General features: G+C 45.8%; 313 protein-coding genes, 17 tRNA genes, 1 rRNA gene, 8 pseudogenes, 5 riboswitches and 1 other annotated feature (2 of these 345 only partly in view). Of the genes and pseudogenes, 101 read left to right on the forward strand and 238 right to left on the reverse strand.

From position 1 onward, the window contains the following. The 14 genes from hemC to ACUC6J_RS18825 form a co-directional block, all read right to left on the reverse strand. Window positions 1-631 carry the 5' portion of a hydroxymethylbilane synthase gene (gene hemC / locus ACUC6J_RS18760; protein WP_039276194.1) on the reverse strand. 296 nt of this gene lie to the left of the window's left edge, so the window shows 631 of its 927 coding nt (coding positions 1-631); it begins with the start codon at window positions 629-631; the stop codon falls past the left edge of the window. Between the two features lies 1 nt (window position 632). Next, window positions 633-1,280, reverse strand: coding sequence for a precorrin-2 dehydrogenase/sirohydrochlorin ferrochelatase family protein (locus tag ACUC6J_RS18765; RefSeq protein WP_019688417.1), 648 nt, complete (start codon window positions 1,278-1,280; stop codon window positions 633-635). Window positions 1,281-1,288: 8 nt separating this feature from the next. Then, window positions 1,289-2,116, reverse strand: coding sequence for a cytochrome c biogenesis protein CcsA (ccsA, locus tag ACUC6J_RS18770; RefSeq protein WP_039276196.1), 828 nt, complete (start codon window positions 2,114-2,116; stop codon window positions 1,289-1,291). Between the two features lie 16 nt (window positions 2,117-2,132). Continuing rightward, window positions 2,133-3,527 carry a glutamyl-tRNA reductase gene (hemA, locus tag ACUC6J_RS18775; protein ID WP_016818411.1) on the reverse strand — a complete coding sequence of 465 codons (1,395 nt, stop codon included), beginning with the start codon at window positions 3,525-3,527 and terminating at the stop codon, window positions 2,133-2,135. A 246-nt stretch (window positions 3,528-3,773) separates the two neighbouring features. Then, complete coding sequence (gene speD / locus ACUC6J_RS18780) at window positions 3,774-4,172, reverse strand: adenosylmethionine decarboxylase (protein ID WP_025365654.1); 399 nt, start codon at window positions 4,170-4,172, stop codon at window positions 3,774-3,776. Window positions 4,173-4,437: 265 nt separating this feature from the next. After that, on the reverse strand, window positions 4,438-5,025 hold the full coding sequence (locus ACUC6J_RS18785; RefSeq protein WP_016818410.1) for a hypothetical protein: 588 nt from the start codon (window positions 5,023-5,025) through the stop codon (window positions 4,438-4,440). Between the two features lie 287 nt (window positions 5,026-5,312). Next, window positions 5,313-5,924, reverse strand: a complete 612-nt coding sequence (gene yihA, locus ACUC6J_RS18790) for a ribosome biogenesis GTP-binding protein YihA/YsxC (protein WP_013372691.1) — start codon at window positions 5,922-5,924, stop codon at window positions 5,313-5,315. Window positions 5,925-5,942: 18 nt separating this feature from the next. Further along, window positions 5,943-8,279, reverse strand: a complete 2,337-nt coding sequence (gene lon / locus ACUC6J_RS18795; protein ID WP_045244838.1) for an endopeptidase La — start codon at window positions 8,277-8,279, stop codon at window positions 5,943-5,945. A 110-nt stretch (window positions 8,280-8,389) separates the two neighbouring features. Continuing rightward, window positions 8,390-10,117, reverse strand: coding sequence for an ATP-dependent protease LonB (gene lonB / locus ACUC6J_RS18800; protein ID WP_016324658.1), 1,728 nt, complete (start codon window positions 10,115-10,117; stop codon window positions 8,390-8,392). Window positions 10,118-10,334: 217 nt separating this feature from the next. Further along, the gene (gene ispG / locus ACUC6J_RS18805; protein ID WP_017427410.1) at window positions 10,335-11,453 is read right to left on the reverse strand and encodes a flavodoxin-dependent (E)-4-hydroxy-3-methylbut-2-enyl-diphosphate synthase; all 1,119 of its coding nucleotides are present in this window, start codon (window positions 11,451-11,453) and stop codon (window positions 10,335-10,337) included. Between the two features lie 110 nt (window positions 11,454-11,563). Then, window positions 11,564-12,820 carry an ATP-dependent protease ATP-binding subunit ClpX gene (gene clpX, locus ACUC6J_RS18810; RefSeq protein WP_013372695.1) on the reverse strand — a complete coding sequence of 419 codons (1,257 nt, stop codon included), beginning with the start codon at window positions 12,818-12,820 and terminating at the stop codon, window positions 11,564-11,566. Between the two features lie 12 nt (window positions 12,821-12,832). Next, window positions 12,833-13,423, reverse strand: a complete 591-nt coding sequence (gene clpP, locus ACUC6J_RS18815) for an ATP-dependent Clp endopeptidase proteolytic subunit ClpP (protein ID WP_016324659.1) — start codon at window positions 13,421-13,423, stop codon at window positions 12,833-12,835. Between the two features lie 409 nt (window positions 13,424-13,832). Next, entirely contained in the window at window positions 13,833-15,146 is a 1,314-nt protein-coding gene (tig, locus tag ACUC6J_RS18820) for a trigger factor (RefSeq protein ID WP_017427409.1), read from the reverse strand. 143 nt (window positions 15,147-15,289) lie between these two features. Further along, window positions 15,290-16,222 (reverse strand): hypothetical protein, encoded by a 933-nt coding sequence (locus ACUC6J_RS18825; RefSeq protein ID WP_016818406.1) that lies wholly within the window; start codon window positions 16,220-16,222, stop codon window positions 15,290-15,292. A 238-nt stretch (window positions 16,223-16,460) separates the two neighbouring features. Between ACUC6J_RS18825 and ACUC6J_RS18830 the strand changes: the two genes are divergently transcribed. Next, a tRNA-Arg gene (locus tag ACUC6J_RS18830) sits at window positions 16,461-16,534 on the forward strand. Window positions 16,535-16,749: 215 nt separating this feature from the next. Further along, on the forward strand, window positions 16,750-17,514 hold the full coding sequence (locus ACUC6J_RS18835; RefSeq protein WP_016818629.1) for an exodeoxyribonuclease III: 765 nt from the start codon (window positions 16,750-16,752) through the stop codon (window positions 17,512-17,514). Window positions 17,515-17,589: 75 nt separating this feature from the next. On the opposite strand, the gene ACUC6J_RS18840 is transcribed toward ACUC6J_RS18835, so the two are convergent. From ACUC6J_RS18840 to ACUC6J_RS18860, 5 genes are all read right to left on the reverse strand, one after another. After that, on the reverse strand, window positions 17,590-20,829 hold the full coding sequence (locus tag ACUC6J_RS18840) for a cellobiose phosphorylase (RefSeq protein ID WP_447249266.1): 3,240 nt from the start codon (window positions 20,827-20,829) through the stop codon (window positions 17,590-17,592). 18 nt (window positions 20,830-20,847) lie between these two features. Further along, window positions 20,848-22,194: a GH1 family beta-glucosidase gene (locus ACUC6J_RS18845; protein WP_447249267.1), complete on the reverse strand. Its 1,347-nt coding sequence runs from the start codon at window positions 22,192-22,194 to the stop codon at window positions 20,848-20,850. A 23-nt stretch (window positions 22,195-22,217) separates the two neighbouring features. Then, complete coding sequence (locus ACUC6J_RS18850) at window positions 22,218-23,036, reverse strand: carbohydrate ABC transporter permease (protein ID WP_017427404.1); 819 nt, start codon at window positions 23,034-23,036, stop codon at window positions 22,218-22,220. After that, entirely contained in the window at window positions 23,036-23,929 is an 894-nt protein-coding gene (locus ACUC6J_RS18855; protein ID WP_016818625.1) for a carbohydrate ABC transporter permease, read from the reverse strand. The genes ACUC6J_RS18850 and ACUC6J_RS18855 overlap by 1 nt, the downstream gene beginning before the upstream one ends. Before the next feature lie 70 nt (window positions 23,930-23,999). After that, a complete protein-coding gene (locus ACUC6J_RS18860) occupies window positions 24,000-25,328 on the reverse strand; it encodes an ABC transporter substrate-binding protein (RefSeq protein ID WP_019688422.1) in 1,329 nt (442 codons plus the stop codon). A gap of 294 nt (window positions 25,329-25,622) precedes the next feature. Between ACUC6J_RS18860 and ACUC6J_RS18865 the strand changes: the two genes are divergently transcribed. Next, entirely contained in the window at window positions 25,623-26,663 is a 1,041-nt protein-coding gene (locus ACUC6J_RS18865; RefSeq protein WP_019688423.1) for a LacI family DNA-binding transcriptional regulator, read from the forward strand. 84 nt (window positions 26,664-26,747) lie between these two features. Here the strand turns inward: ACUC6J_RS18865 and glpK (ACUC6J_RS18870) are convergent, their stop codons facing one another. Further along, window positions 26,748-28,241, reverse strand: a complete 1,494-nt coding sequence (gene glpK, locus ACUC6J_RS18870) for a glycerol kinase GlpK (RefSeq protein WP_016818622.1) — start codon at window positions 28,239-28,241, stop codon at window positions 26,748-26,750. Window positions 28,242-28,272: 31 nt separating this feature from the next. Next, window positions 28,273-29,097: an MIP/aquaporin family protein gene (locus ACUC6J_RS18875; RefSeq protein WP_019688424.1), complete on the reverse strand. Its 825-nt coding sequence runs from the start codon at window positions 29,095-29,097 to the stop codon at window positions 28,273-28,275. Between the two features lie 318 nt (window positions 29,098-29,415). Here ACUC6J_RS18875 and ACUC6J_RS18880 point away from each other — a divergent pair, with 318 nt between their 5' ends. The 4 genes from ACUC6J_RS18880 to ACUC6J_RS18895 all read left to right on the forward strand — a co-directional run bounded on the left by ACUC6J_RS18880 (window position 29,416) and on the right by ACUC6J_RS18895 (window position 34,141). Beyond that, a complete protein-coding gene (locus tag ACUC6J_RS18880; protein ID WP_447249268.1) occupies window positions 29,416-30,897 on the forward strand; it encodes a PTS transporter subunit EIIC in 1,482 nt (493 codons plus the stop codon). A 196-nt stretch (window positions 30,898-31,093) separates the two neighbouring features. Next, complete coding sequence (locus tag ACUC6J_RS18885; protein WP_240753213.1) at window positions 31,094-32,383, forward strand: ABC transporter substrate-binding protein; 1,290 nt, start codon at window positions 31,094-31,096, stop codon at window positions 32,381-32,383. 33 nt (window positions 32,384-32,416) lie between these two features. After that, window positions 32,417-33,292, forward strand: a complete 876-nt coding sequence (locus ACUC6J_RS18890; RefSeq protein WP_016818618.1) for a carbohydrate ABC transporter permease — start codon at window positions 32,417-32,419, stop codon at window positions 33,290-33,292. 21 nt (window positions 33,293-33,313) lie between these two features. Further along, complete coding sequence (locus ACUC6J_RS18895) at window positions 33,314-34,141, forward strand: carbohydrate ABC transporter permease (protein WP_031462092.1); 828 nt, start codon at window positions 33,314-33,316, stop codon at window positions 34,139-34,141. Window positions 34,142-34,687: 546 nt separating this feature from the next. On the opposite strand, the gene ACUC6J_RS18900 is transcribed toward ACUC6J_RS18895, so the two are convergent. The 4 genes from ACUC6J_RS18900 to ACUC6J_RS18915 all read right to left on the reverse strand — a co-directional run bounded on the left by ACUC6J_RS18900 (window position 34,688) and on the right by ACUC6J_RS18915 (window position 40,075). Further along, complete coding sequence (locus ACUC6J_RS18900) at window positions 34,688-36,220, reverse strand: radical SAM protein (RefSeq protein ID WP_447249269.1); 1,533 nt, start codon at window positions 36,218-36,220, stop codon at window positions 34,688-34,690. Continuing rightward, on the reverse strand, window positions 36,186-37,859 hold the full coding sequence (locus ACUC6J_RS18905) for an ATP-binding cassette domain-containing protein (protein WP_016818615.1): 1,674 nt from the start codon (window positions 37,857-37,859) through the stop codon (window positions 36,186-36,188). The genes ACUC6J_RS18900 and ACUC6J_RS18905 overlap by 35 nt, the downstream gene beginning before the upstream one ends. Before the next feature lie 246 nt (window positions 37,860-38,105). Continuing rightward, window positions 38,106-38,753: a hypothetical protein gene (locus ACUC6J_RS18910; protein WP_017427401.1), complete on the reverse strand. Its 648-nt coding sequence runs from the start codon at window positions 38,751-38,753 to the stop codon at window positions 38,106-38,108. Next, the gene (locus ACUC6J_RS18915; RefSeq protein ID WP_447249270.1) at window positions 38,747-40,075 is read right to left on the reverse strand and encodes a radical SAM protein; all 1,329 of its coding nucleotides are present in this window, start codon (window positions 40,073-40,075) and stop codon (window positions 38,747-38,749) included. The genes ACUC6J_RS18910 and ACUC6J_RS18915 overlap by 7 nt, the downstream gene beginning before the upstream one ends. A gap of 774 nt (window positions 40,076-40,849) precedes the next feature. Here ACUC6J_RS18915 and ACUC6J_RS18920 point away from each other — a divergent pair. Then, a complete protein-coding gene (locus tag ACUC6J_RS18920; RefSeq protein WP_430695095.1) occupies window positions 40,850-41,596 on the forward strand; it encodes a LytR/AlgR family response regulator transcription factor in 747 nt (248 codons plus the stop codon). Window positions 41,597-41,994: 398 nt separating this feature from the next. Beyond that, window positions 41,995-42,615: a sensor histidine kinase gene (locus ACUC6J_RS18925; RefSeq protein ID WP_225164800.1), complete on the forward strand. Its 621-nt coding sequence runs from the start codon at window positions 41,995-41,997 to the stop codon at window positions 42,613-42,615. A 125-nt stretch (window positions 42,616-42,740) separates the two neighbouring features. Here ACUC6J_RS18925 and ACUC6J_RS18930 read toward each other — a convergent pair whose 3' ends face one another. Both ACUC6J_RS18930 and ACUC6J_RS18935 read right to left on the reverse strand, forming a co-directional pair. Further along, window positions 42,741-44,159, reverse strand: a complete 1,419-nt coding sequence (locus tag ACUC6J_RS18930; protein WP_039269192.1) for an alanine/glycine:cation symporter family protein — start codon at window positions 44,157-44,159, stop codon at window positions 42,741-42,743. 158 nt (window positions 44,160-44,317) lie between these two features. After that, a riboswitch (glycine riboswitch) is annotated at window positions 44,318-44,412 on the reverse strand. Window positions 44,413-44,423: 11 nt separating this feature from the next. Then, a riboswitch (glycine riboswitch) is annotated at window positions 44,424-44,508 on the reverse strand. A 168-nt stretch (window positions 44,509-44,676) separates the two neighbouring features. Then, the gene (locus tag ACUC6J_RS18935; protein WP_016818609.1) at window positions 44,677-46,134 is read right to left on the reverse strand and encodes a glycoside hydrolase family 1 protein; all 1,458 of its coding nucleotides are present in this window, start codon (window positions 46,132-46,134) and stop codon (window positions 44,677-44,679) included. A 211-nt stretch (window positions 46,135-46,345) separates the two neighbouring features. Here ACUC6J_RS18935 and ACUC6J_RS18940 point away from each other — a divergent pair, with 211 nt between their 5' ends. The 4 genes from ACUC6J_RS18940 to ACUC6J_RS18955 all read left to right on the forward strand — a co-directional run bounded on the left by ACUC6J_RS18940 (window position 46,346) and on the right by ACUC6J_RS18955 (window position 51,131). Beyond that, the gene (locus ACUC6J_RS18940) at window positions 46,346-47,317 is read left to right on the forward strand and encodes a LacI family DNA-binding transcriptional regulator (RefSeq protein WP_447249271.1); all 972 of its coding nucleotides are present in this window, start codon (window positions 46,346-46,348) and stop codon (window positions 47,315-47,317) included. Window positions 47,318-47,550: 233 nt separating this feature from the next. Continuing rightward, window positions 47,551-48,399: a BglG family transcription antiterminator LicT gene (gene licT / locus ACUC6J_RS18945; RefSeq protein WP_016818607.1), complete on the forward strand. Its 849-nt coding sequence runs from the start codon at window positions 47,551-47,553 to the stop codon at window positions 48,397-48,399. Between the two features lie 225 nt (window positions 48,400-48,624). Then, window positions 48,625-50,481: a beta-glucoside-specific PTS transporter subunit IIABC gene (locus ACUC6J_RS18950; protein WP_017427395.1), complete on the forward strand. Its 1,857-nt coding sequence runs from the start codon at window positions 48,625-48,627 to the stop codon at window positions 50,479-50,481. Between the two features lie 134 nt (window positions 50,482-50,615). Next, window positions 50,616-51,131 carry a thioredoxin family protein gene (locus ACUC6J_RS18955; protein WP_016818604.1) on the forward strand — a complete coding sequence of 172 codons (516 nt, stop codon included), beginning with the start codon at window positions 50,616-50,618 and terminating at the stop codon, window positions 51,129-51,131. 190 nt (window positions 51,132-51,321) lie between these two features. Here the strand turns inward: ACUC6J_RS18955 and ACUC6J_RS18960 are convergent, their stop codons facing one another. Continuing rightward, window positions 51,322-52,677: a sugar phosphate nucleotidyltransferase gene (locus ACUC6J_RS18960; protein ID WP_090890481.1), complete on the reverse strand. Its 1,356-nt coding sequence runs from the start codon at window positions 52,675-52,677 to the stop codon at window positions 51,322-51,324. A 160-nt stretch (window positions 52,678-52,837) separates the two neighbouring features. On the opposite strand from ACUC6J_RS18960, the gene ACUC6J_RS18965 reads away from it, so the two are divergent. Next, a complete protein-coding gene (locus ACUC6J_RS18965; RefSeq protein WP_016818602.1) occupies window positions 52,838-53,533 on the forward strand; it encodes a response regulator transcription factor in 696 nt (231 codons plus the stop codon). A gap of 40 nt (window positions 53,534-53,573) precedes the next feature. Here ACUC6J_RS18965 and ACUC6J_RS18970 read toward each other — a convergent pair whose 3' ends face one another. Genes ACUC6J_RS18970 through ACUC6J_RS18980 form a run of 3 tightly spaced genes read right to left on the reverse strand, consistent with a single transcriptional unit; the run spans window position 53,574 to window position 60,230 of the window. After that, a complete protein-coding gene (locus ACUC6J_RS18970; RefSeq protein ID WP_447249272.1) occupies window positions 53,574-58,001 on the reverse strand; it encodes a hypothetical protein in 4,428 nt (1,475 codons plus the stop codon). A gap of 52 nt (window positions 58,002-58,053) precedes the next feature. After that, complete coding sequence (locus ACUC6J_RS18975; protein WP_250247805.1) at window positions 58,054-59,787, reverse strand: ATP-binding protein; 1,734 nt, start codon at window positions 59,785-59,787, stop codon at window positions 58,054-58,056. Beyond that, window positions 59,784-60,230, reverse strand: a complete 447-nt coding sequence (locus tag ACUC6J_RS18980; RefSeq protein WP_016818599.1) for a hypothetical protein — start codon at window positions 60,228-60,230, stop codon at window positions 59,784-59,786. The genes ACUC6J_RS18975 and ACUC6J_RS18980 overlap by 4 nt, the downstream gene beginning before the upstream one ends. 45 nt (window positions 60,231-60,275) lie before the next feature. Here ACUC6J_RS18980 and ACUC6J_RS18985 point away from each other — a divergent pair, with 45 nt between their 5' ends. Beyond that, complete coding sequence (locus tag ACUC6J_RS18985) at window positions 60,276-60,980, forward strand: response regulator (RefSeq protein WP_016818598.1); 705 nt, start codon at window positions 60,276-60,278, stop codon at window positions 60,978-60,980. Here the strand turns inward: ACUC6J_RS18985 and ACUC6J_RS18990 are convergent. From ACUC6J_RS18990 to ACUC6J_RS19005, 4 genes are read right to left on the reverse strand one after another with little or no spacing between them, the layout of a single operon-like run. Further along, window positions 60,948-61,859: a glycosyltransferase family 2 protein gene (locus ACUC6J_RS18990; RefSeq protein ID WP_025365672.1), complete on the reverse strand. Its 912-nt coding sequence runs from the start codon at window positions 61,857-61,859 to the stop codon at window positions 60,948-60,950. The two genes, ACUC6J_RS18985 and ACUC6J_RS18990, sit on opposite strands and share 33 nt — an antisense overlap. Continuing rightward, complete coding sequence (locus ACUC6J_RS18995; RefSeq protein WP_447249273.1) at window positions 61,819-63,045, reverse strand: glycosyltransferase family 4 protein; 1,227 nt, start codon at window positions 63,043-63,045, stop codon at window positions 61,819-61,821. Before ACUC6J_RS18995 ends, ACUC6J_RS18990 begins: the two co-directional genes overlap by 41 nt. Further along, window positions 63,042-64,295 (reverse strand): transporter, encoded by a 1,254-nt coding sequence (locus tag ACUC6J_RS19000; protein ID WP_143069146.1) that lies wholly within the window; start codon window positions 64,293-64,295, stop codon window positions 63,042-63,044. Before ACUC6J_RS19000 ends, ACUC6J_RS18995 begins: the two co-directional genes overlap by 4 nt. Before the next feature lie 4 nt (window positions 64,296-64,299). Next, window positions 64,300-65,421 carry a glycosyltransferase gene (locus ACUC6J_RS19005; protein WP_016818594.1) on the reverse strand — a complete coding sequence of 374 codons (1,122 nt, stop codon included), beginning with the start codon at window positions 65,419-65,421 and terminating at the stop codon, window positions 64,300-64,302. Window positions 65,422-65,817: 396 nt separating this feature from the next. On the opposite strand from ACUC6J_RS19005, the gene ACUC6J_RS19010 reads away from it, so the two are divergent. The 5 genes from ACUC6J_RS19010 (at window position 65,818) to thiE (ending at window position 70,917) form a co-directional block, all read left to right on the forward strand. After that, window positions 65,818-67,539 (forward strand): NAD-dependent malic enzyme, encoded by a 1,722-nt coding sequence (locus tag ACUC6J_RS19010; RefSeq protein ID WP_447249274.1) that lies wholly within the window; start codon window positions 65,818-65,820, stop codon window positions 67,537-67,539. Window positions 67,540-67,608: 69 nt separating this feature from the next. Continuing rightward, window positions 67,609-67,711, forward strand: a riboswitch (TPP riboswitch). Window positions 67,712-67,843: 132 nt separating this feature from the next. Next, window positions 67,844-68,533, forward strand: coding sequence for a thiaminase II (gene tenA, locus ACUC6J_RS19015; protein ID WP_447249275.1), 690 nt, complete (start codon window positions 67,844-67,846; stop codon window positions 68,531-68,533). Between the two features lie 25 nt (window positions 68,534-68,558). Further along, window positions 68,559-69,404, forward strand: coding sequence for a hydroxyethylthiazole kinase (thiM, locus tag ACUC6J_RS19020; RefSeq protein ID WP_167438371.1), 846 nt, complete (start codon window positions 68,559-68,561; stop codon window positions 69,402-69,404). Next, window positions 69,401-70,231, forward strand: a complete 831-nt coding sequence (gene thiD / locus ACUC6J_RS19025) for a bifunctional hydroxymethylpyrimidine kinase/phosphomethylpyrimidine kinase (RefSeq protein WP_031462102.1) — start codon at window positions 69,401-69,403, stop codon at window positions 70,229-70,231. The genes thiM and thiD overlap by 4 nt, the downstream gene beginning before the upstream one ends. Further along, the gene (thiE, locus tag ACUC6J_RS19030; RefSeq protein WP_167438370.1) at window positions 70,228-70,917 is read left to right on the forward strand and encodes a thiamine phosphate synthase; all 690 of its coding nucleotides are present in this window, start codon (window positions 70,228-70,230) and stop codon (window positions 70,915-70,917) included. Before thiD ends, thiE begins: the two co-directional genes overlap by 4 nt. Before the next feature lie 411 nt (window positions 70,918-71,328). On the opposite strand, the gene ACUC6J_RS19035 is transcribed toward thiE, so the two are convergent. Next, window positions 71,329-71,670 (reverse strand): winged helix-turn-helix transcriptional regulator, encoded by a 342-nt coding sequence (locus ACUC6J_RS19035; protein ID WP_019688443.1) that lies wholly within the window; start codon window positions 71,668-71,670, stop codon window positions 71,329-71,331. Window positions 71,671-71,774: 104 nt separating this feature from the next. Here ACUC6J_RS19035 and ACUC6J_RS19040 point away from each other — a divergent pair, with 104 nt between their 5' ends. Next, complete coding sequence (locus tag ACUC6J_RS19040; RefSeq protein WP_447249276.1) at window positions 71,775-72,686, forward strand: arginase family protein; 912 nt, start codon at window positions 71,775-71,777, stop codon at window positions 72,684-72,686. 136 nt (window positions 72,687-72,822) lie between these two features. On the opposite strand, the gene ACUC6J_RS19045 is transcribed toward ACUC6J_RS19040, so the two are convergent. After that, a complete protein-coding gene (locus tag ACUC6J_RS19045) occupies window positions 72,823-73,077 on the reverse strand; it encodes a hypothetical protein (RefSeq protein ID WP_143069147.1) in 255 nt (84 codons plus the stop codon). Between the two features lie 65 nt (window positions 73,078-73,142). After that, window positions 73,143-74,111: a LacI family DNA-binding transcriptional regulator gene (locus ACUC6J_RS19050; protein WP_167440927.1), complete on the reverse strand. Its 969-nt coding sequence runs from the start codon at window positions 74,109-74,111 to the stop codon at window positions 73,143-73,145. 187 nt (window positions 74,112-74,298) lie between these two features. Between ACUC6J_RS19050 and ACUC6J_RS19055 the strand changes: the two genes are divergently transcribed. Together ACUC6J_RS19055 and ACUC6J_RS19060 are read left to right on the forward strand one after the other, a co-directional pair. Beyond that, a complete protein-coding gene (locus ACUC6J_RS19055) occupies window positions 74,299-75,648 on the forward strand; it encodes a 6-phospho-beta-glucosidase (RefSeq protein WP_447249277.1) in 1,350 nt (449 codons plus the stop codon). A gap of 288 nt (window positions 75,649-75,936) precedes the next feature. Beyond that, window positions 75,937-76,298 (forward strand): annotated as a pseudogene (locus tag ACUC6J_RS19060) (IS30 family transposase); the annotation flags it as partial. 92 nt (window positions 76,299-76,390) lie between these two features. Here the strand turns inward: ACUC6J_RS19060 and ACUC6J_RS19065 are convergent. The 6 genes and pseudogenes from ACUC6J_RS19065 to hsdR all read right to left on the reverse strand — a co-directional run bounded on the left by ACUC6J_RS19065 (window position 76,391) and on the right by hsdR (window position 85,006). Beyond that, window positions 76,391-77,293: a PhzF family isomerase gene (locus tag ACUC6J_RS19065; RefSeq protein WP_447249278.1), complete on the reverse strand. Its 903-nt coding sequence runs from the start codon at window positions 77,291-77,293 to the stop codon at window positions 76,391-76,393. Window positions 77,294-77,497: 204 nt separating this feature from the next. Next, window positions 77,498-77,843: pseudogene (locus ACUC6J_RS19070) on the reverse strand (hypothetical protein); the annotation flags it as partial. Beyond that, window positions 77,844-78,125, reverse strand: coding sequence for a hypothetical protein (locus tag ACUC6J_RS19075; RefSeq protein WP_447249279.1), 282 nt, complete (start codon window positions 78,123-78,125; stop codon window positions 77,844-77,846). Between the two features lie 595 nt (window positions 78,126-78,720). Continuing rightward, entirely contained in the window at window positions 78,721-80,178 is a 1,458-nt protein-coding gene (locus tag ACUC6J_RS19080) for a restriction endonuclease subunit S (protein ID WP_447249280.1), read from the reverse strand. Next, entirely contained in the window at window positions 80,171-81,622 is a 1,452-nt protein-coding gene (locus tag ACUC6J_RS19085) for an N-6 DNA methylase (RefSeq protein WP_447249281.1), read from the reverse strand. The genes ACUC6J_RS19080 and ACUC6J_RS19085 overlap by 8 nt, the downstream gene beginning before the upstream one ends. 162 nt (window positions 81,623-81,784) lie before the next feature. Then, the gene (gene hsdR, locus ACUC6J_RS19090) at window positions 81,785-85,006 is read right to left on the reverse strand and encodes a type I restriction-modification system endonuclease (protein WP_447249282.1); all 3,222 of its coding nucleotides are present in this window, start codon (window positions 85,004-85,006) and stop codon (window positions 81,785-81,787) included. Window positions 85,007-85,271: 265 nt separating this feature from the next. On the opposite strand from hsdR, the pseudogene ACUC6J_RS19095 reads away from it, so the two are divergent. Next, window positions 85,272-86,160 (forward strand): annotated as a pseudogene (locus ACUC6J_RS19095) (IS256 family transposase); the annotation flags it as partial. Window positions 86,161-86,364: 204 nt separating this feature from the next. Here the strand turns inward: ACUC6J_RS19095 and ACUC6J_RS19100 are convergent. After that, a tRNA-Arg gene (locus tag ACUC6J_RS19100) sits at window positions 86,365-86,438 on the reverse strand. A 175-nt stretch (window positions 86,439-86,613) separates the two neighbouring features. On the opposite strand from ACUC6J_RS19100, the gene ACUC6J_RS19105 reads away from it, so the two are divergent. Continuing rightward, complete coding sequence (locus tag ACUC6J_RS19105) at window positions 86,614-86,907, forward strand: DUF4870 domain-containing protein (protein WP_016324668.1); 294 nt, start codon at window positions 86,614-86,616, stop codon at window positions 86,905-86,907. 309 nt (window positions 86,908-87,216) lie between these two features. Here ACUC6J_RS19105 and ACUC6J_RS19110 read toward each other — a convergent pair whose 3' ends face one another. Beyond that, window positions 87,217-87,576, reverse strand: coding sequence for a hypothetical protein (locus tag ACUC6J_RS19110; protein WP_031462108.1), 360 nt, complete (start codon window positions 87,574-87,576; stop codon window positions 87,217-87,219). A gap of 163 nt (window positions 87,577-87,739) precedes the next feature. On the opposite strand from ACUC6J_RS19110, the gene asnB reads away from it, so the two are divergent. Beyond that, window positions 87,740-89,584: an asparagine synthase (glutamine-hydrolyzing) gene (gene asnB / locus ACUC6J_RS19115; RefSeq protein ID WP_153794468.1), complete on the forward strand. Its 1,845-nt coding sequence runs from the start codon at window positions 87,740-87,742 to the stop codon at window positions 89,582-89,584. Window positions 89,585-89,750: 166 nt separating this feature from the next. Here the strand turns inward: asnB and ACUC6J_RS19120 are convergent, their stop codons facing one another. The 3 genes from ACUC6J_RS19120 to ACUC6J_RS19130 form a co-directional block, all read right to left on the reverse strand. After that, complete coding sequence (locus ACUC6J_RS19120; protein ID WP_102998249.1) at window positions 89,751-90,383, reverse strand: XTP/dITP diphosphatase; 633 nt, start codon at window positions 90,381-90,383, stop codon at window positions 89,751-89,753. Then, a complete protein-coding gene (rph, locus tag ACUC6J_RS19125; protein WP_447249283.1) occupies window positions 90,383-91,144 on the reverse strand; it encodes a ribonuclease PH in 762 nt (253 codons plus the stop codon). The genes ACUC6J_RS19120 and rph overlap by 1 nt, the downstream gene beginning before the upstream one ends. Window positions 91,145-91,237: 93 nt before the next feature. Next, a complete protein-coding gene (locus ACUC6J_RS19130) occupies window positions 91,238-92,296 on the reverse strand; it encodes a GerMN domain-containing protein (RefSeq protein ID WP_016818532.1) in 1,059 nt (352 codons plus the stop codon). A gap of 151 nt (window positions 92,297-92,447) precedes the next feature. Here ACUC6J_RS19130 and ACUC6J_RS19135 point away from each other — a divergent pair, with 151 nt between their 5' ends. Together ACUC6J_RS19135 and ACUC6J_RS19140 are read left to right on the forward strand one after the other, a co-directional pair. After that, window positions 92,448-93,005 carry a phosphatidylglycerophosphatase A family protein gene (locus tag ACUC6J_RS19135; RefSeq protein WP_330720879.1) on the forward strand — a complete coding sequence of 186 codons (558 nt, stop codon included), beginning with the start codon at window positions 92,448-92,450 and terminating at the stop codon, window positions 93,003-93,005. A 71-nt stretch (window positions 93,006-93,076) separates the two neighbouring features. After that, window positions 93,077-93,514, forward strand: a complete 438-nt coding sequence (locus ACUC6J_RS19140; protein ID WP_031462109.1) for a GNAT family N-acetyltransferase — start codon at window positions 93,077-93,079, stop codon at window positions 93,512-93,514. Between the two features lie 150 nt (window positions 93,515-93,664). Here the strand turns inward: ACUC6J_RS19140 and ACUC6J_RS19145 are convergent, their stop codons facing one another. The 5 genes from ACUC6J_RS19145 to ACUC6J_RS19165 all read right to left on the reverse strand — a co-directional run bounded on the left by ACUC6J_RS19145 (window position 93,665) and on the right by ACUC6J_RS19165 (window position 97,905). Then, complete coding sequence (locus tag ACUC6J_RS19145; RefSeq protein WP_016818529.1) at window positions 93,665-94,450, reverse strand: SDR family NAD(P)-dependent oxidoreductase; 786 nt, start codon at window positions 94,448-94,450, stop codon at window positions 93,665-93,667. 104 nt (window positions 94,451-94,554) lie between these two features. Continuing rightward, window positions 94,555-95,193 carry a TetR/AcrR family transcriptional regulator gene (locus ACUC6J_RS19150; RefSeq protein WP_016818528.1) on the reverse strand — a complete coding sequence of 213 codons (639 nt, stop codon included), beginning with the start codon at window positions 95,191-95,193 and terminating at the stop codon, window positions 94,555-94,557. Between the two features lie 166 nt (window positions 95,194-95,359). Next, the gene (locus ACUC6J_RS19155) at window positions 95,360-95,995 is read right to left on the reverse strand and encodes an NAD(P)-dependent oxidoreductase (RefSeq protein ID WP_447249284.1); all 636 of its coding nucleotides are present in this window, start codon (window positions 95,993-95,995) and stop codon (window positions 95,360-95,362) included. A gap of 90 nt (window positions 95,996-96,085) precedes the next feature. Continuing rightward, window positions 96,086-97,096 carry an MBL fold metallo-hydrolase gene (locus tag ACUC6J_RS19160; RefSeq protein WP_447249285.1) on the reverse strand — a complete coding sequence of 337 codons (1,011 nt, stop codon included), beginning with the start codon at window positions 97,094-97,096 and terminating at the stop codon, window positions 96,086-96,088. Window positions 97,097-97,119: 23 nt separating this feature from the next. Then, entirely contained in the window at window positions 97,120-97,905 is a 786-nt protein-coding gene (locus tag ACUC6J_RS19165) for a class I SAM-dependent methyltransferase (RefSeq protein ID WP_447249286.1), read from the reverse strand. A gap of 264 nt (window positions 97,906-98,169) precedes the next feature. Here ACUC6J_RS19165 and ACUC6J_RS19170 point away from each other — a divergent pair, with 264 nt between their 5' ends. After that, a complete protein-coding gene (locus ACUC6J_RS19170; protein ID WP_016818524.1) occupies window positions 98,170-99,048 on the forward strand; it encodes a DUF72 domain-containing protein in 879 nt (292 codons plus the stop codon). Here ACUC6J_RS19170 and ACUC6J_RS19175 read toward each other — a convergent pair. From ACUC6J_RS19175 to ACUC6J_RS19195, 5 genes are read right to left on the reverse strand one after another with little or no spacing between them, the layout of a single operon-like run. Beyond that, the gene (locus ACUC6J_RS19175; protein WP_447249287.1) at window positions 99,040-100,155 is read right to left on the reverse strand and encodes a tetratricopeptide repeat-containing glycosyltransferase family 2 protein; all 1,116 of its coding nucleotides are present in this window, start codon (window positions 100,153-100,155) and stop codon (window positions 99,040-99,042) included. The two genes, ACUC6J_RS19170 and ACUC6J_RS19175, sit on opposite strands and share 9 nt — an antisense overlap. Continuing rightward, the gene (locus tag ACUC6J_RS19180) at window positions 100,155-101,027 is read right to left on the reverse strand and encodes a class I SAM-dependent methyltransferase (protein WP_447249288.1); all 873 of its coding nucleotides are present in this window, start codon (window positions 101,025-101,027) and stop codon (window positions 100,155-100,157) included. Before ACUC6J_RS19180 ends, ACUC6J_RS19175 begins: the two co-directional genes overlap by 1 nt. Beyond that, entirely contained in the window at window positions 101,020-102,369 is a 1,350-nt protein-coding gene (locus ACUC6J_RS19185) for a nucleotide sugar dehydrogenase (protein ID WP_447249289.1), read from the reverse strand. The genes ACUC6J_RS19180 and ACUC6J_RS19185 overlap by 8 nt, the downstream gene beginning before the upstream one ends. Before the next feature lie 2 nt (window positions 102,370-102,371). Beyond that, window positions 102,372-103,352 (reverse strand): polysaccharide biosynthesis protein, encoded by a 981-nt coding sequence (locus ACUC6J_RS19190; protein ID WP_447249290.1) that lies wholly within the window; start codon window positions 103,350-103,352, stop codon window positions 102,372-102,374. A gap of 19 nt (window positions 103,353-103,371) precedes the next feature. After that, a complete protein-coding gene (locus ACUC6J_RS19195; protein WP_107734882.1) occupies window positions 103,372-104,079 on the reverse strand; it encodes a glycosyltransferase family A protein in 708 nt (235 codons plus the stop codon). A gap of 214 nt (window positions 104,080-104,293) precedes the next feature. Here ACUC6J_RS19195 and ACUC6J_RS19200 point away from each other — a divergent pair, with 214 nt between their 5' ends. Both ACUC6J_RS19200 and ACUC6J_RS19205 read left to right on the forward strand, forming a co-directional pair. Beyond that, window positions 104,294-105,007, forward strand: coding sequence for a GT-D fold domain-containing glycosyltransferase (locus tag ACUC6J_RS19200; protein ID WP_447249291.1), 714 nt, complete (start codon window positions 104,294-104,296; stop codon window positions 105,005-105,007). 209 nt (window positions 105,008-105,216) lie between these two features. Further along, window positions 105,217-106,344, forward strand: coding sequence for a GDSL-type esterase/lipase family protein (locus ACUC6J_RS19205; RefSeq protein ID WP_447249292.1), 1,128 nt, complete (start codon window positions 105,217-105,219; stop codon window positions 106,342-106,344). Window positions 106,345-106,567: 223 nt separating this feature from the next. Here ACUC6J_RS19205 and ACUC6J_RS19210 read toward each other — a convergent pair whose 3' ends face one another. Further along, entirely contained in the window at window positions 106,568-106,984 is a 417-nt protein-coding gene (locus ACUC6J_RS19210) for a hypothetical protein (RefSeq protein ID WP_447249293.1), read from the reverse strand. A 163-nt stretch (window positions 106,985-107,147) separates the two neighbouring features. Here ACUC6J_RS19210 and ACUC6J_RS19215 point away from each other — a divergent pair, with 163 nt between their 5' ends. The 5 genes and pseudogenes from ACUC6J_RS19215 (at window position 107,148) to ACUC6J_RS19235 (ending at window position 112,012) form a co-directional block, all read left to right on the forward strand. Continuing rightward, window positions 107,148-109,127, forward strand: coding sequence for a methyl-accepting chemotaxis protein (locus tag ACUC6J_RS19215; protein ID WP_447249294.1), 1,980 nt, complete (start codon window positions 107,148-107,150; stop codon window positions 109,125-109,127). A 57-nt stretch (window positions 109,128-109,184) separates the two neighbouring features. Continuing rightward, on the forward strand, window positions 109,185-109,361 hold the full coding sequence (locus ACUC6J_RS19220) for a YjfB family protein (protein WP_016818514.1): 177 nt from the start codon (window positions 109,185-109,187) through the stop codon (window positions 109,359-109,361). Window positions 109,362-109,548: 187 nt separating this feature from the next. After that, window positions 109,549-110,904 carry a dipeptidase gene (locus tag ACUC6J_RS19225; protein WP_017427362.1) on the forward strand — a complete coding sequence of 452 codons (1,356 nt, stop codon included), beginning with the start codon at window positions 109,549-109,551 and terminating at the stop codon, window positions 110,902-110,904. A gap of 244 nt (window positions 110,905-111,148) precedes the next feature. After that, a pseudogene (locus tag ACUC6J_RS19230) lies at window positions 111,149-111,280 on the forward strand (putative RNA methyltransferase); the annotation flags it as partial. A gap of 132 nt (window positions 111,281-111,412) precedes the next feature. Then, window positions 111,413-112,012 (forward strand): methyltransferase domain-containing protein, encoded by a 600-nt coding sequence (locus ACUC6J_RS19235; RefSeq protein WP_447250308.1) that lies wholly within the window; start codon window positions 111,413-111,415, stop codon window positions 112,010-112,012. A gap of 70 nt (window positions 112,013-112,082) precedes the next feature. On the opposite strand, the gene ACUC6J_RS19240 is transcribed toward ACUC6J_RS19235, so the two are convergent. The 4 genes from ACUC6J_RS19240 to ACUC6J_RS19255 all read right to left on the reverse strand — a co-directional run bounded on the left by ACUC6J_RS19240 (window position 112,083) and on the right by ACUC6J_RS19255 (window position 114,365). Beyond that, complete coding sequence (locus tag ACUC6J_RS19240; protein WP_016818511.1) at window positions 112,083-112,517, reverse strand: hypothetical protein; 435 nt, start codon at window positions 112,515-112,517, stop codon at window positions 112,083-112,085. Between the two features lie 108 nt (window positions 112,518-112,625). Further along, a complete protein-coding gene (locus tag ACUC6J_RS19245; protein WP_013372771.1) occupies window positions 112,626-113,117 on the reverse strand; it encodes a hypothetical protein in 492 nt (163 codons plus the stop codon). A gap of 166 nt (window positions 113,118-113,283) precedes the next feature. Beyond that, window positions 113,284-113,766: a hypothetical protein gene (locus ACUC6J_RS19250; protein WP_016818510.1), complete on the reverse strand. Its 483-nt coding sequence runs from the start codon at window positions 113,764-113,766 to the stop codon at window positions 113,284-113,286. 371 nt (window positions 113,767-114,137) lie between these two features. Next, complete coding sequence (locus ACUC6J_RS19255; RefSeq protein ID WP_013372773.1) at window positions 114,138-114,365, reverse strand: helix-turn-helix domain-containing protein; 228 nt, start codon at window positions 114,363-114,365, stop codon at window positions 114,138-114,140. Window positions 114,366-114,671: 306 nt separating this feature from the next. Here ACUC6J_RS19255 and efeO point away from each other — a divergent pair, with 306 nt between their 5' ends. From efeO to ACUC6J_RS19270, 3 genes are read left to right on the forward strand one after another with little or no spacing between them, the layout of a single operon-like run. Continuing rightward, window positions 114,672-115,550, forward strand: coding sequence for an iron uptake system protein EfeO (efeO, locus tag ACUC6J_RS19260; protein WP_016818509.1), 879 nt, complete (start codon window positions 114,672-114,674; stop codon window positions 115,548-115,550). Between the two features lie 4 nt (window positions 115,551-115,554). Continuing rightward, window positions 115,555-116,919 carry an iron uptake transporter deferrochelatase/peroxidase subunit gene (gene efeB / locus ACUC6J_RS19265; RefSeq protein WP_447249295.1) on the forward strand — a complete coding sequence of 455 codons (1,365 nt, stop codon included), beginning with the start codon at window positions 115,555-115,557 and terminating at the stop codon, window positions 116,917-116,919. A 24-nt stretch (window positions 116,920-116,943) separates the two neighbouring features. Next, the gene (locus tag ACUC6J_RS19270) at window positions 116,944-118,773 is read left to right on the forward strand and encodes an FTR1 family iron permease (protein ID WP_447249296.1); all 1,830 of its coding nucleotides are present in this window, start codon (window positions 116,944-116,946) and stop codon (window positions 118,771-118,773) included. A gap of 88 nt (window positions 118,774-118,861) precedes the next feature. Here ACUC6J_RS19270 and ACUC6J_RS19275 read toward each other — a convergent pair whose 3' ends face one another. From ACUC6J_RS19275 to ACUC6J_RS19330, 12 genes are all read right to left on the reverse strand, one after another. Further along, window positions 118,862-120,142, reverse strand: a complete 1,281-nt coding sequence (locus ACUC6J_RS19275; protein WP_447249297.1) for a type III PLP-dependent enzyme — start codon at window positions 120,140-120,142, stop codon at window positions 118,862-118,864. An 82-nt stretch (window positions 120,143-120,224) separates the two neighbouring features. Beyond that, complete coding sequence (locus ACUC6J_RS19280) at window positions 120,225-121,313, reverse strand: Gfo/Idh/MocA family protein (RefSeq protein WP_447249298.1); 1,089 nt, start codon at window positions 121,311-121,313, stop codon at window positions 120,225-120,227. Continuing rightward, window positions 121,310-122,461, reverse strand: coding sequence for a hypothetical protein (locus ACUC6J_RS19285; RefSeq protein WP_017427355.1), 1,152 nt, complete (start codon window positions 122,459-122,461; stop codon window positions 121,310-121,312). Before ACUC6J_RS19285 ends, ACUC6J_RS19280 begins: the two co-directional genes overlap by 4 nt. Before the next feature lie 17 nt (window positions 122,462-122,478). Further along, on the reverse strand, window positions 122,479-124,011 hold the full coding sequence (locus tag ACUC6J_RS19290; RefSeq protein ID WP_447249299.1) for a hypothetical protein: 1,533 nt from the start codon (window positions 124,009-124,011) through the stop codon (window positions 122,479-122,481). A 49-nt stretch (window positions 124,012-124,060) separates the two neighbouring features. After that, window positions 124,061-124,873 carry an ABC transporter permease gene (locus ACUC6J_RS19295; protein WP_017427353.1) on the reverse strand — a complete coding sequence of 271 codons (813 nt, stop codon included), beginning with the start codon at window positions 124,871-124,873 and terminating at the stop codon, window positions 124,061-124,063. Window position 124,874: 1 nt separating this feature from the next. After that, window positions 124,875-125,681 carry an ABC transporter permease gene (locus ACUC6J_RS19300; protein ID WP_016818501.1) on the reverse strand — a complete coding sequence of 269 codons (807 nt, stop codon included), beginning with the start codon at window positions 125,679-125,681 and terminating at the stop codon, window positions 124,875-124,877. Then, window positions 125,671-126,663, reverse strand: coding sequence for an ABC transporter ATP-binding protein (locus tag ACUC6J_RS19305; RefSeq protein ID WP_016818500.1), 993 nt, complete (start codon window positions 126,661-126,663; stop codon window positions 125,671-125,673). Before ACUC6J_RS19305 ends, ACUC6J_RS19300 begins: the two co-directional genes overlap by 11 nt. A gap of 70 nt (window positions 126,664-126,733) precedes the next feature. Further along, window positions 126,734-127,810, reverse strand: coding sequence for a BtrH N-terminal domain-containing protein (locus tag ACUC6J_RS19310; protein WP_167440939.1), 1,077 nt, complete (start codon window positions 127,808-127,810; stop codon window positions 126,734-126,736). Then, a complete protein-coding gene (locus ACUC6J_RS19315) occupies window positions 127,803-128,048 on the reverse strand; it encodes an acyl carrier protein (protein WP_016818498.1) in 246 nt (81 codons plus the stop codon). Before ACUC6J_RS19315 ends, ACUC6J_RS19310 begins: the two co-directional genes overlap by 8 nt. 18 nt (window positions 128,049-128,066) lie before the next feature. Further along, complete coding sequence (locus ACUC6J_RS19320) at window positions 128,067-129,443, reverse strand: peptide ligase PGM1-related protein (protein ID WP_025365705.1); 1,377 nt, start codon at window positions 129,441-129,443, stop codon at window positions 128,067-128,069. Window positions 129,444-129,509: 66 nt separating this feature from the next. Beyond that, window positions 129,510-130,703, reverse strand: a complete 1,194-nt coding sequence (locus ACUC6J_RS19325; protein ID WP_016818496.1) for a radical SAM/SPASM domain-containing protein — start codon at window positions 130,701-130,703, stop codon at window positions 129,510-129,512. A 46-nt stretch (window positions 130,704-130,749) separates the two neighbouring features. Next, window positions 130,750-131,028 carry an acyl carrier protein gene (locus ACUC6J_RS19330; protein ID WP_193191151.1) on the reverse strand — a complete coding sequence of 93 codons (279 nt, stop codon included), beginning with the start codon at window positions 131,026-131,028 and terminating at the stop codon, window positions 130,750-130,752. Between the two features lie 364 nt (window positions 131,029-131,392). Between ACUC6J_RS19330 and ACUC6J_RS19335 the strand changes: the two genes are divergently transcribed. The 3 genes from ACUC6J_RS19335 to nagA are packed head-to-tail and all read left to right on the forward strand — an operon-like array spanning window position 131,393 to window position 134,213. After that, window positions 131,393-132,259 (forward strand): MurR/RpiR family transcriptional regulator, encoded by an 867-nt coding sequence (locus ACUC6J_RS19335; RefSeq protein ID WP_090890348.1) that lies wholly within the window; start codon window positions 131,393-131,395, stop codon window positions 132,257-132,259. Between the two features lie 2 nt (window positions 132,260-132,261). Continuing rightward, window positions 132,262-132,990, forward strand: coding sequence for a glucosamine-6-phosphate deaminase (gene nagB / locus ACUC6J_RS19340; RefSeq protein ID WP_016818493.1), 729 nt, complete (start codon window positions 132,262-132,264; stop codon window positions 132,988-132,990). Then, a complete protein-coding gene (gene nagA, locus ACUC6J_RS19345; protein ID WP_447249300.1) occupies window positions 132,987-134,213 on the forward strand; it encodes an N-acetylglucosamine-6-phosphate deacetylase in 1,227 nt (408 codons plus the stop codon). Before nagB ends, nagA begins: the two co-directional genes overlap by 4 nt. A gap of 94 nt (window positions 134,214-134,307) precedes the next feature. Here the strand turns inward: nagA and ACUC6J_RS19350 are convergent, their stop codons facing one another. After that, complete coding sequence (locus ACUC6J_RS19350; protein ID WP_447249301.1) at window positions 134,308-135,288, reverse strand: YhcN/YlaJ family sporulation lipoprotein; 981 nt, start codon at window positions 135,286-135,288, stop codon at window positions 134,308-134,310. 194 nt (window positions 135,289-135,482) lie between these two features. On the opposite strand from ACUC6J_RS19350, the gene ACUC6J_RS19355 reads away from it, so the two are divergent. After that, window positions 135,483-137,063 carry an esterase/lipase family protein gene (locus ACUC6J_RS19355; RefSeq protein ID WP_447249302.1) on the forward strand — a complete coding sequence of 527 codons (1,581 nt, stop codon included), beginning with the start codon at window positions 135,483-135,485 and terminating at the stop codon, window positions 137,061-137,063. A gap of 122 nt (window positions 137,064-137,185) precedes the next feature. Here ACUC6J_RS19355 and ACUC6J_RS19360 read toward each other — a convergent pair whose 3' ends face one another. Both ACUC6J_RS19360 and ACUC6J_RS19365 read right to left on the reverse strand, forming a co-directional pair. After that, window positions 137,186-137,851: a hypothetical protein gene (locus ACUC6J_RS19360; protein ID WP_016818489.1), complete on the reverse strand. Its 666-nt coding sequence runs from the start codon at window positions 137,849-137,851 to the stop codon at window positions 137,186-137,188. Window positions 137,852-137,921: 70 nt separating this feature from the next. Then, window positions 137,922-138,149, reverse strand: a complete 228-nt coding sequence (locus tag ACUC6J_RS19365; RefSeq protein WP_080561191.1) for a helix-turn-helix domain-containing protein — start codon at window positions 138,147-138,149, stop codon at window positions 137,922-137,924. Window positions 138,150-138,635: 486 nt separating this feature from the next. Between ACUC6J_RS19365 and ACUC6J_RS19370 the strand changes: the two genes are divergently transcribed. Further along, window positions 138,636-138,839, forward strand: coding sequence for a hypothetical protein (locus ACUC6J_RS19370; RefSeq protein WP_016818486.1), 204 nt, complete (start codon window positions 138,636-138,638; stop codon window positions 138,837-138,839). Between the two features lie 74 nt (window positions 138,840-138,913). Here ACUC6J_RS19370 and ACUC6J_RS19375 read toward each other — a convergent pair whose 3' ends face one another. From ACUC6J_RS19375 to ACUC6J_RS19390, 4 genes are read right to left on the reverse strand one after another with little or no spacing between them, the layout of a single operon-like run. Then, the gene (locus tag ACUC6J_RS19375) at window positions 138,914-139,852 is read right to left on the reverse strand and encodes a DUF4340 domain-containing protein (RefSeq protein WP_016818485.1); all 939 of its coding nucleotides are present in this window, start codon (window positions 139,850-139,852) and stop codon (window positions 138,914-138,916) included. Then, window positions 139,849-141,240 carry a GldG family protein gene (locus tag ACUC6J_RS19380; protein WP_447249303.1) on the reverse strand — a complete coding sequence of 464 codons (1,392 nt, stop codon included), beginning with the start codon at window positions 141,238-141,240 and terminating at the stop codon, window positions 139,849-139,851. Before ACUC6J_RS19380 ends, ACUC6J_RS19375 begins: the two co-directional genes overlap by 4 nt. Window positions 141,241-141,245: 5 nt before the next feature. Continuing rightward, complete coding sequence (locus ACUC6J_RS19385; protein WP_016818483.1) at window positions 141,246-141,968, reverse strand: ABC transporter permease; 723 nt, start codon at window positions 141,966-141,968, stop codon at window positions 141,246-141,248. After that, window positions 141,965-143,140, reverse strand: a complete 1,176-nt coding sequence (locus ACUC6J_RS19390) for an ABC transporter ATP-binding protein (protein ID WP_447249304.1) — start codon at window positions 143,138-143,140, stop codon at window positions 141,965-141,967. Before ACUC6J_RS19390 ends, ACUC6J_RS19385 begins: the two co-directional genes overlap by 4 nt. A gap of 344 nt (window positions 143,141-143,484) precedes the next feature. Between ACUC6J_RS19390 and ACUC6J_RS19395 the strand changes: the two genes are divergently transcribed. From ACUC6J_RS19395 to ACUC6J_RS19410, 4 genes are all read left to right on the forward strand, one after another. Continuing rightward, window positions 143,485-145,020, forward strand: coding sequence for an NTTRR-F1 domain (locus ACUC6J_RS19395; RefSeq protein ID WP_447249305.1), 1,536 nt, complete (start codon window positions 143,485-143,487; stop codon window positions 145,018-145,020). Between the two features lie 192 nt (window positions 145,021-145,212). Further along, window positions 145,213-146,304 carry a glycosyltransferase gene (locus ACUC6J_RS19400; RefSeq protein ID WP_447249306.1) on the forward strand — a complete coding sequence of 364 codons (1,092 nt, stop codon included), beginning with the start codon at window positions 145,213-145,215 and terminating at the stop codon, window positions 146,302-146,304. 57 nt (window positions 146,305-146,361) lie between these two features. After that, a complete protein-coding gene (locus tag ACUC6J_RS19405) occupies window positions 146,362-147,456 on the forward strand; it encodes a tetratricopeptide repeat-containing glycosyltransferase (RefSeq protein ID WP_447249307.1) in 1,095 nt (364 codons plus the stop codon). Window positions 147,457-147,507: 51 nt separating this feature from the next. Continuing rightward, on the forward strand, window positions 147,508-148,602 hold the full coding sequence (locus ACUC6J_RS19410; RefSeq protein ID WP_016820099.1) for a glycosyltransferase family 4 protein: 1,095 nt from the start codon (window positions 147,508-147,510) through the stop codon (window positions 148,600-148,602). A 127-nt stretch (window positions 148,603-148,729) separates the two neighbouring features. On the opposite strand, the gene ACUC6J_RS19415 is transcribed toward ACUC6J_RS19410, so the two are convergent. After that, window positions 148,730-150,583, reverse strand: coding sequence for a beta-glucoside-specific PTS transporter subunit IIABC (locus ACUC6J_RS19415; protein WP_045244868.1), 1,854 nt, complete (start codon window positions 150,581-150,583; stop codon window positions 148,730-148,732). A 71-nt stretch (window positions 150,584-150,654) separates the two neighbouring features. Further along, window positions 150,655-151,935 carry an apiosidase-like domain-containing protein gene (locus tag ACUC6J_RS19420; RefSeq protein WP_447249308.1) on the reverse strand — a complete coding sequence of 427 codons (1,281 nt, stop codon included), beginning with the start codon at window positions 151,933-151,935 and terminating at the stop codon, window positions 150,655-150,657. A 215-nt stretch (window positions 151,936-152,150) separates the two neighbouring features. Here ACUC6J_RS19420 and ACUC6J_RS19425 point away from each other — a divergent pair, with 215 nt between their 5' ends. Then, a complete protein-coding gene (locus ACUC6J_RS19425) occupies window positions 152,151-153,182 on the forward strand; it encodes a LacI family DNA-binding transcriptional regulator (protein ID WP_017427337.1) in 1,032 nt (343 codons plus the stop codon). A gap of 156 nt (window positions 153,183-153,338) precedes the next feature. Here ACUC6J_RS19425 and ACUC6J_RS19430 read toward each other — a convergent pair whose 3' ends face one another. Both ACUC6J_RS19430 and ACUC6J_RS19435 read right to left on the reverse strand, forming a co-directional pair. Next, complete coding sequence (locus ACUC6J_RS19430; RefSeq protein WP_019688484.1) at window positions 153,339-154,244, reverse strand: NAD(P)/FAD-dependent oxidoreductase; 906 nt, start codon at window positions 154,242-154,244, stop codon at window positions 153,339-153,341. A gap of 117 nt (window positions 154,245-154,361) precedes the next feature. After that, the gene (locus ACUC6J_RS19435) at window positions 154,362-154,760 is read right to left on the reverse strand and encodes an Rrf2 family transcriptional regulator (protein WP_016820094.1); all 399 of its coding nucleotides are present in this window, start codon (window positions 154,758-154,760) and stop codon (window positions 154,362-154,364) included. Between the two features lie 339 nt (window positions 154,761-155,099). Here ACUC6J_RS19435 and ACUC6J_RS19440 point away from each other — a divergent pair, with 339 nt between their 5' ends. Next, the gene (locus tag ACUC6J_RS19440) at window positions 155,100-155,930 is read left to right on the forward strand and encodes a hypothetical protein (protein WP_025365717.1); all 831 of its coding nucleotides are present in this window, start codon (window positions 155,100-155,102) and stop codon (window positions 155,928-155,930) included. Window positions 155,931-155,974: 44 nt separating this feature from the next. On the opposite strand, the gene ACUC6J_RS19445 is transcribed toward ACUC6J_RS19440, so the two are convergent. Further along, on the reverse strand, window positions 155,975-156,445 hold the full coding sequence (locus ACUC6J_RS19445) for a L,D-transpeptidase (protein ID WP_016820092.1): 471 nt from the start codon (window positions 156,443-156,445) through the stop codon (window positions 155,975-155,977). Window positions 156,446-156,854: 409 nt separating this feature from the next. Here ACUC6J_RS19445 and ACUC6J_RS19450 point away from each other — a divergent pair, with 409 nt between their 5' ends. Next, entirely contained in the window at window positions 156,855-158,291 is a 1,437-nt protein-coding gene (locus ACUC6J_RS19450; RefSeq protein ID WP_447249309.1) for a glycoside hydrolase family 1 protein, read from the forward strand. 103 nt (window positions 158,292-158,394) lie between these two features. Here ACUC6J_RS19450 and ACUC6J_RS19455 read toward each other — a convergent pair whose 3' ends face one another. The 3 genes from ACUC6J_RS19455 to ACUC6J_RS19465 form a co-directional block, all read right to left on the reverse strand. Further along, entirely contained in the window at window positions 158,395-159,324 is a 930-nt protein-coding gene (locus ACUC6J_RS19455) for an NAD-dependent epimerase/dehydratase family protein (RefSeq protein WP_017427333.1), read from the reverse strand. Between the two features lie 130 nt (window positions 159,325-159,454). Beyond that, entirely contained in the window at window positions 159,455-160,081 is a 627-nt protein-coding gene (locus ACUC6J_RS19460) for a DUF1796 family putative cysteine peptidase (RefSeq protein ID WP_045244873.1), read from the reverse strand. Next, window positions 160,074-160,718 (reverse strand): DUF1796 family putative cysteine peptidase, encoded by a 645-nt coding sequence (locus ACUC6J_RS19465; protein ID WP_016820088.1) that lies wholly within the window; start codon window positions 160,716-160,718, stop codon window positions 160,074-160,076. Before ACUC6J_RS19465 ends, ACUC6J_RS19460 begins: the two co-directional genes overlap by 8 nt. Window positions 160,719-160,960: 242 nt before the next feature. On the opposite strand from ACUC6J_RS19465, the gene ACUC6J_RS19470 reads away from it, so the two are divergent. After that, window positions 160,961-161,308, forward strand: a complete 348-nt coding sequence (locus ACUC6J_RS19470) for a hypothetical protein (RefSeq protein WP_025365721.1) — start codon at window positions 160,961-160,963, stop codon at window positions 161,306-161,308. 25 nt (window positions 161,309-161,333) lie between these two features. Continuing rightward, window positions 161,334-161,759, forward strand: a complete 426-nt coding sequence (locus tag ACUC6J_RS19475; protein ID WP_017427329.1) for a hypothetical protein — start codon at window positions 161,334-161,336, stop codon at window positions 161,757-161,759. A gap of 65 nt (window positions 161,760-161,824) precedes the next feature. Here the strand turns inward: ACUC6J_RS19475 and ACUC6J_RS19480 are convergent, their stop codons facing one another. The 4 genes from ACUC6J_RS19480 to ACUC6J_RS19495 are packed head-to-tail and all read right to left on the reverse strand — an operon-like array spanning window position 161,825 to window position 165,829. Beyond that, window positions 161,825-161,998: a hypothetical protein gene (locus ACUC6J_RS19480; protein ID WP_016820085.1), complete on the reverse strand. Its 174-nt coding sequence runs from the start codon at window positions 161,996-161,998 to the stop codon at window positions 161,825-161,827. 22 nt (window positions 161,999-162,020) lie between these two features. After that, window positions 162,021-163,241, reverse strand: a complete 1,221-nt coding sequence (locus tag ACUC6J_RS19485; RefSeq protein WP_017427328.1) for a glycosyltransferase family 4 protein — start codon at window positions 163,239-163,241, stop codon at window positions 162,021-162,023. Between the two features lie 33 nt (window positions 163,242-163,274). Beyond that, window positions 163,275-164,501: a sialidase family protein gene (locus ACUC6J_RS19490; protein ID WP_340865399.1), complete on the reverse strand. Its 1,227-nt coding sequence runs from the start codon at window positions 164,499-164,501 to the stop codon at window positions 163,275-163,277. Continuing rightward, window positions 164,501-165,829, reverse strand: coding sequence for a sialidase family protein (locus ACUC6J_RS19495; RefSeq protein WP_080690749.1), 1,329 nt, complete (start codon window positions 165,827-165,829; stop codon window positions 164,501-164,503). The genes ACUC6J_RS19490 and ACUC6J_RS19495 overlap by 1 nt, the downstream gene beginning before the upstream one ends. A gap of 75 nt (window positions 165,830-165,904) precedes the next feature. On the opposite strand from ACUC6J_RS19495, the gene ACUC6J_RS19500 reads away from it, so the two are divergent. Then, window positions 165,905-166,291: a hypothetical protein gene (locus tag ACUC6J_RS19500; RefSeq protein ID WP_225164804.1), complete on the forward strand. Its 387-nt coding sequence runs from the start codon at window positions 165,905-165,907 to the stop codon at window positions 166,289-166,291. Here ACUC6J_RS19500 and ACUC6J_RS19505 read toward each other — a convergent pair. From ACUC6J_RS19505 to ACUC6J_RS19590, 18 genes are all read right to left on the reverse strand, one after another. After that, the gene (locus ACUC6J_RS19505; RefSeq protein WP_235193588.1) at window positions 166,284-167,519 is read right to left on the reverse strand and encodes a glycosyltransferase family 2 protein; all 1,236 of its coding nucleotides are present in this window, start codon (window positions 167,517-167,519) and stop codon (window positions 166,284-166,286) included. The genes ACUC6J_RS19500 and ACUC6J_RS19505 overlap by 8 nt on opposite strands. Then, a complete protein-coding gene (locus tag ACUC6J_RS19510) occupies window positions 167,516-168,232 on the reverse strand; it encodes a glycosyltransferase (protein WP_025365727.1) in 717 nt (238 codons plus the stop codon). Before ACUC6J_RS19510 ends, ACUC6J_RS19505 begins: the two co-directional genes overlap by 4 nt. Beyond that, the gene (locus ACUC6J_RS19515; protein WP_019688493.1) at window positions 168,229-169,227 is read right to left on the reverse strand and encodes an NAD-dependent epimerase/dehydratase family protein; all 999 of its coding nucleotides are present in this window, start codon (window positions 169,225-169,227) and stop codon (window positions 168,229-168,231) included. The genes ACUC6J_RS19510 and ACUC6J_RS19515 overlap by 4 nt, the downstream gene beginning before the upstream one ends. Next, window positions 169,188-170,042, reverse strand: a complete 855-nt coding sequence (locus ACUC6J_RS19520) for a dTDP-4-dehydrorhamnose reductase family protein (protein ID WP_016820077.1) — start codon at window positions 170,040-170,042, stop codon at window positions 169,188-169,190. Before ACUC6J_RS19520 ends, ACUC6J_RS19515 begins: the two co-directional genes overlap by 40 nt. Further along, entirely contained in the window at window positions 170,039-171,025 is a 987-nt protein-coding gene (locus tag ACUC6J_RS19525) for a polysaccharide biosynthesis protein (RefSeq protein ID WP_016820076.1), read from the reverse strand. Before ACUC6J_RS19525 ends, ACUC6J_RS19520 begins: the two co-directional genes overlap by 4 nt. Continuing rightward, the gene (wecB, locus tag ACUC6J_RS19530; protein WP_016820075.1) at window positions 171,018-172,109 is read right to left on the reverse strand and encodes a non-hydrolyzing UDP-N-acetylglucosamine 2-epimerase; all 1,092 of its coding nucleotides are present in this window, start codon (window positions 172,107-172,109) and stop codon (window positions 171,018-171,020) included. Before wecB ends, ACUC6J_RS19525 begins: the two co-directional genes overlap by 8 nt. 121 nt (window positions 172,110-172,230) lie before the next feature. Beyond that, complete coding sequence (locus ACUC6J_RS19535; protein ID WP_447249310.1) at window positions 172,231-173,880, reverse strand: glycosyltransferase; 1,650 nt, start codon at window positions 173,878-173,880, stop codon at window positions 172,231-172,233. Between the two features lie 63 nt (window positions 173,881-173,943). Continuing rightward, the gene (locus ACUC6J_RS19540; protein ID WP_447249311.1) at window positions 173,944-175,077 is read right to left on the reverse strand and encodes a CgeB family protein; all 1,134 of its coding nucleotides are present in this window, start codon (window positions 175,075-175,077) and stop codon (window positions 173,944-173,946) included. 33 nt (window positions 175,078-175,110) lie between these two features. Continuing rightward, a complete protein-coding gene (locus ACUC6J_RS19545; protein WP_019688496.1) occupies window positions 175,111-176,202 on the reverse strand; it encodes a CgeB family protein in 1,092 nt (363 codons plus the stop codon). A gap of 182 nt (window positions 176,203-176,384) precedes the next feature. Then, window positions 176,385-176,744: a hypothetical protein gene (locus ACUC6J_RS19550; RefSeq protein ID WP_049789276.1), complete on the reverse strand. Its 360-nt coding sequence runs from the start codon at window positions 176,742-176,744 to the stop codon at window positions 176,385-176,387. Continuing rightward, the gene (locus ACUC6J_RS19555; protein ID WP_017427319.1) at window positions 176,692-177,042 is read right to left on the reverse strand and encodes a hypothetical protein; all 351 of its coding nucleotides are present in this window, start codon (window positions 177,040-177,042) and stop codon (window positions 176,692-176,694) included. Before ACUC6J_RS19555 ends, ACUC6J_RS19550 begins: the two co-directional genes overlap by 53 nt. Beyond that, entirely contained in the window at window positions 177,042-177,374 is a 333-nt protein-coding gene (locus ACUC6J_RS19560; protein ID WP_013372833.1) for a hypothetical protein, read from the reverse strand. Before ACUC6J_RS19560 ends, ACUC6J_RS19555 begins: the two co-directional genes overlap by 1 nt. 29 nt (window positions 177,375-177,403) lie before the next feature. Further along, window positions 177,404-177,691: a hypothetical protein gene (locus tag ACUC6J_RS19565; RefSeq protein ID WP_016820069.1), complete on the reverse strand. Its 288-nt coding sequence runs from the start codon at window positions 177,689-177,691 to the stop codon at window positions 177,404-177,406. Between the two features lie 118 nt (window positions 177,692-177,809). Continuing rightward, window positions 177,810-179,273: a glycosyltransferase family 2 protein gene (locus ACUC6J_RS19570; RefSeq protein WP_447249312.1), complete on the reverse strand. Its 1,464-nt coding sequence runs from the start codon at window positions 179,271-179,273 to the stop codon at window positions 177,810-177,812. 72 nt (window positions 179,274-179,345) lie between these two features. Further along, window positions 179,346-180,077 (reverse strand): sugar phosphate nucleotidyltransferase, encoded by a 732-nt coding sequence (locus ACUC6J_RS19575; RefSeq protein ID WP_016820067.1) that lies wholly within the window; start codon window positions 180,075-180,077, stop codon window positions 179,346-179,348. Further along, window positions 180,074-180,865, reverse strand: coding sequence for a glycosyltransferase family 2 protein (locus tag ACUC6J_RS19580; RefSeq protein ID WP_016820066.1), 792 nt, complete (start codon window positions 180,863-180,865; stop codon window positions 180,074-180,076). Before ACUC6J_RS19580 ends, ACUC6J_RS19575 begins: the two co-directional genes overlap by 4 nt. Then, the gene (locus ACUC6J_RS19585) at window positions 180,862-181,797 is read right to left on the reverse strand and encodes a glycosyltransferase family 2 protein (RefSeq protein WP_016820065.1); all 936 of its coding nucleotides are present in this window, start codon (window positions 181,795-181,797) and stop codon (window positions 180,862-180,864) included. Before ACUC6J_RS19585 ends, ACUC6J_RS19580 begins: the two co-directional genes overlap by 4 nt. Then, window positions 181,794-182,732, reverse strand: a complete 939-nt coding sequence (locus tag ACUC6J_RS19590) for a glycosyltransferase family 2 protein (protein ID WP_016820064.1) — start codon at window positions 182,730-182,732, stop codon at window positions 181,794-181,796. The genes ACUC6J_RS19585 and ACUC6J_RS19590 overlap by 4 nt, the downstream gene beginning before the upstream one ends. A 556-nt stretch (window positions 182,733-183,288) precedes the next feature. Between ACUC6J_RS19590 and ACUC6J_RS19595 the strand changes: the two genes are divergently transcribed. After that, window positions 183,289-185,067 carry a M4 family metallopeptidase gene (locus ACUC6J_RS19595; RefSeq protein ID WP_016820063.1) on the forward strand — a complete coding sequence of 593 codons (1,779 nt, stop codon included), beginning with the start codon at window positions 183,289-183,291 and terminating at the stop codon, window positions 185,065-185,067. A 166-nt stretch (window positions 185,068-185,233) separates the two neighbouring features. Here ACUC6J_RS19595 and ACUC6J_RS19600 read toward each other — a convergent pair whose 3' ends face one another. After that, window positions 185,234-186,847, reverse strand: a complete 1,614-nt coding sequence (locus ACUC6J_RS19600; protein ID WP_447250309.1) for a response regulator — start codon at window positions 186,845-186,847, stop codon at window positions 185,234-185,236. Between the two features lie 181 nt (window positions 186,848-187,028). Next, window positions 187,029-187,619, reverse strand: a complete 591-nt coding sequence (locus tag ACUC6J_RS19605) for a sensor domain-containing protein (protein WP_330720913.1) — start codon at window positions 187,617-187,619, stop codon at window positions 187,029-187,031. A gap of 281 nt (window positions 187,620-187,900) precedes the next feature. Here ACUC6J_RS19605 and ACUC6J_RS19610 point away from each other — a divergent pair, with 281 nt between their 5' ends. Next, window positions 187,901-189,910, forward strand: a complete 2,010-nt coding sequence (locus ACUC6J_RS19610; protein WP_447249313.1) for a serine hydrolase — start codon at window positions 187,901-187,903, stop codon at window positions 189,908-189,910. A 141-nt stretch (window positions 189,911-190,051) separates the two neighbouring features. On the opposite strand, the gene ACUC6J_RS19615 is transcribed toward ACUC6J_RS19610, so the two are convergent. Then, window positions 190,052-190,837: a WIAG-tail domain gene (locus ACUC6J_RS19615; RefSeq protein ID WP_447249314.1), complete on the reverse strand. Its 786-nt coding sequence runs from the start codon at window positions 190,835-190,837 to the stop codon at window positions 190,052-190,054. Between the two features lie 114 nt (window positions 190,838-190,951). Then, complete coding sequence (locus tag ACUC6J_RS19620; RefSeq protein ID WP_031462151.1) at window positions 190,952-192,115, reverse strand: glycosyltransferase family 4 protein; 1,164 nt, start codon at window positions 192,113-192,115, stop codon at window positions 190,952-190,954. Window positions 192,116-192,321: 206 nt separating this feature from the next. Between ACUC6J_RS19620 and ACUC6J_RS19625 the strand changes: the two genes are divergently transcribed. Both ACUC6J_RS19625 and asd read left to right on the forward strand, forming a co-directional pair. Beyond that, window positions 192,322-193,449 carry a YheC/YheD family endospore coat-associated protein gene (locus ACUC6J_RS19625; RefSeq protein ID WP_031462152.1) on the forward strand — a complete coding sequence of 376 codons (1,128 nt, stop codon included), beginning with the start codon at window positions 192,322-192,324 and terminating at the stop codon, window positions 193,447-193,449. 88 nt (window positions 193,450-193,537) lie between these two features. Continuing rightward, window positions 193,538-194,335 carry an archaetidylserine decarboxylase gene (gene asd / locus ACUC6J_RS19630; protein WP_016820056.1) on the forward strand — a complete coding sequence of 266 codons (798 nt, stop codon included), beginning with the start codon at window positions 193,538-193,540 and terminating at the stop codon, window positions 194,333-194,335. Between the two features lie 141 nt (window positions 194,336-194,476). Here the strand turns inward: asd and ACUC6J_RS19635 are convergent, their stop codons facing one another. Then, window positions 194,477-195,262, reverse strand: coding sequence for a helix-turn-helix domain-containing protein (locus ACUC6J_RS19635; protein ID WP_045244880.1), 786 nt, complete (start codon window positions 195,260-195,262; stop codon window positions 194,477-194,479). Window positions 195,263-195,442: 180 nt separating this feature from the next. Between ACUC6J_RS19635 and ACUC6J_RS19640 the strand changes: the two genes are divergently transcribed. Then, window positions 195,443-196,741, forward strand: coding sequence for an aminotransferase class I/II-fold pyridoxal phosphate-dependent enzyme (locus tag ACUC6J_RS19640; protein WP_016820054.1), 1,299 nt, complete (start codon window positions 195,443-195,445; stop codon window positions 196,739-196,741). A 107-nt stretch (window positions 196,742-196,848) separates the two neighbouring features. Here the strand turns inward: ACUC6J_RS19640 and ACUC6J_RS19645 are convergent, their stop codons facing one another. Then, the gene (locus ACUC6J_RS19645; RefSeq protein ID WP_447249315.1) at window positions 196,849-198,126 is read right to left on the reverse strand and encodes an ATP-binding protein; all 1,278 of its coding nucleotides are present in this window, start codon (window positions 198,124-198,126) and stop codon (window positions 196,849-196,851) included. A gap of 206 nt (window positions 198,127-198,332) precedes the next feature. Between ACUC6J_RS19645 and ACUC6J_RS19650 the strand changes: the two genes are divergently transcribed. Then, window positions 198,333-198,449 carry a hypothetical protein gene (locus ACUC6J_RS19650; RefSeq protein WP_013372853.1) on the forward strand — a complete coding sequence of 39 codons (117 nt, stop codon included), beginning with the start codon at window positions 198,333-198,335 and terminating at the stop codon, window positions 198,447-198,449. A 122-nt stretch (window positions 198,450-198,571) separates the two neighbouring features. On the opposite strand, the gene ACUC6J_RS19655 is transcribed toward ACUC6J_RS19650, so the two are convergent. The 5 genes from ACUC6J_RS19655 to ACUC6J_RS19675 all read right to left on the reverse strand — a co-directional run bounded on the left by ACUC6J_RS19655 (window position 198,572) and on the right by ACUC6J_RS19675 (window position 203,353). Continuing rightward, complete coding sequence (locus ACUC6J_RS19655; RefSeq protein ID WP_447249316.1) at window positions 198,572-199,795, reverse strand: ABC transporter permease; 1,224 nt, start codon at window positions 199,793-199,795, stop codon at window positions 198,572-198,574. A gap of 2 nt (window positions 199,796-199,797) precedes the next feature. After that, window positions 199,798-200,544: an ABC transporter ATP-binding protein gene (locus tag ACUC6J_RS19660; protein ID WP_016820051.1), complete on the reverse strand. Its 747-nt coding sequence runs from the start codon at window positions 200,542-200,544 to the stop codon at window positions 199,798-199,800. 18 nt (window positions 200,545-200,562) lie between these two features. Next, window positions 200,563-201,954, reverse strand: coding sequence for a DEAD/DEAH box helicase (locus ACUC6J_RS19665; protein WP_016820050.1), 1,392 nt, complete (start codon window positions 201,952-201,954; stop codon window positions 200,563-200,565). A gap of 121 nt (window positions 201,955-202,075) precedes the next feature. Continuing rightward, a complete protein-coding gene (locus tag ACUC6J_RS19670; protein WP_447249317.1) occupies window positions 202,076-202,855 on the reverse strand; it encodes an SDR family NAD(P)-dependent oxidoreductase in 780 nt (259 codons plus the stop codon). Window positions 202,856-202,894: 39 nt separating this feature from the next. Beyond that, a complete protein-coding gene (locus ACUC6J_RS19675; protein ID WP_025365744.1) occupies window positions 202,895-203,353 on the reverse strand; it encodes a chemotaxis protein CheX in 459 nt (152 codons plus the stop codon). Between the two features lie 425 nt (window positions 203,354-203,778). Between ACUC6J_RS19675 and ACUC6J_RS19680 the strand changes: the two genes are divergently transcribed. From ACUC6J_RS19680 to ACUC6J_RS19690, 3 genes are all read left to right on the forward strand, one after another. Then, window positions 203,779-204,681, forward strand: a complete 903-nt coding sequence (locus tag ACUC6J_RS19680) for a LysR family transcriptional regulator (protein ID WP_016820048.1) — start codon at window positions 203,779-203,781, stop codon at window positions 204,679-204,681. A gap of 60 nt (window positions 204,682-204,741) precedes the next feature. Beyond that, entirely contained in the window at window positions 204,742-205,551 is an 810-nt protein-coding gene (locus ACUC6J_RS19685) for a histidinol-phosphatase (RefSeq protein ID WP_017427306.1), read from the forward strand. A gap of 190 nt (window positions 205,552-205,741) precedes the next feature. Then, a complete protein-coding gene (locus ACUC6J_RS19690) occupies window positions 205,742-206,482 on the forward strand; it encodes a GTP pyrophosphokinase (protein WP_016820046.1) in 741 nt (246 codons plus the stop codon). A gap of 6 nt (window positions 206,483-206,488) precedes the next feature. Here ACUC6J_RS19690 and ACUC6J_RS19695 read toward each other — a convergent pair. Beyond that, window positions 206,489-207,097 (reverse strand): annotated as a pseudogene (locus ACUC6J_RS19695) (alpha/beta fold hydrolase); the annotation flags it as partial. Between the two features lie 245 nt (window positions 207,098-207,342). Between ACUC6J_RS19695 and ACUC6J_RS19700 the strand changes: the two are divergent. Then, window positions 207,343-208,230, forward strand: a complete 888-nt coding sequence (locus tag ACUC6J_RS19700; RefSeq protein ID WP_447249318.1) for an NAD-dependent epimerase/dehydratase family protein — start codon at window positions 207,343-207,345, stop codon at window positions 208,228-208,230. A gap of 312 nt (window positions 208,231-208,542) precedes the next feature. On the opposite strand, the gene ACUC6J_RS19705 is transcribed toward ACUC6J_RS19700, so the two are convergent. From ACUC6J_RS19705 to ACUC6J_RS19735, 7 genes are all read right to left on the reverse strand, one after another. Further along, complete coding sequence (locus ACUC6J_RS19705; protein ID WP_404302461.1) at window positions 208,543-209,151, reverse strand: GNAT family N-acetyltransferase; 609 nt, start codon at window positions 209,149-209,151, stop codon at window positions 208,543-208,545. Window positions 209,152-209,203: 52 nt separating this feature from the next. After that, window positions 209,204-209,944: a metallophosphoesterase family protein gene (locus ACUC6J_RS19710; protein WP_447249319.1), complete on the reverse strand. Its 741-nt coding sequence runs from the start codon at window positions 209,942-209,944 to the stop codon at window positions 209,204-209,206. A 106-nt stretch (window positions 209,945-210,050) separates the two neighbouring features. Further along, window positions 210,051-210,995, reverse strand: a complete 945-nt coding sequence (locus tag ACUC6J_RS19715) for a metallophosphoesterase (protein WP_447249320.1) — start codon at window positions 210,993-210,995, stop codon at window positions 210,051-210,053. A 67-nt stretch (window positions 210,996-211,062) separates the two neighbouring features. Continuing rightward, complete coding sequence (locus ACUC6J_RS19720) at window positions 211,063-211,872, reverse strand: aminoglycoside N(3)-acetyltransferase (protein WP_016820040.1); 810 nt, start codon at window positions 211,870-211,872, stop codon at window positions 211,063-211,065. Between the two features lie 169 nt (window positions 211,873-212,041). Beyond that, window positions 212,042-212,809, reverse strand: coding sequence for a succinate dehydrogenase iron-sulfur subunit (sdhB, locus tag ACUC6J_RS19725; protein WP_013372870.1), 768 nt, complete (start codon window positions 212,807-212,809; stop codon window positions 212,042-212,044). A 19-nt stretch (window positions 212,810-212,828) separates the two neighbouring features. After that, window positions 212,829-214,574, reverse strand: coding sequence for a succinate dehydrogenase flavoprotein subunit (gene sdhA / locus ACUC6J_RS19730; protein WP_016820039.1), 1,746 nt, complete (start codon window positions 214,572-214,574; stop codon window positions 212,829-212,831). Window positions 214,575-214,667: 93 nt separating this feature from the next. After that, entirely contained in the window at window positions 214,668-215,342 is a 675-nt protein-coding gene (locus tag ACUC6J_RS19735; RefSeq protein ID WP_016820038.1) for a succinate dehydrogenase cytochrome b558 subunit, read from the reverse strand. 226 nt (window positions 215,343-215,568) lie between these two features. Here ACUC6J_RS19735 and ACUC6J_RS19740 point away from each other — a divergent pair, with 226 nt between their 5' ends. Beyond that, window positions 215,569-216,474 carry a LysR family transcriptional regulator gene (locus ACUC6J_RS19740; RefSeq protein WP_016820037.1) on the forward strand — a complete coding sequence of 302 codons (906 nt, stop codon included), beginning with the start codon at window positions 215,569-215,571 and terminating at the stop codon, window positions 216,472-216,474. A gap of 5 nt (window positions 216,475-216,479) precedes the next feature. On the opposite strand, the gene ACUC6J_RS19745 is transcribed toward ACUC6J_RS19740, so the two are convergent. Both ACUC6J_RS19745 and ACUC6J_RS19750 read right to left on the reverse strand, forming a co-directional pair. Next, on the reverse strand, window positions 216,480-217,157 hold the full coding sequence (locus ACUC6J_RS19745; protein ID WP_013372875.1) for a potassium channel family protein: 678 nt from the start codon (window positions 217,155-217,157) through the stop codon (window positions 216,480-216,482). 18 nt (window positions 217,158-217,175) lie between these two features. Then, window positions 217,176-218,516, reverse strand: coding sequence for a TrkH family potassium uptake protein (locus ACUC6J_RS19750; RefSeq protein ID WP_016820036.1), 1,341 nt, complete (start codon window positions 218,514-218,516; stop codon window positions 217,176-217,178). Between the two features lie 399 nt (window positions 218,517-218,915). After that, window positions 218,916-219,068, reverse strand: a riboswitch (cyclic di-AMP (ydaO/yuaA leader). 260 nt (window positions 219,069-219,328) lie between these two features. On the opposite strand from ACUC6J_RS19750, the gene ACUC6J_RS19755 reads away from it, so the two are divergent. Continuing rightward, on the forward strand, window positions 219,329-221,059 hold the full coding sequence (locus tag ACUC6J_RS19755) for a CPBP family intramembrane glutamic endopeptidase (RefSeq protein ID WP_447249321.1): 1,731 nt from the start codon (window positions 219,329-219,331) through the stop codon (window positions 221,057-221,059). Here the strand turns inward: ACUC6J_RS19755 and uvrC are convergent. From uvrC to ACUC6J_RS19775, 4 genes are all read right to left on the reverse strand, one after another. Beyond that, window positions 221,028-223,130: an excinuclease ABC subunit UvrC gene (gene uvrC, locus ACUC6J_RS19760; protein ID WP_447249322.1), complete on the reverse strand. Its 2,103-nt coding sequence runs from the start codon at window positions 223,128-223,130 to the stop codon at window positions 221,028-221,030. The genes ACUC6J_RS19755 and uvrC overlap by 32 nt on opposite strands. Window positions 223,131-223,289: 159 nt before the next feature. Then, window positions 223,290-223,607, reverse strand: coding sequence for a thioredoxin (gene trxA, locus ACUC6J_RS19765; protein ID WP_010347861.1), 318 nt, complete (start codon window positions 223,605-223,607; stop codon window positions 223,290-223,292). A 125-nt stretch (window positions 223,608-223,732) separates the two neighbouring features. Beyond that, complete coding sequence (gene dnaI / locus ACUC6J_RS19770) at window positions 223,733-224,680, reverse strand: primosomal protein DnaI (RefSeq protein ID WP_016820033.1); 948 nt, start codon at window positions 224,678-224,680, stop codon at window positions 223,733-223,735. 98 nt (window positions 224,681-224,778) lie between these two features. Further along, window positions 224,779-226,296, reverse strand: coding sequence for a DnaD domain protein (locus ACUC6J_RS19775; RefSeq protein ID WP_013372881.1), 1,518 nt, complete (start codon window positions 226,294-226,296; stop codon window positions 224,779-224,781). A 344-nt stretch (window positions 226,297-226,640) separates the two neighbouring features. Between ACUC6J_RS19775 and hemQ the strand changes: the two genes are divergently transcribed. Further along, entirely contained in the window at window positions 226,641-227,420 is a 780-nt protein-coding gene (gene hemQ / locus ACUC6J_RS19780) for a hydrogen peroxide-dependent heme synthase (protein WP_447249323.1), read from the forward strand. A 189-nt stretch (window positions 227,421-227,609) separates the two neighbouring features. On the opposite strand, the gene ACUC6J_RS19785 is transcribed toward hemQ, so the two are convergent. The 4 genes from ACUC6J_RS19785 to ACUC6J_RS19800 form a co-directional block, all read right to left on the reverse strand. Further along, window positions 227,610-228,776: an ABC transporter permease gene (locus ACUC6J_RS19785; RefSeq protein ID WP_031462159.1), complete on the reverse strand. Its 1,167-nt coding sequence runs from the start codon at window positions 228,774-228,776 to the stop codon at window positions 227,610-227,612. Beyond that, window positions 228,773-230,110, reverse strand: coding sequence for an HlyD family secretion protein (locus ACUC6J_RS19790; protein WP_447249324.1), 1,338 nt, complete (start codon window positions 230,108-230,110; stop codon window positions 228,773-228,775). Before ACUC6J_RS19790 ends, ACUC6J_RS19785 begins: the two co-directional genes overlap by 4 nt. A gap of 114 nt (window positions 230,111-230,224) precedes the next feature. Further along, a complete protein-coding gene (locus tag ACUC6J_RS19795; protein WP_016820028.1) occupies window positions 230,225-230,731 on the reverse strand; it encodes a MarR family winged helix-turn-helix transcriptional regulator in 507 nt (168 codons plus the stop codon). A 135-nt stretch (window positions 230,732-230,866) separates the two neighbouring features. Beyond that, on the reverse strand, window positions 230,867-232,057 hold the full coding sequence (locus ACUC6J_RS19800) for an NAD(P)/FAD-dependent oxidoreductase (RefSeq protein ID WP_025365756.1): 1,191 nt from the start codon (window positions 232,055-232,057) through the stop codon (window positions 230,867-230,869). Window positions 232,058-232,293: 236 nt separating this feature from the next. Between ACUC6J_RS19800 and ACUC6J_RS19805 the strand changes: the two genes are divergently transcribed. Next, window positions 232,294-233,298, forward strand: coding sequence for an NAD(P)/FAD-dependent oxidoreductase (locus ACUC6J_RS19805; RefSeq protein ID WP_016820026.1), 1,005 nt, complete (start codon window positions 232,294-232,296; stop codon window positions 233,296-233,298). Window positions 233,299-233,457: 159 nt separating this feature from the next. On the opposite strand, the gene sda is transcribed toward ACUC6J_RS19805, so the two are convergent. Further along, complete coding sequence (gene sda, locus ACUC6J_RS19810; RefSeq protein ID WP_007431918.1) at window positions 233,458-233,601, reverse strand: sporulation histidine kinase inhibitor Sda; 144 nt, start codon at window positions 233,599-233,601, stop codon at window positions 233,458-233,460. A 282-nt stretch (window positions 233,602-233,883) separates the two neighbouring features. Beyond that, on the reverse strand, window positions 233,884-234,540 hold the full coding sequence (locus tag ACUC6J_RS19815) for a YheC/YheD family protein (RefSeq protein ID WP_016820025.1): 657 nt from the start codon (window positions 234,538-234,540) through the stop codon (window positions 233,884-233,886). 219 nt (window positions 234,541-234,759) lie between these two features. Here ACUC6J_RS19815 and ACUC6J_RS19820 point away from each other — a divergent pair, with 219 nt between their 5' ends. Continuing rightward, window positions 234,760-236,295 (forward strand): Ppx/GppA phosphatase family protein, encoded by a 1,536-nt coding sequence (locus tag ACUC6J_RS19820; protein WP_447249325.1) that lies wholly within the window; start codon window positions 234,760-234,762, stop codon window positions 236,293-236,295. Here ACUC6J_RS19820 and ppk1 read toward each other — a convergent pair. Beyond that, window positions 236,255-238,363 carry a polyphosphate kinase 1 gene (ppk1, locus tag ACUC6J_RS19825; protein ID WP_016820023.1) on the reverse strand — a complete coding sequence of 703 codons (2,109 nt, stop codon included), beginning with the start codon at window positions 238,361-238,363 and terminating at the stop codon, window positions 236,255-236,257. The two genes, ACUC6J_RS19820 and ppk1, sit on opposite strands and share 41 nt — an antisense overlap. A 296-nt stretch (window positions 238,364-238,659) precedes the next feature. Here ppk1 and ACUC6J_RS19830 point away from each other — a divergent pair, with 296 nt between their 5' ends. From ACUC6J_RS19830 to ACUC6J_RS19840, 3 genes are all read left to right on the forward strand, one after another. Then, entirely contained in the window at window positions 238,660-238,905 is a 246-nt protein-coding gene (locus ACUC6J_RS19830; RefSeq protein WP_016820022.1) for a hypothetical protein, read from the forward strand. A gap of 201 nt (window positions 238,906-239,106) precedes the next feature. Then, window positions 239,107-239,766: a futalosine hydrolase gene (locus tag ACUC6J_RS19835; RefSeq protein WP_447250310.1), complete on the forward strand. Its 660-nt coding sequence runs from the start codon at window positions 239,107-239,109 to the stop codon at window positions 239,764-239,766. Beyond that, entirely contained in the window at window positions 239,767-240,624 is an 858-nt protein-coding gene (locus ACUC6J_RS19840; RefSeq protein WP_447249326.1) for a 1,4-dihydroxy-6-naphthoate synthase, read from the forward strand. A 149-nt stretch (window positions 240,625-240,773) separates the two neighbouring features. Here the strand turns inward: ACUC6J_RS19840 and ACUC6J_RS19845 are convergent, their stop codons facing one another. The 5 genes from ACUC6J_RS19845 to ACUC6J_RS19865 form a co-directional block, all read right to left on the reverse strand. After that, on the reverse strand, window positions 240,774-241,094 hold the full coding sequence (locus tag ACUC6J_RS19845) for a hypothetical protein (RefSeq protein ID WP_013372898.1): 321 nt from the start codon (window positions 241,092-241,094) through the stop codon (window positions 240,774-240,776). A 313-nt stretch (window positions 241,095-241,407) separates the two neighbouring features. Then, window positions 241,408-241,698, reverse strand: coding sequence for a hypothetical protein (locus tag ACUC6J_RS19850; protein ID WP_019688524.1), 291 nt, complete (start codon window positions 241,696-241,698; stop codon window positions 241,408-241,410). A gap of 18 nt (window positions 241,699-241,716) precedes the next feature. Continuing rightward, on the reverse strand, window positions 241,717-242,043 hold the full coding sequence (locus ACUC6J_RS19855; protein WP_016820018.1) for a hypothetical protein: 327 nt from the start codon (window positions 242,041-242,043) through the stop codon (window positions 241,717-241,719). A gap of 79 nt (window positions 242,044-242,122) precedes the next feature. Continuing rightward, a complete protein-coding gene (locus tag ACUC6J_RS19860) occupies window positions 242,123-242,737 on the reverse strand; it encodes a hypothetical protein (protein ID WP_123797616.1) in 615 nt (204 codons plus the stop codon). An 85-nt stretch (window positions 242,738-242,822) separates the two neighbouring features. Further along, window positions 242,823-243,752, reverse strand: coding sequence for a DMT family transporter (locus ACUC6J_RS19865; protein WP_340865442.1), 930 nt, complete (start codon window positions 243,750-243,752; stop codon window positions 242,823-242,825). A 146-nt stretch (window positions 243,753-243,898) separates the two neighbouring features. Here ACUC6J_RS19865 and ACUC6J_RS19870 point away from each other — a divergent pair, with 146 nt between their 5' ends. After that, the gene (locus tag ACUC6J_RS19870; RefSeq protein ID WP_447249327.1) at window positions 243,899-244,777 is read left to right on the forward strand and encodes a LysR family transcriptional regulator; all 879 of its coding nucleotides are present in this window, start codon (window positions 243,899-243,901) and stop codon (window positions 244,775-244,777) included. 347 nt (window positions 244,778-245,124) lie between these two features. Here ACUC6J_RS19870 and ACUC6J_RS19875 read toward each other — a convergent pair whose 3' ends face one another. Both ACUC6J_RS19875 and ACUC6J_RS19880 read right to left on the reverse strand, forming a co-directional pair. Then, window positions 245,125-245,895 carry an S-layer homology domain-containing protein gene (locus ACUC6J_RS19875; protein ID WP_153794593.1) on the reverse strand — a complete coding sequence of 257 codons (771 nt, stop codon included), beginning with the start codon at window positions 245,893-245,895 and terminating at the stop codon, window positions 245,125-245,127. Between the two features lie 253 nt (window positions 245,896-246,148). Further along, the gene (locus tag ACUC6J_RS19880) at window positions 246,149-246,508 is read right to left on the reverse strand and encodes a HesB/IscA family protein (protein ID WP_016820013.1); all 360 of its coding nucleotides are present in this window, start codon (window positions 246,506-246,508) and stop codon (window positions 246,149-246,151) included. A gap of 372 nt (window positions 246,509-246,880) precedes the next feature. On the opposite strand from ACUC6J_RS19880, the gene mqnE reads away from it, so the two are divergent. Next, the gene (mqnE, locus tag ACUC6J_RS19885) at window positions 246,881-247,987 is read left to right on the forward strand and encodes an aminofutalosine synthase MqnE (protein WP_434659390.1); all 1,107 of its coding nucleotides are present in this window, start codon (window positions 246,881-246,883) and stop codon (window positions 247,985-247,987) included. A gap of 202 nt (window positions 247,988-248,189) precedes the next feature. Further along, the gene (locus tag ACUC6J_RS19890) at window positions 248,190-249,257 is read left to right on the forward strand and encodes an NAD(P)/FAD-dependent oxidoreductase (protein WP_019688528.1); all 1,068 of its coding nucleotides are present in this window, start codon (window positions 248,190-248,192) and stop codon (window positions 249,255-249,257) included. A gap of 117 nt (window positions 249,258-249,374) precedes the next feature. Here the strand turns inward: ACUC6J_RS19890 and ACUC6J_RS19895 are convergent, their stop codons facing one another. Further along, window positions 249,375-249,632 (reverse strand): YuzB family protein, encoded by a 258-nt coding sequence (locus tag ACUC6J_RS19895; RefSeq protein ID WP_016820010.1) that lies wholly within the window; start codon window positions 249,630-249,632, stop codon window positions 249,375-249,377. A gap of 88 nt (window positions 249,633-249,720) precedes the next feature. On the opposite strand from ACUC6J_RS19895, the gene ACUC6J_RS19900 reads away from it, so the two are divergent. Continuing rightward, window positions 249,721-249,966, forward strand: coding sequence for a NifU family protein (locus ACUC6J_RS19900; protein ID WP_013372910.1), 246 nt, complete (start codon window positions 249,721-249,723; stop codon window positions 249,964-249,966). A 91-nt stretch (window positions 249,967-250,057) separates the two neighbouring features. Here ACUC6J_RS19900 and ACUC6J_RS19905 read toward each other — a convergent pair whose 3' ends face one another. The 8 genes from ACUC6J_RS19905 to ACUC6J_RS19940 all read right to left on the reverse strand — a co-directional run bounded on the left by ACUC6J_RS19905 (window position 250,058) and on the right by ACUC6J_RS19940 (window position 258,139). After that, window positions 250,058-250,822, reverse strand: coding sequence for an SDR family oxidoreductase (locus ACUC6J_RS19905; protein ID WP_016820009.1), 765 nt, complete (start codon window positions 250,820-250,822; stop codon window positions 250,058-250,060). Window positions 250,823-250,965: 143 nt separating this feature from the next. Next, window positions 250,966-251,808, reverse strand: coding sequence for a MetQ/NlpA family ABC transporter substrate-binding protein (locus ACUC6J_RS19910; protein ID WP_016820008.1), 843 nt, complete (start codon window positions 251,806-251,808; stop codon window positions 250,966-250,968). Window positions 251,809-251,882: 74 nt separating this feature from the next. Further along, a complete protein-coding gene (locus tag ACUC6J_RS19915) occupies window positions 251,883-252,551 on the reverse strand; it encodes a methionine ABC transporter permease (protein ID WP_016820007.1) in 669 nt (222 codons plus the stop codon). Next, window positions 252,548-253,570, reverse strand: a complete 1,023-nt coding sequence (locus ACUC6J_RS19920; protein WP_016820006.1) for a methionine ABC transporter ATP-binding protein — start codon at window positions 253,568-253,570, stop codon at window positions 252,548-252,550. Before ACUC6J_RS19920 ends, ACUC6J_RS19915 begins: the two co-directional genes overlap by 4 nt. 136 nt (window positions 253,571-253,706) lie before the next feature. Continuing rightward, window positions 253,707-253,845: riboswitch (SAM riboswitch) on the reverse strand. A 130-nt stretch (window positions 253,846-253,975) separates the two neighbouring features. Continuing rightward, the gene (locus ACUC6J_RS19925; protein ID WP_447249328.1) at window positions 253,976-254,695 is read right to left on the reverse strand and encodes a Cthe_2314 family HEPN domain-containing protein; all 720 of its coding nucleotides are present in this window, start codon (window positions 254,693-254,695) and stop codon (window positions 253,976-253,978) included. Between the two features lie 55 nt (window positions 254,696-254,750). After that, the gene (locus tag ACUC6J_RS19930) at window positions 254,751-256,517 is read right to left on the reverse strand and encodes a UbiD family decarboxylase (RefSeq protein WP_031462169.1); all 1,767 of its coding nucleotides are present in this window, start codon (window positions 256,515-256,517) and stop codon (window positions 254,751-254,753) included. A gap of 129 nt (window positions 256,518-256,646) precedes the next feature. Then, window positions 256,647-257,579 carry a COX15/CtaA family protein gene (locus tag ACUC6J_RS19935; protein ID WP_016820002.1) on the reverse strand — a complete coding sequence of 311 codons (933 nt, stop codon included), beginning with the start codon at window positions 257,577-257,579 and terminating at the stop codon, window positions 256,647-256,649. Between the two features lie 215 nt (window positions 257,580-257,794). Continuing rightward, window positions 257,795-258,139 carry a thioredoxin family protein gene (locus ACUC6J_RS19940; RefSeq protein WP_447249329.1) on the reverse strand — a complete coding sequence of 115 codons (345 nt, stop codon included), beginning with the start codon at window positions 258,137-258,139 and terminating at the stop codon, window positions 257,795-257,797. Between the two features lie 235 nt (window positions 258,140-258,374). Between ACUC6J_RS19940 and ACUC6J_RS19945 the strand changes: the two genes are divergently transcribed. Beyond that, complete coding sequence (locus ACUC6J_RS19945; protein WP_447249330.1) at window positions 258,375-259,664, forward strand: DUF2515 family protein; 1,290 nt, start codon at window positions 258,375-258,377, stop codon at window positions 259,662-259,664. A gap of 17 nt (window positions 259,665-259,681) precedes the next feature. On the opposite strand, the gene ACUC6J_RS19950 is transcribed toward ACUC6J_RS19945, so the two are convergent. From ACUC6J_RS19950 to ACUC6J_RS19980, 7 genes are all read right to left on the reverse strand, one after another. After that, window positions 259,682-261,316: a putative polysaccharide biosynthesis protein gene (locus ACUC6J_RS19950; RefSeq protein ID WP_016819999.1), complete on the reverse strand. Its 1,635-nt coding sequence runs from the start codon at window positions 261,314-261,316 to the stop codon at window positions 259,682-259,684. A 133-nt stretch (window positions 261,317-261,449) separates the two neighbouring features. After that, window positions 261,450-261,929, reverse strand: coding sequence for a DUF456 domain-containing protein (locus ACUC6J_RS19955; protein WP_025365771.1), 480 nt, complete (start codon window positions 261,927-261,929; stop codon window positions 261,450-261,452). A gap of 49 nt (window positions 261,930-261,978) precedes the next feature. Then, window positions 261,979-262,728 (reverse strand): Cof-type HAD-IIB family hydrolase, encoded by a 750-nt coding sequence (locus tag ACUC6J_RS19960; RefSeq protein WP_016819997.1) that lies wholly within the window; start codon window positions 262,726-262,728, stop codon window positions 261,979-261,981. A gap of 81 nt (window positions 262,729-262,809) precedes the next feature. Next, the gene (locus ACUC6J_RS19965) at window positions 262,810-264,888 is read right to left on the reverse strand and encodes a peptidoglycan D,D-transpeptidase FtsI family protein (protein WP_447249331.1); all 2,079 of its coding nucleotides are present in this window, start codon (window positions 264,886-264,888) and stop codon (window positions 262,810-262,812) included. Between the two features lie 182 nt (window positions 264,889-265,070). Continuing rightward, complete coding sequence (locus tag ACUC6J_RS19970) at window positions 265,071-267,155, reverse strand: peptidoglycan D,D-transpeptidase FtsI family protein (RefSeq protein ID WP_250251274.1); 2,085 nt, start codon at window positions 267,153-267,155, stop codon at window positions 265,071-265,073. Window positions 267,156-267,175: 20 nt separating this feature from the next. Further along, entirely contained in the window at window positions 267,176-268,327 is a 1,152-nt protein-coding gene (locus ACUC6J_RS19975; protein WP_016819994.1) for a transglutaminase domain-containing protein, read from the reverse strand. Window positions 268,328-268,343: 16 nt separating this feature from the next. Continuing rightward, window positions 268,344-268,826: a hypothetical protein gene (locus ACUC6J_RS19980; RefSeq protein WP_016819993.1), complete on the reverse strand. Its 483-nt coding sequence runs from the start codon at window positions 268,824-268,826 to the stop codon at window positions 268,344-268,346. Window positions 268,827-269,048: 222 nt separating this feature from the next. Between ACUC6J_RS19980 and ACUC6J_RS19985 the strand changes: the two genes are divergently transcribed. From ACUC6J_RS19985 to ACUC6J_RS19995, 3 genes and pseudogenes are all read left to right on the forward strand, one after another. Further along, a complete protein-coding gene (locus tag ACUC6J_RS19985) occupies window positions 269,049-270,218 on the forward strand; it encodes an MFS transporter (RefSeq protein ID WP_447249332.1) in 1,170 nt (389 codons plus the stop codon). A gap of 180 nt (window positions 270,219-270,398) precedes the next feature. Next, window positions 270,399-270,467, forward strand: a pseudogene (locus tag ACUC6J_RS19990) (YjcZ family sporulation protein); the annotation flags it as partial. Between the two features lie 166 nt (window positions 270,468-270,633). Beyond that, window positions 270,634-270,975: a toprim domain-containing protein gene (locus ACUC6J_RS19995; protein ID WP_016819990.1), complete on the forward strand. Its 342-nt coding sequence runs from the start codon at window positions 270,634-270,636 to the stop codon at window positions 270,973-270,975. A gap of 84 nt (window positions 270,976-271,059) precedes the next feature. Here ACUC6J_RS19995 and cyoE read toward each other — a convergent pair whose 3' ends face one another. Then, window positions 271,060-272,004 carry a heme o synthase gene (gene cyoE / locus ACUC6J_RS20000; RefSeq protein WP_016819989.1) on the reverse strand — a complete coding sequence of 315 codons (945 nt, stop codon included), beginning with the start codon at window positions 272,002-272,004 and terminating at the stop codon, window positions 271,060-271,062. Window positions 272,005-272,207: 203 nt separating this feature from the next. Between cyoE and ACUC6J_RS20005 the strand changes: the two genes are divergently transcribed. After that, window positions 272,208-273,191 carry a metal-dependent hydrolase gene (locus ACUC6J_RS20005; protein ID WP_016819988.1) on the forward strand — a complete coding sequence of 328 codons (984 nt, stop codon included), beginning with the start codon at window positions 272,208-272,210 and terminating at the stop codon, window positions 273,189-273,191. Window positions 273,192-273,441: 250 nt separating this feature from the next. On the opposite strand, the gene ACUC6J_RS20010 is transcribed toward ACUC6J_RS20005, so the two are convergent. Continuing rightward, window positions 273,442-273,663, reverse strand: coding sequence for an alpha/beta-type small acid-soluble spore protein (locus ACUC6J_RS20010; RefSeq protein WP_013311857.1), 222 nt, complete (start codon window positions 273,661-273,663; stop codon window positions 273,442-273,444). 120 nt (window positions 273,664-273,783) lie between these two features. On the opposite strand from ACUC6J_RS20010, the gene ACUC6J_RS20015 reads away from it, so the two are divergent. Continuing rightward, the gene (locus ACUC6J_RS20015; protein ID WP_016324694.1) at window positions 273,784-273,951 is read left to right on the forward strand and encodes a hypothetical protein; all 168 of its coding nucleotides are present in this window, start codon (window positions 273,784-273,786) and stop codon (window positions 273,949-273,951) included. A gap of 42 nt (window positions 273,952-273,993) precedes the next feature. Here ACUC6J_RS20015 and trpS read toward each other — a convergent pair whose 3' ends face one another. Continuing rightward, the gene (trpS, locus tag ACUC6J_RS20020) at window positions 273,994-274,983 is read right to left on the reverse strand and encodes a tryptophan--tRNA ligase (protein WP_016819987.1); all 990 of its coding nucleotides are present in this window, start codon (window positions 274,981-274,983) and stop codon (window positions 273,994-273,996) included. Window positions 274,984-275,038: 55 nt separating this feature from the next. Then, window positions 275,039-275,296: a binding site (T-box leader), on the reverse strand. 141 nt (window positions 275,297-275,437) lie between these two features. Between trpS and ACUC6J_RS20025 the strand changes: the two genes are divergently transcribed. Beyond that, window positions 275,438-276,403, forward strand: a complete 966-nt coding sequence (locus ACUC6J_RS20025) for an aldose 1-epimerase (RefSeq protein WP_017427268.1) — start codon at window positions 275,438-275,440, stop codon at window positions 276,401-276,403. Between the two features lie 90 nt (window positions 276,404-276,493). Then, on the forward strand, window positions 276,494-276,730 hold the full coding sequence (locus ACUC6J_RS20030) for an alpha/beta-type small acid-soluble spore protein (RefSeq protein ID WP_013372934.1): 237 nt from the start codon (window positions 276,494-276,496) through the stop codon (window positions 276,728-276,730). 123 nt (window positions 276,731-276,853) lie between these two features. Here ACUC6J_RS20030 and ACUC6J_RS20035 read toward each other — a convergent pair whose 3' ends face one another. Together ACUC6J_RS20035 and ACUC6J_RS20040 are read right to left on the reverse strand one after the other, a co-directional pair. Then, window positions 276,854-277,255, reverse strand: a complete 402-nt coding sequence (locus ACUC6J_RS20035; protein WP_290403301.1) for an O-methyltransferase — start codon at window positions 277,253-277,255, stop codon at window positions 276,854-276,856. A gap of 258 nt (window positions 277,256-277,513) precedes the next feature. Next, the gene (locus tag ACUC6J_RS20040; RefSeq protein WP_025365777.1) at window positions 277,514-279,301 is read right to left on the reverse strand and encodes a M3 family oligoendopeptidase; all 1,788 of its coding nucleotides are present in this window, start codon (window positions 279,299-279,301) and stop codon (window positions 277,514-277,516) included. 98 nt (window positions 279,302-279,399) lie between these two features. Between ACUC6J_RS20040 and ACUC6J_RS20045 the strand changes: the two genes are divergently transcribed. Together ACUC6J_RS20045 and ACUC6J_RS20050 are read left to right on the forward strand one after the other, a co-directional pair. Continuing rightward, entirely contained in the window at window positions 279,400-279,570 is a 171-nt protein-coding gene (locus tag ACUC6J_RS20045) for a YycC family protein (protein WP_016819983.1), read from the forward strand. Next, window positions 279,567-279,803: a hypothetical protein gene (locus tag ACUC6J_RS20050; RefSeq protein ID WP_013372938.1), complete on the forward strand. Its 237-nt coding sequence runs from the start codon at window positions 279,567-279,569 to the stop codon at window positions 279,801-279,803. Before ACUC6J_RS20045 ends, ACUC6J_RS20050 begins: the two co-directional genes overlap by 4 nt. Before the next feature lie 87 nt (window positions 279,804-279,890). On the opposite strand, the gene ACUC6J_RS20055 is transcribed toward ACUC6J_RS20050, so the two are convergent. Both ACUC6J_RS20055 and ACUC6J_RS20060 read right to left on the reverse strand, forming a co-directional pair. Next, window positions 279,891-280,622: a DUF2225 domain-containing protein gene (locus ACUC6J_RS20055; protein WP_013372939.1), complete on the reverse strand. Its 732-nt coding sequence runs from the start codon at window positions 280,620-280,622 to the stop codon at window positions 279,891-279,893. Window positions 280,623-280,643: 21 nt separating this feature from the next. After that, window positions 280,644-281,021: a globin domain-containing protein gene (locus ACUC6J_RS20060; RefSeq protein ID WP_013372940.1), complete on the reverse strand. Its 378-nt coding sequence runs from the start codon at window positions 281,019-281,021 to the stop codon at window positions 280,644-280,646. A 411-nt stretch (window positions 281,022-281,432) separates the two neighbouring features. Here ACUC6J_RS20060 and ylbJ point away from each other — a divergent pair, with 411 nt between their 5' ends. Both ylbJ and ACUC6J_RS20070 read left to right on the forward strand, forming a co-directional pair. Further along, a complete protein-coding gene (ylbJ, locus tag ACUC6J_RS20065) occupies window positions 281,433-282,731 on the forward strand; it encodes a sporulation integral membrane protein YlbJ (RefSeq protein WP_330720936.1) in 1,299 nt (432 codons plus the stop codon). Window positions 282,732-282,797: 66 nt separating this feature from the next. Next, the gene (locus ACUC6J_RS20070) at window positions 282,798-283,601 is read left to right on the forward strand and encodes an NAD kinase (RefSeq protein WP_017427262.1); all 804 of its coding nucleotides are present in this window, start codon (window positions 282,798-282,800) and stop codon (window positions 283,599-283,601) included. 138 nt (window positions 283,602-283,739) lie between these two features. On the opposite strand, the gene ACUC6J_RS20075 is transcribed toward ACUC6J_RS20070, so the two are convergent. Continuing rightward, on the reverse strand, window positions 283,740-284,603 hold the full coding sequence (locus ACUC6J_RS20075; protein WP_017427261.1) for a YutD family protein: 864 nt from the start codon (window positions 284,601-284,603) through the stop codon (window positions 283,740-283,742). Window positions 284,604-284,627: 24 nt separating this feature from the next. Beyond that, window positions 284,628-285,530 (reverse strand): lipoyl synthase, encoded by a 903-nt coding sequence (lipA, locus tag ACUC6J_RS20080; RefSeq protein ID WP_016819978.1) that lies wholly within the window; start codon window positions 285,528-285,530, stop codon window positions 284,628-284,630. A gap of 243 nt (window positions 285,531-285,773) precedes the next feature. Here lipA and ACUC6J_RS20085 point away from each other — a divergent pair, with 243 nt between their 5' ends. Further along, window positions 285,774-286,880, forward strand: a complete 1,107-nt coding sequence (locus ACUC6J_RS20085; RefSeq protein ID WP_277509285.1) for a M23 family metallopeptidase — start codon at window positions 285,774-285,776, stop codon at window positions 286,878-286,880. 44 nt (window positions 286,881-286,924) lie between these two features. Here the strand turns inward: ACUC6J_RS20085 and yunB are convergent, their stop codons facing one another. The 16 genes and pseudogenes from yunB to ACUC6J_RS20165 form a co-directional block, all read right to left on the reverse strand. Then, on the reverse strand, window positions 286,925-287,674 hold the full coding sequence (yunB, locus tag ACUC6J_RS20090; protein ID WP_318301155.1) for a sporulation protein YunB: 750 nt from the start codon (window positions 287,672-287,674) through the stop codon (window positions 286,925-286,927). Window positions 287,675-287,871: 197 nt separating this feature from the next. Continuing rightward, complete coding sequence (locus ACUC6J_RS20095; RefSeq protein WP_016819975.1) at window positions 287,872-288,804, reverse strand: aldo/keto reductase; 933 nt, start codon at window positions 288,802-288,804, stop codon at window positions 287,872-287,874. 83 nt (window positions 288,805-288,887) lie between these two features. Beyond that, the gene (locus tag ACUC6J_RS20100; RefSeq protein ID WP_016819974.1) at window positions 288,888-289,724 is read right to left on the reverse strand and encodes a carbohydrate ABC transporter permease; all 837 of its coding nucleotides are present in this window, start codon (window positions 289,722-289,724) and stop codon (window positions 288,888-288,890) included. Window positions 289,725-289,726: 2 nt separating this feature from the next. Next, window positions 289,727-290,629 carry a carbohydrate ABC transporter permease gene (locus ACUC6J_RS20105; protein ID WP_090890451.1) on the reverse strand — a complete coding sequence of 301 codons (903 nt, stop codon included), beginning with the start codon at window positions 290,627-290,629 and terminating at the stop codon, window positions 289,727-289,729. A gap of 32 nt (window positions 290,630-290,661) precedes the next feature. After that, the gene (locus tag ACUC6J_RS20110; protein ID WP_447249333.1) at window positions 290,662-292,026 is read right to left on the reverse strand and encodes an ABC transporter substrate-binding protein; all 1,365 of its coding nucleotides are present in this window, start codon (window positions 292,024-292,026) and stop codon (window positions 290,662-290,664) included. Between the two features lie 98 nt (window positions 292,027-292,124). After that, window positions 292,125-293,981 carry a sensor histidine kinase gene (locus ACUC6J_RS20115; RefSeq protein ID WP_447249334.1) on the reverse strand — a complete coding sequence of 619 codons (1,857 nt, stop codon included), beginning with the start codon at window positions 293,979-293,981 and terminating at the stop codon, window positions 292,125-292,127. A gap of 23 nt (window positions 293,982-294,004) precedes the next feature. Further along, window positions 294,005-295,600: a response regulator transcription factor gene (locus ACUC6J_RS20120; protein ID WP_447249335.1), complete on the reverse strand. Its 1,596-nt coding sequence runs from the start codon at window positions 295,598-295,600 to the stop codon at window positions 294,005-294,007. A 69-nt stretch (window positions 295,601-295,669) separates the two neighbouring features. Continuing rightward, window positions 295,670-296,359 carry a DNA alkylation repair protein gene (locus ACUC6J_RS20125; protein WP_019688551.1) on the reverse strand — a complete coding sequence of 230 codons (690 nt, stop codon included), beginning with the start codon at window positions 296,357-296,359 and terminating at the stop codon, window positions 295,670-295,672. A gap of 19 nt (window positions 296,360-296,378) precedes the next feature. Further along, window positions 296,379-296,996: pseudogene (locus ACUC6J_RS20130) on the reverse strand (DNA-3-methyladenine glycosylase family protein). A 61-nt stretch (window positions 296,997-297,057) separates the two neighbouring features. After that, on the reverse strand, window positions 297,058-297,873 hold the full coding sequence (locus ACUC6J_RS20135) for an SPL family radical SAM protein (RefSeq protein ID WP_290405083.1): 816 nt from the start codon (window positions 297,871-297,873) through the stop codon (window positions 297,058-297,060). 11 nt (window positions 297,874-297,884) lie between these two features. Continuing rightward, entirely contained in the window at window positions 297,885-298,421 is a 537-nt protein-coding gene (locus ACUC6J_RS20140) for a methylated-DNA--[protein]-cysteine S-methyltransferase (protein ID WP_016819966.1), read from the reverse strand. Beyond that, window positions 298,402-299,007: a bifunctional transcriptional activator/DNA repair enzyme AdaA gene (locus ACUC6J_RS20145; RefSeq protein ID WP_016819965.1), complete on the reverse strand. Its 606-nt coding sequence runs from the start codon at window positions 299,005-299,007 to the stop codon at window positions 298,402-298,404. The genes ACUC6J_RS20140 and ACUC6J_RS20145 overlap by 20 nt, the downstream gene beginning before the upstream one ends. A 152-nt stretch (window positions 299,008-299,159) precedes the next feature. Further along, window positions 299,160-300,650 carry an alanine/glycine:cation symporter family protein gene (locus tag ACUC6J_RS20150; protein ID WP_017427252.1) on the reverse strand — a complete coding sequence of 497 codons (1,491 nt, stop codon included), beginning with the start codon at window positions 300,648-300,650 and terminating at the stop codon, window positions 299,160-299,162. Window positions 300,651-300,870: 220 nt separating this feature from the next. Beyond that, window positions 300,871-302,760, reverse strand: coding sequence for a beta-glucoside-specific PTS transporter subunit IIABC (locus ACUC6J_RS20155; RefSeq protein WP_330720944.1), 1,890 nt, complete (start codon window positions 302,758-302,760; stop codon window positions 300,871-300,873). 251 nt (window positions 302,761-303,011) lie between these two features. Then, a complete protein-coding gene (licT, locus tag ACUC6J_RS20160; protein WP_025365791.1) occupies window positions 303,012-303,842 on the reverse strand; it encodes a BglG family transcription antiterminator LicT in 831 nt (276 codons plus the stop codon). A gap of 274 nt (window positions 303,843-304,116) precedes the next feature. Beyond that, window positions 304,117-305,556, reverse strand: coding sequence for a 6-phospho-beta-glucosidase (locus ACUC6J_RS20165; protein ID WP_447249336.1), 1,440 nt, complete (start codon window positions 305,554-305,556; stop codon window positions 304,117-304,119). A gap of 426 nt (window positions 305,557-305,982) precedes the next feature. Between ACUC6J_RS20165 and ACUC6J_RS20170 the strand changes: the two genes are divergently transcribed. From ACUC6J_RS20170 to ACUC6J_RS20210, 9 genes are all read left to right on the forward strand, one after another. Continuing rightward, a complete protein-coding gene (locus ACUC6J_RS20170; RefSeq protein ID WP_016819960.1) occupies window positions 305,983-307,443 on the forward strand; it encodes an L-fucose/L-arabinose isomerase family protein in 1,461 nt (486 codons plus the stop codon). Between the two features lie 23 nt (window positions 307,444-307,466). Beyond that, entirely contained in the window at window positions 307,467-308,312 is an 846-nt protein-coding gene (locus tag ACUC6J_RS20175) for a transketolase (protein ID WP_019688558.1), read from the forward strand. A 3-nt stretch (window positions 308,313-308,315) separates the two neighbouring features. Further along, a complete protein-coding gene (locus tag ACUC6J_RS20180) occupies window positions 308,316-309,251 on the forward strand; it encodes a transketolase family protein (RefSeq protein WP_031462205.1) in 936 nt (311 codons plus the stop codon). Between the two features lie 15 nt (window positions 309,252-309,266). After that, a complete protein-coding gene (gene glpK, locus ACUC6J_RS20185; protein WP_430211428.1) occupies window positions 309,267-310,808 on the forward strand; it encodes a glycerol kinase GlpK in 1,542 nt (513 codons plus the stop codon). 132 nt (window positions 310,809-310,940) lie between these two features. Beyond that, window positions 310,941-312,887, forward strand: a complete 1,947-nt coding sequence (locus ACUC6J_RS20190) for a BglG family transcription antiterminator (RefSeq protein ID WP_447249337.1) — start codon at window positions 310,941-310,943, stop codon at window positions 312,885-312,887. A gap of 188 nt (window positions 312,888-313,075) precedes the next feature. Next, a complete protein-coding gene (locus ACUC6J_RS20195; protein ID WP_016819955.1) occupies window positions 313,076-313,432 on the forward strand; it encodes a PTS lactose/cellobiose transporter subunit IIA in 357 nt (118 codons plus the stop codon). Further along, complete coding sequence (locus ACUC6J_RS20200; protein WP_019688563.1) at window positions 313,429-313,728, forward strand: PTS sugar transporter subunit IIB; 300 nt, start codon at window positions 313,429-313,431, stop codon at window positions 313,726-313,728. Before ACUC6J_RS20195 ends, ACUC6J_RS20200 begins: the two co-directional genes overlap by 4 nt. A gap of 154 nt (window positions 313,729-313,882) precedes the next feature. Continuing rightward, window positions 313,883-315,184 (forward strand): PTS sugar transporter subunit IIC, encoded by a 1,302-nt coding sequence (locus ACUC6J_RS20205; protein ID WP_016819953.1) that lies wholly within the window; start codon window positions 313,883-313,885, stop codon window positions 315,182-315,184. Between the two features lie 75 nt (window positions 315,185-315,259). Beyond that, a complete protein-coding gene (locus tag ACUC6J_RS20210) occupies window positions 315,260-316,540 on the forward strand; it encodes an apiosidase-like domain-containing protein (protein ID WP_447249338.1) in 1,281 nt (426 codons plus the stop codon). Between the two features lie 130 nt (window positions 316,541-316,670). Here the strand turns inward: ACUC6J_RS20210 and ACUC6J_RS20215 are convergent, their stop codons facing one another. From ACUC6J_RS20215 to ACUC6J_RS20270, 12 genes and pseudogenes are all read right to left on the reverse strand, one after another. Beyond that, entirely contained in the window at window positions 316,671-317,147 is a 477-nt protein-coding gene (locus ACUC6J_RS20215) for an RNA polymerase sigma factor (RefSeq protein ID WP_126666219.1), read from the reverse strand. A gap of 63 nt (window positions 317,148-317,210) precedes the next feature. Then, entirely contained in the window at window positions 317,211-318,152 is a 942-nt protein-coding gene (locus tag ACUC6J_RS20220; RefSeq protein WP_117289243.1) for a polysaccharide deacetylase family protein, read from the reverse strand. 65 nt (window positions 318,153-318,217) lie between these two features. After that, window positions 318,218-319,432, reverse strand: coding sequence for an ABC transporter permease (locus ACUC6J_RS20225; protein ID WP_447249339.1), 1,215 nt, complete (start codon window positions 319,430-319,432; stop codon window positions 318,218-318,220). Next, window positions 319,429-320,166 carry an ABC transporter ATP-binding protein gene (locus tag ACUC6J_RS20230; RefSeq protein ID WP_016819949.1) on the reverse strand — a complete coding sequence of 246 codons (738 nt, stop codon included), beginning with the start codon at window positions 320,164-320,166 and terminating at the stop codon, window positions 319,429-319,431. Before ACUC6J_RS20230 ends, ACUC6J_RS20225 begins: the two co-directional genes overlap by 4 nt. Next, window positions 320,163-321,635 carry an efflux RND transporter periplasmic adaptor subunit gene (locus tag ACUC6J_RS20235; RefSeq protein ID WP_447249340.1) on the reverse strand — a complete coding sequence of 491 codons (1,473 nt, stop codon included), beginning with the start codon at window positions 321,633-321,635 and terminating at the stop codon, window positions 320,163-320,165. Before ACUC6J_RS20235 ends, ACUC6J_RS20230 begins: the two co-directional genes overlap by 4 nt. A gap of 35 nt (window positions 321,636-321,670) precedes the next feature. Continuing rightward, window positions 321,671-322,780, reverse strand: a complete 1,110-nt coding sequence (locus ACUC6J_RS20240; protein ID WP_025365803.1) for a TolC family protein — start codon at window positions 322,778-322,780, stop codon at window positions 321,671-321,673. A 218-nt stretch (window positions 322,781-322,998) separates the two neighbouring features. After that, the gene (locus tag ACUC6J_RS20245; protein WP_447249341.1) at window positions 322,999-325,002 is read right to left on the reverse strand and encodes an ABC transporter permease; all 2,004 of its coding nucleotides are present in this window, start codon (window positions 325,000-325,002) and stop codon (window positions 322,999-323,001) included. Beyond that, window positions 324,968-325,747, reverse strand: coding sequence for an ABC transporter ATP-binding protein (locus ACUC6J_RS20250; RefSeq protein ID WP_025365805.1), 780 nt, complete (start codon window positions 325,745-325,747; stop codon window positions 324,968-324,970). The genes ACUC6J_RS20245 and ACUC6J_RS20250 overlap by 35 nt, the downstream gene beginning before the upstream one ends. 100 nt (window positions 325,748-325,847) lie before the next feature. Beyond that, complete coding sequence (locus ACUC6J_RS20255) at window positions 325,848-326,834, reverse strand: sensor histidine kinase (RefSeq protein ID WP_016819944.1); 987 nt, start codon at window positions 326,832-326,834, stop codon at window positions 325,848-325,850. Continuing rightward, window positions 326,831-327,532, reverse strand: a complete 702-nt coding sequence (locus ACUC6J_RS20260; protein WP_025365807.1) for a response regulator transcription factor — start codon at window positions 327,530-327,532, stop codon at window positions 326,831-326,833. The genes ACUC6J_RS20255 and ACUC6J_RS20260 overlap by 4 nt, the downstream gene beginning before the upstream one ends. A 583-nt stretch (window positions 327,533-328,115) precedes the next feature. After that, entirely contained in the window at window positions 328,116-328,904 is a 789-nt protein-coding gene (locus tag ACUC6J_RS20265) for a TrmH family RNA methyltransferase (RefSeq protein ID WP_117289251.1), read from the reverse strand. 77 nt (window positions 328,905-328,981) lie between these two features. Next, window positions 328,982-329,650 (reverse strand): annotated as a pseudogene (locus ACUC6J_RS20270) (potassium channel family protein); the annotation flags it as partial. A gap of 157 nt (window positions 329,651-329,807) precedes the next feature. On the opposite strand from ACUC6J_RS20270, the gene ACUC6J_RS20275 reads away from it, so the two are divergent. Next, complete coding sequence (locus ACUC6J_RS20275) at window positions 329,808-330,041, forward strand: small acid-soluble spore protein SspI (RefSeq protein ID WP_016819939.1); 234 nt, start codon at window positions 329,808-329,810, stop codon at window positions 330,039-330,041. Between the two features lie 152 nt (window positions 330,042-330,193). Here the strand turns inward: ACUC6J_RS20275 and ACUC6J_RS20280 are convergent, their stop codons facing one another. The 3 genes from ACUC6J_RS20280 to ACUC6J_RS20290 all read right to left on the reverse strand — a co-directional run bounded on the left by ACUC6J_RS20280 (window position 330,194) and on the right by ACUC6J_RS20290 (window position 334,580). After that, the gene (locus ACUC6J_RS20280) at window positions 330,194-331,774 is read right to left on the reverse strand and encodes a peptide chain release factor 3 (RefSeq protein ID WP_447249342.1); all 1,581 of its coding nucleotides are present in this window, start codon (window positions 331,772-331,774) and stop codon (window positions 330,194-330,196) included. 297 nt (window positions 331,775-332,071) lie between these two features. Next, window positions 332,072-333,628, reverse strand: a complete 1,557-nt coding sequence (zwf, locus tag ACUC6J_RS20285) for a glucose-6-phosphate dehydrogenase (RefSeq protein ID WP_016819937.1) — start codon at window positions 333,626-333,628, stop codon at window positions 332,072-332,074. 187 nt (window positions 333,629-333,815) lie between these two features. Then, a complete protein-coding gene (locus ACUC6J_RS20290) occupies window positions 333,816-334,580 on the reverse strand; it encodes a YwmB family TATA-box binding protein (RefSeq protein ID WP_447249343.1) in 765 nt (254 codons plus the stop codon). A 248-nt stretch (window positions 334,581-334,828) separates the two neighbouring features. On the opposite strand from ACUC6J_RS20290, the gene ACUC6J_RS20295 reads away from it, so the two are divergent. Next, a complete protein-coding gene (locus ACUC6J_RS20295) occupies window positions 334,829-335,284 on the forward strand; it encodes a hypothetical protein (protein ID WP_016819935.1) in 456 nt (151 codons plus the stop codon). A gap of 76 nt (window positions 335,285-335,360) precedes the next feature. Here ACUC6J_RS20295 and ACUC6J_RS20300 read toward each other — a convergent pair whose 3' ends face one another. The 14 genes from ACUC6J_RS20300 to ACUC6J_RS20365 form a co-directional block, all read right to left on the reverse strand. Then, window positions 335,361-336,011, reverse strand: coding sequence for a response regulator (locus tag ACUC6J_RS20300; RefSeq protein WP_013372995.1), 651 nt, complete (start codon window positions 336,009-336,011; stop codon window positions 335,361-335,363). Beyond that, window positions 335,989-337,068: a sensor histidine kinase gene (locus tag ACUC6J_RS20305; RefSeq protein ID WP_013372996.1), complete on the reverse strand. Its 1,080-nt coding sequence runs from the start codon at window positions 337,066-337,068 to the stop codon at window positions 335,989-335,991. The genes ACUC6J_RS20300 and ACUC6J_RS20305 overlap by 23 nt, the downstream gene beginning before the upstream one ends. A gap of 16 nt (window positions 337,069-337,084) precedes the next feature. Further along, complete coding sequence (gene liaF / locus ACUC6J_RS20310) at window positions 337,085-337,732, reverse strand: cell wall-active antibiotics response protein LiaF (protein WP_016819934.1); 648 nt, start codon at window positions 337,730-337,732, stop codon at window positions 337,085-337,087. Between the two features lie 148 nt (window positions 337,733-337,880). Then, window positions 337,881-338,585: a PspA/IM30 family protein gene (locus ACUC6J_RS20315; RefSeq protein WP_016819933.1), complete on the reverse strand. Its 705-nt coding sequence runs from the start codon at window positions 338,583-338,585 to the stop codon at window positions 337,881-337,883. After that, a complete protein-coding gene (locus ACUC6J_RS20320; RefSeq protein ID WP_016819932.1) occupies window positions 338,585-339,070 on the reverse strand; it encodes a PspC domain-containing protein in 486 nt (161 codons plus the stop codon). The genes ACUC6J_RS20315 and ACUC6J_RS20320 overlap by 1 nt, the downstream gene beginning before the upstream one ends. A 7-nt stretch (window positions 339,071-339,077) precedes the next feature. Further along, window positions 339,078-339,746 carry a PspA/IM30 family protein gene (locus tag ACUC6J_RS20325; RefSeq protein WP_019688580.1) on the reverse strand — a complete coding sequence of 223 codons (669 nt, stop codon included), beginning with the start codon at window positions 339,744-339,746 and terminating at the stop codon, window positions 339,078-339,080. An 88-nt stretch (window positions 339,747-339,834) separates the two neighbouring features. Beyond that, window positions 339,835-340,146 (reverse strand): LiaF transmembrane domain-containing protein, encoded by a 312-nt coding sequence (locus ACUC6J_RS20330; protein WP_017428655.1) that lies wholly within the window; start codon window positions 340,144-340,146, stop codon window positions 339,835-339,837. A gap of 127 nt (window positions 340,147-340,273) precedes the next feature. Beyond that, window positions 340,274-341,500, reverse strand: a complete 1,227-nt coding sequence (locus ACUC6J_RS20335) for an MFS transporter (protein ID WP_090890474.1) — start codon at window positions 341,498-341,500, stop codon at window positions 340,274-340,276. A 143-nt stretch (window positions 341,501-341,643) separates the two neighbouring features. Continuing rightward, a complete protein-coding gene (locus ACUC6J_RS20340; protein WP_016819928.1) occupies window positions 341,644-342,201 on the reverse strand; it encodes a TetR/AcrR family transcriptional regulator in 558 nt (185 codons plus the stop codon). Between the two features lie 440 nt (window positions 342,202-342,641). Next, window positions 342,642-342,881, reverse strand: a complete 240-nt coding sequence (locus tag ACUC6J_RS20345; RefSeq protein ID WP_013373004.1) for a NifU family protein — start codon at window positions 342,879-342,881, stop codon at window positions 342,642-342,644. A gap of 313 nt (window positions 342,882-343,194) precedes the next feature. After that, window positions 343,195-344,592 (reverse strand): Fe-S cluster assembly protein SufB, encoded by a 1,398-nt coding sequence (gene sufB, locus ACUC6J_RS20350; protein ID WP_019688583.1) that lies wholly within the window; start codon window positions 344,590-344,592, stop codon window positions 343,195-343,197. A 43-nt stretch (window positions 344,593-344,635) separates the two neighbouring features. Next, window positions 344,636-345,943 (reverse strand): Fe-S cluster assembly protein SufD, encoded by a 1,308-nt coding sequence (gene sufD, locus ACUC6J_RS20355; protein ID WP_447249344.1) that lies wholly within the window; start codon window positions 345,941-345,943, stop codon window positions 344,636-344,638. Window positions 345,944-345,966: 23 nt separating this feature from the next. Beyond that, complete coding sequence (gene sufC / locus ACUC6J_RS20360; RefSeq protein ID WP_016819924.1) at window positions 345,967-346,743, reverse strand: Fe-S cluster assembly ATPase SufC; 777 nt, start codon at window positions 346,741-346,743, stop codon at window positions 345,967-345,969. Beyond that, window positions 346,724-347,245 (reverse strand): MarR family transcriptional regulator, encoded by a 522-nt coding sequence (locus ACUC6J_RS20365; RefSeq protein WP_016819923.1) that lies wholly within the window; start codon window positions 347,243-347,245, stop codon window positions 346,724-346,726. The genes sufC and ACUC6J_RS20365 overlap by 20 nt, the downstream gene beginning before the upstream one ends. Before the next feature lie 228 nt (window positions 347,246-347,473). On the opposite strand from ACUC6J_RS20365, the gene ACUC6J_RS20370 reads away from it, so the two are divergent. Then, on the forward strand, window positions 347,474-347,695 hold the full coding sequence (locus ACUC6J_RS20370) for a hypothetical protein (RefSeq protein ID WP_447249345.1): 222 nt from the start codon (window positions 347,474-347,476) through the stop codon (window positions 347,693-347,695). A gap of 623 nt (window positions 347,696-348,318) precedes the next feature. On the opposite strand, the gene ACUC6J_RS20375 is transcribed toward ACUC6J_RS20370, so the two are convergent. From ACUC6J_RS20375 to ACUC6J_RS20450, 16 genes are all read right to left on the reverse strand, one after another. Then, window positions 348,319-348,397 (reverse strand) — tRNA-Leu (locus ACUC6J_RS20375). Window positions 348,398-348,408: 11 nt separating this feature from the next. Beyond that, a tRNA-Cys gene (locus ACUC6J_RS20380) sits at window positions 348,409-348,483 on the reverse strand. Window positions 348,484-348,495: 12 nt separating this feature from the next. After that, window positions 348,496-348,567, reverse strand: a tRNA-Gly gene (locus ACUC6J_RS20385). Between the two features lie 6 nt (window positions 348,568-348,573). Further along, a tRNA-Gln gene (locus ACUC6J_RS20390) sits at window positions 348,574-348,648 on the reverse strand. Between the two features lie 9 nt (window positions 348,649-348,657). Continuing rightward, a tRNA-His gene (locus tag ACUC6J_RS20395) sits at window positions 348,658-348,730 on the reverse strand. 18 nt (window positions 348,731-348,748) lie between these two features. Then, window positions 348,749-348,822: transfer RNA gene (locus ACUC6J_RS20400), tRNA-Trp, on the reverse strand. Window positions 348,823-348,829: 7 nt separating this feature from the next. Beyond that, window positions 348,830-348,915: transfer RNA gene (locus tag ACUC6J_RS20405), tRNA-Tyr, on the reverse strand. A 4-nt stretch (window positions 348,916-348,919) separates the two neighbouring features. After that, window positions 348,920-348,995 (reverse strand) — tRNA-Thr (locus tag ACUC6J_RS20410). Window positions 348,996-349,017: 22 nt separating this feature from the next. After that, window positions 349,018-349,090: transfer RNA gene (locus tag ACUC6J_RS20415), tRNA-Phe, on the reverse strand. Window positions 349,091-349,127: 37 nt separating this feature from the next. Next, window positions 349,128-349,204, reverse strand: a tRNA-Asp gene (locus ACUC6J_RS20420). 15 nt (window positions 349,205-349,219) lie between these two features. Continuing rightward, window positions 349,220-349,296: transfer RNA gene (locus ACUC6J_RS20425), tRNA-Met, on the reverse strand. Between the two features lie 26 nt (window positions 349,297-349,322). Next, window positions 349,323-349,398, reverse strand: a tRNA-Val gene (locus ACUC6J_RS20430). Window positions 349,399-349,466: 68 nt separating this feature from the next. Further along, window positions 349,467-349,538, reverse strand: a tRNA-Glu gene (locus ACUC6J_RS20435). A 17-nt stretch (window positions 349,539-349,555) separates the two neighbouring features. Then, window positions 349,556-349,647, reverse strand: a tRNA-Ser gene (locus ACUC6J_RS20440). Window positions 349,648-349,650: 3 nt separating this feature from the next. Further along, a tRNA-Asn gene (locus ACUC6J_RS20445) sits at window positions 349,651-349,726 on the reverse strand. 65 nt (window positions 349,727-349,791) lie between these two features. After that, window positions 349,792-352,533 (reverse strand): 23S ribosomal RNA (locus ACUC6J_RS20450) (it continues 183 nt past the right edge of the window).

Here is a 352,533-nt window from a genome sequence, read left to right on the forward strand (position 1 = left end):
CGCTCGCACGGCATTCAATACCGAGCGCTCCCTGTCCTACTGCCGGTAAGCATGCCTCCTCTGGTATATAGGACGTAATGCGGTCTTTCCAGCCCATCCGGTGCAAACCTGCTGCTGCCAAAATGATGGCGTCAAAACCTTCCGTCTCCAGCTTTTTCAGACGGGAATCAATATTGCCACGTACTGGCTCTAATTGTAGATCAGGTCGCATGGACTTGATTTGACTGGCTCTGCGCAAGCTGCTTGTGCCCACCTTGGCTCCTAAAGGCAAATCCTCCAGACTCTTGGCGCCCAATGTAATTAGGCAATCGCGTGGGTCCTCACGGCGCGGTACAGCGCCATTGACAAGACCTTCCGGCAATTCGGACGGCATATCCTTCATACTATGTACTGCCATATCAATCTCACCAGCCAGCATGGCCTGTTCAATCTCTTTGACAAAAAGTCCTTTGCCACCCACTTTGGACAAGGTTACATCCAATATTCGATCACCCTTGGTCAGGATTTTCTTCACGACAAATTGTAAATCCAATCCATGCTCCGCGCACAGTGCATTCAAATCCTCAATGACATGCCCGGTCTGAGTTAACGCAAGAGCGCTCTGTCTGCTGCCTACCACAATTGTTCGCATGTTATTCCTCCTGATTTTGCGCAATCCATAGATCTATTTCTTTTTCGGTCCAAGCCATAAATTCATGACGTCGTATCTGTTCCAAAATTCCGCTACTCGCCAAGCGTCTTAATAGTTTGGTCCTTTGCTGTGGGGAACTTATCTTGCGTTTGATGACCTGTCGCATATCGTGCATGAAATCCAGATAAGGCTCGTATTCGCTACCGAACAACGTATCCAAGGCTGATGTAATATCAGCAGTCACAGCGGGGCCTGCCCCTTCGGTGGAAATACTAATCGTCAGTCTCCCTCGTCGGATGATGCCCGGCGTTATAAAATCTCCCTCTTCCGAGCGATCCGCCACATTTACCAGTATACCCCTTTGTCTGGCCTCATGCGCAACCTTATTATTCACTTCTCTCTGGTTCGTAGCAGCATATACAAGAAAGGCTCCCTGGAGGTCACCCTCGCGATATACGCGATTTACCCAGTGGAGCTGCTTGTGATCGGCCAGGATCTGCAAATCCGGCGTTATATTCGGGCTAATGACGGTAATGGATGCCCCACTTTCCATCACCCCCTTAACCTTTCGTTCCGCAATCCTGCCGCCGCCTACAACACAACAGAGCTTATTGTTACAATTCAACGAAATCGGGACAAAATGCTGCAAATGGCTTTTCACTCCCCCGTCCACTGATGAAATACAGACCAGGAATTCAGCAAAAAATTAAGAACTAGCAGCGTGTAGCCAACCAAAGACCACTTTGCCATGACCAGGCCAGAACGCTGGTTCAATCTTTTGCTCACTAAAAATACAATATACACGCATAAGGCAATCGCTGTCATCAGCACTTTGGTATCTAGCAAAAGACGCCAGCGTTCCTCGGCAATAATAGAAATAACAGCAACAACAATAGAAACTCCCAGCAAAGGAGTACCAATTAAAAGCGCCATATGTGTATACCGATCCATCATTTCCAGACTCGGCAGGCGCTTGATCGTGTCATTCCATTTCTTGACTTTCAATTTACGATGCAAAAACAGATACAACCCCGAAAATACAGCCGCTACCGTCATCGCGACAAAGCCAAGATTAGCCAGCGCAATATGAATCAGAAGCAGCCCATGTACGGTATGCCAATTTCCAAGCGGGTTGTCGATCGGCTCCATCCATATATTGTTGAGCACAAGAACAGCAAAACTAATGATATTAAGCAGCAACACCGCAAATTCCGATCGCTGATAACGTGACAGAATCAAAGAAATCAGTACCAGGATAAATGAGAACAGAAACAGAAAGTCGTAGGTCACAAAAATAGGAAGATGCCCTTCATTCCAGGTTCGCATTCCCATAAAAACAAGCTGGAGCATTACAACGACAATAAGAAGCCCTGTACCTGTCCGTTTAGCATTCGCATTGCGACGAATTCCATCCGAAAATACAAACAGAAGGCTCAGGGCAAAAACATAAATCATTGAATCATATATAAGCATGCCTGAGGCCACGTCTGTTCACCCACCTTTACAGGCTGGCCGGCGCAAACGACGCTGGCAAAGCCTGAGCCTGACCGGTTTTTCCATGAACACCAGCCTCCGGTTTTATTAACGCAGATGCATCGCTTTTATCTACTTTCTGAGCGGCGTCCTCCAAACGATCCTCCAGAGCAAAAATGTGGCTAAACATGTCTAGCGCCTCATTTCCCTGCTTTTGGACAGCCAGTTCCTTAACCCGATTGATCGGATCATGCATCATCTGATTCAGCATACTCTTCGTCAAACGGCTTATCACTTTACGCTGCCGTTCATCCAGCTCGGGAAGCTTGTTATACAAGCTTTCCAGCGTATCCTGATGTATAGACTCCGATTTTTCCTGTAATGCACGAATCACCGGACGCACTCCCATCGTTTTCAACCATTGATAAAACTCGCTAAGCTCATCTTCAATCATATGCTCGATTTTTGCAGCTTCAGTACGACGCATTTCCAGATTGCTCTCCACGATCCCTTCCAGATCATCAATGTCATATAGGAAAACATTCTGCAATTCGCCAATAGCCGGGTCCAAATCGCGTGGAACCGCGATATCAATCATAAACAAAGGACGAGACTGACGACGTTTCATACTGGCTTCGACACGATTGCGATCCAGAATATACCCCTGAGCACCAGTCGAGCTAATCACAATATCCACATCCGCCAACCGATTCATGCCTTCCTCCATCGTAACTGGCGTTCCGTTAAACTTGGAGGCCAGATCCTCGGCGCGGGACAAAGTTCGATTTGCTACAATAACCTCGGCAGCTCCGCCGCTGTACAAATGCTTAACGGTAAGCTCGCTCATTTTACCGGCACCGAGAATCAGTACCTTTTTATCCGTAAACATCCCGAAAATCCGTTTGCCCAACTCAACTGCTGCATAGCTAACAGATACGGCGCTTTCTCCAATAGACGTCTCCGAATGGGCACGCTTGCCCAATGTGACGGCCTGCTTAAACAACATATTAAACCACGTTGCTGTAATTTTTTGAGATTGAGCCTGAAGAAAAGCATTCTTTACCTGTCCCAAAATTTGTGTTTCTCCGATGACCATAGAATCCAGACCACAAGTCACACGGAACAAATGCCGAATTGCCTGCTCGTCCTCATATATATATAAATGTTGTGTAAACTGATCACGAGGAATACCAAACCATTGTTCCATAAAACTGCGTATAAAATAACCGCACATGTGAAGGCGGTCAACCACAACATATATTTCAGTCCGATTGCAGGTTGCGACAACTACGCCCTCCAACACACTTTTGGTAAGTTTGAGTTGTTCCAGCGCTTTTGGCAAATCCTGTTCTGCAAATGTAAACCGTTCTCTGACTTCCACAGGCGCCGTACGATAATTCAACCCAACAACGACGATGTGCATTGTAAAATTCACCTGCCTAAACTGTAATAAGAATACTCACTGTTATCATAAACTATGTTAATTATATCACAGAAGTCCGAATCCCCTTCGGCTGTTTTATGAATTGTTTATGAAAATTGGATGGCTTTCATAAACATCCAGCACGTTCTGTATGATTTAGTTTAGTGTAAACCACTTTTAAAACAAATAACCATGGAAATGTTCCATGGTTATGATATAGGACGCACACGGCTCCATAAAGGAGATTTACACCAACTCAGCCAGCTTGCACTCCGGGGATTCCACCTGAAGTTCTCCCAAGCCGCGAATCAGCTTCTTCGCATATGTTTTTTTCGGTTTTAGAACGGATACCAGGTAATCAATAGCTAACTGCGGATCAACAGTCTCACCGCAAGTATAACAATCAATAGCGGCAAACCCTCTCTCAGGATACGTATGAATAGAGAGATGACTCTCCGACAACAGTACAAGCACGGTAGCTCCCTGTGGTTCGAATTGCTTGGATTGAACGGACATCACCGTTGCTCCGCAAGCTTCAGCAGCTTCAACTAATTGAGCCTCCAGAAACTGCGCATCATTCAGTAATTCAAACTCAACACCCCAAGTATCTACGGCAACGTGTCTTCCGAAAGTTGAGTATTCCAATTCCATCTTTCGGTTCCCCCTTCCTAGGAATAAAATGTTCGAAAAAAATTTCATCCGCTAGGACCTACGTCATTCACTTCCCGAGGGATAACCTCTCGCAACATTCAATGTCCTGAGTGAATCCTGGTTCCTATATTCATTTTCAACGAGATTAAAAATAACATCTATGTGCAGCAAATGCAATCATTTTTTTGGAATAAAAAAGCCCCTTTCGGTAAAGAAAGGGACTACACTGTATAACAATTCATTCCATATATTCAGCCTTCTAAGCTTCCAGGGCAAATAATTTGGAGCAACTCATCCGAAGCTTGTGGTCAATCAGTTCCAGCTCAGAGAAAGTACGCGCCAGATTCCGCTCATCAAGTAACGAATTAATGAGATTGTATACATCTGCTATTTCCTTTTCGACGTTCTGATGTTGAAAAAGCTGTTGCAGCTCTTGCGCTGTATTTCTATATTCAAACACCAGCCTGGAGCCTTCTGCATTCTTTTCCATAATTTTGCGAACCGCACCTTCATTATAAAAATACACCATAGTGAATCCTTGATACATGCGGTAAACAATACCTTCACCCTTAAAACGAACAAATAGTTGGCGTATAAACAGGGTTAGCTGTGGATGAACTAAGCGGCAAGTTAATTCACAGACAAACGCTCCCTCTTTGGCTTCAAAAAATAAATGAACTTCCTCACCCGCAATATGCTCCAGAACGATTTCCTGTCTTCCGTTATCCAGAACTTTAATGCGGTAATGCACCTGAGGATCATTCACTGCCTGTAAAAATTCGTCCATTTGGGTTTCTGACAAGGTCAAAGTGGTTTTTACATACTCTGTGGCTAACCGCTGTGCCATACCAATCTCCTCAATTCTTTCCTCAAACCTGTAGTGTAAGCTTTATGCTTTATTATACATCAGACCCGCAGCGCTTTCTTGCGCATCAAATCATAAATATCCGGCATTCATCGGAAATAAACGGAAAATAACGGAGTCGCAGCTGCATTATCCACCATATGCTCACTTTTATGCTTAAATCCCACGATTTACTTTGTTTATTATATATTATTCCTACCCATTTAATAAGTTTAATGTTTTTAATCCAACATCACGAAAAAAAGGCGTCCTTCAGGACGCCCCTAACCTTACAATTCCGTCTGCTCTTCGTCGTCATTCTCGATATAGCTGGAGATGACCGACCACAGCTCTTCCTTGCCCATGCCTTCTTCAGATGAAAAGGGGATAAACAAACCCCCGGGAAGTATTCCGAGTTCCTGCTTGATTACCTTATAGTGCTTTTCTCGCCGTGTTTTAGGGATTTTATCTGCTTTTGTGCCTACAACACAGACCGGAAGCCCATTATGACGCAGCCAGTCGTACATCATGATATCATCCTTGGACGGTGGGTGGCGCAAATCTACCATTTGAAGCACCAGTTTAAGCGGCTCACGTTCCAGCAAATAAGACTCAATCATCTGCCCCCAAGCCTTGCGAGACGTTTTGGATACCTTAGCATAACCGTAACCGGGAAAATCCACAAAATAGAGCTCATCATTGATCCGGTAATAATTGAGTTGCTGGGTTTTACCTGGCGTAGAACTGGTACGGGCCAAATTTTTACGGTTAATCATCCGATTAATCAGTGATGATTTTCCAACATTGGAGCGCCCCGCCAGAGCAATCTCTGGCAAAGCGTCCACAGGAAACTGATCCGGGCCAACCGCACTAATTATAAATTCTGCTTTTGTTACTTTCATTGTGTCTTTAATTCCTCTCTAATGTACCCTTGCCTGCTCAACCAAAGCATGCTTTAACACCTGATCCATATGGGCAACGGGGACAAATTCAACATCCTGCCGGATACTGTCGGGAATATCCTTCAAATCCCGTTCATTATCTTTGGGAAGCAGAATTTTTTTGTAGCCTGCCCGATGGGCAGCCAGCGACTTTTCTTTCAAACCGCCAATCGGCAATACACGACCGCGCAAGGTAATTTCGCCCGTCATCGCTACATCCTTGGATACATGACGATTGGTTAAAGCCGAAATCAATGCGGTAGCAATCGTAATTCCGGCAGATGGGCCATCCTTTGGTATCGCTCCCTCAGGAATATGAATGTGGATATCATTTTTCTCATAGAAGTCCAGTTCAATGCCCAGATCGACTGCCTTGGAACGAGTGTAGCTGAATGCCGCCTGCGCGGATTCTTTCATAACGTCTCCCAGTTTACCCGTAAGAATCAGTTTTCCGCTACCAGGCACAACCGTCACTTCAATCATCAGTGTTTCACCACCGACCTCGGTCCATGCCAAGCCTGTAACCGTACCGATCTGATCCTCCAGTTCTGCTACACCGTAACGGAATTTGGCGATACCCAAATAATCTTTCAAATTATCCGGTGTGATTTGAATCGGTCCTTCACCACCGGAAACAACTGACTTCGCCGCCTTGCGACACAGAGAAGCCATTTGCTGTTCAAGATTCCGCACACCGGATTCACGGGTATATTCGCGAATGACACGCAGCAGCGTATCCTCCCCAATAACCAATTGTTCCTCTCCCAAGCCATGCTCTCTCTTCTGCTTAGGCAATAGATATCGATTGGCGATTTCCAGCTTCTCCAGTTCGGTGTAGCCGGGAATATAGAGCGTCTCCATACGATCCATCAGCGGACGTGGGATATTATGTGCAGCATTGGCTGTCGTAACAAACATCACGTTGGACAGATCAAACGGCAACTCAACAAAATGGTCACTGAACGTGTTGTTTTGCTCAGGATCAAGCACTTCGAGCAACGCCGCCGATGGATCGCCCCGGAAATCGGAGGCCATTTTATCAATCTCATCCAGCAAAAAGACTGGATTAGATGTTCCTGCGGTCTTCATTCCCTGAATAATCCGCCCCGGCATCGCGCCAACATAGGTCCGGCGGTGACCACGGATTTCTGCTTCATCGCGCACACCTCCGAGAGAGATGCGGACAAATTCCCGGCCCATGGATTTGGCAATCGAGCGAGCCAGCGAGGTCTTGCCGACCCCTGGCGGACCTACGAGACACAGAATGGGCCCCTTAATGGTTTTCACCAGTTTGCGTACGGCCAAATACTCCAACACCCGCTCCTTGGGCTTATCCAGCCCATAGTGGTCGTTATCGAGTATTTCTTCTGCTTTGACGATATCAAGATCATCATCGGTGAACTTGTTCCACGGCAAGCTTAACAGCCAATCGACGTAATTGCGGATGACACCACCCTCGGCAGAGCTTGCTGGCATTTTTTCCAGACGGTCAATTTCCTTTTCGACCTTCTCTTTCACCGGAACAGGCAACTCTCGTTCACTTAGCTGGTTGCGTAGTTCTTCAACTTCTCCTGCGCGACCTTCCTTCTCACCAAGTTCCTTCTGAATCGCCTTCATTTGTTCACGCAGATAATACTCCTTCTGCGTCTTTTCCATCTGCTTTTTCACACGCTGGTTGATTTTACGTTCCAGCTCCAGCACTTCACGTTCATTGTTCAAAATATCTAGGAGCTTCTCCAGACGCTGAGTTACGTCGATCGTCTCCAATATATCCTGCTTTTCCTTAATTTTGAGCGTCAAATGGCTTGTGATTACATCAGCCAGTCGCCCTGGCTCCTCAATATCAGATACCGCAGCGAGAGTCTCCGGTGTTACCTTTTTGGACAAATTGATATAATGCTCGAACTGAGTTAATACAGTGCGCATAAGCGCATCCGTTTCAGGCTGTACGTTTTCTGCCTCGTGCAGTTCCTTCGCCATTACCTCATAATATTCTTCATTGTCCATATATTGAATAATCTCAGCGCGTTCCAGCCCTTCCACCAATACTCGAATGGTTCCGTTGGGAAGCTTGAGCATTTGGCGTACTTTGGCTACCGTGCCGACTCGAAAAATATCCTCTTGTGTGGGTTCTTCAATATTAACTTCTGATTGAGAACACAGGAGAATCAAATTGTCTTCAACCATCGCTTTTTCCAAAGCCTTGACCGATTTTTCCCGGCCCACATCGAGATGCAGAACCATGCTCGGGTAAACCAGAAGTCCTCTTAAAGGCAGCAAAGGAAAACGACGACCTTTTGTCTTGGTGGGTCCCATCGCTTTCGCACCTCCAGTGATTCTCAGGTTCCGGATTTTACAATCCTCACGTTGCTATCTTTCATATTTTATCAAATGTTTTATAAAAAAACCAATGAAAGACTAGTTCATTAGCAAGATCCCGTATCTGAAATCGTCCCATTATGTGTTCCATCCGCCTGTAACAAGGAGGATTGAGATGGGCGAAAAGTCTCAATTGGCGCATGTACAGGCGCATCCGTGGTCATCTCTTCTCCAAACACATGACGAAACACTTCGGTAACCGACTGTACAGGGATGACTTTTAGTCCCTCAATGCTGTCAAATAGAGCTTGCCAGTTATCCTGCGGAATGATCACTTTTTTGGCACCAGCCTGAAAAGCAGCTTCGACCTTGGCTAATACGCCGCCAATCGGCTTGACTCGACCATGGATGCTAATCTCGCCAGTCATGGCAATCTCATGATCCACCGGAATTCCCCGCATCGCGGAGGCAATAGCTGTTGCCATCGCAATCCCTGCCGACGGACCATCTACTGGCGTCCCCCCTGGAAAATTGATATGCAGATCGTAATTGGACGGAGACAAACCGAGCGTACGCAAAACAGTCAGAACATTTTCCACAGAGCCTTTAGCCATGCTCTTACGACGCAGTGTACGGGAGTTACCTCCGATCTCTTCTTCATCCACAACACCCGTAATATTATAGCTTCCCTTTCCTTCAGGTACCGGAACCGCAGTAACCTCAATTTCTAGCAGCATGCCCATATTCGGACCGTATACAGCTAATCCGTTAACGAATCCAATTTGTGGCAAGCCCGGTATTTTTCGATCAGGACGAGGTTGAATTTGGCTGCTACCCGCTACCCATTCTACATCCGAAGCATCGAGTCGTTCCCTTTTCTCGGTAAGCGCCAAACCAGCAGCAAGCTGGATCATATTGACTGCCTCCCGGCCGTTGGTCGCGTAACGCTGTACAACCTCGACTGCCTCTGGACAAGGACCAAAGCCCAACTTGTGTACAGCATCTTCAGCAATACGAGCAATCTCCTGAGGTTGCAGGGCACGGAAATAAATTTCCATACACCGGGATCGAATAGCAGGTGGCAGCTCATGCGGCGAACGGGTCGTCGCACCTACCAAACGGAAATCCGCAGGCAAACCATTTTGGAAAATATCGTGAATGTAAGCAGGCGTATGCGAGTCTTCTGAATTGTAATATGCACTTTCCAAAAATACCTTTCGATCCTCCAGCACTTTCAACAGCTTATTCATCTGCGTTGGATGCAGCTCGCCAATCTCATCAATGAACAGCATCCCTCCATGAGCCTTCGTTACAGCTCCGGGTTTAGGTTGAGGGATACCCGCTACACCCATCGCTCCTGCCCCTTGATAGATTGGATCATGTACTGAACCAATTAACGGGTCCGCAATACCACGTTCGTCAAAACGGGCCGTTGTGGCATCAATCTCCGTGAATTTAGCATCCCCCTTGAACGGGGAAGACTGATTTTTCTTAGCTTCTTCCAGCACCACGCGCGCCGCAGCCGTTTTCCCTACACCGGGAGGGCCATAAATAATGACATGTTGTGGATTCGCACTGCATAACGCCGCTTTGAGCGCACGCAGCCCGTCCTTCTGACCGACGATATCCTGTAACGTGGCAGGCCGTGTGCGTTCAGCCAGCGGCTTAGTAAGTGAAATAGAGCGCAATTTGCGCAACTTATCCAATTCCTTCCGAGATTCCCGATCCACCGCACTACGGTTCGTTTTCTGGCTCCGCAGAAGATTCCAGAAATACAGACCAATGACAATCCCGAAAAACATTTGCACCAATAACAATATCATAGTCAAGTCCATCGTATTTCCTCCGTTTCTCATCTCAGCAATTTGAAAATGCTGTTCTATGAAAGACAGTATTTCCTTTTCCACGAGAGCTAAACGGCTGTCTTTCAAAAGATCAGAGAGAAATACAAAAACGCCGCGAAAAACAGTTCTGTAGCAGAGCTGCTCTCCACGGCGCTTATACAATGACCATAGTTTATGATTATACCTGTTTTAAAATAACCGCTTTTGCCTACACCTTCTCGGCAGTGTGACGCTCTTCACGTCCCGGTATTTTACCTGTTTCCTCATAAGCCTTGACGATGATATCAATTTCTTTTTTCAATTCGTCAACCATTTCAGCCTCAGGGACTTTGCGAATCATCTTTCCATAACGGAACAATAGACCTTCTCCACGTGCTCCGGCAATTCCGATATCAGCTTCCTTCGCTTCACCCGGACCGTTAACTGCACACCCCAGTACGGATACTTTAATCGGCACCTTGAGTTTTGCAATGTAATCCTCTACTTCGTTCGCAATAGAGAACAGATCAATATCCAGACGCCCGCAAGTCGGACAAGAAATCAATGTAGCTGCATTCGTGATCAACCCAAACGTTTTGAGCAACTCCCGTGCTACCTTCACTTCTTCGACCGGATCGGCACTTAGCGAGATACGCATGGTGGACCCGATACCAGCTGCCAACAGTGCTCCCATACCCGCTGCGCTTTTAACCGTTCCAGTAAAGAGTGTGCCGGCTTCGGTGATGCCCAAATGGAGGGGATACTTAATAATTTCAGCTGCCTTCGTGTAAGCCGCAATCGCCATTGGAACGTCAGAAGCCTTCAGTGATACGATAATATCATGGAAATCAAGTTCTTCGAGTATCCCGATATGGTACAGTGCACTTTCTACCATCGCTTCTGGCGTAGGGTAGCCATACTTATCCAGTAAATGCTGTTCCAATGATCCAGCGTTCACACCAATCCGAATCGGAATCCCTTTTTCTTTACACGCCTTAACGACTGCTTCCACTTTTTCACGTCGTCCAATGTTGCCTGGGTTAATACGAACCTTGTCAATCCCATTTTCAATCGCCAGTAGAGCCAGCTTGTGATTAAAGTGAATATCTGCAACCAGCGGAATATGAATCCGCTTCTTAATTTCCTTAATAGCTGCGGCAGCTTCCTCATTGTTGACGGTAACCCGCACTATCTGACATCCGGCTTCTTCCAAGCGAAGAATCTCAGCTACTGTAGCTTCCACATCTGCCGTTTTGGTTGTGCACATGCTTTGGATGATAACTTCATTGCTGCCGCCAATCGTCAGATTCCCGACTTTAACGGGACGTGTGTCTTGTCTTAAGAACATGTACTTTTCTCTCCCATTAACGCCAAACCTCCACCCCATAAAACCTCATACAGGTTTAGTGAAGTGGAGATCTGGCTTCTCATGTTGTAGAGATCGCGAAGTATCAATCCTTAGGCGCTCTCTTCTTGTTTTTTATCCTTATCTGTACCACCGAGTTCCGGTGCGATTTTGTCTTTTACTACCTGCTCGTTGATGACGCAAGTCGTCACATCATCACGGGAAGGAACTTCGTACATAACGTCGAGCATAATACCTTCGATGATTGCACGAAGGCCACGGGCACCCGTGTTACGCTTGATCGCCTCACGAGCAATGGCTTCCAGAGCATCTTGCTTAAACTCCAGCTGCACATTGTCCAGTTCCAGCATCTTCTGATATTGCTTGGTCAAGGCATTTTTTGGTTCAGACAAAATACGAACCAATGTCTTCTCATCAAGCGGCTCCAGCGTAGAAATAACTGGCAAACGTCCTACGAATTCCGGAATCAGACCGAATTTCAGCAGATCCTCTGGCAATACCATGGAGGTATATTCGCCTGGTTTCAGATCTTTTTGTTCACTAGTCGCGTTAAAGCCGATGACCTTCTTACCGATACGACGTTTGATCATTTGCTCCAGACCATCAAAGGCACCACCGCAAATGAACAGGATATTCGTGGTATCAATTTGAATGAATTCTTGATGTGGATGCTTGCGACCACCTTGCGGAGGTACAGAAGCAACTGTGCCTTCCAAAATTTTAAGCAACGCTTGCTGTACACCTTCACCCGATACGTCACGCGTAATGGACGGGTTTTCGGATTTGCGGGCTACTTTATCAATTTCGTCAATGTAGATAATGCCGCGCTCGGCTTTTTCTACATCATAATCGGCAGCTTGAATCAGTTTCAGCAAAATGTTTTCAACGTCTTCACCCACATAACCCGCTTCCGTAAGGGAAGTGGCATCTGCGATAGCAAATGGGACGTTCAAAATTTTAGCCATGGTTTGCGCAAGTAACGTTTTACCCGAACCTGTAGGTCCAAGCATCAGAATGTTACTTTTTTGCAATTCCACATCATCAATTTTGTTTTGTGTATTAATACGTTTGTAGTGATTATATACCGCAACTGACAATGATTTTTTCGCTTGATCCTGACCAATAACATATTGGTCCAGAATTTCACGGATTTGCATTGGTTTTGGAATGTCTTTCAGATCTACTTCTTCTTCATGACCCAATTCTTCCTCCACAATTTCCGTGCACAACTCGATGCATTCGTCACATATATATACGCCCGGTCCGGCAACAAGCTTGCGAACCTGATCCTGAGATTTACCGCAGAAAGAACATTTTAATTGTCCTTTTTCATCATTAAATTTAAACATAGAGCCACCCCTTTACAGATTAATCGGTTTAGACAGCACCTGGTCAATGATACCGTATGCTTTCGCCTCTTCCGCTTCCATGAAGAAATCCCGGTCAGTATCACGTTCGATTTTTTCGAGGGGCTGACCTGTACGCTCCACATAGATTTGATTCAGCTTGGCACGTGTTTTGATAATCCAGTCCGCATGAATCAGCATGTCGGAGGCTTGCCCCTGAATGCCGCCGAGCGGCTGGTGAATCATAACTTCACTATTGGTAAGTGCATATCTCTTGCCTGGTGCACCGGCTGTGAGCAATAAAGAGCCCATACTAGCAGCCATACCTACACAAATCGTCGATACATCCGGCTTAATGAATTGCATTGTATCATATATACCCATGCCTGCAGTAACAGAACCGCCTGGCGAGTTAATGTACAAATTAATGTCCTTCTCCGGGTCTTCCGCAGAAAGGAACAATAGCTGTGCAATGACGAGATTGGCGACATCGTCATCAATCGGGCCACTTAGGAAAATGATGCGATCCTTAAGCAACCGCGAGTAAATATCGTAAGATCGTTCTCCTCGATTCGTTTGTTCCACAACCATAGGGACGAGACTCATCACGACCAACCTCTTTTCTTTATTAAAATGAACACCTGTATTCATCCGCTTCCTTAAGTCCCATTAAAACGGAAGCGGCAATCATGAAACGTGAACACCTTACAAAATATTTTAACATGTTCAGAGTCTCGTGTCATATTTGCCTGTGCTCATATATAAAATGCAGGCTATTTACAGACGTCCTGCCGAGACCTTCTCATATTTAACCATGTTTCGTATGTATGTGCAAATGTACGGTAGTGACTTATGTAAAACAGAAAACACCATTCACAGCGCTTTCCATAAACGACTAAAATTTGGATTGTCTAAGGTAAAAATAAGGCACGTAACTTTCACTACGTGCCTTATCCTTATCTAATTACTACGTTGCAGCCTGTTACAACATACACCGTATATTTGATCGTTTAAATTATTCAGCAGCTGCAGCTGGCGCTTCAACTTCTTTGCTGTTTTCAACCAGCAAAGCGATTGTTTTGCGCAGTGAGATCTCTTCTTTCAAGTTAGCGAACGAGCCGTTACTTTCCAGAATGCTGCGGATCTCTTCTACAGAACGTTTGTAAGCATCAGCCATGTTTTGCAGCTCTTCATTAATTTCCGCTTCGGAAACTTCGATGTTTTCTGCTTTAGCCACTTGCTCCAGCACGAGGTTGTTGCGTACGCGCTTCTCAGCATCAGCTTTCATTTGCTCTTCCAGGTCTTCTTTGCTTTGACCGGAGAAGCCGAGGAACATTTCAAGATTCATGCCTTGGCTGCGCAGACGGTTGTCGAAATCGCGAACCATGTTTTGCACTTCACTCTTAACCATTGCCTCAGGAATGTCGATTGTTGCATTTTCAGCAACTTTCTCCACTACAGCGCCCTCACGAGCTGCTTTAGCTTCGTTTTCTTTGCGTTCCAGCAATTGCTTTTTCAAGTCTTCCTTGAATTCAGCAAGTGTGTCAAATTCACTTACATCTTTAGCAAATTCATCGTCCAATTCAGGAAGAACTTTGCGTTTCAGTTCATGAACTTTCACTTTAAATACAGCTTGTTTACCAGCGAGGTCAGCAGAATGGTAGTTCTCAGGGAACGTTACTTCAACGTCCTTGGAATCACCAGTGTGCAAACCAATCACTTGATCTTCAAAGCCAGGGATGAAGGTATTGGAACCCAGTTCCAGAGAATACTTCTCAGCTTGTCCACCTTCGAACTGTACACCGTCTACGGAACCGTCGAAGTCAATGATAGCTGTATCGCCGGATTGAGCAGCATCTTCATCAACGACAACCAATTCAGCATGACGTTGTTGCAGGCGCTCCAGCTCTTGAGCCAATTCTTCGTCGCTTACTTCGATTTTGCTTACAGGCACTTCTACGCCTTTGTAATCGCCCAAAGTTACTTCAGGTTTAACCGTAACTTTTGCTTTGAATTTGAAAGTTTCGCCTTTAGCAAATTGATCAATTTCAACATCTGGGCTATCTACTGGGAAGATGTCTGTTTGCTCTACAGCTTGGCTGTATGCTTCTGGCAACAGGAAGTCAATTGCATCCTGGTACAGACTTTCAATACCATAACGTTTTTCAAAGATAGGACGTGGCACTTTACCTTTACGGAATCCTGGTACGCTTACTTGTTTAACCACTTTATTAAAAGCTTTGTCGAGTGCAGCGGCTACACGATCCGCGTCTACCTCAACTTCAAGAACCCCAAGGTTCTTCTCTATTTTCTCCCAAGTTGCTTTCATTTTATGCTTTCCCCTCCAACAAAATCTTCACTTAGTTTTCATTACAATCAACGCACACAAAATAACCACTATAGTATATCTAACATTACTGTCTTTTTCAAGAGCAGCCCTTGAATGCTTTAACAGGTAAACGTTTCCGGTCATTAAGGAGTGTTCATTCCCGCCGCTACGAATAATCGCATCGACCGATATGCTTGCTCAAAACGGAAGCGCAGTGCATCTGTAATGCCATATATAGCGCGGGTTTCTTCTTCATTATTGTTCCCGTTCAAACTTTCCGAAACGGTCTGATGGAGTGCTGCTGCCCAAATATCCGGCATTCCGTCCTCTTCTACCAACATTGATCTATAATCTTTCGTACCGTACACGGCCATCACAAACTGTGACCACAGCTCCTGTGCAAAATAGAATAGTGTGGGCTCATGCACTTCAGTCTGGTCAGCTACCCGTTCCAAAATACGCATAATCGCCTCTGGAAACTCATCAGGCTGTAACGGAACCGTTTCAATATCGATTTCTGTCTTTTCATCCCCTCGTCTGATTTCTATCGTCCCTTCCATTCCGCGGCGTCTCAATGTCTGTAGAACACGGAATTGGAGAAGAGGATGGATTTCCCGTTCAGTAATCCAGCGAAGCAAAGCATCGTCGATCTCCGGCAGTTCCAAGTAGGATAACTGTTCCAAAGCTAGAATCGTCTGTTCGGATAACGGTTGATCCATAGCCATCTGCAAAAGCTTGTTACCGTAGCCTGCATCCTGTTCCTGCTTAAAACGTGCATGACGGCGAGCCAACTCAACTTCACTGACTTCGTCTTCTTCCACATTGTCCGTTACCGCTCCGCTGTCAGCATACTGTGGAAATGCAGCTTCCAACCATTGTGATAGAGCGTTCCATTCATCGTATTGTTTCTGCTCCTGTCCCTGACACTGCATCAAAAAGCGCAGCATCGCCATCGCCTCTCCGTAACGTTCGTTTTCAAGCATCACCGTAAGTTGAATTTGATAGTAGTCCAGTGTCTTCGGAAACAATACGATATTATTTTCTTTTGTCGTCACCTTGGAGTCCTTTATTTTCAAGGCACCCCCTCTCCTCCGCAAGCTAAAGTATTCGTAGATTATATGAGAAACAACAGCCGTAGTTCAACTACTCGTCTTCAACATATTCACCTGTATTCTAACATACCCTTTTATAAGGCAAAAAAAACGATGTGTAGTCTGAATTTATGTGGTGTAGAGCCCGAATAAGCGATATATGTAAAATAAGACTTGAATCTTTTTCATCCATATGATATATTAATATTCGCTTGAATTTTATGTCCCAGTAGCTCAGCTGGATAGAGCAACGGCCTTCTAAGCCGTCGGTCGGGGGTTCGAATCCCTCCTGGGACGTATAGCCGAAGCTTCCTATTTAGGAAGCTTTTTTTATTTTCCACCCACGTAAGATCTACCATGGACGTTGGAGCCAGCATCGTATTACAACCTATTTTAATGTAGAAAAGGCTGTTTCCGTAGCGCTATTCGAGCGCTTGTCTGGGACAGCCTTTTAATCGAGGATATACCCATTACACCGCTTGACTGCGTGGAGTAGTAAGGAGTTTAATCAAATGAAATTAATATCTTGGAATGTAAATGGCTTAAGAGCCTGTGTAACCAAAGGATTCTATACTTATCTAAAAGAAACGAATGCCGATATTTTTTGCGTACAGGAAACGAAGCTTCAAGAAGGACAAATCCTCATGGAGAACATGGAGGAATACATGCAATACTGGAATTATGCTGAGAAAAAAGGGTATTCTGGCACAGCTATTTTCACCAAAATCAAGCCGCTCTCTGTGCATTATGGACTCGAAGAAAATGAAGAACCGGAGGGTCGAACCCTTACGCTGGAATTTGAAAAATTTTATCTTGTCAATGTGTACACACCGAATACCAAACGGGATTTATCCCGATTGCCATACAGGCTCGAATGGGAAGACCGTTTTCGCAACTATCTGCAACAACTAGACACTCTGAAGCCTGTCATCATTTGCGGAGACTTGAACGTGGCTCATCAGGAGATCGATCTCAAAAATGCCAAAGCCAACTACGGAAATGCTGGCTTCACGCCCGAGGAACGAGACCGCATGTCACAGCTGCTCAACGCTGGATTTATAGACACCTTCAGATATTTTTATCCTGATCGAACGGATGTTTATTCCTGGTGGTCCTATATGCCAAAGGTGAGAGAACGGAATATCGGCTGGCGTATTGATTACTTCCTCGTCTCGGAGCGGCTTCGTCCACTATTAATAGATGCGAGTATTGATTGCCATATTACAGGCAGTGACCACTGTCCTGTTATATTAGATTTGCAAGATATTTCCGCGTAATTCCGCACTAATACAAGAAATTAGGGTCTTAAAAAGCCGTCATGCTCTATTTTGCAGCATGACGGCTTAAATGAATTAAAGCGATCTCTCCAGATGCACCTCGATACGAGAAACCAGCCGGTCTCTCACATCCTGAGCCTCTTTTGGGTCTAAAACAGCCTGGTTTATTGTCTTCTGTTCATCATTGCTGTAATGCAGTATATACTGTTTCACTATGCAGTCCGGCGCATAAGTATCCATACGACTTGTATTATAATACGTCACTTGGCAGCTTCCGAGAAAGCAGAAGGATAACTCACCTGTAGCTGTGAACAGCCAGCCTGGCAACTTGGGCTCCAGCTTCAGGGTAAGCCCCCTAGAATCATAGCCAAATGGCTGCCCGCCTGTCATCATCCATAGCCACATATGAATAAATTCTGCTGTAGATCCACTCAGCCTCGCAATATATCCCGTTCCATGCAAACTTGCATCAGGATTAGCACTGCTAGCAATAAAGGAACTGTTTTCCAGCGTACTTCTTCCATAGATCGTAGCATCCATAAAAGGAGGTAGCGCTTTTTGGATGTCTGCAAAAAATTCAGTGTATAGACCCACCTTTAAACACTCAAGTAAATATTTATATTCCATATGCATAAATATCGATTCATTTTCCAGCCACCCTGGCGTGAAAGCTCTGGAACGGCCCAGTTCAAACGGCTGTCCCGCCAGACTCTCATTCACCTTATACATACCCAGCTTTTTGTCGTAAAGCTCGCTCTGTCTGATAAGTCGATACAGCTTCCTCCCATTTACAATGTCGCCAGTTACTTTCATAGCCCGGGTTGGTCCTTCCAGGAAGAACGGTATATCCTTGCGTTTAAAGGAATGTATATTTACAAACACCCCCCCGTTCTCATCCTGCTGTACCTCGAATTCTTTGGCTTCATAATAAAAGAAGGTTGGGTATATCCCCTTTCCTATACGCAGAGCCTTATCCATTCCCTCTTGAATCTTACGTTCAGCCCGCTGCAAAAACACCCGCACATCATCAAAGGATAATGCTGCTTCGGTCCCTTCAAATCCAAAACGAACCGTTTCGCGATATGCTTCTCTAGCATCCGAAATCCGTGACCAGAAGCCATGATCGGCACTACCATTCCCAGGCTCCGCATCATTAAAATCGTGGTAGTACTCTTCAACTGCGAGCCCTAATTCTTGGATCAACCTGGCTACCTCTAGCGGTAGCCTCAGCACAAAGTCTGCCGAAAGCTTCATCTGTACATGTATTAAAAATCTTACGAGTCGCTGTAACTCGCATAGCTCACTAAAGCCCGAAGCAAACAGTCCCGGAAGTCCGTTCATGGAATCATTCCATCCTGGTTTCCCCGCCTCCATCTCAATTCCCAAGCCTTCTGGATCTAATGTAGACAGCTTGATGGCAGCCAAGGATAGCAGCTTCTCGTATAAATTGGACTTGTAAATCTCTCCGTTGCCTCGTCCGGTTCGAACCCAGTGAACATCGCGGGTCCGCATGTGAAGTTGAGCTTTCTTCTCCTTGCTTTCTACAACCGCTCCGTACTGACGAATACGTCCGTCCTTCATCTGCACGTATTTGTTTCGGCGCGGCTGTACCCATGCGGGACTGTCGTAATACATGTACTCCCTGGTCGAGAGCAGGAGTTCTTCTTGTTTGTCTGGAAAGATACTTAAATAGCTTTCGATTAGATCCATATTATAAGTCCAATGGTCGATCCAGAAGCCTTCACCAAAATCAGCCTCATAGCATTGCTCGGAATGCTTGAGGGCTTCGGTCACAAATGTCTCTACCGTTTGCTTTAATCCAATATTGTCATGAATGATGTGCTGAATCAGCTCGCCCGGGGTAAATGATGATTGAAAAAAAGTACACAAAGACGAATGGGCCGCCACTTCCACCTGTTCCAGCAACGGTTTGAGCTCTCGTATTTGAAAGCTACACCCTTTTACAACAAGCGGATTATAGCCATCCGGCTGAATCAGGCTCATAAACAAACGAATATTAAAATCTCCGACGTCCGGGTTAAACCACACATCATTTCTCCGATTCTGGTTCGCATCGCGGAAATTACCATTTCCTTGAGAATAATACCCCGCCTGGAGTTTGAAAAAATTATAGTCTCGTTCCAGATCTCCATGCTTGCGCGAAAATACATGATACACAAAGGGTTGCTCCGTGCCGTTGTCCAGCAATAATGGATAACCCCCACGTAGCAGATTATCCAGATAGCTCTGACGACAGTATTCGTCAAACAACGGAATGGATGTCTGCGTGGCCATTCCATCTGTCAACTCTTCAACTAACGTTCTAGCTTCCTTCGCCTTTTGATCGATATAAGACATCGTTGCAATTTCTGTAATCCGTTTATTGATCAATTGAATATCATTCACATGCCCGATGACCGAACAGTGATTTACAGCTGCACCTGCCGCCAATCGTGCCGTATAACCGCTAAACCCACAAGGCACTTTATTCGTCGTCACTGGCTGCTGTGATATCAGGTCTTCGACACGTGTATGGATAAAGCAGTCAGGGAAGGTCAGGGACGTATTTTCACCAAATATAATGGACGGATCGACAATGGGACGTACTAGTCTGGCCTTGCCATCCTGCTCCACAAAGCTATACATAAAATGTCCCGCCTCAATCTGATGGACCTCACTTGTATCCGCTGTACTTCCACGTACCTTATAGTAAGGTATGCCGTTATTGAGGTTATACACATCCATCCAGCTTTTCAGTGTATATCCAAGCTCCTTGTAAGCCGTATTGTCAATACCGAAGGGCAGCACAGCCGGCATGCCATCCAGCACCTCCAGCTCAAGTTCTTGATCGGAATGATTGACAATCTCAACCTTGCGCACCAAAGCAGCGTAACTTTCATGAGGAAGCGTAAAATATTGCACACGCACCTCCAGCCCTATATCTGAATGAAAGCTATTAATTTCCAGCATATGGCGGGATATTATCATTTTTTGTTGCTCATGCTCCAAAGGACGCACAACCGAAAACGGCTCCATATAGCTCCACTCATCCTGCCTTTTTACCTTTAAAAAGGTACGGAAGCCATGGATCGGTACGAGACTATAGCTGCGGTTAGCCGGAAAAAATTCCATGATCGCTCCATTTTTATCCTCCACACCAAAGCTCGCAATTCCTTGTCCACGATTAACATAATACGCCCACAGGGGAATTCCCTGAACACCAGCAATGCCGGGCAAGAAACTGGAAAAGGGCTTGGCATGCGCAAAATTTTCAATCACAAAACGTCCTTGATTGTCAAAATAATACGGCTGCATCGTATCCCCCTTTTCTGTTTAAAACCCGTTCTTTGCCATCATTTGCTTGAACCATAGCGCACTTTGTTTGGGAGTCCGTTCCTGCGTCTCGTAATTGATATGCACAATGCCAAAACGCTTGCTGTAGCCCCAGGCCCATTCAAAGTTATCAAGGAAAGACCAGACAAAATACCCCTTGAGCTGACCTCCCTCTTCAATGAAGCGATGACAGGCCTTTAAATGCTCTTCAATATAGCGCTGACGCCCGGTATCCTCAATCTGTCCATTTACCACTTCATCCCTCATCGCTGCTCCATTTTCCGTAATCAGAATGGGCAAGCCCTTGCTAAAATCCTTCTCAATCCGTGTCAGCAGCTTATAAAAAGATTCAGGGTGAATCTCCCATCCCATGTCCGTTACTGGCTCCTCCATGTGAACCTGCTCTACTTGCAGCAACGAAGCGTCGTTCGTTGATCGAATGATGCTACGGGTATAATAGTTAATGCCCAAAAAATCCCCCGGTTGCTGAATCAGCTCCATATCACCAGGCTGTACAAAATCCAATCCATTCAGATACGTTCCGTACCATTCCACCATATCTTCAGGGTACTTTCCGTTAAACAATGGCTCCGCAAACCAACGATTAATAAAGCCATCTCTTCTGATGGCAGCGGCCACGTCCTCGGGTCGCTCGGAAGCCGCATCCACATGTTCCATGTTCAACGTAATGCCAATCTTACCCGTTAACCCTTTCTCCTTATGCAAATTGCTGGCAATCCCATGACACATTAGAATATGATGGGCGGCAGTAAAGGCTTCCCTCCAGTTCTCATGACCAGGGGCATGCTCTCCCGTACCATACCCTAAAATAGAGGCGCAATAAGGCTCATTGATCGTATTCCACCAGTTTATCCGCTCGCCGAATCGATCCATGATTACAGAGGCATACGTTTTAAAATGTTGGATAGTCTCTCGCTGTGTCCATCCACCCTCGTCCTCAATCCACTGTGGTAGATCCCAATGATACAACGTCAGCATCGGAATCAGCCCCGCCGACTCTATTTCATCTAGAAGATGCTCATAGAACAGTAGCCCCTGTTCGTTAACCACACCAGGCGCGGGCATAATGCGCGGCCAAGCCACAGAAAAACGATAATGTAAAAAACCAAGCTGTTTCATTAATTGCACGTCTTCTCTAAAGTGGTGAAAATGATCACATGCTACATCTCCACAGTCCCCTCCGATTACCTTCCCGGGGATTTGACAAAAAGTATCCCAAATGGAGGGCGTTCTGCCGCCCTCATCTGTACCCCCTTCAATTTGATAAGAAGAGGTTGAAGTTCCCCACATAAACGTGGCAGGAAATATAAAGGTATTCTCGCTCATACTCGATACCGTCCTTTCAGGAATCAAGACTTCACAGCTCCAGCCATTGCACCGCCGACAATAAAGCGCTGGAGGAAAATATACAAAATAACCAGCGGTAGTGTAACAATCAAGATACCGCAAGCAAGCAGCGGCCAGTTGTTCATGTATTGTCCATAGAAAGAGAACAGTCCCTTGGTCACTGGCTGATAGGCGGGATCAGACAAATAAATGGTAGGACCTATAATGTCGTTCCATGCACCAATGGCTGTCAAAATGATGCCTGTCGCCAACACGGGCTTCATCAGTGGTACAAGAATCGTGAACAAATAACGTGAATAACCGCATCCGTCCATTGCAGCCGCTTCATCCAGCTCTCGGGAGACAGACTTGATATACCCCACAAACATCAGGAAAGCGATGCCGGTACCTGTCGTTTTCAGCAAAATAAAACCAAGCTGTGTATTGTACAGTCCCAGACTATTAATAAGGGCAAATTGCGGAATTAGCGGATTGGGGAGATACATGGAAATCAGGAAAAACACATAAAAGAAGGTGCTGAACTTAACATATCCCCGTGCTAGCGGAAAGGCGGCAAACACGGATATAATCAGGGTTAATAACGTAGAAACTCCTGTATACAAAATACTGTTCCACATATATTGAGAGAAATTCCCTTTATCCCAAGCATCCATGAAATTCTCCAAACGCAGACCCTTGGCTAACGCTACAGGATCCATCAAATACTCGCTTTGCGTCTTCATCGATACATTAAAAAGGTAGAAAAGCGGGAGTACATATAACGAAAGCATGAGCAGTACGATGGTGTAGCTCACTATTTTGGTTCCTTTGCTACTGCTCATTACATTTCCACCTCTCTTCTGCGCAAGTAATAAAGTGCAATCATCGATACCGTAAACACGAATACAAACTGGATCATCGCAACTGCGGAAGCAAGACCATAATCTGATGTCCCGGAGCCAAAGGCTGTGGCATATACATCAAATGCAAGTGTCGTCGTGTTGAATTTACCCCCTGTCAGCACATAAATAATGTCAAAGGTTTGCAAGGCGCCGATAATGGACAGCAGCATATTGACGGTAAAGGACGGTGCAATCATTGGAAAGGTAATATTTTTGAACGCTTTCCATCCAGAAGCGCCGTCCATATATCCCGCTTCATATAAGTCACTAGGAATGGATTGGAGTCCAGCTAAGAAAATAGTCATCGAGTAACCCATGTACATCCAAATTTGCACAAAAATGACCAATTCAAATGCAATATCATAATCCCCAAAGAAGTTGGAGCTGGTTCCAAAAAAGTTCAGCAATGCTTGCGCAGGACCGCCAAGCGGATTGGCAAGCAACTGCCAGATCAGACCGGATACCGTTACCCCGAGCACAACGGGCAGAAAAAATACAGAACGATATAACACATCACCTTTGAGCTTTTTATTAATAAGGATAGCCATGAATAGCCCAACTGCGTTTTGGATCACAACCACCGCTACGGCAAAATATAAGGAACGGCCAATGGAAGCAATGCGATCTCCAGAATCGGAGGAGGTAAAAAAGGTCGTGTAATTCTCGAATCCGATAAAATTCCACGTCTGTCCCGGAACCCCGGTAGCATCTGTAAAGGAAAAAAGCACGGTTACCATAGAGGGTCCAAAACCAAGAAGCAAATAGAGCAGCACCGGAATACTCAGCAGAAGATAGGGCATTATCCGGGCAGCACCCTTTCCAAAGGGATACATGGGTCTCACACCTTTTCACATTATTATGGGAGCTTTGCAGTTACCATTGTGTTCATGTAAAATCTATGGATTATTTAGGAGCTGCCGCATCCCAGTCTGCTTGAGATTTCTGCGCAAGCTCCAAAGGCGTTTTTAACGGACCGGCAGGCGCCAAAAATTCCGCATGTACACTGGCTTCCTTAATGTACTGTCCAACATTCTTACGATTGATAAACAGCTGATCCCAAGAGAGTTTGAAGTTTTCCAATGAAGGCTGGATTTCATTAACGAAATCGCTGCTTATCTTCACATCAGACTGTGTTGGCAAAAATCCAGCAGCGTTCACAAAATCCGTGTAGTTCTGTTTCTCAGAGAGCATTTCAAGCCATTTGATCGCATACTCCTTGTTTGGTGACTTTTCTAGTACCATCCAGGTCATATCATACTTGCCTGCCAGGTTTTTATTTTTGGCGGGGTCGTTACTGCCCGGAATCGGGAAATAACCAAATTTCAGCTCTGGATTGGCTGTCTGAATCGTAGTTGCATCCCACGTACCATCCGCAATCATCGCTACACGCCCGGAAGCAAATAAGCTTGGCAAGGTTCCATAGTCAATTCCCATAAATCCACCAATGGCGTTGTTCATCAAAATTTGTGTTTTTTCCAGCACCTCAAGCTGGACAGGATCAGTCAGTTTGGTCTTGCCTGTCCACAGCCCTTTGATATATTCCAGCTGATCATCATGGATAGAGGCTTGAAGTCCTTGGACTGCAAGATTAATAGGCCATACATCCTTACCGCCGAAACCAATCGGTTCTACACCGTTATCCTTGAGCACCTTCATAACATTCACCAGTTCGTCCCATGTCGTGGGCACAGCAAGATTATATTTTTCAAAAATCTCTTTGTTGTAAAACAGACCTGTCAGTGCTACCTTACCCATGTTTACACCGTATACCTTGTCGTTATAGGTCATGGCATTTTTGACATCTGTAGGATTATAGTTTTTGATAAAAGCTTGATCTGACAGATCTGCAATGAGTCCTCCCTCGATCCACTGCTTCCACATCGGATCAGCAGCTCCCTTAGACCATTCCTGTGGTGCGCCTACGAAGCTGAATTTCAGAGGAATAATGTCTGCATCACCGGTTGAACCCGCATTCATACGCGTTTGCATCAGTTGATCATAAGTGGAATCAGCAGGAACCGTCGTATACTCCACCTGAACATCAGGATACTTCTCTTCAAACTTTTTATTAAATCCCTTTATATAGTTATTAATATTCTCCTGCTGCCAATGAATAATTTTTAACGTGACCTTTTTATTCCCGTTCTGCCCAGCTTCGTTACCTTTACCGCAAGCGGCTAATACCACGATTAAAGCGGTTACAACAAGTAAAGAAAAACACTTTTTCAGCATTGCAAAATTCCCCCTGTAATCTTAGAATAAATGCACTCACTCTTACGAAAGCGGTTTAGTTAATTACAGCTACTATTATGTATCGAATAGCCTGTATTTGTAAATAGCAATTTGTAAATTATCAAAAAATCATTAACTATCGTTAAATCGAACTTCATTATCCATAATATATTAGGATTTATCCTATAATAGCACGGTTGACTCTCTTCTATGAGGTAGCATAGAATACGAGTAATCATTAATTTTAGAATGCAAGGTCAAATGAACTAAATCAGTTTAGTTACGGAGGATTCCATGAATATAAAAACAATAGCTAGCATGGCAGGCGTTTCAGTAGCAACGGTTTCGAAGATCATAAACAATTACACAGATATCAGTGAGGAAACCCGGCAGCGAGTACTCAAAATTATGGAGGAAACAGGCTATAGACCTTCCTCCTCGGCTAAAACGCTTGCTACCAAAAAATCTAATCTGGTAGGCGTTATATTCGCTGGCAAGCTGAATGTCGATTTTAGTCATCCTTTTTTTGTAGACATCATTAATGTTTTCAAAAAGCAGATTGGCTTGCTCGGTTACGACCTGCTGTTTTTTTCAAATGAGAAATTTCTGGATAATGGAGAGGACTATTTGGCTCGCTCAAAATATTTCTCAGTGGACGGGTGCATTATTATTGCCGGAGACGAAGTGGAGAAGAGTGTTTTTGATCTCGATGCCAGCCCTATCCCCTGCATCGGTGTTGATATCGAATTAACCGGAGCCAGTTCCTGCTACATCATGTCCGACAATCAGAAGATTTCAATGAAAGTTGTTGAGCACTTTTACATGAATGGATACCGCGAAATGGGTTTTATAGGCATAGAACGCCCCTCCTTGGTTATTAAAGAGAGAGAAGAAGCTTTTATCTCATCACTAAAGCGGTTTAGCCTTGATGTCAGACCGGAATGGATCGTGTATGGCAAGGACTATGCAGCAGAGGATGGATACCAGATCGCAAAGGCGTGGATAGAGCAAGAAAATTTACCAAGAGCTATTTTTGCGGCTACCGACCTGCTTGCCTTTGGTGCCATTCGTGCTTTCAAGGAGAGCGGCTTGAAGGTACCCGAGGATATTGCCGTAGTAGGATGTGATGATATTGAAGCCTGTCGTTATACCGATCCTCCACTGACGACTGTAAAACAAGACAAGCAAAAAATAGGTCGTCTGGCTGCTATGGTGCTGTTTGACCTGATGAATAAACAAATGGATACGAAATGTATTAAAGTGGAGCCCGAACTCGTCATTCGCACCTCCTGCGGAGCCCGGCAACATTGGAACCCTACAAGGGTTGAGGGATAGCACATACCTAAAAAAGGTGACTCCTGTCGAATTCAGAAGTCACCTTTTTGCAGTTATATAACAAGAGCCCTTTCGTTTAAGCCATTATTTGTAGGCCATCGTCGCATTCACAGCCTTTTTCCAGCCTTCATACAGGCTGTCACGTGTTGCTTCATCCATCGTAGGGGTAAAAGAAGTTTCCACTCTCACTCGCTTACGAAGTTCATCTGTACTCTTCCAGTATCCTATCGCCAACCCTGCCAGACATGCGGCACCCAGCGCCGTTGTCTCATGGATAACTGGCCGTTCCACCGTCGCATCCAGAATATCGCTCTGGAATTGCATCAGGAAATTGTTCAACACGGCTCCTCCATCCACTCGCAGCATCTTCACCGTAATACCTGAATCAATCTCCATGGCTGTAAGCACATCCTTGGTCTGATAAGCGAGCGACTCCAGGGTGGCACGGATAAAATGCTCCTTCGTGGTCCCACGTGTCAGACCAAACATCGCTCCACGTACCTCGCTATCCCAGTAGGGGCTGCCCAGCCCGACAAAAGCGGGTACAAGATATACTCCTTCTGTGGAGGAAACACGGGCCGCGTAAGGCTCACTGTCCTTTGCTTCACGGAACATGCGCAGCCCATCTCGCAGCCACTGGATCGCAGAGCCCGCAACAAACACACTCCCTTCAAGTGCGTATTGCACTTTGCCTTCCTCCAGCCCCCAAGCGATGGTCGTGATCAGACCGTGCTTGGATTCAACCGGCTGATCTCCCGTATTCATCAACATGAAGCAACCTGTACCGTAAGTGTTTTTGATCATTCCTTTTTCGTAACAAGCCTGACCGAACAAGGCTGCCTGCTGGTCACCCGCTGCACCGGCGATCGGTACATTCTGACCAAAAAAATGATAATCCACGGTGTGCGCATATACCTCGGAAGAAGGCCTTACCTCAGGCAACATGATTTTCGGAACTCCCAGAATATCCAGTAGCTCTTCATCCCACTTTAGCTCATAAATATTGTACATCAGCGTTCTGGCCGCATTGGAGTAGTCTGTTACATGGGCCTTTCCGCCGGATAGTTTCCAGATTAGCCACGAGTCAATCGTACCAAATAATAAGTCACCTCGTTCCGCTCTTTCCCGCGCTCCTTCTACATGGTCCAGTATCCACTTTACTTTAGTGCCTGAAAAATACGGATCGATTAATAGCCCTGTTTTGCTGTGAAACAACTCCTCATGCCCTTGCCGCTTCAGTTCTTCGCAAATATCCGAGGTTTGGCGTGATTGCCATACGAGTACGTTATACACGGGTAATCCGGTATTTTTGTCCCACACGGCCACCGATTCTCGCTGATTGGTAATGCCGATGGCAGCAATTTGTTTTGCTTTTACACCGGATTCGGAAAGACAGGAGGCAATAACGCCCAGAATAGAACTCCAGATTTCATTCGCATTCTGCTCTACCCAGCCGGGGTGAGGAAAATATTGCGGAAATTCCCGCTGGGCCGAGTACACCACATCTCCTTCGCTATTGAACAAAATCGCTCTTGAACTTGTCGTTCCCTGGTCTAGTGACAAAATATATTTTCCCATGTTCATCTCTCCCTGTGTAAATCCATCGTTTTTACGCTGTAAGCTTGTGATCCATTTTATGATTTTTATAAATACGACTAATACGGAAGGTAATCAAGAGTACAACCACGATAACCCCTAATAAAATCCAGAACGCCGGAGTCATACTCCCCTTAAAAACGGCCTGATAAAACGGCCCTGCGAAAGATCCCCCCAATAGCGGTCCTACAATGGGCACCCATGCATATTTCCAGTTGGATGCTCCCTTACCGGGTATCGGTAGTAAATAATGCATCAGACGCGGCCCAAAATCCCTCGCTGGATTAATGGCATAGCCCGTTGTGCCTCCAAGGGATAAACCGATACTGACAACCAAAAAACCAACAATTAGCGGTTTAAGGCCGTCTGTAAACGAATTGGCACCAAACGACAGTAAAGCAAGAACAAAGATAAAAGTACCTATCATTTCACTAAGCACGTTACCAAACGGATGATCAATAGCTGGTCCTGTCGCAAATACACTGAGTTTGGCTGCTGTGTCCTCCGTCTCTTTCCAGTGGGGCCAATAATGCAAAATGACGATCACTGCACCCGCCATGGCTCCAAGAACCTGAGCCACAATATAACCGGGAACATCCTGCCATGGAAAACTACCCTGAAATGCCAACGCGAGTGTAACTGCGGGATTCAAATGCGCTCCGCTGATTTGGCCCACCGCATACACCCCAATAGCTACCGCGAGCCCCCACCCCAATCCGACCACAATCCAGCCGGAAGCGTGGGCAAAAGACTTTTTCAGGGACACCCCTGCGCACACTCCGCCACCTAGGGCAATAAGAATCATTGTCCCTATGAATTCGGCTGCGTATGGCGACATACAACCAACCTCCTCAATAGATCATCCGATTTTGATCGTTTTCATCGCGCAAAAAAAAGAAAAGCCATCACAAACCAACCCTGTGCTGTAACATGGGATGTCTGCGTGGCTCTCTTGTCTCCGTCACGATTATTAACTTAAATTTGATATTATATAAGCATGTAAGCGATGTCAACTGCGGATTTACGTCTTCTGATATCCTAAAATAATCGTTGACCATGTTAGATTGCCCGATTTATGATGTAAAAAAATGGCTGAATGTAAGGATTTCAGGATGAATACAGCACTCCCAAACTTGATGATGAAGGGAAGAATGTTATGCTGAAATTTCTGCAAAAAATCGGCAAGTCATTAATGCTTCCAGTAGCTACATTACCCGCCGCAGGGATTTTGCAAGGGCTGGCTCTCATTAATTATGAAACGGATATTCCGCTTGGCCCTGGAGTTGGTGGATTTCTGAATCATTATGTCACTCCTTTTCTGAATGAAGGGGCGGGTGCTATCTTTGGCAATCTGGCGCTTATTTTCTCCATCGGTGTTGCTATTGGTCTGGCAGGCGACGCGGTAGCCGCACTTTCGGCAGTCATTGCCTATTTGGTGCTGACCCGTATTTTGGCGGCCGTACCGGGTATATTTGCGTATATTCCAGACGACGTCAAGCTGGACATGGGCGTATTGGGCGGTATTTTTATCGGCGGATGGTCTGCTTATCTGTTTAAAAAATATCATAATATTCAACTTCCAGATTGGCTCGGCTTTTTTTCGGGCAAACGTTTTGTCCCCATGATTACAGCCTTCACGACCATGATTTTAGCCATTCTGCTCGGCATGATCTGGAGTCCGATACAAGATGGCATTGCAGCCTTCGGCAACTGGATTGTTGGCTTTGGTGGAATCGGGTCAATGGTGTTCATGATTGCCAATCGACTGCTGATCCCGCTCGGTTTGCATCATGTGCTGAACTCGATCGCATGGTTTCAAATTGGGGACTATACCAACGCTGCAGGTGAAGTTGTTCATGGTGACCTGACACGTTTTTTCGCAGGCGATACATCGGCGGGTATGTTCATGTCCGGCTTCTTCCCCATTATGATGTTCGCTCTGCCAGCGGCGGCTCTTGCATTCATCCATACGGCCAAGCCGGAAAAACGTAAAGCTGTCGCTTCCATCTTTATCGGTTCTGCGCTGGCGTCGTTCCTGACCGGTATTACTGAGCCCCTCGAATTTTCTTTTATGTTCATTGCACCTCTGCTTTACGGCATTCATGCTCTGCTAACAGGTCTGAGCGGCCTAGTCGTATACCTACTGGATGTCAAACTCGGCTTTTCCTTTTCAGCAGGACTCATTGACTATCTGGTCAATATGAAGCTCTCCACCCATCCATTGCGAATGATCCCGATTGGGCTTGTCTTCGCCCTCATCTATTATTTTCTGTTCCGCTTCATCATCCTCAAATTCAACCTAAAGACTCCCGGGCGCGAAGACGATGTAGATGACACCCTTCTATTTGAGGCTAACAAATCCATACCCGTTGGAAAAGCAAGCGCCTCATCCGGCACCCAGTCCAGTCAGGCAGGCCAGGTCCTAACCTATCTCGGCGGTTCAGACAATATCCAAAGCATTGATGCCTGCATCACGCGGCTGCGTCTTGTCGTCAAGGACGACAAAGCGGTTAACGATCAAGCTCTTAAGCAGCTCGGAGCGTCAGGAATTATCAGGCTTGGGAACGGTACCCTACAGGTTATTTTCGGTACTCGATCTGAAGCTCTGAAAGATGAGATACAACGATTGATGTCATGAAGCTAATCCCCTGCCTTAAGCACGTGCGATCTTCCTATAACAGACGCACGTGCTTTTTTTATGGATAAACGTTTCAAATTTTTTGTTTTTGGTTAAGGCAATGCACATAAATGGGTAACATCTTCATATGATGGAGCTAAACCATTTACAACTTGTTCAGCAGGCAGATTATTCAGACAGCAAGGAGGGAAATGATGTGAAGACAGTACAATGGCAATGGCTGGTATTATGTCTTGCTTTTCTCACTATGATTAGTGGTTGTAGTGGGTCCCTATCCTCTAAAGGTCAATCATCTGAAGCTAATTTGTCAAACAGCAAAAAGATAACGCTTACATTGTGGTACTGGAACCGTTCTATTGACGATGAATTGCTCGTCCAAGCCGAAAAACAGTTTCCCAACATTGAATTAAAAACTCAAAAAATAGGCGGTGACTTTAAAGCCAAGCTGAAGACAACGCTCGCAGCTCGTTCCGGTGAACCGGACATCGTAGCTCTGAACGACTGGATGGTGGAGCTATTCCCGAGTGCGGATCGTTTTTATGATCTAAAGGAACTCGGAGCAGACCGACTGAAGGATCAATATTTGGAATGGAAATGGAATCAGGGCATCACTCCTGATGGTAAAATGATTGCATTTCCCATGGATACTGGGCCTACCGCCCTCTTCTATCGAAGCGACCTGTTTGAACAGGCAGGCTTGCCAAGTGATCCTGAACAGGTCAGTGCCTCGATTCGCACATGGGATGATTATATGGCAGCCGGAGAACAACTTCGGCAGAAATTCGGAAGCCATTCATTTTTGGCCGATAATATTGTAAACGTTTACAATCAGGTGCTCGCTCAACATACGAACCTGTACTTCAAGCCGGACGGAAGTTATATCGGCAATCAATCTCCTGATATCCGCCTCGGCTGGAAAACCGCTGTGGATTTCCACAGGAAGCATCTGCTCGCCAATGCAGATGGCTGGACTCCTGAATGGAATGCTTCGGTCAATAACGGCAAAATCGCCTCGTTCGTAGGGGCAATCTGGATGAAGCAAGTTCTCACAGAAGCCGCACCGGATACAGCGGGCAAATGGAGAGTCGCCCGTGCTCCTGGAGGAGACGGCAATCTGGGAGGGTCTTTCATCTCTATCCTCAAATCTAGCCAACACCCCAAAGAAGCCTTTGAAGTTCTGACCTGGCTGCAAAGCCCGGAACACCAACTGGAAGCCTACCATAAAATCGGCCTGTTCCCATCCACTCCCGGCGTCTATGACGATCCAGTCATGGAGACACCCGAGCCTTTCTTTGGTGGTCAGGCCACTGGCCTCATTTTTGCCGCCTCCGCACGTCAGGTGAAAAATAGCTATTTCGGCGAGCGCTATCCTGTCATCCACGGCATTGTGACCCGTCGTCTTGCCAATGTGGCCAAACAAAATGCCGATCCCGACTCATTATGGACGGAAACAATGCAACGAATTGAACGGGAATTACAGCGTTAAAAAACAAAACTTCAAAAAAGGCGTGTGGACAATATGCTGAGAGAAATCTGGAAGCACCGGGCCGTTTATGCTGCGATCTCGCCATTTTATTTGCTGTTTGGCATCTTTGGCTTGTTTCCGATTGGCTTTTCATTGTACCTGGCGTTTCACAAATGGGACGGGATCGGAGACATGACCTACAACGGCTGGGGCAACTTTCGTTACCTTGTGACAGACAACGAATTTTGGCAGGCTGTAGGTAATACGTTTGTGATCTGGGTGTACGCCACGATTCCAATGCTATTTCTAGCACTCATTGTTGCCTTTCTGCTTTATGCCCCTTTTGTGAAAATGCGCACCTTATGGCGAGTTGGATTCTTCCTGCCCAATGTGACATCTATTGTTGCTGTTGCCATCATCTTTGGCGCCTTATTTGCCAACAATTTTGGATTTCTCAACTACCTTTTGCAGCTCTTGGGGCTACCTATGATCCAATGGCTGAATGTGCCATGGGGTATCCAAATCGCCATTTCTTCCATGGTCGTCTGGAGATGGATGGGTTACAACGCCATTATCTATCTGGCTGGGCTCCAGAGTATCCCACATGTGCTGTATGAGGCCGCCAAAATAGACGGGGCAACCGGAGCGCAAGCTTTTTTCCGCATCACCATTCCGATGCTGCGCCCAGTCATTTTGTTTACGGTCATTACGTCCACCATCGGTGGCATGCAGCTGTTCACCGAGCCACAGGTCCTGGTCGGTAATGACGGCGGTGCCGGGGCAAGTGGCATGACCATCGTTTTATACCTGTACCGCGAGTCGTTCATTAACAACTATTTTGGATATGGCGCTGCTGTCGGATGGGGCATGTTTCTCATCATTGCTCTATTCTCCATCATCAATTGGAAACTCGTTCAAGGTAAAAAATAACGATGGAAGGAGCTTTACCACATGATGCAGACACGTGCAAAATCCATTGTTTTATATGCCGGGCTGTTGGTAGGTATCATCCTGTCGATGTTTCCATTTTACTGGCTAATCGTCATGGCAACCCGTACAACCTCAGACATCTATCGTTTTCCGCCACAATTGTGGTTCGGCAGCCACTTCCTGGATAACATCACGAGAGTATTGCAGCAGATTGATTTTGCCGGCGCCTTTTTGAATACGCTTTTTGTAGCCAGTTCGATTACCCTATTGGTGCTGTTTTTTGATTCACTGGCCGGTTTTGCATTCGCAAAGTTTGATTTTCCGGGCAAAAAGGTGTTATTCGTCATTCTGCTAGCTACAATGATGGTCCCTTCACAACTTTCGCTCGTTCCCTCCTTTGTCATGATGGCTTCCTTTGGATGGGTAGGTACGTTCAAAGCGCTCATCATCCCGGGTATGGTAAATGCCTTCGGGATTTTCTGGATTCGTCAGTATGCAGAAGAATCTATTCCCAAGGAGCTCCTGGATGCGGGGCGTATGGACGGGTGCAGCTTTTTTCGACTGTACTGGAATGTAGCACTGCCGATTTTACGCCCTGCGTTCGCTTTTCTCGGCGCATTTACCTTTATAGGAGCTTGGAATGATTACTTATGGCCATTAATCGTTTTAACGGATGAGCGCAAATTCACCCTCCAGATTGCATTGTCGCAGTTGAACGGGATTTACAATACGGATTATGCGATGGTCATTGCTGGCACCCTGCTGGCTGTACTTCCTCTTATTATTTTGTTTCTTTTCATCAGCCGCCAATTTATTTCCGATCTTGCCGCTGGAGCGATCAAAGATTAGCCTTCACTTGATTCCCCTTTTACTTGCTCTAAAGCGTCATCGAAACTGGACTTAAGCTCTGGAGAGGAATTGCACAACTATGAGCTCCGTGCGATTTTATTAATTGGAACGATTGCTCTAAACGGAACACAAAATAGGCTACTTCCGAGGCTGAGTTTACACACGATTGAACATGTACTGTCTACCTGTTATCCATATTTCCTTGTAAATTAGCCTTCATAGTTATCTAACGATTAATAAAAATCGCTTCCACTCATTTAACAGAGTAGAAGCGATTTTTCAAAAATTATATAAGCGTTTCTCTAATAGGTCAACTTAAAGCCATATCATAGTTTGCACTACTATTCATTTGCCTATCAGAGCGACATTTACATGCGCAATTCGAGCCATGTCCGAAGTCATGAAGTATATTATTAGCACCGGAAGAACAAATACAAGATAAAGGAACAATTCCAAGGGTATTTGCCATTAAAGGCTTCCTTCCAAATGGATTTACAATTCTCAATTTATAATCCTCCTTCGACTCATTTTGATTATAGGTTGGAATTACACCAATGTAATATGGTTTAATTCCTCTAATAAATGTGGTTTGTGTTCCAAGATAGTATGATAGCTTATCAATGCATGTTCCAGCATATCTAAAGAACGCCTACAAGCTATTCTCTTTTTTTCGATATTAAACTTATCACTATCGTAACATTCGACGTAACAAACCGAACAAAGGCGTATAGCCCAACATTTGGAACACTGGGACAAACTCTCCTTACCATAGTCGTCTATATAACGATCGATTAATACAGATTCGTCTATACCACTATAAACGTTTCCAACTGAAGGTGATTTTCCAATGCGCTCGCATAAATGAAAGTCTCCATTTACCGTTACATAAATTCTTCTTGAGGCAGGTGAACAGCAGCCGTTTAAGCAATAATCCGGGTAAGGAGTTTCAGTTAAAATCCTATCATGTATTATTGAGAATTGTTTGTGTAAAAAATCGATTGTAAAGGGAGTATTTTTTGATATAGAAGTATTATTTAACATTAGATCAATTGTCCAGTTCCCTACAGGGTTATCATAACAATGCATAGAGCTTTTTTCAGTAATCGTTTTTTCTATGTCAGACGAGTGTCTCACATAAGAAATATTTTTAGTAATATCCTTAGGTACCCACGAAAGAGAATTGAAGAAATTTTGAATTTTTTTCATAACTACACCATTAGCTGGTCTAGGTGTTACCATGCTTAGCGATATAAGAGAATTACTCTTTTCTCCATAAGCATTAATTAGATGTTTAAGACCATTAATTGCCTTGTCATACGTGCCCTCACCATTTTTAAATACCCTCCTACAATCATGTATTTCCTTTGGACCGTCAATACTACAAACTACTCCAAAGTTAGGAACTGTAGATAGATATTCTGCGATTTCAGCAGTCATTAAGGTTAAGTTTGTTGTCATTGAAAATGTTAAATCTTTATCAGCACCATTTTTTAAAGTATAGTCTACACAATGCTTTAATAATTTAAATTCTATTAATGGCTCCCCGCCATAAAAAGTTACCGCTACTTTTTTACCTGAGTTTTTCAGAGTATAATCGATTGCTAACTCTGCTACTTGCCAGGACATGTGCCTGCGTCCAAATTCCCTGAAGTCTATGTTCCCTGAATGATATATACAATAGTGGCATGCCATATTACATTGTTCGGTCAACTCCAGAGTAACCTGTTCTAGATGACTTCTTGCATTTTCTAAAACCTCATCTTTTGATAGTGCAAAGGATAAAAGAGGAGGTGCTTGGAATAAATGCTGTTCCTGCGCAACATGTATTAAGTCAATTAGAATAGTCAATGTATCATCATTAACTTTGGTAGGTTTTATTACCTCTTCGATATCTCCGTACACTTGTAAGTTATTTAGAAATACATACTCTATTTCAGTGCATTCCATAACTTTGCCTGTGCCCACATCATACAAATAGGATTTATTCTTTGTCTGAAACAACTTAAACAATCGTGAGTAATTCCCATACTGTTTTTTGATGTTTCTAAAGAACTCCATAACTGTGGAATCCAATATCATCACGTTCCTCTTGGGTTTCAATATTCAAAATATGGTCACATGCTGCTAATAGTCTCTGGTCATGTGATACTACAATTGTTATCCTTCTTGACTTTTGCTTGGTCAATATTTCTATAAGTCCACTTACACTCTTTGAATCTAAGGCTGATGTGGGCTCATCAAGAATCGTTAAGAAAGAATCTTTACTTAATGCACGAATCAAAGCTAATTTTTGCTTTTCACCACCAGAAAAGTTGCTTCCATTTTCGTTTATTAGTATATTTTCAAGGTTAGCTTTTGTTATTATCTCTTCAAGCCCAAAAGCTGTTATAAGCTCATCTTGATTACTGGCAATCTCTTTTGAAAAAGTAATTCCAAATTTCAAATATTCCTTTATTGGTAGATTTAAAAACTCCGGATTCTGTTCTACATAAGAAATTCTATAACGTCTCATATCAAGCATATCTATATCTTTGATGGAGCAATTATTAAAAGCTATTTCTCCTGTGTAAAGATCACTATAAAGACCTATCAGAGTATTAAGTAATGTTGTTTTGCCTGAACCATTGTGACCACAAATCCCGTAAATTCCCCCCTTAAAAAAATCATAAGAAAAGTCTCTAAATACGCTTTCCTCGGAATATTTAACACCTAATTGTTTAATACTTATTTTCTCTAAATCTTCAAGTGTTGTACTACCATAAATATCATTTTCAGAGTTCATAACGTCATTTAACCGTTCTATCGATACTTTCGTCTCTTGGTATGAACTTGCTAAGCTTAATAAATATGAAGTTGACGAGATGATCATTGAAAGGTACGTGTTAATTATGGTGAACTGCCCTATACTCATTTGGCCAATTACAACTTTATGACCTCCAATTCCGATTACAAATATATAGCAGATGATCAATATAAATTGATTTAGATTGGAGAAAATATAATTAGTTTTTACTTGTGAAGTCGCAACTCTAAATAATGAATTAAATGCTTTATTTAGCCGCTCATTCATTTCATTAAAGAGTACATTCTTCTTTATAAAAACCAATTTGTTAATTTGTTCGACTTTTTTAGAGTAGTATTCATTTGCTTCTTTTTTGTATTTCAGATTTGCTTTATACAATTTTTTTCTAAAAACCACATATGTAAATATATAAAAAGGAATAAGCGAGAAAATTATAACGCATAGTAGTACATCAGCTTTTAAAACAATAATACCACTGATAATTATTGTGATTACTTGCAATACTAAGTTGGAAATATTATTTGAAAAAAAGTCAACTACTGTGGATGAATCATTATTAATTTGGTCAACTAAGTATGCATTATCCTTATCTTTGAAGACCGACAGTTTAGTTTTGAATATCTTTTGATAGATATCATTGCAGATTTCGTATAATAATAAATTATTCAATTTCGTAGAGAAAAGGGCAGTTAAATATTGTATGAGAATGTTTACTATATTTATAATCCCCAGTAACAGTACAAAATATAAAATGATACTTATATTACTTTTTGATACTAAATAATCAATATATATGCCTGTGATGTAAGGAACAATAATTCCTATAATCCACAATACTGAAGTAACAACAATGTAAAAAAATACATACTTGCGCGTTTTTGAAAGGTATTTTTTCAAGTATTCTAGGACTATCATATTCATCACCTATGTTTCATATTAGGTAAATCTTAGCGAGATGCTAAAAACAGCATCTCGCTAAGTAATGTTACTTCTCTTAAGCTACATCTTGTAGGAACAAGAAAGAGTGCAGCCACTTGAACCGTGGAAAGGACAATGTGCACTTACTTGTACAGCACTTTTTACCAATACGTCCATAGTTTTTCCCTCCTTAAAATTTAATTTATATAAATAACATACAGTTTAAAAACTATATGCTACTTATCACTTTTGAGCTGCAATAGAAAATGCACTGTTTTCAAGCGTGATATTTATCTTTGCTTTACCTGCACCATTTATATAGTTATATGTTAAGTTTGGTCTAAACAATGGCCATCCCGCAGGAACACTTAATGCACTTGCAGTCGTCTTAACTGTAACTGTGTAATCCGAAGCTCCTTTACTAAAAGTTAAGGAACCTGAACCTTTTGTATTGTCATAACTAATGGCTTTTGAGTATCCTACAGGCACCCGAACTGACATTGAGGAACCATCTACACCTGTGATATCAAGATTAGTATTTAGCTCTGGAAGTGAAACTCCAGACTTTGTACTTTCTACCGTTATTTTTTCATAACTTTTATCAGGAATTAAAATATTAACTCTGTCGGAAATGCCGTTAGCTGAGCCTTTCCCCTTTACTGTGATGTAAATTGTAGATCCACTTAATGTAGAAGTGACAGTATACAAGGATTTGTTATACTCATAACTAAAATCACTTGCTGAAGTTTTTGTAACGGTGACATTACAATTTATAGCCGTTAGATTGATATTCTTAACATCATTTGAAGCTGCATTACTTGAAGCACCTAATGGCATCCCCATAAGTAAGAAACCACATAAAACAATACACATTTTTTTTAGCATTAACATGATTCAGAAACCTCCTTCTTATTTCCCGTTAATTGTCCAGCCAGTAATACTTTCGTGCACTCGGTAATATACTCCTGCAAATTATAACGATATTGCTCACATATGTTAAAGTCTGCCATTCTATTGTGAGGACATCCTCCTAAACACACAGGTAAGTACTTACAGTCTGAACATTTTTCATCTTCAGTAGGATCATATAATAAATAACAACCAAGAAGCTCAGTATTCCATTTCACTGATGTATCTTCATTTATATTTCCAACACACTGCTCAATAATTCCAATATCGCTCCAACATTTATATAAATGACCAAGAGGATCAATAACGAAACTATTATATTTGTCCGCAGAACAATAATTACCTTTAGGTGCAGGATAAATATAACTAATTGGGATATCATTTTCCGACATAAATTTTAAATTAAATTTTGAATACATCTCGTCTGTCAAGCACTTAGTTCCCTCATACTTTCCATTCGTCGGCGTAACTAATCCTAGATAAGGTATTACATTTTCCAATAAAGAATTTTCCTTTAAGAATCCTACGATTTCATGTAAATTCAACCAGTTGTCTTGGTCAGTATTTATTCTCATAAATATCTTAATCATCCCTTTAATTTGCTTGAGGTTATTCATTATGACATCAAATGTCCCTCTTCCACTTACTAAAGGGCGTCTAAGATCATGTACTTCTTTAGGACCGTCAACAGTGACTTGAATATCATTTACTCCACATGATATTAACGTTTGAACTTTTTCTTTATTTAAAAGATAGCCGTTTGTAATGACACTGGCCGTATATTGTATATTGTTTTCTTTACATATTTCCAAAAAATCTTCCGATATCCTAACTATCTGCTTCATTGCAATCAAGGGTTCACCGCCATACCATGTAACATTAAGAGTGTCAAGTTTACTAGCATTTGTTTTAACAAAATTGACTATACTTTGAGCTGTTTCTTGACTCATAGTTTTGTTATGATATTGGTCTTTCTCAAAACAGTATACACATCTAAAATTGCAGGCCATTGTAGGGGCAATTGTTAGCATTAAATTAGAAGATTCAAACCGATTTTTTAAGAGGTTTACCTTTACATATGCTTTTTCATTCATATTATCTTCTACGATATAGCCACATTCGATAAGATTTTCAAGATAAGTATCATTATTTATTGCCAATCCATTGTTTGTAAGTTCACAAAACTGTTTATAGTACTCCGGTTCAAGAACTGCCAATGCACCTGTTCGAGAATTATAAAGTACCGTTTTATCGGTATTTTCAATAATGTCATTAAAAATAAAGTTATATTGCGAAGCTTTCATTTTAGCCCTCCTTAGAATGGATGCGGTCCCTATGTAATTATGAATCGATTAACTAGTGACAAAATTCACATAAGTTTTAAAAATAAAATGTACGCTCATTCTGAGTTGTAATTGCATTCTCGCAGTGCACACTAGCCACCAAGAATAGATGTCCATCATCCGAAACCGGACTGAATTTAAAAGCCATCCTACACCTTCATAGTTTATTCATATACTTTATTCTCTCTGGACAATATCTATACTAGATAGCTTTTCCTTCTCGGCTTTTAATGTAGCATAAAGCAAAAAGAAAAAATAAGCTTGTATCCTGAAATGCAAAAAAGTCCATCTCAACAACCAAATATGTCAGCTTCATGTGAGATTAATATTTTTGTTACCTATATTTCTTTAATGGCAAAGTACGTTACTTGTTAATTCTTTGTTTATATGTCCAAAGAAAGTAAAGGATTAGACTGCTTGAGACAGCAACAAAGATTAAAAGTACTAGGAGCGTGCAACCGCTTGTTCCTGCCGTTATCGTGACGCGAACTGAACCAGTAGAGCCTTAACTGAATACTTTTATAAAGGCTGAAAATAAGGTTTCTAAGCAATAAAGAAGAACGTATCCATTCCTCGCCTGGGCTACGTCCTCTCCACAGTATAAGTATGCATTTGAACTTTTACTAACAAAAATTCCATAACCTGATGGTAATTTTTTTCATATGTAAAACATCACTTCGAATAGACTTTTTTTACAATATACTGGATTTATATAACATATTTGAGGTGGTCTATTTGTTTCAAGTTGCTGTTTGTGACGATGATCCCGCAATGCATAAAATTTTACAACACTTTTTCATGTGTATGTCAGTAAGTGAATCCTTAGATTTTAATCTACAATTCTTTTTATCTGGGGAAGATCTAATCAAATCTTACAGTTCACAAGAGCGATACCCCTTTCATATTATCTTGTTAGATATTGAAATGAGGGAATTATCGGGAATTGAAACTGCAAAACTTATTCGCCTTTTTCCTGACCGAGAAGTTCAAATCATATTTCTAACTAACTATCCAGAATACATGCTAGAAAGTTTTGAAGTACAAGCATTTCAATATTTACTTAAACCCCTTACTTATAAACTCTTTGTAGAAAAAATAAATAAACTATGTCATTATATGCGTTCTTCAGTATCCCACTTTCTGTCTGTGAAAAATAAAACTGAGCATCTTGTATTGAGACACTCTGAGATCATAGTCATCTCAAAAGGTGAAAACAATTACATCCATAATGAACTTTGTATTGCAACGGATTCACACAACTATTTTATTTCCGGAACGTTGAAAGCGGTTTATGAACAATTAAAATATCCGTTTGTGTTTATACATAGGTCAATAATTGTGAATTTAGTTCATATACGTAAGTTTTCAGCTACTTCTGTTATTATGTCAAACGAACAAGAATTCCCTGTAGGTCGTTCTCACGCTAAATCACTTCGTGAGGCGTATGCTCGTTTTATAATTTCTCGTTTTCAGGAAGGGTGAGTTTTTTGAATCATTGCGTTTACATTAATGTCACCTCGTTTTCTAATTACTCTTTATTTTTATTTAGCACAACAAAGCAAAGTCATTTTTCCAATCCAATAGTTAACCTTTTTTTACTTTTCGCCTCTTTACACTTCATACTTATTACAGTACTAGTAGTTCATTATTTTAAAAAAGGAAGGAAATACAAGATAGGGATTGTGTATTATTTTGTAATATTAATAGGAACATCGTTTAACTTGCTCATACATTACGGTTTATTTTCTTTTATGAAACATAATTTATTCTTTATAATGTCAATCATCAGTATTCTTGGAATGAACGTGATTATTGTCTTTCTAACGGACAAGTTGATAGAAAAGTCAAACCTCTCATGCTTTTTTCAAAAGCAAATGCTGATGCAAGAAAAACGTTATAAAGAAACAACTCGATCTCTTAGTGATATCAAACGAAGTATTCATGATTTCAAAAAACAGTTAATTTTTGTCCGTGCTTGTTTACAAGAACAGAGGACGGAAGAGGGTGTTAATCACATCAACCAAACTCTAAAAAATATAGACTCACCAAAACTTCATATAACAACAGGACATCTCGTTATTGATGCTTTAGTAAATCATACTTTCAGCATCGCTAATAAAAGTGGGATAGCTTTCTTCCATCAAATCCATATTAACCCGGCAAATATTAGTATTGGAAGTCATGATCTATGTATTGTCTTAGGTAATGTTTTCGATAATGCTATTGAAGCTGTAATGCAGCTTCCTAGAAAGAAAGAGCATTCAATTCATTTGGAAATTTTCACCGATAATATTGCCCTATGGATTTATGTTCGCAATTCAAAAAGTAATTATCTCAATACAGCATTCTCAACCAAAACATACAATCCCCCTTTAAAAAAACATGGGTATGGATTACTTAACATCCAGCAAGTGATAAAGAAATATGGTGGTTATTTAAATACAACTATTACGGATTCGCATTTTCAAATTACGATTATGCTCCCATGTAATAACTCTTAGGTTCGTAAACGTTATGGATTAAGAGATATTCAGAATAAATAAAATGTCGGTAATCACCAGTCTTATAACCTAAAAAAAGGAGTACCCTCAAGCCTGTGATGGCTGAGAATACTCCCTTTTAGTATTTATGAATTTACCGTTTGTCCCTTTTCTTCTACTTGGATAGCCGCCCCTACATTGGCACCAGCAAGAATACCCTTGTTCTTATTAGGATACAAAGAATTCATATAAGTCCGGGTTTCTGCAACAACAATTCCCGACAAGCCGAGCAGTGCAATCAGGTTCGGAAAAGCCATCATGGCGTTAAAAATATCTGCCAGCAGCCAAATCGCATCCAGTTTAATGAACGCGCCCCCGCCAACCAGTACAATGAACAAATAACGATAAGGCTTGATCCACTTAACCCCAAGCAAGTATTCAACACAGCGTTCCCCGTAATAGTTCCAGCCGAGCATGGTGGTGAATGCGAACATAATCAGGATGATGGTGAGCAGCTCTGCTCCCAGCGGAAATGCACTGGAAAAGGCTTGCTGAGTCATCAAGCCTGCATCGGTAGGCCCGCTCCACACCCCGCTAACCAGTAACGTCAACCCGGTCATCACACAAATAACCATCGTATCAATAAACACACCCGTCATGGAAATCAGCCCTTGTTCCGCAGGCCATTTGGTTTTGGCAGCTGCGGCTGCAATCGGTGCGCTCCCCAATCCAGCTTCGTTGGCAAAAATACCTCTGGCTACCCCACTGCGCATGGCCAGCATAATCGTAGCTCCTGCAAATCCGCCGGTTGCCGATGTAGTTGAAAATGCCGAATGAAGCACAAGCGCAATTGCGGCAGGAAGTTGGTCAGCAAATCGAATCAGTACAATGATACAAATTAATACATACAGGCCTGTTTTAAAAGGAACGACCTTCGTCGATACCTTGGCAATGCTTTTGAGTCCACCAATGGTCACAAGACCTGTAAGGACAGCAATTGTCAGCGCCGTTACAATCGGCGGAACGCCAAAACTGTTTTCAGTCGAAGATACAATCGCCTTGACCTGAGGGAATGTTCCAATTCCGAACAACGCTACCAGCATCCCTGAAAAAGCAAACAGCATCGCCAACGGTTTAAAACGGCGTCCCAGGCCTTTTTCAATATAATACATCGGGCCGCCGGAAAATTGTCCATTCCGATCCTTCACCCGGTATTTTACCGCAAGTACACCTTCCGCATATTTCGTCGCCATCCCAAAGAAGGCTGCAACGACCATCCAGAACAAGGCACCCGGCCCGCCCAGCTTAATGGCTGTTGCTACACCGACAATACTTCCTGTACCGACGGTAGCCGCCAATGCCGTACTCAAAGCCGCAAAACTACTCACATCCCCGCTACCTTCATTCGGGGCCTTACCGATGAGCTTGATCGCCAGGGGCAGGCGGAATACCTGCAACATTTTTAGACGTATGGTCAGCCATAACCCCGTTCCCATAACAAGGATGATGAGAGGCGCCCCCCATATCCAACTGCTAATCGTTTCTAACACATGTACCAAATTCATTTCAACCCGCTCCTCCAGCATAGTAGAAAACAAAAAAGAGTCAAATCTGTTGATTCGACTCCTGGAGAGGTTAAAGGCACGAAAAAATACAACCATCTTGTGCAGGATTTCACCTCTAAAAGCTTATAAAAAGCCTAGGGCTATCCCTGTCACAGGTTATTCGCGTCTCTGTCCTTTTGCCTGAGAGTTTAAGCAGATGTGATCTGCGGTGCACCTTCGGCGCCCAATTAAGGGTCTCTCCAGAGTTCTGTCCGTTTACGGTCCCTGCTCGTTGCTGTAAATCAGCCTAAGCACCTGAGAGTTTTGCCCCTTCGGTTGGAACTTTCATTCCATCTCCCGCAAACATCAACCAGACATATGAAATTTTTATTCATTATACAGAAAAATTTCAGCTTATTACAAGTGAAAAATTTGTGAAGCCCTCTGAAAGAATCAATAGAGTGTCTATACAAAAAGCGGGTACAGCAGATTGCATCCTGAGGATTTTCTCTGCTGTACCCGCCAAAACGATATGGAATTACAGTTCTTCACCGTTGGTTGCTATCACATTTTTATACCAGTTAAATGAGTCCTTTTTGGAGCGTTGAAGCGTTCCGTTACCGTCATCATCCAGATCAACGTAAATAAATCCGTAGCGCTTGGACATTTCGGACGTAGACATGCTCACAAGGTCGATAGGTCCCCAACTGGTGTAACCAATCAGATCAACACCGTCAGCAATCGCTTCCTTCATTTGGGCAATATGCTGACGCAAGTAATCAATGCGATACGTGTCATGCACAGAGCCGTCTTCTTCTACCTTATCATACGCACCCAAGCCATTTTCCACGATGAACAGTGGCTTTTGATAGCGATCATAAAACGTATTCAGTGTAACACGCAGGCCGATCGGATCGATCTGCCATCCCCAGTCGGAAGACTGCAGATACGGATTTTTCACACCGCCTATCAGGTTCCCTGCTGCCTTTTCGCCTTCTGGCCCTGCCGATACGGTCAAGGTCATATAGTAACTAAATGAGATAAAATCGACCGTGTTATTTTTCAAAATTTCGGCATCGCCGGGTTCTGTCTGGATCACAATATTATTTTCTTCAAAATAGCGGTTCATATAGTTGGGATATTCCCCACGAGCATGCACATCCGTAAAGAACAGGTTCATTTGATTTTCATGCTGTGCTTTCAGGATATCTTCTGGGTTACACGTATGTGGGTAGCTTTCAATGCGGGCCAGCATACAGCCGATCTGAGCGCCCGGAATGATCTCATGTCCCCGTTTGGTCGCCAATGCACTTGCTACAAATTGATGGTGCAATGCTTGATATATCGCTTGTTGCTTGTTTTCTACACGGTCAATAACCACACCGCCGCCTGTAAACGGGCTCATAGTCATGACATTAATTTCGTTAAAGGTCAGCCAGTATTTTACTTTATCCTTATAGCGTGTAAATACCGTTTCGGCATATTTTACGTAATGATCCACGACTTCGCGTCCCAACCAGCCATTATACTTCTGTGTCAGACCTAGCGGTGTTTCATAATGCGACAGTGTTACCAAAGGCTCAATACCATACTTGCGCAGCTCATCGAATACATTGTCGTAGAATTGCAATCCTGCTTCATTCGGCTCGGCATCATATCCATTCGGGAAAATCCGCGACCAGTGGATGGACATCCGAAATACTTTAAAGCCCATTTCTGCAAACAAGGCAATATCTTCTTTGTAGTGGTGGTAAAAGTCCACACCTTCACGCTTTGGAAAACGGGCGTTTACCTTCCCTGCCAAGATGTCCTCCAGTCGTTCGGACGAAATTTCTATAGCATGATCGTTCTTACGTTCTGATTTAGGTACATAGGCTATCATGTCTGCGCTGGACAGACCTTTTCCATCTACGTCAAAAGCACCTTCCAATTGGTTGGCTGCAGTTGCCCCGCCCCAGAGGAAGTTTTTCGGAAATCCTTTTAGCGTCTTCGTCATGGTATGAAAACCTCTTTCCTTAATTTAATGTTTTCACTTTAGTCAATAACCCGTCAGGTGCTGCAATACGAATCCATAACTAACGGTAACCGTTCTTCTTTGAAATGCATCGACAGATGCTTTAAAATAGACGTAATGCCCTCATAAAGCATCCTAATTGTTGTAACGCGTTTCATGTCAAGTATTTTTTTCTCAGGTGAGGAGAAGCATCATGTCGAATCTTGATCAAATTGCAAAACTGGCGGGCTTTTCCAAAGCTACGGTATCCAGAGTGTTAAATCAGTCCCCCCATGTAAGCCAAGAAACCAGAGCTAAAATTTTAAAAATAATGCAGGAATTGGATTATGTTCCTAATCGGAATGCGATCTCTCTATCCAAGGGTCAGACGCTTCAGATTGGTATCATCACTTCAACTATCAATGAAATTGTGCTGGCATTTCTGGACAGCTTTGTGGAAATCGCAGGCCAATATGAATTCCAAACCATTATTTATACTTCGGGAGAAGACAAAAAGAAAGAGCTTCAAGCTTTCGAGGATTTAAAAAGAAAAAGAGTTGATGCGCTGGTCATCATTTCCTGCGTGAATGACACTGATTTTTTGAGTACCTATTGTAAATATGGACCGATCGTGGCATGGCAACGTATGGAGCATACCGATATTCGCTCCGTCGCTATGGATCAATATGAAGGATACATGTTAGCATTAAAACATTTGATACAAAAAGGCTATACACGTATAGCCAATGCTTTTGGTCGTCCGAGTAGCATCAATACTCACAGCAGACAACAAGCCTATGAGCAGATCATGAGTGAACACAATCTGCCGATGCTGCCACACTGGAACTATTCTTCTATTTATAACATTCGTGATGGCGAACAGGTCGTGCGCAATTTGTTACAGCATCGGGAGGAATTTCCGGAGGCTATCTTGTGTGCTAACGATTATGTAGCAGTGGGCATTCTCTGCGAAGCGCGCAGACAATTGCTGAGGGTACCGGAAGACTTGGCGATTGTTGGGTTTGATAACACGGAGCTGGCGCACACCATGGGCATTACAACGGTTCAAAATCCTATTATGGCTCAGGCGGAAAATGCTTTTTTCATGCTTTCCCCTCAGCTGATTGGACGCCAAATGGAGCTTCATTCGCTAGAATACAGTCTCATTGAGCGTACGACCACTTAAGGGCACAATTGACTTGCAAATTAGGCAAATGGGCCTTGATATGAAATATTTTTTGTCGAAAGAGAATAAAATATGTTGAAATCGCTTTTTTTTGTGCTACAATAGCACTATATCGAAGGATTGTGACCGGTGATGCGGGCAATGCCTGAGTTCAATTGAGTGCTATTGCTAACAATAGTGTTGAATTGTGCTTGGGCATTTTTTATTGGTAAAGGATGGGAGGGGGAACTTCAATGATTATTGAGAAGGTGCTCAATAACAACGTCCTGTTGACTAAAAACGATAAAGGCAAAGAGGTCATCGTCATGGGAAGAGGTATTTCCTTCAAAAAGGTGGCTGGCGACCAAGTCGATGATCATAAAATAGATAAGATTTTCATGTTAAATGAAAACGAGTTCACGGCCAGACTAACTGAGCTGCTAAACGATATTCCTGTGTCTCATCTGGAGGTCGTGAATGAAATCGTGACCCATGCAGCCGAAGTGCTGGATACGGAGTTAAGTGATAACATTTATTTAACATTGACCGACCATATTCATTTTGCCATACAGCGGGAAGAAAAAGGATTGGCACTCAAAAACGCGATGCTGTATGAAATTAAACGCTTTTACAAAAAAGAATTTGCAGTTGGGCTGGATGCTCTACAAAAAATTGAAAATACGCTCGGTGTAAAATTGGGCGAAGACGAAGCGGGATTTATTGCACTGCATATGGTGAATGCACGGATTGATGGTAACGAGATGAAGGCTACACTGAAAATGACCGAGATTGTCCAACACATATTGAATATTATTACGTATCATTACGGGATTGTGCTGGATGAGTCTTCTTTTAGCTATTCGAGATTTTTGACCCATTTGCAATATTTTGCAATGCGAGTGATTCGCAAAGAGGTTATTCACAGTGGTGAAGAATTTTTGTACAACCAGGTAAAGCAAACATATACCGAGGCTTTTGCTTGTGCCCAAAAAATTAATGAGTATCTGGAAAAAACATATGATCAATATTTAAGCAAAGATGAGTATGTATATCTAACGATTCACATTCATCGGGTAACTGAGCGTAATAACATATCAGGCTAAAAACTTTATATCCTCATCGTTCATGGATTGTGACTGGTAAGGCAGGCAAAACCTAAACTGATGGTGAAATCGACGTTCCCTTATAGGAGGAGTGCGCAGTTTTCACCACGAGTTTAGGTTTTTCTTGTTTACAAGTTTAAAAAGATGCACGCCGGCGCATCTCAGCAACAAATGTAAACGGTAAATCCTATCAGTAGCAAGAATAACACTTAAGGAGTTCTGAACATGAGTGATAAAGAGCTATCCAAAAAAATAGTGACTCTCGTTGGCGGCGAAGAGAATGTCAATTCGGTATTCCATTGCGCTACACGCTTGAGATTTAAATTAAAAGATCGCACAAAAGCAGACAAAGCTGCACTGGAAGCAACACCTGGTGTCATTACAGTGGTGGAAAGCAGTGGCCAGTTCCAAGTGGTCATTGGTAACAATGTAGGTCAGGTCTTTGAGCATATGATGGCAGAAACAAATCTGCAGGATGCAGATAATCCAAATGCGAAAAAAGAAGAATCTTCCGAAAAAACGAATTTTCTTGGCAAAGCGGTCGATATCATTTCCAGCATTTTCTCACCTCTCTTGGGTGCTCTTGCCGGAGCTGGTTTGCTCAAAGGGATTATGGCCTTAATTGCGTCGCTCCATTGGATTGATACTGCAAGCGGTACGTATCTCATTCTGAACGCCGCTTCGGACAGCGTGTTTTATTTCTTGCCTATATTCCTAGCTATTACATCGTCCCGTAAATTTAAGACGAATGCTTTTGTATCGGTCGCAGTTGCTGGAGCCCTCGTCTACCCGGATGTTATTGCAGCGGTGGACCATCCGGCAAAACTGGCTTTTCTCGGGATTCCAATCATTCTGATAAAATATAGTTCCAGCGTAATCCCGATTATTCTCGCGGTATGGGTACAGTCCTATGTGGAACGTTGGTTTAATTCCTTTGTTCATCAATCGGTTAAAAACATTATCGTCCCTATGCTATCACTGCTAGTTGTTGTTCCGTTGACGTTTTTGGCCTTTGGTCCAGTCGGTAACCTGATCAGCCAAGGCTTGGCGAACGGTTTTACATGGGTGTACAATTTAAGCCCATTGATTGCCGGAGCTGTTGCTGGGGCATTCTGGCAAGTCTTTGTTATTTTCGGCGTACACTGGGGCTTCGTTCCTATTATGCTGTCCAATATTCAAACATTGGGTTATGACACGATGCTTCCAATGCTTACAGCAGCCGTACTTTCTCAAGCGGGTGCAACACTGGGGGTATTCCTGAAATCACGAAATACTCAAATGAAAGCTTTGGCTGGTTCTTCTACACTGGCAGCTGTATTCGGGATTACTGAACCTACGATTTATGGTGTAACTTTGAAATTGAAAAAGCCTTTCATTTACGCTTGTATTTCTGGTGGTATCGGTGGCGCTATTATCGCTTCCGGCGGAGCAACTGCAAAATCCTTCTCCCTGCCTAGTTTACTGGCGTTGCCAACTTATTTTGGAGCTGGGTTCTTGTGGGTTGTTATCGGCTTACTCGTTGCCTTTGTACTTGCAGTTGTATTGGTTATGATTTTGGGCTTTGATGATCCAAAAGAAGAAGCTGCAAAAACAGAAACAGCACCCGTAAAAAAAGAAGTAGCCATCGAAAAAGAAATCCTCGTAAGTCCGCTGCAAGGTAAAGTGCTGCCATTGGAACAATCTTCTGATGTTGCTTTTGCTTCAGGCGCTATGGGGAAAGGAATCTTGATCGATCCTACAGAGGGTGTGCTGACATCTCCGGTTAACGGAACGATTACGACAGTATTCCCGACCGGACATGCCATCGGTATTACTTCCAATGACGGAGCGGAAATTTTGATTCACGTTGGTGTTAATACAGTGAAGCTGAAAGGACAATTCTTTGACAAACGCGTCAAAGAGGGTGATGTGGTGAAGCAAGGACAGTTGTTGCTTGAATTTGATATCGAACAAATTAAAGCGGCAGGCTATACAACGACTACGCCGATCATCGTAACCAATTCCGCTCAATACCTGGATGTACTGAACACTATGGAAACGGAAGTGAAACGTGAGGATTACTTGTTGACCGTTGTAGTCTAACGTTTAACTTTCAGACTAAAAGAAGCTTTCCTAATGGAAAGCTTCTTTTTTATACATCATGAGACAAGTGTTACAGCGAAAAATGGAAATATCATATATTGTAAGTTTGAGATTGTAAAAAAAGGAGGATTTCTGTGAAAAAAGGATATATCGCCGGGTTAAGTGTCATTGTGTTGCTTATCATTGGTATCGCTATTTCAGCTGTAGTTAAATTTCAAGACCTGGAGCAGGTAGTTCAACAGAAAGATAAAGAGATCCAAGCGAGCAAAAGCAATTACCCCGAAATATATGACCACTTGAATGCGGTTACAATGGATGGTTTTAAACAATTGATTCAGCAGGATCAAAGTGTATTTGTCTATGTTGGCAGACCCAGTTGTGGCGACTGCAATCGGTTTGAGCCTAACTTTAACAAGATGATTGAACAGTATAATCTGGGCTCCAAAATTACTTTTTTAAACGTTCACAAAATTCACAAGGACAAATCCCAATGGAATAAGTTCAAAGCAGATTACAACGTAAAATACACCCCCACGATTGCAGAATTCAGGAACGGCAAGCTGGTGGATAAAATAGAATGGACGCCAAAAAGAGATCTCAGTACAGATGCCGTAAAAGAATGGCTAACCTCCAAAAAACTCATTTTATAAGCCTCTTTTTTATCCATTTCATTGAGAATAATAGAGTTGTTCATGCAAAAAAGGTATTCAAGCGAACAACGCATGAATACCTTTTATTAAGAATGTCCAAATCATCAAGCTGATTAAAAATAGTTCCTAGCGCTCTTCACTCGCTTCGGAAAGCCTTGTTTACACCCATCCGTTCCTATATTGCAGGCGATTATACAGTACGAGCATCAATCGAATCGGGAAATTCATATCGAATAATATCCGTTTCGGATACGATATGTCCGATTTGTGACTCAATGAATTCCAAATCTCCCTCTACTGCACCTATAAAATGCTTGGTACCAGGTTCTACAACGATGACCATACCAGGGCTGACTGTCTGTGTCATCCCATTGATACAGACACTTCCGGTTCCTGAAACAATGGTCCAAACCTCTTTTCGGAACTGATGCTCATGATAGCTGATAAATCTCCCGTTCGAAATGACAACACGTTTGGTGACCGTTTGTAACCCGCTTGCCGCTTGTTGATGGGACAAGACCGTTTGCTTACCCCAGAATCGCTCCTCAAAACGCGGTCCAATTTCAATTTCTGCCACCATATCCTTAATTCCTGTTGATGATTGTCGATCCGTAACCAGCACACCATCCGGCCCAGCAACAACAATAATGTTTGGGACATTCCAGATGCTAACCGGAATTTCCAGTTCATTGATGATATGCGAGTCATGTGATGCTTCCGAAATATATCCGGGACCGCTTAGCTTTGAACTTACTTCCCGCACCAACGAATCCCACGTTCCCAAGTCCCTCCACTCTCCATGATATGGGAGCACGGAGAGCTTACGAGTGTGCTCTACTACCGCAATATCAAAGCTGGTTTTAGGCAAGTCTGCGTAATTTGTCGAAAGTGTTTTATAATCGGCTGGTAAACTCATTTGCGCCAGCACATCCAATAAAAAGCCGAGTCTAAAAGCAAACACTCCGCAGTTCCATAAGGCTCCTTCACGGATCAAGGCTTCAGATCGAATCAGATCGGGCTTTTCTACAAATGAACTCACCCTATAATATTCCTGGTCAAGTAAAGGAGCTGAAGGCACAATATATCCATATTTATCTGAGGGCTCCGTTGGAACAGCCCCCATCAATGCGATATGGCTTCCTGATTGCTCTAATATGGAAGGAAGCCTGCGCAGATGCTCGAAAAATTCATCCCCCGCATAGCCATCCACCGGCATGACCCCCACGATCTCGTCACGTGATGCACCTGCAATGTCATGCAAGTAAGCGGTAGCCAAGGAAATGGCCGGGAAGGTATCCCGCTGAGTCGGCTCCTCAATCACTACAGCGTCTCCACCAATTTGTCCCTGAATCAGTTCGACCTGAGTTCCACTCGTAGAAAAATAGGCTTGATCTGCCAAATTCGCCTCATCCAACTGCCTCCATATCCGTTGCAGCATGCTTTCCGGCCGCTCGTCATGACGTAGGATGGAAAGAAACTGCTTCGGACGGTTCACATTGGATAAGGGCCATAGACGTTTACCCGAGCCTCCGGATAATAAAATCATTCGCAAAGATGCAACCTTCTTCCTCTAAATTCATATTTTCTTACATTATTGGACTGTTTGCTTTTCGTGCTTTTGCCGAATACATAAGTATGTATCATCGTAGAACATACATAGTTATGCCATGTTAATGGTATCTTTGTCCGTACAGGAGATGTCAGTCATGCCTATAAAAATACTCATCCTTGAAGATCAAAAAAGTTTGGCTGATATGATTGCTCTTCATCTTCAGGAGGAAGGCTATCATACCGAACTAATCTATGATTGTAAACTCGCAATTCCTACATTAATGCACTTTAAGCCGGACATTATTGTGACCGCTCTAATGTTTTCCGGTAAAGTCGAATCTGAGCTGATCAGTCACATCCGTCAATTCACCACGGTTCCTATGCTCGTCATCTCTAATAACACCCTGCTGAATATAAGAATAAAGGCTCTGGATGACGGAGCGGATGACTTTTTATGCAAACCTTTCAGTCTGAGGGAGCTAAATGCCCGCATCAAAGCCTTGCTGCGCCGCAGTGGTAGCAACATGCTCACTGAATCACGAACGATAACCCAAAAGCTTAAAAAGGTAAGAGTTTGGGTGAATGATTACCGTCATAGCCTGTTGGTCGATGACCAGGAAATCGAAGTTACTCACATCGAATTTTCTATTATAAAAGAGATGTCCAGCAATCCAGGGAAAGTCTTTACCCGTAGCGAGCTGATGGATCGGGTCAAAGGCGGAGATGGCGCTTATCTGGACCGTACCATCGACGTACATATCTCCAGCCTCCGCAAAAAAATTGAACGTGATCCTAAAAACCCTCAGCATATCCGTACCGTTTGGGGCAGAGGCTACAAATACGAGATGTAGCCATATTGTGGCGCCTGTTTCCCTCCGGGCAGCTTGCTTCTTATGGAATTTTCCGCTTATTCCATCGCCGATATGGAAGAAAACAAGCTGCTCCGCCCAGGATCCCTATGACAAACAATACCCAGCCAAAACGGTAGGCTGAAGCCAGAATAACGACAACCTTACCGTTTCCGCTGCCATTCGTTATGAATCCGGTAGTTACTCCATTCACAGACAGACGCGCTCGCTGATTTTCGTTACCCAGCCTGAACTCCCATAGTGGATTGGGTGATTCCGTCTCCCGGATCAGCACCTGCTGATGCATTGGATTATATAGCGTAAAACTACGTTCCATGGAATTTTCACGAGTAGCCTGAATGCTTTCCGCAGCGTGTGGTGCCATAAAAAAGGTATCCATATCCGTTCCCTCAAACAGCGTAAATTGATCCACTGTAATCATCGCTTGATAAGGGATGATGGAATATTGCTTCATTTGAAATAAGCCCGTCTGCTTCTTGTGCGCATGCGCTAAAATCTGAAACTGCATCATGGTGGTTCCTGCCGGAGCCTTTACAATCTGGTCATAATGATTCCATTGCTCCTTATCTCTCTCCTCCACCTCATCAATATAGGAGGTTTGAAGAACCTGGGACGCTTTATTTAAGAAAATGACCTTCATGTGCCGACTTCCAATTTGTTCTGACCGTGCATCCAACTGCACGGCATACTCTTGCAACGGTTCCGCCTTCATTTTTTTGGACGCATAAATATTCCAATCACAGGAATAGCTAGGTGCGTAACGGATGGACAGTTCTGTGTCCTTGATGGATAGATCCGTCTGGCCAGGTCGAATATCTGCTACACAACCAACATCCGTGCTCAATGATTCCTTCGTGTCCTGCCCAGGCATCACGATCACTTCCTGCCCGCCCATTCGATGAATATCTGTAAAATGGCTCAATGACGGCACCTGACTGTCCAGTACAAGGGTTAAGCGATATTTTCCCTTGGTTAAGAACAGATTTTTAAATTCGACTCGGCCATAGTCGTTCAGCAGACCGGGAATTTGTATGCTTTTCTTGGCAAAACCATCCTGATTGGGCACCGTTTCAATAACCTTCTTTTCGGATAAAGAGGTAGCGGGTAATCGCTTATAAGAGTCCTCCGTACGAATCGTTCTGGTCAGTACCTCTCCAGTCTCTTCATCCTTCCATTTCATGGTTAACGATCCTTCATATCCGGCAGGTAAATTAGCCAAAATAGCTGTGGCATAGGTTCCCGTTTTGGCGACTTCCACTTCTCTGCTTAACGTCCCTTTTTGGTAACTGATTCCCCGACCCATACTAAGTCTAGGTAAAGCACGTTCCGTCTGCACATTCCCTTGAGCATTAAAATCGTTCTCTGCCTCCAAGGTGAAAAAGAGCTTGCCCCGCTTCAATGCCTGCTCCACCGGAAAAGATAACCGATCCAGTTGATCCACAGGAACAATCGCAAATTGATTGACCGCATTAAAGCCTTGCAGGTTATTAACCGTGATTGGGTTATCTCCCTTTGGAAAAACATGTTCTCCCAAATCAACCCATTGAAATTGGTTTAATCCCTCATCACGGGTCTTGATGTTAGCCACTCCATCGGGCAGTGTGACTTGTATTTTCCCGCCTGCCTTATTCATGAACACTCTTGCATATACATGCGAGGTTTGAGGCTGGTCCATCTTTTTATGCATCGTAAACGTGTTGGGCTTGCTGTATTTCCCCAAATCACGCAGCTGAATATCGTGAATCCACCAGTAATTTTTTTGCTGCGGACGCTGGAGGGTTAACAAATCCATTCGCATCCAATAGCTGCCAGGCGGCGAGACGTATTCCCCGTAAAATTTTACACTGTCAAAATTATATCCCTCTGAAGGCGCCACAACATAGCTAACCCCCAGCTCACGCATTTGCTTATCATAAAACCTCATTTTTACATGCATTTTGTTCGTCCCACGACCAGAAACGGTGATGTGGAACTGATATGGGTTATTTTCCTTGGCTTCTAGCAATCCCGATCTAGCAACCTGCCATATATTACTCGGATCTCCCTTCATAATCTCACCATGCAGAGTCGGCACGTCGTTCGATTCCTCTCGGGGGTTAGCCTGCACACTGAACAACTGTGGATTATCAGGCTTGAAAAAGGTTTCCGTTCTCAGCATAGAGTCAAAATCAAGCACCGTTTTGCCTTCAATACTACTCATCTGATAGGGTGCCACATCCAGCTTCTTACTGGCGAAGGTGACCGCAATCCCTGCATCCATCTCCATATCAAACGGGAAGTTCCGTATATTTTGGGAGGATAAATACCACAACCAATCGTTGGTTGATGCAAAAGTTTTTGACCATTTCAAAAATGCATTACCATCCTCAATGGCATCAAAAGGCCGCAAGTAATCCTCTGCCGGGAGCTGGGACAACAGCAAGTCATTAAAGGAGGCTGCCTCCACATAATCCCCCTTGTTGACCGTCTGAATGGTGTTTAACTCAGGCTTCAACGCGCTGAACAGCACGCCAAAACGGCTGAAATCAAAACCAGGCAGATGACTGTAGCTCTCCAGTCGGCTAAATCCGTAAGGTGTCACAATTTTACTTGCAAGAATATTCATATAGGGCGGTGTCTGATCAAGATTGAATATGGAAAATAAATCGTTCTTATACGTACGTTTCAACCCGATCTGACCTTCCAGCTGAGACAGGTGGAAATCCTGCCGTTTCTCCTGTCCCTCATATTCGTCATGGTAAACCAACTGGTTGACCCCAAAAGTAGAGAACAACCAGCCTAATCGCGAGCTTAATCCGTTGTCCATAACATACTGCAGAAAATTCATATAGTATGTGATACCGGGATCATTGCCTTCATGATGAAAGATCGTATTTTTAGGAGAAGAGTATACTTGAAAATCCCCGGTTGCCTTCTCGGTGGCCGTCTTGCCTTTATTCCATTTGGGCGTCGCTACTCCGTTATAGCTTTGAATCATATTATCAGCAATCGGAAAATACAGTGCCTTGCTGTCAAAACGATCTGGGTCAGTCAGCTTTTCAGCCATTTGGCTATAAGCCTTCGGCACTTGTACCGGCTTGTAGTACCCCTCAATGAACTGGGTACGCAAGGGAGCAAAATATACACCCAGACACAAAACGACGATAACAACCGCCAGCTTTTTATACACACGCTGTAGCGGCGATGATCCAAACCATTCCATACATTGAATGACGCCAAAGGTCAGCAACACACCAAAATTAAGGGAAAGCAGTCCAATAAATTTGTTAGGATCACGGAAAACCGAACCAATCACAGGGGTTTTCGTAACCAAAATAACAAACCACTTGGCAATGGACGGAAATGTCGTTCCAGTCGCTGCAACCATAAATAACAGCGTAAGGAGCGAGAAGATCAGAATGATCGGATTTTTATGTGAACGTGTCACCATCGCGTATCCGATCAATAGCAATAAGAATCCCCCACCTATATAAAACATCGCAGGCAGTGAGGAAAAGGAAAACATTGGCCACCAATAGCTCAGTAAATAACCCACATTATATAAACTGCTATTACGGCTGAACAGAGACAACGTATCCACGACGTTGATATTATGCTGAGACGCTTGAGCGTCCATCAACATGCTACCTACATACAGGGACAACCAGTAAAAACTAAGCAGTCCGAAAAACACACCAAAAATCATGCCTTTACGCAAAAAATTACTGTATAAGGGCTGTAAATAGGCGCGCCCGGCTTTACGATGAGTCCAGGTCAGTTTGAGCAGGAGCAACATGGTGAACAATCCCAAATAAATCATCCCGAAGAAAAAATAATGAATGGCCGCAGCACTAACAGTGAATACTGCAGCCAGCAGGAACAGGTCAATCCAGTTCCGCTGATACAACTTATGGGGATGATAGTTTTTAATTTGTTGAATTTGAAACTTGGGGTCCACCGCACTGAAAAAGAATCGCAGCATTAACGGAAACAAACTATACCCACAGAGCAAATAAATATGCTGGATGCGAAAAATAACCCACGGATTCAGTGCGTAAAACAACGAACCAACCATGATGGCAAAAATACGGGTTTTCGTAAAACTTGGTGAATAATACACGCTGACCAGTCGCTTGGCAAAGGCATACATCGAAAATGCCGAGACAAATAACAAGCCTGTGATAAACGACTTGAGCAAGACCGGGCCGCTTTCGTCAAATAATAGTGAAAGTCCATAGAAGGGCAAGATGTACAGGATACGTGGAGCATTGAACAAGGTCGAGGTAGACCATCGTTCGTTCCATACTCCGGTTATTTCCTCCAGATACCGATGAGAGGTGGCTCCAAAGGCAATGTCACTGAATACGATTTGTCCTAATCCATAGATGGGGGCAAGATATGCGACAATCGCAGCCAGCATCAATAGGATTGCCGCCATATCGTAGCGGTAGCGAAATATCCACTTTTTCATGCTTGTCCCCCTCTCTTGAACCTCTTGTATCTGTTGGTTATCTTGGGCCTATCTATCTTCTCAAATGAACGATGGCCTGCAATCCCTGATCGGTGTTACGCAGCTTTAAGCGACCACCTATAGTCTTCAGATATGCATCCATGTGATACAGGCTGAACGTATGCTCCTGTGCGTTTTGGGAATAGTCCGGCTGGAAATAGCTCCAACGCATCTTGTCATCAATCCCGCCGCCTGTGTCTTCAATGATAATCATAATTTCAGCTTCTTCCAGCCGTGAGCTAACCTTAAGCATATGAGATTGCCGCTTGGACCGCAGACCCGTTCGGCCCCGTTCCTGATCCTCCAGCTGCTCTCCATCTTGGTTCATGGCCTGCACTGCATTTTCCAGCAGCCCCTGTATCGTTTTGTACAGCATGGGTGCTTGTGCTGCAATGGATGGAACTGGCTCTTGCCGCAAGATCACTTGAATGTGCTTCATATTCAGCGAACGGTTCGCCCATTTCAGCGATTCGGACAATACCTCATTCATATCGGTGAAGCTAATTCCGCTATTATCATGCATTTTCTCTTCCAGCTCATCACGCAAACTACGGACGCCTGTCAGTAATTCTCCTAGTGAGGATTCCTGTCTGAGACGACCCTGAATGAAATTTTCATTCAGCTCGCGGAAATACTCCAGTTCCTCATGAGATGCTCCTTTTCCCTGACTGGAAGACACTTCAAAGCGGTTGGCTAGATCTTGATAAAATCCCAACAGCTTTAAATCATCGCCGCCTGTGAGACGGCTAGTCTGTTCTTGTAGCTCTTGCAGCTGTTGCTCAATCGTCTGCATTAACGGCAAATAATACGTGTCCTGCTGCTGTCGCATATCTTCATCCCGCCGCTGGTCACGCACTTGATTGTTCACGATGGCATCTTTCACAATCCGTTTGCGGAACTGTATGAGCATGGCCCACAAAATAATGAGTATTAGAGCCATCACCATCCACAACTGTTTGCGAAAGGAGCTAATTCGCTGGGCAGTATCCTGACTGATATCCTTAACCGATATGTAAAGGGCCTCTTCCCCAATGCGGCTGAATCCTATTCCGTATTTCTCTCCACGATCTTCAACGATACCCGTATTGCCCTCCAGCAGCCTACGGGTTACACTCGTGATGTCCGTCCGGTTGATATCCGAAGTACTTCGGGAAGCTACGATCTTGAATTGACCGTTATAAAATAAAGTCTCATGCTGATTCACCGGCTTACTTTTAACAATTCCACTAAGCATTTCAGCGTCAACTGTACGCACCATAAAACCGCCCGTCTGCGCCCCTTGAATCCTGCACGCTATGTACTGGGCAGGCTGATGATCCTCAGTCACAAAAGAGCTGACCGCACAACCATTTTGCAGCCATTTAATCTGCTGGACCGCATTCCTCATATCACGATTGTCACGTCCGACCATCACATGATACTGTTCATCCAGCACATAAAAAGACCCGCTCTCACGCTTAAACCCCTCAGCATATTGACGTGTTCCCTGATTCAGCATCTCTCTGCCCAGACTGGACGACAGCTCTTTTAGCTCATCTTGCCATGCGGCATAATGCTCCGTTATGCTGCCAGACAGTTCCTGTACCTCATCCTGGAGCTGCTCGTTCTGAATTTCCGCCAAGTGACCGCTGAATTGCCGCATGACGAACCATTGTAGCACAGCGGCCAAGAACAGTGTCACACACAAAACCATCAGGTACAGGATCAGCTTTTGCCAACTTGGTTTCAACAAAGCCCATTGCTTCATGACCTGGCCCCTCCATTTTGTTCAAGACGGCTCAAAATCGCTTGCATCAGGCATTCCAGCTCGTAGCTGACCAGCGGTAGCCGTGCGCACAGCAACCGGGGAGTGCGGCGCTGGAGTGCGGCAAACCTCGCAGCGGTTTCCGTTGCCCCGTCTGTCAGCAGGATCAACTCGCATGTTTTGGCTATATATAGACGATCCAAATCTTCCTCGCTGTATGCTCGCAGATCAACAACGTAAATATCATGACGATCGTCCATATGCTGAAGTGCACTGGAGACGGCCAGAGTCACCCCTGTATGTCGCGCAGCATGATACTGGTGAAGAAGACGCATTCCTTTTTCCCAGAGCGCGTGTTCAACCGAATCAAATCGTTCACAAAAAAGACGCAACGCCCGTTCTGTACTGACATCTTTTAAAAATGCCAAAACGCTGATATTATACATGTAGTTCCTCATTTCTTACTTCCTGATTGGAGTTGCGCAGTTCTTATGACACCCCAAAACATTCTATTTGTTGACGACAGTCCTATGGTGCTGTCCCTGCTTGAACGGACATTGATGCAAGAAACATTCACCTTACATACCGCTCACACGCCTAAAGAAGCTCTGCAAGTGCTGGAAAAGTACCCGATTGATGTTGTCGTCTCCGATCTGCTTATGCCTGGTTTGGACGGAATTACGTTCCTTCGTATGATTAAGAAAGATTATCCACATATCGTACGCATCATTTTGTCTGGTCACCTGCATACGCAGTCCATTTTATCGGCCATTAATCAAGTCGGCGTGTTCCGTTTTTTGACGAAACCGCTGGAGCTGGATGATGATACGCTTAAAAAGATACTGTATGAGGCGCTTGATCAGGCTAGGCTCAATCGAAACAGCCTGTATGCAGACCAGAACGTGGCAACTGACTTGTCGATATTTATAAACAGCATTTTGAATGCTCCGTACCGACCGTATGTCCTGCTGAATGAACAAGATATCGTAACCGCCGTACATATTGCACTTGCTGAGCTGTATCCTGTCGGCTGCTCACTGCGTCATCCTGCTGGCGAAGGTATTCAGTTAACTCCGCATTCATTATATATACCGTATGAGGAGCCGGAATCTTCCGATCCCGACCTGTACTCGCTGGATACGCTGACCCTCGGTCATTCATCGTTACGCCTTATCCGCCTTAGCGAGATCGCCTGAGTGACGGGTGCCGCCCTTTAACACGGCGGCTACCCCAATCACAGTCAGGCAGGTGTACATCCACAACATCCCCCCCGTTAGCAGCGGATGGCGGATGTAGTTTTTCACATTCCCCCATGTATACAACACCGGACGGAAGAAGTACCAACGTTCCAGTGCCTTTCGCAATCCGCCCTCCTCAGATGACATCGTACGATCCATCACCGAGAAGTAGTAGGCTTTTTTACGTAATACATCCTGCAAATATACCTGTTTTTCATCATGATATACCCGTGTAAAAACCGCCCGGCGAATGACTCCGCCAGACTCTATATAGCGTAAGGTTGGCTGTATTTCTTCAAAAGCAATTTGCTCCGCATTAAATCCGCCTGTTGATTCGTAAGCGCTCGTTCGCCAGAAGCGTGCAGCTTCAATGGAGCGTTTTCCCAAGGTCTCTCCTGCGTTGTTAATTACATTCCGCTCGAAAACCTTTACTTTGGAGAAAAAATTATTTGCTTCCGAATATGCCTCCTCTGGAATAACCAAGGCGCCAATATCTTGATGATCGTCAAAAAAGTCGATGCTTTGCTGAATTAGATGTTCGGCTAAAATCATATCGGAATCCAATACAAATATGTATTCGGCACCCAAGCGCTTCGCTTCCTCAACCGCTTTGACTCTAGCAACTCCCCGCTCTCCATGAGGAAGCTCCAATACGGTAACGGGTACTGAGCTCCCTGCGGACAGCATACGAATCGTCTCAACCGTCCGATCACTGGAGCCATCATCGGCAATTACAATATGCAGATCCCTGTAATTTTGCCCCATACAGCTTCGCAAACAAGGCTCTATTGTACGTTCATTGTTGTACGTGGAGAAGAGAATGACCACTTTGTCCACTCTGTTCCGCCTCCTCTGTCCAATTCTCCATCAACTGCTCAAATGCGGCAGCTGTATGATCAAAATGAAATCTTAGCGCATATTGGTACGCTCGCTCACGGATGGCCATGTAATCTTCGCCACCCTCTGCCGCTCTTTCCATTTGTTCAGACAATCCTCGAATATCGCCGTGAAAGCATAAATATCCGCTTTTTCCGAAATCCGTCGCATCCACCAGACCGGGAGAATTGCTCACAATGCTGGGAGTTCCAACCGCTGCCGCTTCGGTAATCGTCAATCCCCAGCCTTCACGCAGGGAAGGGAATACGAGCGCATGGGCACGGCTCATCAGCTCCAGCTTATACTCTGCTGAAACAAATCCATAAAAGGTAATATCGGCTTGTGATTGTCCCTGTTCATCCGGTTCTCCGTATGTCAATCCATACCGTTCTATAATCGGCAATAATTGTTCTGTCACATAGGTTTTATCGGTTTTTCCGGCAATCCATAACATAGCCTGGGGGAACTTTTCCTTGAGCCGCCCAAAGGCTTCAACGACCAAATCAATGCCCTTATATTTAACAAAGCGTCCGGCATACATGAAGGTTGGGTTAGACTCCTTCGTCAAAAATTGTTCACGCGGCCAATGATCAAACTCAATGCCTTCCGGTAAAAGATGAACGCGATCTGGATGAAAGCCCAGCTTAAGCAGATCATACCGGGTAGACGGGGATACGGTGAGCGTCCGATCCTTCCGTGCCAGCTTAAGCATGAGGGGCTCCATATGAAATCCAATCATATTTAGCGGGAACCTGGCATTTTCATACCATATTTCCCTTGTTAGCTGATGTATGAAAAAAATTCGCTTGGATGCCTCCACCCAAAATCGGGTAAAGAACTGATGCGTATTCGCTTGATTAATTACATAGTCAATCTGCTGCCGATGACGACGGTAATAGCGCATCGCATAATAAATAACACTGTATATGTTTCCTTTTCGAATATACGTAACACCGTCAATGACTTCATGCTCAGGCGTCCCCTCAAATTGAGGTGAGAAATGAATGAACTGAAACCGACCTTGCTGTGAGCGTTTCAGCATTTCATGGGTGAAAATTTCTGCTCCCCCGCTTTTCGGAGAACGAATGTCACGCCAGGAAAGCAATAGAACTACGGTCTTATCGTCCTGCTCTAGTATGGTATTCATGGGGTGATTCCTCCCCTTATCTTTATTTTGAACAAATACATATAGGCATCTATCACAAAGTAGAGAGACATAGCTCCGTACACAATGAACTCTGACAACAAAAAATCGATCGGGTCTGTGTGAGCCATATGAAAGGCTACTAATAAAGCTGCGGCTCCCGCCATCAGGCTGAACATAAAGGTGCGTCTGCCCACTAATACGTGCACATGCACAAAAAATAGCACGATGGAAAAAAGCCAATACACCCAGCCTCCCCATGGAATATAGGCCTCAGCCGCCTGGTAAGAGGCTCCAAATAATATGGGAATAGAGGGTGGGAATATATAAGTTGTGCCCACATATACACACAGCGCGGCTACAGCCATTAATCCAGCATAGATTACAATTAACTTGCCCAAAGCCTGGCGGTCATGCCCCTGCGCACCGATCTTTGGAATAAAGGCAGCAATCAAGCTGTACGAAACGTAATAGACCAACTGGCTGTACTTCAGCGCAATGGCATAGCTGCTGGCCTGCTCAGGAAAATAATGCTGTACATACAACATGTCGATGGATATACAAAACAGAATGAATAAATTCGTCATAAGGCTGTCGGTGAAATCCTGACCTAGTGACTTCCATAACCCAGCAGGGATATGTTCTCCTCTATATGTCAATAGGGACAAGCCTCGGGCCGAAACGATCCAGCCGTGAAGCAACGACAGCAGCATTCCCCCACAGCTCGCTAATAGTAAGGCTTCCAGCCTTAACCCCAGGGCAGCCAGGACAAAAAACAGGCATAGCTTCCCTAATACCTCAATGTAATAGTTCACATTGAGCGCCAGCATGCGTTCCCTCCCCTGTAAATCTCCACGGCACGAACTCACCAGAATATGCAATCCGATCAAGGCATACAGCATGAACAGCGGGCCGGACTCAACGCCCAATAGCGAACGCAGCCACGGATGAAAGGAAAGTAAAATGATCATGGCAAGCAAAGTTAGCACTAGAGGTGCTTTTAGTAATAGAGAACCGAGCGGTAAACTGCGTAGCGGAAGCTTCTGGTCAGCCTTGGACACCAGCTTGGCAGTTAACAGCTGGATGGATAAGCCCAATACGGACAACAGTGCAAAAAGGGCCAACAGCGCGTTCGCCTGACCATAGGCTTGTCCGGTAAGATACCAGCTCGCTGCAATGTGGAAGAAAAAATTGAATCCGTTAAGCAGCACATTAAAGAGGGGGAACATCAACGAACGCAATCGGTTGTTCACGTGGTTATCTCACCCGCCGATCCAGTCGCCAAATCTCAATGATAGAGCGCAAAAAACGAATGGAATCCTTCCAGACATGAATGTGCGAGCCATCTCGGTCAATACATTTGACGGGTAGTTGCAGCACACGGAGCTGAAGTCGCTTGGCAATGAACATCATCTCCAGATCCAGCGCTAGTCCGAGTTGTTCCTTCAAATGTGGAAACATCCGCTTCACGGCAACCGAGCTCATCACTTTAAGACCCGTCTGGGAATCTACTACACCGGTTGGTAAAAAGGGGCGAGAGACGACCCGTTTGCCAAAGCTGACGATAGATCGCAATAGAGAACGATTCTCGGCGGTCATATCTTTGGTTCCAATCACAACATCATAGTAGCCCTGTTGAACAACATTGATCATTCTGGCAATATCCTCAATAAAAAAAGAATCGTCCGCGTCCACAAATACGTAGTAATCCGCACCGATGGTCCGCATTCCTTCCAGATACGTCCCTGCCTTGCGCGTATTGCGTCCCAATTCCCTTGTTTGAAGCAGTGGACTCAAGTTCTGGTTAATCCGGTTTACGGACAAGTCCGTTGCTGCCTCCAGCGCTTTAATCAAGGCATTCGTGCCATCGTGGCTACCATCATCAATGAGATAAATCGAACCCTCTATAATATGGCTGCGGATAAAGGCTTGCAGTCGCTCAGCAAAGGTTTTGACATGAACAAAACGTTTCTCTTCGTTATACACAGACAAGATGAATGCAACATGTTGGCTTTTAGTCGAATACTCGGGATAGAGCAAGCTTTGTATTTCAGAAAGTATTTCTTCGGTATCATTGGCTTGCCAAAATAGCAGACGCAATCGGCCTACTCCGATAATCTGCACCATATGCTGATCACTGAACGGAAAGGTTACATCCGTCACCAATAGCAATGGCATTTGCGGAAATTGGCTACGGATCTGATTAGCTTTCCGCACGGCTTGCCCCGGCTCCCTATAATCTATCAGGCAGCAACTTGCGCCCTCGTAGACTGAAGCTTCCTCCGTGTCCTCGCACTGTATATATTGGTAAAAACAAATCACATTGGGATAATCAATAGCCCTGTTGTTATCGCTAAAAATGGCTATAGGTCCCTGCACACAAACCTCTCCTTTTCCTCCGAATAATTCTATTTTGTTGAAAAAGAATTAAAAATGTTTGCTTAGTAAGATTAAATTAATGTCCAAATACTTCATATTTTCTTAACATAATAGCTCACATCCCTTGATATATAAGCATTCAAGAGAAGAAAAACTAATTTTCATATTTGATAAAAACAGAGCATTTAGACCCGATTCATTAGGACTATTACTATACGAATTACAAGTTGAATCCGAAAACAAAATTAGTTCTATAGGATTAATAAAAAGATACACATATGGTCATTTTGTCATAGATTGATAGGCGAATAAAACCAATTTGTACGTCCATACTATGGACAACATGTCATTTTCATCATGAATAATTATCAAAATATAGGGAAAGAAGGTATTTTTATGGAAGCATTTCATGTCAATCGTGATGGGTCATTATCTACTCCCTTACGAGGAAAGGACGTCCTAGCAAACCCTCTTTTGAACAAAGGGGTGGCATTTACAGAAGAAGAACGCAAAGAACTGGGCTTGGAAGGAATTCTTCCTCCCACTGTCCTTTCATTGGAAAAACAGAGCGTTCGGGCATATCAGCAATTCCTGGCACAACCCACCATGCTGCGTAAAAATGCTTCACTTAACGACCTTCATAACCGGAATGTCGTGCTTTACTATCGGCTGCTAACCGACCATTTGAGTGAAATGCTGCCCGTAGTCTACACACCGACTGTAGGAACCGCCATTCAAGAATACAGCCATGAGTACAACCGTCCCGGGGGCGTATATTTATCGATAGATAATCCGAACGGTATCGGACAGGCGTTCTATAATTCCGGCTTACGTAGTGAGGATGTTGACCTGATCGTGGTCACGGATTCAGAAAGTATTTTGGGAATTGGTGACTGGGGTGTCGGGGGAATTAACATTGCTATTGGCAAACTTGCTGTATATACAGCTGCGGCAGGTATTCATCCCGGGCGGGTGCTGCCCATTGTACTGGATGTCGGCACGAATAACGAGAAGCTGCTGAATGATCCGCTATACATCGGAAACCGCCATAAACGAGTTCGCGGAGAAGCCTATCATCAATTTATTGATACCTTTATTAGTAAAACGTTAACACAATTCCCGAAGGCGCTTTTGCATTGGGAGGATGTGGGCAGCGTGAACGCACGCCACATAATAGGGAAGTACGGTCAAAACATTCTCACCTTCAATGATGACATCCAAGGCACAGGAGCAGTCACATTAGCTGCGATTGTTTCGGCGGTAGGTGTCACCAAAACTCCGCTACGTGAACAAAAAATACTTGTCTTTGGTCCGGGGGCAGCAGGAATCGGCAACGCCGACCAAATACGAGGAGCTATGATCGAGGACGGGCTTCCTGAAGAAGATTCATTCAGGTCGTTTTGGGCCTTTGATTATCGCGGATTATTAACGGACGATATGGAAGATGTACTCGATTATCAGAAACCATATGTGCGTAAAAAGGAAGAAATCAGCTCATGGGCCCGATCGGAAGACGGCAAAATACCGTTGCTGGAGGTCATCCGTCAGGTAAAACCTACAATCTTAATTGGGACTTCCGGTGTAGCGGGTGCCTTTTCTGAAGAGATTATCAAGGAAATGGCAAAGCATGTGGAACGCCCGATCATTATGCCCATGTCCAATCCTACCAATCTGGCTGAAGCGGTACCCGAGGATTTGATACGATGGACTGATGGCAAAGCATTGATTGCTACGGGAAGTCCCTTTGAGCCCGTCAGCTATAACGGTACGAAATTTGAAATTGGACAGGCGAACAATGCCTTTGTTTTCCCGGGACTGGGTCTAGGCGCAATTGTGGTCATGGCCAAACGAATCACCCCTTCCATGTTTACCGCAGCAGCTGATGCCGTTGCCAACGCCGTAGATTCGAATGAACTTGGCGGCGCACTGCTGCCCCATATTCGAAAATTACGTGATGTTTCGTTTGCGGTTGCGGTTGCGGTAGCAAAGGCCGCAATTCAGGATCAGGTAGCTCAGGCACACCTTCCAAATATTGAGCAAGCCATTCGGGATGCAATGTGGAAACCGGAATATGTGAGGGTCAAAGCCGTGGAAAGTGTAATCCAACACCCTCACTAATCCTTCACTAGGCATAAGCAATTTGACATAACATAGGAACGAATGTACAGTATTAGTCAAAAGAATAGGAAAGTCCACTAGGGGAGCCATTATGGCTGAGACAAGAATGAATCTTGGACCCTTTGAACCTGATCTAGTTCGTACTAGCGTAGGAAAGTGGAGCCTTCTATATAGGGTTTCAGGCGTTTTTGCGCATTGAACCTATGTTGAAGCCGCTCCAGTTTTCGGGGCGGCTTTTTGGCATTGTTCCGAGAATTGTATCTTACGGGACTTCTTGTTCTCCATTTTTGTTGGAGGTGGGGAAATGAGTTTTTCGCAAGAGCTCCGTCAGCAGGCGGATGGCATTTTTCAAGCCATTTATGAGCATCCCTTTGTGAGAGGTATTGCTGAAGGAAATTTAACAAGGGAACAGCTGATTCACTATGTAAAACAAGACTTTGAATATTTGAACGCCTACATGCGGATTTACGGCATCGCGATCTCCAAAAGCACGAGCCGGGAGGATATGGCTGTATTTAACGAACAGATCTCTTTTATTCTCAACAGCGAGGTTCATCCGCATCAAAATTTTTGTGCTATCGCAGGTGTCACCTATGAAGAGATGCAGGGATATCCACTCGCTCCGTCCGCTCATCATTATATCCGCCATATGCTGACCGTCGCACATGAGGGTACTCTTGGGGAAATCATGGCCGTGCTGCTACCATGTCCGTGGACATATCTTGAAATTGGACGCAGGCTAATGGACGAGGTAAGACCGGACGAGTCTCATCCGTTCTATGAGTGGATTTGCTTCTATGGCAACCAGATTGAAGATGTAACCTTCAAATATCGAGAGCGTGTGGATGCTTGGGCGAAAGTCGCCACGGCTGCCGAGCGAGGGCGGATGATTGAGCATTTTATGCTAAGCTGCCAGCTGGAATATATGTTCTGGGATATGGCTTATAAGCAGGAGCAATGGCCCGTCCAAATGCACGCTACGGTCTTGGAATAATCAGTATAGATGAGAGAGGATAAACATGATGAATATATGGGAACAAAGTTATTCGGCGCTCCTGACAAAGGTACAAAACAGCAACCCCCTCGTTCATAATATAACCAATGTGGTGGTCACCAACTTTACAGCCAACGGCCTATATGCACTAGGGGCTTCCCCGGTGATGGCTTATGCACCGGAGGAAGTAGCAGATATGGCCAAAATAGCGGGCGCCGTCGTGTTAAATATCGGTACGCTAAACCGTGAGCTGGTGGATGCCATGATCCTTGCTGGACAATCGGCGAATGCTCACGGTATTCCAGTTCTGTTAGATCCAGTCGGTGCGGGAGCAACTAGTTTTAGAACCGAGTCAGCACTGCGAATCCTAAACGAGGTTAACATCTCACTAGTACGAGGCAATGCAGCCGAAGTCGCTCATCTGATCGGAGAAGCCCGAGAAATTAAAGGGGTAGATGCAGGCGACAGCGCTGACAGCAGTAATGTCGATCTGGCAGTTCGGGCTGCGCAAACGCTCCATACCATGGTTGTCATCACTGGAAAAGAGGACGTCATCACCGATGGGGTTGAAGTACGATTGATTAGTGGCGGAGACGCGCTGCTTACGAAGGTAACCGGAACAGGCTGCCTGCTGACCTCTGTGTTGGGTGCCTTTGCAGCAGTTGAACCCAACCTGCTGCTCGCAGGCACAGCAGGTTTGGCATTTTACAGTGCAGCAGCTTCTCGAGCCGCAGCGCATACCGCAAAGCTGGGGCCGGGCAGCTTCCAGATTGCCTTTCTCGACGAGCTTGCCAAACTACATACTGGTTCGCTAGAGGGGCATGTCACGATCCGTGAAGCTGGAACAACTACAACAGGTGGTGCGCGATGAGAGACGTGCATGTACCGAGAGCGCTGACGATTGCCGGTTCAGACAGTGGCGGCGGGGCTGGAATTCAAGCCGATCTCAAAACCTTTCAGGAGCTTGGCGTATACGGCATGTCAGCTATTACGGCTATAACGGTACAAAATACTTTGGGAGTTCACGGTGTATATCCGCTGCCACAGGAAGCAACAGCGCAACAGATCGAAGCTGTAGGATCAGATCTTGGAGTCGACGCCCTAAAGACTGGCATGCTATTTGATGCAGGCATCATCCGCCTAGTAGCCGAGCAGATCCGAAAGTTCGGCTGGGAAAAGGTTGTCGTCGATCCTGTAATGATTGCCAAAGGGGGCGCAAAGCTGCTGCAACCAGAAGCGGTGCAGGCATTGAACGACGACCTGCTCCCCTTGGCCCTGGTCGTCACACCAAATATCCCGGAAGCGGAGGCCTTAACCGGGATAAGCATTCGTACGATGGAAGGGCGCCGTGAAGCTGCGAGACATATTAGCAGCCGGGGTCCCAAATTCGTTGTGATCAAGGGCGGCCACGATGAGGAGAGCGAAAACAGCGGTCAGGTCATTGACCTGCTCTTTGACGGAACAGCCTTCACAGAGCTGGGCGGCAAGCGGGTGCGAACTGTCCACACACACGGAACAGGATGTACGTTCTCAGCAGCGATTACCGCTGAATTAGGGAAAGGCGTGTCTGTACCGGAAGCTATTTTGAATGGAAGAGCCTTCATTCAGGCGGCGATTGAGGATACATTGTATTTGGGCCAGGGACACGGTCCAACCAATCATTGGGCCTATCGCCGTCGTCAGGAGATACTCCAATGAGCGGTCGAATATTACCTGAGATCATGCGGCGGCATTTACAGATGTATCTGGTTGTTGGAAGCGTGAACTGCCTCGCGGAACCAAATCGGGTCGTGCAGGAGGCTCTTGCTGGCGGCACAACCATGATCCAGTTCCGGGAAAAGGGCCGTAGCGCGTTAACAGGGGTTCCTATGTTTGAACTTGCGCGTCAGCTACAAGATCTGTGCCACCACGCTGGTATCCCCTTTATCGTCAATGACGATGTGGAGCTGGCTCTTGAGCTCAACGCCGACGGTGTTCACATCGGTCAGGACGATGAATCGGCTGATTCTGTGCGTACGCGGATCGGAAACCGAATCCTTGGCGTCTCCGCCCATACGATTGAGGAAGCTCGTCGAGCCATTCTGCAAGGTGCGGACTACCTCGGCGTCGGCCCCATCTATCCCACCATCTCAAAGGATGATGCTCATGCGGTGCAGGGTCCAGCCATTTTGCATGAGATGCGCAAAGCGGGAATTGATCTGCCCATCGTCGGGATCGGTGGCATTACGATAGACCGTGTGGAGGAAGTGGTAAGTGCGGGTGCCGATGGTGTAGCGGTGATTTCGGCTGTGACGCAGGCAAAACAGATTCGAGCTGCTGCAGAGGAACTAAAGAAAAAGGTAGTGCTAAGCATCAAACATCCGGGGATGTCCCAAAAGCTATAAAATGCTATGTCCCTTCCTTCACCCCATTATGTCACTTTTATTGTTTACGCAAGAGCCTCATTTCCACTAATAAAGTAGAAATGAGGCTCTGTGTTGTCATAAAATTAATCTTTTACAGCTTGATTTCTTGTGTTCTTTTTCTCAGCAATAAGTAATCCTAGCAAAATGTACCCCCTGTACAATATCCCCATGAACAGAACAATACCAACGATTGAAACAAGAATAAGTAGAATATTCGCTACAAATAAAATAATTGCCATAGTCAAAAATATCCCCCCCAAAAGATACTGATTTTTAAGCTTCCTATCCCCAGTACACTTGAGCTTGTAGAATACCTGATTAACTATAAATATATGTCAATCGTCTTTTCTAATATTCGTATAGCATTCGAAAGCAATTAAAAAACGAAACTTAATTATATTGATTTTTGGTTCCCCATTCACATAACCCTTCCAAAACAGGCAATAGTGTTTCCGCTTTTTCTGTAAGACTGTACTCAACTTTAGGTGGAACTTGGGGGTACTCTTTCCGATTCACCAGACCATCCGCTTCCAATTCTTTTAGCTGTGAACTCAATGTTTTATAAGTAATAGCTCCGATTTGTCTTTTCAGATCATTAAAGCGAACCACTTGGTTTTCGGCCAGAAGGTAAATAATAACCATTTTCCATTTACCACCAATAACTGACACTGTATAACCAAAAGGTGTATCTTGAATGTTTTTAACTTTACCTTTAAATTCAGCCATACTCATATTCACACTATCCTTTCGGGTAGTACCTATCAAATTAGTGCGTACTACGTTTTTATTTGCGTTCAGTTTATACTAACCGTAATTTGAAGTAAAGGAGAGAAAATATGACTAAAACAATACGCCTGTTAATGCCGCAATGGCAAGGAGGAAACAATCCTAACTACTCTTTTGGAGCTGAACTGCTGGCTTGGCTAGCCCCAGACAATGATCAACCCCTTATTCATGTTCCAGTTCAAGCTTATGATGGAACTCCGCTTGCCAACGAGAACGGTATGTATGGGAGAAAACAGCTACTTGAACAATTAGAGGCTGCTCAACATATCATTGACGCTCATAAGCCAGATCGCATTGTAATGTTTGGTGGTGACTGCTTAGTCGAACAAGCCCCGTTTGCCTATTTGAACGAACGATACGGTGGAGAATTAGGGTTAATTTGGATCGATGCCCACAGTGATTTAGTTAGATATGTAGGCTATGATAACGGACATACATTACCGCTTGGAAATCTATTGGGAGAAGGAGATGAGGAGTTCGCAAAATATGTGAAATTACCTCTTAAACCTGAAAAAGTCTTTATCGCTGGTTTAGCAACTCCTACAGAAGAAGAAACAAAAGCATTTTCAGAAACATTTCAAAAACTAGGTGTTACTACTATAGAAACAGATGCTGAAGTAATTCAAAGATTAGGGATTCGAACTGCTGGGACCCAAGAGTTAACGATCAGTACCGAATCAATAAAAGAGTGGATTAAAGAAAGCGGCATCAAGCACCTGGCGATTCACCTTGATTTAGATGTACTTGATCCAAAAGCATTTCGTTCTTTATTATTCGCCAACCCTGAAGCTCCCTATAATCTTTCTCCTGCGGGAACAATGCAAATACCTCAACTACTTCATCTGATTAAAGAACTATCTGAAGAAACCGATGTAGTTGGGTTAGGTATAACCGAACATATGCCGTGGGATTCCATTAACTTGAAGAATCTGCTTGGGGAAATACCTATTTTGAATCATTAATTCTACTTACGATCTATACATGTTTTTTTTGACTTAATTTTCGAAATGGAATTATTAGAAATTCGTTTGAATTAGAGTATTGTGTAAAGAAAGGACTCCTGGGGATTTATGCTGTTATGGAGTCCTTTTTTATTTTTTACTTTTTATTTTCATTTATTAATTTTAGTACTGGATTAAGGAACTCTTCAAAAAAGAAGTCGCCTCCCTCACCCGGAGTTAGTGCTTTATTATGATCAAAAGATTCGAAATCTTCTGGTACCGAAATATGATAGAGCGTGCCATTTTCCATTAATTCTCCTAAATCCTTATAAGCATTTGTTGGACGTGCAAAGCAGAGAACCCTAGAATTCTCAAGTATATATAAGTGAGTATCAGTTAACCTATATTGCATAAAATAACACCTCAATTATGTGACTTGAATAGCTCAGCACCGGATAAAAAGGAATACTCAGGAGATCAAGTAGTCGCTCGCTCTACTAATTTGAATTCCAAGGGATGTAATTCTTCCTGAAGCCCCTCTAGGGCATTTCGAATCATAATGAATGCATTTTCCGCTTGCTTGTCAATCGGGTAATGAATGGTGGTTAAATCAAGCAAATGCGAAATTTCGGTGTTATCAAAGCCCACCACTGCAACATCACTCGGGACAGAAACACCGAGCCTACGTGCTTCGGTCAAAAATCCTGCAGCCAAATAATCGGTAGAACAAGCGAAGGCATCAGGCTTGTTGGATTGTTCGCCCCACCAGTGAGCAATTTGTTCACCCGCTTCTATTGAATTTAAGCCATAAAAATGCGGGAAAGCATCTGCGTTCAAATCATATTTTTTGCAAAAATCATGATAAGCCCGTATGCGCTCCTTCGTATTCAATCCCCTCATATTCCCATATACATTCACAATGCTGCGATAGCCTCTGGCATACAGATGCTCCAGCGCAAGCATGTACCCCTGATACTGGTCCATAAATACAGACGGGATTGCCTCAATGTTTACACGCTGCCATGTCACAATTGGACCATATTTGGTGTAGTGCTCAATCACACTCCACTCATTGACGCGAATCATACAGACCAAGGCGTCCAGTTGCTTTCTCCGCAACATTTCCAGTGCTTCAAGCTCCCGCTCCTTCTCTCCATTCGTAATAAATAGTGCCATATTAAAACCATGCTCCTGGGCATAGGTTGTAAATCCACGCACAAATGAACCCAATGAATCATTAAAAGAAATTGAAATAATTCCTATGAGCTTGGTCATGCCCTTTTTTAATGAAACCGCATTCAAATTAGGTACATAATCCAGTCGGTCTATGACCTCCTGTACACGCTGCCTTGTCGGTTCACTTACGTACGGATGGTTATTAATGACACGAGACACCGTTGCCGAGGATACACCCGCCAGCTTTGCAATTTCATGAATATTTGCCACATTTCTCACCTCGTTCTTTCTATTTTAGCATGTTCGTGTTTAGCATGTTTCGTGGCCCCGCCCTATAATTGTCACCTTCCCCAAATAAGTTTTCTAAAAGCGCTTGACCTGTAATGCATTACAGGGATTACAGTGAATTTGAGCTTAAGAAAGCGGTTTTAAAAAACATACTCAGGAGGCACTAACCATGAAAAAAGGCATAAAAATCGCAACTATTGGCGGAGGCTCCAGCTATACACCAGAATTAGTAGAAGGTTTTATCAAACGTTATGCAGAGCTTCCCATTCGGGAATTATGGCTGGTAGATATTGAAGCAGGACGCGAGAAACTGGAGATCGTAGGGGCCATGGCCCAACGGATGGTGAAAGCCGCCGGCATTGATTGTGAAGTACATTTGACACTGGATCGTCGGGAAGCCTTGAAGGATGCCGATTTTGTAACGACCCAATTTCGGGTAGGCTTATTGGAAGCCCGGATTAAAGATGAAAGTATTCCTTTGAAACACGGTATGATCGGTCAGGAAACCAATGGGGCTGGTGGGATGTTCAAAGCTTTTCGTACCATACCCGTTATCCTCAGTATCGTAGAAGATATGAAAGAACTGTGTCCGAATGCATGGTTGATTAACTTCACCAACCCTGCGGGCATGGTCACCGAAGCAGTGCTTCGTTATGGTCAGTGGGATAAAGTCATCGGATTATGTAATGTTCCAATCGGCGCGATCAAGAGTGCATCGGCTGTGCTGGACAAACCGGAAGAAGAGCTGTTCTTTAAATTTGCAGGAATTAACCACCTTCATTGGCACAAAGTTTATGATAAAACTGGAGAAGAATTAACAGAACAAGTTATCGAAGGACTGTATGCTCCTGGCGCAAAACCGGAGAAGGTCGTTGAAAATATTAAGAACATGCGCTTCCTGTATGATCAGGTTCGTCAATTGAAAATGCTACCTTGTCCTTACCATCGGTATTACTATATGACCGATAACATGCTCAAGGAAGAATTAGAGGAGGCCAAAAACGAAGGAACTCGGGGCCAAGTCGTCAAACGTCTGGAAGAAAGTCTGTTTGAATTGTACAAAGATCCGAATCTGGATTACAAACCAGAGGAATTATCCAAACGCGGCGGTGCGCATTACAGCGATGCTGCCTGTGAAATCATCAACTCTATTTATAACAACAAAGGCACATTGATGGTAGTTAGTACGCGTAACAACGGTGCGATTGATGATGTCCCTTATGATAGCGCCATCGAAGTAACTAGTGTCATTCGCGCGCATGGTGCGGAGCCTGTCAACTTTGGTAAATTCCCTCCAGCACAACGGGGACTGCTGCAAGTCATGAAGGCGATGGAAGAGCTGACCATTGAAGCGGCGGTCACTGGTGACTATGCGACAGCACTGCAAGCCTTCACCTTGAATCCGCTCGTTCCAAGCGGCGATATCGCCCAAACTGTGCTGGATGAATTGCTGGAAGCACACAAAGAGCATCTGCCGCAATTTTTTGCTCATAAAGAGAAGGCGACGGCGACGGTATAAAGCTAGCAGCAATCATCCTGCTGGAACACAAAAAAGCTTCCTACATGCATGTAGGAAGCTTTTTGCTATACGTCCCAGGAGTACTTGCTAGGACGTTGGTGTTATTGGGTTTGTCAAATTTATATGTAGAGGATGTGTAGATTACCTTAATTTTATAATTCCACATTTAAAGCCACCTAGTGTTACTAATATCATAAAACCTTATTATTTCAACATTAATAGGCTTTTTGACTGTTAAAGATGCTCTTATAAATAAAGGTTCAATCTTTATTGGGAACAGTAGCTTCAAACCCTGCTACGATTTGCCAAGAGCTCCGCCGGAATAATGGGTCAGGGGGGTCTTACCGTGCTGAGACATCTCAGAAGAGTTATGTCCAGTGACGTCGGGCTTCAATTCCTGTAGGCAAATGGACGCCAGAGCTTGCTGGCATCATCGAAGACAAGCTTCAAGCGACCTGGTCTCCTGAGCAAATCACAGAACGACACCGTCAAGAAGGACAGGAGTTCGTGTGCTTTAAAACGATCTATCACTGGCTGTTCTCAGGCACAAAGGCAAGCGTCAGAAGCCCTCTGAGACACGGGGGAAGTATGGTGTGGGCAAGTCGATTTTCCAGCATCCGAAAGAAGTACGTTCACGTAAGTGTCTGGGCTGGAGAACCGCTCACGAATCCTTTTCAGAGGAACTGTCGCACTTGGCTTGACAATCCGTCATTAAGCTTATTGATAAATTTGTTAGACTTTTTTAAAGTATGATCTCCGTTGAAAAAGCAATAACCGCTTTCCCCGTAATTTGAACTAATACGGGTTTTCCCTGTTCCTTTTTCACATGAACATGCATTGTTCCCTCTCTTTTGATTGCCTCACCTTGTAAAATATCAAAATCAAAAGACTGCTCATTCTCATTTTGCAAAATGTTATAGTGTACCAAATAGGCTCCAAGCGGTCCATTTGCATTTCCTGTCACCGGGTCTTCAGCTACTCCAATTGCAGGAGCAAACATTCTTCCGTGAACCAATATATCCTCTTGTGGATTTAATGTAAAAACATAATATCCATTACATCCAATATGCTTGCTGATTTCTGTAAGCTTCTGCAAATCAGGTTTTAAACTATGTAGTATTTCATTGGAGTAAATCGGAACCATTACCTTAGAATGACCTGTTGAAGATATCGCAACTGGATATTCCATGCAAATATCTTTACAAGAAATACCTAACGCATTTGCAATCTGACTTCTTATTTCATCATTTAAAGGCTCTGATACAGAAGGTTCTCCCTGTGTCATTACAATAGAATAGTCATCTTCATGCATTATAACATCAACAGGCAATATACCTGCTTTTGTTTTCTGAATAATTCTTCCAGTTTCAGCTTTTCTCTCAATTGCATAAATGTAATGTGCTGCTACTGTTGCATGACCACAAATTGGAACCTCTGTTGTTGGAGTAAAAAATCTTACTTCAACATTATAATTTGAAGAATCTGTTTTAAAAATAAATGCAGTTTCCGAATTATTTAATTCTCTTGCAATTCTCTGCATCTGATCATCTGTAAGTCCATTTGCATTTGGAACAACCCCAGCAGGGTTACCATGAAATCTACTTTTTGTAAATGAGTCTACTTGATATATTCTATATTTTTTCATAATTTCGCCTCTATAAATACTAGTTTGTCTGTCTATTAAATCTGATATTAACATACTTTTTAGGCAGTTTCACTTAAATTAAAAGATGTAATATGGCCCTTTAATGAAAACGAACTGATCCTTATTATAGAATCGCACTCTTTTATGGAAGATTGTTATTAAACTAAAGCCGCAGTTAGCTGAAATGGTCTTCTCAATCCTTATCTAAAAATGGAAAAAATCTTTTATGATTATAGGTACTTTTAGATTCTGCCACGCCTGTTGAGTAACTCGATTCATAAAACAAGAGGTGCACTGAAGAAGAACGTGCTGAATCTGAATCAGCCATTCAACAGGTAAGTTTGAAGAAGAAATAGACGAGAAAATCGCGCAAAGGAAAGAACGGCATGTTGGGGCCATGAGGCCTGAGCAGCACAAACAGCCAATTGAGCAGGACATAGACGATTAGAGCACAGAATAATTGCCCATAGACCGCATTTTCAGTCATGCCCAACAGCGTTGGAATATTCAAATGTTGCTTGATCCAACGAAAGAAGACTTCAATCTGCCATCAAGCCTTATTGATCTGTTTCGACCCCCGGAAGGGGTTGCCCATTTTCTGCTCGTAAAGCGACATGAAGTTTAATAGCTGCACGCTCTCCGTGATAAGGAGCCCAATGGATCGATAGCTACCCCATTGTTCGAACGCAGCCATGCACCAGTATTGGAGTAAATGGTACACCGTAAACTTGCGGGCTTTGTCTTCATAACCTATTAACTTCACAACCCTTTGAACTTCTTCAGGAGTCAGCATGGATTGAAGGATAGATGTAATCGTGATAGAATTTCTCATAAGTTCGTCTTCTTTCGGATTCGTTTGGATGGTACCAACGATTCTACAGAAAAGACAATCCTTTTTCTACCATTTTGTGGTTATTCAACAGGCGTGCTACAATATAGGGGTATTAGTTTATATAGCGTGTAAAAATCGTGTGTATAATTTGTGTAAAGAGGTGTATTAATCACACCTTTTTCTAACGTTTTTTATCGTAACCCCAATAAAAGAAAAAACGCCTCAAACCCTTATATATCAAGGATTTGAAGCAATTTTAATTTCGTTCAAACTTTACATATCTGAACTCTTCGACGTCCCAGGAGGGATTCGGACCCCCGACCGACGGCTTAGCTTACCACTATAGTTATCACTACTTATACTAGGCATATCAAGCGTTTGAGACGTATTTAATTCGTACTAGGGATTCGGTCAAATTACGTTCTAAGACCGAAAGTATCTTTAATGAATACAATAACCCCATTTAATACTTTAATCAAGAAGAATCGTTTCGTTTTCAAAGCCCATTATTCATGTGTGTAGGGAACTATGATCCTTAATATAGGCATCACTAATATCTCTGAAAATACCGTCTATGCATCTATTCTCTAAAAAATTATAACTTTTCTTGAAGAATTGATTTTAACAATTCTATTGCTGGCTCATCTGCTGCATCGTTTGTGCCTAATTCACCTTTGAAGGCTTTTGAGAGAACAGCAGACTTGATTTCATCGACATTTATATTCAATAATTCTTTAACTTGAAGTTCCTTATTAAAGAATTCATCTAATAATTCTACAATTTTCAATTGTTCTTTTAAAGGAGGTAACGGTAATAGAAATTCACTAATCATAGTAGCACTTAAATTCTCTTGATTTCCACCCTTAGCAATACTCCTAAATCTATTATACCCCTCCATAAAATAGTAATATAAATATTCAGGTGTTATATAAGGAGAAGGTAATAATGCACAAACAGCTTGATTACATGTTGCTTCAATATCTAAAATAGCTGCTCGACCTCTGGTTAAACCTTGTCCATACATCGCCACTAATACCGATTTTTTGGGCAACCATTTAGCTGAACTTTTTTCTACACCTAATTGAGTGATATGTTCTTCTGCTTCTGGAATTCTATTCCATTTAATTTCACCTGTTTTTATCCATGGTACTTTACCATCTACATAATATTCTTTAAATGCCTTTTTTGGTGTACCACCAGAAGTTATTTTTAAAACATCACCTAACTTAACCCATTTCCATGTAGAAGGTATAGAATGTCTAATATCAGACTCAAGAATGTCAGGATTAATTTTCGCTTTAAAAGTAGCTTCTGATTTCAATTTTTTATATAGAATATGTGCATCTTCTACAACTTCATTTTTTCTAAATGAAGTTGTCAATTCACCTTTTAATGCTGCTTCTAAAACCCCTGCACGTCTAAGTCCAAAAGTTTCTTTCGCTTCATCAATCAGTTGATTAGCTTCATCAATTTTATCAAATAAAATTTGAATTTTATTTGCAATTCTCTGTTGTTCATTTATTGGGGGTAAAGGAAAAGTATACTTTTTAACATTATTCGCTGATAAATTTGGTTGTGCAGAACCATTATTATGAACGTTAATCATAGAAGTTCCAAGTGGGCTTATTAAATACCAAAACAGATAATTATTATTAATATGAGGTCTCAATATAACTAACGAAGAAGCAATTGCCCCTTTTTCAATTTCCCTTACTATAGCAGTTTTTCCCAAAGTTCCTCGTAAGCAATATAAAACATCATTTTTTACGATTTTTCCACTTGACAATAAATCATACTTTTCATCAGAAATATAGTTCATTTTAGATATATCTATGTTACCATTTTGTATATTCCCCGCATTTATAAAGGGAATTCCATTCTCTAAAAAGTCCTTCTGTGAAGGATAATTTTTACCTCTATCACCATTAATAAAGTTTGTAACTGCCTCTAACTTCACCCATAACCAATTATTAGGTATTTTATAAGGCTGTTCTTCTTCTTGCACTAATGCTTCTCCCAATAAATCATCCAATGTTCTTTTCTTCTTACTCACGATCTTTCACCTCTATCGCTTTCAGTTCTGCTACAACCTCGCCTAACAAATCCATTGCTTGTTGTAATTTGTCAATTGCTTCTTCCGCTGATTCAATTGGGTCTGGTAAATTAGCAAAAGCTGATAATGATTCATCTGCAATTAACCCAATGTCTAAGTTATCTCCTTTAGCCGCAATCACTTCACGTGTAAATACATTCCATCGCTCATCATGTATCTCTGCACGTTTTTCTGATTTGTAAGCTTCAATAAACCCATCAAAATGCTTTTCTGTTAATGGTGTTCGTTTACCAAACGATGGCATATTTGTACGTAAATCATATACCCATACTTCTTTTGTATTACCTTCATCTTTTGTTCCACGTTCAATAAATAGGACATTCGTTTTTACACCTTGCGCATAAAAAATCCCTGTTGGTAATCGAAGAATTGTGTGAAGATTACACTTATTCATTAAGTCTTGACGAATTTTAGCACCTACACCATCTTCAAATAATACGTTATCAGGTAATACAACAGCCGCACGTCCTGTACCATCTGTTACAAGCGAATTATAAATAAGCTGTAAGAAGTTTAACTGCTTATTCGATGTTTCAAATGTTAAATCATCACGTGTTGCACGTTCTCCACCTTTTTTTGTACCGAATGGTGGGTTTGTTAATACAACATTGAAGTTCTTCATCCATTTACCATTTGCTGATAGTGTATCACCTTGCTCTAAACGACCTTCCATATCATGCAGTAATGCGTTCATTAAGGCTAAACGGTGCGTATCTTTTACAAGTTCCATACCTGTGAAAGCTTCTTTCTTTTGAAACTCCGCTTCTTCTGGTGAAATATCAAAATAATCATCCGTTTGCTCTTTTAAGTAGCGGTCTGCTGCAATCATGAAGCCAAATGTACCTGCTGCTGGGTCATTGCATCGTTCTCCGACCTTTGGATCAATAAGCTTAACCATTACATCAATTAATACACGTGGTGTAAAGTATTGTCCTGCACCTGATTTTTTCTCACTCGCATTTTTCTCAAGTAAACCCTCGTATAGATCACCTAGACCTTCTTCCTTTGCGTTATACCAATCTAATTCATCAATTGATTTCAATAACTTTTCAAGATTTTTCGGTTCATCAATACTTGTTGACGCACCATTATAAATTTGGCGTAAGCGTTCATTATTAACTTCTGATGATCCTAATTTTAATAATAATTCTTGATAAAATTCTTTTAGTTGAATTCCTTCTTTATTTAATAAGTTATCCCAACGATAACCTTCTGGAATAACTGATTCACCTTTTCGTTCTCCACCATTATCATCTTGCTCTTTCATCATTTTTAAAAATAGAATATATGTTAATTCGGTTACATATTGCTGGTATGTAATCCCATCATCACGTAATACGTTTGCTAAGCCCCAAAGTTTTGAGACGATTTCTGTGTTATTCATGTTCTTCCTCCATGTTTCCTTTAATCTTTGTACATTATAACCTTTTTAGGTTAATCGCTCTATTAGAACTATCAAAAAAGGAGTTCCAATATAAGAACTCCTTTACACATCATTCAATATTAGGCTCTTCTGTAAGAATAATCCATAAATTACCACGGCTTTTTAACTAGCATATAAACTCTCATTAATTAACTTCACAATTTGATCGACTTCTTCACCTAGTTCTTTCTTCAAACGATTATATCCTCCTCGACTTTTAAACGGCTCTTCTGAAAAAGCATCTTGTGGATTAGGTGAAAGAACAGGCATTTCAATGAGTTGCTTCTCAATACGCTCTAACCATTTACGCTGTCTCGGTGTCCAATCATGCATAGAATACACTTTTTTCATTGCATTTTTCACACGTGATTCAGTCGATACTAATGCCTCTCCCAATGCTGCTTGACGAATAAAGCTAATAATATCAGCCGCAATCTCTTCATTCTTCGCTTGTTTCCATGCTGTTTGTAAATGATCTTGCTTAAAGTGCTTTGTTGCTAAAATAACTTCAATTTCACGTAAGTCTTTACGAGTTAAGTCTTTCGGTCGTGTACACACAATTTGAAGTGCAGGGATTTCATTCATATTTTCTCGAATGAACTGTACAAAACCATCTAAATAATCGGTTGGTCGCTCGTTACCTTCCCCGTACCCACGTTTTACATCCGTCACTTCATCTTCATGATTTGCAATGACTTGTAGCTCTTTCTTCGTTTTATATGTCGCTACATAATCAAACAATACGCTATGATTCTGTGCTTGCTCAGGTGTGTAGGTTTGTAATTCTTTCGCCCATTCATCTACTGTTACACCTTTTGAAAGCTGCTCAAATTGTCGTTTTGCCTCATCATTGAATGTTTGTTTCTTACGTTGCACCTTTGCCACTAATTGATCTAAAAAGTGCTGTGCCTCATCTTGCGTCTCTGCTTGTATAAAGGATTCATGCAGCTCTGCTATTGTTACCTTTTGCTGCCTCACAACAGGTTTCATATCTGTATATTGCTGTAACTGATTATAGATTCCCACCGCATCAAAAATACGGAAATGAGATTTTTCAATCTCTGGACATAAACGAGTAGCACGCCCTAACATTTGATCGTATAGAATACGTGACTTTATACGGCGTAAGAAAACAATGTTTGTAATCTTCGGTACATCAATACCTGTCGTTAGTAAATCGACTGTTACGACAATATTTGGTAAGCGTTCATTTTTGAAACGTTTAATCATTTCATTCGGTTGATAAATCGAACCTGTGATTTTCACAATCGCATCATCTGATACATCATCACCGTTTTCTGCAAATGCTTCCTTTAGTAAACGAACGATTAAATCAGCGTGTTGATCTGTTGCCGCAAAAATCAATGTTTTTTCATCGCTTTCTGGATCAATATAATCAATTAATTTCGTTAAAACTGCTCGGTTAAAGCCTTCTGTAATCACTCGTTTATTAAAATGCTCGACTTCGAATTTCAGTTCATCTTCTAGCCGCTCTAAAATGATTTCGCCTTCTTCTGGATCATAAACCTCTACTTCTTCGCCTTTTTCAAACGAAATACCATGCTGTTGCAATTCCGTTTCAAATAAATAAGGTGGCTCATGGTCGACTAAATAGCCATCTAAAACCGCTTCTGTATAAGAATATTTATAAATCGGTGAACCAAAAATTTCTGTCGTATGAAGTGCTGGTGTAGCTGTCAGACCAAGCACTGCCGCATCGAAATAATCAATAACTCTACGGTATTGGCTTACATAATCACTTTGATCTCGGAATAGTAGCTCATCATCTGTCATTTCTCGGTCACTTGTATAACCTCGGTGTGCTTCATCGACAATAATAAAATCATATTGTCCAACAGAAGGTAGTTGCTCTTGATCGTTATAAAACAAGCGTCTTACCATACCTTGAACTGTTGCAATTTGCACCTTTGTTTCCACATCTGGTGTCATATCTTCAAGTGATTTCACATCATAAATCGATGAAAACGGTAAACCATTTTCCATCTTAGAATCTTTTAAAGCATCTGCCGTTTGTTGACCTAGTGAATTACGATCGACTAAAAATAATATTCGACGACATTTCTTCGCTTTAATTAAACGATACATAAGAGCGATTGCTGTACGGGTTTTCCCTGTACCTGTTGCCATTGCAACAAGCATTTTTCTAGCTCCTTGCATTAATGCTTCTTCTGCTGCTAATACCGCTTTTTGTTGGTAGTCACGTAAACCAAACTTCGTAATATCCTCGTTTTTTAAGCTTTCATTTGCTTGTCTATCATCCACGTCTAATAGCATCTTTAAATCTGATGGTGAGTGCCAACCTTCTAAAGCATGAGATCGCTTCGTTTGATTACGTGCATCCCAAAACCAAATACCCGATTGATCTTCAAGCTGTCTTAAATACGGTCTACCATTAGAAGCAAAAATAAACGGCACTTTATATTCTCCATTTGGTGGCAATAATTCAATACCTTCTATTGCTTGTACTTCACGTGCATATACTTTTGCTTGGCTTTCAAGTGCCGATGGAATATCACGATGCTTTGCTTTTGCTTCGACAATACCGACCAGTTGCAGCCCAATGAATAAAGCATAATCCGCATATTTCGAACCAACTTTCCATTCTGCTATCGCCATATTTTTATTTTTTTCGGGCATCGTTTTATGTTTCTTTTGATTATATTTTTCTGTATCAACAAGCCAGCCAGCTGCACGTAATTTATCATCAATTAAAATACGTGTTTGAGCTTCTGATAAACGATGCTTTTGAATATGTAGCTTTGATTTTTCTTTACGTCTTACACGTACATCTTTTGTAATTTCATCCTTTGTAATTGTATCAAGTTGCGTTAGAAGTTCTTTTTCCTTTTTAGCAATTTCTTCTTCTAAAGCTTGCACCTTCAATTGAAGCTCCTTAGAACTCTCTTCTCTCTCTGGCTCTCTATATGTAGGTGCGACAAATTCCCAATCAATATATACTTCCATAAACCAAATCGAGATTTGATACGCTAATGCTAGTAACTGTTTTGCTTCTTCTGTCGTACCATAGGATGCTTCATGAGAAGCGGTATTCCCTTTTCTGCGTAACGTGTGGAATATATCTAACATTTCTGGCTCTGCTAATCCTTCTTTTTTTATTGTATTTAAACGGTCTACTTGCCTTGTATCATACGCTTCACGAATGTTATCAGATGCTAAAACAGCTTTTGCAATTGATTCACCTAATAAACGTAATTTCATAATGGAAGTATGCGGATCATTATATAAATTATGCTCGGCACTTTCTCCAAGCTTCGCTAATACTTCCCATTCTCCTTTAAAAAAAGAAAAGTTACTCATTATCATCACCCACCACTTTTCTAAGTATTTGATCTAATTGTACTATAATAGGAATTATTGGACTAGGAGAACAAACATTTCAATAAAGCTTATCGTTTCGAAGTTTTAGTCGTGGTATGTGTTCAGAGCGAGTCTGTAAAATATATTGTGTAAACTCTCAAACCCATTAAAATGGAAGTAAGGGAAGGTTAGAGAAACACATAGGACTTTGGTCAAAGGAGCAACTTCGGAAATTTGGTTAAGGTGAACAACTTAATCACTACACAAGATATCGAACGCAACTGGCATCGAAGAGCAAATCATTGCTCTGTATGCCAAAGGCATCAGTACCAGAGAAATTCAGAATCATTTAGGACAGATGTATGGTATTGAAGTGTCTCCTACGCTTATTTCCAATGTTACAAATAAGATTGTCCCTCTCATTAAAGAATGGCAGAATCGGCCTCTTCAAGGTCAAACAAGACGGGGCCATGATCAACAAGGCCGCCTACATGGTCATTGGCATCGATTTGGACGGAAACAAGGATGTGCTAGGCATGTGGATTGGTGAAAATGAGTCCTCAATTCTGGCTGAGTGTGCTGAATGAACTCAAGAATCGTGGAGTCCAAGACATTCTCATTATCTGCGTGGATAACTTGTTCGGGTTCTCTCAGGCAATTGCAGTCTGCTATCCCAAACTGAAATCCAAAAGTGTGTCATTCGCCAAATCCGTAGCTCCACTCGGTAGTTTCGTACAAGGATATTAAGAAAGTAACTGCTGACTTAAAGCCCCGACTTAAAGCCCATTTACAAAGCAACTACCGAAGAAGGCGCCTTACTTAAACTCGACCGTTTTGAGCAGGTCTGTGGAGCCAAATATCCCCTTATTATCCGTTCTTGGCGAACCCATTGGGATGAGCTTGCTACCTTTTTTAAATACCCGCTAGAGATTCGCAGACTCATCTACACCACCAATAGGATTGAGAGTTACCATCGCCAACTTCTTAAGGTGACGAAAGGAAGATGCATCCTTCCTACCGATGAAGCCTTACTTAAGATGCTCTATCTGGCTACCATCGACGTCACTCGAAAATGGACAGGTCGTGTCCAAAACTGAGGCCAAATGTTGCTCCAGATGTCGGTCTTTTTCCCCGATCGGGTCGGTCAACACTTGCGATAAATCGCTACTTCCCCCTCGGGGGAATCTGTGCCTAAAAGAGTTTTCACAAAATTTTTGACAGACCCTCCTTTTCAGAGGAACTGTCCCACTTAGCTTGACAATCCGTAATATAAAAAAGGGATTCTGCATCAGTGACCGAAGCCCTGACCGAAGCCCTAATTTCTCACAAATCCATTTATCAACGGTTTGTGACTGATTTAATTACGTCCCAGGAGGGATTCGAACCCCCGACCGACGGCTTAGAAGGCCGTTGCTCTATCCAGCTGAGCTACTGGGACAAAATGATAATCCATAAAACCTTATGTATTCAGTGCATTAATGATTATATCACATTTTGGGCAACTGTCAAAAGCATTTTTTCATTATACAGGAAAGCAGGCTGCAAAAGGAATCATTTGGACGTTAACAGGGTATTATGTACAAAGAACGATGCCAAAAAGGAGGGGTTAATCCGTGAGAGGCCTTTTGTCTTCACTTTGTTATTTTAGCATTTTTTTCGCACCTTTTCTGGTGCCGGTCATTGTGTGGATTGCAGTCCGGGACGAATATGTTCAGGGACACGCGAAAAAAGCCATTTTATCGCACATTTTCCCCATTATTGCGGCGATTCCGCTAGTTTATTTTATTATCACTGCCAATCATGCAGGTTCGGTTATCGGGTTTGTACTGCTATTCGTAGTGGTCTATCTCGGCGTTTTTGTCTATAACATCTACAAAGGGATCATGACGCTGCGTGAAGCGGCCTAATTCAAAAGAAGCCTCTCGCATTCGCAATTTTGACGAATACAGAGGCTTCTTCAGGGTCATTTATAAATGAGCGTTTCTCAGTTTATGACTGTTTATTTATTACCGAAGCGTCTAGGACTTCTTCGCACCTCATGTCTTACATTTTTCTCCATCACTTCTTCCGCGAACTCATTGTTATGAATATAACTGCTGCCTTTGTTTTTCTTATACTTCGCTTTGCCGTCTATGATTTCCCCCTCCTTTCACGCTGATCTGGCGATGGCGCCGGTGTCCAAATTAACAAAAGCCGAGGTAGTGCACACCATATCCTCATGCCCCGAACTCCTTGGCAAACTCTGTACTAAGCTGCCCATAGGAGAGCAATTCCCTTTTGAACTTTTCCCGTTCCTCACCAGCGGTAATGTGCGTAGAGTCCGTAAAAGCCTTGTCGGTCACTTCTTCAAATGCCGAATGCAGATTATTGTCATACCAATCCAGCTCCAGATCGGCATCATTGCGGATGATCCGTACCATGTCATAATCAGGCTGACCATCCTTCTGATTCGTAGCTGTGATATAAACCAGCAGCTCCGGGTCATCTGCGGCACCGGGACGCACTTCTACCTCGGCACAGCGCACTCCGTCAAGTTCAGTGAAGCGGCGTATTTTGGCATCCTTGATGTAGTACATTGTCTCCCTCCTTCCTTACGTGTAGGCGGGTTGCCCCATCTGTAGTTTTCGGAACGGACAGACATTTTATGCTTCTTTTCGGCATATATACTGATGAACTGGGGATTTAGTTTTTGATTCATTCCAACACTGGATGAACACGACAAAGAGAGGATGAATAGACATGTGCGGAATTACAGGTTTCATACAGTGGAACGGAGATTTAATGCATCAATCTGAGCTGCTGCTGAATATGACGCAAACGCTCTCCGATCGCGGACCGGATGCTGCGGGTACCTGGATATCCAATCCGTGTGCCTTCGGACACCGAAGACTAAGCGTAATGGACCCGGAAAACGGCGCTCAGCCCATGATCCGGCAGCTTGAGGATATCACTTATACGATTGTATATAACGGGGAAATATATAACGCGCCTGAGCTGAAAAAAGAGCTGCAACAACGTGGGCATTTTTTCCGTACACAATGCGACACAGAGGTACTGCTCGAATCTTATATCGAATGGGGCCCGGATTGTGTAGATCGGTTGAACGGCATTTTTGCGTTTGCGGTCTGGGATAGTGAGCGGGAGCAGGTATTTCTGGCACGAGATCGACTGGGAGTGAAGCCGCTATTTTATAGCCAAACTGAAGATGTATTTGTATTTGGCTCCGAACCCAAAGCCCTACTCCAGCATCCAGCGGTAGAGGCAGCAGTAGACGCCGAGGGATTGGCAGAAATTTTTATCATTGGGCCTGCACGCACCCCCGGACACGGCGTCTATTCGTCGATGAAGGAGCTCCGTCCCGGGCATACCCTCACCTACAGCCGCGACGGCGTACGCATTCAAGCCTATTGGAAACTGGAAAGCATTGCGCATGAGGATAACACCGAAGAAACGGCACTCAAGGTACGAGAGCTGTTAATGGATACCGTGGAACGGCAGCTTATTTCGGATGTACCGGTATGTACCTTATTGTCTGGCGGGCTGGATTCAAGTGCTCTGTCCGCATTAGCAGTTGATTATTACAAACGTACCGGGCAGGGACAAGTTCATACGTATTCAGTCGATTATGTGGACAACGACAAGCATTTTAAAGCCCATGCGTTCCAGCCCGGAGCCGATGCTCCCTGGATACAGCGGATGGTCGATGAATTAGGGACAAATCATCACTGGATTGAATTCGATACACCTGAAGTTGTAGCCGCTCTGAACAACTCCACGCTAACGCGGGATTTACCCGGCATGGCGGACGTGGATTCGTCACTGTATCTCTTTTGCCGGGAGATTAAAAAGGGCGCTACCGTTGCCATTTCTGGTGAAGCAGCGGATGAAGTGTTTGGCGGATATCCGTGGTTCCATCGGGAGGATATGCTGAACTCAGGCACATTCCCGTGGGCGGTTGCTCCCGATATGAGAGCGAGTCTGCTATCCCCTGAAGTGCGGGACTGGATCAAGCCGCTGGAGTATTTGAACGACCGTTACTCAGAAGCAGTCGGAGAAGTACCAAAGCTACCGGGGGAAACAGGAAAAGCTGCGCAAATGCGCGTCATGTCCTATTTGAACATCACCCGCTTTATGCCTACCCTGCTGGATCGCAAGGATCGGATGAGTATGGGGGTCGGACTCGAAGTACGGGTGCCGTATTGCGATCATCGGTTGGTGCAATATGTATGGAACATTCCGTGGAGCATTAAGATGACAGGCGGACGTGAAAAAGGTATTTTGCGCAAAGCGCTGGAGGGCGTATTGCCGGATGATGTGCTATATCGCAAAAAAAGCCCATATCCCAAAACGCATAATCCCTCCTATCTTGCCGCTGTGAAAAAGCAGGCGCTGCAACTGCTGGATGATTCCTCTTCCCCACTGCTCAAGCTGATCGATACGAAAAAGATACGGGATATTGCCAGCTCACCGGAGGCATCCACCAATCTGCCTTGGTTTGGCCAGCTAATGTCGGGTCCTCAGTTGTTTGCTTACTTGACGCAAGTGGATAACTGGCTGCGCACTTACAAGGTGGCTATTCGATAAAATGTGCTAACTGCTTAAGCCGTAAACTACGAGGTGGTAACCGCCTGTTTTTCTCGATGCATGCTATACGTGGAACAGAAAGTACCAAAAAGGCTATCCGCGCCTATGACTGACGGATAGCCTTTTTTTCGTATATGACAGGTATATTATTCACCCTGCTGCCAAACTATTCCTGCGGATTCCCCAGCTTTGTTGCCAAATTACGCAGGGCTATGCCTCGATGACTGATAGCCTGCTTTTGTTCCAACGTCAGCTCCGCCATTGTCTTTTCAAACTCTGGCAAATAGAACAGCGGATCATACCCAAACCCACCGCTGCCCGCGGTTTCAGTCGTAATCCAGCCTTCCACGGAGCCCGTCGATTCCAACGTCTCCCCAGTCTGTGGGTTATACAGAATCAAGGTACAGACGAATTGAGCCGGGCTTAGCAAAGGCTGTCCGGTATCATCACCAAGCTGCTTTGATTCCAAAACATCAAGCAGCTTGATATTGTTTTCGTGATCGCTGGCGCCTTCTCCCGCATAACGGGCCGAATATACGCCTGGCGCACCGTCCAGCAAGTCCACGCACAGGCCGGAATCATCGGCTAGCACAGGCAATCCGAGCACATCTCCCACCGCTTTGGCTTTTTTCAGCGCATTTTCGGCAAAGGTTGTGCCATCCTCAACGACATCAGGAATGTCTGGATAATCGTACATACTTCTGACTTCCTTGCCAAACGGCGCAAAAGCATGTGCAAATTCCCGCACTTTCCCTTTATTCTTCGTAGCGACAATGACAACCGGACCATCCAGTCGCATTAGGCCCCAGCTCCTGTACGTCCAGCACCGATCTTATCGGCAATCGGTCCGAGTACTTCTTTTTGGCGCTCGATCATTTGCAAAATCCCTTGTTCACCCAAGCTAAGCAGCTGATCCAATTCCTGACGGTCGAATGGGCTTTCTTCCCCCGTACCTTGCAGCTCGACGTATTTCCCACTGCCAGTCATGACGAGATTCATGTCCACCTTAGCCTTGGAATCCTCTTCATAATTCAGATCCAGCAGCGCCTTGTCACCAACAACCCCTACGCTGACGGAAGCCAGAAAATCCGTAATAGGGAAAACAGGCAACTTGTGCTGGATCGCAATTTTATTTACTGCAATCGCCAACGCTACGAAAGAACCGGTAATGGAGGTTGTACGTGTCCCACCGTCCGCCTGAATGACGTCACAGTCCAACGTAATCGTCCGTTCACCAAGCGCCTGCAAATTGACAACCGAACGCATCGCTCTTCCGATCAGACGCTGAATTTCCATAGTACGGCCTGTCAGCTTGCCGCGCGCCGCTTCACGCTGATTGCGGCTATGTGTCGCCCGCGGAAGCATGGAATATTCGGCGGTCACCCAGCCTTTTCCTTGGCCCTTCATAAAGGGAGGAACGCGCTCTTCCACTGTAGCCGTACAGATGACTTTCGTCTCGCCAACCTCTATAAAAACAGAGCCCTCCGCGTATTTATTTACTCCTGCTGTCAATTTCATCGGGCGCAGCTCATCACCGTTTCGTCCGTTAGATCTACTCATGCTTTTTCCTCCTACGTCGTATGCAACCTGTTCTTATATGTTTATTTTACCAAAGTGTGCAGGCAAAAGCACCCCAATGACGATTCCCTGTCCTTAAAGAGGAATTTCGTTAATGTGCTGCGGCTTGGCTACAGGCTCTCCATAATTTTGATTATTTTGTCCAATCACGCTTTTCTCACCATTCAGTTCAATGCGAATCTTCGTTTTGACCGCATCATCCGAATTGTCCGCTGCTGTCAGTACGACCGATTCCAAAAATTCAGCAGGTACGGCCTCCCCTTTGGCAAACATATCATCCGAGAGTGATACCGTAATGACGTTATCTTTAGAGCGTTCTACCGATTTCAGCGCCGTCTCCCCTGTCATCACTTCCTGCAATCCATCCTTGGTCTGTGGCCCTTGAATTAATTGATGTAGAGCGGACTGGACACGATCTTTTTCCGGACTGACCAGTCGTGTTACAGGTACATAATATTGTACTCCAGCAGGCGAAGATGAAGAGAAATATACGGTGACTGGACTGGAATCCAGAGGGGTCACACCATGACCGACCTCCAAATTAATCCCTACTGCGCGCGTGAGCGGATGGTCCAGTGGTGTGCCGCCAACAGGCATTTCGTTCAGCTTTTTACCATCCACCCAAATCTGCACGCTTTTAATATCGGGACGGTCGGTCAAGGTCCAAGTCAAGCTTTCCATTAATTTGCGTTCTTCCTGTGGCTTATAGTTGGCGAAAGATTTGTTAAATTCGACAACAGCCAGCTTGTTATCCTTGTCCACTGTCACACTTTTCACTTCTGTACCCTGAGGCAGTACACCTTTAAATCCTTCTGGTAATAAGCCGGCATAAGGCCCGCCCTCAACCAGTGTTTCCAGCGCCGACTTGGCATCTGCCTGTACATCGCCTGAAGCAATCGGTAAAGATACAGGGGCCAGCAAGCCGTTATGATCTTGCAAAAAAACAGCCCTCAACTGCCCGGTAGTGGCAGGTGCTTTTCCGGTTACAGCCTTAATCATGGACTGCTCTGTCGTGGACGGCGGAGGGTCAATGGACGCGGCTTCGTTGCCGAAAAGGCTGCATCCGGACAACAACAGGGGCAGGGATAGCAGCCCGGCTACAGAGGTCATACGCCATGGGTGTTTTATGTTCATAAATGAAGTTCCTCCCTAACAATTTTGTACAGATTGTACTAATATGTATACGAGCCCCGCGTAAAAAATAACTACTTTTTTAGCAGACTGGACACACTGGTCATAATTGCAGTAGAAAATTAGTCTACACGAGGAGGGTAACTTCAACTTTATGGACAAGAAAAAAGCACCTTACAGCCTGAATAGTAAAAAGGTAGCCGATGCCACCCGTGAGTGGCTGCACAAGCGTGGTGTAAGTATGACTGAAATCGCAGAACTGGTTATGCTTCTACAGAAAAAATATTACCCGAACCTAACGATGGAAGAATGTATGGACAATGTGGACAAGGTGTTAATGAAGCGCGAGGTTCAAAATGCCGTGCTTACGGGCATCCAGCTAGATATTCTCGCGGAACAGGGGGCTCTTCTTCCCCCATTGCAGGATATGATTGAGAATGATGAGGGATTATACGGAGTGGATGAAATTCTAGCCTTTTCCATCGTCAATGTGTACGGCAGTATTGGATTTACCAATTACGGTTATGTCGATAAGCTCAAACCGGGTGTGCTGGAACGCCTGAACGATAAAAGCCTTGGGCCGATTCATACGTTTCTGGATGACATTGTGGGTGCGATTGCAGCCTCGGCCAGCAGTCGTATCGCCCATCGCAAGCAGGCAGAGCGCGAGCAGGAGCTTGGAGAAGAAAGTGCACCGAATACAACACGGTAACAATGACATGCCAGTTGCAAACAATGCGTTGGATTACAATAGATATATACAGGGTAAGAGGAGAACTAGACATGGCAGACGTAATTGCAGGATATACATTCCGTACGATGCAGGCTGATGATTACGATCAGGCCATTGAGCTGTGGAATGGCTTAGACGGATTGGGATTAAGTGAGGCCGATTCACCGGAGCGGATTGCACGATTTTTGCAGCGGAATGAAGGACTTAGCTTTGTCTGTGAGTACGCTGGAAACATCATAGGCACGATTTTAGCAGGCCATGATAGTCGCAGAGGGTTTCTGTATCATCTGGGTGTAGCCACAGAACATCGTGGTCATGGGATTGCGCCCAGACTGGTGGATAAAGCGTTATCTGCTTTGCTTAAAGAAGGTATTGATAAATGCCATCTGTTTGTGATGGAGCATAACATAGGAGGTCAACGCTTCTGGTCAGCTAACGGCTGGGAGAAGCGAGATGGGATTTTATTATATTCGCGAGATCTGGGATAGCATCTGAACGCCTGATCTATGTAAATTAGGAACGCCGGGGCTGCTGATTCTATTGAACTAGAAGCAATCAGACCCGGCATATAAGAAATCTCAGCTTATTGAGCGGTAATCCTGATTAAAGTATAGGCTATCTTGATTCTTAAATTGCAATCAATTTTGAGGTCGTAGTGTACGTTCCACAATGTTAAGTGTGGATTGACGAGAGAAAAATCGGGATACTTGGGCTACCCAATAGTTTTGTCGACCCGATATCATATGACTGCGCCCTTTTTCAAATGCTCTCAAGGCATTATTGACGACAGTCTGGGGTGTTTCTCTGGAACCTACAGAGGCTTCACTGGAGCCTACCACATCAAAAAATGAGGTTTCGGTTGCACCTGGACAGAGGGCGAGCACTTTGAGTCCCCGTTTTCGATTTTCGGCCCACAGCGCCTCGCTAAACGAAAGTACGAATGCTTTGGTTGCTCCATATACGGCCATATAGGGATCAGGCTGAAATGCAGCGGTGGATGAAACATTGATGAGTCCCCCATCCCGGTTACGCAACAAATCAGGCATAAATGCATGTGTGATATCGACTAAAGCAGCCACATTGAGCATCACTTCCTCATGCTGTCTTTCTCCTGAAACCTGCTCAAAGTACCCGTAGGTGGCAAAACCGGCGTTGTTAATCAGAAGATCTACCTTGAGTTGTTGATTTTGAACCTCCTGATGCAATGTTTGGGGAGCTCCCGATGAGGATAGATCGAGCGCAATCACCGTAGCTTTTACGTTATATTTAGCGGAGAGTTCTTTCGCCAGTGCTTTTAGCTTTTTTTCATTGCGCGCTACCAAAATGAGATTACATTGCTTAGCCGCGAGCGAATAGGCAAATGCCTCACCAATCCCGGATGAAGCCCCTGTGATGAGTGCTGTTTTGTTTGCATACCTAAACATGATGATGACCTCCATAGTATCGTCGTTTTATTTAAGAAACACTGTTACCACTACTCTATAATGAACTGAAGCCATCACGATGACGACCTCAGTACACTTCATATTTACGCTGGAGATGAAGAGGGTTTACATACATCGAGCGTATTCTTCAGTGTAAATGCATACACCTCTTGGGCCATGTCCACAGTCAAAAAATGACCTGCAAATTGTAGATGTATCACCCCGTGTAAAGCTGACCACAGCATTCGGACAACCAGCAGTGGGTCCTGTTCTTTCAGTGCTCCCTGCTCCATAGCATGTATGACGGTTTGTAAGATTCGCGATAATGCCGTTGTGGTACCCTCCAAGCTCTGTTCATCCGGCTTAAAATCAGATAATGCCCCGCCAAACATCATTTTGTAATAGGCTGAATGAAGCCGCGCAAATTTCCAATATGCCCAGCATAAAGCTTCCAGATCAGCGAGTACGTTTTTCGTAACAGGTACTTGTTCAAAGGTTTCAGCCAATAGCCGGCATCCATCCAGATACATTTCATTGGCAAGACCGTCCTTACTGCCAAAAATACTGTAAATGATCTTGGTGGAACAGCTTAATTTCTGTGCAACTCGCCGTACAGTCACTGCCTCAGGCCCTTCTTCTGCAAGAAGGATGCATGCCGCATCAATCACATTTTTACGGAGCAATTGCTGCTGCTGTAGCTTCACCTCAGAATAGGTTTTATAAGGTTGCGATGGCTCAGACATCGTTCAATGCACTTCCTTTGTTCATCTCAGAAACACTGTTTCCTTATAGAATCATAGTATTCCATCCCTAAATGTTTGTCAAATAAAAAAGAGCGCAACATAAGTAGATACACTTACTGCGCTCTGGTTGGATGTTAAAAATGAAGCTATGTTTTGCGTTCCACGATCAATAGGCAATGCCCACCCTTGTGCGGATAAAATCGCAACTTGTCCATTGACGATAGGTAAAATCAGCTGTATCCGCAGTGGAAATTTGTGAGCCGTCTTCAGGCAGAAAATCTTTTTCCACGCGATATACACCTGTACGTCCGCCATCTGGCAAATAGGTTGGACATATGACTGTCCAATCTAGTGCCGATTCACGCAGCAATTCGTACACTCGCCGATGCTCCTCGGCCGCGCGGGTGCTGCGTCGCCGGGTATCGGAGGACTCGTACCGATACAGGCTCGGTTCGGTCCGGCTTTGCAAAATCCCTGCCGTTCCTACTGTTATGAGCCGGTGAATGGACTGCTCCTGCATCAGCCGGATCAGCAGACCTGCACTAACGGATAAGGTGGTGGTTCCATCTGTATTCAGCGCACTGATCACAACTGTTGGCCCGCCTTTCAGCGCTTGTGCTACGTCCTCCGCGTTGGTGGCATTACCTTGTACAATTTGCAGCTGTGTCCCGTATTGGGATGCGAAATCCTCCAACTTGTCCGGTGAACGAACTAGGACGGTTACGGTATGACCATCCGCTAACGCATATTCTAATATAAAACGGCCCACACGTCCGGTAGCTCCCAGCAGCAGCAAATTCATAAAAGCCTCTTCCCCGGCATGCATGCCGTTCATGTTGTTCTGTCATGTTGCATTGTCATATCACTATACTCGCTCGTTAACTCCACGCCATTATTGATAGCAAAGAGGATAAAAGCGCGTGATGGGACTCGTCTCGCTCATAGAGGCTCGTTCACGGCGCACCAGCTCCACCAGGTGGGCCAGTGTCTCGGACATGGCAAACCTTAACTGGTGAATCCCCAGCTTGTCGCCGAACACGGCAATGCACAGCTCATAAGCTGTGCTGCCTTCTGGTGGAATCAGCTGCCAGAATTTCTCCAGCCGTTCTTCATGATGCGCCAGCAATGCTTGCGTCCGTTCGCGAAAATACCCAAACGGATTGCGGTGTCCGGGATATGCCCATGCGACCTCTAGCTCAGCTAGGCGCTGCAAGCCGTCTATATAAGACTTCAGCGGCTGGGCATCACTACCGGGCAGCAGACTGATATTAGGGGAAATCTGCGGCAACACTGCGTCACCGCACAGAATAACTTCGCTATTCGGCTCATATAAGGACACGTGTCCAGGCGCATGCCCTCCAGTCTCTACGGGCATCCAGCTGCGTCCGCCTAATTCCAGACGAGCGTCTATTCCGGTAGGAATGAAGGTAATCTCAGGCTGCGGATTCACTTGCAAATAAGCCTGCTGCATATGTAATTCCAAGGCTGATACCTGTTCCAAAGGAAAGCCATGCTGGACAAAAAAGCTGGGCAGCCTCTTCTCCATAGCAGTCGTCAATTCTGGAGCGTCCCACATCATCATCGCTTCCTGATGGCTGCGAGCTGACATATGTACGCGAGCCTGACCTTGCTGCTGCATCCACCCCGCCAGTCCATAATGATCGGGGTGATGATGAGTCACCACAATGTCTGAAATATCCTCAAAGGACATTCCCAGCTGTTGGAACACATATGCCCATTCCGCCTCTGTATCCAGATTGCGCGGACCTGGGTCTACAATTGTAAAACCGTGCTGTCCCTTGAGCACATAGCTATTCACCCAGCGCAGCGGAAAGGACATGGATATTTTGACCTGAAAGCCTCCGTCTATTCGCTCACACGGCGTAAGCTCTGGCAATTTCATGGCTTCCCCTCCGGCCTTCTGTTTCAAGCCCGCACACCGACAAAAATCATTCGGGGCGAAGCGTCTTCTATATATTGATCTTCATCATAACTTCCGTGCACCTGCTCTACGGATAGCCCGGCTTGTTCTAGCAATCCACGGAACTTTTCATACGGATATAGCTTTACTCGCTCATAGTACACACGCGCAGGTTGTGCGTCAGCACGAGTGGCATCCAGCTCAGAGGCTGCTTCTGTGGTCGTCACAGATGCGGCTGACCGGATGGCAATTTGCTTTTTCACAAATCCATCTTCAATGACCCGATGCTCCTCAATCCAATTTCCCTCATCCTCCCGGGACGAATGCGGTACCAAATGTGCAGCTACGTAGGAAGGGTTCAAATAATCTATAATAAAACGACCTCCCGGTTTCAACAGCCGATAAATTTCCTTTAATACCTTAAGCTGCTCCTCATCCTTCTCAAAATAACCAAAGGAGGTAAACAAATTGACCACCGCATCAAAGCTTTCATCCAGCGGCACCGCTCTCATATCCCCTTGATGCCAGCTTACCCGCCCTTCGGAATCCGCCACATACGCCTCTCTCAGCAGTACATTGGACAGGTCCACACCCGTCACCTTATACCCTGCATCGGCGAGCGCAAGCGAATGACGTCCCATCCCGCAGCATAAATCCAATACGCTGGAACCTTGCGGTAATTTGAGCCAGGAGATCATTTTTTGCACTTCCTGATAGGCTCCCTGAAAGTCGCGATGCTTGTATACCAATAAATAATCTTCCCCAAAGCTTTGCTCGTACCATTCTGCCATATCGTTTCTCCTCCATGAACTCATTTCGCTCTATTACATACTATATTAGCTTTTTTAAACTGGAAACTCAAAAACATTACGAATAAGCATTTTGCAAAAGCACCAAGCTTCCTGACATGAGAGCATGTTACAATAACCGTATTTGAGCTTAAATAATCATAGGAACTTCATACCCACTTCATGTGATTTATCCCATTTTATCATTAAAATGAATCATGGGAATGCCTTTAGAGAGGTTTCATGCAGGAAAGGAGCGGCAAAGTTATGATTCAAATTGGACTGACGGGTTGGGGCGATCACGATGACTTGTATCCAACGGGCACTAAAGCTAACCAAAAACTAAGTGTCTATGGAAGCCATTTTCCCGTAGTAGAGATGGATAGTTCTTTTTATGCGGTACAGCCTACGGATCGTATGGCACGCTGGGCGACGGAAACTCCAGACTCCTTTTCATTTCTCGTCAAGGCCTATCAAGGCATGACCGGCCATACCCGCGGCAAACAGCCTTACTTCAAAACCATTGATGCGATGTATGAAGCGTTGCATGCATCCATACTGCCTCTTCGCGAAGCGGGCAAGCTTAAAGCCGTGCTGTTTCAATACCCGCCCTGGTTCGACTGTACACGTGAGAATGTCGCCATATTGCGAGACACGAAAAATAGGATGGGAGAGGTCCCATCCGTACTTGAATTCAGACATCAAAGCTGGTTCACACCAGAATTTCGGAAGCAAACGCTGGCATTTATGCGTGAAGAAGGCTGGATACATAGCGTATGCGACGAGCCGCAGGCAGGCCCCGGGTCAGTTCCCATTGTACCGCTGGCTACAGACAGCAACCTGACCATCGTACGTCTCCACGGACGGAACATATCAGGCTGGAATCAAAGCTCGGCACCTAATTGGCGGGAGGTTCGTTATCTGTATCGGTACAATGAACAAGAATTGACCGAATGGAAAGACAGATTGCTGGAACTGGAGCAGCAAAGCCGTGAGGTATGCGTTATATTCAACAACAACTCAGGTGGAGACGCCGCTGCCAACGCCAAGCAACTCATGACCATGCTGGGCATGGAGCCTAGACCTTTTCCACCTCGCAAGCCACCTGAAGCGGATCAAGGGCCGGAACAGCTTGAGCTATTTTGACGGCCGGGCTGTGGGTGAAAGTTTGGGCATAGCCTCTCTGAGCTTGCGTTCGTTATCCAGCAAATGCGGGTCATCTGGCAAATAACGTAAAGCGACTTGGTTGTGCTCATATGAAGCTTCCAGCTTACCTACATGGGCGTAGCAATGACTGAGTCGTACATGAGGTAACCAAGAGTAGCATGGCAGTGGGACAGGTCTCATACCAGGAAGGTGATGCTGTTGCTCCAATGCTCTTTCATACCAGTATGCGGCAGTACTCCATTGATTCCTTGTGAAAAACCAGTCCCCGATCATGCAGCACAGGTCTGCTTGCGGTACCCCGTATCGAAAAGAGCGTAACAAACGATCCAGCTGTTGTTCGGGCTTCCCGAGATGGAGATAGCATTCAGCCGCTCGCGCACAAGCAGTAATGCGATCCTCCTGGTAGCCGCTCGGCTCCTCCAGCAGATGGTCGAAGCCCTCTGCAGCCTCGGCATATTCCTTACGGTCAAAGCATTCATTGGCGTGAAAATACAGCAGACGCCCTTCCAGCTTGCCGCTTTCGCTGATCCACCGGGCGAGAATACGCTGGTTACGGAGCGTATGGTCTTGCATTCGGCGATGTGTCACTGCCACATCCGCATGCACGATTTGCCCCTGAGGTATCACCAGATCCTCATGCAGACGCCCTTCCCAGCGGTATTGTCGCTCCCGCTTCACAAGGCGAATACGGCGTGAGCTGAACAACGGTTCCCCCCGCTCACCCTCTGCCAAGTGAAGTGGCATCACCACCGCGTCGATATTTTCGGACAAACGCTGTTTTAAGGAACGAAGACGTTCACGATCGGGTTCCAGCAGCACATCATCCGCATCCAGCCACATGATATAGGAACACGTTGCCTTGTCAAACGATTCATTACGAGCGGCGGCAAAATCGTCCTTCCATTCAAACGTATATATCCGATCCGTATAGCGGGCTGCTATCGTCTTCGTCTCATCCGTTGATCCTGTGTCCACAATGATGATTTCATTCATCAGGTCTGCGACCGAATCCAGACACCGGGACAGTGTTAACGCCTCATTTTTTACGATCATGCACAAGCTGAGGGTCATTGGATGCTCAGTCATCACTTCACGTCATCCCCTTTACCGTTGGCTGATTCTTCCGTTGTTTTTCCGGTAGACTTGCCATCAGTATATGCACCTCTCCTCTCAGCCTGCGTCTTGTCTATCTGTTCGACATGCGTAACCCTTTCCAACGGCAAAAGTTGTTCCTCCATATGCCGGATTCGCTGTACCGCCTTGTCGAGTGCGGCCTTTCGCTGATTCATTTTGCGAACATGCTGCTGCTCTACCCGTTGAAACTGCTCCTCATCCAGCTTCATCCATTCATTCAGTTGCTCTGTCCCTGGCTTGGCCTCACGCAGCTCTTTCGGCTTCTTGCGACCTGCAAAGCATAAATATTTATGGTGTACCTCCAGCGCTTGTTCTGTAAAGTAAGGGTACAGCACACGGGAGAGACTTCCGGCATAGTAAGTCCGTTTGTGATCGTGAAACGGATGATATCCATAAGGTACAGACAGGACGAGCGTCCCCTTTTTATTCAACAGGCGGTAAGCATGAGCCAGCAGAGTGTCGGGATGCGCAAAATGTTCCAAAATCTCTCCTAAAATAATAGTGTCAAATCCGCCGGGAGGACGTTCAAATTGTGAAATGTCCTTTAACTGAAAGTGGACTCGTCCCCTGACGGGTGCAGATTCCTGTCGAAGCTCTTTTTTTGCATACGAAATGCTGCCCTCTTCCAAATCAATAGCCGTTACCTCAAAGCCTTCCCGCGCGAGCAAAATGGACGTTATCCCCTGACTGCATCCAACATCCAGCACGGTACGTCCCTGTACATGGCGGCAAATCCAATGAATTCGATTGCGGGTGGCTTCATGGGATTCCTCTGAATTGATCTGCCCGTAATAACGTTCGTTTACCTGATCACGGTTAGCCAATAGAGGCGCCCCCTCCGTCACCAGGTTGCCCCAAGATCACGACATGTCCACCTGTGCAGTGTGCAGTCGCATTACGTGTGTCGAAGACCAGCGGAGCATGGTCAACCAACTGTTGATAGTTCACCACAGAATGGTCTGTCGTGATGACTACGATATCTGCACTTTCCCACAGCTGGGCATTTGCCGTCCGAGATGGAATTTCTTCACCGTTCAGCTTAAAACTCGATACATACGGGTCGGTGAAGCTAACCGAAGCGCCCATTTTAGTTAGATGCTCGAACAAGACAAGCGCTGGGGATTCGCGAACATCATCAATGTCCTTTTTGTAGGCCACACCTGCCAGAATAATATTGGCCTTGTTTATGGCTTTCCCTTCCTGAGCGAGCATGGATTCGATTCGCTCCGCGATATACAGCGGCATACGCCGATTCATGCGGTCTGCCAGATCTACGAATTCCAGCGGAAAACCGTGCTGTTCCGATTTCCACGACAGATATAGCGGATCAACCGGGATACAGTGTCCCCCAATGCCTGGTCCTGGATAGAAAGGCATGTAGCCGAACGGCTTGGTTGCCGCTGCATCCAGTACCTCCCATATATTGATGCCAATTTTCTCACACGCCGCTGTCAGCTCATTGACCATTCCAATGTTGACACTGCGAAACGTATTCTCAAACAGCTTGGCGGCTTCAGCCACAGTTGTCGAGCTAACCGGAACAATCTGATCCAAAAAGGATCCGTAAAAACCTGCTCCTGCTGCCAGACAATCCGGTGTGCAACCGCCGATCACCTTAGGGGTGTTGCGAATGTTAAAATGGACGCTGCCCGGATCGACACGTTCCGGTGAAAAGCACACATAAAAATCCTGACCCACTGTCCATCCCCTGCGCTGCTCTATCACTGGCCGAATCAGTTCTTCGGTCGTTCCCGGATAGGTGGTACTTTCCAGAATCAACAGCGTTTGTCTACGCAAATGAGGTATGGCCTGATCAATGGCTGTCTCAATATAGGACGTATCTGGTTGATGTCCGTCCGTCAGCGGTGTAGGCACACAAATCACGACGATATCCGCATGCTCCAGCACCTTGATATCCGTAACTGGATGCAATTGCTGCCCGATCAGACCTTCCAATGCATCATCGCCAATGTCTATGATGTACGACTTTCCTTGAAGTAGCTTGGCTACTTTGACGGGATCGGAATCCACGCCATATACATCATAACCGGCCTTTGCCATTTCCACTGCCATGGGCAGCCCTACATAACCGAGGCCGATCACTGCCACCTTTACCGTTCCTTTTGTGATTCTTTCCATAAGCTGCAAAATACCCACCTCTTTCATCGTTACTCCATACCTTGCAGTAACTCAGCAATTCCAGCGCGATCCATTAACTCATCGTCCGAGCGATATTGTTCGAAGTTCACCCGCTCCAATCCACCATATTGACTCAACAAACGCTTGTCTGCTTGCTGGGGAAGAATAACAAAATAACGATCATCATAGCGATACGTGTGCGGCACCTCATAGGGCGAAATCAGCACCTCATGTAGCTTTTCCCCACCACGTATACCAATTTCCTTCACTTTTAACTTAGGCTGCCCCGCCTGTTCTTTCATCACTTCTGCCAAATCCGCAATATTGCAACCCTTCATTTTCATGACTAGTATCTCTCCACCAATCGCCGTAACAGAAGCCTTCAGCAGTAAGCCAATCGCCTCTCCGAGCGTGAGGAAGAAACGTGTCATATCTGGGCTCGTCAGCGTTAAATCCTGTCCTTCCGCGATCTGGCGCTTGAACAGAGGCACGACACTTCCACTCGTTCCGAGCACGTTGCCGCCGCGAATACACACAAAGCGAGTACGTTCACTTAAGGCGTTGGCGCGGATCATCAATCTTTCGCCAATCGCCTTCGTCATGCCATATACATTCACCGGGTCTACAGCCTTGTCTGTAGAGACATCAATGACTTTGGCGACTCCCTGCTCTATGCTGGCCCGAATCACATTTTCCGTACCATGTACGTTCGTCTTGAAAGCCTCTTCCGGCTGCTTCTCACACACAGGAACATGCTTTAATGCCGCCAAATGGAACACATAATCTATCCCGCGACAAGCCTCCTGCAATGCCTGAAGGTCCCGAATATCTCCAATCATGAAATTCAGCCGGGGATCAGACTGGAATTGCCGCTGCATGGCAATCTGTGCAAATTCACCGCGTGAAAAAATACGAATTTCCGCTGGTCCCTCCTTCAGCAATTCAGCCGTCAGGCGTTGCCCCCAAGATCCCGTTCCTCCGGTCACCAGCAGTTTTTTTCCTTTGAACAATATAATCTCCTCCTGACCGTTACGAATTGGCAATGCCTGTGCCCAAAAATTCAGCCAGCACCGCGTTCATTTCATTTTCTGAGAGTCGATCCTTTGCCGGCACCTTTTTCACCGATGTATTGGCGGCATGAATGACATTCACATAGTTGCGAAGCGGAATCACCTCATGCGGCAGCTCCGTTACATATCCGTGTGTGCCTTTCCCAGGAATAACGACACGGTAATCATTCAGAAATTCCTCTACTTGATAGCGGAACACATAAAAGGAAGGCGAGTGGTGAAACACAGGTGCCATCTGCCCCTCAACCGCATCCCACAAGTAACCCATTTGATTTACCAGCGCAACCGTATCCGGTTGAAACTTGTAATCATGTAATTGCTGTACAAAGGATTGGTGATACAAATCGTCGGAATCTATTCGAGCAATAAGCAGTTCGTCCGCTCCTTCGATGTACGCATTGATACGACGTTTACTTTCAATGCTCGTACCAAAACGGATGTGCTCAGGAATGGGCTCCCGTTGGGCCAGTTCCTCTTCCACAATGTCGCTGCATCCACCCGCCAGCTTGACGACAGATAAAAAATCCGTATTTGTCTGATTGAGCAGACTACGCAGCGTAAAGGTTCTGAATATATCCAGTCGCTCGCTGATCCACTCACGTGTCAGGCGGTTGGGATTCATCCCATAGTTATTAAAATTAATTTCAATCACAATCTTGCGATTCATTGATCTTCCTCCCTTTCATCCGTCTTCTCTCAAGTTATGAAGACGCTTCTGAAACGGCACGTACAGATGCAACAACTCTCGCAAAAATAGGTAGAATCGAAAAAGAATAGCCGTTCATACAAAAACCTTTTAACTTTCGACATATGATAGAATACGAAGTTTTTTGCTCTATTTGAAAAGTTGAACAAGCAGGACTGACAGGAGGAAACAAGATATGACGGATTCAAAGTATCTGGAGATTGACGAGGTATTGAAACGTTTGAAGCTGGCACTCGATCAGCACCAGCCCTTCTCGCTCATACGTATTGGAGATGGCGAAAATTTGGTATTGGCTCAAGACACCGTCTGGCCGATGGAAAAGGTGTTACAGGAACGCTGGGCGGTCAAAGCCAATCTCGGCCAAAAGGGACTATTTCTGCCCAATACGGAACTACGAGACGCAGTGGCAGAGGCAGTGAACAAAGCCAGCATCGCAGGCATTTTGCCATATGATGACGAGTCTATTAAGGCACCATCCTATATGAAGCGGGAGTTGACCGATCAGGTCTTTGCTCACTACGCTCTTTCCCCTGCGCTGACTTGCCATGCCTGCCTGAATCGATATTTAGCGGAGACACCCGCATTCTGGGACATCTTGAAAAATCGACGCATTCTGCTGGTGACCCGAACGGCCGCTGAAGTAAAGCCTGTTCTTGAAGCCAAGCCGTACGGGCTGCATATCGCGCACACGCTCGCATTTCATCAATATGAACAGATGCCGGAAACACTCGAATGGATCGCAGCACATAAAGATGACTTTGATATTGCGCTGTTCTCTTGTGGTGTCAATGCAGTGGTATTGGCGCAAAAAACAGCAGAATTAACTGGCAAAGTAGGTATAGACTTCGGCAAGGCGATTAATATCGTCATGTTCGGCAAAGCGAATTAAAGAATAATAGTAATGTCTTAAAAAAATTAGCTTCCTTATCTGTGCTCCTCATATCAAAAAAAGCATCAGCAAAATGAAATCTGCTGGTGCTTTTTACTATCCATTGCTGTTCTAAACTTACTTAAAAATAGAATTGAGATTCCCTGTCACTTCTTTTACAATATTACAGAAACTAGCATTCATTCGAGATCATGAGGAGGATGTTGAATATGTCACATAACAAGAGATTGAAGACATATCCAATTGCAAAAACAAAGCATGTAAAGGTTCATGGTCGAACTACGCCAACTCTCACCCCTCTCACTCTATTTTGGACAGGCAGCGGCATTGAATTGAATATGACAGGCTCAGAGCTATGGATTGAAATAGAAGCCGATTATCAGGTGTATGAGCCCTGGATCAGTATTGTCATCAATGGTGTCCCGATGAGTCGTCTGATGGTGACCGCTGGTCGGCATTGGATCTGTCTTTTGAGAGGATTGAACTCTGACACGGTCAAAAATGTCCGTCTCGTCAAGGATGCCCAGCCTATGAGCTCGGACCCGCGCTGCTTGTTGCAAATTCATGCCCTAAAGGTTGACGGAGAATTGCTGCCGGTCCCTGATAAGCCCCTCAAAGTAGAGTTTGTCGGGGACAGCATTACTTCGGGAGAAGGAACGATTGGAGCGAAGGAGGAGACCGACTGGGTTCCTATGCTGTTCACGGCCCTACGCAATTATACAGCCATAACAGCCGAGGCACTGAATGCGGATTACCGAGTATTCTCACAAAGCGGATGGGGTGTGCTAACAAGCTGGGATAACAATCCACATGGGAACATACCGGCATATTATGAGCAAATATGCGGTGTGCTCATCGGAGAGAGAAATGAAGCATTAGGAGCATTTGCCGATCATGATTTTACCTCTTGGCAACCGGACGTGGTCGTAGTGAACTTAGGGACTAATGACGGTGGAGCCTTTTATTCTCCAGCATGGACAGACCCAATAAGTGGGAAAGTGTATAAGCAACGTTTGAATGAGGATGGCACATTTAATGAAGAAGACGTACAAGCTTTTGAAAACGCTACCGAACGCTTTCTTGTCAAGCTTCGGAATTGCAATCCTACTGCCCATATTGTATGGGCCTATGGGATGCTTGGTACTCCGATGATGTCAGCGATCTATCGGGCGGTCGATGCGTACAAGAAAAAAACGAGGGATCGCAGTGTGTCCGTATTCCAACTGCCCAACACGACAGAAGAAACGATAGGATCTCGCAGCCATCCCGGACTCCTCGCCCATACCAAAGCGGCAGACGAGTTGACTCAGTATTTGCGAGAAATTTTAAAGAATTAGCAGCCCGTAAAAGCAAATCAACTCTGTTGTACACACCATGAAGTAATCACAACAACCATATCATTTATGTTCTCGGTGTTGTAAGGAGTACAGACAGCCACAAGCCTGCGGCAAATGTCTACCCCAGGCTGTGGCTGCTAGGCTTAAAGCGCAGCTGCCTAATCATAGGAAAACCATGAACAGGCAGCGAGCTCTGAACCGGAGAATACTTGTATGATATATTTTACAAAAACGGAGTTGAAGCGATGCCCGTGAATACCTCAGGACCATTGCGAACAGTGGTCGATACACCCGAAATATAAGAAGAATATACCGTTTGTATGGCCCAGGGAGCGGACAGATCCTGTGCATTAAAAGCTTGCGTTTCATTAGATCCTGTCACGCCTAATACCCCCTCGGCGCGGTAGACTACCTCGTTCGGATCATAGTCGGCTCCACGTACGATTTCCACCGTATACGTATCACCAAGCTCACCGATCAGGCCAATCGAACCACTAAAAGTCACAATCGGACTCGGCGCAAGAAAGGTTCGCAGCGTAATCATACCGAATCGCTCTGGTACTGGACCCAATTGAATATCGGGACCCTCCCCTGTTTTTGATGAACTGGTGGAGCTTCTCATATCCAGAAAAAAACCCATACCTTATCCCTCCAAGTTGCATGATACTCCATGCTATGCAAGCAATTCTTTGGCGTATTGGACAAATTAGTAATAAATCTATCAATTCAGCTCGAAAAAACCGATAGTAAATACATATGGTATAAGCTTTAGAATGAATATATAGATAGAAAGCAGGGGTTTGATGAAACAACTGAAACGACTGAAAACATTAACACTACGCAAGAAATTGACAGCGGCATTCCTGCTGGTCATGCTTGTTCCTAGTATTATTGTGGGCTCTTTCTCATATCAGGCAGCGTATAACCAGACAGATCGCCAATTACTGGACAGTGCAACATCTAGCGTGACTGCAGCTGATCGCGCAGTTACTCAAACGATTCAAGCCAAACTAGCTGATCTTGAATATTACTCCACAACGTTGACGGCTAGTGATAACAGCGCTGAAGCAGATGATGCCATTCTAAAAAGATTACAAGTGTATTTGAAAATGCATGCGGAAGTTGTTGATATGTTTGTAGGAACTCCCGAAGGTAAACTTATTATTGGCAAAGCCGTAGGCTCCACAAACGATCCTCGGGAACGTCCGTGGTATAAGCAGGCCATGGAGAAACCCGGTCAAACCGTAATCAGCCCTGTCGGGCTCAATACGGCCAAGGTCCCCGTTGTGTATATTTCACGTACACTTCCCGACAACAGCGGTGTTCTCGGTCTTTCTCTGAATTTGAATAATTTAAAAGAAATCACAAAGCTAAGAATCGGACAAAATGGCTATATTGTGATATTTGATAGTACCAAACGTATCGTTACTCACCCGACAGAAGTCAGCGGGAGTACCGAAATGGGAGAAAAAACGCCTGAATTGTTTGACTCCAAGGAGGGTAGCTTTGATTACAATGCTGCTGGTGTAGCTAAACATCTGATTTTCAAAACCAATGAGTTGACAGGCTGGAAAATTGCCGGAACGATGGACAAATCAGAAACCCGTGCCTCCGCCCAACCTATTCTTCTCACGACAATCGTAGTGTTGGTTATTGCAGCCATCATCATTGGTGTGCTCGCAATGTGGCTAATCAACAGTATCCTTAAACCCATCCATAGATTGCGTAATTCTATGGATGCTATCAGCCAAGGTAATCTATCGATTAACGTGGCTACGAACAGCACAGATGAAATTGGCGAGTTATCAAGATATTTCCAACAAATGGTGGATAACCTACGTAACATGATTAGAGAAATTCAAGCAATGACAGGTAATTTGTCAGCATCTTCGCAAGAGCTTGCCGCAGGTGCAGAACAAACGACCCGTGCCATCGAGCATGTGACCATAGCCATTCAAGATGTGGCTGCCGGCAGCGAACGTCAGGTAGACAGTGCTAAAGATAATCAGAAACGAGTTAGCGGCATGTCTGCTGACATTACAGCTATGACCGACACCATGGCAGAAATGACCACTTATTCCGCACAAGCTATTCAGGCGTCGGATGCAGGCAGTGAGCATATCGGCAATAGTGTCATCTCCATCGATGGAATTCGCACTACCGTGGAAGAGCTCGATACGATTGTCAGCGCTTTGAGTGACCGTTCCGGACGAATCGGGACGATTGTCACCGTCATTACGGAAATTGCTAGCCAGACTAATCTGCTTGCACTGAACGCTTCTATTGAAGCAGCACGAGCTGGGGAGCATGGCAAAGGTTTTGCTGTCGTAGCAACAGAGGTCCGCAAGCTGGCTGAAAACTCAGCTTATTCCGCACAGCAAATTCGTGAACAGATTCAAGGGATACAGAGCGGTGTATCTGAAGCCCTGGTCGCTATGGAATCTGCCAAGGAACGCGTAACGGAAGGCATCAATTCCATTGATCTATCCGGTCGCTCCTTCTCACGCATCCGTAGAGCAGTAGTCAAATCAGCGAAGCAACTCGATAACGTGGCCGCTTCTACCGCAGGAGTAGCCAATGGAACGAATGAAGTCGTTAGCAGCATGGAGGAAATTACACGTATTGCTGAAGAAGCAGCATCTCATACAGAGACCGTGTCCGCAGCCGCAGAGGAACAGCTCGCCTCCATGGAAGAGATCGGTTCGTCTGCCGCAGATTTGACCCGTCTGGCAGAGCAGCTTCAAGATTTACTGACACAATTCCAATTGGATGAAACAAAATAACCATTCCTACCGATAAATACAGAGAAAGCGAATTTTCAAAATGAAGGAGGATGGAACATGGATATCGCAGCATTATCCACAGGTATGAGTCAGGCCAGCTTGGCTCAAGCCGTAAGTGTGAAGGTATTGGGTATGGCTAAGGATCAGGCCAGTGAACAAGGACAGGCTTTGGTACAGATGATGGAAAAAAGCGTACAACCGCATCTTGGGGGTCATCTGGACATCCGGGCATAAGTACATCCTATTCATGATGAAAGGCGATTCTACTCAGGTCTGTACAGACCCGGGCAGAATCGTTTTTTTTCTCCCTATTTTTCGTTCAGCATAAAACGTAGTAAACTAGACATATCGTCCACAACCTCGGTTCGGAGGATAGCGCAATATAAACATGATTTACATTTAAAAGGAGGATACATAGTTTATGAGTTATACTGAATATTTTGAAAAAGCCAGAGAACAACAACTGGGCGAACTACAGGAATGGCTGTCCATTCCGAGTATCTCCGCATTATCGGAGCACAAAAAAGACATTAACCAAGCAGCCGAATGGCTGGCGGCCAAACTGACTGCTGCAGGCTTGGAAAACGTTGAAATTATTCCAACCAAAGGCCATCCGTTAGTGTACGCAGACCATTTGCATGCACCTGGCAAACCAACCATCCTTGTGTATGGACACTATGATGTGCAACCTGTGGACCCGCTTCACCTGTGGGAAACGCCACCGTTTGAGCCATCCATTCGCGATGGAAAATTGTATGCGCGCGGAGCGACCGACGATAAGGGGCAAGTTTTCTTGCACATTAAGGCGGTTGAGGCCATTTTGAAGCAGGAAGGCAAATTGCCGCTGAACATCAAGTTTTGCATTGAAGGCGAGGAAGAAGTGTCCAGTCCGAACCTGCTTGAGTTTTTGCACACCGGCGCTGAACGCCTAGCAGCTGATGCTGTACTGGTGTCTGACACCTCTCTGATCGAAAAAGGGAAGCCTGCGATTTGCACAGGTTTGCGCGGACTGTGCTCACTGGAAGTCGCCATTCACACGGCGAACACAGATCTTCATTCCGGTTCCTTCGGTGGCGGTGTGCCGAATGCCCTGCATGCTTTGGTGTCCCTGTTGGCAACCCTGCATGATGACAAAGGCCGCGTTAGCGTCGAAGGATTTTACAACGATGTTGCTCCATTATCGGCAGAGATGAGAGAAGAATTTGCGAAGCAAGGCTTCAATGAGAGCAAGCTGCAACAAGATCTTGCACTTGATTCGCTCTATGGCGAAGAAGGGTTTAGCTTCGTCGAGCGTGTTGGGGCTCGTCCTACACTGGAACTGAACGGCGTATATGGCGGCTTCCAGGGTGAAGGTACGAAAACGGTCATTCCGAAGGAAGCTCACGCTAAAATCACATGCCGCTTGGTAGCTAATCAGAATCCGCAAGATATTCTGGACAAAATCGAGCGCCATTTACGCGCACACGTTCAAGCAGGAGCTACCCTGGATATTCAACAAGGTGAGAAGGCGAACGCCTTTAACATCGACCCGTCACATGCGTTTTTACAAGCAGCAGCGGATGCCTTTGAGAAAGTATACGGTGTACGTGCCCTATTTACCAAGGATGGAGGCTCCATTCCGATCGTGGAAACCTTCTCCCGTGTGCTGAGTGCTCCAGTTGTATTGATGGGCTTCGGCTTGCCAGATGAAAACCTGCATGCACCAAACGAGCATTTTAATTTGGAGAATTTCGACAAGGGTCTGCTGACGATTGTGGAGTTTTTGAAATCTGTGTAAGCATATGACAACTTCTAATGGCTAAGTTACAATAGAGAGGGCGAAAGCCCTTTCTATTTTTTTAGAGGAGCGCTGCACAATATGATTATTCAGTTCATTCGTTTACGGTAATGTGAGGTACAGTTCATGAAAACTCAATCATTTTTTCGAAAAATGGGTTGGGTTTATTTGGCTGTGCCTTTTTTCATTCACCCAATACGAATGAACGAGGTGCTTTTCTATGTCCAAATGGAATAAACACGAGATGAAGGCTAGCCTGATCAGGAAGCATCAACATCTTTTTAGTTGTCCTGTATGTTCTCAACCCATGCGTATGGTGGAAGGTAAAAGCCTCCTATGTATGAATCAGCATTGCTATGATCTTTCAAAACACGGGTATTTACATTTATCCGCCCGATCCCATAAAACCAAATATGATAAACAACTATTTAACTCCAGAAGAATGATGTGCAATAGCGGATTTTTTGATCCTTTAAATGAAGCCATAAGCTGCACGATGATGAAGTTTATGAAACCCCTGTACGATCAAAAATCACATCTGTACTTGCTGGATGCAGGTTGCGGGGAAGGTTCCCCTTCGAGCCACATTCAGGATAAGCTTACCTGGAAGGGAATCACCGAGCTTACAAGCGTAGGTATGGACCTGTCTAAAGAAGGTATTGTGGCCGCAGCCAAAGCATATCCTCATGCCCTCTGGTGTGTTGCCGATTTGGCTCATTGCCCATTTGCAAATGAACAATTTGACGGTGTACTCAATATTTTATCCCCTTCCAATTATGCTGAATTTAAAAGGATTCTTTCGGAGGATGGCTGCATTCTAAAGGTCATTCCCGAACCATATTATCTTCAGGAATTGAGATGCTTGTATGAACAGAAAAAGCCAACTTATTCAAATGACAATATATTAAGCCGGTTTAAAGATAGCTTTAATCTTCTATCCGCCGAACGAGTAACCTATCGCTTTATGCTAAATGCCGACCTTGTGGAGCCTTTGCTCCATATGACTCCCTTATCGTGGGGAGCTACGGAAGCAGACTGGCAGCGAATGCAGGAAATAGATTTACCGTATGTCACCGTAGATTTACTCATCTTATGCGGTAAAAAATAACATACCAAAAAGCATTCACAGCATGTGATTACGCATGCTCGTGAATGCTTTTTTTCGTTAATGCCGTCGCTTAAGGAAAACGAGTGTAGCGCAACAGGTGAACCAGCCGATTCAGCCGTTCTATCTCCCGATCCAGCTCATGCAGTGGCTGCCCCGCCAAAGCAGCGTTCGCTCTCCGATCACGTAGCGGATTTATTTTCCGGCCAATGAGTTTCAGCACGGTGGCCTTCCCCATGTTATTCACCACCACATATTGCGTTAGCGGATCAAGCTCAATCCACAATACATGGTGCTGTTGAAAAAACAACAGTAATTGCTTTTTTAACTCATCCAGCTCATAAGGCTCACCTGCAATTTGCGGCTGATGATGAAAGGCAACATAGCCCATCACACGCAGGTCACTTATGATTTGTTCCAAATGAAGCGTTTCGTTTATGTACACATTGTTCGTGCTGATGCGGTTTCTTGCACCATTCGTACGATTTTCCCGGATGACGTTCACCACCTGACTATCGTTTATTTTAAGGTTTATCTTTCCCCTTTTTCACTGTAGCGCAATCGGTTTTAAAAAATCAGAACGTATACAAACCTTATGAACAAAAAAACAACCGGCTTATACGCCAGTTGTTTCCCGTTCCACAAAATACTTATTGGTCATATAATGAGCCTTGCCTCTAGAAGTATCAACCATTCCCTTTTTGTTGTCGAGAAAAACAATCTCCCGGCATTTGGTGCAGTACCACTTGGTCCGCTTGAAGGGGGATTCTGTTACATACGATGTACCACATTTGCAATCTACTTTAATTAAGGTTTCTGTTGATTTGTAAGCTTGAGACAGCTCTCTTAAGCCAGTATCCGGCTGTTGAATCGGGATAATGACCTCCTGATAGCTTGAATACTGATTGTGCACTTTAAAGTCAGCCACCAGTTCCGCATGCAGTCCAAAGTACTCTTTGCCAATCTCGGTTACAAATTTCTTGCCGATTCTGTAACACTCAAGCCATTCCTGTATCTGTTGATTAGACAAAGGCACCGTGCCCTTGATACCACTATTTAATGTGTAAGTCATGATGTATAAAGTATCATCTTGTCTATGTCCGTACATGAGAAGCCTCCTTATAATACACTTGATAATGTACTACAAAGCGTACAAAACATCAATTTTATTATTTGGCAAAAGATATAGTAGCATTTCCAAGTATGGATTTAATATATGGTGAAAAGCATATAAAGACGCGTGCGAGTCTGTTAGAAAAGCAACTGACAATCTGTCAGTTGCTTTGTCTTTCTACATAGTATTTGTTGGTCATGTACCAGGCCTTGCCTGTATTCGTATCCACCATGCCCTTTTTACGATCCAGGAACACAATATTGTTGCATTCCTTGCATGACCACTTGGTTCTCTTATGAGGTGATTCTTCTATGTAGGAAGCACCACATTTACATTCTACCTGAATTAATGTTTTATACTGACTATACGCTTCTACCAGTGGGTCCAGATCTACAGCTTTACGTTCCATTACAGGCTGTATCATGGATATGTGTTCTCTCTGCTCCGAGTATTCATTATGTACCTTGAAATCTGCTACCAACTCAGGGTTTAAACCAAAATATTGTTTGCCCACAACTGTTACAAATTTGCTGCCGATTCGATATGCTTTAATCCATTCCTGCACCTGTTTACTGGATAGGTCGACTGTTCCCTTTATACCGCTGTTCAGCGTGTAAGTCATTGAGTGTTGGTTGGGTGTCATATGTCTTATCGTTCACCTCCGATCAAGAATATACCACAGGTAGTCCTAAGCAAAAACCCGATTCAACTTCCATCCTGTCGTCATGCTAATTTGTATTTCATTCTTAGACTATCACCAGATGCATTTCTATCTAAATACAACTTTGTGGTACAGCTTCCACCTCAATTATTCATATAACTTATTGGAAAACGCATGGTATTTTCTTCCTTATCTATATAGTACACCACTTATACACAAATTCCCACATATTTCAGCGGTTTAATCGTTTTTTTCGTCATATCCTCAGCATGATCAAAACAAAAGCCTTCCCGACCACCCTTCATTGTTGAAGGATCATCGAGAAGACTTTGTACCCCGCAAGGAACGAGAGGTCAGATTTTTAATTCGCCAAGCCTGATTAATTCTACGACCGCCTGTGAACGACCTTTTACGTTCAGTTTCTGCATTACGTTGGAAATATGGTTACGCACCGTCTTCTCACTAATAAATAGTTGTCCGGCGATGTCACGCGTTGTTTTGTCCTGCACGAGCAGTTCAAATACTTCACGTTCACGGTGAGTTAACAAAAACTTGTTTTTCTGGTCGTTACCCTTCGTCAATTTCACCCCTCCTTGCTCGGGTTTTGTGTGGTGTAACAAGGTTAAGGGATACAGTCAACACATTTTATGTCATGTGCTCAGGTATGGTTCAATGTGCGGATAAAAATGGGCATAGGCACCTTACTTGTAGCTTTAATGACGAGTTGAACTTTGTGTCTAAAATATGTATTGACAGGCATATAGGCCAGCCTTATGATAAGAAAAAATGCGACTGATAATCATTATCAAAAATGATAATTCGTTATAGAGATCGCGCTACAGACTATGGTTCAGGGCCAGTTTGGCCAGAAAGGGTGTTCATTGATTATGAAACTACGTTATGCCGTACCGGCCGGAGTGCTGGTCTCTTCTATTCTGTTTGCAGGTTGCGGACAAGCCGGAACTGCGGATCAGCAGCCTGCTGCAACATCCAAAGATACAGGAGCAACAACACAGACCACGACTCCTGCGGCGACTGCTCCCAATTTTGATCAAGCGGTTGCGGCTTACCGTACCTATGCAACCGAGCAATGCGATACGTTTGTAAAAAAGACGGAAGAATTCACGAACGCAGTCAAAGCTGGCGAGCTGGATAAAGCCAAGGCTTTGTATGCTCCAGCACGTATGTACTATGAACGGATTGAACCGATTGCGGAAGCACTGGGCGATCTGGACCCGAATATTGACGCTCGTGACGGTGATGTGGATGCAGCAGATTGGCGCGGATTTCACCGTATTGAGAAAACATTATGGGAAGAGAACACCACCAAAGGATTGGATGAGTTTTCCGACCGCCTGCTGAGTGATGCCAAGCTGCTGCGTGCCAAAGTAGAAACAGTTAACATTGATGCCAGCTTGATGGTAACAGGTGCAGTCGAGTTGCTGAACGAAGTATCTACCTCGAAGGTAACGGGTGAAGAGGAGCGTTATTCTCATACGGACTTGTACGACTTTGCGGCCAATGTAGAAGGTGCTCAAAAGATTTATGACATTTTGAAAACAGATCTGAACCAAAAAGACGCGGCGTTGGAAAAACAAATTGGTGAGCGCTTTACAGCCTTACAGCAGGAGCTGGCTCCTTTCAAAGACGGCGAAGGCTATGTATCGTATACCAAACTGAAACCGGAAGAAATTAAAAAGCTAAGCCAGAACCTTGATGCTTTGGCAGAACCGTTGTCCCAAATGGGGAAATTGTTAGGAGTGTAATGATATGAAAGGCTTTAAGCGGCAAAAAGGACAAGAAAAGTCGCAGTATGCGGAATCCCGTAATGAACAGTCTGATCTGACAGAAAAGGATGCTCAGCCAGCGGATGATGAGCGATCAGGAAAAGGTAAATCCGTATCACGCCGTGATCTATTGAAGCTGGCCGGGGTAGGCGGATTAGGTCTGCTGCTTGGCGGCGGTGGCGTGGGCGCTGTGCTGTCAGCCAGTCAACGCCTCGAAAGCATGATGACGGAGGCAGATACCAAAGATGTAGTTCCTTTTTACGGCAAACATCAGGCGGGGATTGTAACTCCGGCACAAGATTTTATCTGTTTCGCCGCTTTCGATCTAACGACCCGCGACAAGGAACAGGTGCGGAATCTCTTCAAGGCCTGGACGGAAGCAAGTGCTACAATGACTTCTGGTGTGCTGCTTGGCACCGATAATGAAAATATCAACCTCCCTCCTTCCGATACGGGCGAGGCAGCGGGATTATCTCCGTCCCGGACGACGATCACTTTTGGGGTGGGCCCCTCCTTTTTTGATGGACGGTATGGCCTGGCAGGGCTCAAGCCTGCCGGGTTCCGTGAGTTGCCTCGTTTTCAGGGAGACGCCCTGGATGAGCAATGGTGCGGCGGTGATATCGGAGTGCAGGTATGTGCCAATGACTTGCAGGTAGCTTTCCATGCCCTGCGTAATTTGGCGCGTATCGCCAGAGGAACGGCGGTACTCCGTTGGACGCAGGAAGGTTTCCAGCGGACGGCACAAGCTGATCCTGCGGGCAGCACACCGCGCAATTTGCTCGGCTTCAAAGATGGCACGGGAAACCCGGACACGTCCAAGGCAGACGAGATGAATCGGCTGGTGTGGACACAGACCAATGACGGACCAGCATGGATGGGCGACGGCAGCTATATGGCTGTACGCCGTATTCGTATGCGAGTAGAGGTGTGGGATCGTTCAACATTAGGTGACCAGGAGGATACCTTTGGACGCCATCGCAGCAGCGGTGCCCCACTGGGCAAAAGCAAAGAGTTTGACAAGCTGGATCTGGCGGCTACAAGCCCTGAAGGCAAGCCGCTTACGCCCCCTACCTCTCATGTGGCATTGGCTCATGGGAACGGGAGCATTAATATTTTGCGGAGATCTTATTCCTATTCAAGCGGATTAGACAAACAAACAGGACAGCTCGATGCCGGACTGCTATTCATCAGCTACCAGCGTGATCTGTTCAAGCAGTTCGTTCACATTCAGGAGAAGCTTGCACGCAATGACAAGCTGAACGAATACATTGTACACAAAGGCAGCGCGGTGTTCGCCTGCTTCCCAGGTGTGTCGCAAGGCGGCTACATCGGGGATACGTTATTTTAGCAGCAGGCAAGGAAGGGGATTTATATGAATCGGCGCTATAAAAGCTTGGGGTGGGTGTTTGTGCTGGTGGCGGCTCTGCTGCTGACAGTAACTCCCTTCATATCCGGCTATGGGTCGGCCGTTTTCGCACAATCAAATGCTAAAGCTGTCTCTAATGATCAGCTGATGCCTGTGGTCGGCGGAGCACTGGTGGAGGCGGGACAAGACCAATGGACGGAAGCCTCCAAGGACCTAAAGGAATTCCGTGGTTTATGGGAAGCCGCCAAAGCAAATGGCGGGGATTCAGCCCATATCGCGGCCGTAGATCAAGCTCTGACCGATGCAGAAGAGGCGCTTGCCCATGGCGGCGGGGATTCAGCGAAAGCTGCGTTATCCGTGCTGGCGCGCTCGGTCAATGAGTTCGTGACTGCTGCCGAAGGAGATCAACCGGCTCCCGCCGGAGCTAAAGCAGCGGAAAAACTGCTTCCTATGGCGAAGGGCAGTCTGGCTGCCATGCAAAAAGGCGATTGGGCTGCTGCGCGGGTGGATTACGACCGAATCGTTAAAGCCTGGTATCAGGTGGAGACCCCGATTCGTCTGGACCATTTTTCGGTATACAGTTCGCTTGAAACAAAAATCAGCCTCATTCGCATCTCTATGCAAGCAGAGCCCATACGTCAAGCACAGGCTCTCAAGGAAATGCAGGAGTTAACGACGCTGCTGTCTGATTATAGTCAGGGCAAACTTGTGAACACAGATCAAGGGGCAGATGCAGGCAATGCCGCTGCCGGAGCAGCGAATGGTTCAACAGCTTCCCTCGGCGATGCAGTCACCCTGCTCGAATCCGCACGCCAAGATGTTGTAGCTAATCAGCCAGAGCAGGCCGCAGACAAGGTAGGTCAGTTTATCGCTATATGGCCTTCTGTCGAAGGACATGTACAAATTTCCGATCCGGCGTCTTACACTGCGATTGAAAATCAAATGACCGAGACTTCTGGATATCTTCTGTCTTCCCCACCGAATACGGATAAAGCCTTGCAGACTCTTGATCAGATGCTGGACAGGCTCCGTCCGTTGACCGAGGAACGTTCTTATACTGCATGGGACGCCGCACTGATTTTGCTGCGCGAGGGTCTGGAGGCCATTCTCGTGCTCGCAGCTCTGCTCGCGTATGTCAAGAAAAGCGGCGAAGCCGTGGCTGGACGATGGATATGGGCAGGAGCTGGTACAGGACTGGTGCTAAGCGGAATACTGGCGGTGCTGTTCACCTCGCTGGTGGCAGCTGCTGCATCGGGCAGCATGCGTGAGCTGTTGGAAGGTGTCACCGGGCTGGTAGCTGTTGTGCTGATGCTAACGGTCGGTAACTGGCTGCATAGCAAATCCAATGCTGCTGCGTGGAACCGCTTTGTGGAAAACAGCGTGGGCAATGCGCTAGCACGTGGCAGCCTATGGTCGCTCTTTGCGGTTTCTGCGCTCGCGATTCTACGTGAAGGGGCCGAGACAGCTATTTTTTATATCGGTATGGCTCCGGCCATTGAAACCTCGCAATTGCTGATCGGTATTGGCTCGGCAACGGTTATACTGGTCGTCCTTGCTTTAGCGATCATCAAGTTCAGTGTAAGGTTGCCAATTCGCGCCTTTTTCCTGACCGCCACTATACTGATCTACTATCTCGTATTCCGATTTCTGGGCGAAAGTATTCATTCCCTTCAGGTGGCAGGCAAGCTGCCGGGACACACTGCGTCCTCGCTTCCTTCTATTAGCTGGTTGGGAATGTATCCAACTTGGGAAACGTTTGTCCCACAAGCCCTTGTGCTGATCTTTATGGTATGGCAGCTTGTCCGTCAGGAAATACGCAGCTCCCAATCACGTTAAGTCAATACTACAATGCTGAAAATGTAAAAAACGCCAAATCACAGGTCCGATGGATATCGGCTCCTATGATTTTGGCGTTTTTACATACTTACATCACATCCTCAGGCAACGCAATCATACGCTGATGGTGCAGCAGGTCCGTGCGATCACCGTGTTCACGAATGACATGCACTTCTCCGCGATAATCGAGCAGTTCCGCCGGAGTAGCATGTCCCAAAAAATATAATGGGCTGTAGCTCAATCCATAGGCTCCTGCGTTCGGAAAAGCAATATAATCGCCTTCGCGAATCGGGGGCAGCTCTGCTTTTTTCACAATACAATCCTCGGGTGTACAAAGCGGACCGACAATGCTTACCGTCTCCAGCGCCGTGGAAACCTCTTCTCCCACTTGTCTGCGCATAATTCGCACCGGGTAATTGTCCCTTAAGCGGCGTCCCCGAAAGGTAGCTGAGACGTAGTGATTCATGCCGCCATCAGCCACGACAAACTTCTCTCCCTTGGATTCCTTGGTATACAACGCCCGGCAGACATACATACCTGATTGAGCGACCAAATACCTGCCGCTTTCAATGATCAGCCTAACCCCTGGCATACTGGATCGAGTCTGTTCCGCGAGTGCATTGAGTCCGTCAATGACATGATCCATATCGAGCGGCTGTTCATGAGCAAAATAAGGTACACCAAACCCGCCGCCCAAATTGACCGTATGCATCCCCACACCATACTGATTCTGCACCCGTTCTGCCAACTGCAAGGTATTTGCAAATGATGCTAAAATCTGATCCGCTTTCAGCATTTGCGTACCTGTATATACTTGAATGCCTTGAAAATATACGTGCGGGCAATCTTCCAGCACCTTAAAAAAGTGATCCAGCTGCCCTTCATCAACTCCAAAAGGGCGCGGAACACCGCCCATTTTAATCGTTGCTCCCGACAGGTCATTATCGGGATTGATTCGAACCGCAGCTCTGACAAACACGCCTGTTTGGGCAGCAATGTCCTCCAGTAGACGTAGCTCTCTCACCGATTCAACATGGATGCAGCCGATCCCACAGGCTATCGCCTCGCGCAGCTCGGCTACCGTTTTCCCCGGCCCAGCGTACAGCACATCCTCCGCAGCATACCCGGCCTCCATGGCGACGAACATTTCTCCAGCCGAGGCAATCTCCACACCGCAACCTAACGAGCGCAGCAACCCAGCCAAGGCTACGTTACCATTAGCCTTGAGCGCGTAATGTACACGCACGGCCGGATGTAACCGAGCCAGCAACGAGCTGACGTGAGCATGCAGCGCGTCCCCATCATAATAATAAAAGGGTGTCGGATGCTCGCCGAATCGCTCCAGTAAGACTTGATCCTTTTGATCCATCTGCCGAATCCCTCCTTTCTTTGCTTGGATACTCTGTATTTGGTATTACTCGAATTTCACCGATTGAAAACCACAATCATACTCATATGGCATAGATCGCCTCGCCTGAGCGTGCTGCTTGATGAATAGCTGCCAGCAGTCTGACGCGTTCAGCAGCCTCATGAAATGGAATGGGCTCCGTTTCACCCCGGATGATGCTGCAGAAGGCATCCAACTGATTGACATAATAGTTCATGGGCTCAAAAACCGTTTTGCTATGCGAGGATGTCTGTGATAACAAGGACTGTGCTGCCGTATCTGTTATATTCACCGCGATATCCTTCTTTATTTCCGTCTTGAGTGTCATTTTATAAAAGCCTAAATTCGCCCGAAAGCAATCCTTTAAGGTGACTACTGCCGAATCAAAGGTCAGTACATGAGCACAGCGATAAGGTCGCTCAAATGAGAAGAGGGCAGATGCCTCTAGTCCGCTTGGGTAACGGGCTTGTGCACGAAATGTCCAGTCACAGCCATGAGGGCCATCGAAATCCGATTGACTGTGGAATTCCGCCTGCTCCAATCCAACGGTGGCCTGAAGCAATTGGAGCCAGTACACACCCAGATCCCAAAAGCAGCCCCCGCCCTGCTCCGGTCGGGATCGGTAATTGTCCGCATGCCCTTCTTTTGCTGGAATGCACAGACTCGTCTCTATGGAGCATAAGCGACCATAACGACCCGATTCTACAATTCTGCGCAGCTCACGCTGCCAAGGATGATGCTGTACCATGACTCCCTCCAGCAGGTAAGCGTTGCTCTGTTCGACGATAGCTGCCAAAGGAGCCAGATCAGCCGTCTGCAGGCATAACGGTTTTTCCACCAGCACGTGCTTATGAGCTTGTAAGGCTCTGCCAATCCACTCAGCATGTAAATCGTTGCTGAGCGCAATATATACAGCGTCGATGTCTGGGTCTTTTAACATATCCTCAGCATGTTGATAAACGACATTGACTCCATAACGCTCTGCCATTTCTTCCGCCTTGGCAACCGTACGGTTCGCAAGCGCGGTCACGCGTGCTCCTGCAACATGTCGGATCGGTTCCAGCAACGCACGAGGGGCAATGGCAGAACAGCCAATGATCCCAAAACGAATATCTGGCATCGCAGGTTCTTGCGCAGCCGCGGCCGCGTTCATGATCCCTGCTCCATTCCTGATGGCACTTGAATGCTCTTCACATAGGACTCTATATAACGCGGCGTCCGACTGCGCAGCTCAACGATCCTCCGATGCATTTCCTCCAGAATCTGAGCACTGGCGCCATAGGTTCCAATCCACGTCTCGTAGCGCATGCCTAACCCCAGACGTTCCCATAGATCCGCATTATGCTTCTCATGCACACCAAACGGCTCCAGCATAATCAGCGGAGTAGCTGTAGCGAACGAATCGGTCAGGCTACCGCCACCGGGCTTGCTGACAATGGCCTGGGCGTGACATGCTCGGTCCAGCATGCAATGGTAATCCGGTCCGACCTGATACACCGTTTCCTCACCCATTTTCACCTCTCCGAAAGGTGGAAATGTATGCTCCCCGGCTTCATTTCGTTGCCATGTTCTCCACTGCGGGTCCATCCGAAAATAGCGTATACTGTCCCGCTGTTCATCTGGCTGATCCTGATCATACAGCAGCAGATCCAGTTCCCAGCCCGCTTCTTCCAACCGTCCAACCTTCTCACGGTAGGTGCCCATCCCCCAACCGCCGCCATGTACGAATAAGCGGGATTGCCGTGCTTCAAAAGGGATATGCTCCACTGCCGGGATGTCAATATAGTGGCTGACTCTATTTTTATCGTTTTCAAACAGGGTCGTTTCTCCACAGCCATCAGCAAAATGCGGATGATGCTTGGCTAGATTTTTCCAAGAAGGAGAAGGTGTCGAATCCATATACACGATGTCCACATGTACCGACTCCGGCTCTCTGCGCTTGCGATACTCCTCCAGTACATACATCCAATGACCGGATAAGCATATAAAATACCGCCGATCCTCTTCTATCCATTGGTTCAGCAGTACTTCCATTGCTGCGGGGTCCAGTGAATGACGCATATCCTGCGGAACCTTTTGCGACATTAAGGCCACTGCAAAATTGTCATGGTAAGCTTTCCGACTTTTGTCGACCTTGAGACGGGCCGATTCTGGCAGTACATTTTCAAATACATGGATCGCCGTATCCATGCCCAGCCTGCGAAGACCTGCTTGCAGCAGCAAGCCAGGGGTATAAAAGCCCAATCCGAAACCGGAACACAAAATCGTTACCTTCATAAGCTTCTCCGTACTCTTACGCATGCTTATACGCCTCCCGTTTAATTCAGCACTGTAAAATGTCGCTCTGCCAAAAAACGCTCCAGCTTGGTAGTCAATCGCATTTTTTCCTCATCGCTCGCAGCAACCAGTTCCAAATAAAGCCGGCCTTTGCCTCGTGCCCGTTCATTTCCGTCAGCTTCTTGTTTACCATTCAAATCAGGCTGACTCATGCCGTTCCCTTCTGGTCCGCCATCGCTGGCTCCAATTCCACTTACGCGAACCTGCTTGGCAGATGATCTGCCTCCGCGCCCGGTTGTGTTTCTGCTTGGCGTGGTTGTATGACCTGCAGTCTTGTTCTCACCGTCTCGTCCACCTGTGTTTACATATAACGTATTGGCTCCCAGAGGCATGACACCTTCCTCACGCTCACCTGTGAATAGCAATCCCTCGCCTTTCAGCCCTTCCAGCAGTTCTTCATAGGATAGACTCCCATCATGGGACAGCGAATAATTCGTCAACGTGCCATGCATATTTTTCCCGGCCAGATAGGTATCGAGCTGATGCTTGATCAAACTCATCGACTTTCTGGCATTAATTTCGATAATGGGCTCCAGCTTCCCGCCGCGAAGTGTCATGGAGTCAATACAAACATCGCCATAATATCCATCCTGGTACAATTTCTGTCCCACATCCTGCATCAAGCTAAAATAGCCGTCGCGCTCCAAACGTTCCATAAAAGCCTTGTCTGGCGATAGGGATTCCCGATAGGCGAATTGAGTATTAGCCAGCCATTGCACAGATATAATGTCGACACGTCCATCATCGCTAATCGTGAATTGGCATGAAAAATCCTGCTCTTTCTCCAGAAAAGGCTCCAGCAGGAACAGTACCCGTTTGCCTTTACGCTCCTGTCCACGCAAATACGATACGACCCGGTCCAGCATTTGTGTCGAGGTAATGTGTAGATTGCCTTTGCCCGATACGCCAAAATCATCCTTGATTAAAAAGCTTCCATCCCGCAGCAGTTTACGTCCTGCTTCAGCGACATCCGCAAACGAAGTCACAATATGGCCTGGATTGCGCAGACCTAGATTGCGTTTTAGCTCAGAGGAATAGGTTTTGGCATTTACCTTGCGAATGGTTTCCAGCGGTGGCTGATGCAATGTAATTCCCCAAGCACGTGCGGCCTCCTCCACATGCGGCAACCCCGCAAATGGACTAAGCACACAGCCCTCCAGCTGAGGAAAACCTTCATCGGCATCCGTCTTGCGACTGCTCAGCAGCTCAAAAACGGATGCGGCCGACACATTGCCCGCCTGTTCCATTCCGTCGGTCAAATCCCGTTCATTTACAGCCGGATGAAAGCCCAACTGCGCAATATACTGACGATGTACAGGTGAAATGGCATACCGTGTCAACAAGGCGTCTCCCGGCTGGCAAAAGCTAAATAGCAATTCATCCATAGCCGCTACAATGGCCGAAGAAGACCGGTCAGGCAGGGCGGGCAGGGAAGCTAGCTCGGTATCTCGCCAGTAAGCCTCCGCTTCGAACGTGCCCATATATAAATGACGCTGGTTCGGTATCGCATTCATATGATTCGCTTCCTTTCCTGCTTCATTATGAACCTACTACACGGTAGCCCTACTGGCTCGCGCTCGTATAATCACGTAGAGCAAACTGCCATATCAAGCGGATAATCGCCAGCAGCCAGAGAGGTGCGAGAAATGCCCATAGCATCAAACCGGGTTCCATTTTGCCGAGAATGAACATGGGCGGAAAATTACAGATGACAAACACCGGAAGCACAAACAAGCCAATACGCTGAATCAGGTTACTGTATACGGCCATTGGCACATAGTTTGTCTCGAAAATGCTGTTGGACAGCTCTGTAACCCCATTCGTGCGGATAATCCAGAAGGCCAGCAATTGGGGCAGCAAAAACACGGAGTATGCCGTAAGCACTCCGCATCCGAGCAGCACAGCGAATCCTCCCACGGTTTCCACATCAAATGGCAACCCCAGATGATACCAGCCAATGCCTGTCATGATTCCACCGCCCACGACATTCGGCACAGTATAGCCCAGTTCAAATTGACGCAGTGTCACCATAAATTGCAGCGATACAGGTTTGGTCATGAGCACGTCCAGTGAGCCAGTGCGAATTTTGTCAGGCAGGCTTGTAAAATTACTGTAAAATAATCCACTATAAAATCCGCTCATCATCGTAAACACGCCGATATATAAGAGCATGGCATCGGGAGACCAGCCGTTAATGTCCGTCCCAGCGCGATATGGAAGCGATGCGTATAGCAGCTTGATAAACAAATAAGCGGTTTCAACCAAGCATGCACTTATAAAATTAGTGCGGTATTCCATTTGCGACATGACGGAAAACTGGACAAATTTCCAGTACAGTCTGAGGTAACGTCCAACGTTTCGAAAAACATTTTTCATGTTAACCTCCCACCGAGACAAAGCGTTTGACTCCGGCTTGCCACACCCAGCGCGATACGGCCGCCAGCACTGCAATCCAGATCCATTGCACGCCAATGCCTTCAGCGGCTTCCAGCACAGTCAGCTTGCCCGTCAACGCATTCACCGGAAAAAATACGGTATAGCTGAACGGCAGCAGACTGAACAAACGGGCCAACGCATCTCCAAAAATCGTCAGCGGAAACACAGTACCGCTAGCTACATAAATGACAAGCGACACCGTATAAAAAAGTCCCGCCGATTCTGTCATCCAAAAAGCTATGCCACTCAGCGCATAATAGACCACAAAATTAAGCACAAGTGCTCCCGGCAACGCCAATATGTAAAGCAGGATGTACGATAGCTCGAAGCTAATTTGTCCTTCCAGGCTAAGGCATAACAGCAAAATAGCAGCCGCCAGCAGCACAACTGCGGACTGTATGACTTTGCCTCCAATAAACCGGCAAAAACGGTAGGCAAAATAATGTACAGGCTGTACCATGAATTTTGCCAGTCCACCTTCCTTGATATCTGTAGCAATTTCGTATTCAAAGCCTGTAGCAATCAGTTTTCCAGTTACTCCCGCCATAACCACATACACCAGCATTTCCGGCAGAGAATAGTCCACCACTCTTGCTTGTCCTGAAGAACCAAATACCGCAAGCCAGAGAAAAATTTGTGTCATGATCGGTAGCATAAATCCCGCCATTTGTAGCCAATAATTGGCTCGATACTCCATTTCGTTTTGCATACCAAGCTGGAGCACCTTCACATATTTGTTATTTCGCATCGGCCAGCCTGCCCCCATCATACAAATTGGCTATCCCCTCTTCCAGCGGGACGTCCTCAATCGTAAAATCAACGACAGGCAGTGCATCCAAAATCTTTTTGGACCAAGTCAACGTATCTTCTGCGTCCAGCTCAAATACCGCCTCCAGCTCCGAGTTGGAGCGAAGCTTGCCGAGCCCCGCCAACGTCAGGTTGGATACAGGAGTCTCCAGTCGAACCTTGAGCAGTTTACGAGCACCCATGACCTCATTCACCTTGTGCAAGTCTCCGTCATACACCAATCTGCCCCCACTGATAATGATGGACCTAGTGCATAAATCCTCAATGTCCTTCATGTAGTGGCTTGTCAGCAAAATGGTCGTCCGGTGTGTACGATTATAAGCTTTGAAAAACTCCCGAATCCGCCGCTGAGAAACAAGGTCCAATCCGATGGTCGGCTCATCCAGTAAAATGACTCGTGGGCGATGCAGCAGCGCGGCGATTAGTTCCATTTTCATACGCTCGCCGAGCGATAGTCGCCGCACCTGCACATGAAGCTGCTCCTCCACCCCAAGCAGAGTGACCAGCTCATCCAGCGCCTCTTTATAACGGTTATCATCGATTTCGTAGATAAGCTTGTTCAGCTCGAACGACTCGCTTGCAGGCAAATCCCACCAGAGCTGGTTTTTCTGTCCCATTACGATGGAAAACTGACGTTTAAACTCCTTTTGGCGCTTCCACGGGGTAAAGCCGAGTACCGATGCCTCCCCGTCTGTGGGATGGAGAATGCCGGACAGCATTTTGAGCGTCGTTGTTTTGCCCGCCCCGTTTGGGCCAAGAAATCCGACAATCTCACCTTCCTCAATGCTAAAGCTAACATCCTGCACAGCCTTTTTGGTCAACTGTTCACGCTTAAACAAATTTTGTAACGATTTGCGCACGCCCGGCTCCTTTTTGTAGTACGTAAACGTTTTCGACAATTGGTTTAATGTAATGGACGGCAATGAATTCCCCTCCTCTTTCCTCTGTGCGTGATACCTGGATGAACATGCCTGATATAGCCGAATGCTTAGACTACTCGGCTGCTTGCTCAGCTAAAATCATCAATTCCTCCAGCATATGGCGCTGTCTTTCAATCAATTGCAGAGCCCGCTCTGTAATCTCAGGCATCCGATGCTTGCGCAGTTGGAGTCCTGTTTTGTAAATATGCAGATTAAGCTTGTGCCAATCCCTGTGAAGTGCCTGCGCCAATTCAATGACATGCTGGGTTTGCGGCCCAAGCGTATCTTGATGCAGCCGGCAATAATCAGCTGTATAATCTGTCAAATGAAGAGCGCTGCCTAATCGCAGATTGTAATAGATTTCATGACAGTACGTCCGAAACTCCTGATCCTCCATGTCTTCTAACAGATGGAAGTCATCGACAAATGACCGGTAACCTGCATCTCCCCGCTTGACCTGCTGATCTGTTGCAACTTTCTCACCCGTCACATACTGACGAATATGGTAAGCACACGCAGCATGCAGCTCCCTTGGCGAAAGCGGGACAGGCTGCTCCACTAGCCATGCATACTCAATAATGCCCTGCATGAGGTCGTCGAGCCGGGCTGAGCCCACATAAGTCATCGCATGTCCCGAGGAATCGAGCAGGAAGCTATCATTCACCTGTGCCGTCCGTTCTTGCAAGTCCAATCCGCACAACTCAATCACATGGCCCCTTGGGTAATTTTTCACATATACGTCGTGATAGGTTAAAGCGGTGCTGGACGTATGCAGCATCGTACCATAGCCGGATGTGAGCACCTGCAACAGGTCGGTTTCATTGCTGACTCCTTCGATCCACGGTTCTACCCGAATAACCGGTCCGCCACTGGCGGCCATTTCTTGAAGCTGCTCCGGATATTTCTCCGGTCCGAAGCGCTTCAAATCTCCACCATACTCTGCGCACATACTCCCACACAGCATGAACAGCTCAGCTTCCGCCATGTTCACCCCATACCTCCGCAATGAAGTACGCAGGGAAGAATATACACAATGTTTCCCTGGGAGAGCGTTTGCGATTTCTTCTGCACTATGGTCAACTATGGAATCATGACGAGTTCCCATATCGGATTGCAGCCTAGGTCTTGTCTGTTCAGCGCCCTTATGCATATTTGCCCAGCAGACGCTCAATGCCTTGCAATGTAGACAGATGCTCCAGCACCAAATCGTCGTCCTCCATCGTAATATCAAGCTCATTTTCTAATTCAACAATTAATTCAACAGCAGATAAGGAATTCAGCCCCAAGGTTCGCAGATCCTGATCCGGAGTGAGCTGTTCCAGCTCGCCGGGAGCCAGCTTCAAAACCTTTTCCAGTAAAGGTACTACATGGTATACGTCTGTTTTCATTCTCGATTCCCTCCTAATTTATGAGCATCCTAATCCAGCAATGATACCTTCCAATTTGTGCGCATAAGCATCAGCTTCCTGCCAGCTGTCTGCCAAAATAAGTGTAAAAATCCGGTTCACATAGCCCCGCTTCACAGGAATACCAGACAAAGTGCCCGCCGTATAAACAAACACCCCTTCAGGTCGCTCGGGTGTATATAGCAGGCCTTCCTCCGCCAGCAACCCGCACAAACGGCTGTAGGTGAGAGGTGTAGTGGTCACGTTGCGATAATAACGGGACAAGGTCTTATGCTGTTCTCCCAAGACAGAGGACAGGAACGAGATGTAAGTAGACAGGGTAAATCTGCCGTTAATCTCGATCACTGGAACCAGCAAACCATCTTCGTCAACAAAACCGTCAATGGAGGCCATTCCCGTATACCCGATGGAATAGAGATACGTTCCCAACTGATAAGCGCATCGTCTCACTTCTTCCTCCAGCGTTTCGCCAATATCAGCGGGAACCTGGGACCCGATATAGACTGTGCCGTCTACGTTTTGCCTTTTTAGTGAAAACATCGTCACCCCACCGCCCTCGTCAATGCAGAGCTGGTAGTTCAGATCCATTTGCTTATTGTGCCAGCGCTCCACCAGCCAGCCGCCAGAAGACGATGACGAGCCGCCGAAGCGTCTCATCACACTCAGCAGTGTATCCAGCTTGGACAGCTCGTCCAGCATATACATGCCTTGTCCCGAGGCACCGTGCGGCTGCTTAATAATCAGCTTCACGGGCTCGTCCGATAAGCCAGCCAATCTCTCACATTCTCTGCGAATTGCCGCTTCATCTGCACACACAGCGCCTTCGCTGACAGCAAAACCAAGCTTTTGTGCGGTCAGACGGCTAAATATTTTATCATTCACCTGGGCGCACACCGCAGATGGAGCGCCGATCAGCTCCAGCCCGCAACGCTCCGCAATCGCTTCCTCCTGCGGTGTGACCGCATAGGGTACGAGCCATGCTTTGGTACCACCGCTGCTATGGCCTGCATCCGCAACCGCGCGTAATCGTGCCAAAAGCGCGTCATCCGCCAGTACCAGCTCTGAAATCGGCGTTAGCGGATCAGAGGGCTCTGGTACCTCAATACGCGGCAGGGTGAAGCCTAACCGCTGAAGCATGTCCAGAAATGCCTCATCCGGCTGTTCACGGAGTACAATGACATCCTGACTTCGGCATAGCAGGAGATTCATTTCCTCCATCCGGTTTACAACCTGCTGTTCATCCCGGTCTACCATGCCCCCCTTCCGGGGGGATGGATGCCACACTTGCTCTGCGCCGATATTAAACAGCCAAATCAGGACCCCATGATCCCGTTCATGAGCAAGTGCTTCCACAAGGTTAATCGTTTTAGTCGTCACGTCTTGTCATCATCCCTCTCTCTTCCATCTAGTAGCAAACAATATCCATAGGAGATCCATAGGAAACTAAATGTATTTCAGAGAGCCTGCCCCGTGCAGATACAATACACTGCATTTGGAGCACACCGGCGTCAATCCTTCATGGTTAATCTTTTGACGGGTTTTTTCATACGCATCCGAGTTCCATATTTCCTTCAGACTGTGCTCACGCAAACTTCCAATTGTGAACTCACTGAAAAATTTGCAAGGCATAACCTTTCCGTCTGGTAAAATATCTGTTCTGGAGGTGAGCGCCAAGCAATGATTGGAACAACGGCTGACCATTTCCTCGCCATGTATAAATTTATCAATTTCCTCATAATCCAAGCCGGGCTGATAGCGCACGCGAATGTTCCATACCCGCTCATTGATCCGCTGTAATTCCTGCATCAGAGGGTCAATGTTAGCCGGGTTGATTTTATATTTGAAAGCATGCCAGCTACTAATATTTTTTTCTTCAAGTTGTCGGAGCCAGGAGAAATTACGTGTAAAATATTCATCCATTTTAAAGGAGGTTTCTTTGGAAATGTACCAGGGGAACGTCAGCAGCACCAGATCCAGCCTCTTGTCCTCCAACATTTGCAGAAATTCGTACATCCGTCCGATCATGTTATCGTTAATGACCGCATGGACAGTTACCCGTCCCTTGTACAATCCCTGATCGCGAAGTTCAATCAGCTTATCCATCTGCCGCATTGTTTTTTGAAAGGTGCCTTTACCGCGTATTAAATCGTGTTCTCTTTCAAAACCTTCAATCGCTATTAACAATTCCAGATTTTCAGACAAGTCCAAAATCCGGTCCAAATATTTATCAATGAGTAGTCCATTTGTACAAAAGGTCATTTCACGCCGATCTTCCGCCAGCACGTCCAAAATTTCATCAAAGCGCCGGTGAAACATCGGTTCACCACCCCACATGTACAGTCGGGACTTAACTTCCTTCGTTTCGCTCAAAATCTGCCGGAGCATGTCCGGGGCAAGATCCATATTCTGTTCTTCTTTATCCATCTGGTGATGATAGCCTTCCTCGTTCCATTCAAAGCAGTGCGTGCATCTTAAGTTGCAACGGTTGGTCAGCTTAATACCGATCGTCTGGGGCATGTCCGTTTTGAAAGCAGGGTCCTGTGTTGCGTTACGATAAGACACGGAAGCGTTTTTCAGGTTACGCTTGATGAGCTTGAAAGCCTTCTCATCAATCAGCACATTGCTTTTGGGCTGCATGCTAACACCTCGTTTAATGGATTTTCAGGCAAAGTCTACTCTACGTTCAGACTGTCTCCATACCTTCCGGGTGCGGCACTTGCTCCGCATCGCTCATTTCTTGAATGTAACTGCAAAACGCATCTACTGAACGGAGATGTTCCAACTCAAAGGAATCAAAATCAATCTCCACATCAAATGCATCCTCCACTTGCAGCATGAAATGAACCAATTGCAACGAATCTAGTCCTGCATCATGAATAATGTCCGAATGTCCATCCAGCTTAGCGACCAATTCAGGATCTTCCTTGACCGCGCTGATCATTTCAATCACTCGGCTTTGCATAGCAAACTCCTCCTTGTGAATGAGATACTACTCTTCCGTCCAACGATGCCGTCTAAAAAGCTCCTAGAAAATTTCCTTGCTTGGAACTATATTCAATTATACTCCTCCATTGAAGAGACAAGTCAATAGGTTGTTTTGTAAGTAAAAGTCGCAAGATGTAAATTAATGTATGATTACTTCTACAAATTTTTCTGCATTCATTATTCATTTTATAGAAGCTACACTTGAAAGCGATCAGCCTCTCTCCTCTTGTATGAAAAGCGTAATTATTTTACAATATACACGAAAATATTTTTCTTTATTTTATCGAATTAAACGATACTTTTTTTCATAAAAGCATTATATAGCTAAAGGAGCACAGCCCATGTCCCCCATTCTTCATACATTATCCCATCGACTGGAGCAGTTGCCCGTACAAGAGCGTAAGCTGGCGGAATCTATCCTGCAAGCCCCGGAAAATGTGCTGCACCTGGGTATTCGGGAACTGTCAAAGCGTTGTGGTGTGAGTGCCGCAACCGTTACACGGTTTTGTAAATCACTCCATTTTAAAGGGTATCCCGATTTCAAAATGAAGCTGGCCGCTGAGTTGTCCCATTCGAACCTTACAGGTGAAGAATCCTATCAGGACATTGTGGCTGGAAATTCACTTTCACGCATCGTGCAAGCTATTCAGGCAAACCATACGGCCTCCATCGCGGACACGACCCGGCTGCTAGATTTCGACAAGCTGGAGCAGGCCATTGCATGGCTGTCAGCCACAAGCCGTATTGATCTCTACGGGATGGCGACATCCTCGATTGTGGCGCAGGATTTTTACCAGAAGCTGATCCGTATTGGCAAGAATAGCACTGCCTTCGCGGATTCTCACATGCAGATCACCTCTGCCTCCTCGCTCGGAGCGGAGGATGTAGCCTTTGCCGTCTCTTATTCAGGAGAAACCCAAGAGACGATTGCGGCTCTCCGCTGTGCAAAGGAACAAGGTGCCAAAACATTATCCCTGACCTCCTTCGGAAATAATACGCTGGCAAGCCTTGCGGATATTGCGCTATTTTCCTCTTCATTGGAGGAAGGAATGCGACGTGGAGACATGGCCTCCCGCATCGCCCAGCTTCATATTATAGATATCCTGTTTACAGGTATGGTGAGCGCTAATTTTGACAAATATATTCCGAGATTGGAAGGTTCATATCAACAAGTGAGTAAGCTCAAAAAACAACCAGGGGGTCACTAAAGATGAACATTCGCATTTTGAACAGCCGTGAAGACCTGAACGCTACTGCTGCCACTGTGATCGCCAGCTTGCTGCTGTCCAAACCACAAGCTATGCTGGGCTTGGCCACCGGTAGTACGCCGATAGGCATTTACCGACATCTTGCAGATATGTACCGCAAGGGACAGGTGAGCTTTGCACACGCCTATTCCGTCAATCTTGATGAATACGTTGGCCTTGCCCCAGAACATCCGCAGAGCTATCGCAGCTTTATGAATGAGCACTTGTTTCAGCATATCGACATTCCCATATCTCATACACGCGTCCCTAACGGGGATGCACTAGATCTCACAGCAGAATGTGCAGCACACGAGCAGGCCATTCTGGATCATGGACCTGTGGATCTCCAATTGCTTGGCATTGGTCATAACGGTCATATCGGCTTTAACGAACCCGGTCACAGCTTGACCGGAGCCACCCATGTTGTAGATTTGAAAGAAAGAACGCGCTCAGCGAACGCCCGATTTTTTGGTGATATAGATGCAGTCCCCAGACAAGCAGTGACGATGGGAGTTGGCACCATTCTGAAGGCGAAGCAAATTATGCTGGTGGCCTTTGGCGCAGAGAAGGCCGACATTATAAGGCAGGCTTTAACTGGCCCCGTCACAACGGAGTGTCCGGCTTCCCTGCTGCAATGTCACCCCGATGTGCTTATTTTATTGGATCAGGAAGCAGGAGGATGGTTCAAATGAAGTCAGATGAAATAAACGGTAACATACCGCAGCTATTGTATGGTCAAGTCGTCGTTGGGAATGACATCATCGACAACGGAGTTGTCATCATTGAGGGGCAATCCATCGTATACGTTGGATCTGAGGAGGATTTGCCCGTGGATTGGACCTCAGTGGTCTTGGGCAATCCAGAAGAAGGTGCCACAAAAGCGGTGAATATTGTTTGTCTGGAAGGGGGTTACCTGCTACCAGGCTTTATCGATATTCATGTTCACGGCGGCAACGGTGAGGACTTTATGGACTCAGATTCGAGGGTGCTGGATGCCATCACCTCCTTTCATAGTTCACAAGGAACGACGGCTATGCTGGCTACCACGATGACCGCGCCCAAGGAACGAATTGACCGGGTATTAAAAGAAGTTCACACATACATGGCACTTCCCATGCCCCATGCTCAGTTGGAGGGGGTGCATCTGGAAGGACCGTTCATTAGTCCGAACTGGGCTGGAGCACAAAACCCGGAACATATCGTGCCTCCGAACCTCGCTTGGGTGGCAGAATGGGAGCAGTGCTATCCGGGCCTTGTTCGCCAGGTCACACTTGCGCCTGAACGAAAAGGCGCCCTTGAGCTCATCGCATGGCTGCGTAGCCACAGCATTACCGCGGCACTCGGTCATACAGATGCTACGTATGAAGAGGTTGAACAGGCAGCATCGGCGGGCCTGAACCATGCAGTCCACACCTTTAATGCCATGACTCCGCTGCATCACCGCAAGCCGGGAGCTGCGGGAGCTGTACTCGCTGATCCGCGCATTGAAGCAGAGATCATCGCAGATGGCATTCATGTGCATCCTGCCGCCATTTCCCTGCTTGCCAAATTAAAGCAGGACCATAATCTCATCCTCATCACCGATGCCATGTCTGCTACTGGACTGGAAGACGGTCATTATACACTCGGCGATTTGCCAGTGATTGTACAGGACGGTGTCGCACGATTGGAGGATGGCGTCACTTTGGCAGGAAGCACCCTGACGATGATTGAGGGCTTCCGCTATCTCGTTCAACATGTAGGCTTGAGTATTCCCGAGGCATCACAAATGGCCAGCCTGAATCCAGCTCGATCCCTGAACATAGCTGATCGGACAGGTTCACTTGAAGCAGGTAAACAAGCAGACGTCTTGTTGCTGGATGCTGACTTAATTCTGCAAGGGATATGGATTAAAGGAGTTCGCAAATCGTTATAGTTATATAATCCCCGCAAAAGAAAGAGCTATTCCATCAGCGTAATTGCCGAGATGGGATAGCTCTTTTTTGGATATTCACATTTAAGGGTTTGAATTAGCGATGATTCATTGGTACGGGCGTATTATTTTGTGGACGTGTTGGTGTATTTTGCATTGGACGGTTTGTATCTGCCGCTGAAGTCGGGAATACACGTTCAATCACATCCACCATTTCATTGCTCAAACCTCTGATCGGATGACCATTTTGTACACTGCGTGTAAAGTCAGAGGTTTGTTTAACAAAGTCCGGGTTAGCCGATACATGCACCTGTTCAATGGAAGGAGCAAATTGCTTAATCTTGTTAGCAATACGACTCTTGACTGCATCACTTGGTTCATATGCAGTTCTTGCTCCCTCGATGGTGTTGTTGCCGTTATCTGTGCGATTGTTGTTGTTCGTCAAGCCACGCAACATACCATACGAGCCTGTACCCATTGTTCCGTACAAACCGTCGTCACGACGTGCAGGTGTTCCAATCCCGGTAACTCCATTATCTGTCATTCCAGGCGTTGTAGTACCTGTAGTACGGTTCCCTCTAGTGCCATTCACGCCATTCACACTCGGTACATTTCCGTTACCCCCAATACTATTAGCACTTGGAGTACCGTCAATGCTTGGAGCATTGACACCCGTTCCGTTGGCTTGGTCTTTCAAGGAAACGGCTACATAGGCATGTCGTTCACCGACCAGCACTGTCGCAGACTTTACATCCGGCATCTCGGATATACGTTTGGACAAATTGCGATCGACTTGCAGATTACGGATTGGGTGTCCGGTTCTGTTGCCATTTTCATTCAGTGACATTCCGTCCATACCATTGGATTTTACCCCATAACGATTTACACCGTCCATACGGTTTACACCGTCTAAACCATAACGATTCACACCATCCATATTAGGCGTGCTTTGCGCATTATAGCGGGTAGCGTTCGTACGGACGTTATGATTTGCAGTCCCACATCCTGTCAAAGCAGCCATGCTGGCAAGTAAAGCAGCAGAAATCGTCAAACTGATGACCTTCTTAGTTCCTGGCATGAACTCATCCTCCATACATATAAAATGTGTGACGAGATTAGCATGCGCCATCAATCTTAGGGATATCCTGACTAAAAAATGACTAAAAAAATAAAATTTTAATGTAAATATGAAATACAATTGATGATTTACCACAAGATGGCATGTATAATAAGTTTGAAATACTTAATTTTACAAAAAGGAGGATTTACAGTTTGAAGAAGCTCACCGTTTTGATGCTCATTTTTTTGTTATCCGTCACTCTTATCCCCGCCGGTGCTTTTGCAGGCTCCACCACACCTGAAGCACCGAAAGCTCCCGCCGGAAGCTGGACAGAAGGCCCAGCACCTAATCGCGTTGATCCTGCCAAGCCTGCATTATTGTTTGTACATGGTTTGAACAGTAGCGCCGAAGTGTGGACCAAGAATAATAACGATATGCTTCAGAAAGCCCGTGACGCTGGATACCAGACGGCCAGCATTAATCTGTACGATGCGAATGGCACATCCCAGGATATGTGGGACAATGGCAAGCTTCTAGCCGACAAAATCAAAGTCATTAGTAATCATTTTGGAAAAAAACTCATCATCATCGCCCACAGCAAAGGTGGAGTGGATACTCAAACCGCTCTCGTGTATAACGGAGCAGCTCCTTATGTACAACGTGTCATCACCCTCAGCAGTCCCCATCATGGCTCACAACTTGCAGATCTCGCCTACAGCAGCTGGGCCGGATGGCTGGCAGATATCGTCGGCTCACAAAATCCCGGCACCTCTACTTTACAAACATCTTATATGAAGTATTTCCGAACTAAAACCGATGCACTCAGCAACGCGACGACAATTCCGTTCTTCACGTTTGCTGGTGATAACTGGTCTGGTGGCACTGCTTCCTACATACTGGGTGGACTTTATCTCTCATCCTTCGGCAAAAATGATGGAGTGGTCACAGTCGACAATGCTAAAATTCCCGGCGGACGTGTAGTTAAAGTCGGTTCCTGGGATCATGCCAAGGTTCGTACCGGTTCTTACGTCTTCTCCCTGATCCTACCTTACCTCCAAGCGAACACTCCAGCATTGAATCAGGAAACTGAGGCATTTTCAGCAGCATCTTCCCTGACCGCTTCTGCTGTACAATCCACCTATAACGAGATCGATAATTCATATTTTATTCGAGGCGGCGATTATAATGGAAAAGCCTCCGAAACCCTTACGGTTGAAAATGGTGTCCAATCCATTGATCTGGACTGGATCAGTGATAAACGTGTAAGCCAGCTTGAGCTGACCAAACCTGACGGTACTAGCGAATTGCTTCAAGTGAAAGCAGGTCGTGATGAAGAAATCTTTGCTGGTGCCTGGCATCATAGTGCAGTAGTTACCAATCCCCAACCAGGCATCTATAAGTTGAACGCCGTTATTCCTGATCATGGTGCGTATCTCCTGATTGCACGCTATCATGCCGTTCAAGTCCCTGAGCTTAAATACAATCTAAATGCAGTGGGTCCAAGGCTAAACCTGAAGTCCCAGGATTCCCCGGCCAGCGTCACACAAGTCACTTACCAAGTTCAATACTATGGTGATCCGCAACAAGGAATCACTACAGCGTCCAAAGGTCTGACGTTGCAGCAAAAAACCGTTAACCCTACTGGGCAAATTGAGCTTTCTAAAGCGGACAAGCCGGGCATCTATTCCGTAACGTATGAAATTAACGGTACCACAGCAGCAGGATATCCTTACCGCCGCACAGCAGTTCAATCCATCTATATTGATGCTGACGGTAACAAGTATGTTGACTAAATAAAACTACAATTTAATAAGCCTGCAAACACCTATGATAGTATGGGCGTTCGCAGGCTTATTTATCATTCCAAACATCTTTAATAGAGATAATACGATGTAATCTATGCATTGTGTTCTGTTCAATCCGTTGTCTGATTCTTCAGTTTATTTAGCCAATAGTAGCGATGTAGCTCCATAATAAAATGAAAAAGAACAAATGCAAGCATGGAATAAACACACATCAATACTGTAGCAACGAATTGTTGTGTAGCAAAACCAAGGGAAAGATTGGCTATCAAATAACCAGCCCCGGTAAATGTGATCATTGTTACTACAGCTTCTCGCTTGTGTTTTTTCTTCACTTTGGGTTCTTTCTTATAAGTTGAAGGATCTTTGAATTTCGTCAGATGATATTTTATATAGCAGTATAAAGCGATTCCATAAGCGGCAAAAGAACTTATAAAATACCATGGGGTATCCAGACCCAACATACCATAAGCAAACTTTTGTGTCATGATCATGAAGCCAATAGAGCATACCAAACCAAATACACCACGGAATAAAACATAATTTAATTGCAATTTGCTTGGCATGATGACCAGTACAAGAGCCCAAATATTAATCACAACAATCGGTGGCATCAGCACATAAACATAGACTGCAATGTAGGGGTTTCCCATTAAGGGAATAGTTAAAAACAGATCTAACAGCAATAAAACAAGAATGATAACATTGGAACGAATACGGTTAACTGGATACAACTTCATATTTTTTTCAAATAAAGCCCTGCTATCACTCATAAACATACAAGCCCTCCGTCACATAAGTTAAACCTACCGATAAGGATAGACAAGACTATATCCAATGTCCACTTTTCTAGATCTCTGTCTTCAGCTCTTGCCGCAATTCTTCAATAAAATCAACCATGATACTTTGAACAGCATCTTCACGGGACATACGTATATATCGACTCGTCCTCTGAATGTCTTCCTCGAACAAATAAAGTATCCTGCTCATGGCCTCCTGATCCCCACGTTGTGCTAATTTGAGCCATTGGACGAACTCAGCATCCGAAATAACTCTTTGAGCATTTTCTTTTTCCATTTATTCACCGCCTGTTGGGATAGCTTTAACTCTTTTGCAATCTGCGCTTCGGTTTTATCTAGTATGTAAAGGTCAAAGATGATCATTTTTCCGATCTCAGAAGATAGAGAGTTGATAAGCTGTAGTGTGTACATATTAGAGTTTACAGATTCTGCAAAAGATGGGGCGCTGACAGTTTCGTTCTTTTCCATTACAAATTCATGATTGGTTTGTACCCGAGCACGATACTGGATTCTCCAAGCAATGCGGTACAACTTCTTACGGTATTGTTCGACCAATGTTAGCTGAGATTTATCCAATATAAATCACCCTTTCTCTTTGGATTTGACTTTTTCTAAATCCTCATATTATAGGGTAATTTGCAATCCTGTTTTACAACCAAAACAGAACATTTGTTCTTATTTATTATACTATTTTTACAATCAGTTGTATATGGTTCTTTTAATTTACCTTCCTTTATATATGGCTAAAAAGGAGGGAAATACATTGCAGATGGATGATGCTCTTTCTCTGGTTACCAACGTAGGCTTTCCGGCTGGGCTTTGTTTTATTTTATTGCGGCACATCCTGCACACGATGGAAGAAAAGTTGGATAAGCTGGATCTCTCACTTCATGAGCTGATTCAGGTCATCCAAGATTTAAATGTCAATAACAGCCCTTCTTCCAAAAGCAGCAAGCCTGATGAATAACGCACACAAAAAAGCTCCACGCGGCGATTATTCGCCGTTGGAGCCTCTTTGTTCAGCTATTATAAATGTAATGATTATTGGCTAGCCTTAGCCTGGTCATGACCATTCTGTTCAGCATGGTTCACGCCAGATGCTGACAGGCCATAAGCCCAGTTGCTTTGTGGCGGTACAACCCACACGGTATCTGGATCATCTTTAAGTGTCCAGCCCTGATAAACCAGCTCGGGATCATCCTTTCCCAACGATATGCTCAGCGTAAAGCGGTGAACAGGCTTGTTCAGCTCGGAGGCTTTGCGCAAAGCCTGATTGCTGGCCAGGTTTTTGATTTGCTGTGAGAGGGAAGTCGCCGTGTCACCCGCTACCGACTTTCCGTTTAGCGTCCAAGATGCGGAAGCACTATCTCCAGTTCCACTGTTACCGGAGGATCGGAGCATCCATGAGGCATTCTGGCCTTCCCACTCTATCCCGCTCAGCTTGGTATCATCCCAATCAAACGGCGTTGTGTCTGTAAAATCATCAGCATCCAGCAGCAAACCCGAAAGTGTATCTATAGGTACGGAAGCTATCTCTTTTTGGTCTGATAGTACATAAACAGCGTCTCCAGAAGGCAGCGTATCACCGAAGGCAAAGGTGCGAACGTCACCATTCTTGGTCTTAATCTCAATCTGGTCATGGGTAGCGCTGATTCCATATTTGGCTACGTCTTTGGGAGATGATTCCACGACATCACCCAACTTTACATTTTGAATCGCGGCTAGCCAATTGTCTAATGTATATTGATTTAACGGGTAAGATCGCGGCTTACTCATGCTCCATTTGCCATCATGTTGATCAAGTTCCACCGACTTGCCGTCCTTTCCGGTGATCGCAAAAGACGTAATATCTCCTTGCGTAAGCTGAACGAGCTGGCGAGCGGCCGGAGCTTGTTCACGAAAGAAGTTTTGGCTCTTGGCATAGATTATACCCGCTCCCAATACGACTAACAGCAGCACTGTGGGTATCCATTTTCTCATGCACTTCTTCGCCTCCACCATAATAAGATTCCGACAACCGCAAACAGCAGCGGCAATCCGACGACAGATATGGCTAATACCGTTTTCGCTTGTGCAGCAGTCAAATAAGCTACCTTAAAATCCTGCTCCTGACGAGGACGAATAGTAAGTCCATCAGAGTGTTCCTGTACATAATTCAGACTATTCAGCACAAAGTCTCGATTCCCTCCTGTGCTAATCTCCGTGTCGCTTAGGAGGGCTGACGTTCCGAGAATAACCGCTTTGGGCTTGCCGTCTTTTCCTTCTACCGCGTAACCGAGATCAAGCGGCCCCTGTGGGTCCTTGTCATCCTTCTGCGTTTCGTTGTTCAACAGTCCCTGAATATTCGTTTCACCATAGCTAGCTGCAGAAGATTTTAGCAATAGCGTCGTCTTCCAATCCTTCTGTTCTCCTGCCTGCAAAGCAATAGATAGTGAAAGAACAGGATACAGATTAGAGGCCGCCAATTTATCGGTGATCGCATGACTGCCAAAGGTGGGAACCGTCCACAGAGGACCAAGCGTATTCGTCTGTTCCTGATCCACCACGATAGCATGAGTATCTTTCACACCATAATCAGCCGCTAATGCGTCAAGGTTTTTCCAGCTAGACCCCATGTTCGGGTTAAATCCTAACGCCATAAAAAGCTTTCCACCGTCATTCAGATACGTACGAATACTCTTCAGTTCCGTCACGCTAATATCCCGTTCGGGTCCGACAATAGCCAATACAGACGCATCTTTGGGCACACTACCCGCTTGATTGAGCTGAACTTCCTCTGCTTTCACATTATCTTGCGCCAGCGAGCTGCTTAATTCGGTCATTTGGGACAAAGGAATTTCCTCATGCCCTGTCAGAAAAACCACTTTCCCTTGGCGGGTAGACGATAATGCCAGCAGTCCACTGGTCAGCTTTTCCTCCCCTGTAAATTGGTATGCTCCTTCACTACTCCCCTGAGCCTGCGTAAATAGACTCCCAATATCTATAACCCGCTTCTTCTCTCCTTGCACCAACACGATGGATGCTGCTGTAATCCCATATTGCTTGGCCAGTATCGGTTCCTGATTCAAATCATATTGCTCGACCTTGAGCTTGTTGTTACGCTTGGCATACTCATTCAGCATATCCGTAACATCCCGGTTCAGCTTCTGATTCTGCGAAGTGGAGACAGTAAAGGCAATCAATCGTACGTTTTCCTTCACACCCTGAATGGTCGTTAACGTCTGATCAGACAGCGTATACTGCTTGCCTGCCGTCAGATCCAGTTGAAAGCCTCCCAGCGAACGCAGAAATAGCGTCAATAAAATAAAAATCCCTACAGCAGCAATCGATAGTACCATACTATTGGTATGACCCAGCCATTTTTTCATATTCATTACCTCCACCGTTTCCGTTCAACCACTTGGATACTAAATAGCAAAAAGAGCGCCGCCACCGTCACGTAGTACATCACATCGGCTCCATTCAGCAATCCTTTGGTGAAACTGTCAAACCGTGCGGTTAGTGAAAAAGGTTCCAGCCACTGCTGCAGCGCCGCAGATGCGCCCGTTTGTCCACCAAACGAATCCAGCATCCAGAACACGAGCAAGAGAATAAAACTGACGACCGCGGACATCATCTGATGCTGTGAAAGCGTCGATGCGAATAAGCCGATCGCCATCATGGCTGCGCCAAGCATAAACAGGCCGATCACGGATGTAAATACGAGCGTCCAATCCAGCGACCCATAAAAGGACATCACGACCGGATACGCCAGACTGCACAGCACCAGTATGAGCAACATGCCTAGCGATGCCAAAAATTTACCTATCATGATTTCCGTTACACTTACAGGTGAGGTAAGCAGGAGCTCATCTGTACCCTGCCTGAATTCCTCTGCAACCAGCCGCATCGTAAGTAGTGGCACAACAAACACCAGCATGGACAATGTGTCACCGAGTACCAGCCGATAGTCCAAAATACTAGGCTGATACATCACAAAGTTCGTGTAAAATAGTAACCCCGTCAGCAACATGTACACCGCAAGCGCAAAATACGTCGTTGGGGTCCATAGATAGGCTTGCAGCTCCTTTTGACAAACTGCGAACAAACGCCTCATGACTGTTTACCTCCTGTATCCTTGTCTTCATCGACCTTGTTATCGCTGGCCAAGGCTTCTCCATGATCCACCGTGTTGACCGTTGCTTCATTCTTAGAGGTATGTAGAACATGAACCGCTGGATCGCTGCCCCCACCTTCTTCCGTCTCGCGGGTCGTTAACTGCTGGAAGATGTTTTCCAAGCTTATGTTTTCTTTTTTCATTTCCAAAATCGGAAGCTTCGCATCCGACAGCACAAAAAACAGTTCTTCGCGAAAATCCTCATCAGAAGCTCCTGTAAGCAACAATCCAGTCAAATCCTGCTCTGTGACAGTCAGCTTCGTATTCGCTGAAGGCAGAGTAGGCGCCAAAGATTCAACTTGTACTTTTCCCCAAGCTCGTAGGACATCCATTACCTGCTCACGCTTGCCTTTGACCTCCACCTTCACCTTGAATCCGTCTTCCATCGAACCGCCGAGCGCGTCAGGACGCCCGTCCATGACCAGTTTGCCTTCGTGGATGATCAGAACCCGATTGCACAAAGCATCCACCTCAGGCAAAATATGCGTGCTGAGCAATACCGTATGATTTTCACCAATCTCCTGAATGAGCTGACGAATCTCCAAAATCTGATTGGGGTCCAAACCCGAGGTCGGTTCATCCAGCACCAGTAAATCCGGGTTATGAATAATCGCACCTGCCAGTCCTAAGCGCTGTTTGTACCCTTTGGACAAGCTGCGGACCAATTGTTTTTCACGTCCATTCAGTCCCAGTCGGGAAATCATCTCCGAAATACGCAGCTTCTGCTCTCTCGCAGGCACGTCCCGAATACTAGCTACAAACTTTAAGTAGGATCTTACAGACATATCCCCATACAAAGGAGGCGTCTCCGGCAGATAACCAATTTTGGAACGAGCCTGTCTGCCTTTATCCTGAATCGGGATACCGTCGATCGTAATTACTCCCTCGTTTGGCTGAAGATACCCTGTAATCATACGCATTGTCGTCGTTTTACCCGCACCATTTGGCCCCAGGAAACCAACAATTTCACCGCGCTGCATTTCAAAATCCAATTTATGTACGCCCCGGTTGCCCTCATACCACTTGCTCACCTGTTGTACTTTGAGCACATGTTTCACCCTTTCATTGTTCGTGATCTTCCCTATGCTGCTCTCCCACCTAAAATGTTGCATGAGTAGCGGAGCGGTCTCCTCCCTGCTGCTCCCCTCCCCCAAATGTTGCATGGGAGTTGGGTAGCAGCGAAGCGGAGGGTTTGAAGCTGGAGAAGCGCCAGCGATCGGAAGCTCAAAGCCTTCGCGAAGCGGTCTCCTCGCACTTCATGCTACACTTTTAAATTCTAATGATAATCCCCCACATATAGCTTCAGCTTAACGTCACTTAAATAGAAGCTTAAAATAATGTGTCTAAAATGTGAACATGGAAATACACACCTGCCCTCGTCAACTTGTACGGTTCGCCACGGCGTGGATTCGCATCTACTATCATTACAACGTGTGAAGGGAGTGTATAAAAAGCGATGACCGTATTATTTACCAATCTTGTTAATAACGGCGACTTCGAGACCGGATCTACCCTTTTTTGGAACGCCGCAAATGTAACCGTCACTAACTTATCCGTAAAAAAGACAAACTTTTATAGTGCGATCCTAGCAGGAGGCGCGGTAGATGCATCTCTTTCCCAGGTCGTTTTTGCCACACCAGGCGAAAGTTATACGTTGAGCCTGTCAGCTGCAAAAATAGGAAACTTGATTAATCCTCAAATCAACATTTTTCTGTACTACTATGACGCAACCTTTAGTTTCCTCGGTACTGGGCTAACTACCTATCTGAGCGCAGGCACATTACCTGATGCTGTTAATGGGACATGGCAAACCCTGTATGAAGTAACAGCTCCTGTTCCAGCTAACGCAGCCTTTGCCTTTTTGGTTATTAGCAAAAATGCCTTAGCTAACACCGCTAATGTAGCCATTGATTCCGTTGCCCTTGTTAAAGCAAGTGCAACTGGAGCTGTGGGACCAACCGGACCTGCGGGGCCGACTGGTGCTACAGGCGCTAGTGGCGATACAGGTGCTACGGGGCCTGCGGGTGCTACAGGCGCCACGGGCGCTACTGGACCTGCTGGACCTACGGGTGCCACGGGTGACATTGGCGCTACTGGACCTGCCGGACCTACAGGTGCCACGGGTGACATTGGCGCTACTGGACCTGCCGGACCTACAGGTGCTACGGGTAACATTGGCGCTACCGGACCTGCCGGACTTACGGGTGCCACGGGTGACACGGGTGACACGGGCGCTACGGGGCCTGCCGGACCTACGGGTGCTACGGGCGACGTTGGCGCTACCGGACCTGCCGGACCTACGGGTGCTACGGGCGACGTTGGCGCTACGGGGCCTGCCGGACCTACAGGTGCTACGGGCGACGTTGGCGCTACCGGACCTGCTGGACCTACGGGTGCCACAGGCGACGTTGGTGCTACGGGACCTGCCGGACCTACGGGTGCTACGGGCGACGTTGGCGCTACCGGACCTGCTGGACCTACGGGTGCCACAGGCGACGTTGGCGCTACGGGACCTGCCGGACCTACAGGTGCTACGGGCGACGTTGGCGCTACCGGACCTGCTGGACCTACGGGTGCCACAGGCGACATTGGCGCTACCGGACCTGCTGGACCTACAGGTGCCACAGGCGACGTTGGTGCTACGGGGCCTGCTGGACCTACAGGTGCTACGGGCGACGTTGGCGCTACCGGACCTGCTGGACCTACGGGTGCCACAGGCGACGTTGGCGCTACGGGGCCTGCCGGACCTACGGGTGCCACAGGCGACGTTGGCGCTACCGGACCTGCTGGACCTATCGGACCTATCGGGCCTATTGGCGACACTGGACCTGTCGGACCTACGGGCGACACGGGACCGATTGGACCAACTGGACCGACCGGGCCATTTGGTCTTGGCTTTACCGGTCCAATTGGACCGACTGGACCTACAGGACCTATCGGACCTACGGGGCCAACTGGTCCTACTGGACCCACTGGGCCGACCGGACTCTAATCTTCTATTATTACCACATCATGGACTTAAACGACGTATCATATCCTACCGCCAAAGCCTCTTAGCAAGTTATGGCTTTGCCATCCTTGCCCTGCCGCAATTGCGGCAGGGCTTCTATAATCAGGTCTCTTTTAATTCCAATTTTAGGTTTGACCTCAATCCTTAAATGGTTCCCAAAGGAGTGATACTCAATTGATCAGTATCAGCCTGTGCATGATCGTCAAAAATGACCAACATACCATCGGCCCTTGCCTTGAATCGGTCCATCATATTGTAGATGAAATCAACATCGTGGACACAGGTTCACAAGATCGGACCATTGACATATGTCGCAGCTTTACAGATCGGATTTTTCCGTTTGAATGGGTAGATCATTTTGCCCTTGCACGTAACTATTCATTTGAGCAAGCTACGCAGGAGTACATTCTCTGGCTGGATGCCGATGACATTTTGAAGGAGCAGGATGCTATCAAGCTGCTTGAGCTAAAGCATACTCTTGATTCCTCAGCTATATCAACCGTGGATGCAGTGTCCATGAAGTATCATTATGCCTTCGATGATCATGGCAATGTCACCCTGCATTTTCGTCGGAATCGCTTGGTCAGACGGTCGGCCGGGTTCCGTTGGCATGGAGCCGTGCATGAGTATCTCGCCGTATACGGAAATATTCTACATGCGGATATTGCCATAACTCACACCAGAACACATACCCATTCCCCGGGCCGAAATCTGCGAATTTATGAGAAGCAGCTCGCCCAAGGCCATGACTTCTCTCCCCGCGACCGCTACTATTACGCTAACGAGCTTAGAGACAATGGAAGATATGAGCAGGCCGTGCAGGCTTACCGAGACTTTCTAAACACCGAACAAGGCTGGGTAGAGGACGCAATTAGTGCATGTGGCAAAATGGCTGACTGTCTGCAACAACTCGGCAAGCTGGAGGAAAGTATTACCGCGGCTCTACGTAGCCTGACCTTCGATACGCCTAGAGCGGAGCTTTGTTGTCGGATGGGTCATTATTTTTTGCATAAAAATGAGATTCCCAAAGCCGTTTACTGGTACGACATGGCTACCACTCTGAATCCTCCTAACACGCTGGGCCCGGTACAAGACGCATACCAAACATGGTTTCCTCATATCCAGCTGTGCATTTGCCATTTTCGGCTAAAAGACTATACACGTGCGAACTGGCACAATGAGCAAGCAGCCACGTACGTTCCCAATGACCCGCATGTCCAGCATAATCGACAATATTTCAGCTCAATCCTGAACCCTTCCCAATAGAGATGCCTCCCATAGCCAGCCATCATTCTTTAAGTCAATCAAAGGAGGAGCAAACCAATGCAACCACAGAAACGGTACAAGATAGCGGTCTATGCCATCAGCAAAAATGAAGCCCGATTCGCCAAGCGCTGGATGAACTCCATGCGGGAAGCTGATGCTGTCATTGTAGCCGACACCGGTTCTACAGACGACACCGTTGCTCTACTGCGCGAGGCGGGTGCAGAGGTACATCCTATTCAGGTAGTCCCTTGGCGTTTTGACAAGGCTCGCAATGAGTCCCTGCGGCTGGTCTCTGATGATGTAGATATTTGTGTCTGTACAGATCTGGATGAAGTCTGGGAGGAGGGATGGCGGTCGCGCCTGGAAAGCAACTGGAAGGATGGAACGACTCGAATGCTGTATGCCTTTACACATGGACAGCCTGGAAGGGATACCGCTCATACATGGTTCTGGAAAGAAAAAATACACACTCGTCATGGCTACCACTGGGTACGCCCGGTTCATGAAGTGCTTGAATATATCGGGGAAGGCGAAGAACACAGCATCCGATCGGGCCAGCTCCGCTTGTATCATGATCCCGATCCGCACAAGTCACGCAGTCAATACCTTCCACTGCTAGAGCAGTCTGTACGTGAATTTCCCGAGGATGATCGCAATATGCATTACTTGGGGCGAGAATATATGTATCATGCCCGTTGGGACGAATGCATCACTACGCTGCAACAACATCTTGCCATGCCACAGGCGCGCTGGGCCGATGAACGCAGCGCTTCGATGCGTTTTATCGCTAGAGCGTATAAGGCAACTGAACAATGGCATGAGGCTGCACGTTGGTTATACCGTGCTATTGCGGAAGCGCCCTATTTACGTGAACCTTACACGGAAATGGCTCAGCTTGCCTATCATATACGGAACTGGCCCGCCGTCTATCATATGGTCGAAGAAGCGCTGCGCATTTCGACACGACCAGATACGTATATGCAAGAGAATTTTTGCTGGGATGCTACTTTGTATGATCTTGGAGCCCTCGCTTGCTATGAGTTGGGCCTAATACACAAAGCCTGTGAATTTGCGAAAGAAGCAACAGAACGCTCCCCGGAAGATTCTCGCCTTCGCCATAATTATGCGCTAATTCAATCCAGGCTTCCATAGAAACCCACACCCCGTCCTGTAGGTTGAATAACTTGGTATAAGAACTTGTGGTTGGCAAAGGAGGTTATTGAGATCAAAGTTCTATTTACTTTTTATATACCCAGCGGTGGCGTGGAAACCTTGAACCGCCAACGCTGTAAAGCGCTCATTCAGGACGGGATTGAATGTCATCTTCTCTATTATCAGCAGGGTACAGGGATGCAAAACCTGCAAGGCGATATTCCGGTGTTCATGACTTCCTCTGAAGAAGAAATTCGAAAACTGGTGGAGACTCATCGCTACGATGCAATTATCGTCTCTTCGGACTATCCTATGCTCCCTAGACTGCGAATGTTGGGCTATCAAGGGATATTAATCTATGAATCACAAGGCTTTGGCACTCACGAAGAAGCTGCTTGGGTTGTTGCAGATGCATCTCCGTATCTTCAAAATTATGCTGACGCGGTGCTTCTACCCGATACAACTCACCTCGTGCAGCTATTTTCCAGCATGTGTCCATGGCTTGATCGTTATGTATTTCCAAACGTATTGGATACTAGCGTATTTAATTATGTACCTAACACTCCCCCGGTTAATCCGGTCATTGCATGGGTTGGGCGGCTTGAGCCCAATAAGAATTGGCGGCATTTTATAGACATATCTTACTGGATGCTGCAAAATCGTGCCGATCTTCGGATTTGGATGTTCTATGATGACACCTTGTCGCAGACGGAGGATAAAATACAATTCGAGAACATGCTTGCTCAGCTTGGCATGTCCACGATCATTGAGCGTTTTAAAAGCGTGCCTCATGCGAAAATGCCTTTGTATTATTCCATGATTGGCGACTCGGGTGGGTATCTGCTCTCGACTTCACTGGTGGAGGGATTCGGTTACGCGGTAGCTGAGGCCATGGCCTGTCGTTGCCCGGTCTTAAGCTCTGATTCAGACGGAGTACGAGCATTCATTGACCATAACGAAACCGGCAAGTTTTATCAGCAGGGAGACATTTTACAGGCGGTACTGCAAGGACTAGACCTTATGAACAACGTCCCTCATCGCGAATCTATCCGCCAGAAGGGGCGTACACGGATCGTTAACCTGTTGGCGCCAGATAAATATGTGCGCTCCTTCCGGCAGATGATGAGCTCGTTGGGTGTACGGTAACCTGCTATTGTAGTACATGCCGCAAAAGTCTGTTTCATGATCCAAAAAAGCTGACGACAACCCTATTTTTACACACGGGCCATCGTCAGCTTGATGCGTTTGCTGTGCATTACTGAATATTAGGGAACTATCTGATCTTCAATAAGCGTTCTCCTGTATGAATATCCTTCGAGTTTTCAGCTAAGATATCTGTGTACACCGCAGTATTGGTTACTATAACAGAGGTGGTGAGATCATATCCTTCATCCACTATAGCTTTTGGATCAAATTCAACCAGCTTGTCCCCTTTTTGAATCGTATCTCCTTCAGACACAAAAGAAGTGAAATGTTTTCCTTTCAAGCTGACCGTATTAATTCCAATGTGAATGAGCAGTTCAACTCCATCCTCAGAGATCAGTCCAATCGCATGTTTTGTTTTGAAAACGGTAACAACAGTTCCGTTAAACGGTGCGTAAGCTACCCCTTCTTGGGGGATAATCGCGGCTCCCTGACCCATCGCACCACTGGAGAAAGCCTCATCTTTCACTGCGGCCAAACGAATCAATTCACCGTTTAAAGGACTAAATACCGTTTTTTCTTCCGCTTTGTTTTCAACTGCAACCTTAATTTCAGGTGCGGGTTTAGCATTCTTATAGCCGAAAAGATAGGTCAGAATAAATCCGACTACAAAAGCGACAACCAAAGAGATAATAAAGCCAATGAAGCCTGCATCTATCCCCTTTGGATTAATGAATAAAGGGATACCAAAAATCCCGCCTGAGGCAAATCCATATGCTGTTGAGCCGAGTAAGCCCGCTGCAGCTCCTCCTACACCCCCAGCGATCGAGGCTAAAATAAACGGTTTTTTGGTGGGTAGCGTAACCCCGTAAATAGCTGGTTCAGTAACCCCCATCAAACCCGCGATGGTAGCAGAAGTCGCAATAGGTTTTAATTTAGGATCGCGTGATTTCAAAGCAATGGCAAAAGCCGCACCTGTTTGCGCAAACGTAGTACAGAACAGCATACCGTTAATCGGATCAAACCCGTTCGTAACTACATTATTCAGGAGAATCGGAATGAACGCCCAATGCAAGCCAAAGATAATAATCCCTTGCCAGAACCCAGCCAGAACGAGACCAGCTATAGCCGGACTTAACTGGTAAATCCACATGGAGCCTTTGGCTAATCCATCACTGATTATAGTTGCTATCGGCCCGACAACCAGAAAAACAATCGGTGATATAATGACCAAGGTCAGAAAAGGCACAATGAACATTTTAATGGATGCAGGTGCATACTTACTAATAAATTTTTCAACCTTAGCTGCCAAGAACGCCCCAATAATGATGGGTATAACAGAAGAAGTATAATTAATCAGAACGACAGGTATGGTCAAAAAGGACAGCGCCGTTTTATCCGTAAAAGCCGAAGTAATGGTCGGATACACCAAGGCGGCCCCCAAAACAGCAGATAGATACGGGTTTCCTCCGAATTTTTTACCTGCTGAAAACCCTAGAATAACCGGAAAGAAATAAAACATAGCGTCTGCTGTTGCATATAAAATTTTGTATGTGCCCATCTGATCAGTCATCCAGCCCAGAGATGTGCATAAGGCCAGCAGTCCTTTTAGAATCCCCACAGCAGCGAGCACACCCACAACGGGCATGAACACGCCTGAGATCACATCGACAAATCGGCTGAACAGGCTCGCTTTTTCATTCTTTTGATCGTCTTCAACTGTCTGGTCTCCGTGCTTTACTCCCATCGTATCCAAAAGAGCCTCGTATACTTTGGGAACCTCATTCCCGATGACCACCTGGAATTGGCCGCCACTTTCCACGACGGTAATGACACCGTCAATCTGTTTAATTTTTTCTTTATCTGGCAATTGGTTATCCTTCAATTTGAATCTCAAACGAGTAACACAGTGAATGACACTGTTCACATTTTCGTTTCCCCCCACCGATCTAAGCACTTCTCTAGCTGTCTTTTGGTAATCCATCATGATCACTCCTGGATGCGTTTTCTATTTCTCCACTCCACCTGCTAGCTTACTCCTGTTTTTCTCTGGTTTTATTTCGTTCCGATGATCACAACATCGCTTTCAAAACCATGCATACCAATGACGGATTGATCAGCCTGGACATCCACCTCCGTTTGGGCAAATCGTCTCTCCGCTAAATCAATGGTTGTAAACTTGTAGTCCTGCACGTTGATATTTAGCCGCACTTTCGTGTTAACCGGGATATACAAGACGAGGGTATTCTCGTTCCCCGCACCTCTGATCTCCTCTGTCTTGTTTAAAACAATATCCAACGGCTTTATGCCAATCAGGTTGTACATTTCAAACAAATATTTGATAAAGGAATAATCCCATGCGCCCTCAAAACGCAGTGCTGTTCTCCAATCATAGGGACTATCAAAGCCCTCTCCTTCTACAATTCCGAACTTCTTGCCTTTTTTATGCCAACTCCAAATGCCATGCGCTCCATAGGTAATTCCCGCTCCCCCGCCTGCCAGAAGACTGTGCCATGCTGCTTTTCTGGCATCTAGTGCAGTGTATCTTCCATACACATTGCGGCTGTAACTGATCTGTTCATAGCAAGGTTCTCCATTGATGACGGGACGTATCTCCGGCTTGTGATAAAAATGCTGGGCAATCTCATGGGCGACATGCTGAAACTCCGAATTATGTCCTGATTGATACATATAAAATCCAAGACCCTTGTGTTGCTCAAAAGCTTCAGGAATTTCCCTCAATCTCCCTTGGATATGCAGCGTAGTCAAGCTTGCCGTGCTTAATTGTTGTACCGTTTCCAGCGCCTTCAAATAGTACGCATTAGCACGTTCTGTAGGAAAATCAGTGTCCCCGCTGATCAAATAAACAGGCTCGAATCGGGAATAGCGGTTTACAACATAAGTTACATAGCTTTCAACGCAATCCAGCGGCATTTTATTGCCCTTCTGGAACATTTCAGCCCATGTATCCGGTACATAGTTACACCACAACAGAACCAGTGCTGGAATAAAGCCGCGCTCGACAGCCATCTGGATCATGACTTCCGCCCGCTCAAAATAAGCTTCGTTTAAGGTATGGTAGTCAAAATCTCTATTTTCCAGTAATGCAAACGGCTGTAGATTCAGGTCTGATTCGCTGGCATCCCATTGTCGGAGCATATTAATCTGTAAAACGTTGAAACCCTGCATTTTTCGATAGTCCAGGTAATCGCTCCACTCTTCAATAGTGGCGTTGGTAAATACGCTCCAGACGGTATCTGCCAAGTAAAAGAAAGGCTTGCCCTTTTCCACAAAACTTCTTTGATTTTCAGCCATGCTTAAGCTCAAACAAATCACCCTTTCACTCATAAACAAAACTAAACTAATGTATAATTTTATACGATATCGAATAAAATAAGCTAAATAAAGCGTTCACAATTGAATATTAACACTATGTATCCGAAAAGGTCAACTCATTTCATCTGTTGTTTGTTTAGTTTAATTTATAAACTAAACTTTATTATATAATCATGATATAATTTATATAGTTTAGTCCAATGGGAGGTTCCACGTTGAAAATAGATGATATTGCGAAGCTTGCCGGTGTTTCAAAATCAGCCGTCTCTTTAGCATTTAATAACAAACCCGGTGTTAGCGAAGAAACCAAAGAGCATATATTAAGAATTGCCCACGAGCATGGATATAGACCACGTACCATGAAGTCAAATAAGGAATTTACGAAGAATCACCATGTCATTCGTTTTGTTGCATGCAAAAATACAGGCATCGTGACCGAGCAATATGAATCACTTCCATTTTTCAATGAATTGATCCATCATATTACCCATCAGGTGAGAGAACATGGTAATACTTTGATTTTCTCGTCATTTGATAGCCATAGCCTTGAAGAAGAATTGTCTGCTCTGGAGAAGGACCAGCCTTCTTCAGGTATACTTCTGCTGGGCACCAATTTAACATCCGAGACTATTCATTCCTTACAATCCATTCATTCCAATATCGTTATTTTGGATACCTGCTTTGAACACGTTGATGCCAGTTTTGTATCGATTAATAACTATCTTGGGGGGTACCAGGCAGGCCAATATTTAATCCAGTCCGGACACAGAAATATAGGATACGTACAATCCAGTACCAGAATTCTTAACTTTACAAAACGAAAAGAGGGGTTCATGGCTGCTTTAGAGGAGCACAATCTTGCCATAGGTCATGGGCTTACATTTGATATGCACCCGATGCTTGTCATGTCACAGGACGCATTTAAAACAGCTATTCATAAACTGAATGAGCTGCCTTCGGCCCTATTTTGTGAGAATGATTATATGGCGATCAGTGCTATTAAAACGTTTCAGGAAATGAACATTCGAGTGCCTGAACAAATTTCCGTCATGGGGTTTGATAATATTCATGAAGCTAAGGTCATTAGCCCGGAACTCACAACCATTCATGTGAAAAAGGATATTTTGGCCCGAACGGCTGTAAACTTGCTGATGGAAAGGCTTAATCACAATCAGGAGCACCATACTCAGGTTCTTGTGAATACAGAGGTTATTGAAAGAAGGTCTTGTATAGACGCAGAATTATAATCAAGTGAATAGAAAAAGGCCGCCATATAGGCGGCCTTTCAGCTTTTATACTTCTGAATTGTGATTTTATAGTGAATGAATCTAAGCGTTACCGGAAACGATAAATTCTCACTTCTCCTCATTATCTTTAACTATCATGAGAGCTTCAATTTCTCGTCATTCGTTAAAGTCTTCCTCTGTCAAATCCAGGTTTACACTCGCAGCGGTTCGGCTACCGTCGGCCGCAGCAAAAATCAACTGAGAAGGCATGAAGTATGAAGAATCCCCCGCAGCATATACACCAGGAATGGAGGTTCTCCCCGCTCCATCCGTTTGGATCCCGCCCGACTCTGTCCTTTCACAGCCCAAACGTTCTCCAAACGGTGCACTTTGCACAAATTGGGGGGTCACAAAGCCGCCGGCCCTTGGGACTTGAGTACCGTCCGTAAAGGACACATACTCCAGCTGTCCATGGTGACCGATGAACGCTGCAACAGGCTGCTCCATTACCGCGACTCCTTTAGATTGAAGTCGTTCTTTTTGCTCGTCCGACAAGAATGCCTGACCGTTCGTGCAGACAAGCAAATCCTTACTCCAGTTCAGGAGCAGTTTGGCTGTGTGATATATAGCTGGCGACTCAGAGACGAGGACAAGCGGTTGATCCCGTAACTCCCAGCCATCGCAATAAGGGCAATTAAACAAACTTCTTCCGTAGAACGTGTAAAAACCTTCGATCTCAGGGAATATCTCCTTTACACCCATCGCCAGTATCAATTTTCGCGCTTGAACACGAAGGCCTGAAGAATCAAATACCTCGAATCCGGATTCATTTTTCGTAACTGAAATAACCTCGGTTTGCAGATGATGTACAGATGGATACCGCAGTACTTCCTCATAAGCTACGCGGCGGAACTCGGCCGGCGTTACGCCATCTCTCGTAATGAAACCGTGCGACGCATGCGTAACCGCATTTCTGGGCCGGTTATTATCGATCAAAGCCACACTTCTTCTTGCCCTGCCCAGTACAAGGGCTGCATTCAATCCAGCAGGTCCTCCCCCAATAATAGCGCAATCGTACAGCATAACATCCAGCTCCTTTTACAAAGATATTAAAGACTCTTTATATCTATAATTAAAACAAAAAAAAAAACACTTCACATAACTGGCGATCACCTTCTCTCTATTTATAGCCGCTCCCCTTTATACTTGCGCTTGCTTTTGGGCTAAATCGACCAATTTCGTATTTTTAAGATGGCCCTCCATTTTTTCCTCCGCTTCCCTCATTACAGCTTGAATCAGACATTCTGATCCATGGACAAAATCACATTCAAACAAAGAATTCGTCCCTTCAATCGCATGGATAATATCCAAAAAGGTAATATCGTCTTTATTGCGGGATAAGCGATAGCCCCCATTGGCTCCAGAGACCGATTCGATCATCCCCGCCTTCACAAGCCTCGTCAAAATTTTTGAAAGATACGTGGGTGAGACATTTTGGGATTCGGCCAATTGCTGGACACCTACGGGCTTCACCGACGAATCCTCAACGAGCATGAGCATGGTGTGCAGTGCATAATTGGTTGCTTTGGTAAATTTCATAACTACACCTCATTCACAGACTTATTGTATCTATAATATCTCTGAATCTGCAGGAATGTCAAGATTATAGGTTAAGTATAGAAAATCGAAGGGAAAAATTGCATTTTGCCTTCACCTCAATAACATCCGACCTTATAACAGAATGTTTGACTTGGGCTGGCCTGCTAGAGCGGGCGAAAGTATCACTCGCTCCTTCATGTTTTCCAATTGTTATGTAATTTTTTTCAATAAACAAGAAACAAATTCACGATTTCCACGTCTATGTATATAGATTTAATTTTAGGAAAACCTTGGATCAAGTCCTGAAGCCCAATATTTTTTTACAAAGGAGCAATTAAAATGAAAAATCCAAGACTAAAATACGCTACTGCTTTCCTGTCTAGTATAGTGCTTGTGGGAAGTGTAAGTGGCTTTTCTATTGCCAATGCTAATAGCACTTTACGCCCTAATACGCATGTTCAAAGTTCAGTTAATACTATAAACCCATCTGTTTACCAGTCTGTAACCAAATTTAAAAAGAGCGAGACCCCAAATCAGGTGATTTGGAAGGAGAAAAACGTTTCGTTAGTGGCCAAAAAAATGGAGCTAGAAAATGCACCAAGCTCTGAGAAGAGTGTTATTACATCTATAACGATCAAAACAGGAGAACAGAATTACACCATTAAAACAGATGGATATAATGATAAACTGCGTAATATATCGAGCGCAGTATTATCTCCTTCTAATACATGGTTGGCTATCCAGGCACGGCGCAGTGCAGGAGATACGTTATTACTGATCAATCTTAAAACCGGAAAATCTACCATTGTAAATGATCTTTTAAAAGCTAAAGGCAAAAAAAATGTAGAATCCATTGCTGCTTATAACTGGTCACCTAAAGAAGATCAAATTGCCTTTTCGTACGGTGATACATCAAGCAGCTCCATAGCCATTTATAACACCAAGAAGGATGCCTTTATATATCTTCCTAGGGAAACGGATTACATTAGCACAAGTCTGATTTTATGGCATAAAAATGGAAAAAGTTTAGACTATATAAGTGAGTATCCATCTGACCAAAAGAAGTTGTACAGATACTCAATGGACAGCAAAAAGGTGAAACCTGTTAAAAAAATTAGCCAGAACGAATTTCAAAAATGGTTCAAACTTGATAAATACAGTACAAATTAATACCAAATAGGGCGGAGTAAATCCCGCCCTTTGATTTTTTTGTTCTAGTTTATTGTGATTTTGCCGGAACTTCCGTTTTGCTCAAGCACTTGAATTAGTGCTCTTTGGTCACTGTTAGAAAGTCGGATGCAACCGTATGTTGGACGCAGAGGATACCAAGTCAGAGATGTGCTTGTAGCAGGGTCTCCGCCATGAATCATAATTTCGTCGCGGCCATTATTTGTAGCAGTCAGGAAGTTCCCACTTACTGCTTGATTCAGCCACACACGCTTATAAGGACCATAAGAATAGTCGGAGTCACCTTTCGCATAAACAATTGTTTTCGCAACCCCCGTAGGAATGTCTGCATATTTAAGTCTCCAGTTCGTATGGTCGTTACCATTCTTCGGATCATTTGATCCACGGCCTAAAGCTTCTACAGGTCCAAATACCAAACTACCACTATCGTTATAAACTTTCAGTGTTCCTTTGTAATCTCGATTAGATGGAAAATTAGCAATAATGTGATAACCCATTGTTAAACGCCTCCATTTAGTTTAGTTGAGAGTAGATTTGATAGAGTCGCTAACATCTAAATGGCTCCACATTCTTTAATGTTAGTCTTCAATTCCCTCTCACTTATGTAGGTGATTTAAGGCTGCGAGTTACAACCAAATCGTGGCGTCACCAGAAGCAGCTTATCGTCAAGGGCTCTTTATTTTTTGTATGATGAGCTCTGGATCGAAATATTGAAAAATTGCGTTCATAGCCTCTACGTTGGATTTGTTTGAGCAAGCTCTACTAATTTCATAAACTCATCATCTCATCTATTTTTCGTTCCTCGAAATTGCCAACAAGCGAACGACTGAATAATGCGCTAATGTAGAGATACCCCCGCAGAGGATCGCTATGGGAAATCTATAGAATGAAAAGGAGAAACATATCATGGCTAAACACACAATACAAATTCCACCGAATTTCATGATGGGGGCAGCGGCTTCCGCCTGGCAGACAGAGGGCTGGAGCGGTAAACAGGAAGGTCAGGACTCGTATCTGGACGTATGGTACAAAAATGACCGCTATGTCTGGCACAATGGATATGGACCCGCGGGTGCAACCGATTTTTATAATCGTTATACCGAGGATATTGCGCTGATGAAGCAGATTGGACTGACTCATTATCGCACCTCTATTAATTGGGCCCGCTTCTTAACGGATTATGAGCATGTGGTGGTGGATGAAACCTATGCGGATTATATGGGCAAAGTCATTGACGAATTAATTGCAAGCGGAGTCGAGCCGATGATTTGTCTGGAACACTATGAATTACCTGCTTATTTGCTCGACAAATATGAGGGCTGGTCTTCCAAGCATGTGGTAGAGTTGTTTGTGAAATATGCAGAAAAGGTGTTCGAACGGTACGGGGATCGGGTCAAGCACTGGTTTACGTTTAATGAGCCCATTGTTGTACAGACTCGCGTCTATCTGGATGCCCTTCGCTATCCCTATGAACAAAACACACGGAAGTGGATGCAATGGAACTACAACAAAACGCTGGCTACCGCAAAGTGCGTACAGCTTTTCAAAGCCAAAAATTATAGTCAGAACGGGGCTAAAATAGGTGCTATTTTGAATCCCGAAGTGACTTATGCCCGATCCAGCGCCCCTCATGACCAGTACGCAGCACATGTGTATGATTTATTTTACAATCGGATATTTCTGGACCCGCTTATAAAAGGCGAATACCCGCAAGAATTGTTCGAGCTCATGAGCAAGCATGATATTGCATTTGAGGCTACAACGGAAGAGCTGGCCTTGATTAAAGAAAATACCGTGGACTACGTTGGGATCAATCTCTATTATCCCCACCGGGTCAAAGCGCAGAGTAAAGCGTGGAACGAAAACAATCCTTTTCACCCCTCTTACTACTATGAGCATTTCGATCTTCCGGGTAAAAGAATGAACAAGTCACGAGGCTGGGAAATTTATCCTAAGATCATTTACGATATGGGCATGCGTATCAAGAACGAATATAACAATATCGAGTGGTTTGTCGCGGAAAATGGCATGGGCATTGAGAATGAAGCTGCTTTCAAAAATGAGGAACACATCATTCAGGACGACTATCGGATTGACTTTATAACTGAGCATTTATACTACACGTTACAAGCTGTAGACGCAGGCTCCAACTGTACAGGTTATATGCTGTGGGCCTTCACAGACAACGTTTCTCCTATGAATGCTTTTAAAAATCGTTATGGACTGGTGGAAATTAATCTGGAAAATGATCGAAGTCGGCATTTGAAGAAATCTGGCTACTGGTATCAATCTATTATCAAGGAGCGCTCATTTGTTGCTGATCTGGATGAAGAGTATAAGTAGTTAAATGGACAAGCTGGCTGGCGAAAACATATAAATTCGTCCAAACCAAAAAGAGGCTGAGAGGTTTTCTCAGTCTCTTGGTTGATTCGCGCGCTCGTTAGCCCTATACGCCTTCTTTGCCTGTGCCCATACTGCTCACGTACGTTTCCTTTAGACCGGCAGAGATACCGTATAGCGGTTCCCAACGAAGCCAATGTCTGGCGACTGCGTTACTCAGACAGCTGTGGTGAATATCTCCCGCCCGCGCTGGAGAATATACAGGGCGCACAGACGAACCGTGCAGCTTTAGTAAATCATAGGCCAGCCGATTGATGGACGTCGTTCGTCCCGTACTTACATGCACCGTGCGTTGGTCCGCTGCATGCATAGCCGCCATATTGGCTCGAACTATATCCTTGACGTACACAAAGTCACGGGTTTGCGTTCCGTCGCCGTGAATGAGCAAGGGGCTTCCTTTTTTCAGCCGCTCTATAAAAATAGCGACGACACCGCCCTCTCCCTTCGCTGCCTGACCGGGACCATACACATTTCCGTAACGCAAAATCGTGTAGTTCAAACCGTACAACCGATAAAAAAGCCGAATATACGATTCTGCGGTCAGCTTGGACAGTCCGTAGCCTGAAATAGGCTCCACGGGATCGTCTTCCTGAATACATTGCTTTTGCAGCTCTCCATATACGCCGGATGTGGAGGCAAATATGATTTTCGACACACCCGCATCACGACAGGCCTGCAACAAATGAATCGTCCCCAGCACATTCACATCCGCATCCTCATCGGGGTGATGGATGGATTGCTGCACATCAGCCTGTGCAGCCAAGTGAAACACAATATCCGGGCTTTCCCGAATCAGCAGCGTCCTGGCTTCAGGGCTGCGAATATCTGCAATATGCATGACCGCGCGCGGGTCTACATTTGCAGCATTCCCGGTCGTCAGATTATCCAGCACAAGCACTCTGACGCCCGAGTCAGCAAGCGCACGTACCAGCTGGGAACCAATAAATCCGGCTCCTCCGGTGACCAAAGCCTTCACTAGCGCACCCTCCTTTTAAACCGAAGCATCTATCTTCCCTTCGCATCATGTTATGCGATGCTCTACAGCTTGGCGCAGGCGCAAGCACAGGTGGAAGACAATCTATACGTGTTCCTATAGTCTCCGCACCTCAGACATGAAGTCTGACGTTGTCCAGCATATAACGCCACATTTCATCCTGACCGTTCCATATATCCTCGGGTGGCAGCGCTACTGAAACCAATCGTTCCAGTCCCCAATTCAGCTCCGTCACACCTTCAGTCCCTGTATAATCCACGTATAACAAGCGAAAATCATGGGTAATTCTCTGTGACAACACATCATGCAGTTCTACCGCCTGCTCCCGGCTGCCACCGACACGAACCAGCAGCAGACGGGAAGCCAATGCGAATTTCTCCAGTAAACGTGCGATGCGGCGATCAAGTGTCGTTTTGAATGTAGGATAAGACGCCAGCTGCTCTGATGTATTCTGGCTAACCGGAAAATGGTGTGCTGCTGTAACCTCATAGGACGCATCCTCAACCAGGAAGTTATGACCTCCGTAATCATGCCCTGTGACACGTAGGCTTTCAACATCCATAAAACGGGCAAATCGCTCATTCAGTAAACGACTGATCTGTGACAAATTGCCAGAAATCATCCAATCCAGCGGACCTGCATACGGACGCAGTCCGTTTTTATCCAGCTGAATCGAAGGTAAGCAATGCCCTCCCAGGCTAAACACTGCGTCATATTCCCCTTGCAACCGTTCAAGCACGACGACCTCCCCTTTTCGACAAGGACATTCCCTCAAAAAGGGTGCGCCAGTGTGGATCACTCTTGTAATTCCATACATCGGCAAAAGGCATTTCCACTGCGCATACATGAGGAAGCTGCCAATCCACCTCCGTCAACTCCGTTACACCGGAACAATTCACCACTAACAACCGAAATTCATTCGCTACGATCCCCGACAAGATCCGCTCCAGTTCCTCTACTTCTTCATAGGTGCCCAGCATACGGACGAACAAGTTGCGCTTGGCCATCTGTGTTTTTGCAAAAAAACGTTCGATACGACGGTCTATCTTTTCCCTGAACTCGGGATAGGTCACCAGATCTGCGGACGTGTTGCGTTCCTGCGGAAAATCGTGTACCGAGATCACATTATAAGCAATATCTCTGACCATATAATTCAGTTGGCTCGTACCAACGACACTTAAATTAGGCAAATCCATAAAACCTGCAAACCGATTCTCAAGCAAGCGGTTCACATCAGAGAGCGTGTCAGACATCATCCAGTCCAGCACCCCGGCAAACGGCCGCAAACGGTTCTTTTCCAATTGAATGGCAGGTGTACAGTTTTGCCCCAGACTGAAGACCGCGTCATACTCCCCTGCCAGCTGTGCGAGTCTCATAGCCGTGCCTCCTTTGTTAAAGCGACCCTTCCCCCCGATCTACTCTTTGCTTTTTCTGTAGTCGAAAAGGGGCTTCAGGCCGCAGATTGTTCCACTCTACATTACATGCACAGCATGGCAAAAAGGGTTGGACACTGGCGCGCTTTTTGTCAAAGAGGCGTACAACTATCCAGTCCACTCGCGGTTATTTTTCATATCATATAAGGCTGGTAACCTAACGGAATTCAAGGAGGCATCATGATATGTCTGTGTTTCTTTTAACTGTCGATCATCATCTCGCTCACCACAGCGCCCATATACAAAGCTGCCATGTAACCTTTTTCAATCGTGAAAAGAGATCCGTTGATGTGCTGTTGGAAATGGGGAATGACAGTGGTGTTTTTAGGCGGCAACTTCTTCGACTGGGCCCTTCTCCCGAAGCTGGCTCTGTACTGGAAATCAAAGATATGGAGGCAGCCCAAAATCCATTTTATCTGCGGGTGGTCACGAATATTTACAATCCCGAAACGCTGTTTATCCTGGCGGAATTTGTGGAGAACGGGAACGTAGTCGCTAAGCGGACAGCCAGTCATTTTACCGTGACACCTTAATGAACAGGCAGAGGAGGAAAATTGTATGTTGTTGAAATATACAGTTCAAAACAAAGCTGAAGCAGGCACATATGCACTGCCTTTTCAGGTTACCGAACAGGAGATCGTGCTCTCTACATTGATCATTCCTGCAGGTGAAGCTGAGGGCCACATTCTCATCGAAGTCTCTTTGGCATGGGAGAATCCGCTGCTCAACTGGGATATTGGGGAGCTGGATATTCGATTGCGCCGCAACGATGAGCAGGGACCCGTGCTGGATTGGCTGCAGGACTCCTGTTATCAGGAGGGATTTGCCGAGTTAAGCTATGAGGAAACAGCACAACAGGCAGAGACTCATGTATACTGCTTGACTGTACAATCAGCTGACCACCGTGCTGTTGTTACGGGACCACTTATGATGCGAGGCTCGGTTTATGTAGACCAAATGGATGACAACCCGGATGAACAATGAGCTGAAATAAACTAAAGGCAGGTGGGAATGTAAGCCCGACCTGCCTTTTTATATGGTCTGTATGCTCATGGCGCAGATTGTTTCAGCCGTTCCAAAATGTCAGCATCCGGCAGCTTATAATCCTCTGGCAGCGAGGTGTTAATTCGGTTCCAGATTGCATAATCGACCATCTGATCTGGATGTGACTGCTGGATTTCAAAAATACGGTTGTACAAGTCTCCAACGATAGGAAAAGTCATGCTCTCCCTCCTAACTATCGAATCAACGCACTTGATTAAGCGCTTGCCCATAAATATTGACGAGCCGTTCAATCATAACATCCAGCGACCAGTGCGCGGTTCCCCATGCCTTGGCACGATTCCCCATAGCTATCCGTACTTCATCCTGAGCGAGTAAATGCTGCAAATGAGCTGCAAGTGCCTCCACATCGCCAACCGGGGAAACCAGTCCAGTGTGTTCATGCTTCACCATTTCCGGCAGTCCACCCGCATCCGATACCACTGCCGGAAGCCCCATAATCTGTGCCTCCATGACCGAAAACGGCTGATTATCCTGTATGCTCGGATGTACAAAAAGGTCCGCCAGTTGTAAAAGGGCAGGTACATCTTCACGATGTCCGAGAAATACCACGTCTTCTTCCAGCCCCAGCTCCTTCGCCTGTGCCTGAAGCTCTTCCCTCTTATCTCCCTCCCCAACAATCCAGCAAACCCAATCCGTACGGCTTGCTTTCAATAGGCCAAGAGCGCTCATTAAATAATGTAGCCCTTTGATATAGACCAGCCGAGAAGGACAAATGATAACTTTTTTCCCCTCAGGTCGTGTCATGTCTGTTCCCCTGGCATGGACTTCCCAGAAGTGTTCGGTGTCTAAGCCATATTGGAAAGTGGCAATCTGCTGCTCAGGCACTTCGAACTCACGCACAAGCGTCTGCTTCATCCATTCTGTAGACGTAATCGTAATATCAGCGGAAATAGCGCCATAATGCTCCAGCGCCCAATAATATTTCCACATCAACGTCTCGCGGTAACCCTCTTCATGATCCCGCTCCAAAGCCATCATGACTTCACGAGCCAGCGAGCCATGAATATTTGCTACCAACGCACTGTCTTTGCGTTTGACCCGACTTAGAGCACGAGTGGCTATGACATCTTGCGTATGAATCACATCATACTGCTCAACCCCGAAATAGGCTGCCGCCAGTTCCATACAGTATCGATCCTTTTCCACCGTCTGCACCCATGAATCCAAATGTAATACAGGGGCAGCCGATTCATTCAGCTTCGTATGCAGCAAGGGCAGCAATTGATCCTTCAGCAATTCCTTATCTTCATAGACAATATGGTATTTAGGGGTATCCGGTCCGTTCCCCATCAAGTCTACCGTGTGACCCAGTAGCTCAAGTCTTCGTTTAATTTGCAGCATAAAGGGCCACACACCACCCAAATGAGGAATCGGCCAGTACGTAGCCAACAAAATTTTCAAAACAGCCCCACCTCCTCTGTCTCGTACGTTAAGCTACATTCCGTTGCTTCCGTAAATTTGCTGGAAACCCGATAATGCGTCTGTCCAGACCGCAAAAAAACCGTTATTCGGCACGATCGTTACATCAATAAAATTGCCGATCGTGACCACTGGAACAGGACTAATCCCGTTAGGATTAAAGGAACTGTCTGTTATTCTGAGGTTCGTAAATGTATTCCCTCCGTCCGATGATTCTGCAACAAATACATCTAATAAAGAGGCTGTGATTTGATTGGTGTAGTACACAATCTTAATCACACCGGTCACGGGCGAAACATCAATGGCCGGGAAAAAATGCTGTGCTCCTGCACTGGCTCCTGTCACCGATTGCGGCGCAGTCCAGCTTAATCCACCATCCACGGACCGGGCAAGCAGCACATCCGCATACCCTGCCCGATTATCCTGCCAAACCGCATAAAGCGTCCCCTGATTCGGGCTGGTGGAACGATCTATGGCAATGTTGGCCGTCGGCAATACATTAAAGCCAAAACCGACCACAGGCAGCGGACTTGGAACTGGGACGACAGAGGACACTGGCAGCGAGGAACTGAACGAAGTCCCCCCATTGAAGGACACAATGACCTGATATTGGTTAACCGGATTCGTCACAATGTACCCGACATAAATCACCCCTGTAATGCTCACGGTGATTTCTCCGCGCGTGATCTGATTGGAACCAGGAGTGAGCACCACAGGTGTATTCCATGTGATTCCACCATCCTGCGAGCGTTGAAAAAACATGACTGAGTCGCCGAAAAAGTCGGGGTTATACTGATGCGTACAACATAAATAGATGTTACCGGTATAGGAGCTGACCTGTGAAGTATCGAATTTCACGCTGACTTCCACATTATTGACAAACGTCCCATACCCTCGTTGGGCAATCACGGGTGGATCAAATGTATTGCCATTGTCTCTGGACACATAGGTAGCGATGGTACCGCTCAAGCCGTCTGCGGTAAATACGTGACAAGCTATGACGAACAAATTGGGAAAACCGTAGCTGACGCTATGGGATTCCGCCCCTACATAGCCGGCTGGCAGCGGTAGAATTTGCTGTGTGAAGGAGGCACCACCGTTATCTGAACGGTATACTGCTGTCAACGGCGGTCCGGTCGTAAAATCAATGGCAGCAGCCACTATGGTACCGTCGAGCAGATTGAAAGCCACACTCGGCTCCTGTGCCAGCCTTCCGTTAGGTGTAAGCTGTACGTTCGGCATCAGGCTTCACCTCCCGGTACGCCCGCAAAAATCGTTAAACTGCCTGTGCGCGTATCCGTCCAGACGGATATATAGCTGTTCGGTGGTACAATGGCGATATCAATGTAGTCGCCGATCAGTTCTGATTCGCCCCCACCTACATTCGGGTTAAAGGAAGTCGTTGTGAGACGACTGTTCGTAAAGGTATTGCCCCCATCCGATGATTGAGCGGCGAACACATCCAGATTAAAGCCGTCCAGGCGATTCGTATAGTAGACAACAACGACCAGCCCCGTCTTGGGCGACACTGCAATCGCAGGGAAGAAATTTTGAGAACCCGGCGGGCTGTCCGTCACAATGACCGGAGCGCTCCAGGTACCGCCAAAATCGCTGGATTTGGACAACAAAACATTACTGTAGCCCTGACCAAAATCTTGCCACACGGCATATAGCGTATTTGTTGTAGAAGGTACCCCCGAGCAGTCTGCTGCCAAGCAGGGAGAATTCAATACACGAAAATCATATCCAGGAACGGGCAACGGACTAGGTACCAGCGTTATGTTGGACACAAGAATATCCCCGCTAAAAGTGGCCCCTCCATCAAAAGACCGCCGGATAAAGAAAGCCGGGGTTTGCGGCCCCGTACGAATCCAGCTGACATATACACTGCCATATTTGTCGACCGCGGGCTCGGGTCGCTCCGTGGAGGACTGGATATTGGAAAGCAACAACGGTCGATCCCAGGTCAATCCTCCATCCGTAGAACGCTGGTAGAAGGCCGCAGACCGAGCATTAAACTCTACGTTGTATTGGCGGTTATACGTAACGTAGACATGCCCTAGATACGGACTTGCCCCTGCGTTATCTGTCGTAATATTGGTCCAGTCATTATTAATGTAATCTCCATAGCCTGGGTTAATGACCACGGGAGAGCCAAAAGTGGCTCCATCATCCGTAGAACGATAGATCACGACAGCCCCGTTCTCATTTCCCGGAAACACGTGTGCGGATACGATAAAAATATTGGGGAACAGATAGGCCACCATTCCTGCCTCTGCTCCTGTATATCCTGGTGGAAGTGGCAGTAAAGTATCGGTCCAGTTCGCCCCGGCATCCAGTGAGCGATACAGCCCAATTAAAGGGGGCCCGCTGCTAAAGTCAACAGCTACAGCCACAACAATATTCGGATTCAGTAAATTAACAGCAACACTAGGTTCAAATTTGGGCAGGCCGCTGGGTGTCACTTGAAAATTCAAAGGCATCGCGAGCATTCCCTTCATTATATATAGATATGCCTGAAGTGTTTCTATCAAAATGTACTTTTTTCGGTGTAGCCTACAGACAACCATACAAGCTTTCCTCTCCATAGATTCATAGTATAGAAGCATCCCTATTGAGGGATTCCATCATACTGTTTTGAGAGGATGATTCTATTGGCTTTTACAACTGGATATATGACCAACACAAGGGATTTCGGTACTGCCTGCTCCAATGTTGTTGTAAATTTGGTCAATGAGGACACAGTGAACGCGGCAACCGTGACCATCCAAATTTTTTTCTCACTCGTACCGGATACCAAGACACCACTGTACGTGACATCGGTTAATTTGCCTGCAAACTCGATTGCACGCCGGACCTTCTTTATACAAGGGGTTCTTGCCTATGAGGTACAATACAACGTAGTCTCCGTCGCACCAGCCAATGTTGTGCTTTCCAACTTTGGATTGGATCAGTTTGGTAATGTTGTACAGGAGCATCGTGTCCTTCAATCTGAGTTGACCACGATCCCAGCTTTGTCTCCTGTTAGCTAAAAGCACCACCCTGCTCCAGTGTCTGATGCAATCTGTGGGTATAATACACGTAATTCCATTCCGGCGGTACGGACTGAACCCCTCGGCCGCTGCCAATGGTCGAATGGTCATCTGTATAGTAGGAAAAGGCATGTGTATCCTGCAAAGGTCGCAGCAAATCCGTAAGATACAACAAATCCGTCACAGCAATATAAGGTTTGATACCGAAGCATACAACAAAGCGAGTTGTCGTTTCACCAATCGCCTGAACCAATGCCTCCTTAACAGAATAATGCGGTCTCGGCGTTACGATTAGCCGAGGGTCAAGCATCATCGTCAGAAAGGAAGCAGCGCTCTGTTCCGGCGTAAGATCAAGCAACCGCACCACGCAATTACTGTAATGCTGCTCCAGCAGATTATCGAGCAACGGCTCAGCTTGAGCCATATCCGTAATAGGCATTAAAATGGTCATTTCAAGTGGGACTCCCCGGCGGGCCCGAGCCTCATACTTGGCAATTTGAAATGCGTGCCGCCAGCGTCGATGTTCTTTTTGGCTGCGCAAGCTGGCCGATACACTAAAAGCAGAATCCACCCGATAATCCATCAGGATCTCCGGAATGAATTTCATGCTGCATGTCTCGGTCAGCCGCAGCCAGTAATCATAATCCTCTACAGGTTGCAGCCGATAGCCGTCGATCAGACGAGCATATTGGCTTTTGTACATAAATGACACCCCGACAATGCTGGCGTTCAACAATTCATGATGTGGCTGACTTTGGTAGCGAATTAATGCTTGTTGATGCTGCTGGTCGTACAACGAATTACCCGCAGCGTCAATCTGACGGAAGGTGGAGAACACAAGTCCAAGCGAATCGGGTCCCTGCTCTAGCTCGCACCGCAATCGTTCGATAAAGGATGAATGATACACATTGTCACTGGATACCCAGGTCACATACTTAATCGCTGGATCTTTAAACAACTCATCGAATCCCCGGTTAAGGGCATGGGATACTCCTTGGTTCTGAGGGAGTGTAACCAACTGAACACGCGGGTCTCCCATTGCTGCGTGAAGCGCCGGCTCTATCATTTCCGGCGCCCCGTCAATAACAATGATGAAGCGAAATGCCCTGTAACTCTGGGCTAGTACGGATGAGATCGCAGCTTGCAGATAACTGATATCCTGTTTGTACAGCGGCATAACAATCCCCGTATCTACCATATCAATCCCCCCTGACACTTTCAGCTTCATGAGGATAAACCGCTCAACATCTGACTGAAGCGATCTCGATAACGTGCTTGGGTGATGTTGTACTCCTGTTCCACAGCAGGCCAATATTTTTTGGTTCCCATTTCATCATGCCAGCGGTAGTTAACCAAGGACTCGTTCAGAAAAGGAAATGGATATCCTGCCAGCATCACTCGGTACCACATATCCAAATCATGGGTGTACGGCAGCAGTTCATCGAACAAACCGATATGTGCAAACAGCTCCTTTTTGAACATCACCGTACATCCATTGACCGGATTCCCCTGCTGGAAAAAATGGTAAAACTCCGTCTGGGACGGAAATACAGCAGCTGCCTGATAGGCTGTGACTTGGCTGTGTTGATTGATAAAATTGAAATTAGTATGAGAGATGTATGCACCCTGTTCGATCATAAAAGAAACTTGGTTATTAATTTTGTCCCTATGGTAGGTATCGTCGGAGCTGAGCCACGCAATATATTCACCGCTGGCATGCCGGATACCATGATTCAAAGCGCTGGCTGTTCCACCGTTAGATTTGCCCAAATAATGTATATAGGGAAGATAGGGCTGAAGCATATTAACATGTGTGGTGGACCCATCATCGACGACAATAATCTCAAGCGGCCCATAGGTTTGTTCCAATGCGCTTTGCAAAGCCTGATCCACATATGCACAGTTATAAAAGGGAATGACGATCGTTACTTTTGGTCTCATATCGTTCCTTCCTTTCCAGCTCGGCGGTATTGAATCATATCCTCCAGTGATTGCCCCAGCTGTATGGTCGGCTTCCAGCCCATCTCCTCCAGCTCCTGCGCCCGATATGCCTCCGTTGCCGCTGGCTCGGCTATATCTCCCCATTGTATGGGAATAGATATTTTCGCCAGCGCAACCATACGTTCCACGATATCTCCCAGTTCCACAATGCGGCCTGTGCAGACCGAGTAAATTCGGCCTGGCACTCCCTTTTCCAATAGCACGCCATAGGCGCGAACTGCATCACGAACGTCGAGAAAATCACGCTGCGCATGTCGGGAAGACACGCGAAACGGAGCTGCCTCCGTTACGAATTGCTCTTTCATGCGTTCTGTCCGAACGATATACCCCGCGAGTAATGCACAAAAGCCGGTGGATGGACCCGGGCCAATCAGGTTGCAAGGCTCTGCCAACATGACAGATTGCTCGAACAGCGCGCCCCACGAGAGCGCGACTGCCTCTTGAATGCTTTTGCTAAGGCTGTATGGATGCGTTGGATGGTATGGTGCCTGTAAAGCCGTCTTTAGCCGAGAACCCGCAACAACAATTCTGGCTTGGGGGAAAGGTCGCAGTACATCGAGCAGATACAGGGTGGACAGTACATTGGATTCCATATATAGCAATGGACTCTGCCAAGATTCAGGTACGGAATTTTTGCCACCCAGGTGAAGCACATAATCCGGAGCAATGTGTCGAATCACTTCGCCCAGACGTTTCTTGTCGAGCAAGTCGCACACATAAGGTGTAATACAGCCACGTGTGCCCGCTTCCAGGCTGAAATCCCCATCATTTTCAGTCTGTGAGGTCAATTTTGTAGCAGAAGCGGCAGTGCGAGTCAGCGCTGCCACCTCCCAGCCAAGTTTTGCAAAATAGCGGCAGGCATGCATCCCGGTATAGCCCGCCGCTCCGGTAATGGCTATGACTGGCCGACGTTGTTCCGCTGTGCTTCTGTCCATTCCAGCAGCTCCTTCAGCATGATGCTGTAGTGAGGAACATCGTAGAGCAGATCGGCCCGGGTAGAACGAAGCGTCCGGTCCTGCACCGGCTCATCCTTCGGCACGATCCGAATATCCTCTCTCTTCCAGATATCTTTGAACAGAAGCAGCAAATCATGCTTGCTGATCGGTTCAGGGTGAACCAGATGAATGAGTCCGTCCAACGGCTCATTCATCAACACTTGTATCGCTTTTGCTAATTCCAGCGTTGTGACTCCATTCCAAAAGACCCGGCGGTATCCGTCAACGTCTCCGCTCTGTTGCAAGAACCAGTGCAGCAAGCCAATCCCGCCTGACCGAATCTCCGGTCCGATAATAGAGGTACGGATGGTCAGATGCCGCGGTGCCTTTACTTCTCCGAGTATTTTTGTCAAAGCATAGGCACTTGTCCCATCAGGTTGATCTGTCTCCTCATATAAGCCAGGAACCCGCTTTCCTTCGAATACGCAATCCGTGCTGATATGAATCAATCGGGCACCGATACTGTCCGCCGTCTGCCGGAGAAGATGCGGCAGCAATCCATTGATTTGGTATGCCGCAATCTGATCTTTCCCGGCATATTGATTGAGTACGCCAACCGCGTTAATAATTACGTCTGGCTGTACACTCCGTACCAGCTGCTCCACCATAAAGCTGTCCTTTACATCCAGCAGGAGACCGCCTTTATTTGCGGAATCACGGGTGGTGTAGAACACGTTATACCCGCTCTGGTTTTGAAAATACTTAACCAGAACATGGCCTGCCATGCCGTTCCCGCCCAAAATAAGCAGCTTCATTTGATGAACCCCCCGCTTTGGAGAATGCTTCGAATCTCCTCTTTTGACATCAAATTGAATTCCGAACTAAAGCTGCTGAACGATACCGGAGGGCACTGATTATAACGGTCCTTTAATTGAGGAATATTCAGTGTCGGGAGAATGACCAAATATTGCTCGTCATATACTACCGTTGTCAGGCTTTCAAAGTCGCTCATCAAAATCTCGTGTATTTTCTCACCGGGACGGACGCCCTTTTCTATGATTTCTACATTTTCCACGCCTGAATCCTCAATGAGCACCTCAGCCAAATCCACAATACGGCAGGTTGGCATGGTCATGATAAAAATTTCGCCGCCCACGCTTTCTACGGAAGCTTTGAACAGTAGACTGATGGCATCACGCAAGGTCAGGAAGAAGCGGGTCATGTTCATATCTGTGATGAAAACCTTGCCCTTTTGGCGAATCTGGCTTTGGAACAAATGCACCACGCTTCCGTTTGTACCCAAAACATTACCGCCGCGTACCGTCACAAAACGTGTATCACTATTCAGCAAATTGGCGTAAACAATCAGTTTTTCTCCAATCGCCTTCGTCATACCATAAAAATTGGAAGGGTTGGCCGCCTTGTCAGTCGATATATATATGACCTTCTTTACCTGATTGGCGACAGCGGCCTCGATTACATTTTGGGTGCCTACGACATTCGTTTTGAGCGCCTCATAGGGCTGATCCTCACAGACAGGTACGTGCTTGAGAGCCGCCAAGTGGAATACATAGTCTACTCCTTGGCAAGCGGTAGTCAGCGCATCCTTATCCCGAATATCCCCAATACAGAAGCTGAGTCGTTCATCCTCAAACTGCCTGTTCATTGCAACCTGACTCGATTCTCCGCGTGAAAAGATAATGACTTCTTTGGGGTTACGCGGCAATAACTGGGCAACCAGCTCATGCCCCCAGGAGCCGGTACCGCCGGTAACCAAGATACGTTTGTTTTCAAACATGCCGTTTCCCTCCAAGCAGAAATTTTACTACCTTATCCGACACATCTTCCGCCAGATAGCCTGCGGGACATTGCCACTTATGAGCTATCCCGGTCATTAAGGCTACCGCATTTGCTATAACCTCGCCATCAAGACCGGACACGATATTGCTGCCGCAATCTACCGTTTCCGGCCTTTCGGTCGTGCGACGCATCGTGACCGTCGGCACCCCCATGACACAGCATTCTTCCTGTACGGTACCGCTGTCCGTCAAAGCGCAGCGGGCATGTCGCTCCAGCAGAACGAAGTCAAAAAAACCGAACGGCTCGTGGAATTCTACCAGCGGATCAAGCTGGATCGGCGGGTGGCTTGCGATCCGGGCGGCCGTGCGGGGATGAATACTGCAAATGACACGCTGCCCGAACTGCCGGGCTACTCGGTTAAGACCATCCAAAATAGCCAGCAAATGCGGCGGATGGTCGACATTTTCAGCTCTGTGGGCAGTGACCAGGAAATATTCTCCGGGCGACAGTCCTAACTTTTTCAGAATTTCGCTGCCGGATACCTCTTTCTCATAGTGTTGCATTACTTCATAGATCGGATTTCCAGTCAGTATAATTCGTTGGCTTGGAAAGCCTTCGCGTAGTAGATGCTGCTTGCTTTGCTCTGTATAAGGCATATTAATGGTAGAAATCGCATCAATGACGCGCCGATTCTTCTCCTCTGGCACATCCAGATCATAGCAGCGGTTCCCTGCCTCCATATGCACAACGGGGTAACCCATACGTTCCGCAAGCAGGGCACATAAGGCGCTGTTCGTATCACCTAGCAAAAGTACATGATCCGGGCGTTCCTTGTTTAAAATGTCCTCCATCTGCGAGTACATGGCAGACAGTTGTTTGCCCAGCGTTCCCGCTTTCTCCTGAAGCACATAATCCGGGGCGCGCAAACCCAGCTCGCGGAAGAATTGTCCGCTCAGGCTTTCCGTATAATTTTGGCCCGTATGCACAAGCACATGTTCATCTGCATAATGGTCCAGCTTCGGAATAATCAGGCTGAGCCGTATAATCTCCGGTCTTGTGCCGAGCACGGTCAATATTTTCATGGTTTTGGAACCCACCTTTGCTGTCGTTGTTTCATAGAACTGTGGAGTTCAATGAATAATAGCCATCCAGCAGACTGGCTGTGCTCCGGCTAAACGTTCATCTCAACGGTCCGTTGTATGTTCACCCGGACCGTTGTTTGGAATGCTGTCTGGCCTTGAGTATGACTCGCTTCTGCTTGTGCGCTTTGGATCGCCGTGACAGGAGTTTGAGTTTCCGCTTGAGCTTCTGTTTGGACTTGGATCTTCGATATAACGGGGACCCGTGAATTTTCTTGAGACGGCTTCTGCCAGCGCTTTTCTTGTACCTTCGATTCCGCAGTCTGGTATGCTTGCGTCCCTTTGGCCATCTTGCCCGAATACTACGCTTGCGGCGAGGCAACTCAGATGGTGCCTCAGGCAAAGGGGGAGCTGGTTGTGGCAAGCCCTGAATAGCTGCATATTCAATTGGCGGCAGGCCCAGCACCGGCAGTTGATTAACCACCGATTCGGGAAATTCTCGAACAGTGTGGGCATAAGCCTCAGGTATAGCAGTGACCTGACGCAGTCCTTCGCTTTCCCTCGTCCATACCGGTCCACCCGGCTGCTGAATCAATGGGAACCAATGCGGATGATGACATACCCATTGACTGACCATGACATGCAGACTGCTTCGGTAGGAATCGGGTCCGTACACACGCGTAGCCGCACTGTTGTTGCGCACACCAATTCGTTCCATTTCCTCGGGATGATCGAGCAGGTAGCCTACTTTTTGCGCCAGGATGTCGCTGTTTCCCGGCTCTACCAAAAAATCTGTATTTCCAGTCGCCTCCATCAATTCCACAAGCCCGCCCTGAGCAAAGGCTACTACAGGCTTGCCGTAAACCAGACCCTCCAGGGCCGTCATACCAAAGCCTTCCTCCACCATGCTAGGGATCACAACAATATCCATTGCGCTATAGGCTGTTGAGACGGACTCCTCAAATGAACTGAACTGGAAGCGGCGGCTATAACGGGACTGGCGAATCAAAGAGACACATTTTACGTAATACTCGGAGTCCACTGAGCTGCCGATGATCCAGAAACGACACTGCGAATTGGTTTCACACAGCTTTAGAGCCATTTGGACAAAAGGCAACAGCCCTTTGGCTTCGTAGATAAAGGATGAAATATAACCAATGCAGATATGAAAATCCCGCAGTCCCAGCTTTTCACGTTTCCTCTTCCGTTCCAGCACATGCTCTTTGGGAGACGGCATTTCCATATCCCGACATGGAGACAACACCGTATGCTGACGTGTCAATCCCCTGCCATACAAAGGACGCATAACCGCTTGCGAAATGCCGATGACCCATTGGCTATAACGCTCAATAATGGAGACAGAAACTGGCGTATGCGCATTTTGATTAATGACCTCTGTTATTTTCCAGATCACCGGAATATTAAGCTCTTGGGCAGCCATAGCTGGCATGACGTTCACACAGGTATTGACCAGCACCACATCAGGCCGAGCTTGCCCAAGCATCTGGAGCAACGGCGCGTACGCCACATGATTTCGCAAATTCTCCGCATCCTGCGCCAATCCCTCGTACGGAGTATACATGCCATGCAGCATGAATAGATTCTGAATCTGGACAGTGATCCCACGCTTGCGGGCCATTGAGGTTAGCCGTCCTTCACCAGGCGTTACCAGAATGCAATCGAAATACGTACGAACGTCTAGGCAAAATTGCAGCAGCAGCTTTTCCGCCCCTGTAATACTGCGAACGTTGCTGACATGGCTGAATAGCATCATTTTCGGCTTGATCGGAGTTCACCTCCTTTAAAAATAACAACCATCGGACGTGTGTGAATGGCCTTATGGGAATATGACCGATAGCAGTTGGTCAATCCGGTGACCATACGTGTGCTCCCGCAGGGTTCGTTCCAGCGCACGCAGAGCAATCTCACGGCGCTCCTTTTCATGCGTTAAATAAAACTCAACCTTCTCCAGCAGTTCCTGCTGAGAACTGTAAGTTTCAATCTCTTCGCCTGGCTTGTAAAAACGAGCCAGATCGTCTCTTGTATCCGTCAGTTGCAACGTGCCACTGGCGGAAATTTCAAACGTGCGAGGATTTGGCGAAACCCCCGGAATTTTCAGTGAGTTGTTGTTCACTGAATCATCCTGGTGGGAACGATGAAGATTAATTACGATTTTGCTGCCGTTATACGTATCATTTGTCTCAGCCGGAGACATCCAGCGTCCCAGCTCAATTCTGTCACCATACGACTGATAATCCGGGAGACGATCCCACCAGATTCCGTTGATTTTAATGTTACGAGCCATGAGCTGCGGCATAATCGGATTGAAAAAATAGATGCGATTCCAGTAGGCTGAACCTGTAAATCCAATCTCACGCCGGACTGAAGCAGGCGAGCTGAGTGGGAAATAGTGAGTCAAAAATGCTCCAAAGGGCAAATAGTGCACAGACGTGCAACCCAACTGACGATACAGTTCTATACAGTTCATTTCTAAGGTGAACACATAATCATAATTCGTCACAATTTTGGTCGTCGTATCGGTGTAATAGGGATCGTCTGTCAGCCAGATGGCAGTGGGAATGCCCAACTGGCGTACTGCAGCCACCTGTTCTAACGGTAGATCCATCCCATCCAGTGCCAGCATCAGATTCGGACGAAGCTGAGCGGCAATATCTCCTACCGGCTGGCGCGGGTCTGTTACGGTAACCTGAGCCGTCATGCTCTGCAACGTGGTAATGACCGCCTCATCCAGCGGAGAATACGGAAGGCCTTTGCCCGAGACGACATACAGTACATGGATCTGTCGAGAAGGGAACGTTGCTTTGGTTCGCGACATAATCGCGTTAGCACGTCCGCGCAGGTATCCCTCGTCGTATCCGTCATGGATTCCCGCAGCTCTCCCCTTCTCCCAGGAGGCCGCCGCCGTCTGGTAAACAGCTGGGTCATACGGTCCTGTCGTAGATATCGTCATCACTTTCACTCCTCACTGTTTATGGTGTTTACTTTAGGCCATCGCCTTGTCCAGCAATTCTTCCATACGATTCGAGTACCTATGCTTTTGCATGGTTGTGTGCAGTGCGCGCCAGGCTATGCGTTCGCGTTCCCAGTCATGCTTGAGATAGTAGTCCAGCTTCACTTTCAATTCCTCTGCTCCCGAGAAGGTCTCAATGTCATAGCCTGGTTGGTAATAACGGCTCAGATCCTTCCGCACATCCGTCATTTGAAGCGTTCCGCAAGCAGAAATTTCGTATGTCCGAGGATTGATGGACTCCGCTGACAACTGGTGTGTATTCCGATTATCGAGTCCGGGGTCTGTCGGGCGGTGCATATTGATAACAATTTTGGAGCCGTTATAGTATTGAGCGGTCTCTTCCGGTTCCATAAAACCCGGACGGATAAAGCGTTCCAGCACATCCCGCCGGGTTAGCCGATCCCAGTGCCCACCTACGATCAGCACTCTTTTATCCGCCAAGAAGGGAGCAAGGTAGTCAAACAGCTTCACACGGTTCCAGAAGGCATTCCCAATGAAGCAAATATCATGCTGATGCTCACGCTCTACCCGACGTGGATAAAAGATACGGGCTGACACAGCAAGCGGCATATAGTGGACCCTCGTTACTCCTTGATCCCGATAAAACGGCAGACAAGAAATTTCATGCGTAAAAACGACATCGTAGGATTGACAGATCAACGCCGTATCCTCCGTAAAGTAGGGATCATCTACAAACCATATGGCCGTCCGAATGCCCATGGCTCGTATTTGTTGTACCTGCTCCAGATGATCCGCTGGAAAAACATGCAGCCCGTTCATGACCAATAAGAGGTCTGGACGGTGAGCCTCAGCGTCAGCCAGCATCGTGGCAGGAGTACCGATGGCGCACGAGCTGCATATTTGGCTCAATGCTTCTTGCACACCTGTGTCTATAGCTGCGAAACCTTGCGGAATATACAACACTTTCAACTGGCGAACAGCAGGTTGTATTGCCACGACCTGTGACAGAGCAGCCGTGCAACCGCCCATTCTGCGCCCTTCCCGATAGCCGCATCGGTGTGCTTCGCGTTCATTTCCGCTTCGTTGATCATTCACATCCTTCACCCTGTCCTGTTGTAGGATAAACTTCTGTCACTCCTAAACTATATGCACAGGGGTCAAACGCATCATGGACGACTGCCACTGCCCGGACAAAATTGGCGTTTGCCCGTCCAACTACCGAAACGCAAATAACCCCGAAGCTGCTAGGCTTCGGGGGGTTAACCGTAATAGATGATTTTCATAGTTTACTGTGCCTTGTAAGCGACCTGGTGGCCATCTTCATAACCTTTGGCAAAGCCTGAATTGAAACCCTCATTGTAAGCAGCATCATATCCCTGCTGGAATGCCTGCGGGTCATGCTCCAATACAACAGGAGCGGGCTGTGGGTTCTCCGCAGAAGGAGCTGCGGCTGGATTAGCTTGAGGTTTTTTCCGCCGCCGCAGAAGAGAACGTCTTCTACGTACTGAATGAAGCCCCCTTTTACGGCGTCTAAGAGCAAGCAGACGTCTTCTTCTCCGTTTTAATCTGCGAATGCTAGAACGCCGGGCATCTTTACGTCTTTTGCGGGCTTTGTCTCGAGTAGTGCGTTCCCACCTTGTACTCATTTTCATTCCTCCTTTGCTTTCTCGTCTGGGTTTCATTTTTTTGAACAGGCACATGGAGCCACGGCTTCGTCGGTTTCCCATATACCTGTCTTCTTAAAGGAATACCTGCCAACATTTTCGTGATTTCTCCCTGATAGTTGCTGAGTATACGGATGGTCTCTTCCAGACGGGGAGCCGACATATCCGCATGGGGCGTCAAGTCCGCAAGACTGGTCAGCATCCGGGCAACGGCGTGCTGGCTGGCAGCAATAGACTCCATCATATCCAGCTTAATCTCACGTTCACGCCTCATGCTCATTAGTTCATATCCCCCGAGCCCATGCCTCCCATCATCCCTTCCATTCCGCCACCCTGCTGCTCATCCTGGTCCAGCAATGCTTTGAGATTGCTGCATAGTCCAGTCTGAAGCCGGGTTAATCCCTCCAGCATTTCCACCATCTGCTCGTGAATTTCCAAAGGCCGCCCCAGCTGCTCTTCATCGGTGTCAAATGCGTGAGGCGCCAGATGGTTCAGCGTCCAATTACGCATTTTTTCTGCTTCGACCGCCTTGGCCTCCAGGATCATAGACACATTCCGCTGCATCTTGGAGGCTGCGTCCAACATGTGAATCATTGCTTTTTCCCTACTCATGTGTTCACTCCCTACCCTCGATTGTTACACTACTCCTCTTCCGAGTATGCCGTCTCCTTCACGACACGAACGAGCATTTCAGCCATTGCTTCCTGAAGGTCGGCAATACCGTTCAAATAGGCAACAATGCTTTTGTTTACTTGTCCCGAGCTATCAATAATGCCCGGAATTCCATCAAAACGCGGCTCCTCATCCGGCAGTTCATGTATGATCTGTGCCATGCGCACGACCACCTGCCGTTCCGCATCCAACAGCCTAGACATCTGCTGCTGCGAGTGCGAAATATGGATCAGCAAATCATCTAACTCGTTATGCATAAGCCCCTCCTTTATGTGTTCCGCCGTGCGGAACGCACGAAATACCTACGGGCTTTCCGCTACTACAGCGTATGCCGCAGCGAGTAGTCGGTTCCGCCTAAAAAAGCCTATTCGATCATCATAAATGCCCTTGCAACACCGGTGGAGCAATAATAGGCTGCTTCTCCGTCAATGCCGACAATTCTTCGGAGGACAAAAACTGAATTGGATAGTCCTCAGCCCGCCAGCTCATCACAGCGTAGAGGGTAAGGAACGGTCTTTTCCAGCCGTTGCCGATTTGGTACAGTTGCCCACCTTCAGCATACAGTAACTCAATCCATCGTTTGCGTTGAGCCGGGATATGAAGTGTGGGCAACATGGACATGTTCCCCAGCTCAGGAGCCGCCAGCACGGGCAAGGGTTCCTCAGGCGCCACAGCTACAGGGGGGGCGTCAGCGCTGCCGGAGACTGTCGCCTCCGGCTCACCTACCAAGGGAAGCGCCAACAAATCAAGCTGAGACACTCTAACGAGAAGCACATGTTTATCTCCCGCATCACTGGCTCCATGCAGCCGCCGTCTACTTCCCGGCTCTATCCGAAATACTGCACCGGACGGTCCCTGAACAAGCGCTCCGACGGGATAAAAACTTGCTGCTGATAAGTGGGCTTCCTTACTTGATAATCCTTGGCCGTGCGGCTCTGCTGTTCCAAATTCCGGGTCGTGGAACAGCTTATCCGTGTCCCCCCACTTTTGGACAAAAAAGGATCGGTTCCGGCTCCTTTCCTCCGTTGAACCGATGCTTTCGGCCGTTTGAGGAAAACCATAAACCGTATCCCGATCACTTTCTGCAAAATGGATAAACGCATCTCCGGCAATTGCCATACGTATCCCCAACAAGCGTACACGCAGCAGCCAATCTGCATGGGCTTCCTCAATACTGTGGCATCCTTCGTCCCAATATCCCGTCTTTACCAAAGTGTCTCTGCGCAGTAGTAGACAAAATGCGGACAGGCTTTCAGTCTCTCGCCATGCATCCGGGTTGGGAATATTATAGGCCGTGGCAAATGGACGTACTTCATTTTCATTCATATCAGGAACCTCAATCTGCTGTTCTCCGAATGGACCATTCGTTACAGGGCCGACAACTCCCATACGCGAATCGCTGTATAAACAGCCCATCAACCGGTCCAGCCAGCCAGGAGTCACCATCGAGTTTGGGTCCAGTACAACAATAGTTGTACCTTTGGCCATCATCAGTCCCTGATTCAGACTGCCGATCATCTGAACATCCTTTGTTAGCAGCGCATAGCGTACAGCGATGCTTTTACGGAGCAAATAGGTAGGTGTCCCGTCCGTCGAGCCGCAGTCCACTACAATAATTTCGTGAGGATGGCTCGTATTCTCCTCAATATGATGAATGCAAGCACGGAGCTGTTGAAGCTGATTGCAGGACACAATGATAATACTTACGCCTTCAAAAATCTTGCCGAACGAAGCCTGCCCCAACTTCCTGCCTTGCTCCTGGCCCCTGTTATATCCTGACCAATAGCCCTTCTTTCCGAGCCGTTTGCTGTGTTTCCTTTGCGTACTCAGGCGTTTCATGCCGTTCACTCCTCCGGGTGGCATTATGCCTATACTATATGCCTGGCCCGGCTGGATGGTGTTTCATTGAAATCAAGGTAGAAGTCCCTTCATTTTCACTCCAGCTTCCTGAAGGGAATCGAAGGTTCCTGCGTCGCTCCAGTAGCGCCGTAAAATATCATATTCCAGCTTGCCTTCAGCAGCATAACAGTTATTAACATCGGTGATCTCAAGCTCACCACGTGCTGAAGGCGTTATCTCCCGGATCTTATCGAATACGGCAGTATCGTACATATAGATACCCGTAACGCAATATTTGGACTGGGGATGCTGCGGCTTCTCTTCAATCCGCGTAATGCTCTCCGGGCGCTCGGGATCAAACACGGGTACCCCGTAACGACGGGCATCTGCCACCTTTTTCAGCAAGACTCTGGCACTCCCCGGTGGCTGTTGTTTGAAGCGTTCGATGACAGGTCCCAAGTCTTCCTTGAACAAATTATCACCTAATAAAACAGTGAACTTCTCCTCTGACTGCATGTAGCTTCTTGCCAAATCGAGTGCTTCCGCAATGCCGCCCGCTTTTTCTTGAATCCGGTATGTCAATTGGACACCATAATTACTGCCGCTGCCTAAAAAATCAGTGTACAGTCCGGCCGATTGTTTACCAATAATAATGAGCATATCGGTAATCCCCGCTTGTCGCAGCCTTTCAATACCATATACGATCATCGGATACTTGCCGACCGGAAGCAGATGCTTGTTGAGTAATGTAGTCAACGGATGAAGGCGCGACCCGGTTCCTCCTGCGAGAATAACCCCTTTCATATCTTCCTTCCTCCTTCGACAGCATGTTCAGTGCATGGGATTCCCGTTTCGATAAACACTCTGGGATCTACGCTCCATTTTTCTATAAATAATCGATAATTCCGCTCGATCAGCTCTTTGAGCCAGGAAGATTCCGAGCGCGAAAAGCTCGCATTTCCCTGGTGATAGACAAAACAGTCATTGCACATTAGCAGCTTGTAGCCATGCACGCGTGCACGCAGACAATAGTCGTCATCCTCATAATGTCCGGGGCTGAACCGTTCATCCAGCAATCCGATCCGTTCCATCAGCTCACGCCGGAATAACAGGCAAAACCCGACCAACCGCTTGACCTCTTGCCATCTGGAGGGATTACTTGCATTATTCTGCTCCGCATACCTCAGACAGCTGGCCATATCTCCTTCTATTCCGTGAATCTGCTGAATACCGCTGACGTAATTCGTCACCGGTCCCACCAATCCCACTGTGCTTTCACTATGCAAAGCAGCCAACATATTCGATAGCCATCCCCGTGTAACCGTCACATCATTGTTTAAAATGACGAATTGGTCACCCGAAGCCAGACGAATTCCTCTGTTACAAGCTGCCGGAAAGCCCCTGTTTTCAGGAAGACGTATGCTAATTAGCCGCTCAGATGCGCAAAAATCATCCGTCCCGTCATTCGAAGCGTTGTCCACAACAATAATTTCATACGGTGCATCTATGGTATGTGTTCGAATCGCCTCGATACACGGTTTTAATAAATGCAGGCCATTATAAGTCGGAATAATGATGCTCGTCAGACTCATCGTGCATTCCTCCCTTTGGCAACGTCTACCCGTGTTGGAACAGGCCCTAACGGAGAATACCCGGCTACCTGAAACACGGCCGTCAGCGCCTCTGCATGATCGCCGATAATTAATTGCTCCATAGCGTTCCCTTTCCCGACATTGAAGGTCCGCTTGCGGTTTGTTTTAATCACATCGACAGCATGTACGGCTGCCACGATCATGCCATGCAGAATCGCCATCGCATGGGCCTTCGGCGGTACCGCAAGCACGGCTGGCCCAAGTTGATCCAGCACACGCCGAGATAATGCATGCGGTACAGCGGTCAATGAGCTTGCTCCAAGATCCGACCTGCGCAGTACGCGGTTCAGAAACCCTTTGCACCGTGTTACGCTGTCCTGCTGGGTATAAGGCGGCAAATGTCTGCCCAGATCATTAAGCGCCACATCCGTTCCCTGATCCACCGCTTGAAGAAAAGGCAGCAAATCAGACGCTGGGATCGGCAAATCTCCGTCCACGAACAGCACAATATCAGCCTGCGTCAGACGTGCGCCTACCGCACGGCCAACATCATGCCCCAGACGACCCGGTACGTCGACGAGAGTCGCGCCAGGATGACGTTTGGCTACGGCGGAGCGCGTACCATCCGTACAGCCGTTTAATACGACCACGATATCCGCAAGCGGAAGTTTTTCCAGCTCACCCAGTACCCGGTCAATCGTAGTCTCCTCATTACAGACGCTGACCACGGCTGCTGCGGTCCCCTGCAATACAATATCACTGGAGGCTTCACGTTCCTCAGTCAGATGGACTTCGGGCATTTCTTTTGCCCGAGGTGAGAGTTTTCTCACCCTGCGGCTATGCATCGAAGCCGTCGTTTCTCGTTTTCGCTGTATACGTCTTAGCCCCCAGCCCGGGTCTTCACGCTTTCTTCTACGATATACTCTAGTCACGTTTTCACCTCGTCTCTGATCCGTTTGCGCTCCAAATCTGTATATCCCGCACGTGCTCCCAGACGTGATGTAAGCCAGGCAATAGCATCCAGGTGATCCTGGACAATTACATCTGCCAGCGGGTCCTTGCCGTTCTGTTTTTTACGTGTTGCGTTCATTTTACCGACAGCTATTCCATGTACAGTCACCACTCGCAACCCGGAGACGATAGACATCACTTGAAATAGCGGAGGTTTCTCCAAGGACTTTAGACCTATTTCCTTTAAAGCCTTTTGACTTATGGCGTGTGGAATACCAGTCATAGAGGCTCCCCCTAAATCAGCACGATTCGACAAGATATTCAATACATGCTTTGCCTCAACTACAGGATGTATGGGCGTGCGATTCACAGGTCCATGGTAATCATTCAGCACCACATCCGCTCCTGCACTTACGGCCTGTATAAATGGCCGAAGTCTGACGCAGGGAATGACGATATCACCATCCAGAAAAAGCAGGATCTGTCCGGATGCCGCTTCCGCTCCAATACGACGGCCAACATCATGTCCGAGCGGTTCCGGGAAGGAAAGTACACGAGCCCCCGCCGCCGCAGCCACCTTCGCCGTTCTATCGTGTGATCCGTTCTCAACGACGATAACCTCTGTATGTGGATGGACATGGCGCGCTTCGCGAATCACAGCTCCGATTGTTCTTTGCTCATTCATGGCCGGAATAATGACAGATACGATAATCTTTCCCGCTGATGATGGTTCAGATGGCCGCGCTTCGCCGATTTGTGCCCCTCTCTCCGTTTCGAGTACATCGCTCTTGTCAGAGACTATCGGCTTCTTATCCATGTTCGGCATTCGGTACGGCAGCCACATCTTAGAATGATAATAAGCCCTTGAATGCCGCCTCCGATTAATCTTGAATCCAGCTCTTCCACGCTTTTTCATGCTCCCGTCTCACCTCCCTTGCTGCTGTATAGATGAACAGCATGATTAGGACAGTTCAACATAACCTATGCGGTCCAAAAGCCGTGTGTAACGGCAAGCGTGGAGTCTTTTCGACACAGCAATTTTCGACTTTATTTTACAAAACTTATTATTCCTATTAAATAAATGAGTTTTTAGGGTCTAAAGAATCATTTTGGATAAATTTGTTACATAGATCTTCTCGTCCGTCATTCTCTGTGCTAATATCAGAGCCAGATGATGGGAGTTCGAAAAATCAACTTTTGTTTTTTTTGCATAAGGCAACTTTTTTCCATTATCCGCTTTTATTCCACTATCTTTTTATACGACAGGAAGGGAGGAGTTTGTTACCTTTTTAGGCTACTTGCTTCAAATGCAGTACCCTCTTTTCACGCACGCTTCATGAAAAACACTTCGGTATTTCTCTTCATGTTCCATTCTTCTATTCCAGACGACAACACGACCTACATAAATGGCGTAATGCCTTATTCAAAGCAGGATAATTCGTCCTGACATTAATCGAGGAGAGTGAATTTTTATGAAAAAAGTATGGTTTTCGCTTCTTGGAGGAGCTATGTTATTAGGGTCTGTGGCGTCTGGTGCATCTGCGGAGAGTTCCGTTTCGGGACCAGCACAGCTTACACCGACCTTCCACGCCGAGCAATGGAAAGCTCCTTCCTCGGTATCAGGGGACGACATTGTATGGAGCTATTTGAATCGACAAAAGAAATCGTTACTGGGTGTGGATAGCTCCAGTGTACGTGAACAATTCCGAATCGTTGATCGCACAAGCGACAAGTCCGGTGTGAGCCATTATCGACTGAAGCAGTATGTAAACGGGATTCCCGTATATGGAGCTGAGCAAACTATTCATGTGGGCAAATCTGGTGAGGTCACCTCTTACTTAGGAGCGGTGATTAATGAGGATCAGCAGGAAGAAGCTACGCAAGGTACAACTCCAAAAATCAGCGCTTCTGAAGCGGTTTACACCGCATATAAAGAAGCAGCTGCACGTATTGAAGCCCTCCCTACCTCCGACGATACTATTTCTAAAGACGCTGAGGAGCCAAGCAGTGTAAGTAAAGATACTTACGCCGAAGCAGCTAACAACGACAAAACGCTTTCTGTTGATAAGGACGAGCTGAGTCTTGATAAGGCATCTGTCCTGAAAGATAGCAAAATTGAAGCAGTGGAGGCCGAAAAAAGTTCCATTGCCAAAATCGCTAATCTACAGCCTGAAGTAGATCCTAAAGCAGAACTCTACTACTACCCTAAAGGGGATGACCTGCTGCTAGTTTATGTGACAGAAGTTAATGTTTTAGAACCTGCCCCACTGCGTACCCGCTACATTATTGATGCCAATGACGGCAGCATCGTATTCCAGTATGACATCATTAATGAAGCGACAGGCACAGGTAAAGGTGTGCTTGGTGATTCCAAATCGTTCACTACTACCGCTTCCGGCAGTAGCTACCAGTTAAAAGATACCACACGCGGTAACGGTATCGTGACTTACACGGCCTCCAACCGCCAAAGCATCCCAGGCACCCTTTTGACAGATGCTGATAATGTATGGAATGATCCAGCCGGTGTGGATGCCCATGCGTATGCTGCCAAAACCTATGATTACTATAAATCCAAATTTGGACGCAACAGCATTGACGGACGTGGTCTGCAACTCCGTTCGACAGTTCATTACGGCAGCCGCTACAACAACGCTTTCTGGAACGGCTCCCAAATGACTTATGGAGATGGAGACGGTAGCACATTTATCGCCTTCAGCGGGGACCCCGATGTAGTAGGGCATGAACTTACACATGGTGTCACAGAGTATACTTCGAATTTGGAATATTACGGAGAGTCCGGCGCATTGAATGAGGCTTTCTCGGACGTTATCGGTAATGACATTCAACGTAAAAACTGGCTTGTAGGCGATGATATTTATACGCCAAACATTGCAGGCGATGCTCTTCGCTCAATGTCCAATCCTACTCTGTATGATCAACCAGATCACTATTCCAACCTGTATAAAGGCAGCTCCGATAACGGCGGCGTTCATACAAACAGCGGTATTATCAATAAAGCCTACTACTTGTTGGCACAAGGCGGTACTTTCCATGGCGTTACTGTAAATGGAATTGGCCGCGATGCTGCGGTGCAAATTTATTATAGTGCCTTTACGAACTACCTGACTTCTTCTTCCGACTTCTCCAACGCACGTGCTGCTGTGATCCAAGCCGCAAAAGATCTGTACGGGGCGAACTCAGCAGAAGCAACTGCAGCTGCCAAGTCTTTTGACGCTGTAGGCGTAAACTAAATCATATACACGATCCTCCTCATTTTCTCGTCCATAGACCTTTGCCATTGTGCAACTGTCACTTGGCTCTGCCCATACCATGGACGAAAAATAGGGGTGCAGTGTACAAGTCTGCACCCCTTCCCCCCTTATTTATGGCGCCCCCTCAAAGGGGCGTCCTTTTCTCTTATAAAAGTAATCCTGTATCTCTTGCTTTTTGCACAGCTTCTTCTCGATTGTTGACTCCCAGCTTGTCATAGAGAGTGGAGGCGTAATTTCTTACTGTCCCGTTGGATAGGTAAAGTTTCTCAGAAATTGTTTTATAACGGTTTCCTTGAGATAAAAGATTCAAAACCTCTAGTTCACGTTTCGTTAAGCCATACTCTTCTCCATCTGACCTCGGTCCGACTGACTCTTCTTCATCATTTCCGTCCCACATTCTATGGAACAAATCTTGGTTAATTACCGTGCCTCCCCGATAGACGAGGCGAATCGTTTCAGCCAGTTCACGCGATTCTATGGATTTCAGCAAATAGCCGTCAGCGCCGCTTCGCATGATTTCCTTCGCCCTCTCTGTATCCTGAAACGTTGACAGGATGAGGACGCGAATGTCAGGCCATGTCTCCTTGATTATTTGGGTTGCACGAATCCCATCCTGATTGGGCATCTCCAAATCCATTAATATTAAATCCGGATTCAGGCTTCTGCACAATTCCACAGCCTGTTCCCCATCTTCGGCCACCCCCACCACCTCTAGGTCCTCCTGTCTGTCCAAGATGGTATGGAGACTGTCTCGGATAAACGAATGATCATCGACGATACACAAGCGGATTCGTTCATCGGACAATTGTACCAGTCTGGGTAACACGCATGAAATGAACGTCCCTTCGCCTTTTTCGGAGTATACAGTGACTCTTCCTTGTAACTGTGTCGCACGTTCTTTCATTGCAGTTAATCCGAAGCCATCCTTCCACTCCTCCACTCCGCCGCCATTATCCTGCACATCCAATCTCGTCTGTTGCGGTTCAAAATGCAGTGACACAATGATTTCAGTGGATTGTCCATGGCGCACGGCATTAGTCAGCGATTCCTGCAAGCTCCGATAGAACGTCATTTTCGCTTGTTTGGAGACTATGTACTCTTCCCCTATTATTCGAGTGCGTACATTTACTTGTGCATGTTTCTGGAACTCCTCTGCTAATTGTTGCAAAGTAACAGTCAAGGGAAGTGATTCTTGTGGTGAATCTATTTGATGCAAATAGGCTCTCACTTCCTCCATACTGTTACGGGCCAATTGCAATAATGAGTCGATTTTTTGCTCTCCATCTTTTGTCGCTAATTCCGTACGCAATATTTCCAACCCCATAATGATCGAGGTATAGGAATGCCCCATCGTATCATGCAAATCTTTGGAAAGTCTATCGCGCTCCTCCAACAAAGTAATCTGCTCAATCTGAGATAGGTACTGTTCCAGCACAAGCTTCTGATTGCGAATAACTTCATTTTGGCGATAATTAGAAACTAGTAAGTGAAAGGAAAATCCCATCGCAAAAGTCAGACCGATTTGTGGGATAATCGCCCATAGATCTGTTCCTGGGGAAAACATTGCAATGAGCAACGGAAACAAAACAACTGTGATAGAACCCGACCAACGGAATGATTTATGAGCACTATTTGCCGCGATCATGAAAGTTGGCATTAAAAATGCAAGATACGCCCCCGGAAATAATAAGGTTAAGTAGAAGCACACTCCGCCAAACAAAACCATCTCAGTAAGCAGATAGTAGCGATAACTGAACATTAAACAAATCCAAGGTACTGAAAATGAGACAACTTCCCAAAGAATGATGATCCAAAGGGGCACAGTTAAATGGTCTTGGTGTTGGATCGTAGTTATCATCAATGAGAACCAGATGACAAAACGTATACAAAGCAATAACCAGTCATACCAGAGCCATTGTTTCCAAGCTGTAAACAAATTATCACTCCTTAATAGCTTTGAACATAGAGCGCGTGTACATTCCAACGATTTGAACTAGGCTCTTTCCAATGCGGGTATTGATCCAGACGAGAATACACCCAGCGATCATGACACTTATAGCCTTTTCCCATGAATCTACAGCGAATCCCAATAAGTATAGCTCAAGATGTTGAAAAAGTATCGGTGTAACGATAAATACGAGTGGAGCTATGTACAATATAACGGCACATATGAGGCTAATCACCCCAATAAAAAATTTCTGCATAAGCCAAAAAACGGCCCTCCAATTGCTACTACTAAGAATTGCTTCTCTCGCTTTCATCCATTTATCCCTTCCACTGTTTGTCCTTGTCAGGATTGGCTCTATTGATATGTCCGTATAAACCTTCGTCTGAATGCGTTCATATTGGACAAACGTGTGAGTTGTTCGCAACACACGCGCCAACAAGGGAATACCCACGAAGATAACCGTCATCGCTAACGCAAATGTAATGCTGACCAAATAAAAGCAAAAATAAAACAGTCCAGATCCGAAGGTAAACAACAAAAAGTAGAAATCTTGCAACCTTTTTCGAGCTGATTCTTTCGTCATTTGATTCTCTCCTACTCTTTATTTTATTTGCTAATACGTTATGATTGCCCTTCGAATCCTAACTTGTTGTCTGTCACATACGGTAGTGTCAAAGTGTCATGATTTGTAGGTCATGACTATAAAACAAGCCGTACTACGCTCTATTTTTGATGTCATGCATTAGAAGACGAAAGATCACTAGCTACTATGACTTGCCGCTTGCTACACTCGGTTCATACACGGGTGAGTCGACAACTCGGTGTGCTGACAAGAACATTGCAATAAAAAAGGAGAGTTCGAAAATGAAAAAAGCAATAAATAAAGCAAGCCTTGCACTGCTACTCATTTCTACCAGCATGATCTCTGCTTGTTCCCAACAATCATTAGAAGTTGGAGAATTAAAACCATCGACATCTACGGCCAATATTCAAATGACGAAAGCTCCCAATAATGCAAAAGAAGTAGAATCTTTTGCTGATCCGTTATTCGCGAAAAAAATGAAGAAGTACAATGTGAACGGTTCAAGTTTTGTCGTCGTCCATGATGGAAAAGTCGTCGTCAATAAAGGGTACGGTTATGCAGATAAAGAGAAGAAGATTCCAGTCAATAAGGACACGGTCTTCCAAATCGCTTCAGTCTCGAAAACTTTTACCGCCTTGGCCGTGATGCAACAAGTCGATAAAGGAAAGCTTAAACTAGATCAAGATGTACAACGGTATCTCGGTGGATTGAAAATACCCAATAAAACAGGAAAAGCCCTCAACTTGTTTGATATGTTGACCTATACCAGCGGCGTAGATTATCCCGATATCACCACGATAACCGGACCCGAATACGTTAATCGAAATATATCTATGAAGGCGTTTATTCCTAAACATATGCCGACAGTGGTACGATCGCCCGGTGAAGCTTATACGTATGACAACTTCTCATTTTTACTCGCAGGATATGCAGTAGAGAATGTTACGGGCATACCTTTCTCACGATATATGGAAAAGAATATTTTTAAACCCTTAGGCATGAAGTCTACCAGTGTGCGCTTTACGCCTGACCTTCTCAAGAGAATGGCTACACATTACAGTCCCACTGGTGATCCTCATCCAACATATGGGCACGCTCCAACTGATGGACCACAAGGAAGCATTTTGTCTACTGGAGAAGACATGTCAAAGTACATGATTATGCAGCTACAGAATGGAAAGTTTGGAGGTAAACAAATCGTAAGTAAAAAAAGCATAGATATGATGCATGCCTACCAAGTTTTCGCAGATAAGACGATTCCTATTGCGACAGTTGGATTTGAGACATATTTCAACGACTTTGCCAACGGTCAACATGTGGTATTAAAAGGCGGAAACATGCCGGGACATTCTTCATTGATGGTTTTGGTGCCTGAACAAAAAACCGCATTTTTCATGTCCTACAATAATGATTCCATGATGAGTCTAGATGTGTACGATGCGTTCATGGATCATTACTTCCCTCGAGCTATCACTGTGAAGAAACCAACGTACCACCAGTTAGAGGAAAAAGAAGCGCAAAAATACGTGGGTCTGTATCAAAATACACGTGTATTCGCGATTCGTACTCACTTTTCCTATGAGAATGGGGCGTTGGTCATGGAAGATGAAACTGCGGGAAAGCAAGTACTCAAAATGATTCACCCATTGTTGTTTGAAGATGCAGAAGGAAACAAGCTCGCTTTCCAGAAAAACAAAGCTGGAGAAATCGCGTACTTTTATTACACCAGTCCTAAAGGTCTAGGCGTTGTAGCTCAATCTCAGAAAATCAATCTCAAACCGTCTTTTGCAGATGTCCCGCAAAAGAGTAACTATAGAAGCCATATAGACAATCTTCATGCTTTAAACATCATGAATGCTAAAACAGGTAATCTATTTAACCCGAAGGGCACGATGACACAAGGGGAATTTGCTGACGCCTTGTTGCTCGCACATGGAGGTTATATTTTCCCAGACGAAATTGAAAAAATCAAGAAGCAACTCAAAGTAGGCATACCAAAATATGATCGTACGACTCCGATTACCAGACAAGTCGCAGCAACCATGATTCAAAACTTGAAGCAGATTCAACCTGACCAAGCCACTCAGGTGAAATTGCTCGACGCTGCAGATGCCTGGGCGGTCCAGTCCATTCAAGCCCTTGCCTCACAGGGAATCGTAGATCCGGATACCATCATCAATACTGATGGCTCCTTTACCTTCCGTCCAAAGAATTTATTGCTGCGTCAAGAAGCGAGCGCCTTGCTCGATTTGGCTTTTGACTATCATGCTTTGCCTATTAAACAGAAGTAAAAAATGCCTTCACCAATTATCTGACTTCCCTTCTAACTTCTCCACCGCGTTGCCGCCTCCGCCCTTATGTAAAAGGCGTCCCATTATGGGACGCCTTTTTCCATTATGAAGTTGATTTGCAACTTATATTCTGGCCTTTGACTAGTGTCCCATCGCAATCCAATGAACCCATCCCTCACATGTCGAACCCGATTGTCTGCGTTCCACTGTAAGCACTGCCGAATACCTCTGTCGCTGGGTAACAGATACGGTTATTCCTGGTAAGCTCGCATTGGCGGTGATTGCATATTGCGTATCTATAAAAGGCATCTCAAACACAACGTTCACTTTGCTTGTAACTTCTTGTGCAGGAAGATAAAAAGAAGTGCTACCAAATTGAGGTGAAGTCACTTCACTGTCAGTAATCCCGTCATCGGTCACTGAGCCATCATGAATGGCATTCCGACCTAATTCTTTTTCAGTCTGAGAAGCTAGATGGTTTTCTTGCTCTAGCAAGCGCATTCGCTGCTTTGGACGCCGTCTTCCTTCCGCAATGTGAATACTGGTTATGGAACAATCCAATAACGAATCTTGCTCGGTCTGACCTTCCGTCTTCATAGATGCCATGTCGTGTTCCGTTCCGCATTCGGTATCTGAGTCAGGTACAGACAACAGCAGCACAGATGCTCGATTCATCTGCATCGCTTCCTCTAGCGTTTTGGGAAGCTTATGCTTTTTCCATGCCGCTTCCTCTACAGCATGAAGCGAGGTATTCTTCTCTACGGGGACAGGTATACTTGCCGTTCCACGCTGAGTGGGTCTGTGACTGCCAGCGCCAGCAGGCGAAACCGTTTTCTCCTTGTTTACACGGGGAGAGGGGACAGTATTGGAATGGTTACGCCGTGCTATTTTTTTATCCTTAGGGCTATGGTTCGTGCGATGGTTCATGATGACCGCTCCTTTGACACAGGAGTGAAACAGCGGTCGCTCCGCTGCATTCACCCAGGTGGGAATCATGGCCTAATGCCTATGCGATAGCCTATGCACGTAACCACGACCACGTCACTCAATTGCACAGTCTGTTACAATTTGAGCCCAGCGTTCTGCAGAGTGCTGCCATAAAAATTGGCTCCGCACCTCCCCCAGCCCGGCTTCTCCCATCCGTTGCCGTAAGTCAGGCTGCTGGAGCAACCTGATGATGGCGTCGGCCATTTCCTGCTCGCCGTGTGACGGATAAACCAACCAGCCTGTCTTGCCGTGTTGTATAACCTCCGGAATACCACCGATTCGTGAGGCTACCACAGGCACGCCTGCCGCCATGGCTTCCAGATTGACCAGCCCGAAGGCTTCAGCTTCTACTGAAGGAACAACCGCCACATCGGCTAACTGATATAACGAGGCCAATGCCGGATGCGGCACATAACCCAGGAAGTGCACATGCCTCGCCAACCTTAGTTTACGTATCTGCCGATGCAATGCTGCGGTGTATGGCGTGAGGCGGTCGTGACCGTAATAGGCACTCCCTGCTATAAGCAGCAGCACGTCCGGACAGGTATGGACGATACGCCGCAAGGCCTTTAGCAACCGATGAACTCCCTTCCCCGGCACCAGTCTGCCTGCATATAACACGATTCGGCGGCCTGACCAGCCGAAATCTTCCAATCGAGCCGACCTGATCGCTTCTGCTGCAGGAGTCCACCGTGGTAGGAAATCGCCAGGATGAATACCCAGCTTGTTGATGACGATGCGCTCTCTGACCGCATCGGGACTGTCAGAAGCCACAACAGCCCCTAAATACGCACTGTTCACAATAATACGATCCAGCGGCAACAGCAGCCTACCCATGTCCTTCCGTTTGAGGTGAGGCTCCCGGATGAACGTGGTGGAATGCAAAGTCAGCACAATTTTGCTATTGGGCAAAGCCTCGCGAATGGCATAAGCAACTGCGGGGCGGTTGTGTACATCTATAACCGCAGGTAACCATCTTTTCAAATCAACGATTACCTCGGGAATATATCCTGCTCCCCGCGTATAGCGCATACAAGGAATTCCGTCAACATCGCCGTGATCCGGTGTTTCTGCCCCTCTTATGCCATAGATCTGTGCCTGAAGCTTATGGCTAGCCAGTGGTACCATACGAGCAATTACCCTCTCCACTGAACTGCTGCGGGACGAAGGTATAACAAAAGAGCCCGGTGTAATGACTGCTACCTTCAGCCTCTGCATCACCTCACCTACTTTCCTTACCTTATTCCTTCACCCTTCAACACTCATCTTGTATCATATCGTCTCTTGCTCTGAAAGGTGCTTGGCTTATGACTTTGGGCATATCGCAAGGCTAGCGTCCATGCCTGGCCGATCTTTGATACATATGATGGACTAGAATCACAATATGGTCAGTTGGATTGACGATAAGGAGGGCGGACATACTCATGTTGCATGTCGGCGTCATGCTCAACCCGGCAACTTACCGGGGCATTCCCGTCATGAGGACGCGATATGAATCTATCGCCAATTACGAGGAGGCCGGGTTAAGCTACGAGCTAATCCCCTGCTTTCTTCGTCTGGAAGATATTCATATATCGACCGGAACGTGCCGGGCTTTTGTTAAAAACGGCAACGAGTATCGGCAGATGACTCTTCCGTTGCCGCCAGTCATCCACAATCGCACTCTCTATCGGCAAAATGAAAATGCCCGCGATATCAACAGGCTGGTACACAAGGGATTCTATATTTTTAATGAACAAAACCGTTTCGGCAAAGACCATATACATGCAATTCTACAGGAAGACCCTCTGCTACATTCCCACCTGCCCAAAACATTGCAAGGCGATCCTTCTTCCATCCGCACCTTGATGGAGCAAACCGGGGATGTTGTAATTAAGCCCAGTAGCGGCAGCGTGGGTAGAGGAATTATGCGGCTGAGGCATTCCAGCGGAAGCTGGACATTGCAATGTGCTCATCCAACGATACCTGGGCGTTGGTCCACACTACGGTTGAATGTCGGAGAACTCCCTTTATTTCTGCATAAGCGACTGATGCGTGTGCCTCATATCATTCAGGAAACCATTCCGCTTGCTTTATGCGACAATCGTCCATTTGATATCCGTGTGACAGTTCAGCGCGGATATGGCGGAATCTGGGGCGTGACAGGCATGTTTGCCAAAATTGCTCCATCCCACACTTTCGTCTCGAATGTAGCCCAGGGCGGCACGGCCCGTTCCCTACCAGAGGTGTTATCACGAACAGAGACGGTGCAGACCTCAAACATAGCCCGGCTGATGAATGAGCTAGAGAGACTCTCATTGCAAATCGTCCACCGATTGGCACAACACCTACCCCGTCTCGCTGATGTCGGACTGGATCTGGGAATTACCCATGAAGGCAAGATTATTTTTATCGAATGCAACGGTCGTGATCAGCGCTATGGCTTTAGCCAGGCAGGCATGAGTAATGTCTGGAAAGAAACATACGCGCAGCCGATGGCTTACGCTCGTTGGCTTCTCGAACGAATGTCTTCGTCAGGCACCGAACGTTCACCAGGCCGTCCCCTGTATTGATTTACGTCACATTCTGTGTCAATATAGTTCAGAGCGGCCGGACAGGTTCCGGCCAAGACGGCTCGGAAATGAACAAGGGGGATCTGTAATGGCAAAACAGTGGCTGCGGCTTATGACGGAGCTATCATCGCGCAAGTGGGTGTGCCGGATTGTGGGCTCCTTCGCGCAAAGCGGTGCAAGCCGACTTTTTATCCCCACCTTTATACGTACGTACCAGATCCAGACGCATGAGGCGGAACAGGATTGGAAAGAATACCGCTCCCTGAACGCCTATTTTACACGCAAATTAAAAGCGGGCATGCGCCCGATTGATACGAACGCCGAGGTGATGACCAGTCCGGTGGATGCACGGATTACTTTTACCGGCCCAATTACGTCTGGCACTCTTTTGAATGTCAAGGGGCAAGACTATACGCTGGAAGAGCTTCTTAACCGCTCTCCGCGTCTTGAGAAGTACACACACGGCTATGCTTTTGTACTCTATCTCAGCCCGACGGATTATCATCGCATTCATGCACCGGTATCCGGTACACTGGTAGAAAAGGAGCATCTGCGCGGCAAAGTATACCCAGTGAATGACTTCGGCTTGCAGCATATGAGAGGAGTTCTTAGCCGCAATGAACGACAGATTACGTACATGGCCCACGAATACGGTGAGGTGGCGGTCGTCAAGGTTGGCGCAATGAATGTGAGCAGCATCAAATATACGGATGAACAAGCGACTTCCTGGACAAAAGGTGACGATCTCGCCTATTTCGAATTTGGCTCAACCGTCGTTTTGCTGACCGAAAACGGCACATTTGAGCCAGACCCCGCATTGAAGCTGGGGGACGTGGTGAAAATGGGACAACGTCTTGGTAGCTTTCGACACGATCCTAAAGCATAAATAAAGGATTGTAACAAAAAAATAGCTGCACATTTGAGCATGGGGATCGAATGATTCAAATGGCTCATACGAAAAAGGACCCAGCGTAACTGCTTCGGTCCTTTTTGATTTATCCTTTATATTCGTCATGCGTTAATAGCCTTATCGAATCTCAGACGGACTTTTTCCTGTATACTGCTTGAATTGGCGGCTAAAGAAAAAGATGTCGCGGTACCCCAAAGCCTCCGCCACCTCAGTTACATTCATTCCGGCATGCAGCAACAGATGCTGCGCGCGCTCAATCCGCATGCTGATTATATGGGATTGCACGGAAACACCTAGCAGCTCCTTGAATTTTATCGAAAAATAACGCGGTGACAGCCCTGCACGTGCTGCCAAATCCTCGACTCGATGAGGAAGTCCCGGATGCTGGCGCACGTAGTTGGCCGTTTCTCGAATGACCTCGGTGAGCTGGTTACTGGCCTGTTGCTCCTGCGGTTCCTTCCGGTCTGCACGCAGCAGATGAATCATCAGTTGCTTCAGAATCAGCCGGCCCTCCTCATCAGCCCCGTAGGCACGCTCCAGACGCAGACGGACATATCTGGCAAGCATATGCTCCACCTCGAACGTTTCTTCCAGCATGCGGTAGCTGGCTGGAATTTGCTTGGGTTGTTCGGTGAGATCAAAATGAATATAAGTAAGTATGAGCGGCTTTTGCGGATTATGTGTGGCACGGGTATCGTCTCCCGGCTTGAACAAAAAACAACTGCCCTTGCTCACCGGATAGGCTTTCCCATTTAATACAACCGTTCCCTCTCCACTCCATACATAAAATAAATCATAGTTTGGCATCGGCTTCTCGCGTACCTGCCATTTCCAGCCCGGCTCGCACACAATTTTGGCAAAGGCCGGCAGCAGGATAAACGATGACGCAGATGTATCCAGCAAAATCTGTACCTCCTTTGGTTCATCTCTGGTTGTCCTGTTATCCCGTTATTTTATAATATAAGCGCAGCGCCACGATTAAGCAAAAAATACGCTCTTATGGCCCCTAATGCTTGTGCGTGACGCTTACCGTGTGTAATGCTATAATATGTAATCAAAATGACTTGGAAGGATGAAACGGGAATGAATCCACTGGCAGCGCAGTTAAATCAAAACATTCAGACAGGCAACGAGCATGTATATCAAATGCTTTCTCTTTTAGGTAAAGAGATTTATTTTCCAAAAGAAGGGATTTTGAGTCAATCCGCCGAGGCAGGGAAACTTGCCAAAAAGTATAATGCTACGATCGGGATTGCTACTGAAGGCAATGGTCCTATGCATTTGGAGGTTATTCAGGAGAAGCTGTCCGCTTACAGTCCCAAGGATTTGTATCCTTACGCTCCCCCTGCGGGCAAGCCTGAACTTCGCAGCGTATGGCGTGACAAAATGCTGAAAGAAAATCCTTCACTGGCTGGAAAAGGCTACGGCCTTCCTGTAGTTACCAACGCGCTGACCCACGGTTTGAGCATCGTTGCCGACCTGTTTACGGATGAAGGAGATGCTGTCATTTATCCAGATAAAAACTGGGAGAACTATGAACTAACTTTCGGTATTCGCCGTCATGGACGTTTGGTGAATTTCCCGTTGTTCACAGAGGATCACCGTTTTAATAGTGAGGGACTACGCGAGGCGCTACTGGCGCAGAAAGAATACGGCAAAGCGATCGTTGTACTGAACTTCCCGAACAACCCGACAGGCTATACACCGGGCCTTGAAGAAGGTAAAGCAATTGTCGCTGCCATTCAGGAAGCGGCGGAAGCAGGCATCAATGTCGTAGTTGTGACAGATGACGCTTATTTTGGCCTGTTCTTCGAGGACTCTCTGCATGAATCACTATTCGGTCAGCTAGCCGGGCTTCATCCGAGAATTTTACCAGTCAAAATTGACGGAGCTACCAAAGAAGAATTCGTTTGGGGCTTCCGTGTCGGATTTATTACCTTTGCTTCGGAGCATCAGGATGTACTGAGCGCACTGGAACAAAAAACACTAGGGATTATCCGGGCAACGATTTCGAGCGGTCCTCACCCATCTCAAACCTTCGTACTGGATGCTCTCAAATCACCAGAATTTGAACAACAGAAGAATGAAAAGTTCCAAATTATGAAGGGGCGGGCTAATAAAGTCAAAGCGTTGCTCGATAGCGGAAAATACGGGGATGTATGGAGCTACTATCCTTTCAATTCAGGCTATTTTATGTGTCTCAAGCTGAACGGCTTGTCTGCTGAACGACTGCGCACACATTTGCTGGAACAATATGGGGTAGGCACGATTGCACTGGGTGAATACGATCTTCGTATCGCGTTCTCATGTATCGAAGAGGAGTATCTGGAAGACCTATATGACATTGTGTATCGTGGTGCACAAGATTTGTTGAACGCCTAATCTGTCTGTATCAGGTTAGAATATATAATATAACTAGCGGTATGCCAGATATTAGGGCATACCGCTTTTTGGGTCGGCTGACTATTGTCCATCATACGTCCGCACAATTATCCTTCCGCAGCGAGCAGAGATTCCTGTGCCAGTGGCAGCAGGATGACGACCTCCGTTCCCACTCCGGGCTCACTTTCATAGTGTATACTCCCGTTCATGGCTTCAATAATTCGAAAGGAAACGACCGTCCCCAGTCCTGTTCCTACCTCTTTGGTTGAAAAAAACAAAGTACCCACTCGTTCGAGATGCTCCTGGCTCATGCCTTTTCCAGTATCCCTGATACTCAGACATGCCTGCTCTTCCTGTATCGCCAGCTTTATGTATACCCTGCCTCCATCTTCCGCAGCTTCAATCGCATTTTTCGTCACATGTATTAACGCCTGTAGCAGCTGGTTACGATCTGTATGTACATAAATTTCATTCCTTAGCTCTGTATACAGCCTTACGCCTTGCTTGGTCGCCATTGGTTTCAGAAGCAAAACGATCTGTTGAACCATGCCAGACAGATCCATCCGTTCTGTGTTCCCAATCTGCGGCCTGGATAAGTTCAGATAATCGCTAATAATTCTTTCAGCCCGATCCACCTCTGCCAGTGCCAAAGCAACATATCTGCGATTTTTCCCTTCTAATCCTGACTGAACCATTTGCAGGAACCCTTTTACGACGGTTAAAGGATTCCGTACTTCATGAGCCATAGAGGCTGCCAGTTCACCCAACGTATTCAGACGCTCGGCATATTTAATTTTTCTTCTCATTTCTTCCCGCTCCAAACTAAATTCCATCCAGAAAGAAGAGGCTCCAATACTTAGGAATTGAATCACACCGAACCAGAGTATTGAGCGAATCAGCTCAATCTCATCCTCATCCAGTCTGCCATTGATCCAAGAATGTATTAAAAGAAAAATCAGCATAACTCCAGTGATCCATATACTCATTACCATATTCATGCCCACTCGAAGCAACATGCTTTTGAGCTGCATAAATTTTTTTCTTACCAAGAGAGGACCCAAATAACACAACATCATGCTCGGAAGCCCCACCACCATAGACTCGGGGCCTACATACATACGAGCCATTACCATTAGCGTCACATTCATTAGACCTGCCTTGGGACCAAAATATAAAACAGAGAGAATCAAAGGAACATACCGAAGATCCCAATATAATCCGTACCAAATGTACGAAAACATAAGGCAAAGCACCGAAGAAACACCCAGCACCCCTCCCATAAGCAGCGGGGTATGCTTCCTATGCCGATGATCCGACAAAGCGCTATATACGAGTAACGGTACAAACACAAGAAATATGTTCACGAGCAGCTTATCTACCAGCATCTCGTCTTTCCCACTTTCCAAGTGATAATGATTACATACTTCTTCTATTCTCGATAATACGTACCTTTTCCTCTCTCATCTCCTGCATCTGATGAAAAATATAGGGCGATTCGGCAACACACCAGAACATTGGCCCACGCAATCCGGAAACCCACTTCATAAGATACGATGTATCCTTTATCACAATGACCGAGAGGAGAATGAGCATGGGAGCAGAAGAAACAAGAGGCGGTTACGGTGGTTACGGCGCATTCACAAGCACAGGAACAATTTTGGTACTGTTCATTTTGTTAGTTATCATCAGCAAAACGATCTTCGTTTAAGCAGACCGATATCTGCACCCACGACTACCATAAGCAGTGAATGTACAAAAAAGGCTAATCCGCAGGCAGCTCAGCTTTTGCTGCTTGCGAATTAGCCTTTACTTTATTGACACAGATATGGATTACACTTCTTCCTCATCCTGTCCGTCCAAACGCCATTTTTTGGCTTGAGTACCACGGAGCAGGAACACAACAAGGACTCCCCCAACCAGCGTGAGCAATGTAGACAGTAAATCCTGCGTTCCTTTTGCCAGAAAAGGAAGCCACAGCACCACCGCAGCCGGCAACGTCAACCGAACAACAAAGTCAAGAAAAGACGCACGGCGACTATGCGCAGGAATCGGATATAACTGAAGCCACAACGAATCCCTGTGATACTGTCTCAAAGAAGTAATCTGAACACCTATGAGGAATATAAAAAATAAATATACGGCAATACCAATCCAGCTAGCATGGGTGATATATATAATTAACAGACCCAGAATACCTAACCGAATGACAATGCCTGCTGGTTCTGTACGCAAGAACGTCTTAAACAGCAGGTAACGATACGCTCCCTTTCTGTTCCAAGGTATGTTGCCACCCAGCCAGGACAGCCAGCGGCGCGGCGTCACTCTCTGTGTAAGGGCAGGCACATCGACAAACCAGCCCAACGTACGCATCACGCGGGCAGCCTGCATAGCCTCTGTGCGGATCAGTTTTTCCCAAGCCACTAGCAGCTTGACCGGCAAACGCAGAACAAGCACGTACACCACGCCAACCAATACGATAAACGGCAAGCTGTGTAGCGGGGGCTGCCATAGCCATGCGGCTACCATCAGCACAGCCAGCACCCACCGCAGTAGACGATAGCCTATGCTCCCGCCAACCGATACCATACGAAGCTCCTGCCAGCCGCCGTAGCTAAATAGCACCTTCAGTAGCACGAACAGCAGCAGAGTCAGTAGCAGCGACTTAGGTGCAGCATCACTGCGGATATACAACGGCCACAAAATCATGGACAGCAGCAGCAGACCGAATATTTTGTACACCACACCTCGAATCCGGCTGGCCTTAAAATATTGTGGCATCGCGTACTCCTGGGGACGAAGGAAGACTATATCTGCCGCATTCAAATACGTTCGAAAGCTCGCATGCGCAATTGGAATAGCTACAATAAGCATGATCCAGCGGATGGGCAAATCCGGCGGAATATGCATGAGTAGCGACGTGTACCATGCGGCAAAGGCAATCAGCGCAAAGCCGAAGACCACTGCAAGGCCGCTCTGAATGACATAGCCCAGATAAGGCAGCACCTGTCCCCAGAACGCTAGACGTCTTTCTTTATGCAAACGTTGCAAATCCATGCTCATTCCCTGCCCTGTACCAGCTCATAAAATGCATCTTCCAGCGGCATGCCCGGCTTACCCGCCTGTGCTGTCACTTCATCCAGCGTACCCTGAGCAATGATGGCACCCTGATGAAGCACAATGAAACGATCGCAATAATTTTCAATCGTGGACAAAATATGAGAACTGAGCAAAATAGACGAGCCCGATCGCTTCATCTCCAACATAAAGTCAAGCAGAGAACGAATGCCGAGCGGGTCCAAACCCAAAAAAGGCTCATCGATGACATACAACGGCGGCCCCGCTAAAAATGCGCACATAATCATCACTTTTTGGCGCATCCCTTTGGAGAGATGCATCGACATACTTCCGCTTTTATCCCGCATACGAAACAAATCCAGCATTTGATCACTGCGCGTGCGGAAATCTGCTTCGCTGACTCCGTACGCTCTAGCCGTGAACTCCATATGCTCCATCACTGTCATTTCAGGATACAGCTCTGGGGCTTCAGGTACAAAAGCAATAGCTCCCTGATATACCTCGGGATTCTCATCCTGCTTATGCCCCTGTACGCGAATCTCTCCGGCCTGCGGTGTCATCAGGCCCAAAATATGCTTCATGGTCGTACTTTTCCCGGCCCCGTTCAAACCGATCAGCCCCACCATTTCGCCCGGCTTCACATCGAGCGAAATCTGATGCAGCACCGGGCGTTTGGCGCTGTATCCACCAGTCAGTCCGTTAATTTGCAACACAGGCTGTTGTTCCATGGCTCCCCCTCTTCTCCCTTACTCGTTCGGTTTTGATCCTTTTTCCTTCAGCCATCTTGGCGCACCCTTGTTTTTACGATCACGCTCGCGCTGTGCCTTTCCTGCTTTGGATAAGGCTGCTCCTTTGCTCTTGCCTGGAGCTGAACCGTTCACGGAATTCCTGCCTGGACGTCCTGCTTCAGTCCGAACAGGTGTCTTGCGATTTTCCGTCACTGTTCCATTGGAATTAGATCTAGTCTCAGACGGCCTTACAGGGGCACGCTTGGCATCCGCCGGGCGCGGCACCACAACTCGACCTCCGTACAACACACGCTCTGCAATATCGATTCCCAGTTCACGAGAAAACTTACGCATGATGAACGTTTCGCGGTCGGTCACAACCGACACTACTAATCCTTTGCGTCCCATACGTCCTGTCCGCCCTGCGCGGTGAACATAAGCTTGACTATCCGTAGCCGGGTCAAAATGAATGACCATTTCAAGGCCCTCAATATCCAGACCACGGGCTGCTACATCGGAAGCGACCAGCACTTTGAGCTTGTCCTCGCGGAATCGGGCCAACACATTGCTGCGCGTGACTTTATCTGCATCTCCATACAAGGATGCCGTAGTTAGACCCATATGCTTGAGCTTGGCTTCAATTTCCCCAATAGCATTGGTTGTATTCACGAACACCAGCGCTTTTCTCGGATTAAAATGCCGTACCAGACGGCGCAGCATATCCACCTTATCCCGTTCTTCGGATACAAAGTAGTAATGTTCCAGTCCACTGGCCGTCTTCTGGTCAGGATCAATCCCAATTTCTACGTAATCAGGCATCTCCCGTTGTGCCAGCGACTGAATTTCATTATTCAGCGTTGCGGACAGGAATACCAATTGACGGTCGCGTTGGGCAGAGCCCAGTATATTGGTCACATCGCCTGCTCCGCCGAGCTGGAACATCTGATCCACCTCATCGATGACAATAGTTGTAATATTGTGCATCTTCAGCTTTTTTGAAGCGATGAGTTCCCGTACACGGCCTGGTGTGCCTACCACAAGCTGTGGGTGATCCTTTAGCTTTTCGATTTGGCGCTTGATGGCTGCCCCACCAATCAGACCCAGTACACGGATTCCACGATGCTCTCCGTAGCGCTGACCCTCACGTACAATTTGCATGGCCAATTCCTGGCTTGGAGCCAGTATCAGCTTTTGCGTAGCCTTTTTCTGTGGGTCAATCGCTTGTAGCAGCGGTAGCAAATAAGCCAGTGTTTTGCCTGTGCCGGTTTGCGAGCGTGCCAATACATGCTGTCCCTTCATTATTTCCGGTATAGCCTCTGCCTGAACTGGCGAAGGCTGTGTAATTTCATGCTCGGTCAGTTTGTCCAGCAGATCTTGTTCAACGCCGAGCGCTTCAAAATTCAATGTCATGAAAAGGTCCAACCCCTATACGTAAATTCGTTACTCTCCATTATATGCGAAAATAGCCTTGTTACCAAATCACAAAAATAAAAGATGTCCCTCACCACACCTAATGGCTACGGGACATCTATTATTTCTTATTCATCACACCATGCCCCAGCCTGTCGATCAGTCTGGGAGCTAATTGATACAGCTTGAGAAAAGGAGATACCCACTGTGGCAGATTAACCTCCTCCTTACCAAGCTCCATCGCCCTTACGATATGCTGTGCCACCTTATCAGGTTTTAGCATAAACCAGCCAACATTCCGCACATAACCCCCGGAGGGATCTGCCAGCTCAAAAAACGGTGTATCAATCGGCCCGGGGTTAATCGTCGTTACGGTCACTCCACTTCCGCGCAGTTCTTGCCGGAGCGCATTACTGAAACCGAGCAACGCATGCTTCGTGGCCGTATAAGAAGCCGATTTGGCTGTCCCGATTTTCCCAGCCATCGATGCTACATTAACAATCTGCCCACAGTTCCGCTCTGTCATTTGTGGCAGAAATGCCTTGATGCAGCGAACAACCCCTATATAGTTCACGTCCATCATTTGTTCGAACTCTGTCAGGTCGGTCTCATTAAAATACTCAAACTTACCGTACCCCGCATTGTTGAGCAATATATCAACCCGTCCGTATTCTTCCAATACTCGTGCAGCCACAGCCTCTACCTGCTCCTGGCAAGTTACGTCCAGTGGGATCAGCTCGTGCCTGCCGCTGATTCCCGCAGATACTTGCTTCAGTCGTTCCTGCGAGCGCGCTGTTAAAATAGGAATCGCGCCCTTTGCGCTCAACAACTGAGCGCAAAGGGCGCCAATCCCACTGGATGCACCTGTAATCACAATTACCTTATCCTGCAATGTACTCATGGACATCCCTCCACATTAAAGAAACTTACTCCTTTAATATTAAGAGATCATCACCTGAATATCCAGCTCACCGATTCCTTCCACCGAAAGCGGAATACAAAGGGCACGCTGAGGCACAAAAGTGGTTAAGTTTTCTGATTTCATGACCTGCGGAGGGGTGATATCCACGACAATTCCTTGACTGGACAAAATTGTACTGGCATTGCCACTAATCATATTGCCCAATTCCGAAATTGCGCTTTTTCCCATCTCATCAATTTCAGTCAACACAAATCCGCCCATCATCGCCGATACCATACGTAGCGCCACCTGTTCATTCAGGCCGAACACAATATTTCCGCTAAGCTGTCCAGTCATCCCGATCATAATCCAGATATGGTCGTCCACCAGCTCGACATTTTTCACACCGAGATTTCCGGGTAAAGGAGATACTTGGATCAATTGTTCAATGACCCGTCTCGCCGACTCCAAAAAAGGATTTATCACTTCTGCCTTCACGATCATTGCGCCCCTTTACGATGGGCTTTTAGACACACAACAAAAGTCCCATTTTAATTTGAGTTTTTTATTCAAATAATGCTGTATAACGACTCAACCTGCAATAAAATGCTCTCTCTATCACTTATCGACAGCAGTCCGGCAATTTTTTATAGCTAAAGCACAAAAAATGTGAATAATGTCCTATATCTTTACTCCATGCCGAATTTAGACAGGTTAATTTTAAAGTATATCAGGACTTTAGTCTTTATTTCCCAATATACCACACTTTACGATGTACTGCTTCGATTCATTGCCCTTCCTGCTCGAATAACCTATAATCTAATGAAATAAAGCATAACGATGGTTTTACATATAAACAAGTAGATTGGCTAAACTCAGTCTATACAGCTGCGACAAGCTAAAGAAAAGAGAGGAGGAACTTCATGAACATCAGTCAACTTGAAACGCTTATCATGATTTCCAAAACGATGAGCTTCCGTAAAGCCGGAGAACTTCTCAATTTGACGCAGCCGGCAGTGTCCGCCCAAATCAAAAGTCTGGAGGATGAGTTCAAAACCATTCTGATTGACCGCAACCAGCCCGTCACCCTGACCGACCGGGGAGTTGTTTTTTTGGAACACGCCGAGCGCATATTAGAGGTAGTTGAGGAATTAAGACAGAGATTGTACGACTTAAACGAAACACCGCAGGGTCACATTGCACTGGGTACCACAACATCCATCGCCATTCAAATTTTACCGCGTGTGCTCTCCTATTTTCAGGATCAGTTCCCTCTCATCAAAACCTCCATTCAATCGATGGCTTCCTCGATGATCTATCAGCAGGTGGAGAACGGACTTATTGATGTTGGTATCGGTTATCTGATCGAACGTAATCCCAATTTAAGCACTTCAGTTCTGTACTATGATTCCTTTGAACTTGTCGTGTCTCCTACTCATCCGCTGGCCTCGCAACCACATGCTACCATTGAAGCCCTTCGGGAAATTCCGCTCATTCTGCTCTCTCCCGATACGGTGGGACGGAAATTCGTGGACGATGTTTTTAAAAAGCACCAAATCGTGCCCCATGTCGTGATCGAGTTGTCCAGCAGTGAGGAAGTCAAACGGATGGTCGAAATCAATCTCGGGGCTGCCATCATTTCCAGACTGTCAGTCACTTCTGAACTGCGTACAGGCACATTAAAAATGATCCATATTCCCGAGCTGGAAGTTAGTCATCCGGTAGGGGTGATTTATAAATCCGGCCGCTATCTAAACTCAGCAATGCAGCAATTTTTAAGCGATCTGAAGGGGATGCCGGAGACGAATTTCACCAGTTCTGAATAACGTAATTCGCTATGAACAACATACACAATATAAACCTTGGTTACGAAAGGAAGACAGTCCATGAAATTTGATCTGCACACCCATCATTTCCGCTGCGGTCATGCAGACGGCAACATTCGGGATTACATCGAAGCAGGTATTCAATCAGGCTTACAAGCTATTGGTATTTCCGACCATTCCCCCTTCCTATGTAGCGAAAAGGATCAGGCCTTTCCTAAAATTTATATGGCCAAGTCAGAGCTTGCTGAATATGTAAAAGAGGTGCAGGAGCTTAAGAAGGAATACGAGGGCCGCATTGACGTGCTTCTTGGATTGGAAACGGATTATTTCCCTGATTTTGCTGAATTGTATCGTTCTACTTTGGCTCCTTATCCATTTGATTACCTTATCGGGTCGATTCACAATGTTGAAGGGGACAGCATTTTTAACCGCAACCGTTGGAAAAAACTAAGTGACGCTCGTAAAGTCGAGGTCAAACAAGCCTACTATGCGCTCATTCAGCAATCTGCGCGAAGCGGCATGTTTCAGATTTTAGGTCATATTGACGCCATGAAGGGGAATTTCCCTGCCTTTTCAGATATTCCTGCCGATGAAGCCATTGACGAAACCTTGCAAGTGATTGCAGCATCCAATGTGGCGATTGAAATTAACACTTCAGGCAAAACCAAGCTGAGTGGCGGATGGTACCCGTCTGCTTCTATTTTAGAAAGAGCGCACCATTTTGGTGTCGAGGTCACTTTTGGTTCGGATGCCCATAAGCCTTCGCGGGTAGGTGACGATTGGGAAGACGTAAAAGCGATGCTGAAGGATATCGGCTTCCGGGAATGGGTTTACTTTAAAGAAAAACGTAAAATTCCTGTAGCGCTTTAAAAGGCATGAAAGGTGTTAATCGCTGTTTGCAATGGGATGCTTAGGTATTTCTTTATAGAGTAATAATCCCATTGCAAGGGCGAACACTACGCTTCTCCAGATTCAAATCCTCGCTCTGCTACCAATCGCCTTAAACCGTACAGCTCCATTATCTTAAATAAATAACATCTTTGTGTGAGGAGAATTACATATGCAATTGGAAGATCCTATGGACAAGCTCAAAAAGCTAAAGCATGACATCACGCGCTTTATGCTCATCTATAAGTTTGCGCTCGACGAAATGGAAACCAAGATTGAAATATTAAAACAGGAATTTCAAGCGTTGCACGATTACAGCCCTATTGAGCATACCAAATCACGCCTTAAATCTCCTGAGAGCATCATGAACAAAATGCTTCGTAAAAATAGCGAGTTATCGCTGGATGCTATCAAAGATTCTATCAAGGATATCGCGGGCTTGCGTATTACTTGCTCTTTTATTTCTGACATTTATGATGTCAGTAACATGCTTCAGAGACAGAGTGACCTCAAGGTGCTGGAAATCAAGGATTACATCAAGAATCCCAAGCCGAACGGTTATCAAAGTCTGCATTTGCTGATTCAAGTTCCTGTATTCATGTCGGACTGTGAGGAACTAGTCTGCGTAGAGGTGCAGATTCGAACCATTGCGATGGATTTTTGGGCAAGCCTGGAGCATAAGATCTTTTATAAATACAACCAGTCTGTTCCCGAGAGTCTGACACGTGAATTAAAGAACGCAGCGGATTCCGCTAATGCGCTGGATCTGCAAATGGAACGTCTGCATCGTGAAATCAAGGAGATTAAAGATGCCAGAGGTGAAGAAGACTCTATGGAAGAGCTTCGAAAGATTATGATTAATAATCAGCAGATTACGGTGCCAGCCAATTTTTTGAAGCTTCTAGGGGAATAATTTGAATCAACTAATAGCGTGATTATTCAAAAATTGAAGAATAGAATCATTGATTAAGATGGGCTGCTCTCTAAGCATATGCGGTCGATGACTACAACCCAGAGCAACTCGATAACGTGAATCTTGGACGCATGAGCATAATTCCTGAAGCTGCTCTTCTGTGGCAAAGTCGTCATGTTCACCGGCGATAAATAATGCAGGGCACGTAATGCGGCTTAACTCATTACGTGTCAATTGCGGATATTGGCGCCAATCCTGAGCGCTCTGACGCATAAATTCCTGCCAATTACCTTGATGTGCTTCCTCATGGCGTTCCATCATTTGATGGATCATTTCATAGCGTTCGTTCTTAATGAGCCACTCCGGCTCAAACTCATCTGCCCCCTCAGGACATGCGACTCCACTACACCCAATGGTAGTAACGGTTGCGAACATTTGAGGGTGCTTCACCGCACAGTATAAAGCCACATTGCCTCCGCAGCTGTACCCAATAAGATGAGCTTTAGAAATATGTAACGCCTGCATAAAATCAAGCACATCTTCTGCGAGTTGAGGGGTACTCCATTCCAGGCTATCACATTTCGTTCTGCCATGTCCCCGATGGTCTGGAAAATAACATGTATACTTTTGCTAAAAATCAAGTAATTGAGATGAAAAAGCCAGGATTCCCCTTGAATAATGACTGTGCAAAAATATGACGGGGTCTCCTACACCCATTTTTTCGTAATACATTTCTAAATCCCGAGTTTTTACGTATGGCATATGATCCTCCCTTTTTTATTGCGTCCTGTATCTTTTACATTCCTTAGTCCGTCTATCTTAATATAAATGAAAACCATTCCATGAGGAGTGATGTAAGTATGAAAAAGGTACTTGTTTTGGGAGGAACGCGCTTTTTCGGCAAGAGACTGGTGGAACGTCTGCTGGACAGTTCCGAGAACTCCATTACTATTCTCACGCGGGGCCACACAAACGATTCGTTTGGTGACCGCGTTCAACGGATCTGTGCAGACCGTACGGACCCGCAAGCGCTCGCAGAGGCGGTAGGTGAGCAATTGTGGGACGTTGTTTATGATAATATTTGCTATTCCCCAGATGAAGCCAGCGAAGCCTGTCGTATTTTTGATGCTAAAGCCAAAAGGTATATTATGACCTCAAGCCTATCTGTCTATGATCCAAGCCCGAAAGCGGTGACAGAGAATATCTTCGATCCTCAGGCTTATCCAGTTCGCCAGGGCGGAAAGGACGATTTTACATATCAAGAGGCTAAACGGCAGGCTGAAGCAGTTTTTACGCAGCAAGCTACGTTCCCTGTAGTGACTGTTCGTTTTCCGATTGTATTGGGAACAGATGATTATACGAAAAGACTTCATTTTCATATTGAACATGTTCGTGCAGTCCAAGAAATTGGAGTACCTAATCCCGCAGCCCATATCTCATTTATTCGTTCCGATGAAGCTGCAGATTTTCTGCTTTGGCTTGGGTCTGCTCATTTAACAGGCCCTGTAAATGCTTGCTCCGACGGTACAGTAAGGATTGGAGATATCATTTCCATTATCGAGCAGGTCACGGGAAAACAAGCTGTGATCCAAGAAAAAACATCAAACGAGCATATGTCTCCATTCGGTATTACACAGTCGTGGTACATGGATACATCCAATGCCCAGTCAGAGGGATACTCATTCCTCTCCCTAAACGAATGGTTACCAGAGCTGGTAATCAGCCTGAACCGTACCTATGAATCATAAAAAAAGAGGACCCGAAGCTTCGGGTCCCAGCAATATATATGATTCAAAGGGGGTCATGTCTATGTTGTACCCAGTCTATATTAAAGTAGTTTTGCAGTTATATTTCATTTTTGTAACAAAATGAAACATAGACAGGATCTATCCAATCCATATTATCCCGAGTTAAAGAACCAAAAAAAGAGGACCCGAATGATCGGGTCCCAGCAACATATATTATTCAAAAGGGGGTCATGTCTGTATTGTACCCGTCCTGTGTTAGAGTTGCTTTGCAGTTATATTTCATCTTTGTAACAAAATATTCCAATGTCATTTCTAGGCATAATCCCCTTGGGTCATTGAAAATACCAATACACTCGGCACCTCTCCTGAGGGATCATAGGCACCAATGGTGCGCAGCAGGCGCATCTTATTTTTCATAAGCACACGCATAGAAGCCTGGTTATTCTTTTGGCAACGGCTTTCGATCCGCTGGAGCTTCAAAGATTCGAAACCAAATTTCAGCATTTCTCCCACAACTTCTGTAGCCAGTCCCTGTCCCCAAAAAGGCCGATCCAGAATATAGCCCAGTTGTGCCTCGCCCCTTCTTTCATTCCATTGCTGAAAAGAAACGATACCAAGCAACGGTGAGGAGGATCGTTCGTTGAATTCCTCATGCAGATTGCTTTCTCCTGTATTTCTCCGATGCCATTCCACTGCGAAATGCAGGGAATCCAGGGAGTCAGCAGATATTTTAATTTGCGCAACCAGGCGCCTCATTCTTGCATAGACTGGCTTGCGAATTCGATTCACATATTGGATTACCAATGGATCGGATAAGATCCGCTCCAGCGCAGGATAATCCTCCGCTCTGAGCTGGCGCAATCGGACTCGGCGAGTATAAAGCTCCGGCAATCCGAGACGAAGCATTTCTCTGGTCAGCACAATGTTCCCTCCTGCGGATGGATTCTGCTTTTAGCCATGCATATTTCTATACTTAATCCAGGTCCTGAATTCCCCGGTAAATTCCGGTACGCAGCTCTCGAATATAATATGCCAAAGAAGGCACATCTGCCTCCTCTGCTTGTTTTACTGCCAATTCTATATCATAGGGTACACGTACAAACTGAATGGAAAAAGGCGTGAGCTGCTCCTCTCCCCATTGCCCCTCTAAAATGCAGTAGGAAGCCTGGGTGATATCCAACGGATTCCCGACACTCCCAACGTTAAAAAGTGTTTTTCCCTGAAAATGCTGGATAAAAGCATTATGCACATCACCATATCCCACGACCTCTGGAGCAAAAGGTACTTTTCCACTTTCCTCTGCTAGTGGATCAAACATGGCAAGCCTTTTGGTCGGCTCATCCCATGGCTGCACACGGTGATACACGCTTTGCGGCGAGGCATGCACCAAGCGGATACGGCGTCCGCTCATTCTGAAATCATAATGAAACGGTAACTGTGCCAAATACTGTACTCGCTCTGCACCCAAACGTTCGGCTTGCCAGCTAAAATTGAGATCATCCGTTATGCTAACCAACTCATCCCAATTACCTCGAACGACGACTTCACAATGTTGGCGGATAGCATCCAGCACCTCGCACGGGCTAGGCCCTTTGCCGATCAGATCCCCCAAACAAAACACACGGCTAATGCCTCGGGAAGCAATATCCTCCAGCACCGCCTCACAAGCAGGCCAATTGCCATGAATATCTGAAATGACAGCAACACGATCCATCTGAATCTCACTCCTTTGTCCCAAAACGACTACATCTCTACACTACATTCAAGCCAACATTATGTAGTTCCAACATATATGATGAAGATGAAAAAAAGATCATGGCCTATTGGCCAGATTTTAACGTAATGACACTAAGCTCCGGTCTGCACAGCACCCGTATCGGCAAATGTGTCATACCAATGCCACGGCTGACATACAGTGGCATTCTATCCGTTCCCACATGAAACAATCCCTGAATGTACTTGCGTCCACCTGGGGGCGGCATCGGCGCTCCAATGACCGGCAAACGTACCTGTCCCCCATGTGTATGTCCTGACAATTGAAGATCAAAGGACATTTGTGCCGCCACATCTGCATAGTCCGGCTCATGCATCAGCAGCAGCTTGCACATCTCATCAGACAGTCCGTGGATAGCACGCTGCGGATTGGGCTTGCCCATGATGTTATCCTCTAAACCGACAATGGCCACACGTTGTCCCGCGCGCTCTATAACCGCATGCTCGTTTCTCAGCAGCGTAAACCCGGTTTTGGGATATAGCTCCTGAACGCCGGCTGGCAAGCCTCTATAATCATGATTGCCCAGAATAGCAAACTTACCAAGGGTAGCGTGCATGGAAGCCATAACTGGAACAGCAGCCTTCATAGATACGGAATAATCATCTACAATATCTCCTGTAAAACAGAGCAAATCCGGCTCCAGGCCTGCTATCCGGTCCGCAAGCTCGCTCAGATCCTGCTCATCCATGTGAAACCCTAGGTGCACATCACTGAAATGCACCACCCTAATTCCGTCAAATGCAGACGGAAGACGAGGGAGAGACAAGTTGAAGCGTGTAATCTCCAAATGATTAGGCTCCCATAAGGAAGCATATCCTCCAGCCAGAAGTGCAGTTCCTGCAGTGGCCAAAGCCGCTTTCTTCAAAAAACGGCGGCGGGAAGGATTGGCTGGCTCATTTGATAAGGAACGCCGCGAAGAACCGGGAGGGATAGCGGCCTCCTGTTGTAGGCCATCCTGACTCTCGCGGCGGATTTGCGGCGTCTTCTTCATTATGCGTTCCCCCTTGCGTTCTGTCCTTTCTATCTCATTTCTCAGATTTCCCTACTGTCCAGAAGCTCTAGCGATGAGTGGATAACCACTGCTCTGCATAGTCAACCAAATCCCGTTGCCTTGCGAAAAAACATGAAGCCTCTCCAATGTTCACCCGCGTAAAGGATGTGGGACATTCCCGCTCAAAATCAAGTCCCAGCTGCTCAAAATCATCCGAGGTAATATTATAATCCTGAAAAGACACCCACGCTTTGATCCCATCCACCATCATAGGGGCTTGATGCGTGACAACTTCACGTCCATTATAGGCTGTTCGATATTCTGCCAAATGTAAGGAGGTGTTGCTGTCATGTCCGCAGCCCAGCAACAGTACATAGGCATCTGCCTCATACAGCTTTGCCAAGGGCGAATGCTCACCCAGCCCAAAATCAAGCTCATGCGCTTCCAGCAAGCCTAAAGCAGCAGGTCCACGCCCCGCCAGAGAAACGTGCGGATGCCCGCTGCGCACTGTTCCCGGCAGGCCACGGAACGTTTCTACGATGACGCCCATCCCTCCGGTCAGCGTCCAGGCCGGATCATAAGCGGGCATTTCCTCGCGGACCAGTTCCCACCATGACTCATCCAGAGGCGGGTTCATCCAGGTGGACGGATCTGTCAAGTCGTGTGACTGTGTTGGCATCACCAGCGTTCCTTCCCGGCCAATCGCTTCGGTTAATGCGGCAAGAATGGTGGAGGCCCCGCCTGGAACAAAGCGTCCAAAGCTGCGCATCGACGAGTGAACAAGCAATGTCATGCCGCTCCGAACTCCCAGTTCCCTTAATCCTTTCATTACATCCGACCGCGTGACAGGTCGATTCGTTATCGGTTGCACAGTCACCTGTCCAGCCTCCTTTTCTCCAAAACGATACACAATACTCTAATTATACCATAGTGCAGTCCCTCGCTCCTTCCTCCATGTTACCCTCCATCATTCCTGAGCGCAAAAAAACAGGCTTTCTCCGGTTTGGGAAGAAGCCTGTTTGAGTACAACCTATGGGCTGGCTCTGCTACACAGTCAGCCAGCGCTTGAACATATGCTTGGTCGTTTGCTTGTTCATTTCGGCAATGGAAGTTGTCAATGGAATGCCTTTCGGGCAAGAGCGTACACAGTTTTGCGAATTACCACAGCCCTCCAGCCCGTCGTCCGTCATCAATGCATCCAGGCGCTCCTCCTGATTCATTTCCCCTGTCGGATGGCTGTTAAACAGGCGAACCTGAGATATCGCCGCAGGTCCGATGAACGTCGTCTTCTCATTGACGTTCGGGCATGCTTCCAGACAGACACCACAGGTCATGCACTTGGACAGCTCATACGCCCACTGACGCTTTTTCTCTGCCATTCTAGGACCCGGCCCCAGATCGTAGGTACCGTCAATCGGAATCCACGCTTTGACCTTCTTGAGCGCGTTAAACATCCGGCTGCGGTCAATGACCAAATCCCGTACTACCGGGAATGTGCTCATCGGCGCAATCGTAATCGGCTGCTCCAGCTTATCGACAAGCGCCGCACACGCCTGACGCGGTTTGCCGTTAATCACCATGGAGCAAGCTCCACACACTTCCTCCAGGCAGTTCGACTCCCAGCACACCGGAGCCGTCTCTTTACCTTGGCTGTCTACCGGGTTACGCTGAATTTCCATCAGCGCGCTGATCACGTTCATTCCCGGTCTGTAGGCCAATTCGAATTCTTCCGTATAGGAACTAGCATTAGGCTCATCCTGACGAGTAACCACGAACTTCACTGTTTTATTCGACTTCACTGCTTGCTCCGACATCTAAATCCACTCCCTTCTGTTATTTGCTCTTGGAATAATCTCGAACACGCGGCTTGATCAGTGAAACGTCGACCTCTTCATACGAAATTTGTGGTCCTTCCGGTGTCCAATCTGCAATCGTTGTTTTCAGATAATCTTCATCGTTGCGGTCCGGGAAGTCCGGCTTGTAATGGGCGCCGCGGCTTTCGTTGCGCAGCAGCGCCCCTTTGGTCATCGCTTCGGCCAGCTCCATCATGTTCCACAACTGCCGTGTAAACGCAGCACCCGCATTATTCCAGCGCGAAGCGTCATTAATGTTAATGTTTGAGTAACGCTCCTTCAGCTCCTTGATCTTGTGAATCGTAGCTTCCAGCTTGTCATTATAACGAACCACGGTCATATTGTTCGTCATCCACTCACCCAGCTCTTTATGAAGAACATAGGCATTTTCTTTTCCATCCATGTGCAAAATATGCTCGTACTTCTCAGTCTGCTGATGGACTGCCGCATCAAATACCGAAGAAGCTACATCCTGGGCAGACTTTTTCAAGCCCTTGATATATTCCACAGCCTTTGGTCCAGCCACCATTCCACCATAAATGGCCGACAGCAACGAGTTTGCACCCAAGCGGTTCGCTCCGTGATACTGGAATTCACATTCACCAGCTGCGAACAGACCCGGTATATTTGTCATCTGATTATAATCGACCCACATGCCGCCCATTGAATAATGAACAGCCGGGAATATTTTCATTGGGATTTTACGCGGATCGTCGCCGACGAATTTTTCATAAATTTCAATAATGCCGCCCAGCTTTACATCCAGCTCTTTTGGGTCCTTGTGGGACAAATCCAGATAGACCATGTTCTCGCCATTAATACCCAGTCCATCATCAACACATACGCTGAATATTTCACGTGTCGCAATGTCTCGAGGGACCAGATTTCCATAAGCCGGATATTTTTCTTCAAGGAAATACCATGGCTTCCCGTCTTTATACGTCCAAATGCGACCGCCCTCTCCCCGTGCCGACTCGGACATGAGACGCAACTTATCGTCACCGGGTATAGCCGTTGGATGAATCTGTATAAATTCACCGTTCGCGTAGCGAACGCCTTGCTGATACACTGCACCGGCAGCTGTACCGGTATTAATGACGGAATTTGTGGTTTTGCCGAAAATAATTCCGGGACCACCGGATGCCAAAATAACGGCGTCCGCTGCAAAAGTCTTCACTTCCATCGTACGCAAATCCTGCCCGCAAATCCCTCGGCAGATGCCTTCATCATCCAGTACAGCCTGTAAAAACTCCCAGTTCTCGTACTTGGTCACCAAACCAGCAGATTCCCAGCGCCGTACCTGCTCATCGAGAGCATACAGGAGTTGCTGTCCTGTCGTCGCGCCAGCGAAGGCTGTCCGATGATGCTGGGTACCGCCAAAGCGGCGAAAATCTAGCAGTCCTTCTGGTGTCCGATTGAACATAACACCCATGCGGTCCATGAGATGGATAATTCCCGGAGCCGCTTCGCACATCGCTTTTACCGGCGGCTGGTTTGCCAGAAAGTCACCGCCATAGACTGAATCATCAAAATGAATCCAGGGTGAGTCTCCCTCACCTTTGGTATTTACCGCACCGTTGATGCCGCCCTGCGCACAAACAGAGTGGGATCTTTTGACCGGAACCAAAGAAAATAGATGAACGTGGACTCCCGCTTCTGCCGCCTTGATCGTAGCCATTAGACCTGCCAGACCGCCGCCCACAACAATAATGTTGGATGCTGCCATTTCTGCTCACTCCTTCTTTTCAGGATTTGTACTAAATCCCCTTTTACAAATCAGAATAGAATCTCAACACGATGTATCATTTAAATAACTCGTTTACAGTAGCTGTTTAAAGGCGCTGCATTGCACCAAGGCTGTTGCCGTTTCCTGGAATTCCGCGCTGCGAAATGCAAGCAGGGAAGCAACGAAGCCGATCGACACCACCACGAACAGGGTCATACAGATATAGGAAGATACTTTTTGGGCACGTGGTCCCACGGTAATCCCCCAACTGACCATAAATGCCCACAGTCCATTAGCAAAGTGAAATGATGCCGAAACGACACTGATTAAATACAAAATAAAATAGACCGGGTTCGTCACTATACCATGCATTACGCCGCCTAGCTCCTCATGAGTTACATTACCCAGGGCCACCTGAAAGCGTGTGTCGTATACGTGCCAGATAATAAATACAAACGTAATGACGCCGGAAATACGCTGGAACAAAAAGCGCCAGTTACGCGAATAGCCAAACCTTTTGACATTCGGGTCAGCCTGATAAGCGATATACAAGCCATAGATTCCGTGGAACAGTAATGGCAAGTAGATGAATAACGTTTCTAACACAATAACCAGCGGCAAACCATTCAGGAAGGCCACGCTGCGATTAAAACCTTCCTTGCCGCCCTCCACCGCTGTGAAGTTCGTCACCAAATGCTCAACAAAAAATAGAGCCAATGGAATGACGCCAAGAAGCGAATGCAGCTTTCTGGAATAAAATCCTCTCATCTAGGTCATGCTCCCTTCTCCCAATAATAGCGTTTTCAATAGTAATATAACATATAAAATGACAGTTCCCGACAGGGAATGTTCAACAAGGTGTCCCTTATAAGGAAAAACAAAAGTGTGAACATCTTGTGTCGCTTTCATGTTACTCCTTTTCGGCTTATAATGGAATTGCAATATACGTATTAATTATTATGTCTTTTTTGCATATAGAGAGGAAGTGGAAGATTTGTTTGAGGATTTGAACGCTTTTGCCGTCATTGTCGAGCAGTCCAGCCTGAATAAAGCCTCCAAACTGCTGAATTTGTCCCAACCCGCCCTGTCCCGCAAAATTGCCAAGCTGGAGGAAGAGCTGGGTGTCCATCTCTTTGATCGTCGGGGCAAACGGCTCGAAATTACATCGACTGGCCGATTTGTATATACTTTCGCGCTGGAGCAACGGCAACGTCAGCTTCGCTTCTTACAAAAGCTGTCCCAGCACAAAAATGAAGCCCAGAGCATGCTTACACTGGGCGCAAGTCTTACGACACTCCAAACGACGCTGCCTACCCTCGTCGAAGCTTTCATGAGCAAGCATCCTCAGACTGAGCTAAAGCTGCTCACCGGCAAGACGCATGAAATCGTTGCCTTTGTACGCGACAAAAAAGCAGACGCCGGCGTTGTCGGGTCTGCCATTCATGAAGCTGGACTGCGTTGCATTCCGTTATTTGACGATCATTTGGAGCTAGTCGTCCCCATCGGACATGAATTAACTGTCAAGACAGGAACGGCTTCAATGAAGGACTTGCAAGGATTGCCGATGATTATTTTCTCCAAAGGAACCTGGTACCGCAGTCTGACGGATGACTTGTTCCAGCGTAGCGGCATTATGCCGGATATCCGCATGGAAATCGACTCCTTCGAGGCGATTGTACGCCTGCTTCCCACCTGCAAGGCATCCGCTTTGCTGCCCAAATCCTATTTGCGCAGCGAACTGCTGCGAGATAATGGACTTACTGCATTGTACTTGCCTGATTTGAAGGAGACACGCCGAACGACCTCCCTGATCTACTCAGAAACGGCCGATCTCGGCCCAACAGCACGACGCTGGATTAGCGAGACACGCGCATCGTTTGCAGGCTACCGTATGGTATAGAGGATTTAACCCTCTTCATTGACATTAACGACCTCATCCTCAAAGCGGCCGATATTATCATTGGAGCCGATAATGACCATAATATCGTCTGCTTTCAGCCGATCCATAGCTGTCGGTGCGATCAAGATACCATTCGCCGTATGAAGCGCCACGATGCTGCAACCAAAGCGGGTGCGAGCATTTAATTCTGCCAACGTTTTGCCATTCAGACATGCAGGCACATTAAGTTCTACAATGCTGTATTCCTTGGACAGCTCCAAATAATCGAGCAGATTAGGCGTGACCAGCTGATGCGCTACTCGAATACCCATATCCCGTTCCGGATAAATGACTCGGTCCACCCCAAGCTTCTCTAACGCACGCCCATGCAGCACAGATATGGCTTTGGCTACGACTTTTCTCACACCCAGCTCCTTCAGCAAAATGGCGGTCAGGATGCTTACCTGAATATCATCACCAATCGCAACAATGCCGCAATCGAAATTACGTATGCCGAGTGACCGCAACGCATCCTCATCTGTAGCGTCTGCCACGACAGTATGTGTCAGAATCTCACTCATACTGTCCACAACATCCTCATTCCGATCAATGCCCAGCACCTCGCACCCCATATCCACCAATTGCAAAGCCAGGCTTGAGCCAAACCGTCCCAAGCCAATGACTACAAACTGCTGCGTTTTCATATCTACTCGAAAACTCCCTTACCCTATAATTATTTTACCTTCTGGATGACGATACAATTCCTTACCCTTTTTCGGTCCCAGTGCATAAGCTAGCGTGAGTGGACCCAGCCTGCCTGCAAACATCGTCAGAGTAATCACCAGCTTGCCTACAACTGTCAAATCAGGTGTAAGCCCCATGGACAGTCCTACCGTACCAAAGGCAGACACCGTCTCGAACAAGATCATCAGAAAATGATGATCTTCGGTTGCGGACAGAATCATCGTCACCCCAATCACGAACAGCAACCCCAGCAAGGTAATAGTCAAAGCCTTATAAATGCGTGCCTGCGCAAGTCGGTACCGGAACAGCACAATGTCTTCCCGTCCCCGCAGCATCGAAAACACCGCTCCAATGAGCAGAGCAAATGTAGTGGTCTTAATCCCGCCTCCAGTGGAGCCAGGCGAAGCCCCAATAAACATGAGTATGATGATAAAAAACTGCGTAGCCTGCCGCAAGCCTGCAATGTCCAGCGTGTTGGCACCTGCGGTGCGAGGGGTAACGGACTGGAATAAAGAACCCAGCAGTTTACCACCCCAATCAAGCGAGCCAAGCGTCTTCGGATTCGTAAACTCAAATACAAAAATGACAAGCGTCCCGACGACAATCAGAGCAGCTGTCATGCTGAGTACCACCTTGGTATGCAAGGATAGTCTCTTACGCTTGCGATAATCTGCCAGGTCAGACATCACTACAAAACCAATACCACCCGAAATAATGAGAAACATGGCTGTAAAATTAACAATCGGATCATATACATAACCTGTCAGGCTGCGAAATTCACCGAACAAATCAAAACCAGCGTTATTAAACATGGAAATGGCATGCCAGATTCCAAAATAAATCGCCCTGCCGACAGGCATATCAAATGACCAGCGAATCGAAAAAATAGCTGCACATACGCCCTCAATCATCAGCGAGTACCATAGCACCTTGCGGATCAATCCGACAATTCCTTCGACAGAGGTCTGATTCATCGCTTCTTGCAAAATAAGGCGCTCCCGCAAGGAAATCCGACGCTTGAACACCAGCGCGATCAAGGTAGCCATAGTCATAAAGCCAAGTCCGCCAATCTGAATCAGCGCAACGATGACAATTTGACCAAAGGTTGTAAAAAAGAGCCCTGTATCCTTAACGACAAGCCCGGTTACACAGGTCGCGGAAGCGGCAGTAAACAAAGCGTCTATAAACGCAAGTGGTTTTCCTGTTGTATTAGAAATGGGCAGCATTAACAATAAACTACCTATTAGAATGATAATGGCAAAGCCTGCAACGAATATTTGCGGTGGAGAAAGCCGAAGCCAGCTTGCATTGGGATTCATTTATTCATCACTTCTCCTCCTTGGTGAACTATGAGCATGGAGATCGCTCAGCTCATAAAATCACCAATTCTTTTCAGTTTCTTTTATAAATCAGAAAAGTATCCGCAAAGCGGGATACTTTTGCCTTTCAATACTCACTACACTTTATACGTAACTACCTCATGGAACGTTTGATGACTTTAAGGCGGGCAGCAGCGAAGCGGTCCATTTGAATCTGGAGAAGCGATAGCGCTCGCCTTTGACTCTGAATTTTACCCTTATCAAGGTCTAGAAAATCAAAAAAATTCAGTGGCAACAGCGATTGGAAGATCAAATGGAACGCGCAGCGTCCTTAACTCAGCAAACTTTTATTCACACTTATACACACAAAAAAAGACACCGGAAAACCGAGTGCCTGACTTGGTTCCTGCCCACAGCCTACGAGGTTAGCTGACGGATTCGGGCAGTACAGTATGCCCTATTTACACTTCCGATCCATCAGGATCGACTGTAAAATTCACCCCAGTAACATGGTTCCCCCGTTTTCTCACAGAAATTCGGCTTAAATGTTGTCATTACCCATATATTTCATAGGCATTGCCTCAAGATTATAATCCTTCTCTATCCAGATCACAAAACCGATTTCGCCGAAAAAACGTGAAATTGGCTTTAATTTGCGATTGGGCATCGCTTAATCACAGCTTATCTAATTTTATTAAAACTTTAAAGTGCTTTCACTCTGTTTTCATGAATATCGCTGGTCTGTTGGCGGGAACCTGTGCAGTATGATATCTTTAATGGATGTTCTTATTTACAGATTAAGGAGGAAACTCATGAATCCTATCGGGAAACCGGTCGTGCTCACGGCCAACTTCAAAAAATTAGGCTTACTGGGCGGGGTTGGCCTGATTTGCTTTTTTATCTTTCAATTGCTTATTCCCTCGCTTAGCAATCCAAGTCCGGAATCATTGATGAATGCAACGGTCATCAGCAAACAAGAAGCGATCGTACACGCCCTGGACTTTGCCCGTTCCGAGCTGGGTTATACGGAATCACAGCCAGAGAAGCCTGTCGTGACCTATCAGGCTGAAACAGATTTGTACGGTTATTTATCCAGAGAAAAACTGCTTCAAGCGTACGATCGTACATGGAAAAAAAATTATCCTTATGAAACCTTTCGGGTTGATTTGCCTGACTCCTCAGCGAAGGGCAAGCTGCAAATTCATGTGGATTTATCCACTGGGAAGGTCGTTAGCTTTAAGCGGATCACCTCCAGCACCAATTACACACAGGCTGATGTTTCTACAGATGAACAAGCACGAAGCAAGCTTGTACGTATAGCTGAGGGCGACATGACGCTTGAAGCTAAGGAACAGGCTGCAGCAAAATGGATCAAACGCTTTGGCTTTAATCCATCGGAATTGAAGCTTGCGACCACTGAGGGGGAAGGTGGATTAAAATATACCGTGGACGAAAAGAAAATCGGTGCCTCGGTCCTTACGCTGGCTTTTACCTTTGAAGATGGGGATGTTCGCTCATTTACCCAAAGCTTTTCAGCCCCTTCGTCTTATACCGACTATGTTAAAAATCAAACATACTGGGCGAATTGGATGACTTATGCGGGTTATGCCCTATTTAGCTTTGTCCTGGGCGTACTTGCCATTGTGTATGCGTCACTCACCCGACGACATACTTCATTTGTACGCGGTATTGTTCTGTCCATTGTTTATTTTATTGCTAGTATAGCTGGGACCATGAACATGCTGCCTTTATTACAAGCTGAAGCAGGCAGTAAGGGCATGCTTATATTTCTTATGGTATTCCAGGTCGGTGTTACCTTCTTCATGGCTGTAGCCCTCTACTTCTCCTTGGTTGGTGGTGACGGGCTTATGCGTCAGGTTGGACTCAATGCATGGCCACGGGCCAAAGAGCCGGGCTACGGGCTGTATGTGCTTCGCAGTATGTATGTCGGTTACTTGTGGGCCTTCATTTTACTCGGCGTACAATCCATTTTGTTCTTTGTATTGGAGCGTACATTTAATACATTCTCCACTACAGACGCAACGCAATCCCCTTACAATATGGCTTATCCATGGCTACTACCGATTATGGCCTGGATGGCAGGTATTGGAGAAGAGACTGTTTACCGTCTATTTGGTATTCCGATGGTAAAAAAAATAGTCAAAAATACGTTTGTTGCTTGTCTGATCACTACGCTTATTTGGGCACTGGGACATACGCTTTATCCAATCTATCCAGTGATTTCAAGACCTATTGAGCTGACTTTTCTTGGTTTGCTGTTTAGCTTCGTGTTCCTGCGTTACGGCTTTATCGCTGCCATGTTCAGCCACGTTATTTTTGACAGCATATTAATGGGACTTAGTGTGATCAGTTTGGGAGACACCGTGAATGTGAGCGCAGGTCTATTCTGGATCTTACTTCCGGCTATTGTAGGCTACATCATTTACTGGTTTAGTCCTAAAAAACCTAATCGAATCATGTTTGAACCCGTGAAAAAAGAGGAGCCGTATTCTACGACTCCTCCTCCCGAAGGGCAGCTATAATCTGACGAGCAAGTTTATCCCCAATAGAGAGAGGCCGGAAGTCTTCGACGCTGGCCTCTCTTATTTTTTTGAGCGATCCAAAATGCTTGAGCAGCAACTTACGCCGTTTCTCGCCGATGCCTGGAATGGAGTCCAACTGGGAAGTTACCATAGATTTGCCGCGCTGCTCGCGGTGGAACGTAATGGCAAAACGGTGAACCTCATCCTGAATCCGTTGCAGCAGATAAAATTCCTCGCTGTTGCGTGCAAGTGTTACGGCCTCAAATGTATCCCCCATCAGTAATTGGGAAGTTCTGTGTTTGGCATCTTTCACCAAACCACACACAGGAATAAACAAGCCCAACTCATTTTCCAATACATCGGTTGCCGCTTTAATTTGTCCACGCCCGCCATCGACAATGATCAAATCGGGACGCTCTAGATTTTCCTTCAGTACACGTTCATATCGGCGCCGAATAACCTCACGCATCGTTTCATAATCATCTGGTCCCTGCACAGAACGGATCTTGTATTTTCGATACTCTTTTTTGGCAGGCTTACCGTCAATAAAGACGATCATGGCCGACACTGGATCGGAACCCTGAATGTTGGAATTATCGAACGCCTCTACCCGATGCAGACTATCCAGCCCAATGGCACGTCCCAGATTGCTTGCAGCTTTGGAGGTCCGTTCCTCATCCCGCTCGATCAGTTTAAACTTTTCATCCAAAGCAACACGTGCATTTTCCGTCGCCATCCCCGTCATTTGCTTTTTCAGCCCGCGCTGCGGCACAAGTACCTTTACATCCAGCCATTCAGCCAAAGCGAGAGCTGCCGTCGTTGGGTCCTCTAATCCACCGGATAGTTGAGTTTCTGTTTCTGTTTCTGTTTCGGGTTCTTTTTCCCCGGCTGCTTGGTCACCAACTTGGGCTGGATTCGTTCCTTCTGCATAAGCTGCTCGTGCTTCGGCTACCCGCAGTGAGTCAACAGAACGGTCCAACTCCGTTTGTGCTGCTCCCTCATCTGTAATGCTGGCAGTCTCAGCTGTGATCGCACTGTAAAGTTCAGTTTCTGCTGCAATCGGTTGATCGACATCAGTCGATTTTGCTTTCATCAGCTTAGGAGAATCCGGCAACAATATTTCCTGCGGCACTGCCGGATTGTCGCTGTAATATTGCGTCACATAGGACATAAAATCACTGTAAGCTTCACCGTAGAAAGGAAAAGTCGACATATGGCGCTCGATCATTTTACCCTTGCGGACATATAAAATCTGTACACACATCCAGCCCTTATCTACCGAAAAGCCGAATACATCTCGGTCCTTCGCATCAGATGTGGTGATTTTCTGCTTTTCCATCATCGCATCGATGCTTATAATCTGATCGCGCAGCTCCTTGGCACGCTCAAAGTACAATTCCTCTGCGGCCTCCTGCATTTTACGCTGGAGGTCCTTTTTAATTTCCTCATGTCCCCCGCTCAAAAAGGAACCGATCTCCTGACTGATCTGATCATATGTTTCCTTCTCGACCTCTTTTACACAAGGTCCCAAGCATTGATGCATGTGATAATACAGACACACTTCTTTTGGCATCACACCGCACTTGCGTAACGGATACATACGATCCAGCAGCTTTTTCGTCTGATGTGCCGCGTAGGAATTGGGGTACGGTCCAAAATATTTCGCTTTATCTTTCAGAACGCGACGGGTTACCTCCAGCTTGGGGTGTGTCTCGTTCGTAATTTTCAAGTACGGAAAGGTTTTATCATCCTTCAACAGCACGTTATAACGTGGTTGGTGCTTTTTAATAAGGTTGCACTCCAGAATGAGCGCCTCCATATTGCTGCCTGTAACGATATATTCAAAATCACGAATATCAGCAACCAGTCGCTGCGTCTTGCCGTTATGGCTACCTGTAAAATAGGAACGGACCCGGTTTTTCAACACTTTGGCCTTGCCGACATAAATGATGGTGCCTTCGCTGTTCTTCATCAGGTAACATCCTGATGCATCCGGCAACAATGCTAATTTGTGCCGTATGTTCTCCAGCGCCTTCTCCTGGTTCTGCAAGTCCTCCGCATAGGATTTCATTCGCCCGGTTCCTCCTTCCATTCTTAATGACTGCTCAACTTACTACTTATATTATATAGGAATAATGCACAAAAACGCCCCCGGTATATATAACCGGAGGCATTGACTGTTCATGGCGCTCCACCAAGCCCCCGCAGGAGCATGGGTCACATTCCATGATTATTGGTGTTTAGTAAGCATGCTTTTCAATGCTTCTTTGGAGTTCAAACCTACCACTTTATCAACAGGCTGTCCGTCTTTGAAGACGATTAGGGTAGGAATACTCATCACGCCGAAACGAGAAGCAGACTCTGGATTTTCATCCACGTTCACCTTCGCGATTTTGACACTATCGCCAACTTCTGTAGACAGATCCTCCAGAATTGGAGCGATCATTTTGCAAGGACCGCACCATGGCGCCCAAAAATCAACCAAAACGGTTCCTGTGCCTTCGACTTCTGCGTTGAAGGATTGATCGGACACGTTAACAATTGCCATTGTATGTTCCTCCTTTATAGAAAAGTCAAGATTATTATAACCTGTAATGTCTGTTTCGACACCTTTTAATTATATCACAATAGTCTTTTAATTGTAAGATATCAAAAGAGCAGAAGAATGAACGCTTACCCTCGCTGATTTTTCCCCTTGACGGTAATGACATCCACAAAAGGACGAATCCGGTCCATCAAGCGTTGTCCCTTGTACATTTCCTCTCCGTCTTTGCTTGTAAAGCTAAGATGCTTCTCTAGCCCTTGCAGTGAGTAATTAGAAGTATAAAAGGTCGGTTTACGGTTCATTCGGTAATTCAAAATGGAGCCCATTACATGATCCCGTACCCATGGACTCAAATTTTCAGCACCAATATCGTCAAATACGAGCAGATCACAATTTTTAAGCATTTCGGTCGTTTCCTTAAGCTTCTGTCCATCCTGTATCATGGACTTTAAGTCCTCCACAAAATCAGGCATGTAGACAATCACACCGTTGAAACCCGACAGAGCCAACTCGTGCAACAGATAACCCATCAAAAAGGTTTTCCCCGTACCAAACGTACCTTCCAGATAGAGCCCTTTTTTTAATAAACCCTGACTTTTGGTTTCTTCAATATAGCGGAATACCTGATTTACTGCGGGCACGCGTTGCAAATCCTTGCGTGCAATCTCAACGGCATTATATCCTTCCAACAACGCGCGCTCATCCACATAAAAGCTTTTAATTCGTTGACGCACTCGTTGTTCATGCTGGGAGGCAACTAGCTTGGCGCACGGGGTCCGAATGTCCACCATTTCCGCTGTTCCATTGGGATACTCCACGCCCAGCTTGCAAAAGTGACCCTGGAAATCGTTAGGACACTGTTCCAGTCCCGGACAGTTGTCGCAATTTCGGCGATCCCGGGTATACTGAAAGAGCATACTCATATTAAGTCGCAATTGCGTTTCGTCTACATCAGGATGTGCAGCACAAAATTCCTTCACCAGCGGATCATTTAGAACCTGATCGGCTACGCTGCGAGTACGTTGGCGAAACGAAGGGTTCTGCATCTGCTGAAGCAAATCACCGAGTGATTCCAAGAATGCTCCTCCTTTCTAAAATGTGCAGAGTTATGGAGGGCGATTGACGCTTCGCTGCCGACCGCCATAAAGTCGACACATTATTGAATTGGCTTCCATTACACCTTTTTCTGTTTACCGGATTGCAGTCGTTCGGCCAGGCGAAGCAGTTCATCCAATTCCTCCTCGGATACGGATTCCTCGGAAGGCTGATCTTGTACGATCGGAATAGACGGCTTGGCAGGCCCATTGTTTTTGGCATACGTGCGGGATCTGCCCCCGGAGGAAGAAGCAGTAGACTGTTTTCCTTTTACCTTGGCTTGATCCCTTATATATTGAACGGCTTTTTCGTAAGTGTTTACCTGCTTTAGCAGCATGTTGGAGGCAACGGCCTCGACAAAGTTGCGGTTAATCCGCTGATCGCTCCCCGATACGAGCAGTGACATTAAATAATGGATCAGCACATTGATGACTTCTCCAGGCAACTTATAGCTGATATCAATCTTCTCGAATATATCCAGCAGGTTACCGGGAACCGTGCCGGGGAAAAAGGTTTGCAGCAAACGGCGATAAGGCTCGTTGCGCAGCATCATATTATATTGGTGAATGTCACACTTGGCTGTGAATTGTGGGGGAACCTCTACATAAAATTCCATTTCCACAGCCTGCTCTGCAGGCGGCTCTTCAGGTGTGGAAGTTTCCCTCTGGCGCAAGGCAACCACCTTGGCAGCCTGCACCTGCTGTTCCTCCTGACGCTTCCGTTCCTGCCTGGAGTGTTGGCTAGCCCGAAGCTGAAGCTCGTCGAGCAATAAATCGCCTGCTTCGGTAAAAATGCCGTCCTCATCCAGCAAGCGACTGATATCCTGTACAGAGAGATCAAATTTACGGACCACGTAATTGACCATACCCAGTTGCTCGTGTTCAAATCGAAGACGCTCCACGTGCTTGCGATTGGCGGATTCACGCGGAAAACGAAGAATAATATCTGCATAGTTCAATGCTTCCTCCGATTCGGACGCTAATGCTCCAGTCTGGCGGCTCGTGGATACTTCGGATAGCGCCTGTTCCAGTTCATAATCTATAACATGGGTGTTCAGCTCAAACAGCTCATAAAACGGAACCGATATATTCTCTTTATTATGGGAAGATTGCGACCATTCGCTAGATTCCCTGCTCCACAACGATTCTCTCAGAGAAAGCACTGCAAACTTACCGATTTTGTCTCTCAACAAAAGGGTAAGGTGCTGCGTTCTGAAAAATTCAGCAGGTGCGAGCGGTGGTTGCATCTCATATTCATACATATAATCGTCCGTTTCGGGCGCATACAACCTGGACGTCTGCAACAGACCGACAGCCTCCAGCTTGGAGGTCTGTTCAATCAAATACTTGCGTCCCTTCTCACTTGGCTCCAGTCCCAGTGTCAGAAAAAGTCGACGTTGCTGTTCCAACGGCGAATAACCAATCTGTCCGACTGGCACATGCTGGAACAACAGTCGATATAGACTGACCGCAAATGCGCCTACCATCGGCTGATAGACACTTCCCAGCATCAATTCATCCAGTGCGCTCAAGCCAAATTCCCGATAAACGCAGTAGCGGTGGTTCTCAGTATAGTGCAGCAGGTTTTTCATCCGCATTCCGACATTCTTCCTTTCCTGACATAACGTTCTCCAAGATGTTTTTCTATTCTATCATACTTGCCCTCGGGTGGGACCAACAAAATAAGGGCAATTGTCCTCCTTTTTGGCAGCCGTATTCGTCCGAGTTCTTCTTTTTTCGAGAATACTAACTATTTTATGACTTTTGTGACCTGCATCATGGAAAAATAATATTCTTCACACTTCTTTCATTGGTGAAAAGCTCCAAATTGAGCTACAATATAATGGTTAAACATCACGTATTGGATACAGGAACGATATACGGAAGTACACATATTTCGGCTAAGCCGATTACATTTACAGATCGTAAAGGAGTGTAGATCGTGAATCAACATCAACCTCAACAAACCCCAGCAACACCCAACGAAGTAACCTCCACACTGGAAGGCTGGTACGCGCTTCACGATTTCCGGTCCATCAACTGGACGGCATGGAAAACTGCAGACGATGAAGAGCGCGCGGGAGCACTGGACGAGCTTCAAGAGTTTATGAAGGAATGGAGCGTTACCGAGGAAGCAGGTCTGGGCAGCTCAGCTGTCTATACTATAGTCGGACAAAAGGCTGATTTTGTTATGCTGCACCTGCGTGAAACGCTGGAAGACCTCAATAAATTGGAAAATGAATTCAACAAAACAACCTTCGCCAAATATACGACCAAAACATATTCTTATGTAAGTGTGGTCGAACTGAGTAATTATTTGAGCAAGGAAGAAGATCCAATGCAAAATCCACAAATTGTCGCGCGCCTGAAGCCTGTATTAAACAAGGCACGTTATATTTGTTTCTATCCAATGAACAAGAAACGTGATCTGGATGACAACTGGTACATGCTTTCGATGGACGAGCGTCGCACCTTGATGCGCAGCCACGGTTTAATTGGACGCAGCTATGCTGGCAAAGTAAAGCAAATCATTTCAGGCTCCATCGGCTTCGACGATTGGGAGTGGGGCGTGACCCTGTTCTCCGACGACGCACTTCAATTCAAGAAGCTAATTTACGAAATGCGTTTTGATGAAGTGAGTGCCCGATACGGTGAATTCGGTTCCTTCTATATCGGCAGCGTTTTGAATGAAGAAACATTTGAAGACATGCTCAAGCTGTAAGACGCAGACATCAACTCTTTACTGAAAAAAACCGAGGATTTCGTGAACTCCCACTTTCGGGACGACGGAATCCTTTTTTTATAAGATCTAAAACTATAATAGAAGAGAAAAGGCCCCCGCACGGGCGCCTGATACAATGTATTTTTTTTATGATTGCCCAGGTAATAAACCAAGGAATAATAGCTCAGATTATTGCATCACCGGCTCCACCACTACGGATGTATTCTCACTTTTCGCCAGCTTTCTTTTCTCCAGAGCAATCAAAATAAAGATAATAAGCAGCAAACCACTTAGTAAGACCAAAAAGCCTCCCAACTCGGGAATAAAATATTTTAAGCTCCCACCTTTGAAGCCCATACCTCTCAAAAACTTGAAATGCCAGGTCAATGGGAGAATGTTACTTACATATTGCAGCGATGGAGGCAGCATTGCCACGGGCAATTGAGCACCGCTCAGTAAAAACGAAGGCAGTATAATTAGCATGAGGCGTGAGGAAGCTTTTCCAGGATTCGCAGCATTCCACCCTAAAACCATTGCAAACAAACTCAACGTAATCGTGTATAGGAAAAATGGAATACTGAGCTGCCATACATTCGCTTCAAAGCGTAATCCCCCAATTTGCTTAAGTAAACCAATGGACAGGTAAAAGGACACACATCCTACTAACGCATACGGTAACACCCTAAGAATCAAGCTATACGAATGCTGAAGCTCCTCTTTTAATCTTCCTTGCTCCCGCAATCGCGGGACGATTGTCAGTACAGTAGCACCAATCAATGAAATCATGACCGTATTAATGAATCCCATAACCGAGGTCATCAAAGTAGCATTGGTAGGATTATATAACAGGCGCTGCTGAAGCAGCATATTAGAAGTAAGCCCTGTAACCTGGCTGTCACTCATTCCCATGCCCTTTAATCCACCACCAGCCAGCATCGCATTTTCCGTCGCCATAATCTCTGTGACTGCCGAGCGTAGATTTCCAGTAGCCTGACCTACCGTATTATCCACATAAAAACCGATGTTGCTCTGAACTCCTTTGATCCTATTTTCCTCCAACCCAGCTGGGAGGTAAATCACCGCAAAAAACTTTTCATTATATAAGAGTAAATTCGGATCGGCTTCATTCTCTTGCACATGGCGTACATCAATATACTGCGATGCATCTAATTTATTAATAAGCTGTCGGCTATAACTGCTATGATCTAAATCGACTACTGCTATAGAGGCATCGTTAAGCTGATTATTTTTAAAAACAAATCCAAAGGCTAGAGCTACTATGATAGGAACGAGCAGCATAACGAAAACCATCTTACCGCTGATCAACAGCTTCCATTCTTCTATAAACGCCTTCATTTCGTCACAACCTCTACCGTCATTCCAGGTAATAATTCAGATGTGCGCTGAACATCCACCCGTACTTGGAAGGAGCTTATATCCGACAGACCTTTGTCCCGACTCATTCTCATGTTGGTATACTGAGGAGCAGAAGTGATGTACCTCACCTTGCCTTGGACATCTTTATCTAAAGCTACAACGTGCGAAGTCACATTTCCCCCAGCTTTAAACTGTGACATGGAATCCTCACCCACATAAATATCGTAGTATAGCTGACTGGTTTCGATAACGGCGCCCGTTGCCCCCGTAGAAACGATCTCTCCCATTTTAGGTACAATACGCGACACCTTACCATCTGTGGATGCCTTCAGCACCATACGTCCCCGCTGTAATTCCAAAGTTTTGAGTTGAACACTTAATGCCTGCTTTTGTTGAGCCAGAAGATCCACATTGTATTCGCTATTCTTAACATCTTTTCGTGTTTGCGAGGTTTGAGTCAAGGCTTCCTTGGCTTTTTCTGTTTTGATACGAGCCTGCTGGCGTTCCTCAGCCGTTGCGCCAGCCTCCATTTTATCCAAAGTGGTTTGCTGCTGAGCGATCCCATTTCTAGCAATGTCCGATTGTTTGCTAGCCGCTGTAATCTGGTTATTAGAAATTTCAACCTGATCCTTAGCTGTATCCAACAAGATTTGGGCATTATCCAGTTGGTTTTTGGCGTTATCCAGTTCTGCTTTGGTTCCAGCTCCGGCATCATATAACGCTTTGATACGCTTGTAATTCACATTAGCCAAGTCCAGAGCCTGTTGTCTGGATGACACTGTTTTTTGCGCGATTTCCGCATTCCTTTTGGCTGTCTCTACTCCTGTCAAAGCTGCGTCCAACGATTGCTGTGCTGCTTCAATAGCCAGCTTTTGTCTTAGAATATCCTCCGCACGTGTTCCTTGATTTAATAAGGACTCTCCTGCTTGCGCGGCTTGAATGTCCAATTGTCCCTGTTTTTCTGAAGTTGAAATTTTCTCCGACTGATTTTGCAGCCCGTCTTTAGCCTGTTTTATTTTCACATCAACCTGTGCGATATCCGTTTTTAATTTCTCGATTTGCAAATCAAGGTCTACAGGATCAAGAGTCATGATTACATCCCCTTTTTTCACCTGTTGTTCTTCCTTCACCTCAATCGTGTTTACTCTTCCCCCTACACCCTGAAAAGCAACATTCACGGTATCTGCCGTAAGCAGTGTGTTTTTTTGTTGGGCTGCCATACTCACAGCATCCTTGCCGCTCATTGCCATCAGCGTACCTCCAGTACCTAATGCGACAACAAGTAGCACGTACACAATGATCTTTTTATTCATTGCAACAAACTCTCCTTCATGATGATTTAACCAATGGTAGTTAAAAAATAATAGACAAAAAATAAATAAGGGACCTGATAGTACGACGTCTAACTATTTAAGCCAGGAAATTGATTATTCCCGTTTTATCCGCTCAAGTCCTGAGGAAAGCTTATATAATAACGTAGCAAATAGAATATGATCCTCCTGCGTAAATTCATTCATTAACTCCGAAAAAAGCTGGATGAACATCGGAATTTTTTCCGTCATTAACTGTTTTCCTTCGTCAGTCAAGGAGATCGCGGTCATACGTCGATCCGTCAGCGTACTTCTGCGGATGATGCCGTCCCGTTCCAGCTTATCAATTACGCTGGTTACTGTTGAACGAGTAACCCCTGAATATTCAGCCAGCTCTGATGGAGTCAATGCACGTTCATGTAAAAACAATGGCACTAAAATTTTCAGGTTGCCTACAGATAACCCATATTCCGAGAGTCTGGAAGACACTCCATTGTACACTTCATGTGCTGCCTGCACGAAAAGTACGAACGTATTCAACGATTGGGAGTCCACATTTGGAAACTTTTCAGTCAATAAATTTATTCTCTTGGGATCGGCATTGATTTTAAAATCAGAATTCAACGTGAAGCTCCCCCTCTATAATTAGTAACCATACTATACGTCGTCGAATAGTTATGAGTCAATATCTTTTTTTCGTTCACCTAAATAAAAAAGGTCTCCAAGCTCCATTCAAGGAGTCATGGAAACCTTCTGACGTTAGAAAAACCGCCCTTTTTTCAGTACTAGTGGAATGCCGCCAATGATGAACAGATAGCGTAGATCCACAATTTTTTTCAACTGTGCAGCCACCCAGCCTTTGATTTTGCGTTTACCTACTACGGCGACAGCTTCACCTTTTCCAAGAGATGCAACTGTACCCTTGTTGGAGAATACGAACTTGTGCAGCTCCTTTTTGCGGAGCGTAGCGGCCAGATTCTTGGCACAAAGTACTCCTTGCTGCATTGCAATTTGGGCAGTCGGTGGATAAGGGCGGCCTTCCGGATTAAACATCAGGGAACTGTCCCCGATAATGAAAATATCATCATGACCCGGTGCACGCAGAAAATCGTCGATTTTCACCCTTCCACGCATCACTTCGAATCCGGCTTTCTCGATCAATCCGTTTCCACGGATTCCGCCTGTCCAGACGACCGTGCAGGCTTCAATTTTCTCACCCTCACCGACGATTACACCATCCTGCTGGCATTCCTTAATCGGGACTCCAATACGGAAGTTAACCCCTTTACGCTTGAGGACATCCATCGCATATTCCACCAGCTCAGGATCAAACCCTGGTAATGCTGTAGGAGCTGCCTCGACGTTAATGATTTGAATTCGGTTAAAATCGATGTCGTAAGCTTTAGCCAGCTGTGGCAGACGATCTGCCAACTCCGCTACAAACTCAATGCCACTAAAACCAGCGCCCCCTACGACGAAATTTAGGCGCCCTGGCTTACCGTCATTTTTGTACAGGGCGAGCTGGTATTCAATATGCTCTCGAATCAGGCGCACAGAGTTAATACTACGAATCGTCAGTGCGAATTGATCCATCCCTGGAATTCCGAATGTTTCCGGCTCGCCACCTAATCCGATGACCAAATAATCGTAGGATAGCGAGCCATCCTCCAGCACGACTTTTTTCTCATTTGGTATGATTTCCTTCACTGTTCCTTTGACTAAATCCACCTTGAACTCATCGATTAGCTGCGCAATCGGAATCCTCGAATGCTCAATCGTATCCGTGCCTGCCGCAGGCATGTGAAGATGTGTCGTAATATAGTGGTAATCATGACGGTTGATTAGCGTGACAGTTGCCTCATTGTGCTTGAGCTCCTTTTGCAATTGCTGAGCCGTCAATATACCGCCATATCCGGCGCCCACAATGACAATTTTGGGAATACTGCTCATGCTTCTACCCCTTCCGATATACATAATCATTCAATATTCACAGCTTTTCTCTTAACACGGTTAACTTATACTCACCGGAAAGTCTTCATCAAATATTAATCGCTTTAACTTTGCAAGAAGAACCCAGCAGTTTATAATGATAAGCAGTGAATCATACGTTCGGCGGCTATCTGAACCTCTATGCGGCTGATTCAATATCTACAATTCATACTATCCCTTTCGGAGGTGTTTTTAGAGTGACAGCTCAATCCACAGGTGCGGAGATCCGCGATCTGATCATAATTGGAGGCGGTCCAGCCGGTATTTTCGCCGCTTTTTACGGAGGAATGCGTCAGGCATCCGTCACCTTAATTGAAAGTATGCCCCAACTGGGCGGCCAGCTTGCAGCCCTTTATCCTGAAAAATATATTTATGACGTTGCTGGCTTTCCTAAAGTGACTGCACAGGAACTGGTCAACAATTTGGTTCAACAAATGAACCATTTTAATCCAGAGGTGCAGCTAGAAGAGAAAGTCGTATCGTTAGAGAAGAAAGAAGAACGCCACTTCATCGTCAAAACAGACAAAGGTGGCGAGTATCATGGTAAAGCGGTTATCATTACCGCTGGCGTGGGTGCTTTCGAGCCACGCAGACTGGAGCTTCCAGGTGCCGATCGTTTTGAAAAAACGAACCTGCATTACTTTGTCAGCGACCTGAGCAAATTTGCAGGTCGTAAGGTGCTAATCAGTGGCGGCGGTGACTCTGCTGTAGACTGGGCCCTTATGCTGGAACCGATTGCAGAACAGGTTACATTGATTCACCGCCGTGACAAATTCCGCGCGCATGAACACAGTGTCGAGAACCTCCTCGCTTCCAAAGTAAACGTGATTACACCAACGGAAATTGCAGAATTGCATGGGGAAGATACGATTACAAAGGTCACTCTTGCTCATGTAAAAACCAAAGAAACTCAGGAAATCGAAGTGGACGATGTCATCGTTAACTTTGGATTTGTATCCACACTTGGCCCAATTGCTGAATGGGGAATTGAAATCGAAAGTAACTCCATCGTGGTCGATTCTCGTCAGGAGACGAATATTCCTGGCATTTTCGCTGCAGGAGACATCACTACCTATCCAGGCAAGCTCAAGCTGATCGCGGTTGGTTTTGGTGAAGCTCCTACAGCAGTCAACAACGCCAAGGTCTATGTAGATCCAGACGCCAAGTTGTCTCCCGGACACAGCAGTAACATGAAATTGTAGTTAATTTAGACTATGACAAAAAAGGGTATTTTACTCCAGATTTGAACCTTTGGAGTGAAATACCCTTTTTCACGGTGTGCCTATTCGTTGCAGTGATTGTCCGTAAAGTCATCCGAACCCTGAATGACTTTACAGTCGCAGTACGAGAGCTTGTCCGGTCTAATGAAGGACTACGGCTGTATTCATCTCTAGATTTCTTTTGTGAATTTCAGCCAGCAACAGTGCAATGAAGTCACATTCAAGTTTAAGCTCGATTGCCATCTGATAGGAATCCAAAAGCATTTCATCCGTCAGCATAGCCATCCTCGACACAACCTTTCCTTTTATTTCAAAATCTATTCTATCAAAATACCAAAAACGGAACAAGCGTTCTATTATCCACAGTCAATTGTGGAAATCCTGTGTATAAATTGTTGGTAAGTGTCGTTAACCCTTATATGTGACAGGGGATAATGTGGACAATATTTATACACAGAATTTTGGCGATTAAACGCAAAAAAAAATTTTTTTATGTTTATACAAATATATTATATTTAGCATCTTGTTAATAGATTATAATGGAAACTTTTTGAAGAAAACCTGAATTTATTGAGGTCTTGTGTTTACCTCTAAAATCCATACCCGTCCATTCCAATCAAGCCCGTAATCAAATCCCAGTTGTCCGATCCCGGGAAATCTTCTTTCAAGTATAGGAATACAGTGCTGTGTAAGTTCAACGATCTCCCGCCGCTTTCGTCTAGCTAGCCGTCGCGGATATATCATTCGAAGTGCCTCTGTTCCCTTCAGCAAAGTTCCTCCTTTGCACAGATTCGTTATGACCAGTCCGGGACGAGCATGACGCGCCACCACTGCACGAAACTCCCATTTTTCCCCTTCCTTTACGACTTTGACTCGATAGTCAACAGGTCTACCTTGGATACTTGCTAGTTGAATACCTTGCTGAATGAGATACGGACGTTGGATTCGGAGCTTACTGATTCCGGCCACAAGCGCTCTAAAATGGCTGAACCGATATGTTTGTTCCATACGCGTACAGGTGTAGCCGTTCCCCTCCTTTGCCACGCGCATGACTCCGACACCTCCGCCTCCTCTTACGGGTTTTATAAATACAAAAGCATGCCGCCGTAGCATTATGCGCAATTGTTCTTCACTATATAGACAGGTTTCCGGTATATAAACGGCGGTATGTGGATGATGGAGGAGCGCCTTCGTCTTTAGCCATTTGCTTGCAAGTTGTCTCATCTAATTCTCTCCTTTCGCCGTCAGCTATACTTATACATACTCAATAGAGGTGTGCTATTCTTGGGTGATTGTCAGGATCATGTGTCTATTTCGACAAGATCATGACGAACGGTAGCATGCACCGGACAACACTGGTACAATGACAATAATCTGAATACCATTTAGAACGGAGCAGTTAAATTTGCTGCAAATTGTTTCTTTCAACAAGGAGGTCAACTCATGAATAGCAAAATTGGCATCATGGACATTGGCTCAAACTCCATACGTCTCGTGATCTATGAAATGACAGAGACAGGTGCTTATCGAATTGTGCAGGAATGCAAAGAAGCTGCCCGACTGAGCGAAAAGGTTGGGGCCAACGGCCGTATGGAACGAGAAGCAATCCGCAGCATCGCTCCATTGCTACGCCAATTTATGGAAGTTTGCCGTATGCACGGGGTTGTTCGTATGCGTGCAGCAGCAACAGCGGCCATCCGCAATGCGGCCAATTCGGACGAAATTGTTCAATGGATTGCGGAAGAGACAAATTTAACATTGGAAATCCTGAGTGGGGAGCAAGAGGGCTATGCCGGTTTTCTAGGCGTAGTGAATACAATGAATGTGAGTGACGGCATTATTATTGACATCGGGGGCGGCAGTACCGAAATTACGCTGTTCCGGGATCGAACACGGCTGCATACAGTTTCATTTCCCTTTGGCGCAGTCAATATGAATTGGCGCTTTGGACGTGAGGTCAAGAATGGCGAATGGTCTACTGGACAGATTGAAGAAATGGAGAGCTTTGTCCGTTCTTCACTGCAAAACCATGATTGGATCTTCTCCAATCCGGGTCTGCCGTTTATCGGGCTGGGTGGAACCCTCCGTACTTTGGCTAAAATCAATCAGAAACGGCGGGATTACTCGCTTCCTGTGACACACCATTACGAAATGACAATAGAAGATGTCGATTATTTTTATAGCAGTCTGCCTCATCTCCCCTATGAAAAACGCAAAAAAACAGCCGGCCTGTCCAAAGACAGAGCCGACATTATCGTACCGGGTCTCATTATATTGAAAACGATCTTTGAAGCTGCTCAAGGCTCCGCGTATTTGGTCAGTGGAGCGGGTCTGCGAGACGGCCTGTTTCATGAGCTAGTCAACGCTGAACAGCCTGTGGTGGCTAATCCGCTCATCGCGTCCATTCGCAATATTCTGTCGTTTGCTGTCCCGGTTAGCGAAGCGCATGTCAAGCGGGTTAACGAGTACGCCGTCCGACTCTATGACACTTTAGCTGAGGGACCCTCAATCGCTATGGACAAACGCTTGTTACTGACCGCAGCAACTCTTTACAAAACAGGCGCAGCCTTGAATTACTATCACTTCCGCCAGCATTCCGTGTTCTGGATCTTGCACGCAGGCATTGGCGGCTTATCTCACCGGGAAACAGTGCTAGCCGCGCTGATCGCTGATTACCACCCCAAAAACCGGACCCCCCGCTTGCTGCGCACACATGCAGATATTTTGGAGCCTTCCGACGAAGAACGTGTACACCGGCTCGGCTCGCTGCTCCAGCTAGCAATCGGTATGGATCGTAGCGAATCTGGCATCATCTCTGGCATCCATCCCACGACAGGAGACGATGCGCTGCATATTCGCCTGGAAAGCAAGAGTGAACCGATTCTGGAGCAACGGGAGCTGGTGGCTGTCGCAAAAGATTTTCAAAAGGCCTGGAATCTTACGTTGTCGTGGTCCATTCTTCCTTCTTCCAGTTTTTAACCTTCATTGCTTCGAATTGGCTCCTGATGGGAGCCTCTTCGTTGTTTCTGGCTACAAATTGATAGCTGCCATTCGGCAGAAGCTGGCGTGCTTTTACATTATCCTTCAAGGATAAACGTAAAATATCCACTAGCATTTCTTTGATTCGGTCGTCATAAATTGGGCACATCAGCTCAATCCGGCGAGTCAGATTGCGAGTCATCCAATCCGCGCTGGACAAGAATAGCTCCGAATGACCTGCATTTTCAAAGTAAAACAGTCTGGAATGCTCTAGGAAACGGTCGACAATACTGATAACCCGAATGTTCTCGCTAAAGCCCTCCACTCCAGGGCGTAAACAGCAGACCCCTCGAATGATTAAATCAATCTTCACACCTGCTTGAGAAGCCGCATATAGTTCATCAATCATTTCCTGATTGGATAAAGAATTAATTTTAGCAATAATACGGGCTGGCTTGCCTGCAAGTGCTTGCTCCGCTTCCCTGCGGATCAGGTCGAACAGCTTATTTTTCATTCCCGTCGGAGCTACGGTGAAAGCTTGCGGGGTCTTGAGCGCCGAGAAGCCCGTGATTTCATTAAACAGCTCAGAGGCATCCTCACCCAGCACCGGATCCGCTGTGAATAACCCGATATCCGTATATACACGTGCCGTACTTTCATTATAGTTGCCAGTTCCCACATGCACGTACCGTTTGAGCACATTACGTTCATGACGTACTATTAGAATAATTTTGGCGTGTGTTTTCAAGCCGACCAACCCGTATACTACATGACAGCCAGCTTTTTCAAGCGTACGCGCCCAAGCAATATTACGTTCTTCGTCAAAACGCGCCTTCAGTTCGACCACTACGGTCACCTGCTTACCCGATTCGGCTGCACGTGCCAGAGCCGGAATGAGCTTCGATTCTCCATTGACACGGTACAGGGTCATCTTAATGGCCATTACATCCGGGTCCTCTGATGCCTCAATGATAAAATCAGTTACCGCATCGAACGATTCATACGGATGGTACACGAGCACGTCCCGTTTGCGAAGTACGTTAAAGATATCCTCTTGCGGAGGCAGTTCTTCCGGATACAATGGTTTGATTGCCGGAAATTTCAGATGCGAATACCCCTCCAAATGATCGGCAAAAGACGACAAAAACGTCAGATCTAACGGCCCGTCGATCTCAAATACATGATCGAACAGCTTGAATTCGCGTTGAAGTTCCATCAGGGCAAAGGGATTAATCCCTTTTTCCACTTCCAGTCTGACCGGTGCTCCCCGCCGTCTTCGACGCAGTTCTTTTTCAATCTCTTCGAGCAAATCTTCGATCTCTTCTTCATTAATGGACAAATCAGAGTTACGCGTAACCCGAAAGGCATGAACCGCCTCGGGGATATATCCAGAAAACAACGTTTGTATATGATGCTTAATCAGTTCCTCAATTAAAATAAATGATTTCTTCTTGCTATTGGAACGTAACGGCACCGAAACGACACGCGGAATATTGGAAGGCACCTGCACAATGGCAAAAAGCGGCTTATCCTCCTCCGTATCTCCTGGACGTTTCAAGACAACTGCCAAATATACGTATTTATTATGAACCAGTGGAAAAGGACGGCTTTGATCGACCGCCATCGGTGTAAGCACCGGAAATATAATTTCATGAAAATATGCATCCAGCGACTTGCGCTGTGTCGTATTTAAATCATTATATTCAAGCAGCAAAAGACCTTTTTTCGTCAATAGGCGAGAAATATCACGATAGGTCCGGTATTGCTCGGATACCATGGAGACGGTACGCTTGATCAGGCGCTTGTACAAACCGGAAGGGGTATAACCCGTAAAATCCTTTTGCATAAAACCCGCCTTGATCTTCTCGCGCGTCTCTGCAACACGAACAGCCATAAACTCATCCAAATTGCTGGACACAATTGCTAAGAATTTGGCTCTCTCCAGCAACGGTGTATCTGCATCCTGAGCCTCCTGGAGCACACGACGATTAAATTCAATCCAGCTTAAATCTCGGTTAAAGTAACGTTCTGACCCGGCTTTATCCTTCTTCTGACTCTCTATCAACATATGGCCTCCATCAATTTCATGCAGTATAGTTACCCTTTATTGTACTATTAGATGAAACGCACTAGCATCACAGAAGTGTAAACGCAATGTAAAATGTGTGTAAACACACAATGGATGTTGAAAAGGTCAAACGGATGCTTTACAAAAATAGCATTAAGCGGTACAGTGTTTACGTTTGTTTCATAGAGTAGAATGACGAACCGTACCTTTTTCAGTTGATTAAGTTCATTAAGATGTGTAGTAGCCACGTTCAATTGCTGATTTTCAAATGGCATGATATAGGGAGGATTTACATTATGGAACCCAAGAAAACGCCACGCGTACTGCAAAAAAACATCGAATTTTTTACCGCGGCGCTGTCTCAACACCTCGTTTCGGTCTGGCAAGAGGACCCTGCGGGCGTATACTGTGAGATAGGCTGTGGTTATATCGAATTGTTCAGTAGCGAGATGATTCGGGTGCGCAATCAGGATGGGACCCCAAGCCATTATGACCGCAATATCACCATGTTTCAGCTAATCACGAAGGATCAGCCGATATAATTATTATATGCTATGTCTGCGCTGTTCTTCCAGATTAGAATGGTTATATGTTTAATCTACCAATTTTCATATCTGTTGAATCTTGCAGTTTTCTCCGAAAAGCGCCATAGAGCGCTTTTTTTGTCGACTTTTTTTGAACATCGTTTGGAAAAGCAGTATGATAAGAAAGCATATTACCTAAATTTAAAGGGGAATCAACCGATGGAGCATACAACATCAGATGGGCGCATCCTGGTCATGACCGCGGTTGAAGGCGAACGAGAGGCTGTGCTGCGCGGCCTGAAAGGCGACACTCGCTTTGTGGTCGAGCTGGCCGGTGTAGGCGCTCCGTCCGCAGCGGCTTCAACCGCGCTGGCACTGGCCACTGGCGGCTACCGTCTGGTCATTAGCGCTGGAATTGGAGGCGGCTTCGTGAAGGTCGCTGCACTGGAGAGCGTCGTCGTTGCTGACGCGATTATTGCCGCCGACTTAGGGGCAGAGACGGCAGAGGGCTTCAGCAGCGTGGACGAGCTGGGTTTTGGCTCCAGCCGCATTGTCGTGAACGCTGCCACCGCGCAGCGATTCGTTCAGGCGTTGCGTGACGCTGGCCAGACGGCCGTCGCCGGACCGATCCTGACCGTCTCGACGGCCACCGGCACAGCGGCTACAGCGGAACGCCTAGCCAAACGCGTTCCCGGAGCTGCTGCCGAAGCGATGGAGGGTTACGGCGTAGCCGTGGCGGCCAACAGGTTCGAGCTGCCGATGATGGAGATTCGCACGATTTCCAATGCTGTTGGTCCACGTGACCGTGCATCCTGGCGAATCAAAGAGGCTTTGCAAGCGCTGGAAGCCGCATTTTCTACATTAACGGAGGTTATATAGATGCAAATTGCTTTTTCACCTTGTCCTAACGACACTTTTGTCTTCCATGCCTTGGCGCATGGATTGATTCCGGGCGCACCCGCGCTGGACATTACATTCGCCGATATCGACATCACCAACAATCTGGCGATCACACCAGACGGACTTGATATCATGAAAATTTCGTACGCTGCACTTCCTTGGGTGCTGGATGAATACGCCCTGCTGCCTTGTGGTGGTGCACTGGGCCGGGGCTGTGGACCGCTCGTGCTGACTAAGGAAGGTTCCACCGTCGAAGGTCCGGAAGCCCTATCCGGCAAGCGTGTAGCTGTTCCAAGTGAACGTTCCACCGCTTATCTGCTGTTCCGTCTATGGGCGGCCAAGCATGTGCCTGGAGGTGTCGGCGAGATCGTCGTGATGCCGTTCGACCAAATTATGCCTGCTGTCCGTGACGGAGAGATAGATGCAGGATTGGTGATTCATGAAGCACGCTTCACATATCCGTCCTATGGACTTAGCAAGCAAGTTGACCTAGGGAACTGGTGGGAAGAAGATACAGGGCTGCCAATCCCGCTCGGAGCTATTATTGCCCGTCGTACACTGGATCTGGATGCGATCACCAACTGGATACGTGCCTCTGTCGAATATGCTTGGAAACATCCCGAAGCTTCGCGTGAATATGTATTGTCTCATGCGCAAGAGCTATCACCCGATGTCGCCCAATCGCATATCGACCTGTACGTGAACGATTTTACCGCCAATTTGGGCGACAGCGGTTATGCCGCCATTGAAACCTTACTCGGTCGCGCTGCGCAGGAAGGGCTGGTGCCTCCGTTTGATTTAGCCAAACTGCGCCTTACGTCCACAACAACACGCTAAAAGGTGCAGACATGCCATGCATGTTATCTCCTAAATAGAGCAGCTTAAGCATATAAAACCTCCCGAACGAGCACATTGCCTAGCCATGCGCCCCATTCGGGAGGTTTTATGATTTCATAATGCAAATTCTCATTGGGTCTCGCTTATTCTTAGCTCTGTTCTTGCTCCACGACCTCGGTCTTAAACACGTTATCCAGTTTGGTACCCAATCGTTTGACCAGCGGCACCTTGATATCCCGACTCAGCTCTTTGAAAAAAGCGTCCATGTCACAATTAATCTTATCCAGCACGACCTTCACGGTGCCCTCTTCCAAAATCTGCTCGTTCAGATCCTCAGGTACCGTAACCGAGATATCATACTTCTTGCATAACGTTTTAATGTAGCGGCTAAAGATTTCGATAAGCTCCTCATTGTTGAACTTCTCAACTGCAACTTGCCCTTTGTTCGTAAATTTCAAATTCACTCTCACGTTAGCATTTCCCCTTTTCCTTTTGACCATTTATTTTGGATAAACGTTGAACCATTCAGAGGCTCTTCAAAGAAAGGGCCTTACCGGTCGTTTTAGACTCTTGTCCTTTGATATACTAAGTATAACACATTAAGTCCGTTTTCATTTCCCAACTTGTCGTTTTATGATAAAAAATGATACATTTTGCGCATTTTCAGCATAATTTCTTTCTTTTCATGCCAATCATTAGGAATAGTTTATACACAAATACACAAGAAAACGCCTATCTCGCAAAAGAAAGACGTCTCCGTGTAGATGCTTAAGCAGTATGCATTTATAAAGGCTTCGTACATTCCCAACCGTGTGAACGATACTCACGCACAGCATCTCGTATATCCTCAATATCATCTGTATGCAGCAAAATCGCAGGTAGAATTACCCAGTACTCATTCTCCGCTAGATCAATAAATACGTCCTCGACATCATAATATTGCATATCGCCAAATGCCGTATCCCTGATTTTCTGTCCAACCAAAGGTGTAAAAGGGGAATCAAATGTTTTCATCACCTTCGTATATTCCTTCACACCCGTTGCCGAGATTTGCTGTGAAATAATGACACTCAATGGTGTTACCTCCCTGACCTAATAATGCTCATTATAACCTTCTCTCAGACCTTCTACAAAACCATGCGCGAAAAAAATCATAAAAATCAATAGGCCAATGCCAATGGCAACGGAGCTGATGACGATAATCAGGATGCCTTGCGTGTTTCTTTGTTCCATCTTTCTAGTCAAAATTCCGAAAACAAGACCTATAAGTCCAAACAAGCCTCCAATGACAAAAAAACTAAATACGAACCCCAAACCTGAAAAAATCCAACCAAATAGAGCGAGCACCCAGCCCTGCGGCTGCGGCTCACTCTGTTTCATCTGCCAGCGTTCCCTCGCTGTAGGTGTGTACCTGTCCATATCCTAGCTCCCCCGCTCAATTTGTATACTTAAGACAAAAATCTGTAAAGTCCAGCATCGGATTAACGTTAGGTTCCTCCTATTGCTGACCAGTGAGCTTAAAAGTGCCGCCTTCCCGCTTACCAAGCGGATAATTTTGAACCGTCATTTCCACCTTCGTATTCTTATCCCATACCGGAAGCTTGTCAGATGTACTGTACTCCTTCATAGCTATGTCGATGACTTCCTCTGCCTTCTTCGTCAATGCAGCAGAAGACATATTATATTTGCCATAACCTTGATAAGCACCGCCAAAACCGAGATTAGGTTGGTTGTTCACATTCAGTAGCACACCCTTCAACTTGCCATCCTCTGCCACATCAAAAGTCACTTTTTCCAATACAAAATCATCTGTAACGACAGATGTCTGCTCTAACAGATGCGTTATGGATGACAGGTTGGCTGCTAATTTAACTTTTCCAAGTAGGGCCTCTGTATCATTTTGTTGCTTGGTTAAGGCTTGTGTTGTCTGTTTTAGCGATGCATTCGCTATAGTTAAAGAATTGACCTTCGTATTCAGATTATAATTCCATACCGCCAAGGCTATACAGCCTAGTACAGCTACTCCAGAAATGACCGTTGCTACAACTGCCAGCTTACGAATAGGCTGTGGTTGTGGCTCCACAGACTGAGTATGACCGCTTAACTCTCCCATACCAAACTTCCTCTCTATTTATATAGTCATATTTTACTATTCCCCTCTCTGATATTCTAGTATATTTTTCCTAATTCTATATTTTCTAAGCATTTGTACAGGAATTCGTTTCATTAGGCTTCGAGCTTTGGTTCGCTCGCTTTCCGGGAGAAGCTGTATTTACCAAATACACACTACCTGCAATCAGCACCAACCCCACTACAAATGTCAAAGTGAGGGACTCTCTGAGCATGACCATACTAAAGAGTGTGGATAGCACCGGAATCATAAACGTATATGAGCCGACGGTTCCTGCATCCCCATTGTCGATTAGCTTAAAATAAATCATCCAGCCCATCGCAATCACGAATACTGAAATAAACAATAGAATAGCGATAAAGGAGGCTGTCCAGTGGATATCGCTCCATTTCTCGGTCGTAAACCCAATCCCGTTGAGTATGATCCCTCCCAAAATGAGTTGCATCGTCACCGCCCAAATGGAGTCCAGTTGTTTACTTTTTTTCTTCATATAAATCGTTCCGAGCGCCCAGCACAGTCCCGAGGCTAGCCCCAGCACAATGCCCAGCACAGACAAATGACCTGCCATTCCGCCTGAGCTAATCACGATCACTCCACCAAAACCGAGTACCAGTCCAATGACCTTCAGAGGAAACATACGCTCTCCCAACCACAGCCAGGAGAATAATCCCAACAAGATCGGTTGAAGGAATACCAAAGTGGAAAATAATCCTGCAGGCAAATAACGCAGTCCTACCGTCTGCAAGCCATAGTAGCCTGCAATATTAAATATAGCCAGCACAAGATATGTCCACGCATTTTGTCTAAGGCGTAAGGTTTTCCGATTACGCATAGCGAACAACAGCAGAATCACACCACCCAGCAGCGTGCGGATTCCCGAAAAAAATATCGGCGGCGTATCTGGCAAGGCCAGCTTGGTCAACGGCCAGTTGATCCCCCATACCATCACTAATATCAAGACAAGCCACAACGTAGCTTTAGGCGTTAATTTTTTCATAGATGTCTCTCTCCTTAGAATTTCATTGCGCATTGCTTACGACTAAACTCTGAACAGCCGTTTGCAAAGTTTTGCTTTACTAGCTTATACTGTGGTCACTAATAAATAAAATGAATGTTTTCAATAAGGGAGATAACTTTTCACTTATGACTATTACTCAGATTATGATCTTTGTTCGCGTAGCGGAAACACTAAACTTTACCCAAACTGCCCATGAGCTGCATATGACGCAACCTGCGGTCAGCCATGCCATCGCCAGTATCGAGAACGAGCTCGATGTCCAGCTATTGCTGCGCGATCGAAAAAAAGGCGTGCTCCTGACAGATATCGGACACAAGGTGCTGCTGCAATTCCGCATGATGCTGCAAAGCATGGAAAAGGTGCAGCAGCAGGTGGCCGCTGAAAAAGGCTTAGATGTGGGTACGATCACGATTGGTGCCTTTCCTTCTGCCTCGGCCTATTTTCTGCCCCCGATTATTGATCATATTCGTCAGCACTATCCGAACCTTGTTTTCGATTTACACGAAGGTTCCACGAATGAAGTCAAGGAGTGGGTACATACCAGAGAAATTGAAGCGGGAATCATCCTGTTGCCAGACCCTGAGGTAGATGTAATTCCTTTATGTCAGGATGACATGGTTATTCTGCTGCCTGACGGTCACCCTTTTCAATCGCACGACAAAATCGCCATCCGAGACTTGAATCAACAGGAGATGATCTTTTGTAAAGGTGGACATGAGGTCGCCATTATGGAAGGTTTTGAACGCGAGCAGAGTCAGTTGCAGGCACAATTCATTACTCACAATATCAGCACGCTGGTCAGCATGGTCCAACAGGGACTAGGTATGGGCATTGTCTCTTCACTCGCCTTATCCACGTTCCCCCATGATCTGACCGTCAAGGAAACCACGCCTCTAATTACGCGTCAAATCGGTATCGCTATCCCCTCTCTACACAATGCTTCACTTGCTGTACAGTTATTTGTGCGTACTGCGCAGGAGCTGTTTACTGATTTGAAGCAATAGGGCATATGTGCAGAATTATCGAATCATCGAACAAGAGGAAAAGTTGCGTAAAGCAATGTAGCTAGTGATGTGAAGATCTTGGATGAGCTTATTCATGATAAGCTTATATTCGCAAATCACTTTGGACAGGTGTAGAACAATATAGATGGGGCGTTGAATATCATTTCAGGGCATTGTAGCACGGTAAAATTAGATTAATCGCGAATCCGCCATGGATACGAAATCTGACTAAGGCATGTAGACAGCCACGGCAAGAATTTTCGTGATTAAATTAAGTGACACGGCGTAAGTGAAAGAGCGCTAGCCTTTTTAGGGATAGCGCTCTTCCTTTTTACAATCTTGTTAAATCACTTCTTGGTTGTGGCATCGTACAAACGCTGTAAAACAGTAACAGCTTCGGCCCGTGTGACCTGCGTTCTTGGGTGAAGGTATCCATTGTCAGCGGTAAAGACGCCCATCTTGGTAAGGGTGTAGAATGCTTCTGCCTTTTGATCCTGGGAATCTCCATCATAGGAGTACTCTTCTCCCGTTTGGTCGATGTACAGTACCGGATAGTAGGCAGAGAAATTGTCTTTGTAATTTGCCTTACGAACTTTGATATCGTTGTACTGCGCAGCTGAGGAAATGACTTCGGCAATCTCAGGATGAAGAGTCTGATTAGTATAGTCTGTTCGAACTGAAGCAATCATCATCATATCCCACCGGGTCAGCGGTTTGTCGGGCTTGACATAGAATTGATAGTTTGGATAATCGGCCCCTACACTTTCAGCAAACGGCCAAACATAATCTCCATTGAATATGGCTGCAAAATCTTTATTCGCCCAGTGCTTGCGCGCATCCACAAACTCTGAAGATTTACCAGCTGAATAATTGATTTCTGGAAAAAGTTTATGAAACATATGGACAAATTCCGCTTTTGTTATAGTTTTGCCTGGCTTGAAGGTCCCATCCTTATAACCGCTGACAACACCTTTGTCGACCATCGAACGGATGGATTCGGCAGCCCATTCATATTTTGTACCGTCCACATCAGGAAACGTTTTTGCCGCCAATGCGGATTGACTGAAAAACAGGGCCACCACAACTATAGAGGTAATCAGCCATTTCTTTTTCAACATCTTTTTTCCACTTCCTTTAGGTAAATTATTATGTACAAAATAGTTCTTTAGACTTAATGTTATATCGGTATATCCTAAGCAGAAGATGAACATAAACAAAAAAAGCACTGCATAATCAGGTTGTAACGCGCCATATTAGCTTCTGTAAACGACACAAAAACGGCCTTCGCAACGAGTAAAATTCGTCACAAAGGCCGTTATCCGTAACCTAAACGCGTGTCTTTAGAGATAGTTCAGGCCACCACTCGAAAAATTAACAAGGTTCTTCGCTTGGTTTCCCTGCATCTGTAGCTGTACGGAAGCTTGAACCGCAGCCGCATGTAGCTACAGCATTCGGATTATGAATCGTGAAACCGCCAGACATACCAGACTCTTCAAAGTCGATTTCCAGACCGTCCAGATAGCGGATACTATCCTTTTCCACGACTACTTTCATATCCTGTACATTCATATATATATCCTGATCCGTCTCGTTGTCGTCAAAGCCCATGGCGTACGAAAATCCGGTACATCCACCTGGCGTAACACCCAGACGTAAAAACATATTCGGCGTTTCCTGCTGCTCCAGCATTTCTTTCAGGCGTTCAGCAGCGGAATCGGTGATGTTAATCATAGCTCCATCCTCCTCTTTTACTTCATGCTCCCCTTCAGTATACTCTCTTATTTGCAGGTGCTCAAGTCATGGAATGTCCTTCCGTTACAGGCTTAAACACCTCTTTTTCTACTCGTTTGTATTGAACACCAGTGGTGTGAGGTTTATAATAGGTGAAGAGTGTGTTAAAGAAACTGTCGGAAATTTGTCATTTCAAAGGCGAAATTATGAGACATCCATCATTGTAGCCTGGCATTGTAACATTTTTCACATATCGTATATCCGCGCTGCCGGATTCTTGCCGACGGAACGGGACATCCTGTGCGCATCAAGCGCTTATGCCGCTAATTCGGCGGACAGCCTCGCACAGAGCAACTTGAAGGAGGAATAGGCATGTCCACATTAGTTACACCTTATACAGACCGCAGAATGGCGGAAATTGTAGAAAAGGTACAAAACGGGATTCGTTTGAACCTCGAAGATGGTATATATTTGTATGAAACTGACGATATTCTCACACTGGGCCAGTTGGCTAACGAAGCTAATTTACGCAAGAATGGTAAAAAGGTTTATTTTATCGAAAACATGAGCCTGTACTTCACCAATGTATGCGAAGCGCGCTGCGCGTTCTGCAATTTCCGCAAGGATCAGGGGGAGGAAGGCTCTTATACGTTGTCTGGGCAGGAAATGATTGATTATGTAGAGCAACATATCCATCCAGGCGTAAGAGAATTCCATATCGTAGGCGGTCATAATAATCATGTGCCTTTCCAATACTATGTAGATTCATTGAAGGCACTGAATGAAAAGTATCCCAACGTTACACTGAAAGCATACACTGCAGCGGAAATTGACTTTTTCACACGCATAAGCGGCTTGAGTGTTAAAGAAGTTCTTCAAGAGCTGCAAAAGGCAGGACTTCAATCTCTGACTGGTGGTGGCGCGGAAATCTTATCCGATGAATATCGGAAGAAGATGCGTGTTACCAAAGCCAATGTGGACCGCTATCTTGAAGTACATCGTACGGCCCACAATCTCGGTATGAAAACTCATACGACCATGCTGTACGGTTCAGTCGAAACTTATCAGGATCGTATTGAGCACATGCTGCAAATTCGTGAATTGCAGGATGAAACAAATGGATTTATGGTATTTATCCCACTGTCCATGCAGCCGAAAAGCAAAAACGCCAACATCATGCGCCGCAACTCTGCTTACGAGGATCTCAAAACCATTGCGATCAGCCGTTTGATGCTGGACAATATCGACCATGTTAAAGCTTACTTCATTAATATTGGTCCGCAATTGACGCAGGTCGCTCTTACCTTTGGCGCATCTGATGTCCATGGCACGATTGTGCGCGAGCAGATCAGCCATGCCGCAGGTGCGTTGACTCCTGCCGGATTGACCCGCAAAGAGCTAATCTGGCTGGTCAAAGGTGCTGGACGCATACCTGTAGAACGTGACACCTTCTATAACGAAATCGAAGTTTTCGAATAAGTGTAACATCGGATTCAGATTTCCCGCGTGCATTTTATCCCCATTACTCACACCAAGCAGCCTCAAGCTGCCCCGGAACACGTCGGTCTGTCTGCTAAAGGCAGGCCCCTTTCCGGGCTTTACAACAACAAAACTTGTGCTATATCGACAAGACACCAGACCATTTGCCGGGGACACGGTAACGAAAGGACGGCGGATTTTGATGAAAAATTTCGTTATTCTAGGGGGCGGCTATGGCGGCCTTACCATTGCCAAAGAATTGCTGGATAAACACATTCCCGACGATATTCAAGTTATTTTAGTGGATCGGATGCCCTTTCAGGGACTGAAAACAGAATACTATGCCCTTGCGGCAGGTACCGTATCTGATTTTGATTTGCGGGTACATTTTCCGGATGAACAACGCCTTATTCGCAAATACGGAGAAGTCACTTCGATGGATCTTGAGAATAAAATGGTTCATTTTCAAGATGGTGATCCTTTGCCCTATGACCAACTTGTCATCGCGCTAGGTTGTACCGACCGTTTTCATAATACACCGGGAGCTGAAGAATACAGCTGTACGATCCAATCCTTTAATCATACCCGCCAAACGTATCTGCGCTTGAATGAAATCAAGCCTTATGGACATGTCCATATTGTAGGTGGCGGTCTAAGTGGGGTCGAGATTGCTGCGGAGTTACGTGAAAGCCGCGCGGATTTGAATATTACGATTATGGATCGGGGCGAGCGGGTGCTATCAGCATTTCCGCAACGTTTGTCTGCTTATGTACATGCCTGGTTCAAGGAGCATCAAGTGAATGCGCTGAATCACGTTGCGGTTTCCCGTATTGAGCCAGGGGCTATTTACAACCGTGATGAGCCAATTATGACCGATGCGGTAGTATGGACAGCCGGGATTCAGCCCGTTAAAATTGTGCAGGATTTAGCTGTTCCTAAAGACCCTCAGGGTCGCATCGTGCTAAATGAATATTATCAAATACCGGATCATCCTGAAGTGTACGTCGTCGGAGACTGTGCGAGCCTTCCTTACTCTCCAAGCGCTCAGGCGGCAGAGGTGCAAGGTGAGCAGATTGCCCACATTGTACGCGACCTGTGGAAAGGACAAACGCCTCACCCGCATCCTTTAAAGCTACGTGGTACATTAGGTGCACTTGGCAAGAAGGCCGGGTTTGGTTATGGCTTTATGGGCAGTACCTCTTTGCGTGGACGAGTGCCGCGTCTGCTGAAGAGCGGTGTGCTCTGGAAGTCCAAACGCCATTTTGGCTAATTGGATACTCAACAACAAAGAAGACCTGCTTCCAGAGCAGGTCTTCTTTGTTTGTTGCATCTATGAATAATACATATTTCCTACAAGAGGAAGCTGGCTTGCCGATGACTTCTATTTTTAATCCAAATCCAGGTTGTCCCATGCTTCGGCTTCTTTAATTTTGTTTAGAATCACTTCGTACAGAAGCTCTGCTGAATCTGCGGATACAATTTCACCATTAACCATCGCATAAGGCTCAGCGTTACACTGACCGCAATTGCTTAGGCAGCCGTATTCAATCACATCATAATCCGGGTTCTGTTCTAGTTTGGACATAATCTCATCGGTACCAAAATGCATATTACTGGTGCAAAATTCAATAATAGGTCTTAACATTTTTTTCACCTGCTTTGGATGACGGGCATTTTAATTTGGCCCGCTTTGTAATATAATAAATAAGGTATAGGAAAGGAGTTGAATTCTAATGAGCGAAGCACAAAGCGTTCAAATGTATGATGAAGTAGCAGACGTACTGGATAAGCTCCGTCCGTTCCTGCAACGCGATGGCGGTGACGTTGAGCTGGTTGACGTTGAAGATGGTATCGTTAAGCTGAAGCTGGTAGGCGCTTGCGGCAGTTGCCCAAGTTCTACAATTACGCTGAAGGCAGGGATTGAACGCGCTCTTCTCGAAGAAGTCGAAGGCGTCCAAGAAGTGGTACAAGTATTCTAATGCTTGATGCATAATGATCAGAGAGTCTTGACTTCGGTAACGAAGCTCAAGACTCTTTTTTGTGTTACAACGTCTAAAGGATCTCTCGATCTTATATGGTTGGCCGAATGGGGTCCAATCCTCCGGACACATCCATAATATTACCCGTTATAAAATCCGAATGCTCCTCACACAAATAGGCGATCACTCGCGCAATGTCCTCTCCGCTTCCTGGACGCCCACGCGGTGTCTCTGTATCCTGCATGCCGATGACATCGGCAATCGACTTTTCCTTGTTCGCTCCTCGGATATCCCCGGGACAGATCATATTGACCGTGATGCCATGGGGAGCTTCCTCTACAGCCAGTGACTTCGTAAAAGACACCAGCCCCACCTTAGCAGCTGCGTAGACGGCGCGATGCGGCCAAGCCCTTGCTTCTCCAGCATGACCAAAGCCAAAATGAATAATACGTCCCCATTGCTGGCTACGCATGTGCGGCAATACCAAATGATCCAGCAACATGGTACCGACCAGATTCCCCTGTATCATGGCATGAATTTCAGCTACACTATAATCCGCAAACAGACGGCGTTCCCGGATGAACGGTCCAGCATTATTCACCATAATATCGACTCCGCCCAGCCGATCCTGCACTTCACCGATCAGCCTGGTGATATCTTCCTGAACCGAGATATCTGCTTGTAAAGACAGGCAGCGTACTCCCTTTGACTCAATTACCCGCTTAAGCGCTTCGGCTTCAGCCTGGCTATGGACATAATTCAGGGCAATGTCACAACCTTCATCAGCCAGACGCAGAGCGGTCATTTTACCTAAACCTTTGGCACTACCCGTTATGAGTGCGACTTTGTCTCTCAACAGTTTTCCTCCTCTTCACAGAGAACGGTCACCCCCAAGTATAAAATATTTAAGCAATCCCTACAACTCCAACCAAAAAGAAACCCCAGTCCTCTTGTTCAAGAGAAGCTGGGGTTTACGTTCAGCGCATTCTTAGTTTCTGCTTAAAATGCAGGGATAATTGCGCCTTGATATTTGTCTTCAATGAATTTTTTAGTTTCTGGAGATTGCAAAGCTTTAAGCAGTTTTTGGATCGCTTCGGAATCTTTATTATCAGGACGTGCTACCAGCACGTTAGCATATGGTGAATCTTTGTCTTCCAGTGCCAATGCATCCTTGGTCGGATTCAGCTTGGCTTCCAAAGCGTAGTTCGTGTTGATCAACGCAATATCCACTTCAGGCAACTGACGTGGCAGCATAGCTGCTTCCAGCTCCTTGAACTTCAGGTTTTTCTTATTTTCAGTAATATCTTTTACAGTAGCTTCAATGTTGCTAGCATCTTTCAGCTTGATCAGACCTTGTTTCTCCAACAGCAGCAATGCACGACCTCCATTGGTTGCATCGTTCGGAATGGCTACTGTTGCACCATCTGGAAGTTCATCAAGCTTTTTATATTTTTGGGAGTAGATACCGAATGGCTCCAGATGAACCGCGCCAACAGAAACCAGATCCATTTTACGCTCTTTGTTCATCACATTCAGGTAAGGTACATGTTGATAAAAGTTAGCATCCAGTTGCTTGTCAAACAATTGCACGTTCGGCTGTACATAGTCGTTAAACTGAACGACTTGAAGACGAACCCCTTCTTTTTCCAACTGAGGCTTGATTGCTTCCAAAATTTCCGCATGAGGCACAGGAGAAGCTCCAACTTTCAGTTCGACTTCACGGGGTGACCCGCCTGTATTTTCGGCCGCATTGTTTGTATCCGATGTTGTGCTCTTTGTACCGCAAGCAGCCAGTACCGCAATTAATGTCAAGCTCAATACAGCCAATACCCATTTCTTCATGTTGTTACCCCTCCAATAATTTGTAATATTCAGGATCAGACGTCCTGATCAATAAGGATATCTATATGTTTTCCCTATTTTCGAGTATAATGCCGCACGAGACGGTCTCCCGCCATTTGCAGCAATTGAACCAATACGACCATCAGCACGACCGCAACGATCATTACAGCCGTTTCGTAACGATAATAGCCGTAGTTGATAGCCAGTGTACCCAGTCCACCGCCCCCGATCATCCCGGACATTGCCGTGTAGGATACGAGTGTAACGACGGTAATGGTTAATGCGGCGAGCAGGCCCGGCAGTGCCTCACGTAACAGCACACGCCGGATAATTTGTCCTGTCGAAGCCCCCATCGCTTGTGCAGCTTCAATGACACCCTTGTCCACTTCACGTAGTGACGTTTCGACAAGACGTGCGAAGAAAGGAGCAGCCCCGATAACCAATGGCGGAATGGTTCCCAGCACCCCGGTCGAGGTACCTACCAACGATCGTGTAAAAGGAATAAGTGCGACGATCAAGATGATAAATGGTACGGAACGCAAAATGTTAACGACGAAAGATAATACAACGTATATCACCTTCATCAGAGTCAACGAGGAACGGCTTGCCAGAAACAACAATATACCGAGCGGCAAACCAATAACGAGGGTGAACAATGCAGATGCCCCGAGCATCTGAAGGGTTTCCAGAGTAGAATTCCCTAGCTCTTCCCAACTCACTTGCGAAAAATCAAGTTCGCTCATTGTCCGATCACCTCCACATCGAGTCCTTGCCCTGACACTTCGCGCAGCGTATGTTCTATATCTGAATGGTTTCCTTCAAAACGAACGATCAGCTGTCCATATGGTACGTTTTTAATCGTAGAGATGGTGCCCTGTAAGATTGCAAAATCAACACCTGTACTTCGAGCCGTACGCGATAGAATTGCATCATAAGTTTTACTGCCCAAGAAGGAGATACGTACCACCTGTGCCGATTCGCCGCTACCTGCTGCTGCAATCGCTGCTTGTAATTCCTCAGGATGTTCTGCCTCCCGCTGGATAAAATCCTTAGTCACCTGATGCTGTGGCTTCAAAAACACTTCCGCCACCGGACCTTGCTCCACGATATCGCCCTCATGAATGACGCCAACTCGATCACATATACTTTGAATGACATGCATCTCATGAGTAATCAATACGATAGTCAAATTAAAGCGCTGGTTAATATCCAACAGCAATTTCAGGATAGACCCTGTCGTCTGCGGATCAAGCGCAGACGTCGCTTCGTCACACAGCAGCACATGCGGATCACTAGCCAGTGCCCGTGCAATCCCTACCCGCTGCTTCTGTCCACCTGAGAGCTGTGACGGATATTTTCCACTGTGTTCTTTCAGTCCCACCAATTCCAGCAGCTCGCGAACTTTCTTGTCTAGCTCCTGCTTTGGGGTATTTACCAGCCGCAATGGAAATGCAATGTTGTCATACACTGTCGCCGAAGACAACAAATTAAAATGTTGAAAAATCATTCCGATTTTTCGGCGTTGCTTCTGTAACTGGGCTTGACTCACAGTCACAAGGTTAACCCCATCTACCCATACTTCGCCTGAAGTAGGGCGTTCCAATAAATTAATACAGCGGATCAACGTACTTTTGCCCGCCCCGGAATGACCAATCACCCCGAATATTTCTCCACGCTTTATAGAAAGGTTCAACCCGGACAACGCATTAACGCGTCGGTTACCTTTACCATAATGCTTGGTTAATTGCTTAAGCTCTATCAACGTGCTGCGACCTCCTTCACTTCTTTCTTACCCTGTTAACCAGTTGTCATCTCTCGGGATTGTATAAAATCACTATTTATTTATACAAAAAAGAGCCCCTTTCACAGAATGAAAAGGGCCCCACCTTGCGAACCTTTTCTCATCTGCCAAAATCGCTATAACTCTAGCGGTTTTGTAGGAATTAGCACCATATGTTCCCTCCCGGTGCATTACACCGGGAAAGAACGGGTTGCCGGGCTTCATCGGGCCAGTCCCTCCACCTCTCTGGATAAGAAAAATATGTTAAACTCCAGCTTTAGCTGTCCGTTAAGTTTATATAAAAAAAATAATTCAAGCATTTTTCTGAAACTAGGTTTCAGTATAGATAGTTTACATTGCTTTGTCAAAGGATATTTTCTGTCATAATTATGGGCGCACTGCCCGGTTCTCCCATTGTTTCGCAGTATAAGAAAATGCTTTTGATAGCGACTGGCATACCATTTCCAAGCCCTGCTGCAAATCTTCCAGATGGTGATCAAGGTCCTCCAGTTGGATTTTTCCATATAAAGCACGGTGACGTTGCCAGAGATCGTCCTGCATTTCCGTGTTCATATAATGTATTTCCGTATTTCGACGCTTACGCAGGCGATTGATGGCATCGTTGTATGTGTCCTTGATATCATTTAAATTATCAGTCAATACAGGATGCATTTTGAGATACTTGAGCTGTCTCAACACGGTAAAATACGAATAATGCGCCTTATACTGCCCTGTTTTTAAATCATACAAATCATTCATCCAGTTACCAAGCTTATCCAAAATAGAGAATACCCGCACAAACCCATCCTTATAAAAGAAAACATACAAAGCATAATCGGATTTTTCATCCTTGCTCATATCTTCAGCGTATCCGGCTTTCACTCTCATACGGAAAAAGGCGGCAGCATGATGGCTCTGCTCCAGTTCATCCAAAGACGACATCAGACCACGTGTTAAAATATCCGCCTTCCGAAAGTCATGGGTAGGATCACCACTGGCCTGGATTTGCCGTTCCAGCAAATGTAACATGTCTGACATGCTATTCATGGCATCCAGCAGGACGCCATGATTTTCACGTGGGGGCTCGCCCAATAGCTTGCGTATCATGCTTCACGCCTCCTTCATATCTGTAAAATCCGGCTGTTAGATGCTTGAATAGGCGTCAAGCGAAATAACTCGTCCACCGTTGATCTACAAGCTTAACTATATCCTCACGCGGTAGCACCTCATCAGGGTAGCCTGGCTTCATACGTGCATCCACTACAATCGGCAGCTTATAGTTCAGGTGATGCAAACGTACTTCGCTGTCGGCGTACATATCTGTAGCCGGGTTAAAGCGTGTGAATACCGTCCACAGGAACGAGGCTTGGGAGCGAACAACTTCTTTGGCATCGTCCACGATAAAGACAAGCGGCCACTCTTGCTCACCCGCAGCTAATCGCTCCAATACACGCGCAGCGAGTTCAGGCTCCTGCTCAAAGGACGAGCCGGATATAACCAGGCAACCTCCGCAATAGGGTTCGATTTCACGAATTCCCGGCAGATCGCCGCCTTCATAAACGCGAGGCAATTCACGCACAGGCTCGCCTACCCCCATCAGAATCGCCTTGCTGCCGTGATTCAGCTTGCGGCCCGTGTAATCGAGTGTATCGTGAGACGTATGGTTAAAAATAAACAAATCTCTGGCTGGATTAAATCGCTCCAAAATGGTTTCTAGCAACAGGTTAAAGTCGGATAAATCGATCACCCGATCCGTCAGCATCAGGAATTTGGTCAACGACAATTGACCTTGACCCAGAATGGTAAAGCCGGATACCAGCGCTTCACGGGAGTAGCTTTCACGTACGACTGCCGCTGCCAGCGCGTGTACACCTGTTTCTGCATATGCCCATAACGACTTGACGGAAGGCATCACAAGCGGATAGGCGGGCGACAACAGACGTTGCAAAAATTCGCCGAGATAGTAGTCTTCCTGCCGTGGCTTACCTACAATGGTTGCCGGATAAATGGCATCTTTGCGGTGATGCATATGTTTGACATGAAACACAGGGAAATCATGTTGTAATGAGTAATAGCCAAAATGATCGCCAAACGGCCCTTCCGGGCGACGTTCATGAGGCGGCACATAGCCGCTGATCGCAAACTCGGCTTCTGCCGGAATGCGATGGCCTCCAAGCGGGTCTTCTGTCATGGGCAGCTTGCCCCCCATAATCAGAGAAGCCAGCAACAGCTCTGGCAAGTTTTCCGGGGCAGGAGCAATGGCAGACGCAATCAGAGCAGGCGGGCCACCGATGATGATCGTCGTAGGCAACGGCTCATTACGCAGCTCTGCCTCATGATAATGGAAGCCGCCGCCTTTATGGATTTGCCAATGAATCCCTGTCGTCTGATCATCATAAATCTGGATGCGATACATCCCCAAATTATGGTCCTTGGAATGGCCTGGCTTTTCGGTATACACGAGCGGAAGCGTAATGAACGGTCCTCCATCCTCGTGCCAACTGGTTACTCTAGGCAGCGGAGCCAGCGGAGCATCCGTACGGCGAACGCCCAATACAGGAGCTTCGTTATGAGATACTGTTTTTAGTCCTACTTTTAGCATGTCCTTAATCAGGCCACGTTCATTCCACAACGCTTTGGGTGTAGGTGGAAGCAGCGTCTTGGTCGCACCTACAATTGCATCCATCAGTTGCTCTGGACGAGGGCCAAAAGCCATGTCCACACGGCGATTCGTGCCGAACAAATTACTGGCTACAGGAAACGGGGTTCCTTTGACATTGGTAAACAGCAGTGCCGGGCCCTCTTCCTCAATGACTCTTCGGTGGATCTCAGCCAACTCCAAATAAGGATCGACAGGTGCTTCTATAATTTTAAGATCATTTTCTTTTCGCAGCGCTTCAATAAATTGGCGCAAATTCTGGTAGATCAACTGGATGATTCCTCCTAAGCAAATCAAGCCCTCGAGAAACTCGTGGGCCTGGTTTGTTTCTTATGATGTTATTATACGTGTTTCAACGCCTCTTGGGCAAAATACGTTTTATAATGATCTACGAAACGCTTAGGTACGCTGTGCTTGGGTCGGAACAAGCTTGCGGTCCGGTGACAATTGCCATACACGATAGCTCAGATAAGCCAAAACGGAGAACAACGATGCAATCACCAGCATATGTCCCAGCACGATAAACATGTAAATTTCAGGTCTGTTGACGTACAGCAAGATAATGCCAATCACTACTTGAAGAATGATCAATACGACCGATACGACACCTAGGGTACGAATATCCCGGTGATTCGGGTGATAACGGTACGAGTAGTGACCCACAGCCAAAATAATGACGAACAGCAGTCCGGCTGAAATCTGATGAAGCAGCAGTGGAGATATGAAGCCCCCAATATTTACAACCTTCTGGATGACCGAATGACTAAGCAACGCTCCTGAATAAACAGCAATATAGGTATAGATCGTTGATAGCCATATAAAGTTACGATAGCCCCGACTGACACGCCCAGGAATCAGACGTGGAGTGTAGCGTGAATCCGCATGCTCCTGCCAGGCTCCCAGCGTCATCATAGTCGCACTGGCAAAAGCGATAAGCGCAAAGCCAAAATGCAGTCCCATGACTGCAGCCGATTGGGAGAAGATGACAGCCAACGCCCCCATCGCACCTTGTATGATAACAAACAATAACGTGAGCAACGAGAATAGCTGTAAATCCTTCCGATGCTTCATAAACAGCAAAAAGCCGACAAACGAGGCAATAGAAAGAATTCCAGCCATGGCACTGACGGAGCGATGAGAGAACTCAATAAGGGATGCGATGGTATGTGCCGGAACCAGCTTACCATTACAAAGCGGGAATTCTCGTCCACAGCCGAGACCCGAATCCGTTCGCGTCACGACACCTCCACCGAAGGTAGCCAAAAACATGACAATGCATGTTACGAGTGCCAGCCATTTTAGTATTCTGATTTTGTTATTCAATGAATTCACCCGTATCCTTCCAAATATAATATTTATTCACTTTAGATGTTGTGAAATGATCACTTAAAGTAATTATAACTGATATATCGTTCCTTGACATACGAGCTTTGTTGACAAAATGTGAACGTGTCCGTAAGAAAGCCGCCTCCTTCGGAAGGAAGCGGCTTTCTGTATATCGTGATGATTAGGTTTCCCTTCGGAGCCCTCATACATACCTTTATCATTTATTTTGCCAAGTTAGCATGGACTTCTACAGCCCGGTCCAAAAACTGCTCGATTTCCTCGCGGGATTTACGCAGCCTGTTCACCAGACGTACCAGTTCTCGCCCTTCACTGTAAGCGATAAAGCTGGGAATCCCTAGAACATTTTGCTCTTGACTGACACTTTCGGCCTGCTCTACATCAATCTCAATTAATGTAAGCTTGTCTGCATATTGTTGTTCCACATCAGGCATGAACGGACCAATAAAATGACAATCCCCGCACCAGTCCGCCTTAAACACAGCTACCGTTACACCTGAAGTGGATATTGCCTTATTAAAGTCTTCATGAGAGACGATTTTTTGCATACATAATTCCTCCTTGAACTTCTTTTATGCAGGAAATCCTGTAGTTTCTATTGTAACGCCAAGTGAAGCTTTTGCACACACCCCTATTATGCTCACATGCCGATTGGAAGCCCTCTCATTGAGGCATACTAAAGATATACTTAAGAATCCACATAAGCGACGACATTCTAACAGCATACCCAACATACTTAGTGGAATACGGGGATGCCTGCACTTGAAAGGAGGTTATTTAAACATGTCTCTCACCGAATGGCTCCATGTGGCATCTCGACAGCTTCAGGGAGGGCTCAAGCTACTGAGCTCCGTTCCGCGTGTTGCGGAGGAGGCATGGGAGGGCAAACGTGCGGCCTGGACCGAATCCCGTAAATTACGCTATCCCTTACGTGAACTGCCGTGGGATTATCATTCGGCACAAGCCGCCATGAATGAAGCTGAAGCATTAATGCTGGTGAACGGACCCGCTACGCGTCCCTCTTCTCTTAATATGCCCTTATGCGAAACAGACTGTGAGCTGCTGGAGCGGATCAAGAACGATACAGCACAGGAGAATCGCAGCAACATCACGCGCACTGCCGCTTACCTTGAATGCTATCGTGGCTACCCGGAATTACACTGGGCATTACTGGCCCATCTGGTTTCTCGTAATGGCGGCTATAATATGACTGATCTGAAAGGAGAGCTCATTGGCGACCTGTTCGGCGAACAGGAAAAGGAGTGGCTGTATCGACTACTTGAGCGCTGTAACGCTCTTATTTTTCAGGATGCTTATCCACAGTTGCAGCTTTACATGCACAGCCGTCATTTGGGACGAAGTTGCTTCCATTTGTTGCCCTATTTTCACGTTTCGCCATTCATGAAGCCCTTTTGGGAACGTTTCTGGGCTTGGCGGGATAGTTCTCTTTTGACGGTGGCGCTCATTATTAATGAACAAAACTATATTGAAGGACGTGTCGTGAAAGATCCGTATTTTCAAAAATTTGTGACACACAAGCCGGGCTTTTATTTGCATGACTGGCTTCAGCTCAATCAAGTTATATTTCCGCTTGGGCTAAACGGTGGCCTTGCCGGACTTGTCATGGAGCGTTTCGGCCATCTGGACGAGCGGATCGGCTTTGGCAAAAGTCTCTACGCTATGTTATTTGGCCATCAGCAGGTACTGGATCAGGCATCCGCATTTGCTGCCAGCGTGCCGCATACCGGTTCTCGCAGCGACTATTGGCCGGGACTGTTCACTCCGAATGAACAAAAAGCGCTGCGCTCTCCAGAAGAGAGTGCAACGCTTTTAGCACATGAATGGCTCCCGCCAAGTCAACGTCTGTACAGCCCGGAACTGAACGCCGTTTGGTCAGATACAGCCTATGATCCGATTCCCCGTTATGACTGGTTTCAGGACGGTTCTACACTTGGGCATATCAGTGAACCAAGACGGCCTCTGTTATTTGCTATGCGCCATGAGCATCGCCACGGCATACAAAAAACAGCAATGGCCCGTGATGCTCATAACAGCTTTAGGTCCTTTCATTGAACAGAGGAAGGATTCTTTTAGCTTCGTTGTCCAGTGGACTCACGCTGTAGGCGCATTAACGGACGCAATACCTTCTGCAACATACGCGGATAGTTGCCCAGCTCGTCCCTGCGCAATACGCGCAATACAACCAGCAATACCAAGTAGCATACCAGTACAACTGCTCCGGCAATACAGCACGCGATCAAGAAGGCTACACGCGCAGGCATCAGGTGTACCAGCAAAATGCAGGCTTCATTTACTCCGTACCCGATAGCTCCCGAGACTACGACAGCGGTTAGGAAGCCTGCCCAGCGACGGCCCATGATTGAGAAAGTAACAATACCTTTCAGCACACGCAAATTCAGCAAAGTAATGACGAGAAAACATAATCCGGTTGCGGCAATAATTCCGTAAATTCCAAGCCAACCAGCCAGCAGCCAGCTCGCTGCCAACTTCACAACGATACCAACCATCACATTGACCATTGAAATACGCGGCTTGCCCATACCGATCAATATCGAATTAGAAGTCATCATCGTAATCTGGAAGATCGTTCCGAGTGTCAAAACAGCGATAATTCCGCTGCCTCCAAGCGAGCTGAACAACAGACCATTAATAGAATATGCAGTTACACATAAAGCCAACACAATCGGCATTCCGGTCAAAATAGAGATACGCAAGGCAAGCGTCATCTGATTTTGTAAATGCTGTTCATCCTTACGGGCAAAAGCCGCCGAAATGATCGGAATGAGCGATTGACTGAGTGCAATGGCCAAAATTGGAGGAATACCTGCCACACTCTGTGCCCTAGAGCCTAGATAACCCAACTGAGTAGTCGCCTGATCCAATCCCACTTGTCCAGACAGCAGTCTAACTACAATCGACGTATCAATAAAATTAACCGCCGGAACCGTCAGAGACGACAATACGATGGGAATAGAGAGCTTAAAAATATCTTTGTAAATCCGCATCATCGGTAACGCGGAGCTTTCCTCTTGGAATTGCTCTTGACGATCTTGGCGATCCTGACGACGCAGTTTCACCGTGTAATACAACATGACCGCCAGAGCGCCGAGACTTCCCATGACACCCCCAAAGGAGGCACCCGCCGCAACCTCACGATCTCCATAGCCAAGCTTCAAAATAATAAAGGCGAGCAGAATTGCGGTTGCTACCCGTGCGACCTGCTCCACAATTTGTGAAATACCGCCTGCGGTCATATTACCACGTCCTTGGAAGTATCCACGCATCATGGCAATAGCAGGAAACAACAGCAAAGCGGGTGCCAAAGCCTGAATAGCCAAAGCAGACTGCGGAACCCCTGCTACATGCTCGGCAAAATAAGGCGCTCCAAAATACAGCAGCGCCGTAATGATAATACCCGCCACGGCCGCAAATATCAAAGCCGCACGATACACACGTCGCGCTTCCGCAGGGCGATCCAGTGCGTAGCGTTCCGAAACCATTTTACTCAGTGTGCTAGGAATACCGGCCGTAGCGACCGTGAGCAACATCAAATAAGCGTTGTTCGCAATGGTAAACGAGGCGTTCCCGACGGAGCCGAGCAAATGCTCCAATGGAACGCGCTGTACCAGACCAAGCACTCTGGCCACCAAAGCGGCAGCGGCTAAAATAAGCGTACCTTTAAGGAATGTTTCTTTATTGGACAAAATGCGTTCCCTTCTTTCTTGCTGTTCACATGCATGCAAAAGCTCCGCGAAAAACAGTCATGGCCTGAGCCATCACCGGTGCGGAGCCGCATGTCGATTCTGTCTCTGTAAATCATAATAAACGAATCTCAGGTTAAAACACCCAAATTAAGAATACAATAATCATGGCAAGCTGCAAAATTACTTTCATCACGGTGCTAGTAAATAGGCCCAAGACGGAGCCAAAGCCCACTTTTATAGCTCGATCCAGCGGGGCTTTACCAATCAGCTCACCCAGCACAGCACCGATAAATGGTCCCATAATCAAACCGAATGCTGGAATAACAAAGGGGCCAATAATGATTCCCACAGTACTAAGGATCGCTGACAGACGCGAGCCGCCAAATCGCTTCACTCCCCACGCATTCACAGCATAATCCGCAATAAAAAGGGCAACGACGATTAGTGTTTGTATAATCCAAAACAATGCATTGTATGGAGCAAACGAGAAAAACCAGCCGTATACAAAAAATGCAAAATAAATGGCGAGCGCCCCCGGCAATACGGGATACACCGCTCCCGCCATGCCTACAATGAACAGTACAATGACAACAATCCAACCTACAACGTCCATGGGCCTCCTCCTTCTCGTCTATTCATCTTGCTTATGCACCATCATTTTATTACACAAGCACATAATCTCGAATCACTTCTACAATGCCGTCCTCATTATTCGAAGCCACAACCACATTAGCGGCTTCTTTTACCGTATCCTGAGCATTCCCCATCGCTACACCCAGTCCAGCCGCTTGAATCACAGCCAGGTCATTCAAACTATCACCTACGGCAACCACCTGCTCCATGGTAATGCCGAGCAGGTCGCACACTTCAGCGATGCCACTGGCTTTGGATATACCAGCTGGATTAATTTCCAGATTCGTCATCGAAGAATTGGAAATTTCAAGTCCCCCCATATCCTGAAGCTTGAGCAAAATTTGATGGCGAATTTCGTCATTTTCCGTATTATAACCGAATTTGAGCCATTCCTGTGTATCCAATGTGTCCGGCCAACGATCTCTGTTGTATAACTCCTCGGTTGAGTAAGCCCAGAACCAGGAGCCTGTTTCTACGGCAATCTGGTGCATCTTGCGAACAAGCTCCTTATCAAGTAAATAGCGGCGCCACAATTCGTGAGGTGATTTCCATACTTCACTGCCGTTTACAGTTACCATTGGCGTCTCCAGGCCGAGTTGCTGACCGTAAGGTAAAGCATGCATCGCTGCACGTCCAGTAGACAAGCATACATGAATCCCTTCCTGAATCGCCTTATTAATCCAATTAATCGTTTCCAGGCTTATTTCATGATTATCGTTCAGTAAAGTTCCATCCATGTCGAGCGCAAGCAGTTTGTATTTATATTGGTTTTCTCCCATGGTCTCTCTTCCTCCTGTTGTCCCTTATGTCCAACGACATTTTACCATGAAAAAGAGAAGCCCACAAAAGTATTCAAGTCCTTAATTCGCTGCCAGAGGCTTTTTGGGAATACCATCAAGCCCGTATACTTCGTCATACGCATCAAATATTTTACGCGCAATGGGTCCCGCGCTCGTCGCACCAAAGCCCCCCTCCGGGATGATCACGGCTACAGCCAGCTTCGGATTTTGACGCGGAGCAAAAGCGATAAATACCCCATTATCTTTAACCGTACGTCCCACCACCTGCTGAGAAGTCCCCGTTTTGCGGGCATAGTCATAGGGAAATCCGTTAAAGGCTTTAACATCGGTAGCCATACCACGAATCACAGTATTCCAGTACGTATCTGAAAAAGCGACCTCATTCAGCACCTTCGGCTTAAACTCACGTACGAGATTCCCCTGGTCATCCACAATTTTACTGACCAAATGAGGCTGCAGTCGCTTGCCCTTGGTTGCCAGTACAGTCGTATACTGGGCCAGCTGCATCGCTGTATATTTCCCCTGCTGACCAAAGGATGCCTGTACCAAACGTGTCAGTGCACTTTCATGCTTACTGGTGTACTCCAGTCTGCCTGCCCACTCACCGGGCAGATCGACTTCCGTCGGTACACCCAGTCCAAATTGCTTCATATACTTGTCCCATACATCAATTCCCTGATGCATTCCTGCATTACTTCCGTATTTGGCATACAGCGGCTTGCCGATCATATCGACCATGAACGTATTTGACGAGACCTCAATCGCCCTACTAGGTGTTAGTGAACCATACACATGTCCGCCTGAATTACCGACTCGGCTGGATCGATTTTTGCCATAGTACGCACTTCCTGTATCCTGATATGTTTGTCCAGGCGAAAACAGATTTTCCTTCAACCCGATCAGCACAGTCAGCGGCTTAATGGTTGAACCCAGCAGAACCGAGGATTCCGGGTGCGGACCCACTTTTCCACTAGGTACAGATTTAATCGTTCCGTTCCCCATTTTATGCTGAATATCGTCATACACTGAAGGCGACGCACTTCCCGTTTTCCATACATTCGAGTCATAGTCCGGCATGCTGGCCATTGCTACGATATGTCCGGTCTTTACCTCCATCGCTACAGCGAAGCCAGTAGTTGCATCCTGATGAAGTTTCCCCGATACGGCATGGGTACGAAGCCAGCGGAGTTGATCCATAATCACCTGTTCGGTTTTTTGTTGAATTTCCTTGTTGATGGTAGAGTACAGATGATGACCTTTCGCTGGTGGTGTAATGGATCTAATGCCCTCCGGCATGCTTCGAGGGTTAACCTCTACCGTTTTATAGCCATTTTTCCCTCTTAACTCGTCTTGATACTGAAGCTCCAAGCCATCATATCCGACAGTTTCGCTTTCCGAATACACTTGTTCCGGTCTTAGAACCTCCGAATTGGCTTCATACAACTCTTTATATTTGGGTCGGTTCGCCCGAGCTCCTTTGAATTTGTACATATATCCAATCGTTTGCACTGCCACTCGATCCGAGTCATAATGGCGTACACTTTCTTCTATAACCTCTACACCTGGAAACTCTGTTCGATGCTCCAGAAAATAAGCGATTTCCTTCTGACTCAGGTTGGATTTGACCAAACGTGGGGTGAATCCCCTATATTGAATATAATCCGGGTCGAGTCGTTGTATAATTTCCTTTGCATCAAGTCGCTCTCCTTCGCTATGCCCCAACTCGTTTAATTTGCTAGCAAGTTTGCCAGCAAAAGCATTAAGCTCAGGGAGCAGCTTATCCGCCGGCTTGCGGTCTTTCTCCGTACGTTTGCTGTAATCCTTAGGCAAAGTCACATACAGGGATTGCATTGGAGTCGAATATGCCAGTCTAACCTTACCCGTGGAGTCATAAATCGTACCGCGACTCGGGGTTAGCGGAACATTTTTTGTATTTATGGATTGCTGCTGGCCCTTCAGCTCCTCTGATTGTATAAACTGCAATACAGCTAGTCTGGTAATGATCAGGGCAAACAGCACAAAAACACTAAAAAACAGTAGGTTGGTTCGTAAAACCGTCCGCTGTTTTCGCGTTTCTTCGTCCTCTTCACCAATTTTCTTTTTGAATGAAAATTTTTTATCCAAACTTCCTCTGTCCATATTAGCTGATCATTACTCCTTCCAACAGGTCTCATATTCCTGATCCTACCATATTTGAAACAAGAAACAAGGAAATCCAAGATGACAATTTTGTAAGAAAACGTATAAAAAAACACAAAAAAGCTTTCCTCAGCTCAATGGCTAAGGAAAGCTTACCTGAAATAATATCTGTATAAAAATAATTATGGCTGTTTGGCTGTATTAGGATCGGCTGTCGCTGCATCCTTTTTCTTTGGAACACCGTCCAAACCGTACACTTCGTCGTAAGCATCAAAGATTTTACGTGCCACAGGTCCGGCGCTCCAAGCTCCGAAGCCTCCTTCAGGAATGACAACTGCTACTGCAAGTTTAGGATTCTGACGCGGTGCAAAGGCGATAAATACCCCGTTATCTTTCAGTTCCCTGCCTACACTCTGCTGAGATGTCCCCGTTTTGCGAGCAAAGTCATACGGAAAACCTTTAAATGCGCTAACATCTGTCGCCATCCCGCGTATGACTTCATTCCAGTAGGCATCCGGAAATTTCACTTCATTTAGCACCTTCGGTTTAATTGTTTGAACTACATTACCGTTGGTATCTTTAATTTGGCTGACCAAATGGGGCTCCATCCGTTTGCCCTTGGTAGCCAATACTGCTGTATATTGTGCAAGCTGAAGCGTTGTATATTTACCCTGCTGACCAAAAGAAGCATATGCCAGTTTAGATAATGAGGACTCTTTCGAATTATGAGCATACTCTCTGCGACCAGACCATTCACTTGGTAAATCCACACCTGTAGACACACCTAGCCCAAACTCCTTCATATAGCGGTCCCATACATTCACACCCTGATCTTCCTTGGCATTATTAATGTATTTGTTATACAATCTCTTACCTACCATATCGACCATAAATGCATTCGAGGAATGCCGTATGGCAGAAGCCGGGTCCAACCCGCCATACACGTGGCCAGAAGAGTTCCGTACTCGTGAAGAATTGTTACGCCCAAAATAGGCTGCTCCTGTATCCTGGTAGTAAGATGAAGTACTGAATAAACCTTCCTCCAGACCTATTAACACTGAAAGTGGTTTAATGGTGGAACCGAGCAGGACAACTGACTCTGGATGCTGGCCCGGTTGACCTGATCCAAAGGAGCGGATAGTACCATTTAAATATACATTTTGAATTTTTTTATAGTTATCATTGGATATATTTCCAGTTTGCCAATAATTTGCATCGTAATCCGGCATACTAGCCATAGCTACCACATTTCCTGTATCTACTTCCATCGCTACAGCGAAGCCTGTTTTGGCATAAGGATGAGTCTTGCCAGACACAGCGTGTGAATGGAGCCATCTCAATTGATCCGTAATGGCTTCTTCTGTTTTAACCTGAATCTCTTTATTAATCGTGGAATAAATGTTGTTCCCTTTTTGCGGAGGAGTAACAGAATCTACACCCTCCGGCATGTTTCGAGGATCAATCGGAACCGTTTTATAGCCATTTTTCCCTCGTAATTGTTCCTGATATTGATATTCCAGTCCATCAAAGCCAACAGATTCATTATCCATATAAATGAGGCCCGGATCATTTTCAGCTGACATGGATTTTTGAATATTCTTATATTTATCCAACGTTTCACGCGCACTTTTGTAGCTTTTAATATAACCGACCGCTTGAACAGCTACCGTATCAGGATCGTAATGACGTACCGTCTCTTCAACGACATCTACGCCTGGAAACTCACTCTTATGCTGCATAAAATAGGCAACTTCATCTTTATTAAGATTCGTTTTAATCAGACGCGGCGTAAAACCGCTAAATCGTTGATAGTTCCGATCCATAGCGTCCATAATTTGTTCTGCCGTCATTTGCGGCTCATCTTTATCGCCGTATTGAGCAAATCGATTCGCCAGCTTTTGTGTCATATTCTCCAGCTCAGGCAACAGCTTTTTATCAGGATTACGCTTTTCTTCCAAGCTGTCACTATAGTTTTTGGAGAGTGTGATATACAGCGATTGTACAGGTGTCGAATACGCCAGTCTGTTCTGGCCGGTTGAATCATAAATCGTTCCGCGAATCGGCGTAAGTGGTACATTTTTAGTAACATTACTGGCCTCCTGCTGCTTGAGCTGAGGTCCATCTACAAATTGAAGTATCGCCAGTCTTACAATTATGACTGTAAATATAATGAACGAGCTGAAAAAGAACAGATTAATCCGGAAGCTAAATCTTTTTCGGTCGGATGTCTCATTGTCTTTTCCTTGCTCGTTGTCCATCTTTCTCATGTGCCCTTTTCCACTCCTTCTTAAATCACTTTATCCTTGATATGTGTTTGGGCAAAACCGGGCGGGTTAAACCAGTCTCCACTTTGTGCCCAGGTCGGGTCTAGCGGTACCCACTGATGCTGTCCGCTCAAATATACCTCATTCCAGGCATGAGACCCGTATCCTCCCTGTCCGTTGTATCCAAGACCTGTTACGACCTTGACCTGTAGTCCCTGCGAACGAGCCATCATTGAGTACAGGCGGGCATAATCAATGCACACTCCTTTACGTGTATCAAACGTATCTCGGGGAGTCTGTTCATGCCAGTCACCACGTTGCTCATAGGCTTCCACCTTACTGTAATCATAGCTAATGCGGGTGCCTACCCATTCATACAACGCTCTGGCTTTTTGCTCGTCACCGCTAGCCCCTTCTGTAATCTTGGCCGCTGCCTGAACGATATCGCTTGGAATGTCTCGGTCAATTATTTCGTATTTGCGCTGCATGATACCATTCAATTCCTTGGTAACAGCTTGCGTAAATACAGGGAGCTTATCCTTAATCAGAGTCCCGGACAACGGCTCAATGACCGATTGCGCACCTTGCTTATAAATCGGCGAAGCTTGTACGTAGCTGCTAAACCCGCTGTCTGGGTACAGACTTACGCCTATGAACAGCAGGGCTATGATCATCATGGCGCGAGCACCACCAATAAGAGTACCTATTCCGGCCCCTGCCACCCTGCTGAAAAAGCCCGATTTTTGGGGATGCTCATGGAGAGAGGAATCTGATTTGCCACCTACCATCAGCACATAAATGGCACGCAGTATAAACTGGGCGATAGCATAACTGAGCATGAACAATACGGCAAACCGCAGCAGCGGAAAACCCTCTATCCCCGCCACAAGCGTATAATAAAATTGCTCAATCCCACTTAGTTTTCGCTGTGGCAAATGCTCCATGTAAGCTGCCAGCCATTGCTGCACCTTTGGTGAAAGCCACATGGCTAACCCGAGCGAGCACAAAATACCCGCCACAGTGAGTATGCCATCCACAATGAGACTAAACAGCGCACCTACAGATCTGGAGGCTCCTCGCCTCCACCCCTGTATTAACGACAATACTACGATGGCGATCAGAAACACCGTCACGCCATTCCAATGAAGAATAGACTCCAGCCAGGATGGATTCATTGTGTTCCTCCTGTCTTTACGGCGACTGTGGCGGCTGTGCAGCAGCCAAGTCTTTCGCGCTTTCGATATATTTCTTGACTGTGTCACTCATACTCCATTCGCCCAGCGACATTCCCTGAAACCATACCTTGACCTTGTCCCCCTCAAACGGACCTTTTACTTCCAGGTTGGAACTGGTCACTGTAAATGTACCATCTCCGTTGGAGGTGTATTTGGCATTTTGCCCCTCTTTTATCATCATGTTCAAAGCCTCGCTCTGAACCTTGTTAATTGCGTCATCCTTTGCCTGAGTCACGACCTTGCCAACCTGTTCAAAGGAAATACCACTGTAGACTAGCAAGCCTGCAATCACAATAATGACGATCAGCCATTTTACGAGAGTTCTTACAATCTTCAATATGACTAACAATAGGACAAGCCCAATCACTATATACAGCCAGTTATCCTGAACGATCTGCCAATTATGTTCCAAAAACTCTGACCAGACGTTCTTATCCATTCGCTACACTCCCGTTTCCAACTACATGATTCAAATTGCAAAATTGTCTCTGTAATTATACATGATTACGCAATGTCCTGTCAGCTTAGGTCTTATACATACCTTGTCAATCAATTCTTGTCCATACAAAGTGGTCTATGTTCGTCCAATCTAGCGTACAACTTAGGAAGGGCCAATACGAAGTAACATGAAAGTTTACATTTAGGAAAGGGGGTCAATCACATGAAAACAGCCCTCTGGCTGTATCTCTTCTTGTTCATTGCCTTTTTTGATCTGCATGCACAATATCCTATTTTGACACCATTCGCCATCTCTCTGGGGGCAGCTCCTACCTTTATCGGTTGGATGATGGGAATTTACTCTCTGACTCACCTGCCTGGGAATTTGATGGCAGGTCCCAAAGTCGACAAACACGGCAGTCGCCGATATATTATGTTCAGCCTGACAGCTGCAGGCCTGATCCTGATCATTCAATCGTACATCCATACACCATGGGAATTGCTTTTTCTGCGTGCGATTAGTGGTTATGTGTTGGCCTTTTTATCTCCAGCCTGTCTGGCCATGCTGGCGCAACTGTCCGATCATCCGGTTACGCAGGGCAAATATATGTCGGGACATGGTGTTGTCCATACGTTGGCTTCAGTTCTATCTCCGGCTGCGGGCGCATTTATCGTAGCCAGCTTTGGCTTTAGCGAGACATTTAGCTCCCTTGGTATCATTCTCGTAATCACGGGGCTTATGGCTTATTTCACCTTACCCAAAAAAGCACCCGCTCCGCAGGCCCAATTATCTGATGGTCATACGACACCTGCTCCACAGTCGGCAGTACAGACGCGGTTACCCTTCAATTGGCGTTATCTGCTTCTACCTTTTGTTTTGGCGTGCGCACAAGGCATTTTATTTTACGAGATCCCATTACGAAATAACGGTTCTGCGTCCATGATGTCCACCGGATTGCTCTTTTCCATCATCAGTTTGGGAGCACTCTGTACGCTCAGTTTGCTTTTTCTGAACAAATATTCACCGATGGTAAGGTTAATTTGCGGCATTATTCTGATGTCTTTAAGCTTCTACGCACTCGCCACCACGCCTGAAGCGACCATAGGCATCATCCTGTTTATTTTGGGAACAGCCAAAGGCATCATTTTTCCAGCGCTGGCCTCTCTTTTCATACGAATCGGAGGGGCTCGATTGGGCAAAACCTTTGCCCTACAATCCATTGCAACGTCTATCGGCTCCTTTGCCGGGCCTGTACTGGCGGGTCAGCTTCCGGATCACATATCTCCTTTTTTTATCGCATTTCTAATTTTGATGACTGGTCTACTATTCGTTCCTGTTCAGCGATTATCTCCTACACCACCACTGTCTGCCTCGGGTCCTTATCATTCCTAATTATAACTAAGGGGCCATGCTGAAATGCTACCTTTAAAGCCCAAAATACGTTCTAGAGGGCTTACGCACAGTACCTAATACCCTGCTCCTCATAGACTAATTTGACTGAACAATTCAATACAAAGGGAGGTGCAGCCCATGAGCCACTGTCATCCTGTAAGCCCTTGCCCTGTTTTTGGAACTTCAACTGGTACCATTCTTGTTCTTTATATTCTGCTCGTCATCATTCTTCGTACTTGCTGGTTCTAATGTTCTAATTAGCCCTAACATCCGGCTTTGTAACCCATGCCTGCCACTTACGGCAGGCTGTTTTGTTGTTTTTTGCATGAGAACCCCTTTTAGAGCTAAACTATACACATATTCTTTCATTTCCCGGGGAATTTCGAGCACAGGCATCAAGCAAGGGGTGAGCAAAATGGCGATAACCGTGATTGTCGAAGGAAAAAATGACCGCAGTAAACTCCGCCGATTACTCGATCCGGAGGTCAACATTTTATGCACCTTCGGCACACTAAACTCAATAAAATTAGAATCCCTCCGCCAGCGGACCAAGCATGACGAAATATTTTTATTTATGGACAACGACAGCTCAGGGAAAAAAATAAGAGGTGTGCTTGCAGACGCTTTTCCGGATGCCCTTCATATGTATACACGCAAAGGCTATGCAGGCGTAGAAGGTACTCCAGATGAATATGTAATTGCCCAGCTGGAAAAAGCAGGGCTTGAGGAATACATTGTATACCCTCCTTTTCTTTAGTCCTGCAAATAACAAAAAAGCTGTCCTCAGGTCAATTTCATGCCTGTTGGACAGCTCTATATAGTACAGCTTCTAAGATTGGTATTAGAACTTATGAACCGTATCAACGATCATCAGCAAGAAGCTGAGTGTCAAATGGTTAATGGAAAAGAAAAATACTTTTTTTGCCCACGAATCCGTTTCTTCTTTCTTAATCGTAAAGCCTTTAAAGGCATAAAACGCCCAAAGCACGGACAGTAACACGGACACGATCATAAAAATCATACCGGCATATCCATAAGCATACATAAGGATGGGTACCGGGATCAGCAGCACAATATAAGGAATCATCTGAATCTTAGTCCGATGGATGCCTTTCACGACTGGCAGCAATGGAAATCCTGCTGCGCGATATTCCTCAACTCTGCGAATGGCAAGTGCCCAGAAGTGAGGCGGTTGCCATAAGAACAGTAGTGCGAATAAGAGCCAAGCACCCATGTCAATACGGCCCGATGCGGCCACATAACCAATTACCGGAGGCATAGCCCCAGAAATACCGCCAATGGATGTACTCCATGTAGATGAACGTTTCAACCAGAGTGTATAGATGCCAACGTAGACAAACATACCCAATATGCCCAGTAGTCCTGCCTTCACACCAGAGAAGAAGAATAAAACAGCCAATCCGACAATACCCAAAATAATAGCGTATGACAACACCGTTGTAGGGGTCAGACGTCCTGTTGGCAGTGAGCGATTACGTGTGCGCTCCATCTTCAAATCCAACTCACGGTCAAAGTAGTTGTTAAAGACACAAGAAGACGCCATAACCAGCATTGTACCTAAGAGTGTAAGAATTAACTTTATATAGTCAACGTCCCATTGCGATGCCAACCAAAAACCACCGAAGGCTGCAACCAGATTAGTACGAAGGATGCCTGGCTTGGTAACTGTAATAAAATCTTTCCAAGTTCCCGCCTTACCGGGTGGTTTAGATTTTACAGAATAGGTAGCCGCATCCGAAGAAGTCTTATAACTAATATTATCCATTGTGAGTAACTCCCCCTTAGAGATGTATGAATTCGGGAGTAAGTTGAACTCCGATATAAATTTTATCATATACCTACCCCAAAAAGTTTGACAGAAAACGCACAAAACGTTCACAATTCAGATGGCAAATCACCCCTGCTGATCGTTTACAGTAAATTTGGGTAGTAATAAGTACAGGAAACAATACAAAAGGAGCGACAGATATGGATACAGCCACACACTTTGTCATGGGAGTCGGGTTGGCCGGGCTGGCCTATACTGATCCTGTCGTCGCCGGAGATCCCAAGCTAGCAGCGGTCATACTGCTCGCTACAGTCGTAGGGTCACAAGCTCCGGACTTTGACACCTTGCTTCGGTTGAAAAATAATGCAGCGTATATTCGCAATCACCGTGGACTGTCGCATTCTATCCCCTTCTGGTTGATATGGATCTTGTCCATAACGGGACTGATTTGCCTGATCTTCAGGGATGTGCCCCCAGGTCATGTAGCATTATGGGTAACGATTGCCGTCTGCCTGCATGTATTCACAGATTTATTCAATACGTACGGAACCCAGGCATTTCGGCCGTTTACGAATAAGTGGATATCTTGGAATATCATCCATATTTTTGATCCCTTTATTTTCGGCACCCATGTTGCTGCGATCATGCTGTGGATCACCGGATTGGTTCCGCCCGCCCCTTTATTTATTACGCTGTACGTCATTATTGGCCTGTATTACATTTGGCGAACCTGGAGTCATTTTATTACCAGAAAAGCGGTACGTGATATGGACAACAAGCGTCAGGAAGGCGACACCTATTATATCATTCCCACGGTATCATGGAACCGGTGGCATGTGGTAAAAGCTCATCAGAATGGAAGCTATGACATTGGCGGATTAAATGGCAAGCATTTATTTTGGACGAAACACGCAACTCCATCCACACATCCAGCCGTAGAGGCCTCCAAATCCTATCGCGATGTGCAAGCATTTCGCTATTTTTCCTCCTTTGCCGTTGCCGAGGTGGAAGAACTGGAATGGGGCTATATTGTGCGATGGGGAGACGTCAGGTATCGACACCGGAGGCAATATCCATTTGTGGCGGTGGTCGCGATGGATAAGCAATTCGGACTGATCAACAGTTATATTGGATGGCTCAGTGACGAAAAGATGCAAAAACGTCTTTCCTTGCATACGAATTAAAAATATTTCCAAGCTAACAATAGGCCGAGTGTATTACAGACAGCAAGTCTCCCTTAAACGGGGGCTTGCTGTTTTTTTGACTATTCCCGTAAAAAAAGTATTTCATGAAAGCGCCCTCTTGACGAAGCAGACTAACGTGATTCACAATGGTCATAAACATGCGCAAAAAAATCCGGAGCATGTTTGCTCCGGATTTTCTTCATCACAGCTGCTCATAATACAGCTTCCAAGATGGGAGTGTTTATGTGTATTACTGCAAGCGGCTGCTGCCCGACAAGGATTGTTCTGCTTGTTGGACCAGCTTTTTCGTGATGTATCCCCCAAGAGAACCTGTTTCGCGGGAAACGACATTACCGAAGTAACCGTCCTGAGGGATGGTGATGCCAAGTTCTTGAGCTGCCTCATATTTTAATTGTTGTAAAGCGGCGTTGGCCTGCGGTACTTGCAGGTTGTTTGAACGACGTCTGCTCATATTTGAATCTCCTTTCAGTTCTTTGTGAGTGAGGTTCATTGCAAGCTTGCAAGATTATTATGGCTCACTTACATCTACTTATTCCTGAAATTCAACATTCGAAGGCTGGAGGTTTTTACCATGAGCAAAGGTCTATCCCTATGGTTCGCCGTTTCATCCATTGTTCTGCTGACAGCAGCCGCTATATCCATCAGCTATTCTGCATGGCTTGCTATATTACTGGGACTTTTATCTGTCGGTAATATCGGCTGGGGCTTCGTAATCAAGGCCCGACAACGCCGTTCTTAAGTTAATTTGTAGAAGACCCCATCTGTCTGTCTTCAATTGGCTCTAGCGTAGACGTGGCAAAAAGCCCATGCGCTCTTTGACCGCAGACAGCGTGACTTCAGCAGCTTCTTGAGCACGCTCTGCGGATTGGGCCAAAATATGCCCAATTTCACCGGATTCCCGGATATCGCGATAGCGCTGCTGAATCGGTTCAAGCATAGCTACAACCGTCTCTGCCAGTTCTTTTTTAAATGTTCCGTACATTTGACCTTCATAGCGATCCTGCACTTCTTGGAGCGACAAACCGGAACACTGGCTGTAAATGCCCATCAGATTACTAATTTCCGGTTTATTGGCTGGATCATATCTAACCTCACTGCCCGAATCGGTAGTAGCGCGGCTGATTTTTTTGCGTATGACTTTTGGATCGTCCAGCAGTGCAATAAAACTGCCTGCATTCGGATTACTCTTACTCATTTTCTTGGATGCATCATCCAGGGACATAATTCTCGCCCCTACTTCAGGGATATACGGCTCCGGAACAGTAAAATAATCTCCATAACGGTGATTAAAGCGGCCCGCTAAATCACGTGTCAGCTCCAGATGCTGTTTTTGGTCGTCGCCTACTGGGACAAGGTCCGCATTGTAGAGCAAAATGTCAGCTGCCATCAATGACGGATATACGAACAGCCCTGCTCCTACGGAATCCTTGCCAGCGGCTTTGTCCTTAAACTGAGTCATACGCTCCAGCTCGCCCATATTCGTCAGTGTTGTCATCAACCATCCCAGCTCAGCGTGCTGAGGAACATGGGATTGTAAAAAGACATTGGATTTCTCTGGGTTAATACCCGCTGCGATAAATAATGCCGCTACCGCCTCCGACTGCTCACGTAATTGAGCTGGTTCCTGCGGTACAGTAATCGCATGAAGGTCTACGACCATAAAGTAACATTGATGATCCTCTTGCAATTTGACAAAGTTTTTCATTGCGCCGATGTAATTACCCAAAGTAAGTTGTCCACTAGGCTGAATACCTGAAAGTACGGTTTTCATATTCTTTCTCCTCCGATTATTTCAATATTTTAGAACGCAAAAAGGCCCCGCATCCTCAAGGGACGCGAGACCGTGGTACCACCCTTATTCATTGCTGTCAGCCTATGAGTTGTCGGAGCTATCCTCCGTGGCCGCTGCAATCTTGAAGCTCCGTTAACGAGGAGCAATCGGCCGTCATACTGAGGAAAGTAAAATCCTGTTCTGTGCGGCACTCCAAGGTCCATTCAGCAGTGCAGGCTCGCCGATTCTCATCCACCACCGGCTTTCTGAAGAGCTTATGCAAAAGCTTACTTGTCCTCATCATCGTGTTATCCATGTCATTTCTTTCTAAGCTACATTAATGATAATTCCGCTTACTGTTATTGTCAAATGACGATTGTGCCATATGACCAAAAATCTGTTATCATAATGACACGAAGCTTCAACCGATTATAGTGGACAAAGGAGCATGAATATGAAACAAGTGACCAAAGAACACTGGAACGGTTACGACACGTATGTTTTACATAGTGGTGAATTGGAAGTTACAATGATCCCTCGTCTGGGGAATAATATTATCTCCGTGCGTGATCTGAAGCTGAACCGGGATATCGTACGTCGACCTGGCGAGGAAGAATTGGCATTTTATTTACAAAAGCCATATCATTTTGGCTTACCTATTTTGATTCCTCCTGGCCGAATTCGCAAAGGACAATTTGAGTTTGACGGCGTCCCATATCAGTTTGACCGTAATACAGCCAACGACAATCATATACACGGTCTGCACCGTAATCAATCCTGGCGTTGCAGCGATATTGAAGAGGATGAAGAAGGTTGCAGCGTAACAACCGAGTTTCTGACAGAAAGTGATCCGCACTGGATGGAACAATACCCCATTCCTTTGCGGCTGGAAATGACATATCGTTTGCAGGGAACTGTATTAAGCCAAACGCTGCGCGTCACTAATCTAGGTGAAAAAACAGCCCCATTCGGCTTGGGATACCACACTTGGTTTATGGTGGATGGAGAACCTCAGCGCTGGCGCCTGAAGCTGCCGGTGAATGGAGTATATGAACAGGATGCTGAGCAGCTGCCTACAGGTGTCATTACTTCTTTAGATCATTTGGAACAGCTCTCCTCAGGTTTATCTTTGAAAGGAACAAATTTGGATACTGTGCTGCGAGCAGCGGAAGGCCCTGCTGAAGCTGTTTTGACTCGTGATGATGGCTATCAAATCCGCTACACCGCAGATGAGCAATACTTTAAGTATTGGGTACTATATACCAAAGGCGAATGCGATCAGTATCTTTGCATTGAGCCTTATACCTGGCTATCTGATGCTCCCAATTTTCCTGACCCAGTCGGAGATGGTGGGCTGATTCGTCTGGAGCCTCAACAATCCATCGACCTCAAAACTCAGATTCATATCATATATCCTTAATTTCCCTATAGTCGCTTTTCTTCCTTCGGCGCATATTTTCATAACTCTGTCGCATACTAACCTCATCACAGCCGAAGGAGGTGACTACACATGTATGAAGCCAATCAAGGCAGAGGACGTCGTAGCAATACTCTGGTCGTTCCTCAAGCCAACAACGCATTGCAACAATTGAAATATGAAGCTGCGCAAGAACTGGGCATCACCATTCCGGCAGATGGTTACTATGGTGATATGCCGTCCCGTGAAGCTGGGTCTCTGGGAGGCTATATCACTAAACGCTTAGTACAGCTGGCCGAACAGCAATTATCAGGTCGTTCAGGTCAATAAGCGTCATTATTCCACATGAGCATTCCGTTATCGTAATTTACCAAAATGCGTTATAACGGGTATATAACAAAGGCGGTCTTCCTTCGGAAGGCCGCTTTTCTTTGCTCTTTTTAATGTCGATAGTTATTCAGATTTAGCCGCGCGATATGTAGGCTTGTTATAGCGGATCATGAGATTCGCCATGTTGTAGTTAGACTCTAATGTTGCATCTACCAAGATTGTTCCTTGTCTGATGGCAAAATCGAAAGCAATCTCACCATGAGTCCAGCTACGCTTGTGATTTAGCGTTTCCAGGGCCATACGCCGAAAATGGTCCCGATGCTCTACAGATAAGCCTGGTTCTACTGCTGCAAATGTGCCACCTTTGCCTGCAATTGGATTATGCCGAATCCCAAATTTACCAACCACATTGTTCCGTATTTGTACAAATACGATCCCTGACGATAAACCCGCCAATTCATTATCCAATTCTTTAAAAACAATATCCATCTGCCTCACCAACGACAATTGACCTACTTCATCCATCAAAAACCCTCCTATATACCTTATATGAAAATATTTAATAGGTCTTACGGCTCAATTATATGCGAAGGTTTTTAAGCTTACAATCAAATTCAACATAATTGGGTATTTATAACTATTTTCTAAGTATATCCATCATTTTAAATTTCGCTAACAGGTAGCATCAATTGCACTTCGACATTTTGCGACTTTATTCATCATCCTCTGCAAAAATTACAAAAAAGGCCCCCCTTATGGGAGACCTTCTAAAATGTAACTCTGTTATTTTGTCATTTGCAAAAATTGCTCAATATCCTGAACAGTAACTTGTGCGGCGTTACGCCAGAAGTCAGCCTGTGTTAAATCGGTCCCCAAGTGCTTGGAGGCCAGTTCTTCTACTGTCATGCGACCTGTATCACGCAGCAAAGCATCATATTGGTCAGCAAAGCCATCCGGATTTTCCTTCGCAAAAGCGTAAATCCCTGCACTGAACATATACCCGAATGTGTATGGGAAGTTGTAGAAAGGAGTTTCCGTAATATAGAAGTGCAGCTTGGAAGCCCAAAAATGAGGATGAGCCTCATCCAGAACCCCACAAAACGCTTCACGCTGCGCTTCTTCCATCAACTCGCTTAATTGCTGTGCTCCTACAACACCTTTTTTCCGCAGCTCGTAAAAACGGGTTTCAAACAGGAAACGGGCATGAATGTTCATAAAGAAGGCTACACCACGCTGAATTTTATCCTCCAGCAAAGCTACCTTCTCCTGACCCTCAGCAGCTTCCAGCAGAGCATCTGATACAATCAGTTCTGCCAGCGTCGATGCTGTCTCAGCCACGTTCATAGCATAATTTTGATTCAATGGATGCAATTCATTCATCACATGTTGATGATAACCGTGTCCTAGCTCATGGGCCAGTGTCGAAACGTTGGATGGTGATCCGGCATAGGTCATAAAAATACGGGTTTCTTTGCTTAGACGCAGAGATGTACAAAACCCGCCTGGACGTTTGCCTGGACGATCCTCTGCTTCGATCCAGCTTTTCTCAAAAGCCATCTGGGCAAAGTCAGCCATTCTCGAACTAAATTTACCAAATTGCTCAACAATCGTTGCGGCTGCATCGTCGTAAGGGATTTTAGTGGTCGATGTTCCCAGCGGAGCTTCAATGTCATGCCAGGACAGTTTTTCTAAGCCTAGCAGCTTGGCTTTCCGCTCCAGGTATTTGACTACAATAGGCTTTGTTTCATTAATCACCTGCCACATCGTATCCAACGTTTGGGCTGACATACGACTGATTTCCAGCGGTTCCTTAAGCACGTCTGTCCAGCCCCGGTTTTCATATAGCTTGAGGCGGAAGCCTGCCAGATGATTCAGCGTATCGGCGCAATAGTCCTCCACCTGAGTCCATGCCTCTTCCCAACGTGCAAATACGTCTTTACGTACGCCGCGATCTGCTTCATCCAACTTATTAGCTGCCTGACCTACAGACAAGTGTACAATTTCACCATTTTCAGGCACCGGGATCGTCATATTTTTGACAATGGTATCATAAAAGTCACCCCAGCCATGGTAACCATCCACTGCCAAATCCAATGCAAGGCTCTCCAGCTCAGGAGCCATTTTTTCGCGCGCTTCGTTCCGGTATTCAGTTAGGACAAAGGAAATCGGCTTGATCGCTTCGCGCTCCATCCACTTCTGCCAAATGTCTTCACTGGTTTGTGCCAGCAAGTTCTGGAAAGCGACTAAAGCACTTTTTCCTTGGGCATACAACGAATTGACACGCGCCCCCAGTTGAACAGCCAGCTTGTCATGCTGATTTTGAGCAGTTAAACAAGATACAAAAGAACCTGCCTGCGATGCTCCATTAAACAGCTCCTGTATGCTATTCAGAACACTATCCAGACGTTCGGTATCCAACACCGTTTGTGGCACTTTGGCTACTTTAAGCTGGGATTGCAGCTGTTGGACCTTGCTCTCCAGTTCTTCCAAAAATGCATGAAATGAGGCAGAGGAAGAGCCTCCGCTAAAAATAGATTCCAGATCCCATGTTTGCTTTAACGGTGTTTTCATAATAGTTCCACCTTTCTTTTTTGGCGAATTCATGTGGTTTCATATACAATAAAGCTACATCGTGATGGTACAATCACTACAATTAGGAGGAAAACAGGATGAGACCCTTACAAATTTCGCCGGAAACGGCTGTGAAATTATCCGAAAAACTCGGCATTCCGCTGGAACACCTTATGCATACACCCCAGCACATTTTGATGCAAAAACTGGCCGAACTAGCTAAAGAAGAAGCCGCTGGCTCGAACGGCGGAGAATCGGACAAATCATGATTCCTTTTGATAAAACCTGGCCTTATGACATTGTCATGGGAGATGTTTATGTACAGTCTTGTCCGTTTTGCAACCATGATAACGTCTTGCTGCCCCTGAAGCCCAAAGAGCTTAAGCTCATTCATGAAGGCATGAAAAAGCTGCTTGTGTTTCCATGCTGCCATAACAAGGTTACTTTGGTGGATTGTGACGACGATTATTTGCTGTCAGATACCACGTTGCGCCATCATTAATTCATGAGGCAGTTGCAAGATAACTCGTTTTACAAACAAGGTGTGAACCATGAGCCTAAATTGGTCATAGTGCACACCTTTATTTCTTCAAGAGGAGCTTGCGTTCTGCATTTCCTCAGGTAGCTGGAAGTTTTTTGCCAGCATTTGTTCACGCAGGACAGACCACTGTTCACGAGAAGCTCTAATCATCGCTGCATCCATAATTTTCTTATCATTAATGACACGCGAAAACCAGCGCACTGCTTCGTTAAAGTTCCCCGTACGTCGATGCAGTTCACCAATCAGATAAAGCAGTTTGGCATTATTCGCACCAACGCCCTCCAGCTCATAGACTCGAACATAGGAATCCAAACTAAATTTGAGAAAGCGAAGCTCCTGCTCCTCATTCCCCTGGTATCTGTACATCCATGCAATATGCTGCAATAGACTGGCTACTACGCGTTCCTTTTCTCCGATGACCTGTGCACAGAGTAAACCCAACTTGTACGTTTCTAACGCCTCTTCCCAGCTACGATGCCCGCCATATTCGCGAGGCTGCCAGCGATTACCGATTTTATCCTTAAATAGCTTGGTTTGCTGATCGCTTAACTGAACGGTAGAGTGCTCTGTCGAAGTAAATCCACAATGAGGACAGACCCGTACGACATAAAAATCGGGATTTTCGTTCTTATAATAAGCGCAAAAATCTGAATCGGTACGAATAGCCTTCTTTAGGCTTGGTCTGACACGGGATGTCTGAAATTCTTGTTCGCATTGCGGACAGACGATTTTGATCTGATATAACGGTTCAAGTTCCAATGTTTTTACAACCCTCTCCAAAATTCGGCAATCCCCGAAAGCTTACGGGGTATTTACAAAATGATGCGCAGGACCGGACAAACGACTAAGTATGATGGAACGAAGCGGCTCCTCAATTCCCGTATCCGTTAACGCATCTGCCATACAAGACAACCATGCCTCTGCTCGCTCCTCCGTCACGGGGAACTTCATATGTCTGGCACGTAACATCGGATGACCATATGCATCAGAAAAGAGGGACGGCCCTCCAAAAAACTGGCTCAGGAACATAAACTGCTTTTCCTTTACCGGCTCCATGTCTTTAGGAAACAGGGGACTTAACAACGGATCTTTATAAACTCTCGGGTAGAAGGCCTCAATAATAGCACGAATACCTTCCGCACCCCCAAGGTTGTCATAAATGCTCAGGCTAGGATTCACTTTTCCTCCAACTTTCTGTGCTATGGTAATAAATATACACTCGTATTATAACAAAAAACAAAAAATGACGCTAAAAATAAGCGTCATTTTATCAATTTAACATATGAAGAGGTTTGCTTCACTGCACATCGCTTCGTCATTCCATGAATACCACTAATAACTCCGCCAATCCTCTTCACCGGGATGGACGAGAGAGGCACGAATGACATACACAAAAGCACATACAAACAGACCGGCAACGATACTCATCCTGATCACTCCATCCTTAAGGTTATGGAATCGTTGTTTTCTTATTTTAACATACTCTTTACAAAAAAACAGCATTCCATGTAATCGTTTTCTTTACTTTTTTGTACTCTTTGTCCATCCTCGACATAGGTATAATAGTACAACTCCAAAGGAGGGGCCTCTATGTCGCTGTACCGCCGTTTCTCGCTTCCTTTGCTCATCCTTATGCTGTTATTCCTATTCATACTGATGGCCGCGTATCCGCAATCTTCTTTGAATGCCGGGCTTCGCGGTCTTGCCATCTGGTGGGATGTGCTGTTCCCGTCCCTATTCCCATTTTTCGTTATTTCCGAGCTTCTTCTCGGCTTTGGAATTGTCCATTTCATAGGTGCGCTACTGGACCCACTGATGCAGCCTCTATTCCGTGTACCTGGCTGCGGGGGGTTTGTCGCGGCGGTCAGTTGTGCATCCGGCTACCCTATAGGGGCCAAATTAACCGCTAAGCTGTGGGAACAAAAATGGATCACTCGCATTGAAGGTGAACGTTTGGTCGCGTTTACGACTTCCTCTGATCCGATATTTCTGATTGGTGCAGTTTCTGTTGGCTTCTTCCATCAACCCGAAATTGCACTCGTCCTGGGAGCGGCCCATTACGGTGGCGTTCTCATCATCGGACTACTCATGCGCTTCCATGGTTCCCGTTCAGAGAAAAACGATATTCGCAGCGAACGCTCTCAACCTCCTCAAAAAGCCTGGTCGAAGTCTGCTAACACATTAACAACAGGTCGCAATAAACAGCCTGGGCCACTGCGCCAAGCGTTATATGCCATGCATACAGCACGTTTGGAAGATGGCCGTCCATTGGGTGAGTTGCTTCGTCAGGCGATTGCTTCCTCCCTACGCCTTATTATTGTCGTAGGAGGGCTGGTTGTATTCTTCTGCGTCATCTTAGAAGCTTTGACGAACTCCGGCTTAATGAGCGGGCTTCATCTGCTTACGGCTAGCCTATTGTCTGCCTGTGGTCTTCCTCCTACATTAACAGAGTCCATCGTAGGTGGTATTTTTGAAGTCACTTTAGGTGCGCAAGCTGCGGGTGAAGCCGCAGCAGCGGCATTACCGTTCAAGGTAGCCGCAGCAGCTTTTGTTCTCTCCTGGGGCGGGCTATCCGTCCATGCACAGGTTGCAAGTATTTTAAATATGACGAATCTCCGCTATATGCCATTTTTGCTGGCCCGGGCTGCGCACGGGATCATCTCTGCACTGCTAGCTCTCGTATTATGGCGCCCATTAATGGGGCAGGGAAGCTCTCCAGTCTTTTCTCCGGTCCACGATATCGCATGGTCCCCTGGCTTCTCGTCCGCTATGCTGCTGCAAAGTCTGCTGCTGCTTGCCTGCATACTGGCCGGAATGCTTGCTCTCTCCTGGTTAAGCGTGGGTACAAGTCGCTTATTCATACGATTGAAAGGAACACACCGGCAATGAACGATTGTGTTCTTGCTCATAATTGATTATGATCGATATATACCCATGACAAAGGAGCTTTTCATCTTGAGATATTATGTTCTGGATCGCGGGGATCAGCACTCCATGGACTTGAGTCAGCAATTTCACCGTCTTGCCCAAGAAAAGAATTTCAAGCTGGATGCCGAATCGCCGGAAATCGTCGTGTCTATTGGAGGCGATGGTACGATGCTTCATGCGTTTCATACCTTCATTGACCGCATTCCGGATATTGCCTTTGTTGGTGTACATACCGGTCATCTGGGCTTTTACGCGGATTGGCGTGCGGACGAGCTGGAGGAGCTAATCCACCTGATGAGCCAAAGCGGATCTAAGGGACCGCTTAACCCGAGAATCGTTAAGTATCCACTGATTGAGTTGGAAATTCACAAGAAGTCAGGCAATGCTTCTTTTATTGCCTTAAATGAGTTTACATTAAAAGGGGTAGATGGCACGGTCGTTGCCCAAGTAGATATTAACGATATCACCTTTGAGATGTTCCGTGGTGATGGTATATGTGTTTCTACACCTTCAGGAACAACCGCCTATAATAAAGCACTTGGCGGAGCTATGGTTCACCCTACCATTGAAGCATTACAGTTGACTGAGATCGCTTCCATTAATAACCGTGTGTACCGGACATTGGGATCCCCCCTGCTACTGCCAAAACATCATCATTGTGATATTTTTTCACGGAAAGATCAGCGTCTTTTACTGACTGTAGATCACCTGAACTTTCCTGTGGATGACTTGATCTCTGTTCGATGTCAGGTTGCAAGTCAGAAGATCAGCTTCGCTCGTTACCGTCCTTTCCCATTTTGGGATCGGGTACGCAACGCTTTCCTCAATTAGAATCTGTAAAAGAGCCAAATCCTGGCTCTTTTTTTAATTGATCAGAAGGAAGCGTTAGTCCCATTTTAAAATTTGCAAAAAGTTGATCATAACATGGGCAGTTGTGGAGGACTTACAAACAAAACGGCTCCTGAAAATTCAGGAACCGTTTTGTTGTGGAGATGTGAATGTTTTATTTTTTTGACGCTGGCCCTCGGGTTCACGCGAAACACGAACTTGCCGTCCCTCCCGATTTTCCTTTGGCTGGCGATCATAGCGTGGCCCACGCGATTCCTTTTTATCGAAGTTTCCTTGTGGATTGCGCTGCCTACGTGGTTCCCGGGCTTGCTGCCCTTCCCCCGAACTTCGCCCATCCTTTGCTTCACGCGGTTCCCTTGGCTGGCGCGAATCACGTGCTTCACGCTGCCGATTTCCTTCACGTCCTTCTCTGGATGGGCGACTTTCGCGAGCTTCACGCGGCTGTCGTTCACGTACTTCCTGCGCATCCTTCGGTTCCCTACGTTGCAACTCTCGTGGTTGGCGGGCTTCTGAAGGCTGTTCCACTCTCGACTCCTCTGTAGCTGCGGAATCCTGCTGTGGTTGCGGATATTCCGTTTGTCCAGCTGAAGGTTGCGAACTTTCTTGACGCTCTTCAGTTTCTGACATTTCCGCTTGTTCCCTTTGAGCATCTACCAACTGCTGGATGTCGGGAGGAACGAAGTCATCACTGGTACCGTTCTTATTTTCAACTTCACGGCTTTTTTGCAGCACAAAATAGGCACAGCCAAAATTGCAGTATTCATTAATATAATCGTCCAATACCACAATGGATGTATCTTTATTGGCTTTGGGGTGCCCTTCTCGATAAAACCCCTTCAGACGAAGCTGATTGTAACCCCAATCGCCAATAATATAATCATAGCGATCCAACACTTCACTATATCGATCACGAAAGGCTTCGGGATTCCACCCGTTCTTGTGATCCTGCAACACTTCATAGTTTTTACCACCGATTTGAAACAAGCTATTCTGACCGCCTTTCCCGGATCAAACCTGCGAAAGGGCGCTTTCTTCCTTATGCTGAGCGGCCGACTTCACCTGCTCATGCGCTTGGTAGGAGCTGCGGACCATCGGACCGGATTCGACGTGGCTGAATCCTCGCTGTAATCCCTCTTCCTTTAACTTCGCAAAATCTTCCGGTGGATAATATTTTTGCACATATAAATGTTTCTCGGATGGCTGCAAGTATTGACCAATTGTCATAATGTCACAATCGACTTTGCGCAGATCATCCATGGTTTGTAAGATCTCGTCCCACTCTTCTCCGACACCTAACATGATGCTTGATTTCGTTGGGATATCCGGGTTTAATTGTTTTGCACGTTGAAGCAGCTCCAGAGAGCGGTGATATTTCGCTTTAGCCCGAACCTTGTCGGACATACGTTCCACCGTTTCAATATTATGATTCAAAATATCTGGCTTGGCATCCATGACGATTCGCAGCGACTCAATGTCGCCCATAAAGTCGGGAATCAATACTTCTACACTGCAAAAAGGTAATCGGCGGCGAATCGCACGAACCGTTTCTGCAAATATTGTAGCGCCCCCGTCTTTCAAATCATCGCGGGCCACACTGGTTACGACACAGTGTTTTAAATTCATGTTCTCAGCCGCTTCTGCGACGCGTTCAGGCTCCTGCAAGTCCAGTTCCGTAGGCATTCCCGTATTTACTGCGCAAAAACGACACGCACGCGTACAAATATCACCCAAAATCATAAATGTAGCTGTCCTGTTAGCCCAGCATTCATATATATTAGGGCATCGTGCCTCCTCACATACGGTATGTAATGTCTTGGAACGCATCATGCTCTTGATTTCCTGATAGTTATCGCCTGTCGTAAGTTTAATACGAATCCAATCGGGTTTAGCTTCCTTCACTTTTTTAGACAATGGCATAGACCTTCTTTCTGATAAGCTTAAGCTGTCATTGCCATACATTATAGCATGAAAGCCATGGAAAAACCTCCATTCATTGTTCCCTTTTTGATATGACATTGATGCCGGAAAAAGTAAACTCTTGAGATGGATAAAAGCGGCGGATATGGCTCAATCTAATCAAAAGCGCCCTAATTACGCAAATACGGGCCAAGAATTTACCGGGCGCTTAAGCCCTTTTATAGGAGGTCGGTTCACGTGTCTTACCCTATGCGGGCAGTCCGCGCTGTTCGTCTGTTATCGCTGCTGTTGTGCGCTACTACACTGACAACGGCTTGTCCGCTTCCTGCTCACGCCTTTACCGAGGACACAAAGTCCTCGTCAGCCGGAAATAACCTGACAACAAATATGGATGCTTCACATGCTTCGTCTTCATCGTATACGTCCAGACTTGCCTTATATCACTCCATTGAAGCCCTGACAGGAGTCCCTTGGTACAGACTGGCTGCCATCGACCAGTACGAACGCACACTCACGGTGGCCCATCCCAAGGATCGCAAGCATGCGGAACGGATCATAGGTATTTTTGTGACGGGACCGGTATGGTCCGGTCTGTTGAACCCTGATGCCGAGGATCAAAATCCACGTTCCATTGAACTATTTTCCGGGCTGGGACAAGACGGCTCAGGCGATGGAATCGCTGACCGCAATAATGACAAGGATTTGCTGTTCAGCATCGCTTCTTATCTCGGAAAGTATGGAAATAACGAGGATGAATTTGGTATTGCCATGTGGGAATATTACCATAACAGCCGCTCGGTTCAAAGAGTTCAGCAGTTTGCCAAGCTGTATCAGAGGTATGGCAAACTTGATCTGGTCAGTCAAGCTTTTCCGCTGCCTCTAGGCAGCATTTATAGCTACCGCAGCACTTGGGGAAGCCGACGCAGCTGGGGGGGCTACCGTATACACGAGGGGACTGACCTGTTTGCTGGCTACGGAGTTCCGGTTCGCAGCACCTGCTACGGTGTAGTTGAAATGAAGGGCTGGAACCCCTTCGGAGGCTGGCGAATCGGTATTCGTGATCTCAACAACCGCTATCACTACTATGCACACCTTTCCGGCTTTGATAAAACCGTTCATAACGGAGACATCGTCACGCCTGGTCAGACGGTGGGCTGGGTCGGAAGCTCGGGCTATGGGAAACCGGGTACCCAAGGCAAATTCCCACCACATCTACACTATGGTATATACCGGGACAATGGCTGGACAGACTGGTCCTTTGATCCCTATCCGCTATTAAGACAGTGGGAGCAGAGTGAACGTAAAGCGCTCAAATCAGGAAAAACCAAAGGGACTTCCTCATAGGTCCCTTTGGTTTTTTTGAGTAACTCACACTTATCCCCTCTTGTTTATGGCGTTGGGGACTGATTGAGGGAATTGGGGTCTTCCTGTATCTCTGGAACACTTTCTATGCTGGAACCTACAGCGCCGCCACTCTCTATGGAATGGGAAGGCAGTGCCAACTGCGGAGCGGTTGCACCATTTTTGCCGACTGGTTTCCCCTGATTGTCATAGTAGTACATCGGGACGTTGCCCACTACCAGCAAATAAGAAACCGGAATTTCCGTCTCCACAATCTGAGGTTGCATTTCAAATGGTATAACCACAGACACTTCCGTCGTAATTCGAATGTACACTTCCACCAAGATCATGTTTATGCCCGCATCCTGCTGACGTGTATTTAAATCCACCTTGATTGCTCCATGCGGCTCCACTTTTAGGGGAACCTTGGGTCCATAAGCTGCCAGTAGCGGACTCCCCAATGCCTGACCAATCGGAACACTTTCATCAAAATGACTCATACTGTCCATCGTTGCCTTGACTGCTTTGAGCGTGTCTGACGTAATTCTCATATGCTCCGCATAATTTAGAACAAATCCAGAGGTTCTCCCTTGCGTATCCGTTCTCCATTCGATCAAATTATCAGCAGTCTTCCCCTGCTCTACCTGCGCAGTAATTGCTGAATTAATAGCCTCTGTCGCCATTTGTTTGACCCGCACTTTAGCCAGATGCATCATGGGTGGCTTCAAATGCTGTTCCACATAGGCGGCCACCTGTACGATTCCTACCAGCAGCGCCAATGCCACAATGAGCCACATCCTGCGTCTGCCACGTCGCCTTCTGTTCGGTCTGCTGTGCCATTGCGGTTTTCTATTCATTCTGATCCCCCCGCAGCGATGAGCTTACTTTAGAAGGATATGCCGCAAATAAACGAAAAAGAAGCTGCCCGTCCGGCAGCTCCTCCTGGTGGTAAACATATATGATTTCAAATACGATTCAGTCCAAGCTCAACTCATTATTTGAAAATGTGGTCAATCTTTTCGATATCCGCTTGACTCAATTGGACATTCAGCGTTTTCAGATTCGCCAGAACCTGCTCCGGTCCCTTCGCGCCTGGAATGAGGGCATCAATCGAATCACGGGTCAAATACCATGCAAGCACCACATGAGCAACCTCTGCATTCAACGCATTAGCGATCTCGCGTACCTGCTCCACTTTGTCCAAATTACGAGCAAATGCCTCTCCCTGAAACAATGGATCTTTCGCTCTGATGTCCGTGAAAGTCATGTCTTTCGTATACTTACCACCTAGTAGTCCAGAAGCTAGCGGGAAATACGGCACAAACGAAATGCCATTTTCCTTAGTATAAGGCAGCAGATCCTTCTCAGCTTCCCGTTGCAGCAAATTATAATGGGATTGAAGCACATCTACATAGCCGTCACTATTCGCATCCTTAAGTTGTTCAATGGTAAAGTTAGATACACCAATAGCTTTAATTTTGCCTTCGTCCTTAAGCTTCTTCAGTTCTCCGACTGCTTCTGCCTTCGGCGTAGCTTCATCTGGGAAATGGATATAGAACAGATCAATATAATCCGTTTGTAATCTTTTCAGACTGGATTCGACGGATTCACGTAAAAAAGCAGGCGAGTTGTCAAAAACAACCTCTCCGTTTACAAATTTATGTGCTCCCTTGGTCGCTATAACAGCTTCCTCACGTTTGCCGCGCTCTTTAAGTACCTCACCGATCAACCGCTCTGAGTGCTCAGGCCCATAAATAAAAGCTGTATCCAGAAAATTGATGCCGTTATCCAAAGCTGTGCGAACGACTTCTTTGCCCGTTTCATTGTTCAAACCGGAAAAAAGATTATGTCCTCCTACCTTGTTCGCACCCAAACCGATTGGTTTTACATATAAATCTGTTTTGCCAATACGCACTTGCTCTGCCAATTCACGTCATCTCCTTTTCGAAAGTTACTTCCATTTTATTATTACATTCCAAAAAAAGCAAAGTGCGTACCTGGCTGCTGCTCTTATCCCTTGATCCCCGTTAAGGCAATACCTTCCATAAAATACTTCTGTCCTATGGCAAAAAGAATGATAGCTGGCAACACGACAATTAAAGAAGCGGCCATCAGAACACCCCATTGCGCCGAATATATTCCCTGAAACTGCTGTAGCCCAATCGCCAACGTAAATTTGCTTTCATCATTAAGATAAACGAGCGGTCCCATAAAATCATTCCATGTGTTCAAAAATGTAAACAATCCGATGACCAAAATCGCCGACCTCGACAAAGGCAAAATAATACGGGTGAAAATCGTAAAATGATTGCCTCCATCCACAAATACAGCTTCATCCAGTTCTCGCGGAAGAGTCATATAAAATTGTCTGAGCAAAAAGATATTAAAAACGCCTCCACCAAAAAACGAAGGTAATACCAATGGAACATAGGAATTAACCATACCTAATGCCTGCCAACCAATAAAAGACGGAATCAGCGTAACTGCAAACGGCAGCATCATACTGCTTAATAACACAGCAAATACCTTATCTCTTCCTTTCCATCTCATTCGCGCAAAGCTATAGGCAGAAATGGTACTCGACAGGAGTACACCCGCTAAAGTACCTGCAACGACAATAAATGTGTTCACAAAATAGCGACCAAACGATAACTCTTCAAACGGCTGTAAAAAATTCTCAAGTACAAATGGCTCCGGAATCCATTTCGGTGGGATCAGAAAAATTTGACTTAAATCCATCATGGAGCTTCTCACCAGCCAGTAAAAAGGAAACATGCAAAAAAGTGACCCCACAATAAGCACTGTGTAGAGAAAAACCCTACTCCAACGCAAACCACGTTTTTTCATCGTCATGCCCCCCCGCCTTCGTAGTACACCCATTTGCGGGCTGTCTTAAACAGAAAGGCAGTGAATACCAAAACGACAATAAAGAGCACCCAAGCAATCGCACAGGCATAACCCATATTCGAAAAAGTAAATGCCTCGCGGAATAAATAAAATGTATAGAACAAACTGGAGTTGTTGGGTCCACCCTGAGTCATGACGTAAGGCTGGACAAACACCTGAAATCCACCGATGAAGCCCATAATCGTATTAAAAAAAATCGTAGGCGATGTCAATGGAATTGTAATATAAACAAGCTTATGAAGAGCACTCCCGCCATCAATTTCAATGGCTTCATAATAATGCCTAGGTATATCTTGCAAGCCAGCCAGAAAAATAATCATGGTTCCCCCAACGGTCCATAAACTCATTAAAACCAGTGTAGGAACTACCGACCCTTCACTATAAATCCATTGACTTTCCGGCAAATGCAGCGCACGCAGCACCACATTCAGTAAACCAAGATCGGGATCAAACAGCCACATCCAGATCATAGACGATGCTATGAGTGGCACAATCGTAGGCAGATAAAAAACGGTTCTGAAAAAAGCTAAACCCTTTACCTTTTGATTGAGTAATATGGCCAAAAAGAAAGCCACTATAATTTGCAGGGGCACACTCAGAAACACATAATAAAACGTAACCCCAAGGGATTTATAAAAAAATTGGTCCGTACCGTCAAATAAGTGGACGTAATTATCCAGACCAATAAAATGGGCCTGTGAAGCAACCTTATAATCGGTAAGACTGAACCAGAGACTAGCGATCATCGGTCCCAGAACAAAAATGACAAAGCCGAGAATAGCAGGGGCGGCAAAAAGCCACCCCAACCCATTTTCCTTCTCACGAATAGAAGATAATGATTGCATTCTATCCCTCTCTTTCTGTCAAAACCCTCACCTTATTCTTTCGGATATGTCCCCTTAAATTCAGCGTTGGCCTTGGCGGAAACCTCCTTAAATGCTTGCTCCACCGTTTTCTTGCCCAGCCATACCTGATCCAGCGCCGGGTTAATAATTGCATTGATTTTTTCCGAATTCTTCAAATAATAGTCGTAAGAATTGACACCGTTATGCAGCGTTTGGTTCATGACTGCATCACGATATCCATCCGCATGGCCTGGCTTGACATCTGCCCATTTGCTAATCAAGTCTGGTTCGGTGTACCACTTTTTCATGACAGGCATCCACAATCCGCTGGAATGCATGTCAAGCCCGCTTTCAGCATCCAGCAAGAATTTATAAAACATCCATGCTTCTTTCGGATGTTTGGTTTTGGCAGAAATTACTTCCGGTTCGCCAAACAGGATTGTTTTGCTGCTTTTCAGTTTGGGTAACACGCCTACACCAAAATTCACCTTCGATTCTCCGAGATCCAATTGGACCCACTGCCCATCCAGATCCATCGCTACACGTTTGCTTTGCAATGCTACGGCCGGGGAAGGGATATTTTTGGACTGCGTGGGCGACGGTGCCACATGATACTTGTTGATCAGATCCGCCATCTTTTGCACGGCTTCAATCACATCAGGGTTTTCAAGATTAAGCGAGTCCCCTTTGTCTGAAATGACACTTGCGTTGTTGGAAGGTACTAGCAGATGCCACATCCATGTGTCAAACCGAACTCCATACTGTTTGATGTTACTTGCATCGAAATTGGGGCTAAGCGCATTATTTCCCGCTTTATCAATGGTGAGCTTTTGCGCTGTCTCTAAGAACTGTTCCCATGTCCAAGCCTCTTCAGCTTTGATTGGCGGCAAGGCAACACCAGCCTCATCAAACAAATCCTTGTTGTAATAGAGCGCAAAGGCTTCCTCCGTCACCTTGACCCCTGCCACTTTATCCTTATCCCAATAGATGACTGAATTAGGAATGAGACTCTCCTTCGTTAGCTCCTTATCCTCCTTCAAAAATTCATTTAAATTATATAGTTTGCCTTGTTCAGCCCATTGCAGAGCCTGTGCTTTATAAATAGGAAATACATCTGGTGCCTGATTGGCGGCAAACATCGTCGTTAATTTGGTGACGTAATCCCCGGGGATGTGCATATAGTTGATTTTGATCCACGGATATTTGTCTGTGAATTTTTGGGCGATCTCCTGTTGAACCTTCTTCTCATTGGTGCTCCCCCAACTGGCATAGGTCAGTGTCACTTGCTCGTGCCCCTGCAAATCTGCTGGCTTACTGCTGCTCTCATTTGAACTACAGGCTGACATCAGCCCAACGATCAAGCACATGCAGACAATCCATAACTTTCGTTTTAACATGAGTAACGCCCCCAAACCGTTTATTTTTTATCTTTTCGTTTGTTGCTTCGTCACTAAATTTATTCTAGCAAACGCTTACATTTTTGAAAGTCGTACTCTCATTGGATTGGTGTCATTTGATTAGATCTATGTGTTTCTCCGATTCGGATCAGGACAACTGTCCCTTTATCTTCTGGTGAGTGGAGCGCAACCCCATATTCCATCCCATATAACAGCCGTACTCTTCTGTCTACATTTTTAATGCCCGTTGACCGGATTTCTCCAGCTTGAATGCGGCGTATATGATCTTCTTGAATTCCTAATCCATTATCCTCGACTTTAAAACACACCAATTGCTTTTCGACCCAGGCTGTGATCTTAATCCGACCACCTGATTCCATTTCGGCGAAGCCGTGAATAATTGAATTCTCCACAAAAGGCTGCAAGAAGAGTTTGGGAACCTCCATCTGAAGTAAAATGGGATCAATATCATACTCCACTGTGAACTTGTTCTCAAAGCGATTTTGCATAATATAAATGTATTTTTCCAGCCAATTCAGATCGGTTTCCAGGCTCCAGGTCTCGTTTTTGTTTCGAGTCGTAATTTGCAGCATTTCCGCCAGACTAATGATCAATCGGCCCAGTTCCTGTTGTTTATGTTCTAATGCGATCCAATACATTGTCGTTAAGGTGTTATACAAAAAATGGGGATTAAGCTGTAAATTAAGTGCCATTAACTCCGATTCTTTGGCTCGCAGACGTGATTTGTAATTTTCTTCTATCAAATCTTTAATTTTCTCATTCATTTGATTAAATCGGATCACCAGATCCCCCAATTCATCATAGCCGCGTTCAGGAATTTGAATATCAAAATGTCCCTTTTCCATTACCTTCATCGCCTGTTTCATATCCGTGATGGGCTTACTGATGTATACCGACAGCAAATAAGCAAGGATGACAGCAATGAGCATCATAAAGCCTAAAAAGAACAAGGTGTAGGTACGAATCGTTGACAAATGCCCCAGTACATCTTCCATGGGAATGGCTATATATGATACCCAGCCCGTCGTCTTCATCGCTTCGTAAACCAGTAGTATACTTCGACCCTTCACGTTTACCATTTTTGTCCCTTGTTCCGAAGTAATGGCATTCTTCAGCCAATCCGCCACGGGCTCCCCCGCTTGTTGCTGTCGATCTGAGCTCATGACTATCCCGTTGTTATCGTGAATCATACCGTAGGATAGATGTGCAAATCCGCTGCGGGCTGCATAATCTTCAAAACCATCCTTTAACAAATCAGGCCGGAAATTCAATATAAGTATAGGCTTCTCCTTTCCTTCAGGAAGCGTATGAAAGGTTCCAGCATCATCTAATGCAGTCAAATGAAGCTGCTTAACCACAGCAAATAAAGAACTAAAATCATAGGAACCTTGTTTTAAATCCTGCTGATGAAAGGTATCAGCATACGAATAGGCAGGAATCCACCTGGTAGCCCCCTCTGCTTGTACCGCCGTTGTCGCCAAGGGAGAAGAATAGAACGGCAGAACGGGAATATACATCCGCTCTGTACTTCCGTATGCATACTTTTGCGTCATAATCTGAGAAGCGTATACTTCCTCTATATTGCCAAAGTATCTGTACAAAATTTTCGTAATGCTGCGATCAGCTCGTAAAAGCGATGAAGAATCTGTAGTATCCACGTCTGTGATGGTCTGTAAAAGATCATGATCAATTGGAATCATATCCACAGTTTTTTGAATAGCTGTCAGCTTGTTATCCAGCAGCTGGTTATTGCTACGCAATACACTTGTAACGCTATCTGTTACGTTTGCAGTAATATTTCGCGCACTGGTTTCGAAGTAGACAAAGCCCAGGATCAAAACGATAAAACCAGACAACAAAAAATAGGACAGCATCAACTTCGTACGAAAGCTACTGTCCAAAAATTTTTGATACATATATTTGACTTGGCGCATTGTATCTTCCTTTCACCTAACGATTAAATGAATTTCCTACGAAACTCCTCGGGTGTGTGCTTAACGTTTTTTTTGAACACTTTAAAGAAGTACTTGGTATCTTTATAACCAACCTGTCTACTAATTTCTGCGACCTTGGCGTCTGTATGCAGCAGTAAGTGCTGAGCCTTTTGCATTCTGAGCTTCACCATATATTCCGTGAACGAGAGCCCAAAATAGTTTTTGAACAGAATGCTAAAATAGGACGCATTATAGTGAAAGCGCCGGGCCACAATCTCCAGACTTAGGTCTTCATGTAGATGTGTATCCAGAAATTCCTTGCATTTTTTCATGATGGGTTCACCTTTGGAGCTGCCATCAATCTCAAGAATCAGCTCTTTTAACCATGCTGCAATACGATCCTCAAGATTTTGGAGAGATGTGGCCTCTTCGACAGCTCGGTTCAACTGTTCCGAGTAACGTGAGTAGACTTCCTCACTCCACCCTATATTTAACCGTGGTAAACTAACTAGCAGAAGGTGTATTAATTTAGCTTTAAGCGCATCAGGTGGAGGATACCCTTGCGTCATTCGTCCAATGAAATGTTGCACCCGTTCCAATAGCTGATCGGGCTTCCGATTAGAGATAGCGCTTTCAATGGATTTCTGAAAGGCTATCTGTTCATGAGTGCTCATTTCCTGTATCGACTGTTCATCATCTAAAACGACAAGGTTCAAACATCTGGTGTGAGGTGTATAAAATCGCATGGAGATAAGGCGAACAGCCTTTTCGTGAGATTGGCTTATTTGCATTTCATCGAAATCAAAAGGCTGACCCCAAGCAAACCAAATGGAGATAGCTTGCTGCTGCTCCACCTTTTTCAGTCCAGCTTGAAGTGCGCTTTTGGCCTCCTTGCCTTCAGCCCTTTCCCTCCAATTCACTACAACGACCATATGCTCTTTAGGGGTTTCAAGTGGGAACACGACAGAAGATGCCCACGGTCGCAATATTTCAACAACCGCGTTTCGTAGCTTAGAATCCCACGCATATATATCCTCGGGGCGGGATGCAGATGTCCCCAACGCGAGGACTTCTCCTACCCCCTGCCATCCAAAGTGACTCTTTAATAAGCTTTTCTCGTTAGGCTGTAACTTGTCTGTCACGCATCTGCTAAACAAATGCTCCACAAAGGCAGGCATGCTTTGCTCGATCTGAATCAACGCTGTTCGATTTTCACCGAGTGCTCCCTGCTCCTCTACAATGATCTTCTCCATTTGTTGAATCACTTCAATAAGCTGCTGTGATTGCACCGGTTTCACCAAATAATCATTCGCTCCGTACCGTACCGCCTGCTGTGCATAGCTAAATTCCTGATAGACTGTCACTAAAATAACTTTGGTCTCATGCTGGCCCGATGTTCTCAATTGTTGTAGATATTCAATCCCATTCATAATCGGCATTTGAATATCTGTAAAAACGATCTGGATCGGCTGGGATAATGAAATGGTCAAAGCATCTTTCCCATTCTTGGCTTCCCATACCTCGTATTCTGGACGTAAATCCCGGATCATGGCAGCCAACCCACGACGCTGCCTAGTTTCATCATCTACAACAAGCACTCCCAGCGGGATCGAATTCACAGACTCCCCTCCTGTCGGTCTTATACACGTATGTTTTTTCAGTATAACACTTACAGGCGGGGACCCATCCTAATTTCTTTTTCGCTTCATACTACGAATGGTCGTTTTTGTGGCCTGATCCACCCGGTATGATTCTGTGATTTTTTGCAAAGCTTTATTGAAAGTAAAATCATCTAATGTATTATGACTTAAATACGCCGTCGTTACCTCTGGCAGCTTGATATAACAGATAGATATCGCCCATGCTACCGCCATTTGTACATAATAATCTTCCCGATGGGTCTGATCTAGCAAAGTAAGCACCCGGTTAATATACTGTTCCTCAATAAAAAAATTCAGAAGCATAACCACCCCAAACCGAATCTCATATTCTTTCTTAGAAAACAGATAGGGCTGAATAAAATCCCATACTCTTTCTTTATGTTGCTTCGTAATTTTCAATCCGGCACAGAAACTGTCACATACGGACCAATTATCAATTTTAGGAACAAACTTGGCGGTATAACTCAAGACTTCCTCAATATCTGTTTTAACAGAACCAATCACCATACCTTGCAGCATCACTTCTTCAAAGTGTTCACTTTCAGCGGTCTCCAGATAGAGACGCCAATCTCCCTTGGCAATATCTTGAGCCAGCTTACGTAGCACTGGCAGACGCACACCGAGCACATTATTAATCGTCGGAAGCAATGCAGCCGTAAATTTCTGAAAATCTGTATCTACATGTGACAATATCTGTTCTCTGATGGTCTTCTCCATATTTTCCACTCCCTGTTTGTTAACGAAATGAAATGCTCCACAAATAAATGGAGGCCACTGAACCATAAGGCGAATACACTCGGCGATACTCCTCAAATTGCTGCTTGGTCAGTGTATCTAAATGGTACAACTTCATCATTCCCCGCCGAATAGCCATATCGCCCCAACTGACGACGTCTGGACGTTCCATGCAATTAATCAGCATCATTTCAGCCGTCCAAGGGCCTATCCCTTGCAGCGAGGATAATTTCTGGATCACCTGTGTATCGGAAAACTCATACAACTCCTGTAAATCCAACAATCCCTGCTCGATCGTTTGGGCTATATTCAGAATACATGCTGCCTTTTTCATGGTGATGCCACAGTTTTGAATATCCTAAGCTGTCTGAACGGCTATATTTTGTGGAGTGATCGCTCCTAATTTTTCCTGCATCCTTGTCCATATGGTCTGAACCGCCTTGGCGGAAATAAGCTGCCCCACAATCGCATGAACAAGCGCTGCAAACAGGTCGGGAATGATTACGCGTTCTACCTTGCCCATTTGCGTTATAGCTGTACCAAGTACGGTATCTACCGTCTTCAGGTAGTTGATTTCCTTTTCACCATAGTCAAAGTTTTTGGTCATTACCGTTTCCATTGGTTCTCCCGCTCCCCTTGTAAGGTGCACTCTTCATTTAATGACATAGGTTGCTTTCATATCAGGGTTCGAATCCTTCTTTGCTCACATAGAGCTGTTCTTTCGGGAAAACCTGAAGAAAACGCTCATAAACCGCCTTATACGCAGCAGGGTGATACCATTCCTCCAGCCCCAATGACTCGTACAGCGCACCAATGTTCAAGCTACGCGTCCGCCTTCCCCCGCTGCCGTCTCCCATAAAATAATCATCTATACAGACACGGTTGACCAGAGACACGAGCTTGTCTGCAAAATGCTCACTGCTTGGCAGCATCGGAGCAATGGTAGCTTGCGTCGGTACACCTGCCTCTTTTAAAAGTTGCAGTGTTTGGAGACGAGCCTGGATGGGAGGAGCCTCCGGGGTGAAATGTTTGCGTATATCCTCGCGGTCTGTTTCTACCGTGACGCTCACACGTACACGTTCCTTCAATTGGAGCAATAAATCAATATCCCGTCGTACAAGCGGACTACGCGTCTGTACAAAGAGAAAATCCGGTGGATCTTCCACCATCACTTCCAGCAGAGATCGGGTCACCTCTTGTTTGTACTCGGCCGGCTGATAAGGATCTGTGCTTGACGACATAAAAATCGTAACTTTACCTTTGGATTTGGCCCTGCGAAGCTCCTTACGAAGAATATCTGCCGCCTCTTTTTTAATATCAACCCATGTTCCCCAAGCTTCCTTCCGAAACGTAGAGACTGGCAATTGGCGTACATAACAATACGAGCAACCAAAGGTACAGCCGGTATACGGGTTCAACGAGTGTGTATACCCTGACAAGAAGCCAGTCCCTTTATTCAAAAGAGTCTTGGGGGATTTGTAATACTCATTTTTCATACCAGACCTCACTACTGTATTGGTTTGTGTGTGTGATTCTTTTCAAGCTGCAAAAGCTTCACCTTCATGTCCAGCCCCCCACGATATCCGGTCAAAGCTCCATTCTTACCAATGACCCGATGACAAGGGATGGTGACCAAAATCGGATTAGCACCGATAGCGGTACCAACCGCACGAACAGAGTTCGGCTTTTGAATCGCGTTGGCAATGTCTGAATAGGATTGTGTCTCCCCATACGGAATATTACACAGCGCGTTCCACACAGCCATTTGAAATGCAGTTCCATGAAAGTCAAAAGGGAATGTAAAATGTGTACGCTCCCCTTGGAAATATTCAATCAACTCCTTGGCATAGAGCTGTAAAATGGTATCCTCTTCAACTAAAGGACTGCCGGGAAATCGACTTCCTGCCCATGCAATCAATTCCTCAACAGTTTGATTAAGCGAACCAACATAACATAATCCTTCCGATGTAGCTGCAATATATAAATTCCAATCCTCATGCACCAATAATGACCAATAGATCGTTTTATTCATTTGATATACCATGCTGTGTATCTCCTTTTTGAGTTGCTATGGATTCGAGTTGGCGATATTGCAATGGAGTGTAGCCTATATTCTTTTTAAACAACGTAATAAAGTAAGGGGTATTGGACAGACCTACGTTCTCCCCCACTTCCGCAACAGATTGTTGTGAGCAAATAAGCAGCTTCTTCGCTTGTTCCAACCTCGTACGCTGTATATATTCCATCGGAGTTACATGCATGATTCGCTTGAAGGTACGATGTAAATGGTACGGACTTCCATGACTGATCTCTGCCAGGACGTGCAATGTTAAGTCCTTCATATAATTCGAATCTACGTATTCTGTAACTCCTGCGATCCAGTCGTGATCAGGCAATCGTTGTCCTGTCGGTTTACATCTTTTGCATGGACGAAAATGCTCAGCCAAAGCCTGCTCTGCTGATATAAATAAACGGATGTTCTCTCTTTTAGGAGGTCGGGATTTGCAGGAGGGGCGACAAAATATTTTCGTTGTCTTCACAGCATACAAAAATACCCCGTCATAAGACTTGTCATTTTCTATAATAGCTCTCCACTTCTCGTCTGTTATGGATAAATCGGATGTTCTCATTTCAATCCCCCCTCTTGTGCAATGTACCCTGTCTCATATCTAAATTATAAACTAAACAGTGAACGTATGTACCCCTTTTGGAATGTAAAGGCAAGATAATGAAAAAAGATGACCCACAAGGAGCCATCTTTAAATGTAGTAATCTATCTAATTTAGGCTTGAATCTTACCCGGTTCAACCGTGATCGTCAACTCATCTGAAGGAAGCTGATATTCCCGTGACCAATAATCTGCATTTGAAATTCCCGCCTGCTTCGGATCAAATACCGGGTCTAGCCCCTGCCTCCGCTGCTGCTCGTAATCCTTAAGCACGAGAAGCGCAGGCTTGGCCAGGAGAATCATAGCAATCAGATTGACCCAAAGCATAATACCGACGCCCATATCCCCTAGTGTCCACGCCAAGGCCGATTCTTTGACGACCGTTCCATAAAACGTCGAACCCAGAATTACCAACTTTAACAGGAACATAGGCCATTTGGCTTTACGGTCGGCAACCAGGTAAGCCATATTCGTTTCAGCGATGTAATAATACGCAATAATGGTGGTAAATGCAAAAAAGAACAAGGTTATGGACAAGAGACTTGAGCCAAAACCCGGGAATACCGATTCAATAGCAGCCTGTGTATATTGGGTTCCTTCTTCAACACCCGGGAGATGCTGCACAATATACCCCCCACCTGGTCCCTTCACATTGTACATACCTGTAAACAAAACCATGAAAGCCGTAGACGTACAGACTAAAAAAGTATCTACATATACGGAAAAGGCTTGAACCAGCCCCTGTTTTGCCGGATGGGACACTTCTGCTGCGGCTGCCGGATGCGCACCAGAGCCTTGTCCCGCTTCATTAGAATAAATGCCTCGTTTAACACCCCAAGCAATGGCTGTACCTGCTATACCGCCGAACACTGAATCTACACCAAAAGCACTGCGAAAGATCAGGGCAAATACCTCGGGAAGCGCAGTAATGTTCGTCATCATAATGTAGAAAGAGACAAGGATGTAGCCCAGTGCCATAAACGGTATGACAACCTGAGCCACATTGGCAATTCTTTTGACACCGCCAAAAATGATAAGCGCCAGCAACACGACCACTAATATCCCAGAAACCTTCATATCCATACCAAACGAACTATGAAAGGCTACGGCGATGGAGTTCGATTGAGTTCCTGGCATCAACAAACACATAGCGACCAACGCTACTACCGCAAAAATAACGGCAAACCATTTTAAGCCTGTTCCTTTTTCAATATAAAAAGCCGGGCCGCCTCGGTACTGACCATCACGCTTTACCTTATATACCTGAGCCAGTGTAGATTCTACAAACGCAGTAGCCGACCCGATAAAGGCCATGACCCACATCCAAAATATCGCCCCAGGCCCCCCCATACCGACTGCCAATGCAATCCCAGCAATGTTCCCCGTCCCTACACGTCCCGATAGCGCCATCGTAAAGGCTTGAAAAGAAGAAACGCCTGCCTCTGAGCTTTTTCCTTTAAAGACAAGGCGAATCATCTCTTTGAAATGCCTAATTTGTAAAAATCGAGTCATGATTGAAAATAATAGCCCCACGCCCAAACAGACATATACCACAGGATTGCTCCAAATGACACCATTTACTGCCTCTGCCCACTTCTCTAACATTCCTTGCATTTCCCCCTGATCCATCAATTCATCTAGTCTATGTTTTCAGAAAATTTGCATAATTACAAAAAAATTATAGATTAGTTTTTACAACCGTACAAGCTAATTTAATTGACATATTGTCAATTACAAATAGCCTTATTCGGCATAATAGGACGACAAAAAAGCTCTGATGATCCGAGAATGTGGATCATCAGAGCTTGGTCCTTACTTAAGGCAATCAGGCGATGCCTTCTTGCTCATTATGAGCGCTAGAAAGTTTCAATAACGGTGCCTGCTCCGTTACCTGCCCTTGAGGGATGGGGAGGATTTCCGTATATTCAGAAGAATTTGTAATGATAACTGGCGTAATCGTAGGATAACCCTCTGCCTTGATTTGCTCAACATCAAATTCGAGTAGCAAATCTCCTGCTTTTACTTGATCGCCTTCTTTGATATAGGAAGTAAAATGTTTACCATCCAGCTTAACCGTATCTACTCCGACGTGAATTAGAACTTCTGCGCCATGATGCGAAACCACTGCCAACGCATGCTTTTTCTTGAACGCTACAGTAATAGTTCCGTCAAACGGAGCTACGACTCTGCCTGTTGTCGGCTGGATGGCGATACCTTTACCCATAGCTTCCGAAGCAAACGCAGGATCGGGAACCTCCGACAGAGCGACCACCGTTCCTTCAATCGGGCTTAGCACCTCTTCGTTAGAAACGGTAACTGTAGAAGTCGATTCTTTAGCCGAGTTGTCAGCGGTTTCTTCCTCTTCAACTGGATCTTCGAAGCCTAAAATATAAGTCAAGATAGCCGAAACCAAGAATGAAACAGTAATCCCTAGAATCAATCCTGGGAAGCCTTGTCCGCCAGGGCCGTAAAAGATCGGCAAAGTCAGCAACCCAGGTGCGCCGGAGGCAAATGCTTGCGTCCCCGCTTGGCCGATAATGGCACCACCGACAGCACCGCCGATAACACCAGCAATAAACGGGCGCTTCAGTGGCAGCGTAACCCCATAGACCGCTGGCTCTGTAATACCGAACAAAGCGGTAAGTGTAGCAGAACCTGCCAGCGTTTTCAGCTTTTTATTTTTCGTTTTCAGCATGACACCAAACGCTGCACCGGTTTGAGCAAAGATGGAAGCCGAAGCAGCAGGCTTAATACCGTCTCTGCCGTTAACAGCAATGTTATTAATAAATACAGGTACAAGACCCCAGTGAACACCGAAAATAACGAGCAACTGCCAGCAAGCACCAAGAATTGCTCCAGCCAGCAGCGGACTAAAGCTGAACGCAGCAACGAGCGCGGTAGCGATTGCATTGCCCACATACACCCCAACTGGACCAAAAACCATCAGAGTCAGAGGAAGCATAATTACAAGTAGAATCAAAGGTGTAATAAAGTTTTTGACGCTCTCATGGATCAGTCGATTGCACCATTTTTCCAGCTTACTCATGACGATAACGGCTAAAATAATCGGGATAACGGTTGATGAATAGCTCATCATCACAATAGGAATACCGAAAAAGTCTGTTGCTGTACCTTCTGTTTTCAGCGTGACAATCGTCGGGTAAAGCAGCCCTCCGGCAATGGTCAAAGCAACGAAGATATTACCTCCGAATTTCCGTGCCGTTGTAACCGCTAACAAGAGCGGCAGGAAATAAAACAAGCTGTCGGCCGCAGCATACAAAATCATATAAGTAGTGTCTTTCGGAACCAACCAGCCGAGGTTGCTCGCAATCAGCAGCAGACCTTTCAAAATACCGGACCCCGCCATAACTCCAAGCAATGGTGCGAAAATGCTGGAAATTACGTCAATTACAGCGCCAAATCCTTTTTTGCCTTTAGTTGAGTTCTCTTCTTTTCCAGTTTCATTCAAAATGTTGGATACTTGGCCGATGGCATTGTATACTTCTGGTACTTTGTTGCCGACCACAACCTGGAACTGGCCACCGCTCTGCTTGACCGTAATAATTCCATCGGTTTTCTCCAGCTTTGCCTTATCTGCTTTCGCCTCATCTTTTAGCACAAAACGCAGGCGCGTGGCGCAGTGTACGAGCGATACTACATTTTTTTCGCCGCCTACCAGGTGCACAATTTCTTTAGCCAGTTTTTCATAACTCATGATGGACACCTCCATGTTCTAAGGGGCTTTTTACATATTTAGGCACACAAAAAACCTAAGCCTTGAAAAATGGTGGGCACTTGAGTCCCGCGATTTTTCATGACTTAGGTTTTGCCTGCATAACCAGTAACAATCCCAGTTAAAACTTATTAAATTCCTGTTACTCACATAATACATTTAATCTACCATATTTGTCAACAAAACATTTAAACATATACTTTCGATTCTTTTTCGAATAAAAAGTTTAGAGCTTATCTGTTCACCACTCGTTCAATATGCACAGTCAAATACAGCTTTTCTTCGTTCGTTAATTCATGATTGTATTCTTTCTTTACAAAAGTTCCGATTTTCTCCGTACAAGCGGCTGCATCCTTGTGCTTTTCCTTAATCAAGTCATATAAATGATCATAGTTATTTTCATAGTGATTTCCCTTAAATACGCGCTGAGCGAAAAATTTCAGATGCGTAATAAAGCGGAAATAACTTAGAGAATCCTCGTCAAAATCAACCTTAAAGTGGTATTTTGCGATATTGATAATTTGCTGGATAAACTTCGTAATGCTCATGGTCGTAATGACTTCCTCATTCATTTCAGCATTCACAATGTGAAGGGCAATATAAGCCGCTTCATCCACAGGCAGTTCAATACCGAGCTTTTGTTTAATTTGTTCCAGCGTTCTTAGACCAATCGCGAATTCTTCTCTGTACAGCTGCTTGATTTCCCATAATAACGCGTTTTTGATTTCTAGTCCTTCCCGGTACCTTTCAATAGCGAAATTGATATGGTCGGTCAGAGAAACATAAATATTTTCGTTCAGCTTTCTGTTCAGATTATGCTTGGCGTCATTAATGACTTCCTCCACAATCACAATCAAATCCAGCGGTACCTCGCGCAGCAGCATTTTGAAGTTATCGGATGTCTGCTTGTTTTTCAGCGCAAATACCTTCTGAATTCTGGTTTCATCTACTGTGTCTCCAGGCTTTTTCTTGAAAGCAATCCCCCGACCCATTACTACGAGTTCAGTACCGTCTGTCTGGTAAACACTAATTACATTGTTGTTGATGACCTTTGCTATATTCATCTCGATCCCCCGTTCCATATGCCAGCAAGAGCCACTCATGCTCCATCCACTTTATTGCAAACAAAAAAAACCGAAGCACGCCAAATAAACAAGACTGTAAAATCCGCTTATTCGTGGCTTAGGTTTTGCCTGCTCTGCAGTAACAATCCTAAAATGATGGAATTGCGTCAAGTATAGCCCGAAAAGGAACGATTGTCAACGCTTTCAATTGAGAAACGAGGATCGGAAATTCCCGTTGATTCAGGACGTCCGATCCTATTTTCTTGTCGTACGACTATTCGCCGAGATTTTCACCATCGGAATGAATTACGTTTTTATACCAGTCAAAGCTTTTCTTTTTAATACGTTTCAACGTACCGTTGCCTTCATTGTCACGGTCTACATAAATGTAACCATAGCGTTTTTTCATTTCTCCAGAGGATGCGCTGACAATATCAATAGGTCCCCAGCTGGTGTAACCGATAATTTCGACGCCGTCTAGAAGAGCCTCACCCATTTCAGCAATATGTCGCTTGAGATAGTCGATTCGGTAATCGTCATTCACTTCTCCTTCAGGTGAAACCACGTCATTGGCACCAAAGCCATTTTCCACTACGAAAAGAGGCTTTTGGTAACGGTCATGCAATTGGTTGGCTGTAATGCGGAATCCTTTTGGATCGATCGTCCAGCCCCATTCGGATTTGTCCAAATATGGATTAGCCACGGAACCGAATACATTACCACTGGTCATATTTTTGACAACTTCCGGGTCTGTGCTGGTTGTCCGGCTCGAATAATAGCTAAATCCGATGTAGTCGACGGTATGGTCTTTCAAAATGGCTGCGTCGCCGGATTCCATCTCGATGTTTAGTCCATGATCCTTGAAGAAGCGTTTGGCATAACCAGGATATTCGCCGCGTGACTGTACATCAATGAAGAAGTAGGACTCGCGGTCTTTTTCCATCCCCTGATACACATCTTCGGGATTACATGTATACGGATAGAAGCTTCCAGCAGCAAGCATACAGCCAATTTTCGCATCTGGAATGATCTCGTGACATGCTTTTACAGCCAGCGCGCTTGCAACAAGCTGATGATGCGCAGCCTGGTACTGAATTTGTTTAACGTTTTCGCCTTCTTGGAATACAAGCCCGGCACCGAGAAACGGCAAGTGGAGCAGCATGTTGATTTCATTAAACGTCATCCAGTATTTCACTTTATCCTTGTAACGAGTGAATACGGTTTTGGCATAGGTTTCAAACAGACCAACCAGTTTCCGGTTGCGCCAGCTTCCGTATTTCTCGATCAGAGCTACCGGCACGTCAAAATGAGCGAGGGTTACAACCGGCTGAATGCCGTGTTTATGCAACTCGTCGAACAAATCATCGTAAAATTGCAGCCCCGCCTCATTGGGAGTAGCGTCTTCTCCAGTTGGAAAAATACGAGCCCAGGCAATGGAAACACGCAGTGCTTTGAAACCCATTTCCGCAAATAGTGCAATATCCTCGCGATATTGGTGATAGAAGTCAATGGCTTCATGGGAAGGATAAAATTCGCTTTCAAGTGGGGTTAGCGAAGGAACATTCCCTTTCATTATGCTTCTTCTCTTCTCTCCGGTAGGCAGCAGATCCACCAGGCTCAATCCTTTACCGTCTTCCAAATAAGCCCCCTCGGCCTGGTTGGCTGCAAGAGCACCGCCCCATAAAAAGTCTTTAGGAAAAATATAACTGGACATAAACGTTCTCCTTCCAAATGTGTGATAAAAGGGTGTACAGAAAGGGAGATGAATAATAAAAAAACCCAAACCAGCCTGGTTACACTTGCGGTGTAAACAAGCCGATTCAGGTTATGCCCTAACGGTAACATCCCATGAAAAGGTTATTCATATTTGATTGAAACTCTAACAAAGATTTAGGAGCCTGTCAAATTTAATAGATATGATACATACGCTATTCACTCTAAACAAAATACGAATTTTTAGTTTATTTTCGCAAAATAACTAAACTAAACAACTAATTTTTTATAAACAAGCTAATTGACAGCGGTTTACAGAGGTGATACGATGACTTTGAAAATAAAAATTTATATAATTTATCCACTACAATTTAGTTTTGTTTAGTGAAATTTTAATTTGTTACTTCTAGTACAAGGAGAGTTATTCATGAAAAAGCTGAAACTGGGTTATGCGCCTACTCGACGATTCACCTTCAGTGCTGAAGATGCATTCCGCTACAAAGTTGCCATTCGCCAACAAATCGAGAGCTTCGGAATGAACATTGATATCGTGGATTTGGAAGGGCTTAATGAGGAAGGTTTGCTGTATGACGACCATATTAATGCGGACTTGATTATCAAACGTTTCAAGGAAGAGGAAGTGGACGCCGTTTTCTTCCCCCACTGTAATTTTGGTACCGAGGATACGGTTGCCCGTGTGGGCAAGGCACTTGGCAAGCCGGTTCTATTGTGGGGTCCACGTGATGAGGCTCCGTTGGCCGACGGCATGAGATTACGGGACACCCAGTGTGGATTGTTCGCTAGCGGAAAGGTGCTTCGTCGCTTTAATGTCCCTTTTACCTATATCACAAACAGTCGTGTAGCCGATCCGGTATTTGAACGAGGCTTTAACAATTTTATCTCGGCTGCCAATGTAGTACGACAGTTCAAAAGTTTACGAATTCTCCAGATAGGTCCTCGTCCTGCTTCCTTTTGGACTATGATCTGCAATGAAGGGGAGCTGTTGGAGCGATTCGGTATTGAGATTCATCCAATTACGCTAGTAGATATTCAGCTGCGTTCAAAGAAAATTGCAGCCGGGAGCAGTGCTGAACTTTCAGAAGCGATTGATTATATCAAAGAGAAGCTGGACTACAGTGAAGTCACCGAAGAAGATATCAGACGCATTGCTGCACTTAAAGTAGCCATGAAATCCTACGCTATCGAAACGGGAAGTACAGCCATCGCGATCCAATGCTGGTCCTCCCTCCAGGAAGCTATGGGAATTATGCCTTGTCTGGCCAATGCCATTTTGACAGATGAACAAATTCCGGTCACCTGCGAAACCGATATTCACGGAGCAATTACTTCGGTTATGGTACAAGCGGCTGCAATGAACGAACTCCCCACTTTTTTCGCTGATATTACGGTACGTCATCCTGAGAATGACAATGGAGAGCTTCTTTTCCACTGCGGGAACTTTCCAGTATCCATGTCTATTGAGAACAAACCCAAACTACGCAAACACTTCCTGTTCGATGATCACGCACCAGGCACACATGAAGGACAAATCAAAGGCGGCGGCATGACCATCGCCCGTTTTGATGGTGATCATGGAGATTATTCCATTTTCCTCGGCAAAGCTAAAGGAATTGAGGGACCTTATACCCGCGGCTCGTATGTTTGGGTAGAGGTCAACGACTGGCCGTTATGGGAAGAAAAGCTCGTCAAAGGTCCTTACGTCCATCACTCTGTTGGCATTCATGCTAATGTCATCCCGGCTCTGTACGAGGCCTGCAATTACCTTCCAGGTGTCACGGCAGATCCGGTAGATCCTACCGAACAGGAAATTCAACGCTGGTTGCGTGGTTCCGATCTCGCTGTCACCAAGTCGGGTATTCTGGTTTAACTATATTATTTTAGGAGGGCACTATGGAAATCCTAGACTTGAAAATCAAAGCCGCACAAATCCGTAAGGACCTGCTCACCATTATTCATCGTGCCAAAACAGGGCATACAGGAGGCTCGCTGAGCAATACGGATATACTCACCGCCCTATACTACGAAATCATGAATATTGATATCACTAATCCTAAATGGGAGGAACGTGACCGCTTTATTGCCAGCAAGGGACATTCCGTCGAGTCTTTATGGTGTATTCTGGCAGACCTTGGTTTCTTCCCTAAAGAAGAACTGGAAACCTATAGCCAGTTCGGAACCCGTCTGATTGGACATCCGAACAATAAAGTTCCCGGTATTGAAATGAATACAGGCGCATTGGGCCATGGCCTCCCCATCTCAGTCGGTATAGCACTGGCTGCCAAGCGTGACGGGCGATCCTACCGTGTATTCTGTCTCATGGGTGACGGGGAGCAAGCGGAAGGCTCCAATTGGGAAGCTGCTATGGCAGGTGCCCATTACAAACTGGATAATCTTGTCGGTATCATTGACCGCAACGGCCTGCAAATTAGCGGTACAACCGAGGAGGTTATGGGACTTGAACCGCTGGAGGAAAAGTGGGCCGCTTTCGGCTGGAACGTGATCTCCATTGACGGCAACAGCATGGAGGAACTGATCCATACATTCCGCAATGTCCCTGAAATTGAAGGCAAACCAACGTTGGTGCTGGCAAACACGATCAAGGGAAAAGGTGTATCCTTTGCCGAGGGTGTTCCAGGCTGGCATCACCGTATTCCAAGTGATGATGAACTTGAACGCGCACTGGCGGAACTGACACAAGAAATAGACGAATTATCCGGGGAAGGACAGGTGAGATAAACAATGAACAAAATCCCAAATCGTCAGGTCATCTGTGAAACGCTGCTTAGCCTTGCCAAAGAGGATCGGGATATTATGGTGTTGGCTAGTGATTCTCGCGGCTCTGCTGCTATGGCTCCCTTTGCCGATGCCTATCCGGAACAATTTGTGGAGGTAGGCATTGCCGAGCAAAATATCGTCGGTATGTCTGCTGGACTCGCACACAGCGGTAAAAAGCCGTTCGTCACCTCTCCTGCCTGCTTCCTGAGCATGCGTAGTATTGAGCAGATCAAGGTAGATGTAGCCTATTCCGGAACCAATGTAAAGCTGATTGGGATAAGCGGTGGTGTTAGCTACGGTGCACTAGGGATGTCCCATCACTCTGTCCAGGATATTGCTGTGGCGCGAGCGATTCCTGGTTTGATGGTCTTACTCCCTGCCGATCGTCATGAAACCAAGAAAATGACCGAAGCGCTGGTTCAGCATGAAGGAGGCGCATATGTACGGATCGGACGTAATGCTGTTGAGGATGTCTATCCGTCCGATGATTATCCGTTTGAGATTGGGAAAGCTGTTACCCTACAAGAAGGATCAGATATTACCCTAATTGGCGCTGGTGAGACCGTCCGTATCATTCTGGATGCGGCTGAGTTGCTGGGGCAGATGGGTATTAAAGCTCGTGTTCTCAATATGCACACCATCAAGCCACTTGATGAGAAAGCGATCATCGCCGCAGCCCGGGAAACGGGAGGTATTGTCACCGTAGAGGAGCATAGTGTATTCGGAGGCTTGGGTGCCGCTGTAGCAGAAGTGGTGGTTCAACATCAACCGATTCCTATGAAAATGCTGGGCATACCGGATGAGCCGGCGATTGCTGGCAAAACAGCTGAAGTCTTTGAACATTATGGACTTACCTCTGAGAATATCAGCAAGATTGTGCTCGAATTGATGAACAAGTAAGGAGCTGTAGCTGTAATGAATATCGAGACCTATATTCTGGCGATCGATCAAAGCACTTCCGGAACCAAAACACTGCTGGTTAATCAGCAAGGCGAAGTGATTACCCGTTATTCTTTGGAGCACAAACAATATTACCCACAGCCGGGCTGGGTTGAACACGACCCGCTTGAGATATATCATAATGTACTTATTGCTGCGAAAGGCGTACTGGAGAAAGCAGGGCTTTCTCCTTCCTCGCTGGCCGCAGTAACCATTACGAATCAGCGAGAAACGGCTCTGATCTGGGACCGTTCTACTGGCTTGCCTATCTATAATGCCATTGTATGGCAATGCCAGCGAACGGCAGAGGTCTGCACACGGTTGAAGAATACTGGCTATGAAGATATTATACGCTCCAAGACAGGTCTAATGCTCGATCCTTATTTCTCTGCCGCCAAGTTCAATTGGATTTTGGAACATGTACCTCATGCCCCCCAATTGCTTGCTGAAGGTAAACTACTTGCAGGGACTATTGACAGCTGGCTGCTATGGAAGCTTACGGGCGGTCAAATACATGCAACCGATTACAGTAACGCCAGCCGGACTTCCCTTTTTAACATTCATACTCTGGCTTGGGATATGGAGTTGTGCAGTATATTCGGTGTTCCTTCCTCCCTGCTCCCTGAGGTAAAAGCATCCGATGCCTTGTATGGCTATACACAGGAAGTGGAATTATGGGACGAACAAGTAGCGATATCAGGGATAATCGGAGATTCACAGGGTGCACTGTACGGGCATCGTTGCTTCGATACTGGTGATGCCAAAGCGACATATGGGACTGGAACATCTGTACTTATGAATATTGGTTCGCAACCCGTACAGGGCGGTGAAGGCTTGGTTACAACGATTGCCTGGGGGGCTTCAGGAAAGGTATCTTATGCATTGGAAGCTGTTATACGTACGACCGGAGACAGTATAAAATGGACACGGGATAATTTAGGATTATTCTCTTCATTTGAGGAAATGCAATCCATGATCACCGAATTGCAGGACAATGAGGGCGTATATCTGGTCCCTGCTTTTGTCGGTTTAGGTGCTCCCTACTGGAATCCCTCTGCACGTGCTGCAATTGTAGGTATGACCCGTGGAAACGGCAAAGCACATATTGTACGCGCAGCGCTAGAGAGCATCGGGTATCAAGTGAGAGATGCGGTTCAATTTATACGTGAACAATCCGGTGTCCCCCTTACTAGTTTACGTACGGATGGCGGGGGCTCATCTAACAGCTGGCTCATGCAGTTTCAGGCAGATATTCTGGGTAGCCACGTTACCCGCTCTACCTGTGCCGAGCTATCTGCAATGGGTTCTGTGTATCTGGGCGGTCTCGGTGTCGGATACTGGTCAGATCCTAAAGGCATCATCACGGGAAACACCTCTGATCAGAATCTGTATGAGCACTACACTCCTAGTATGGATGAAGTCAGCCGCCAGCGGCTTTATGCAGGTTGGCAGAATGCAGTGCAGATGGTAATACGTTCAGAACAACCGCTTACACCATCTTCTTCCGCTAATTGTTGATGAATCTTCCTCATTTACTTTTGAGCTCTTACTACAAGCTTCCGATTATTTTACAGGTGTTACACTTGGATAATCGGAGGTTTTTTATGTACACTGCATGTATTCCGCTTTACAGAAAGGGGGAAACCTTGAATGAATGCACGCATGGTTTCAATTCTTCAGCACTTGCTGGCTGCCGATGCTCCTGTCAAAAGTGATTATCTCGCCAAATTGATTCAAGTTACTTCACGTACCATTCGCAGCGATATCCGGGAACTAGATGAATTTCTATCCAAGCACGGGGCAGCAATTGAACCTGTTCGTTCAAGGGGATATGAACTAAAAATTACGGATCATCGTAGCTTTCGTGCGCTGCTGCAGCAGCTGTTCCTGTCCGGCGAGCCCGATGATCCAGGTTCTCCCGGCTATCGGCAATTGTATTTAATCAAGCGTCTCCTGCTCGCTGATCATTATGTGAAGCTGGAAGACCTCGCAGATGAGCTATATATAAGCAAGTCTACGGTGCAGAATGATTTCAAAGAGGTTAAACAAACCCTACAAAGCTACGGAATCACCATTGATAAACGGCCAAATTACGGAATCAAACTGAAAGGTGATGAAGTCCAGCTTCGGTTTTGCTTGTCCGAGTTTATTGTGAGCCGTTCCGAAGAACAAGGCGGAACATTTCATGCAGCGCTACGCATCGTCACCCCGCGCGAAATGACGCTGATTTGTGGGATCGTTCTGGAACAGACTCAGAAATATGAAGTAACACTCTCCGATATCGCCTTCAGCAATTTGTCCATTCATATTGCGATCGCCTGCAAGCGCATCCGTGACGGAAACCAGGTAGCTATGCTCTCGACGGAAATAGGAGATCTGCGGGGCACCGATGAATTTCGGGCTGCCGAGCATATTGTCGAGCTGATCGAAAAGGAATTGCAGTTGTCTTTTCCCGAAGATGAAATCGCCTACATTGCCATGCATCTTGCCGGAAACAAGTGGTTTGTCGGAATTGAAGGACACCAAATAGAGGACATGGGACCCGAGAAGCTGCTGGACTGGAACCTCTTTGAACTGGGCAAGGAAATGCTCGCCGAGATCGACAGGGATTTGAATCTGAACATCAGCTGTGATACAGAACTGCTCATAGGCATCTGCCTTCATCTGAAGCCAGCGCTGAACCGGGTAAAGTATGGAATGAACATCCGAAACCCCATGCTGGATCATGTCAAGAGCAACTACCCTCTGGCTTTTCAAGCGGGAGTTATTGGTGCCAAGCTGATCGAGAGCAAGCTGAATATTGCCATCCCGGAAGCAGAGATGGGCTATCTCGCCATTCATATCGGGGCAGCCATCGAACGACAGCGTATGAACACCCGGCCAAAACGCTGTCTGGTCGTCTGCACTTCAGGAGTCGGAAGCGCCCGGCTGCTCAAGTACAAACTGCAAAGCACTTTTGGCAGCTCGCTTGAAGTGGCGGGTACAACGGAATATTACAAGCTTCAGCAGTTTCCCCTCCATGACATTGATTTCGTGGTGAGCACCATTCCCATTCAGCTGCCATTATCGGTTCCAGTCGTGGTCGTGCAGACTCTTCTTGGCGGCAGCGATATGGATAAAATTGAAAGTTTGCTGGCTGGTGAAGCCGAGTTTGATTTTCACTACATCCGGAAGGAACTCGTATTTCTGAGACAAAATTTTACCACCAAGGAAGAGGTCATCTCATTTCTGGGCCAAAAAATATATGCTGAAGGGCTGATCCGCTCTGCCGAAGGTTTTATTGGACTTGTCCTGGAACGAGAACAGGCTGCACCCACGGCTTACGGAAATCTGGTAGCCATTCCTCACCCTATCATTCCGCAAAGCAATCAAACCGTATGGGCGGTCTGCACCCTTCAACAGCCTATCGAATGGGGCGACAAACCGGTGCAGTTCATCTGTCTCCTCAGCATTGAAAGAAACGGTAAAGAGCCACCCGCTAAAATGTATAACCATCTCATGGAACTGGTCGACAATTCGGATATCGTCCAGCAGATGTTAAATTGCGAAACGTACGAGGAATTCTCCAGGATTATTGTTAAATATAAGCTGTATTGAACCAAGCTCCGCAGTGCATCCAGCTGATAGTCACAGAACAGGTGCTGCTTCGGAGCTTTTTAAATTGGAAGAGTAACAGCAATGAATGAATTTCCGCTACTGGCGGAAAAGACTTGGGTTTAGATCTTGGCAGTAAACCTATACACTGAAACTGTAAGTTAAAGAGAAAAAAGCATGAGGTGAACGAGATGGAGGAGTATCAAGAAATCATTATGGGAATTATCACCAACTCAGGTGTTGCCAAGAGTAAAGCGATGGAAGCAATCGCTCTTGCTCAAAAGGGTAACACCCAGTTGGCGGCAGAGCGGCTTGAAGAAAGCAAAGCCGAGTTGGTTAAAGCTCATAAATCACAAACGAGACTGATTCAACAGGAAGCTGGCGGAACCGCCCACGAAGTCACACTGCTTATGGTACATGCTCAAGATCACCTTATGTCAGCCATCACAACTAAAGATCTGGCGGGACATATGATTGAGCTTTACAACAGATTGAATCGCTATGAAGATATCACAAATCACACTTCCAATGGAGGGAACAACGGATGAAACAAATTACACTCGTATGTGCTGCAGGAATGTCTACAAGTATGTTGGTACAGAAAATGCAAAAGGCGGCACAAGCACAAAACCTTGAGGTTGAAATTAGGGCTACTTCCGAAAGTTCATTTAAAGAATATGCTGACAAGACAGATGTACTGCTAATTGGACCACAGGTCGGCTACCTGCAGGATGATTTCAAGGCAAAATATGAACCTAAAGGCATTAAGGTAAGTGTTATCAATATAGTAGACTATGGAATGATGAACGGCGAAAAAGTGCTAGGAGACGCGCTTAAGCTGTAAAGCTCAGAGTCAGATGCTCATCACCAGACCGAACAAGAAGGTTGGTCAAATCGGGCAACGATATATGATGTTCTGCATGGTGTTTCACCAAATGAAAGCGTTCTCTAAGTCATTATATAGGCGGATGAAAGTCTATAGTAGGAGTTGAATAAATATGGCTAACCAACAAAAATTCTCTTATAAGCTTCAAAAAGTAGCGGGTACAATTCAGCAAAACCGTTACATGAGCGCAATTTCCAACGGGCTGATGTCCACCCTTCCTTTTCTGATTATCGGAGCATTTGCAACCCTCTTCTCTGCACTTGCTTGGGAGCCTTACCAGAATCTTATTGCACCCGTAAAGGCTATAATCGGGTTGGCATCGACAATGACCACTGGCATCATTGCACTGTATGCGGTATTTTTTATCGCCTACAGACTGGCGCAAGCTTTTGACAAGGACCCCCTTGTGCCAGCGGCAACCGCTCTTCTCTCTTTTCTTATCGTTACACCGATCCAAACCTTTGATAAAGTTCGTGCCTTGCCACTTCAATGGCTCGGCGCGCAGGGATTGTTCGTTGCCATGATCGTCGGTTTGATTGCTGCACGGTTGTATATTTGGATTGTTGACCGCAATTGGACGATTAAAATGCCTGACGGGGTCCCGCCTACCGTTGTCAAAACCTTCTCAGGCTTGATCCCAGCTGTCTTAGTAGCCCTAGTGTTTGTTATCGTTGCTGGTTTGTTCATGCAGACTCCATTTGGTACAGTTCACGATTTTATCTACACTTATCTCCAAATACCACTGGAAGGGTTGGGCGGATCACTCGGCGCTTTAATTATCGCGCTAATCATTATGCAGGCTTTGTGGATGTTCGGAATTCACGGTGCAATTGTTATACTCGCTATCGTTAAACCCATCTGGATGAGTCTGGATCTAGCCAACCTTGACGCTTTCCAGGCAGGCGCTCCACTTCCGAACACTATCGGTCTGGCCTTCTGGTCCATCTACTGCAACTATGCACCGATGCTTGGATTTGCTCTGCTATTGGTTTTCCTGGCCAAGAGCAAGCAGCTTCGCACGATCGGCAAGCTTGGTCTTCCGGGTACCTTTTTCTCCATTCACGAGCCGCTGATCTTCGGAATTCCAATGGTATTGAACCCGTTGCTAGCCATTCCGTTTATCGTTGCTCCCATCATTTGTGCGGTACTCGGCTATATTGCCACCAACATCGGCTTGTTACCTGCACCCATCGGAATTTACCCGCCTTTCGGCACCCCTATCTTTGCTCTGGGCTTCATTGAGGGCAGTTGGAAACTAGCCGCCGCACAATTGGTACTCATTCCGATCAGTATGCTGATCTACTACCCGTTCTTTAGAGCGCTGGATAAGCAGGCTCTAAAAAAGGAACACGAAGCGCAGGAGCAACTGGACAAGCAAGCAAGTGAAGCTACAGCAAGTCCTGTTATTCTATAATAGAAAAAAAGCAGAAGCGGCGGACGGATACATGGTCGCCGCTTCTGCCATTACAATCGTTAGGAGAGGAAGCTTTTGATTCAACTGAGTATCGCTGAGAACAAACGATATTTCATGAATGAGGGGAACCCCTTTTTTTATTTGGCGGATACGGTTTGGAGCGCATTTACCAACATTACGCTGGAGGAATGGGCCTATTATCTGGATTACCGGAAAAGTCAGGGCTTCAATGTCTTGCAAATCAATTTGCTGCGCCAATGGGATGCAAGTGACAGCGATTTGAAATATGAGCCTTTCGCATATGCCGAGGATGGCAGCTACAATTTCTATATGCCGAACGAAGAATACTTTACCAGAGCCGAGACGATGATCGAAATGGCTGTGAACAGAGGCTTTGTTCCTGCACTGGTTCTACTATGGTGTAATTATATCCCGGATACCTGGGCTGCCAAGCTTCGTGAGGAGAAAAAAATGCCACTTGAGGCAGTGGAACCTTATGTACGTTACATTGCCGATCGGTTCTCCAAATTCTACCCTATTTATATTATAAGTGGTGACACTGATTTCCCTTCCGAGCGTGCCAACCAATATTACCGACTTGCTCTCCATACCATAAAACAGCACAGCCCGCAGTGTCTGACTACCCTGCATATTCAAGGAAGATTAGCGGCACTGCCAGAGGAATTTATTGATGATCCCCATTTAGATTTTTACATGTACCAGTCAGGACATAATTCACAATTTCAACCAACGGCGTATACACTCGCACTGGATTTCTGCAATAAGCCTGTCACCCGACCACTGCTCAACTCGGAGCCCTGTTATGAACAAATGGGCTACAGTCGAAAAGTCTATGGCCGCTTCAGCCGCGCCGATGTTCGTAAGGCAGCCTGGCAAAGTCTTCTATCCGGGGCGTCTGCGGGCATAACCTATGGAGCCCACGGTATTTGGAGCTGGCATCGAAAAGGCAAAAGCTTTGGTGTAACTGGGGAGGGATTCGACAGTCCATATGATTGGCAGTCTGCACTTAAGTTTGAAGGGGCATGGGATTACGGATTGGCCAAATGGCTCTTCGGGATATATGAAATTACAGATATGCAGCCTTGGAACATAGTGCTTAAAAATACGGAAGAAATTCGTGCGGCTGTAAGCACCGATTACACCAAGGTCGCCATCTACGTTCCAATCAATACGGTGCTGAAGCTAAACGTGGATTTGAGTGAATACGACTTCACGGTCATTGACCTGGAGAATCGTCGTTTTGGCACAGTTTCAATCTCTGTGCAAGAGCAAATCACGATCATTGGGATGCATGATTTTGAAGCTGATGTCTTGCTGATTGGCATAAGAAAATAACCGTGATTACTTACCGCCTTTTTCATCATTTCAACTACTATGTACAACGTACAAACAGCCCCGCAATCGAGATTTCTCATCGGGACTGTTTGTCTTACTTCTTGTTATAAAAAGCAAGCACTCATTGTGGTCAGGAAATATATCTCAATTTAATACGTTTGGAAGCTCTGTGAAGCGAAGATTTCACTGAATTTTCACTCTTATTTAAAATTCTAGCCGTTTCTTTTATGGAGTATCCTTGGACTACACGCAATTTAAGTACCGTCCTTTGCTCGGTATTACTTGCCATCAAAAGAATTCGATCGACCTCATCCTGAATTTCAAAATCGGGGGTATCCCAGTGATAGTAGACGTACTCCTTACGCAAGAAATATTCCTCCATCTTTTTTCGCTTTCTTATTATATCTATGGCTAAATTTTTAGCAATTCTCAAAAGATAAAATCGGATACGATCTTCGGGCAAATCAGGGGAAGCTCTTATAAACCGAATAAAGCATTCATGCAACAAATCTTCGGCATCCTGTTTGTTATGCACTATTCTCAAAAGATAGCCAAGGAGTTCTGATTTATGAGATAAATATAGATCTTCCAGATCGTTAATGTCCATATTATTGCTTATCCTTTCTGTTTCGATGGGTTACGGTGTTCCCCTTGACTTAAAATACACTGGCTACTTTATAGTCTTAAATTCATATCCCTGCTTTTTTAAATATGTTATGATTTCAGGCAAGGCTTTAGCTGTTTCTTCCTTCCCGTAAGTGTCATGCATGAGTACCACTGCTTTTTCTCTAGTCCCAATGCTCTTCATAAATTCGTGTATTAATTCCTCGGCATTCTTAGATGTACCTTCCGCATCTTTAGGCAACACATTCCAGTCAATCTGATGATAATCCTTATCATGTAAAAATTTATCTAACTCTTCCATGCCTTTGGGATCCTTTCTCTGCCACGTCACATGGCCACCTGGAAATCGAATCACTCTTGTGGAAAAATCCTGTCCCAAAATTTGCTTTAAAATTTGATTTGTTTTTTCAATATCGCTCATAAAAATGCTCGAATTCACAGTCTGATTAGGATATAAATAACCATAATCATGTGAGTAGGTATGATTTCCGATAGCATGCCCTTCTTTAACTATTCTTTTGGTTAAATGTTTAGTACCTTCATTTTCTTCGACTGCTTTTCCGACCACAAAAAACGTCGCTTTTACATTTTGTTCTTTAAGAACATCTAAAATCTTAGGCGTCACGGTTACTGATGGCCCATCATCAAAAGATAAATAGACAACCTTTTTACCGTCTATCCCATCGGGCTTTTGACCTTGGATTTGCTGATTTAAGTACTTTTCAACAAATGCAGCATCCTCAACACCCGAAACATTTTTTACAGGGAATTCGCTCCCTTTGGATTCGTTATTTAATTTGTCGGTTGATACGGATTCTATTTTTTCTGCAAATTCAATCGTTTTGACTGGTTGTGGTTTACTACTGAAAATGTCAAAGAGTTTTAAAATAATTAGAACAATACAAATGATAATAATAAACAGTAGTCTTCTTCTCTTCCTCTTCATCCGATGAGCTCTGGTTCTATTTTGCACATAGCTTTTTTCCATAGTATATGTTCCTCCAAAATCTAGAAGCAGTTCACGTTTTATGTTGCGACCATGTGCCAATTCAATTATTCGTATCTCAATGCATCTATTGGCCTCAAACTTGCTGCTTTATAAGCCGGATATACTCCGAATAGGATGCCTGTGCCCGCAGAGCTAAGAAACGAGTATAGGATCGGCGAGATTGTAAATTCAATGGTCATGTGTGCCGTAGCTTCGATAATTTTGGAGGCGCTTATGCCTATAATAACCCCGAGCATTCCCCCCAGCAGACCAAAAATGACAGCTTCGGACAGGAATTGAACCATAATATCTTTCGGCTTGGCACCAATGGCTTTCCGAATACCGATTTCTTTCGTGCGCTCTATAACCGATACCATCATAATATTCATAATTCCAATTCCCCCAACCACGAGCGAGATCGCCGCTACACCTCCCAGCAAGCTGGTCATAATATTATCTACACCGGATGCTGCACCTGCTGCCTCTGACAGGCTCATAATTTGAAATTGATCTGGTTCCGAAGGTTTTAGCTGGTGTGTCACACGCAAGCTTTCCAAGATGTCTAAGCGAGCCTGATCCATCAAGGCTGGTGACTTGGCAGACACGTCCAATCCGGTAATATTCTTCTCACCCAGACGGTTCATCATGGTTGTAGCAGGGATGTAAATTTGTTCATTACTACTGTAGCTTAAGTTCGTAACTGGCTGAGTATCCAATACTCCGACTACCTTGAAAGGGATCTGCTTAATTTGAAACGTCCGTCCCAATACATTTTGGCTATCTCCACCAAAAAGACGTTGAACCGCTTGGCTTTCAAGTATGGCGACATTCATGCGTTTGTCCATCTCATCGTTGGTAAATGTTCTACCCTCGGCAAAGGAAAACTTTTTGACCTTATAAAATGAAGCGGATGTTCCTACAATAGTGGCGTTATAGTTATATCGCCCCCACGTAGCTTTTGAATTGCTCGTTATATTCGGCATTAATGCATCTATAGACTTCTTTTGTTCCAACGCCTCGACATCAGCCCAAGTAAATGATGGTGTGTGGTCATAATCTATTTCACCATCGACCATTGTCATAGCCGGCGCAACCATCAATACGTTATTTCCTAATTTATTAATTTCCGCCTTTATGCGGGCTGTAGATCCGTTTCCGATCGCCATAATGGCAATAACTGCTGCCACCCCGATAATAATACCGAGTATCGTTAAAAATGAGCGTAGCTTGTTAGTGATTAAGCTATTCATGGATACACGGATGGTTTCCATTACATTCATAGGCTTACCTTCCTTGATGAAATTCGTCTATTTGCAATAGGCTCATCTCGTTCAATATTACCATCCCGAAAGCTGATCAACCGTTTGGCATATTCAGCAATCTCCAGCTCATGCGTGACCAAGACGATGGTTTTTCCCAGCTCATTCAAGCCTTGAAATAATTCCATAATTTCGATACTCGTCTTCGTATCCAGTGCTCCCGTAGGTTCATCCGCCAGCAGAATAACAGGATTATTCACCAATGCCCGGGCAATGGAGACACGTTGCTGCTGACCACCAGAAAGCTCGTTAGGCTTGTTGTACATCCGTTCTGCAAGGCCAACGCTGCGTAGTGCCTCTACGGCTCTTTCCCGACGCTCCTTGGCAGGTACACCTGCATACATCATAGGCAGCTCTACATTTGCTAATGCTGTAGTTCGGGGAAGTAGATAGAATTTCTGAAATACAAAACCCAGCTTCTGGTTTCTAATCTCCGAAAGCTCGTTCTCTCTAGCATCCAATATGGAGTACTCATCCAGGTAGTACTCTCCGGTATCGGGATGATCCAGGCAGCCAATGACATTCATCATGGTAGACTTGCCCGAACCAGAGGGCCCCATGATAGCAACAAACTCCCCTTCGCTAATAGATAAATTAACACTGCGCAGAGCCTGAATCTTCTGACCGCCTACCTCATACATTTTTTTCAGTTCTTTAATTTCGATTACAGCTTTATGGGATTGAGTTTCACTCATTGTGCCTGCCCCCCATCAGGGCCTTGACCCTCTGGACTGCCATTCGAACCAGCACTACCACCCTGAGGTGGGATCACAATGGTCTCACCGTCCTTGACACCAGACTTGATTTCCGCCTGATCTGCTGTATAGACACCCAGTTTCACTGGTCTAAACTCATAATCCACCGGATTCGCCGCGTTCTTCGCCACATATACTCCATCCACACCGCCTTCAGATCTCAGTGCAAACAGCGGCACAGATAACGCATTTTTGTGTTCAGCTAACAGAAGGGATACATCCATATTCATCCCTGGTTGCAGCCTTATCTTTTGGCTATCCAAAGACAATTCGATTTTGTATGTAGTCACATTGGATTCGGTAACCGGCTCTGGAGAAACAAAGAGGACTTCGCCTTTAAATTGTTTGTCCGGAAATGAATTCGAGTGCATTGTCGCCTGAAGTCCAGTCTTCAATTTAGCAATATCACTTTCATTAACCTTGGCAAGAACCTTCATAGCCCCTGTGTTTGAATTATTCATTACAATAAAAGGTGCAGTAGGACTGGTACCCACATCGCCGTTGACCTTCAAAATGATCCCGTCCCACGGCGCCGTAACCTGTAATTTACTCAGGACACTTTTTTTCTGCTCTAATGCCGTTTCAGCCTGCAATAAAGAAGCCTGTGCGGATTGTATGTTGGAAGCTTCGGGCGGGGACTGTGCAGCCTTTAATTGTATTAAAGCTGTTTTATAGCCCATTTCCGCCTCTTCGATCGCCTCAGTTTGCTTGGTCTGTGCCTTCTTGTACTGCAGCTCCACATTGCTCATATCCAATTTTGCCTTATCCAGATTTTGCTTGGCTGTTGCCAGGTCACTTTCTGCTGCCGCATCATTCTGAACCAGATAAGCCTGGTCATCATAATCCTTCTGAGCCTTATCCAAAGTCACCTTGGCCGACTCCTTTTGAGCAGCGGCTTCCTCTAATTCCATCGTGTTCTTGGCTGTTTTAATCGCCATCTGTGCCTTTAAGACATTAGCTTTCTGCAACTCTATATCATTCGTTTTGGGTCCGCGCTTGGCTTCCTCCAGTTTGGCTCTTGCAATCGCCACATTCGATTCGGCATCCTTAATTTGCAGCCTGGCATCCGAATCATCTAATCGTGCTAGAACCTGACCTGCTTTGACGCTATCTCCTGCTTTGACATTGACAGCGACGAGCTTGGCACCCTCGACATTTGTAAAATTAATGTTTACTTCCTTGGAAGCCTGAACGGTTCCAGTGACTTTAAGCGACTCGGTCATGTTTGTTTTCTGTACCTGTACGATCTGGTTTGCAGGACCCTCCACAGGCTTTTCCTTACTCCTGTTCATATAAACAGTACCGCCAATCCCCGCTATAATGATCAGGACAAAAATGCCTATAATTCTTTTCAGCCTTCTTTTCTTTCTTACTACCTGCAATGCATCTTTCTTTTCTATTTCTGACAATGTTATATCCCCTTCAAAAGTATTTTTTCTAAATCCTATACGCTCCACGGCTTGTTCAAAGCATGTTGCAGCAACGTCATTTGAACAATCAGTTCATCCATATTCCGTTCGATTTGCTTCACTTTTAATTGATTTGTGGCGACTTCCGTACCTGTAGCAAAACCACGTTCCTTTTTTTTACGAGAAATGTCCAATACTTTATTGACGTTCTGTAGATTACTTTGCATTTGCTCGTATTGTTCAACATTTTGCTGTAAGTTAAAGTACATACTCTTCAAGGTTTCTGCCAGTTGATCCTTGGTATTTTCCAGTCCGCCTTCTGCTGAATCTACATCAATCTGCTTAATTTCATAATCATCAGTTCCTGAGTTCCAGGTGTAATATTTAACTTCCATCTTGGCCAGCTTGACAGCTTCCTCCTGTCTCCACACCGAAGGACTCGCCGAGATTGCACGCGTCACCAACGTATCCAAATTCGTGTTGTCTATTTTGGGGTAAACAGGGCGATCAACCAGTTCATATACCGTACCTTGAGGTTGACCCATTTGCGTATTTAATGAATCCATCGCTTTTCGCAATGCAGTCTTTGCAATGTCTACATTCTTTTGTGCTTCTATACGAGTCTGAATAATCGTGCTCTGGTCACCTGGTGAAATTTTTCCACGGTTGGCCTTCGCTTCAGCAGCCTTTTCCTCTAATAACGCGAGCGAAAGTGCATCCTCACTACTCTTCACTTTGTTATCAGCCAAAAGTACATCGTAATAGTTTTTCATTGCAGCGTAGTCTGTCTGATCTTGGGCAAGTTCAATTTGCTTCTTGGATTCCAGATAAGAAACCGTCGATGAAGCATACCCCTTCCAGGCTGAACTACTAGCCGCATCCTCTTCACCGTTGCCTGTACCTGCCGGAATAAAATCCAGATTCTTACCAGCATTTTTCAGGTTAATCCGGTTACGATCTATCGCTTGCTGGGCCTCCTTCAAGCTAAAGCTATTAGACCGCGCCCATTGCTGGGCTTGGCTCAGTGTTAGTTTCACGCTCGCTTTGGTAACCTGCTGCTGCGCCTCCTCTGCTTGAACAAAGGACTCTGATAAAGAACTGGCCGACAAGGCGAGCAGCAATAAAATGAACATATGCTTTTTCATAGATATCCCCACTTTTAAAATATGGTATCGACTTGAATAGAATTCACTAATGTGTTGTTATATGAATTAAATATCTTCTGATGAACAAATTCGCCCTGCACCTACTCGTCAAGGCTCTCAGTCCATTGAGACCTTATTTTGTATTGGATGAAAAATTCCAGAAAGGAGGAGTCTAATCCTACCCTTCTGCAACTTTTTTTCATGTGGCTTATCGCTCTTTACAGCATCTTTAAATCCAATTGACGAAGGTACAGGAAACGTACAATAAGAAAGGAAAAGAATTGAATTACCCAAAAGCAAATCATAATTTGAATAAGCGTAAGATGAAAGGGTACTACAGATGGTTCTGACATAACTAAACAAAGCACTATTCCTATGGATGAAACAACTAATGGCAGAAGAAATAGAAATGCAATTTGTCTGGATGCAGCTCGTCTCATTTCCCTTGAGCTTAATCCAATTTTGGATAAAGCCCGGTATATTTCCTCATCCCGTTTAAGATCTACATACAATCTGAAATAAAGCAGGCTTACTGTGCTTGCCAACATAATGATGGCGATAAATCCGCCAATAAATTTACTAATATTCAGATCCATCTCCGATGTCAGATAATCCACTGCTCTAGAGTTAAGCGATCCTTTATTCACCTTGTTGGCCAGCAGGGAATACAACCACACCTCTTCTTGGGTCTCAGAAGTTTCCAATGATACTTGGCCACTCTTCCATTTAGGCACAAAATAATAAACAGATTTGTATGCCAATGGAACATTGAAATACTGTTGTTTAACTAAATGTTCGTAAGTTTGATCTGAGACAACAAGCAACCTTCCTAGTTCAGAAATGATGTTTCCATCAAACTTTATGCTATGGTCTATCTTCTGAGTATCCACAATCTGGATACCCGTAATTCGGGATTTCCCTTGATTGTAAGTTAGCCTTTTTTCAAAAAAGGTTTTCTGTTCTTCTAATGACATCTCGTTTGAATCAAAAATGAAAAAGCCTTGATCATCTCGAAGCGCAGGTACCTGTATTTGTTTCTTTAATTTAGAAGCAAGAGGCTCATAGTTGGATTGTTTCATCACAGGTGCCAACTGTTCACGAAAGGGAAAGATCAGTACTTCACTTTTCGAATAATCCACCCCAGCCTTATAAAGATTTTGATCAATCTCATCTTCAAGATCTATGGAACTTACAACATCAGAAAAAAATGCAAATGAATAAGACTGCTCCCTAAGAAATCTATTTTGCTGCTGCATGGAGTCAAAAGTTGAAGCTGCTCCTAGAAAGGAAACGATAGAAATTAGGGTAACCAATGTGAACAGCCCGGCATTATTCCTCATTTTGTATGTGATTTCAGATAGCCATAACAAACGAGTTCCACTCCAACACCATTTCCTGTTGGCTCTAAGCAATTGAATGAACAAAACACTTGATTGGGCGTATAGTAAGTAAATTCCAATAAACCCCATTACAATCGTATATTTAAATGTGTCTCCAACTGAATAGTGCAACATATAAAAGGATAGAGTCCCCAAACGATACGGTGCCAGATAAATATATGGTGGAAAATCCAGCTTCATTAAATACACAGCCGCTCCTATTAGCGCTATTGCAAGAAAGGACAGGCTCCATGAAGCTTTGGGCTCTTTTTTGAGCTGAGTAACCTTGCTAAAAAGCTGCTGTAATTTAGATTGGCGTATGAAGAAAACAGATACAAGTGAGATCAAGGTAAACAAAAACATAAAGCCAACTACGGTGAAAGCCAGTGCTTTCCAAGGAAAATAAAATGTTAAATACAGCCCTGTGGCACTGGAGCCCAAAAGTAGAAAGAATTTTGCGGAAACAAATCCTCCCGTAATCCCGGTAATCAAGGATAAAAAGCCTATAATCAGATTCTCATAAGCAACCAAAAAATAAATTTGTCTGCGATGTGTCCCCAAAATGGTCAGTATACCGAATTCTTTTTTACGTGCAGCAATAAAAATATTGTTTGTGTATAATACGAAGAAAAAGGAAAATACAAAAATCAATAGATCAGCAACTTGTAATCCCTTTTTTACATTAAAGGCCATGATTGCATTGGAGACATCCGGGTGAAAAATAAACATCGCATATACGAAAAAAATTGTAATCATCAAGGAGCTGCTTAAATAATAAGGTACATAAGCACGCGCATTATGCTTGAGATTATTCCATGCTAACAGACGAAAGCTCATGTGCATGTCTACTTCCCCCCAGAAAGGAGAGCATATCTATGATTTCCTGAAAAAATAATTGCTGACTGTGACTACGGTGGATTTCATTAAATAACTCGCCATCTTTAATAAAAATTACCCGATCACAATAGCTGGCTTCCAAGGCACCGTGTGTTACCAGCACGATTGTGGAATTGTCTACGCGATGGATGAGTTCTAACATTTCCATCACAACTCGTGAAGATTTGGAATCGAGATTTCCAGTTGGTTCATCTGCCAACAGGAGTGAAGGAGAATGAATAATAGCTCTGGCTATAGCTGCTCTTTGCTTTTGCCCTCCTGACACCTCAAGAGGCCGTTTGTCTAAAATATCTGCAATATCCAGTTTCTTCGCTACCTCTTCCAGTTTGTGTCCCATTTCCTTTAATCCTTTTTTATTCAGCATCAGAGGAAATAGTATGTTCTCTCCCAGACTAAGAGTTTCCAGCAAATTATAGTCTTGAAATACAAGCCCCAATTCTTTGCGACGAAATAAAGCGAGCTTATCCTTCTTGAGCAGATGTGGATTTTCCCCATTAATGCTAACCTCGCCAGAAGTCGGCATATCAATGGAGGAAATCATATTTAGTAATGTTGTCTTCCCACTACCAGACGGACCCATAATGCCTACAAACTCACCTTGTTGAATCGTTAAATGGATATTGTTGAGAGCTCGGTAGGGAACCTTACCATAGTATATTTTGGTGACTTGATCCATTCGTACAATCTCCATCGTTCATTCCTTTCTTTTTCCTATGTCATGATCATAATTCATCCAGAGGGATGAAGCGATCGATTAACATTACAGAAACCTTAAATGTGTTGTAAGGTTCTTATTTGTGAATTGAAAACAAGATCTCAACCGTCGTTCCTTCACCAACCGTCGATTTCAGTTGAATGTCATGACTCAGCCTTTTGCAGATTTCTGACACCATGTACAGGCCCATTCCGGTAGATTCACTATACTTCCGTCCGTTTTCACCTGTGTAATAAGCCTCAAATACCCGTTCAATATCTTTTTTAGGGATACCGATTCCTTCATCCTGTACTTTCAGCACAAACACTTTATCTCTTATCTCAGATATCAACTTCAGACTGTGGGCATGACCTGAAGAGTATTTCACCGCATTGGTCACCAATTGATTAATTATAAATCTTAGCCATTTGGCATCGGTAATCACACTCAACTGCTCGTCCACTTCATTGGAAGGATAAATTTCGTTACGAATCAATAATCTTTTGTTATCATAAATCACTTCACTAACCAGCTTTCGTAATACAACAGGCTCCACATGAAAGTCAGGTTCAAAGGCCTCCAATCGTGACATATATAAGATCATTTCCAGTCCTTTTCCCATTCGATCAATCTCATCATGAATCTGATCCGACTCGGGATCTATTTTTCCTTTGAGAATTAAATGAATAACAGAGAGGGGAGTTTTCATCTGGTGAACCCACTGGTTAATAAAAGTAATGTGATCACGCTGTTGATGCTCTAACTGATGAATTCGAGACTGATACAATCGGTAAAATTGTAAAAGCAAATTCTGTAAAGAAGAGGCAAGAGGATTAAGTACCTTCATCTGAATGAGTTCATCTAGATCTCTAATATTTGCAGTGGAAAGTAATCGATATAAACTAGAATACATGACGTACCGGAACAGTAAATAGATCAGCAATATGGAGGTCCCAAAAAAGACGGAATAAAGAGCAGTAGACAAGTTATGATAACCATCCATCCAATAAATGCTTAACACAAGAAAAAGTTGGACGATATTGAATATGATCATTGAGAAATGATCACGCCAAAAAAGCTTCACTGTTCTTCCTCCTCAGTCAAGTGCAGCCGATATCCAGCTCCTCTAACCGTCTCTATGATATCCTCCAACCCCAACTCGGCCAGCTTTTTACGGACACGAGTAACATAAACATTCAGTGTATTTTCCCCGACATATTGGTAATCATCCCATAAAGCTTCTAAGAGATGAACTCTCCCTACAACCTGCTTAGGATATGTCATCAGTAGCTCCAGTAGCGCAGCTTCTTTATGGCTCATTTCTACCTGCTTGTCATGAAACACAAGCTCCATAATGTCAGGATATAGAATCAAGCCTGACACTGCTATGGAGCGTGATTTTTGGGCAACTGCATATAAACCATAGGCACGTCGCAGATTACTTTCTATTTTGGCTAACAGTACTTCGGGATGAAACGGTTTAGTAATGTAATCATCCGCCCCGTTCTGCAAAGCTATGACCTGATCCATCTTATCATCCCGCGCGGACACAAAAAGGATAGGACAAGTAGATTGGGTGCGAATTTGTCTACACCAATAAAATCCATCAAAACGAGGTAAATTCACATCAAGTATGACCAAATCAGGCTTTACTTCCTGAAAAGTACTCAATACCTGATCAAAATTTGAAACGACAACTCCTTGATAACCATACTTTTCAAGATAGGATTGGAGTAAAGAGCTAATTTGAGGGTCATCCTCTACGATTAATATTTTATGCATTGTGTTTTCTACCTTCTTAGTGCTTGAATTTTTAATAACATGATTTTCTCTATATAATGCCTTGATTTAATCGTCCAAGCAATAACAACAATCCATTTTCTTTAATTGTAATTAGGAAGATTCAATTGTGATATAGATTGAGTCTCGAATAATATGCATTGTGCCAAGCACCAGAGCAGTTAACGTTATAATCATCATAACGATAACCGTTACTGTAATAATGATCCCTTTATATTTTTTTAACGTCTCATCGAAGTCTTTTTTTGATTTGATTACCTTTTTTATTTTGTTCTTTGAATACTTCATATGCTCACATCTTTCCTTGCCTAGCTATTAAACATACTAACTAGCCTATACATCACAAACAACAGTCAAAGCTTACAAAAACCTTACTTTGTTGTAAGGTATATAGAAAACAGCTCAACAGTAATATATGTATTATGTCCAAATGAAGACCTACCCTTAAAAGTGATTAAGATCATGACAGATATAACATTCTCTAAAAAAATGAGTCGGGCTCTATGACCCGACTCATTTTAGTATTAATTGATGTTATAACCCAGACAAATCCGTGTTCATTCTCTTAGCTTCGCTGTCTCATCGCCTCGAATAATAACACCGTAGAGGCCATGGCTGCATTCAGTGACTCTGCTTGTCCCTGCATTGGAATGAATACTGATTCATCCACCATACTAGCGGTAGCAGCAGAAATACCTTGGCCCTCGTTGCCAATCACGAGCCAGGTGGATACACGCAAATCCACGGCATAGCATGACAAGCTTGCATCCAGCGAGGTGCTGAGCAAGCGGGCCCCTTTACTTTTGGCCTGCGGCAAAAGCTCCTCCAGACTGCCTTCGATGACCGGCAGATGAAATAACGATCCCATCGTGGAACGGATCGTTTTGGGGTTGTACAGGTCGGCGCAGCCATGACCCAATATAACGCCTGCGGCTCCAGCAGCGTCCGCGCTGCGGATAATGGTGCCTACATTGCCGGGGTCCTGTACCCCGTCCAACACCATCACCAGCGCATCTGGCTGCTCAAGTAATGCTGCGAATGCGCTCTGCTCCTGCTTACGCACGATAGCAAAGACAGACTGCGGCGTCTTGGTATCGGTGCATTTGGCAATGACCGCCGTCGACACGGGAATCCATTCCACCGGCTGGTCGGCTGAATCCAGACCATTCAGCTCGGCAGGAATCCCCTTGTCCAAATCATAGGCGACGCTTTCTACTGCCGCGTTCGAACGCAACGCTTCCTGCACTAGATGAATACCCTCAACAATATATTTATGCTGCCGTGTACGATGCTTTTTCTCCAGCAATTGCGACCATTCTTTTACACGCGCATTATTCGGTGAAATGATTTCCATTCGTTTAACCTTCCGTTCTATGGTCCGTTTCTTTAAAAATAAATGATGCATCACTTGTACTTGAACATCAAATCTCTCTAAGCTGCAAAAGCCAGCTCCAGCTTGGTTAGATCGTCCTTGTGACCCACAATGACCAGCACATCACCCGCTTCAAGACGATCCTCAGCATAAGGTGAAATGTTCATCTCCTGGTTTCTGCGAATCGCCATTACATTGCAGCCGAAGCGTGCACGTATGTCTAGCTCCTTCAGATTTTTGCCGATCATGGAATCAGCGGCTCGCATCTCCAAAATACTGTAGTCCTTGGACAGCTCGATATAGTCCAGAATATTGGGAGATGTTAGATGATGGGCTACCCGCAGTCCCATATCCCGTTCAGGATAAACCACTTTATCCGCACCTATTTTTTGCAGCACTTTCCCGTGTAGTTCATTTTGTGCTTTGACCACAAGAGCGGGCACACCCATGTCCTTGAGAATCAATGTTGTTAGAATGCTGGCTTGTATATCTTCACCAATTGCGACTACAATTACGTCAAAATTGCGGATACCCAGTGCTCGCAGTGCTTCCTCATCCGTCGAATCGGCAGACACCGCATGCGTCACAATATTCGACATTTCCTGTGTACGCTGCTCGTCCGAGTCGATAGCCAACACATCAAAACCCATCTCACTCAGCGCGCTGGCAACACTGGAGCCAAAGCGCCCCATGCCAATGACCGCATACTGTTTTTTCGCCATTCCTTCTTTACCTCCCGCTCACCATACTGTCCGTCATAGTATAGCATATCATGCTACAAACATAAATTTTGGCATCCTTATTCCAAATGCTTCTCCATGAATACTGGACCACAGCCCAAGCCATAATACATTCGATCACTATTACAACATACGGGAGGTACACATGCCCATTACAATGGATTTACGACAAGCGATTGTTCACAAAGTTCACGGCAAATCAGAGGCTGATCTTACGGATATGATTATTGGGTCAGTGGATGGACCGGAAGCCGCTTTGCCTGGATTGGGTGTCATTCTTGAAATCGCATGGAAGCATATGAGTCCAAACCAGCAGCATGACTTCGTCCATTTGGCACATGAACAAATCGATAAAATCAAACCCGTGCCCTTAACCTAGCTCTAGCTACTCAACTTCCTGTTATGCTTTAATTGTGCTCATTATTTTTACCCGTATTCGAAAATGAGAATAGTCCACTCGCATTCATGTCGAGTGGACTATTCGTGGTATATATCAAATGACTGAGATCAGACTGCTCTGCATATAAAATTTTATGGAGCCATTTCCAAAAACTTAGCGGTCGGATTTTTTTCTATAGCCGTACGCATGGCATACTCATTTTCGAACAAGGCGACATAATTGCCTTTCTTATCTTTCACAAGCGTAGAGTTGATACGGAACTTGCTCGGATCAATCTGCTCATCCACAATCCAGCGAGCAAATTGGAACGGCATACGCTGAAGCTGTACATCTACCCCATATTCACCCTTCATGCGGTATTCAAATACTTCAAATTGCAGTTGGCCGACTACGCCTAGAAGCGTATCATCGAAGCTTACCGTACGGAACACCTGAATCATACCTTCTTCAGTCAACTGGTCGATACCTTTCAGATACTGCTTGTGCTTTAAAGCATTCTTTACAGTAACCTTAGCAAAAATCTCAGGTGAAAAGGTTGGCAGTTCATCAAATACAACCTCGCCACCTTGACTCAGTGAATCGCCAATGCGGAAAATACCTGGGTCAAACAAGCCTATAATATCCCCAGGGAATGCTTCTTCGACAATATCACGGTCCTGTGCCAAGAACTGCTGTGGTTGGGACAGCTTAATCTCCTTACCCATTCGAACATGTTTAACACTCATCCCGCGTTGGAACTTACCAGACACGATACGCAAAAATGCTATACGGTCACGGTGAGCCGGATTCATATTGGCCTGAATTTTAAATACATAGCCAGTAAACTTCTCGTTCGTTGGCTCAATTTCCCCCACTGTACTGTGGCGCGGTTCCGGCTTAGGAGCAAGCTGAAGGAAGTTTTCCAAAAATGTTTGCACACCAAAGTTATTAATCGCACTCCCAAAGAATATAGGCGTTAATTCTCCACGCTGTACTTTTTCCATATCAAAAGGGTCACCTGCGACATCAAGCAACTCTAAATCTTGGCATAATTGATCATGCAAATATTCGCCCGCCATCTCGCGAATAATCGGATCATTGTAACCTTCCACCTTTTGTACTTTGATCGTGGAATGGTCATCTCCCTGAAACAACTCAACCTGATTTTTGACACGGTCATAAACACCGCACAGATCACGTCCTGTACCAATCGGCCAGTTCATAGGCACCGAACGGATACCAAGCACCTGTTCCAGCTCCTCCATCAAATCAAAGGGACTGCGTCCTTCACGGTCCAGCTTATTAATGAAGGTAAAAATCGGTATTCCGCGCTTCGCACAAACCTGAAACAGCTTGATCGTTTGCGCTTCCACACCTTTTGCTACGTCAATCAGCATGACCGCACTATCTGCGGCTGTTAATGTGCGGTACGTATCTTCACTGAAGTCCTGGTGACCCGGGGTATCCAGAATATTAACGCGATGCCCATTATAATCAAATTGCATCACTGAGGATGTTACCGAAATCCCCCGCTGTTTTTCAATCTCCATCCAGTCACTCGTCGCATGCTTGCTGGCTTTACGAGCTTTGACTGTACCTGCAAGACGAATAGCGCCCCCGAACAGCAGCAACTTTTCCGTCAGTGTCGTTTTACCCGCATCCGGGTGAGAAATAATCGCAAACGTACGCCGTTTGTCGACTTCCTGTTGAAGTATATCTGTTGTTTTACTCATTTCACATATCCCTTCATGATCAAATCCATTGCATTTCTGCTCAAGCTATTATAAAAAGGCCATGATGCACGCCTATTTTCATAAGTTCATCGGCTCATTGCCGTTAGCTCCAGTATTCGGCATACTCCGTCACCATATTCATGATAAATACGATCTATTTACATGTTTTAGCCTGCCTTTAACGTATAATCAGTTGCAAACTGAAAACCTGAGACTAAGCTATTATAGCATACTCCGAACGCAAAGCATCCCCTTACATCCTGAACAGGACATAGGGGGATGCTGGACAAATCGGGATTACTGAGTGCCGCCTACTCGCCAGATGACATTATCTTCATCCTGACCGCTAACCGGCCACCACTTGTAGCCATCCTGCTCCAACAGCTTGTGAGCACCATCAGGTCCCCATGAGCCTGCAGCATAGGTTTCCAGTGTATCCGGGGTTTGCTGCCATGCTTTGGCGATTCGATCAACGAATCCCCACGCTGTAGCCACCTCATCCCAGCGCGTGAAGTACGTCGAGTCACCCTCGATCGCATCCATCAGCAACCGTTCATAAGCTTCCGGTGAGTTGATCCCCACCATACAGCTTTGGCAAAAATCCATCGCCAGCGGCTCAATATCTGACTCCGAACCAGGCTTCTTGGCATTGATTTTAATGTAAATGCCCTCCATTGGATTAACCCGAATGACGAGCAAGTTGGGTTCGAGCTTATGCTTTTGACCGAGATATACATTGGTCGGCATGCTCTTAAATTCCACAACGATCTCCGTAGTTTTTACAGGGAGGCGTTTGCCCGTACGAATGTAGAACGGTACGCCAGCCCAACGGAAGTTATCAACAAACACACGTGAAGCAAAATAAGTCTCTGTATTCGATTGTGGATCAACCTTGTCTTCTTGACGATACCCTGGTAACTGCTGACCGCGATAACTGCCCTCAGTATATTGACCACGTACCACGTTGGTCTTCACATCCTCAGATGATCCAAAAGGTCGTAGTGAACGCAGCACTTTTACCTTTTCATCGCGGATATCCTCTGGCAACAAACGACTAGGTGGCTCCATCGCGATCATCGTAAGCATTTGCAGCATATGGTTCTGTCCCATATCACGCAAGGCACCGGAATGATCATAATAACCTCCGCGTTCCTCTACCCCTACCGTTTCACTCAGCGTAATTTGCACATTGGCAATATGCTTGTTATTCCATAGTGGTTCAAAAAAAGCGTTAGCGAAGCGGATCACCTCGATATTTTGTACCATTTCCTTACCAAGATAGTGATCAATCCGATAAATTTCTTCTTCGGCAAATACTTCACGAATTTCAATGTTCAGTTCTTGTGCAGATTCGAGGTTGTAGCCGAAAGGCTTCTCTATAACCAGACGATTCCAGCCCTTGCCTTCCAACATGCCGCCCTCTTTCAAGCTCTTCGACACACTTCCGAATAATTCAGGAGCCAAGGCCAAATAAAACAACCGATTTCCCGGTATGTTAAACTTACCTTCTATAGCCTCCGTCTGCTGTCTCAGCTCATGAAACCCATCGACATTGTTAATATCCAGCGATTTATATTCAAAATGCTCGGCAAATGCCTGCCATTCTTGATCATTTTCTGCTTTATAGCGACTAAACTCCTGTATGGAAGCGTACAGGTCATTACGGAATTCTGCTTCTGTGCGGGGACGTCTTGCTACACCAATAACAGCAAAATCTTCAGCAAGCTTGCCTTCGCGGTACAAGCTGTAAATAGCAGGAAATAACTTGCGGCGAGCCAAATCGCCCGTAGCACCAAAAATAAACAGAACTGCACCTTGTGTCACAAGAGATTCTTTAACAGGTATGTCAGCCATGAAGTACCTCATTCTTCCCATGTCAAGATTCCGCAATCCACAATCCTCGAAATCCGCATGTAGTATTGTGTATATTTATACAAGATCATACTTGATTTTCGAAAAACATGGAACTAAAGATTTGATGACATTTTAACATATTCCACATGGATAAGCTATCCGATGAATCATAAATTTACCTTATAAGTCAGTATTCAATCGTGATAAGCGGAAAACCAAGTGTTATGCGTTTATCCTGCTGCTCCTTATTTTCATGTACAGCCATCTGCATCTGAACTTGATGCTCACCGCTTTGAACCATTAATGGCAGTTCTGGAGCTTCATAAGATACGGCTACTGTGGTTGCATCTGTGTATCTTTCTTTAGCCTGCATGGAGATGGTCCCTGCTAAGCTCGCTTCTGTTTGTTTCATCAGTTGATCCACGCTTTCCTTTGCTTGCAGCGAACGCTGAACGGAGGTGTTCCACTGCGCTTGAACCCCTATAGAATTTAATTGCTCAGCACAAAGCTTATGAAGCTGAATCAATTGCTCACGTCCTGTGTCACTGCTTTCCAGCTGAACGACTACATACCATTGTCCAGTTTGACGTTCCATCACATTTAAACGAATTTCCAAATCCTCACGATCACGAACAGAACGATAAAGTGTATGTCCATTTTCCACGAGTTTACTTGCTGTGGGTATATTCAGTTGATCAGCTATCTGTGCCGCTATATCTGCCGGATCTTCATGATTAGGAATCCAATCGCCTTGCCATTTTACAACAAGCTTATCCAGTGTACCCGGGGTTTGATCCGATAGGAATAACAACGAGCGTAAAGCCGTTTCTGCCTCGCGGGAATCAGTTCCGTTGGTCTGAAGAGTTCCGTAACGCCAGCCAGCCAGTACCAACACCGTTCCTAATACCAAAATCGCAATAACTCCCTTTTTAATCATCTCTACTTTTAACATGGACGTTCCTTCCCCTCCATAACCATACGTTCTCCGCATATCCACGATAGAATGCTTCTTTTTTCGGCTCGATTGAAATCTATGAATCTATCAATAGCATGCCCGTTGCCAGAGGTTTTATACGCAGAGGAAGTCAGCACAACCGTTCAGAAATATTCATTCGCCTACTGGGTGTTCGACCATACACCGTAGGCACTATAAGAATAGACTATAATCACAACGCATCTTACACCAAAAGAGGTGAAATCATGTTTCCCATTTATCCAGTAAATGAAGCCAGTGTGGCACCTCATGGCGGACGGATGGTCTGTGCCGTCATGCGTGATGGTACACGACACATCGGCATCTTAAGCGGGTGTAGCAAAGGCAAGCTGATGTTAAACGGATATCCATCCTCCTTTCCTGGTAGTCTCTATGCCGGAAGCTACAGTAACAAAGGAAAACAAAAAGCTAAAAAAATCTCCTCTAAAAAGAAAAAAAGGAATTCCAAAAACAAAGCTCGCCCTTCTGCCAAGCTAAATGCCTTTAATAGACCGCCCGACGAACTTCTAAATCCATACTTTCCTTATAACGTAGGCGAATTTGGCTCAAACGGAAATGGAAATTATGCAAATGGCAGAGCAGGCTATCGCGGCAGATATGGATACGGGGGAGGGCTTGCACTAGATCTGGCCTTAATCGCCTTTCTATTCCTCCTTATCTAAACGCCGTATTTCAGAACACAAAAAAACCGGAGGACCATTCATCGCCTCCGGTTCTTTGTATTTGTCGTTTTATAATCTACTCTGCTAAGCCGTTCTTATAGGCATAGATTGCCGCCTGTGTGCGGTCCTCCACTCCTAATTTGGCGAGAAGGTTCGTGACATGGAATTTTACCGTCTTAATCCCGATAATCAGTTCATCTGCGATATCCTGGTTAGACTTCCCTTGTGCCAACAAGCGAAGAACCTCCATCTCACGATCTGTTAGCTCTGTATGTGCGGGCGCTTCAGCCTGTGGCTGGCGGAATCGATTCATCATCTTAGAGGCCACCTGTGACTCGAGTACGGACTGTCCGCGTGCAGCTGCACGGATCGCATCCGCAATCTCGGAAGCACGAGACGTTTTGAGCAAATAACTGAATGCACCTGCCTCAATGACCGGGTACATTTTCTCATCATCCAAATAACTCGTCAGTACAATCACCTTTGTCTCTGGAAGCAGGCGTGTCACTTGGCGTGTCGTTTCAATACCATCCATGCCATCCATGACCAAATCCATTAAAATCACATTTGGCTTGTATTCTGATGCTAACCGTATGCCTTCTTCTCCGCTTCCAGCCTCGCCGACCACTTCAATCCCTTCTTCTGTCCCCAGCACTGCCGCAAGCCCGATCCGCACCATTTCATGGTCGTCTACCAGCAGTACGCTAATCGGTAATTCCGTTTCCATGATCATCGTTCCTTCCGCTTTCATCATAAATAACTGGCACAGACACCTCGATGCGTGTCCCTTTTCCCGGAGCCGTTATATACTGAATAGCTCCCCCAATTTCACTGACCCGCTCCTGCATGGTGGATAATCCATATGATGTCTGCTTTTTCTCATCCATTTCAAAACCAATACCATTATCCCGAATCGTCAGCCTAATGGAATCCGGGCGCTGCACGATACGAATTTCCATACGAGTTGCTTTGGCATGGCGCAATGTATTAGACATCGCTTCCTGAACAATGCGAAATAAGTGATTCTCAATGCCTTTAACCAACTGTACTCCGCTTTCCATCTCAAAATCAATCTCCATTGGTACTTTTGCCTGTAATTCCTGTACCAAATCACGCAAACCCTGCTCAAGCCGTTTTCCTTCCAGATAGACAGGCCGTAAATGAAGGAGTAACGCCCGCATTTCGGATTGTGCCACGGAAGACATTTCTTCAATTAATGCAACCTGACGCTGCGCTTTATCAAAATCCTTGTCCAGTGTCCTGCCCACAGCCGTCGCTGTCATTGAAATAGCAAATAATTGCTGCGATACTGCATCATGCAACTCTCTGGCCAGCCGCTGCCGTTCCTCTACGATCGCAGTCATTCGTGCCTGTTCTGCCAGCTGAGCATTATCTGTAGATAAGCGTTGTAAAGACGTAACTTGTTCCTGCCATTTACGCCCGATTCTTTCCAACTGCTCTCCTAGCCTGCCAAGCTCATCATGCCCTAGGGGTGGCAACTCACGTGCAGGGGTGCCCTTTTCCCACATCAGCAATGTCTCTCTTAACATTTCCAGTCTGCTTTTAAAGCGATAACTTTCATAAAATCCGTACATTGCGCCTGTACCAATCAATACCAGTATAACGGCTCCTGCTACTTTCAGTATCATTCCCCAGGTTGGGAACGACTTCACATATCCATATGTATACAGCATATAAAAGACAACTACGCCCACAACAACACACAGGAGGATACCTTCACCCATACTGCGGGTTACCATGTTGGACGTTTTTTTATGATTCATCCCGGTTCCTCCTGATTCAATAAAATCGAATGCGGACATCACCCGCCAAGTACGAAACGACAAACTTCACTTTATATTCACTCTGCTCAAAATGAGGAGACTTCCACACCAGTCGATTGAGCATCCCTGCCTCATGGTCCCGGTCGAACTGAATCTGCCCGAACAATACGAACATCTCTACCTCTACACCGTAATTATCCGGCAGCGTGATGTCAATGTCACCGAAGATCCCCTGTAAAAATATGACGGGCTCACGTTCCTCTGGAAGAGCCAGCGTCAGGTCAGCATCCACATCCCCAACCACATGCCATATGCTTGTGCTGCGCAAGCTCCACGGCACTTCATCCCATTTGTGATTGGAAATGAAATTGTGTTTGAATATGGAGCTTTGACCTTTATGCAGCTTTCTGGAACGTGAATAGAACACAGCCAGCGAAGCCAATGTGATCACCACAAACAAGAACAAATGATCCAGCACCAGCAGACCAGCACCGATGGCAAGCATCGTATAGCCCTTTTTGATTTTAGAATTGCGAATCTTATATATTCCCGCCAACATTAGGATCAGTGCAAACACGGAGAGGAACCCAATCCACTGACCGAATAAAATAATAATCCCGATGCCAATCCCTGCCAGTGCCAAGGCTGATTTTCTTCTCTCCATGCTGCACCCCCTTTTTTGCTTATACAGGAAGGAAAAGCCATAGTGGCGCAATTTATGGCCATATGGCTTCCCGAACCATACAGATTGAGCACTGTTATTGGTCAGTGTCCATCTATACAGCATATCATAATGTTTGGGTTCCGAGTAGTTAGTCCTTCTTCATATCTACAGGTTTAGCACCTGTCTGAATTTTGGACTTCAATTGTTGAAGCTGCTCATCCACTTTAAATTGTTTTTCAGCTTCTGCGGGATTAACATATGCCTCTCCCGGTGCTTGACGATAAGGGGCACGCAGTACGTCAGCTTCCGCCTCCATTTGCATGATTTTTTCCTCCATGCGGTGGAAGCCCAGCGAAGCAGACCCGCTTTCAATCGTGTGCAAGCTATTGATTTGCGACATTTGCTTTTTGGCTTTTGCCATTTGAGCACGGGATACCAGTTCATTACGCTTATTGCGCATTTTGTAGAATTCATCCTTCATTCCATGAAGCTGCTGTACCAGTTCTTTCGCTTGAAGCTCGGCTTGAGTGTGCAAGTCACGGTATTCATCCTGCTTTTGCACAAAATAAATCTTCTCGCCCAGCAGCTTGCGGGCTACTTCTTCCTGACCATTTCGCAATGCAGATTCGGCCTGCTTTTCGCGCTCATTGGATACACGTACAGCCTCCTCCAAGCGCTGTTTCATACGACGCTCATTTGCCATTTGCTTGGCGACTGTTACCTCAGCCTCGTGAATTTCTGCCTCCATATCACGCAAGTACTGATTTAACATGATAATCGGATCTTCAACTTTATCCAACATTTCATTCACCGATGCTCTTGTCATATCCTTCATTCTTTTAAAGATTCCCATTATTTACGTTCTCCCTTCTCGAATTGCTCCACTTTTTTACGTAACTCTTCCAGTTCCTTTTTCATTGCTTTTTTCTCGATATCTTCCATCATGGAATCCAGATCACTGTTGTGTCCTGCATTAAATTTGGATGAATAGCGGGCATCCTGACCAAACGGGTTCGAGTTGCCGTATGCTCCACCTTGATTGTAACCAGTTCCTTGTCCGTACTGTGTTCTAGTATTACTACCGCCATAATAGCGCGGATCTTGCTGGGTATAGGGACCGCTATCTGGACCGAATCCTCCATCGTAAGGAGATCTTGGTTCCTTGGAAATAACCAACGCTGCAATCACATAAATCATAAATGTGGTGCCTGCTGTAATAAAGAAACTGATCACAACCAGAATACGTATCCAAGTTGAGTCCATTCCTGTTGCGTCAGAAAGACCGCCACATACTCCAGTTAATACTCTATCCCGGCTTGATCGGTAAATTCGGGTCATAATTTACTTACTCCTTCCCGCTGTTGTTCAGCTTGCTTTTCAATCTCGCCCACTCTTGTTCGAGCAGCGATCCACCGCTGTGAGCATCCCTTGTATACTCCTCACCCCGACGCAATTCACGCAGACTCATCGTTTCTGCTTCCATATCGGCTACCCGGTCTTCCAAGCGGTTGAACATTCGGGGAACATTTCGTCCACCGTATGTACCTGCCCGTTCGTTCATTTGCTGCTGGAGTCTCAACGTTTGTACACGTGCAGCGTAATACTGACGCTTACTGTGTACCGTTTGGTATTCTGTCTTTAATGTATCCAGCTGTTGCTCCAATTCACGTAATGATTCACGGCTCTGCTCCCACAGTTCTCTATACTGCTCTTCTTTTTCTGCATACAGCATTTTTTCCTGAAGGGCTAGCTTTGCGACGTGTTCTTCATCTGCTTTCAAAGCCAGAAGCGCTTGTTCCTCCCGTTTGGCCTGCATGGACAATGCATGATCCAACTGCTGCTTCATTTGTCTTGTATGCACTGCATACTGCTGATGAAGCTTTTCCGCTTCGGCGATTTCCTGACGGGTATTATATAGAAACTGGTCAATGAGTTGTACCGGATCTTGACTTTGTTCCAAATGCTCATTGAAGGTTGCTACCGTAATATCACGCATTCTTCGAAAAACACTCATTGGCGTCTACTCCTTTCACAAGTTCGTATTTTCATCATTTCTTGCTCTTTGCTTTCGTGCATTTTTCTTCATCCTCAAACTGTCACATTCAGTAGCGTCTTCTACGGTCACTCAGCATGGATACACCAAATATGATTAATCCGATTGCTAACAGTGGTCCAATAAGCCAGGACAGCTTGCCCAGTAAAATCAGTACCCCGAGCACAAGCACGATCCAACCGAAGAGCGCATTTCCTCTTTTCACACCGTAGTACCCCAGCATAATCATCGCTATCGGAATTAAGTAACCAATCAGATGTCCTACAAAGTGACCGAAAAACGGAGTAAACTTACCGAGCAGCATAATCGAACCCAACACGATCAGTACAATGGCTAACCCATTCCCTTTGTTAACTCTCATCATCTCTCACCGCCTTTCACTGTGTCTTGCTTATGTCCTTATTGTACGCTGACCTAACGTTTGACAAAACGGACCCCAGACGGTTTTTGAACCTAGACCTAAGTCGGGGGTGAATATAGACCTGCGGCTAACCACTTCTACGCTGCTCTGCTGCAAGGGTTGTTGAGTGTCGCTTTCCTGCATGCTTAGAGCGTAGTGAAAGGACGAGACAAGCAAATAAGGCTACCGCTGCCACCATATAAGGCAAATTAATATGAACATCAAACAGCAGTCCTGCAACTAACGGTCCAATTACATTCCCCAAGCTCGTATAGGACGAGTTCATACCCGCTACAAACCCTTGCTCATCCCCAGCCTGCCGCGATAGAGAAGTGCTTACTGCTGGGCGAAGGATATCCATAGCCAGAAAAATGATAAAAGTCGTCAGCATAATCATCACGTACTGCTCGGCAAATAAAGTTAGGAAAATAAACAGTCCTCCAATAGCCAAGCAAAGGTGAATTACTTTTTTCTCACCAAAACGGTTAATGATCCAACCAAATATAGTTGCTTGAACAACTGCCCCCAAAATAGATCCTGTCGTTATAATGATGGCAATATCCATCGGTGTAAAACCATATTTATGGTCAACAAACAGTCCAAATACCGTTTCAAAATTCGCCAATCCAAAAGCAACGACAAATACAATGAGCAAGCCCATGAAATACGGAGATTGATAGGACTTGGCAAATTGCTGTAAAAGGTTTTCTTTTTCACGCGGAAGCTCTCTATTGTACTGTTGTTTTTCCTTGCTCAAAGACTCAGGCAGCACGAACAGAGACAAAATAGCCGCTATTCCTGCAGCACCTGCCGCCGCAAAGAAGGGAATACGTATTCCATAGGCTGCAAGCAAACCGCCAATCCCTGGCCCGATTATGAAGCCTGTGTTAATCGCTGCATTAATCATGCCCATACCCTTGCCTCTTTCCTCAAATGAGGTCACATCAGCGACGTAGGCCATTATAGAGGGAGTAAGCAACGCAGCCCCTACCCCGCCCATGATTCGTGCAACAAACAAGGTAGGAACGGAACCCGCCAATCCAAAAACAAGCTCTGACAGCATGAAAATAAACATCCCAGAAACAATCAACTTTTTACGTCCATAACGGTCAGACAACTTTCCTGACATAGGTGATAATAAAAGCTGTGTCAGCGCAAAGGCTGCAACCATTAGTCCCATTGAAGAACCGTTCATCCCTAGCTCACTTATAAATTTAGGTAAAACAGGAACGACTAATCCAATCCCCATGAATGCTAAAAAAATGTTAAGCATCAATAACAGCATTGCTCCCCGATTTCTTGTTAGTATAGACATATTTCCACCCTTCCTTTTCAGAACCCCTTTTATTTATCAGTAGTTAATTTCAGTATCCTAGCTTCAAAAACAAAAAAACTTTAATTGTTTTATTAGTTTCCATATAAAAAAATAGCCTCTTTTAATATACACATATTATTAGGCTATTTTTGTTTTTCGACTAACCCAAATAACAATATATCTACAATGGAATAAGTTGCTTCCTCTACCGTCACACTGTTATCCAGAAAGAAACGCTGATCAAGCGTTAAATTCACTGAATCAATAATTAGCTTCATGATTAGAGCCTCATTTTTATTCACAATAATTCCTTCTCGAATACCTTCCTGAATTAATGTTCTGATCGGAGACCAATCATTTAAATCAGCATGTACTCTTTTCCATTGCTCAGGATAATACTTTTTCATCTGGTCCAAAATTCTTAAATCATAAAACTTATAATACAGCGGCATAACCCTAATCGACTGCTTAATCTTTTCTAACAAAGATAATTCATTGTTTTGGATAATTTGCTCCGTCTTTTGAATCATATCATCATTTGTACGCTCAATAAGTGTCTCTAAAATAAGCGTCTTAGACGAAAAATTTTCATACAACGTACGCTTACTGATGGCAAGTCTTTTCGCAAGATCATCCATAGTAAATTTCAATCCATTCTCATGAACTTCCTCTACAAAAGCTTCCAAAATTCTTTCTTGCATATGCATTCCTCATTTCTTTTACACTTAATAAACTATAAATGTTTTTCTAGTACCACCATCCTACAACAACATCAAAGTCACAGTCAAATATACTATTTAGAAAAGAAACTATGTGAAGTTCTTATCTTCATTCATCTGACACCCGATTAATTATGTAGCCGAAATTGAGAATGCAATTAATAAAAAGGGTGATAAAATGCCTTTAAGCATTTTATCACCCTTTTGTGTATACCGGCGAGAGGACTGAACCTCCACGGTTTCCCACTCGATACCGAATTAAATCTTGATAATACCTTGTTTGACGAAGTAAAAAAAGCGCTGTTCGTCGATTTCTATCCGCAAGGTAATCTGTCGATGTACTTTGGTATTGAGCAGCGGGATCAACTTCCGTAGCTATGGTCTGCGACAGGACTAACTCAGTTGCTCAGTATCGAGGAATTTTAGAACACTTGTACAACTTCTTTAATATCATCAATTTCCTCAAGAATTGCGCGCTCAATAGCAACCTTTAACGTAATCGTAGCACTTGGGCAACCATTGCATGCTCCCAAAAATCTTAATTTTGCTATACCGTTCTCAACTTCGACCAGTTCAGCATCTCCACCGTCACGCAGTAAGAAAGGACGTAGTTTGAGAAGAACTTCCGATACTTCATCGAATAAAACTCCATTTTCATCCATTATGTTAACTCCTCCCATTGTTTTACCAACCGTCATTCAGACCTTTTTTCATCCTAGATCGTCTGAGTGATCCTTTGCTTTTTGCCTAAGAGTAACCTCTTGATCCGAAAGTTCCCTTATAAGCGTATGAATAGAGTCTAAAGGTATCATCACACCACAACTTGCGCTCAATCCTGACAGCATATGGAGGCAGAATTGAAGTTTTCGTATCTCTCGGGTAATTTGAGCTAGTTCTGAATCGTCCGATTTATTTTTCTTCATTACTAGCACCTCTTTAAAGAATGATAAAGGTTTGATCTATTAAATTAATGAATCAACCGATGCTACCTTCCATCTCAAATTGAATCAACCGATTCATTTCAACGGCATATTCCATTGGCAATTCTTTGGTAAACGGTTCAATAAAGCCCATTACAATCATTTGTGTAGCATCTTGTTCTGTAAGCCCGCGGCTCATTAAGTAAAACAATTGTTCCTCAGACACTTTGGATACTGTTGCCTCGTGCTCCAAAGTAATCTGATCGTTTTTAATTTCATTGTATGGAATCGTATCTGATGTTGACATGTTATCCAATATCAACGTATCGCACTTAATATTGGACTTAGACCCTGCGGAATCGCGGCTGAAGCTGGACAACCCTCGGTAGTTTACTTTTCCGCCCTGCTTGCTGATGGATTTGGATATAATCGTAGATGTTGTCTCGGGAGCAAGGTGTATTACCTTCGCGCCAGCATCTTGATGCTGATCTTTACCGGCTACGGCAATAGACAGGATGGACCCCTTGGCTCCCCGTCCTTTCAATAATACTGCCGGATACTTCATTGTTACCTTGGAGCCGATGTTGCCGTCCACCCATTCCATTGTGGCATTTTCTTCTACCACAGCCCTTTGGGTTACCAAGTTGTAGATATTAGGAGCCCAATTCTGAATGGTCGTGTAACGGACACGGGAATCTTTCCGGCAAATAATTTCAATAACTCCACTATGCAAAGAACTGGTACTATAAATAGGTGCTGTACATCCTTCAACATAATGGACAAAGCTGCCCTCTTCGGCAATAATTAATGTCCGCTCGAATTGACCCATATTTTCAGAATTAATACGGAAATAACCTTGTATAGGAACCTCGCAATGAACACCCTTCGGAATGTATACAAAGCTACCGCCTGACCAAACCGCACTATTAAGCGCCGCAAATTTATTGTCTGCGGGAGGGATGATCGTCCCAAAATATTGCTTAAACACTTCGGGGTATTGCTTTAATGCAGTATCCGTATCAAGGAAAATAACGCCCTGATCCTCCAGTTCTTTCCGCATGCTGTGATAAACTACTTCCGACTCATATTGAGCGGATACGCCCGCCAGGAACTTTTGCTCCGCTTCAGGGATTCCCAGCTTGTCAAAGGTTGCTTTGATCTCGGAAGGAACCTCCTCCCAGGTCTTTCCCTGTTTTTCAGAAGGGCGAACGTAATACTGGATGTCATCAAGATTTAGCCCGGTCAAATCCGCTCCCCATTCAGGCATCGGCATTTTGTAGAATTGATTCAAAGCTTTCAACCGAAAATTGAGCATCCACTCCGGCTCTTCCTTGATCCGGGAAATTTCCCGGACAATCTCTTCCGTCAGACCTTTTCCAGATTGAAAAATAGACTGGTGCTTGTCGCGAAACCCATATTTATATTCGCCCATATCTGGTGCTTTTTTAGCCATTAGTATCACTCCTTTTTAACCTTTCAAGAATCATTTTGATTTGCTATGATCTGCCGAGCTTGCTTTCCACTAAATCTTTTAGGCGACTACGAACACCTTCCAGCGGGATCTCCGAAATGACAGGAGCGAGAAATCCGAAAATAACAAGATGTTCGGCTTCACTCCTTGATATCCCGCGCGACATCAGATAATAGATTTGCTCTGCATTTACTTGCCCCACGGATGCAGCATGACCCGCGGTTACATCATCCTCATCTATCAGCAGGATCGGATTGGCATCGCCGCGAGCTTTAGGACTTAGCATAAGCACGCGTTCTGTTTGCTGACCATCACAATGGGTTGCACCTTTTTCAATCTTTGTAATGCCGTTGATAATGGCCGTAGCTTCTTCAAGCATGACTGCACGCGTAATCATCTGGCTTACCGAGCTTCTGCCAAAATGCTGAGCTTGAGTTGTATAGCTCGATTTTTGATTACCCGTGCCAATAGCAATTACCTTATTGTCGGAGACCACCCCGTTGCCTTGTAACAAAGTCTTGGTATCGCTGGCGGTATAACCATTGTTCATCTCACCGATAATCCATTCCACACCCCCATCAGCAAGAACGACCGCCCGTCGCTGGGTGAAATCTGTTGTAGTTGCAGCAAGCTGATGAACCGAAGCTACTTGCACCTTTGAGCCCGCCCCCGCGAAGACCTCCGTCACACCGTTATGCAATACCTTGACATCATCACCACTCGATACACAATTATCCACATAAGTGATCTTGCTGTTGCTCCCTGCCACAATTAAGACGTGAGGAGCAAAACACACACCGCTTGTATCGTTGAGAAAGATCGCTTGAATAGGTGCTTCAACCTCTACATCGTCTGGGACATATAGAAAAACGCCACCACTCCATAAGGCACTGTGTGCAGCAGATAAACGATGTTCTTCTGGCTTTACTGCCTGAAAGAGATAACGTTGAACCAGCTCCTCATGCTCTTTTGCCGCAGTATGCAGATCCGTTAAAATGACTCCCTGGGCGGCTAAGCTCTCGGACAATTTCGTATACACTACATCCGAGTTGAACTGAACGATTAGTCCGCCTTTCACCGGAGAAGTAACCAAACCTCGAACAACCTCCGGCGCTTCCTCCAAACTAGACCACGCATTCTCAGCTTTGTAATCTCCACTTTCGTAGATATCCCATTTTTCAAGATTGATTTTCTCCACTTTAGGCAACTCCAGCGTCCCTGCCAGTTCGAGTGCATGAACGCGGCGTTCAATCAGCCAACGAGGTTCATCCTTAGCACTTGACCATGCGCGTAAATCGTCCACATTCATTGAAACTCTAGCTTGTATATCCACGTGCTGTTCCTCCTCTCCGGCTTTTAAGCTTCCCTTACCGTCTCATCCGTAATCCCAAGTTCCTCCTTCACCCAATCGTACCCTTCAGCCTCCAAACGGTGGGCAAGCTCCGGACCGCCAGATTTAACTATCTGGCCTTGCATCATGACATGCACAAAATCCGGGGTAATATAATTCAACAGTCGTTGATAATGGGTGATGATTAAAAAGCCTCTATCCGGGCTGCGCATCTCATTTACGCCATTGGCCACAATACGCAGTGCATCAATATCAAGCCCTGAGTCCACTTCATCCAGGATCACAAACTTGGGTTCAAGTAGCATCATTTGCAAAATCTCATTCCGCTTTTTTTCACCGCCAGAGAATCCCTCATTCAAATAACGATGCACAAATTCCGGGTTCATCTCCAGCCCCTTCATTTTGCTCTCCATTTCACGGATAAAACGGATTAAGGATATCTCATCGCCTTCTTCACGCCGTGCATTGATGGCACTTCTGAGAAAATCCGAGTTGGTCACGCCAGCAATTTCACTTGGGTATTGCATAGCGAGGAACAAGCCTGCCTGGGCACGCTCATCCACCTCCATCTCCAGAAGGTCTTCATTGTCCAATGTCACCTTACCGCCAGTAACCTCATATTTGGGATGGCCCATTAAAGCTGAAGCCAATGTACTTTTCCCCGTCCCATTAGGCCCCATAATCGCATGAATCTCTCCGCCATGAATCTCCAGTGTGAGCCCTTTTAAAATTTCTTTCCCTTCAATCTTGGATCTTAATTCCTCAATCTTTAATGTCGTCATTTATCATAAACTTCCCTTCGGAGTATTCTTCGGCACGCGCCACCAAATCACTCATAAATTTTCCAATAGTCTGCAGCTCAACCTCTGAATAGGATTCAATGAATTGGTAAAACCTTTCTTCTTTTTCTTTGTGCAGTTCTTTATGCAAATGATAAACGTGTCTTCCCTTATCCGTTAAACTAAAGTAAATCTCCTTACGATTGCTGTTCAGTTGACTTTTCATAATGAAGCCCATTTCCAGCAGCTTTGCACTAATTTTAGTAATACTAGCTTTGGACAACCCCATCTTCTCCACAATCCCGGTATGATTTATCGGTTCATAATCACCAATGCAATCAATAACGTGTACACTAGTAATATTGTTGGAGAGCATGTCAATCTGGTACTTTCTGGCCTGTTGCCGAAACGAGTTAATTTCTTGTTCAGTATACAGCTCATTCAGATGTAGCATTTTAATATATTGCTCGTAAAGATGACCTTTAAAATGATTTTGAAACTCCAATTTCTCAATCTCCCCTCTTTTGTAGTAGTTGCAGACCAAGTTTAGTGTCACCATTAGATTATTTTTGTTCACTAGTAAACAAAGTTATATTAACACAATTGATATTGATTATCAATATCAATTGTGTTAAATGTGATACAATTTTGGAGGCACTTTTCATCATGGGTTTGTTGTCATTGTCATCGGCCTCAGGCTGTGTTTTGACTAGAGCACGTTCTGGAAATGGTTTTGAATACCTCTGATCAATCCTGCTTTGCGGGGGTTGAACAATGGAACCAATTCGGCACCACCCGGATGGATCTGGTAACCGAAGCCAAGTCCAATACCGTTGCCTATGAACGTCATGGTACACCTGCCAAAGACCGGGGTCGCTATCGTAAAAAGGACAAAGGTGGTGCTTGGCCGAGCTGTTTTAAAGCCGTATCGCCGCGTTTGAGTACGCTATCGTGAGCATGTATAGCAATGAATAATCAGTCAGTTACCTGTGTCTGGATATGTTATGAGGCCAAAGAGTATACCAAAAACTGTGGTTTTTGCTGGTGAATCCGAACAGGCGATGCTCCATTCTAGCCAGCACCGATCTGACACTGGAGATGACCTAGATCATCGAACTTTATCCGCCCAGTTCAAAATCAAATGCACCTTCTGGGCGCTAAAGCAATCCATCGGCGGATTAGCTACCACTTTTGTAGCAAATCCATTCCGAAGCTCAACTGGTATTTGAAAAAGGATCGGGTTCACCCTCTGGAGTTGTTGGAAGAGGAGAAAGCGCAACGGGACATCCGCCTAACTGTAAAGATGAGAATGGTAAACGATAACCAAAATGGATCCCTACGGGGCTTAAGATAAAAGGAACCAAGAAAAGAGCCGAAATCTTGCTTCAGGAAGCCAGAAAGAATTATCATATGGAAGGACAAGCACTCGCGGTTGAAAACGAAGATATGCTGCAAGAGTAAAAGCGGCTACTCCATCCGGTAATCAAAGGTGTCTTCAGCTCAAGCAATGAGTGGGGTACTAAAGCTCAAATAAAAAAAGTTCATTAGAGAATGTCTCTAATGAACTTTTTTAGTTAATACCGGCGAGAGGACTCGAACCTCCACGGTTTCCCACTCGATTTTGAGTCGAGCGCGTCTGCCATTCCGCCACGCCGGCATATTTAATTATGGAGGCGCCACCCAGATTTGAACTGGGGAATAAAGCTTTTGCAGAGCTTTGCCTTACCACTTGGCTATGGCGCCAGAATATAACTAAGCGGACGACGGGAATCGAACCCGCGACCCTCGCCTTGGCAAGGCGATGCTCTACCGCTGAGCCACGTCCGCATAAGATGGCTGGGGATATAGGATTTGAACCTATGCATGACGGAGTCAAAGTCCGTTGCCTTACCGCTTGGCTAATCCCCAATAAGAAAGGGCGGCCGATGGGGCTTGAACCCACGAATGCCGGAGTCACAGTCCGGTGCGTTAACCACTTCGCCACGACCGCCACAGGAAAATAAGTAATTGGCAGGGGCAGCAGGAATTGAACCCACACCAACGGTTTTGGAGACCGTTGTTCTACCTTTAAACTATGCCCCTATAAAACTGGTGGAGGATGATGGATTCGAACCACCGAACCCGTAAGGGAGCAGATTTACAGTCTGATGCGTTTGGCCACTTCGCTAATCCTCCAAAATGGTGCCGGCGAGAGGACTTGAACCCCCAACCTACTGATTACAAGTCAGTTGCTCTACCAATTGAGCTACACCGGCACAAAAACTATTCAATTAAAAGTGGCTCGGGACGGAATCGAACCGCCGACACGAGGATTTTCAGTCCTCTGCTCTACCGACTGAGCTACCGAGCCTCACAATAAGACTCTTTACCAAGCAATGTATTACTAATGGCGGAACTGACGGGATTCGAACCCGCGATCTCCTGCGTGACAGGCAGGCATGTTAGGCCTCTACACCACAGTTCCATAATATATTTAAATTGGTTGCGGGGGCAGGATTTGAACCTGCGACCTTCGGGTTATGAGCCCGACGAGCTACCGAACTGCTCCACCCCGCGACAGTAATAAGTATTTACTTTTTAAATGGTGGAGGCTGAGGGGATCGAACCCCCGACCCTCTGCTTGTAAGGCAGATGCTCTCCCAGCTGAGCTAAGCCTCCTCAACGGAACACTTTTCATATTATACCACAACAAACTTTTTATTGCAACTTTTGTGATTATTTTTTTATGACCCGTAGGGGATTCGAACCCCTGTTACCTCCGTGAAAGGGAGGTGTCTTAACCCCTTGACCAACGGGCCATACTATAAAATAATTCTGGCGGAGAGAGAGGGATTCGAACCCTCGAGACGCTTTTGGCGCCTACACGATTTCCAATCGTGCTCCTTCGGCCAACTCGGACACCTCTCCATATGGCTCCCCGAACAGGACTCGAACCTGTGACAACTCGATTAACAGTCGAGTGCTCTACCAACTGAGCTATCAGGGAATATTAACATTTGTTTCAAGGTTACACCCTGAAAACTGGATCCGAAACTCATTGCGTCTTATCTTTAGGATAAGCCCTCGACCGATTAGTATTGGTCAGCTCCATGCATTACTGCACTTCCACCCCCAACCTATCTACCTCGTCGTCTTCAAGGGGTCTTACTAATTGGGAAATCTCATCTTGAGGGGGGCTTCACGCTTAGATGCTTTCAGCGCTTATCCCTTCCGTACATAGCTACCCAGCGGTGCTCCTGGCGGAACAACTGGTACACCAGCGGTACGTCCATCCCGGTCCTCTCGTACTAAGGACAGCTCCTCTCAAATTTCCTACGCCCACGACAGATAGGGACCGAACTGTCTCACGACGTTCTGAACCCAGCTCGCGTACCGCTTTAATGGGCGAACAGCCCAACCCTTGGGACCTACTTCAGCCCCAGGATGCGATGAGCCGACATCGAGGTGCCAAACCTCCCCGTCGATGTGGACTCTTGGGGGAGATAAGCCTGTTATCCCCAGGGTAGCTTTTATCCGTTGAGCGATGGCCCTTCCATGCGGTACCACCGGATCACTAAGCCCGACTTTCGTCCCTGCTCGACTTGTAGGTCTCGCAGTCAAGCTCCCTTCTGCCTTTGCACTCTTCGAATGATTTCCAACCATTCTGAGGGAACCTTGGGGCGCCTCCGTTACTCTTTAGGAGGCGACCGCCCCAGTCAAACTGCCCACCTGACACTGTCCTCGCACCGGATCACGGTACCAAGTTAGAACCTAGATACGATCAGGGTGGTATCCCAAGGATGCCTCCCTTCAAGCTGGCGCTCAAAGTTCTACGGCTCCCACCTATCCTGTACAGATCGTACCCAAATTCAATATCAAGCTGCAGTAAAGCTCCATGGGGTCTTTCCGTCTTGTCGCGGGTAACCTGCATCTTCACAGGTATTAAAATTTCACCGGATCTCTCGTTGAGACAGCGCCCAAGTCGTTACGCCATTCGTGCGGGTCAGAATTTACCTGACAAGGAATTTCGCTACCTTAGGACCGTTATAGTTACGGCCGCCGTTTACTGGGGCTTCGGTTCATAGCTTCGCCCGAAGGCTTACCACTCCCCTTAACCTTCCAGCACCGGGCAGGCGTCAGCCCGTATACTTCGCCTTGCGGCTTCGCACAGACCTGTGTTTTTGCTAAACAGTCGCTTGGGCCTTTTCACTGCGGCCCCCTCGGGCTATTCACCCTACCGAGGCACCCCTTCTCCCGAAGTTACGGGGTCATTTTGCCGAGTTCCTTAACGAGAGTTCTTCCGCGCGCCTTAGAATTCTCTTCTCGCCTACCTGTGTCGGTTTGCGGTACGGGCACCTTCTCCTGGCTAGAGGCTTTTCTTGGCAGTCTGAGATCATGACCTTCGCTACTATAATTTTCGCTCCCCATCACAGCCCAGCCTTACGATGTGCGGATTTGCCTACACATCAGCCTCACTGCTTAGACGGACATCCATCAGTCCGCGTCACTACCCTACTGCGTCACCCCATCGCTCATAACGGATTACGGTGGTACAGGAATTTCCACCTGTTGTCCTTCGACTACGCCTATCGGCCTCGCCTTAGGTCCCGACTTACCCTGAGCGGACGAACCTTCCTCAGGAACCCTTAGGCTTTCGGCGGATCTGATTCTCACAGATCTTTTCGTTACTCATACCGGCATTCTCACTTGAATGCAGTCCAGCGCTCCTTCCGGTACACCTTCAACCCGCATTCAACGCTCCCCTACCCCTGATGCAAGCATCAAGCCATAGCTTCGGTGGTGTGTTTAGCCCCGTTACATTTTCGGCGCAGAGTCACTCGACCAGTGAGCTATTACGCACTCTTTCAATGGTGGCTGCTTCTAAGCCAACATCCTGGTTGTCTGTGCAACTCCACATCCTTTCCCACTTAACACACACTTGGGGACCTTAGCTGATGGTCTGGGCTGTTTCCCTTTCGACAATGGATCTTAGCACTCACTGTCTGACTCCCGGAACTAAATCTATGGCATTCGGAGTTTGACTGAGCTTGGTAACCCTTGCGGGCCCCGCACCCAATCAGTGCTCTACCTCCACGATTCTTCTTTCCGAGGCTAGCCCTAAAGCTATTTCGGGGAGAACCAGCTATCTCCGGGTTCGATTGGAATTTCTCCGCTACCCCCACCTCATCCCCGCATTTTTCAACATGCGTGGGTTCGGGCCTCCAGTGCGTGTTACCGCACCTTCACCCTGGACAGGGGTAGATCACCCGGTTTCGGGTCTACGTCCACGTACTCATTCGCCCTATTCAGACTCGCTTTCGCTGCGGCTTCAGCTCTTCACCTTAACCTTGCACGGGAACGTAACTCGCCGGTTCATTCTACAAAAGGCACGCCATCACCCCTAAATTGGGCTCTGACTTCTTGTAAGCACACGGTTTCAGGATCTATTTCACTCCCCTTCCGGGGTGCTTTTCACCTTTCCCTCACGGTACTGCTTCACTATCGGTCGCCAGGGAGTATTTAGCCTTGGCAGATGGTCCTGCCGGATTCATACGGGGTTTCACGTGCCCCGCACTACTCGGGATCCGTCTCGGAGGGAACGGGTTTTGAACTACAGGGCTTTTACCTTCTCTGGCGGGCCTTTCCAGACCTCTTCATCTAACCGGTTCCTTTGTAACTCCATGTGAGACGTCCCACAACCCCAAGGAGCAAGCTCCTTGGTTTGGGCTAATCCGCGTTCGCTCGCCGCTACTGACGGAATCACTATTGTTTTCTCTTCCTCAGGGTACTTAGATGTTTCAGTTCCCCTGGTCT

The organism is Paenibacillus sp. JJ1683 (assembly GCF_053006485.1).

Coding starts and splice junctions, on each gene's coding strand:
- hemA (WP_016818411.1), bottom strand. CDS start 3,527: ATGCACATCGTCGTTGTTGGGTTGAATTATCGTACGGCGCCTGTGGAA.
- ACUC6J_RS18785 (WP_016818410.1), bottom strand. CDS start 5,025: ATGGCACAGCGGTTAGCCACAGAGTATGTAAAAACCACTTTGACCTTG.
- yihA (WP_013372691.1), bottom strand. CDS start 5,924: ATGAAAGTAACAAAAGCAGAATTTATAATTAGTGCGGTTGGCCCGGAT.
- lon (WP_045244838.1), bottom strand. CDS start 8,279: ATGGGACCCACCAAGACAAAAGGTCGTCGTTTTCCTTTGCTGCCTTTA.
- lonB (WP_016324658.1), bottom strand. CDS start 10,117: ATGGACTTGACTATGATATTGTTATTGGTGCAAATGTTTTTCGGGATT.
- ispG (WP_017427410.1), bottom strand. CDS start 11,453: ATGTTCTTAAGACAAGACACACGTCCCGTTAAAGTCGGGAATCTGACG.
- clpX (WP_013372695.1), bottom strand. CDS start 12,820: ATGTTTAAATTTAATGATGAAAAAGGACAATTAAAATGTTCTTTCTGC.
- clpP (WP_016324659.1), bottom strand. CDS start 13,423: ATGAGTCTCGTCCCTATGGTTGTGGAACAAACGAATCGAGGAGAACGA.
- tig (WP_017427409.1), bottom strand. CDS start 15,146: ATGAAAGCAACTTGGGAGAAAATAGAGAAGAACCTTGGGGTTCTTGAA.
- ACUC6J_RS18835 (WP_016818629.1), top strand. CDS start 16,750: ATGAAATTAATATCTTGGAATGTAAATGGCTTAAGAGCCTGTGTAACC.
- ACUC6J_RS18840 (WP_447249266.1), bottom strand. CDS start 20,829: ATGCAGCCGTATTATTTTGACAATCAAGGACGTTTTGTGATTGAAAAT.
- ACUC6J_RS18845 (WP_447249267.1), bottom strand. CDS start 22,194: ATGAGCGAGAATACCTTTATATTTCCTGCCACGTTTATGTGGGGAACT.
- ACUC6J_RS18850 (WP_017427404.1), bottom strand. CDS start 23,036: ATGAGCAGTAGCAAAGGAACCAAAATAGTGAGCTACACCATCGTACTG.
- ACUC6J_RS18855 (WP_016818625.1), bottom strand. CDS start 23,929: ATGTATCCCTTTGGAAAGGGTGCTGCCCGGATAATGCCCTATCTTCTG.
- ACUC6J_RS18860 (WP_019688422.1), bottom strand. CDS start 25,328: ATGCTGAAAAAGTGTTTTTCTTTACTTGTTGTAACCGCTTTAATCGTG.
- ACUC6J_RS18865 (WP_019688423.1), top strand. CDS start 25,623: ATGAATATAAAAACAATAGCTAGCATGGCAGGCGTTTCAGTAGCAACG.
- glpK (WP_016818622.1), bottom strand. CDS start 28,241: ATGGGAAAATATATTTTGTCACTAGACCAGGGAACGACAAGTTCAAGA.
- ACUC6J_RS18875 (WP_019688424.1), bottom strand. CDS start 29,097: ATGTCGCCATACGCAGCCGAATTCATAGGGACAATGATTCTTATTGCC.
- ACUC6J_RS18880 (WP_447249268.1), top strand. CDS start 29,416: ATGCTGAAATTTCTGCAAAAAATCGGCAAGTCATTAATGCTTCCAGTA.
- ACUC6J_RS18890 (WP_016818618.1), top strand. CDS start 32,417: ATGCTGAGAGAAATCTGGAAGCACCGGGCCGTTTATGCTGCGATCTCG.
- ACUC6J_RS18895 (WP_031462092.1), top strand. CDS start 33,314: ATGATGCAGACACGTGCAAAATCCATTGTTTTATATGCCGGGCTGTTG.
- ACUC6J_RS18900 (WP_447249269.1), bottom strand. CDS start 36,220: ATGATATTGGATTCCACAGTTATGGAGTTCTTTAGAAACATCAAAAAA.
- ACUC6J_RS18905 (WP_016818615.1), bottom strand. CDS start 37,859: ATGATAGTCCTAGAATACTTGAAAAAATACCTTTCAAAAACGCGCAAG.
- ACUC6J_RS18910 (WP_017427401.1), bottom strand. CDS start 38,753: ATGTTAATGCTAAAAAAAATGTGTATTGTTTTATGTGGTTTCTTACTT.
- ACUC6J_RS18915 (WP_447249270.1), bottom strand. CDS start 40,075: ATGAAAGCTTCGCAATATAACTTTATTTTTAATGACATTATTGAAAAT.
- ACUC6J_RS18925 (WP_225164800.1), top strand. CDS start 41,995: ATGCAAGAAAAACGTTATAAAGAAACAACTCGATCTCTTAGTGATATC.
- ACUC6J_RS18930 (WP_039269192.1), bottom strand. CDS start 44,159: ATGAATTTGGTACATGTGTTAGAAACGATTAGCAGTTGGATATGGGGG.
- ACUC6J_RS18935 (WP_016818609.1), bottom strand. CDS start 46,134: ATGACGAAGACGCTAAAAGGATTTCCGAAAAACTTCCTCTGGGGCGGG.
- ACUC6J_RS18940 (WP_447249271.1), top strand. CDS start 46,346: ATGTCGAATCTTGATCAAATTGCAAAACTGGCGGGCTTTTCCAAAGCT.
- licT (WP_016818607.1), top strand. CDS start 47,551: ATGATTATTGAGAAGGTGCTCAATAACAACGTCCTGTTGACTAAAAAC.
- ACUC6J_RS18950 (WP_017427395.1), top strand. CDS start 48,625: ATGAGTGATAAAGAGCTATCCAAAAAAATAGTGACTCTCGTTGGCGGC.
- ACUC6J_RS18960 (WP_090890481.1), bottom strand. CDS start 52,677: ATGATTTTATTATCCGGAGGCTCGGGTAAACGTCTATGGCCCTTATCC.
- ACUC6J_RS18965 (WP_016818602.1), top strand. CDS start 52,838: ATGCCTATAAAAATACTCATCCTTGAAGATCAAAAAAGTTTGGCTGAT.
- ACUC6J_RS18970 (WP_447249272.1), bottom strand. CDS start 58,001: ATGAAAAAGTGGATATTTCGCTACCGCTACGATATGGCGGCAATCCTA.
- ACUC6J_RS18975 (WP_250247805.1), bottom strand. CDS start 59,787: ATGAAGCAATGGGCTTTGTTGAAACCAAGTTGGCAAAAGCTGATCCTG.
- ACUC6J_RS18980 (WP_016818599.1), bottom strand. CDS start 60,230: ATGTATAATATCAGCGTTTTGGCATTTTTAAAAGATGTCAGTACAGAA.
- ACUC6J_RS18985 (WP_016818598.1), top strand. CDS start 60,276: ATGACACCCCAAAACATTCTATTTGTTGACGACAGTCCTATGGTGCTG.
- ACUC6J_RS18995 (WP_447249273.1), bottom strand. CDS start 63,045: ATGAATACCATACTAGAGCAGGACGATAAGACCGTAGTTCTATTGCTT.
- ACUC6J_RS19010 (WP_447249274.1), top strand. CDS start 65,818: ATGGAAGCATTTCATGTCAATCGTGATGGGTCATTATCTACTCCCTTA.
- tenA (WP_447249275.1), top strand. CDS start 67,844: ATGAGTTTTTCGCAAGAGCTCCGTCAGCAGGCGGATGGCATTTTTCAA.
- thiM (WP_167438371.1), top strand. CDS start 68,559: ATGATGAATATATGGGAACAAAGTTATTCGGCGCTCCTGACAAAGGTA.
- thiD (WP_031462102.1), top strand. CDS start 69,401: ATGAGAGACGTGCATGTACCGAGAGCGCTGACGATTGCCGGTTCAGAC.
- thiE (WP_167438370.1), top strand. CDS start 70,228: ATGAGCGGTCGAATATTACCTGAGATCATGCGGCGGCATTTACAGATG.
- ACUC6J_RS19035 (WP_019688443.1), bottom strand. CDS start 71,670: ATGAGTATGGCTGAATTTAAAGGTAAAGTTAAAAACATTCAAGATACA.
- ACUC6J_RS19040 (WP_447249276.1), top strand. CDS start 71,775: ATGACTAAAACAATACGCCTGTTAATGCCGCAATGGCAAGGAGGAAAC.
- ACUC6J_RS19045 (WP_143069147.1), bottom strand. CDS start 73,077: ATGCAATATAGGTTAACTGATACTCACTTATATATACTTGAGAATTCT.
- ACUC6J_RS19055 (WP_447249277.1), top strand. CDS start 74,299: ATGAAAAAAGGCATAAAAATCGCAACTATTGGCGGAGGCTCCAGCTAT.
- ACUC6J_RS19065 (WP_447249278.1), bottom strand. CDS start 77,293: ATGAAAAAATATAGAATATATCAAGTAGACTCATTTACAAAAAGTAGA.
- ACUC6J_RS19075 (WP_447249279.1), bottom strand. CDS start 78,125: ATGAGAAATTCTATCACGATTACATCTATCCTTCAATCCATGCTGACT.
- ACUC6J_RS19085 (WP_447249281.1), bottom strand. CDS start 81,622: ATGAATAACACAGAAATCGTCTCAAAACTTTGGGGCTTAGCAAACGTA.
- hsdR (WP_447249282.1), bottom strand. CDS start 85,006: ATGATAATGAGTAACTTTTCTTTTTTTAAAGGAGAATGGGAAGTATTA.
- ACUC6J_RS19110 (WP_031462108.1), bottom strand. CDS start 87,576: ATGTACTACATCAAGGATGCCAAAATACGCCGCTTCACTGAACTTGAC.
- asnB (WP_153794468.1), top strand. CDS start 87,740: ATGTGCGGAATTACAGGTTTCATACAGTGGAACGGAGATTTAATGCAT.
- ACUC6J_RS19120 (WP_102998249.1), bottom strand. CDS start 90,383: ATGCGACTGGATGGTCCGGTTGTCATTGTCGCTACGAAGAATAAAGGG.
- rph (WP_447249283.1), bottom strand. CDS start 91,144: ATGAGTAGATCTAACGGACGAAACGGTGATGAGCTGCGCCCGATGAAA.
- ACUC6J_RS19130 (WP_016818532.1), bottom strand. CDS start 92,296: ATGAACATAAAACACCCATGGCGTATGACCTCTGTAGCCGGGCTGCTA.
- ACUC6J_RS19135 (WP_330720879.1), top strand. CDS start 92,448: ATGGACAAGAAAAAAGCACCTTACAGCCTGAATAGTAAAAAGGTAGCC.
- ACUC6J_RS19140 (WP_031462109.1), top strand. CDS start 93,077: ATGGCAGACGTAATTGCAGGATATACATTCCGTACGATGCAGGCTGAT.
- ACUC6J_RS19145 (WP_016818529.1), bottom strand. CDS start 94,450: ATGTTTAGGTATGCAAACAAAACAGCACTCATCACAGGGGCTTCATCC.
- ACUC6J_RS19150 (WP_016818528.1), bottom strand. CDS start 95,193: ATGTCTGAGCCATCGCAACCTTATAAAACCTATTCTGAGGTGAAGCTA.
- ACUC6J_RS19155 (WP_447249284.1), bottom strand. CDS start 95,995: ATGAATTTGCTGCTGCTGGGAGCTACCGGACGTGTGGGCCGTTTTATA.
- ACUC6J_RS19160 (WP_447249285.1), bottom strand. CDS start 97,096: ATGAAATTGCCAGAGCTTACGCCGTGTGAGCGAATAGACGGAGGCTTT.
- ACUC6J_RS19165 (WP_447249286.1), bottom strand. CDS start 97,905: ATGGCAGAATGGTACGAGCAAAGCTTTGGGGAAGATTATTTATTGGTA.
- ACUC6J_RS19170 (WP_016818524.1), top strand. CDS start 98,170: ATGATTCAAATTGGACTGACGGGTTGGGGCGATCACGATGACTTGTAT.
- ACUC6J_RS19175 (WP_447249287.1), bottom strand. CDS start 100,155: ATGACTGAGCATCCAATGACCCTCAGCTTGTGCATGATCGTAAAAAAT.
- ACUC6J_RS19185 (WP_447249289.1), bottom strand. CDS start 102,369: ATGAAAGAGGTGGGTATTTTGCAGCTTATGGAAAGAATCACAAAAGGA.
- ACUC6J_RS19195 (WP_107734882.1), bottom strand. CDS start 104,079: ATGAATCGCAAGATTGTGATTGAAATTAATTTTAATAACTATGGGATG.
- ACUC6J_RS19200 (WP_447249291.1), top strand. CDS start 104,294: ATGACGGATTCAAAGTATCTGGAGATTGACGAGGTATTGAAACGTTTG.
- ACUC6J_RS19205 (WP_447249292.1), top strand. CDS start 105,217: ATGTCACATAACAAGAGATTGAAGACATATCCAATTGCAAAAACAAAG.
- ACUC6J_RS19210 (WP_447249293.1), bottom strand. CDS start 106,984: ATGGGTTTTTTTCTGGATATGAGAAGCTCCACCAGTTCATCAAAAACA.
- ACUC6J_RS19215 (WP_447249294.1), top strand. CDS start 107,148: ATGAAACAACTGAAACGACTGAAAACATTAACACTACGCAAGAAATTG.
- ACUC6J_RS19220 (WP_016818514.1), top strand. CDS start 109,185: ATGGATATCGCAGCATTATCCACAGGTATGAGTCAGGCCAGCTTGGCT.
- ACUC6J_RS19225 (WP_017427362.1), top strand. CDS start 109,549: ATGAGTTATACTGAATATTTTGAAAAAGCCAGAGAACAACAACTGGGC.
- ACUC6J_RS19235 (WP_447250308.1), top strand. CDS start 111,413: ATGAAACCCCTGTACGATCAAAAATCACATCTGTACTTGCTGGATGCA.
- ACUC6J_RS19245 (WP_013372771.1), bottom strand. CDS start 113,117: ATGTACGGACATAGACAAGATGATACTTTATACATCATGACTTACACA.
- ACUC6J_RS19250 (WP_016818510.1), bottom strand. CDS start 113,766: ATGACACCCAACCAACACTCAATGACTTACACGCTGAACAGCGGTATA.
- efeO (WP_016818509.1), top strand. CDS start 114,672: ATGAAACTACGTTATGCCGTACCGGCCGGAGTGCTGGTCTCTTCTATT.
- efeB (WP_447249295.1), top strand. CDS start 115,555: ATGAAAGGCTTTAAGCGGCAAAAAGGACAAGAAAAGTCGCAGTATGCG.
- ACUC6J_RS19270 (WP_447249296.1), top strand. CDS start 116,944: ATGAATCGGCGCTATAAAAGCTTGGGGTGGGTGTTTGTGCTGGTGGCG.
- ACUC6J_RS19275 (WP_447249297.1), bottom strand. CDS start 120,142: ATGGATCAAAAGGATCAAGTCTTACTGGAGCGATTCGGCGAGCATCCG.
- ACUC6J_RS19280 (WP_447249298.1), bottom strand. CDS start 121,313: ATGAACGCGGCCGCGGCTGCGCAAGAACCTGCGATGCCAGATATTCGT.
- ACUC6J_RS19285 (WP_017427355.1), bottom strand. CDS start 122,461: ATGCGTAAGAGTACGGAGAAGCTTATGAAGGTAACGATTTTGTGTTCC.
- ACUC6J_RS19290 (WP_447249299.1), bottom strand. CDS start 124,011: ATGAATGCGATACCGAACCAGCGTCATTTATATATGGGCACGTTCGAA.
- ACUC6J_RS19295 (WP_017427353.1), bottom strand. CDS start 124,873: ATGAAAAATGTTTTTCGAAACGTTGGACGTTACCTCAGACTGTACTGG.
- ACUC6J_RS19300 (WP_016818501.1), bottom strand. CDS start 125,681: ATGCGAAATAACAAATATGTGAAGGTGCTCCAGCTTGGTATGCAAAAC.
- ACUC6J_RS19310 (WP_167440939.1), bottom strand. CDS start 127,810: ATGCATAAGGGCGCTGAACAGACAAGACCTAGGCTGCAATCCGATATG.
- ACUC6J_RS19315 (WP_016818498.1), bottom strand. CDS start 128,048: ATGAAAACAGACGTATACCATGTAGTACCTTTACTGGAAAAGGTTTTG.
- ACUC6J_RS19325 (WP_016818496.1), bottom strand. CDS start 130,703: ATGCAGCCCAAAAGCAATGTGCTGATTGATGAGAAGGCTTTCAAGCTC.
- ACUC6J_RS19330 (WP_193191151.1), bottom strand. CDS start 131,028: ATGCAAAGCCGAGTGATTGAAATGATCAGCGCGGTCAAGGAAGATCCT.
- ACUC6J_RS19335 (WP_090890348.1), top strand. CDS start 131,393: ATGTCCCCCATTCTTCATACATTATCCCATCGACTGGAGCAGTTGCCC.
- nagB (WP_016818493.1), top strand. CDS start 132,262: ATGAACATTCGCATTTTGAACAGCCGTGAAGACCTGAACGCTACTGCT.
- nagA (WP_447249300.1), top strand. CDS start 132,987: ATGAAGTCAGATGAAATAAACGGTAACATACCGCAGCTATTGTATGGT.
- ACUC6J_RS19350 (WP_447249301.1), bottom strand. CDS start 135,288: ATGCCAGGAACTAAGAAGGTCATCAGTTTGACGATTTCTGCTGCTTTA.
- ACUC6J_RS19360 (WP_016818489.1), bottom strand. CDS start 137,851: ATGTTTATGAGTGATAGCAGGGCTTTATTTGAAAAAAATATGAAGTTG.
- ACUC6J_RS19365 (WP_080561191.1), bottom strand. CDS start 138,149: ATGGAAAAAGAAAATGCTCAAAGAGTTATTTCGGATGCTGAGTTCGTC.
- ACUC6J_RS19375 (WP_016818485.1), bottom strand. CDS start 139,852: ATGAGAAAATGGATACCCACAGTGCTGCTGTTAGTCGTATTGGGAGCG.
- ACUC6J_RS19380 (WP_447249303.1), bottom strand. CDS start 141,240: ATGAAAAAATGGCTGGGTCATACCAATAGTATGGTACTATCGATTGCT.
- ACUC6J_RS19385 (WP_016818483.1), bottom strand. CDS start 141,968: ATGAGGCGTTTGTTCGCAGTTTGTCAAAAGGAGCTGCAAGCCTATCTA.
- ACUC6J_RS19390 (WP_447249304.1), bottom strand. CDS start 143,140: ATGCAACATTTTAGGTGGGAGAGCAGCATAGGGAAGATCACGAACAAT.
- ACUC6J_RS19395 (WP_447249305.1), top strand. CDS start 143,485: ATGACCGTATTATTTACCAATCTTGTTAATAACGGCGACTTCGAGACC.
- ACUC6J_RS19405 (WP_447249307.1), top strand. CDS start 146,362: ATGCAACCACAGAAACGGTACAAGATAGCGGTCTATGCCATCAGCAAA.
- ACUC6J_RS19415 (WP_045244868.1), bottom strand. CDS start 150,583: ATGGATTACCAAAAGACAGCTAGAGAAGTGCTTAGATCGGTGGGGGGA.
- ACUC6J_RS19430 (WP_019688484.1), bottom strand. CDS start 154,244: ATGCTGTACGATTGCGCTATTATTGGGGGAGGACCTGCTGGATTGAAT.
- ACUC6J_RS19435 (WP_016820094.1), bottom strand. CDS start 154,760: ATGAAATTTACCAAAGCAACCAATTATGCACTGCACACCATGCTCATG.
- ACUC6J_RS19440 (WP_025365717.1), top strand. CDS start 155,100: ATGAAAAATCCAAGACTAAAATACGCTACTGCTTTCCTGTCTAGTATA.
- ACUC6J_RS19445 (WP_016820092.1), bottom strand. CDS start 156,445: ATGGGTTATCACATTATTGCTAATTTTCCATCTAATCGAGATTACAAA.
- ACUC6J_RS19450 (WP_447249309.1), top strand. CDS start 156,855: ATGGCTAAACACACAATACAAATTCCACCGAATTTCATGATGGGGGCA.
- ACUC6J_RS19465 (WP_016820088.1), bottom strand. CDS start 160,718: ATGAGACTCGCACAGCTGGCAGGGGAGTATGACGCGGTCTTCAGTCTG.
- ACUC6J_RS19470 (WP_025365721.1), top strand. CDS start 160,961: ATGTCTGTGTTTCTTTTAACTGTCGATCATCATCTCGCTCACCACAGC.
- ACUC6J_RS19475 (WP_017427329.1), top strand. CDS start 161,334: ATGTTGTTGAAATATACAGTTCAAAACAAAGCTGAAGCAGGCACATAT.
- ACUC6J_RS19480 (WP_016820085.1), bottom strand. CDS start 161,998: ATGACTTTTCCTATCGTTGGAGACTTGTACAACCGTATTTTTGAAATC.
- ACUC6J_RS19490 (WP_340865399.1), bottom strand. CDS start 164,501: ATGCCGAACGTACAGCTTACACCTAACGGAAGGCTGGCACAGGAGCCG.
- ACUC6J_RS19495 (WP_080690749.1), bottom strand. CDS start 165,829: ATGGTTGTCTGTAGGCTACACCGAAAAAAGTACATTTTGATAGAAACA.
- ACUC6J_RS19500 (WP_225164804.1), top strand. CDS start 165,905: ATGATTCTATTGGCTTTTACAACTGGATATATGACCAACACAAGGGAT.
- ACUC6J_RS19505 (WP_235193588.1), bottom strand. CDS start 167,519: ATGAAGCTGAAAGTGTCAGGGGGGATTGATATGGTAGATACGGGGATT.
- ACUC6J_RS19510 (WP_025365727.1), bottom strand. CDS start 168,232: ATGAGACCAAAAGTAACGATCGTCATTCCCTTTTATAACTGTGCATAT.
- ACUC6J_RS19515 (WP_019688493.1), bottom strand. CDS start 169,227: ATGGACAGAAGCACAGCGGAACAACGTCGGCCAGTCATAGCCATTACC.
- ACUC6J_RS19520 (WP_016820077.1), bottom strand. CDS start 170,042: ATGAAGCTGCTTATTTTGGGCGGGAACGGCATGGCAGGCCATGTTCTG.
- ACUC6J_RS19525 (WP_016820076.1), bottom strand. CDS start 171,025: ATGTTTGAAAACAAACGTATCTTGGTTACCGGCGGTACCGGCTCCTGG.
- wecB (WP_016820075.1), bottom strand. CDS start 172,109: ATGAAAATATTGACCGTGCTCGGCACAAGACCGGAGATTATACGGCTC.
- ACUC6J_RS19535 (WP_447249310.1), bottom strand. CDS start 173,880: ATGATGCTATTCAGCCATGTCAGCAACGTTCGCAGTATTACAGGGGCG.
- ACUC6J_RS19540 (WP_447249311.1), bottom strand. CDS start 175,077: ATGACGATATCTACGACAGGACCGTATGACCCAGCTGTTTACCAGACG.
- ACUC6J_RS19550 (WP_049789276.1), bottom strand. CDS start 176,744: ATGAGTACAAGGTGGGAACGCACTACTCGAGACAAAGCCCGCAAAAGA.
- ACUC6J_RS19555 (WP_017427319.1), bottom strand. CDS start 177,042: ATGAGCATGAGGCGTGAACGTGAGATTAAGCTGGATATGATGGAGTCT.
- ACUC6J_RS19560 (WP_013372833.1), bottom strand. CDS start 177,374: ATGAGTAGGGAAAAAGCAATGATTCACATGTTGGACGCAGCCTCCAAG.
- ACUC6J_RS19565 (WP_016820069.1), bottom strand. CDS start 177,691: ATGCATAACGAGTTAGATGATTTGCTGATCCATATTTCGCACTCGCAG.
- ACUC6J_RS19570 (WP_447249312.1), bottom strand. CDS start 179,273: ATGAAACGCCTGAGTACGCAAAGGAAACACAGCAAACGGCTCGGAAAG.
- ACUC6J_RS19575 (WP_016820067.1), bottom strand. CDS start 180,077: ATGAAAGGGGTTATTCTCGCAGGAGGAACCGGGTCGCGCCTTCATCCG.
- ACUC6J_RS19580 (WP_016820066.1), bottom strand. CDS start 180,865: ATGAGTCTGACGAGCATCATTATTCCGACTTATAATGGCCTGCATTTA.
- ACUC6J_RS19590 (WP_016820064.1), bottom strand. CDS start 182,732: ATGAAAAAGCGTGGAAGAGCTGGATTCAAGATTAATCGGAGGCGGCAT.
- ACUC6J_RS19595 (WP_016820063.1), top strand. CDS start 183,289: ATGAAAAAAGTATGGTTTTCGCTTCTTGGAGGAGCTATGTTATTAGGG.
- ACUC6J_RS19600 (WP_447250309.1), bottom strand. CDS start 186,847: ATGTTCAGTTATCGCTACTATCTGCTTACTGAGATGGTTTTGTTTGGC.
- ACUC6J_RS19605 (WP_330720913.1), bottom strand. CDS start 187,619: ATGACGAAAGAATCAGCTCGAAAAAGGTTGCAAGATTTCTACTTTTTG.
- ACUC6J_RS19610 (WP_447249313.1), top strand. CDS start 187,901: ATGAAAAAAGCAATAAATAAAGCAAGCCTTGCACTGCTACTCATTTCT.
- ACUC6J_RS19615 (WP_447249314.1), bottom strand. CDS start 190,837: ATGAACCATCGCACGAACCATAGCCCTAAGGATAAAAAAATAGCACGG.
- ACUC6J_RS19620 (WP_031462151.1), bottom strand. CDS start 192,115: ATGCAGAGGCTGAAGGTAGCAGTCATTACACCGGGCTCTTTTGTTATA.
- ACUC6J_RS19625 (WP_031462152.1), top strand. CDS start 192,322: ATGTTGCATGTCGGCGTCATGCTCAACCCGGCAACTTACCGGGGCATT.
- asd (WP_016820056.1), top strand. CDS start 193,538: ATGGCAAAACAGTGGCTGCGGCTTATGACGGAGCTATCATCGCGCAAG.
- ACUC6J_RS19640 (WP_016820054.1), top strand. CDS start 195,443: ATGAATCCACTGGCAGCGCAGTTAAATCAAAACATTCAGACAGGCAAC.
- ACUC6J_RS19645 (WP_447249315.1), bottom strand. CDS start 198,126: ATGCTGGTAGATAAGCTGCTCGTGAACATATTTCTTGTGTTTGTACCG.
- ACUC6J_RS19650 (WP_013372853.1), top strand. CDS start 198,333: ATGGGAGCAGAAGAAACAAGAGGCGGTTACGGTGGTTACGGCGCATTC.
- ACUC6J_RS19655 (WP_447249316.1), bottom strand. CDS start 199,795: ATGGATTTGCAACGTTTGCATAAAGAAAGACGTCTAGCGTTCTGGGGA.
- ACUC6J_RS19660 (WP_016820051.1), bottom strand. CDS start 200,544: ATGGAACAACAGCCTGTGTTGCAAATTAACGGACTGACTGGTGGATAC.
- ACUC6J_RS19665 (WP_016820050.1), bottom strand. CDS start 201,954: ATGACATTGAATTTTGAAGCGCTCGGCGTTGAACAAGATCTGCTGGAC.
- ACUC6J_RS19670 (WP_447249317.1), bottom strand. CDS start 202,855: ATGAGTACATTGCAGGATAAGGTAATTGTGATTACAGGTGCATCCAGT.
- ACUC6J_RS19680 (WP_016820048.1), top strand. CDS start 203,779: ATGAACATCAGTCAACTTGAAACGCTTATCATGATTTCCAAAACGATG.
- ACUC6J_RS19685 (WP_017427306.1), top strand. CDS start 204,742: ATGAAATTTGATCTGCACACCCATCATTTCCGCTGCGGTCATGCAGAC.
- ACUC6J_RS19690 (WP_016820046.1), top strand. CDS start 205,742: ATGCAATTGGAAGATCCTATGGACAAGCTCAAAAAGCTAAAGCATGAC.
- ACUC6J_RS19700 (WP_447249318.1), top strand. CDS start 207,343: ATGAAAAAGGTACTTGTTTTGGGAGGAACGCGCTTTTTCGGCAAGAGA.
- ACUC6J_RS19710 (WP_447249319.1), bottom strand. CDS start 209,944: ATGGATCGTGTTGCTGTCATTTCAGATATTCATGGCAATTGGCCTGCT.
- ACUC6J_RS19715 (WP_447249320.1), bottom strand. CDS start 210,995: ATGAAGAAGACGCCGCAAATCCGCCGCGAGAGTCAGGATGGCCTACAA.
- sdhB (WP_013372870.1), bottom strand. CDS start 212,809: ATGTCGGAGCAAGCAGTGAAGTCGAATAAAACAGTGAAGTTCGTGGTT.
- sdhA (WP_016820039.1), bottom strand. CDS start 214,574: ATGGCAGCATCCAACATTATTGTTGTGGGCGGCGGTCTGGCAGGTCTA.
- ACUC6J_RS19735 (WP_016820038.1), bottom strand. CDS start 215,342: ATGAGAGGATTTTATTCCAGAAAGCTGCATTCGCTTCTTGGCGTCATT.
- ACUC6J_RS19745 (WP_013372875.1), bottom strand. CDS start 217,157: ATGAAAACGCAGCAGTTTGTAGTCATTGGCTTGGGACGGTTTGGCTCA.
- ACUC6J_RS19750 (WP_016820036.1), bottom strand. CDS start 218,516: ATGAATCCCAATGCAAGCTGGCTTCGGCTTTCTCCACCGCAAATATTC.
- ACUC6J_RS19755 (WP_447249321.1), top strand. CDS start 219,329: ATGAATCCTATCGGGAAACCGGTCGTGCTCACGGCCAACTTCAAAAAA.
- uvrC (WP_447249322.1), bottom strand. CDS start 223,130: ATGAAATCCTATGCGGAGGACTTGCAGAACCAGGAGAAGGCGCTGGAG.
- trxA (WP_010347861.1), bottom strand. CDS start 223,607: ATGGCAATTGTTAACGTGTCCGATCAATCCTTCAACGCAGAAGTCGAA.
- ACUC6J_RS19775 (WP_013372881.1), bottom strand. CDS start 226,296: ATGCGGATGAAAAACCTGCTGCACTATACTGAGAACCACCGCTACTGC.
- ACUC6J_RS19785 (WP_031462159.1), bottom strand. CDS start 228,776: ATGAAGGCGTTTATAGAAGAATGGAAGCTGTTGATCAGCGGTAAGATG.
- ACUC6J_RS19790 (WP_447249324.1), bottom strand. CDS start 230,110: ATGAATAAAAAGATCATTGTGTACGTGCTACTTGTTGTCGCATTAGGT.
- ACUC6J_RS19800 (WP_025365756.1), bottom strand. CDS start 232,057: ATGAGCAGTATTCCCAAAATTGTCATTGTGGGCGCCGGATATGGCGGT.
- sda (WP_007431918.1), bottom strand. CDS start 233,601: ATGGCTATGCTGACGGATGAAATGCTTTTGGATTCCTATCAGATGGCA.
- ACUC6J_RS19815 (WP_016820025.1), bottom strand. CDS start 234,540: ATGAGACAACTTGCAAGCAAATGGCTAAAGACGAAGGCGCTCCTCCAT.
- ACUC6J_RS19820 (WP_447249325.1), top strand. CDS start 234,760: ATGAATAGCAAAATTGGCATCATGGACATTGGCTCAAACTCCATACGT.
- ppk1 (WP_016820023.1), bottom strand. CDS start 238,363: ATGTTGATAGAGAGTCAGAAGAAGGATAAAGCCGGGTCAGAACGTTAC.
- ACUC6J_RS19830 (WP_016820022.1), top strand. CDS start 238,660: ATGGAACCCAAGAAAACGCCACGCGTACTGCAAAAAAACATCGAATTT.
- ACUC6J_RS19835 (WP_447250310.1), top strand. CDS start 239,107: ATGGAGCATACAACATCAGATGGGCGCATCCTGGTCATGACCGCGGTT.
- ACUC6J_RS19840 (WP_447249326.1), top strand. CDS start 239,767: ATGCAAATTGCTTTTTCACCTTGTCCTAACGACACTTTTGTCTTCCAT.
- ACUC6J_RS19855 (WP_016820018.1), bottom strand. CDS start 242,043: ATGGACAGGTACACACCTACAGCGAGGGAACGCTGGCAGATGAAACAG.
- ACUC6J_RS19860 (WP_123797616.1), bottom strand. CDS start 242,737: ATGGGAGAGTTAAGCGGTCATACTCAGTCTGTGGAGCCACAACCACAG.
- ACUC6J_RS19865 (WP_340865442.1), bottom strand. CDS start 243,752: ATGAAAAAATTAACGCCTAAAGCTACGTTGTGGCTTGTCTTGATATTA.
- ACUC6J_RS19870 (WP_447249327.1), top strand. CDS start 243,899: ATGACTATTACTCAGATTATGATCTTTGTTCGCGTAGCGGAAACACTA.
- ACUC6J_RS19875 (WP_153794593.1), bottom strand. CDS start 245,895: ATGTTGAAAAAGAAATGGCTGATTACCTCTATAGTTGTGGTGGCCCTG.
- ACUC6J_RS19880 (WP_016820013.1), bottom strand. CDS start 246,508: ATGATTAACATCACCGATTCCGCTGCTGAACGCCTGAAAGAAATGCTG.
- mqnE (WP_434659390.1), top strand. CDS start 246,881: ATGTCCACATTAGTTACACCTTATACAGACCGCAGAATGGCGGAAATT.
- ACUC6J_RS19890 (WP_019688528.1), top strand. CDS start 248,190: ATGAAAAATTTCGTTATTCTAGGGGGCGGCTATGGCGGCCTTACCATT.
- ACUC6J_RS19895 (WP_016820010.1), bottom strand. CDS start 249,632: ATGTTAAGACCTATTATTGAATTTTGCACCAGTAATATGCATTTTGGT.
- ACUC6J_RS19900 (WP_013372910.1), top strand. CDS start 249,721: ATGAGCGAAGCACAAAGCGTTCAAATGTATGATGAAGTAGCAGACGTA.
- ACUC6J_RS19910 (WP_016820008.1), bottom strand. CDS start 251,808: ATGAAGAAATGGGTATTGGCTGTATTGAGCTTGACATTAATTGCGGTA.
- ACUC6J_RS19915 (WP_016820007.1), bottom strand. CDS start 252,551: ATGAGCGAACTTGATTTTTCGCAAGTGAGTTGGGAAGAGCTAGGGAAT.
- ACUC6J_RS19925 (WP_447249328.1), bottom strand. CDS start 254,695: ATGATACGCAAGCTATTGGGCGAGCCCCCACGTGAAAATCATGGCGTC.
- ACUC6J_RS19940 (WP_447249329.1), bottom strand. CDS start 258,139: ATGCAAAAAATCGTCTCTCATGAAGACTTTAATAAGGCAATATCCACT.
- ACUC6J_RS19945 (WP_447249330.1), top strand. CDS start 258,375: ATGTCTCTCACCGAATGGCTCCATGTGGCATCTCGACAGCTTCAGGGA.
- ACUC6J_RS19955 (WP_025365771.1), bottom strand. CDS start 261,929: ATGGACGTTGTAGGTTGGATTGTTGTCATTGTACTGTTCATTGTAGGC.
- ACUC6J_RS19960 (WP_016819997.1), bottom strand. CDS start 262,728: ATGGGAGAAAACCAATATAAATACAAACTGCTTGCGCTCGACATGGAT.
- ACUC6J_RS19965 (WP_447249331.1), bottom strand. CDS start 264,888: ATGGACAGAGGAAGTTTGGATAAAAAATTTTCATTCAAAAAGAAAATT.
- ACUC6J_RS19970 (WP_250251274.1), bottom strand. CDS start 267,155: ATGAGAAAGATGGACAACGAGCAAGGAAAAGACAATGAGACATCCGAC.
- ACUC6J_RS19975 (WP_016819994.1), bottom strand. CDS start 268,327: ATGAATCCATCCTGGCTGGAGTCTATTCTTCATTGGAATGGCGTGACG.
- ACUC6J_RS19980 (WP_016819993.1), bottom strand. CDS start 268,826: ATGGATAAGAACGTCTGGTCAGAGTTTTTGGAACATAATTGGCAGATC.
- ACUC6J_RS19985 (WP_447249332.1), top strand. CDS start 269,049: ATGAAAACAGCCCTCTGGCTGTATCTCTTCTTGTTCATTGCCTTTTTT.
- ACUC6J_RS19995 (WP_016819990.1), top strand. CDS start 270,634: ATGGCGATAACCGTGATTGTCGAAGGAAAAAATGACCGCAGTAAACTC.
- cyoE (WP_016819989.1), bottom strand. CDS start 272,004: ATGGATAATATTAGTTATAAGACTTCTTCGGATGCGGCTACCTATTCT.
- ACUC6J_RS20005 (WP_016819988.1), top strand. CDS start 272,208: ATGGATACAGCCACACACTTTGTCATGGGAGTCGGGTTGGCCGGGCTG.
- ACUC6J_RS20010 (WP_013311857.1), bottom strand. CDS start 273,663: ATGAGCAGACGTCGTTCAAACAACCTGCAAGTACCGCAGGCCAACGCC.
- ACUC6J_RS20015 (WP_016324694.1), top strand. CDS start 273,784: ATGAGCAAAGGTCTATCCCTATGGTTCGCCGTTTCATCCATTGTTCTG.
- trpS (WP_016819987.1), bottom strand. CDS start 274,983: ATGAAAACCGTACTTTCAGGTATTCAGCCTAGTGGACAACTTACTTTG.
- ACUC6J_RS20025 (WP_017427268.1), top strand. CDS start 275,438: ATGAAACAAGTGACCAAAGAACACTGGAACGGTTACGACACGTATGTT.
- ACUC6J_RS20030 (WP_013372934.1), top strand. CDS start 276,494: ATGTATGAAGCCAATCAAGGCAGAGGACGTCGTAGCAATACTCTGGTC.
- ACUC6J_RS20035 (WP_290403301.1), bottom strand. CDS start 277,255: ATGGATGAAGTAGGTCAATTGTCGTTGGTGAGGCAGATGGATATTGTT.
- ACUC6J_RS20040 (WP_025365777.1), bottom strand. CDS start 279,301: ATGAAAACACCGTTAAAGCAAACATGGGATCTGGAATCTATTTTTAGC.
- ACUC6J_RS20045 (WP_016819983.1), top strand. CDS start 279,400: ATGAGACCCTTACAAATTTCGCCGGAAACGGCTGTGAAATTATCCGAA.
- ACUC6J_RS20050 (WP_013372938.1), top strand. CDS start 279,567: ATGATTCCTTTTGATAAAACCTGGCCTTATGACATTGTCATGGGAGAT.
- ylbJ (WP_330720936.1), top strand. CDS start 281,433: ATGTCGCTGTACCGCCGTTTCTCGCTTCCTTTGCTCATCCTTATGCTG.
- yunB (WP_318301155.1), bottom strand. CDS start 287,674: ATGTGGCTCATTGTGGCATTGGCGCTGCTGGTAGGAATCGTACAGGTG.
- ACUC6J_RS20100 (WP_016819974.1), bottom strand. CDS start 289,724: ATGAAAAAACGTGGTTTGCGTTGGAGTAGGGTTTTTCTCTACACAGTG.
- ACUC6J_RS20105 (WP_090890451.1), bottom strand. CDS start 290,629: ATGCAATCATTATCTTCTATTCGTGAGAAGGAAAATGGGTTGGGGTGG.
- ACUC6J_RS20110 (WP_447249333.1), bottom strand. CDS start 292,026: ATGTTAAAACGAAAGTTATGGATTGTCTGCATGTGCTTGATCGTTGGG.
- ACUC6J_RS20115 (WP_447249334.1), bottom strand. CDS start 293,981: ATGCGCCAAGTCAAATATATGTATCAAAAATTTTTGGACAGTAGCTTT.
- ACUC6J_RS20125 (WP_019688551.1), bottom strand. CDS start 296,359: ATGGAGAAGACCATCAGAGAACAGATATTGTCACATGTAGATACAGAT.
- ACUC6J_RS20135 (WP_290405083.1), bottom strand. CDS start 297,873: ATGAAAAATGAGTATTACAAATCCCCCAAGACTCTTTTGAATAAAGGG.
- ACUC6J_RS20140 (WP_016819966.1), bottom strand. CDS start 298,421: ATGGTATATCAAATGAATAAAACGATCTATTGGTCATTATTGGTGCAT.
- ACUC6J_RS20145 (WP_016819965.1), bottom strand. CDS start 299,007: ATGAGAACATCCGATTTATCCATAACAGACGAGAAGTGGAGAGCTATT.
- ACUC6J_RS20150 (WP_017427252.1), bottom strand. CDS start 300,650: ATGTTAGAGAAGTGGGCAGAGGCAGTAAATGGTGTCATTTGGAGCAAT.
- ACUC6J_RS20155 (WP_330720944.1), bottom strand. CDS start 302,760: ATGAGTTATGAAAAACTGGCTAAAGAAATTGTGCACCTGGTAGGCGGC.
- licT (WP_025365791.1), bottom strand. CDS start 303,842: ATGAATATAGCAAAGGTCATCAACAACAATGTAATTAGTGTTTACCAG.
- ACUC6J_RS20165 (WP_447249336.1), bottom strand. CDS start 305,556: ATGTCCAGTTATATTTTTCCTAAAGACTTTTTATGGGGCGGTGCTCTT.
- ACUC6J_RS20170 (WP_016819960.1), top strand. CDS start 305,983: ATGAAAAAGCTGAAACTGGGTTATGCGCCTACTCGACGATTCACCTTC.
- ACUC6J_RS20175 (WP_019688558.1), top strand. CDS start 307,467: ATGGAAATCCTAGACTTGAAAATCAAAGCCGCACAAATCCGTAAGGAC.
- ACUC6J_RS20180 (WP_031462205.1), top strand. CDS start 308,316: ATGAACAAAATCCCAAATCGTCAGGTCATCTGTGAAACGCTGCTTAGC.
- glpK (WP_430211428.1), top strand. CDS start 309,267: ATGAATATCGAGACCTATATTCTGGCGATCGATCAAAGCACTTCCGGA.
- ACUC6J_RS20190 (WP_447249337.1), top strand. CDS start 310,941: ATGAATGCACGCATGGTTTCAATTCTTCAGCACTTGCTGGCTGCCGAT.
- ACUC6J_RS20195 (WP_016819955.1), top strand. CDS start 313,076: ATGGAGGAGTATCAAGAAATCATTATGGGAATTATCACCAACTCAGGT.
- ACUC6J_RS20200 (WP_019688563.1), top strand. CDS start 313,429: ATGAAACAAATTACACTCGTATGTGCTGCAGGAATGTCTACAAGTATG.
- ACUC6J_RS20205 (WP_016819953.1), top strand. CDS start 313,883: ATGGCTAACCAACAAAAATTCTCTTATAAGCTTCAAAAAGTAGCGGGT.
- ACUC6J_RS20215 (WP_126666219.1), bottom strand. CDS start 317,147: ATGGACATTAACGATCTGGAAGATCTATATTTATCTCATAAATCAGAA.
- ACUC6J_RS20220 (WP_117289243.1), bottom strand. CDS start 318,152: ATGGAAAAAAGCTATGTGCAAAATAGAACCAGAGCTCATCGGATGAAG.
- ACUC6J_RS20225 (WP_447249339.1), bottom strand. CDS start 319,432: ATGAATGTAATGGAAACCATCCGTGTATCCATGAATAGCTTAATCACT.
- ACUC6J_RS20230 (WP_016819949.1), bottom strand. CDS start 320,166: ATGAGTGAAACTCAATCCCATAAAGCTGTAATCGAAATTAAAGAACTG.
- ACUC6J_RS20240 (WP_025365803.1), bottom strand. CDS start 322,780: ATGAAAAAGCATATGTTCATTTTATTGCTGCTCGCCTTGTCGGCCAGT.
- ACUC6J_RS20245 (WP_447249341.1), bottom strand. CDS start 325,002: ATGCACATGAGCTTTCGTCTGTTAGCATGGAATAATCTCAAGCATAAT.
- ACUC6J_RS20250 (WP_025365805.1), bottom strand. CDS start 325,747: ATGGAGATTGTACGAATGGATCAAGTCACCAAAATATACTATGGTAAG.
- ACUC6J_RS20260 (WP_025365807.1), bottom strand. CDS start 327,532: ATGCATAAAATATTAATCGTAGAGGATGACCCTCAAATTAGCTCTTTA.
- ACUC6J_RS20265 (WP_117289251.1), bottom strand. CDS start 328,904: ATGGAAATCATTTCACCGAATAATGCGCGTGTAAAAGAATGGTCGCAA.
- ACUC6J_RS20275 (WP_016819939.1), top strand. CDS start 329,808: ATGCCCATTACAATGGATTTACGACAAGCGATTGTTCACAAAGTTCAC.
- ACUC6J_RS20280 (WP_447249342.1), bottom strand. CDS start 331,774: ATGAGTAAAACAACAGATATACTTCAACAGGAAGTCGACAAACGGCGT.
- zwf (WP_016819937.1), bottom strand. CDS start 333,628: ATGGCTGACATACCTGTTAAAGAATCTCTTGTGACACAAGGTGCAGTT.
- ACUC6J_RS20290 (WP_447249343.1), bottom strand. CDS start 334,580: ATGTTAAAAGTAGAGATGATTAAAAAGGGAGTTATTGCGATTTTGGTA.
- ACUC6J_RS20295 (WP_016819935.1), top strand. CDS start 334,829: ATGTTTCCCATTTATCCAGTAAATGAAGCCAGTGTGGCACCTCATGGC.
- ACUC6J_RS20300 (WP_013372995.1), bottom strand. CDS start 336,011: ATGGAAACGGAATTACCGATTAGCGTACTGCTGGTAGACGACCATGAA.
- ACUC6J_RS20305 (WP_013372996.1), bottom strand. CDS start 337,068: ATGAATCATAAAAAAACGTCCAACATGGTAACCCGCAGTATGGGTGAA.
- liaF (WP_016819934.1), bottom strand. CDS start 337,732: ATGGAGAGAAGAAAATCAGCCTTGGCACTGGCAGGGATTGGCATCGGG.
- ACUC6J_RS20315 (WP_016819933.1), bottom strand. CDS start 338,585: ATGGGAATCTTTAAAAGAATGAAGGATATGACAAGAGCATCGGTGAAT.
- ACUC6J_RS20320 (WP_016819932.1), bottom strand. CDS start 339,070: ATGACCCGAATTTACCGATCAAGCCGGGATAGAGTATTAACTGGAGTA.
- ACUC6J_RS20325 (WP_019688580.1), bottom strand. CDS start 339,746: ATGAGTGTTTTTCGAAGAATGCGTGATATTACGGTAGCAACCTTCAAT.
- ACUC6J_RS20330 (WP_017428655.1), bottom strand. CDS start 340,146: ATGAGAGTTAACAAAGGGAATGGGTTAGCCATTGTACTGATCGTGTTG.
- ACUC6J_RS20335 (WP_090890474.1), bottom strand. CDS start 341,500: ATGTCTATACTAACAAGAAATCGGGGAGCAATGCTGTTATTGATGCTT.
- ACUC6J_RS20340 (WP_016819928.1), bottom strand. CDS start 342,201: ATGCAAGAAAGAATTTTGGAAGCTTTTGTAGAGGAAGTTCATGAGAAT.
- ACUC6J_RS20345 (WP_013373004.1), bottom strand. CDS start 342,881: ATGGATGAAAATGGAGTTTTATTCGATGAAGTATCGGAAGTTCTTCTC.
- sufB (WP_019688583.1), bottom strand. CDS start 344,592: ATGGCTAAAAAAGCACCAGATATGGGCGAATATAAATATGGGTTTCGC.
- sufC (WP_016819924.1), bottom strand. CDS start 346,743: ATGACGACATTAAAGATTGAGGAATTAAGATCCAAGATTGAAGGGAAA.